The sequence below is a fragment of the Paraflavitalea sp. CAU 1676 genome (assembly GCF_029223285.1).
Lineage (GTDB): Bacteria > Bacteroidota > Bacteroidia > Chitinophagales > Chitinophagaceae > Paraflavitalea.
On sequence record NZ_JARHUJ010000003.1, the window covers coordinates 1 to 461373 of the forward strand.

A 461373-nucleotide genomic window follows, 5' to 3' on the forward strand; every position below is an offset into this window, starting at 1 on the left:
CCTGTAAAGCTATATCCGTACAATCTGACAAACTGTAAAGCTATATCCGTATCATTGTGAACGACTGTAAAGCTCTCCCAGTAATAAGCTACCCACCTGTAAAGTTTTTTCAGTACAAGACATTCAGTTTGTGTGGGGTGATGGATCAGGTGTTCATCAGTGGTTGATCAGGTGTTTACCGGGAGTTAACCAGGAGTTACTCGGGAAGTACTCAGGAGGTACTCGCGGGTTGATCAGAGAATCATCAGGTGGTGATCAGGCCCTGATCAGGCCTTTATCAGGAGACTATCAAGGAACGATCAGGCAATGATCAGAGAATGATCACGGAAACCAGGTTTTGAGAGTTCGATTTCCGGGGGGGCTGGAGGAGTTTAGCAGGTCTTTAAAAAATAAAGTTGCGATTGGGCGGTTAGGTTTGAAGAGTTTTGGTGTTGTATATAGTAGTGGGTGTTGTGATATATTGCTATGCTTGATTTCGGAGGAGATTGAACGCGCGGCTGTGCAGGCGGTGTACCAGGTACAGGGAAAACGTGCGAATGGCTTTAATATGGAGAAGGTGTAGGTGGTCCGTCATTAACGGGTTTCAGCCTCCCGGCTAGCGGCGGACAAACAACGGAAAGGGACATATCCATCTATCTAACGGTATTGGCAAATATTTCCAGGTATTCACTCTGTTATTTCATTTATTTTCTGTAAAATCGGGGCGGGTGCTACAGTGTTGAAATTCAGGTTGCAGGATAGGCGGGTGGGCACTTTGGGTTGGACTTGGTCTGTGACTGAGGTGGCGAAGCTGTGTTTGTGAGAATTTCACTTTGGGGCCGTAATAGAGAGGAACTTGAATTGACTAAGTCCGTCAATCTCTCGATGCGCATTTGTATAATAAATCGTCAGGCCTTAGATATAGTTATACATTTTGCGCAATGCGCGTTTTGTATAACTTTTGCACTAAGTTATTTGTGAGCAACCCATTACATACATAAACCTGACGACAGTCCCTTTATTGTGGCAGCTGGGGAATGTGCGTATATTTATGAGTTAGCTGTAATGTTTAAAAGACCATTCACATACATGAAACCTGTTATAAAAAACTTACTTATAATTTCCGGAGTATTAATTGTTATGGTATTACTCTATTTAACTCTGACTTATTATTTGAAAGACTATTATTTAAAAGGGATAGCTAATAATAATTCATTTAAGAATAATGAATTTGGAGATTTTATTGGAGGAATACTAAATCCACTCTTTACATTACTATCGACAATTTCTATTATTTTTCTGACTTATATAGTGGCAAAAGGAGAAGACAACAAAGCTACTAAAGCTATTGAAACGCAGAAAAGAATTACACTCAATCAAATGAGACAATCTGCTTTTGAAAACCTAGTCCAAAAAACTAATCTATATGTTTACGAGCTTGACAAGCTTTCAGTTCATGAAGTAAAAAACAAATTCATGCAATCTGTTCTAACGAGTATGATTAAAAATGAAGAAAACGGGAAAGGCAGAGTGACAGTTTGGTTAATCATTTTAAATGAACTTGAAAACTTTACCCAGTATAAGTATCTGTTTTCAGAACTTTTTCAAAACGAAGATTTTAGAACAAAGCACAATGAATTTATCAAAGTCACAGCTAAACTTTCTCAAGAACAAGACGAGTTTAAGTTTGTAAATAGCAAGACCATTGGAAAGTATATCAATATTCAACAAGACTTCTTGACCTTTATTGGAAATTATATTTATTCGGAGTTTTAAACCAACACTACAGCTAACACGCGGTTTTCCGCAAGTGTGGCTGGACAGAAGTACAATGAGCAGTTATGAGCAGCTCAGCAGTGGTTCGGGCGGGACAAGCAAGCTTCAACTTTGAATTTTAACTTCAGCAATCAATTTCAATCTACAGACGTTCCTGGCAGACGGAATTCTAATACCACACCTGCGTAAAGCCGGCGGAACGTTGGCTGTAACTGTGCCAACCCTAAGTTCAACCGACTCAATAGTTTGACACTTTCAAAATGATAACCAGCAAGAAACTAAAAACTTGGACAATTATAACTCATGCTTTTATTCTCGTTGGTTTTGGACATGGCGGCGCATGCTTCCTGATTATTGAAGCTCTATGGTTCCCATATTTTACGAGAGAACCTTTTAGTTTAAGTTTAAATGCTCCATTTGAAAGTCATCTACCCGTGGTTGGCTTGACAACTTTATTGGGACAAATCGCTTTTATTATTTCAATCTTGAAAAATAAGTCGGAAATCAAACTGATTTTTCAAATTACAGGACTTGTTTTATTTTGGATGAGCATAGTATATTTCACTCACTATATTGACGAAGGTTACTCTATAGGCTTTTCGACAATAACTTGCCTTCCATTTATAGTTTGCACCATCATAACTTTTGTTGGACGGCCGATAAAAGGATTTTATAACTGGGTTCTTGACAAGTAAAACAGCTACAGCCAACATTGCATTGCCAATATGGTGGCTGACGAATAAATCCTGGTCGACATCAACACGGATGAACTGCAGTTCCAGCTTTCCGAATCACGGATCAACTTTGGATCTAACTTCAGCTCTATATCTTTACCCGGCTGACGTCCCGGCTGATGAATCACGGAATACCACCACATCGGCAATGCGTGGACGTTATGGGCCATATTGTAGACACAGCAAACAACTATGCTAACAGTACATTGGACACCCGTCAGTAAGACAAAGAACATATTGAAAAATGGAATTACAAAGTCTAAGAAAGGTCTTTACTGTTTTCCTTTGACAGGACATAAAGCAATAGACAGATGGTGGCTTTATTTCTTCAATCACTGCGGGGTTAGACAAAGAATGAAGTATAACGGTATTGTGTTTAGGATTAAGCAACAGGATTTACCAGCCTACTTCGGACATTGGATTGGTGCGACCAACCGAGACATTTTTAAAAAGGAAATTAAGACCGTCAAACAGCTTGGAGTAGAATTTAAGAACAACATTACTTGGCGACTTGGTGAAATGCTTGCACGACAGGCTAACTTGGGAAATGATATATATGACTTTGACCAGCGAAGTGAATTGCATTTGAAGTTGGCAGAACAAGAAATTGCCAAATCGCCAAAATCTCTTGCAGACAAACTTAATGACCTTGACTTTATGACTTTTGCCTTGGAAGACTATCAGATTGTTTTGACAAACTCAGTTCCCGCAGACAGGATTGTAAAACTCATTCCTCAAGGTGATGAATTTGGACGAGTAAAGCGATTGAAGGAAAAATACGGCACATAACACGGGTTTTGCGTCAGGCGGGCTGACTTGTAAACTTGAAGCTTTGTGCTTCTAATGAACCTTAGTAATAAATTGAAACTTTGTGCTCCGAAACCCGCCCGAACGCAAAGCCCGAAACCGTTATGCGGCATTCTATGACGACAGTGCAACCAACAAACAGATAATATAAAAATGACCATCTACGAAAAAATTCAAGAAGAAATCAAAGCGGACTACTACATCCAAAACTATTCTAACGATGGACAACGGTTTGTTGCTTGGTATTTATTCAACATTCTAAAACAGGACAGAAATCAAACCAAAGACGCTATTACGGACGGTGCTGACGATAAGCAAATTGATGCCATTGTAATTGACGATTACAAGCAGACAATTTTAATCATTCAAGGCAAATACATTTCAAAAGGACAAGTAGATGCAGAGCCATTAAGAGAAGTTTTATCTTCTTGGATGCAACTTAGAGATTTGGTGAGACTACAAACTGTCGCAAACGCCAAACTTCAAAGAAAACTTTCTGAAGTAGCAAAAGCATTTGAAGACGAATATGAAGTTTGCTTTGAGTTGATTACAACTGCATCATTGACCAGTTCTGCAAAGAAAGACCTTGAAACATTCCAAAAGCAACTGGCTGAAATTTCAGAAAACGAGGACTTTGATGCGATTATTTCGTTAGTTGACGAAGAAGAATTAGGCAGACGACACGACCTTGCTTTAGAAACAGACAATCCTCAAATAAACTATACGCTAAATCTTGCTGACAATAAGTTTATGGCGGTTGACATTGCAGACACAAAAGTTGTTGTCGCAGCCGTTCCATTGAAGGAGGCGGTTTTAATTCAAGGTATAAAGGACGGTTCATTGTTTCAAAAAAACGTTCGACAAAGTTTAGGTAGTAGTAATGCTGTAAATAAAAAAATTAGGCAAACAATATTAGGGGACAAACACAAAGACTTTTTCTTTTTTCATAATGGCATTACAGCTATTTGCAACAGACTTGAACTTAATGACAACAAACTAAAGCTATTTGGGCTAAGTGTTGTGAATGGTTGCCAATCTCTAAACACTATTCAAAGTTGCAGTGAAACAGCCAAAAAGTTAGACGATACTTTCGTTTTGTTTCGCTTCTACGAAATTCCCCAAAGAGACAGAGCAGATTTGATAAGTATTAACACCAACTCACAAAGTGCTGTCAAACCAAGAGATTTAAGAAGCAACGACAAAAGAGTGCTAAATCTTAAACGACTTTTTGAGCAAAAATACAATCAAGGTTATTTCATTACAAAGCGTGGAGAAATTGCACCTCCAGAGAAAGACAAAAATTTCATTATTGACCTATCGGACTTAGGAAAGTACTTAATTGCTTGGCATTCTCAGCGACCAAACATCTCTTACGGAGAAACAAAAATCTTTGACAAGTATTTTGAAATTCTTTTCAAGCGTGATTACAAGCCTGAGAACATTCAGAGCCTGAACAATTGGATGAAGGAAATTATGAAAAACTGGACAGACAAAAATCCACTTGGAATAAATGAAACATTGCTAACAATGAAAGCATACGCACCATTTCATCATCTGTATGCGGCATCAATGATATTCGCCATTGGCAACAACAAGTCCGACAGAGTTCCAACACCAAGCATCACCTGGGAAAATGCAAAAGCAAACGGCATGGTTGACCAAATTGTAAAAACGACAGGACGTTGTTTAAATACAGCTTTGAGAGTAGCATCAAATAGAAGTTTACCAAACAACACCATTTTTAGTCCACAGAATTGGATTAAGTCAAAGCAAAGTCTCAACGACATTAACGCAGCAATAGAACAATACATTGATATGCTGCCGACAATGGAAGGTGGCGAACAACAATATGAAAAACTTAAAAACACAATAACGATTGGACAGGAACAATTTGAATACAGACTTCAAGCAGAGTAGAGAAGAACGACCGCATAACAACGGTTTTGTGTTATGGGGGCTGACGTGCTCCGTAGAAGCATTTGTGCAATGTTCAGCCGTTGTGCTTCGCATGAACAGTATTACTCCCCCACAACGCAACGCCGCAACCCGTTATGCGATAAATAATTCACTTTATGAAATTTGAAAATAAAGTTTCTGGAAAGTTTACCGATGACGTAAATGAAAGTTTGCGCAAACTGATTTCGACATTGAATGAAAAAGCTTCGGCGCTTGTTCAAAAGGAGACACATGACTATACTCTATTTGCCTTGCGAGCCTTAGCTAGTTACACGGGAACACTTTTCGAACGCTTAATTTCGCATGAAGATTTCCCAATTGAATATAATGCGATCTCAGCTAGAAATCTTTTCGAAAGTTATTTGCTAGTAGCTTACATAACCGGTACACCTTCTAAAGGCAAAGAGTTTCTTAGTCAGAAAGCTTTTGATGAAATAGAAATCAATGAAGGTTTCTTAGCGCTAAAAATTGAAACCACATCTAAAGCAAGCATAAAAGCTATTCGAGATAGGATTCATTACATTAAAGAGTTAATGAAGGAAAATGATTTTACTCCTTCAAAACATTGGACTGTTAGTTACTTGGCACAGCAAACAAATAACAAAGTCGAGTATGAAGCTTTCTTCAAATTGTATTCAAAGTATATACACCCGTCCTCCTGGATCGTCAATAGTATTAACAATGAATACGACAACCCCGTTTTTAAAGATATTTTCATTTCGCAAGGATATATTTTTACAAATCGCATAATACAGCTCATTTCGAAATACCAAGATCAGCAAACCATCGCCTAACACGGGATATGAGCAAAGACAAAGTGCGAATATAATTTGGAATAAGAACTAGACAAGAAAGGACTTTACCGTAACCTCTACAACTAAGCCGAACGCCCACCATGGGGGTGCTGCAATGCTGGCTGACGAATAAATCCTCATTTACGCAAGTTTCTCTATAATTTCCTAGCACCCAATAGGGGGAGGATCTCACCACCCATTAAGACCCACCCAGGGCCAGCAGTCACTCTTAACTCCGCCCGAAAAATAAATATTGCTTTCCTTTAGTACACCAACCCGGTTTTGTTGTTTCTATAATAAAGGATAAGGTTTAATGGTTAACGAATTTGATTAGTGTACGCCCTGCGTGTCAACGCGGGGCTTTTTCGATGTCAGGGGGCAAACCTGCGGGTTTTGTCCTGGATAACGGAGATACGGGAAGCCGTAATTTCAATGCCCCCCTTGTTTTGGCCGCTGTTTTCGATGTTGTTGAACAGGGAAAGTCTGCCTTCAACCACCACAGCCTGGCGGCGGGCGAGGTGCTTGAAGCATCTTTCGGCGATATCATCATAAATGACCACATTGATGGCCAGGGTTCCTGAAAACTGGTGGCCTTTGTGGTTGCGGTGAGCGCACTCGACCATAACGGTGCATTGAACCCAGGTACCGACTTTTTTATCCTTGTGGATGGTGGGCGTGCCAAAGAGGTGCCCGGTGAGGTGTACTTTGTTGTCGTGCATGTTGTTTGAATGTTGAGGTAATGATAGAATTGCGGAAGAAGGGTAGGGGCCTGCACATTTGCTACTTATTCCCGGCATGGAAGTGCCACGGGTAATCTTCGGGAAACAGTTCTTCGTAGTCTACTTCGGCAAGTGTTTCGGTCCTGATCTTTATTTTGACCTTGTATCCTTCGCTGGCGGGGAACTTTTCGCCAAGGATCTTGTTCAGGTCTATGAACCATGTGGCGTAGCGCCTGGTAACCGGAATAGTGCTAAACAGGTGCACGCCATGTAGGGAAACGGAGAAATGAAAGTAGTCGCTTCGTGCCAGGTTGTAAAAACGTACGTCTTTGAGGTCTCTCATAACTGTAGGAAGATGTGTAGTTAAAGAACAGAATTGATTATTGACGGTCAAGTCGGGTAGCGGACTGGGCCTGAATACCGGTTGCGTCGCCATCATGGAGTTGCTGCAGATCGTCTTTCAGGCGGTATATACCCTGGAAGGCATACCAGGCTTGTTCGCAAAAGAAGAGGGTGCTGTTGCGCTCTGATTGGGCTTCGAAGAACCCCTGACTCTCTGTGAGGGCGCAAGCCGCCAGTCGGGATAAATGGAGGTGTACTTCATCGAAGGAGAAGCTGCTGAAAAAGGATTGGATAGCATCGGCGGCATTGTGGGGGCGGGTATTACCTTCCGTAATGCTGAGCCCCTGAAATGGTGAATCCATGGCGTTTTGTTTTTTAAGGTGAGGAATAGGCAGCCTGTTCTCATGCGGGCATGAAAGTGAAATATGGATCGATGGTTGGGAGTGATGGTGCCGGGTATTTCACCGGAGGACTGGTAGATAGAAACGTATTGGAGATGCCTGTAAACGGCCAGATGTGGAAGATCGGTGCGCGGGCGAAAAACCACAGTGCGGGCCTCTGCTTACCCTGTCTGAGGCCGTTGGAAGCCTGTACACAGATAAGAGAGAACCCGCACTGTGGGTGAGCGGGCTCTTCACTTTTCATCTCGTGTACAAAATTTCCAACGTTTCAGACAGAGAATCCAAGCGAATAGCTTCAATAAGTTGTTTGAAGTTATCGCAAGTTATGGTATATTACTTTATGGCATAACCGTTGTTTGATGCAATATATGTAGAAAAATAACAATGAAAGACATGTATGGCATTGTTTTTTAAAAACTCTTTATTACCTGGCGAATATGGAGCGACAAGTGAAGATTTCACCCATTGAACAGCATGTAATAGATTTCGTTAAGAAGCTGCGAACAGAAAGACAGCTAACGCAAACAGACATTGCCGATATAATCGGCGTAAGTAGAACCTTCGTTACCCAAGCAGAAAATAAGAGTGAAGCAGGTAAGTATAATTTGAGGCACATCAACGCCCTGGCTGAACATTTTGGGATGTCGCCGAGGGAATTTTTGCCGGAGAGGGCGGTTGCGGAAAAACTATAGTTTGAATCCTCAACAACCCACTATAACAACTCTAAGACGATTTGATTTAAGGTAATAAACAGCCCGAGGATAGAAGCTAATGGAAAGGGCTAAATCAATTCCTGAGAGCATCCGTAAAAGAATCCTAGCATCTGCTCCATTTTTTCATTTATTTTCTGTAAAATCGGCCCCGATTATACCGAGGTAAATTCAGGAGGGAAGGATACCTAGGGATCGAATTAGATTGATTTTAGCCTGTGACTGAAGTGGCGAAGCTAATGTTATGTGAGTTCCTTATTTCGGCAATGATAGTACAGAATACGAGTTGGTCAAGACGATCAATTTCACGGTGTGTATTTTGTATAATAAATCGAGGGACCTCGTATGTAGCCGTAAATTATGCGCAATGCTTATTTTATATAATTTCAGCGCAAAGATATTAGACGATACCCCTTGAAAACCACACCTCTAGCAACTGTCCATTCATTGCTGGAGCTAGAGAAATGTGCGTACATTAATGAGTTAGCGACTATTCTATGACGGAGTTCAAAAAAATATTTGACATTGTCTTGAAGGTGACACCGTTCGCCTATATCCTCGGCTTTTTTGTTATTAATGGCTATCTCACAAATTATAACTTCTCCGAGTATAATATTTTGAACTTAACTTTTTTAAAAACTGGCATTCTACTAATTACTCTTTTGACCCTCGTTATCCTTTCCATTTACTTTTGCTATAGGCCAGAAACCATGTCTGACGATCTTAGAAAGTCTTGGCCTTCGATTTTATTAGCGACTTACATTTTACATATTCTGGTTTTCTTGATGACTCCAGTCTTTCTCGAAAAAAATACAATGTTCGAAAAAAATCCGACATGGTCTTTGGCAATTATTCTACTGAAGCTTTTTCTTGTGCTTTATATGTTCTGGGCATCATATAAGAAGCCTCGTAATACATGGTCAATTCTTATCATTTTAGTTCCACCATTAATATTAATGGGTGTTATTATTTACATCTATTCTCAATATAATTCAGCAATTTACTATTTATGGATCGGCATTTTGATTATTGGAGCAAAGACAGCGTTAACCATTGGTGACATTGGTGACAATAATTATAGGTTAGGTATGACTCAAGATGTAATATTTCTGATCGTTTTCGCTTTTCTATTTGGAAAATATTTCTATCCGAAAATTCCGACTAAATATGGCGGAGGAGCTCCCTACAAAATTGCCTTGACAGACAAACCAAATTTACTTTTTGATTCAACTATTAGGAAATTGGATACATTTTATGTGATTTACGAAAATGACTCGAAGTTTTTTTTGCTGAATAGAAATCAAATGGTATTTAGCCAGGAGAAATCTGAATTAAAAACATATATCATTCTCAAAAACAGCCGCTAACATGGAATTTTCCCCAATCGGAATTAACTGTCCGTTAGCGGCAATGCTAACATAGTCCCTGACTAATATGAAAATCTTTTTGAGTTCAACAGCCTATGACTTGGTCGATTTCAGGGCTATGATTGTCGACCTCTTGGAATCAAAAGGTCACGAAGTTCTGTATCATGAAAGCCCAACTTTTCCTGCCAGAAAATTGGGACTTCATTCTCACGACCAATGTATTCTAGCAGTTGAACAATGCGACCTTGTTTTATGCTTAATAGACAAGAGATATGGCGGACGTTATGCAGGTGCATTTGTAGATAGATTTAAGGACCAGACTTTTAAAGTAAGGGGTCTTGATAAAAATGAAAAGAAAAAATCATTTGAAATAACTATTCCAGCAAAAGACTTAAGTATTACTTGGTGCGAATTAATTACAGCCTACGATACAAAAAAGTATGTTATCACATTTTCAAGACAACGAATTTTGGATGAAAAAGAAACTAGAAGAGCAAATCAACACCTAAAAACATTCAGACCGGCGTTTGCAGAAAGAAATGAATTATTTGATTTAATTGATTGGATAACAAAACAACCATCAAGCAATTGGATTGCTTCATTTAATACAATCGTTGACTTTAAAATAAAGCTGGAGAAATGGATAAATGAACTTGAGAAAACAATTATTCCTGACCCAAAACCCAATTTGCTGCCAACTGAAAAAAGAAAAATTGGAATAATTGTAGAAGGCGAAGTTGACAGATATGTTATTAATAAGCTTATCTCATCACAGGAATTTGACGCTGATTTTGCTATAATTCCAACGTATGGCAAATACAGAATCCTAAATGAGTTCAAGACAATTGTAATTCCTTACCTAAACATTTTCGACAAAGCATTTATTCTTTTAGATTCTGACACAAAATCGCCATCTAGAATTTCAAGTTTAAAGAAACGTTTAGCGGCGCTCATTCCATCAAAATATTCATCAAAAGTGAAATTTGTTTTAGCTACACCTTCTATAGAATCATGGATTATTGCAGGACTGAATCCCGAAATGTATAGGGAGTTTAATGGAAAGATTGACAAGGATACGTTTACCCAATTATTAAATATTCCGTCTGTCAAGAATGTAAAACAAATTTTGGAAACTGAATATAATCCATTGACAGCAATCGAGATAGACAAAGACATTAGAGAATTTATGGACAACATAAGGAAGGCAATTGAGGCAAAATAACCCAGCTGATAGCTGTGCGTTGGCAACATCGTGGACGAAGACCATTTTTTTTATCCACTAATCAGTTTCGGTTTCTGCAGACGAGTAACACAAAGCAGCAGAATAAACAAGAGGCTTTAGTACCATTAATCACCAGCAGCACCGAACAGTTAGAGCAAAGTATGTCGCCACATCGCCGTTTCATCAACGTTAGCAGCGATTGCTTTTACAGCACATTAAATTTACTTAAATGACCGAACTACGACACTATATCTTAGAATTCGCAACAATCATTGTTTCATTATTTGCGTTCTATTTACTTAAGAATTATTGGCCAAAATATTTCGAGAGAAAAGCTGAAAATCAAGCAACAAAAGAAGATATAGGAGAGATAACTGAAATCATAGAACATATCAAGTCCGATTTAGCTAAGCAAAATGAGTTCTTAAAAGCCAAACTATCATTAGCTAACCAGCATAAGCTTAACTTAAAGTCTGCTGAAAGAGAAGCAATGCTTGAATTCAATAAACAAAAGTCTGCTTGGATATATTCGCTACTCAGATTCTCATTCTATAAATATCATCTTGAAAACTACAGAGATATCAACCTTGCAGTTTTAGACAATCAAAAAAGGCAATACGAATATGACCTAGCAGCCGCACATCTAACTCTATTTACACATGACAACGAATTCATTGGTTTAAAATCAAAGCTAATTGATGAAGTTCTCGAATTAGACAAAATACTTTTCAACACCATTTACGATCTCTTCTTATCATTTTCAAGAGCAGAATTGAATCTAAATCTGGAAAAAGATCAGCCTTCTGAGCAAGCCAAAATTAGATACACCCTCAATGAAGAGTTGATATCAATTATTACAAGGCATAAAAAAATAGCAGAAAAACAGTTTGAGAAAGTAAATCGTTATGATTTACTAATGAGAGAATTACTTTGTAATCGATTAAAAATCCTTGAAGATGCAACTATCGCTAACGCAGTGGGTAGTATTTCATAATTCATAATCGTGCCAGTGTCTTGTTCCAAGTAGTGTAAACAATTATCCCCTCCGAAACTTTATTTATGCCAACATCCAGTTTAGCTCTATGAACAAGATCAAGAATTAATCAACCAACTTATAAGTATTTCTTTATTCATTGAAAGGTACAATTCAACAACATCAGCAGTAACGTCCAGAGGAAAAGGAATTCTCTTTTTATCAGACTGAAATAAACTTCCGTGAGCAACAAAGGATCGGAACTTAGGATAAAAATCGCTTTTAATCTTTGTCAAAAACTCATTTCGTACCGGATAGTATTTATCAAACAATTCGACAATAAGCTTGCTGCTACTTTTACCTTCTGCAACGAAAGACCCGCAAGATTTACAATAATACCCCTCTTTAGATTCAACAATTGACATCATCATCTCCTTGGAAATTTTTTCATTCTCAAAACTCCTCTCCATAAACTTATTCAGAATAGCATCTTTTAGTTTAACAAAATGAATATTGCTTTCTTCACAAACGCCGCACTTTTGGGGCTTTTCATACTTGGTTAATTTCTCCAACGACATTCCAATAAAAACACATGTTGCCGACACTGATTGCCTTAGTTCTCTACTTGCCTTACAATACCAATACATCGACTCATTAAATATTTCTCTTTTATCATCGAATGCTACGCTATAATATTTATCGATCGCGCAAATAAAATAATCAGGAATTCTAAATCGATAATCGCCTATTGATTTAATACCAAATGAATACTCACCGACTCCTTCTATTTTAATTGGCTCAAATTGTGACGTATTTGAAAACTTATCACTGGTCAATTGATCCGTCCTAAAAAAGTACCCGTTCTGCAGAAGCTTTGATTCGGCAGGACCGTCTTGTTCAACAACCCAACTCCAATTTGAGTAATTTTCAAGGCTAAAAGAGTTGCTTAGAAGCGTACTAAATAAGCAACAATAATTCTCTCTCAGTTTAGATACAAGAGCCTGATTGGCAAAAACATCCTCAAAGCCGTCATATTTATACTCTAAAATGAAAGGATGCAAGTTCATGAGAACGCTGCCAGCCTTTGGCGCATCGTCGGGAACTGGTCGAATTTGGAATCTATCTTCAAACTTAAAAAATCCTAATACAGGAGAGCTACAAAATAGAACTACATGCCCAATCAACTTCTTTTTTACTTTTACCAATTCAATTCGCTCGCTAATTCGGGTTCTTATTTCCTCAATCATATTTACAGATACTATATTCACCAACGTATCTTTTCCATCATAATAAATAGTCAATGATGAGTTTACATCAAAGCTATATAAAACACTATCAGAACCACGTAATATGCGGCTTTCACCAAGGCACACTAAGATTATTTCATGTAGAATGTGTTTTTCCACATTCTTAGCGACTTTCAAAAGTTCAACTTCATTTTGCATGTTTCAACTTATTTAACTTTTTCTATTCTTTATATCATCTTACTTAAAGATCCAATAGCGGACAAAGAATACCATCAAGAATTTTACTTCAAAGATAATGTCACTCACAATATTCTACCAACATGATGGCATTTGCAATATTGGCTTTTCTGTACGGAAATCTACCATAGGATAGGCTCTCTTCCAAGAACAATTTTCCTCGCCACCAACAAAACAGGCCCACCACAATCCTAGATCATGGTGGGCCTGCCGAAAGCCCAGTCCTGTGCCGACCTGCTTTCTATGGTATCCGAAACCCCTACTAAAATGCTATTGCTTAAAGAATGGCTTCACCGCCAGCACGCTCTTACCACTCTCCACCGTCAGGAAGTACTGCCCCTGCATCAGCGCCACCGCCGACATCGTTAGCTTGCGGCCCGTACTCAGCTTGTAATCCTTCACCATCACCACACGCCCCCGCGCATCCGTGATCTTGATCAGCAACTGCTCCTCCCGTATCGTACCCCCCAGCACCACCCGCAACTCCTTATCCACCGGGTTCGGCATCAGCTTCACTGAGGTATTCGTCACGTCGTCCAGGGAGGCAGTGCGGATCTCCGAATACCTATAGCGCTCATCCAGGTCGATCTGTTTCAGTCGATAGTAATATTTCAATCCGCCCATTACATTCTTATCTGTCCACTCATACGTGCCGCCATTCGCGCCCTTGGCCGGCAGGGTAGCCACCCGCTTGAAGTCGGCGCTGTTGCGCTCATCCGCCCGCTCTATGTCAAAGCTCTTCGCATTCTCCTCATGGTCCGTTACCCAGCTCACCAGGATAGAACTCTGCTGCGCCTGCGCCTCGAACTTCACTAAATTCACCGGCAACGCCACCAGCGTAGCACTGGCCACCACCGTAGGCGTTACATCCGTTAAGCTCACGCCCAGGTTGGGCTCCGTCGTGATATCAAACCCGGTCTCCGCTACCTCGAAGGTGCCTGTGCCAATACCCGTAAGGGTGTTGCGTACCGATAGCAGCTCTACCCAGCCATTCAGTGCCCAATCGGCCGGAAACAGAAAGGGCGTGATACTGGCCGAAAACGCCTGGTAATGAAAGGCCCCCTTGGTTTTGCGGATATCGCTCTTCACCACATGGAAATTCGTGGTGAGCGTATTCAGCAGGTCTACATTGTAGGTCGACTGCCACTTGAGGCCAAATACCAGGTCGGTCACAAAATCGGCTGTCGTAGGTGCCGTACCCGCCGTGATCCGCATTTCGACCCCCACAAAGCCGCCGCCCTTGTTCACGGCCCTGATCTCGTAGGTCTGAGCCTGACCGCCCTTAGCGAGCAGCACAGCGAAAAGAAGGATGATTACTTTATTGCTCATGATGCACTATTGTTCAGGTTAAGGTAATTGTTGTGTTACGATCCGGTTGGGTGTTGGTAATCCAACTACGCCCAGCACCACGTTCTTATCATTGCCAGCCCCGTTGTACTTCACCGATCCATCCATGTTCACATCCGTACGGTGGTATATGATGAGTACGTTATTGCTCGTCGTTAATCCCACCTGGCTCAGCACCGCATTCTTGTCATTGCTGCCGCCATTGTAGCTCACCGTGCCATCGCCGTTCGCATCGCCCGACCAGAGGGTCATTACTCCGCCTTGGTTGTTCCGGGCATCCGTACCCCATACCGCCGTAGCCGGCGCCGTGAAGTCGATCGCTGTAGGCGTTGTACTGTTGAGCGTTACCGGCGCCGCCGTCATCACACCCAGGTGGTTCCTGTGGCGCACTACCAGGTAGTAGCTGCCATCGGCCACATTAGCAAAGGTTACGGGCGACCAGTTGTTGAGGTCCACAATGCTGCCGTTTCTACGCAGCAGGGCCGAGCGCGCTGCCACCACCTGTGCCGGGTTGCCGCTATTACGCAATTCGAGCCATATCCAGTCCACGATCGCCGTGTCACCGGTCGTAGTTAAGTGAATCGGGCTGATGCTCGCTGCCGGGGCGCCAGGCGTGCCAAATCCGAGGGCAGGGTAGGGATCCGTAGCCGGTACCAGCGATTTGCTGCGCAGGCTGTCCTGCATCAGTCCGCTCGCCGCCACAAAGGGTCCCTGCAACAATGCCTTGGCCTGTACGATCAAGCCCGTGGTTACAGCACTTACCGAGATCCGCACCACATCGGTATGGATGAGGTTGCCGTCACTTACTACCAGCAACAGGTCGTAACTCTTATTCTGATTGGCCGCCGTTACCACAAAGCTTGGCTTGGCCAGTGTGCTGTCATTGAGCGTGATGCCCTCAGGCGCTACCCAGCTATACGTGATCGCGTCCGCATCAGGATCGCTGGAGGCCGAACCATCGAGCACTACCGTGGTGGGCGCCGTTACCGATACATCGGTGCCCGCATTGGCTACCGGTGCACGGTTGGTAGAGAGTACCGTCCAGTTTACCGTTACCAGTCCATCGCCCGACTTACCGCTGCTGTACTTGCTGAACGGCGTGGCGTTGAACGTGAGCCTGTATGCTCCCGGTGCTATGCCTGCCGTACGCAATCCGCCTACATAATACATCGTATCATTTTGCGGATGTATAAAGACACCGGTGGTCGGTAAGGCTACGCCATTGCGCGTGAGGTATACCGCCGTATCGAGCCCCGTACTGCTCAGCAGCTTCGTGGCAAACTTGATGCTGATGGTATCTGCCTGCCTTGCCATGCTGGTATCGTTCTTCAGCTGCCAGGCCGCCGTGAGCGGCACCTGGTCTACAAACAATTGCAGATCGGCCGTATCCACCCCGCCATTCGCCCCGGTGGCCAGTACACGGATTCCCGTGTTACCACCCGTGATCAGCGTTACCGGTACGGATTGGTTGCCCGCCGTAAGGTTGGTGAGCGTAGTGAGTACGCTTTCGCCACCCAGGTCGGTTTGCGACACTTTCACTTCCGCCGCATCGGCACTGAGGTTGAACTTCACCTGCATCGACTGGCCGGAGGTGATCAAATCCGTATTGCTGTATCCCGCATCGGGCGTTACTGCCAGGTTGGCGATGGTGATGAGCGCAGCGCGGTTCACCGTCCAGGTAATGGTTTGTGTTCCCGTACCCGCATTGCCCAGCGCATCCCGTACCTGCGTCATATCGATGGTGAACTCATAATCGCCATCCGGATAAGTGACCGTGCCGAAGCTGCCGGCTGTCCAGTGTTGCAGATCGGTATTCGAAAGCTGTGCAATATTGAGCGGCTGCAGGGCTCCGTTGTACTTGAGCGTGAGCGCGCCGATATTGAAGCCTATTACATTTTCATTAAAGGCTATCGTCACATTCGGCACATGCTGTGCATCCAGGCCACCAGCGGTCGATTTCTCGAGTTTCACCAGCGTTGGACCAGCATTGTCTACCGTTAAGGTTACCGACTGTGTGGCTACACCCGCTACCTGCGTAGTGGATTTGATATTCGGCAGATCTACCGTGAACACATAAGCACCCGGTGTGGTCATGATATGGCCAAGGCCCGAGAGGTAGAACACCTTCTTATCAGCCCGGATACTATCGATCACTACACTGCCCGGTTGCTGTACGCCATCTTTAGTGATGATGAACTTAGCCGGTGTGGCCGTGGTTTCATCGATCGGCAGATTGAACTGAACATGTATCGTATCGAACGAGGCCGCCATCCGGCTATCCGGTATCGCCTTAAAGGCTTCTACCATCGGCACGTTGAGGAACTGCGACCAGGTAACGTTCTTACCGGTTTGGCCCTTTGTACCATACAGGTCGGCCACTTCGGCGCTCTGCACCGTAAAGTTGTAGAAGCCATTGCCGGTGGTGAGGGCACTGAGATCGACCTTGAAGCTGGCCGTATCGAGCTGCGTGATGACTACCGAGCTGTTGATGAGGTTGGCGCCGCCCTGGAAGGTGAGCGTCATATCCTCTTTGGTGAAGGTTGCCGCATCGATGGCCTTATTGAACACCACCACCAACTCTTTCACCTGTAAAGGCGATACCTGTGTGGGCGCTCCGTTGATGCTTACAATTTCCGGTATTACCGTACTCTTCGCTTTCCACTTCACGGTATAGGTTACTGCACCAGGCGCGGCAAACGTATCTACAAAATGGAACTTGTTCTCGTACACCGGCGGGTTGCTCACCGGCAGGGTCACAAACGTGAGCCAGGCATTGTTGAGCGGTATTACCTGACCGTCGCTGCGCGTTACACTTTCCAGTTCCCACAGCCTGTTGCCCGGATCGTTGAGCTTGATATAGTTCCAGCCAATTACACTCGGTGTTACCGTCAGCGTATTGGTGAAGTTGGGCGCTGTGAGCGTGCCTGTGAAGGCGCCCGATGTGGCCGGACTCACCTTCGCCGTTTTTTGCCCTTGCGAGAAGTAAATGATATCGGGCTCATCGTTCACGTCGAACAGGTCATTGACCAGGAAGTCGGTGATGCCGTCATCCAGCGTTCCGTAGGCCTTGATGCTCTTCGTGAGCTCGTGCAACTTGATGCCCTTCACCAGACTGAGATCGGGATTGCCAAAGCTGTTGGCATGTACCACACTCGCTTCATAGCTCACAAACTTACCGAGCAGTGAGCTGGTGAAATACCACTGACCGATCCTTGATGTAAGGGCTGGTACGGTACCGAAGTTGATATCTGTAACCCCCAGGTTCTTCGGCTGCCCTTGCAGATTGGAACCGATGAGGTTGAAATTAACAGCCAGTCCTTTTTCGTTCTCGATGATCTTGGGTTGTGCCGATGAGATCATCATGTTCACGGCCGGTCCGTACCCATGGTTCTCGACCATCACCGCCAGTTCGGCCGGTTCGGTAGGTTCGATGGCCGGTGAGGTCAGCGGATCATCGCCCATGATATTGCGTTGCATAAAGTAATGCAGCATCAGATTCGGGCTCGGGTTCACCGTAAGCGGCACTTTCGAGAGCGGCATGTTCACCATCGCTTTCGCGTACGGATCCCAATACCTTACATAACCCGCGAAGTTGTACACTTTCGGTGCTGTTGGTGCTGCACCAATTTCTGGTATGAAGAGGAACTTCACCATGCCACGCTGCTGAGCATTGATAGCGCCTGTACCGGTTACATTGGCCAGGTTGCTGAGGCTCTTGGTTTGAATTTCGAAGAGGCCATTGCTCGGCACGCCGTTCTCGTCTGTCACCTGGAGCACTACAGAGAGTGAATCCATTTTATCAGTTGGGTGACCGTTGAAGATATCCAGCGTTCCTTCGAAGGCTTCACGGGTCATGGTGAGCTTTTGGCTGAACTGTACCGTTACAGAAGCACACACAGCCTGCTTGCCATTTACATCGAGGGCTACATCGAGGTCTTTACGCACGTTGATATACATATCATCGATGCTGTGGTAGCCGCGGTCGATGGCGATATTGTGATAGTACCCGATCGAATCGCTCCAGGTCTTCACGTTGGTCCAGTTAATGATATTAGGGTAAGTAGCATTGGGCAAATACACTCCCTGACTTCTTGCATACACCGAGGTGTTCCACCTGGTGAAGAAGGCCTGCAATACCGCCGGTTGTATATCGTAGCCCTGCATAGCGGCCAGTACGGCGGCCTGCTTGTCGGCGCGGATAGAATCTACATTCGAGATATACGTGCCGATCATCGGCTTGATATCGCGCCAGGCGTCCGTCTTCAATATATCGCCCATGTATTCTACCGACCATTTATCGCGGAGCGCATAGGCCTTTGTTACCAGGTCGATATCATCCCTGATCTGCACAAATACCGCCGGTATCTCTGCCGCTTCGCCACGGGCATTGTTCGCTTTCCGGCTACCAACACCCGTACTGAGACAGGTACTGATGGCCTTGGCGATCGCCTGCGCACACGCTATCGGAGGCGGTGTAGGATCGGGCAGGAAGCATTTCAGGTAATCGAGCCAGTTTCCGTTCTCATATTTGGTATCGATGATACAGGTTAAAGGTCCACCGATGGAACCACCCGGCACACCACAGCTGAAGGCTGCAGCGATCATATCATTGATACACTGTACGCAGCTCTTCTTCTCTTCGGTATACGCCGGTGTGTTGCCGCCGGGGCCTGCACCAGGTAATTCGCAGAAGGAGCAGGGTATGTTGAAGTAGAGGCCATTGCCACCATAGGGCAGGGAGCCACCACCCACACCCAACTCACCGCCACCCTGGGGACCACTGCTACAGGTGCGGCCGGTATAGTTGATGAGCGTACCGATCTTTTGCCACAGGCCGGTAGATATCTCACACTTGTACATATAGAGTACAAAGGTGAAGTCCTGGCAGGTGCCGCCATTGGCGGTGCGGGCATCCATACCCAGCTGGTTGGCCAGCGACTTGAGCGACATGCCCATGCGACCACCAGCGAGCGGTGTACCGCGGCGCTTCATGATCACCGGTACTTGTATGCTGCTTTGCGCCGCCAGGTTGGCCGTTTGGTAATTGGTGATGAATTCATATTCCACATCCCCCTCGGGCAGGTGCAGTTCTACATTCTCTGCCGCAATGAGGCCATGGTTGGTCAATGTTACGTTGAAGGCATAAGTTTCGGTGCCACTCAGTTGCGGCATATCCTTCGGCATATCGATGGTCACCACCGGCATGGGCACATGCGTTTCGAACTTGGTGGTGAGCGTTACATCGTACTGATCCTGTATACCGGTGGGCACAACCGTCCAGCTAAAGGTAATAGCCTGGTAGTTGATGAACACACTGGCACTGGTGGTTTCCCCGGCGTTCACCGTAATGGTACCCTCATAAGGCAGGTGTTTCTCCTTGTTGACGGTGATGCGGTGTTTACCCTGTGGCAGGTTGCTGGCATTGAAGAAGCCGGTAGCATCCGTATTGCCCTGGGCATATATTTCGCCGGTGAAGTAGTTCTTGATCACCACCTGAGCGTCGGCCACCTTTGGCGCGCCTTCGCTGTAGTACGTGAACTGGTTGGTGACACCTACTTTCACAGCACCGGTAGAAGTAGATTTCTTCTCGAACGTGAATGGTACGTTGAGCGTATTGCCATTGGTGGCCTTCACCACGATGCTGCCATTGATGGGGTAGTTGAAAGGCACTTCATCGAGCGCCCTGAACTTGAGCACCACCAGGGTAGTATCGCCGGTAGTAATGCCGGGCAGCGTAAGCGGTGTTACACTGCTGAGCCAGTTTACCTGCGGCAGGGCCACCGTGATATTGCCGGTATTGCCTGCACCGCGGTTGATGACCATCAGCGTGGCTACGCGCTCGCCGGTGGCCTGTGCTACCGTAACATCGAGCTTATTGACATCGCCCACAATATAGGCCTGCTGTGCCTGGCAGAAGTATACCAGGTTCACGGGCTGTATGGTGCCTTCGGTGGCTACCGCATTCAGGTTGGCCAGCTCATAATAATTGCCGTTGGTGAGCACGGTGCCTTTGATCTTATAACCCAGCTGTATGGTGGCATTGCCGGCCAGTACCGCTACGGTATCGAAGGTCATGGTAGCGCCACTGGGCAGGGTTACCGGTTTGAGGGTAAACTGTGCCAGCGATTTGGCGCTGAGGTTCTGTACCGGGAAGGTACCGGTGATCTGTTCGTTGAGCGTTACTTTAAACTGTGGCGGTACGCCATTGTTGACCAGCACGCCGATGATATCGAAATTATCCTGCTCGGCCGTGAGTTTGAGGCCGGGATAGCTGGCGCCTACGATATAATGACCAGCTTCGGCAGCCAGCGGCACAAACTGTACGCTGTAGTTGCCACTGGCATCGGTAGTAGCGGTGAGTTCGCGGCGCAGGCCATTCGTGATCACATATACTTCCACTTTAGAATTGGCAGCGGGTGATCCGTTGGTCTTCGTCGCTACACCAGTTATCGTGATGCCGGCGCCTTTGAGGAACCAGGCCGCAGCCACATTGGCGGTTACTGTATAATCGGGATTGATGAATACCGCGAGCGGGTTGGAGGTATTGTTCGTGGTGAGCAATTCTTCCATATCCAGGTCGGGATTCACTTCATAGATGAGGTTGTAGTTACCAGGCAGGTTCGGCATCTGCACAGCATTGGTGATCTGCGCGCTCTGACCAGCCGGTATCGATGTATTGAGCACATCTTCGGAGATCAGCGAATCGGCCAGGTCATACACACCATCTTTCGACAGGTAGCCGCGCACTTTGGCGCCCGCAGGGGCGGTAGAGAAGCCTGTATTAGTGACCGTGAGCTGGTAATTGAATACGCTCATGGCCTGGATAGTGGTATTGTTGAGTTTAACCAGCGGCACCTGCAGATCGGGCTTGTTGCGATCGCTCACAATAACCCAGATGGTACCGGTAGCAAATCCATTGGCCGTAGCCTGGATGTACACTTGCTGGTTGCCATCGGCGAGGTTGTCGTTGATGGTGGTGATGGGCACATCTACATACGCTGCGCCGGCCGGGATTACCACGGACGGTGGCACGGTGGCCTCATTCACATTACTGGAAGTGAGGTTCACGATGAGGCCGCCGGTAGTGGCCGAGTTGCGGGTGATGCGGACGGTGCCTGCATTGGAGAGGCCTTCGGGCAGCGTCAATACAGGAGCTGTGATGGTAATGGCCTGTCCGTCGTTATCGCTGATGCTGAGGTTGGCACTTACATAGCCGGCCGTAGCGGGCGGTGCACTGCAACCACAGGAGTTTACAAATACGGAAGCGGTGATGGTAACCGTACGCTGACCATCGGCCAGTGAGTTGTCGATCACCCCTACGGTGAAGGTCTTTTCATTTTCGCCGGCAGCGAGTGACAAGGTAGCCGGCATTATCAATGTATTGGGAAGGTTAGCACCGAGATTCACGGAGAAGGCTGCATTGGGACTGTTGGCTGCACGCCTGAGCGTGGCCTTGGTGGCGAATGCACCCGCACCTTCGGATACGAGGTTGGTTTCGAATACCAGTTCCAGACCGGGCACATCATCATCCTTCACGGTGATGGTACCGATGGCCGGGTTGTGGTTGGCCGCACCGGCATTGATGGTTACATCGATGGCAATTTCCGGTATAGCATCCGATGCCAGCGTTACCGGCACATCTACAAAGAGTGCACCAGCCGGTATGGTTACCGAAGCCGGTACCGGGAATCGTGCGTTGCTGCTGGAGGTAAGGAATACCGTAAGCGCTGTGGCTGGTGTAAGGTTGGTATTGATGCGGAATGTAGCTGCACCGCCTTCCATTACATCAACCGGTAGGTTGGTGATGGTGAGTGTGGGCTGATCGTTGTCCAGCACCTGGAACTTTACCTTGCCTTGTCCGTAACCTGTTGCAGCAGCGATGACGCTATCGCTGAGTACGCCGTCGATGGTGGCATTATCGGGCACGGTGACCGTAAAGGTAGCGCCTGACTGATTGGCTGGTATGGTTACCGAAGCCGGTATCGTAATGCGCCCCGGGTTCGATACGCTCAGGTTCACCGTAAGGGCTGCTGCCAGGGAACCAGTGCGTTTAACGGCACCGTTCACTACTGCACCACCTTCGGTGATTTGTGGGGAGGAGAGTTCTACCGTAAGCAGTTTGCTGGTTGACCAGGCTGTTGCCTGCACGCCGGTATTGTTGGCCGTAGTGCCGGGCGCTTCTTTAACGGAAGTGCCGGGTAACAGTTCTACCACAAATACGCCTTGATCACCGATATCGAAGATGGCGGGGATGGTGACGGTGGCAGATCTGTTGGTGGCCGAGCCGGGTATCAGCGCAGCTCCATTGCTATAATTTACTGTCGTGATCAGTGTGCGGTGCTGACCGGCAGGAGACTGCATATAAATCCGCTCGCTCCAGTCGCCGGCGGCATTGCCGGTACCCACGTTATGTACACTCCAGTTAAGAGTTACCACATCATTGGGTGCTACAGAGCTAACTGGTGATGTTACGTTCTGCACGGCCAGGTCGGGCGATTGCACCACGAGGAAGGTATCGGTTACTTCGGCCGCCGTATTGTAGTTGGCATTACCCGCCTGGTTGGCTTTGATCACTACGGTACCTGCACCGATGATGGTGACGGTATCGGTGGAGAGGGTAGCTATGCCAACAGGGGTAGAGCTGATGCTCAACGCTACCGGTAAGCCGGAGGTGGCATTCACCAGGAGCTTGAAGGGCTCTGCACCTACTGCTTTATCGGGCGTTGTACCGAGGTTGATACTCTGTGATGCCTTCTGGATAATGAAGGTGGCAGTATCTGCGCCACTATAATTGGCGTGACTCACTTTCGCGATCACTTCGTAGGTTCCGGCATTGACCGGTGCTGTTGCTACGCCATTATAGGTAAAGCTAACTGGTAGGCCCGCTGGTACAGTGGTAGCGGTAGGTTGTTTACCACCGCCGTTGAACACCTGCGTGAGGTTGCTCAGCGTGATGGTAGCAGCTATCGGGTTTACGATCACATTGATGTTGACCGTAGCCTCGTTGTACTGCTCATTACCTGCCTGGAAGGCCTTGATGACGATGGTGCCTGCACCGAGTATGACGAGGGTATCGTTCTTGATCTGTCCGGGTCCGCTCACGATGTTATAGGTGATCGCAAGGCCTGCAGAAGAAGTAGCCAATAGCTTGATCACATCGGCCCCGAAGACCTGATCGGGCACCGGCGGGAAGGTAATGATCTGGTTTTGACGTTCGCCTGCGAATACAGCAGCATTCGATTGCTGACCGGCACCGCAGGTATTGGTATAAGCAGCTGTGAAGCTGCCATCGCCTACAGCGGTATAGGTACTGCCGACGGCACCAGGAATGGCCGCGCCATCTTTGTACCATTGGTAACCATTGGCACTATCGGTCGGGACATAAGCCGGTATGCTGAGGTTGCGACCACTGATGGTGAGTACTGGTTTGGTTTGGGGTACGCGGGTATAGACAAATACATTCAGCGTCACGGTCTGACTGCCACAATCGTTCGTCACTTTGAGGCTGATGGTATGGGAGCCACCTTCCGTCCAATGGATGGTATTATTATGCCCACTGGTATCGATGGTGCCACCATGGTTGATGGACCATTCGTATTTGTATTCCGATACGTTGAGGTTGGCCACCGTGTAGGCCTGGTTGCCGATACAGGTGGTGTTGACGCCGGTGATCCAGAAGCTGGCCGGTGCACGCTGTATGCGCAGCGCGGTGGCATTGGCGCCGCTGGTATCGTTGGGCGAGCTGGCGATGACGCGGATGCGGTAATTGATGCCAGCCCCGAAATGAGCGGGGATGGTGGCATCGATGGTATCGCCTTCGCGGGCCGTAAGCGTTCCGATATTGGTGGGGTTGGCGAAACTGCCATTGGGATCGGACAGCTGTGCCGTAAATATATTATTGGTACCGAATGGCGCATTGGTCGAGAACGGTACGGCTACCGGACTGCCTGCACAGAGTGTGCCGGTGATATTGCCAACGGTAATGATGAGATCGGTGGGAGGCTCGACCTTGAAGGTGCCGAGGTTGGTTAAGCTCCAGGCGCCTTTGTCGTCGATGGCGCGTACATAGAGCGTATGGTTGCCGACAGACACATTGTCCATGTTGAGGGCAAAACTGATGTTGTTGAGATCGGCGCCGGGCGTAACGGGTACATTGGTTCCCTTCCCGAAGCCGGGATCGGTATCGACGAAGTATTCGAGCTTCACGACATTGGCGGGTGTGCCGCTGCCGGTAAGCAAAGCATCTTTGTAAAAGGTACGGTTGTTGGTGAGGGCCCACCGGCCATTGGCGTCTTTGAAACGTGTGTAGAGGCGGTGGAAGCCTGCTGGCAAGCTACTAATATCGGCATTGAAGCTGATGGTGCTGACATCAGTGCCCTGCGCAAAGGAAATAGGGGTGCCCGCGCCGAAGCCCGGGTCATTATCAATAAAGTACTCTCCCGCTACTACATTGGGCACGCTGCCGCTGGAGGTGTTGAGGTTCTCCTTGTAGAAAGTGCGGGTGTTGGTGTGCGACCAGGTACCATCCTGGTTCTTAAAACGCACATAAAGCCGGTGGAATCCCTGGCCCAGTGAAGATACATCGAAGGCAAACGCCACATTACTGACGTTGAGTCCTGGCGTGAGTGGTATGCCAGAGCCCTTGCCGAAGCCGGGATCGGTATCGAGGAAATACTCACCCGCCACGACGTTGCTGAGCGGATTGTTGATGGTGGTAAAATCCTCTTTATAGAAGGTACGCACGTTGGTGTGCGACCAGCCGCCTTTGGTAACCGGCTGCCCGTTCTCGGTAACCGTGTACGGCGGTATATACCCACGCGTGTACAGCCGGTGAAAGCCGGCCGGGAAGGCATTGATGCTGACCTGGAAGCTGGCGGTAACATCCGTACCGGGTGTTACGCTTACAACCGTACCTGCACCACGGCCGGGATCGTTATCTATAAAGTATTCGACCTTGGTGATCGACTGGGCGGTACTGCCTGTACACACAAGCAGTGCCAGTATGGCGACGGCAATATATTTATACGCCTGTTGTAATAAGGTTCGCATAGACAAAGTTGGTCGGAAAGGATCCGTTTACGGGCAACCGAAGGAATAGTCTATCCCCGCCGGATTGCCCATCCGTATTGATAATAGGTTAAGTGAAGGCCGCAGGTGTTAGTTACCCGCAGATTTTACTTTCACCTTTACATCGATGGGATCGGTATTGCTGCCGATGGGCTGCACTTCGAACGAGTAGATCGCAGGCATAGGAGGCATACCGGCCAGGATGTAGGGATTTTGTCCGCTGAACATACCGCAGTCGATGGGATTGCCACCGGTGCTGCCATAACCAGCGCCGATAGCGGGTGAGCCTGCTTTGAGCTTCCACTGTCCTTCGTAGGTAATGCCGGTACCTTCGCCTACAAACACAGTGGTCATGGTAACGTTTTGCTGGTTGCCGTTGGCAATGCCAAACTGGGTACCGCTGGCGATATTGTTGGAGTAGAGATTGCCCACGCCTTCAAAGAAGCCATTGACCATAATGTTGTTGGTGAAGTTGCTGTTGTTGGCAGACACCTTGCCACGCTTGATGATGTTGTTTTGCACCAGCAGGATGGCATTCGCATGAGCGCCGAGACAACTCTGTGTGGTTTGATCGCCATGGTAAGCTTCTACCTGGAGCAGGTTATTGGTGACGAGTACACCGGTGGAAGGGTTGTTGATGGCTACCCGCACACCGAAGTTTTGAGAGATGATGATATTATTGGCAGCGATGGCGCCGTTGTTGCTGTGGTAATGGAGATTGATGGTACCTATATAATAATCCTGCGTGGTACTATAAGTGCCACAGAACTTGTTGCGGCGAATGATGATATCGTCGGTGAAGACGGATACACCATTGCCCTGGAAATCGAGCCCCATGATAAGGGTACCTTCTGAACCCATGTTGAGGGTGATGCCTTGTACTTTAGAGCTTTGCTGCAGGGCCTGCAGGTTGAGGTTTTCTTCGAGAAAATAACCGGTGCCTAGCACGGTGAGTTTCTTATTGAAGGAAGCGCCTCCGTAGGGATTGGGCGAGCCTTCGATGTGGAGGGTATCACCGGCTGTTGCGCCATCATGCGCGGCTTGTAATGTGGTAAAGTCGGCATTAACGCCGCTGTTGTTGTTCACCCGCCATATTTTGGCGAGGGAGGTTTGGCTGATCAGCAATGCGCAGGTTAGGGCCAAAAGAGTAGATGCTCTTCTCATAGTGAAAAAAGTGGATGGTTAATAAATAAAGTGGCTAGTAGAAAATTGGCTTACTTGAAACGGTAGTTAAATAGGAGAGAGGATCTCATGGGTGAGGCTGGAAACCAGGTGCGAGCTACAACATCAGTATGGATAAGGGTGTTTGAGAGCGGAACATAAGTGTCGGTTTAACTCCAAACGACTGGGACTGCAAACATAGACAAATGTTCCATAGATTCGTACACTTCAACAATTATTTGATCTATACTTAATCTTTCTTCAACGTCCCTGTCCATTCCAATACTACAACCTGCAAGATAAGTCGACTACCGGGGAGCTCATATCCTGCTTTTAGGGGATTTTTGGGCGAGTTCGGGTCCCGGTTTGGGACAGTTGGACGAAGAAACCATGCCTCCGGGAAACAAATACCACGAAGTGGTAATGGCGTTTGCGCGTGCGGGAGCAGTGGAGGGGAGGAGGTAGGTGTAGTTGGGTGAAGTAGCCGGCGCGTGTGTGGCCAGTCAGTGGGCAGGAAGTGTTGGGTGCGCGCATGTGGGAAATTGCGGGCAGGGAGTTGAGGCGGCGGTGCGGGGGTGAGGGTGGGCGTTGTGCGGTGGTGGTTGGCGCGTATATGCCGGGTCAGTGGGCGTGGAGTGCCAGGAGCGCGCACGCGGGAATTTGCGTTAATAAAATAAAAAACAGGAGCCGACGACTTGTTCCCCCAAACAGCCAGCCCCTGTAGCCGATATTACATCGCCTTTTCTATCTATAGTTGCTATCGGTTTGTAACGTGGTTGTGCTACACGCCATCGTAGTTGTTGCCGGGCGTGCCTTGCGCGCCAACGGGCACCGGTTCGATGGCAATGGCGTTATCTGCCCCAAACGAAAGGGTATGGAATGGTTTCACCAGACGCACGGGTGTGCCATTGATCTGTGTGATGGCGCCGCTCCATACTTTCTGGTACAGCAGCTTGAGATCCCGTTTATCGGTTTCGGTAAGCGCACTCAACTGTCCGTAGTTCATGATGCTGAACTTGCTATGCGTGCCGAACACATGGGCCGGCCAGGCGGTTTCGGAAACAAGCGCGAAGAAATGACGCAATCCGAATACGTGTCCGATCTCGTGTATCAATGTTTCTACCTGTTCGGTCCTGGTTTGCGTGAACATCTTTGGATAGATTGTCAGCGCATGGCGGCCTCCATCGGGAAAGAAGGCGCTGGCCAATACACAGCCGCTGCCATTGCAGTTATCGGCCGCTTTCATCACGATCTCGAAATCCCATACATCGCGGTTCTCGGTAAACTTCACGGGTGCAGCATCGCCCCAGGCGGTGAGGGCTTCACCCAGCAGGCGGCGGATGGCATTGCGGGCCGCCGTGGGATTGGCGAAGCGAGCCATGGAACGGTCGTTGAAGCGCCAGCGCAAAGTTTGGCCCTTTGCCCAGAGCGGTACAAAGCCTTCGGAGGCATCTACGACGATCTCCGTGATGGAGCGTCCTTCGGGGTTGGCATGACCGCGCGACTCGGTATCGCACACTTTGCCGGGCCCCAATAAATGCACTTGTGCCTGCGCCTCGCGGGAGGGCTTTTCATCCTTGGTGCGTATCAGGAAGGGCGACTTATCGTAGTCGGCAGTAGCGGCGGCGGCGGCAGCGGGCTTGGCCTTTTTTGCTTTTTTGGTGGTTGAACGTGCCATAGACGAGGTATTAAGTTTCTTGAATGTACACCTTCCCTCAACCCGTACCTACCGTTAAAACACCCAGTTTGGGAACGGTGTTGCCCCATAAAACAACAAAGCCAGGCATTGCTGCCTGGCTCGTATATGCTGAGGGTTGGCTGATCATTCCGGGATGCCGTAGGTGCGGCAGATCTCTTCATACGAGCGTTGCGCCATGCGCACGCCATCTTTTTTACCACCAGGTATAATGATATAGCGGAACTGGTGTTGGGTAGCGATCACATTGTATTCATTGTGGTCGTTGACAAAACGGATGCGCAGGTTGCCAGGGCTTGCAAGCCCGCTCCAGGTATCTTCGTTGGTATTACCACTTTGCTTGTACGTAATCGATATAGGCAGTTGGCTCACCCGGTTGGCAGGCCATACGGCGGGATTGTAACCCAGCAATTTACCATACACCAGCACGGCACCGGAATCGAGCACAGACTGGGTGATAGACGCTACCGCTTTATTGTAATTGAATCCCCAGATTCCGAAGATGGTATCTTTTATGTAAGGATTGGGGGTAAACCATTCGCCGTAAATAACATTGGGTGTGCCGGGAGGGCCTTGCGGTCCGGGAGGGCCGGCCGGGCCGGTATCGCCTTTTTTACAACTATACAATGCTGTGGTGAGGAGGGCGCCGGCCAACAGGATAAAGATCGTTTGTTTCATGGTATTTGTTTATCAGTACTACAAACCGCAAAACTATCCGGCATCGACACTCCATCCTATCCCTCATATAGGTGATAAATGCTCACCAATATGAGTAAGTGCCGGGGGCGGCGGTCCATCGGATCAATGTTGTGCCGCGAAAGGAAACCGACCGGCAGCGCCATGTGGCACCGCAAACGGAACAGCCCTGCAGGAGCCCCAGCCGGCTCCTTCTGTACAACCGATTGCGCATTTTATGGGCTGCGTTTTTCGGTATTTTTAGTTCAATCGACGTATGCCTGTTACAACAACCCATACAGACGATGAACTGCTAAAACTGATGCACAACGACGATCAGCAGGCGTTTACGCTGATCTACAGAAGGCATTGGGAAAAGCTGTTCGTAACCGCCGCCAAAGCACTGCGCAACGGCTCCGATGCGCGCGATGTGGTGCAGGACGTATTTCTTTCGCTCTGGAGCCGCCGCCAATCACTACACATCGAATCATCCCTGACCGCCTATCTCGAAACCAGTGTGCGGTACAAAGCCATCCATTATATAGAAAAGAATATCACCCGCCGGGATTACCTCGCCTTTCTGAGCGATGTTATCGAAGACCAGTTTCCCCCCTCACCGGAAATTCAATTGCAGGTAAAACAGGTACAGGAAGCCATCCGCGATACCATTTCCCGCATGCCGCCCAAGATGCGCGAAGCCTACCAGCTGAGCCGCCAGGAGCACCTTAGCCACAAAGAGATCGCCGAAAAGCTCGGCATATCTTCCGAAACAGTGAAAAAGCATATCCAACATGCCCTGCAGATGATCAAAACCTCCCTCGGTTTCAACAAGGCTGCTGTATCGGCCATGCTGTATTACCTGCTTTCCTAAAAAATATTTTCCATTTCATTACCCCCTGTCCACCGCCGGGCGGACTATATTATTATATCAATCTGCTCAAGCATGGATGAAAGGAAGGCAAAGGCCCTGTTGGAGAAATACCTGGCCGGCGAAGCGACACCAGCCGAAAAGGAGCAGGTGGACCAATGGTTTGCCCGCCTGGTGGAAACCGGCGAGTGGCAATGGCAGGCAGGCGAGCAGGTGCAACTGCAGCACCAAATGGAACAGCAACTGCTACAAAAGATCAACGACACCCAGGCGCCTGTGCGGTCTTTGTTTGCACGCTGGCGTTGGGCGGCGGCAGCCGTGCTGATCATCCTTTCGGCCGGCGCAGCTTATTTGCTGATGCCCGGCAAGCGAAGCACTCCACAGGTAGCCGCTACGCAAAGCAGGCTGGGTCACGATATATTACCAGCCCGCCAACAGGTGATCCTCACCCTGGCCGATGGCAGCACCCGGGTGCTCGACACCCTTTCGAACGGCGCTATCTCCCTGCAGGGCATAGAGGCGATCAAAAAAGACGGGTCCATCACCTACACCGGCGCGCCTTCCGAAACGACAGTATTCAATACCATCACTACCGAAAAGGGTAGAACCTACCGCTTGCAGCTGTCGGATGGCACAAAGGTTTGGCTCGATGCCGAATCGTCTATCCGATTCCCGGCCGCTTTTAACGCGCAGGAGCGCATCGTGGAAGTGAGCGGGCAGGCCTATTTTGAAGTGGCTGCTGCCAAAGACAGCAAGGGACAAAAACTGCCTTTTAGCGTGACCACGGATCATCAGCAGGTGGAGGTGTTGGGCACTCACTTCAATGTAAATGCTTACAACCAGCAAAATACCCTCACCACTTTGCTGGAAGGAAAGGTAAAAGTGAGCGGGACGGCACCAGGCGCGTCATTAACATTGAGCCCCGGGCAACAAGCTGCTGGAAGCAACGGAAAATTCACCCTGAATAACGAAGCAGATATAGAAGAAGTGATGGCCTGGAAGAACGGAAAGTTCCAGTTCAACGGCAGCACCGTAGCGCAGATCATGCAACAACTGAGCAGGTGGTACTCCATCGACGTGGTATACAAAGAGGAGATCGGCGAAACCTTCGTAGCCGAGATGGACAGAGACCTGCCTTTATCGCAATTGCTGGAGCTGCTGGAAATGACGAAGCAGGTGAGGTTTGCAGTGGAAGGGCGAAAAGTAGTGGTTATGAAATAAAGTAAGTCGACAAGTTTTCAGCATAATAAAAAAACCGCTTCGTGTATCAGACGAGGCGGCTTGCACCGGGCTGTAGCCGGGTGTACGATCGGTAATGAAAACGAAACGGGAAGTATCATTTTTTATCACCAAAACGTAATGCAAAGCTATGCATTTAACTGCAAATGGCCGCTCCATTAGCTGTAGGAGCGGAGCTCTTAAATCATTAAGGGTTATGAAACTGATTGCCACCTTCATGCTGATCGCCTGCCTCCAGGTATCGGCCGAAACAGCCGGGCAGCTCGTTACACTGAATGCCCAGAACCAATCGCTCGAACGCGTACTGCACAACATCAAAAAACAGAGTGGTGTACGGTTTATTTACGGCAAAGAACTCATCAGCAAAGCCATGCCGGTGAACATCCACGTAAAAGACATGCCGCTCACCCATGCGCTCGAACTCGTGTTCGAGGGCCAGCCACTCAATTACAGGATGGCCGAGAAATACATCATCATCAGTCCACGGACTGTTGCTATGCCGGCAACCGTCAATACAACCGCCGAAGATCCGCTGGCGGAAGTACGTGGTTTGATCCGTGATGCCAACGGAGCACCCTTGCAGGGCGTTTCGGTAGTGGTAAAATCTACCGGCAGGGGCATGAGCACCGATGCCAGCGGCGCCTTTACCGTCGACGCCAAAAAAGGCGATGAGCTCGAGTTCTCCATCGTGGGTTACAAAAAGACCTCCGTGATCGTAGGCGATAACCTGGTGCTCACGATCGTGATGCAAAAAGAAGCGATCGAAGAAAAAGAAGTGGTGATCGTGGGTTATTCTTCCAAGCGGGCTTCGCAATTATCGAGCGCCGTATCGGTGGTATCGGGCAATAAACTGCGCGATGTAACCTCCAACGAACTCAGCAGCCTGCTGCAGGGTAAAGCACCGGGCGTGGTGGTATCTACTGCCTCCGGCGATCCTACCTCGGGATCGAACGTGATGATCCGCGGTGCGGGTACTATTACTGCCGGGACAGCACCCCTCTATGTAGTAGACGGCAATATCGGTGGCACTTTCAACCCCAACGATGTGGAGTCCGTAACGATCCTCAAAGATGCGGCTGCTACCGGCCTGTACGGCTCCCGCGCTGCCAATGGCGTTATCATCATCACCACCAAAACGGGCCGCACCGGTAAACCACGCATCGAGCTGAGCGCCACCAGCGGCTTCAGTGAAGCCACCAACGGCAACTTCAAGCTGATGAATACACAGCAGCTGTATGATTATCAAAAGACCTTCTACAATCCGGACCCGGCTGTATTGAACACCAATACCGACTGGTGGGGCCTGGCTTTCCGCAGGGCGAAGGTAAATAGTGTAAACCTGTCGGTATCGGGGGGCAGCGAGCGTACGCAATACTATCTCTCCGGCAACTATTATAAGGAAGAAGGCACCCTGATCGCCAATGACAAAACAGGTTATAATTTCCGCGCCAACCTTACGCAGAAAGTGACCGACCGGTTCAAGGTGAGCTTTATGCTGAATGGCATCTTCAATAAAGACAATTACAACCCCGATGCCACCGTGTATGATGCCTACCTCAACTTACCCTTCGACTCGGCGTACAACCTCGATGGCACGCCCAAGGATGCGCGTTTTGAGAAATGGTATGGCCGCGACCGCGATAATTTCCTGCACTCTCTCCAATACAATTTCTCCAAGGCGAGAAGCATGAACCTCAACGGCGACCTCAACCTCGACTACCGGATCACCAACCACTTCAGCATTGCCTCTTACAACCGGGCCCGCTTCAACAATTACCGGAGCGATGCGTATTACGATAAACGCTCCAAAGAAGGCGCCACCGACGGTGGAGCTATCTACAATACACTTTCCTATACCAATGTATTGCTCACCTCCAACCGGTTGAAATACGACAATAGTTTTGGACTGCATAACCTGAATGTGCTGGCCGTGTCGGAGATCGAGAAATCGTATTACGATGTGGTGTCTACTTATGCTACGGGTCTCCCTCCCGGCAGAAGCGCTCCCTCTACTGCCACCGGCGAAAAGAAGAACATTACCGGCGGTGTGAATGAATCCATCTTCAGCAAATTGCTGGCGCAGGTAGATTACAATTACGACAACCGCTATTTCTTCGTAGGATCGGTGGTGAACGATTACTCCTCGCGCTTCGGTAACAACAACCCCAGCGCTAACTTTTACCAATTGGGTGCTTCGTGGATCATCAGCAATGAACGGTTCCTGAACCTGCCGGCGCTTGACCTGCTGAAACTGCGTGCCAGCTACGGCACTACGGGCAATGCGGAATTTGGCGACTATGCGGCCCTGGGCCTGTATACGATATCGCAGGATGCCAGTTATGCCAATGCGCCGGGCGCCTATCCCAACCAAAAGGGCAATCCCGACCTGTCGTGGGAGCGTATCAAAACAGCCAACCTGGGCGTAGAGCTCGGCCTGTTCAAAAGGATCAGCCTCACGGTAGATGTGTACCAGAAACAATCGGCTTCGCTCTTATTTCAGACACCGCTGGCGGCTACTACCGGCTACAGCTATGTGTGGGAAAACGTAGGTACGGTACGTAACCGTGGCCTGGAGTTCAACCTCGAAACAAAGAACCTGACCGGCGCCTTTACCTGGGAAACCAGTTTCAATATGGCATTCAACAGGAACAGGGTATTAGCAGTGAACAAAGGACGCAATGAGGTAAATGCTTCAGCCAGGCAGCCGATCGCTGTAGGCCATGATATGGACGAATGGTTTATGCCAGTATGGGCAGGGGTTGACCCGGCCAATGGAAGTCCGCTGTGGGAAAAAGTGATCACGGATGCAGACGGCAAGGAATACAAGACCTATACGAACAATTACAATGCCGCTACACGCCAGTTCATCGGCAAATCATCGGCTCCCAAATTCACCGGCGGCCTTACCAATACTTTCTCGTACAAGGGAATATCGCTGAGCGCTTTCCTGAATTTCGTATATGGCAACTACGTGTACAACGACAGCCGCTTCTATTTCGACAACGACGGCTTGTATGAAAGCTACAACCAGATGGTGCTGGCCAAGGGGTGGTCGCGTTGGGAAAAAGCCGGCGACATTGCAACCCATCCCAAGCCGGTACATGGCCGCAGCGATGCCTCGAACGCAACTTCTACCCGGTATCTCGAAGACGGTAGTTATGTGCGGTTGAGGAACGTAAGGCTGGGTTACGACCTGCCTGCCAGCCTGGTGAGCAAGGCCAAACTGACTGCTGTGCGGATCTTCCTCAGCGGCGATAACCTGTGGACGGGTACCAATTTCTCCGGCACCGATCCCGAAGTCGTGTTTGGCGACGGCGTATCGAGCATTAAATATCCCATCAGCAAAAAAGTATTGCTGGGCCTCAACATCTCCTTTTAATGATCAAAAACGGAAAGCATGAAATCAATGAATAGACGATACTTATTCCCCCTCGCTATATCAACGCTGCTGTTGGGCAGCTGTCGCAAAACGTTCAATCCTTCTACGGCTATCGACGAAAAATCGGCCCTCAGCAATGCTGGCGATATCGAAACGGCCACCGTGGGCACCTATGCTTTGTTCAAGAATGAGGGTTATGTGCGCAGCGGGCATTTCTTAATGGAATATCCAACCGATGAAGTTGCACAAGGCCAAAACTCCTCCGACGATCTTACCAGGGCTTATCGCTATACGCACCTGGTTACCTCGAGCCATCCCGAATTGTTTTGGGGACAGGCTTACAAAGCGGCCGGCGCTGCCAACCGCATCATCGAGGTGATCAATGATGACGCCAGCGAAGACCTCAACCAACTGAAAGGCGAGAACCTCTATATACGCGCCATGATGCATTTCAACCTGGTGCGCATCTTCGGCCGGCCCTATTCGCAGGGCAGCGGCAATAACCCCGGCGTGCCCATTTTGAAGGACGGGCTTACAGACTCGGCCAAGGCAACGCTGCCACGCAGCACCGTAAAGGAAGTGTACGATTTCGTGATCGCCGACCTGCTCAAGGCAGCTGAGCTGATGCGGGGCGGATCGAAAGGGAAGGCCAATCCCTTTGCTTCGAAAGAAGTGGCTTATGCGCTGCTATCAAGGGTGTATTTGTACAAAGAAGACAATGCCAGGTCAATTGAATATGCCGATAAGGTGATCAATGCGGGCCGCTATAGTTTGCTGACCGGTTCCGAATACACCAACTACTTCCGCGGTGTGCCCGAAGGCAATAAGGAAACCATCTTCTGCATACGACATGTAAAAACAGAAGACCGTGGTTTCTCTGCCATCGGCTCTATGTATTACAGTGGCGATGCCAGTGGTACTGGGCTAAGTCAGGCCTTTAGCGGTTGGGGCGAGATCTATGCTTCGAAAAAATACGTGGATGCCCTGAATGTAAACCCGGGCGACCTGCGCAACAGCTTTGTTTCTCCCTACAAAGTGAGTGGCGTGTTGCAATTGAATACCAAACTGACGCCCAATACGCCGATGTATTATATCAACAAGTACAACTTACAGGAAGGCATCGTAAACCTGAGCTCACCGGTGTACATGCGCCTGGCCGAAATGTACCTGAACCGTGCCGAGGCCAATGCTAAACTGGGCAATGCCCAAACAGCGCTGGATGATGTGAACAAGATACGGGAGCGGGCCGGACTTACCGGTGCGGCGCTACATACTACGGCGAGTGTGGCGGCCAGCGGTAAAACGATACTCGATGTAGTATTGGAGGAACGCAATCTTGAGCTGGCCTTCGAAGGGCACCGCGCCTACGACCTGTTCAGGAACAACAGGCCGCTGCAACGTAATTATCCGGGATCGCAGGTAGTGAATGGCAATGTGAACCAGACCGTGCAGCCCAGCGACAACCGGGTCATCTTCTTCGTTCCGCAAAATGAGATCAACAAAAATCCCAAACTCACTCAAAATCCCTGATAGCGCCATGAGAACAGTCAACTATATCTCCTTCATCATACTAAGCCTTTGCGTGCTGGCTGCGTGCAACAAGCCGGAAGCCATACTCTTTAACGACAAATCGACCGCCGCCAGGGGCGACAAATCGACCTGGACGGCCACGGCCGACAGCGAAACACCCGACGGCTGGGAGAACACCGGCAAGGCTTCGGCCTTGCTCGACGGAAAGGTCGCCACGTACTGGCATACCGATTATTCGGTGGTGGTGCCATACCCTCACTGGGTGTTGATAGACATGAAGACCAGTCAGCACATCGTATCGGTCGACATCACCAACCGGCAGGCTGCCACGCCCAACAAAGTGGGCATGAAGAAATTCAAGATCGAGGGCAGTGAAGATGGCACCAGCTTTACGAGCCTGGGTGAGTTTACGTTTGCCATCACCAACGATGCGCAGCCGTTTCCTGTATCGTCGGCCAAAGGATACCGTTACCTGAAAATAACGGCCCTGGAGCCGCAGGTTGCGGGCACCAACCACACCTTCCTTTCGGAGATCGATGTATACACGACCAAATAATTGTTAAAAACCAACTCTTATCTGTTATGAACAACATGTTTTCCTATGTCCGCCTGGCCAAGGCGGCAGGAGCCCTTATGCTTATAACATCCTGTAGCAAACAGGCTGTTGATCCTATAGCGCCAGCCAAACAGGACGATGAAGTGACCACGCTGGCCGCGGCGGCAGTCATCAACGTACCGCTTGGCGGCAATGCTTATATTACCCAAAAGGATGCAGGTGCAGCCGAGGTGATCGCCAGTTACGGACTGGCCAACTGGACCAGCGCCAATACCATTACCAGTACGTATTTCCGGCTGGGCAATACGGGGCAGTTAACCGTGGCCGTAAAAGCGAAAGTGCCCAGCGGCACCAGTTCCATACGCGTTACCGTGAACGGCACGCCCTTTACCCTGAGCGGCCTCACGGGAAAAAATGCTCAAACTTATACGGCGGGCACGGTAAGCATCACGGCTGCGGGATATGTGAAGGTAGATTTGCAGGGCATCAGCAAAACCGGCGGTTATTTTGCCGATGTATCGGACCTGGTGATCAGCGGCAGTGCTACCAACAGCAATGTGCTGTACGCGAATGACGCTGCTAACTATTACTGGTCGCGCCGGGGACCTTCGGTACACCTGGGTTATTCGGCGCCGGCCAATACCGAATGGTTTTACAATGAAGTAACCGTACCAACCGGTGAGGACAAGATCGGTTCTTATTTCATGAGCAATGGCTTTAACGGTGGTTATTTCGGCATTCAGGTCAACTCTTCCACAGAACGCAGGGTATTGTTTTCCGTATGGGACCCCAGTGTAGGGAAGACCACGATGGTGCGGAAAGGACCGAATGTGGTGGACAATACGTTTGGCGGTGAAGGCACGGGCGGTCAAAGCTATCTCGTGTTCAACTGGCAGGCGGGTACCACCTACAAGTTCCTGACGCAGGGTAAACCGGATGGCGCCGGGGCCACCGTTTTTTCTTCGTGGATCTATACGCCGGAAACCAGTGCCTGGCGGTTCATTGCCTCGTGGAAGCAGCCTAATACCACTACCTATCTCGCAGGGTTGTATTCGTTTCTCGAAAATTTCAATCCCGAATACGGGTGGCAGGGCAGGAAGGCATTTTACCAGAACCAGTGGGCGCGGAATGTATCGGGCACCTGGAGCGAGATCGTGAATACCAACTTCACGGCCGACGCCACCGCGCAGAACCAACAACGTAAGGACTATGCAGGTGGGGTAGAGAACGGTAAGTTCTTCCTGCGCAACTGTGGTTTCTTTGCCAATTTCGTGAACTACAATACACCGTTCACACGACCGGCTACCGGGCAGCAGCCTGCGGTAAACCTGAACACCTTACCCTAAGCCGGAGCGATCCATACATCGATCTAAAAGCGAGAGGCCATCCCTTTGCGGAGATGGCCTCTTTGCTTCAACTTAAAAACCAATATTAATTATGAAAAAACCTCGAGTTTGAAAACGGCTTTGCTTCTAACACCCTTGTAAGAAAACTATTTTGGTGAAGCGCGGCCTTGTAGCATGCATCCTTATTGAAATCCAACTATCCAATTTCCTTTACTTAGAAGAACAGGCTGCTGATCTGAAAGCGGCTTTGTTTCGATTTCACCTGTGTGCCCTTGTTACCTGTTTCGGTAATTTCTACCTGCTTGATCTTAACGCAGATCGCTACCATACCGGTGGTGTCTTCACCTTCAGCACTCAGTTCATTCAACTTCGCGGCATTGTCAACGATCATCGCGGTGCCCTTGATCTTAATATAGAAAGAGATCCCTTTCTTGAAGAAGTCGAGTTTGGCAGGCAATTCCTGATCGAACTCGGTAAGCGCCTGTGTAGGCCTTTGGATCAAAAACCAAATCCGGTTTTGCTCGTCGATCTGTACGTTGTTGATCACGTGTACAGGCAACTTCAGCAATGATTCGTTTTCTGTAAAGAATAAAGCCGATCCCAATGTCATGATCTGTTCTTTGATCTGGTTGGCTGATTCCATCGATTCCGGTTGATTAAAGATTTTTGTGGTCATCATGTCCTTTGTCTTTTTAATTAACTGTCCAGGTTAATAGTTATGAAGCTCAATTTGCGAACGTGCCAGATAATTCAAGGCGCGTACCAAAATGCAGCGCACTGATAATGAGCCACTTAAAATATGGCACGGCGGTCAATCGTTCCCAAAACAGGATTAGAATTCCAAAAAACAGCTCGCTGTGGGGGTGAGGAAGGGTTTTAAGCGGGTGAACAGGCTTCCTGGAACGGTGGAAGGCAGCCAATCGGCGGTGAGGGGGTGGCAGGCTGGGGGGGACGGGCCCGAACCTTCCCCAGATTCTTTTGTTCTCTCCACAAACTGTTTCTTTGCAGCATGAGTGTATTGCAGCCCGCCCGCAAACAGGGCAATAAGTTTTTGAATCCGGTGCCTACCAAGGTAATGTCCGAAGGGAGCATGGTGAGCGTACTGGGCGCTTATATCACTAATAAGAATGAAGTAGTGCCGCGGCACCTGCCTGGTCCGTTCCATACCGATGTATCGGCATACAAAACACCGCCGGCTACCGGGCTCCGCATTACCTGGATCGGCCATTCGTCCTTATTAATAGAAATAGACGGCAAAAGACTGCTCACCGACCCGGTGTGGAGCAAAAGGGCTTCCTTCAGCTCCTTCATCGGCCCCAAGCGGTTCTTTGCGCCGCCCATCGCTTTGCAGGACCTGCCGCCGCTCGACGCGATCATCATTTCGCACGACCATTACGACCACCTCGATGCACCCACTATCCGCTTCTTCGCCGATAAAGCAGTTCCCTTTTTCTGTTCGCTGAATGTAGGCCGCTACCTGCAGCAGTATGGCATTGCTCCCAACCGCATTACTGAAATGGACTGGACCAACCAGGTAACCCTGGGGAGCGACTGTACCATTACTGCGCTGCCAGCGCGTCATTTTTCGGGCAGGGGATTGTTTAACCGCTTTACCACGCTCTGGTCGTCGTTTGCCATCCGCACGCCACGCCATCATATCTATTACGGGGCCGACAGCGGCCTTTACAGCGGCTTTGCCGATATCGGCGCTGCCTATGGTCCCTTCGACCTCACCATGCTCGAGATCGGCGCCTCTAATACGTACTGGGCCGATATTCACATGGGCCCCATACATGCTGCCGAGGCACACCTGGCGCTAAAGGGGAAGCTGATGATGCCCATCCACTGGGGCACTTTCAACCTGGCGCTGCACCCCTGGCAGGAACCCATTGAAACACTTATTAAATTAGCGGCGGAAAAGGGAATTTCCCTGTTTGCCCCGCAGCCGGGTGAACCCGTTGCCGTAAGCGACAAGCCGTATATCAATACCTGGTGGAAGCGATAGCGCCCAAACAACCGCTCCTTCGTATCTTAGCACCCCATCTAACAAATTCGTCATTTTGAAGCATCTGAAGGCCATTAACAAGTATTTCTGGAAGTACCGGTGGAGACTGAGTCTGGGCATTTTGTTCATCGTCATCTCCAACTATTTCGCCATTCTCGCGCCACAGGTAACGGGTTATGTATTTGAAGTGGTGCAACGCAACCTGGGCGCCCTGGTGAAGCCAAAGAATCATCCGGAATACGACTGGCTGGTGAACTGGTTCATCCGTTTTGCGGAGCAATATCAGGGCATCTCGGTGGTGGCGCTTTGCGGCATTACGATCCTGATACTGGCGCTCATTCGCGGTATCTTCATGTTCCTGATGCGGCAAACGGTGATCGTGATGAGCCGGCATATCGAATTTGACCAGAAGAACGAAGTATTTCAACATTACCTGAAGCTGGACATCAATTTCTACAAAACGCACAATACCGGCGACCTCATGAGCCGCATATCCGAAGATGTGAGCCGGGTGCGGATGTTTACCGGTCCGGCCATCATGTACCTCATCAACCTGGTTACGCTCATCGGGCTCGCGCTTTTTTACATGATCAAAAAGGATGCAGAGCTCACCCTTTATGTACTGGCCCCATTGCCGGTACTGGCCATCACGATCTACCTGGTCAACAACATCATTCATAAGCGAAGCGAACATATTCAGTCCTTGCTGTCGGACCTCACCACCAATGCACAGCAATCTTACTCGGGCATACGGGTGATCAAATCTTTTGTACAGGAAGAAGCCATGTACGGCCATTTCGATAAGAATAGTGAAGCCTATAAGAGCAACGCGATCGGACTGGCCAAAATGGAAGCCATCTATTTTCCTTCCATGACGTTGATCATTGGCCTGAGCACCCTGTTCACGATCATGATCGGCGGCATATATGCTATCAATGGAGCGCATGGTGTAACCATCAGCACCATTGCCGAGTTTGTCATGTACATCAACATGCTCACCTTTCCGGTGAGTGCTATCGGGTGGACGGCCAGCATGATACAACGGGCTTCCGCTTCGCAGAAAAGGCTCAATGAGTTCCTCGACACCCCATCGGCCATTAACAATCCACCACAACCGAAAACAAAAGCTTTCGAAGGCAGCATCGTTTTCAACCAGGTAGATTTCGTGTATCCCAATACCGGTATACAGGCCCTCACCAATTTCAACCTGACGATACAAAAGGGACAGAAGATCGCCATCATTGGTCATACCGGATCGGGCAAAACGACCATCGCGCAGCTGTTGTTGCGGATGTACGATCCTACGGCGGGCAGCATCAGCATCGATGGGGTGAACATTGGCGATATGGACCTGCAGCGCCTGCGCAAACAGATCAGCTATGTGCCGCAGGATGTATTTCTCTTCAGCGATACCATCGCCAACAACATCAGCTTTGGCCTGGGCGAAACGCCCGAAGCACAGGTGCAGCAGGCTGCGCGCTATGCCAGTGTGGAGAAGGAGATACAGGGGTTTCATGGAGGCTATAGCACGATGGTAGGGGAGCGGGGTGTAACCTTGAGTGGCGGACAGAAGCAAAGGATCTCTATTGCCCGGGCGCTGATCAAGGACCCACAGATCGTGGTGTTTGACGACTGCCTGAGTGCCGTGGACGCCAAGACCGAGAAGGAAATACTGGGCAACCTGGGTTTATTCCTGAAAGACAAGACAGCAATCATCATTACGCATCGCATATTTACCTTATTTGACTTCGATATGATCGTGGTGATAGAGGACGGTACCATTAGAGAAATGGGCACACATAACGAATTACTATCACATAACGGTCACTACACATATTTGTATGAGCAACAACAGCAGGAACGTGAAGAAACGTCCGAAGACGAGTAACTATACAATTTATTTTGTGTCAGGCGTTAAATAAGTGCCCGGAAATTTTGTCGGTTCCTAAACAATATTATATTTGTGCCTGCTTTTTTTGTAGAAATGCCAATTATTAAACTGCAAAATTAAAATGACTGTGGCGTACGAAAACAACGACAAAAGAATGGAAAGCGTTTACAGCAAACGCATCAGGGCCGGGAAAAGAAGAACGTACTTCTTCGATGTGAGAGCTACCCGCGGTAACGACTACTACATCACCATCACCGAGAGTCGCAAGAAATTCAACGAGAATGGTTATGACAGGCACAAGATCTTTCTGTACAAGGAAGACTTCAACAAGTTCCTGAAAGCGTTGACCGAAGCGGTTGACTACGTAAAGACCGATCTGATGCCCAACTTTGACTTCGATGCTTACAACCACGACCAGGTGGAAGGCGGAGAAGATGTTGGTGTTGATGTTGTAGAAGCTGACGGCGTTGAAGAGATCGTTGCAGTCAGTGCAGCAGCCCCCGCCCCCGCTCCAGCAGCTCCTGTAGCTGACTCCGGCGAAGAAGTGGACAAATGGTAAAACCAACCCTAACTGACTAAAAATATTGAAGCTCCCTCCGGGAGCTTTTTTTATGACCCAATGCGCAGCAGGAAAAAACACAAAGGGCAGGCCATCGGAAGGTGGTCTGCCCTTTGTGCTATGTATGATCACTTAGATCAGCGTTTGTTCTTATCCTCATCCTGCGGTATAATGGGCCTCATGCGTAGCCTGCTTCCTTTATCTTCCACAAACAACTCCTTCCTGTTGGGCATGGGCGCCACTGCCTTCATGTCAGGTGCCAGGCAAGGCATATTATCGGGCGACAGGGTATAAACCTTTCCCCGGGCTGTTTGATGCGAAAGGGTAGCCTGCAGTCTGCCGATGTTACCCTGGGCGTTCAGGCGCTTCCTGATCGCATCATTCAGGGACGTATCCCGTAAGGGCCGTACCCTTACAAACGGCTCCAGGTTGCCGACCTTGTCCCGGTAAGCCTCCAACAGCTTCCGCTGCTGAAGCCCTTCCGATGAGGCTGGTGGACGCTCCTGGGCCTGCAGCCCTGCGGCTGCAGTGAGCATCAGTGATAAAATGATACAAGGTTTCATAGCTGGTCTTTTTGACTGGATGCAACCCTGTACCCGATTACACAAACTACTGCTTCATTTTTTTCCAGGCATTGATGAGGCCGTTGGTAGAGGCATCGTGGCCGCTCACTTCGACATCATTCTGCAGCTCGGGCAATATCTTATTAGCCAGTTGCTTACCCAGTTCAACACCCCATTGATCGAAGCTGAATATGTTCCAGATAACGCCTTGTACAAAGATCTTGTGTTCGTATAATGCGATCAGCTGACCAAGGGTATAGGGTGTGATCTTTTTAATGAGGAAGGAATTGGTAGGACGGTTGCCTTCAAATTCCTTAAAGGGCGCCAATGCCTTGATTTCCTTACCCGACTTGCCGGCCTTCTCTAATTCTTCTTCCACTTCTTTCGCCGTTTTGCCGTTCATGAGGGCTTCGGTTTGGGCAAAGAAGTTGGACAGCAATTTGGGATGGTGATCGCCCAGCGGGTTGTGGCTGATGGCGGGTGCGATGAAATCGCAGGGTATCAGTACGGTGCCCTGGTGGATCAGTTGGTAGAAGGCATGCTGACCATTGGTGCCGGGCTCGCCCCAGATAACAGGTCCTGTGGAATAGCTAACAGGCTTGCCTCTACGGTCAACGCTCTTACCATTGCTTTCCATATTCCCCTGTTGGAAATAGGCGGCAAAGCGGTGCAGGTATTGATCGTAGGGCAGGATGGCTTCGGTTTGGGCGCCAAAGAAGTTGGTATACCACAAACCCACGAGCGCCATGATCACCGGAATATTCTTATCGAATGAAGTATTGCGGAAATGGATGTCGGTAGCATATCCGCCTTTCAACACCTGTTCAAAATTATCGTAGCCTACCGTAAGAGCGATGGATAAACCGATGGAACTCCACAGGGAGTAGCGGCCGCCTACCCAATCCCAGAAACCGAACATATTGGCTTTGTCGATGCCGAACTTCGTTACTTCCTTTTCATTGGTAGAGAGCGCCACGAAGTGTTTTGCCACCTGTGCTTCATCATTAGCTGCCTTCAGGAACCAACTGCGGGCAGTATGGGCATTGGTCATCGTTTCCTGGGTAGTGAAGGTTTTGGAAGCAATGAGGAACAGGGTCTCTTCCGCATTCACCTTCTTCAGTGTTTCGGCGATATGGGTGGCGTCTACGTTCGATACGAAATAAACCTGTATGCCTTCGACCCAATATGGTTTCAGGGCTTCGGTCACCATATAAGGACCAAGATCGCTGCCACCGATACCGATATTGACGATATAACGGATCTTCTTACCTGTAAAACCGGTCCAGGCGCCGCTGTGAACGCGGTTGCAGAAATCGCGCATCTGGCTCCATACGGCCTGTACATCGGGCATTACATCCTTGCCATCGGCCAGCACGGGCTCGCCGGAGAAATTGCGCAGGGCGGTATGCAGTACCGAGCGGCCTTCGGTTTGGTTGATGGCGTCGCCGGTGAACATCGCTTTGATCGCTTTGTCCAGCTCACATTCTTCGGCCAGGTCGAGCAGGTGCTGCACGGTTTTCTCCGTGATCCGGTTCTTGGAGTAATCGAACAGGATATCTTCCAGCTGCAGGGAGAACTTGCTGAAACGCTCGGGATCTTCCGCAAACAGTTCGCGCAGGTGTGTTTCCTTAACCTTCTTGTGATGATCTTTCAGCTTGCTCCAGGCCTTCGTACGATGTGGTTTAATAGTCGGTAACATATCGTTATAAATTGTTTTTTTGTCTTGATCGATAACGTTCAATAGTACCCTGTAGGTCCTGATAAGTGCTAACCTGTATTGTTTCAAAATTCAGCAGGCAGTTGTTGGCAAACACAGGAATTAATATTTTCTTCATAGTGCGCCTCGAATATATTCAGTTTTGCGGCTCGCCTGCCTCCTGACTGATACCCTTACTGATACCAAGTTTTTTTACAGGTGTAATTGTTATAATAAGCTCTTTACGTTTAGTAGCATCGGGTGGCTTCGGCCGCCCTTTTTTTATTGGTGTAACAAATCCACGCCCTTATAGTTCTGCAATAACCTGCAACACATGATCTACCATGGCTTTCGACACGTCGAGGTGCAGTACCATCCTGATCTGCGTAGGGGAGATGGCGATGGCCAGTATCCCTTTATCTTTCAGGGCTGCCGACAGCTCCGCCGCCGTACGGGTTCCGGTTACTTCAAAGATGACGATATTGGTTTCCACGGGCAGCACGCTGGCTACGTAGGGTGTCTGTTTTAGTTTATCCGCAATGAGGCGGGCATGGTGATGATCTTCTGCCAGGCGCTCTACCTGGTTTTCGAGGGCGTAGATGCCGGCCGCAGCCATAAAACCAGCCTGCCGCATACCACCGCCAAATACCTTGCGTACGCGCCGGGCCCGTTTAATAAATTCCTTTGGCCCGATAAGAATACTGCCAATGGGGCATCCCAATCCTTTATTGAGGCAAACAGAAATGCTATGGAACAAAGGGCCGTAGAGGGCCGGTGATTCCTTTCTGGCTACCAGGGCATTGAATAACCGGGCTCCGTCGAGGTGCAGTTTGAGCTGGTACTCGTCGCACACCTGCCGGATGGCGCGGATGGCATCGGGCGTATAGCAGGAGCCGCCGCCGCGGTTGGCCGTGTTTTCGAGGCATACCAGCGAGGTGCGGGCCTTGTGCACATCATCGGGATTGATGCCCTGTAATACCTGGCCGGCTGTAACGCGGCCATGGTCGCCATCGAGCAAACGCACCTGGGCGCCGGCATTGAAAGCGATACCGCCGCCTTCGTATTGGTACACGTGGGCCGTTTTATCGCAGATCACTTCATCGCCGGGCTGGGTATGTACTTTAATAGCGATCTGGTTCGACATGGTGCCCGTAGGACAATACAGGGCGGCCTCCATACCAAAGAGGCCGGCGGCCATCGATTCGAGCTTGTTTACCGAAGGGTCTTCTCCAAACACATCATCGCCCACGGGGGCTTTCATCATCGCTTCCAGCATACCCGGTGTGGGCCTGGTGAACGTATCCGATCTGAGGTCAACGATCATAGTCTATCAAGTTAGTTGCGAATGTACTGGAGATTACTTTAAAAAGACAACCGCCCCGGGAATTTCCGGAACGGTTGTACTTTTCATCGGTCTTAGGGTATATAATCTGCTTTTATTTCTTGATCACCCGGAACACATGGCGTTCGCCATTCACCTGTACGTGCAAGGTGTATATACCGGCAACAGGGCCGGGTATATTTACCGGCAGGTAATGCACGCCTGTCGACAGGTTCTTCTTGCCGGTGAGGTCGGCCACTTCGAAGCGGCGGCCCATCGCATCGAACAGACTGATCTCCGTTCTTGCTCCTTGTGGCAGCTGAAGCATGAGGGTCGATACATTCGTAGCGGCATTGGTCGATAACTGCACCGATTTGGCACTGCAGCTGGCCACGGTAATGATCTGTGAATATTGGGGAAGCCCCTGCTCATTGATCGTTTTAAGTCGATAATAGATGGTGCCGGCCATAGGAGCAGCGTCTGTCCAGGCATACTGATCACCAATCGCTTTCTTAATGGTAGCAACGGCCGAGAAATTGGTTTTGTCGATGCTACGCTCTACCACCAGGTCGTTGGTGGCAGGAAGGGTGGTGGTCCACTTCAATTGTATTTGGTCATTGCGGCACACACCGTTGAAGGTGGTAACCTCCAGCGGCAATACGGTGTTGATAGATACGGAACCAAGGCTGAAATACGGAGTTCCGGTGAACGACGAAGCAGGCACCGTTACCGTTACTACACCCGCAGCTGCGGTGATAGTGGTCGTAGGTGAAGTAAGAATAGTGGCATTGCTGAAATTGCCATCTGCATCTACGAGCAGGCGCAGGTCGGCAGCATTAAGCTGCAGGTAGCCGTTAGTATAATAGTTGAAATCAAAGATCAGCTTGATGTCGGTATTGGTAAAATTAGTTTTTTGTACCAGCCACTCCCGGGAGATGCGGCAACAGATACCACTTGGCCTTTCACCGGTACCGAGGTTGAGCGGATAATCGTTGTTGGTGCCTACCACGAAATACGAGCGGTCGCCACCGGCAAATGAACCATTGTTGCTGGCCTGGTCTGTTTGCATGGCGGAGCCGATATGCATCCGCAGGATATCGGGCAAACCGGTGGTGCTTTTCGACTGCTTCTGCGATAAACCCGAGATATCGTCGCGGGCAATACCAATAATGTTGTTGTTGTACGCCGCGTTGGTAGATCTGCTCCATACCACCGTATTGTTGGAAGCCCGGTAATCATGCGACAGGGTAACACCATATTTGATCGCGAGGTAACTTTCAACCTTTTCGCGGGTAGTGGTACCATGCGATGCATTGGCATAGGTTATGATCTCGGCGATTGCACCATCATAAAACTCGATGCCGGCTGTACGCTGGTAACCGAGCGCATTGCTGGCGCTGGCAGTAGTGCGTCCCGAACCACTGAGGGAGCCGATGGTGGTACCGGCCTTAAAGGTTTCGCGTTTGTTGTAGTTATAGTCGAAGGTGAACTGGGCCACTGAATCGGTACTCCAGGTATTGGCAATAATAAGGTCATTCATGTTCCAGCTATCATTGATCGAACGGCTACCACGAATATCGAAGGAATTGAATTTGTTCATGCCCGCCTCGCCGGCGAAAAGGAATTTACCGGGAGCACTCGCGTTGTTGCCGCCCGGAATGATCACCGCATATACTTCATAAGGATTGTTGCTGGTTGACAGGATACCACTGGTATTGATATCCATGAAATCGGCATTGCTGGCGTCCTGACCGGCCTCGTCAAAATCAACCACGGGATTGTAGTTGAGGTTTTTGGATGCCCTGTTATAATAGGTAGGTCTATTGTCATTGTCGGTATTGGTGGCATGCCGTGCGTTCCCCGACTGGTCGTCCCAGGTAGAAACTTTCGTATTATCGGTACTAGTACCGGTACCAGCATTGGCTTTCACCCAAAAGGCTGCACCTGTAATGCCACCCGGCGATGTAACACAATCGACGATCGTTCGCCAGCCCGAAGGATTGGTGACGGTTGGGGCATAGGCAGTACCACCCACGGTGACCTCGGTACAGCGCGCATCGAGCGTTTGGGTAGCCACGGCGGAAGCGCTTACATCATATACGATCCAGAAATAGTTGGTGCCGGTAACCAGCGCACGACTGCTGGTAACAGTAATGGTGCCGCTGGCGGGTGTGATGGTGGCTGCGTTGAACTCGTTGACAGGAGCAAAGCCCGCTGAGTTTCCGGTATAATAAATATGTAAGCCGGTGAGGTTCGACACGGTGGTAGTAACGATATCGAATTTCATTTGCGTAAGGGCTATAGGCGACAAGGTACCTCTTGTTTGAACCTGCACACTGATGATGGCCTGCTGCAGGTTGTTACATTTCGATACATCGCCCGTAACTCCGCCTGTTGTAGACGATACATAGGACATGGTAGTGGGTGTCCACCGGTAGATCCGGCCGTCTGAAGGTTTTGCACTGAGGTAGTTGGTTTCCGAACTATACGTAGCCACCGCAGAACCATCAACGCCGCTTACCGAATAGAAATCGTTGGCAGTGGTTCCTCCGCTGAGGCCGATCGACGCACTCGCATTGTTGGGGGTTCTGTTTGTTTGATCATAGACAAACTCGATCACGTTCGTTCCCTCGTAAAACTTAACCTGAAAAGACAGGATGGCATTGCTGGCATTGTAATTCCACCGAACGTTGGCCCACTGCACCGTCATGACACGGCTACCTGTGGTACCAGACACTTCGTAAGTAAGGTTACTGCCTGGCACCATTAAATCATCCCATAAGGGGGCAATGATGGGTCCGCTGCCGGTGGTGGCAAGCGCATTGGTGTTCATACTGGTGGCCGTGGTTACGTTACCAAGGCTGATGAATCCGTTGGTACTTACCCGAAAGTCGGTATAGGCTCGCCCTGCATAATAAAAGGTAAAACCCATGAACAGGTTACTGGAGATATTGTCATCCTGATTCGAGTTCCAGATCGCGGTACCGCCAATGGAATTGTACGTACCGGAGGTAGAAAGGAAATCAAAACTGATCTGGCAGAAGGTGTTTTCAGACTTCAAGCAGCTAGTTATACATAGCAACAACACAAGTCTCCACCCGTGTAGAGATTTTCGCATGGATTGGGATTTAGGGGTTTCCTGTAAAGTGACGGTCAAACACTTTACTTCATTTCCTAAAACGCAATTCCGTCATGCAGATTGTTTGTGCATAACAAAAAACCATTAAGTATGATTGATTTATGTGTTACTTAAAGCAGTTGAAGCGGTTAGACAGGCAGTTCAGCATCCCTAAAAAAAGATACGCTATATGTGCTGCCCGGTCATCAAACCCGCAACGGGCCTTATTTTGTGAGGAAGCAGGCAGTAAGGTTCGCAATCAAAGTGATCTTAATTTCTCTAAGCAGTCTTTAACAGGAGACCCCAGGGTTCTTTTTGGGAAAGAACCCCTATTAAAAAATCCACCCATACATTAAACGAAAGCGACAGACGGAAGCAGGCTATTTTTTGAAGATACCGGCGATCTTTAGAAGAATGTAAACATTGTATCCGGGAACGAGAGAGGCCCAGCCGGGCTGGCCTGCCTTCTCAAATATATGCCACAACAAAGAGATGATAAATACAACTACGAATACCTGGAGGGTTAAAGTAAGTAACATAGAGTACGGATTTATTTAACAACAAAATAGAGGGTGCCGCTTTGATATGCAAGCGAAGTCCTTCATTTAATTTATTGTGTCAACAAATCCACACCTCATGCATCAGTTGCTTTTTTGATCCACGACAAACGGGCCCATAACCATTCCCGTTTTTGTACATTTTCCCTTATGCGGAAACGATATACCCGAGTGATCATGGATGCTGCAGCGTACACACCCGCCTTGCATTCATCTATCGCTCATAGAGCTCGAGTGGCAACCCATCGGGATCGGCAAAGAAGGTAAAACGCCTGCCGGTATGTTCGTCTATCCGGATAGGTTCTACAGCAACGTGCTGGCTGTTGAGCCAGGCAACAGACGACTCGATATCGTTCACGGCAAATGCAAGGTGCCGCAATCCGCACGATTCGGGCCGACTGGGCCGTGGGGGAGGATCGGGAAAGGAAAAAAGTTCTATTATATAATGACCATTGAGGCAGAGGTCGAGTTTATACGACCGGCGGGCTTCCCGGTACACTTCCTGCAACACGGTAAAACCCAGTATTTCCGTATAAAACTGCTTCGACCGGGCATAGTCTGAACAGATAATGGCGATGTGGTGAACTTGCTGTAGACCTAACATGGGGCGAAGATAAAAACTATTCGCCCAATGAAACACCTTGTTCGGTGATGGAGCTGCCTTCTGCGAGGGCTTCCTGTATCTTTTGCCAGCGCTCTTCGGGCAATTCCTGTTCGGCGCTGCTGAAAAAGCTGATGAATACCGAAGCCACCGAACATCTTTCGATGGTACGCAGCCACTCGATGATCTCGGCATTGTTCATACCACGGATCACCCACTTGCTCAAGGTCGCCAGGTCGCGCGGCGACATCTTGGTCACGATCTCTTTTTCGAGCGCCATGAGTTCCTCATCGGTATAATAGCGCCACAATACGGCATTGAGCAGGTTGTCTTCCCGCGCCATGCTGTCGAGTTGGGTAATGAGGAAGCCGGTATACGCCTTCAGGATCGGATGGCCTGCCGCTACCTGCTCCTGCTGGTTGGCGGCATGCCCAAAGGCATTCATAACACCGCGCAGCCGCTGCGCCTGCACCACGTTCGACTGATACTGTTGCCTGAAAATGGCGATCAGTCCCGGATTGTGATCGATTATGTAAGGAAAGAGTAATCGTTCAATATACAGTGAATGCTGATTGAAATAATACAACGCCTCTCCGATACGCCCCATTACCGCTTCCGCTTCTTCCGTGACGGAAAAGTCGGTTTGCTGAACAGTCATCGCCGTTTCGAATAAAAAAGCCCTTAACCCCTTATGCACGCGAGTGAACACATTATAGCGTTCCATAGTATACGATTTTTGCTACTTATTCAAATATCTGTCATTATAACCACTATAACTACCCCAAACGGTATGAATTGTGAATGACCGGGCATGATCTGATGCAAAATACCGCCCGGCGAATAAGCCATATTGGCACCAGCAACCGCCACGCATACAAAAAAGGGGCCCGCAGGGGCCCCATACACACTATCAAAATTCAAAGGCATTTACGATGCCGAACGCTGAACAAATTCTTCGAGAATGATATCGGTAACACCATCATGGCGTTTGATGCTCATTTTGGTAGGATAATATCCCGAACGCTGGTATTTGGCAGGCTGGGGGATGGCACGACTAAAATTGGTGGTGGTGTCGATGAAGGCTTTGGTGATCATCGGCTCCATAAAGGTCACCTTTCCATCGTAGCTGCCATAGATGAAGGTTTGGGTAAAAGGTTTTCCTCCGCCCAGTTCGGGGGAAGTAGGATCGAGCCAGTGCATACCCATTTTGGGTACACCCGGCACCGGCGCAATGTGCCCGGCCGGCATGTACGCCGCATCGGGAAACTTGTTCATCTTGGTTTCGTCGGTCGTGGCATCCACCTCGGCAGGTGTTACGAAGTAATAATGGAAGTCGAAGTGAGGGAACATGTACATGGGACCTTCGTGACCGCTGGGGTTCCAGTCGAGCAATACGTGGTTGAAAGGCGTGCCATGTTTTTCATGCAATGACAACACCAGGTGATTTTCATGGCCGGTATGGTTCGAATTGATCGGAACGCTTTTCAATGCCTCGTCATTGATGGTAATGGACAGTTTCTCCGGCGTACCATCTGCCTTTACCTGCGCCCAGGTCCACGCTTTGCCATTGTACAGCTGCGCCACACTGCCTTTCTTGATGCCATCATCTTCCTTATCTTTTTTGCATGCCGTGGCCAATGCTGCCACAGCCAGGCAGCTCAAAAACACTTTTTTCATTTGTTTATATTTATTGTTTTTCGGCCAAATGGAATTCGCCAATACCCATCCCAGCTGGTGATAAGCATTATCATGGCTCATTTCATTTGATAATAATTTGAAGCGGTTAAATTGCTATTGAATAATTTCCACAAAACTGCTGTACTGGCGACCGTCTTCAAAGACAGCACTGGATGAAATGTGATGCGCCTTACATGAGTTGATGATTATTTTACAGGGCCTGTAGTTTCATATGGCCGATCCTGTTTATATTTGACGCGTATTTAACCCTCAATCGTTGTCAAGGTATTTTTCATTTCTTGCGGTACTGATCTTGTGCAGCCAGCTTGCCACTGCGCGGCAAACTATTGCCAAAAAGGGTAAGGACCCCATGTTCCTGGTGGCTCCGTCTTCTGTTACACCCAATGCCCGCCAATATATCTTTACACGTTTCAGCATGTTCAATGGCCTTTCTGCCAACCTGGTCAACAACCTGGTGCAGGATCATAAAGGCTATATCTGGCTGGCAACGCCCAATGGCCTGCAGCGCTACGATGGCAATAAATTCACCACTTTCAAGCACCAGCACAGCAATCCCGGCACGATGCCCGATGATAACGTGGCCTCGGTGTACATGGACAAGCAAAACAGGCTGTGGGTACTCACTGCTGATAACAAAGTAGGGATTTTCGATACTGACAGATTCAGTTACCGGGAAGTAAAAATGGTATATCCCGGAGACCGGCCTACCATCTACCAGCCGAAGTTCATGCTCGAAACGAAGCAGGGCAAGGTGCTGCTGTTTGCCTCCGGTGCAGATACCTACGAATTTCAGCCCGATTCGAATAAACTGGTGGTGACGAACGAATATTTCAAGCGGCCGGCCAACTGGCGGCGGCAATGGGTATTTATGGATACTACCAGCGGCCGCCAATGGACGGCCTGCGATTCGGGCATTGTGATGTATGACCCCGCTACGCGGCATATAAATTACTACCGCAATAATCCCGACAAGAACAAGGCCATCGATGCATTTGGCAATGTAGGCAACTCATTGCGTGTTTACGCCGACAACTATGGACGGCATATGGTGGCCACCTGGCGTATGGAAGAAGGCGGTCCCAGACTCCTTTTTTTCAATGAAAAGTCAGGGGAAATAAAGAAACACAATGTTTCGATGGAGTTGTTTGGAGGCGGCTACCACGAATTCAATGGCATCCTGCAACAACGTAATGGACGCTTATGGGTGTACGGGCTTCCCTTCATCCTTGAATATGTAGACGGGCCAAGCCCCCTGCAGGGCATCCAGAATGAGTACAAGGACGAACAGAGCCTGAAGTTTGATGTGGCTTTTTACATGTATGAAGACCGCTCGGGCAATATCTGGGTAACCACCACCAATGGCGTTTACCTGTTCAACCCCGACGCCCAAAAGTTCAATGCCTTTCGTTTGTTGCGACCCAATGGCACCGGGGTGATCGACGGGCCCACTAAATGCGTACTGGAAGTAGACAGCAATCAGCTTTGGGTAGGCACCTGGGGCGCAGGTATATATGCGTACGACAGAAATTTCAACCCACAAGATCTGCCAGCCTTTATGAAGGGGTATGAAACGGGCGCTGTTGCCTGGTGTATGGTACAGCACAAAGCTGCGGGGCTGATCTTTATAGGCATGCAGGATGGGGCGATGGCGGTCATTAACCGGCAAAAACAGCAGCAACAGATACACCTGTTTCCCATCTTTGAAAGGCGCACCATCCGGCAGGCGGTAGAGGACAAAAACGGGAACCTTTGGTTTGGCACGCAGCAAGGCAAACTGGTTAAATGGACTTATCAGACCGGGCGCCATTACCAGGACGGTTTTACAGAGATACTACGTACAAAGGCTATTATCCAGAAACTATTGCTCGACAAACAGGGATACCTCTGGGTTGCTACGCAAGGCAAGGGCCTTTTGAAGGTAGATCCGTCAACCAACAAAGTTTTGGAGGAATACCGCGCTAAGGGGCCCAAAGGAAAGCGCTTGTGGAACGATAACCCTACCGACATGGTGCAGCTCAACGATAGCACCCTGCTGGTAGCATGTTACGGCATTTCGCTGATCAATATGAAAACGGGTCTGGTATCCTTTATCAGTACCGATCAGGGACTGCCTTCCAATAATGTCATGTGTGCAGCCAAAGACCGGCACGGTATCGTGTGGCTGGGTATGATGAGCGGCATTTGCCGTATGAACCTCGACAAAATGGTATTTACTTTTTATGACCGTCGCGACGGTATGCCCGCCGACTATTTTGAAGGCGAGGACGCGCACCACCTGAGCGATGGCCGATTGCTGTTTACCAGTGCGCACAACTTCGTAGTGATCGATCCGGATAAAATGGTTCGGAACGAGCCACCGCATGATGCTGTGATCACCGACGTACGGATCGCCAGTAAATCATTGCCGGTAGACTCGCTCAGCAAGGAATTCGCCATCAACCTGCAGCACGATAAAAGCTCCATCTCCATCGAGTTTGGCAGCTTTAATTTCATCAGGCAGGATAAAACAGACTATTACTACCAACTGGTAGGTGTTGACAAAGACTGGGTACATGCCGACGATCGCCGGCAGGCCATCTACAACCACCTGAGCCCCGGCAATTATATTTTCAAAGTACGTAGTGAAAACGCCGACGGCGTAGCCAGTAAGAATATCACCAGCTTACGGGTTTCGGTGAAGCCGCCCTTCTGGCGCACGGGTTGGTTCTATGGCTTCCTGGTATTGCTGGCGATCGGTATCCTGTATTGGATCGACCGGGAAAGGATGCGCCGCATCCGCGAACTGCAGGCCATGCGCACGCAGATTGCCGGCAACCTGCACAACGATATCAACACCACACTCAATAACATCAACCTGCTGAGTGAAATGGCCAAGATCAAGGCCGACAAGGACCTTACCCGCTCCAAGGAATATATTGACCAGATCAGCGACAAGAGCCACAATATGATCATCGCTATGGATGACATGTTGTGGAGCATCGATCCGCAGAACGACAGTATGGAAAAATCGCTGTTGCGCATGCTGGAGTACGTCGACGCGCTGATCAACCGCCATGGGGCCAATATCGACATCCTGGTCGACGAGCACGTACGCACACTCAAGCTCGACATGAAATCGCGCCACGAGATGCTGCTGATCTTTAAGGAAGTTTTGCGCAATATGGTGCTGGAGAATCCACAAAAACATATTCTCATCAATATCGACCTGGTGAAATCCAAACTGTCTATCAAAGTGCAGGACGATGGCACTTATGCGGGCGAAAGCGATCTCTTCCCGGCGCAAACGCTCGACCTGCTGGCACAACGCACGAGCGCCATTCGTGCCGAACTGGATATCCAGGCCGACAGGAATGGCGCTTCGGTGATCTTATTGGTACCGGTGGTCTAAATTATTTACCCATCCATTTTTTGAAGTCGCTCACTTTCTCGCGGCTTACGATAGCTTCTTTATCAACGGCAGGTTTCAGGTGCAGCAACAGCCTGTTGCCGAAATAATCATGTATCTGATCAACGCTGTCTACAGCGATGTAGAACGCACGGCTGATGCGGAAGTAGCGGTCGGGGTCGAGCATATCTTCCAGCTCATCCATGGTATAATCAACTACGAACTTGCGGTTATCGTAGGTCTTGAAGAAGTTGAGCCTGCCATCGCTGAAGAAGTAGGCGATCTCTTCCACTTCGATGGAGACCAGCTTTTGCGCGTGTTTTACGAGGAAGCGCTTGCGGAATTCCTTGGGCTGCAATTTCTGCCGGAGTTCTTTTACCAGGCTCTCTACGTTGAGATCGGTATGCGTGCTGCCGGCCGCATACAGGTCTTTCATTTGCCGGTATTTATTGAGGGCTGTTTCCAGGTCTTCCTTTTGAATAGGCTTCAACAGGTAATCGATGCTGTTTACCTTAAAAGCTTTGAGGGCATACTCGTCGTAGGAAGTGGTGAACACCACGGCACTCTTTACGGCGGTACGACTGAATATTTCAAAGCTTTGGCCATCGCTCAGCTCGATGTCCATGAGGATGAGATCGGGGGAGGGGTTGTCCTCCAGCCAGTCGACGGTACTCTTGATACTGTCGGTGACACCCACCACTTCGGCCTGTGCATCAACACCAGCCAATGTTTTCTGCAGTTTCTTGACTGCCAGTTCTTCGTCTTCTACGATTAGAATTTTCATATAGTAACCTTTTAAAAGTTAAATTAATGAGGATGTATTTGTTTTTGTACTGCACTGATCTTCTTTTCATAGCCGCTATCCCAGATAAGCGGTAGTATGACCGTAAAATTGCGGGTATCGGACAATACCTGGAACCCCGGCTGGTCAAGCAATTCATATTTAAGACGGATATTGGCCAACCCGATCTTGTTGGAGGGGTCTTTGATAGTTTTACACTGCAAGTTATTATTCACCGCCAATTGATTGCCCGCCATCGTAAATATATCGATAACGAGGGGCTGATACTTCGATACCACGTTGTGCTTAACCGCATTTTCTACCAGCAACTGCAGGCTCAGCGAAGGCAGCAGGTAATTATCATACCGTTTGTCGACTTCCATCTGTATCTGAATGGCCTCACCATGGCGCGTTTTCAGCAGGCGGTAATAGGATTCGATGAACTTCAGTTCGTTTTGCAGTGTCGATAAGCCATCTTCATTGTTGCGCAGCAGGTAACGGTACACTTTGCTCAGCTCATCGAGGAAGCTTTCGGCCTGGCGTGCATCTTCGGAAATGAGTGACGACAGGGTATTGAAGCAATTGAACAGGAAGTGCGGGTTGACCTGGCTTTTCAGGGTTTCAAATTCGTACTGGATGGCCAGTTGCTGTACTTCTTCTTTTTCGGCCAGACTTTCTTTCCATTTGATGATCACGTATTCTGCCTCCCAGGAGGTGGTAGCGATGAGGGTCAGCGCAACCGCCAGCAGGATAGAGGTCTTGAACTGGTGAACATCGAGCACGTAGCCCAGGAAATGAAAATAATCGAAGCCATAGAACAGTCCGGCAAAAGTGAGGCTCGTTAACCCGATATGGGTGGCAGCCAGCACGGTCAGGCGCAGCAGTGTATGATGCAGATCGGGCAGGCGGATGCGGAGCCAGTGCATGCTCACAATGTGAAAATACCAGGAGAAAAAGCCCTGTACATAGATGAGCGGAAAGGAGTACAACCAGATGGTACGGTCATGCCACATGCGCTCGCCGAACAGCAAATGGTTCAGCAAGGCCGTGAGTACCGGCATGAGGGTAAAAAAGGATATCCATTCTACCCGCGTTGGTTTCATCCATGGTTTAATCATGCGCCTTGGTTTCTTCCGCTTCGATCAATGGAATGTGAATGATCCGTTGTTTTTCGGTTTGCCGGATGGATACGGCTTGTCCGCAAAGCAAACGGTATTTATTAATGATATTGTCCAGGCCGGCCATTTCCACGTCGGGAATACCGATCCGGACCTTTTGCTGCACGTTGTGCTGGATCTGCAGCCATTGCTCGCCCAGCGAACTGATGGTGATGACCAACGGCCTGTCTTTACTGATCACATTGGTCGTAAAAGTGTTCTCGACCAGCAACTGCAACGTGAGCGGCGGCATCAGCAGGCTCAATTGTGAGGTGGTGATGTGCCGGTTGATGTGGATACCATCGCCGTACCGCACTTTGAGCAGGTAACTGTAGCTATCGAGGAACTGCAGTTCGGTTCCGAGGGTTACCAGTTTATCGTCGCTCCGCAACAGGTAGCGGTACACTTTGCTCATTTCATCGAGGAACTTTTCAGCAGCCACCGTATCCTCGCCGATGAGGCTCGAGAGCGAGTTCAGGCTGTTGAACAGGAAATGCGGATTCATCTGGCTCTTGAGGCCCAGCAGGCGGCTTTGCATATACTCCTTCTTCAGCTGCTGGGTTTCGAGCATGGTCTTCTTCCATTTATCGAAGCTGTCTACGCCTTCGTGCAGAATGGTAATGAACACGTTGAAGATCGCTGCCGATAGTAATGTCCACTGGTAGCGTACCTGGTTGAGCTCGTAATTGAGGAAGTGAAAATAATCGTAGCCCCAGAACAGGATCGTAACGATGAGGGCATTGATGAGGATGAAAAGAAAGATCGAGATCGCCATCCTTTTCATCAGGTCACCATCGTTGGGAAAGCGGTTGCGCAGCATAACAGCGATGCGCGTAAAGACGAACCAGAAGCAACCGATAATGACGAGGGTACACAAACTGGCCCATCCGAATACACGTCCTTCCGTAAAATACCGGTTGCCGAAAATGAGTGAATTGTACACCAATACAATGACAGGCACTACCGCCGCAAAGATCCATAGGTCTTTACGGGTGTACTGTGGCAGTGAAAACCTTGGGAGGGTGGAATGGGTGTTTACTGTCATTATTATAACAAATTACCATCTTTTGGAAAAGGCAAGTTAAGGGGTTTCGTCAGATTGGGGAAGAATGCGGATGAATTGAGTATTCCTGTGCGTGAATTGTGGGCGTAAAATGGTGTTTTGGGCCCCGGAATCGACAGCTCAGGAATGTTTTTATCTCAGCGGCGTGGCTTGCCCCAAGGGAACGGGGAGGCCTATTGACAGGCCCTTTCCATGCAGTTCCGTGTAATGCCCAGGGAAGGAGGCATGGGAGCAGCCTGGCCACCCCCTGCAGGTCCGTGTACAGCCCGGGAAGGGGAGAACGGCCTGATTGCCCCCTGCGGAGGCGGGCCCGGGACCAAAACGGGGAGGACAGCTCCGGGGCTGCCCGGGCAGGTATCAATTGTCGATAAGGACTGCTCAACTGTCAAACAACGTCTTCCGGCCTAGCTACACTTGATCCTTCAAATTTGTCAGGTCATGCAGGAACAGCTTCTGCACGGGCCATCTACCAGCCATCTTTGCCGGGCAATTCAGGTTTAATTATCAAACAGCCATTAGTCATGAAAAAAACAAACAAATTGAAACTCCTGTTCCAGGCCCTCGTACTGGCAGGTATTACCGGCATGGCCGTTCTTGGCCTCATGTCGTTTGGAGTGAGAACCGTGTATGCCGATTTCTGGGAACAACTGGGCACCAACCAGAACCGTGGTACCAGCAGCATCAAACAAAGCTTCCTGTATGGCAGCTTTTATCACCACAGCAGCGCCAAACTGAAGAATATCCTCAGTGGCGACAAAGCGGCTGTTGCGCAGGACCTGCTCAAATACACCAAAGAGGTCGTAAACAGCGAAGCATTTGCGCAGGAATACGAGAAGTTCCGCACCTCAGCCAAACCCACACCACCCGAGCCCGCTAAAACCGAGGCAGTGATCCGCCAGAAATTTATAGACGATGCCCAAAAGGGTGTCGACAACCTCGAAAAACTGCTGAAGACCATGACCGACCCGGCCAGTCAGAAAAGTCTGAAGGATGGCCTCGCACAGACGAAGGACATGCTGAAAGACGTGCAGGACCCCAACAGTGAAATGATCAAGATGGCGGTTGCGGGCGAACAAAACAACTTCAAGTACCGCAACGACCAATACGAAGCCAGCCTGAAAACATGGCAGGAAGAATATCCCGCCGGTGTAAAACCGATGATCAAAGCCAGGCTGCAGAAACTGCTGGACATTACGAAGGATGTTGACTTCGGTGCCCAGCTCACCGAGCGCGATGGCAAGAAATACTTTGTGAAGAAGGAATACGAAGCCAAACCTGCTGATTGGAAGAAAGCTTTCCGCGCCGGTAAAGAAGTAACGACGACGGTACAGGCATTTGCCCGCCAATGGCTGCAGGAGTTACCCTGATCAACACACACGATCAACACTACACACGCAAAATCAAAATACGCTGAACATGAAAAGGATCCTTGCTATTGGCATCTTCCTGATCCCCACATTGGCAATCGCACAGGGAGGATTTATGGACCGCCTCAAGAAAAAAGTAATCAATAAGGCCGAACAAAAAGCAGATCAAAAAGTTGATAAAACAATTGATAAGGGTTTTGATAAGGCTGAACAGGCCGCCAAACCCGGCAGTAAGCCGGCTGATAATACTGCTCCATCTAAGACACCAGCTGCAACAACCAGCCCCGCTGCTGCGCCGGCACCGCAAGCGGCCCCTGATGCTCCTGCCGCGCCTGCTCTAAAGAGCCATTCGAAGTTTGATTTCGTACCCGGTGAACAGATCGTGTACACGGAAAATTTCGAGCAGGATGCGATCGGTGAACTGGCTACCGGTTGGAATACCACTGGTACCGGCGAGGTAGTAACCCTTAATAATTTTCCGGGCAAGTGGTTCCAGGTGCACCAGCGCAGTTTTTACCTCACGAGCAACCAAAAGGAGTTTGGTGAAAACTACACGGTGGAGTTTGATGTGATCATGCAGGTAAAGTACAATGGGCACTTCCTGCCTTATTTCTCCTGGGGTATCATCAGCACCAACGGAGAGCCTTCCACCGGCAATGATTTTCTCCGCAATTACCGTAAATACGGCAGCATCGAGACCATCTTTTACCCGGCAGAAGGCGGCAGGTCGCAACTGGGCATCCACACCTACAATGCAGCCAGAGGTTATTATACCGGCGACCAGCAGAACGTACCTGTACTGAGCGATTTCTTTGGCAAGCCCATTCACGTTGCCATGCAGGTACAAAAGGAGCGTTTACGTATCTGGGCCGATAAGGACAAGATACTCGACGCACCCAAAGCCGTTGCACTGGGTACCATGATGAACCAGCTCTTTTTTGAGATCCACAGCTCGAGCTACAAGGAAGACCAGTATGGCATGTTCATCTCGAACCTGAAGGTGGCCAAAGGCATCCCCGATACCCGTCACAAACTGGTGGAAGAAGGTAAATTCAGCACTACCGGTATCCTCTTCGACGTAAACTCCGATGTTATCAGGCAGGAGTCTTATGGCGTATTGAAGAATATTGCCGATGTGTTGAAAGAGAACGGCGATATCAAGGTGAAGATCATCGGGCATACCGACAGCGATGGCGAGGACAAGAAGAACCTCGACCTCTCCAAGAGCAGGGCAGCTTCGGTAGCCAAAGCGTTACAGGAAACTTTCGGCATCGATGCGGCCCGCCTGCAAACTGATGGCAAGGGCGAGAGTGTACCGGTTGGAGACAACAAAACGAAAGACGGCAAGGCGCTCAACAGGCGCGTTGAGTTCATCAAGTTATAACAAGGGAACATACAGGACGGATATTAATCAGGCAAGGCCCTGCTCAAGCATGAGCAGGGCTTTTGCTTTGGAATGGGTACCGCGGCAGGGTGATGATTGACGCTTCCTGCCTTCATACGATTGCGCAAACAACAAAATGCAGTGGTAGTGACTGAAACCCCAACGGCGGCCAATGGCCGCCGTTGGGGTGATATTCATCTATGAAGCTGCCAGGGATAGCCCGACAGCGGTCAATCAGGATTGTTGCGTGGCAGGCACTACTACCGGCACTTCGCTGCCTTTGTGCTTGCTTTGGCCAGGTGGAACATGCTTGGGGGCGAGTTTATCTTTCAGTCCGATAAAACGGTTCTCAAAGAGATTATAGGAGAGATAACTGATACCGATGGTGGCGAGCAGGGCCATACCATCGACCATTAGCTTGAGGACGGGACGGTCCATAATACCCCAATATTCGCCGGCCATGTGGGCCAGGTGGATAATACCGAAATGGTATACATATAACCCGTAGCTGACCTTACCCAGCGAAGTGAGCACCCTGTTCTCAAATAGCCAGGTATGGAAGTTCCGCGATTTGAGCTTGAACAACATCAGGGCAAAGCAATAATTGAGCGCCGTGTATCCCCAGATGTATTTGTACGAATTCTGCATGTAGGCCGGAAAGCCAAACGTAAGGAACTGGAGACTGCCCGCTGCAAGGAGGTTCGTGACATAGCCCAAAGCCAGCACCATCCCAAAGGTGAAGAATACCTCGAGGTTCCTGACCACCCGGGTTTGGTAGAGGGCAAAATAGCCGCCGATCGCGAAGGCGTCCAGGTGCGATAAGGTAGAGAGGTATACGAAGAGGTCTTTATCGTGCGTAATGGCAGTAGAGGTGGAATGATCGACGAGGTATCCGGATACGAACCGGATCACTGGTCCCAGCAGAATGATAAACTGCAATACGTACTTCAGCTTTTTAACCGGTGTGAGGAAGATCAGCAGGGGCCACAACAGGTAGAACTGTTCTTCCACGGCCAGGCTCCAGAAGTGAGTAATGAACTCGTTGTGCTTGTAGCTGGTGGTAGCGTGGAAAATGTTATACGTGTACGTGAACCCGTATATGAGCTGGCTCTTGAGGGAGCTGAAGTATTCGAATCGGGTAAGCCCGAATACCGTAATGGTGATGAGTAATATGAGCAGGTAGAAATAATAGAGCGGAAAGATGCGCAGGGTTCGCCGTACGAGGAAGTTCCTGATATACGAACCGAATCCATTTGTTTCGGCCTTGGTATCGACCAGGATGGGCGTAATGAGGAAACCAGACAGCACGAAGAAGGCCTGCACGCCAAGATAACCTGCATATACCAGGTTAATATGAAACAGGAATACCGCCAGAAATGCAAAAAACCGGAAACTGTTGTAACTGGGATTCATAATTCAGATTGCTTTAGGGTTGCGGATGCCCGCGGGAAATGCAGGATATTGTAAATAGGAATATGGGACTGAAGGTATTAGACTAAACTGTGCGGCAAAGCTAACCAATATTTCCTATAAGTGGAAGAGGGTGCGGCCGGCGAATGTGAGTTTTGTCTGGAAAAAAAATGCCTGGCTTTAATGGACTCCCTGGTACATTATGATAAAAAATACCTACTTTCCCTTATCATTGATTACATCGGCCCCTTTTGCTTACACAGTTCTCCAGGAAGTAATATCTGTACCTCCAATCCGATCGGGCAATAGTCCGGCTTCCTGCTTCACCCTATGAGACGCAATTACTGCTAAATTGAAATCAGCCAGGCTAAACGAAACGCACGCAACCAGTTAACACTTACCAGGTATCCTTATTTAATTGTTCCATTACTGCCCGGCAGGGATTACCCCTGCTTACAAAACCCTTGTGTTCACATGAGCAAACTATTGATTGAAAAGGACTTAATGCGCCGTTTCCAGCAGGGAGAAGCCCTGGCTTTCAACAGCATCTACAATCGCTTTTTCACTTCCCTGCGACATTTTTCGGGAAGGCTCACCTGTCAGAAGCAACATGCGGAGGACATCACCGTAGAAACCTTCGCCAAACTGTATCGTCTATGCGGCAATTTCGACAGCGTAGCCAATATCAAAGCCTTTCTGTATGTAACTGCCCGCAATGCCTGCTACGATCACCTCGCTTATTCGCATCGCCTTCCTGCACTACCTGAAGGCGCTGGTGATAATCGCCGGCTGCATCTGCTGCGCGGTGACAATGAATTGCCCGCCGTGCTCCGGATCGTACAGGAGTCGATCGACCAACTACCTGGAGAATATGGCAGTGTGCTAAAGCTGGCCTATCAGCAGGGGCTCAAGAATATATCCATTGCCCGCGAACTGTCACTCACGGAATCGGCCGTGCGCGGATACCGGCGCAGTGCCATCAAACTGCTGCGTATAGCGCTGTTCGAACAACGTCAACCGGAAGCAGCCCTTTGCTGCATCGACCTGATTCGCCTGCTGGATGCAAGGCAGGTGCTGAAAGCAAGACAGGTGGAAGAAGTATTAAGCAATCCATAACCAAATCGGGAAAGAGAATGCCTCTGCAATGGGAGGGAAGACGGGCGGCAGGAAACATTTCCACCGCTACGGCCGGCCCCGCCTGGTAAGGCATTCCAGGGAGCTGATGAATACGGGACCGGCAACGATAGTCGATGGAATCATTGATTGTTTGGAACACAAACCAATCAGACTTAACCAGAGATCCTATTCTTTTACCTGTAAAAAAGTTGTATCCGCCCGTTTTTGATAAAGCGGATATATACTGATCGGGAAACCTTTCTGCCAGACCGGGTAACTGATGGATAGTATTCATAAGGATACAGGCTTCACGGCATTCATGAGCATGCCGCTTGTTGTAGTAGCCTGCACCAGGTGGCGCCGGAAAAAGAAACCGGTTATTGAAATCCCCCAAACCGGTTCCAGTTGTGTTACAACGAGGTTGAGTTCCCAGACTTTTGTGACTGCACTAAGCAGCAGGGCCGGGGATCAGCATCGTACATGAACTACAGTTTACATTTAAACCTGCCTGCAAGATACTTCGGCCTATTTGTCGTATCTGCACAAATTGTTTTCCTATCTGCACAAAATAGTTACGCAGGTACATACAGCCGTTACTGTTATAACCTGCTTACAGTCACAACACTATACCGGCACCCGCAGCTTGTATAACCAAAATACCTCATAAGACGCACTGCCCGTGCCAACGAATGCATCAGAAAAGACGTTTCTTTTTACTGATGCTTATTACGCCATTGTGAAGGGGATACATTATATGCTTTCTTAAAAGCCGCGCTGAAGCTGCTGATCGTATTATAGCCCGACAGGGCGGCGATCTGCTTGATGGGGCTATCGCTCTCTACCAGCAACTTCCTGGCTTTCTCCATCCGCATCTGGATCTGGTAGGAATAGATGCTCATTCCATATAGTTTCTTGAAACCATACTGAAGTTTAGTGCGGTTCATACCCGCTTCATAGGCTAACTGCTGAATCGTTGCGTGAGGCAGGTGCTTTTGATGAAGTATGTCCTTTACCGCTCTGATACGTTGAATATCGGCCTGCTTCAACTTGATTTTTTTTCCGCTCATGTCCAATAATTTAGGCATAGACTTCCCCCTGCGTATCGCCGGAAAAATCCGTAGTTACGATGCATTTCACAGGACAGAAATACTTTTTTAAAAGGCATGTAAACATTGCACCACTACGCAATAGAATTGAGGTTTGCGCAGGTACTCATTTTGCTGTAGAATACAGACCCAATAACGGTTAAGTCCAAAGTGCCGAGGAGTCAAAGCCATAGCAGCAATGCAGCCCTTTCCGGCGAAGCCTGTAAGGTCAAGGCAGTTCCGGCGAAAAGTTGTCTTTATAGGGGCGGTAGCCGACCTACAAAGCGGTTACACTTAACGATATTGAATACTCGTTGTAACTGTTTGGGGTACCGCAAATATAACCGCTTTGCTGAAAAGTTGAAAATCAGAGGCTCAGATATGAGCAGGACCTCATACTTTTATCTCACCATAATGGTAAACCCTTATACTTCTTCTACGGGTTTCCACGGGCATGCACAGCTGCTTACACCCGTATCTTACCGAAAGCATCATATGCTTTTTTTGCTAATCGATACCCAATTGGGCCATAAAGCGCTCGCGATAGGTATCGCCCACCGGCAGGTACTGCCCGTTGATGATAACCTTACCACGATCGAGGAATTCGATCTTATTGCGGTTGATGATGTAGGATTTATGTATGCGGATAAAGGTACCGGCAGGCAGCAGGGTCTCCATCTTCTTCATGCTCTCCAAGGAAAGCACCTTACCGGCGGGGGTGTGGAAGGCGACATAGTCGCGCAGTCCTTCGATATACAGGATAGCGTCGAAGTTGAGCTTCTGGATGCGGTATTCGGCGCGGATAAAGATATGATCGGGTGGTTCGCTGGCCGGCGCTGCTGTTTTTTGCTCCAGCCGTTCTTTGGCCTTCACGACCGCCATCATATACCGGTCGAAGGAGAAGGGTTTGAGCAGGTAATCCACCACATCGTGTTCATAGCCCTCCAGGGCATACTGGGGATAAGCCGTGGTAAGGATCACTTTGCAACGGTTGCCGATGATCTTCATAAACTGCATACCGCTCAGTTCGGGCATATGGATATCAAGGAAAAGCAGGTCGGCATCGCCCTGTTCTATTACCGACAGCGCCTCGAGCACATGGGTCGTTTTGAAAACGAGGGTGAGGCCCGGGGTTTTACCGATGTATTGCGCGAGCAGGCCCACGGCCAACGGCTCGTCGTCTACTACCACACAGCGGAGGGGCGGATTATTGCTCATTGGTCACTTCGAGGTTGATGGTAAAATGGGTTTCGGTCACTTTTACTTTCAGCACATGCCTGTCGGGATACAGCAACTCGAGCCGCCGCTTTACATTCTGCAGTCCGATCCCCCCCACCGCATCCTTCAATCCATGGCCTTTCTTATTGACACAATGGAAGTAGATATTCCGGTTGCCGGCATGGATGGTGATAGATACTCCGTCGCCCGCTTCCGTAAGATCTCCATGCTTGAAGGCATTTTCCACAAAGGGAATCAGCAGGAGCGGGGGTATCTGCATCCCAGACGTATCGCCGGTGATGTGCATGGGGGCATGTACCGGATGATCGAACCGTATCCGTTGCAAAGCTATATACCGGTCGATATATTCGATCTCTTTTTGCAGGGGAACTTTTTCACTGGCATCGTACAACATATACCGCAGCAGGTCCGACAGGCCGAGGATGGCTTCCTGCGCCCCTGCTGAGTTCTGGTACATCAGCGAATAGATATTGTGCAGACTGTTGAATAGAAAATGTGGATTGATCTGCGAACGCAGGAATGACAGTTCCGACTGGCGGTTCTGGATCACCATATCTTTTTGTTCCAGTTCCTTGTGCTGCGCATAGCGGATAAAAAAGAACACGATTCCATACACCACAAACATAAATGCGTAAAAGATATTCTCCAGGAAATAGTTTTTCAGGCGCAGGTCGCGGTTCCATTTCCATTCTTCCAGCACATAACAAAAGTAGAACAGGACCACCAGGGATAGTAGCGTAAGCAGTACAAACACAAATACGCGCCGCGGATAAAAACGAAACAGCAGCAGGTAGGGCACCAGGGCAAACAGGAAATATACGGCGATATTCATGATGCCATTGATGAGGCTGCCAAGACCGTGGGTGAATCCGAGAAAATGGGAGCGGCCATTCACGAGGTTGGGCAGGTCGTAAGCGATATGCAACAGGAAATAAAGCGCCACATACATTACCAGCAGCAGGATCAATCTTTTTCGCATCGGCCAAAGGTATTATTAATTGCCAAACGCCCTTAATAACCCAGCCCGGGTTGGTAGAGGTGGGCAGCCTGTTTGTCGATTTGGGTTGGCAGGCGCCCGGCGCGCAGGTAATTTTCCATCCTCAACCAGCCGGTCTGCACGGAGCGGCGATTGAAAAATTACACAACAACCAGCCACCGGGTGTATGGCGGATCGGGTGTCGACCCGGTCCTACGTCGCTGTACCGGCATCACGTCGCATGCCGGTACAGGATGTTCCAATATGTATGGTAGAAGTGGGAACATACCCGGCTGGCTGGTTAACCTTCAAATTAACTTTATGGATAACTCTGTCAACAGGGGCGGGCAACCGATGCCAGCCTCCTTGTCGTGGCCTGCCCATGCCGGCGCCTCCGCAAAAGCAGCAGCAACGAACGCTACCCTGGCTTCGGAAACCTTCGCTCAACCAGGAAAGGCCGGGGTTCAGCAACCAGCCACTGCCTCTACACGTCGTGCGCGTGGTGGTAAACACTGGCTGCGGTGGTGGCCGTTGGCGGCCGTTGGCGTGGGAGGTGTCATCCTTTACCTGTTGCTATCTCCGGCATCTTCCCGTTTTACCCGGCCGGTAGGTACAGCTTTCCGGCTCTCGGGCAATTTTGGCGAGTTGCGGCCGCAGCATTTTCACATGGGGCTCGATGTGCGCACGGACGGCGAAGAGAACCTGCCGGTATACGCGGTGGCTGATGGTTATGTAAGCCGCATCATTATTCAGGAATACAGTTTGGGCAAAGCTATATTCGTTACCCATCCCAATGGCTATACGACGGTGTATGCGCACCTCAACCGCTTTTACGATGAATTGCAAACCGCAGTAGAGCAACAGCAGTTGAAAACGCAGCAGCGCGAACAGGATATCAGCTTCAAACCCTTTCAATACCCGGTTGAAAAAGGCGGGTTGATCGCCCGCAGCGGCAATACGGGCGGATCGGAAGCGCCCCATTTGCACTTTGAAGTGCGCGATACTAAAACAGGTCGTAACCTCAATCCCTTACTGCATGGGTATGCGGCCGACGATGATACGCCGCCGGTTTTGCACAACCTGTATTGGTACAACCGCCAGTACAGCACCTATAGCAGTGGCGCCAATACGATCTCCATCACCGGATCGGAAGGCAATTACCGGGCGGTGCGGCCCGTGATCAAGGTGCGCTCGCCCCGCATCAGTCTCGCCATGCGCGCCACCGACAAAGACAATGACAATCGGTTTCGTTTTGGCATTTACCGCGTAGAGGTCCGGCTCGACAACAAACTGGTGCATGAAGCGGTCATGGATGATATCGACGAGACCGATACGCGCTATATCAATGCCTGCATCGATTACAGCAAATGGATCCGCTCGGGGTCATTCGTGCAGCACCTGTCTACCTTACCGGGCAATCACCTGCCTGCCTGGAAGGGTAGTGGGTTGATCGATCTGGCAGATAGTGATGTGCACCAGCTCAATTTACGCCTGTACGACGTGAACAATAATGTAACGGAGTTCAATAGCACGATCCAGTATTCGGGCGCCAAAGAGCTGGCGCCGCCTATTGAAAAAGGCGCCCGTATATTGGCGCCCGGAAAAGCAGCCGTGCTGAGCACACCCAACTGCAAGGTCTCCTTTACAGCGAGAACATTCTATGATACGGTAGCTTTTGTATTGAAGGAACAAGCCTCAGCAGCACGCAACAAGGCATCGGCCCTGGTGGCCTTGCACCAACCCTTGGTGCCGGTGCATGAAGCGTATTCGGTTTCGTTGAAAGTAATGGGTTCAGTACCAGCCCACCTCAGGAAGCAAATAGTGATGCAATTGAACAACGGGCAGCAAAAGGTGATCGACAAAGGCAAATGGCGCGACGATTGGCTCACAGCATCGTTCAATACGCTGGGCAGCGTACAATTGCTGATCGACACGGAAGCTCCCACCATACAATTATCGGGATGGAATGAAGGACAGACCTTTTCGGGCAATACGATCCGCCTGCCGCTCAACTGTCGCGATGAAACGGCTGGCGTTGCCAGTTTCAAGGCCACTTTGAACGGACAATGGTTACTGTATGAGCAAAAGGGGCGCGACTTCGTGGTGAACATACCCCCCTCCTGCAAACCGGGCAATCACCAGGTGACGGTGTCGGCAACGGATGTGGCAGGCAATACCAGCAGCCGGCAGCTCACTTTCAAAAAAGGGTAAGACTACTGGTTATTGAACTGCGTACAATGGAGACAGCTGTTCTTGAGGCGGCAACCGGGGCCCTGCAAGCTGGTGGGTGCGGCGTGACCGGTCAGGTTACAGCTTCCTCTTCCGTTTCCAACACACCCTGCAGGGCATCCAGCCGCGTGGTCCAGGAAGCATTGTATTGCTCGGCCCAGTCGGTCACCTCCTGTAACTTGAAGAGGATGGCTTCGCAATAGCGCTCGCGGCCCCGCTGTTTGATGGTCACGAGCCCGCATTGACTTAATATTTTCATGTGTTTGGAAATGGCGGGCCGGCTTACGGCAAAATGCTCGGCTACGCCGTTCAGTGTAAGCGTTTGCCGGGATAACAACCCGATGATCTGACGCCGGGTAGGATCGGCAATGGCTTGGAATACATCACGTCTCATGGCTATTGATTGAGGTAACGCACTGCCGGCCAGAGGCTTGCAGGCGATAAAAATGATCCGGTGCTGTGAGGACTATAAGCTGACCTACCGCGGGGTCCCGTACAGGCTCCCCTTACGGCGATTCCAGCCGCTTTAAACCCTCCTCCTCGCTATTACATAAGCAATAGGCAATCCCACAAAAAACATCAGTATCAACATCCCAATAATTACGCCGGATGTTGTGTGCTTCGCTGCCCCGGGCGTATTGCTCATCGGCACTACGACCAGGTTCATGGCCAGCCACACCAAAACGCCATACCCCAGACCCGTAACCACCCAATGGGTGCTCACTTTACGAATAAGCGGCCAGGCATAGTAAAAAATAGCGGCAAAGATGGTAGCGATCAAAAAATGCAGCAGCAGCCCTACGATGGCCATCAGGACCCTGTCGCCATAGGCGGTTTCCTTCCCTACGACACCACTGGCGATATAATTCAGGATCGGCAGCGGGTTCTTCCCCGTCTTGATACTATAACTTACAAAAGCAGCGATGATGTCGAGCAAACCTGCCAGCAGTCCCGCCTTGAGTATGATAGGCAGTGTAGGCCGCGGAGCGGCTGCGCCGATGCCGGCTGCACTCAGTGTGGAAACGGTTGTTTTGGTCATGATGGTAAAGGATGGGTTAATGATCCTTCCATAATAAATTTACTCCCATTTGCCACAGTCTGCGGGGGAGATATACGTACGACCGTCAGCGCCCGACTAAGGGAGGATACAAACCAACCACCGGAACTGGCGATTGAGGGGGCGGCAATAGCTACGCTGCCGGTTTCGCGGCAAGGGGGAATGAGGAAGCCGGCCAGCAAGCGTTGCGCTGCTGGTTTCGCTCCAGGGGGAATGAGTCGGACTGTAGCGATTGTAAAAAAGAGGCAGGGAGCAGTGGCGCCGGAACTCAGCGCTTGGGGCCAGGTCTTTCTAATGATACTTTAACGACATAATTGTCGATCGTACAATAAATGCGCGGTAAATTACCAGCATCCTAAATACTAACAATGATTGCCTGTTTGAAGAAGAAGTTATTGCTCATTAATGTTTTTTTATCCTGCCTGCCGGCGCTCCGGGCCCAGACCTCCGACGAGCAGTTCAGGATGCCGCTGAAAGATGTACTCGCCGATATCGAGCTGCGATACGGCGTGAAGTTGCAATACAATGATGAGATGGTGAAAGACAAATGGGTCAACTACGCGCGCTGGCGCTACCGGCCCGACGCCGAAGCCACGATCAACAACGTGCTGGCCCCGCTCGATCTATCGGTCAATAAAACGGGCGATAAGAAATACAAACTAAAATACTTCGAGTACCACCGCCTGAGCCCCGAAGACGGTAGGGCGCGGCTCGACTATCTAGCTTCCAGATACAGCAATGCGCAGCAGTGGGAACAACGCCGCGATTCCATGATCCCCTGCATGTGGCAAGCGCTGCAACTAACGCCTTTGCCTCCCACGCCGGTGGTCAAACCCATTTCGGCCAATAAAAGAACGATGGATGGCTACACCATCGAGAACCTGGCTTTCGAAGTATTGCCAGGGGTTTACATTGCTGGCTCGCTATACCGCCCCGCCAAAGCAAAAGGCAAAATACCGGTGGTATTGTGTCCCGACGGTCACTGGCAACAGCACCGTTACCGGGCCGATTGTCAATACCGCTGCGCCACCATGGCTCGTATGGGTTGTATGGCCATCAGCTACGACCTCTTTGCCTGGGGCGAATCGCTGTTACAATTCAAGACAGAAGACCACCGCCGCGCACTGGCGATGACCGTGCAGGCGCTGGGTACCATCCGCATACTCGATTACCTGCTCACGCTCAAGGAAGCTGACACCAGCCGGGTCGCTATTTCCGGTGGATCGGGCGGCGGAAGCCATACCATGCTGATCACGGCACTCGACAAACGCATTAAGCTGAGCGTACCGGTGGTGATGCTTTCCTCGTACCACAGTGGCGGCTGCCCTTGCGAAAGCGGCATGCCGGTGCACCTTTGCGGAGGCGGCACGGCCAATCCAGAAATCGCTGCGATGGCAGCACCACGTCCGCAGCTGGTGATCTCCGATGGTAAAGACTGGACCGACCAGGTACCCAACACAGAATTTCCTTATTTGCAAAAGATATATGGCTATTATGGGCAGACCAGCCAGGTAGAGAATGTGCACCTGCCGGAAGAGGGTCATGATTTTGGTCCCAATAAACGGCAACCGCTATACCAGTTCATTGCGAAACATTTCAGGCTCGATACCAAAGCGCTGCTCTCCGCCGACGGAAAGCTCGATGAAAGCAAGGTGACCATCGAACCCGAAACCGCGATGAAGGTATTTGGCGCCAATGGTGAAAAGCTGCCGCCCAATGCCATCAAAGGATTTGAAGGGCTGCAGGCCATGTTTCCCTCAACGATAAAGCAATAGCCAGGATTTACGAAAAGACTCCCTATGCACCGCAAGATTGTATTTATTGCCCTGCTGTTCCTATCACAACTATCCGTTGCACAGTTGTATGACCTGCGTACCGGCCACCGCGTTGATCCCGTTGGTATCGATGCGCAACAGTTGGTGTTCAGCTGGAAGATCAACAGCACTCAACGGAATGTAACCCAATCGGCCTATCAACTCATTGTTGCCGACAATGCCGTCGATGCCGGTAAAGGGACAGGCAACGTATGGAACAGCGGCAGGCAGGCATCGTCCAACTCCATCCATGTAACTTATAACGGTAAAGCATTAAAGTCGGGCACTACTTATTACTGGCGCGTGCGGGTATGGGATAGCAAGCAACAAGCGATGGCCTGGAGCAAAGCGGCAACCTTTACCACCGGCCTGTTTACAACGGCCGACTGGCAGCAGGCCCAATGGATCGGTTATGAGGATCTGCACGATACCATGCGCGTATTGCCCGGCGTTCATGGCAGCGGCGGCAAACTGGGCGATAAGGCCAAACAACGTCCCGTAACTCCTTTGTTCAGAAAAGGATTTTCGCTCCATAAAAAAGTAAGTAGCGCCTTACTGTTTGTAAGCGGTCTGGGGCAATATGAATTAAGCGTGAACGGGGAAAAGACCGGCAGCCGATTCCTGGCGCCGGGCTGGACCTACTACGACAAAACCGTGTTGTACAACACCTATGATATAACGAAGCAGTTATTGCCCGGCAGCAATGCCATCGGTGTGGTGGTGGGCAATGGGTTTCACCATATCAACCGCGAGCGCTACCGCAAGCTCGTCAGTGTATTCGGTATGCCGAAGCTGATCTGCCTGCTGCAGATCAGGTATACAGATGGCAGCACCCAAAACATCGTATCGGACCAAAGCTGGAAGACAGCTCCGTCGGCCATCACCTACAACAGTATTTTTGGTGGAGAAGATTATGACGCCCAGCTGGAGCAGGCTGGCTGGAATAAAGCCACCTTCAAGGATGCCGGTTGGAAGCAGGCGATACCCGTCGCTGCTCCACAGGGCCAGCTCGCAGCGGAAAGCGATTATCCTCTGCAGGTGATGCAAACCTTTGCACCGAGCAAAGTATGGCAACCCGTAAGCGGCAGCTATATGTATGATTTTGGCCAGAACACCTCGGGCATCGTTGAAATCAAGGTGCGGGGCCGCAAAGGACAAACGGTTAAATTGATACCGGGCGAACTGATCAATGAACAACAGCTGGCCAATCAAAAGGCTACCGGCGGCCCTTATTATTTCAGCTATACGCTGAAGGGGGATGGTGAAGAGACCTGGCGGCCTTCGTTTTCCTATTATGGCTTCCGGTATGTGCAGGTAGAGGGTGCTGCACCCGACAAGGCCCGTAACCCGGCACTGCCAGCCATCAAATCGCTCAAGCTGTTACACACCCGCAACAGTGCTCCGGCAACGGGCTCTTTCACCAGTTCCAACCAACTGTTCAACCGCATCGACACCCTGATACAATGGGCCATCAAGGGCAATTTCCAAAGTGTGCTCACCGATTGTCCGCACCGCGAAAAACTGGGCTGGCTGGAGCAGGATTACCTGATGGGCGCTTCGGTGAAATACAATTTCGAGACGTACAACTTATACAACAAGCTGGTGCAGGATATGATCGATGCGCAACAGCCTAACGGCCTGGTGCCCGATATTGCGCCGGAGTTTGTGTTGTTCGATGGCGGTTTCCGCGATTCACCAGAGTGGGGTAGTGCGGCCATTATTCTTCCCTGGTTGCAACACAAGTGGTATGGCGATACGGTGGCTATGCGCAAAGCCTGGCCCATGATGGAAAAATACATTGGCTATCTTGAATCGAAAGCCAAAAACCATATACTCAATCATGGTCTGGGCGACTGGTATGATATGGGGCCGGAACGGCCCGGCTTTGCACAGCTAACGCCGATGGGGCTCACGGCTACAGCCATCTACTATTACGATGCCACGTTGATGCGTGATATGGCCGGCCTGTTGGGCAAATCCGAAGCGGCAGATCAGTACAGCAAACTGGCCCGCGAGATCAAACAACAGTTTAACGATACGTTCTTCAACAAGAAGACGATGGTGTATTCAACCGGCAGTCAGACCGCCATGGCGATGCCCCTGGCATTGGGACTGGTAGAAGACCAGCACAAGGCGGCCGTATTGCAGAACCTGGTCGATTCTATTAAGGCGGGTGGCCAAAAGCTAACTGCCGGCGATGTGGGTTTTCACTTCCTGGTGCAGGCCCTGCACGAAGGCGGCGCTTCGCAACTGTTGTATGAAATGAACTCGCGCGATGATGTGCCGGGTTATGGCTACCAGTTGAAGAAAGGCGCTACGGCGCTCACGGAATCCTGGCCGGCCCTGGAGGTGGTCTCCAACAACCACCTGATGCTGGGCCATATCATGGAGTGGTTTTATGGCGGGCTCGCCGGCATCAGGCAAGTGGATCAATCTACAGCTTTTCAGCATATCCTGATACAACCTGAAGTGGTGGGCGATATCACAGCGGTGAAAGGCAGTTATGAATCGTTGTATGGATCGATACGCAGTGAGTGGAGCCAACAAGGCAGTCGCCTTACGCTACAAGTGACCATCCCTGCCAATACGAAAGCCACCGTTTGGGTGCCGGGTGCCGAAGGAAAAAAACTTACTGAAAGTGGTAGGGCCGTAAAAGTGCTGACTTACGACAAAGGAGCCGCAAAGGTGGAAATCGGTTCTGGGCAATACGCGTTCGTTGTTCAATAGAAACAATTTTACTTCCGGTGGCCAACGCAACCGGTTGTGTTTATATTTGGTATTATATACTTGCTTTGCTTTTTGCTATAAAGTCTATATTCAATAATTATTAGATTTTTATAGCGATGATAAAATTTGCTTTTTGTGTTGCTTTATGCGCCTTGGTCCTTGGCTATGGCACGCCTGTATGTGCGCAATCTTCTTCGGCAACCCTTCAACTCTGGTATCAACAGCCTGCTAAAAAATGGACGGAGGCCCTGCCCATCGGCAATGGCCGCTTAGGCGCCATGATCTATGGTGATGCCATGAATGACCATATTCAATTCAATGAAGAAACGCTATGGTCCGGCGGGCCGCATGAATACCAGCGTAATGGCGCTTACCGGTACCTGCAACCCATTCGCCAGTTGTTACAGGAAGGTAAACAACGCGAAGCGGAAGCCCTCGCAGAAAAGGAGTTCATGGGGGTAAAATATCCCTTGCAGGAAACCTACGACCTGGACCGGGCCGTTTGGCGCAATAAAATGCTGCAGGAAACGAAGTATACAGCGCAGGACTTCAAGGATGCGGCCTGGCCTGTGTTGCAGGCGCCCAACAACAACGGATGGGAGAGTGCTGGCCTCGAAGGACTGGATGGCGCCGTGTGGCTGCGCAGCAGTTTCGAATTGCCCGACGCCTGGGCCGGTAAGAATATATGGCTGGACCTTGGCCGGATACGCGATGCAGACATTACCTATGTGAACGGTGTGCGTGTCGGCAGTACCGATACCATGACCATCAACCGGCATTACCTGGTACCGGCAGCTTCTTTGCGAAAAGGACAAAATACCATCGCGATACAGGTGCTGAATTATTTCGATAAAGGCGGCATCATACCAGCCAGGGGTAACGAAAAAGGGTTGGTATTTTACCCCGAAGATGGATCACCCGCCAACAGCCAGCCATTGAGCGCCACCTGGAAATACCATATTCAGCACGACAATCCGCCTATACTGCCACGCTACCAGGCCGATTACCAGCCTTTCGGCGATCTATGGCTGCGTATGACCGGCGCATCGGCCCAGGAAGCAGTTAGCGGATATCGACGCGATCTCGATATCTCCAATGCCATTGCTACGGTATCGTATCAGCAAAATGGCGTCACGTATACCAGGGAATACTTGTCGAGCGCACCACAACCGACGATGGCTATTCACCTCAAAGCCAGCAAGGCAGGCAGCATTAGCCTGGAAGCGCTGCTGAAATCGCCACACCTCTTTCATTTCACCAAAAAGATCGATGACCGCACACTGGCGCTTTCACTGAAAGTACGCAATGGCGTATTAAAAGCTACCAGCTATCTCCAGGTTGACGCGAGGCAGGGTACGGTGACCGTAACCGATAGCTCCATCATTCTCCGCAATACAGATGAAGCGACCCTCTACCTGGTGGCCGGTACCAGCTTTAAGAATTATGCCGATGCCGGTGGCGATCCCGATGCGCTGTGCAAGCAGGCGGTTCAACAATTGAGGGGCAAAACATATAGTAACATCCGGACTGCGCATATTAACGAGTACCACAAATACTTCAATACCTTCTCCGTCGACTTTGGCAACACTGCGCATGCAGCCCTGCCGACTGACCAACGTATTTTGCAATTTAGCGCCGTGAAAGATCCTGCCTTGTTATCGTTGTACATGCAATATGGCCGCTACCTGTTGATCTCTTCCTCGCGACCAGGCACACAACCTGCGAACCTGCAGGGCATTTGGAATGATCTGCTCACGCCCCCCTGGGGCAGCAAGTACACTTCGAACATCAACCTGCAAATGAATTATTGGCCGGCAGAATTGCTGAACCTGTCAGCCTGTACGGAGCCATTGATCAAACTGATCAAGGAGGCATCCATAACGGGACAGCGTACTGCCAAAGAGCACTACAATGCCCCGGGCTGGGTATTGCACCACAACACTGACCTCTGGCGCGGCACGGCGCCCATCAACGCTGCCAACCACGGCATATGGGTTACGGGCGCCGCGTGGTTATGCCAGCACCTGTGGGAGCATTACCTGTTTACGCAGGACAAACAATTCCTGCAGGAAGCCTATCCCTTGATGAAGTCGGCATCTGACTTCTTCGTGGCCTTCCTGGTAAAAGATCCGGTATCGGGTAAGCTGATCAGCACGCCCTCCAACTCGCCCGAGCAGGGTGGGCTGGTGGCCGGGCCTACGATGGATCACCAGATCATCCGCGAACTGTTCCGGAATACGGCGAAGGCTGCTGCGATCCTGAAAAAAGATGCGGCGTTGCAGACAACCTGGAAGGAAAAGGCCGCACAGCTGGCGCCCAATGAAATTGGTAAATATGGACAGTTGAAAGAATGGCTGCAGGACAAGGATGATACGAGCAACAAACACCGGCACGTATCGCACTTATGGGGCGTTTATCCCGGTACGGATATCAATTGGGATGAGTCGGCCGATATGATGCAAGCGGCGCGCCAATCCTTGTTATACCGTGGTGATGGCGGTACCGGCTGGAGCCTTGCCTGGAAGGTAAATTTATGGGCACGTTTCAAGGACGGCGATCATACCCTGAAGATGGCAGAAAGATTATTGGCCGCGGCCGATGGCGGCGGCAATGAAGGTGGTGGTGTATACCTCAACCTGTTCGATGCACATCCGCCCTTCCAGATAGATGGCAATTTCGGCGGTGCTGCCGGCATGGCCGAGATGCTGGTGCAAAGCCATATGGGCTATATCGAATTGCTGCCCGCTTTACCAACTGCATTGCCTACTGGTTCTATTAAAGGGCTTCGTGCACGGGGCGGGTTTGAGTTGGACCTGCAATGGAAAGCCGGTGCTTTGGCACAATTGACCGTGCGGTCGAAAGCAGGCGGCGCTTGCTTACTGCATTACCAGGGAAAAGCACTTACCCTCACTACACAGCCGGGTAAATCGTACACCGTACGGCCTGGAGACTTTAAGTAAAACACGTTCATTCGCAGCAAAGGCAACAGTTAGCTGCTTCAAGCAAATAATTTGCCTGCTAAAAAAGATACAGCCCGCTCCGGCGGGCTATTTTTATTGTCTGCAGCTATGCTTTGCAATGTATTCGCGGGCCTGGTCCTGGGTAAGGGCCGCGAAATCGCAGTAGCGGTGATGCACGTCGATGATCTCTTCGAGGGCGTCGGCGACCAGTTGTTTGTTCTCCCAGTGGTTCAATTCCTGCACCACCTGTTCGAGGCAACCTGTTTTGTAGGCGATCTGGCCGATCACATGCACGAGCGTATTGCGCACACGGGCTGTTTTATCGTGCTGCAATTCCTTTAGCAGGGGCATTATATCGAGTGGATGTTTTCTTCCGCGCAGCTCAATACCATGACATATTTCGCGGCGGATCTCTTTGTCCTCGTGGTGCAGGTATTGCCGGGCCCATTGCAGCACGGGTACGGGATTCACTTCTCCCATCTTCTTCACGGAACCTATAACCGCATTCCGGGGCGAATGATGCGCATCGAGTAGGCCCTGGTCGAAGAAATGCTGCACCACGGCAAAATCCTGCTTGCCAATTTCACCTGCCGCATTGATGACCGTTTGCCGGACTTTAAAATCCGAATGCTGCAGCAAGGCGTTCAACCTTTCAATGACATTCGGTTGAAGGGCTTCCTGCTCAAAGTAGATACGGCCCACCGACAGATAGGCGGCCTTGCGGATATAGGTATCCTCATGGGCGAAGTATGCCCCGGTTTTTGCGGGTGTACCGCGGGTAAGTTCGGCCGTAATGTCGGCCTTGATGGCGGCTACGACGCCGGCCCTTTCCTGCCTGGAGAGATCGTAAAAAGCCATGGGTTATTTGAAGCTGCGATATTACACCAGTTTTGGTGGCAAGCCAAATGCCGGATAGATAACAACTTGCCCGGACATGTCTGGCAACTACCGTTCCTGTTCCCTAAAACCGAACAATGCTGTAACAAAACCGAACAGTAACCTCCGCAATGCCATACTTAACTAATTGATTTACAAAGCAGCTACAAGGTGGCATCTTTTTGGGAAACCAACAGTAACCTGGAACAATATGATTCAATTTCTAAAGACCTCCCTGCGCTCCCTGTGGCGCAACAAATCGTATAGCGCGCTGAATATATTCGGCCTGGCGATCGGCATTGCCTGTGCGGGCCTCATCTTTTTGTGGATGGAGGATGAGGTGAATTACGATGCCGTACACGCCAAGAAGGACCGGCTTTACCGCATTGTAGAGAACCAAACTTATGAAGGCAAGGTGCGCACCTTTATGTCGACCCCGGGGCCCCTGGCCGAAGCCATTAAACAGGAGATACCGGGTATTGCGGAAGCCTGCCGGTTGAGCGGCAGCCGGCCTACCTTGTTCTCGATCGGCGACAAGGCGATCTATGAACGCGGCGGCTTTGCCGATCCCTCCATCTTTTCGATGTTCAGCTGGCAATGGCTGGATGGCCATGCGGCCAATGCCTTTAAGGAACTCTATGCCATCGTGATCTCCGAAAAAATGGCCCATCAATTCTTCGGCCGGTCGACCGGTGTGGTAGGACAAACCATTAAGCTCGACAATAAACAGGAATATGTGATCAGTGGGGTTGTGAAGGACCTGCCCAACAACTCTACGCTGAAGCTGGAATGGGTAGCGCCCTTTGCCGTTTACTTCCAGGATAATAAGGATCGGCTCACCCGCTGGGGCGCCAATAGCATCGCTACTTATGTAGAACTATCGCCCTCTGCCGATAAAGCCCGGGTGGATCATTTACTGGCAGGCACTATTAAAAAGAACCTGACCGAGTCCTCCACCGTACCTTTTCTTTTCGCCATGAACGACTGGCGGCTGCGCGATCAGTTTGAAGATGGACGGCAAGCTGGTGGACGGATAGAATATGTACGCATGTTTACCGTGATCGCCTGGATCATATTGCTCATAGCCTGTATCAATTTCATGAACCTTGCCACAGCCCGCAGTGAGAAGCGTGCGCGCGAAGTGGGTGTACGTAAGGTATTGGGCGCAGGCAAGCAACGACTGATCGTTCGCTTTATCGGTGAATCGATCCTGATGGCCTTACTGGCTGTTATGACAGCGATCGTATTGATCGTGATGGTACTGCCGGCTTTCAATTTACTGGTAGAAAAAGAATTGAGCCTGGGATTGGATCAACCGCTGCATGTGCTGGCACTACTGAGCATCGCCCTGATCTGCGGACTGGTGGCAGGCAGTTATCCCGCACTTTACCTGTCGTCCTTCAACCCGGTATATGTATTTAAAGGCATGCGGATCAAGGGCGGCAGTGCAGCCTTTATCCGTAAGGGACTCGTGGTAACGCAGTTCACCGTATCTATCGTACTCATTATTTGTACCATCATCATCTACCAGCAGATACAGCACGTCAAGAAACGCGATTTGGGTTACGACCGCAACAACCTGCTGGCGATAGAAGTGCGCGGTAATACCATCAAGAACTTCGAGACCATCCGGGAGCAGCTCATCAAATCGGGCGCAGCCGACAATGCAGCCCTTAACAGCTATAACCTCATCGATATTGGTAACAATACTTCTCAATTCACCTGGCAGGGGAAAGATCCTTCGAGAGATATCCTGGTCTCTGCGCGGGGCATTACCCGCGATTTCATCGCCACGGCCGGGATGAAGGTGATCGAAGGCCGCGACTTCCAGGAGAATGCCGTAGCCGACAGCAACAACGTGGTGATCTCCGAAACGCTGGCGGGCATGATGGGAGCAGGGAGTGCGGTGGGTAAAACCATCACCTATGGTACTGAGCCCGGCAGCCCGGTATACCAGGTGGTAGGCGTGGCGAAGAACTTCATCTATGGCGATATGTACACCAAGAGCGACCCGGTGTTGTTCTTCCTAAATAAAGAAATTGCCCGTACGCTGTATATACGACTTGCCAACCGCATGCCCGTAAACGAGGCCCTGGTAAAGATCGGCGACGTGATGCAGCGCGGCAATCCCGGCTATCCGTTTGATTACAAATTTGTGGACGACCAATTCAATGACCGTCTGAATAGTGAGATCCTGATCGGCAAATTGTCTCGCGTGTTTGCAGCACTGGCCATCGTGATCTCCTGCCTTGGTTTATTTGGATTGGCAGCTTATACAGCCGAGCGCCGTACGCGTGAGATCGGCATCCGCAAGGTATTGGGCGCCAGCATAACCGGCATTACCCACCTGCTCTCGAAAGAGTTTCTGCAACTGGTGCTGGTGTCGGCTATTATCTCCTTTCCGCTGGCCTGGTGGTCGATGCATCAATGGCTGCAAAGCTATTCGTACCGCATCGCCATACAGTGGTGGGTATTCCCGGTGGCAGGTGTATTGGCCGTGCTCATTGCACTGGTCACCATCAGCTTCCAATCGGTGAAGGCGGCTCTTATGAATCCGGTTAAAAGTTTGCGCAGCGAATAATAACTTTTTTTCTCTTGTCTGATTGCAAGAAGGCCCTGTATAAAAGCAGGGCCTTTCCTTTTGCGCAATCTGTCCTTTGAACACATTAAGGCATTCGTCTTACGTAAAACTACGAAGTGGAGGATCGCATCAACCCGATTAATACCACTAACCGGTAAGTTGTGCAGCGTGATGCGATCAAAATACCACGAATTGGGTATTGGTGTTCTAAATACTTTCGTTGACATTTGATTAAATATTTCACGCCACAGTTCCCCCTGTCCTTTCCAAACTCTGATATTGTAGAATCTTTTACACCGATCCATCCCCCTTTGAAACTGGCACATTCTGATTATTCGACCAGGTAGCCATCAGCATTCAACCGGATTGAACCGTTGCAGGCATTGACCATGCCGGCGGCGTACATGTTCACCCTGAAAGAACGGGCATTTCATTAGCCGGCCTTTCAACGCCTTTACAAGAGGGGTGAACGGATGCTCCATTTTATTTAGAAACGAAATATTGCCATGGGACCTTTTCTGTCCTTCCTTAAAAAAGACCTCAATACATTTATCTCCAATAAGATTGGCGCCAGCAGTGATTTTGTGCTATGCTCCAACCTCAACAATGTCATAGACAAAAGTGACGGCCCCACCGATATCATTGTCATCAGCATCGTAAGCATAGAAGAGGAAAAGATGCTGAAGAGTCCGGACAATTACGTGAAGTTCAACAACGAGATCAATTACCGCAAGCCCCCCATCTGGCTCAACATCATTTGTCTGTTTACTTTTTATACCAAGAACCACGAGAACTATAATGGTATCGATATGCTGGAGAATGTGATCCAGTACTTCCAAAGCAAGCCGCGCATCGACAAAACGAATGCGGTGGTGCCCGCCAATTATCCGGCCGGACTGGAAGAGGTGCGGGCAGAGTTTGTGTCGCTGAACTATGAGCAAACCAATGACCTGTGGGGTCTTTTCGGCGGGAAGTATCATCCATCGGTGGTCTATAAATTCAAGACGATCCCTGTAGATAATGCAGATGTAACGCCTGGTGGTCCGCCGATCGAGGAAACCATGGTCAATGCCTTACACAAAAAGATATAAGCCACTTGAAAAAGCTAACACCCATACTCACCTTGTTTCACACCGCCAATTTCTGGGCAGATGCGAACAGCACGGGCAAAGAGATCGACTTCATCAAAGAAGGCAGTCTTTTCCAACTGCTGCCGGAACCATCGCTGGCACAAAGGATGGAAAGCCTGGGAGGCTATGTGGTGCAAACCGGGCATTTTACCCGTTTGTTGCTCCCTTTCGATTTTGGTATTACACCACCTGCGCAAGCCGTGGACAAGCTGCCGGCTCAACTGCTGTTCTATATCACTGCTCCCGATGCAGCGCCCGTGAAAGCCAGTGGACTCAATCTGAATAATCAGCTTTTATTTGTAAAACCCACTGCGCCTGCGGCAGATTATACCTATAACAAACGAACAATATCCTGCAAGCCTTGTGGGGCTGCGGCGGTACTGGCTGCGGGCGACCTGGTGCCTTATATACCGGCTGATGTATCGCTCTCCGGCATTCATTCGCTGATTCAAAAGCCCCTGGGCACGGCCACACAGCCACTGGACCTGAAAGTAACCATCGATGCAACGGTGATACCGGTTGTTAAAGATGAGGATCTGAAGGCAGTGCACAAAGCGTTGCACGAAGTACGCTTCAAAACAGCCGCCATTTCCTTTAACAGGGCTTCGGACAATAGTGCCTTGAAGAGCTTTGCGAAGATGCTGGTAACACCCGGCCTGCTACCGGCAGGCACCATCGGCCTGGTAAGTATCCCCACAGCGGGCCTTACGGTCAATGATACCAACCCGCTCAAGTATGCCGACCTGAACAATTACATCATCCATTTCCCTTCATTCCAGGCCACGATATCGCTGACAGTGAATACACGGCAGTTCGATGGAGCGGCCAAGTTACAATTGGATGGGGTAGATGTGCCCGGCGTAGTGGCCATCGACCATCCGCAGATGCCGAACTACAAGAAAGTGACCGGCACCGTCAACAATTACAAGATCTATCTCAACAAACTGGACCAGGTTACGATTGTGACCGGTGCTAAAAAGAACCATATGCCGGTGAACCCGTTGAATACGTATAACCCGGCTACGAATACTGCAAACATTACGATCACCAAATAATTTCTTAAGCTAAAAAAACCAAACATGGCATTTAGTTATAAAACTCCCGGTGTATACCTGGAAGAAATCGTTAAGCTGCCACCTTCCGTGGCTTCTGTTGAAACCGCCATTCCCTGCTTCTTCGGGGTTACGCAAAAGGCTGTGGAGATAAAGGCTGGGGATCTTATTGGCGTAGCCAAAAAGATCAACTCACTGGCCGATTACGAGTTCTATTATGGCTTTGCCGATGTGGTAAAAGCAGAAGTGCTCGTAAAACTGAATTTGCCGGCGGAGGCCAAGTTAGCATCGGCCTACCACAACAACATGTATTATGCTGTAAAGCACTATTTCGACAATGGCGGCGGCCCCTGCTATATTCATAGCATCGGTGATTTTGATCGTACCAATGTTGACGTGAATACGTATAAGAATGAGTTGCTGAAACTGGACCTGGTAGACGAGGTAACGCTCATCGTGGTGCCCGACCTTTCGGGGCTTACCAACAAGGATCAGTATTACGACGTATACAATGCAGCATTGCAGAAAGTATCAGCCCTGCAGGACAAGTTCGTGATCATCGACGTAAACCGCGAGCTCACAGCCAATAAGGTATCGGCCACGAAGTCGAAGACGGAGTTCAGGAATACCATCTCCAACAACGGCGATGCGATCAAATACGGCGCGGCCTATTTCCCCCATGTGGAGACCACGTATAGCTACGATTATGCCACCGCCGATATCAAGATGACCTTTGCCGCCGATGTGATCGCTGCGAATACATCTGCCAACCTGCTTAACAACATCAACTACAAAGCGGCCAGGGAATTATTCAACGTAAATGGTGTTATTGCGGCGCTCAATGCCGAGTATTTCAAGAACATCAGTACCGAAGCCTATACTTCCAAGATCAGCGATATCAGCAGCCGGATCAATGCCATTGTGCCTTATTTCTCCTCTTCTGCTGCGCAAACGCTGCTCACCAATACCAAAACGCTTAACGACCAGATCAAGGTGCAGTCGGATGCGGCGGTAGTAGCCAATCAACCCAAGTTCAATTATGCCGATACGGCGGCCAAGGAAAAGGAGACGCTGCTGTTGCAACTGCAGGCCAAGGTAACTGGCGCCTTCGGCGCCCTCGATGCTGCTATCAAGACCGACCTCAAGACCAACAAAGGCGTTGATGACGGCGATTATACGAAACTGAACAACACGTTCCTCTCCAAGATCGTGTCCTTCTTCAACTCGGTATTTGAAGCCAAGCTGAAAGAAGCGTTTCTTGGTATTCCACTGTTGCTGCCGCCATCACCTGCGATTGCCGGTGTTTATGCAGCGGTTGACAGGAGCCGGGGCGTGTGGAAAGCACCGGCCAATGTGTCGCTGAATGCTGTTGTAAAACCTGAGGTACCATTGAGCGACCTGGACCAGGAAGACTTCAACGTGGATGCCGAGAATGGCAAATCCATCAATTGCATACGCCAGTTCGTGGGCAGGGGCAACCTCGTATGGGGCGCGCGCACCCTGGCCGGCAACAACAACGAATGGCGTTATGTGAACGTGCGCCGCTTCTTCAACATGGTAGAGGAGAGCTGCCAGAATGCTTCGCGCCAGTTTGTATTTGAACCTAATGATGCCAACACCTGGATCAGGGTAAAGGGCATGATCGATAATTACCTCACCAACCTGTGGCGTGCAGGGGCGCTGCAGGGCGCTAAACCCGAGCATGCTTTTTATACGGCGGTGGGCCTCAACCAAACCATGACGCAGGACGATATCCTGAATGGTTTGCTGATCGTAGAGATCGGGCTGGCCGTGGTGCGCCCCGCAGAGTTCATCATCCTCCGGTTCTCGCACAAACTGGCGGTTTCTTAATTGACTATTGTAAAAACGTTTGTCTGGCCCGGTGATCGGTGACCTCCTACGACCATTCCGGGGCTGGCAGTTAAACTCATAAAACATTTACCATGGCAAATTATCCACTCCCCAAGTTCCACTTCCGGGTGGAATGGGGCGGTTCCAAGATTGGTTTCACAGAAGTAACGGGTCTCAATATTGAAAATGAAATGATCGAGTACCGGGACGGCTCCAGCCCGGAATACCATAAGATAAAGATGCCGGGGTTGCAGAAGTATGGCAACGTGACGCTGAAGCGCGGCATGTTCAATGGCGACAATGAGTTCTTCCAGTGGCTGAATACGGTTTCGCTGAGCAAGATAGTGCGGAGGGATATTACTATATCGCTGCTGAACGAGAACCATGAGCCGGTGTACATCTGGCGGCTGAAGAATGCGTGGCCTACCAAGGTAACTGCGCCCGACCTCAAGAGCGACGCCAATGAAGTGGCTGTTGAAACCATCGAAATGGCCCATGAGGGGCTGGTGATCGAAGCCGTTTAAACTTTTATTATGAGCCGTTATCCGCCAGTAGGATTTTCATTTTGGGTAAGTTTCGAGATCAGCAATGAACCGGTCGACATTGCCTTCCAGGACGTGGCGGGCATTGGCATGGAGCTGCAAACGGAGGATGTGGCAGAAGGCGGGGAGAACCGTTTTACCCAGAAACTGCCTACGCGTGCGAACTATACACCGCTGGTATTGAAGCGGGGGCTGGCGGTGCAATCGACCCTCACCAACTGGGTGCGGGATGCGGTCGAGAATCTTTCTATTCAGCCTACCACGATCATCGTGGCGCTGCTGAATGAGAAGAAGGAACCGCTGATGGCTTACCGTTTCCTGAATGCCTACCCGCTCAAGTGGAGCATTTCGAACTTCAATGCCGAAAGCAGTTCGCTGGTGATCGAATCACTCGAACTCTACTACCAGTATTTCAAAATCATCAACTCGTAAGATGCCCATTATCATTCATGAGATCGTGATCACCACGAATATCGACAAGAACGGCCCTGCTGCGGCCGCGCTGGCTTCGGATGCGGGTGCTATTTCGGTAGAAGAAGTGGTGAAACAAACGGTGGAGAAAGTAATGGAGATCCTGGAGGAGAAAAAACAACGCTGATCCGGTATGTCTTTATTAAAAATGACCATACTGTCGTTCAAGAGCTTCGATAACCCGGCCGACCTGCTGAAGCCCAGGATCTTCCTGGCGATGTTCAACCCGGCGAGTTATAAGGTGGAATACAATTTCACGAAGGACAAAAAAGAAGCTACCGGCAACGATTCGCAGAGCGCCCCGGTACACGCCATCAGCCTGCGTAAAATGACGTTCGACTTCCTCATCGATGGTACGGGCGCCAACGGCGACCAGCGCATCGTGTTGCTGGAAGCGCGCAAGTTTGGCTCGGTGGTGATGCCGGAGAAGAAAGACCTGCTCAGCTTCAATGCGGCGAAGGAAGCTCACCTGGCCTTGCCCAAACTGCTGCTGGTATGGGGCACGTTCATGTTCTCGTGCGAGGTAGAGTCCTATTCGGTGAACTATACGCTGTTCAGTCAGCTGGGTATTCCCTTACGCGCCACCATCTCGGCCACTTTCAATGAGATCATTCCCAATCCGAAGATCGACATCCTCGACTCTTTCGAAGTACCGGAAGCGGTGGATACCATCTCGAACGTGGCGAGCTTCCTGAGCACGGCCTTTACGGCCACCAACAGCGTGGTGCAGGCGGTGAACATGGCGCGCTCGGAAGACCTGAACAGCTTACGACAACACATAACCATCAAGTAATGCCATTAACAGACCTTTTACCAGCGATCGATTACAGTAAGTATGCCTGCAATGTGTTCATCAACAATCAACCATTGGCGGCCGACTTCCAGGTGATCTCTATCCAGGTAAAACAGGCCTATCAATACATCACATCAGCCCATATCTTATTCAAACAGGGAGTAGGCATGGGCGATTCGCCTATTCCCAATCCGCTTAGCGGCAGCTTGCCGGTAGCGGGGGCACCGATCTCCATCAAGGCCAAGCTCGATTTCGACGAGATCGTTTTGTTTGAAGGTCATATTGTTCGCCACAAGTACAAGAACTCGACACAGGGCACGCGCCTGCAGATCACGGCCAAGAACAAGCTGGTGAACATGGCGCTGAGCACCCAAACGGAGGTGTTTGCGAAGCAGTCGGACAAGGAAGTGATCGAGGCTATTGTATCCAAACATGGTGGCACGCTGGCGACGAGCCACCTTACCAGCCAGTTCCTCGTGAAGCATACGCAGCTGGTGAAGAATGGCATGAACGACTGGGATTACATCAATGTACGTGCCGAGGCCAATGGCTGTTTTATTTACACCGAGAAAGATACTGTAACGATCGACAAGCCCACGCAGGAGTTTGACCCTACCAAGGTGATCACGGCGGCATATGGTCAAAATGTATTTGAGCTGGACGTTGAACAGGACGAAAGAAAATACCAGGTAGAGCAGGAGCTGATCAGCTTCAACCTGAGTTCGCTGGAAGCGGAGACTACTACCGAAGAAGAGGGGATGCCCGCGGGCACACCTCCGACGGTAAAAGGCAAGCATGCGGGCATCAACTACCGTACTTTCAATGATATGGAATGCACCGACCTGGTAAATGCGGCTACGCAGTTAAAGACACTTTCGAAGCACAATGGTGTGGTGCGCCTCAAGGCCAACCTGACGGCCAAACCGGGCGGCACCATCGAGATCGCGGGCTTCAACGACGTGGTGAATGGCAAGTTCATCATTACCTCGGTGATGCAGGATTATAGCGATGGAGGCTTCAGTACGTATATACAGTTTGGACTCAACCATGAATCGTATGTGTGCAAGTACAACCTGCATCCGGCGCATAGCCGGCCGGTGATTGTAACCGGGCTGGTGACACAGTTGCAGGAAGACCCGGATAACCTCAATCGCATTAAGGTGAAGATAGCAGGCTGGAAGGATGCGCAGGAAGAAGTGTGGGCCCGCTTGTCGACCTCTTATGCGGGTGACCAATATGGCATGGTGCTGCTGCCGGAGATCGGCGATGAGGTGATCGTGGCCTTTATCGGCAACGACTTCGATGTACCAGTGGTACTGGGATCGGCATTCAGTCCGAAGTTACCACCCCATACCGAATTCAAAGACGACAACTACGACAAAGTATTTATAACGAAGAAAGGCATGAAGTGGGCCTGGAATGACGAGAAGGCTATTCACGAGATATCGACGCCCGGGGGCAACAAGATCGTGATATCGGAAGACGAGAAGTCGATCACGATCCAGGACCAGAACTCGAACAAGATCGTGATGAACGATAGCGAGATCAACCTCACGGGCACCAAAGACATTGTGATCAAGGCCACTGCCAACGTGAAGATCGATGGGGCTGCGGTAGAGATCAATGCCTCGGGTAATATAAAACTAAAAGGTTCCATGGTAATGATCAATTGATATGCCGGCAGCAGGAAGAATAACAGATGTAACCGCAGATGGTATCGTAACGGGCGCAGGTGTGCCCACGGTACTGATTGGTAGTTTACCCGCCGCTGTGGCGGGTGATATCAGCACCCCTTCCTCGGGCAATGTGCCGGCCCCCTTTACAGTTGGCAGCATGACCGTCATGATTGGCGGCAAACCGGCCATCCGGGTAGGGGATGTGCCGGGTAATGGTTCGGCTATCACCGTGGGCTTACCCACCGTTCAAATCGGATAACTATGAGTACTGAAAACGAAATTATCGGCACAGGCTGGGCTTTTCCCCCGCATTTTGACCCGGAGCAAAATACGACGGCCATGACATCGGGCGTGGAAGACATCAACCAAAGTTTGTACATACTATTTACGACCGAGCTGGGTGAGCGGGTGATGCAACCCAATTACGGGAGTGCCATGAAGTCGATGATCTTCGAAAGCATCAATGAACATTTCAAGTCGTACATGCGGATGGTGCTGGTAAGAAGTATCGCTTTGTATGAAGCCAGGATAAGGCCCCTGAACATCGATTTCATTGCCGACGAAACGCTCGAAGGCAGGTACCTGATGCAGCTCGACTACATTATCGTATCGACCAGGCAGCGCAACAATTTCTTATTTCCATTTTACCTAAACGCGTAAGGCTGTGGGCAAATTAATCTCAAATATCTCCAATTACCCGCTTTCGGAAGGAGCGGTGGCCTATAGCAATAAGTTGGTGCTGGAGGATGGTTATTCCATCCGCACCGATTCACTGAAGGATTACTTCAAGATCATCTTCGAGTTATCGAAAGATGTACTGTTCTTTAATGATACGGGTGGTGCGTCGCATACCTGGAACGACCTGCTGAAGAAAGATGCCATCTTCCAGTTATCGAGGTTTGTAACGCTTTCGGTGGCCGAGCTGCATGAATACTTCCGAAACCTGCCGCAGATCAACGGTTTCAACAACGACAACACGATCTCTGTTACTGAATATAAGAAGCTGGCCTGGCAACGCTTTTCGGTACTGCAATACCTGTTCTGGTATTACAAGACCATCAGCGATTCGATGAGCGGCGAAAACCAGCCGCAGGTATTATCTATCCTGAAAGGAGATACGGTGAGCAACCTGTTCATGCGTTACGAGTCGCTGTTGCAGGAGTGTCTGGTGGGCCCGCCGATCCTGATCGGCGCCGGTGAAAAGGTAGCTACGCCAGCCTTTAACGGCCTGGTATTTCCGCCGGTGGAGGCCGATCTCACGGCTTCGTTGCATGCCTATTACAATCCGGCCAACCTGCCGGTAGACCCGGTGCTCAATATCTATCTTACCGACGAAGACAAGATCAAAGCTGCCAATGAATATGCCTATACTTTCTTCCGGGCGTTGATGCAGGTGCAGCAGTTATTCAACACCTGGGCTTCCGGTAAGCTGCAGGAACTGACTACTACGAACAATGACCACGAACCGCATATTGGTTTACTAATCGCCTTTTGCAAACTGGTGATGCTGTATGATGCGCGGTACAATCAGCTGATCCATCAGCATACCGCCTTTGTGTTCAGCGATATTCTGCGCCTGCAGAAGCAACGCGTGTTGCCGGATACGGCCTATGTGAGCCTGGAACTGGCCAAGAACGTAAACCAGTATTTCCTGGGCAGGAACTCCCTTTTCAAAGCGGGCAAGAACAGCGCGGGTAAACCGGTGTATTATCAGTCGACCAGGGATATGGTGCTTAACAGCGCGAAGATCGCCGCCATCAAATCGAGCGTGCGGGTGTGGAAGCAAAATGAGTTGTTTACCGTAACCGGGGCAGACGATGCGGCCAATGCCGAATGGCAGGCCAACAATGCGTGGCTGGCCTTCAACGATATCAGCGACTCGTATACCGGCATGGGCATCGAGGCTAAGATGCTGGTGAGTATGCAGAAAAAAGATACGGTGATCGATTTTGAGTTTGAGTTTGGCGTGGATGTGCCGGCCAGCTCGAAGATCCTGGAAAATACCAAGGTTGCCTTATTGCTTACAGACGGTACGGAAGCCAGCCTGGTAGTGACAAATGCGGTGACCGAGCTTCACTGGCTGAAGATCAGTACAAAGATCGAAAAGGACCTGAAGGTGGCCGTTAAGACGGGGGTGAATGCCAGGATCAAACTGGCATCGCCGGTCCGGGAAAGCGAGGATACGGACGATTACCTGCAACTGTATCGTTTTCTACTAAAGCAGCAATTGCTAAAGATCAAAGTGAAGGCCTACCAGCAAACGTTTACGCCCACCCAGGTGCGTACCACCTTTGGTATGATAGATGGGGCCGCCAGCTTTGTAGCGTTTGGGGCGAACTCTCAATCGGGCGCCTCGTTCAGGGTTTACCATCCCTATCTTCAATACACGGACAAGCTGGATATTACCTTCCATTGGGCCGAGGGGCTGAAGGAGGCCGTACCGATGAGCATCAACGGTACCGATGTGACGACCGTTGCCGGTCAGGATAGCAGTCTGATATCCGCCTTCGACAATGACGGGGCATCTACCCTGATCGTAAGGCTTGAGAATGACCATCTCTACAATGCTACCTCTACGCTGAAGCGCGGCAATACCACGACGACCGTACTGACTCCTTTGCCACGTATACTGCTGGTAAAGTCCATCGATATGAAGGGCGACCTGGAAGAGCTGGTGTATGAAAAGGAAACGCAGCGGGCCGTCATCTTTATCGATGAATTACTGAACCGTAGGCGATTCATTACCTCGCTGTATGTGCCGTATGCGAACAAGCGCCGGCAGAAGGTAGCGTTGCGGGAAAGGTACTTACAGTTAAGGTTCAGGTTTTGGGATGAATACCGGAACAACCTCACCGTTCACCTGTATCCATTCGGAGAGCGCAAGGTGAACAAGCCGAGCGGCCTCACGTTGCTGCCCGACTATTCGGTATTGGGTTTCAATAATTATGAGGGCGACCTATACATAGGACTCACCAATATTACGCCGGGGCAGAGTATCAGTCTGCTGTTTGACATAGCCGAAGAAACGGCCGAGCAATCGGAACAGGAAGCTAAGATCAGTTGGCATTTCGTGACCGAAGAGAAGATCGAAGCACTTGATCCCTCTCGCGTGACCGATACGACCAATCATTTCCTGCAGCCGGGCATTGTGCAGCTGACCTTGCCGGTGACTGCGACGCCCGACAACCAGCTTCTATATGGCGCCAATACCTACTGGCTGGTGGCCCGCTGCGATCATCATCCGGAAGTGGTGGCCAACATCAGGAGCATTAAAACGAATGGGGTGGCTGTAGAACGGGTTTTGGATGCCAATAACCAGGAAGCCCGGAAATCGGTGGCGCCGGCTACGATCGAAAACCTGTTTCCCAAGACGGCGAATGTGAAAGTGGTGACGCAGGATACGCCTTCGCTCAATGGCCGCGAAACGGAAACCGACCTGCATTTTTTCTGGCGCAGCAGTATGCGGCTGCGGCATAAACACCGTGGCATAACCCAATGGGATATCGAGCAATTGATACTGGAGCAGTTTCCCAATATCTATAAAGTAAAATGCCTGAACCATGCTTTGTATGATGATGCGAGCATCAGCATTATTGCCCGGCCCTGGCACTGTCTCATCACGCTCATCCCTTATTACCTGGTGAATGCCCAGCAGCCCAATTTTCAACCGGCGATCACGCTATCGAAACTCCTGGCGGTGAAAAGCTGGCTGGAAAGCAAATGCTCCGCTTTTCTCTCGTTTCAAGTGTTGAATGCCCGGTGGGATGTGGTGTCTGTGGAACTGGAAGTGGAGGCGAACGAGGATATCCTTGACCTCTTGTATTACCGCGACCAGCTGAACCGTGATATCATGCGTTTCTTTTCGCCCTGGGCTTTCGAAGCGAGCGGCGCACCGGCGTTGTCTCAGAAGATCTATGCGGCCACGCTGGTGGACTTTATCGATGAACTGCCCTACGTGCACCATATCAAAAGTCTGAAGCTGCTGAAGAATAACCTGGAGGTGCATGATGCCATCGATGCTTCTACCGCTATTCATTTTATCACCTCTGCGCCTGAACACACTATAACGGTTCACCCTTATGGAAGTTAACAACGAACATATCGACGAAAAGGCATTGCCTGCGCTGGTAGAGAACTTTTCGCTGCTGCGCGACCGGGCGATGGCTTATATACAACAAACCACCACGGGTAAATGGACAGACCACAATATCCATGATCCGGGCATTACCATCCTGGAGGCGCTTTGTTATGCGCTAGCCGATGTGGGCTTCCGGATGAATTTCCCGGTGCAGGACCTCCTGACGGATGACCTCGGCAATCTACCAAAGAAAGCATTCTATTATCCACAAGAGATATTGCCCTGCCACCCGGTTACGATCAATGATTTCCGGAAGATACTGATCGACCTGCCCCTGATCAAGAACGCCTGGATCACACCTGTTACCGACCCCAACACCAGCATTGTGCTCGATTATGAACCGATGTATGTGTATGAAAAAGGAGGGAGGCTTGTGCTGAAGAAAGATGTCACGTCTCCGCCCATCCCGGTAGCGGATCATGCGGCCATATTGAACAGCGACCCGGTATTCATCATCGGGCTCTATGCAGTGCATATTGAATTTGAAGTACAACCTTTACTCGGCAATATCGATAGCGGCGAAGCCTTTGAAGGGGTGTATGAACCCAAGTACTTCGGCGATATCTTCTACGATATCAGCAACTGGAATGTGCTGATCAACGATAAGCGGATGCTGCAGAAGATCGCCAAGGCCTATACAGTGAACCCCGCCAATGTAACGCTGGACTTTGAACCTTCGCCCAAGAACAAATACAACAACAACGACGGCAAGCTGGATGAGCGGGTATTGACGGAATGGTATTTCAATGTAGTGGTATTGTGCAGCGGTGTGCCCACGTTCACCTTCAAAGACGTATCGTTTGTGCCCTATTTCGAGGGCGGGAAGGGCATTTCGGGAAAGGACCTGAAGGACCTGCTCAAGAAGAACAATTTCGCCTTCTGGGGCAACTGTTTCAAAAAAATACTGGCACTGGCCAAGGCCTACACCGATATTCAAACGGTATTGCACCAAAACCGCAACCTGGCCGAGGATTACCTGCCGCAGTTATCGGCTATACCTACCATCGACTTCCAGATCTGTGCAGATATCGATGTAGACAGCAAAGTTGACATCGAGCAGGTTCAGGCCACTATCTTTCACAAGCTCATTGAATACATATCACCCACCATTCCTTTCTATACATTCCAGGAGTTGACGGCCAGGGGCCTTCCCATCGAAGAGATACTGGAGGGACCCAAGCTATCGCATGGCTTTATATTGGAAAGCGAGATGGGGGAAAATTCTTTCCAGGATTTCACCATCAACCTGTCGGACATCATCAATACCATTTACGAAACGGAAGGGTTGATCAATGTGCGGAATGTGACCCTGCTGCTGCGGGACGACAATGGCAATACGATCACCAATACCAACAAATGGGAGATCAAGGTGCCGGCGGGCTTTAAGCCGGTGTTGAACAAGCGTAAAAGCAAACTTACCTTCTATAAGAACGATCTGCCGCTGCTAGCCCACTTCAAGGAAAGCATCATCAAGCTGAACCTGCTGCAAACCAACAGCGTCAAGTTCCGGAACAGCGACGTACCCATGCCGGTCTTCAATCCGGTGTACCGCGACCTGGCCCTGCATTATGCCCTGGCAGATGAATTCCCGGCCACGTACAAAGTCGGCAAGAACCTACCCGACAATTACCTGAACAAACCGGAACTGTACAAATCGAAACAACTGGAAGGCTACCTGTTGTTGTTTGAGCAACTGATCGCCAATTTCCTGAAGGATCTGCACCAATTGAAAGAAAGTCTGTCGTGGGAGACGGTGCAGCACCTCCAATTCAAAAGCGCCGGCAACAACTGGCGGCGGAGTTATTTACTGGGCGGCAGTGGCGACAGCCGCTGGCAGGACATCATTGAGCCCAATAGCACCTTCCTGAAGAAACGCAATGCCAGCCTGGACTACCTGCTGTCGCGCTTTGCAGAGAACCTGCAGGAGATCGATAGTTTCTTCTATCTCTCTACCGACAACCTGGCGATCACAGAAGCCGATTACTATCAATACCTGATCGACCTGAAGCAGCAGTTCCTCGCCAACTATATCGCCATTAGTGCAAACCGGGGGGCGGCGATCAACCTGCTGGCAGGGGCAGACTATTTAAAGACGCCGCTATCGGGCTATGAGCACCGCCTGAGCCGTTTGCTGGGATGCCAGCTGCTTAAAAACGATGGCAGCCGCCGGATCGCTACGGACGTCGTCGACAACGACAAAAAGGAACGCGGCCACTTTCATGTGCTGGAGCATATCCTGCTGAGGATACCGACGCTGAGCCCCGAGTTCCTGACCTATGTACAGGCCAATGGGATTACGCTCAATACAGAGTTACTGGGCATTTGTACAGATGATGATTGTACGGCCTGTGACGGTCACGATCCTTATTCCTTTACGGCTTCGATCGTATTGCCTTCGTGGGTACCGGTGTACCAGGACGTACACTACCGCGATTTCATTGAAAAGCTGATCAGAAAAGAAACGCCGGTAGGTGTGCTGCTGCGCGTATGCTGGATCGATAAAGGCTCGATGCTCTATTATGAGCAGGTACTGGGCGAATGGTGGACGGCGAAATATGAGCTGTTCTTCGCCGATGCCGATAATTATTTCGCGCGCCTGGTGACGTATCTCGACAAACATACCACCCTGGTGCAGGCGATGAAATCGCACCGCAGCGATTACTTCCCGGCAACGCTGCATGGCTGCGAAGACGAGGGTGAAGAGAACAATACCCGGGTATTCCTCGACAAGACTTATTTAGGAACTCCAAAAAATAATAATCTATGATCAATATATTTCCGGAATTCGAATCGAGGCAGGTGCTTACCGCCGACGAGCTGAACTGGATGGCCTGCTATCTGGATGCACAGGAGCGCCAGTCGCGCCGGTTTTTGATCGGGTGCGGACTGATTGGCGGACTGCAGGTGAAACTGGTGAATAACTCGGTACAGGTGACGCACGGTATTGGCGTAACGAGTGCCGGCCATATCGTTTCTCAAACGGGTGGCAGCAGTGGCATTACCACCTACACCAAACAAAAGGCTTATACGCAACAGGCCAATGAAAAGCTGGCCTATCATTATCTGCCGGATCTGGATCCTTTGGCGGAGAATTATACCGGATCGGTGGATCAGCCTTCGTTGTATTTCCCCGGCTTTGCAGGACCCATCCTGGAGTTGTTTGAAGACACCGTGAATGATGCTACGCCTATCGATGGCGCCAGTATCAATGGCAAGGTGGCGTTGTTGTTTGCCGAGATCATACAAAAAGAGCTGAAGGACTGTGAGGGAGACAATTGCCAGGAGCGCGGCAAGAAATACCTGTTCAAAACAAAGGTTTTGGTGATCAGCAAGGAAGATGCGCTGCTGCTGTTGAGCAAGGAGTACAACAATGTGGTACAATCGGAGGATGCGCTGAGCAAGCTGGCCTATCCCTGGCTGCACCTGCCCAATATCAATATCCTGAAGCCGGTATTCTCGAACAAATCGGTGAACGCCGCTTTCAGCGAGAAAGTGCTGGTTGACGAGTATGGCCGCTGCATCAAAGATTTCCGTGATGTGCTGAGCAATAACAAAGCGGCCATTGAGCAATCGCTCACCAATCTGCGGAACTACTGCACGGTGACGCCAGCCAACATAACGCTGGTCGACACGCTGGTGGCGAAAATCAATAGCTCGAATGTGTTGAGCGCTAATAACCAGTCGCCGGCACTATCGGGCGTGGTGTATGATTACCTGTGGTGCTTTGTAAAGGCTTATCAGGAACTACAGACCGAAGCGCAGCAACTGAAAGCGAAATGCTTTACCAATGAGGGTGCTTTTCCCAACCACATCCTGCTGGGGTTGATCTCCGCTACCAATAGCGATTTCGATGCCCCGGTGTACACCGGTTATTCGGTGTACCGGCATTACTTCCAATCGAGGCTGATGCAAACGCAGCAGGCGGAGCTGGCGAAGAAGGTGATCGTTTGCATCAAGCGGCTCGTGACGCTGGTAACGGCCTTCGACGATGCCGCCCTGCCCAATAAGAAGGATATCCGCATTACAACGGGTGGCAACCTATACGATCCGCTATCGGAGCAGGCGATGCCCTATTACCTGAAGCAGGCGACGGCGCCCTTTTGGAATGTGCAGTCGGCCCATTTCAACCTGAACAAGTACAATACTTTCTACGGCAGTACCGATGACAACCAGACGCCGTCGACCAACCTGGCGTATAATACATTGCCCTATGCCATGCAAGGCAACCATGGTTTCTTCCGCATCGAGGGGGTGTATGGTCAGCCGGCGGTGAATGCGTTGAACTCGGTATTCCAGTTGCGCAAGAAGCATGGTATGGCTTTCGAAGTATTGATGTTGCGACTGAATGAGAAAGCGCCCTTCAGTCATTCTTTCAACTTCACCATCAACGAAGACGTGGAAAGTATGTACCAGGTGGTGCGTGCGGAAGTGCTGAAGCAGATCAGCCTTAACATCAACTACCTGTGGGGCCTGCAACTGAAGGCTGGCAAGTTTACGGGCATCCGCAACATCCTGGAAGACGAGCTGGAGAAGAGTTACCTGTTCTTTTTAAACAATATCAATATCCTGCTCAAGGCCAAGCCGCTGGAGATGGTGCTCAACGAGGCCATCATGGCGAGCAATATCACCACTAACTATAAAGCCAAGGCCTATACCACCGAAGCGAAGTACATGGAGCTGGAAACGTTGTCGGCGGAGGCCAAACCGGTTACCCAAACGCTGGCCAAGCAGGAGAGTGTGGGCATTTCTTACCTTAAATACAGCCCGGCTTATGTAAGTATACTGCAACCGACCTTTACGATCGGGGTTTTGTTCTTCAATACCCTGGGCAACCTGGTGGATACGATCAAGCGCAGCGATAAGTTCAAGAATACGTCGGACATCAGCTTTTACAGTCACCTGTTGAAGATCGTGAAGGGCATGCAAAAGAATGAAAAGGAAAAGCTGTTGTTCCTGTATGCATTGCAATTGTATTGTGCCCTTAAGTTGCAGGAGGCCTATCTGGCCGAGAATTTCCTGGAGCTGGACATTGTGAAGTACCGCGACAACCTGGAAGACGAGTTGTTACCTGCCGCCGACCAGGTCATGGATTACCTGCGGCCCTTCTCGTTCTACTTTACAAATATCACCAACGACGAGCTGCTGTACCAGGTGAACCGGGATGAGATAATGGAGCATGCGGGCCGGGTTAAGTATGACGATGACTGGATCAAGATCATTCAACTGGATGCCGAGAATAAGAAACGCAATGGCGGACTGGGCGTAGAGAACTTGTTGGAGAAGTTCGTGAAGCTGCATCCGGGCATCGCTCATGGCTGTGGTGTTCCGAAAGGAGGGACTTACCTGATGATCTACGACGCTGCCAACCAGGTGGTGGCCGACTTCTATTTGCCTTATATCATTGCTTCGCATTTGAGACCGATACAGTTTACGCTGTTGGAGAACAAGACCATTACCCTGAGCGGTACGGTGAAGGATGCAGCCGGCACGATACTACCGGGTGTGACCGTACTGGTGGGCAATGCCACGGTCATCACCGACAAGGATGGTTTTTATACGGCGCTGGTTTCGGAGAACAGTACGGTGAAGATCATTTGTAAGAAGGCCGGGTACGAAGACTTTTCGAAGGACGTGAAGGTCACGGATCAACCGATCGAAGAGAACATCGTGTTGAAACCTGTACCGGTTGCGAAGTTCAAGACGACCGTTCAGTTCCGCAATCAAAAGCAGCAGGGGGTAACGAAGACCTTTACACTGCTCGATAAGCAAACCAATAAGCCGGTTACGGTGGAGAAGGGGGTTATGGTATTGACCGAGGAGCCCAAGAAGACGTTCAAGTATGTGGTGCAGGATGCCAGCTTTGACGATACCGAGTTCGAGATCACCACGATCGACAAGGATCAAACGATCCCCGTGCCACTGATCGAGCTGGACTTCTTCCGGATCCAACTGGTGGGTCAGCCCGGCAAATATGTTCCTTCGTTATTGAACAGTATAAATGTGATCGCTCCGGACATGGAGCTCGATAAAAGTAAACTGGCAGAAGGTTTCTTCATTACCAAGAAACGGGAAGACATCACCCTGCAGGCGAAGGTAACGGTGGTCTATAACCAGAAAACGGCGACACAGGAGATATCGGCCGGTCCGGATGAGAACAAGGTCATTGTAGACACCACAACCCCCGAAACCGAGAAGCGGTTGAGCCTGGTAGTGGGTATCCTTTATCCGCAGGACGGGAATTTCGTCAGGCTGAAGAATGTAACCGTGAATGGTACGTCGGTGCCGATGCAGCTGCAGAGTGATATCGGCAAGAACGATATCAAGACGAAGGGTGAGTTTGACATCTCCAAGGAGTTCCCGCAGGTGAAGCCAATCGCCATCGACAGTTTCAAGGAAGTGAATGCGGCTTCGCTGCTGATCGACTTTGTGTTTACCACCTCTCGTGAAAAGGTGACAGACGATATGGTCTTCTCCTTTACGAAAACGATCACGCCGGCGCAGAAGACCAGCTTGATCGGCAACTTCCCGCGGCTGCGGCCCATTGCGGCCGTGCTACAGGAAGGCGTGACGACCTTCTATTGCATGGTGATCAACAAAAAGGATTTTGATGTAGTAGCTAAAATATTAGGGCTTTGAGTGATCCTGTGATACATAAGGTGAGTGTGGTGTTGCCGGCGACGGACTACCAGGAGGCGGGCAGGCACCAGAGCGCTGCCAAACACTGGGCCCGGCATAGTTTGCCGGGGTTGCTGAACCGGCATCTGGAGAGCCTGGCCAAGGGTGAGGAAGTCGTGTACATCGAAAAGGTGACGATCGAATTACCTGACTTGCCCTGGAACCTGAGTGAGGGAGACTGGCAGCGGCTGCTGGCGGAGGCGATACAGGTAAGTGCGGCTTCGCCGGATAGTAAGGCCTTGATCGTACAGCAATGGGTATTTTACCTGGAGCATGGCTGTATGGAGAAGCATGCATTGCTGGCCAGCCGGCAGGCCATGGAGGTATACGTGGCAGCGCATTTTGAGGAGTTGGGGCCTTTGCTGCTGCAGACCTTACGTAGTGGGGGTACTTTTTCCATGTGGCAGCGATTGTTTGGCCAGCATGGAGAGGCGTTGGTAGTGTTGGTGCTGGAGGCCTTGCTGGCGATCGATCGTGCGCGGGCGGTGCGGGTATATGCGGTGTTGCGGCGGATGATCGAAGCAGATGCGGTGGCCGCAGCGCGGGTGCTGTTGAAGCTGGTGGTGACGAACCGGGCTGTGACGGCGAGCAGGAAGGAACAGTTGCTGGAGCAGTTGTTGCGGGGAGGGGGAGATGAGGCGCGGCTGGTTGAACCGGATACGGATGGGGTGAGCGAGGAGTTGATTGAAGATGCGAAGAAGCCGTCCTTTCCGGATACTTATCTATCATGCGCCCATGCAGGATTGGTACTATTGTTCCCTTATATAAAAAGCTTTTTTGAACACTGTGGTTTTGTGAAGGAGGATGCTTTTGTGAGTGAAGCGGCGCAGTGGATGGCGGTGCAGGCTTTGTACTTTTTGGCGACGGGGAAGGCTGAGGGCGCACGGGGGGTGGGCGGCGAAGAAGCGGCTGAGGCTACGAGTGATGTGGTCGGCAGTGTGAGCGGTGGTGAGGAAGCGAGTGATGCGGCCGACGGTGTGCCAGAGGAAGAATTGGTATTACCGAAATTATTGTGTGGCGTTGAGTTGTCGGACTATGTGGAATGGAAGGGCGCCTTGCCAGCTTTTGTGCAGCGGGAAGCGAATGCCTTGCTGGAGGCGGTGATCGACCATTGGAAGGTGTTGCAGCATACCTCTGTTGACGGGTTCCGGGAAACCTTCCTGCGGCGAACAGGTCAGCTGGTGCGGCAAGGAGACAACTACACTTTGCAAGTAGAAGAATCGGGCGTAGATATTTTACTCAATAGTATACCCTGGGGATTCAGGAATTACCGTTTGCCATGGATGCCCGGCACCCTGGTTACGGAATGGTCTTAATACATGAAAACGTCTGCCACCATATCGGCCAAGGCGAAGGCTAAGCGGCCTTTTATGCAAAAGGCCCAACGTGAACCTTTCATCAAAAGGAATGGCGCGTCGGCTACTGGCAACGGCACAAAGCGCGTCAATAAAGAGGAAGACAAGGCCGGTGATTTTGCCCGGCAGGCAACGGGGAATGCTGCTATCGTGCAGGCCTTTCAACAGGCAAGCGGGTCACTGAAGCGGCCGGCTCTTAAGACATCCCAGGCCCCGACCGCCAAACAGGCCGTTAAGCCACCGGAGGTGGGAGGGCTCGATGGGTTTCCGCTACCGGCTACGCTGGTCGCTGCCTTTAAACTTCACCTGGGAGAAGACTTCGCGGAAGTAAGGCTCTATGCCGATCCGCTGAGCACCAGGATCGCCAAAGAACACAACGCTGCCGCCCTTACGGTGGGTGAGCAGATCTTCTTCAACACAGATGTCTTTAAACCTGGTACGCCGGAGGGTTTATCCCTGCTGGCGCATGAGCTATTTCATACCATCGAACCCGGCGAGCAACCTGACCACGTTGAGGTGCAACTGAAGCCGCTCACGGAACCTACCGACCGCACGCCTTACCAGCAAATGGCTTTGGAAAGGGCCGCGAAGATAGCGGTAGGAGAACAGGGTAAAGTGAACTCCAATGCCTTGAATGAAGACCAGACGCGTGTGGGCTGGCAGTTCCTGGTAGAATACTTCCGTACGACGTTTGGCGACGATAATATTGTCAAGGATAAATCGGAGCATAAACCGGGCAAGTTCCTGGAAGACTATATCAAGTTCGTACGCAGGGGTGCAGCCACAAAGGTGTTTGTGAATAAGGCCGGCAAACACGAAACGCGGGTTGAACAAAATGTTGACCTGCTGCCCAGCTGGTGCGGCATTTTTGCGTTCTGGGCCCTGCACAAAAGTGGCATCCATCCGCCGCCCTGGCAGGTGGGCAAGCCCAATTTCACCAGTGCAGATGCTTATAAGAAAGGGGACTACCTGCCACGCCCCGGCGATATCGTGATCAAGAACGGTTATAACCACCATGCATTAGTAGTGCGTACCGATCCGGCTAAGATAACCGACAGCAAGGACCTGGCCACGGTAAAGGTGATCACCATCAATGGTAATACGGCGGGCAGCAATCATACCGGCGGACAGATACAGGTTAAAACAGATCCTTATAGTTATTGGGATTATTATATCAACCCCTTCTTCAAAGGCGTAGAGCTTACGCCCGAGAAAGACTTTCAATTGGACGACCGGCTGAAGGAACAAGCGGGAGGAGGAGGCGGTACAGCTGCACCTGCGGTTACCATCGCTCCGGCCAATACGACCATCAATACCTACAATACATCGCTGGAGCCGGTAGGGCTGAATATCCCTAAAAAGGAAGGTGAAGAGCCTGTGAAGCCCGATGCGGAGAAGGTGGAGGAGAGTCCGCTGAGCCCCAAGGAGATCATGGCCAAAGATGTGGCGTATGGAGAGTTGCAGGGTTCGCTGAACCGCAATGCGAAGCACGAACAAACGCATGACCCGGCTGAGCAGAAGGCTGGTGAAGCTCAAAGCAGTGCCGTATCGCCGGTAAACGAGCGGTTGAGTAAAGCGAAGGCCATCAAGGTAGAGGACCTCGGTGCTATGCCAAGGCCTGCGCCTTTCAAAGCGCAGGAGCTGAAGGACAATATACTGGCGGCGGTGAAAGAGATGTTGAAAAAGCGGGCCGAGAAGACGCCGGAGGGCGATAAGCCCACCGTCATCAAAGAGGACCTCGATGGGGTCAAGGTACAGAACAAGGAAGATATCAAGAGCAAGAAGAACGCATCGGCGGGTGCTATCGAGTCGGCCCAGAAACTGCCGCCGAATGAGCAGGCCGTTGAACAGCGCGAGAGCAGTGAGGTAGTGGTGGAAAACCCGGGGCCGGATAAGCATATCCCCAATACGGAGAAAGCCGTTGCGAAGCCGATCGTCGATGAGCGGATCACGCTGGAGGAAGACTCGGGCAAGATCGATTCGAAGATGGCAGAGAATGATGTGGACGAGCAGCAACTGGAAGAATCGAATGAAGAGAAGTTCACCGGGGCGCTGGGAGAGAAAAGAGGTAGCCAGGCAAAGGCGGCTGCCGTCAAGACGGATTACCGTGCTATTGAAGACGAGAAACTCGAGAAAGATAAGAAGAATGCCAAGGCAGGCATCAACAGTAAGGTACAGCTGATGCACGACATCAGGGAGGGGGAGTTTGGCAACGTGGGTACGGTGAAAAATGCCACCAAGAGTGCGGATGAATTGAAACGAAAAGAGATATCCGACAAGATCGAGAAGCTGTATACGGATGCGGAGTTGTCGGTGAATGCGAAGCTGGAAGCGCTGGACAAAACTGTCAATGAGGAGTTTGATCTTGTGATGGCCCGGGCCAACGAGCACTTTAAAACGAGCGTCAACCATGCGCTCGATGAGGAGTTTACCTGGGAATGGGCTTCCAAGACATTCGACAGCGGCGATTACAACCGGCGGGTGCAGAAGGTATTCCGCGAAGAGTCGACCAAGTATGAGAATGAGTTGTCGGAGGCGCTTAATCCGCTCACGACGAAGATTGCCAATACGCTCAATGCCATCGTAGATGAAATAGAAGCGGCGAAGAAAGCGGTGGTGGTGTTTGTGAATGGACTCGAACCGGCGTTGAAAGACCTGGGTATGGAGAGTGCGAAGCAGGTGATGGAGAAATTCAATACGCTACAGCAGAGTGTGAATGAGAAGCAGGAGGCGTTGACGAATGGCCTGGCGAAGAAATATGCCGATGGGGTGATGGCGTTGGAAGAAGAGTTCAAGAAGATCATGGATTCGCGCAAGAGCTGGCTGGAGAAAGCGCTGGATGCGATTGTGGATGCCATTAAGGAGATCATCAACCTCCTGATCGACCTTAAAAAGGCGCTGGAGCGGGCGGCGGAGTATGGCAAACGGATCATCAAGGCGCCGCTTAAGTTCTTTGGCAACCTGTGCAAGGGCGCCTCAGAAGGCTTTAACAATTTCGTGAAGAATATCGGCAAGCATTTGCTGCAGGGCGCGCTGGAATGGATCACCGGTGAGATGGGGGATGCGGGTATTGTGCTGCCGGATAAGTTCGATTTTAAAGGCATCCTCAGTATCATTTTACAGATACTCGGTATTTCGATCCAGAACATCAAGGAGATCGCCAAGAAAGTGATCGGGGAGAAGTATGTGACGATGCTGGAGAAGGGGGCGGACCTGGGTGTGAAGGCGGGCGATAAGATACTGCAAATTTTCACGATCGTGAAGAAAGATGGTATTGCAGGTTTGTGGGAATTCATCAAAGAGCAGTTCAACGACCTGAAGGAAAAGCTGATGGAAGAAGCGAAGGGGTTCATTATTGCTACGATCATCGAGGCGGCTGTGATCAAGGTGGTGTCGATGCTGATACCGGGTGCGGGGTTTATTACGGCCGTGAAGGCGTTGATCGACTTTTTGCGTACGCTGTTTGCCAAGGCAAGGCAGATCGTCAATATCATTACGGGCATCATCGATACGTTTGGCGAGATACTGGCCGGCAATGTAGGTAAGGTGGCGGGTATGGTAGAGAATGTGCTGGCAAAGTTCCTGGGACTGGCCATTACCTTCCTGGCGGCGATATTGGGGCTGGGCAAGATCGGGAAGAAGATCAATGAGATCATTCAAAAGAAGATCAAGGACCCCATCAATAAGGCCATTACGAAGATGATGGAGAAGCTGAAACAGTTGATGACGAAGCTGGGCATCTTTAAATTCCTCGACAAGGTAGACGACAAGATCAAGAGTGGTAAGAAATGGGTGGAGGATAAGAAGCAGCAGGTAAAACAGAAAGCTACTGATGTATTGAATAAAGTAAAGGGGTTTTTGGGCGGCTTGTTCAATAAATACACGGATGAAAGCGGCGAAACCCATACGCTGCGGTTCAAGGGCACCGATCTATACCGGGAGAGCGTTAGTAAGGCCCTGGGTAATTACCTGCTGGAAGTGAAGGGGGAGATAGAAGGCATCAGCAATGCAGATGAAAAAAAGAAACACCTGAGCTCGGTTACCAAAGCTTTTACATTACACAAGAAGATCGTTGACCTGATTGGCGAAACCGTCAAGAAGAGCGGTGGAAAATATCAGGGGGCGGATAAAGGGTTTAGTCCGGCCGAAGGCGAATTGCTGCGTGGCTACCTCAAGGATATTGCCGAGCTACTACGTATGCTGCCATTGAAGAACAAGAAGAAATTCATTCCAAAAACAAAGATCGCTTACCGTGATGGTGTTGCGGATGGAGAGCATGCCAAAGCCACGTTCCTTTCGCTTGATTCGGATGAGGCGGGCAGCCAGCCAGCGGGTGCCAATTCGCCCTTGTCGCAAAATGTAATCGACATTGTACTTACCAAACGATCGAATCATAACCTGGTACGCGGGCACCTGATCAACCACGAGTTGTACGGTACGGGCGTTGGCACGAAAAACCTGGCACCGATACCCAAGCGGGCGAATTCGAAGATGTTGAATACCTTTGAAAAGGATACCAAGAACCTGGTGCATGCCAATAATATCGTAGAGCTGGAAGTAACCATGCATTATGGGGCTCCCAACGACAAAATGAAGAGCGGAAAATCGCTTTTGAAGGATAAGTTACCGTCGGGCGCCAAGTTACCTACGAGCGTTGGGTTTACGGTGAACCAGCTGGAATTTAGTGGTCCGGTCAATTCGAAAGATGCGGTGGTGAACGACCGGACGAAATGGAAACCGAATGGATTGTCACGAACCGCCGACCTGCCCATCAACCATGATGACTTCTTTTAACAGCTATGAGCGTTCAAAACAACTTTGAAGCATTCCACGAGAAAATGCAGGCTACCTTCCCGGCCATGTATGCCGAAGCCAATGAGATGGAAGCCATGGGCATTTCTCTATGCCTTGTGCCTATCCTGCACTCGGACCTGTTGGATAATTTCATCAAACAGGAGTTTGGCGCCGAGGGAGATTTTCCGTTAGCCGGAGGCATACGGGGTAACCAGCACCGGGGCATCATGCCTACCGGTGAAACCTGGATGTATTGCTGCTGTGGCAACGACACCGCAAAGCGTGTTGAATTCATTCAAACCATTCCCGTCTATTTATCACTACCTAATTCGTTGCTCAATATCGAGGCGGCTTTGCCGGGGGAGCCTTTCTTATCGGGGCGGCTGGTATTCAGTAGTTATTTCAGGAAGCAGTTTCAGGATCATTCGCTGGTCTATGAGCAACGTTTCAGCAACCTGAACCTGGGCGGCTTTATGAACACCCAGCTTACATTGGATGATCTTGTTTTGACAGAGCCGGTGAAGCGCTGTATCGATGAGATCAAACACTGGCAGTATTTCCAGGAACATAACACCGGGTCGGTTGCTTTCACGAAGCGACTGAAGCAGGGATTGAAGGTGATCTTTTTTGGCAAGAGCGGTACTGGTAAAACGCAAACGGCGACCATCATGGCCCAGCAGTTGGGGAAACCGATCTACCGGATCGATCTGTCGCAAATCGTTTCCAAGTATATCGGAGAAACGGAGAAGAACTTATCGAAGATATTTGAAGCAGCGGAACATAAGAACTGGGTGTTGTTCTTTGATGAAGGCGATGCGTTGTTTGGGAAGCGCACTTCCGTCAACTCATCGAACGACCGGTATGCCAACCAGGAGGTGGCCTATCTGTTGCAGCGCATTGAAGACTATCCCGGCATTATCATTCTATCTACGAATCTGAAGGAGAATATTGACCCGGCTTTTCTACGGCGATTTCAGATCATTGCGGAGTTTCCCATGCCCGATCAGGTGCAGCGCCATGCGATCTGGGAAAAGCTGCTGGCAGAGTTGCCGGAGGGGATGGTGCAGATGAATGAACTGGACTGGAGCGAGATCACGAAAACAGAGTTAAGCGGCGGTGGCATTACGAACATCATTCAGTATGCCCTGTTGAAGTCGACCTACCAACAGGTACCGATCGGACTTCCCATGCTCAAGGAGGGGATCATTCGCGAGTTGCGGAAGGAGAATAGATTGACAAGTTTGTGAGGGGTGGGGCAGCTTCTATTGTGAGGTTATAGAAGAGGATACGGGCTATGTAATGGAAGCGGAGGTGTTAAAATTGGCGGAAAAAAATTGTCTCCAGTTGAGTCGAAACTGCCCTGAATTTCGTATATTATAGGTAGTTGCTATATGGCTTAAACAGGCTGATCTTAAAGCGAAATTCTATGTTCTTCTCTTCAATCTTTACTACACTCATTCCGAGCAAACCCGCCACGGGACTAGCTTTGCCAACTTTACAGGCAATAAATCAGCATTGGTACTGCATTTGAGGGTGTTTGGCCCGCCGTTGCCCCGGAGTTCCCCCGGCATTCCCCGGGCATTCGTTGGGGAATGATCAAGAATTACCCGGGAGTAGATGAGAGACTGACCACGGATCGACCAGGGACTGAATAGGCAAAGATCAAGCCCTTTTCAGGACCAGAAAAGGGGACGATCCGGAAGGGCATGAGTAACCTGTATGGTGAGTACCCGGCTGCCAACTTCAGAATGTGGGTGGTTGCAATGGGAAACGCAGCGCCAGGCTGGACAGGGGGCGAATTAGAGGGTGTGTGGACGGCATGTCGGAGGCTGGGCAGCGTGCGCCGTTTTGGGGGAGTAGGCCGGCACTTTGTGGCTGAGTGGCCGGTACATAATTAGTTGGCCATTCCAGGGTATTTTAAGGCAATTTTGGAGCATTTTAACCGTTTTAATACGCAGAAGGTTACCGTTATTGGTAACCTTTTTTCGTTAGCAGGATCCGTTAACGTCAGCGATGATCAGGCATAAGCATTTCTAAAAATAAATATGATAATTTAAGTCCTTTTTGACGTGGTACATTTGGAATCGCCCCCTCGAAAGGGTTATATTTAAATAAAGCATATTATATGGCAAGATATTACGGTCCGGTTGAAATAAGGGGATCTATTGGCGGCATGACCTACTACACCAACGAGGAAGGCCGCTTTGCCAAGGAGAAAAGCAGTCCCAGGAAACACCGCATGAAACATGGCGAAGAGTTCATGGTTTCGCGCCGGTATTCGTCGGAATTCAGGGGCGCCACGGCCGTTACTCAACAATTGTGTGCGGCGATGGGTAATTTGAAAAAGGGCGTGCGATCGATGCGTCAGTCATCGAGGATCACGGCCTGGCTGTTGGGCGTAGCTCATACCGATCCAGTGAGCGACTGGGGCGAACGGAAAGTGTGGTTGGGTGATCTATCGCAATTGCAGGGGTTTGACTTCAACCATCAACTGGCGCTGGACGATGCTTTGCCCGTGAACCTGTGGAACAGTTGCAGGGTGGAAGCCGGAAAGGCTATTGTGCAGATGCCTGGGTTCAGGTTGCGGCGTAAGAAAATGGTGCCCAAAGACGCAACACATTTCAGGATGGTGAGTGCGGTGATCTACCTGGATGCGGGCAAAAAGACCTTCCGCAAGGATCAGAAGAGTGCGGAACTGTGTGCGATCGGCAATAAACAGGGGCCAGCGTTTGAGGTGGAGCATACGATCGAGGCGGGAGCGCATCAGTTGTTGTTTTGGCTGGTGGGTATCGAGTATTATGGTTTGAATAAAAAGAACAAACTGGACATACTGAAAGGGGGCGCTGTACGTGTGATGGGTTGCGGTTTGGGCGGATTGGTGGATTATAAGGGTTTGGCAAGTGCAGGAGCGGAGGAGTTGGTGATCGAAACAGGGCAGAAGGATGTGAAGATTGACGATAAGGAGCCATTGGTGGAATTCTCGTCAGGGCAAAGCGAAGAGTGGAAATGTGAGGAGACTCCATTGAAGCCTGCAGCAACAGTTGAAGCCGGGATGGTAGAGGCAATAGGTAGCGCTGAACATATGGAGCCATTGAACGAGGCAAAGCCCGTTGCGTTACCCTTGGGGGTGGCCGCAAAAACCGGGGCCGCCAACAAAATAATAAAGGGGCACTATTGCAGCATTCGAATAAGCGGCCAGATAGGTTTGGAGGCTCATGAGGCTATCCGAAACGTTCCGGGATTTGAGCAGGTATCCTTTAACGAGATGATCGTGTATTGCGATTACTCGGACTATGAGATCCCTGTGGGCTATGTTTTCAGGAAGGTCATTAGCAGCACCGGCCAGGTAATTCCTTGTACTGTTCAATTAGTGGCGGTGACCCAACAATTTGCCAAGCCAATGGATGGCATACCCCGAGGGTGGAAATCCATTTGTAAGCTATCCATCCAGCATTCGACCGTCCCTGCGCTGCTTGCCAATATTCCGGTAAGTGAGGACTGGCATAACCAGACCGATCAGCAGATCATGTTATCAGGTAAACCGGCGGAACCTGTATAGTCTTAGATATTTTTGATTTGTTTTAAGTGTGTATGAAAAAGTGGCTCTCGTAATGACCTATATATCGTGGATAAGGACAGACAGGAGATCCGTCATTGAGAGATGTGTATAGGCGAACTGCCTGAGGATGAGAAATAGACAGTAGAGGTATGTGTCGACGAACGGCCGGTTGCTGATGCGGGAGGGATCAAGGACCATGCGACAAACAAAGTAGAATACAGTGCATTAAATGATGATAAAACTTTTGCAAGGAACAGAGAGATGAGAAAATTTATATCAGTCCCCAAAGACCAAACAGCATTAGCAGCCTTGGATTACGACCAGGCAACCAAAGATCAATTATTCGAGGTAACCATCGAAGACGACCTATTTGGTGCATTGTGGCGAAAGGGCATTTGGGGCGACATCAATCTTATTGTCAACGTGAATATAGACGCTTACGAAGATGAACAAATTACGGACCTGGAAGATATACAGGAAATACTGCGGCGTGGGGTTTTTGACAGGAGCTATTCCGATGAAGCGTTAAATTTGAAAATCAAAGAGATTAAAGTCCTGTTTCAGCGGGCAATAGATTGCAAAACCGGTGTATTTTTCTTTTTTTGAGTTAAATAAGTTCACCAATGGCATCCAGGCTGATTGCGCATGCTGTCCAATGCATCACTTACAAGGGGCTTTGTAAATCCATCCTTGTTGCTGCCCTTATTTTCGGCTGGTTTGATGGCATGGCGCAGAAAGCCGTTTACCCGGATAGCCTGTTGATTGATTTTGATTTCTTCGAAGGAAAAATAGACGACACCAGCCAACTGCGATTAACCCTTACGTTCCGCAATGTTGGAAAATCTGTTGCTTATGTAGACTCGGTAATAGAAGCCGAGATCAGGCCCGATCATTTCTATTTCCCAAATCTCAGCTTTGAATTTGAGGAATACAAAGACGGGAAATATGTAAACTTTAGATATAGATACAGTTGCCATTTCGCCGATCCGGACATCATCAGCAAAGTCACACGGCCGTATGGCCTTTTGAATCCCGGAGAAACCACTACAAGGACGTATAACGTATTTATTCAGGGCATCAGCAGTTTTACCGGCAAATACAGGATGCGTGTAAGCTTGCTTAAATTACCTATGATTTCTACAACTTCATTCACAACAGAATTTTACCGCAGCAGATGGTTTACGTTCGAAATTACGCGGCCCATGCAAATCATTTATAACGAAGACGGATCGATCCGATCCAATACTATAAATAAATAACAACCATGCTTGTACCATACTTAACCTTTAATGGTAATGCCGAAGAAGCTTTTAGCTTTTATAAGACAGTATTGAATGGTGAATTCCTTTCGGTGCAACGATTGAGCGAAACGCCGTTTGCCGAACAGGCGCCTGAAGCGACGCGCAATAAGATTATGCATATTTCGCTGGAAGCGCCGGGCGGTTTTAAACTGATGGGCAGTGACCATTTCGATTTCATGGGTGAGGTCTTTGTGCCGGGTAATAATTTCAGTCTGAGTCTGCATCCCGAAAGCGAGTCCAAAGCGGATGAGCTGTTCAATGCTTTGTCGGCCGGCGGCACGGTCATCATGCCCATGGAAAAAGTTTACTGGGGTGCTTACTTCGGCATGTTCATAGATAAGTTTGGTATTAAATGGTTGATCAATTGCTAACGAAGCATTTGTGACTTCAATTATACACATAAGCCTTCCTATGCCCAAACACCGTTGCGCCGCACTACGCAGACTGAGCACATTGTTGGTGTCAATGCTCTTACTGTACTATACAGGGATGGCTCAATCACAGCCCAAAGCTGAAAACCTGCAAATCAATTTTCAGTTCTTCGAAGGAAAAATAAGGGATACCAGCCAGCTTAGACTTACTATTTCATTTCATAATGCTGGAAACGATTCTGCGCACATTTATACCCCGTTGAAATTCGGAATTAAGTACGACCCTTACGATGCCAACCTATATTTTGAGTTTCAAAAACAGGAAGCGGGAGGGTACAAAGAATACCGCGATTTAAACATCTGCTATTTACTGTATGACTCAGCAGCAGCTTCCAAACCGCATAACTACTTGTTACTTACGCCTGGCAATAAACTGTTTTTGACCTACAATCTATTTGACCGTACAGAATCAGTTTATACTGGCAAATACAAAATGAGAGCTCACGTGCTTATTGACTCTAAAGACAATACCTATCTATATATTAGCAGTCGCTGGTTTGAATATGAAATTATCAGAGACATTTATATTGTCAGGAACGACGACGGATCTGTAAGGGTAAATAATATTCACGATACAGATAAGTGAACTTGAAAAATGGAAGGCAACTTGCTTTTTTTGCCAACCGAGATCAATAGAAGGGCCCGATAAAAGTCATCACCTAGATTCTGGGGATTGAATTGTATGTTTGGATTGCAGCAGCTGTGTTATTTTCAGTTTTCACTTAAAGAATGAGACTAAACACCAATTTAACCAACTCTACTTATGGCATTGATATTTATCGGAAAGAGTGTTTGCCCAATTTGCAAAAATGTGCTGCATGAAGGGGAAGCAATAACGGGATTTCCGGCATTTGTACCCAACAATAAAGACCCTATCTACTTTTTCAATGACGGCGGTTTCCACCAGGAATGCGTTCCCAAACATGAATTTGGCAACCTCGCCTTGAAAAGCGTGTCGTTAGACTATGAAAAGGTAGACTACACAAGAAAAATATGTCTGGTATCTAAGGAGCGCATCGCTGAAATGGACGATTACTTTAATACGGGACTGCTTACCTCCGATGAGCATGAACCGCTGTACCCCTACAACTTTATCACCCTGCACAAGAAATACATCAAGGATTGGGAGCTAAAAGAAGATCTGCTTCAAAAACTAATTGCCTTTAAAGAAAACGATCGCTGGAACGATTACTTTGGAGGACGGCTATTGGATGATATGATTGAAACTATCAAGAACCCTATTCCATAACATTCAAGCCCATCTCACGAAGCTGATATGATAGGGATCATATTTATTATAGTAGTAATTGTATATGCTATCTGGGAATACGTCTCTACTCCAGATATAGCACCCCTTAAAACGCTGCCAGGCAGGCCTGATCCTATGGTTCGAACAATGGAAGACTTTATCAGGGTCGTAAAATTTCATGAACTGGTGAAGCCTTGTAGTGAACATGATATTATTGCGCTGGAAAAGAGCATGGACATACGGTTACCCGCTACCTATAAAAAATTCTTGCTGAGTATGGGACACAAAGCTGGTAATTTTTGGGTAGGGACAGAGGGCTTCTATCATTTCCTTTTTAGAGCAAAGGTATCTACCGAGGAACTTATTGAAGAAAACAGCCTTAGCCCCTTGCCTGACGACGCCTTTCCGTTCTGGATGCATCAGGGGTATATGGCTGCATATTTTAGACTTTCGGATGGAGATGATCCACCCGTATATTTATATTCGGAAGGGCCAGTAGCTACCGAGGGCTTTATGCTTAGCCACAACACACTCACTGACTTTTTCCTATGGGAGCTTAAGCTTCATTATCACCAATACGGCATTATTTTACCAGAGCATTTGGAGAAACCTTTATCTCAGGCTAACCAAATCTAAGATCCCAGCAAATAAGATTGGGCGACCTCAATGATTATACTTGTTCCGATAGGCTACCGGCGTTAGTCCGGTTATTTTGACGAACACTTCGCGGAAGGCGTTTACGTTTACGTATCCCACGTCGTACATCACCTCATTTACGGTCTTACGACCGGCTTCGAGTTGCTTTTTGGCCGCCTCCATCCGCACCCGCTGGATGTATTCGAAGACGGCATTGTCGGTGGCTGAGCGGAAACGACGCTCAAATGTCCTGCGACCCAGCGCCACGCGGCTGGCGAGGTCTTCGACCGTTAGCTTGTCCGCATAATGTGTTTCAATGTACTCCTGCGCCTGCAGCACCTCCCGGTCATCATGCTCTTTTTGTCCGTTGAATATGGAAAACTGCGACTGGCTGTTGCGGCTGATATCCAAAGCAAAATATTTGGAGGCCCAAACCGCTGTCGCTTTGTCCGTATACTTTTCAACCAGGTGAAGCAACAAGTTCCAGTAGGAGGTGGATCCGCCACTCGTGTATAATCCGTTGTGCTCGGTGATGATATTATCGTCTACCAATTGCACGCCGGGGAAATAACCCCTGAACTCATTCGCAAACTGCCAGTGCGTGGCACACTGATTCTCCTTGAGCAGTCCGGTAGCCGCCAACAAGAATGCGCCGGTACACAGGCTCGCGATCTCCGTATGCCGATGGTAGTGCCGTATGAGCCAGGGATTGAAGCGCATATTCAGTATCAGCATCGGTATCACCTCATCACTGATGGATGGAATGATGATCAGGTCATGCTGCATGGCATCATCGATGACGGCATCCGTTTTAATGATATATAGCCCGCCTCCCAGCGTCACCTCGCGGGTTAGTCCGACCAGCCGGACCTCGAAGGCCGCTTCTTTTCCGAGCCCCCGCAGGTATTCATTCACCTTCAGGAACATATACCGCGCATCTTCGACAGCAGAGATCAATGCGTTATGTGGTACAATGATAGAAATGTGCTTCATGCACCAAATGTAGGGTAGTTGCCTGTCGCAATCGCCGTGCATGTTTGTCGGAATTGCGTATTACCGGCCTGCGATTGCGCCGCTACCTTTGCTCTATCAACAAACAATTCATTGATTATGATCAGCATCAAACCTTACTTGAACTTTCCCGGTGATACGGAAGCAGCTTTCAAATTTTACCGATCGGTTTTTGGCGGAGACTTCAAAGCTCTGCAACGTTTCGCAGACCTTCCCGGCGGTGACCGGATCGCCGAGGCTGACCAGCAAAAGATCATGCATGTTTCGCTTCCCGTAGGTGACACGGTTTTAATGGCCACCGATTCATTGGCTTCGATGGGACAGGCCCTGACGGCGGGGAACAATTTTACCCTGGCTGTTTTTACGGAATCGGAGAAGGATGCCGACCGGATCTTCACCGCCCTGGCGCAGGGTGGGGAGATCAGCATGGCGATGAACAAAGCCTTCTGGGGCGCCTATGTAGGCATGCTGACGGATAAATTTTCCATTCAATGGATGATCAGTTATGATCCAGGTAAATAATCAACCATGAAAAAGCTAAAGATATTGTATTGGATCTTCACCGGCCTGCTGATTGCCGGACTGGCTACCGGCTCTGTCTTTGAGTTATTCATGCACCCGGGCGCCATCGAACCATTTACCGTGCTGGGATACCCGACCTACCTGGCGCCCTTCATGGGCATCGCCCGGCTGCTGGGACTTTTTGCCATTGTGTACCCACGGTTTCCCCGGATCACCGAATGGGCCTATGCGGGGCTGACGTTTGATATTCTGGGTGCCACTTACTCGCTGATCGTAACCGGCCATGGCTTCGGGGCGCTGGCCTTTCCACTGGTTACGTTGTTGTTTCTCGTTGGATCGTATGTCACCTACCACAAAAGATCTTCCAGCAACAATTATTATCCTACGATAGCCATGAAAGAGGCGGCAGTATAGTGCTGCCGCCCCTGACTTTCAATTGTTCACTTATATACTTCTCTGTTAGTCTTCCTTTTTCTTCGCCAGGAGGATCTCGAGGTCATTGATCGTTTCAGAATACACGATAGGAGGGAGCGCTGTGAAGGGGATCAGCCTTGGATCCGTTTCAGAAGATGGCTCATCATAGGTATAACTGCCAATCACTACGGACCCTAATTTCACAAAGAACATCCTGCCAAAGCTGGCTGTTCCGCCATCGGCATAAGATTGTACGCCCAGGTTTTCTGTTATGATGAACACTTCCAGTTGCTCATCGACATAACGCTTACGGAATGCCGATACAGCGCCGCTATCCACCACAGAACCGCGTTGCCAGCCTCGCTTCTCGGCCCTGTACTTGAAGGTACTGGCGTCCTGCTCTTTGTCTTCGTAAGCAAAGGAGAAGGTTTTGCCTTTCAATTCTTCAGGTACCTGGAAGGTCTTTCTATCCAGCTGTCTGAATGGCGGATCGATCTTTTCCTTGGCCAGCACTTGTTGCCATTGCGTGATCTGTGCCGGGGAGAGGTCGATAGGATGCACAAGTCCGATGGTGAGCTTTTCATTCAGGGTTACTACTTTTCCGTCGGGCCCGGTGAAGTTTCCATCGTCTTTCAGCAGGAAGGTTTCTTTCATCGCACGTTTATCGAACCCTGCCCATACAAAGTTTTGTGCCAGGGCAAATGCCAGGGGATGCTGCAAGAAAAAGGCCTTCCAATCATTCGAGGTCCACTTGCGTTGGGTGCACAAATAGTTTTCGAGGTTGATGGTGAGCTGCTTTGCTGCTTCCCGGATGGCCGCACTGGTTTCTTTGTATTCTTTCTTAGCCGCTTCGGGCGCAGACTTTGGAAGGGTGCTAAGTTTCTTGCCTTGCGGGTCTTCGATTATCAGCTTTACATTTTTATCGATGGTGATGACGACTTGGTCTTTGCCGCATTTGAATTGCCATTGCCTGTTGACAAACCCAAAATCCGGAATGATCTTATCCTTCAATTCGGATACGGTGAGTTGCTGCTGCCCGGCGATCAGTTCAAAGGCCTCGCTGGCAGCGTTCTTTACATTTGGGTACTTGGTTTTGTAATGCACCATGATCTTCTCGAGTGCAAAAGCCGCTTCGAGCGATCTCTGCCAGCCCAGTGCGGCACAGGCGTTTTCGTTCTTGTCGTCGATGGCTGTCTTCATTAATAGGGGTACCACGGATGCGCCGCCCAGCAATGCTGCTACAGAGAGCGCAAACCGGTTGGGTGCTTTCAGTCCGCCGTTCTTGATGATCAACTTCAACAATGCTTCGGCAAAAGGAGCGCTTTTGCTGCGATCGATGAGTGGATAGATGTCGCGCGCTTCGTTATCGGGGCCGATATCTTTTAGTCTTGACTGGCGGTAAAAGAGAAACCGGATGGCATCGAGATCAAGGGGCTTACCATCGGACCAGGTGAGTCCGGGGAGCGCCTTTTCATCGAGCCATTTGGCGGCAGGCTTGCCCAGTTTGCCGCGGGCAGCAGCATTCGCGATACGGTCTTTTGCTTCATTGATCGTAATGGCAGCCGGGCTTCTGTATATAAAATTGATGACCTGGTCACGCAGTTCTTCATTCTTTTCGTTCTTCAACGACGGTTGCAGGAGCTTGAGGGTTGCGGATGAACCGATCAATCCAAGCACCATGATGCCCGCATATCTTTCGTCGGCTTCTTTGGATGCCAGCAATTCTTCGGCCTTGGGCTGTATGGCAGCAACTGGTTGGCGGCTAAGTGCCAGACAGGCTGTTTGTGCCACTTCCCGAAATTCACTGGTGGCAATTTCCCATGACTTTTCGTAATAGGCTGAAAAATCGAAGGGGGCAATAGTGTTGAAATACTTGCGGAAGAAGCCGGCGATTTCGTTATCTGAAATCGTCATATCGAACCCTTCGGCGGCGATGTCCATGGCATCCTGCCCATAGTACTTGAGCGCTGTTGCTATATTTTCCAGGCTTAGTGACTTCGTATCCTTTACATACCGGAATATATCGTCGCGCACTTCGGCACCGAATGTTTTGGTAACGTACTCTACGAATTTCTTTGATCCATCGCCATAGCGTACGTGCTCTGACCAGTTAAAATGATAATCGCTCTTTTTGTTCAGGGATTTACTGATGAAGTCGAGTGTTTCGAGGCAGGTCTTCTTTGCGAGGTCGTGAAATTTATTGCCGTATTGCTTTTTGAGGATACGCGCCATCTCGGCTGTACAGCCCTGGCAATTGGTTATCTTCAATTGCTCCAGCGCCAGTGATTCGTACCGGGCAGGGTCGTGTGCACAAAACTTTTCCACTACGCTATAACGAAGATGGTCCATGCCATCGGACTTATATACTTCGGTAAGCTGTGGGATATAGGTTTGCAGTTTATCTTCGTGATTCTTCAGCAACAATTGCGTGAGGTAGCTACGTGCATGACCGTATTCCTTTGCAATGTTCATCATTTTAGGCAGGTGCTGCTCTACATGCGACAGGATGAATTCGTCGAGCGAGGTAGCGGGATATGATTTGTCGTCGCTATCGTGTATTATGTAACAAACCTCCTGCAAGGTATGCTGCAGGGAAAGCTCTTCCTTTATTCCGAACCCGGTCAACAGCCTGATGACTTCACCGAAGTGGCCGGGATAGTCATTTTCGAGGAGTTGCTTACCGAGCCAGCTATAAAATGCTTCATGAAAACCGTCATCGTCTTTTTTTAAGGACCATTGATCGCCGGTCATGTAAGCGAGCACCCTTCGATCTACGAATGTCCATTCTTTGAATGGTGAAAAGATCTGGCAAAGGGTGCGCAGATAATATTCGTCGTCGTTGGTGATATAATCGGGTTGTATATCAGTTTCGCCTTTGAGGAAGTGGAGCAGCTTTTCGAGTCCGGCCAAATGGCCTTTGTCGTACATTTTATCTTTCGCGTCTCTCTCGAATTGTTTGAGCCGGTCGGCATAAGCCTTTACGATCTCTTCGCGATCGTTGGGCGCTGCCTCCGCTTGCTTCTTCTTAGTTTTCGAAGAAGATTCCGGATTAAAATGGTTGCGAATACCAATGATGCCTTTTTTCAAGGCTTCTTGGGGTACATTCTTAATCTCCTCTATAGGAATGGAAAAGTCGGATAGGAATTTCAGGTTTACAATCTCAGGCGGGATGGTTTCAATTGGATTACCGTTGAACTCCAATCGTTCGAGTGATTCCATTTCTGTGATCATCAGCGGGATCTCTGTTAACTTATTGTTGGAGGCTTTCAGCTCGGTACATTTCTTCAACGACTCCATACCTGCCGGTAATTTTTCCATGTCATTGTGGTGGATGTTGAGTTCTTCCAATCCGGTCATCTTACTGAACAGGCCGTCGGGCAATATGATTGCGGGTGTTTTCTCCTTACCATAACTACCCCGGTTAAACACAATCCAGAACGTTTCGAGTGCTGTGAGTTCTGAATAAGTGGGAGGAATACTGTGGAGGTTCTTATTACCCCAAATGTAAAGTTTTTGCAATCCTATCAGTTGACCGATGCTTTCGGGGAGTTGGGTGATACCCGTATCGCGGATCATTAACCTTCGCATTTTTTTACACTGGCCAATCTCTTCCGGGATCATGGCGAGTTCATACGAGCTGTCGATCTCGAATTCTACCAGGTTTTGCAGCTGGCCGATCTCTGCCGGAATTTCAATTGCGTAGGATATCGTCAATTTTTTAAGACTGGTGATCTTGGTAATTTCCTTTACCAGTCCGGCAGACTTTCGTACGTCGATGCTCAGTTCTTCGATCTTATTCTTTTGCGCTTCTTCTACCCGATGGATCAAGTGGATCGGGGCTCCTGGAACCCTAAGTAATACTTCCTCATAGCCGCCCTCCAGCTTTTTCTTAATGAGTTTGTCTGCTTCTTTCTGGCATTTCTCTTCGGTCTCGAATGACTTGTTGCTTTCTTTGGGATCGGAATGGATCACTCCATAAGTGATGATCATCTCTTTCTTGTCGACATCGATGGTCCAGAAATTACCATTGTGCCCTTTCATACTGATAAACTGTCGTTGCATAGGATGATGAATTGCTTTACCATTTTCGCAATGGCTGGTTATAGAAATCGTGTTTTGTTTTAGAGAAGAAGACTGTCAGGTGATTGGTCATGGTGGCTACCTGATCATTCTCACCTATGGAGAGCGCACTAAAAAAGAGGGAAGTTTCCTGATCGAATAACAGTTCGATGGTCTGCGGGTAATCCGTTCGGCGCAGGTATCCCATGCCGAGCAGGGGTACGAGGCGGTGGCGCATGTTGTGGAGGACAAATTGCCAATGAATGGTGGTGGAGCGAACCGGTTTGCCGAAGAATTGCTGCCATACCGGGAGATGCCCAGCGGGTATCAATTGCGGGTTTCGTTCGGGATAGAGGGGCACCTGCTTCAGTGATGCGCCAAATCCATGATAGATATTCAGCTGATCGGCCCAGGTGATGCGGAAATACCGTTGGTCGGCTGTTTGGAGGTAGACGGCCCGGGAGACGGCATGGTAATCGGGTTCGCCGGTGTTGGGCAGGGCATCTTCTTCGTCGGTTTCATACCAGACGTTGGAGATGACGGCCGACTCGATCGACCTTACCTGTTGTTCAAATTCGAATTCTGTCATTTTGCCGTTCATGGTTTTTCGATAGCCAGCAGAAATAACGGAGATCTGCGCTTGAAATGCGGGCTTTCGGGTGAAGGAGGTAAGGAGGGGGCTGAAGAGGCGAAAAGGGTGGATGAGGGGAGGGCCCGCAATCGTTTGCTTTTTCCTTTTCCCAAAATATTCGCTGCCCAATTACCCTGATAAGGGCTTTCTGCGTTAACTTCCATCCCCGTTAATGGATCGTGCATTAAGAACCGAGGTATGCTACTGACTGCTGTAATTCGTATTGACTATTGTGCGTTGTTCCGGGGAAGGGTTTGCTCCTTACTGCTGGCCATTCTGCTGTTGGCAGCCACCTTTCACCATTCAATAGCACAGGACGCCTCGCTCAAGTTCAAACACCTCGGCATCGCCGATGGCCTCTCCCAAAGCTCCGCCTACGCTTTATTCCAGGATAAAAAGGGTCTCATCTGGATCGGCACCACCGACGGCCTCAGTCGCTACGACGGCTATGCCTTCCGCCATTTCAAATACGATCAGAACAATCCTCACAGCATCGGCAGCAACGAACTGCAAGCCCTCGGTGAAGACAGCGCCGGAAATTTGCTGGTGGGTACTTCCGTAGGCCTCGATCTCTTCGACCACCGCACCGAACGCTTTCAACCCATTCCCGTGATCGGCGATGAAAAAGCCATCCGCTATGTGAAATGCATTTTCACCGATAGCCGCGGTACCATCTGGGTAGGCACCGGACGCGGTCTGGCCATCTATGACCAAGCCAAGCGGGTACTGCTGCCTGTGCGCCCCGATACTTCCAAAGCCGCGCGCAGCACCTACTTCTCCATTGCCGAAGACGCCCAAAAGAACCTGTGGTTTGCCGCCGGCCGGTCGGTTATCAAATACGATCCTGTAAAGAAACTTTCGCTACCCCTGCCGCCAGCACTGCTCAACCATCCGCTGTACCAGAAAAGCGGCGTGTTCCAAATAGGCCTCGACGCTGATCAACAAGTTTGGATCGGCACTGAACGCGAAGGCGTTCTTTGTCTGGACCAGGGCACTGGAGTCGTCTATAGCCTTTCGGGCAACGGTGCCGGTTCTATCAGCAACGATATGATCCGCGGCATTGGTTTCTATAAAGACCAGACCTGGATCGGCTCGCGCAACGGCCTCTATATCGTGAATAAGGACAGGCAGGTGATCCGTCATTACCAGGTGAATCAATATGACCCTACCGCACTCTCCGGCAATTCGGTGTTGTGTTTCATGCACGACAGAGCAGGCAGCATATGGGTAGGTACCTTTGCCGGTGGCGTCAGCATCGTGCAACCCGGTAACGACAACTTCAGCTATATCAATGAAAGAGTAGGGAAGGACGCCGGTCTCAACTACCCGGTGGTGAGCACTATCCTGGAAGGGCGCGACAACAAACTGTGGATCGCCACCGAAGGCCGCGGCGTGAATGTGTTTGACCGCAATACCGGTCAGTTCACCTATCTCCATGTAGACCCTACCTCGCACCACCGCGTTAACCAGGAAACCATCAAGGCCATCCAATTCGACGATAAAGGCAATCTATGGATCGGCACCCTCGAAGGGCTTTTCTATTATGAAACCGGCAGCCGGCGGATCCAGCGGGTGTTTGTGCACGAATCCGAAGCCAAACGCCTCGACGAAATGATCTATTCGCTGGGCTACCGGGAAGGCATTCTGTGGATCGGTACCAAAGGAGGTTTATTCAAATGCTTACCAGATGGCACGATCATCCGCTATCGACACAACAATGCCGATAGTACGAGCATCGTTTCTGAAAACATCAACGCGCTGTCGCTCGACCGTGCCGGTGGCGTGTGGATCGGTACCGAAATGGGACTCTCCTGGTTGCCACCCGGCAAAGAACAATTCGTCAATTACCTCTACGAATACGCCAGTATCTTCAACAAGAATGCCATCCTGTGCATGTATGAAGACCGGCATGGCAATGTATGGATAGGTACCCGCGGCGGTGGTTTGAAAGTATTCAACCGTCAGCAAAACAAATTCTTTACCCTCGACACTGAGTGGGGACTGGCCGACAATATCGTTCATGCCGTGATCGAAGACCGGCAGGGCAATGTATGGGTGAGTTTTAACCAAAGTATTGCCCGTATTACGTTGAGCAAACCCTCTCCTCCCTACAACAAAAGCGATATCCAGGTCACGAACTATTCGGTAAACAATGGCCTTGCAACGAATGAATTTGGTCCGGCCGCGATTCGCACCGCTTCCGGGCAGATCATGCTTGGTGGCATGAAGGGTATCCTGGCTTTTCAGCCCGAACAAATGGTGATCAATAAGGTGCCGCCGCCGGTAGTAATCACCGACCTGCTCATCAAGAACAAACCTGTTGCCATTGGCGGTGAGGAATCGCCCCTGCATCAATCCATCACTTATACCGATCATATTACGCTGACCTACGACCAGGCGTATTTTACCCTGCAGTTCGCTGCCCTCAACTATATCAACCCGCGCACCAACCAATACGCGTACAAACTGGAAGGCCTTGACCAGGATACACAATGGCATGCGGTAGGTAACCAGCAATCGGCTTCTTATACCAACCTGAGCGCCGGCGATTATCTTTTTAAAGTAAAGGCCGCCAACAATGACGGGGTGTGGAATGATCAGTTCACCACTTTACGCATTACGGTGCTGCCACCTTTCTGGAAAACCTGGTGGGCTTATTTGTTGTACATATTGATCATTGCCGGTTTGCTGTACCTCTTCTATTTCTATTCGGTGAAGACCACGCGCCTGCAGCATGCCCTTGCCCTCGAAGAACTTAACCGGGCAAAAGACCAGGAGCTGATGCAGCGCAAGCTGAGCTTCTTTACCAATATTTCGCACGAGATCAAAACACCGCTCACCCTGGTGCTGGCCCCATTGGAGAAATTGATCGCACTGGTGAAAGGCCGCGATAAAGAGACGGAGCAATTGGAGCTGATGCAAAGGAATGGACAACGGTTGTTGCGGCTCACCAATCAGTTGCTCGACTTCCGCAAATTTGAAGCGGGTGGCATGCCGCTGCAGGTGAGTGAAGGCGACCTGGTGGGTTTTGTGGAAGAGATCGTTCAATCTTTTGAAGGCTACGCCGTGCAGCAGCATATTGCTTTGAAGCTGGAAGTGGAAGCGCGCACGGTTTCGGCATGGTTTGATGCCGACAAGCTGGAAAAGATCCTGTACAACCTATTATCGAACGCGTTCAAGTTTACGCCGGGCGGTGGTACTATCCGTGTAGCGCTGAGCTGCACGCCCGAGCAAGCTATTATTAAAGTAGCAGATGACGGCGCCGGTATTGCCCCGGAGCGGCTGCAATCGATCTTTGATCCCTTTCACCATTATAATGATACCGGACGACGCATTTCGGGTACCGGCATTGGACTCACGTTTACCAAAGGACTCGTGACCCTACATCATGGCACGATCAACGTGACGAGTACCCAAGGCAGCAGCGAACGGCCGGGCGCCACCTGCTTTACCATCATGTTGCCAACCGGCGAGCTAGCCTATTCGACAGCAGAAAAACGGGCCGCCGTTTCGCTGCAGCCGGCAACCATCCTTATAGAGCCAGCCCGTCCGATGAATGGGACCGTGCAGGAGGAACCGTCGGAAGGAGAACAAAAACCTGTTTTACTGATCGTAGAAGATAATGCCGAGGTGAATAACCTGCTACGGGATCATTTTACCGGCCGCTTTATTATTCATACCGCCTTATCGGGTGAAGAAGGTTTGGCCATTGCCACCGATATTTTACCTGATATCATCATCAGCGATGTGATGATGCCGGGCATGAGCGGCACCGAACTGTGCGGTCTGCTGAAAAAAGACATCCGATCGAGCCATATCCCTATTATTCTGCTCACCGCCCGCAACCAGCTTACCCACCAGATTGAAGGTTTTGAAACGGGGGCGGATGATTATATGACCAAACCTTTCAGCCTCTCCCTGCTGGAAGTGCGGGTGAACAACCTGCTGCAATCGCGCCGGTTGTTGCGGGAGCGATTCAGCCGCGGGCTGAACCTGCAACCTTCGGAGGTGGCGATCACCCCGGCCGACGAGGTTTTCCTGGAAAAGCTGATGGCCTTCATTGAAGAGAACCTGATGGAACCCAACCTGCAGGTGGAGGAACTGGGCAAGGTGGTGAACATGAGCCGCACGACCCTGTACCGGAAACTAAAGGCGCTCACCGGCCTCTCGGCCATCGAATTCATCCGCGATGTGCGGCTGAAACGGAGCGCCCAACTTTTGCAACGTCAGGAATACACCGTGAACGAAGTGGCCTATATGGTCGGTTTTTCGGACGTCGATTATTTCCGCAAATGCTTCAAACAGCAGTTTGGCAAAACGCCCAAGGAGTTTGAAAGAGGCAGCTAGGCTGCGAGGCAATCCCGACATGCGTCGCCCCCCAAGCATCGAGGCAACGTAGGCCTTGATGGGTCTAGGTGCCGAGGCAATCCCGACATGTGTCGGGACACCCAGGCACCGAGAAACTCCCGACATGCCTTGGGACAACTGAGGACCTCATCCTCCGGAAAGCCAATTCTACGCAATCGTTTTACCTTGATTTTCACTGTGTTTCGCATCAAATGACCGGTAATTCTGCACGATTTGACCGGGTAGTTCCTGTGCCCGTAGGGCTATTTTTGGAGGGATAGCAATGGCAGGCCGTGACTTTCTCCTGTGGACTGCGCCTGTCGTTGCCTTTTGTTTTACCAAACAACTGTACCATGTCCCGCTCCGGAGTTACCACCATCAAAGACATCGCCCGCCAACTGAACGTGGCGACCTCGACCGTGTCAAGGGCTTTGAGCGGTCATAAAAGCATCGGCCTGGGGATGCGCCTGAAGGTGCAGCAGCTGGCCCGGGAAATGAGCTATCACCCCAACCGGAATGCCATCGCCTTCAAGCAACGCCGCACCGGCATCATCGGACTCATCGTTCCCAACCTGAGCGAACATTTCTTCTCCGAAGCCATCAGTGCGGTAGAAGACCTGGCCATGCAGCACCAATACCACGTACTGATCGGTCAATCGCACGATGATGAAGAACGCGAGCAACGGATCGTGGAAGCCATGACCCAGCAACGGGTTGACGGCATTATCGTTTCGCTGGCCAAGCATACCGTTCAATACGACCATTTCGACAGACTCGAAAGCTATCATATTCCCGTTGTTTTCTTCGACCGGGTGCCACAGACTGCCGAAGTGCACAAGGTGCATTTCAACATGGAGAGCGGCACGCGGGAAGCCATCGAATTCCTGATCGACCGCGGCCACCGGCGCATTGCCTTGCTGAATGGGCCGGAATGCATGCCTTCTACCCTGGAGCGTACCGATGTCTATAAAGAAGTGCTGGCGCAACGGCGCATCAAGATCGATATGGGTCTGGTGGCTTCGACCGACTTGATGCCCGACACTACCTACCACGCCATGGAACTGTTGCTGGCGCAAAAGCCCAGGCCTACTGCGGTATTGGCGATGAATGACTATGTAGCGCTGGATGTAATCGAATACATCAAGCAAGCGGGCCTGGAGCTGAACAAGGACCTCACCGTAATCAGCTATTCGAACCTGCCGATCAGCAATTATTTACAGTCGCCCCCGCTGGCGTCGGTGGAGCAATTTCCTTACCGGCAAGGGGAGGCTGCTGCCGACCTGTTGATGGACCTCATTTTAAACAAAAAAGATGGTGAACAGCCTTTTCAGCAAGTGATCATTGAAGGAAAGCTGGTACTCCACAATGCTTTTAAAAGCAAGCCGGGCAAATAATACGGCTTCGCTGTTTTCGCTACTGCCTGCAAGGCGCCCCATTAAACCTCCTCCACGCATTCGTTTACCGCATCCTATCAAATGCCTGACTCCGGTCTATAACCGGGAACCTTATCACAGGCTTGTAACCGTCAACATTAAATAGTCAACCAAAAACGAAACTGTATGCACCATTACGAAAGCGACTCTCCGATGCGGGACCCGGGTGCCCGCTATTGTTCACTTCTGCAAATTGTAGCCATATGATAAAAACCCCTGTGCGGTGGATGCTGGGCGCGCTGTGTTGCCTGGTGTTGTTTTCCTGTCAGAAGGAAGACAAGGCGATCGAGACCTCCTACCTGCGAAAGTACTGGAATGAAACTGCCAGTAGTAATTATGAAGTGCCGGTTTCGCGCACTGCTGAATTGAAAGCCAAGTTTTTTCTGAACCTGATGACGGACCATGTTTTCTATTACGACATCCTGGTGGATGCCGATGGGAAAGCAGAGACCATTACGGGAGCGGCCTTGTACAGTGGTACTGCAGCCAGCACCGGCACATTGCTGGCCGATCTGAAGCCCACGATCAACGGCCGCCATGTAAAAGGTAATCTTCAACTGACTGCCGAACAAGCGGCGCAGCTGATGGACAAACCGGTGTTCCTGAATGTGACCTCTGCCAGCAGTCCGAAAGGCCTGGTAAGGCTGCAGCTCGACAAGAACATCGACTGGTATGCTGATGTTGCCCTCACCGGCGGTGCTGTGGTGCCTGCGGTGACCACCAGCGCATCGGGCAAACTGGTGCTGCGCATAACGACCGACAAGGTGTTGCACTACCAGTTCCTCATCGATGGGGTAGAAGCGGGTGATGCCCTGACAGCTGCCCACTTACATACCGGTGCAACGGGGGCCAATGGCGCGCAGCAATTTGTTTTTGCCAGTGCTGCTGAAGACTACAACTCGGCCAAGTCAGCTTCGGGTGTAGCGGATGCCATTCTCAACATGATCAAAACCGGCGTTAGCTATGTCGATGTGCATTCCACCAACAAGCCTGACGGGTTGCTGCGTGGTCAGCTCCGGTAGTTCAATCCTTTTCTTCATTATTAACTGCAATCATGTTTACCAACAACTCAACTATATTCCGGCAGGCTGCCAGTTTGTTACTGGTGTGTGGCCTGATGACTGCCACGGGCAGTTATGCCGGTGTTAACGACTGGCAGGCGCCCCAGGCGGACACGGCCACCAAAAAGTTCAGCGGTAAGTTGCTCAATGCTACGGGCAGTCCGATCGCTGAAGCAGATGTTACCAATAAGAACAGCAACGAAACTGTTCAAACCAATAAATCGGGCGTTTTTTCGCTGTATGCCGTTGCCGGTGATGAGATCACGGTGCAACTGGAAGGTTACTCTACGGTGAACTATACCGTTACTGGTTCGGAAAAAGGGGCCGTTCAACTTACCATCCGCGAACAATCGCTGTCGTCTGTTAAAAGTGTGCATTTGCCATCGGGCATCCGGCCCGCCGAGCAGGTGACCGGGTCGTTCGATGCCATTTATAACCGCGAGCTGATCAAGAGCCCCGTGGTGGATATTACCAATGCCTTATCGGGCAGGCTTACCGGCTTGTACACGTTGCAACAGGGTGCTACGCCGGGTAATGAGCAGGCCGCTATGTATGTGCGCGGGTTAAGCAATCCCCTCATCGTGATCGATGGCATACCGCGTCCGTACACGCTGCTGAACCCTAATGAAATTGAAAGCGTGACTGTATTGAAAGATGCGCTGGCGGCCAACCTGTATGGCATGCGGGCAGCGAATGGCGCTTTGCTGATCAATACCCGCAAGGGAGTTCCCGGCAAGCAGACCATTTCCTTTACGGCTCAATACGGCATTCAGCAGGCGACGAAAATGCCTTCGTTCCTCAATAGCTATGATTATGCAAGCCTCTTCAATGAAGCGCTGGTGAATGACGGCAAAGCGCCGCTCTACACCGATGCGGATCTAGAAGCCTACAAGACCGGCAGTGATCCTTATGGGCACCCTAATGTAGACTGGCAGAAGGCCTTGCTGCGCGATCAAACCCGTTTTATGCGTTACAGCGCCGACATTTCGGGTGGCGGCAAATTTGCCCAATACTACCTGGCGCTGGACCATGTGAACCAGCAGGGTATTTTTGTAACAGATGATAAGAATACCTACAATACCAATAACGACTACAAGCAATACAGCATCCGTTCGAATGTTACGATGAACGTGAATGCGACACTGAAGGCGTACCTGAATGTGTTTGCCCTGATCAGGAACGGGACGCAGCCTGGTTATACGACCGCTGCTATCTTCCCGCAGATACAGTCGCTACCCAATAATGCTTACCCCGTTTTCAATCCAAATGGCTCCTATGCCGGCTCGAGCGAGCGCAACTTTAACCTGTATGCTGTAACGACCAATACGGGCTACCGCAATTCCTATAGCCGTAACCTGTATGCCGACGTTGGCCTGCAACAAAGCCTGGACGCACTTACCAAGGGTCTCTGGATCAGGGGCAAGGCCTCTTTCGGTACGGACCTCACGGAAGACATCAACCGTTCGAAGTCGTTCGCTTCGTACAAGATGAATATCGACGCGGTTACGGGCGATACGACCTATACCAAATTCAATACCGACGGTACACAAAGCAATTCCGGCAGCATCAACACGCAAACGCGTAACAACTACTGGGAAATCACGCTTGGCTACGACCGTAGTTTCAAGGGTGGCCATGCTGTAGGCGGCCGCGCTATCATGAATGCACAGCAATATGGTTCGGATGCGAACCTGCCGCTTCAATACAACAGTTACTCCTTCAACGGAACCTACAATTTCAGGGAGCGATACGATGTAGAGATCGCGGTGACTGCCCAACAACAGAACCGTTATCCGAAAAAGAATGACCTGGGTGTTTTCCCCGCCGTGGGGCTGGGCTGGACGATCAGCCGCGAAAGCTGGTTTCCCCAATGGAAACCGATGAACAGCTTGCGCCTGAAGTCATCGTTTGGCCGTGTAGGCTTTGACGATGTGGGTTACTATGTGTACAGTCAGTTCTATGCCGGCGCTACCGGTTATAACCTCGGTGCTACTCCCACGGCCATTGGCGGTGTTTCGGAAGGTTCGCTGGCCAATCCCAATGTTACCTGGGAGAAAGCGGACAAGTTGAATATCGGTGCAGAGGCAGTGTTCTTCAACAATAAATTACGCGCAGGCCTTGAATACTACCGCGACAAATACTTCGACCTGATGCAGGCCCGTGGGCGTTCACTCGCCTTCCTGGGCACCAGCTGGCCGGAAGAGAATATCGGCGAGAACCTGTACAAGGGCTGGGATCTTTCTTTACAATATGAAGATGCCATCGGTCAGGTGAAGTACTATGCCGGTGTTAAGCTGAGCACCCGCCAATCGGAAGTGGTGTTTGCCGATGAGGTTGACCGCAAGTATGACTGGATGAAACGTACAGGGCAAAAGGTCGGCCAACTGTATGGCTATATCGCCGATGGTTTCTATACAGCCGGAGATATTTCTGCGAAAGTGCCTACGCTGGAAGGTTATGTGCCCGTGCCCGGTGATATCAAATACAAAGACCTCAATGGTGACAATATCATCAACCGGTATGATGTGGCGGCTATTGGCAACACCAGCCCTTTCATCAATGCAGGCCTGCAGGGTGGGGTAGAGTACAAAGGCGTTTCCTTCAGCTTCCTGCTGCAGGGTACGGCCAACCGTGACCTGATGCTCGGTTCTTCGGACTATGAATTTCAGCCGATCTCGGGCGGCGGTTATATGCAGGCCCAGGCGCATCATCTTGGCCGCTGGACTCCTGCCACGGCAGCAACCGCTACTTATCCACGCCTGACAGTTGGTTCCAATGTCAACAACCAGACTGCTTCGACCTTCTGGCTGCACAAGGGTGACTACCTGCGTTTGAAGAATGTGGAGCTGGCCTGGTATTTACCGCTTCGCTGGATCCAGACCATCAAACTGAGCGGGGCCCGGGTGTTCATCAACGGGTTCAATCTCTTAACGTTTACGGAAGTGGACCGCCTCGATCCGGAATATCCTGTTACGAACGGGTATCCTACGCAAAAGGTGTTCAACGCTGGTGTTAACCTCAAATTTTAACGACATGCAATCTATTCATAAATACTTACTGCTGCTGGCGCTTACAGGTATCATTGCCAGTTGCAAGAAATCGATCGAGGATTATCCCCAGGAGCGCTGGGAAGAAGATGTGGTATTCGATCCGCGTGACAGCGTGGGCAACTATGCCCGCCAGTTCCTGATGAACGTATATTCTTACCTGCCGAATCATTATGCGGGTGTCAATGACAATGCGTTGATCGAAGCGGGTACAGATGACGCTGTGTACCGTTATCCGGGCAGCACTATCGAGTCATTCGTGAATGGCCGCTGGACGAGCTGGAACATGCCCGATAATGTATGGAGTAAATACTATACGGCGATCCGCCGCGCCAATACTTTCCTGGCGAAGATCGACATCGTTCCATTGAAGACTGCAGGCATGAAGGACCAATGGAAAGCTGAAGCCCGTTTCCTCCGCGCGATGTCTTACTTCGAATTGCTGAAACGCTGGGGTGGTGTGCCCTTATTGGGCGATGCGTTTTTCGACCTCACCAGTAATGTTGACTTTGCGCGCAACAGCTATGACGAGTGCGTACAGTACATCGTTGCCGAGTGTGACGCGATCAAAGACAAGCTGCTGAAGGAGAATACCATTGCTGATGGAGATTTTGGCCGCATTACACGCAGTGCTGCGCTGGCCTTGAAAGCAAGAACCCTGTTGTATGCTGCCAGTGCGCTGAACAACACTTCTAACAATGCCACTAAATGGCAGGCTGCTGCACAGGCTTCGAAAGACATCATCGACCTGGGCTACCATGCTTTGAATTCCAACTTCACGACGCTGTTCACTACCCGCCGCAGTACCGAAGTGATCCTCGGTTTTCAGGCGGGCACCAACAATACCCTGGAGACCAACCATGGCCCCATTGGCTACTCTGGTACGGGTGCCGGATCGGGCCTGATGAACCCCACGCAGAGCCTGGTGGATGCTTTCCCGATGAAGAATGGTAAGGCAATCACGGAAAGTGGCTCAGGCTACTCGGATCAAAATCCGTATGCCAACCGCGACCCCCGGCTGGCCGCTACGATCCTGTACAATACGGCCACCTGGCTTAACCGTCCTGTGGAATTGTATACCGGCGGACGTGATTATGATGGTTCGCAAACGGGTTATTATATGCGCAAGTTTCTGGGCGCTTTCACTACGAGCACCGGCTATTCGGCCACGAACCACAACGCCATGATCTTCCGTTATGCAGAGGTGCTGCTCAACTATGCGGAGGCGCTGAATGAAGCCAATGCTACCGCTCCGGAAGAAGCGTACAAGGCCATCGAATCGGTACGGCAGCGTGCGGGTCTTACGCCTTTTGCGATTGCCCGCGGCATGAGCCAGGCCGACCTGCGCAAGCTGATCCGCAACGAAAGAAGGATCGAGCTGGCTTTCGAGGACCACCGTTTCTGGGATATCCGCCGCTGGAACATCGGTGCGGAGACGATCAACAAAACCGTGCTTTCGGGTGTAGCAGTTACCAAAAATGGCAGCACTTATACCTATGCCTATAACAGGCCCGTGCTGACGACTGCTGCCTGGGATGATAAGATGTATCGCTATCCCATCCCGGTTGCGGAGATCGAGAAAAGCAAGTTGCTGATCCAGAACAAAGGTTGGTAATTATGGCCGCCTCTTCTTTTTCCATCATCAAAACAGATCCTTCTATGTATAAAATATTCTCCTGGCTATTGGTACTGTTATGTGCCACCCAGGTAACCCTGGCGCAAAACCGGGTGATCAAAGGTACCGTGACCGACGGTACTTCACCGGTGGCCGGCGTTACGGTATCGGACCAAAAAAATCTTTCGAACTCTGCAGTGACCGATGCTGACGGCAAGTTCTCCATTACCCTGAAAGATGCTTCTTCTCAGGTACTGGTGTTCAGCAGCGTGGGCTATTTATCTTATACCCTCGACCTCAAAGGCAAAACTACCGTAACGGTAGCCCTGCAAACTTCTGCCACCGACATGAACGAAGTGATGGTGGTAGGCTATGGCCGTAAGAAGAAGATCACGAACACCGGCGCCGTGAGCATGGTGACGGGTGTGGAGATCCGCCAAAGCCCTGCGGCGAGTTTGCAGAACTCGCTGGTGGGCCGCCTGCCCGGCTTTTTTGCGCAGCAACGTTCGGGACAGCCCGGCCGAGATGGCTCTGACTTCTATATCCGTGGTATCAGCTCTTATAACTCCAGCGCCAACCCGCTCATCATTGTAGACGATATCGAGGTTACTTATGACCAGGTAAAAGACATCGACCCCAATGAGATCGAAAGTCTGTCTATTTTGAAAGACGCCTCTACAACAGCCGTATATGGCGTTAAAGGCGCCAATGGCGTTTTGGTGATCACCACGCGCCGTGGCAAGGAAGGAAAGCCCAAAGTGAATTTCCGTAGCGAAGTAGGTTTGCAGAAGCCGACCATCTATTTCAACTTCCTCCCGGCGCACCAGGACCTGTTGCTGATGCGTGAGAAATCGCTGGCCAGCAAGGAGAATCCCGTAGGCACATATCCCGACCTGTATTCGGACGAAGCCATCCAAAAGTATAAAGATCAAACCGATCCTTATAGCTATCCTAGCGTGAACTGGATCGATGAATTGAGCAAGAAGAGTACGTTGCAGCTGCGGGACAATATCGATATCAGCGGCGGTACGAAGAATGTGAAATACTTTATTTCGGGTGGTTATGTGTACCAGGATGGTATCTTCAAGAACTTCAGCAAGTCGGAAGGATACAACAGCAATTACTACTACAAGCGGTACAATTTCCGCAGCAACCTCGATATCACAGCTACTCCTTCTACCACCTTCCGTTTTGACCTTTCAGGACGGTTTGGTGAAACGAATGAGCCTTATATCGCGGATGCGAATATGAGTGGCGGCGCCTGGCCCATCTGGCGCCAGATCATGTCGGGTGTATTGCCTTCCTACGGTTACCCAGTGTACAACCCCGATGGTACTTATGGCGCCAAGGGTGGCCTGGCGATCAACCCCGTGGGTGTGCTGGCGCTGAATGGGTATGAGCGTTCATTTGACAACGCCTTCAATATGAATTTTACCGGCAACCAGAAGCTGGATTTCCTGACGAAGGGACTGGCTTTGCATGGTACGGTTGCTTTCACCTCGACGGCCATCGATTACAAATCACTTTACCGGAACAATTTCCCTGCCTACGATTACAACAGTGCCACCGGTGAATACACGCTCTATAACAACAATAAAGAGTTGTACCGTCTTCCACCATTGACGGCTGTCAACACAACCGTGGGTGGTACGGCCCCTTCCACCACGAAGCGGGTGAACATGCAGGCTTCACTGACCTGGAATCGCGATTTCGGTGATCACAACTTCGCTGTGCTGGCCTTGTACAACCAGTATTCCTATACCAACCCCGGTAACACACCTGCCTTTACGCCGGAGAACTTCAAGGGCTATACAGGACGGGTTACTTACAATTTCCGTGAGAAATACCTGCTGGAAGTTGTTGCCGGTTACAATGGTACCGACCGTTTCAAAGCGAGCAGCCGTTATGGATTCTTCCCGGCGGTTTCGGCTGGTTGGAACGTGAGTAAGGAAAAATTCTTCGAGAACATCAAGTGGGTGGACAATTTCAAGATCAGGGCTTCGTGGGGTAAAGTGGGCAGCGACCAGGTCGGCGGCTTCCAATACCTCTATGAAGAAGTATATGGACGTACGAACAGTACTTCCTATGGCAACAACTATTCGTTTGGCGAAACGCACGTGACGATGCCTTATATCGTGCCTTCTTCCTTAGCTAATAACGATGTGCGCTGGGAAATGGAAGAGCAGAAGAACCTGGGTATCGACCTGCGCCTGATGAAAGGAAAGCTGGGTATTACAGCGGATGTGTTTGACCGCTATCGTTACGACATCCTGGACAAACCCAAGAGCACGCCTTCATTTGCGGGTCTCGGCAGTACGTTACCGGCCATTAACCTTGGCCGTGTAAGCAATAAAGGCTTTGAAGTGGAGCTCAGTTATAGCGACAAGCTCGGCGCCCTCAATTATTTCGTGAAGGGCAACTATACGTTTGCCAAGAACAAGATCCTGTTCAGTGATGAGGTGGCGCCTACTTACCCCGCACAGGCGACTACGGGACGTTCTATCGGCCAGTTCTTTGGTTATGTATGGAGCGGTCAGTTCTACAATGACCTGCTCGACATCGATACCAGTGCTGTAGTGGATGGTTACAGTATTTTACCAGGTGCTTTGAAAATGGTAGATGTGAATGGTGACAGGCACATCAACGATGCCGACAAAACAGCTATCGGCAATCCGAATCGTCCTAATACGTATTATGGCTTCAGCCTTGGTGTTTCGTACAAAGGCTTCGATGTATCGGCCATGTTCCAGGGTACCGGCGGTAGCAGCTTCTATACAGAACTGTTCAGTTTGGGTGTGAACGTGAAAACGATGAATATTCACCAGCAACGCTGGACTCCGGCTACGGCCAGCAGCGCGCAATTTGCCCGTTTGGGTGAAGGTGGCGGTTTGGGTGGCGTAGTTTCTACCTACTGGCTGCGTTCTGCCAACTACCTGCGGTTGAAGAATGTGGAGTTGGGTTACAAACTGCCCGCTGCGATCAGCCGGCGACTGCATGTGGAGAGCGTCCGCTTTTATGCGAATGGCCTCAACCTCTACACCTGGTTCAACCTGAAGATCTACAATATCGACCCGGAAAATACCAGCAATGGCACTTCTGCACTCAACAGCTATCCCCAGCAGAAGGTGTTCAATGCAGGTCTTAGTGTAACCTTTTAATTCCAGCAAACATGAAACTATCAATATTCGGTTTTTCGGCCGCCGTGGTGATCCTGTTCTTTGCAGTACCATCCTGCTCTAAAAAGGGCGCCGATTTCCTCGACAAAACGGAGTCGGGCACCATCAATGAGCCCATCACTTTTGCGGACAGTATCCGCACCATGGAGTTCCTCAATGGCATTTACCAGGGTGTGCAGAACAATTACAAGCAAACTTTCCTCACGAACTATGGCAGTATGGCCGATTGTACGGATGAAGGTGAGGTGATGTGGACCGGCAGCGCCAACTATCCCGTGCCTATCAACCAGGGTAACCTGAGTGCTACCTATGCGTGGGTATCGAACTGCTGGTCGCACTGGTTTTCGCGTATCCGCAACAGCAATATCTATTTGAAGAATGTAAAGAAATCGCCTTTGTCGGCTGCGATGCAGTCGCGCACAACGGGCGAGGTGCGATTCCTGCGCGCCTGGTATTACCACCAGCTGGTACGTTTCTATGGTGGCGTTCCGCTGGTAGGCGATACTACCTATTCGCCGGATGAACTGATCAGCGAGGGACGTAATTCGCTGGAAGAATGTATCAACTACATTGTGTCGGAGCTGGACGCTGCGGCACAACTGTTGCCCGATGATATGCCGGGGGCAGATTATGGCCGCGTTACCCGCGGCGCGGCGCTGGCGCTGAAAGCCCGCACTCTTCTGTATGCTGCGAGTCCGCTTTTCAATGGGGGCTATGATGGCAACGGTGGCTTCGCTGCTGCACCGGAGCAGAAAGTGCTGGTGAGCTATCCTTCGTATGATGCCAATCGCTGGAAGGTAGCGGCCGACGCTTTCAAGGCTGTGATGGACATGAATAAATACAGCTTGTATGAAGACAACACCACCGCGGCTGGTTATGGCTTCTATAAAGTGTTCCACCTGCGCGTGAACAATGAAGCCATCTTCTCGATGATGGATCCTCCCAATACACGCCTGGAAGGCATGTGGCTGCCGCCTACACGCGGTGGGCAGGGTGCTTCTTATCCCGGTCAGCAATTGGTGGATGCCTTCCCGATGAAGGATGGCAAGGCCATCACCGATCTTACCAGTGGCTATAACCCGGTGAACCCTTATGTAAACCGCGATCCCCGTTTCTACTATACGGTGCTTTACAATGGTGCTATGTTCCGGGGCACCAGCACAACAACCCAATCGCCGGTGTATACTTATTTCGGTGCTCCTACCGATGGTATGGGTGTTTCCAGTTATACCACCCGCACAGGCTACTATTGCCGCAAGATGCTGAACAATGAAGGAACCGGTAACACCAATCGCAGCATTCCCGAGATCCGTTATGCGGAGATCTTGCTGAGCTATGCTGAAGCTACAAACGAGTTCAGCGGACCTACGCAGGAAGTGTATGACGCGGTACAGGCGATCCGTCGCCGGGCGGGACTTTCTCCTTTCGAACTGCCTGCAGGCCTTACGAAAGAAGACATGCGCCAGGCGATCCGCAATGAGCGCCGCATCGAGCTGGCATATGAGAACCAGCGTTATTTCGATATACGCCGCTGGAAGGTCGCGCACGATCCCGAGATCGTGATACTGCGCGGCATCAAGTGGACGAAGGATGGCAGTACCTATAAGAGAGAAGACATTGTGGCTGATCCCAGGGCTTTCAGTCATCCGGCGATGTACCTGTTCCCGATCCCTTCGACGGAGATGGGCAGACAGAAGAAGTTTGTGCAGAACCCGGGGTATATGCAGTAAGAAGAGGCAATCCCGCCATGCGGTCCCGACATACGTCGGGACATCGGGGGAAATGCAATCATTAATACTTAAATAGTTTCAAAACAAGCAGGTTTTCATGAAGAGACGTTATTGGTTAGTGCTGGGTGGATGTTTTATGTTTATCCAATCCCTTTCGCAAACTGTCCGTACCCGACAGGAAACTCCTTTCACAGATCAATGGCAGTTCAGCAAACCTGGTATGGAATGGACGTCGGTGAGCGTGCCCCATACCTGGAACAATGTGGACATGCAAACCACGAAGGATTTTTACCAGGGTGTTGCGCAATACAAAAAAGAGTGGACACCCGATACGGCGCTTCGCAGCAAACGGGTTTTCCTGCGCTTTGAAGGCGTGGGCGCAGTAGCCGACCTCTTTGTCAACGACAAGTTCATCGGTCAGCATAAGGGCGGCTATGGGGCTTTTGCCTTCGATATTGCCCCGGTGCTGAAGTGGGGTGAGGTGAATACACTGGTGGTGAAAGCCTCCAACGAATCGCGGGAAGATGTGATCCCCATCAATCATCGCCTTTTTGGCGTATACGGGGGCATTTATCGTCCCGTTAAACTGATCGTTACGGACAAGGTGCATATCGCTGTTACAGACAATGCCTCGTCGGGGGTTTTCATCAGGCAGCGAAATGTTTCACCGACACAAGCCACTATCGATGTAACAACCAAGCTGGAGAATAAAAGAGGCCGGACCGAAAATGCGGTGATCGAAACTACCGTATACGATGCAAAGGGCAAATTGGTGAAGACCGTGAGCAATACGGTGGCCGTGAAACCCCAGGGCCTTCAGCATTTTCCCCAATCGCTTAGTTTGCTTAAGCCGCATTTGTGGCAGGGACTGGATGATCCTTATTTGTATCGCCTTACTGTTCGTGTTAAGCAAAACGGTGTGGTGATCGATGAGGTGAGTCAGCCCCTGGGTGTTCGCAAATTTGAAGTAGTAGCCCGCAAGGGTTTTTACCTCAATGGCAAGCCTTATCCGTTGCTGGGTGTTTGCCGCCACCAGGACTGGTGGGGTAGTGGCAGCGCGCTGACGAACGAGCAACATGCGGCCGACCTGGCCACGATCCGCGAGATGGGTGCTACCAGTATACGGTTGGCGCACTACCAGCAATCGGAGTATTTCTATTCGAAGGCCGACAGCATGGGTATGATCATTTGGGCGGAGATACCGTTTGTGAACCAGGTAAGCGGTAAAGAAGGCGATAATGCCAAGCAGCAGCTGGTGGAACTGATACGTCAGAACTTCAATCACCCCTCCATTTATGTATGGGGACTGCACAATGAAGTGTATGGCAAATCGGCCGCTGATTATACAACCGTGCTCACTTCTTCTTTGCACGAGATCGCCAAGACGGAAGACCCTGACCGGTACACCATCAGCGTAAATGGTTATGGCTCGATGGAGCGGTACGAAAACCAGGTGGCCGACCTGCAGGGGATGAACCGCTACTACGGCTGGTATGAAGGCAAGACGCCCGATCTCGAAAAATGGGTGAATGGCTTAGCGGATAAATACCCCGATCACAAAGTGATCTTATCGGAGTACGGCGCCGAGGGCAATGTTTACCAGCAGGATGAACAGCCGCCGATGAAGTTTGACCCGGTGAACGGTCAGTATTTCCCGGAACAAATGGAAACGCGCTTTCATGAGATCCAGTGGGGTATTATTGCCAAACAGCATTACCTGGCAGGATCTTATCTCTGGAATATGTTTGACTTTGCCGTGCCTTTGTGGAACCGCGGCGGCATTGCTTCGCGCAACCTGAAGGGCCTGGTCACTTTCGACCGTACCATGAAGAAAGATGCTTTTTATTGGTACAAGGCCAATTGGAGCAAGGAACCTGTGCTGTATATTGCCGATCGCCGGCTGGTGCATCGTAAGCAGGCTACCACGGCTATTACTGTTTACTCGAACAAGGGCACTCCTTCGCTGACGGTGAATGGTAAAGTAATTCCGTCCTTCAAGCAGGGTACCACCGGCGTTCATTATATTTTTGACAGTGTGGCGCTGGAGAAAGGAGTTAACAAGATCAGTGTGCGGACCGGTGCGGCTGGCAATACACTGAGTGATGAAGTAGAGTGGACGTTGGAGTAGGAAGAGGCATCGAGGCAACGAAAAAACCTGAAATAAAAACATTTAGGAGCTAAATTCAGCATGAAACAATTTAAGAGATACTTGACGATCGTAGTGGCCTGCACAAGTATGATGCAGGCGGGGTGGGCGCAACAGCAGGCGCCGCGAAAGGCCCTGTCGTATGGCGCTCAATACACGGGCAAACGTAAGGACAGCGCCATGGCGAAGTTCCGTACCAATCGTTTTGGGCAATTCATTCACTGGGGTCTGTATTCTATTCCCGGCGGCATTTGGGAGGGCAAAACCTATTCGTATGCAGCGGAGTTCCTGAAGTCGAGTGCGCATTTATCTTCGGCTACCTGGGATTCGCTGATGTACCGGTTCAACCCCACCAAGTTCGATGCACATGCCTGGGCAAAGATGGCGAAGCAGATGGGCGTGAAGTACATGACGATCACCACCAAACACCATGAAGGGTTTTGTATGTGGCCGAGTCAATACACCGACTTCCATGTAGGCAATTCGCCTTTCAAACGCGATATCCTGAAAGAGCTGGTAGAAGCGTATAACGCCGAGGGCATCGATGTTAACTTTTATTATTCGGTGCTGGACTGGCATCATCCCGACTGGAAATATGATATCAAAACAGCGGAGGATCAAACACAGTTCCTGCGCTACCTTGACTTTGCGTATAACCAGTTGAAGGAACTGGCTACCAGGTATCCGACGGTTAAATGCTTTTGGTTTGACGGCACCTGGGATAACAGCATCAAAAAGAATGGCTGGTGGACGCTGGAGGTAGAAAAGATGCTGAAGAAGGCGATTCCCGGGGTGATCGTGAACAGCAGACTGCGGGCCGACGACTATGGTGCACGCCACCGCGATTCGAACGGTGAGCTGATGGGCGATTACGAATCGGGCTATGAGCGCCGGCTGCCGGACCCGGTGAAAGACCTTTCCGTTACGCAGATCGATTGGGAGGCCTGTATGACCATTCCCGAGAACCAATGGGGTTTTCACAAAGATTGGAGCTTGTCGTACGTTAAAACACCGCAAGAGTTAGTGGAGATGCTTACGCTCACTACTTCTTTGGGTGGTAACTTTTTGCTCAATTTCGGTCCGCAGGGCGATGGCGCCATCCGCACTGAAGAAAAGCAGATTGCGGCTACGATTGCCGATTGGATGAAAGTAAACGGTGAGGCGATCTATGGCGGCGATTATGCCGGCTGGAAGAAGCAGGATTGGGGTTACTTTATTCAAAAGGCAGGCACCAACAAAGTGTATATGGTGGTGTTCAATCAGCCATTCTCGAATATTGCCCGTTTGCAGGTGCCGGACAAGGTAAAGATCACGAAAAGCTATTTACTGGAGGCGCCTGCGCAGTCCTTGCTGTTGAAAGAAACACAGAAAAATCAATTCAACCTGTACCTGCCTGCGGTTAAGAAAGCCGGCGCTTTTGTGATCGTGCTGGAGACCGAGCAGGGTGGTGGGGCTGGTAAGCAATACCAGGATGCCAAGACCTAAGGAGGAACCTTTTGTTCTCTGACAATTATGCGATCCCTCCGGTTTATGACCGGAGGGATTTTTTGTTGTTGGCAACCTGGGCCATGCGTATTATTGGCTGCGGCCCGATTTAGTATTATTTGGTTACCTTACCGTCCTGATGGAGGTATAGGCCTGATCGTTACTTCCTGGCTTTGTGATCTTATCTATTAATTATTTGGAACATGGCTTTCGGTTTTACCCCTACATATGTGGAGCAGTTCCCACTGGAAAGTATTTCCCGGGAGGATTTTTTTGTGCTGGCCGTTGAAGCCATTGACCGGTTGAAATGGAATCTGTTTCATGGCAGTGCGGCCGGTTTAATCGCCAATACCAGGATCAGCTGGTCGTCGTGGGGCGCCGATGTGAAGATACTGATAGGGGATACCACTGTTACCTTAAGCAGTTCTTCTACCGGTTCGGAGATCTATGATTGGGGGAAGAACAAGAAGAATATCCGGCAATTTGTTGAGCTGGTACAGGAGCTGGAAAGGACGATATCCAAGAAGGAGTTGAAAGAAAAATATGAGGCGCTGGAATCGAACTTCATACCACCCGATCAGGATGAACTGGTGTTGCCTCCTTCCACCTTCAGCCAACAGGTAACACAATTCTTTCAGGTATTTATTCCTTCCCCCGGCTACCGTGTTACGCCATACCTGCTAAACCTGAATATGTTGCTCTTCTTGTTGATGTGTATTGGCAGCATGGCGTTTTTCAAGATGGACAACAGAACTTTGCTGCTGTGGGGAGCCAACTACAGGCCGTGGACGCTTGATGGTCAATGGTGGCGCTTATTGAGCAGCTGCTTTATTCACAACGGCATTGCCCACCTTATCTTCAATATGATCGCGCTGATCGTTGTCGGCATCTTCCTGGAGCCGATCATCGGCAGTATACGATACCTGATCGTTTACCTGGTTTGCGGTCTTGTTGCCAGTGCCACGAGTCTTTGGTGGCACGACAACGCGATCAGCGTCGGAGCATCGGGCGCTATATTTGGCCTCTACGGCGTATTTATCGCCTTGCTGTCGAGTAACCTGTTTGCCAAAAAACAACGGATGGCTTTGCTGATAAGTATGTCGGTCTTCATTGTGTACAACCTGCTGTTGGGACTAAAGCGGGACATCGATAATGCCGCCCATTTAGGTGGGCTGGTGAGCGGCATTGTGATTGGCTTTGCGTTGTTGCCCTGGCTGAAGGCTCCTTCGAATAAAGGGTTTAAGTTCGTGCTCCCTGGCGTAATAGCATTGGGACTGGTTGCCGGCGTGTTTGCCGTATGCCAATACATGGCAAGCCATCATTCCCAATATGAAGAATGGAAATCTGTCAAGGACGACCAGCAAGCTTATTCCATGATCATAGAGCATTACCGGAAAACGGAGGAGAAGGCGCTGGCCGTTTATAAGCTGCCTAAAAATACGCCAGACCGTGTGCGGGTGGCCGAGATCAGGTTAAAGGGTATTCCCTATTGGGACCGGTGCCTGCGCCTGCTGACGGAGACCGAATCGCTCGAGCTGACCGGGACACAGCGGGAGAAGATCCGTCTGTTTAAGAAATATGTGACCTTGCGCATGCGCAGTTATGAACTCTATGCCAGGACCTATGAAGAAAAGACTGATCAATACAAACCAGAATATGGCAGACTGGATCAGGAAATAGAGCTGCTCATCGATTCCTTGTCGACTTTCCACATGGGACCACCACGGGAGGATCTGTTAAAGTGAGTTAACAGCTATTGGTATTGATGCCCCTGGATACTATCTTTAATGAACAGTCGTTTGTATTTTCCCAGACTTTAACCCTATAACACATGAGTACACCCGACCGGGAAGACATTCACCTCATAAGCCGGCATGCTCAATGGCCTGCTTCGAGTGCACGCAAGGCGCTGGAAGAACATGTACATCCGGGCAGAAAGGACTGGAAACAATTCCTCGAGTTGTTCCTGATCGGCACCGGCGTTGCTTTTACCCTTGCCGGCATTATATTCTTCTTTGCCTATAACTGGGATTCCCTGCACAAGTTTGTCAAGATCGGGCTCATTGAAGGGCTGATCGTGGCGTGTACACTGGTGATCGTTTTCTCCCAATTAAACAAGACGCTTAAGAACATCTTACTGACTGCCGCGGCTGTGCTGGTAGGTGTGCTGCTTGCTGTTTTTGGCCAGGTCTATCAATCGGGCGCCGATGCGTATGATCTTTTTCTGATGTGGACGATCGCCATTATCATATGGGTGCTGATCGCTCATTTTGCCCCTTTGTGGCTGGTGTTTATTACGCTGATCAATACAACGGTTTTCCTATATGCGGATCAGGTAGCCAATAACTGGCCGAAGATGTCGCCTTTCATGATCTCGTTCTTCATAAACAGTGGCTTTGTTTTGGCGGGGGTAATACTGGGGCGGTTGCGGCCATCGGCGAAGCCACCTGAATGGTTGATGATCGTTGTGGCGCTAGGAGCCATCGTGATGGCCTCTACCGGGTTGATCGCCGGCAAACTCATGAGCAGGTTCAACTTCGATAGCCTCCTGGGGATCGGTGATCCGAATTTCGTGGCCCTCCTCATTGGCTCCCTCGTATTGTATGCAGCTGGCTTGTGGTATGGTTTTAAACAACGGAAGTTGTTTTACCTGGGCGCTGTGCCCTTCAGCGCCATTGTGGTGGTATCGGCCTTTATTTTAATCGATGCCGACAACGACATTGTATTTCTGTTGATCACACTATTCGTGATCATTGCAACCACTTTATTGATCAGGTGGCTGATCAATATTCAAAAAAACATAACCCATGAAAAAGCCGCATGAAGTAACTGATCTGCTGCGGCAGCTCTCAGACGCCCATGATATTTCCTTTGATACGGAGGTAGAGAATGCCATACGGGAAGGATTTGAAAAGGCCCATTCCAATCGTAGCGCCATCGCTATCAAGGTGCTCACGATCCTGGGTGGCGTATTGGCTACCTTGCTTTTCATAGGGTTTCTGTATGTGATCGACATTTTTAACTCCACCTGGGGTATGTTGTCGCTGGGCATTGGCTTCATTGTGGGTTCCATCGTTCTCTCGAGGCGCGTTGACCTGTTGATCCTGGATACTATTGCTGTTACTTTGTATGCATCGGGTTTGCTTATGTTTGGCATGGGTTTGTCGGCCGGTGGCATGCATTCGGATATGGTTTCTTTGTTTATCATCATCATGGCCCTTATTACGCTGGTACTGATCGAAAATTATATGCTGGCCTTTGTAGCTGCCATAGCTGTTTCGGCATGTAGTCTGCAATTGGCTTTCGATCTGCGTGGGGCATTTTGGATCTCCCTGTATTTGTCTTTGGCGGTAGCAGGACTCACCGCCTGGATCAAACAGGAAGCAGTATTAATCACCGCGAATCCCAAACTGGCTATATTACACAGCCCGATCAGGCTGGCGTTGGTATGTACCGTGTTGCTTTCCGCTTCATTTTTGCCGGTCGGCTATCATGCTCCTTACTGGTACGTTGCCCTATTTCCTTCTTTATTATCTATAGGCGCAATTCTCTATTTGTTACCTTCCATACTGCCATCGATTGGCGTTCAGCCCAAAGACGAGTATGTTGCTTACGTTGCGGTGACACTGGTGTTGGTACCAATCCTTTTCGCACCAGCCATTGCCTGTGTACTATTGGTGATGATCCTGTGCTTTTCGATCAAGGACCGGACAGGGTTCGTAATGGGCATCATCGGGTTGATCTATTATATCGGAGTGTTCTATTATAACCTCGACCTTTCCCTGCTGGTAAAATCGTTGCTGCTCATGGGCTCGGGCATTTTGCTCATAGTTCTATATTTTCTCCTTCACCAATATTTTCAACGCCATGAAAAAATATAAGATTATCCTCATCGTGGTGAACCTGGTGATCGTACTGGGCTTTTTTCACTTCACCATTCTACAAAAAGAAAAGATCCTGGATAAGGGTAAGCTGGTGTTGCTTCGCCTGGAACCGGTAGATCCGCGCTCGCTGATGCAAGGTGATTATATGGACCTGCGTTATGAGATCGCTACCGTAGGAGACAGGAGCGATTTTGGATGGAGGAAACATAGCCGCAATAGTCAGGTTCCTACCAGGGGATTTTGTGTGGTTACGCTGGATTCGGGTTTAATTGCGCGTTACGTGCGCGTGCAAAAAAAGCGCCAACCACTGAACGCGGGTGAATACCTGATCGAATACTCTACCACTGATCATTACCGGATCGATATCGGCGCCGAATCTTATTTCTTTGAAGAAGGAAAGGCTGACAAATATGACAAAGCCAAATTTGGCGGACTGCGGGTAGACGATAAAGGCAACAGTGTGCTCGTAGGCCTGTATGATGAGCAAAAGCGATTGATCCAATAGGCTGCTTGCTGTTACTGCCCAGGCTGACCCAACCTTTTTTCCCGGGCGCTTCGTCGTTGTAATATGACAATGCGATTCATGCTTTGCGGCCTCTTACTGGCCCTATTTCCCGGTAATTCCCTGCTGGCCCAGAAGATTACAGATTACCATGTATTGAAGCAAACGGTAATCGCCCAGCCGTATTGGGGCAAAAAGATCAAGCTGCAGGCAGCTGTGCGCCTGGTGACGAAAGACACCGCCACCAAAGCCGGCCTTTGGCTTCGGGTTGACAAGCCCGACCATACTGCGGGTTTCTTCCGCAATACCTGGGATGAGCCCAAACATTCCTCCACCTGGCGTACGGTGACGATCGAGGGTTTTGTAGTGGAGGATGCCACCAATATTGTATTCGGCGGTGTTTTTGCCGGGAAAGCCCAGTTTTACCTCGACGATTTCAACCTGAGCGTAGATGATAATGGTACCTGGGTACCGATTCCCATTGCCAATCCTTCGTTTGAAGACACCACACCCGCGGCCAATGCCAACTGGCTGGTGTTTCACAATTCGGTAAAACAGCCTATAGCATTCAGCCAGCAGCAACCTGTTAACGGCCACTCCACTATCCTGATCGCCTCCAGCCAAGGAGCTACCGGCTATGCGTATGGCTCCAACCCCGATGCAGGCAAATATGCGGACATCAATGGCATCCGCCTATACTATGAAATCTATGGTAAAGGGGAGCCGTTGTTACTGCTGCATGGTAACGGTCAAAATATTCAGGAACTGGCTCAACAGATCGAATTCTTCAAGGATAAATTCCAGGTGATCGCGGTAGATACCCGCGGCCAGGGTAAATCATCGGCCGACTCGACCCGTTTTACGTATCATCTCTTCGCCAGTGATATGTACGAACTGTTGAAGCAGCTCCGTATTAAGAACGTAAATATTGTAGGCTGGAGTGATGGCGGCAATACGGGCCTCATCCTGGCCATGCAACACCCCGGGCTGGTGAAGAAGCTGGCGACCATGGGCGCCAATATTTTTATGAACCAGGAGGCCGTGATCCCCATCGTATTTACGGAGATCGATAATCAACTGAAAGAGTTTGCCAAAGACAGTTCGGCCAAAGGCCGGATGAACACCCGCCTCATGAACCTGTTATTGCAGGAGCCCCATATGCAGTTTACCGATCTACGGGCCATCCGCTGTCCGGTGCTGGTGATGGCTGGCGAAAATGACCTCATCCAGGAAGCGCATACAAGAGGTATCGCTCAACATATCAAGGCGGCGGAACTGGTGATCTTTCCCAAGGCCAGTCATTATATTCCCCAGGAAAATGCCCCCCTGTACAACAAAACCGTGTGGGAATTTCTCCAAAAACCCTGAGCTTTTCAACAAAGTAAGTTTGAGCTTTTGAACAAACCTGCCGGGGCCTGTTGTGACCGACCTTTGAGTCATTAAATCAAAAAACAATGACTAAAGTTTGGTTCATAACAGGAAGTGCCCGTGGATTGGGAAGGAATTTAACGGAAGCCGTTTTGGCTAAAGGTTACCAGGTTGCTGCTACTGCCCGCAAACCCGAACAATTGAAAGAGCTGGCGGCGCAGTATCCCGGCCAGCTATTGCCCATCACTTTAGATGTAACGAAGAAAGATCAGATCCGGGCGGCCGTGGCACAAACCATTGCTCATTTTGGCCGCATCGATGTGCTGGTGAACAATGCCGGCTTCGGCATTACCGGCGCCGCAGAAGCCTTTACCGATGAGCAGGTGAGCAGCCAGCTGGAGGCCAACCTCTATGGCCCCATCGAAGTGACCCGTGCCGTTATTCCTCACATGCGTAAGCAAGGAAGCGGTCGTATCCTCCAGATCAGTTCTATTGGTGGCCGGGTAGGCACGCCGGGTGTCAGCATTTACCAGGCGGCTAAATTTGGCCTGACGGGCTTTAGTGAAGCGATTGCCCGGGAGCTCGCGCCGCTGGGTATTTTGGTGACCTCTGTGGAGCCTGGTGGCTTCCGTACGGATTGGGCCGGTGATTCGATGAGCTATGCGCCTGATGTGGAAGGTTACGATGCTACGGTGGTGCAGATCAAGGCCATGCTACAGGGTGGTGGATTTGTGCCGGTGGGTGATCCGCGCAAGGCTGCGCGTGTGATCGCAGAACTTGCCGAAAATCCCGAACCGCCGATCCACCTGGTATTGGGCAGTGAAGCGGTAGCGATCCTCGAACAGATCGACGCCAGAAGAGCGGCCGAACTGGCAAAATGGAAACCGGTGAGCATTTCCACCGACCACGAAGATTCGGCGAGCTATTTTAATAGTCCGGCCAATGCGCTGATCAGTCGCCTCAAGGGCAACTAAGCAGCGTTGCAGAGATATCTCTCTTTGAATTAATCAAGATGCTTACCGATAAACACCAGTCAGCCGACTGGTGTTTATCCCTTACATTTGAACCCATGGCAGCTCCAGCTATCAGATCCGACAATTCACCCATTCAATTCTCGTGTTACCTGAACAAGAACCGTGAAGGCGAGCAGTTCGTGGCGCAACATGTGTTTGGATTTCAGCAGGAGGGTATTCTCACGCTGGATGACGGCACGAAGAAATACATCAGCAAGCCGGGCGACTTCAGGTTGGTACGCAAGAACCACCTGGTGAAGTTTATCAAGCAACCGGCCGAACAGGGTGCTTTCAGGTCCATCTCCATGTACTTCGATGAAAATACGCTGCGGCAGTTCAGCCAGGAATTTGGCTATGAGGAGGTGCACAACCGCGATAGCCATGCCGTGGTGGCAATACCCACGCATCCGTTGTACAAAAGCTTTGTGGATTCTTTGCTGGCCTATGAAGGATTGCAATCGGGTGCGCACCAGGAGCTGATCGCATTAAAACTGAAAGAAGCCTTGTTGTTGTTGCTGAAAGTGAATCCGGCGCTCAAAGATGTTTTGTTCGATTTTTCGGAACCCCGCAAAATAGATCTCGAGGCGTTTATGCAGAAGAACTTTCATTTCAATGTAGACCTGAAGCGTTTTGCTTATTTAACAGGACGCAGTCTGGCCACCTTTAAGCGGGATTTTGAAAAGGTATTTGCTGAATCGCCCAGCCGGTGGCTATTGCATAAACGGTTACAGGAAGCTTATTACCGCATCAAGGAAAAAGGGATCGCTCCTTCGGATGTATACCTCGATGTAGGGTTTGAAGACCTTTCGCATTTCTCCTTTGCGTTCAAAAAGATGTATGGAGTGTCACCATCGCGGGTGTAATTCATTATCTTTCCATCCAGTATGATCATCGTTATTCAATGTATTGACCAGGTAGGTCTGGTGGCTGCTATTTCGGGTGTGTTGGCTCAGCAACAGCTCAACATTATCTCTTTGCGCGAACATGTGGACAAAGCGGAGAACCGTTTCTTTTTGCGGGTGCAGGTGGAGGCGCCGGCCAATGCGGATGCAGTGCAGGATATGCTGCAGGCTGAACTGACAACCGTGTTGCCCGTGGATGCGGTAGTGATGGTGAACCCGTTACCGGAGAAACGGATCGTATTGCTGGTGACCAAGGAATACCATTGCCTGGGAGATATACTGATACGCAATTATTTTAAATCGTTGAAGGCTTCGGTACTGGCAGTGATCGGCAATTATGATCAGCTGCAGGATATCTGCCATCGTTTTGACCTGCCTTTTCACCATGTATCTCATGAGGGCAAATCGAAAGATGTCTTTGAATCGGAGATCAGGAACATTGTTGACCGTTATGCGCCGGATTACCTGGTACTGGCCAAGTTCATGCGTATTTTATCCCCTGCCTTTGTAGCCAACTGGCCGGGCAGGATCATCAATATTCACCATTCCTTTCTTCCGGCCTTTGCGGGCGCCAATCCCTATCGGCAAGCTTTTGAACGGGGCGTTAAACTGATCGGGGCTACGGCACATTTCGTAACGAACGACCTCGATGAAGGGCCCATCATTGCCCAGCAGATCATTCCGGTTACGCACTCCCTCACTGCTGCCGACATGATGCGTGCAGGTAAAGAGATCGAGACTTCGGTACTGGCCAAGGCACTCCGCCTGGTGTTTGACGACCGGGTGTTTGTATACAACAATAAGACGGTGGTATTTGAATAAGATCGCCAACCGGATAACAGTGGTACTGCAAACGATTGGCGATGACTATGACAGGCCGACAAAATGACCTAAAACTTATGTATCAGTCCAAGCCCAACCGCTCCATCCTGGTAGGTAGGCATCACGACTGTATTGAGGTTCTTATTCTTCGATAATCCGCGCTTTAACATGGGGTATAACCAATAGGCAAGGCGAGTGGAAGCAATGCCGACACCGGCGCCTGCCACGACATCGCTAAACCAATGCTTGTTGTTGTACATACGCAGGTAACCCGTAGTAGCAGCCACCGCATAACCCGCTACGCCGTACCAGGGGGATACATCCTTGTACTCCTGCCGCATGAACTCGGCCGCCACGAATGCATTGGCTGTGTGTCCGGAAGGAAATGAATTGAAGTCGGACTCATCGGGCCGCATTTCACCGCTGAACTTCTTGATAGAAAATACGGCTGAGTTGGAGATCAGCATCGACATTCCGTATAAGAGGGTACGGTCTTTAAAATTGTGTTTGCCTTTGATGCCGGCGGCATTCAATCCATATACGGCAAGTGCCGGTGCATATTGCAGGTAGTCATCGACCCTGATACTATGGTGAGGATGTTCGATGGCTATTTCTTCTTTGATGTTATTGTTGAGGTCTTTGAGACTATGATATCCCAGGGAGGTAACTCCATAAGAGATCAGGGCAGCCGGGATAATAAATGACTTCAGCGGAAAAGCATTGTTAGGCACAGGCGTACTCCAATTGATCGCTCTGTGTACCGTGTCGGTAGCGGGTACCGGTTTGCCGGTAGTATCCGTAAACTGGGCCGAAACAGGGTTCAGGGCCAGGCAAGCTGCGACTGCCAGGACCAATGTCTTTGTCCGATTCTGCATGTATTCAGGTGGGCTTTTATTGTTGCAATCTAAACGTAAATTCTAAAGAAAAATTGAAGTGTGGAAGGTGCTGCCAGGTTGGAATATATGGCAGATAAGGTAATTCCTGTATATATCATCTGCAAGCAACCAGCGCGTTACCGCCCTTGTCGCATACAGACCGATGAAATTCAGCCAGTTAAGCTTATCCTGAAGGGGTAGGGGGACCGGCCCGCCGGGCGGCTGAGGGCCTGTCACCACACGCAGTTAAAATAATCCTAATGTTGCCAAATGGCATTGGCGCCGGCCCGATGTTGCCGCAATGACAGTATTGTGGGCGGGGCATTCTTTTTGCTGCCTGGTGGTTATGAGTCAGGCATTTGTAAAAGAAAGTGATGAGCAATGGCTGCATGAGATCGCTCCAACCTTGCAGGCGTTAATTGTTTACCTCACGCGCGAAAACAACGGGATCAGGGTTTATGAAAAGGGAGTAAGGGCCGATCCTTCTAACGGTAATACGATCCACGTTATGAGCAATGGCTTACACTACACTATTGGCCACGAGGGCCATTGGATCATCGTATAACAGTCCCGGGTTTGAGTCGGGGAACAAAGTTCCGCGGGGCATCAATCGATTTTTTTCCTACTTTTATCATGATATTCTTTTCGTTTAGCCAATAAGTAAAAATAACGGGTTATTTACTGGTTTGTTCAGTAACGAAAAGAGTTGATCGTGTAGATTTTCTATTGGCTTCGTTACATCCTTTTCTAGTGATCCTCCTCACAATTGGTTTAGGTTTTTTGTAGCACAGCACAGAGAGTCTGATCAACTCTTCTTTGATCTGGTAACTTGTAAAGACCTGTTCATGAAAACAGCGGGAGACGCATTTATCTACCAATTCCAACAGGGCGAAGAGACTGCCTTTGCCACTGTGTACAATCAATTCTTCACTTCCATTTACTATTATGCGCGGCACTTTGTGCCGGATGCCCAGGAGGCGAGGGATATTACTGCGGAAACATTTGTGAAGTTATGGCGGTTGCGCAGCAATTTCGACCATATCCACAAGGTGAAAACGTTTCTGCATGTAACTGCCCGTAATGCCTGTATTGACGCATTGCGGCATCAGAAATGGAAGGCCGGCAAGCTGCAGCAACTGATCCAATTACTGATGGACGATGCCGAATCCATGATCACGCGCAATCATTCGCCGATGGCGGCCGCGCCCCGTTTTGTGAACGGGCTGATGGAGGCCGACCTGCTGAACCGGGTTTACCGGCAGATCGAAGAACTGCCGCCGCAGCGCAAAATCATCTTCAAGCTGTTCTACCTGGAGGGGATGAAGAATGCAGACATTGCCGCTAAACTGTGCATCAGCGTACAAACAGTGCAGAACCAGAAAACCATTGCGTTAAAATTTCTGCGCGCCACGGCGTTGCCAGCCAGGCTTTCTACGCAGGCATCCTGAGCAGTTTGTTGAAGTTTTTTTCTCTTTTTTGTATTACGGATGGTTCACCAACCTTCCTCATTCGTTATTAATCGATACTACGCGGCCTGCTTGACAAAGTAAGCTGATGTAATGTGTAATGCTTTTAATAAAGTTTGGTCGTCTTATCCCGGTCTTCCCCGTTTAGGCCGGGATTTTTGTTTGCCGCGCAAGGCCCGATGTTACCGAACGCATTACCAACAAATAAGTAACCGGGTAGTAGGAAGGGTTTGCTTTTTCGTTGTTATTTCCTGGAGGGCTGTTTGCTTTCCGGCAACTGAACTGCGTATGCCTGAATGCGCGCAAAACCTGTTCCCATGGATCAACAACAAAGTATAAAAGTGGAGCTCATTTCCGGTTACCTGAAGGGCACCCTGACTGCGGCACAAGAACGCGAACTGAATGAATGGCTCCATGCTTCTGCGGAAAACCGGAATATTTTCGATTCTCTCACCAATCCAGAAACGCTTCACGTGGCACTTACCCGGCACCAGGAGAAAAAGTATAGAATACTGCGAAAGCTGGATGCAGCAGCTCTTTACCATGAAGAGCACAAAGACAAATGGTGGTATCCCTGGCGACGCAGAATGCGTGTCGTTGCCGGCATCCTCGTCGTGCTCATTTCCGCTTCTTTCATCCTATTCAGCCATGCCGGCTTTTCTGTCGCCGCTTCTTTACCGGGCAGGTTCAAAAACGATGTGTTGCCTGGCGAAGAGCAGGCAAAAATGATCCTTGATGATAATGCGGTGCTGATATTGGTAGATACCGTCAATGGCGATCTTGCGCGGCAGGCTACCGGAGAGGCACGTATACTTAAGGAAAATGGCTGGGTATTTTACCACAGTTCTCACTGCGGCGATACGATTTTCAAGAATACCATGAATGTGCCACTCAAAGGCATTCACCGCGTCATATTGCCCGATGGAAGCCGTGTATGGCTCAATGCCGGTTCCAGTTTGAAATACCCCATTATGTTTGGCAGGCAGGAGCGCAGGGTAGAGCTATCCGGCGAGGCGTATTTTGAAGTAACAACGATGCCGCTTACCTGCCATACGCCGTCTGTTTACGAAGAGCGGCTGGCCTCCTCTACGGCCATACCCTTTGTGGTGTCGATTCGCAACGCCTCCAGTCCAACCAAGATCACGCTTACAGGGGGGCGGCTCGACATAAAGGCATATCCCGATGAAGAGCAGCTGGAAACCTTGTCACTGGAAGGAAGTTTTGTACTTCTCAAAGACAATAACCATTTAATGATCAAGGCCGGGCAACTGGCCCGGCTGGATAGTAAGGGGCAGGTGTATGTCGACAACAATACGCCCTTATTACCACGGATAGCCTGGAAGGACGGCCTTATAAAATTCCAGGATGCCTCCCTGCAGGAGGTTCTATCACAGCTTACCAAGTGGTACGATATCGACATCGAGTATACTCATGCGGGCAAGGCCCGGAACCGGCTATCGGGCTCCATCGATCGTTATGCGCCGTTATCGGCCGTGCTACTTTACCTGGAGACTTTGTGTCCTGTGCGCTTTTACATGAAAGACCGCAAGGTGATCGCTACGTTATAACACCTGCCTGCAGCACTTTCTAAGAGTTTTCCCGTATAAGAATTTAAACATTATCGACTAAACCCCTAAAATAGGCCTGCCCCTTCTCTGCTTTACTCTTTGCTACAACGTACATAGAGAGTAGATTTGGAGACTCTCCAGCTAAAGGAATGAATCAATAGAAGATTTCCGATCAACAACTCCCAACTTTTGATTTTATCGTGCCTTTGAATTGTTTTTTGCCGAAACGTGAACCTTATTGCTATGCGTCCATTCACAGAAAAACAACTGTGCAGCTCTATCGATCCCTGCATCCGGTACACGCCATTTTTTTATGGCTTGCTGCCGGGCGACCAACGGGTGTTTTCGCTAAGGCCTTTTTGTATCCCACTCGATCTTCCGGTGGTGTATTCCTGGCTGCATTGCTTTTGCCATGAGCCCGAAAAAAATGCATTTTCGCCGGTAGAGCAATTGCTCGAAACTTATCAGGCGCTGCTGACGTCGGATTTCAGTCAATCATTGCTGGCAGAAGTAAACGGTTGCCCGCTGCTGCAGATAGACATTATCCGCGCGGATCAGGATGAGATCAGCTTGAAGGAATCGATTGAGCCGGGTGACTATTGTATTCACTTCCTGCTTTCGCCCCGCTTTCCGGAACCGGTGGGGTATTTTGCGCATGCGCTGAACAGGTGCCTGTATAGTTTTTTCTCCTTTCCCGGCGTTCGCCGGATCTATTGTAAAGCGCCGGCCAGCGACCAGCGATCCAATTACCTGCTACAGGAAGCAGGATTTGTATTGAATAAGTCTGTACATGATTATACCGGCAGGATGAATATTTACCGTCACGATTATGTACCCACTTTAACGGGTATTTAAATCAGCCCTTCAGCCTACACTTTCCACCACCAGTTTATATCCCTTGCCGTGTACATTGAGGATGGACACGTGCGGATCCTGTTGCAGTTTTTTCCGGAGTTTGGATACGAACATATCCAGGCTGCGGCCCACAATCACTCCTTCATCTTCCCACACTTCCTTCATTAGCCGGTCTCTGTCGACCATTTCATTCTGGGCTACTGCAAATATCAGCAGCACGCTGGCCTCTTTTGCCGTGAGCGGTATCTTCTCTTCGCCCCATACCAGTAGCTGGCTGTCCTTATAAAACAGGAAGCTACCGATCGCAATAGCGTTTAACGGTACGGTAGCAGTAACTGGTTGCGCTGTTTGCGGTTCGACTGGTTGTGGCGATGGCAGGGCGGACAGTCCGGCTGAATCAGCCACGAAAGGAGTAGATGCCTGCCTGCGCTGACGTGTGTACCAGAATCTTACCAGCAGGGAAAGCGCGATGGCGATGGAACTGCCCATCAGGAGGCCTTGCGACAAAGGGGTGGCGGAGGCTTCTTCATGAAATGTAAGCCGGATACGGTAGCAGGCCTTTTCCTGTAAGCGGCCCCGGCAGGGCACTATGTTGCGCGTGGTATCGGGATCGATGGAAAAGCCGAAGATCACCTGGTCGAGCCGGCAGTTGACCACTTCTACCACGTAGGAAGGCGGGAGGGGGCTGTTCTTAACGACCCGGTCGATGACGGCTACGAGTGAATCGGGGATGAAGGTGAACGGTGCGTCGAAGCTGAGGAGGTAGCTATGGTGTCCTGTTTCCTGAACGGGGAGCACCCGTGAGGAGGAGTCGCCCGTATGCCTCAGTACCTGATCGCCGATCTTCCGCATGAGCAGGGCCTCGTGCGAGGGGCTCAATTCGGACAGGGAACTCGATCCGCTGGTGGCGGACCAGGACAAGATGATTACCAGGGCTACGCCCATTGCCAGCAATGCTTTCCAACTCATATCATAAAATTACGGCAATCGGGCAGCGTAAAGGGCGCCTTTCTCCAGATTTTACATTCGTTTACACAGTTTTTACGACGCTTTTACTACTGCCGGCGGCTCCGCACGTTAGGTTTGCTGCAAGAACCCGGGCTTCTCTTCACCGAACCTTTCATCTCAAAAAATCACAACTCATGGACCGATCTTTTATGTTAGCGGCAACTATTTTCATTTACGGGGTTTTGGGCCAGGCCTGCCAGGATGGGAACCAGGTAGCGGTCACACCGACCAGCCCGACCCTCACCGTGGCCGCTGCCAATCCCACGGAAGCTCCGGCAGGTGCAATCGGATACCAACTGCTGGTGCCGGAAAGTTTTGTGTACTGGAAGGGGCGACCCGTGGCCGGGAAAGGCCACGAGGGGACAATCAAGCCCTTATCGGGCGACCTGGCTATAGAAGACAAGGGCCAGATCGTAGGGGGCTATTTTGAGCTGGATATGCAATCGATCCACAGCACCGATATCCAGGACAAAGGCGGTCGTGAATCGCTGGAAAGCCACCTGAAGGACGGCGATTTCTTCGATGTGGGTAAGTTCCCCAAGGCATCTTTTATGCTGCTGAAGGCGGTACGGGGGGCCAATGACAGTTCGTATTCGATCACCGGTCAGCTTACGCTCAAGAGCATTACCCGGGAGATCAATTTTCCGGCCACTATTGCCCATAAAGGAGATTCCATCAACGCCCGGGCTTCGCTGCTGATCGATCGCACCCTGTGGGGCGTCACGTACCAGTCGGGCAAACTGCTGAGCACGGTTAAAGAGAACCTGCTCGAGGACCTGGTGCCGGTTTCGCTGAATCTCGTATTTAAAAAGAAATAGCTAAAGGCCCGCATCGACATGCGGGCCTTTCTTAACGCAGCTATTGTCACATGAGAATCGCGTAAGACTATTGGTGTTCTTTAATGTGTTTTATTTATCCCACCACATGCGGGTTGATAGTTCGTCGGGGCCCTGTGCCGTTAATACTTCTGCATAGTGGGTGCTATTGAGGTCTTTTTCAGTGACGGGATAACACTGACGACGAGGGATCTGTCCGCCTGCATTCATAGGATCCAGGGCTGGTTGCAATACCGGATACCCGGTCCTTCTCCATTCGGACCAGGCCTCATAACTGTTGTTGAGGTAGAAGTTGAGCCATTTCTGGGTTTGGATCCTGTTGAGCTTCTGCTCAAAGGAAAGTGTATTGACTGCCGGTATATTGATGCTCGCCTGTGTGCGGTAATCATTCTTTTGTTGAGTGGTTACGCTCACGACCGGGTTGGTGGAAACGGCCGACCACTGATCCATCGACGCATTGATCCCTTTTTCATACCAGGCAGCTACGGTGACATCGCCTCCGGCCACCCAACCACGCAGGGCAGCTTCGGCCATGGTGAAACACATTTGGGCATAGGTTGTCAACTGGAGCGGAGCGTTCTGCGCATAGATGGCCCGGCCCAGTAAGCTAAAATCCTCCGTGTCGTAGTAGGCGTCTTCACCGTAAGGTAATCCTACATAAGCTCCGCCATTCAGGGAGGTGCGTGCAAAGATCGGGAGGCGCGGATCGGCGTTCGCTTTCAGGTTATTGATCACCGTAGCGGAGGTTCCGTAATCAAAACGACTCTGTGTTACATAATTTGCATAGAAGGGATTCTGGAAATTGGCATTACTAAGGAACTTGAAGATCGCGTTATCTGCATTACTGCTCATGATGCCGGCAGCCACCGCTTCAGTAAAAGCAGATTTGGCGGCCTCAGCATCCTCGGTCCGGCTCATGCGCAATGCCAGGATGGCCCTCAGCGAATTAGCCCAGGTTTTCCACGCGTTGCCGTTGTTATCGAACAACGGGTCATTGACCAAACCACCCGTGATCTGTGCAGGCGCTTCTTTGAGTTCTTTCAACAGGTCATTGTAAATGGATCTCTGTTTATCGAATTTCGGTTTGTTGTTGGTTGGTCCATTGAGGGCTTCCGAATAAGGGATATCGCCCCAGCGGTCGGTGATCTGCTGCATGTAAAACGCTTTGAGAATGCGGGCATGTCCCAACTGGTTGTTATTGGTACCATTGTCCAATACGGCCTTTGTTCCTTTGGTTGCCGCCCCGGTATTGAGGTTGATGATCGTTTGCAGATCCATCAATGGACCGAAATACATTCCATCATAACTGAAAATCCTGTTGAAATACCGCGATTCATTGGTGTAAATAAACTCTGCCATATGCTGTGCATAGAGCGCACCAGCGGGATTGCGCAGGTTTCTTACACCCAGCACAGCACTACCAAACAGGAATTTGGTGCTGGGTACAGCGGGTGCGTTGGGACTGATATTCAGGTCGCCGAAATCTTTTTTACAGCTGCTCACTATTACCATCAGAAGCAATACAGGGATGAGCCATTTTTTATTGGGTGATTGCATAATTTGTCATTTTAGGGGTTAGAAATTCACTTTGAGGTTTACGCCTACTGAACGGGTGCCGGGCAACTGACCACCTTCCATCCAGGACTGCTCCAATTCAGAGGGATCGAGTCCCTTCGTTTTGCTGTAGATCAGCCAAAGATTTTGTCCTACCAGTGAGATCGAAGCACCCTGGATACCTGATTTCCCGAAGATCGATCTGGGCAACTGGTAGCCAATGGAGAATTCACGCAGTTTTACATAAGTGCCATCATATATCCAATTCTCCCATACAGAGCCGAGGGCACCTTCATACAGGTCCTGCGCATCAACATACACATCGTTTTCCTTTTTGGTATTCTCATTAACACCATTCAGCAATATGCCACCACCATTGGCCACCGGGTCGCGCTTAGGTTTGCCTCTATCATTTAACCCAACGGTTTCAGCAGACAGTCCGGAGCCTGCGTTATTCATTTTGGTGATGGAGATGAAGCGGCCGCCTTTCTGGAAATCCAAGGTGAAGGTGAGGAAGAAGTTTTTGTAGTTGATCATGTTGGAAAATCCACCGGTAAAGTCGGGTAGCACGGTACCTAGCTCCAGGTTGTCTTCCGTAACATAGAAGCCATCGTCGTTGATGAGCCTGCGACCTGTGGCGGGATCCTTTTTGATCCCATGGCCAATGATCATACCATAGGGACTATTGACCTTAGCATTGAGCGATACTGCCGGAGAACCTACAAAGCCAAACGTCACATTGGACCCATCGAGGCCTGTTTGGATATTGTCGATACCATCTGCCAGTTCGATCACCTTATTGCGGTTGAAGCCAAGGTTGAAATCCATATCCCAGGTAAAACCGGCCCGTTTTACCGGTGTACCACCCACGGTAAGTTCGAAGCCATAGTTGCGGATATTACCCGCATTGATGAGCTGCGAGGCATAACCGGTGGAGCCGGGCACGTTAACCGGTACGATCTGTCCTTTCGCTTCCCGGAAATAATAGTTGAGGTCCATGCGCACCCTGTTTTTGAGGAAGCGCAGGTCGAACCCAGTTTCGTAGCTGGTGGAAAGAGTAGGCTCCAGTTGATCATTGGGCCGCCTGTCGGGGATCGACTGCGTGGAATAGGTAACGGTGGTTGCTCCCACTGGTTTTACGTAGTTGTTTCCAAGTGCATAGGTGGCCTGTGTATTGTAGGGCCCCACATCCGTACCTACACGCGCTACCGAAGCGCGCAGTTTACCGAAAGAAAGCCAATTGTTGGCCCCAATCACTTCAGAGAAAACAAAAGAGCCGGATGCGCTGCCGTATACGTAGGAATTATTGTTTCTGGCAAGGGTGGAGGAAATGTCATTACGCAGACTTAACTCCAGGAACAGCAAATTCCGGTAGCCAATATTGGCAAAACCATACAGGCTATTTACCTTTTTAATGCTGTAGGAATTGGTGGCGGTTTTTTCGTTTTTAGAGTTGCTCAGGTTATACACATTGGGCACTATGAACCCACCACTAGTCGAATTGCTGACCGATTCATTTTGTTGTGTCATGAGTTCCCCAAACAGTCCGGCATTCAACGTAAAGTCGTTGATGTTCTTTTCATATTCCAGGGTTCCGAGGAAATTGGTTTCCCTGAATTTTGACTGCGAAGCACCGAATCGCTCCACCTGTATGGTGTAAGAGGCGAGTCGTGCTTCTGTATTCGAATTACTGAAATTGCCCCGTACGATGGCTGAGAGTTTTAAGCCAGGTAGTATCTTATAACTGGCATAGGCATTACCGAATAATCGCTGGGAATAGGTGCGGGCTATGTTCTCATTGACTTCGGTGTACGGATTGTCCCAATACTTGGGTGCCAGGTTGGAGGGAGAGGTGATATTCCAGGAAGTATAGGTGCCATCGGGCCTTTTATAGCGTTTCAATTTCGCTGTTTCAACATTACGTTGAAACCACTGATTAAAGGAACCGGTTGTTTGTGAACCGAACCCCTCGTCAGGCACATTGAAGAGATTCTCGTACACGTAATTGAGGTTGACGCCTACTGTCATTTTGTTGTTAAGGTCGAGGCTGTTTAACAGGGTGAAAAAGTTCTTTTGCTGACGTGAATTGGGCATCACACCTGTTCTGGACAGATTGGTAAACGATAGACGTGTATTGGAAGCGTCGCCCGCTTTGGAGAAAGCCACTGTTGTATTGTTGGCCAAGCCAGTACGGAAAAAGTCGCGCACGTTATCCGGCTGTGGGCTGAAAGGTTTCAGTTGGCCAAACTCCGGATCGGTAGGATCGAAGGCGTACCAGGGCGCATGCAAGGTACCATCCATGCGCGGCCCCCAGCTTTCATCAACATCGTAGCGATAGGTTTTGGCACCATTGAGCGGAGCGAGGTAAGCAGGGTGGGTGGCAGGGTTGTAGGTAAAAGTGCCCCAGGTTTGGGAGGAACCGCCGCCGTATTCATTCTGGTAATCCGGCAAGATGTACACGCGTTCGAAAGTAGTCGTGTGATTGAACTCTACCCCGATACCTTTTTTCGTGCCTTTCTTGATAGAGATCACGACAGCGCCTTCGGAGCCACGCTGCCCATACAGGGCCGTAGCGGCGGGGCCTTTCAACACGTTGAGCGATTCCACGTCATCGGGATTGATGCCATCGGGATTCACGATGACACCATCCACCACATAGATCGGATTACCGCCACCGAGCGTATTGATGCCCCGAAGCCGGATACTGGATGTACCGAATTTAGCGCCCGATCCGCTACGCACTTGTATACCGGACACTTTGCCGGCGAGGGCGGTATTGATATCGGCCAGTTTGGTCGTGGTGAGTTTTTCGGCAGAGATCTTTTGGTTGGCATAACCGGTAGAACGTTGGGTACGAACAACGCCCAACGCCGTCGTAACAACCACTTCTGCCAATTGGTTACCACCTGGTTTCAATACGACGATCCAGGATGGAGTACCCTCCACCGGTAGTTCAATTGGAAGGTAACCTTGGGAACTGAAGATGAGGCTTGCCTGTGATGGTACATTGCGGACGGAAAACTTTCCGGAAGCGTCGGCCGTGGTGCCTTTTGTTTGTCCTTTCAGGATAATGGATGCGTAAGGGACTGGTTTTCCTTCTTCGTCCCTCACCTGGCCCTGGATGTTTTTTTGAGCCTGGAGTGCAGCAGCGCATAGCAATCCCATCAAGAGCAGGGATACAATTTTTCTCATGGTAATTAGTTTTGATGAATAAACCCGTTTGGGCTTATTGGATCATCGAAACTAATTTGCCGCTGCACTGTCATTTCGGCTAATCAACGGGTGAAGGGTACGGCTGCATCAACGGAGGTGAACGATAGCTTTAATTCGTTGGTTGACGAATGCGTGGCGTTGATCGATCAGAAACTGCGTATTAAGAGCATCGGGCCGGGCCACATTGTATGTAGGAATTGCGGAGCCCACGCTATGACTGAACTTCACCCAGACGATGTCGCTTTTTTCCTATTTTAATCACTGCACCCTGGCGAGTTTTGTGCATGTATTCTATCAATAAGCTAAAACTATGCAATATGGAAAGCGAAAAGCAATTATTAGCCGCCGCGTTAAAGTGGGATGAGGCTATCGCCCATAACGATCTGCCGGAAATGGAAAGATATATGGCCAATGATTGGGTCATTGTAGGAAGCGGCGACGGCATCACATCGCGTGCAGACTTCCTGGCCTCGGTTAGTTCCGGCGACCTGGTGCATTCGAAGATGACGACCGAGGAGAGCAGGATCAGGATCTATGGAGATACGGGATTGGTGACAGCGAAAGGAATCAGCGAAGGCACCTATAAAGGCCAGTTCTTTAGCCTCTATGAATGGTCAACAAGCGTATTCAGGCGGGAAGGCGATCAATGGCTGTGTGTATTGACGATGCTTACGCCTGTACAGCCTAAGTAAGGGACCAACATTCGAACATTTTGCAGAGCTCTAGCGGCCTTTGCTTCTATAATTCTTAAAAGAACCCTTTGCCCCTGTTCGCTTTTCGTTTTTACTAGTGTCGTTTTTCTTTCCTTTATTCTTTTCCGGACGGAAGTCCTTTCCCTGCCGGGATGGAGTAGATTTTTGTGCAGCAGTCTCCCGTCTCCAGGGCTTCTCTGAAGCTTTGCTGGTTTGTTGTTTACCTTCTTTGGATCCGGTTTTTGCTGCTTTATCGTAACGGACCGGCTTTGGGCCTTTTGGCGTATCGCCGGACTTTGGATGAACCGGTTCTTTCGGGTGTGAAGCAGCTTTCTTACCCCGTGCGGCTGGTTTGCTTTCGCTATGCTCCTTGTTCGAGTCGGCTACATTTTCCATCAACAACGATAATTCTGCGTCACTGAGATAGCGCCATTTGCCCAGGGCCAGTTTGTCGAGGCGGATATTCATGATGCGAACACGTTGCAGTCCTACTACATTAAAGCCCAGGTATTCGCACATACGCCTGATCTGGCGGTTAAGACCCTGTGTAAGCGTGATGCGGAAGGTTTGGCGGCCCATCATTTGCACTTTACAGGGTAATGTGCGGGTATCGAGAATAGGTACCCCTTGCGACATCTGTTGCACGAATGCATGATCGATAGGCTTGTTAACCCTTACGATGTATTCTTTCTCGTGGTTATTGGTAGCCCGCAGTATCTTATTGATAATGTCGCCGTCGTTGGTGAGGATGATCAGGCCTTCGGAGTCTTTGTCGAGCCGGCCAACGGGGAATATCCTTTTGGGATATCCCATGAAACTGATGATATTGTCCTTGATGTGTGTTTCGGTGGTGGTGGTGATGCCTGTCGGCTTGTTGAGTACCAGGTATACGCGTTTGTCTTTTTTGGCGGCAGTCATGATGCTGCCATCCACTTCAACGGTGTCGCCCGGTTTATACCGGTTGCCTGGAACAGCGGGTCGATTGTTTAACAATACCCGACCAGCGGTGATCAGGTTGTCTGCTTCCCGGCGACTACAATAGCCGGTATCACTAATAAACTTGTTTAAACTGATCGAGTTGTCCAATGTGCGTCTTTTTTGCGTATTCGGCATTGCCAGTACCCATAAATAAAAAAAGCCTCGCAATCTACGATTACAAGGCTCTTGGTGCCCAGAACAGGAACTGGCCGATTCTGAGTTTTAATAACTTATGATAAATTTGAGTCATTTATGAGTCACACTTCCCACCAGTTCCATAAGTGTGCAAAAAGCTCAATTTTTTATCTTGTGCCCGGAACAGGAACATTTTGGTCCTGAGCGTTAATTATTTGAAACCCCTATGAGGCAATCATGCGTCGTCTTTCCAATAAAATCCCAATAGCAAGAACTTTCGCCAAAATTAGATAAAAAAATCGAAAAAATGCAATAGGAGAAAAGCACTTGTTCTATGCTACCGATTAAATGTTGAGTAAAGTTAATGCTCTGCCTGTCAGTCCCTGCGTATAAAGCATCTAAAAATGTACCGACCGGTCATTATGGGGCTGTAACCATACTATTTAACACCTTTATCTGTGATAAACACAAATAAAGGTGTTAAGTAGTGTATCAGGTAAATTATTTGGCCAATTTCAGGATTCTGAAAGCTCCCCTGAGTACGATGGCGAAAACTATTGTCCCTACAATCAAATCCGGATAGCGGGAATTGGTAAAATAAACGAGCGCACCAGCAATCATTACACCAATATTTATGATAACATCATTGGATGTAAATATCTGACTGGCTTTAATATGGGCATCATCGCTTTGGGTTTTCCGTAAAATAACCAGGGAAGCAGCATTTCCAAGCAACGCCAGTAATGAAACAATGATCATGGTTGAGAAAACAGGTGTTTCCCCATATCCGAGAAAACGACGAATGACTTCCGAGAAGCCCAGTAAAGCCAGGAACAATTGAAAATAGCCGCTCACTTTGGCTACTTTTTTCTTGCGCAAGATGGTTCCTCCTACTGCATATAAGCTGAGGCCATACACCAGCGCATCTGCTAACATATCCAGACTATCGGCTACCAAACCCATAGAATGCGAAATAAACCCCGTTATCATTTCTACTACAAAGAAGAAAGCATTGATCAGCAAAACGTAGATCAGCAATTTCCTTTCGTTACTTTCTGTCTCCCGGTACGAAATCCCATCGGTGTTTTCAGAAGAAACAAAGTGATCATCCAGTTTCAGCTCGTGTATGGCGCCGGCAATAGGCTCAACCTCGCCAATATGTATAACCTCTAATTTCCTGTTAGCCAGATCGAATGATAATTGCTGAATGCCTTCCACTTCCTGCAATTTCATGCGGACGAGCTGTTCCTCCGCAGCGCAATCCATTTTCTTTATCAGAAATGTTGATTTTTGCATAACTAAGATTTAATTGCCTGGTAGATGGAAATACTTCCCAATAGCGTTGGGTATCGTTTCAGCTCATTTACATGGCTAAAGCGATTTTCTTTAAGGTATTCGGGTATCAATCCCTTCACGTTATCCCTTGTTGTCTTAAAGCCATCTAAAAATTGTACAATGTAAAACAGCAATCGTACTATCCTGGAATCCGGTTTTCCCCAATCGGCAATGTTAAACTCTCCACCCGGTTTTAGTACCCGGAATACTTCCTGAATGGTTCGATGCTTGTCTTCCTGTGACAAATGATGCAACATAAGACTGGAGGAAACTACATCAAAATGGTTATCCGGATAGGGCAACTTGTAGGAGTATCCTTTTACCAATTCGATTTTTAAATTATTCTCCCGGATCTTTCTTGCCGCAATGTTGAGGATATGCTCATCGCCGTCAATGCCCGTTACAAGAGCTTGCGGGTATTGCTGTTTTATCAAAATTGAAAGCGTTGCAGTTCCACATCCTACATCTAAAATATTGTGAGGTGATTTGTTCATGAATGATTGAACAAAGAAAGATTTCCACTTCCTTTCCTGAAGAAAATTAGCGACTAAAAAATCATAGTACCGTGTCAGGAAATTGAAGCGTAATGCAGGGATGTATTTCTCTTCAATTCTACTGTCCATAGTTTAAAGTTTCAATTTTATTCCTCCATTTATTACAACACCATCCAGCGGTGCAAAAATATCCCGGAAAACCGGATTGGTAGCTTTCCAATCCCTGTTCGGAAATATCCAAAATAGTAATATTCTGAAAGCCTTGCATCAATAAGAAGTCTATCAGCTTACTGTCGCCACCACCTATATCTATAATACTTGCATTACGGGGAAGATTAAAACCTCGAATAAAGTCAAGAGAGGCAGCCGGTATATCTTGCGTCCAGCTAACCTCATGAGGCTGTTTATCAGTATAGACCTTTTCCCTGTACTGTTTATTGCCTGTCATCAAACTTAACTTGTTCAATGTAAATTACTTAAATAAAAACAGGATTCCCGATCTTCTACGCCCAGGTACTGATTTTTGGAGCACGATCTTTATTCAATCCATAGCGGAAATATACCCTCCGTTTCTTGTACAACCATATATTTAAGTATTTGCTTAAATACTATATCCTTCCTATATTTGGTCAATGGAAAAAAATACCTGTATTCGCCTTTATGCTGATCAGGTCCAGATTGAGGCATGTAAGGGCAAGCTCAAAACAGCACAAAAAACATTTACCAAGCTATCTAATGTGCTTGCATTAGCTGGTAGTGAAGCCCGTCTGAAAATCCTCTATTTACTGGAGGAAGAAAATGAGTTGTGCCCTTGTGATCTGTCAGATATTTTAGGCATGACCATTCCTGCTATATCTCAGCATTTAAGGAAACTCAAAGACGGCGGGATTGTACATACCAGGAAGGAGGGACAGACCATCTATTACTCACTTACCCAGGAAAACCTGAAGATAGTCAAGCCCTTCTTTAAGCATATCAATAAGGAAACAGAAAAAATGGAAATGCCATGAATAAAGCAAGACCATCCGGTGCATTTATAGGAACCAGCCTGATTTCAGCTATTGCCGCTTCACTTTGCTGCATTACCCCGGTGATCGCCATGCTTGCCGGCAGCAGTAGCCTTGCAGCCAACTTCTCATGGCTGGAACCGGCAAGACCTTACCTGATCGGCTTGTCAATTATCGTGCTTGCCTTTGCCTGGTTTCAGCAATTAAAACCTGTCAAAACCTCCCCTGTGGATTGCAATTGTGAACCGACGAAAAAGGCTTCTTTTTTACAATCCAAAGGATTTTTAGGTATCATCACCCTTTTTGCAATCCTCATGATGACTTTCCCCCTGTATGCTAAAGTATTTTATCCGGACCCGAAAGGACCAGAAAAAGCCATTGCAGCGGTAGACAACAAGCAACAGGCCAAATTCACAATTCAGGGCATGACCTGTAAAAGTTGCGAAGATCATGTAAATAATGAACTGTCCAAAGTGCCAGGTATACTAACTTATACTACTTCGTATGCTGCTAAAAACAGCTTGGTTACTTTTGATCCGTCAAAGGTGGATCTTAAGGTGATTTCGGAAGCTATTGGTAAAACTGGCTATAAAGTGAGAAACTATGAGCTTATAGACGGTACCAGTGCGGGTTCTTGCGAAAAAGACAGCTCTTGCTCTGAAGACGGTAAAGCATGTTGTGAAAAAAATTAAACCTTCCAATATGAACACGAAAGTAATACCCGTTTTACGCATCTTCGATTACGACAAAACAGTCGAATTCTATGTTGATTGGCTTGGCTTCAACATTGATTGGAAGCATCGTTTTAGCGATGATGCACCACTTTATATGCAGGTGTCGAAGGGACCGATCCTGTTTCACCTTACGGAACATCATGGTGACTGCTGCCCAGGCGCTAAGGTGTATATTGAAACTACTGGTGTACTCGATTATCACAAAGAACTACTGGGGAAAAAATATAAATACAACCGGCCAGGCATCGAGCAGGCACCCTGGAATGCTCCCTGTATGACCGTTAATGACCCGTTCGGAAACACCATTCTGTTCACTGAAGAAGGGAAAAATTAAATAGAATAATGCAAACCACATTCGTACTTGAATCAACGATCACCTGTCCGCACTGCGGCTTTCAGAAAGTAGAAACCATGCCGGTAGATGCTTGCCAGTATTTTTATACCTGCACCAATTGCCAAACCCTGATAAAGCCCAAACAAGGGGATTGTTGTGTATTTTGTAGCTATGGTACTGTTAAATGTCCACCGATACAGATGAATAGATCTTGTTGTGTATAGTCTCATCTCCTAACCGTCATTAAACCATAAGTGTATGAAGATGAAAAAAACAATTCCTGCTCTTCCGGTACAGGATATTAACCAGTCAATGGAATTTTACACCGCCAAGCAGGGTTTTACTGTTCGTCACCATGATGATGGGTTTTGTATAGTAGTCCGTGATGATATTGAAATACATTTATGGAAGTCCGGAGATGAAAGCTGGAAAAATAAGGGTGCCAAATTAGTAACAGAGCCAATATGTAGTGGTGCGGAAAGTTTCTTAGCTGGTACCGCCAGTTGTAGAATAGAAGTACAGGGGATTGATGAACTGTTTGAAGAATATAAAAAGCAAGGCGTCATTTATAATTCAAATACGGTTGTAGAAAAAATGCCCTGGGGTGATAGAGAGTTTCCTGCGCTGGATCTTTATCGTAACCTGCTTACATTTTATGAAATAATCCTTTGAAGGGAATGTAGTAAATCTAATCATACTCCCCATCTCGAAAAAAGTCGTTTTCAGCATTTAGCTTGATCCCAACCCGCTTGACTTTAACACGGACTTCACGGGGTAAAGCATTATACCAATCAGCAATGGTAGGTCCTATCGTTTTTTTAAGTCTGTCCATTTCTGAAAGCTCCATCTGGTATGTAATACCATTTTCGATGGTTCCACAATAACCTGCTACATGGCTGTATTGGATACGTATATTCATTATCCTGCAAAAATACAGCATGAAAGGAAGTGCCGTTGCTATGTTCCATTTTTGCTTTGAATACACGAAAAAATACCGGCAATCGACAGGTGCATGGCTATACTATCCAAAAAGACACAAAATTACTGCCAGTAAATATTCTATTTTTTTGTAAGCCATTCAATACGGGCTTTTTTTTAATGTCTCATGTTGTTTTATTTTCAAGAAATTGGCATTAATGGCAACGATTACAGTACTCAGGCTCATTAATACTGCCCCCGCAGCAGGGCTTAGCAGAATGCCGGTTTTGTAAAGAACGCCTGCTGCTAACCACCCACCTTACCATCATATATGCCAACAGATCAACAGAGCATATCATATTTGATGAAACGATCGAAAAGTGGATAGATACCTTTAAAAACAGGGCAACTATTATACAAGCATTATCACAGCAGGCACAGCATTTGAAACTGCCTGCCGGTGAACCTGTTTTGAGCCGGTTAAATAAAATTATTCTCAAAAAGCTAATAAAAGAGCATGTAACTGGTCAGCTTCCGGAAGCCCATTATTTTATTTGTGGTCCATCCTCGCTTATCAAAATACAGGAGGAATCTTTGGCAGCCCTTGCCGTACCCTCGGAAAATATATTCGTGGAAAGATTCAGACCGGATGAAAACCCCAACCCTGTTGAATTGCCACAAGACATGCACGAAGTGATGTTGCATTTTTATGAGCAATCAAACCTTTTGGAAGTACAGCCTGGTGCCAGCATTTTAAAAACAGCGTTGCAAGATCGAATCCCTCTGCCTTATTCCTGCAGCAGTGGAACCTGCGGAAAATGTACTGCCCGGCTTACAGCAGGAGCAGTCACATGGCTTCCAATTATGTTTTAAGGAAAGAGGAACTGGATGCCGGTATGATCCTGCTTTGCCAAAGCTACCCCCCTTAATGATGAGATAACTATAGAAATCGGCGTGTAGAAAATTATATAAAACTCTTTTGTTATTGTGTAGCACAAAAGCTGGAAGCGGGCGTAATTTTACAGCAGTAAACAATATTACATTCAATTATAAAAAGTGAACTATGGAAACAATACAATTTAAAACAAATATTAAATGTTCAGGTTGTATAGCCACAGTAACCCCTTTCTTAAATGAAGTGGCTGGTGAAGATAACTGGGAAGTAGATGTACAAAATCCGGATAAAGTCCTGACAGTATCCACAGAAAAAGTCAACAGTACAGATATTAAAAAGGCAGTACAAAAGGCAGGCTATCAGGCAGAAGAATTGGTGAAATAAATAAACGGGCGATTACCGCCCGTTTTAGTTACAGACTTTATTACTTTTACACAATGATCCAGTCTATTCAAAAAGTTTTTATCACAATCTTAAAAGCCATCTTTTTGAGAAAAAAAGACTGCTGCAAATAAGGATTATGTAGAAATCCCTTGCTTCAACTGTAGAACATACTTCCCCAGCCGCTACCATCCCGACCGGTTTTCTTACCCTCAGCCCTACCTTTTGGTAGGTTTTTGTCTAATTCGCCTCCAATAGGGCCTTTTTACGTCCGTGGTATAGTTTTTATGATCAATGTCACAGAAGCCTGTATATGTGAAGAAAATCAGTTGTATCATATTGACCCTATTTTACCTGACTTATGTAACAGGCGTTACCATTCATCATCATTATTGCATGGGGGAATGGGTGAGTTTTTCATTATACCATAAAGCCGATAAGGAATGCAGCAAGTGTGGGATGAAAAAACATACAGAAGAAAGTAAAAATTGTTGCAAAGATATTTCTGTTGTTGCCAAATCAGATAACACCCATCCATTTTCCCAGGTTAGCTACGATCTTACTTCTCCGGTGTTGATACTGCCGCCCCTAACCGGTCAGCTTAATTTTTCCCCTTTCATTTATAATATTGTATCTACATTATATAGGGACCATAGTCCGCCATTGCATCCAACCCCGCTCTTCATTCAATTTCAGAATTTCCGCATTTGATTGTCTTTCTACGGCAATCAGGAGTGCCGTACATATCCACTTGCTATTACTGCCTCATTGTAACAGTCGATAATGTTTAAAAGGTACATTATGTTTAAAATTATCATCCTATTGATGGTGCTGTGTGGCATATACAAAAGCGCGGTTTCACAACATGAACACCATAAACCTCCTACGAAGCAGGATTCTCCCGCCAAAGAAAAAAAGAAAACACCGAAGTCCAAAGAAGTTAAGGCGCCCAAAAAAGACACCATGAATATGCAGCAAATGCACAATGATCATGGTATGAATATAGATACCGGTATGCATTCGATGGTTGTTCCTATGTCTCACGCTTTTTCTCTCAATCTGCCAATGACAAGAAATGGTTCAGGAACTGGCTGGTTACCGGATGCCTCACCTATGTATGGCTATATGATCCACTCCAAAAAATGGATGTATATGGTACATGGAAGTGTTTTTCTCAGATACAACAACCAGGATTTTACCAGTGAAGGCACGAGAGGCGATGATCGTTTCGATGCACCAACCTGGTTTATGCTAATGGGTCAAAGAAAAGTTGGCAATAACGGACTTTTCCATTTTAGTTCCATGTTCTCATTAGATCCGGTTATTGAAGGAGGCAAAGGCTATCCGCTGTTGTTTCAAAGCGGGGAAAGTTATCAAGGGAAATCTCTCGTTGACCGGCAACATCCACATGACCTGATCTCTGAATTATCTGTTAGTTATGCACATGCCATTTCTAAAAATGTAGACGCATTCATATATGTAGGTTATCCGGGTGAGCCTGCATTGGGGCCTGTAACTTTTATGCACCGGCCTTCTTCTCTCGACAATCCTAATTCTCCTATTTCCCATCACTGGGTAGATGCCACGCATATCACATTTGGAGTTGTTACCCTTGGCTTTCGCTTTGGAAAATTTAAGATTGAAGGATCATCCTTTACCGGTAGGGAACCTAATGAAGACCGGTATAATTTTGATAAGGCGCGATTTGATTCCTGGAGCGGAAGGCTTTCCTTTAATCCATCGGCTAACTGGGCATTACAAGTTTCTCATGGGTATCTTAAAAGCCCCGAAGAATTGCATCCGGATGAAAACCAAAATAAAACAACGGCCTCTGCCATTTACAGTGCCAATATAGGTGGTGCGGACTGGATAAATGCCACCATTTTATGGGGCATGAACAAGGAGAAGGAGAATCGGGGAGAAAATGCATTCCTGTTGGAAGGAGCTTTCAGAAAAAGAAAAACTTCTGTCTATGCGAGGTATGAGTTTACAGAGAAGTCCGCAGAAGAACTGGTGTTGGAATCATCTTTCAAACCGCACGATATATTTTCTGTGCATGCACTTACCCTTGGAGCGAATTATGACCTGTTAGAATTTAGGAAAACCAAGATTGCAGCCGGTGGGCAATGGAGTATTTACACTGCCCCTGAATCGTTGAATACTATTTATGGCAAAAAACCTATGGCAGTTCAGGTATACCTTAGAATATATCCAACATTAATGAGAATGAACATGAAGCAACCTTAGCGTTATTATTGTTAAATAAAACACTTTTATGAAAAAACATGAAACGGCAACGCATCATCATGGAGAAAACAGCATGATGGGTATTATGCAGGATATGAGCAATAAAATGGGATCAATGCAGATGAAAGGCGATGTGGATCATGATTTTGCTGATATGATGATCGTGCACCACCAGGCGGCAATAGACATGGCACAACAGCAAATAAATTCAGGACACAACGATACACTCAAAAAGTTTGCAAGAAAAATAATCGAGGATCAGAGTAGGGAAATAAGAGAGTTGGAGCAATGGTTGAAGCAGTCGCATTAAACCTATTGATTTAGTTATTTTAAAAAGATATGTTATGGCGCACCCAAATAGTCAGAAGCATAAGAAATATACTTGTCCTATGCACCCTGAAGTGCAGAGTGATCAACCAGGTAATTGCCCGAAATGTGGAATGAAGTTGGTTGAAAAAGATAAAAAGACAAAACTCAAAAGAAATCACAGGTAATTATTCACCTAAAAAGTACAATCATGGCACACGAACAAAACAGGGAATTACTCAATGCGCTGAGTGAATGCGCAGCAGAATGTAATCATTGTGCAACAGCCTGCCTTGAAGAGCAGGATGTCAAAATGCTGGCCAAGTGCATCAAACTGGATCTTGATTGTGCCGGTATTTGTCAGTTGGCCGCCTCGTATGTAGCCAGAGGATCAGATCATGCCCATCACTTACTGAAAGAGTGCGCAGAAATATGCGAAGCCTGTGCCCAGGAATGTGAAAAACATGTAGCGCATGGTATGGAACATTGCCGGACCTGCGCAGAGGCTTGCCGCAGGTGCGCGGAAGCATGCTTGCAAACGGCCTAAATATCGGATGGAGAAATATTAAGCCTGGCGGACAGTACCCTGTTCGCCAGGCTCAGGGTTGTCTTTATTTTCACCTTTATTATCTCTGGTGCACTCGGCGGGACAGACTTGCAGGGGGAAGGAGGACCAGCCCACGAGCATTGATTTTGAGTTAAAAGAGGGGTAAAAGCCTTAAAATATAAAACAAAGCGAAAATTTTATAACATAATTAATAAAAATTACCTCTACATTTGTCTTGAATGAAAAAGTTCATTGTCTGCATATTAGCTTTTCTGTACATCGGCTCTTCAACCGGGGCAACTGTGCACATGCATTACTGCATGGGCAAGCTGGTTGAACAGGGGCTTTGGCATGGGAAAGCAAAAAAGTGCGGCAAATGTGGCGCAAAAGAAAATAGTTCATGCAAGAAAAAGTGCTGCAAAGATGAACATAAGCTGGTAAAGCTGGATAATGACCATAAAAATACTGAATCAGCTTTTAAACTCATGGTGTTTGCATCGCTTGTGACACCAGTCAATTTTACTGAACTCCCACAGGTGCAAATTACTTCCATCACTCAGGAGTTTCCTGTAAACAATGCACCGCCCCGAAGTCGTAAGGTTCTACCATATATTTTCCTTTGTACATTCCGCATTTGATCTCCTGCTGAGGGCGTGTAGCATAATTTATTTTTCCTTCAAACATTGCAAGTAACGCCCGCAATCACCTCACTTAGTTAGTATTGTTTTTCTAACACAAAAATGCCCATCTATGTTAGTGGCAAAACGCACTGCATTGGCAGTGGCCTTTTCAGCAATCCTGTTGATTGTACTCATTATTTCCTGCAGAAAGCAAAAAATACCAGGTATGTCAATGGAAGATAAACAAATTGATTACCCGGCAGCCTATGTCGTCAATGGGGAAAGCAGTACTATTTCTGTTATTGACCTCGATAAAAACACCGTCACAGAAACCCTGGAATTAATGGAGACGGACAATGAAATGGTCATGTGGCCGCATCACCTGTCTTTATACAGCATTTTTGATATGCACCGCCTCGCCATTGGCGTGCCGGGAATGGATCTGAGCGCAGGCCATTCCGGTGGCATGAATGATATGAAAGGCAAGGTCCTGATAATGGACGCTGTTAAGGGGAAAATATTGAAAACGGTGAACTTGCCGGTATCTAATCACAATGCCATGTACTCTCCCAATGGCCGTGAAATATGGGTATCTCAAATGGAAATGAACGGCAAAGTGCTCGTTTATGATGGTCAAACCTATGCTTTGAAAAATACCATAGCCGTAGGTATGGAACCTGCTGAAGTCAGCTTTTCCGCCGACGGCTCGAAAGCCTACGTAGCCAACGGAGGAGACAACACTGTTTCTGTCATTGATCCTGTAAACAAAACCATTATAGCCACCATTCCTGTGGGCGCTGAACCTGTGGGCGCGTGGGTAGGCTATGACGGCAAAATGTATGTGGACAATGAGGAAGGCAAAACGATCAGCGTTGTTGATGTGTCTACCAATGCGGTCCTCCAGACTCTTGATTTAGGATTTATGCCCGGCAGTGCTGCACATAACGCTGCCAAAAAAGAGCTGTGGGTAACAGACCCGGATAATGGCAAGGTACACTACTGGTCCTGGGATGGGTCCGGTAACCAGTGGACCCATGCTGGTAGCTTCAATACAGCCGCAGGAGCGCATGCCGTTGCCTTTACGGCTGATGGCAATAGGGCCTACGTCACTAATCAAATGGCCGCCTCTGTTTCTGTGATCAATGTAAATAACCATTCAAAAATAAAAGACATTTCGGTAGGGAAAAAGCCAAACGGAATTGTATTGAAACCATAATTTTTAATTACTTAAAAGAATTGAACAATGAGAACCTTAGTATTTCTTTTTATGACCGTCATTACTTCGTTAACACATCAATCTGTTCTGGCGCAGGATTCCAAAACAGAAACCTTTAAAGTGTATGGCAACTGTGGGATGTGTAAAAAAAGGATTGAAAAGGCTGCCGTCGGTGAGGGCATAGCAAAAGCAGACTGGAACGTGGAGACAAAAATAATGACCATCACCTACGATCCTTCCAAAACCACCAATGCCGCCATCCAGAAAAAAATCGCTGCTGTTGGACATGATACAGAAAAAGAAAAAGCATCTGATTCCGTATATAATAAATTACCTGGATGCTGCCTGTATGACAGAAGCAAGGCTGATAAACAAGCTGATCATTCTGGCCATCAGCATTAATTAACAACTTAAAAGATTATTATGAAAAAGTTATTTTTTGTTTCAATAGCTATAGCATCACTCGTGTTTGTTGCTTGCAACAATAGCGACAATAATAAACAGGCAGAGAACCATGATATGGATTCAATGAAAAAAGATTCAGCCGGTCAAACCTCATCGGTGGAAGACAAAGATATTAAGACAGTAGCCGTGGCTTATACCAATGTTGATCCTAAAATAGCGGCATCAATAAAGGAAATAGTTGACCATTATCTGCATATCAAAAACGCTTTGGTAAGTGACAACAGCGAAGAAGCCGCCAGAGGAAGTGAAGCCATGTCTTCTGCTTTAGCCAAGATAGACAAATCGGCGTTCACCCCGGAACAGAAAAAAATATATGAGGAAAACGAAGCGGATCTGAAGGAGCACGCCGAACACATCAGTAAAAGCAAGATAGATCATCAACGCGAACACTTTTCCATGATGAGCGAGGATGTGTATGCTTTAACTAAGGCTTTCGGCGGTGGGAAAACACTTTACCATGATCACTGTCCGATGTATGACGATAACAAAGGGGCCTTGTGGTTAAGCGAAACCGTGGAGATCAAAAACCCTTATTACGGCAGTAAAATGCCGAAATGCGGCAAGGTGGAAGAAAAAATCCAGTAAATGACCAGTCTTCTCAATGATAAACATGCGTGCCCTTAAAAAAATAGCGTGGGGTTTATTGATCGTTCTTGTTTTATTACAGTTTATTCCACGAAGTGTAAACAAGAGTGAGAAAACAACACCTGCGGATATAGCAAACAATTACCAGGTTCCGGTTCAGGTACAGTTGCTATTAAAAAAAGCGTGCTATGATTGCCACAGTAATAATACCCGCTACCCGTGGTATGCCGATCTACAGCCATTTCGGTTGTTATTAGACCAACACGTAAGGGATGGAAAGGAGGAATTAAATTTTAGCGAGTATGGAAGTTATTCAAAAAAAAGACAGTTCAATAAACTCAGGTCAATCGGTGAATCATTGGAGAAAGGAACTATGCCGCTCAAATCGTACCGCATCATGCATGCAGATGCGCGGCTAACTGAAGCAGAGAAAGCCGTAGTACTCAAATGGGTTGAAGATACACGCAGGCTGATCAAAGAAGGTAAAGAATAAAACCATCTTATAAAATTAATTATGGTTCATAAAATAATAGAATGGTCACTTAAAAACCGATTCATTGTACTGGTGCTGTCCGGCGGGCTATTTGTATGGGGTTTCTTTTCGGTAAAGAAAAATCCGATTGATGCAATCCCTGATTTATCCGAGAACCAGGTGATCGTATTTACAGAATGGATGGGCAGAGGGCCGCAACTAATAGAAGACCAGGTAACTTATCCGCTGGTCACGAATCTGCAGGGGCTTCCGCGTATTAAATACGTACGGGGAACTTCCATGTTCGGTATGAGCTTTATTTATGTCATTTTTAATGATGATGTGGATATTTACTGGGCCAGAGAAAGGGTATTGGAAAGGTTGAGTACCATTACAAGAACTTTACCCACCGGCGTCACACCACAATTAGGTCCTGATGGAACCGGCGTAGGTCATGTTCTTTGGTATACACTCGATGCCCCCAACATGGATTTGGGAGAACAAAGAGCCTTGCAGGACTGGTATATCAAATTTGCTTTACAGAATGTGGAAGGTGTCAGCGAGATTGCTTCATTTGGTGGATTTCAAAAGCAATACCAGGTTACTGTTGATCCAAATAAATTACTGTATTATAAATTGTCAGTTCCCGAAGTTATTAACGCAATCCGGTCAAACAATAATGAATCGGGCGGAAGAAAATTCGAGTTAAGCGATATAGGATATATTATTAAAACATCCGGTTACCTTAAATCACTGCAGGAGATTGAAAATATACCAGTCAAAAACCAAAGCAGCATTCCTATTCGGGTAGCAGATGTGGCAACCGTACAAATGACCGGTGAAACGAGGCTGGGTATATTCGATCAGGATGGTCAGGGTGAACGTGTTGGCGGGATCGTGGTCATGCGTTATGGCCAAAATGCAGCGGCCGTCATTGATAAAGTAAAAGCCAAAATGCAGGAGGTGGCAAAAGGGTTCCCTGAAAAAGTAAAATTCGATATTGTCTATGATCGCGGCGAGTTAATTACAGAATCCATTGATTCTATAAAAAGAACGCTTATTGAAGAAATGATTGTTGTTTCTTTAGTCGTGATCATCTTTCTTTTTCATTGGCGCAGTGCTTTAAGCATTATTATACAAATCCCCATTACACTGGCTGCCAGTTTTATACTGTTAAATGCCTTCGGCATTTCCTCCAATATCATGTCACTTACCGGTATTGCACTGGCCATAGGTGTAATCGTCGACAACGGCATTATCATGAGTGAAAACGCTTATAAACACTTGTCAGTACGATATGAAGCCTGGTTAAAACAAAATAAACAATCGGAGTAGTTATGAATTGGTTCAAAAAGAAAAATAAAAAAACAGCAACCTGGATTTCCGAAGAAGAACGGTTAAAAATAATCGAACAATCCAGTAAGCAGGTATCACGGGGTGTTTTTTTCGCCACAGTGATTATTATTACCTCCTTTCTGCCCGTATTCATGTTGACAGGACAGGAAGGTAAACTATTCCACCCGTTGGCCTATACCAAGACATTCATAATGATTGTGGATGCTTTGTTGGTAATCACACTCGCGCCTGTACTGATCTCCTTTTTCATGAAAGGCAAATTCAGGCCGGACCATGCCAACCCGGTTAACAGGATTTTGGAAAGGATCTATGAACCCATCATAAGAACTGTTTTGAAATGGCGAAAAACAACTTTGGCCATCAATATCATAGCATTGGTAATCACTATTCCTTTGCTGAAAAGCCTGGGAACTGAGTTTATGCCACCACTCGATGAACAGAGCATTTTGTTTATGCCTGTTACTTTACCTGATGTGTCCAACGCAGAGGCAAAGCGCATTTTGCAGGTTCAGGATAAAATTATCAAATCGGTTCCCGAGGTAGATAAAGTTCTGGGAAAAGCTGGCCGGGCCAGTACTGCCACCGACAATTCCCCCATCAGCATGATTGAGACGATTATCATGCTGAAACCGAAATCTGCCTGGCGGCCTGGTCTCACCAAAAAAGATATTGTTAACGAACTGGACGCCAAATTACAGATACCTGGTGTCGTCAATGGCTGGACACAACCCATCATCAACCGCATTAACATGCTGGCTACGGGCATCCGTACTGATGTAGGCGTAAAAGTATATGGGCAGAACCTGGATAGCATCGCATCTGTATCAGAACGGGTAAAAAAAGTACTGGAAGGAACAAAAGGTATTGCTGATCTCTATGTAGAACCGGTGACCGGGGGAAAGTATCTTACCATAAACGTTCGCCGGGCAGATTTAAGCCGTTACGGTTTAAATGTTGATGATGTTAACCAAACCGTTGAAACTTCGTTGGGAGGATCAACGATAGGAAATACCATCGAAGGAAGGCAACGTTTTTCTATAGCAGTTCGCCTGGCGCAGGAATATCGAAACAGCGTGGAACGTATTAAACGCATTCCGCTGGTAAGCCCGGCATTTGGAGAAATCCCCCTATCTGCCGTGGCAGACGTAGCTTTTGAAGATGGCCCGCCGATGATCAATTCAGAAAATGCTATGTTAAGAGGCGCAGTTTTATTTAACGTCCGTGACCGGGACCTGGGTAGTACGGTAACAGAAGCCATTCAAAAAATGAGCCAGGCCAAAGGCGTATTGCCACAGGGATACTACCTGGAATGGAGCGGGCAATATGAGAACCTGATACGTGGCCAGCAGACCCTGCTGTGGATAGCGCCCATTGTATTGGTGATCATTTTCTTTTCTCTCTATTTCGCCTTTCATTCAATACGCGAAGCCTTTTTAAGCCTGATCACTGTGCCATTCGCCTTAATTGGTGGAGCTTATATGATCTGGATATGGGGCGCCAATCTTTCCGTTGCAGTAGCCGTGGGGTTTATCGCTTTATTCGGTATAGCCGTGGAAACAGGTATTGTGATGGTTATTTACCTCAACGATGCCATGAAACAATTGGTTACAGAAAAAGGTAATTCCAGCGGGACTATTACCAGGGAAGATCTTCGCCAGTATGTTATCCATGGCGCTGCCAAACGGCTACGTCCCAAACTAATGACGGTATGTGTATCCTTATTCGGGCTGGTACCTGTTCTATGGGCCAGTGGTGTTGGTACAGATGTTATGAAACCTATTGTATTACCCATGATAGGCGGTGTACTTACTTCTTCCACCCATATATTACTGGTAACGCCGCTGATATTTTTAATGACAAAGGAATATGAATTACGGAAGTATGGAAAACTTGAAATCCATGAGACAGGGCATTAAATATATTCTCTTAGTAATCCTGCTGGCTCCTTTGCAATTATTGGCGCAGCAGCCGACCATTTTACCGCTGGATACTATTCTGCAAAGAATAGACAGAAATAATGTATTGCTACAGTCTTATGGCCTGAAAGCAGAAAGTTATAAATACAGTGCTGAAGCAGCAACCGGCTGGATGGCTCCCATGGTGGGCGTAGGAACTTTCATGACGCCTTATCCCAATCAAATCATTATGGATGGCAGGGACAGAGGAAACCTTATGCTGGCCATCGAACAGGACATACCCAATACGGCAAAGTTAAATGCCAAAAAGAAATACATCGCCTCCCAGGCAAACGTGGAAAGAGCCAACCGGGATATAACCCTGAATGACTTCAAAGCCCAAGCCAAACGACTTTACTTCAACTGGCTGGTGGCAGCACAACGGGTAAAAGTGTTGCAGGAGAATGAACGGATCATGGTCATGATGAAAAAGATTGAAGAAGTACGTTATCCCTACAACCAGTCTCAGTTAGGCAGTGTATTTAAAGCCGATGCCCGCATAGAGGAGAATCGCAACATGATCCGCATGCAGGAAGGTACTATTGCAAAGGCAAGGGCCTGGCTCAACAGCCTGATGAATATGCCGGGTAATGAAGTCTTTGAGATTGATTCCTTATACCAGCCCGTTTTCGCTCCTTTAGCGTCTTATGATACCACTATGTTAGCCTCTGTACGGAAAGATGTTTTTAAAATGAATGAAAGCATCCGATCCATGCAATTAAACATTGTGAGCATGCAGAAAGAAAAGAAACCGGACTTCCGTATCCGATTTGACCATATGTATCCCCTCGATGCAGCCATGCCCACTGCATTCAGCGTGATGGGCATGGTATCTATACCCATTGCTCCCTGGGCTTCCAAAATGTACAAAAATGAAGTTAAAGCCATGCAGTATAATATACAGGGCATGGAAAAAGAACGGGCGGCTATGCTCCAGGAAACGCAGGGCATGCTGTATGGAATGCAGTACGAAATCCAATCTATGCAAAAACGCATTACTGCCATGGAGGAAAAGATTATTCCCGCCCTTAAAAAAACATTCGATGCCAATTTCCTGGTATACCAGGAAAATAAAATACAGTTGCCTGCTGTCATTGACGCATGGGAAGCGCAAACGATGATGCAAATGAATGTGCTGGATGAAAAATTGAAACTATACGAAATGATTGTGGATTATGAGAAAGAATTATATCGTTAAAATACTGGCAGTATCACTGCTGGCATCATTAAGCCTGTTTTCCTGCAAAGACAAGGCAGGCGGTCAGTCTTCTCATGCCGGCCACAAGCAGGCCCAACAATATACCTGCCCCATGCACCCCCAGGTGATCAGGGATCAACCCGGAACCTGCCCCATCTGCGGAATGGAACTGGTATTGAAAGATTCCAATAAGGAATTAGTCGTTGACAGCAGTGTAACCATGCTTACCAAACCTACCAATGAACAGGTGATCGCCAGCGTTCCTGCTATCAAAGCCGAAACCGGTACCCGCATCAGTTCAGTGGAAGTAAGTGGTAGGATCACCTATGATACCCGCAATCAAACCAGCCTGGCCAGCCGGGTAAGCGGGCGCATCGAAAAATTATTGGTTAAATACAATTATCAACCGGTAAGGAAAGGACAACTGATCATGGAGATTTATTCACCGGACCTGGCTGCCGTCCAGCGTGAATTGCTATTTGTGGCCAACAGCAGCCCAGAAATGCTGGCAGGTGCCAAACAACGATTGATATTATTGGGCATGCCTGCTAATCAGGTTGAACGGGTGATCAAAACAGGTAAAATTTTGTACCGCGTTCCGGTATATAGTAATGCGGATGGATATATACTGGACCAAGCAGCGCTCACTTCTTCGCCTGCGGCGGTAACCGGCCCAACAATGGGGCAGCCTGTTGCGGGAGGAAGTGGTATGGAGGGAATGGGTAGCGGCAGTTCTACCGGCAATACTTCGGTTACGCAGCCAGTAACTACTCCTACTGCTGTTATGATCCGCGAAGGTCAATACGTAAATGCCGGTCAGACAGTATTTACTATCTACCAGACCACTAACCTGGTCGCAGAATTTGCATTCCTGCCATCATTGTCCCCGCACTTAAAAAAAGGACAAAAATTGTTGTTCTTCCCGGCAGGAAACAAAACCGCCATTCAACCCGCCCGTCTAGGTTTAATAGAACCTGTGTTTCGCAATGGGCAGAACTTCCTGATAGGAAGAGTTTATCTGGAAAAAAACAATTTACAGGTTGGGCAATTGCTTACGGGTATTATCCCGGTTGTTTACACCGGGAATTGGTGGCTACCTAAAAGGGCTGTCTGGCGGTTAGGCACGAAGTCAGTTGTGTTCAGGAAAAATAATGGTCTGTATACCCCTATGGACATACAAACCGGAATAGAATCGGAAGGTTTTATTCAAATTATTACTGATGTAGCAGGTTGGCAGATAGCTTCCAACGCAGCTTATCTCGTGGATAGCGAAAGTTTCATAAAAGTAAATGGTAAAGCCAAACAGTAGTATATGGAAAGAAAACGCTTTATAAAGACCTTGGCTATTTTTGCTATGGCACCACTGCTTGTTTTAGAAGCGTGCAAAGAGGGTAATAATAATGCGGTACAACAGGTGAAGGCGGATCAGACATACACCTGTCCCATGCATCCGCAGATCGTCCAAAACAAACCGGGAACTTGCCCCATTTGCGGGATGGACCTGGTGCCCTTCGATAAAAATAATAAAGATGCTTTCCTGACCCTCAGTGAAAGCCAGGTATCGCTGGCGAATGTAACTACTATGACCATTGGTGCAGGTGCATTGTCTAATGTAAAACAGTTAAATGGCAGACTTGCTACAGATCCTCAAAAAACAGTAGTCATATCTACCCGGGTACCTGGCAGGATTGAAGCATTGTACGTAAGGGAAACGGGTGTCAAAGTAAACAAAGGCCAACCCTTGTATAAAATTTACTCTGAACAGCTCGCCACTTTACAACAGGAATACTTGCTGTCAGCCGCGCAAGCCCGGCAATTCCCGGAAGATGCCCGTTTTCAACAAATAGAGAAAGCTGCCAGGCAGAAACTGGGACTGTATGATCAATCAGAAGCACAAATCAATCAATTATTGCAGGCTCAAAAGATAAGTCCTTATGTAACCTATTATGCACCCAGCAGTGGTACCGTAGCAGAACTCACTATTGCGGAAGGACAATATGCCGCAGAAGGTAGTGCCCTTATGAAGCTCGAAGGCTATGGAGAATTATGGGTAGAAGCGGATATTTACCCATCCGAGGCAGGTAGCCTCCGTGTGAACCAGGCCGTTCAGGTCATTGTAGCCGGTTGGGAAAACAAACCCCAAACCATGACCATTCAATTTATCAATCCTTCTCTTCAAAGCGGTAGCCAGTTACTACAGGTTCGGGGGACTATTGCCAATCCCGGCAACCAGTGGCAACCAGGACAGCAGGTAAATATCCTGTTACCAGTTAAGGCCAAAACCGATGCGCTTACATTACCTGTAGATGCAGTGATCAGGGACGGAAAAGGAGCGCATGTCTGGATCGAAACAGCGAAAGGCAAATTTGAGCCCCGCAAAGTAGTTACCGGTATGGAAAATTTTGAATCAGTAGAAATTATTGAGGGATTAGAAGCAGGCGATACAGTAGTTATCACGGGGGCCTATTTGCTATATAGTGAATTTATACTAAAGAAAGGTGCTGATCCGATGGCAACACATCAACATTAAAAACAACCTGAATATTTACCTAAAAATTAAAACATGAAACAGTTTCTTAAAGTGGTTATTCCTGCATTTTCCGTACTATTTATTGCCGCCTGCGGTGATGGAAATTCCAATGGCAATACCGATAACAAGGATAGCGCAAGCCACACCGGCCATGATGAAATGAAAATGGAAGAAGGCAAAACGTCCTCACCAGCAGTAAAGTTGAAAGACGATAAACTCAATGCTGTTTATCAGCATTATGTACACCTGACAACTGCCCTGACCAATGGGGATATGGCCGAAGCCAAAGTTGCCAGCAATGCCATCGAAGCAGGAGCAAAAGAGATTCCAGGAGCAGAAACAGTTGTCTCCAATGCTACAAAAATTACTGCAGCAACAGACATTGAAGTGCAGCGAACTGCTTACTCTACTTTGAGTAATGATTTTATCGCCCTTGTAAAGAAGTCAGGTCTTAATTCCGGTGAACTGTATGTGGATTACTGCCCAATGGCTTTGAATGATAAAGGAGCTTCCTGGATCAGCCCCAACAAAGAAATCAGAAACCCTTACTTCGGTGAAAAAATGATGACGTGCGGAGAGGTAAAAGAAACTATTAAATAAACGTCTTACCGCTAAACAACATTCAATATGTTTCAATCAATTTCTGTATCCAGGCTCTGGCTGGTAATTATTTTGCTGAGCGGAACTTTGGAATTACAGGCACAAAAAGAGGCGGTTTGTTACAACCCCAACCTAATGAAAGACACGAGTAAACGGAGCATTAAATCCGCCGCTGTTGGGGTAATTAGTCTTGATTCTGTTAAGATCAATTATCACTCGCCGGGTGTCAGAGGCAGGATAATTTGGGGTGGGTTGGTGCCTTATGACGAGGTCTGGGTAACGGGTGCCCATGATGCAACCACCCTTGAAGTAGCCCATCCCTTTATTGTAGGCGGAAAAGAGATCCCTGCCGGCAAGTATGCTTTATTCACCATTCCTGGTAAAAAAGAATGGACGGTGATCATCAACTCAAAATGGCAGCAACACCTTGCCACAGAATATGATCAGAAAGAAGATCTGATAAGAATTAAGGTCAAACCAATAAAACATGCACTGACGGAACGATTACAGTATTTTATAGTACCGGGTAAAGGCAATACAGGTAGGATTGCTGTGGCCTGGGAAAAATTACGTATTGAATTTCCCATCACAGTTAAAGGTTAAAGTACTGGTTCCCAATTATCCACCATAAATAGCCGATTATGAACCATGAACACCATCATCATCGTGGCGAACCGAAATCAAAACAAGCGCATGACCATCATGTCCATGCAGAAATGCAGCAATCCAGCAAGCAACAGCACAACCAAGCCGACCATCAGATGCACGATGAACATGCAGGTCATCATACGGAAGGTTTTCTGAAACGGTTCTGGATTTGCCTGGTTGTTACCATTCCTGTTTTACTGTTATCCCACATGATCCAGCAATGGCTGGGCTTTACATTCACCTTTACGGGAGATAAATATGTCCTGTTAGGTTTAAGCAGTTTTATCTTTTTCTACGGAGGCTGGCCCTTCCTGGTTGGCTTGGTTCGGGAACTAAGATGGGGCAATCCAGGCATGATGACACTGGTGGCCGTTGCTATAACTACCGCTTATGTGTACAGCGTAGCAGTTGTTTTTGGTTTACCCGGCATGGACTTCTTTTGGGAACTGGCGACCTTGATTGATATCATGTTATTAGGCCATTGGTTGGAAATGAAATCGCAGATGGCCGCTTCCCAGGCTTTAGAATCGCTGGTTGCCTTGTTACCCGCAGTAGTTCATGTGGAACGGGACGGAGCAGTCTTAGATATTCCATTAAAAGAATTGGAGAATAAGCAGGTTGTTATGGTGAAACCTGGCGAAAAAGTTCCAGCCGATGGCCATATATTGGAAGGAACATCTTATGTAAATGAAAGTATGTTGACCGGGGAAAGTGTACCGGTAAAGAAAGAAAAAGACGATAAAGTAATCGGAGGAGCTATCAACGGTGATGGCGTACTAAAGATTGAAATAACCGGCGCTGGAAGCGATAGTTATCTCAACAAGGTGATTAATATGGTTCAGTCGGCACAGGGCACAAAATCTAAGACCCAAAACCTAGCCAACAAGGTCGCCAAATGGTTAACAATTGTGTCGATCAGTATAGGAATCATTACATTTATTGTCTGGCTCTCTGCTGGCAGGGAGTTATCTTTTGCGCTGGAACGGATGGTAACTGTAATGGTGACGTCCTGCCCCCATGCACTTGGGGTGGCGATCCCTTTGGTAGTAGCTATTTCAACTACCTTATCCGCTGTTCACGGCTTATTGATCCGTAACCGTACTGCGTTTGAAAATGCAAGAAAACTAACGACCATCATTTTTGATAAGACGGGAACACTGACTAAAGGCACTCACGAGGTTCAGCAAATCATCCCCCTTAATGGGCAATACACACCTGAGCAGTTGTTGCAATATGTGGCGGCTATCCAACAAAACTCTGAACACCATATTGCTCATGGGATCATCCGCCGGTTGAAACAGCAAAACCTCGAACTCTGGAAATCCAATGACTTTCAGTACATGCAGGGCATAGGCGTTTCCGGCATTGTAAACGGAAAAAAAGTGGTAGCTGCGGGTCCCAATTACTTTACCCAGCAAAAAACAAATGTTCCTGCGATCCCTGAAGGAATAGATCAAACTACAGATACTGTTATCTTCGTATTGATTGATGATACCCCGGTTGGCGTCATCACCCTTGCAGACAGCATACGTGAAACTGCCGCAGAAGCCATTGCAACGCTTAAGCAAATGAACATAAAGTCCTTCCTGTTAACCGGCGACAATGAGAAAATAGCTGCTGCGGTAGCACAAAAGTTGCAAATGGATGGTTATCTAGCCAATGTTCTACCACACGAAAAACAAAGCAAAGTCAAAGAGTTCCAGGACAAAGGAGAGATCGTAGCGATGACAGGTGACGGAGTAAACGATGCACCCGCATTGGCCCAGGCTGATGTCGGGATTGCCGTAGGCTCAGGAACGGATGTAGCCGCAGAAACTGCAGATATTATTTTAGTGAATAGTGATCCGAAAGACGTTGTACAGATGATCGCTTTTGGCAGGGCTACTTACAGAAAAATGATTCAAAATCTGTTTTGGGCAGTCGGATACAACGTGATAGCGATCCCTCTGGCAGCGGGCATATTGTATCCAACATTTATGCTTAGCCCTGCCATGGGAGCTGTTTTGATGAGTTTAAGCACCGTGGTTGTTGCCATTAATGCTAGCTTTCTGAAAATAAAGAATAAATCATAGAATGAAGTATGCGTAATATAGTCTTGATGCTTTTAATCGTGGCAGGAAGTTGTAAGGAGCCGGTTAAAGAAAAACAAATAATCCCACAGGACAAGAAGGCGACCATCAAAGTGAGATTAACTGACCTCAATGATACCCCCATAAACCTTGATGAGTTTAAAGGCAAGACGGTTTTCCTCAATTTCTGGGCTACCTGGTGTAAACCTTGTATTCAGGAAATGCCCTCTATCGCAAAGGCGCAACAGTTACTCGGCAAAAAGGATGTTATATTTTTACTGGCCTCCAACGAAACGTCCGACCAGATCAACGAATTCACAAAAGAACATAAATATGATTTAAAATACGTTCGATTAATTAACCTTGAGGAATTGAATATGGAAGGTTTGCCAACAACTTACATATTTAATTCAAAAGGAGAACTGGCCTTTTCTGAAACGGGCTACCGCAAATGGGATGACACAAGTAACATCGAGATGATCTTAAAAATAAACAACCAAAAATGAGAAAATTACTCCCAATAATCTTACTTACTACGCTACTCACATCCTGTGCATCGGAAGCCGATAAGAAAAAAACAGAAGATTCCTTGCAACTTGAGAAAATGCAATCCCCAGCAGATTCCGCAAGTGCTGAGCCCTATCTTTTTACTGATAAAAATGGGGTGGCTTATCTTTCCTGGATTGCCAAGGAGGCTGAGAAAAGTACGTTAAAATATTCCGTACTAAAAGGTGGAACATGGAGCGAACCTTCGATAATTGCTTCCGGAATTGATTGGTTTGTAAATTGGGCTGATTATCCACTATTAGCCGCTGATGGAAATAGCAGTCTGATATCACATTTTTTAGAAAAAAGCGAAAAAGGAACCTACAACTATGATGTAAAGATTACCACCTCTTCGGACCAGGGAAAATCGTGGAGCCAGCCGGTGGTCATCCATGATGATAAGAAAAAAGCGGAGCATGGATTTGTTTCTATTGTTCCATATGGAGAAAATTATTTTATATCCTGGTTAGATGGAAGAAATGCGACAACAGCCGCACCTCAAGAGCATCACAGTGGGCATCAGGGGACGATGACTATCCGCGCTGCAATTGTTGACAAGAGCGGAAAAAAGTTAAACGAATGGGAACTGGACAGTCGTGTATGCGATTGTTGTCAGACAAGTGCAGCCATCACCGCCACCGGCCCCGTTGTTGTTTATCGCGACAGATCTGATAACGAAATCAGGGATATGTCAATTGTTCGACTGGTAAATGGACAATGGACAGCCCCCAACACCATCTTTGCCGACAATTGGAAAATTGAAGGCTGCCCGGTGAATGGTCCACGTATTGCCGCAATAGGAAATAACCTCGCCGTAGCATGGTTTACTTCACCCGAAAAGAATGCACAGGTAAAGGTTGCTTTTTCCAAAGATGGAGGTGCTACGTTTTCTACCCCGGTAAAAATAGACGACGGCCAGGCCATAGGCCGCGTGGATATTGAACTCCTGGATGAAAAAACGGCAATGGTGAGTTGGATGGAAGGTGCTGCGATAAAAGCGGCCAAAGTTTATAGTGATGGTAAAAAAGATTCTTCTTTAATCATTGCCTCTTCATCAGAATCACGCTCAAGCGGATTTCCACAGATGACTAAATGGGACAATAAGGTAATTTTTGCGTGGACGGACGACAAAGAGAAGAAGATTAAGGTTGGTACCCTTATTCTAAAATGAATTGAATTAAACTACCGTGAATTAATTTCAATAGACATCACTAATTACTAATACTAAAACTTAATTACATCAATCATTTCCCTTTTGGATAACACAAGAACCTGGATTGTTTAAAACCTCTTCTAACACGGCATCAATGATATCGAGGGCATCCTGTTTTATAGCCATAAAATCCTTGTAAATATCTTCCTTGCTTTTCTTGCGAAGCTGTTCCAAGGGCTTATAATTTTCCTTCTCTTTTTTTATCCCCGCATGATCATTGATGATCCGGTTATGAAACGCTTTGTACTTAATGGGCTGATCGGGATTATCCGCCATGACGCCGATAAATTCGCCGGAAGACAAACTCGATATGGTACTGGGCGGTACGGATTGCTCCAGTTGTTTGGACCGGGAAATTGAGGTGTCGCCGCTGTTGATGGATATGCTTTCGCGGTCCTGAAAAGATTTGGCAAAACGCTCACTGAGCAACCTCGCGGATTCGCCGCTGACCTGGCCGCTGATGATATTGCCAGCAATGTTGAAGATCGTCTCTGCTTCTTCTTTGGAATAGATCGTCTTCAGCATGCTGTAATCCTGTACAGCAATCACGGTGGTGATGTTATTGGATCTGCCGGTAAGGATGGTTGATAATACACTGGTGGCCCTGACCATCCCGAATTCATCGATCACCTGCCCCAGGTCATATTGCCCTGGCTGGTTGACGATCTTATTGATGCGATCAATGTACAGGGACATGATTGGTGCCAGTGCTTCATGGATCTGCGGATTGTTACCGAGGCATAACACCGTGGGATGATCCGGATGATTCAGGTGCAATGAAAAATCATCCCCTGACAGAATATAATACAGCTCCGGTGAAGCGATACGCCCCAGCGGTATTTTAACGGAAGCCATCTGTGAATTCAGCGTTTCCAGTTCGCCATCTGCATATGCCTGGGCAAAAGGATTGATCAGGGTGGCAATCTCGCTATCGGATTGCAGCACCGTAAACAACTTATCGTAGGGTTGATGAATTAGCTCGATGGCATGGGGAATGGTGCAATATGTCCCCCGCTCATACCGGCGCAAAAAACCGATCACCGCAGCCAGTAGGTTAATTGGTGAATCGACAAAAAATTCCCCCTGCCGGTTGCTCCACGTCTTGTTCATAGAAAGCAGTAATGACTTGGCGGCATCGATAGCACTGGAAAGATTAGTTAGCGTTGCCGGATTGATCGGATTACACCGGCAGGACTGCTCGACGTTAGTGAAGTTAATGCAGCGGAAAGTAGTGCCGGGCGGATAATCTTTTTGATGGCGAAGGAAATGATTATAGGTAAGCAGCGTCAGCTCCGGAAACTTCTGGTCGAACACAAAGAGCGCCTGCTTTTTGGCAAGCAGTTGCCGGATCAGGTTTTCGACGACAAAATAGCTTTTGCCACTACCGGCTGAGCCCAATACCAGTATGGAGCGCCGGGCATTGAGAAACGATATCCAAGACCTGCGCTCCTGTCCTTTATAGCGATAGATGGCTGGCAGGTTCAGCGAATACCGGTCTGTCAGCAATCTTTCTTCCTGCGGAAAGCCTTCATCCGGAAATGCCTGGTTGCGTAGCCGCTGCTTCAGGCTGCGGGAAACAATACTACCGCCGGTGATCACAAAAAGCAGTCCGGTGATGGACACACACATATAGCCAATGGCAAGGCCATCAGGCGGCAGCTCCGGCCACCAGAACAGGAAGCCACTGCAGTAGTAAACCACCAGTCCGGTGATCAGGTAAGCAATGCCTGTCCGGTAGTTCGCTTTTTCATCCTTGCGGCCACGAACACCCAGCAACGATAGCAGCAAACATAGTAGTGCGATGGTCTTGGAAAAATTGAACCCTTTCAGCAGTCCGGTCTTGGCCACTTTAGCCAGTAGTTGATCTCCGAAAGTTGAGGTGTACCCCCACTCGCGAAACGCCCCGTAGCAATAGTAGTAAAAATGAATAAAGAGGATCACCAGTGCGATCCATCGGGTGAGGTCTGTCACTTTCTTCAGCCCCTGTTCGTTCTCTCCTGTTCGTAACATACATCATGGTTTTAGTATTTCAATTTCTTTCTGCGGCGTTTGCGCGGATCTGCTTTCAGTTCGGCAGCCATTGCCCCCTGCTGTGTTGATGGTGGTGCATCGGACTTGGAAATAAAATCGCTGGAAAAAGAATGGCTGGCGGTGTGCTGGTCATGCACCTGTTGAGTGGACTGTTTGGTTGCTGGCTTATGTTCTGATGGCTTGGGGTGTACGTGCTGTGTTTGTTGTTGCGGCTGCTGGTTCAGACCGGGATCAGCCTGGCAACGTTGCTGGATCTGATTGGCGCTGTATTGCTTACCCAGATCGCTGCCATTGAACACTGCCTTTTTCTGGTGATCTACATAGGTAACACCGTAGATGACGCCCTGGTCATTCTGGCGCAGTATCATCTGTATATTGTCTTTATGTAGTCGTTCCTGTAGCTCCTTCAAATTAATCGGTGGTTGCTTTTGTAAGGATAGATCGATGGCATTGCGGACACGACGTTTGAATTGTTCGCGTTCCTGTTCCCCCCGTGTGAATTCGTCCTGCAGGTATTTCATGGTGGGTTTGTTATAAAAGTCACTGGCCGGGATCGGAACACCAGCAGGTTTTCCTTTGTCATCAAGCACCTGGTAGTACAATCCGTTATGCTGGTGGGTACGAGACCCTTTGCCGCCCTGATGGGCAACCACATTGTAGTTTTTCAGTACCGCGTTGAGTTCCGTCAAAGAAGTGTATTTGTATTGCTTCAGTATCTGATCGAGCACGTTGGTGATGGCCCTTTTGGTGCCTATTTCAGGAGATTTTCCATATAACAGTTTTCGGGCATTGAGCGGGCTAATTTGGAATTGTCGCTGGCGCTGGTGATCATCAGCACGCACCAGGTTGAACTGTCGTTCGACAGCTTTGCGGGCTATTTCAGAACGATCGCGGCCAATATTGTGTGTTTTGATCCTCTTCCCGTTGGACTGGATATTAGTGGTCACAATGTGCATGTGAGGATGAGAACTATCATTATGCTGATAGACCAGGTATGGCTGATTGCCAAATCCCAGCTTTTGCATGTAGGCATCTGCAATAGCCTTCATCTGCTCTACGGACATACCTTTTTCGGAGGGATGAAAATTCAGGCTGATATGGATGCTGTTGACCTTTGTCCGCTCGTTGAGCTCAGTGAGCTTTTGAAGCGTACCCAGTTTGTCCGTGAAGCTGAGTTGCCCGGTGTCTTTGGCATACCCGGAGGAATGGATCAGCACGGCAGCTCGGGTCTGCTTTTGCGGATCAATCGTGATCTGGGTCTTATGCTCGTTGTACTGAAGAATATGGCGCAACGATTTACCGGGTTTTACTACTGCAACCATGCGTCTGAAATTTTAGCTATGAGGGCCTTGATTTCATCTGCTTTTACGGTGAGAATCCGGATGGCAATTTCATGTTGCGGCAGCCAGGTTTTCAGGTCAGGTACATGCTGCAAAATGTGCAACTTTCTAACCACCTGGTTATAGTTATTAGCGATGGCATTCAGGTCGTTTTTGAGGCCCACCAATTGGGGTATCAGCTCATCGACCGACTGGTTGCGGTGGTACACCGTAACGGGCTTTTGCAGCAGCAATTTGCGGGTATATTCACTCAGGCTACTGCACGTTGTTTGCGCAGATCTGTCCAACAGTTTTTTATACTCTTCCTCGGTAAAGCGGACATTGATCCGCCTGCTCATAATCACTTTTTCGGCTTTCATACGCACATTTCATTTACACAATTCAAAATCAATCATTTAATGCCTTTTTAAAACCGCCCCCGACTTCGGAGGGGTGGCGGCCAGATTCCGTTGGCGTCAGACAACGGTACATCTGGCAGGGCGTGGCGCAGCAGACGCCCTCAATGTTTTTGGTTATCATCCCGGCCCCCGTCTTTATGGGCCCTGTTTTGCAAGACCCGCAGCCAAAGCACCGGTGATACAGTGGTGCTGACCAGGAATGAATCAGGGCTTTTGCTGCATCCTGACAGACTTTCCCTGATGCTGACACCAGGCATTGAGATCGTTGTAGTCCTTGTACAGCTCCCGTTGATCGTTAAACCGGTTGGGATCAAGCGCAAGTGCCGCAGCAGTCATCTTGTTTCCGGTGGTATCATTGTCGAGAAACAGGTTTACCTGCTGGTGCTGTTGCATGCGTGGCAATTGCTGCTCAAAAAAGGAAGCGGAATTCAGGATGAGATAATTGGTAGACTGTTGTGTTTGCGCATCTGTGATAGCCTTATGGGACAGAAAGTCAAAGAAGCCCTCAAATACGGCTACCCGGTCAGCTTCCTGATCGATAAAGGTGCTGGCCTTGGGAGAACTCGATGCTTTGATGTACTGGTTGCGCAGCTCATAGCCGCCCTGGTCGTTGCGGAATCCCAGCGCATAATAGTTTTTATCCCGCAGGCTATAGTTGACTTCCTGCAGGAATTGCTGCGCCAATGGAAGCGGGATACGCCGGTCGCGCAGGTACTTAATGAGCGGCAGAGAATGGATAGGCTTTACGGCATTGATCTTAATGCTGTCCTCCTGCTCCTGTGCTGCTTTGGATGATTTTTGGTGATGCGTCACCGGCTTCTGTCCGGGCCCATCCAGCCGGTGCAGAAAATCGCTGACCGTCTGCTTGTGAAAGGCTACACCGAAGTCAATAATATTGCCCCCTTTGCCTTCCCCGAAATCATACCATTTGTTCATCAGTCTGTTGACTTTGAAGGAGGGCGTTTTCTCATCATGTAAGGGCGAATGATACCAGTACTGGTTGCCGCTCACACGCTGGGGTTTAAAACCCAGTCTGGTCAGGTAGTCCACGAGGTCTAATTTTTTCGCATCCCGGATATTCATACTTCACAGTTTCATGATCACCATCCCGGTGTTGGTACGAAACTATGAAACACGACCGCATGCTGGTAGACCACTGCCTATAAGGATACAGGTGAAAATAGATCCAGCGCGACTACCAGCTTACTTTTACCAGGACAATCAAATGTGTTATCAAAAAAACTGTGTGTATGCTCAATCAAAAAGATGTTGCGATGGTGTATGAAATGATGCTGGCCTCTCCGGGCATGAACGACAATGTAAAGATTGGTCTGACCCTACCACGAAAAACAGTGCTGGTACTGACGAAAGTTTTTGAAGCTGGCATAGGCGCCAAAGGCGAAGGCGATAAAGCGGGATTGCTGGCGATGGTAGACGACCAGATGTTCCATGAACTGGCGGAGATTAACGCAGAGCTGTTACAGAAAGCAGGGTTGAAAGACATGAGTGAGCGGATCAATTCATTGCTAACAAAGCAAGGATCATGACAGGCAATGTGCTGTCCTGGAAACAGGCGCTTGCTATGGGTTATGCACCCCGGCAGTATGAGTATCTGCACGGCTCGCTTCCAGTAGACCCTTTTATCGCGGTGCTGGATTTCAAAATATGGGCGCAGAAAGTGCTGGCCATTAACGGTTACTTTACCCTGGAAGATGGCGGTCAGAAAATCCAGCTATCGGTGTACCTGTCTGCTGAGCAAACTTACCGGATCGGAAAAGACCAGATTGACTTTTTCCGCTGCCAAACCGGTTGCCGGTATTTGTTGCAGACAAAGATATCTAAAACAGGTAAGCTGATCTTAAACGACATTACCCCTGTTCAATAGAACTGCCTCGCATGCCATTTTAAGAACCGGCGATAAAAGCATTGCCAGTCATTCCCTGCACCAAGCTGCTGCCCCTCAGGGCAGCAGCTTTTTTGCCAATCAACCGGCAGAAACTAAAACAGGGTAAGCTGTGGGCTCAGGGCTCCTTCTGGTGGGGCTTCGAGATTGCAGACAGCCACCGATATGTTGTCATGGATCAGGACGCCCACATACTGATCAAAGGCATGCACGGGAAATACGGTATGGGGCACGGGGATGCGGTCGGTTGGTTCCCGTAGTGGAAGATCCAGCACGTCGCGTAACAATTCGGCATCGAACTCAATAGCAAGGTAGGCCCCATCTGTTTTCAGCAGGATAACGCTGGTGGGATAATCGACCGCCAACCGGTGGCGAAGGTGCTCGATAAAATCCTTTATATTCTCTTGGGTGTTGTTGGTAGACATGATGTAAATTTTAATAATTGGTGAGGATGGTATAGGCAGCAATGATCTTTTTGCTCATTGCTTCGGCTTCTTCTACGCGGTGCTGGTTTTTATCAGGATGCCACCGCGTAATGAGTTTGCGGAAGGCTTTTTTTATCTCGGAAGCGGTTGCTGTCGGCGGTACTTCCAGTACTGCATATGGTGAAAGCTCGGCACTGCTGAGAATACGGCGTGCGTCCTGTTCACTCATGCGCTCCTGAAATGAGCGGCGCCATTTGTCCGGATCTCCAAAGCCACTGGAGGCATCGTAGCGCTTATAACCGTCTAAAAATCCTTTAGCCATAACTATGTTTTTATAAGGTTTACTTCAAAAGGTTGTTCTTTACCGGGTAGGCCCACAGCAGACAGGTGTTTGCAATGCCGGTGTCTTTTGTAGCCGGGGCAACTGCACGCCCAGTGCCTGCGCTTCTTGTTTTGAGAGATAATGTATATCCGGTCTGAGGTGGCGCTTTCGATCTGGAAACGAAACTGCCACTGATCATTGTCAGGTAGTGCCATATCATAAGGCACATATAGTTGTAATGACATGGTGATAAGGTTGACTGATTAATAAAAAAGAAGGGCGGCTGCTTGCCTGAACTTGTTGTCTTCCGGCAGGCCCTCTTTGTACAGGTTGACACAATGGCTCGTGAACAGGGCGATATAGCCGCCGAAGAGTTGATCAGCGAACAGATTACTGCTTTTGTGCAGCCGCTCCTTATACTTACCAAGGGAAACTTGTACATCCTGCGCCATATAGATCCATTCCCCGGCACTGATGATGGGGTTAGGTTTGTTCTCAAAGGACCGGTGCACCGCGGCCTGATCGCTCGTGATCTTATCGCAATATTGCTGTAGTGCTTCGAGGAATTTGGGTATCTCTTCGGGAATGAGGCTGCAAAGCAGCTTGGCACGTTGCACGTTGTTCATTTCTTTCAGTGTAGGCATAACGTTTGATTTTTTATAGTGAGGAAAATGGAAGCGGGAAGTGTCCCGCTTCGGTTGGTTACTTGACATAGCGTTGGCACCGGAGATTGTCAAACCACAGGTCGGCCATGAAGCACAGGGTGGGCAGGTTGGTTTCAAACTGTCCGGTGAGCAAGTGTTGGGAGACCTTGACAGAATCGAGCGTTATATGGTGGTCACTCTCGCTGAACAGGCAGGGAATGGCAATAAGATCGTCGAACGCTTCAGGTGTTGTTCGTTTGTCTATGATCAGAAAAGCCATTGCTCGATCCATAACAACTTCTTCGTCCTTGATCTGCCAGCTTGCGACGTGGTAGAGATGGCCCGTGCCCCATTCAGATTTCACGCCCCGGCTTTCAAGCTGAAAGTTCAGCGCAGTATCTTCCGTTATCTGTATTATTAGGTATTCGCTATTTTGGAGCTTATCGAGCAGGAAAGAAAGGACTGTCTTTGTCTTGTTGTTGATGCTTGGCATAATTGTATGATTTTGGTGTGTGGGAAGGAGTAACCGCTGTTACTCCTTGTCAAGCTGTCTACGGCGGTCAGTGGCTACGGACTGCGTACCGTACTTGGCGCGGATCTGGTCGAGCGATCCACCTTTGCCGAAACTTTTAAATGCTTCGTTGCGGTAGTACCATGCTTTTTTCTGTCCGGCGAAGAAGTACCCGGCGGCTTTCAGTTCGTCTTTTACGGTACGGGTATCGCCGGTGACCCAAATCCAGTTTCCCACCACTTCGATAAGGATACCGGGCAGGTGTATGATTTTTTCTATCCGCTGGCGGTATTCTTCGGAGATCTTCAGCTCCTGATCTACCTGCGCGTCGGTCTTGCCTTCGTTTTTGGAGATGAAAGCACAGGCAAAAGCATATTCTTTATTGATCTCCTGCATGGTGGCAGTATCGCCCCCTCTATCGGGATGGTGTTGGAGTGCAAGCACCTTGTAGAGTTTCTTTACTTCTTCCAGTGTAGTACATGCTGAAAAGTATTTCATAACAAAGCGCCTGTTTACCCGTGGCGCGGCGGGTGGTTATGATCATGAATGAAAAAGGGTGAGTTTGCTGGCAGCGTTGGGCGTGGTAGTCTTGCTGCCGCTGTGTTTGCGCAACAGGTAGTGAATGGTAATATCTGCGTTGTTCACAATGGCCCACGCAGCGGTAAGCGCTTTAGACCGGTTGTTGTGTTTAGTGCGTTGTATTTCCCATGATAGGTACATCAGGCGGGATAACTGGTGAGTTTGCATAACAATTGATTTTTAGGAGTGAGTAAAAAAGCGGGTACGGATGGGAGTTTTTATTACTGCCTGACCAGTTCGTTGAGTTTGGTCTTTACGGCTTTGGCTACTTCGCCGCGCCATGTGCGGGCATTAGCAAGGAAATAGTTAACGACACTGCGCCCGCTGTCGCAGCCGTAGTTATCGTTAATGCTTTGCAAATCGCTCATGGCATCGAGGTAAGGAATAGCACCGAAGTATACAGGCTGCCAGTCCTTGCGGATCACCTGCGCGATTTCTTGGAGATTGTCTGATAGTTGCATAAACCAAAAAGTTTGTGGTGAGTAAATGGCGGCACCAGCGCCGCGTTCTTTCTTTTTGGCACGCAAAGCGTTTCATTGCAGGACGGAGGCCGGAGAACGGCCCGCCAGAAAAAAATTTTGCCGACGAAGGAGGTGGGATTTTTTTCCAGGGATGTTCGTAGGCTCGGAGTAATGCAATACTGTATCTGTAAAACAGGAGAAGTAAAAGGTTGCTGTGCAGGAAGGCGTACAAGAGTGCGACGCAACGGAGGCTGACCAAAGAAAAAAAGGTGATTTCACCCTGCCTTTGTATTCTACCAGGATTTTAATTTGTGGCACCAGTAATTCGGGAGCCAAACCAATTCAGAGAATACCAAATCAACTGATATGAAAAAAATATTATTATTTATTCTTGGAATATTTCCGGTCACCATCTATTGCCAGGAAATAATTGTAGCAGTAACGCCGAACTCATTGACCGCTCAGAAATACGACAACGAAAAACTCATCATTCCCATCGAAATCACCCTTACCCTTACAGCAGGATCAATACCTCAATCGGCACCCTTATCAATCCCAATAGCTGCTAGTTTTCAACGAACCGACGTACCGGCAAGCATGGAACTCAATTCAGGAGATTATGGACAATTGTTATTTGAGAATTTGCAGACCAGTGTCGAGTTTAAGGTGAAAGAATTTCAACAAAAAGTAACAGTGTATGTAATCGTTCCGGCGGGCCTTTCTATCGGTAGCAACAAAGCGATCAAGCTATCATTAACCGTTAACGGCACTATATCAGTTACCAAGCAGATAAATATAGAACCTGCTAATGACCGCATCTACAGACTGAATGATTACATGGGAAGAAATTCAACGATACAACTGGATGAGGTGACGAAAGTAACATCGGCTAACAATATTCTCACCGTCTCGGGTTACAAAAATGGCGGCTTCACCAAGCGTCAAGTAATTTTAGAAAAGCATCAGGTATTGGGCATTATAAACTACTCCTACATTTTTGGAAACGGGTATTTTAGCAGTACCCCCTTCTCATTGGTGTCCGTTCCATTCAAAATGCGCCGCAAATTAACAGTGCCACTCAACAAAACTGGTACACCGAAAGACAGCACATACGGAAGCACTGCCATGTCTGGCATTACCAACCTGGGTGTAAATATTGATTTATTCAAAAGAGTTACCGACCGCTACTTTGCCAGCGGCAAAAAATCTACGCATAAATGGAGTATTGGTTTTCTGATAACACCTGGCGTTGAAGAACTCAGTGCATCTTTGGTGAAAGACACTTCTATCGTTGGAGATAAAAAATCGAAGCAATTTTACCTGTCATTGGGCCTGTCTTTGTCTTATTCCTACAATGGACTTACATTTTTTGTAGTGCCTTATGCACGAGACTATGCTTTCAGCACAATCGGGAAACAATGGATCTACAATAAAGAACGCTGGTGGGGATTTGGAATCGGTGTAAGTCCAACAGTATTTTCCCAACTGGTAAACAACTAACAACTATGGGAAAATCCTTTTACCGGCCAAGCTAATCACACCTGAAATAGTATTAGATCGGTCCATCAAAAATATTCACACCCAAAATGCAGAAATTCCCGCTATCAGCACTGCGGGCAGAAGCAATATTTACAAACGGCAAGCGCTAAAACGCCGTGAAAACCAGAGATATGAGAGAAAGCGTGTCGATGTGACAAAAAAAATATTTTGCTCACCACCACTTCGGTCTGTAACTTGAATGACAAGTGTAGCGCAATTCTCCTCCCACATGAATCTACTAAGTTGCTATGTAAAATCAACACGGCAGGAAAGGCTCATAGAACTGCTGGCATCCTACTGCGGTTTTTGCACCGTGACCAGGGACGCACCGGTACCTGTACCACCGACTGATGTATTAGCCGATCCGCAACAGCCACCGTCAATGTACACAGTAAACGGTTGCGGAGATTGGGTCATTATTGAAGTGAACAGCATCTTAAAGCTCCATGAACTCGGTAGCATCCTTTCCAGTCAGCTCAATACATATTTTCTGCAAACCATATACTGCGCAGTCATTGAATATGCCTACCTGCTATTGTACCACAATGGAATATTGATTCGGGAAATTGAATCCAAAGGATACAAAACAGATCCAGACATCAACTACGGTGAACCGCTGCTATTTGAAGACCAACCTGCCGGGCAATACTTTGACCTGGATACCATCGCTGACTACTGTCAGCACTGGGGTATCGACATCAACAACCTTTTTGAGCAGGATACTTGCGTGGTCCTGCAGGACAGCCGAAGCCAGCCGGTGATCCGCCTAGATCAGGAACAAGAGGTATTCAATCTTTTCTACCCACTTAGGTGATGCCAGTTGCTACAGAGGCGGTAATACATCTTCCGAAAAACGCATATAAAATGTTAAAACTCTTTACAGATTAGGACCAGATTAAAAAGCGTTTAAATCCCGCATGTATAACCGATTGTCAATCTTTCATCAAGGTATTAAAAGCTCCAAACCGTTACTGGGTGGGCATATGGAAATGCGGTAATAGTTTTATAAATTCGGTTACAGAAGCACGATAATAGATCATACCCCTTGAAGATGTTCCGACTATAGAAGGATCGAGCAATCATCCAATACAATAACCCAAAGCCTATGATAAGGATATCGGGAACTGAAGGGCCAATATACTTCAGGGTGTATGACCATGTTACTGCCCAAGTCAAACCAGACAGGCATATACCAGGTGCCACGGCCTATGAAGCTGCCCAGCCTGCCGGGCAATTCTTCTATGAAACATATGCTCAAAAGCATTACACCATCTTCAAAAGCATACTGAAGCCATCTAGGGATTTATTACTACACGTTGAATACCTGACACCCTTTGTCGGCTTTCGTCTCATGGTAAAAGGGCACCTGCATTACCAGCTCAACGAAAAGAAATACTACCTGATGCAGGGACAGCTCAATTTTGTGACCGCTCCGAAGGTGGAAAGCATATTACACCTGATCAAAGGCCAGGATTACCATATGTTTGACCTGCAGGTCGATCCAGCCTTTATGGACCGGGTAGAACGAAAGTCGGAGGCTATTTTACAATTGCTCAATAAAGCCAGCGGTGAAGAAACGGCAGCGCTACATAATGGCCCTGGATTTGCCAGTGCCAAGGTGCTGGACGCGATGGACGAACTCGTGAAAGATCCCGGCAATGAAGCCCTGGCTATCGAACTGATTGCACAGGTTATTGATGCAAGGACCATGAAGCGACTGCATCGTCCTATTACTGAACCACAGGTAGAGAGCCTGTTCAAAGTAAAAGCACTGATCAAAGAGCAGATTGCCATCAAGCAGCACTTACGCGACTGGGCCCGTGCGGCAGGCATGAACTTTACATATTTTAAGGAGCTGTTCAAAGTAGTGTTTGCTGTCACGCCGTATCACTACTTGTTGTATGAACGTATCCGGGAAGCCAAGCGGATGATCCGGTACTATCCTCATCTTACACTCGCTGAAATAGCCATTGCGTGTGGGTTTGCCAATTACAACAACCTGCGCAGGAACTTTCTCACCATCGAGCGTATGACACTTACCAGGTGGCTGAAGTTGTCGGACATTTCGACGGTATTATTTATGTTAGAATTTTTCGCCTAACACAAAAGCAGAAAAACACAGCAAATAGGCAAATACTCGCAAGCACCACTTTGGAGCACGCGCAGCACCAGTATATTTGTCCTGATGGAAGGTGCTCGAACAGTGGCAAGTCGAATTGTACAGCAACTGCGCAGTGAAGGAGCCGCTACAATACCTCCAGTTTACCGATACAAGAATTTCCAGCGAACAAGGTGGTGGACCCTACAGCGGTCCTGATACACAAAAAAGTAATGCGATGGCAAAGAGTAGAATGACCCTGCGTGATCTGATGCAGGCAGTGACGGTGGGCTATTACGGGTATGAGGCCATGCAGAAGATGTTGAACTATGAGGCATTCGCTGCCTGGTGCAACGGACTGCCTTATCTGGGTGAAATTGGCCCGGTGCTGGCATTTGTGGTCGTCGCCATCGAGGTCCTGATAGCCATACTGGTCCCATTCGGCAGGCAACGAATGGCAATGGTACTGACAGTCGTCTGCAGCATAGCCTTCACAGTTTACCACTGCATAGCACTCAGTGCCGATTGGTTTTATCTGCCTTTCCACCAATACTGGCCGGGCATGACCTGGCTGAGCCGGATGTTGATCACCCTTGCTACAGCCTGGATTGGCTGGTGGTGGGTAAAAAGTGATGCGTCCCAAAAGAAGAGTGAAGTAAGATCTTATTAGGCTGGCGGTCCTGCGACCGGCCTGATACAGCAGGAAGGGGAATGCTGATGCCTCTATACAGCAAGTAAGCACAATTAAAAACCGTGTTGAATGAAACGAAGATTTGGATGGTTAACGGCTGTTGCGCTGGTAGCTGCAAAAACCACGGCCCTGGCAGGGCACAAGAAGTTTGCGAACAGTAATGTGTACGCTGATATCAGTGGCACAAAAGTCCTGGTAGCAAACTCCACATCGATGCCAGGTTTGAAAACGACGGGTACCAACCAGACGAAGCTCACATCGAGCATCAATGGTACTACCCAGTATAACCTGTTTACCCACGACGGTACGAACTACATACCGGTGTATACAAACGGGTTCTAAGCCATAGTTGGCAAAATGAAAACCGGCCTTCGAAAGGGGAGGCCGGTTTTTTTAAAAGAAAATATGAATTCGATCAGGCAAGAATCTGGAAGATTAAGAAGCACTATTATTGGGTAACATAATGTGCTTATGATTTTGAGGGCAAAACGCAGGAGGAATACATTTACTCCTGATACTAACAGTCAGTCGATCGATCACTTTGCAATAGGTTCATGTTTGTGTGCCAGTTCATAGGCTTCCGGAACGACCAAATACTTGTACTGCATTTCATGGTGATTACAAAATACGGTTTCGCTTTGAATGGCTTTGCCTTCACCGTAAACTTCCTTCACAAATTGCTCGACGATTTCATGACAGATGGATTCACCGGAAAGTCCAGTCACTTTTGCGACTTTGAGGCGCTCTTCACCGTCGATACTACATCTTACTACAATTGTCTGATATCGATGTGGATCAATGTCTGGATGCAAGCCTATTTTGCCATGCTTAAAAGGCGACGGCATATCCACCACGCATTTTTGAAACTCTCCATGAACGGTTACCCGAACCGTCACTTCTTCGCCGCTTTGGACAATTTTAAACTGTAATTTTTTTTCCATTTTTAAAAAATAAATAATTAAAGAAACAAATCCGTAAATGTGTAAAATATCTTATCACCTTCCTTGTAGCAACTTTTTGTAAGGGCCCCGCACGAATTGGTTCGGCTTCCACTCTTTGGCTATCTGATCAATAACGTAGGCATCGAACACACCTATTGCGGGATTAACCAACAAGCTGGCCACCGGAGCGATAGCGGAAGTAATGGTTTGAAGCCCAGTAAAGAAATAGAAACGCATATCCTTCCAGCCGATACGTTCTAAAACAGTCTTTTCCTCCACTTTTTCCTGATACTCGTACATAAGATCATGATTTTCAGGAAGATCTCTCAACCATTCTTTAAACCGAGCGGCTTTGCGCAAGGCTGGTAATACAGCTTTAACATGTAACCGTTTACTGTTAATGGCATCCCTGATCGCCCAAGATTCATTGAACTGGGCAAGGTGGAAACGAGATAGGTTTTCGGCTGAATGTTGTGATCTATCCAATACTGCATCAATCTTTTGCCTTAATACGCGTGAACTGAATTCCGGCAGGCAAATTTCTGAGCCTGAGGAAGCCGTTACGTGCAGGTCGGCAGTGGCATTTATAAGCGAAAGCACAGGTGAAGTTTCGCCAAATGACTGATCAGCAGCCCCTTGCAAATTTGTATGAACTCTAAAAAATTGTTGGCTGAGAAATTCAATCTCATAGCGGCGATCACCAACAGGCATAATAATGCCTGGATAATGCTCTTTAAGGGTTTCATCCCGGGCAACACGTAAAAAGTCCTTATCCTGTAGCTGCTCGACCATAGATGTCTTAATTGTAAAGGGCAATTCATGTACACCGATGTGACGTGCTATTTTTTTGGAAAATTTCCCGGCTTTGCTTTCATCGCCTGTGACTCTTAATGCCTCAGCATAAAGCTCCTTTTCAATGTCGAAATCAGCAAGTCCAAGCGTATCAACCCAGTAAGTGCCGTCTCCAGCCATACCAACAGTAGGCATAGAATTATTGTAGAGGATCTTCAAGCCCTGGTACTTCAGGAGTTCTTCTAACACTTCAGGGGCGGCTAACTTAACTAGTTCGCTAACGGCAGCCCTGTTGATGTGAACGGTGGTAGACTGGTAAAAGAACATATTCTCGATCACCATGCCGAAATCCATAGGCACACCCTCCGTACTGTTCGGGCGAATCAGTATAGATTGAAACAATCGTGTAAATTTTGTTGAGGCGCAAAGATCGACAAAGTGGCGAATTGCGCAATTCATTTTTCTATACACTTGATAATCAATCAGTATAAATAAAAAAACCTATATGCATTTGGTGCTCATTTCCTGATAGTGAGGATAATGCTATCGTCGGTTTTTGAGGTATAACGATCCAGTACGGCGAATTGTGTATTGATTTCGGTTACGAAATGCTCGTAATTAGCAAGGAAGAACACTTGGCTGGGATTGACTTTGTTCTCGAAAACATTGTCGCCACGATCCACCGCGTATTCAGATCGAATTATATTCACATTATCGGAATGATTAACCTGAAGGTATAGCAGACCACCTTGCTCCAGTCCCATATGCATTCTGTTTATTAGAACGTATTTTTCAGAATCAGGAAAGAAGTGCAATACATTACGGCAGATAATAAAATTATGAAGCTCCCCTCCAAAATTGTATTGTTGCAGATCAGCCTGTTGTATTCTATAGCGATTTACAAAATGAGCCTTTTTTAAAGGTGTGCGTCCAGCTTTCGCAGCTACATTAAAATAAGTTGAGTATAATCTGGATTGATCAACTGCCATGTCAATACCCTGCAGTAACCTTATTTCTGAATCCTCGAAACACATAAGGTCATGCAAAGCTCCGCACCCTACATCGAGGACAGATGAACTACCGTGGATGTCGTCCTTATGAGTTTCAAAGAGATTGGTCCGTATCATACTTTAATTTATGAATATTGCCACGTTTTAAGAAAGATTAGGTTACTAATATACAATGATGTAGTAACACTTGAAATTTCACCTACTCAATCACACTATAAATCCAATCAGGAATGTGCCATTACCTACGGTAAACCTTATTGCATACTGTGTATTTTTATTATATTGAGAAGCATTAAATCAGCATCATGAGTGACTTACAGACAATTCACAAAAACTGTCGAGAGATATTTCTGAAAGGATTTTTTGAAACAAATGAGCAAGGAGAATTACAGGTGCATGGGCAATCCAGGGCCTGCAAAGTTTACCAAACACTAACTGACGGGGATGAAAGCAGACAAGATTGCATTGGAGAGAACTTCAATCAATTGATACAAAAAGTGAAAGACAATTGGTTTGCTCGTGATGCCCATTGGGATCTCGACTACTACTTCTTTACATATATTTTCTGGCTATACCTTTTCGTAGAAAGATATGAGATAATTTTTGAAGTCATCAACAGAGACGGAAAATCAAAGTTGTTCAATGATTTCAAGCAGCACAACTTTAAAACATTGCTTAAAATAACGAAGTGGGCTAACTTCATTAAGCATCCGAAAGAATTCCTATTTACACATTGGCCACAATATTACGTAGAAAGTGAACCTGGAATAAAATTGAAGAAAGGGGACCTGAAGATAGATACAGCTTTTATTTTCAAGCATTATACAAGCGAGAAAAACGAAAGGCCCGTCGTTCTTGAAAACAATAGCAGCGTTTTTGTTGAAATACCTAATTTGGAAAGTCTGACCAGCGACTTCTGTAAGGAAATGAATATATTCTTTGATTTCATCTGCTGCAATAAAGTAGTAGCAGATTTTCTGAAAAAGAAATCAACTATTGAAAACCACTACTATTACGAAGATGAAGACGTAAGTTCAGACACTATTGTACCAAGCACCGACATCCACACGACATAATAAGCTACAATTATGAAATACAATAAGGATGAGCCTTTCTAAAAACCAACACTTTCTTCCGGTATTTTATCTTAATCAATTTACTGATGCAGAGGGCTGCTTTTACATATTTGATGTAAAAAGAAAAGCATTCAAGAAGGGTGGTAAGAAATTCCACCCCAACTCCCATTTCTATGAAATTCACTCAAATACAACTTCTGACGGCACAGCCACATCCGATTTTATTGAAAAGAACTATACAAAACACGATACAGAATTAGCAGCCATATTTAGAAAAGTTAACGAAGCAGATGAAGATTCTAAAATCAACCTTAGCTCTCATGAGTGGACCTATCTTCAATATTACATTAGTATTCTCCATTGGAGGCTTCCCTGTTATCGAGAATCTTTGAAAAACCGAATTAATAAGGCTGACACATTGAAGCAAGTTGGCTTAATGTTAAAAGAAATCGCAACAGATACAAAAATTGAAGATCATAGGGTTGAAGAATTATTGAATCGACTAAAATCTAGCGACGATTTCTCAAAATTTTACAAGGCAATGGTTCCAGGCCACACCTATTCTGAAATATTCAACAAGGAAAATGATTTTGCTCATATTCGAGAATTCCCACACGAACTTCCGAGATTGGTAAGCGACAATCCCATTATATATCGTAATCCGGGTAAGGTGTCGATTCATACGGACGATCTGATTTTCCCATTGACGCCCAAACGGTTACTTTTGAGGAACAAGATGTCCCAAATTTCCTTACTTAGTACAGTGCGACTATATGCAGATATATTTTTCCTGGTTCAGGCTAACGATTACGTAGCCTGTACTGACTTGAATTATCCATATACTCTTTTGGCGTATTATGAAAAGCACTATAAAAGCATAGATGAATTACGGCAATCTTTATTTGCCCAAATAATTCCAAGACAATGATGAAAGCGCTGTGCTTCGATGATCCTTTCGCTCCTATAGGAAGCAATTAATCAATAGACCAATGAAGTTCATCTTCGAGAAAAATCACTCCTTTTCCAAAATATATCATCATAATAGCAGGCAACAGGGAATATTGCTGATTCAAGACATAACCCATAATGTGCAATCCATTATTCTGGCTTTTGTTACTGTTCTCCTTTGCGGTCAGGAATTCTTCTTTTACAAAATGTTCTGAAACAGCCAACAATTTGCAATCGAAGTCGTCAGCGTAGCGATGGATGGGAATAGTGCCTGCATGATAGCAGAGTATATCGGGCTTAAATTCCTGGTACACTTTCTCATAATTATCTATACAAGAAACGTAAACATGATCTGTAATTCCCCAGGCTACCAGGGCAGGCTCATGTTGCTTGAAGATCACCTCCGGGTTAAAGGCGAAGAACATAACCTTGATTATGACATTGTTATTCATCATGCTTCCGTTTCGTTATTTTCCTTTTTTGTTGGCTTTTCAATTGTCAGCGAAGGATGATTGGCAAGCACATAGGCGGCAGTCATAAGATCTGTTATGTTTTCAAACAGGGAGATCATTCGCTTGCGTCCTTTCTTTGAAAGGCGGGGTGCTTTTGTCACGAAGCCACTCAGAAACATATCCCATAAGTTATCCCGCATTTCATAAGGTTCATAGGATTTACATAACCAGTAAAGCACATTATCGGCGGATCTGCGTTTATGAACCCACTTACGCGGGAACAGACCCGCAGGAGCAGGCTTTTCCTTTATAGCGCCTTTGTCTTTAGCTACGTAATACAAGGAATCAATCAAGTCATTGACGTGCTCAAAACAAAATGTAATACTCTCAATATAGGTTTCGTGATAATACTCCTTTAGAACCAAAACAGACAACTTGAACATGTTGTAGAAATCGACCTTCATATCCATGATGTCATAAGAATCGAAAGTGGCTCCAATTGCTTTCCAAACATCATAGTCCTCTATGACACGGCAACTATATACGCAACCTCCTTTTAGGTTAATTTCATAATTCAGCATTGACTTTTGTTTTTGCATTCCATACAGGGTTTGTAGAGAAAATATAATAACAGGCCGTAAACAAATCATTCAGTCGCTCAAAAAGAAAAAGAAAGTCATCCATTGCACCCTCTTCATCGAGACAAGCATCCTGCACTGCATAGGTGAACATGATCCAAAACTTATGTCTGTACTCATCAAGGCTTTTACCGGAAAAGGTTTCCGCAAATACTTCGCCTGGATTGGCGCTAAACGGTTGCCAGGCAGGAAAGAATGCCGACCTGGGTGCTGCTTCAGCCTCAATAAGTCCTTTTTGAACACTAATCAAATAACTGGCAGTTGTGAGGTTATTGATGGCAACAAAAAGAGACGTGAATTCTTTGCGCAAATCAGTATTATCGTCAGGGGCATTCTCAACCAAAGCATTCCTATAAAAAGAATAAAGACCATCACGAAACACATCCAGGTCATAGTGACCAAATATTTCACCAAGCATTTCAAATCCATCGTATTTGTCCATTACCACAAAACTGGGCATGGCGTGTATTTTCGGCTCATTTGCTTTCATGTTCTTACAGTGTGAGTATTTGAGGTAACTGATGTTCCGATTAACTATACTGATCGGCTTGCTGCTCTTCGTCTTTACCCTTTTGCAGGGCAACAGGTGTACATAATTCTCTTACATATATTAAGTGGCAAGCTGAGATCATTTTCCCTAGTAACCTGGGCGTCCAAAACAGGTTAAATTCATCTGTCGATATATCCCCCTGAAACCTGTCGATGGCATGATGCAATAAATTGTTAAGCTGTTCTTTCCATTTTGATAAGGAATAGTGTTTGAACATTTTGGGGAATACATCATATGGCCGCAGGAGTTCTTCTTCGGACAGATCCCTCGGAAAGAAATCAAATGCCCGATCTGCATGTCTTTGCTCAACATACATGGAGACAGCCATCAGCGGTTGTTGGCCTTCCAAATCGAAGTACAGGTTGGCCCCTTTTTGGTCATTGTCCTGATGACAGATTACCCATGAGATCTCCAATAGTTTGACGAGGTTCTCGTAATAAAATACCAGGTTGCTGGCAGTGTTATGCAGCTTCTTCTTTTTCGCTTTCTGGAAAAGTAGTTTAAATAGCCGATGCAAATAGTGCATCGCATCGGGGTAATGATACCAGGAAAAGAAATCTTCAATAAAAATAGCGGGTTGCGAAATGACTTCTATACTGATGGTCAGGTTCGTAATAATGGGATCGGATGATGATGTTTTCATGAAGAGGGATGTTAATGAAGAGTAGTTATTGACAGTTGTCCTTTCTCTGATACCGGCTGTTCATTCGGCTGAAAGTTTCGGACGCCATTCCCAAAAAAGAGGCAATGTGTCTGTGTGGTACCAGATCAACTAAATGTCCGTGGTGTTGCTGAAAATATTCAAACCGTTTGATTGCATGCCAGCGTAGCAATATGCTTAATTCAAGTTTCTTGGGGATCATCAGCTCTGCTAGTTCCTGAACAGAATTGTAGTTGATGGAATGTGTTGTAACCAGGTCATAGATATCTTTACGATGTATTACGTCAACAATGCTGTTGGCCGCAACCTCGACGGTACACTTTATAGGTTGACAAAAATAGAAATCTAAAAAATGCGGCGAAGTGTCGGTTTCCCCAATTAGCTTAGTGGTATACTGCACCTTATCTACCGTAACGTATTCACGTAAGGCACCATCCCTGACATAGAACAAACAATTGCTGGGCTCTCCTTCTTTTATTAAGACTTCTCTCTTTTTAACAATCAGCGGGTAGGATCTTTCTTTGATGAACAACTGCGCTTTTTTAGATAGCTGAGGTAGATGAAAGACAAAATCAGTCTTGATTGCCACACCGACTTTGCTGTTATAGGAGTGTAATGATTTGGTAGGCATACAGTAGTTGGTTATTACCTGCCGGCAAGGGGAACCTTTGTATTCCCACCTTCTCCTTTCATTCATTTTTTCGTCCAACCGGGCTCCAGGTCTGTGAAGAAGAATGAAGAAAAGGTTCCGCCTTGCTTTGGCAGGATATCGTTAATAGCCTTTGTTCTGTTCAAGTGCCGGATTGCTCATCAGTTCATTGGCAGGAATAGGAAACAACTGAGCACTGGCAGTAACACTATGTCCTTTATTGGCAGACAAAACGTTTTCCACCAGATTCCACCTACGCAGATCTATCCACCGGTGCCCCCATTCACAAAAAAGTTCAGCCTGCCGTTCGCGTTCAAGGGCACCAAACACATCGATCCCAGACAGTGTTTTGCGAAGCGGTGGCAGTGAAGCCCGTTGCCTGATCAGGTTTAAATCATCGATAGCGCCATTTAGATCGCCTTCCTGATGCCTGGCTTCCGCTCTCAGCAGGAATACTTCTGCCAGCCGCAGAACCATGTATGCTTCCAGAACCGGGGCACCTGGTTCGGCTTGGGATGGCCCTACCTTGTATTTAGCCGGGTAGTAAAGCAAATTGCCATTAATTTCCCGACTGCGCGTCCAATCTGCTTTCCGCTGGTCCCCGGGCTCAAAGCCAGCCAGTACCGAAGTAGAGAGATAGCCATAAGGTGGGAAAGGGAAAACGCCATCGATGGGCAGCAGCGTCAAGCCTTCCCGTGTCGCATTGAAGGAATAGGCAGTATTGTCCTGTTTCAGTTGCAGTATAGCTTCAGAACTGTTTAACAAGAAAACCTCCGATGGAGTAGCCGCCAGTGAGTAGTCACCGCTGGCGATTATTTTATCGCATTCTCTCTCCACATCGGGCCAATTACCGGAAAGCGAATAAATCTTTGCCAACAGGGCCGCCGCCGCCCATTTATTGGCAGATGTTCGACCTTCCGGCAGTAGGGTGTAGGCCGCGGGCAGAAGATCCTGTGCTCGTTTCAGGTCACCGATAAGATGTTGGTATATTGTTGCAACCGTATCTCTTTTCTGTAAATTGGTGGTGCGCCAATTGGTTGAAGTGATCAATGGGACGGGTCCAAAGACCGCTACCAGGTGAAAATGTAGTAAAGCCCTGCCGAACAATGCCTGCCCGGTAAGCTGATCTTTTACTGCAGGTGACAGCATGGGTGCGGACTGTACGGCTTCAAGGATAGCATTGAACTGGTAAATCGACTGGTAAGTCGCCTCCCAAAAATTAGTACCGACAATCGGGTTGTTAGCCTGTAGGTTATTTTGAAAGAACTGCATGGCTGGCCCATTCCCCTGGTCAAAAAGCACTAATTCATCGCTGGCAAGTCCGCAATAAATCGTCATGCCTCCATTGATCAACGTTGGTATTGGGGTATTGACCATTTTGTAGTAAGATCCCGCCAGCGCACTGATGGCCTCCTGATCTGAAGAAAATACCAGGTGTTGCGGAATGCTGGTCGCGGGTGCCGGAACATCAACCAGTTTTTGGCAGCCGGAAAGGCCATATAGAATACCTCCTAACAACCCAGCCACCAGGATGCGGTAAGGTCTGTTGAATATTGTAGAGATCGAGAATAATTTGCAATAGACTTTTATATACAGAAGGAAAGATATCTTTCGCATAGTGATAAAATTTAAAGTTTACAGGATATACCGGCAGTAAGGATAGCCGGTCGTGGCATGGCTCCCAGTTGTTGTACTTCCGGATCGTTGCCTTTGTAGCGGGTGATCAGAAACAGGTTTTCACCCTGCAGGAAAACACGCAGATTAGTAAGGTGAAGTTTTTCCAATGTCCGTGTGGGAAAATTCCAGTGTACAGCCAGGTTTTGCAGTCTGATAAAGGAGGCATCTGATATTCTTGCATCAGAATAATAAGCGTAGTTGTTGCCGCTGGTGGTTGGATAATTGGTGGGCCTTCCGATCAAAACCCGATCACCAGGCTTTGCCCAGTAATTCATAACACTGCCAGGTTGATTGATACGAGCGCCTGGCTGCTCTGCCCCTACCAAAGCATTAAAACCTTGTTGCTTCCTGTAATAGAAAAGCACGCTGAGCGACCACTGCCGGTATGAGAGTTCTGTAGTAACGCCTCCTTCAAACTGCGGAGCCAGGATCACTGGTGCGCGGTCGTCAGCCGTATTTCCGGTAAGATCGATAGAGATGTCACCATCGCCTGTAAGATCCGCAAAAGTATAGTCGCCTGTAGCAGGATCTACTCCGGTAAAGTGGAGGTACTTTGCCATGTTGAGCGGCTTGCCGATCACATAACGGCCCTTGTAAGGAGATCGGTCGAAATTCGGATAAGACAACAGTTTGTTTCTATTCACCGAAAAATTGACGCGACTGGTAAATTGCCAGTCAGTGCGCTGCACGATATTCACAGATGCCAGTATTTCCACGCCGGTATTCTGAACGTTAGCCGGAGCATTGGTGATCACCGTAGCGAAGCCTCCCTGAGTGGCTACCGGCAGGTTGACCAGTTGATTATTGCATCTGTTACGATAATAGGCTATTTCCAGGTTGATCCTGTCTTTAAAAAATCCCAATTGCAGTGCAGCTTCCAGCTTACGGTTTTGTTCCCAGTGCAGCAGACTGTCTGCAAACCGGGTTGGGAAAAGTGGTGTCTGATCGCCATATTTCCCTGCTGTGCCAAACTCCCACAGCGGCAGATAGGCATAGTCACCAATCTGATCGGAACCGGTCACCCCATAGCTACCCCGCAGCTTTACAAAACTGATAAAGGATACCTTCTTCATGAAATCTTCTTCCGAAGCAATCCACGCCGCGCCGATGGAGCCAAAATTGCCAAACCGTTTACCAGCACCAAATCTGGAAGATCCGTCACGACGGCCATTCAGGGTCATTATGTATCGGTTGAGCAGGCTGTATGACAAGCGCAGGAAACCACCGGTATACTTATACTCCGCATCGTTCTCTACCACAACTTTGGTGGGTGCTGCATTGATTGAACGCAGCAACAGATCGCTGGTGTAATTGGAGCCAGCATTAAGCAGTCCATTGGTGCGATTGGCCTGGTAGGTAGCACCCGCCAATACAGAAAGTTTTGCCTTACCGATGTATCCATTATACTCAACCTGGGGTTCACTAATCAGGTTGTGAAAGAAGGTGCGCCCAATGGTCAGCGATCCTCTTGGATTCATATCAGGATGAAGGGAAATGATGGGTATCGTATGCGACTGCTTACTGATTGAATTGTTATAGCCAAGATTGACGCGAGCTGTCCAGCCTTTAGCCAGGTTGTAATTGACGACCAGGTTACTATTGAGCAGGCTGGTGGTGGCCCCGTACGGCTGCAAAAGGGAACCGAATGCAAAGCTGCTTGCTATCGGCATCCATCCAGAATAGTTCAATTTTCCCTCGGCATCGAATACAGCCGGTGCATTGGGCGGAAGTAGTGCTGTAGCGCCATTATAGATAAGGTCGCTACTGGTCAGGCTGTATTGCGCCGACAGGTCAATGATGAGTTTTTGTCGCGGGGTTTTGTGCTGTAGTGCAATCGAAAAGCCCCCCCGTTGGTTCCCCCCTCTGATGGCGGCAATATCCTGCTGGTAATTGTATCCCGCACCGGCCCTGAAATTGGTCTGCGCCGTTCCGCCGGAGATACTCAATTGGGCGTTCACTACGCGTCCTGTCCCACCAAAGGCGTAACGTTGCCAGTCTGTGTACCGGGTAGTATCCCATGCAACGAGATCAGGGGCGGCAAATACATCTATAGCCAGCCCGTCGTTTTGGAGCGCAGCCTTGCGCAACTGTACATACTGCTGCGTATTGAGCAATGGAAAAAAACGGGTCACCTTGCTGAAGCCTGTATAAACGTCCAGGTCGGTGACCGTTTTACCCGCCTTACCTTTCTTCATTGTTACGAGGATCGCACCATTGGCGGCCCTTGATCCAAAGATGGCCGTAGCATCCGCATCCTTCAGCACTTCCATGCTTTCTATATCGGCGGCGTTTATATTGAAAAAGGGGCTTTGTCCTCCTGCCGGTGAAGCCAGGCCCGATTGAATCGCGCCTTGTGAGACACCCGCTCCTGCTGCCATTGTCTGTACGCCCGATATATTAAGTGGTGTCAGGGGAACACCATCGATAATGTAAAGTGGTTCCCGGATTACGTTGGGGTCAATACCATTAAGACCGCGTATATTGATGGACACCGATGCACTCGCCATACCACTGACATTGGTGATGGAAACACCGGCAGCCCGTCCTTGCAGTACCTGTACAGCGTTAATAGCTGGTTGCTTCGCTATTTCTTCGGCGGTCACGCGGGCAATACTGCCTGTGCCCAATCTTCGGCTGGTATAACCATATGCCTGTACTACTACTTCATCGAGATAATTGTCGGCTGGCCGCAATATGATAGATATAGTATTGTTGTTGCCCACCGGTACCCGCTGGTGGCTGTAGCCAACAAACGATACCTGTAAAATATCGTTGGTTTGAATCTGTTGAAGAGAAAACCGGCCCTGCGCATCAGTGACCGTGCCTTTAGCATTACGGAGGGTTATATTGACACCTACCAGCGGCTCTCCACGGTCGTTGACGACTTTGCCGGTAAGCGTACCTGCGGTGTCGGAAGATATTTGTTGAGCCGTGGAAAATAGATAAAGACAAGCCAGCGCTATGGAAATGAAAAATTTCATAAAAGATGAGGTATAGGTGAATAATGGGAATAAAGAAGCGGAGTAGCAGGTTTGCGACAGCCTGCCCTCCGCGGTTTTCATGGCGTACTCAAACGGGCACAGGATGTTTCAGCCACGACGACCACCTAACCACAAATACTAAATGGAAACATGCAGAGAAAATGCACCCCCAATAGCAGGGTGCATAGATCGAATGATGAGTATTGGGAAAATAAATTAAGGCAGGGTTCTGGCGATGACTAACAGAAACCTTACAACAAATGGTGCGTGAGAAGATGCTACCATTGTTGCAAAAAAAATGAACCCTGCACTTAAAGCAGTTATATGTGTTTTCCTTTATCAGCATACCTGGTGTTTCTCACGCACCCAGATGTTGTATAAAGGAATATGTAATTAAATACCTATTTCAAATGTAGGCACTTCGCCGTATAATACCAAATAATCATTTTAAGGATCAGCAAGTATTATATCCTATGATTCTATTTGAAGTGTGGCAAATTATCATAACATTAAGGAAACCAAAAAGGTAGGAAGTCACATCAAAAGGCTGCGCACTGATAAAAAACTAAGCATTGAAGATGTTAGTGTTTTAACAGGGTTTACCCGTAATACTATTAAACGTGTTGAAGAAGGTTTCAACACAGACACCAGTCATTTAATTGAGATTGCCAAGGCTATCGGCGTACATCCGATGGAATTATTCAACGTTCCTTTCGATACAAAGCCCCGTTTCAAACTCTCCCCACAGAGAGTCGATAAAGTTTTTGTGACAAGAATAATTACAACCTTATTGGAGAAGGGAACATTTTTCGCTACCGGCAAATTTGTAAAAGATGTTGTTGGATATTTGATAGACGAAGAGAATGTAAAAGTAAGCTCAGTACATGTATCAACTGTTCTTCAAAGATTGGTAAATACTGGTAGGTTAAAAACGAAAACTGTGGGTCGTAATAGTCAATACACCCAAATAAAAAAATAACTATTGCAGTGATTTAATTCTTTCTTGACAAATTTTTTCTACAATAGAAATCATCTGCGAAACACGGCTAACCAAGGTAGCAAAATCTTCCTCACTTACATAAAATCTTGGGCTATACCTGGCTTCAATATATCCCTGTTTCAATAATTCAAACAATCGCTTTTCGTTTTTGTCGGTCTCAGCAGCAAAGACCTTGTGTAGTTCTTCGGAATGCGTCTTTGCCTTCTTACGCAGCTTCCATAAATTATGAACTTTGGGCTTGTAATCGGTGAAAACAGTCAGGACAGTATAATACAAGTTTTCTGCCGCTTGATTCAACTCGAAATCTGCCTTTTTATAATTCCCCCTACTTGCTGCATGTTTGGCATCTATCAAAAACTCACTTGCCTGTGGAAACCAGATATCAAAATACTCCTGAGCTTTGGCCTTTTTCTCTTCCATCGATAGTACTCTGGGCTCGACAAACTTGACCGTACCTTTATCAAAAAGAGGTATCCCTTCGTTAATAATATCAACCCAAAAATACTTTCCCCATTCCAGTCCTTCATTGATAAAATCTACACTGTGAATTTCAAGATTGACCGGCGGTTCAAATTTATCCACCATTTCCAGAATCCTATCTTCCAGCGTATAAGCCCTATCCGAGCTATCTTTGGTCACAACCAGGAAATCGTAGTCAGAAATATACTCATACTGCAATCCATCTGACACATAGCGGTCTTCCACGAACTTATTTTTCGCGTAACTTCCAAACAGTATCACCATCTCAGGATCAACGACAGCCTTAATGACCTCTACGATCTGCATGATCTCCTGCTGTTTCTTCTCCGGTAGCCGCTGAAAGGATGGTTTCATGTCTGTTTGGTCCACTTGAATAAGAATTAAAATTATTGTCGTCAAATATAGCTCAATCTACTGGATTACAATTCCGTCTTGCACTTCTTATCGCACGCAGTTAAATTACGTCTTTTTTGCCAGAAACTTTACCCGATCGGCATATACCCGGCCTCAGTTACAATTAGAGTAAGGCTTTCTATCATCCAAGACAGCTTGCATTGCCTGACAGATCTCGTATAAAAGCTGGGGATTTACCGCTTAGCATCCAGGTGATAGATCTTGCCATCCGGCCCTGAAAGTCAGACCGGAACCCCAATCCAAAAAAATTGCTTTTTTGCTGCAAATCCGATTTGATAATCAACAATTACCTTCAGGTAGGCATGAGAGTTTCTTCATGAGCATTTTGTAACTTTGTCCACTAAGACTGGCGGTGTAACTGATTTCATAAAGAATGTTGATGCATGGATTTTTAGAATAGACGGCATATTTTTTGAATATCATTTTAATAATTTAGACCGCATATGAAAAACACCTTCTTATCCTATGTTGTGGTTACAGTGATCACAACCTTCTCACTTACTATACCCGCTTCCGCCCAGGACCAGGATTCCACCGGGGTAAAAGACACTTCAATTGTAATACCCATTGCAGAGCTACCCATCACGAATGTCAAAGCAACCGGCAATAAGAAAACAAAAACTGTGACGATCTCTATGGATTTTGAAAACCGGCGAGCAGGAAAAGTAGACGTCTCATTATCCTTCGGAGGATCAGACCAATTTAGCTTTACTTCTGACAAAGGGCGTAAGTACAAAGTACACACCTACTATAATAAACTAACCGATGACAATCCTAACCTTGGTTACGAGCGTATATCGTCAATCCAATTTGGAACAAAAAAGTTTGATTTGGCAACACTTCTCGCTCAACAATTGCAGGCAAATGAAAAAGCTACACTTACAATTCAGGCTTTTCAGTTTGACACCACCAGTAAATCAATTGTAGGATTTCATATCAACTGCTCCCGTTATTATCAATGGGGTGCGCGAGGAAAAAACGGCAGCGGCATGTATAAAATTCATCACTTGCCGATTGAATGGAAGTGATTTTGCCTCTTCCGCAATAAGGAACTTGTAACACTTATTTCTTCAATAAGGGCAGAAATGCCTTAACCAACTCTTGCGCCACCAATCGGCTTTCAATCTCTCTGCAAATGGAATCAAAATTTTGTTGCGTGTTAGCACGTGCTAGGATTGCCGCACCTGGCATTGATTGGAACTCGTGCAGACATCGAAGAAATCTTCTCGGCAATACTCCGTCCGTGTCTTCGTAATCATGTTGAAACTGCTCAAAGCTCATGTGGTTAGGCAAATTTATTTGGAAGATTGGTGCCAGGCCATTTGCCAGCATGGTACACACATTCGCGTGTTGTTGCGGTGGCGCATTATTGACAACACAATAAAAGTCTGCTAAAACGAGAATGATATCAACAAAATACTCGTTGCTACATCCCTCCAATTGGAAGCCATCATTATCATCGGAATAGTTCTTTCCCATAGTAGGCTATTTGGTACAGGGATAATACAGCAAATTCTGTGTCAGGTCCGTGTTTGGAGACATACAGCATAAAATATATTTCCGTATACATTTATCATAAATCAAATTGGCTTTTCTGCTGTATTTATTTACTTTTCTGCTGTAGGTAATTGCCTTATTTGACGTATCTGCCTTACGTATTAGCATAGACTTTGATGTTATATACTATAAGTAGTGTTTTACCAAACGCCTTGTTATGAAAAGAGGATCAGTGAAGGATAAGGCAGTATTTTACGAAACCCTGGATGCATCCATTTCAAGGCAAGAGCTGCGCATGACAGAAACCGGCGAAGGCATGCTGAAAATGGCGGAAGGTATGTTACTATTCCTAAAAGAAGCACTACGCGATCTGAGAAAGTTTGCTGAAGAAAATACGTTTCTGGACGAGGGGGAAGAAATTGGCTTTTACAAAAAACAATTGCCTGGCATCCTCAGCCATTTCTTTTATTATGTAAAGATATACTCCCTTGAGCTACGCCTGCTGATGCAGGACGATCCGGCCAGAAAGAAGCTATTGAAGAAAGAAAGGAAGACCGTCGATGAATGGATTAGGAAAAATGAAGGATTTTTCCGCTATTACAAAAGTGGCACTACTGATTTGGACAATAAATATTTCATGAAGTCCAGTACAGATTTCAAGTTACTCACAGATCCAGCAAAATGGTTGTTCGACGACCCGTTTATTACTGTACCTGCATACCTGATAGGAGAACTACTGGCCTACGAACGCTATAGAGACTACCTGAATCACGAGTTGAAATTTTTTGACGAGAAAAAAAAGGCAGGCGCAGGTGACCCCGATGATGGATTGGTTTGGACAGCCACCAAAATGGCGGCTGTTGAAGTACTCTATGGGTTGTATTCCTCCGCTGCCTATAACAACGGCAATGCGCAGCTACGTCATATCGCAAAAAGAGTAGAAAAACTTACGGGCATTGATCTTGGAAATTATTACCGGTATTCACTGGATTTAAAAATAAAAAAGGTGCGCAACCAGTTCCTGAAAAAGATGCTCGATTCCTCCAATAAGAGAATGGATGAGCAAGATGAAAATCCACGTTCTCATAGTCGGTAAAAAGATCAATCATTTGAGCTGCCTGGGTATCACCTTTTAATGCCTTGCGAATTATGTCGTGTAAGGTAGCCTCCACTTCAATTATGCTATTTGCAGCTTTCCGGTAATTCTTCTCAACTTCAACACGATATAGTTTAGTGGCAATGCCTCACGCTCGGTCTGTTTCCGGTATAAATCCAAACAAAATGGGAAGGGCTGTTTTAACATCCTTCCGTAAGTCCGGTATATTAAGGTTCAGTTCATCCATTATTCAATAGCATTTCAGTTGTTGAATTTAATGTTTTGTTGCACCTCCACCTAGTTTTCTCCTAAATACATTATCTCGGTTAGTAATGCGTAGTGTGTCCATATTGTGGACGACGAGCATTCGCTCGGCAATTTCCCTGGCGGCTATTACCTTATTTCGACCATCCTGCATTTTGCACCACCGCCATAATAAACTTCTTCATCATTCTATCCGGCAACATCTTATAAAGCTCCCACGCCGGTGTATTTACGATTTCCAGGCATCTACAGATTTATTATTGATCGATAAACTGTCAATGCAATCATACAGCAAATAATCTAAAAAAGATTTTCCGTAGTGTGTCTGTAGTGTGAAATCGCCCCTTCGTTTCTCAGCACTTTTGTTGAAACGAAAGAATATGATTTCCTGGACAACATATCTCACAGCAGTCGGAATTTTCTTAGCGATTTATTACGCGTTCGTAGTGGTTGTTTATTTCCGAAAGGAGCTGTTCTTCCGCCGCAGCCCTTCTACCGCAGGGATGCAGGTTCCAAATACATTAATGGCGGCGGACAGCGGGCAGCCTTATATGAACGAGGGAGGTTTTCAACCTGTATCCCTAATAGATGAAATCCATGCTTACATGAATCAAGCTGCGCATGAAATGCCGATTGATGAGCAGGAACTCATCACCGGCGTCATAGCCGTACTGCAAAAATATCCCACTATAGAAGATTCTTTTTTAAGGCTCAGTATAAATGACCTGGTAGTTTCTCTGGCTGAAACCAAGTGCAATGTAGAGATCAGTCCGGAACAGATCGCCCGGTTATGGAAATGATCAGTCGACTTGACCACCTGCACCCGTGCAGGAGAACCAAGTGCGAAAGATGGTGCGGGTGGTCTTTATAAGTTCTTACGTGTGTTGTTTGGGTGTTTGCTAATAGCGCCGCCGTAGTACTGTGGAGCTTGATTTGGTGACGGATGAGTGTACAGGCGGCGCTTCTTCATGTTGCTGGTTTACCAATCATCAATATAAAGCAAGTGTGTTATGAAAATGTGTGGAGTGAATTGCTTTTTAAGCAAAGTGGCGCGTCTATGCGCAGTCTTTTCGTTGTTCGCTGTCAGTGTGTATGCTCAGGTAAATCCCGCCGATGGATCTGCTGGTATCGAGGAAGCGAATAGTAAGGTACGTGGATACTTCGGGGTCGGCTGTGACCTGATGTATGCAGTCGGAGGCATTTTGGGTCTTATCGGAGCCGTACGCGTATACCAGAAATGGTCAAACGGGCATCCCGATACCGGATCAACCGCTGCCAGTTGGTTTGGAGCCTGTGTTTTCCTGGTGGTGGTAGCTACGGTGATAAAATCATTCTTTGGAATTGCCTAATCTACGTAGCGATGCCAGGAAGCGTTTACAAAATTAACAAGGGTGTCAACCGTAGCGTGGAATTCAAGGGACTGAAGGCACAATACATATGGTACCTCGGCGGCGGGCTGCTGGTTTGTTTGATCCTCTATGTTATCCTGTATATCGTCGGTCTGAATTCCTATATCTGTCTGGCTATTGTTGGGTCATCAGCCACCTCCGTGTTTGTCTATGTTTTCAAGCTGAACAATAAATATGGCGAACATGGAATGATGAAGTCGATGGCCCGCCGGCAGGTGCCCCGGTTTGTACGCTGTAAGTCCCGAAAGTGTTTTATTGAAATCAAGTAATGTGTTAAATGCGTGAAGATGGAAAAGTGGTTGAGTGATGTACTACCTATACTCGAAGTAGAGGAAAATTCGATTATCAGTAAGCAGGGTGATGTTACGGTAGGCTTCCAGGTCTTGTTGCCGGAGATCTTTACTTCGTCTGCCGACGACCTGGAAGCCATTCACCAGGGCTTTATCAAAGCCATCAGGTTGCTTCCAAAGGAATCTGTATTTCATAAACAGGATTGGTTCACATCCGACCAGTATCAGCCAGACAGGGATAACAGTAATGGCTTTCTGCAGGACAGCGCAGACCGGCACTTTGCCGGTCGCCGCTACCTGCGTCATCAGGCGTATATATTCCTGACGAGAAAAGCTGCTGGGCGCAAGGCGGCGAGTTCTCTCTTTAGTAACCTTATCAGGCCAAACTTATTTTCCGAGCAGGTATTGAATCCGGATACCATCAGGGAGTTCGAGGATACGGCTGGGCAATTTCAGCGGGTGTTATCAGATTGCGGCATACAGATGCGGCGTCTTACCAAAGCAGACCTATTGAGCACCGGTAAGAAAGTCGGATTAATTGAACAATACATGTTTCTGGCTGAGCAGCCTGATCAACCACTGGTTAAGGATATACAGTTTAAAGATGAGCTCCGTATCGGTGAAAAGTACTGTCAGATTTATTCCCTGGGTAGTAGCGATGACCTGCCGCACGTCTGCGGCTCCCGCATCACCTATGAAAAGTTTTCAACCGACCGGACCAAGTTCAGTATTGGATTTGCCACGCCACTGGGCCTATTGCTCGATTGTAACCACATCTATAATCAGTATATAATTGTTGGAGACCCGCAGGCCACCATGAAGAAAATGGAGAGTAAACGGCTCAGGTTACAATCACTTTCAAAGTATAGCCGGGAAAATGCGATTTCAAAGGAGGCAACAGACGATTTCCTGAATGAAGCAATCGGCCAGCAACGGCTTCCTGTTACGGCTCATTTCAATATCATCGCCTGGTCCGAGCATAGGAATGGCCTTGTTGATGCCAGAAACCTAATAACTGGTGCGTTAGCCCAACTGGACGCCACAGCCAAGCTGGAAACTGTCGGCGCACCACAGATCTTTTGGGCAGGCATTCCCGGCAACGGTGCGGACTTTCCGGCAAACGAGACATTCAACACCTTCGCGGAACAAGCCTGCTGCTTTCTCAACCTGGAAAGTAACTACCGCAGTGATCCTCCCGCATCCAGTGTAAGGTTCTGCGACCGTTTAACCAATAAGCCTGTATTCATTGATCTTTTTAATCTGCCTCGTTTGACCGGCATATCCAGCAACATGGGTATGCTTATCTGCGGCACTTCGGGAGGGGGTAAATCGATGACAGCAAACCATATCCTTCATACTTTATACAATCAGGGCGCCCATTGCGTGGTCTGCGATATTGGTGGCAGTTACCGTGGCCTGTGCGACCTGGTTGGTGGATTTTACTTCGAGTATAAAGAGGATGCGCCCATACAATTCAATCCATTCTACCTGCCGCCTGGTCAGCGTCTCGATACAGAAAAGAAGGAAAGCCTGAAGTCTTTGCTGGTAGCGCTTTGGAAGCAGGAGAATGAGCACTTTCAACGCTCCGAATATGTCGCATTAAGCAACTCCCTTCAAGGATATTATCGAAAGCTGGAGCAATACCCTGATCTCGTTCCCTGCTTCAATACGTTTTACGATTACCTGCAAAATGACTACGCGACTGAGTTGGAACAATATAATGTAAAGGACAGGGACTTTGATATTACCAACTTCCTGTACGTCTTACGCCCATATTACCGCGGCGGCGAGTTCCACTACCTGTTAAACGCCGACGGCAAACAGGATTTGCTCAATCAACCGTTCGTGGTCATAGAAATGGACAATTTGAAAGACCATCCGATTTTATTTAGTGTTTGCACGCTGCTGGTGATGGAAATGGTGGTTACAAAGATGCGCCAGTTGCGTGGCCGTAGAAAATGCTTCCTTATAGATGAAGCCTGGAAAGCCATTGCGCGCCAGGGCATGGCAGAATTTGTAAAATATGCCTACAAGACCATGCGCAAGTTTGATGGCATCCCCGCTGTTGTGACGCAGGAGTTGGACGACTTAATCAGTTCACCGGTCATAAAAGATGCGATCATCAATAATTGCGATATCAAGATTTTGATGGACATGCGAAAATTTGCCAACAAATTCGATCAGTTGCAATCCGTACTCGGCATGTCCGATAAAGGTAAAGAGATATTACTGAGTGTAAACCGAGATAACCGGGAGATATATGTTGAGATTGGCGGGAAGATTATGAAAGTATTTCGCAATGAGCTCAGCAGGGAGGAATATTTCGCATATACAACTGAAGGAAAAGAAAGAGTAAAAGTATTGGAATATGCCCAGCGGTTTGGCAGCATGGAAAAAGGAATTGCCGCACTTATTGCAGACCATGCCGCATAGTAATTTATTCATCATTACAATCCACGGTTATGAAAAAAGGAATTGCAGTTTTCCTGCTGTGTGTGGTGGTTACTATATATCCCACTAAAAAAAGCCATGCAGTTATTTGGGAGGTCGTCAGAAAAGCGTTGATCGCTGCCATCAAAGCTGCAGACTTAGCGGTGCAACGGCTTCAAAACAAAACAATATGGCTGCAAAATGCGCAAAAGACTTTGGAGAACACCTTATCGAAAGTCAAGCTCGATGAGATCTCTTCCTGGGTTGAGAAACATCGCGACCAGTACGCGCAGTACTATGACGAGCTCCGCCAGGTAAAAGAAGCGATTTCCGGGTATAAGAAAGTGAGGACAATCATGCAGCAGCAGTTAGCAATCGTTGACGAATACAAATCTGCCCTGCGGCTTTTCAGACAGGACAAACACTTTACTGCCACTGAGATTGATTATATGGTAAAGGTCTATTCCGGCATACTCGATCAAAGCGTCAAAAACCTGGACCAACTGTTTTTGGTCGTCAACTCATTTAGCACGGAAATGACAGACGGGAAGCGGCTTGAAGTTATAAGCACCGTCAGTAACGCCATCGACGAGAATCTGACTGATTTAAGGATGTTCAATGCTGAAAATGTCCAGTTGTCGTTACAACGCTCCAAAGATGAAATTGAAGTCAAACGCGTAAAATCATTTTATGGCGTACAATAAATCTCGAATCTGGAAGGTAGCTATGCTGGTGTTGCTTTGTTCAACGTACATGTTTGCTGTCCATGCTCAAAACAGGCAAATAAAGATGTATTTGGAGCACATTGCGGCTGGCAAAGTGTATATAGAATACCTGCAACAGGGATACTCCCTTGTCCGCAAGGGATTTGGGGTAATATCCAACATTAAGGATGGGCATCTTTCCCTCGACAAGCTGTTTTTCGATGGTCTGGTGGCTATCAATCCTCGTATCCGCGGGTATCCTCATGTAGCTGATATCATGTCAATGTCAGTAGAGACAGTGAAAGCCTGTGGACATAATAAGCGACTGCTCTCTCGTGAGGCAGGACTTTCTAGCGACTTAATTAGTTATGCAGACCGGGTAACGACCTCCCTGGCTACCGATTGCCTGGTTCTATTATCGGACCTGGCGGAACTATTGGCTGCGGGTCACCTGCAGCTATCCGATGATGAACGGATCAAACGTATAGATCAGGTGTACATAGAAATGAAGGATCGCTATGTGTTCATACAAAACTGGTCTGCTGAAACCTCCTTGATGATCCTGAACATGAAAAAGGAGTATAAAGAAGCGGCTCGAATGAAAAGTGTGTATGATTTAAAGTGAATGTATGAAGAAGTTCATCGTTATTGTATTGATCTCTTACTCCATGTTCCATGCTATGCCTGTAAAGGGACAGGTGCAGGAACTTCAGCAACTGGCGCTCAACATCGAAAAGCTGGCGCAGTTCCGTCAAATGCTGGCTGACATGAAGAAGGGTTATGAAATCCTTACTACTGGATACAATGCTGTCCGTAACATCAGTCAGGGAAATTTTCAATTGCATAAAGCATTTCTTGATGGATTAATGGCGGTAAGCCCCGCAGTACGCCAGTACCGCCGGGTAGCTGATATCATCGATTATCAGGTACAGTTGGTCAAAGAATACAAGGCGGCATTTGGCCGCTTTAAGGCATCTGCACTTTTCCAGCCGGGAGAAATCGAATACCTCAGTGGTGTCTATAGCCGCCTGTTCAATGCTTCTCTTGAAAACCTGCAAGATTTACTGACAATAATTACGGCCAGCAGGCTTAGAATGTCAGACGAAGAACGCCTTCAGGAGATCGACAAGATCTTCGCTGATATGGAAGATAAACTCGTCTTCCTGCGGGATTTCAACAGTTCAACCGGCATCCTGCTGCTACAACGCCAGAAGGAGAAAACCGAAGTGCAGCGTATGATGGAAATAGAGGGGCTGCGGTAGATTATTGATAGAAACAATTTTGTGATGTGTGTTTGAAAATCGTGAAGTATGAAAAAAGGGATCACATTATTGGTGATTTTGGGCTTTGTCGCCCCTGTTAGTGTGTGGGCACAAAACGATGGTAGCCTTTCGGGCAAACTTAATAGCCTGCATTCAGTACTGGAACAGCTCTACGATGAATTGATGCCACTGTGTTCGCAACTGACTAACATCAGCGTCGGTATTGCTGGATTCGCCACTTTGTTTTACATCGCCTACCGGGTTTGGGGACATTTGGCCCGGACGGAGCCAATTGACTTTTATCCTTTGATGAAACCGTTCGTCTTAGGATTTTGTATCATGAACTTCAGCACCGTGGTTTTACCTGTAATAAACGGCGTCATGAAACCCACGGTAACCGGCACTAAAAAGCTCGTCGATAATTCCAATGTTACGATTGAAACATTGCTGCGGCAGAAGGATTCAGCGGTAAGAACAACTGACATATATCAGATGTATGTGGGCCCAACCGGTGAAGGTGACCGTTCAAAATGGTACAAGTACACCTATGATGAGGAAGTACCAGCCAGTGAGGGTTGGCTGGCCTCCATCCGCACGGATTTGAAGTTTGCGTTTGCAAAAGCAGGCTATGCTTTCCGCAATGCCATCAAAGAGGTCATAGCAGAAATCCTTCAGTTATTATTTGCAGCGGTATCCCTATGTATCAATACGCTCAGAACGTTTAACCTGGTCATTCTATCCATTCTGGGACCGCTGGTGTTCGCCCTGGGAACCTTTGACGGCTTTGGATTTACCATCAAACAATGGTTAGCTCGGTATATCAATGTTTTCATGTGGCTGCCAGTTGCGCACATTTTCGGGATGGTAATCGGTCGAATTCAGATCAATATGCTGAAGCTGGATCTTTCACAGATAGCCCAACAGGGTGATACTTATTTCAGCAGGACGGATATGGGTTACCTGGTATTCCTGATAATAGGCATTTATGGATACACAACCGTTCCCGCCATTGCAAATCAGATCATGATGGTTTCCGGTGCCGACGCATTGACCAGTAAGTTCGCCCATGATGCTAAGAGTGCTGCTTCTACTGCCGTTACAGGCCCAACGGGTTATATGGTACAAAAGTTATCGGGTCAATAGTTGAAAATAACTCCGAGCATATCGGATGATTTGTGAAGACAGAAAAATGTGTGTGATATGTTTCCGAAGGTTAAAAGCATTGAAAGATCCTTTCAATATATCCGTTTTTTTACTCTGGTAGTCATCGTTGCTTCATTATCGCTGTGCGGCTTCAGTTTGTACAAGTCGTTTCTACTGGCGAATACAACGCAGAACAGGATTTATGTATTGGTGAATGGTAAAGTATTGGAGGCCGTTTCTTCAGACAAAAAAGAGAACATTCCCGTAGAAGCGAGGGATCATGTTAAGATGTTCCACTATTACTTTTTCACCCTTGACCCTGATGAGAAAATAATAAAAACGAATATCACCAGGGCACTATATCTCGCAGACGGTTCAGCTAAACAGCAATATGTCAACCTGAAAGAACAGGGCTATTATGCCAGTATCATTTCGGGTAATATCAGCCAGGAAATTGAGGTAGATAGCACCGCTGTAAATACGAGCACATATCCGTACTATTTCAGGTGTTATGCCAGCCAGCGTATCATTCGCTCATCTTCTATTGTCACCCGGTCCCTTGTTACCGAAGGTTATCTGCGCAACACCGGTCGCAGTGACAATAATTCTCATGGCTTCCTCATTGAGCGATGGGCCATTATCGAAAACAGAGACCTAAACATCACAAATCGCTAAGCTATGTTTAAACTATTCAAAAAAAGGCAGCAGCCTTCTGCCGCTAGTGGTATCTGGATAAAGGTTGGCCAATGGGTAGAGAGGAAGATACGGCTGCTGGCTGATAAGTTAAATCGGCGTACCGCCCATTGGTCACGCAGATCGATAAAAATAGCGCTGATCTCGTTCTGTGCCATATACATGGCTTGTTTCGGGTATTATTTCTTAAAAAATGATAATGCTGTTATTCCCCTTGACTATATAAGCGTTCCGGATCACGCCATCATTCCCGATAATCAGGTATTACCGAGTGCAGAACCAGTATTGAGCCATGAAGCCTACCGGCGGTTACTTGCATTCCGACATTTTTTGGACAGTCTGCAGCAGACCCCAGAAGGTCAACCGCAATACGAAAAAATCCTCAGTGATCATCCCGGTATCAGGGACAGTGTGGAGTATATCATTTCTCTTTATAAGAACCAAGATAAAAACGTGGAATATGGAAAAGACAAATAAAATCAATCATTCTCAGAAATTTATCAGGCAGCGAAAGTTTCTTTTATTACTGCCACTACTGGCATTACCTTTTATCACGTTCGTAGCGCATTCCGCAGGAATCATCGGGAAGGAAAAGGTTGTTTCTGGTGTGGAAGCCCGCGGCTTTAATACCAGGTTGCCGGATGCTGCACCGACCGCAGACAGCAACTGGAATAAACTCAAATTTTATGAAAAGGCCGATAAGGATTCTGCGGCCCGGCGCTCGATGGAAAGATCTGACCCTTACCGCACAGGTAAAGACCGGCATTTAGCTGTACTTCCCGACACAGGCGGTCCAGAAGTATCCCGGTATAAGTATGATCCTTACCCTGGATCATCGCCGTCCAAAAGTGCAGATGCAAACGAACAGCGGGTATATAAAAAGCTGGCAGAACTGGATCGGGAACTGAACCGCCAGCCGGTAAGACAACCAATAGTCAGTCAGCCTGATCCTGGAATCATCAACCCGGATGTTGAACGATTGGAAAGAATGATGGCTTCCGTCGGTGCTGATAACGGAAACGACGAATTTTCTCAAATAAATGGAATGCTTGAAAAGATTCTGGACGTGCAGCATCCAGATCGCGTGCGGGAAAAAATAAAGGAAAAATCCGTGCAGCAAAAATCAGCAGTTTTTCCTGTTACTGTTGAAGAGGGACAACCAACGATCTCAATGCTTTCGGGATATAAAAATTATGACAGTACGCACCCTAACAGTAGGCCGGTAAACAGGTTTTATGGGTTGGACGAAACGTATGACCATGAGCCATCGAGAAGATCCATTCGTGCTGTCATTCCTGAAGCCCAGACACTCGTGAATGGCGCTACTGTAAAACTCATGTTGCTCGACGATGTGTATATCGGCGGCTCCCTTATCCCCAGATATACCAGCATTTACGGTATAGCTTCTTTCGGTGGTGAGCGGATCAGGATTTCTATTACTTCCCTGCAACACAATACAAACTTATTTCCGGTAGTACTGATGGCCTATGACTTGGACGGGTTAGAGGGCATTTTTGTTCCAGGGTCAATAACAAGAGACGTAAGCAAGCAATCGGCTGATCAGGCTATCCAAAGCCTGGGGATTGCTTCTCTCGATCCTTCCCTTGGGGCGCAAGCTGCCAGCGCCGGTTTAGAAGCGGCCAAAACGATTCTTGGACGTAAGACCAGACTTGTTCGTGCCAACATTCCCGGAAATTATGAAGTGCTACTTCGGGATGTAAAAAGCAATGAAAGATAGTACCAAAAACTATCGTATTTATAATAAATTAAAAGCAAAGTGATGAAAAGGTTTGTGCTGTTGATTGCTATTGTGAGTTGTTTGTATTGTACCGATGTTTTTGCTCAATCAGAACTACCAGGTAACTACAAAGCAAAGGCTATTACTCCGATCAGGATGGATATATCTGCTGATATGACAACCAACCTGATTTTCCCATATCCGATTAAAAGTGTAGATCGGGGCAGTGGTGACATACTGGCCCAGAAGGCCAAAGGTGCTGATAACGTATTACAGGTAAAGGCCGCTAAAGAACAGTTTATGCAAAGCAATCTATCTGTAATAACCTCAGACGGGCAGTTATTTTCCTTCCTGGTAGCATACGCGCCGCTCCCCACCTTTCTCAATCTTTCTTTTCATAAAGATTCAACTGCATCGCCCATTCAGTTGGCAGGAGTTGATCTGACAGCGGATGAGATTGAACAAACGGCCCTATCGGTAAGTTCCGCTGACAACTTCCTGCGCAAGCGAACGAAAAGCCAGATGATGAAACTGAAGCTCGGTAGTATTCACTATCTGCAGGATCATTTATGGCTCAGCCTTGGTATGGAAAACAGGTCACTAGTGGATTATGAAATTCAGTATATCAAAGTCTACATCAAGGACAGAAAGCAAGCAAAGCGCACTGCCATGCAGCTTAAAGAGCTGAAGCCAGTGTATTGTTCTTCTTTGGAAAGGATCACAAGCGACCAGCCTGCAAAGGTAATCATGGCAATACCGGCATTCACGTTGTCCAGGAAACAGGAATTAAGGATACTGGTGAAGGAAAAAAATGGTGGACGTGACTTAGAACTTGTTCTTAGAAACGGCACCTTATTAAAAGCAAGAATTCTTTAAGTTCTATTGCAAGGAAGCCGCACATACTTGCTTACAGCTTGAATGTTGTATTTCCAGATTTAAAATTAAAAGTTATGAATAACGAAGATTTTGAATTCAACCAGCGACAGTTTAAAGCCACTGGCATGTTGGAGCATTTCAATTCTGGTGTAATTGAAAAAATGGGACAGGCAGAGCCCCGTATCCGGCATGAAATCAATCCATCCATAGATGGCGAACAGGTGAAAGGCGCTGTTTATTTGAATAAGGCGAAGGATGGTGACAGGTATTTCCTGAACAAATTTGATATGGAAAAAACCAGACCTAATGGTACTACGGTCAAGCAGACATTCTATAACAACAACCGGCCAAAGGCAGGGGATGAAAACTCCAGCCAGCGCCCACCGCAGCAGTGGACGCAAAAGCGTGCTTTCAATTTTCTATCTGGCAGGCCCGTCTACGATAAGAATAACAATGAGTGGAATAAAATAAACCTCAATAAGAAATTGAAGAACGGAAACTATGCCTCTGACAGATTTGATAAGAATTACGGATTTGATCTACAAAAAACAATGAGTGGCTATTCTTATGCTGATGCTGGTGACAAGCAAAGAATGGATCAATTGGCAGAAGGGTTCGAGCGGGGCAACCTTCAGAAAGTAAAGCTGGTCGGCAATGATGGAAAGAAGGAAGACTACTATCAATCCGTATCGATACGGACCGGCTCAATGAAGGTATATGATAAGGATAAAAAGGAGGTGCCGCTCGAACAGCAAGTTGAAAAAGGATTGATCACAAAAGACCTGTCGGAAAAACTCAAAGAAATCTACGGTAAAAAACAGGCACAAAAGCCGGAAAATAAACCAGAGGTGCCGCTAGGTGAAAATAATTCTCAAAAAAATGAAAACAAGCATCAACAGGGCCAAAAGCCGGGTGCAACCCTTACCGGAAAGGAGGACAAGCCTCCTGCAAAGCATAAGACATCGCAGAAGCATTGATGTATGAATACAGGGGATTCAATATTGACCTTCCTGGAATTGGCAGGCGAAGACCCGCGAATGGGTCCGTCTCACATCAGTATGTTCGTGGCCCTGCTATACCTCAGCAATAAATCGGGTAACCCTGTCAACGCTTATGCCGCAGAGCTGCGCCGTTTGTCCAAAATCACTTCCAATAGGTCATACTATCGTGTCATGCGAGACTTGAAAGAGGGGAAATACATTCGTGTAAAACCGTCTTTCAATCCCGCTGTCAGAAGCGAAATTTTCTTGCGAAAGCTGGATAGATAATTTTAAAGTAGCCGGATCAAATGAATGGGAAAGAAAATATGGTTTCATTACTGGAACGGTTTCTGAAATTAGTGAAAACCGATCCCCGGATCAGCCCCGCGCATATCAGCCTGTATATATCCATCCTGCAGTCTTATGTAGCGCAGGGTGATTTGCAGGTGCAGGTACAAAGAGATTTTATTATAAAACAGGCGAAGATCTCGGCGTCCACGTATCACCGGTGCATTAACCAGCTTCACGATTATGGTTATATTGATTATACTCCTTCATTTGATCCTAAAAAAGTGAGCACCGCGACTATTTCTGTGGGTATGAAAACTGAGTATTATGATAAAGAAAGAAGACGTAGTAGTCATGAGGGCCGTCGCCCTTTGTTTTAAGCCTTTTTTAAAACCAGAGGAAGCGCTTATATATTGTGATCTGGGGCGGACCCAGTTCGCCAAAAGATGCGAAGAGTTAGGTGTGGTGAAAAACGAAAGCGGCTACTATACAAAAGAAGACCTGGATCGTATTTGTACTGGCAAATCTGTTGCTCAGACATTGGTGAAACAATATCCGGCACGAAAAAGAGGCATTTAAAACCTCGCTGCGCGGGGTAGGTAGGGCTTTCTTAATATTTCTGTTAGTGCCTGGCTATGAAACACTATTTCATTTCTTGCACGAGCTAGGGTAAACGAGCAGTGATGAAGGCGAACATAGGTTGGCGAAGGTAAAGACGCAATCAGTGCTTTTCCAAAAAAGGCTTCCGGGAATTCTCGAACATTGAAGGCCAATGATTCATTATCATAGGGGCTATTGAACCTGGTAAACAAGCCGTCGCCGTTTTTAAATTCATATTCGTATTGGTATTCCCCGCCTAATAAATGGGCAATAACTTTTGAAAAGTCTTGATACATCAGGGAATTATACCAGATGACCGAAATCTTGCGGAATTCAGGCTCTATCAGGATCGCCTTCATTGTAATTGAATTGAGGTAAAATTAGGGAAAAGTTACTGCTGAACTCCAAGGCAGTTTAACCGGAAGAAAAGTCAAAATGTATTCGGGTTGGCGCGGAATGAATTTCCCACTTTTTTTGTATATTGATTTTATTAAATACAAAAGATGCCAGGAAAAAGGAAAAGCATCCCATATAAAATAAAGGTTCGGCTACTGAAGGAAGTCGAGAATCATTGCCCATTTTGCAGGAACGAGGATACGGAACATTTGGAGTTTCACCACATCGATGAAAACAAAGAGAACAGTGTTTTTGCTAATCTGCTTGCAGTTTGCCCCACCTGTCATTCAAAAATCAGCAAAAATGATATTTCGATGGAGCAGGTGGTTAGACTAAAGGAGATGCTGGGATTGCGAAAAAAGGAGCGGGAGAAATTTGTCCCAAAGGAGATTAAATCTGAGTATCCTGGTGGCGCACCTGCGTTTCTCAATTTCCTTAAAGAAAACCTGCGATATCCGAAGGATGCAATAGACAGGGAGATTAGCGGCACCGTTGTTGTTCAATTTGTCGTAGATGAGGATGGTATTGTCAGTGATGTCGAAGCATTGAGCGGGCCACCTGAACTTCATGCTGAGGCGATTCGCGTAGTTCGTAAGAGTTACCGTTGGTTACCTGCAAAACAAAACGGCAGACCTGTTAAATATTACTCAAAGCAACCCATCATATTCCAGTTGAAAAAAGAAAAAGGATTTCTTGAAAGTTTATTCAGTTAAGAGTAAAAAAACGAAATCAGCCCATGTCCTTTAGTGATCATGGGCTGTTGGATTTGATAATGCCGCTATTTAAAACCTATTCTGTCCCGATCTTCCCATTTCTTCTGAATAGCTTTTTCATCAAGCAGATTTTCGATGGCATCATAAATATGATTCAATTGCACATCATGTTCACCGAGGTGTTCCCGTATCTGCTCGATCTGATCCCTGATATCATTTTGTGCCAGCAGCGTTTTACGGATATCGACAAATACCCGCATAATGGCAACATTCATCGTGATTGCTTTATCTGAACTTAAAGCAGAACTTAGCATTGCTACTCCCTGTTCAGTGAAGGCGTAAGGCAAATATTTCAGATGGGCTCCGCGGCCTGTCTTTAAGATCACAATTTGTGATCTTAAAGAATCTGTCTTAGCGGTACTGGCAATTTGAGGTTGCAAGGCGTCCCATTCTTCCCTTGTCAATTGAAACATAAAATCCTCCGGAAATCTTTTAAGGTTCCGTTTCACTGCTTGGTTCAATGTCCGGGTTTCAACCTCATACAGTTGTGCGAGATCCATATCGAGCATGACCCGTTCACCGCGGATAACATAGATTCTATTTTGTATCGACTGTATTAATTGCATTGGTAGATTTTTTGTTATGGCAATTGCCTTCTGGTTTTTAGCTTGTTTGTATTTCCGGCAATTTGGTAGCGGCGGTTCTGATGTTTCTTTTCTGCACCCTGTGCTGGTATCGCCTCAAAACCTGGGTAACGTCTGATTGGCCGAGATAGGCAGCAACCGTGAATACATCAATGCCCTGATCTAGCAGAATATCGGAAACACTATGGCGGAAGCAGTGCCACGTGATTTTTTTCTGAATACCGGCAGCATTAACCCAATCCTGCAGTATATCTAAAACAGTATCATAACTGGGCAGTTTGAATACCAACTCACCTGGCTGCCCTGGTTCTCCAATCAATGCGGCAACGACGGGGTGCAATGGTATTTCCAAGGGTACACCGGTTTTAGACTGCCTGCGAAGGACAATGGTTTCTGGTCTGATCTGATTCCAGGTTAAAGGATCGACATCACACCATCGGAAGCCGCTATACAGACTGCATACGGCTGCTTTCCTGACCTCATTGTGCCGACAAGGGGTAGATAGCAATATTTTGTATTCGTGGGGCTCTAAGGTGTCTTTAATGCCGGTGGGGTGTGATTTGCATTTTATTTTTTCTGTAGGATTTTCCCTAAAATAGCCATCTTCCTGTGCAACACTGATCATCTTCTTAAAACGCATAAAGTAGTCTGCAGGTGTTTCTCCGTTCAGGTTGTCGAGCAGGTATTTTTGGAACCGCTCACAGAAATTCTTACTAATATCTCCTGAGCAGATATAAAGATCATTTGTAGCGGCTTCAAGATCCTCTTCCAGTTCTTCTTTAGATGCTCCTTGATCAATGGCAACAAATTTCTTGAATGAGCTCAAAGAAGCAGGCAGACTGCGATTGGTCTCGCTATGATTTTTCTTGACATACTTTTCAAAGTATAGAAAGAAGTTCTCTTTCAGTTTTGCGGGAGAGACAAAGCCTCTGCCTTTTGTCTGCGCATCGAGCAGGGTTTGCGCTTTGATGGTTTCCAGATTTGCTAATGCCTGGATATTATAGCTGCGTTGTATTTTATCTTTTGGCTGTGTATAAGTGAAGATGCCGGTGGCAAATCTGCCACCTTTTCTGCGTCCTAACTCTAATGTGTAATAGGTCTTCGTTCCATCTGAAGACAGGCGTGGTACAATATTCATAACTCACTTTTTTCTGTGATAAAATTAGTTTCTGAGAGAACCTTAGAGAATAGCTTAATCAAAATGAAAAAGGTGGTATAAAAACGTCATGTTGTGTCAGATGGCGCATGTGTCACATTTGAAAGCCGCGACAGGAGAGGATTTGATCGATTTGCCAGTTCCGATTGCTTTTTACCGGAACACGAATTTTTGGAGAAATTTACGTGTGTCATTCATGTGTCTTTTATGTGTCAACAAAAGCGGGAAAAAGCGGAAAAAACCGACACATAATTGAATGACCTACAAAGCAAAAGTCCTGTAGATCAGCGACCTACAGGACTTTCAAGTGCCCAGAACAGGAATCGAACCTGCACTACCTTTCGATAACAAGATTTTGAGTCTAGCGCGTCTACCAGTTCCGCCATCTGGGCTCTTGCTTGGGGGTGCAATATTAAGGAATTGTGCATTTTCAGCCAAATATGGAGACTATTTTTCTGCACTTTATTTCAATAAGTTATCTTTTTCGCCAACGATCCCCGTCTCCCCAGCCGCATTTGGCGGGCGAAACGGAAATGACCCGCAGTTTTAATTGGGAAGTCTAAGCGGAAATGACCCGCAGTTTTTGTAAAGACGGGAGATTTTTGAATCCATAGAGAAATAAGGTACTTATCCGTTCTTTATGCCAGGAAACGGGTGGGTGAGTCATTAGCGTTAAGGGTTTCTTCCACGCAGATGTAGTTATTCATGAATAGCATGTTGTCGAGTTCATGTATGACGATCTGACCTGCTTTATATTCCATCTCCACCAAAGCTACCCCCTCCGAATAGCCGCTTCGTGCATTCATTACAATCCTTGCAGACGTAACCAAACCAAAAGGAATAAGAAGTGCTATCACCTGAGAAGAAGTGGTGAACCGGTTTAAATTGGTAATCAATATTCGCATTGTGTAGTATTTACTTAATTGGAACATTGACCAGATATAGTGTATGGGAAGATGTAAAGCGGGGGGTAGGACTTACAAAATAAGAAGCCAATCCATGAAAGTTAAGCTTATTATTGGTCATTAACTAACTTATTTTAAGAGCAGAGCGTTTCATCATGCTGTATGTGGGGACAATTCGCCCCTATGGGCGATCCTAAAATAAATAAGTGATTGCCAGTTTATAAGCGTACCTTCAATCATAATCATTTGAGCCTCGCATCAGTAAACGTCATCAATCTGCTGCTGTTACCGCAAATTCATTTCCTTACTTCTTGCCTTACTCAGATATCACTTCTAAATTTTTACACATGAACATTTATGTATCCAATCTGGCCTTTAATATCCAGGACGAAGAGTTAAAGAACCTGTTTACCCCTTTCGGCACAGTGACTTCTTCAAAAGTCATCAATGACAGGGAAACGGGCCGCTCCAGAGGTTTTGGCTTTGTAGAAATGGACGATGACGCTGCTGCCAAAAAAGCAATTCAACAATTGGATCAATCAAGCCTCGATGGCCGGGCTATTCGCGTATCGGAAGCCAGGGAAAAGCCAGCAAGATCCAACAACCGGTATTAGATCAACAAAGACTTTTGGTCAATATAAAGTAATACAGAAAAAGCCTGCTTTTTTGCCGGCTTTTTCATGTTGCCTATCATTCATGAAATATTTAAAAGAGCACTTAAGCTATTCATATAACTGGCCTCATGGCGGCGATCCTTTGTTTACAGGAGTACCGAGTCGTCGAATGTTTGATCGCGACAACGGCTTCCAGGTTTTGTTTATCATCAATTGTTTCTACGAATCAATTGGCGTTACTACGCCTCAAGCCGGCAATAAAATTGAAAAGCTGATCAATATGCAACTCCCCCTGGAAGTTAAAAGCGAGCTGTCCGTTTTTAACTGGTTAAAAGGGATATACCTGTATCACTCCGATTAGTGCACCACTCCCCGTGTAACGCCATTCTCTCCAAACGCATCTACCACAAACCAATATTGCTGGTCCTTATTCAAACTACGGATAGTAAGTTTTGTTTCTCCATACACCTGGTACACCCGGTTCAGGTTATGCCTGTGAATACCGAAACGAACGTTGTATCCCGTGGCGCCAGTCTGCTTGGGCCAGCTTATGGTGACGTTGCGGGCATCTTGCTTATCCCTTTCTACCCTATACGATTTTACCTGCGAGGGTTTTACGCCAGTCCCTTTTCCAAAAACCCGGAAACCTGATATAGCGAATTGGCCGCCTGGCACCCGGTAATTCGTCACTTTAAAGTAACGCGCTTTGATGGGGACTTTAAATACATGGTATTGATGGGTGAGATCTTCCTCATTGGTGGTTTTATCCACCAATGTGGACCAGTCCTTCTTGTCGGTAGAATACTCCAGCAGGTACTGCTGTGCCTTCACCCCCTCACGGCCGAAAAGTTGGGTGTTGTGTTCGGCAAAGTTGAGCTGTACAGCATTGACCACTGATACAACTCCGAGATCCACACTTAGCCATTCACCTTTATCACCGGTTTCGGCACTCCAGTAATCACGCACTTCCTCATTCACAGCGAGGGCTGGCTCGTGTGCCGGAAGGGCAGAAGAGGCTTCTACCGTTTTTTTGTAGGACAGCAACATCCAACCCGGGAACAGTTCTCTCAAGTCTTTTATCTTATGCCTGGGCATTACCATGGGATAGTCCGCAAATTCGGTATGCGCTATTATTTGTCCATCCTTATCAAAGGTTACCGGAAATAATCCCAACCGGCGTTCGAAAATGTGCTTTACCGAGATCACCATAGTCACCACCCGCCAGTAATTTCCATACTTATCAGTAAAGGTAGCTCCATGACCACCACCATTGATAAATCCTTCAGGTTTGCTTGAAAAGGGGCTTTCGGGAGCATAGTTAAACGGTCCCAGTGGTTTGTTGGAAACCAGATAGCCATCGGCATAGCTTTTATATTGCGTGCCTGGCGCAGAATACTGGTAATAATATTTGCCCTGGTATTTGGTTACCCACGGCGCTTCGGTCCAGGGACTTTCGATGCCTGTGTTGTAATCGCCCGGCCTTTCCCAGCCACGCATAGCGGGATCACCCTTCAATACATTTACCGGCGTACCGATCGGATTGAGCTTGTTATTGACATCGAGTTCGACAGCCTGCAGATAGCCATTGTTGGTGCAGCCAAAGTATAGGTATATTTTTCCGTCCGTGTCCTGGAAAAGATCGGGATCACCCACCGTAAAGGGAAAATTATCGTTGTATACCGACCATTTTCCAGCGACCGGATCATCGGCTTTATAGATCAGCTTACTGTTCATAGGGAAATAATACAGCACCCCATTGATCACTGCCGCCGTTGGCGCATCCTTTTCGAAAGGAAGGTCGCTCGTGGTCACAAAGTTCCAGGATAGCAGGTCTTTTGAATACCAATATCCTCCCGTGGCGGTGGCGAACAGGAAGTAATTGTCTTTATACAATACGATGGTAGGATCGGCAGCTGCACGACGCGATGGCTTATCGGGGGTAAAGCGGTAGCTTAGGTTTAACGGATTGCAGAATGTTTGACCGAATACAAGGGCGGGCATTCCAATCAGCATTACCAGAAGAACGATGCTAAGAAATTGCTTACTCCAGCGATACATACAAATATTGTTTTATTGAGGACCTTCAGGCGAATGAAGACGTTTTACAATTGGTCCGCCGTTAGTGTGCAGCAATAAAATCGCAGCTCATTCCACGAAAAAGCAGGCCACGAGGGCCTGCTTTTTTTATTTACCATGTCCCAATTTGCCTTTTTGAAATGAAATTATTCCTATGCGACGCGTTTCAAGTTTAGATGACGCGCTTCACCCGGAAGTATCCATCGATGGCGGCTGTGCCGATCTGCTTACTATCGGCCGAAAAACGTCCGGCAGGAGCGCAGTTGAATCGTCCTATGACCCAATCACCCTTGTTACCCCATTTATCGATCACAGCTGCTCCTTCACTATCTTTAAATGCATTGGAAGCATCATAATAATACGAACTATGCTGATAGCCGGCATCCTGGTCGCTGTGGGCCAGCGAAGCAGGGTTCTGGCTGCCGGATCTCCATCCAAAGCTGCCGGTACCAGCCGGACATATAAGCGTGAGGGCAACTCCATCTCCCAATCCGTTTATACTCGCACTGGAAGTGCCGATCAGCATGGCCGATCCTTCCAGAACCTGCCAATCGCCGCCATTGATGCGAAAAGCCAGCCCTTCACCCAGCACGGTTATATGTGCCAGCAGGAGTAACTGATGCGCATCACTGGCTATTTCTGCGATCGCTGTAGCTTCAACCTGACCGTTTACCGTGCCCGGCGCTGTATAAGTTGCCGCACTACCATTAGCCTGGAGTTTGCCGGGGCCTGTAAGGGTCCATTTTTTAACCAGTACCGCTGAAACGGGTTTTCCTTCCCCCAGCGGCAGTGTGCTTTCATCGGCCGCATTGAGCGGCGCCAACATATCGTCTGCGAACGGATGATAATTCATCACCTGCAGGTTGATCGATTCACCAGTACCGAGTACAGCACTTGCCGGTTTGATCTTCAGCCAGGTAACCAGGATCCAATCACTGAAGTGTTTGGTGGAAACCGACACCGTCTTATTTACCTTATCCACCACAAATGGCTGCACCATTTGCCAGATACCTTTCTCATCCTGCCAGGCGAGCGATAGCGCGTCTTCCGATGGAATAGAATCCATGTACCTGGCATAGGAAAAACGAACAGTAACAGGTTTGCTGAACTGTTTGCCGTGCGGCGTTAACCGGAAACCATTACCCAGGCCTGCATCGCAAGTGCCTTTCACGGGCTGCAGCTGAAAATTCACGGTCTCTGACAGGGCGCCGGCTGGAACGATAACGGTTACCGAGCCATCGGCGGTAGCCAGTTGCCCACCGGCGGCTCCGATCGATTTATTGATCGCAGCTCCGATGGTTTCTCCCACCGGACGGGACACCGGCGTTTGCTCACCACTTACAGGGTTTTCGGGGTTTCCTCCTTTTTTACAGGAAACAATACCCATTCCCAATACACAAATAAAGACCAGGAAAAAAGAACGAATGCTACTATATTTCATATGCCGGATTTGAAGCGGCAAGGTAGGGCAATACCGATCGCAGGGAAATCACATAAGCATGTGAAAGGTAGGACCGGCGGGGCTTTCGTGTCAACTTTTTACATTAGGAACGCGTCGTTATATTCAATATATTTATACCTACAATCTTCATCATTATACTACAGTATATTTAGTCCCGGGTCACGGGCATACACTGATCGTTCGTTCCAACCTTCGTTATTACCAGTAAAATTTGTTCAAATTCACAGCTCAGCATTGACCGGATCCATTCTGTCCGAATCCTTTTTTTAGAAATACCAGAACTGTATAATATGCAGGAAGTTGACCTTTTAAATTTTACTATGGAGAACAAGAAGTCTGGCCTCGCCATTTTAGCAGAACAGATGCCGGCAGTTAAAGCATATAAGCAGGTTGCGTGGAACATCAACCATATCAGGAAAACCGATGGGCCATTGCCCGGCGCCACCCTCCTCACCAAATGCATCAGTTGCCTGGAACTGGATAACGGACGTAACATGTTGAAAAAATGGAAGATCGATTTGCTTGAACTGGAAAAGCCTTATTGCACCGATCGTTTTTTTACCATGACTTCCGCCGCTGAAAAGAACAATGACAAGAAACAGGAGACCATTCATTTCCTGGTTTGCAATACACATCCCAATCTCAACATCGTTTTGGAAATAGACATCAACAGCCGGCGAGCCTGCTGGCTGTATTATGATGCTTTAAAAGAAACCGCCTTACAACATGTATTGTTGCTGGTGTTGCAGCTATTTGTAAAGAATGAGATCAGGTCGTTGAATGTACACCATGTTGCGATAAGGCTCAACATCGGCCACGTAAAAACCTTTTTCAAGCGCAACAACTACATCATTCAGATCGAGCAACCACCCACTGGCGCCCCGGCCCCCAACATACACCCATAAAAATACCCCCAGGACCATCGGACGCCGGGGGCAGAAAGTTTTTATCAATAACAATTGATTCAGTAACGGTAGATACACGACCTATTTGGCAAATATCCGTGCGAAGTGATTCTGCAGGTGATTGCGCATACCAGTACGAAATTCATCGGGCGTTCCATTCTCGAGTATCTTGACCAGGGCCTTGTGCGATACAAAGGTCTGTGTACCGGTTTGCTTCTTCAACAAGCCGCTATTGTGAACATAATCAAATACAGGCAATAGCAACCGCTGAAACTTCTTCAACGCATCATTGCCAGTGATTTCGTACAGCTTTCCATGAAAAGCGATCTCATGTTCTATATTGAACAGGTAGTTCTTCGCCATGGGCGGTTCATTGCTCACGATCACTTTCAATTCTTTAATGTCCTTGGCCGTAATGCGGTGAAAGAGCAGATCGGCCATGCCGATCTCCAATACAAGGCGTAGTTCGAAGATATCTTTCAGTGTTTCCTGATCTAGGATGTGCGGATTCATGCTTTTGCTCATGATCCCAAAGAGGTCGGGGCTGGTGATCACCGCGCCTTTTTTCTTTTTCGATTCTATAAGACCCATCATACGCATCCGCAGCAGGGCCTCGCGTATAACGGTACGGCTTACGCCAAGTGATTCTGCCAGTTCAACTTCTTTCGGTATCGCATCGCCCACTTTCAGCTTTCTATCCATCAGTAATTGCACCAGGTTCGACTCTACTTTATCCACGAGCGTACTGGTATCGAGCGATTTGAGGTCTTCTATAATTGCGGTAACGGCCATAAATATGTATTACTTATTTTCCAAAAATAACAAAATCTTCGAATTGCGTGGCGTGCGAAATCGATTGCATTATAAAATACTGATAATCAGTAAACACACTTTTATTTAGCAGTTTATTTTGGCAGGTTAGACAAAGTCCCTAATTTTATTAAGTCATACATAATACAAATTAAAACTGCCACTATGAGCTCTCCACGGTTAAGCTTTCTTGCCCTTTTCCTGTTGCTGCTATCGGGGTTGTCCGCATGGACCCAGCGGAGCAGGGTGACCGGCAAGGTCATTTCTGAAGAAGACGGTAAACCTTTATCCAATGTGTCGATCATCATCAAAGGCACCACCGCAGGCACCCAAACCGATGCCAACGGTCAGTTTTCCATTGATGCCTTATCCAATGACATCCTCATTTTTTCCTATGCAGGTTTATCCGCCCGCGAGCTCGTGGCATCGCAGGCCGCCGCCAACCCCGTAAGTATGAAGAACGATGGCGGAAAACTGGGTGAAGTGGTTGTAGTGGGGTATGGAACGCAGTCGAGAAAAAATGTAACCAGCGCTATTGCCAAATTGGATAAAGAAGTGCTGGCCAATGCACCAAGGGCCAATATCGGCTCGGCCCTGCAGGGTACGGTAGCCGGCCTACGCGTTACCAATACAACCGGCAGTCCCGGTGCGTCTCCTTCCATATTGTTACGTGGTGGCGCATCTATCAATAGTCCCGGATCGCCCCTGGTAGTGGTAGATGGGGTGATCCGTGCCTTCAATGACATCCCTTCCGACGATATCGCCTCTATCGAGATCCTGAAAGACGCAGCCTCTACCGCTATCTATGGTGCGCGAGCCAATAACGGCGTAATCCTCATCACCACAAAACAGGGTAAGGCGGGTACTTCGCAGATCTCCTATAAATACATCCGCGGCTACAACGAGAACAGGGAAGGATACACCTACCTCAATGCGCGGGATTACATCTATTACAACCGCCTGGGCAATTACAACTCGCAGCGTACACTGGCGCAGGTAAACTCATCGCGCGGTTATGGCCTGCTCACCGACGCAGCCAACCTGGCCCTTTTCGATATCCGCAGCTACAACCCTTCTTCAGAAGGGCTACTGAAGCAGGGCTGGGACACCGTATCTGACCCGTACGGTGGCGTGATCATTTTTAAAGACCATGGCAGCGAGATACAGGAACTGGTATTCAGGAATACCAACACCAATGATCATTACGTAAACGTAATGGGTGGCAATGATCGTGGTAAATACTTTGCAAGCTTCAACTATTATGATGAAGACGGGGTAATCATTGGCTCCAGTTACAAACGCTACTCCGCCAACCTGAACGGTTCGTATAAGATCAAACCCAATGTGGAAATATCCTCAGGCGCCACATTCTCTACCGCTACCACCTATGGTGCCCTTGCCGGCGATGTGAGCACCATTTACCGCAACCTGGCCCTGTGGCCTACCATGAACCCCTGGCTCGATTCGGCCAGGACCAAGGCCAATCCCGGCAATGGAATCTCCGACGGCAATCCCCTGTACTGGCTCGAAAAAGTGCAGCGCGCCAACGCAGTGAACCGGTTCACGGCAAATGCCTCGCTTAAATACGACATCCTGCCCGGCTTATTCTTCAAAGCCACGGCCAATGGTTATTTATATGAGAATACGGACGAGTCTTTTACAAAGGCAACCCAAACCTATTCACAGATCTTTGCCAGTCCGCAGGCATTCAATACCACCAGACCCGCTTATTGGTACAATAACCGGATCTTCCAGCAGCAGTACACCGGCATGCTTAATTACAACAAACGTCTGGGTGACCACAACCTCACCGCGATGGTGGCCGCCGAATACTACAGACAAAGAACGGTAACCGCCCAGGTATATGGCACCAATGCACCTACCGATGATATCCCCACTGTGAATGCCTCCACTACCTTTGCATCGGGCAATAACTACTCGGCCAAATCGGAATACCGCATTGCCTCTCACTTCGCCAATATCAATTACAATTTCGATGAGCGTTATCTGCTCACCCTAACTTATCGTTCGGATGGCATATCGAGCCTGGCAAAAGACAATCGCTGGGGCTTCTTCCCGGGCATGAGTGCCGGCTGGAACGTACACCGCGAGTCGTTCTTTGAGCGCAGTGGATTAACCAACTACATCAGCACCCTAAAGCCTCGCGTGAGTTATGGGGTGAACGGTAATATTGCTGGCATTGGCGACTACGAAGTACAGGGATCTTACGGCTCGCAGGGCAATTACAATACAGCCCTCGGATTTCTCAATACCGGCATTATCAACAGCGGTTTGAAATGGGAGAAAAGCACGACCACCGATTTCGGAGTGGATGTTGGCTTGCTCAACAACCGCATCACCCTGATCTTCGATTACTACAACCGCGAAACGAGCGACCTGCTCACCAACCTTACCCTGCCGAGTTATACCGGCTTCGGTTCGGTGCGCACCAACCTCGGAACCTTCCGCAATACGGGGTATGAACTTTCCCTCAATGCCTCTATCAGCAAAAACCCCAATGGTCTTACCCTCGATGCAGGCGCCAATATTTCGTATGTAAAGAACAAGATCGTACAACTGCCTTATAACGGCAATGAGAACAACCGTCAGGGTGGTTTGCAGGTCTACGATCCCAAACAAGGTAAAGTGACCTGGGTGGGTGGATTGCAGGAAGGGCAGGCCCTCGGTGATATTTATGGTTACAAGCAGTTGGGCATCTTCCAAAGCGATGCAGAGATCGCCAAAGAGGCTGGCAACCGCTACGATGCCGTTGCAGGCATTGGCGGCCCCAACAGAACAACGGTCACCAATAAGATCGCAGCCGGTGATGTGAATTGGATGGATGTCGACAAGAACGATACCATCGACTCCCGCGACCAGGTTTATCTGGGCAACGTCAACCCCAAATACACAGGCGGCTTTTCGCTAACTGCTTCTTACAAAGGATTGTCACTGTATACGCGTTTCGAGTTCGCCGTTGGTCACACGATCTACAACGACCTGGTGGCAAGAACACTGGGTAACTACCAGGGCACCTTTAACTATATCGACTGGCAGAAGAAAGGATTTTCGGGCGACAACTCGATGAGCGATATTCCTAAAGTGTACTATGCCGACCAGGTAGGAGCTCCTGCGGGCAAAAAGAACTACACCCGCGCCAACAATGCCAACGGTGTATTGAATGGCAACAACTCCCGCTTCTATGAGAAAGGCGATTATCTGGCATGCCGCGAGATCACCCTCTCGTATGAGTTTCCCAAAAACCTGTTGTCCAAAACCAAATTCCTTACGCAGGGCAGGGTCTATGCCGGACTCAACAACCTCTTCTACATCACCAAATTCAGCGGGCCCTCACCAGAGCCTCCGGTGTCGGGTGGCGTGATCACCGGTATCTATGCAGGCGCTTATCCTGTGCCCCGTTCATTTACACTCGGGGTTCAGGTAACACTTTAACCAGTTAAAAAGTCAAGTATGAAAAAATCCATCAAACATATATTCTTAGGCGGTTTATTCATCGCCTCCCTCAGCGCCTGTAACAAGAAGCTCGACCTAACCCCGGTAAGCAGCATCAGCGACGCCAACTACTGGCGAACACCCGATCAGTTCGACGCCTTCGTTTCGGGCCTGCACACACGATTCAGGGGCCACAACAACGCCTTCCAGGTATTGGGAGAAATGCGGGCAGATGTCTTTGGTACCGAGCCCGGCAACGCCAGCACCTTCACCGGCGAAGCCACCCAGGGCATTGAAAGGCTGTGGCAACAAACCCTCGACCTCGATAATCCGGGCGTGAGCAATTTTGGAGGTTTTTATACCAACATTGTGCAACTCAACCTGCTCATCAGCAAACTCAACACGACCAATATCGTTACCACGGAGAATAAAGACTACTACCTCGGTGTAGCACATGGAATGCGGGCCTTCTATTATTTCCAGTTGGTAAGGACCTGGGGCGATGTAGTGATACAGACAGAACCAGTTGTTTCTATCGATATCAGCAACCTGGCTAAACCTGCTTCTAAAGCCGACGAGGTGATGGCATTGATCAAAGACGATATCAATAAATCGCTCACCGCATTTGGGACCAACTACGGTTTCCGCCAAACTAGATCATATTGGTCAAAAGCAGCCACGCAGATGCTGAAGGCAGAAGTTTTCCTGTGGACAGCCAATAGGGGAGGAGGCAATGCAGATGCCAATACAGCCCTTGGCTCTTTAACAGATATTCAAACGAATATCCCATCACTCACACTGCTCAATAATTACACCACAGTTTTTGCCTCGGGCAACAAGGGGAATAACGAGATCATATTTGCATCCCGTTATCTCCTCAATGAATCGAGCCTCTTTATTGCGGGCACTTACCTGCCGCAAACTGGTCTGCTCGCCAACTTCTATGATTCGGCAGGCAACCGCCCCTTCAACGTTACGGCCGACAACTGGGGTGGCCTGCTGCGGGCGCCGGTTACGGTGGCTGCCTTCCGTAAGTTCGATGACAAGGACAGTCGTAAATGGGCTTCGATACAACCCGCCTATAACCGGCCATCTCCCGGTGTATATGTCATTGCCGGCGCCTTTGCGCAAAAGTTCCAGGGTGAGCAGAACGCTGGTTCCCGCGTTTATACCAATGACTTTCCCATTTACCGTTATGCGGACCTGCTGTTGCTGAAAGCAGAAGCGAAAGTATTGCTGGGACAAAGCCCGGCCACGGAACTGAATCTCGTACGCACACGTGCTTATGGCGCCAATTATGCAGAATCGACTTACGGGTTTCCCAACCAGGCAATTGATACCGATGCCAAAGAAGCGATATTACGGGAACGCCTCTATGAATTTGTATTCGAGGGCAAACGCTGGTACGACCTGAGAAGAATGGGCGACAGTTATGTGTTTGAACATACCACGGTACTTCCTGCCGATGCTTACAAACTCCTTTGGCCCATCGACCGCAGTTCGCTCACCAATAACCGGGCGCTTACGCAAACGAAAGGTTACCCGGCATTTTAACCAAAGCAACATCTTACATCTTTAATCCAAGCAATATGACCATGCAGCATTTAGAAGGACTTATAGCGGCGCCTTTCACCCCTATGAAAGCCGACGGAAGTTTGAATCCCGACCTCATCCCGGCCTACTACGAAATGCTAAAAGCCAACCAGGTAACTGGTGCTTTTATCTGTGGCTCCACCGGAGAGGGCGTATCGATGACCACAAAAGAAAAAATGTCGGTAGCGTCAGCCTGGGCTGCTACTACCCGGCACGATAAAGATTTCAAAGTGATCACGCTGCTGGGTGGCACCAGCCTCGAAGATTGCCGCGAACTCGCCCTGCATGCCCGCGACCAGGGTTTGTATGCCGTAGCATTCACCGCACCGTTCTATTTCAAACCGGCAGATGTGAACATGCTGGCCAGGGCCTGCGAATATGTAGCTGCCGCCGTGCCCGACATGCCGTTCTATTATTATCACATCCCTGTATTGACGGGTGTGGGCTTTCCCATGATCGACCTGTTGAAAGCGATCGATGGCCGCATCGGCAATTTTGCAGGTGTCAAGTACACGCATGAAGACTTCATGGATTTTCTCTCCTGCATGTCTTTCAGAAATGGCCACTACGATATGCTGTGGGGCCGGGATGAGAACATGTTGAGTGCGCTGGTGCTGGGCGCCCGCGGCGCAGTTGGCAGCACCTTCAACTATGCTGCGCCCTTGTACCGGGCATTGATACAGGCCTTCGATCAGGGCAAATTGGAAACAGCCAGGCGCCTGCAGCAACAATCGATCGATATGATACGCCTGCTGGGCAAATACGGCGGCATCGCCACCGGGAAAGCCTATATGAAACTGATCGGTATCAATTGCGGCGAGTTCAGGCTGCCGGTGAAGAACATGACAGCAGATGACTTTACCCGATTCAGAAAAGAGGTGGAACAATTAAATTTCAGTAGCTTTTCATCGCGCCTTCCCGTGATCGACAAAGCCTAGTTGCTCATATGAAAATTGCCAAAGTCAGCATGCGTCATTCAAAAAATTATCCCTGGATCGTTGTGGCCCTGCTTTGGGTGGTGGCCATGCTCAATTACCTCGACCGGCAGATGCTGTCGACGATGCGACAAACGATGCAGACAGATATTTCGGAACTGCAATCGGCCACCATGTTCGGTTACCTCATGGGCATCTTTTTATGGATCTATGGTTTTATGAGTCCTGTATCGGAAATCATTGCCGATAAAGTGAACCGCAAGTGGCTGATCACCGTGAGTTTGTTTGTGTGGTCGGGCGTAACGCTGGCGATGGGTATGGCGAAAACCTTCGACCAGCTCTACTGGCTGCGCGCTATCATGGGCGTCAGCGAAGCGTTGTACATACCCGCGGCCTTATCACTCATTGCAGATTACCACCAGGATAAAACCCGCTCGCTGGCGATAGGCATTCATATGACCGGCTTGTATATCGGTCAGGCACTGGGTGGTTTTGGCGCCACCATAGCCACCAGCATCTCCTGGCAAAAGACCTTCCAGGTGTTTGGTGTTGTCGGTATTGCTTATTCGGTAGTATTACTGATCGCTTTGCACGATACCAAACGCCTGCCGCAGGTTGCCGCGCAGGCACCGGCAACAGCACCGTCTAAGAGCAACCTGTTTAAAGGACTGGCCGTGCTGTTGACCAACATCCCTTTCTGGATCATCCTGTTCTATTTCGCGGTGCCCAGCTTGCCGGGCTGGGCGACCAAGAATTGGCTGCCTACCTTGTTTGCAGAAAACCTGGGGATAGATATGGCAACAGCGGGACCACTGTCGACGATCACCATCGCCGTCTCATCCTTACTCGGTGTACTGCTGGGCGGTATCCTTTCCGACAAATGGGTACAGAAGGACCTGCGGGGCCGCATCTACACCAGTGCCATCGGACTTGGCCTAACTATACCGGCTTTATTCTTGCTGGGCTATGGCCATTCCTTATTGCATGTGCTCAGCGCGGCTTTTTGCTTTGGTTTTGGATTTGGCATGTTCGATGCCAACAATATGCCCATCCTTTGCCAGTTCGTATCGGCACGGTACCGTGCTACAGCCTATGGCTTAATGAACATGACCGGTGTATTTTCTGGCGCGCTCGTTACCAACTGGCTCGGCAAATCGACCGACGCGGGGCGTCTTGGTAAAGACCTCGCTCTGCTGGCCATCATAGTAGCCGTAGCCCTCATCATCCAATTATCTTTTCTGAAACCAGTAACCAAAGATTATGACCGTCAATAATAATCGCACCATATCATTTGTAAAGATCGCCAGCAGCTTTTGTTTGCTGATCGTAACCAGTGGTCACTTGTTGGCACAGCCGGCAGGCGGCACTAAGCAGGGCGTTATCGTGACGGCTACTGCACCGGTAGCACCCTTATTGAAAGGCATCGACAACAATGCGGTGCTTTGTGTGAAGGTTTATGTCCCCGCCGGGCGGAAGGCCATCGCCATCAATGCACTGGCTGTTACCCTGAACAAGAGCGCACTTCAAACGATCGAGTCGCTGAACGTCCACTACAATGGTAATGAACCAGCCTTCAATAACCAGCAACCGGTTACCAGGATGGAGCCATCCGCAGTACAAACCAGCATCCCGGTACATATCAATGCTCTTACAGGCTGGAATTATATCTGGCTCAGTGCCCGGCTGAAACCACAGGCCAACATCTCCCTCAAGCCGGAGATCCGTATAGTTCGTGTGCACACGGCGCAGGAAACCTTTTCGGTGAAAGAAGAGAGCAAATCATTTGCAAAATACATCGGTGTTGCGCTGCGCAAAGCCTGGGACGATAGTGTTCACACTTACCGCATACCTGGATTAGCCACCACCGGCAAAGGCACCCTCATTGCGGTCTACGACATTCGCTACAAGCATGCGGGCGACCTGCCGGCCAATATCGATGTGGGCATGAACCGCAGTACGGATGGAGGTAGAACCTGGTCGCCCATGAAGATCATCATGGATATGGGAGCACCACATGAGAACAACGGGGTAGGGGATCCTGCTGTATTGTTTGACCCCGTCACCAATAAGATCTGGGTGGCGGCACTGTGGAGCAAGGGCAACCGTTCAATCGCCGGTTCGATGCCCGGCCTTTCACCCGATACCACCGGACAATTGGTGCTCGTGAGCAGTGAAGATGACGGCCTTACCTGGACCGCTCCCGTATCGATCACCCAACAGGTGAAGAACCCTATATGGCACTTGTATTTCAACGGACCGGGCAGCGGCATTGCTATGCAAAATGGTACCCTCGTGTTTGCTTCCCAATGCTGGGACGAAAGCAAAAAGCCCGGCATACCACACTCATCCATCATTTACAGTACCGATCATGGCATCACCTGGCACTCGGGCACCGGCGCCAAAAGCAATACCACCGAAAGCCAGGTAGTGGAAACCACGCCAGGTACCCTCATGCTCAACATGCGTGACAACCGCGGCAACTTCCGCAGCGTTGCTACCACCACCGATATGGGCCAAACCTGGGTGGAGCATCCTACGTCGTATAACGCGCTGCCCGATCCGGTTTGCATGGCGGCACTCATCAAAGCACCCGCCCTGGTGGGCGGCAAAAAACAGGAAGTATTATTCTTTAGCAATGTAGCCTCACAGCAAGCGAGGATGAACATGACCATCAAGGCCAGTGCCGACCTTGGCAATAGCTGGCAGCCTGCCAGGAGCCTGCTGCTCGACGAAAGAAAAGGCTATGGCTATTCGACCCTTACCCGGATCGATGATCAAACGATCGGCATACTCTATGAAGGCGTCCGTGATCTTTATTTTCTCCGTATCCCCATCACCGACATTATTCGTTAAACAACTCAACTCTTTCAATCATGAGCTATACTACCGAGGAACTGCTGGCGCTGGAAGACTTCTACCGCGACCAGTTACTCAACAGCACGATCAATTTCTGGTTTCCCCGTTCGTACGATAAAGAATATGGAGGTTTCCTGTTCATGCGCGACCAGGATGGCAGCCTGCTCGACGATGACAAGGCCGTATGGATACAGGGCCGTGCCACCTGGATGTTATCGACCTTATACAATACCGTAGAACCACGGTCCGAATGGTTGGAAGGTGCCCGGCTGGGTTTTGAATTCCTGAACAAATACTGCTTCGATACGGACGGACAAATGTTCTTTCATGTAACACGTGATGGTCGCCCCATCCGTAAACGTCGCTACTTCTTCTCGGAAACTTTTTATGTGATAGCTGCCGCAGCGTATGCACAGGCCAGCGGTGATGAGTTCGCTGCCAGCAGGGCACGCGAAGTGTTTGGCAAATGTATTGAATACGCTACCACACCAGGCTTATTACCACCCAAGTACACCGGCACCAGGCCTTCGAAAGGTATTGGCATACCGATGATCCTGATGAACACCGCCCAGCAATTACGCAGCACCATCGGCGATCAGCGTTGCGACGAATACATTACCCAATGGATCGATGAGATCGCCAATAACTTCGTAAAGCACGATATCCGTTGCGTCATGGAGCAAGTGGCGCCCGACGGTAGCATCATCGACCATATAGATGGCCGCACGCTTAATCCGGGACATGCCATAGAAGGCGCCTGGTTCATTCTGCACGAAGCCATGCATCGCAACAACGACCCGCAGCTCATCCAGCTCGGCTGCCAGATGATCGACTATATGTGGGAGCGTGGATGGGACAAAGAACATGGAGGCATCCTGTACTTCCGCGATGTGTACAACAAACCCGTACAGGAATACTGGCAGGATATGAAATTCTGGTGGCCGCACAACGAGACCATCATCGCCACCTTACTGGCCTATCTGCTTACCGGCGAAGAGAAATATGCCGGCATGCACAAGCTGGTGCATGATTATTCCTACACACACTTTCACGATAAGGCATTCGGCGAATGGTTTGGCTACCTGCACCGGGATGGCACCATTGCGCAAACCGCCAAAGGCAACCTCTATAAAGGACCTTTCCACCTGCCAAGACAGGAGTGGTACTGCACCATATTGTTGCAGAATTACCTGAGCAAAAGAAAAATGACGGCTACCTCCCTCATCGGGCATCACTAAAACTATGAAACAAACGATCACAATAGCCTGTCTGCTGATTGGTATTACCTGCACAGGACAGCTACAACTGGCCAGGATCTTTTCCAGTCATATGGTATTGCAAAGAGACCAGCCAATTCATGTTTGGGGCCAGGCCCGCCCGGCCGATACCGTAACAGCAAGGCTAGGGCACGAGGAGAAAAAAGCCTCCGCGGATGCAGACGGCCACTGGAGCGTTTACTTTCACCCGCGAAAAGCATCAGGACAACCTCTACACCTTAGCATAGGTACAGCTACAGAGCATATAGACCTTGTCGATCTAGTGATCGGCGACCTATGGGTATGCATCGGCCAATCGAATATGGAATGGCCAATGGCGAAAGAACTGCATTACCACGAAGCACGCGGGGAGGCCAGGCGGCATTTGGTCAGGTTTTACAACCCTACCTATGCGGGGAAGAATATTTACGGATCTGCCTTTACCGATTCCGTGGTACAGCGACTTACCCCTGACCGGTTCTACGAAGGCAGTTGGTTGGTCAGCGATACCGGAAGCATTGCTACCATGAGCGCCGTAGCGTGGTATTTCGGAAAAACAGTAGCCTACAAAATGAAAATTCCCATTGGCCTTATCCACCTCGCCATTGGCGGAGCGCCGCTGGAAACATTTATCGATGCAAAGGCATTACAAAGTTCATCACCATTCAAAGCTAAAGTCAGGGGTAACTGGCTCGATAATGAGTCATTACCCGTTTGGGTGCGCGAGCGAGGCAGGCAAAATACAGGAAGGGTAACGACGATACCGGTTGATGAAAACGGACCAGCCCATGCCTACAAGCCAGGTTTTGCCTATACGGCAGGCATTGCGCCCATAATACCCATGCCCATCAAGGGGATATTGTGTTACCAGGGCGAAAGCAATGCGCAGGAAAAAGAACGGGTGGCCGAATACGCCAGCCTCAGTTCCTTGCTGGTAGCCGGTTATCGCCGGCAATGGCAACAGCCTAAACTGCCTTTTTATTTTGTGCAGCTATCATCGATCGATACGATCAAGTACAAGGGCCATTGGTGGCCCCAATTCAGGAATGAGCAACGGAAGATGTTAACAGTCATTCCGTACAGCGGCATGGCTGTAAGCAGCGATAGCGGCGCCCGGCATGATGTACATCCCACCAATAAAAAGATAGTAGGGGAGCGGTTGGCCCGCTGGGCCCTGCGCAATACCTACGGACAATCTGTAACTCCCTCTGGCCCCTTACCCTTGCAAGCCGTTTACCGCAATGGGCAGGTGGTGATCAGTTTTCACTATGGCGCGGGACTTCAAACGGCCGACGGGCAAACACTGCGTGGCTTTTCGACAAACGGAGTCAATGACACGCCAGCCAAAATCCAACAGCAAACCGTGCGCATATCCACGCCGGCAAAACCAGCCTATGTTTATTACGGTTGGAGATCGTATACCGATGCCAACCTCGTCAACGTCGACCTGCTACCGGCATCAACATTCAGGATAAAAGTCAACTAAGCCTATGAAACTGCACGCCGTGCTGCTTTGCTTATGTTTCACATCAGCTGCGATTGCACAAAAGTCTGGCCGTACAACCGTTACCCAACCTCCTGCGCTGATACCCCTGCCGCAGGAAGTAACCTGGAAGACCGGGAAAGCATTCGAACTGGCTGGTTGCAAGATCATCAGCATCGCCGACAGCAGCTTGCTCCCTCAGGCCATCGCCTTACAGCAATTCATTCATCAGGCAGGTGGCAAGCCAGTCATCCGTCTCAAAGCAAGGCAAACCTCCCCATCAACTATTTTCCTGCAGCTGCATGGGTCAGCTACCAATGCCGAAGCCTACCTGCTATCGGTCAGCAACCCGCAAATCAGTTTAACCGCATCAGCGGCACACGGCCTATTCAATGCCCTGCAAACCCTTTACCAGTTAGCAGGAAGCGGCAACCGTATACCGCCCTGCACCATCCGCGACTGGCCGGCCTTTACCTGGCGCGGCTATATGATCGATGTGGGCCGCAACTATGTATCGCTGCCATTGCTCAAAGAGCAGATCGATGTGATGGCGCGGTACAAACTCAACATTTTTCATTTCCATGCTACGGAAGACATTGCCTGGCGCATCGCCAGTAAGCGATACCCACAACTTACTGCACCCGAAAACATGATCCGCGACAAAGGCAGTTACTATTCGGAGGCCGACCTCAAAGAACTGATCGGCTATTGCCGGGAACGGTTTATTACCCTTGTGCCCGAGATCGATATGCCCGGCCACAGCGCTGCCTTCACCCGGGCCCTGCATACCACCATGCAAAGCGATACAGGTCTGCGCATCGTAAAGAACCTACTGGAAGAATTTTGCGACACGTACGATCTGCCTTATGTCCATATTGGCGCAGACGAAGTGAAGATCACCAACCGCGATTTCATACCCGCCGTAACCGCCTTGCTCGAAAGCCGTGGCCGGCAGGTGATCGGCTGGCAGCCGGGCGGCAATTTCAACGAACGCACCATCCGGCAATTGTGGATGGAGGAGGCATCCCATACAGTAGCCGGCACCGCCACGCAGTTTATCGACTCACGTCACCTCTACCTAAACCATATGGACCCGCTCGAAGCGGTGACAACGATCTTCAACCGGCAGATCGGCAACAAAACCCGGGGCGACGGTTCCATGCTGGGGGCCACTTTATGCCTGTGGCACGATCGCAAGGTGAACACCGAAACCGACCTGCTGCAAATGAACCCCGTATATCCTGGCATGCTGGCATTTGCTGAGCGTACCTGGCGCGGCGGAGGTACACCTGGCTGGGTAGCCAACCTCAGTGACGGCGACCATCCTGCCTTCGCCGCGTTTGAGGGCCGTTTGCTGCGCCACAAGGCGCTTTATTTCGCCGGCAAGATATTTCCCTACGCCAAACAAACAGGCCAGCTATGGAGCCTTTATGGACCTTATAACAACAACGGCAATCTGACACAATCCTTCGAACCGGAAACAGCTGCCTGGTCGCCGGAAACAGCAAAGCCGGCGAAAACGGTTACCGGTGGCACCGTTGTGCTGCGGCATTGGTGGGCGCCGCTCATCAAAGGCGCCATCGATCATCCTGTTGAAAACAGTACCTGGTATGCCACTACCTCCGTCTGGAGCGATCGGGACACAATAGCTCCTTACTGGATCAGCTTCAACAACCTGTCGAGATCGCCGGCAACGGATAGTCCACCCGTGGACGCCTGGGATACCAAAGGCAGCAGAGTTTGGGTAAACGGTCTATTGGTACCCCCACCCACCTGGCAGCAGGCAGCGCAGAAAGGCCATTCAGAAATACCATTAACCGATGAGGGTTACGAGTACCGGCCGGCTATCTTGATCCCGTTGAAGAAGGGACTGAATACCGTGTGCATTAAAGCGCCTATAGGGAGTTTTAAGGGGAAAGACTGGCAGAATCCGGTCAAGTGGATGTTTACCTTTTGCCAGGCTGCGGGTAATTGACAAGGCAGCTATTTGCAGCAACTCTTTTTGGGAAGAATGAACTTGCGGATGAAGCTCCAGATCTTTTGCCACATAGGGTTCACATTTTGCATTTACACGATTCCATTACATTTGCAACTCATGGCAAAGATACGGATATGATCAGAATCGGGTTGATCCGCGAAGGAAAAGTGCCTGCCGACAACCGGGTGGCGCTTACCCCCGCGCAATGCAAATGGATCCTTAAAAATGCGGCCGACGTGCAGATCACTGTTCAATCCTGCACCCACCGCTGCTTCTCCGATAAAGAATATGAACTGGCCGGCATTGCCGTGCAGGAAAACCTCGGGCATTGTGATATCCTGTTGGGGATCAAAGAAGTGCCTGTACAAATGCTGTTGCCGGGCAAAACCTACCTGTTCTTTTCGCATACCCGTAAAAAGCAACATTGGAACCGTGGCCTGTTCCATGCCATGATGCGGCAAAAAATTACCCTCATTGATTACGAATGCCTCGAACATGAGGATGGGCAACGCATCATAGGCTTTGGATTCTTTGCCGGTGTGGTAGGCGCGCACAATGGCATGATGGCCTGGGGCCATCGAGCGGGTACCTATGACCTTGTAAGGGTGCACCGGCAAAAAAGTTTCCGGGAACTCATTCATACCTACTTCGGCCTGCGCATACCACCCATCAAGATCGCCGTAACCGGCAGCGGACGCGTGGCGCATGGCATACTCGAGGTCATGAACCTCATGGGCATTCATGAAGTAGAGCCCGACGAATACCTGGCCCGTCAATTCTCCTACCCGGTGTACACGCAACTAAAAGGTCCCGATCTCTATCAGCCCCGGGATGCCAGCCTATATAACCGTTCACATTTTCATGCACACCCGGAGACCTATACGAGTCGCTTTCTTCCCTATGCCTACGAAACGGATATCCTGATGAACGGCATTTATTGGGATCAACAAATGCCCCGGTTGTTTGAGGCCAGTGAAGTGAGTAATCCCACCTTTCGTATCCAAACCATCGCCGACATTACAGATGATGCGTTTGGATCGGTACCCATCAACCTGGGCGACCAAACCATCGAAGACCCCCTATACGGCGTAGACAAAGCAACGCGGCAGAAAACAGCGCCTTACCTGCCCGGCAGCATCGATGTAATGGCCGTGGGCAATTTGCCCAACGAACTGCCCCGTGATGCCAGCCGCTATTTTGGCGAGCAGCTTATTAAGTACATACTGGAAGACCTGCTGCGCGGCAATGGATCAAGGGTCATTGAGCACGCTACGATGCTGAAAGGCGGCACCCTCACCGCGCACTTCGATTACCTGAGCGATTACGCGGCTCAGTAAGCTATTGCATACAAGGCACCTTCAACCTACAACGATCCCCCTTTCCACCCGCAACGCTCCAAAAGGCATTTTCAACGTTTCGATTGAAATACTTCGTTTTCGTTTTCAAAAGTTTTCTCCCGCGACTGCCAGTGATCAACTTTGTAATGCCATGAAACAAGGGGCGCATAAACGCCTTCATCCAATCACCATTATTACAAACTTATAGTTATGAAATCTCTCTACCTGAGCGTAGCGATCATACTCGCTGCCAGCGCTACATTTGCCCAAAGCGTTGCCATCAACAACGATGCCTCGGTAGCCCACGCCAGCGCAGCGCTCGATATCAAAAGCAGCACCAAGGGGTTACTGATACCACGGCTTACCACTGCCCAACGCACAGCCATTGCCGCACCGGCCAAAGGATTGCTGGTATTCGATACCGATGTAAACTCATTTTGGTTCCACAACGGCACCCAGTGGATCAACCTTGCCGCAGCGCAGGGAGCCGGCGGATTTGCGCTTCCTTACGCAGGCACGGCCAGTAGCGCCAATAATGTTTTCTCCTTGAGAAATACCGGAAATGGAGCCACCCTGTTTGCCGGTAACGATGCAGGGAAAGCGGCGCATTTTGCAAACAACAGCTCCACCAATGCTGACTCAAACCTGGTAGAGGTATACTCGAAAAGTAGTGGTAAGGTCAGTGATAACCGGTACGGAAATGCTGCCTCCTTCACCATCGATAACACAAGCAGTGTAGCAGCTGCAGTGAGGGCCAAAATCAACACTATTTTTGGCAATTTTGGAACGGCGGCACTATTCGGCGAATCGGCTGGCACAGGGGGCGTAGCCGGCTTGTTTCATGCGTCAAACACTACCGGAAACGGCAATGCCATTGCTGCCATCGTAGAAGGGAATGGAAATGGCATCAGTGCAACGGCAAAGAAAACAGGCAATGCAATTGAAGCAACCCATCTGGGCGCCGGCAACGCGTTGTATGCTTCCGTGTCGTCGACGGGCACCGGTCATGCTGCAAAGTTCGAAAACTTCAACACTGAAAATTACACGCCAGTCATCTACGCCACTACTAAAGGTTTTAATAATGTCGCGCATTTTAAAATAGATAACCCTAACTCAGCATATGCTGCTGTTCGTGCAGAGATCAACACCGATGCAGTATTTGATTATGGCCGGGCAGCCGTGGCCGGCTATGCAAGGGGGACAGGAGGGGCTGGTGGTTATTTCGAAGCCACCGCAGTGACCGGCAAAGCGGTAGGGCTGTTTGCCTATTCACAAAGCGCCGGAGACGCTTTGTTTGTACGTTCAGACAATGAGGGAGATGGAATACAAACCTATGTCATGGGCACCGGTACAGCAATAAAAGGCTATAGCACCCAAAATACTGGACGGGCTGCATACTTCTATCACAGTACATTAAATAATCCCAACCCCGTGCTCACGGTTGAATCAAAAAGCACGGGACCGTTGGCTGTTTTCAAAGCAGGTTCTACCCCCGTCAACGTCGCCCGCATCAGCAATACCGGCAAAGCTTTCTTCAACGGCGGTACCCAAAACAGCGGCGCCGATATAGCCGAAGCCTTCGACGTAACCGGCGATGTCAATAGCTATGCGCCCGGCGACGTGCTGGTGATCTCCACTACTAAAGACCGCGCCGTAGAAAGATCATCCCAACCCTACAGCACCCTGGTAGCAGGTGTATACGCCACCAAACCCGGCGTATTGCTGACCGAGGAAAACATCGACAGCGAACTTACCGGCAAAGTACCCATGGGCGTGGTAGGAGTGATTCCTACTAACGTATGCACCGAAGGCGGTGCCATTAAAAGAGGCGATATGCTGGTAACCTCTTCACTGCCAGGCGTAGCCATGAAGGCCGATCCCGATAAGGTAAAACCCGGCCAGGTGATCGGCAAGGCCCTGCAGGATTTCAACGGTGCGGCTAGGGGACGCATCAACGTATTGGTCAATGTGAAGTAATACACTACAGCGGTTATTTAAGCCGGTTCGGCGCACATCTTATCCTGTCAGCCTGCATAATTTTCCACACAGTAAAGGCTTACACCATTTTTGTGCAGCCATAACAACATGGCACAGACTTTAACCAATCAAATAACCAATTGTAGTAAACATTACCTATTATGAAATCTCTTTTCATCACCTTATCGATAGCATTTACCTGCTCAGCAGGGTTCGCACAAAGCGTTGCGCTTAACAATGATGGCACCCTGGCGCATGCCAGCGCCGCCCTGGACATCAAAAGCACCACGAAGGGACTCCTGATACCGCGGTTAACCACCGCCGAACGAACTGCTGTAGCAGCACCGGCTAAAGGTCTGCTGGTCTTCGATACCAACACCAGCTCTTTCTGGTTCTTCGACGGAACAGCCTGGAGCAACCTTGCTCCTGGTGGAGGTAGCGGATTGATCCTTCCATATGCAGGCAATGCCACCAGTGCCAGCCAGGTATTCTCTGTTACCAATAACGGAAAAGGAGCTGCTATCTATGGCCGTAACGATGGCGGTAAAGCCGCCCAATTTGTAAACTACAATGTAGAGAACATTGATTCGAACCTGCTTGATGTGGTGTCTTATGGGAGGGGAAATGGTTATAATATACGTTTTGGGAATGCGGCATCCTTTGCCATCAACAATCCCACTAGTCTGGCTGCAGCTGTAAGGGCCAGCGTCAATACCAAATATTCCAATTTCGGAGCGGCCGCCATCTTAGCAGAGGCGTCTGGACCTGGTGGATATGCCGGGCAGTTTTATGCATCCCATCCGGATTTCGCCTCTACTGCCCTGGCAGCAGGAGCAAATGGAAAGGGCAACGCCATCAAGGCAAATGCTATCAATGGCAATGGAGTGGAAAGCACCATAGACGGAACAGGTACGGGCATTGCTATAGTCGGGCAGGTATATCCTTATGCCACCGGTCGGGCAGGAAAATTCGAAAACTACAACGAATCCAACAACAGCGATGTCATCACAGTTACAACCGTAGGCAATGGAATTGCTGGTAGTTTCAAAGTCGACCAGGCCGGCGCCACAGCACCAGCCGTGAGAGCAGAGGTAACTACTGCCTCCAATAATTTTGGTGCCGCAGGCGTATATGGCCGGACTTCCGGTTACGGAGGTTTTGGAGGAGTATTCCATGCATCCAACCTCAATGGAAGCGGCAGGGCCCTTGTAGCATTGGCAGAGGGCAATGGAACTGCCATTGAGGCACAGGCCAGAAAGAATGGGAACGGCTTAGAAGTGTCCGCTTACGGTACCGGCCATGCTATTTTCGCCTGGTTGCCCACCACCGGCCATGGTAAAGTTGCCCGTTTTTCCAACTTCAACGGCGCCAACACCAATACGGTACTATCTATTGAATCCGGTAGTACGGTAGGTAACCTGGTCGAATTCAGAGCCGGCAATCCCTATACGCTCAACGTAGCCCGCATCAATGGCGTCGGCAAAGCCTTCTTCAACGGCGGCACGCAAAACAGCGGGGCCGACCTCGCCGAAGCCTTCGACGTAACCGGCGATATCAACACCTATGCGCCCGGCGATGTGCTGGTGATCTCTACCTCCCAGGACCGTGCCGTGGAGAAATCATCCGAACCCTACAGTACCCTCGTAGCCGGGGTATACGCTACCAAACCCGGTGTATTGCTTACTGAAGAAAATATCGACAGCGAGCTCACCAATAAAGTACCCATGGGTGTAGTAGGCGTGATCCCCACCAAAGTTTGCCTCGAAGGTGGCGCCATCAAAAGAGGCGATATGCTGGTAACCTCTTCACTGCCCGGCGTGGCGATGAAGGCCGATCCCGACAAAGTAAAACCCGGCCAGGTGATCGGCAAGGCCCTGCAGGATTTCAATAATGGAACGACGGGCAAGATCAACGTACTGGTCAACGTGAAATAAGATCTTTTAACGAATAACCATGTCGAATGAATAAAACAATACCGTCCTTACTGGCAGCCTTGCTGCTGTTGGGACACACATTACCCGCACAGCTCACCATCGGCAGCGGTACCAGTATCAAAAGCGATAACAACAGCTACCTGGTGTTAAACGACCTGGGCATCGCGCACAATGCCACCGCTATAGAACCCACTATTAAATTCACCGGCAGCGCCACATCAACCATCACAGGAACTGGCAATGCCACCTTAACCCGGCTCGAACTGGCTATGCAGAATAATGCAACAGTGCAGTTGCAATATAGCATTCAGGTAAGTCAGTCTATTCGTTTCGATGGCGGCATGCTCGACCTCAACAACCGCAATATTCAACTGCTAAGCGGTGCACAATTACTGAATGAGTCCTCCACCAGCCATGTCAGTGGCGCCAATGGCGGATTGCTGATGATCACAGTCGCACTCAACACGCCCAGCGCCGTTAATCCGGGTAATCTGGGATTGGAGATCACCAGCGCCGCTAACCTCGGCAACGTACAGATCGCACGTGGACATAAATCATTCCCCATCAACGGCAGCAACAGCATCACCCGGTATTATACCATTACCCCCACCTTCAACCAGCAACTGAATGCCACGGTAAGGTTCTATTACTTCGATGCCGAACTGAATGGCCGTCCCGAAGAAATGCTGGGCCTTTGGTCCTCGGGCAATGGCGGCAACAGCTTTCAATCCGTGCAATACACGGGCCGCAGCGCAGGCTTAAACTATGTGGAGAAGACAGGCATCGACCAGCTGAGCACCTTTACACTCTTCGATGCAGCCAGTATATTGCCGGTGAGCGACCTGCAGTTTACCGCCCAACGCACCAACAGCAGCCAGGTAAGGCTCGACTGGAAAACGGCCACCGAGCACGACAACAAAGGATTTCATATTGAACGAAAACTTGAGCAGGAAAGTAATTTCACTACACTTGGCTTTGTGCCATCGCTTGCAACGGGCGGCAACAGCAGCCAGCCCCTGGCCTATACCCGTACCGACAACAACAACTTTACCGGCAGATCGTATTACCGCCTGAAACAGGAAGACATCAACGGACAAGCCGTATGGTCGGTCGTTCGCATCGTGACAGGCATCAACAACAAGACTGTTGTGCTGAAAGCCTGGCCCATACCCGCGATCGGTAATTTTTATGTAAACGTGGAAGGCATTGAAAAGGATGTGCTGATGGTGTATGATATGACCGGCAAATTAAAACTACAGCTGCCCATATCCGGTAACACGCAGCACCAGGTTACTCAACTGACCGCAGGCACTTACCTGCTAAAGCTCGCCGGCCAAAAAGACATTCAACAGAAAATAATAGTACAGTAGAAGAACCAACAGGTCGCAATCAGGAAAGCGCTTTAAACGTGGTGTAATTTGGAGTGGCTACTTACAGGCCCTTACCGCTGGTAGGGGCCTTTTTGGTTGAACGACCATTTGCCCTGCATCTTCCGGCAACTCTTTTTCATGGGCTGAAGAAAGCACACCGGCTGCGTTATAAGTAGAGATAATAGCTCTTCAGCAGCTCGACAAAATCATCCGTATAGCCTCCTTCTTCCTTTTGGATCGTCAACTCATATTCCGGTGCAAAGTTCTCTTTGTGCCGGCTGTAATGAAGAACAGAGCGGAAATAAGGGTGGCGCGGACTTTGTTTTACCAGCAGATTCTCTACCAGGTGAAAGCCCTGAGCCGTGGCAAGTTCGTGAAAGTAGGTCCAGCGATGATAAGGCAGCAGCACGCCAAAGCTGCCCTGTGCATCGAGGTTGTCGTCGATGGCCTGTACCAGTTCATCCAGCTTCAGCAACTTGCTGTGCTTGGCCACCTGCTCGGCATCTGCATCCGAAGGCAGGTCGTTCTCGAAAAATGGCGGATTGCTGATGATGAAATTGTATTTACGCGGAAAGGAGTAAGTACGGGCGTCGCCGGGAAATACCCGCAGCCTTTCTTTCCAGTCGTTTTGATGGATATTTTCCTTGAGTTGTTTAAACGCGGCGAGGTCGATCTCGATGCCATGGATCTCAGCTTCCGTTTGCTGGGCCAGCATCATCATGAGCAAACCGGTACCGCTGCCGATATCGAGAATATTGTAGTAGTCGGGCACTTTAGCAGCAAACCAGGCGCCCAGGATGCACGCATCCGTACAAACTTTCATCGCGCACTGATCCTGGTGTATCGTAAACTGTTTAAACTGAAAGTAACTATTGGCCATAGGCAGCTTGTATTTGTGGCATCGGATCAACCGGGAGCCGGATAAGTCCAGGTAAAGATTCCATAGGATGAATCAGGTGGGACGCTAATGGTTCATCAGCCTAAAGATAATGGCCTCCTAAATATTCCAAAAAGTAATTATACGGAAACTGCGCAATTTTAATCTGGACCGCTCCCAAACAGCCATTACCATTCGGCCCTGGCCGTTACGTCGATGCCCAGTGTACTGAAATCGCCTGCCTGGTATTTGTAATAGGCCGTCATCGCTATCATCGCGGCATTATCGGTGCAGTATTGAAAAGCGGGGATATAGGTATTCCACTTAAACTGCTTGCCCCACTCGGTAAGGGTGCTACGCAGACCGCTGTTGGCCGATACGCCACCGGCAATGCAGATGTCGGTAACACCGGTTTGAATGGCCGCTTTCTTCACCTTATTCATCAGGATGGTGATGATGCGGTACTGTATGGAGGCGCAGATATCGGACAGGTTCTTCTCCACAAACTGTGGGTCGGCCGCAGTATTTTCCTGCAGAAAATAAAGGATAGCCGTTTTCAGTCCGCTAAAACTGAAGTTCAGTTCCGGAATCCTGGGCTCGGGGAAAGAGAACCGCTTTGGATTTCCTTCGCGGGCATATTTATCGATGAGCGGACCGCCAGGGTAGGGCAGACCAAGGATCTTGGCCGATTTGTCGAAAGCTTCGCCGGCTGCATCGTCCATCGTTTCGCCGATCACCTTCATTTTCAAAGGGGATTCGCACAGCACGATCTGCGTATGTCCGCCACTCACCGTAAGACACAGGAACGGGAAAGAAGGCTTGGGGTCGGGTTGGCCATTGGTAGCGGTAGGAATGAGGTTGGCCAATACGTGCGCCTGCATATGGTGCACCGCGATCAGGGGAATATCGAGGGCCAGCGACAGCGATTTGGCAAACTGGGCGCCTACCAGTAGCGCACCGATCAGCCCGGGCGCCTGGGTAAAAGCGATGGCGCTGAGGTCCTGCATGGTGATGCCGGCATCTTTCACCGCCTTATCCACTACGGGTACGATATTCTGCATATGCGCCCTGGATGCGAGTTCCGGCACTACGCCGCCGTATTGTTCATGTACTTTCTGACTGGCGATCACATTCGACAGGATGACCCCGTCGCGGCATATAGAGGCCGACGTTTCGTCGCACGACGATTCTATAGCGAGTATTACGGTAGACAATTGTTCTCGTTGATAGGTATTAAAAAAGCACGCAAAGATAAGCCAAGTGCAGTTATTTGCTGCGGATGGCCTCCACAGGATTCATGCGGGCTGCAATGGAGGCGGGGATGATGCCAGCCAGTACACCCACCAAAATACAGATACCGATGGCCAGCGCCAGGATGCTGGGGGCGATGAATACCGGGAAACCGGCAGCTGTAGAGATCACCGTAAGCAAGAACACCCCCAAAACGCCGAGCAAGCCGCCCATGATACACAGGAAGGCCGATTCGAGCAGGAATTCGGTGAGGATGGTAGAACTCTTGGCGCCGATGGCTTTCTTCAGCCCGATCTGCGAGGTGCGCTCACGCACGGTTACGAACATGATGTTGGCTACACCAAACATGCCCACCACGAGTGAAAGCGCGGCAATAGCCCAGCCCCCTTTATTGATATTGGTGAAGATACCGCTGAAGAAGCTGCTGAAGGCATCGATATCGTTTAGGGAAAAGTCATTTTCCTGCGTAGGTTTCAGTTTGCGGATGGAGCGCATGGCGCCGGCCAGTTCATCCTTCAGCTGTTCCATGGGCACGGTTTCCTTACCCTGTACCATGATGATGGGATTGCTGCTCTTCTCCCGCACCATTTGTTTCATAAAACCAACCGGCATCAGGATACTGTTGTCGTACTCCCATCCACCGATAATGCTTTTACCCTGCTTTTTGATGAGTCCGACGATCAAACCGCGTTTACCGGCTTTCATCTTCACAAGCTGGCCCACTGCTTTGTCGGGGTTGCCAAACAGGTTAACCGCCACTTCGTGACCGATCACAAACACGTTGGTGCCATAATCGAAATCAGATTGCTGAAGGTAGCGACCCATTTGGATTTCGATCGGCTGAATATTGATGAATTCATCGGTAATGCCATAGTAATTAATGCCGGAAACGCTGTTATCACCCACTTCAAGCGTACTGGTGGTACTGATATTGAAGGCCACATTGGCCGCACCGGGCACCCTTTGCTTCAGGGCAGTCATTTCATCGAGGGAGGGATCGGGACGTTTTACATATTTCCACCACGGATAATCATTACCGCCATCGGCATATTCCCATTTGTCGATATAGACGGTATTGGAACCAAGCGCCTTTATATCGTTCTGCACGGCATATTCCAGACTGTTCACCGCTGCCAGTACACTGATGATACAGAAAATACCGAAAGCCACCCCGCTCAGCGAAAGGAGCGTGCGGATCTTGTGGGATTTGAACTCCTGCCACATAAGGTTAAGGCTGCTGCCCAGTATTTCGAGTACACGACGCATGTATCAAATTTAAGATAATCCGGTCAACGAAAAGGGTTAATTATTTTATTGGTAGTAATCGGGGGAAAATTGTTACGCAAGTCCGAAATTCGCGATCTGACATCCATGATCAGCAATCCATCATTCAACATCCTTAATCGACAAGCAATGTTTACGATAGAAAGTCCGGCAATCAAGGCCGTGATCAATCCGAAAGGCGCCGAACTTACCAGTCTCGTTCACAAGGAATATGCACAGGAATATATGTGGAGCGGCGATCCCGCCTTCTGGGGCAAATACTCGCCGGTCCTGTTTCCCATCGTTGGTACCCTGAAGAACAACCAGTTTTTTTATAAAGATCAGCCTTATACATTACCCCGACATGGCTTTGCCCGCGACCAGCAGTTTGCGGTAGAAACCCAGGCCCCCGATGCGATCACCTTCCTCATCAAAAGCAATGAGGAGTCACTGAAAGTATTCCCTTTTCATTTCGAGTTCCGCATACGGTACACCGCCCTGGGCAATTCGCTGGCCGTAACCTACGAGGTAACCAATACGGGCAAGGAGGAGATGTATTTTTCGGTGGGCGGCCATCCGGCCTTCCGGGTACCCCTGACGGGCGATACCAGTTACGACGATTATGTCCTCTCCTTCGAGCGGGAAGAAACGGCGCCGCGCTGGCCTATATCCCCCGATGGACTGATCGATGAGCCGGCACAGACCTTGCTGCAGGGTACGCGCCAGTTGCCGCTCACCAAGGCCTTGTTCCAGAAAGATGCATTGGTGTTAAAGGCACTTAAGTCTTCCCGCATCTCCCTGCGCTCCGAAAAGACCAATCATGGCATCGATATGGACTTCCCCGGCTTCCCGTTCTTCGGCATCTGGGCCGCTAAAAATGCCGACTTCGTATGCCTGGAACCCTGGTGCGGTATTGCCGATGGAGTAGGAGCCAGCCAGCAGATCACCGAAAAAGAGGGTATCAACAAATTAAAACCCAAAGAAGTCTTCACCCGCACCTGGACGGTGAGTGTGTTCTAGGGCGTACAGTGCTCGCAATGCAATTCCCAAAGGCTTTTGTTACCCAGGAGCTGGAAGCTCGCACCTCCGTAATTGATAGAGTTAAAGAATCGGCAAAAGCGGGCTTTATTAAGACTGATGGCATTCTCGATCTCGGATTTATACGTCACTTTATAATCGTCAACTGCCTTATAAAATTGCAGATTGAGGTAGTAGAACAAGAGGTCTTCATTGACGTCGATGCTCACAACCCGCTTTGCCACCAGTTTTTCGGCCTCGTTGCGATGCGCATTATGACTCAGGTATTTGGCCAATGAAAACACTTCCTCGTCCGATAAAGGCAATTGTTCATAACTGCTGATGATGTATTGAAGCGACCGATCGCGCTTGGCATAGTCGCGGCGGTAGCGGCTATGTTCGCAGGTGATGATATGGTAGTTGATCAGCATTCTTTGAACAAGTGCGTTAGCGATATTGAACTGCTTCAATGCGTTAATGTCCTGCAGAAATTGGGCAGGCTTCAGGAAGGCCGTATCATATTGCCAGAATTTGAAGTTAAGGGCACAGATATTGTACCGGATACGTCCATTGGAAGAATCCAGTTTGAACAGTAATTGAAAATTCTCCAGCGCCTCCCATTCATCAATGAGTCCGAGCGTATACCGGTAAGTCTCCCTGTTTGACAGCAGGATGCTGAACTCTTTTTCCTGCGGGATCTCCAGTTTATCGGCAAAGCTCGATGGCAGGCGACTATCCGCGATGCGGCTGTATACTTCCTCCTGGATCAAGGAGGCTTTGTATACCTGGTTCTGCGCCAGCGCAGTTTTAAACTGGCTGGCGAGGTTTTCACCAGCAACAGTCTCCATGCCGTTCTTTTTGTCGAGGTAGATGGTCACTACGGCTTTGCGATGTTTGGCCAGTACTGGTTCAAGCTGGGCTGCCACCGTTTTGTCGGTCAGTTTAGCCTTCACACCCTCCCGCGTAAGACTGGCATAGCTGGCAAAAGTCGTTTGCTGAACATCCCGGTTGAATTCCACCCAATTCTCCGCCACGATCATGTCTTTTTTGATACCAGCTGTTTGATATTGTTGCAGCGCCTGGATCATAGACCTGGCCCTTGCCTGCTGTAGCTGATGATTGGCTTGCTCGGACCCCTCTACAGACGAATAGGCCCGGATATCGATCTTTTTTATGCGGAAGTCGGTGAGGTGAAGCGAGTCGTATAAAGGCTTCAGGTCGGCCTTGTTGAAAGGTGCCTTACTTTTTGCAAAAGGGACCGTAACCTGTATTTTCCTGGTGTACAGTATCTTTTCCTTTACCGTAGTGTCGAGCAGTTTGTCGGTATTGATCACCGTATCGGTATGCAGTCCCAAAGGCAACAAATCCCATAGGGCTCTTTCTATATCTACCAGGAAAGTGTAATAGCAAATAACGCCATCCTTCAGAATAACAAGGTTCCCTTCCAGATCGCGCAGTCTGCCCCTTAGTTCGGGCGGCACCGTACCGATCTTGATCTCTATTTGATCGAGCCCATTATCGACGATTCCCTTGCGCAGGCTGTTGAGGAAAACCGGCTGCATGAACCGGCCCTTTGGCAAAGTATGGGAAGCATAATTGGTGCTGTTACAGGCATAACGATCTTTGAGAACCAGGTCGACCGTGATACCATCCTGCGGATTTTTGAAGATCTTATCGAACCATGCCCGGTTATTCATAGAGAAATTAACGTCTCCCTGGGCATTTATATGAACGCCATAGAGCACGTCCCGCGGCTTCGTTTCGATCAATTGCTTGGTTTCACGGCAAAATGACTCGTTGCGGCCATCAACCAGCTTTACGGTTTGAGCCGCCACGGGAAGACCGCTGACTGCCAGCAGCATCATTAAAGCACCTTGCCTCAGGAGAACGGGGATTTTCATACGGTATAAAGTTGAGGGGTATTCGATAACAATATAGGGCAAAACGGTAAAACCCGTGAACCGAATTCCATGCCTCGCTGAGCGGATGAAAGTCCTCCCTTTTATGTCACCTCACTCCCTCTTGGCAAAATTCCAGTACGTATGCAGTAGGGTCCGGGCAAGCGGTGCCGGTAACGCAGGCTAATGTCGGAAGACGGAGTGGCAACCGCCCCGTCCAAACGGCCTGCCGGCTGCCGATAGTGGGCGTGGGATTCATGTGCAACTGTAGCGTTCTCCTCTCATAATGGCACTGAATGCCTCTACAACCCGCACTGACATGCACTAAACAGTGCCATTACCGCTATATCCGGGTGCTGTTCAGGTAGAGGTAACCTAGCTATAATCAAGCAGTTACAGGCCATTCAGCGAGAATGGTATGTAAATCCCAGTGCCGTTACCTGTGGATGAGCACATTGCTAACATTTAATAATCAATCACTTAAGCGTAAAATTAGCATTTATCAAGTCGGCCCGGACAGGCCACTTTCCCAAAATGGGCAATCAACACACCGCCACCCGCAACGATGTACATCCTGCATTTCCCTTTCCGCCTAAGCGCTTTTATCCCTTTTCGCTGCGCCAAATCTGCGGCCGATTCGGTAGCTTTGCACCTGTTTTGAAAAGGGCTGCAGGGCCATCGATCAACAGAAAACCCTGCGGCAACTTATTGACTATTAAGGAACAATCAGACTAACCTTTTTTACTGAATGAAATATATTAACGAGATCCAGAAGCGCAGAACCTTTGCCATCATCTCTCACCCCGATGCCGGTAAAACGACCCTCACGGAAAAGTTCCTCCTGTTTGGTGGAGCCATCCAGACTGCCGGCGCCGTAAAGAGCAACAAGATCAAGAAACACGCTACGAGCGACTTCATGGAGATCGAGCGGCAGCGGGGTATCTCGGTGGCGACCTCGGTTATGAGCTTTGAGTACAATGGCATTCTCGTTAACCTGCTCGATACCCCTGGTCACAAGGACTTTGCAGAAGACACTTACCGCACCCTCACAGCCGTAGACAGCGTTATCCTGGTGGTGGATAGCGTGAATGGGGTGGAAGACCAAACCCGCCGCCTCATGGAAGTATGCCGTATGCGCAGCACGCCCGTGATCGTGTTCATCAACAAGATGGACCGCGATGGTAAGAACCGATTCGACCTGCTCGAAGAGATCGAGAACGAACTGAAGATACACCTGCACCCCATGACCTGGCCCATCAACAGCGGCAAGGACTTCAAAGGGGTGTATAACCTGCACGATAAAAGCCTGAACTTATTTACCGCTAATACCAAGGCCACTGAGGAAGATTCCATCCGCATCTCGGACCTTTCGGAGCAAATACTCGACGATCGCCTGGGCGATAAAGACGCTTCCCTGTTGCGGGAAGATGTTGAACTGGTAGATGGTGTATACGGAGAATTGGAGTCGAAGGAATACCTGGCCGGCAACGTGGCGCCTGTATTTTTTGGTAGCGCCATCAATAACTTCGGCGTAAAGGAAATGCTCGATACGTTTATCCGTATAGCGCCGCTGCCCCTGTGCCGGCCAACTTCACTGCGCGAAGTATGTCCTGATGAAGACAAATTCTCCGGCTTCATATTCAAGATCCACGCGAACCTCGATCCCAAGCACCGTGACCGTATCGCCTTTTTACGCGTATGTTCGGGCAAGTTCGAGCGCAACAAATACTTTCACCACGTTCGCCTCGATAAAGATGTACGTTTCAGCAATCCCTATACCTTCATGGCCCGCGATAAGGACGTCATTGAATCGGCGTATCCCGGCGATGTAGTGGGCTTGTTCGACACCGGCAACTTCAAGATTGGCGATACCCTTACCGAAGGAGAAGAATTCTACTTTACCGGAATACCTTCCTTCTCCCCTGAAATTTTTAAGGAAGTAGTCAATAAGGACCCGATGAAAACCAAACAACTGGAAAAGGGCCTGATGCAGCTCACAGACGAGGGCGTGGCACAGTTGTTTACCCAGTTTGGCGGTAACAAAAAGATCATCGGCTGCGTGGGTGAACTGCAGTTTGAGGTGATCCAATATCGCCTGCTGCAAGAGTATGGCGCATCGTGTGAATTCCGCGCACAACCTTATTACAAAGCCTGCTGGATCACCAGCAACGACGCTAAAAAGCTGGACGACTTTGCCCGCTTCAAGGGCAACAACATCGCCACCGATAAGGATGGCCACCTGGTGTACCTGGCGCAAAGCGAGTGGTTCCTCAATACCGAAAGGCAAAACAATCCCGACATCGAATTCCACTTCACCAGTGAGATCCATAAAGAAGCGGTTTAACAAAACAATCCCGCATCAGATCAACATATTTACTATTCAATGGCTATCTTAACGGTAGCCATTTTTTGTACGGGTAACCTTAACCGTCCTCCCCCAACCCTTAAAACCTTTTTGAATGAAAATGATGTGGTGCTGGCGCTGCAAGATGGAGGTGCCGATGCTCGAAGATGAAGAGGAGCAGCACGTGCGTGAAATTATGGATAGGGGGCCAGAACAGGAAGCCGGTGGCCTGATGCTGCACGAACGGCTTAAACTGATATTGAATTACTACAACATTCTAACAGGCTGGGAAGAAACTAACTTCAATGCTGTTATGCACCACATGGTAGGTTTGTATGGGCCACCCTGCGAGCAATGCGGCAAGCCCTACCGAACTACGAAAGCAACCTTTTGCGCTGCATGTGGCAACAAGCGTATTCTCAAGAAACCCTCCCTTAGAATCTCTTTCGACCTCGATGATACGTTGATCGCTTACTCTTTCCCTTTTGCAACCGAACCGCGACAATGGTGGCAAAAATTACTAGGACAAGAAAGGCTTCGCGCTGGCACCGTGGCTTTAATCAAGTCGCTCCAGGCCGAGGGGCATTCCATTTCTATTTATACCAGTTCCCTGCGCCCGGTGCGCCGGATCAGGATGTTACTAAGGTCTTACGATATTCGCGTAGAACAGGTGATCAACCGGCAGATCCATCTCAAAACAGTACCGGTGAATAAGCAACAATGCTCCAAATATCCGCCAGCCTTCGGCATCGACATTCACGTTGATGATTCAACAGGGCTTGCGATCGAAGGAAACCAGCACAAGTTCAAAACAATTATCGTTGCAATGGACCAGGAAGACTGGACAAAGTATATCTGGAATGAAATAGAAAAACAAGCTAAGCATTTCCCTAACTTCAAACGATGGTAGAAACCGCCCGGCTGCTCATCATGCCGCTGAACAAAGACCAGCTTCACCTGTACCTGCGGGCCAACGACCTGTTTGAGCGGTCGCATGGACTTACCTGCACGGGGCGCACGATTGCCCCGGCCGTGCAGAACATGGTGCAGCAGTTTACCATGCGGCAAATGGTCGACGCCACCGCCGACAACTACCTGTTCTATACCTTCTGGATCGTTGTAGAGAAATCGACCAAACTCATCGTGGCCGAACTCGGTTTTAAAGGAGTACCCAACGGAAATGGGGAAATAGAGATCGGTTATGGTACCATGCCCCACCACCAGGGAAAAGGCTTTATGTCCGAAGCTGTGGCAGGCATGGTAAACTGGTGCTGCCAACGCCCCGATGTGTTGGTCTTGCTCGCCGAAACAGATGTGGCCAATGAAGCATCGATAAAAGTCCTCATCAAGAACAACTTCACCCAATTCACGCGCAAGGGAGATATGCTCTGGTGGAAGAAGCGGGTTGACAAAGTTATCAGTTGATGGCGGGAGAAATAAGAAACGAGCCGACGTGAAAAAACGTTGAGAAGAAAGCCCGACGCATAATTAAGCAAACCTACCGATCGCAAGGCTGCTCATCTTACCACGAGTGCAGATTTAACCCGTGACCAGGTTCCAACGAAAAAGCCCATCGAACGCCTCGCGGCTGCTCAATGGGCTCTTCTATCAATTTTCGCGCTTATCTATTCAGGGTTGGTACCGATATAGTTATGCGGAGTGATCTTTTTCAATTCCTTCTTCAAGGTAGCGGTGATCTTCAGTCCGTCGATGAACTGGTGGATAGACTGCTTGTTGATGCCATTCTTTCCCCTCGTCAATTCTTTCAACGCCTCGTAGGGCTGAGGATAGTTCTCGCGGCGCAATACCGTTTGGATCGCTTCTGCCACCACGGCCCAGTTATTGTCGAGATCGTTGTAGATACGCTCATCATTCAGTACCAGTTTGGCCAGACCTTTCTCGATCGACTTAAGCGCAAGAATAATATGGGCAAATGGGACGCCAATATTGCGCAGTACGGTAGAGTCGGTAAGGTCGCGCTGCAGACGGCTGACCGGAAGTTTAGATGCCAGGTGTTCCAGTAATGCATTGGCAATACCCAGGTTTCCTTCTGCATTTTCGAAATCGATGGGGTTTACTTTATGCGGCATAGCCGAAGAGCCGATCTCGCCCTTTTTGGTCTGCTGCTTGAAGTAATCCATGGAAATATAGGTCCAGATATCGCGGCAGAAATCGAGCAGGATGGTGTTGATGCGTTTCATACCATCGAAATGCGCCGCCAGGAAATCGTAATGTTCGATCTGGGTAGTGAACTGCTGGCGCTGTAGGCCCAGTACACCTTCCACGAAACTATTGCCCAACTTTACCCAGTCTTTGTTGGGATAGGCCACCTGGTGTGCATTGAAATTGCCGGTAGCACCACCAAATTTGGCGGTGAACGGAACGTAGATGAATTGCTCCACCTGGTTTTCGAGCCTTTCCACAAATACCCTGATCTCTTTGCCGAGGCGGGTAGGACTGGCCGGCTGTCCGTGCGTGCGTGCCAGCATGGGAATGTCTTTCCATTCGTCCGACAGCAGTTCGAGCTGGCGGTTGAGGTTGAGCAGGGCAGGGAGGTATTCAAACTCCACGGCCTGTTTCCACGAAAGGGGGATGGCCGTATTGTTGATATCCTGCGAAGTGAGGCCAAAATGCACCCATTCGCTCACCTTTTCGGCATTGACCTTTTTTAATCGGTCTTTAATGAAGTATTCCACGGCCTTTACGTCGTGGTTGGTGATCTTTTCTGTTTCTTTGATCTGCATAGCATCGTCGATGCTAAAGTTGTCCAACACCTCACGCAGGGCTTTCCGTACGGGGGCTGTCAATGTAAAGAACTTCTTATCGGCCAGAAACTGGAAGTATTCAACCTCTACCAAAACCCGGTATTTCATCAGGGCGAATTCCGAAAAATATTCATCCAGGTGCTGTACCTGATGGCGGTAGCGTCCGTCGATAGGGGAAATTGCTGTGAGTGCGTGTAAATCCATGAACAGTTGTTATATCAATATTCTATTAACTTTGCGCCGTAAAATTAAATGAATTGGAGAAGATTAAGGTTGGAATCGTGAATTATCTGAATACCAAGCCATTGATTTATGGCTTGAATCAGTCGCCGGTGATGGAACAGATCGAACTGATCGGAGATTATCCCGCCAATATTGCCCGGATGCTGCTGGATGGAAAGATCGACATGGGCCTGGTGCCGGTAGCCGTGATCCCGCATTTGAAAGAATACCACATCAATACCGACTGGTGCATCGGCTGCAACGGTCCCGTAGCATCGGTTTGCCTGTTCAGCGAAGTGCCGATAGAGCAAATTGAGACCGTTTTACTCGACTACCAAAGCCGTACTTCAGTAGCGCTGGCCAAAATACTCCTGCGCGAACACTGGAAAATTACCCCCCGCCTGGTCGATACCCGTACCGATTACCGGGCCGATATTAAGGGCACTACAGCCGGCGTCGTGATCGGCGACCGTGCCCTGGAGCAGCGTGCTACCTCCAAATACGTATATGACCTCGGCGAAGCCTGGAAAGCAATGACGGGTTTACCCTTCGTTTTTGCCGCCTGGGTCAGCAATAAACAACTCCCGGCCGATTTCATCGAGTCCTTCAACCAGGCTAATGCCGCGGGTGTCAACTGCATTCCCAGCGTGGTGGCCACTACGCCTTACCCGGTTTTCGACCTGCATGCCTACTATACACACTACATCGATTACCAGCTCGATGCCGCGAAACTAAAAGCACTGAAATTGTTTCTATCCAAACTCACGGAGGAAACAAAACAAGCGCAGACCGTGCCCGCAACAAGCCGTTAATTAACCGAAATAAAAAAGGGTCTGACCAGATAAAATGGTCAGACCCTTTTCTTATGTCTATGCTTTTTACAGCAGGAAGATCTTGAAGGTCTTGGTAGTTGTACCAACTCTGATCTTCACGTAGTAGTTTCCTGTAGGAACACCACCACGGTTGATCTGGATAGGTACCAGGTTGATGCCTGCACGGCAACGGATCTGGTTGGTGATCGTTTTCTTCAGGTTGCCCTGCATATCGTACAGTTTCGCATCACCGGTTTCATCCTTGTTGGCAAGTATCCATGCCTGCAGCTGTCCGAAGGATGGGTTGGGGTAGAGCTTCATCTCTACCTTGTTGGTATCGGCATCGGGCAGGGTATAACAGATCTCCAGTCTTGGCCGCACCGAATCGGGCGAAGAACCAGAGTGGAAGACCATGCTGTTATAATACTGTTCGGTTTGCAACCTCAGCAGCATACCATTGTTCGAGGCAGGCGTCTTTACCCATCCCTGTACAAAGTCAGTAACGTCCACCACATAGTTCTGGCGGGGAGAGCTGCTTTGCGCCAACACCTTTTGTTTGTCGGCCGTGGTAGCCGGTTGGTTGGCCCATCCGGTACCAGCCATGGCCCAGGGCGCTGTTACACGTTGCAGTAAGGCGGTATTGTTCTCACCATAAGTTGGGTTTCCAATATATCCGTTCTTCGCATTGGCGTTGGCATAGAGCGTCAGCTTAGCGCTGTTGATGATCGCATTGGCCGGCACCATACTTACATCGTAGCGCATGATGGCCCTGAAATCGCAGGTGGAATAGCCGATTCCGTAACACGTCCACGCAGCCGCAGTGATCTCGGGCTGTGTGGTATCGGCTGCATACGGCGCCATGGTAGATATATGCAGTTGTTTGAACCTGCCGCTCGCACGGTCACCCTTCAACAGGATCGTCGTAGTGCAGGGTTGTGGAGCCGGCGCGCCCAATACGGTGATCTTGCGGCAATAGCTGGCGCTACAACCTCCGTCGTATTGTATGGTTACACATACATTGTAGGTACCAGCCGTCTGATACTGATGCCCCGTACCATACCATGGCAGGTTGCCGGCAGCAGGATAGTTGATGCAGGTATCTTTACCATCACCAAACGACCAGCAGATGCGGATCGGCCGTTTGTTACGGGAGTTCCAGGTAGCGGCCGTGAAATTCCTGTTGAGCGAGTTGCTGCCTACGATGGAATCGGTGAAATTAGCGCGGCAACTATCTGTACCTGTATTAGGAACAGTATAGCAGATCTCCAGCCTGGGACGCAGCGAATCCGTGGCCTGGCCCGAGTTAAAGACCATGCTGTTGTAATAACCTTCCGATTGCAGGCGCAGCAATACTCCATAATTACTATCGGGTTTGTTGACCCAGTATTGTACAAAATCCTTCATGTCGATCACATAATGCTGGCGGGGTTCACTGCTTTGCGACAGTACTTTTTGTGCAGTGGAGGTAACCGCTGGTTGATTGCTCCAGCCGGTGCCAGCCGCCTGCCAGGGCGCAATGACCCGTTGCAGCAACGATGTATTGTTGCTGCCGAATGTAGGACTACCAGAATATCCATTGATGTTATTGGCCTTCGCGTATAAATATAATTTAGCCCCGGTAATGATGGCGTTTGCAGGCAGCGCGCGCAGGTCGTACCGCAGCAGGCTCCTGAAATTACAGATGGATTCGCCAATAGCGTTACAGGTCCAGGCCGCTGAAACGATCTCCGGCTGGGTAGTATCAGCCGCAAAGGGCGCATAACTGGACAGCAGCAGTTGCCTGAACTGGGCGCCGGGACTGCCTTTGATGACCAATTGCTTATCGCAGGCAGGTGGCGTAGTGGGTGCTTTTACTGTAACCTGTAAGATGGTAGTATCTACACAGCTGCCTTCAAATTCCGCAATCAACCGAACCTGGTAGGTGGCAGCCTGCTTGTAGGTATGGCTTACTCCGTAGTAATTGAATGGACTCGCGGGGTTATAATTGATACAAGTGTCTTTTCCATCACCAAATGACCAGCACAGTCTTACGGGACGGCGGTTATTGCCGGCATCGGGAGTAGCGATAAACTGGTGTGTCCATGAATTTGTCACTACGCTATCCCTGAACGATATGCCGCAACGCGCAGGTGCGGTAGAGGTATAACAGATCTCCAGGCGGGGTTGCACAGAGTCTGCCCCCTGGCCGCTGTAAAAGATCATGCTGTTGTAAGCCTGCTCACTGGCCAATCGGAGAAGCACTCCATAGTTACTATCGGGTTGGTTGACCCAGTACTGCACCAGGTCTTTCAGATCAACGGTATAGTTCTGCGCGGTACCCGTGCTTTGTGGCAATACACGTTGTCCGGCTGTGGTGACGGCCGGCTGATTGCCCCAACCCGTGTTAGTGAGTGTCCAGTTGTTGATGACTCTTTGCAGGAGCGCCGCATTGTTGTCTCCATACGTGGGTTGACCTGCATACCCGTTTTTCGCATTTTTATGGGCGTAGAGATACAGGGTGGCGCTGGTGATAGTGGCGCCAGCCGGAACCTGACTTACATCATAACGGAACAGGCTTCTGAAGTTGCAGGTGGGGAAACCATTGGCATTACAGGTCCAGGCTGCCGCTGTCATTTCGGGTTGCGAAGTATCACCCTGGGTGTTATTCATCGTGGTAAGGTGCAATTGTTTGAACCTGCCGCTCAGGCGGTCGCCCCGGATGATCACAGCATTGGCGCAATTAACCGGTGGAGGAGGGGTGGTATAACAGATCTCCAGGCGCGGCTGCAGGCTTTCGGCTGACTTGCCCGAATGGAATACCAGACTGTTATAATTTATTTCATTCTGCAATTTGAGCAGCATACCATGGTTGCTGGCGGGTTCGCTTACCCATTGCTGCACAAAATCTTTTACATCGATCTCATAATCCTGGGCGGTACTGGTGCTTTGTGCCAGTACTTTCTGACTGGTCGTATAGGCGGCCGGGATATTCCCCCAGCCTACAGAAGGCCCCCAGGCATTGCTGACCCGCTGAAGTACAGCACTATTGGACGAGCCATAAGTCGGCATGCCAACGTTTCCGTTCACCGCCGATTTGTGGGCGTAGAGGTATAACCGAGCGCTCACGATCGTGGCGTTGGCAGGAACCTGACTAAGGTTATACCAGATGAGGCTCCGGAAATTACAGGTCGGGTAGCCTTGCGCATTACAGGTCCAGCCGGCGGCAACGATCTCCGGTCCGGTGGTGTCGCTGGCGGTTTGGTTGTAGCTGCTGATCAGCCATTGGCGGTACTGGCCGGTACCGGACTTACCCCGCAGTGTTACACACTGGGGCGACTGGCCGATACTTACAAAAGTTAAAAGAATACCTAAGGTGAGTAGAGTTGCTGATTTCATGTAACGTATTTAGGGTTACTGGCTCTAAAAATACTATTTTAGCTGGTTAACACGGTACCGTTGAGTAAGTGTGCAGACTTGAGCCATAACTGTGCACTTTAAGCGGTATTGTGTGACGGATAAACGGCCGCCCCGGATGTCAAATTGCCATGCCGGGGAACAATCCAATAACAATTATGAACATTTGTAAAGCCGGGGGCTTCCCAACGCTGCTGGCAGTACTTATTTTACTAATATATACCATACCTGCATCCGCCCAGGAGTACAGTTATGCCCGTTATGATGTAGACAAGGGACTGGTTGGCTCGGTCGTTTATGACGGCAAGGAAGATAAGGATGGTTTTCTCTGGTTTGCCACAGAAACGGGCGTAAGCCGTTTTGATGGCACCCATTTCCGCAACTTCACGACGGAAGATGGCCTGCCCGACAATGAAATACTTCGCCTGCTCGTAGATTCCAGAAACCGGGTTTGGATGCTTCCCTTCAACAAGTCGCTGTGCTATTACCAAAATGGGAAAATCTATAACCCTACCAATGATTCCCTGCTGCACCGCTTAGAAGCCGAAGGACAAATACTGGATTTCAAGGAAGATCTGCACGGCAACATGATGCTGAGGGGGAACCAGGCCTATTATTTTCTCGATCAAAAAGGCTATTACAAAAAGGTTGATAAGGTCAACAACTACACCTTCACCAGCGGCTCCTGTGGATTTGACAAAAACGGTCATTTTGTTGCGCTCGCGATGCTGCACATTACTTCTGTATCAGTAATAAAAACTGTCACTTTCAATGTAAAAGGGGAAGTGGTTTCAGAAAAAGATTATGTTTATCGTCCCGTGTCCAACCCGGCAACCTATTATACTTCCCACTACAATCTTTTCCTGAACAAAGATTCGATTCTGATCGAGCGCAACAATGCCATTCACTGCTATTCCAAACCCGAAAGCTTCAATGGCTTTTCTATTATTAATGATACCCTTTGCACGATCAATACCGGAGATGGAGCAATCCTCTTCAATACGCGAACCAATCAGCCGGTCCGACTGATCCTGCAAGGAAAGACGATCAATAATGTATTGGTAGATTCAGAAGGAAATTGGTGGTTTATGACCGGAGGGGCGGGCATTTTCCGCATTGGGTCATTTGAATTCACTAATTATGTATTCTCCGGAACCGGCAATGACGCCCTACCTATATTCAGCTTGTATAAGCACAAAAATATCCTGTATGCTGGTTCCGATAAAGGGGCATTGTTTATGATCGACCCAGCAACAGGTAAAACCGGGTCACGGCAAATTCCCACTTCTTTGAAGTCCAAGATAACGGCGATCAGTGGCTTTACTTCAGGATCGATCAGCCTGGGAACAGATGAAGATATTTTCAATATTACCGGCGCAGGCGTAGTAAAAAAAATCAACGCGAACGTATCCATTAAGTCGCTCCGGAACCTAAATGATGAAATAATCGCCAGCATGCATGAGGGAATCTTGACCTATCGTGAGGGAATGCAACCGTTTAATTACTTTCTGGGCCACAGATCTACCTGTTCCTATTTGCTGGATACAACGATGTACAACGGTTCAACTGACGGTTTGTATGTTGTAAACTTTCCGGGTAAAAAGACATGGTTGGGCGAAAAACATCCATTGCTGCGGAACCGGATTACAGGCCTGGAGGGCAGCCCGGATGGCACACTCTGGATTGGCACCCATGGTGAAGGCGTTATTGGCTATAAAGACGGAAAGATCATCTGCAATCTCCGGCAAAAAGACGGCCTTACCAGCAATATATGCCGCAACCTGTTTATCGCTGGGAACGATCTGTGGGTAGGTACAGATAAAGGGTTGAACCGCGTTCGATATGACAATGGCAATTGTAACATTACGACCTATACCCGTTCAGATGGATTGATCGCCGACATCATCAATGCCATTTACATAGAAGGCTCTACTGTTTATGCAGGTACACCCGCCGGTGTCACCACTTTTGATGCCGATAAGATATCCGGCAATTCCTTTTGCAAACTACGCATCACTTCCATCAGCACGGGTGGAGCTGCTTTGCCAATAGATACTATCGGATTTCAGTTACCTCCCTCGGGTAATGGTATCCGGTTCGATTTTGTTGGGATCTCGTATCGATCAGCCGGCGATGTCACTTATCGCTACCGGCTGACTGGCCTCAACGATGCCTGGCAAACGACACGGGAAACCTTTCTCAATTATCTGTCGTTGCCTTCGGGCGATTATGAACTGCAGGTGATCGCCACCAATAAATACGGAGTAGAGAGCGACATGATACGGGTTGCCTTCAATGTGAGGCAATTCCTTTGGGAGAAAACCTGGTTCAGGATACTTGCCGTAATATTTGCCTGGGTTTTGATATGGATTTTTGTACATCACCGCATCAAAAGGATCAGAAAGCAGAATGACGAAAGAATGCAACTCACGAACCGGATCAATGACATGGAGCAAATGGCCCTGAAAGCGCAGATGAATCCGCATTTCATCTTCAACAGTCTTAATTCGGTGCAACAGTACGTGATCGACAAGGATATATTAGGCGCCAATAAGTTCATCACCGAGTTCTCCAGGCTGATCCGGCTCACCCTCGATATCTCATCCAGAGCAAGGATCAGTATTGCCGAAGAAACGAACTATCTCGCTACATACCTTGAACTGGAAAAAACGAAATTCGAAGATAAATTCACCTATACCGTCAAAACCACAGCGGAGGTAGATACTGACCTGCTGTTCATCCCCCCCATGATATTGCAACCTTACGTGGAAAACAGTATTCGTCATGGTGTTCGCAACCGGCTCGATAGGAAGGGCCATATTACCGTATCGTTTAAGACAGATGAAAGCTACCTGATCTGTTGTGTGGAAGACAACGGTGTCGGGCGGCAGAAAGCCAGCCAATATAAGAGTGAAATGGCCATCGAATATCAATCGAAGGGCATGACACTCACTGCCCGGCGCATTGAAATGCTTAACCGGAATCATAGCTCAAAAGTATTGATCGACATAGAAGACCTTGAAACCAATAATATACCTGCCGGAACAAGGGTAACCGTCAAGTTTCCCCTGGAAGAATGCGGCAGGTCCTAAAACCAAAAGAAATGATACGTGCTGTACTGATCGACGATGAACCCAAGAACAACCGCATCCTGAAATTGATGCTGGAAGAATTTTGTCCGCAATTAACCATAGAAGGCCAGGCAGATAACGCGGAGGAAGGCGTTACACTGATCCAGGAAACGGAACCCGACCTGGTATTCCTCGACATTGAAATGCCCTTTGGCAGCGGCTTCGACCTGCTCGACCGCCTCAAACCGGTCAATTTTGAAATAATATTTATAACGGCTTTCAACAACTATTCGTTGAAGGCGATCAAGTACAGTGCACTAGATTACCTGTTGAAACCAGTGAGCATTGACGAATTGATTGCTGCCGTCAACAAAGCCGCCGAAAAAATAAAGGCCCGCCAGGTGAACACCCGTATTGAAAACCTGCTCTACAACCTGAAAAAGCCGGCCGCTGCCGTACAAAAATTGGCATTGCCTTCTAAAGAAGGGTATGTCTTCGTTTCGCTGTCCGATATTATCCGGTGCGAATCGAAGAACGGGTATGCGGTTTTTCACATTAAAGGCATGGAAAAGATCACCTCTTCCAAGAATATCAAAGAGTACGAGTCCCTTTTGCAGGACGACATGTTCCTCAGGATCCACAACTCGCATATCATCAACATCAACTACGTGGCAAAATACCACCGGGGCAGGGGAGGATTAATCGAAATGGAAGATGGCACCACGCTGGAAGTGGCCACGCGCCGTAAAGAGGAATTGATGGCCCGCTTTGGGTTGACCAAACCGCAATAACCCTAATGCGCGATCATAGAAAAGCCATACTGGTGTTGATATACACCTTGCTGAGCATTGCCGCCTACAGCCAGGAATACAGCTATGCGCGGTACGGCGTCAAGGACGGTTTAGCAGGTACAGTGGTGTACCATGGGCTGCAGGATAAAGAAGGCTTTCTTTGGTTTGCCACCGAAACTGGCGTAAGCAGGTTCGATGGTACACAATTCAAAAACTTTGCCGTCAGCGATGGCTTGCCCGACAATGAAGTGCTCAAATTGTTTGTCGATTCGCGCAACCGGGTGTGGATGATGCCCTTCCGCAGCGCCGTTTGTTACTACTGGAAAGGAAAGATCTATAACCAGGAGAATGATTCTATCTTAAAAAAGCTATCCTTTACCGACAGGATCGTAGACATCGTGGAAGACAACAGCGGCGATATCATAATGGTGTCGTCAACATCGATACTCTCTATTTCAAGTAAGGGGCTAACAAAGTCATTTACAACTGTTGAAGGTAAAACGATGAGCCCTTCTATAGGCGGTATTAGTGCCGATGGAACTTTCGAGGGCATCAGCAGCGTGCACGGCTTTGCCTATATAAATAGCGTTAAAAAAATCACATTCGACGCCAACAAAACAAAGCTTCAGAGCACCCCCTATCCCTGTTGGCCCGCAGGCTATCATAATTACCTGTTAACCCCCTCGATGGAAGTTTACCAGGATCAGGACAGCCTGGTATTCATTAACAGATTGAATAATACAAGATCTGCTTTGCTGGTGCCACCCCAATTTATCAGCCTGTCGACACTACACCAATGGCAGGCCGCCATCAATACGGCGCACGGCACCTACTTGTATGATCTGAGAACACACCAGTTGGAAAGGCATTGCCTCAAAGAGATGATGATCAATGGTACTTTCAGAGACAGCGAAGGGAATTACTGGTTTGTTACCAACGGCGAAGGGGTGATCCGGATCAGCTCCTTCGAATTCAGAACCGTTTCGTTTACGGATAACAACAACAACAACCTGGGCGTGTTCAGTATAACCAGGATCGGTGAACAATTACTGGTGGGCACCTCCCAACTAACCTTGTGGACCCTCGATGCCAAAACCTTGCATCCCTCATTAAATCACCGCCTGAAGACTCCTACACATGGTAACATCAACGCAATCCTTAGTTACGACAGCAACCAGATCATATTCGGCAGCGACATGGGTCTGTATAAATATACTCCTTCGGGCAATATGGTAAATTGTCAGCTCGCCGCAAACTCTACTAAATCTATCATGGTGCACAACGATAGTTTCCTGGTGAGTACCAACCAGGGTGTATTTGAGGTCGGTCGACGCTTATCAGATTACAATTGGAGAAGGGTGTGGCATGGCCGCTCTACCTGTTCCTATGTGCAGGGGGGAACTTATTATGTCGGTACACTCTCGGGTCTTCATACGGTCGATAGTTTGGGACAGCAACAATTCCTGGGCGACAGCTTTCCCATATTCAAAAGCCGTATTGCAGCAATCGCCGCCGCTGCCGATGGTACACTTTGGATAGCTACCAACGGAAGAGGTATCGTTGGATTCAGGAACGGCCAGATCATCCACACTATCAAGTCGGCGAATGGATTGGTGAGCGACATATGCCGTACCTTGTTCGTTGCCGGCAACTACATTTGGGTGGGCACCGACAAAGGATTGAGCCGCATACATTTTGATAAAGGTAAACCTCAGATCACCAACCTCACCTCGTCCAACGGTCTTGCAGCAGATATGGTTACCAGTATCCATGTACAAGGCTCACACGTGTATGTTGGCTCGGCAGCAGGCGTTACTTATTTCGACAACGACAAACTCGCGCTCAATTCTTATTGTCACCTGCGCATCACCGGCATCGAAATTGCGGGCAAAACAGCAGCCGCCTACGACACCAGTTTTACTTTGCCACACGCCCAAAATGCCATACGTTTTGAATTTGTCGGCATATCCTACCGGTCGGCAGGCGATGTCACGTACCGCTACCGGTTACAGGGGCTCAACGATACCTGGCAAACGACCAGGGCCAATGTGTTGAGCTATCCATCGCTGCCTTCGGGGCATTACGAGCTGCAGTTACAGGCCATCAACAAGTTTGGTGTCGCAAGCGAAATGGTGCACATCACCTTCGAGGTTGAAAAAACATTATGGGAGAATAATTGGATAAGGTTGTTGTTATTAGTACTGACAGGTTGCCTGGTATGGATGATCGTTTACACCCGCGTTAAGCGGATCAGGAAATTGAACGAAGAGAAGATACAGATCAATAGCAAGATGGCCGATCTCGAACAAATGGCCCTCAAAGCACAGATGAACCCGCATTTCATTTTCAACAGCCTCAATTCGGTGCAGCAATACGTGATCGATAAAGACCTGCGGGGTGCCAATAAATTCATTACCGAATTTTCGAGACTGATCAGGCTTACACTCGATATCTCATCGCAGGCAAAGATCAGTTTGGAGGAAGAGATCAATTACCTGACTACTTACCTCGAACTGGAGAAAACCAAGTTCGAAGATCAGTTCACCTATTCGGTAGAAGTAGCTCCAGAGGTAGACATCTATAGTCTGGATATCCCGCCTATGATCCTGCAGCCCTATGTCGAAAACAGCATCCGCCATGGTGTACGGCACCTGGTCAACCAGCGCGGACATATTACCGTTCGATTCTTCGTGCACCAGGACTACCTGGTTTGCCAGGTGGAGGACAATGGAGTAGGGCGCCGGAAAGCTTCCCAATACAAGAGCCAGATCGTCATCGAATATCAATCGAAAGGCATGTCGCTGACGGCCAGGCGCATCGATATGCTTAACAGAAACAGTTCCACGCCTGTATTGATTGAGATACTGGACCTGGAAAAAGATGGGTTGGCCCTTGGAACCCGTGTTTTGTTACAATTTCCGCTGGCAGATGCGGGCAAATCTTAAAAGTTTAAAACTTGCATTGCACCGCTGTAAGTCTGAATTTGTGATATAGCGAAAGCATTTCACTTTTTATTTTTCTGTGCCCATCTCTTCTTAACGACCTCAACAACTTGAAACAGATCGGGCGTTAACCGGAAATAGGCTACACCGGCAAGCACTAAAACGGAAAAAGTCGTAGAGCGAACTAAAATACCCGCTACACCATGCATGCCTTCAAACAAATACCAACTTACAAAATAGCATCCTGAAACGAGTAAAAGTGCGTATAGTGTTTTTATGGTAAAGGGCCACATATCGAAGCGGTACTTGATGTAGCACAAACGAAAAAGGTTGTAGATAACCAGGGTACCTGCAGAGGCGAGCGCCACACCTTCCATTCCCTTCCATTTGGCAAAGATGATGTTTAGCGGAATGGATAAAGCCAAGAGCGCAAGTCCGGAATAAAATTCAAATCTCCACGCAGGCGATGTGCCCAGAAGAGCAGCATTGGCACCTGTGCCCAGTTCAAAAACATTGTACAATGCCAGCATTAAAAAGACCGTCTTCCCCGCGGCAAAATCAGCGTCGATCCTCAAAATTGTCAACCCTTCATCATAATTAAGCCAGATATTCAGGAACAGAAAACTTCCAATCAGAAAAAGATTAATGGAAGATCGTTGATAGATACGATTGATCTCAGCATAGTTATTATTTTTCCAATGCTCGGCAATGAGCGGGCCGGCAATAGCCTGCAGGCCCCTATAGGGAACCTGAAGCACTGCTGCTGTAAATTGATTGAGCGAATAAACGCCTGTTTCATGCAGGTTTTTGGCGCCGGCAAGCGCCAGGGTATCGATTTGTCGTGCTATATTGCTGATGGCAACTCCAACATACATAAAACTTACATATGCCCGGATATTCTTTCTGAAACGGCGGGTAACAAAACTAAACCTTATGGCGAAATAAAACTGACGAGTTACAGAGAGATAAACAACAATAATTAAAACGTTGATCAAATAAACAGAGCAGAAAAGGATCACAAACATCCCAAAATTAATAATTTCGAATACATATAATCCTATTAAAATCATTACACAAAGCCGATAAACTGTTTCCTTCATAAAATTGGGCAATACAGTCTTTTTTAGGGTCCCCAGGTAACTTTCAAGCAAGGTGAAACAGAAATAGAAGAATGAAAACACCAACACCCAATAATAATATTCAACCAGAAGAGAGGATCGCTTTCTAAACTGCTCTATCACCCAAGGCTCAAAGAGTATACAGCCGCTAAATACCAACAGTGCCCCAATTCCACTAAAAAGTACAGCAACCATAAGCATATCGTTCTCTTTGTTAGAAAGGTTGCCATAATAGTAAGGAAAAAATCGTCCCATGAATCCAGTCATGCCTAACGTACACAGGGGGGCAAGTATCTGTGAAATGCTGATGATAACTTGTGTAAGGCCGTACTGCTCAGGGGTAAAAAGGCCCTTTTTTGTAAAAAGATAGGTGTTGATGGCACCGATCCCAAATCCAATGTATGAAAGGAAGGATGACTGTAAAACCTGCTTCCGTATTTGCCCCATATTATTAAAAAATTGACGAATATTTCCTATAAAGGGCTTAAAAATACTGCGATAGCTACAATTACACTGAAATTTGACCCTCAATTAATTAATTTAATTTGGCCAGATCAGTATAGGAAAAATAAAATTAGTTTTGCGCAACTTTTTTTCAATTATGAAAGTAGTCATTTTTGCTGGAGGATTGGGGACCAGGATCGCCGAAGAAACCGGTACACGTCCAAAACCAATGGTTGAAATCGGCGGAAAGCCAATTTTATGGCATATCATGAAGATATACAGCCACTACGGCTTTAATGAGTTTGTAATTTGCCTGGGATATAAGGGATATCTGATCAAAGAATACTTCATGCATTATTACTTGCACAATTCAGATATCACGATCGAATTGGGCAATAATAAAGTCGACGTTCACTATACAAATGCTGAATCTTTTACTGTGACCTTGGTAGATACAGGTTTAGAGACAAAAACAGCTGGGCGATTAAAAAAAATACAAAAATACGTTGGTAACGAAGATTTTATGCTCACTTACGGTGACGGCGTAGCGGATATCAACCTGGAACTTCTGTTGAAGTTTCACAAGGAGCATGGAAAAATTGCAACAGTAACCGCTGTACAGCCCGATGCCCGCTTTGGTGGTATGGAAATGGACAGCTTCGGAACAGTGCTCTCATTTAAAGAAAAGCCAAGGGGAGACGGCAGATGGGTAAATGGAGGCTTCTTTGTTTTAAAACCCGCCGTTTTTGATTATCTGTCGGGTGACATAGACAATGTGATGTGGGAAGATGAGCCGCTTGAAAAACTTTCGCAAAATCACGAGCTTCTGGCTTATAAACATGACGGATTCTGGAAGCCTATGGACGCTATGCGAGACAAACTTGAACTTGAGAACCTATGGCAGCACAATCTTGCAAAATGGAAAATATGGTAACTATTGAGTCTTTATCGGCCATTTATTCCGGTAAGAAAGTGTTTATCACAGGCCATACCGGATTTAAGGGTGCCTGGTTGATGGCATTATTGCACACCCTTGGTGCGTCGGTAAAGGGATATGCACTGCCTCCTTCCTATGCCGATGGTTTGTTCGATTCACTGGCACCTCTAAAAATGGGAGAAAGTGAGTTCGGCGATATACGAAATCGTGATCAAATTTCCGCTTCGCTATGTAGTTACCAGCCAGATTTTGTATTTCACCTGGCAGCTCAACCTTTGGTTAGGAGTTCGTATGAAAAACCTACAGAGACTTTCGATATCAATGTAACGGGAACAGCCAGCGTGCTTGAAGCTGTTCATAGGCTATCCGGGCCTTGTACAGTAGTAGTGGTTACTACTGATAAGGTTTATCACAACAAAGAACAACACATCTTATACCGGGAAGATGATCCACTGGGCGGATATGATCCCTACAGTGCAAGTAAGGCATGTTCGGAAATCCTGGTTGAGGCATTCCGCAGTAGTTTCTTCAACCCAACAGAAATAGACCGCCATCACAAATGTATCGCCACTGCCCGGGCCGGAAACGTGATTGGCGGAGGTGACTGGAGTAAAGATCGTATCGTTCCCGACATAGTTCGATCGCTGCAGGCCAATCAAACAATTGAAGTCCGCAATCCCAAAGCTGTTCGCCCCTGGCAACACGTGCTGGAACCGTTATTGGGATACCTTTCATTGGCAGCCAGGTTAAAATTGGCCCCTTTTGAATATTCCAAAGCGTACAATTTCGGCCCTCAGCCCGAAGATCACCTCACTGTGCGGGAACTTGTAGAAACCGCCATAGATGCCTGGGGGCTGGGTAACTGGCAGGATGCAAGTAACCAGGATCAACCCCATGAAGCCGGGTTATTAAAATTATCTATCGAAAGAGCTATCCAGGAATTAAAATGGAAACCCAAACTGCAGGCAGCTGAGGCAATACGATGGACGATAGAGTGGTACAAGCAACCGCACCAACATCGCTCAAACTTTACCATTAACCAGATCCACGAATACCTTTCTCTATGATTTTTACCCCGACTACACTTGAAGGGAGTTACGTGATTGACATTGAGCAATACTCGGACAGCAGAGGATGGTTTGCCCGCTTTTTCTGCAAAAAAGAGTTTTCAGCTATCGGACATGACAAAGAATGGGTTCAACTTAATCATTCAGCAAATTTTCGCCAGGGAACGCTAAGAGGTATGCATTTTCAGTGCCCGCCTTTTCGTGAAATAAAAATGGTTCGTTGCATAGCCGGCTCTGTGTTTGATGTTATCGTGGACTTGCGCAAAGAATCTAAGACTTTCATGAATTGGTACGGAACAGAATTGTCGGCAACTAACAGAAAGATGCTGTACATTCCTGAAGGCTTTGCCCATGGATTTCAAACCCTTTCAGACAATAGTGAACTTATTTACCATCATACTGAATTTTATACGGCCGGATCGGAAGGGGGAATCAGGTACAATGACCCGAGGTTGAACATTCAATGGCCCTTATCAGTTAGCATTATATCTGACCGTGACAAAACGCATCCCTATTTAGACCAACACTTCAAAGGAATTTAATATGCAATGTAGATTTTGCAAGACAGAGCTTAAGCGGGTATTTTTAGACTTGGTCAACTCACCAGCATCTAACTCTTTTCTAACTTATAGCCAACTAAACGAGCCCGAAGTCTTTTTTCCCTTAAAGGTTTATACATGCCATAAATGTTTTCTGGTACAAATAGATGAGTATAAAAAATCGGATTCAATCTTTAATGGAGATTACGTATACTTTTCATCTTATTCTCAAAGCTGGCTGGCACATTCGAAAAAGTACACAGAGGAAATGATAGAACATTTTGGCTTCGATGCTACCTCAAAAGTTGTAGAAATTGCGTCCAACGATGGCTATTTGCTTCAATACTTCCAGGAGAAAGGTATTCCCGTGCTGGGCATCGAACCAACAGCCAATACAGCACAGGTAGCAATGGATAAAGGAATTGAAACAGTGATAGACTTTTTCGGAGTAAAACTGGCTACAGAATTAAAGTCTAGAAAAATTGGAGCTGATCTTTTGCTGGGTAACAATGTCTTGGCACATGTACCCGACATAGTTGACTTTGTCGCAGGCATGAAAATTTTATTGAATCCTACAGGAATCATCACCATGGAGTTTCCTCATTTAATGCAATTGGTAGACAATAACCAATTTGATACTGTTTACCATGAACACTACTCCTATTTGTCGTGCTATACCGTTCAACAAATTTTTGCTGCACAGGGGCTTGAACTGTTCGATGTCGACGAAATTCCCACACACGGAGGCTCACTGCGCATATACGCCAAACACAAAGCAGACAACACCCGATCTATTAGCGAAAGGCTTGAAACTGTATTAGCAAAAGAAAGAAGCAAAGGCATGCAAACCTTGGAATATTATGACGGCTTTCAGCAAAAGGCTTTGCAGGTTAAGCTGGACCTTACCACATTCCTGATCGAACAAAAACGCAACAATAAAAGAGTCGCAGCATATGGCGCAGCAGCGAAGGGAAACACACTGTTAAACTATTGCGGTATCAAGAACGATCTAATTGAATTCGTTGTGGACGCAAATCCTCATAAGCAAAACAAATGGCTGCCTGCCAGCCATATCCCTGTTTTGAGTGAAGTTCGGCTGAAGGAAACCAAGCCCGAATATGTAATTATTTTACCCTGGAACCTGAAAGAGGAAATAATAGATCAACTTTCCTATATCAGAGATTGGCAGGGCAAGTTTGTAATTCCGATTCCGACATTTCAAATTGTGTAATTCTTGATGAAGAAAAATGTGTTAGTCACAGGAGCTACAGGTTTCATAGGACCTTATGTTGTAAACATACTTTTACAACTGGGGTTCAATGTTACTGCAACCTCCACACATGCTCAAAAAGCAGCATCGGCCCCCTGGTTTAGGTCGGTCAACTATATTCCTTTAAATCTTGAGCAGATAGATGACTCCACAAACTATTTTACTTACTTGAATAGTCCAGATATACTCATACACCTTGCCTGGGAAGGTTTGCCCAATTACAAAGCAGATTTCCACCTCACTCAAAATCTACCCCGTCATCAACAATTTTTAAAGAACCTGATATCAAACGGCCTTAAGGATCTAACTGTTGTTGGCACTTGTTTTGAATATGGCATGCACAATGGTCAATTAGAAGAAAGTCTTAATCCCGAACCAACAAATGCCTACGCAAAAGCGAAAAACGAGTTGAGGATTTTTTTGGCTAATTTGCAGAAAACCAATAATTTGAGTTTTAAATGGGCAAGATTATTCTACATGTATGGCGCGGGACAACACCCCAACTCGCTACTTTCACAGCTAGAAACGGCTCTTCAGAATGGGGATGAGAAATTTAATATGAGTGGGGGAGAACAACTGCGTGACTATTTACCAGTAGAACAAGTAGCTTACATTCTCGTAAGAATTGCCAGTCAGCAAAAAGTTGAGGGAATCATTAATGTAGCAAGCGGTTCACCTGTTAGCGTGAAACAATTAGTTGAATTATATCTAAAAAGAACAGGACAACAAATTGAACTCAATTTAGGCTATTACCCTTACCCCGATTTTGAACCCATGCGTTTTTGGGGTGATATTACAAAACTTAAAACAATCTTACACGATGAGCAATCCAATTCAGGTATTTAATGAGGAGAGAAAACAAAGAATTGAGAACAATGGAAGCAACGAATCCCTGAAAGCCGCTGCGAAGGAATTTAATACTGCATCTAATATAGCACATTATTCTTACAACTTCTCATGGATGGGTAGGCCGATTATCCAATATCCACAAGACATGCTCGCAATGCAGGAATTGATCTGGGAAATAAAACCAGATCTGATCATCGAAACTGGTATTGCCCATGGTGGTTCACTGATCTACTATGCATCGCTAATGGAACTGATCGGTCACGGGAAAGTGGTAGGCATCGACATCGATATTCGTGAACACAACCGTAAGGAGATCGAGAGTCATCCCATGTTTAAGCGCATTCAGATGATTTCCGGATCATCAATCGATCAGCAGATAGTAGAGGAAGTGGTGAAACTGGCGGAAGGTAAAACGAAAATAATGGTATGCCTTGATTCTAACCATACGCATGATCATGTATTAAGGGAATTGCAACTTTATGCTCCCTTTGTAACACCCGATTCTTACCTGATCGTCTTTGATACAATAGTCGAACATCTACCCGAAGGTTATTTGGGACAACAAAGACCATGGGGCGTCGCCAATAACCCACAAACTGCCGTAGAGGAGTTTTTGAAAACCAACGACCAGTTTAAGGTTGATAATTCGATCGACAATAAGTTATTGATCAGTGTTGCCCCTGGAGGGTACTTAAAACGCATCAAATAACACGGATGAAAATTAGTCCTAAGTTAACCGTGGTAATACCAACTATACAAAGACCTGACACGCTCTATTGGACCATCAAGACTGTAATAGAACAGCAGTATGAAAACTTTGCCGTTATTGTAAGCGACAATTTTAGTAATGACAACACCCTGGAGGTAGTGAATTCTTTTAGCGATCCCCGGATAACTTACATCAATCCGGGAATGCGGCTTTCTATGAGCAGGCATTGGGAATTTGCGCTTGAACACGTTCATGAAGGATTTGTAACTATCTTGGGAGATGATGATGGATTAATACCCGGTGCTCTTGCCACAGCTGCATCTTTGCTTTCTAAACATGCTGTAGAAGCAATCGGATGGAGATTCGGTAATTACAATTGGCCAGGGCTAAATCCTCACTTCATGATCCCAATGGGAAATTATTACCGGATTGTCGACAGTAAACAAGAGATTCAAAAAATATTTTCGAAGAGCATTATTCACTCAATTCAATTTCCCAGTCTGTACGGTGGGTTTATCAGCATTGAACTGATTCGTAAACTAAAAGCTGATTTTGGAGGTCAATTTTTCCATTCCCGTATCCCCGACTTTTATTCCAGTTCGGTCGTTGCCGCTTCGACAAAAAAGTATATCCGGTTGGAATTTCCCTTAAGTATCAATGCCACTTCTAAACATAGTACTGGCTATGCTACCGTTAATGCAAAGGTTGATCAAAAAGCCATTAACGATCTGAAGCTCAACAAAGACAACCTTCCATTCCATTCCTCAATTGTGTTCCTTAAATCTATAAATATAGCCATTGCAGATGCGCTATTGCAGGCCCACGACAAAATACCATCCTTTCCTGCACCGGATATTAAGAAAGTAATTGCAAATACACTTTACGAAGCGCAACATTGTGGCAACGAAGACAAGTACAATGAATTGATTGAAGGAATAATACAGATTGCCGAAAAAAACCATCTACTACCTTACGCAAAGGATCTGATCACCAAGGCTCCTTTCTTACAGCACTTTGAAGCCGGTGTTAAGAATAAATACTCTCCTATTAGCGAAACAATCTACCTGGATACAAGAGAACTTAACATCCGGAACGTTTATGACGCATGCCAGGTTGTAAAAAGAACCATCCTTCCTCATCACTTTCGATATTCGAACGGAATTCAAAAAATTATATCACGTATACAGCAAGTGATTCGGTACATTTACCTCCGCAAAACATTTTTCCCTTCTTTACACATGTCGACCGTAGATAAGAAGTCTTAAAGTAGACCAATGCCATCACCAGGAAGAACTATGTCAGCAATTCAATCTCATACGGTTGCCGTTGTACATTTGATTTGGGTGCCGTTTGGACCGGATCTGTTCATATCATTCATCGATTCTTATGTGTCACACGTAAGTGGATACGAACATCAACTGGTTTTATTATTTAATGGCTTGAACGATGAACGGGACGCAACACCATATCATGAATATGCCACATTAAAAGGCGTAAAATATATCAGTGTTTACAAGATGAAAGGGCAGGACCTTGAAGCTTACAAATGGGTTGCAGGACAACTAGATACTCATTACATCCTCTTCCTCAACAGTTATTCAGTCCTGTTAGCAAACAATTGGCTGTCTTTATACATGAATGCAATAAGTAAACGCAATGTTGGCTTAATTGGCGCTACAGCTTCATGGCAAAGCTACTATGAAGTGATCCTACGACAAAACCGCTTCAACTGGAGTAATGCAGTAAGTCCTGCTGAAAATTTCCGACGTTATAAATTATTGATCAAATCACACTTCTATTGGCGTTGGCTTTTCCCTAACTTCCCCAACCCGCATGTGCGGAGTAACGCATTTATAATGCAAAGAGAGCAATTTTTAAACCTTAGGACCAAGCCCTTTAAAAACAAATTCAGAGCCTACTTATTCGAAAGCGGCCGGCACAGTATGACCCGTCAGGTAATCGAAAACGGGCAGGAAGTGTATATTATCGACAACTTGGGACGCCAATATCCATTGAATGAATGTAAGAATGCAAATATTTTCTGGTCTGGCCAACAGGAAAATCTGTTGGTGTCCGATAATCAAACCAGGCTTTATGAAGCAGCCAAAGAAAGTGAAAAGTTAAGCATGTTCAGATTAGCCTGGTGCGCTAACGACTATTGAAGTCAATGACTCATGTTCTAAAAAATGTCAACTACCGTTTTCATATCCATTTGTATCCCTGCATACAAGAACACCGATTACCTGCGGCGGGCGCTGGACGCAGTCGCCATACAAACCTTCCGCGATTTTGAGGTGGTGGTTACCGACGACAGTCCCGACGAATCGGTGGCCTCGCTGGTAAAGACCTACCAACATCAGTTTCCGCTCCGTTACCAGCGCAATATCCCCGCACTGGGCTCACCCGGCAACTGGAATGCCGGCATTCACCTGGCCTCGGGCCAATGGATCAAGATGATGCACGACGACGACTGGTTTGCCGGGGCCAACAGCCTGCAGCAGTTTGCCGAAGCAGCCATTCAAACGAATGCTCCCTTCCTGTACAGCGGGTATACCCATGTAGAAGAAGCCAGCGGCAAACAGCTCACAGTATTACCGCTGAGCGCCGACATAAACGGCTTACGGCGAAATCCGGACCGTATCATCGCGTTTAATGTAATTGGGCATCCCAGTACCACTATGGTGAGGAATGACCAGGAGCTTTTCTATGATGAAAACCTGAAATGGCTGGTTGATGTGGAGTATTATCACCGCTTGCTACGGCAGGGACCCTTCCATGCTATCCTGGCCCCCATCGTAAACATCGGGATGAATGCCCATCAGATCACAAAAGCTGTATTCCGCCAGCCCGAGGTAGAGATCCCCGAAAACCTGTATGTACTGAACAAACTGGGATTACCGATCCTTCGCTCAGCTACAGTATATGATCATTTTTGGCGTATGCTCAGGAACCTGCAGGTGCGCGATAAACAAACTCTTGAGCAATATAACGGGGCAAATCAAATACCCAAAGTGATCTGCACAATGGTCAATCACCAACGCAGATGGCCGGTATCGCTCCTGAAGATCGGCCCCTTCTCCAAAACATTGATGTTGTTATCCTGGCTGTGGACAGGTATTACGCGTCAGCGGCAGGGGAGTTGAAACAGTTCGCGGTAATGACGGCAGAAGACTTCGCCACTGAATTTTTGGATAGCCAGCTCCCGGCTACGTTTACCCAGCTTTATTTTCAAAGAAGGATCGTTCAATAACAATTGAATCAGCGCTACTCCTTCATCAACGATCGCTTCTTCTTCGGTAGCGCGAATAAGCAACCCATTGTCCATATGCCCGATATAATCGGGAATGGCATTCACAGCGGTAGACAGTACCACTTTGGCATGGGCCATCATTTGCATCACTACCAGGGGCAGCCCTTCGAAAGCGGAAGTAAGGATCAGCACATCCGATTCCTGGTAGATCCTTTTCATCAATGCCTCATCGCGAACATTACCATAGAACTTACAGAATGGGTAACGGCTGATGTCGATCGAGTTCTCTACGTCGCCTACGAAGGAGAAATGAACCGGCGCCTTGAGTGCATGCAGTTTTTCTGCAATAGCCGCCGTTAGGGGCACGCGCTTCTGGGGAGAGCCGCGGCCAATGAATACCACTTCCAGTATATCGTGCTGCACTTCTGCATAAGGAGGTATATCGATCTTGTTCTCTACAAAGGAAAGACGGCCAAAGAATTCATCGGGAACATTGTTTTCCCGGTATTGGGCCTCTACCTGTTGCTGCAGTTTGATCGTACTGAATACCCGGCGCGTAATCAGGTCGATAAAACCAATGGAATAGGGTAGCCAGGTATCGAGGTGACAAAGTTCTATGCGGCGGGTATCTTTTTTTACATGCGCGAGCATCTTGTAAAAGAAGATGCACTCACCTCCAAAGATCACCGGCCGCTCGCTTTGGTTGATCCACGAGGCCAGCACCCCCCGGTAGAAGAAATTGACAAAATGGAATCGTTTGTCATCGATCTTGCTGTGCAGGTCGAGCACCCGGTGATGCGCAAACAGCTCTTTGTGGCCATTGTTCTTCGGCTTCTTCGAAAAGATGATCAGCGGTTTTTCATTGGCCAGGCAATCGGCAATATCTGCATTCACCTTGGGCGCGCCGCCAATATCGGCCGAAGAATAGAACAGGAATACATTGGTAGGTTCTTTGAGTGGAAATAACTTCCCATACAAACGGCCAGCCAGCACAAAAGGCAGCATGCCGATGTATTCGAGTTTGCGTTTAATGATGGCAGCTTTATGCTTCATGCGCTGAAAAATATTTCTGCAACAGGCCAGGCAGATACTCCGTTGAAAAATGAATGCCCAGGGCCTTAAACACAGGTAATACGGTAGAAGTGTCGATCAAAAAATGATGCCCCAGTTCCTTTTCAGTATAGATACCCCTCTTTTGAAGGCAGGCCTCCATGCAGGCCACAATATAAGGCACGGGATAATTACCGGTATTGGCGATATTGATCACACCATTCCTGAATAGACCATTCTCCAGAATATAGTGGGCGACATGCGCCACATCTTCCACATCAATAATGTTCCTTTCCGTATTCTTCCACAGGTCGAATGGCTCCTGGTGAACGATATGATAAAAGAAGAAATTCAATACGGTATGTGGATTCGAAGAAGCGCCGGCCAGGTTCGAAACCCGGAAAATATTAAAGCGGGAGGCCTTTTCGGTAATGATCGATTCCATATGCAGCTTATGCTGTACATACGCCGAATCCTTCAGGTCGGGATCATCGATACTGGTAGTACTGAAATAAACAAAATGCCTGTCGGCAAACTTGCTGAGCGTATTCGTCAGTAGGTCCTGCTCACGCAGGAAGTCGGCCGCCGTACTCGTCTTCGAATTGGAAACACCCGACGCAAACATTACGACATCCTCACGCTCCCTGTATTGCGCAAAACTCCGGGCAACCAATCCATTTCCTATCACCATAGCCTGCTATTTGAATTCATGTAGTTTGCTTGTTAATGACTGCGGCAGCATCCCGGGCAATATCATCCCAGTAAAAATGCCTGAAAAAAGCTGGCGGCACATCGGCCCTGTTGCCGGCAGCCAGTACTACAGCCTCCACAAAGCCATCGAGATCATCTGGTGTCACCAGCAGCTTGCCATTACACAGCGCCGGATCGACACCAATCGCACCGCTTTTCGTAGATACTGCATTTGTGTTGAAACTCAGAGCCTCCACAAGTTTGGTTTTTATACCACCACCTTCGTTCACCGGGTTCAGGAAAACATCGGCGCCTTTAAAGTAAAGGTCCACCCGCTCCACAAAACCGGCAAATACTACCTGCGGGTCAACACCATTGCTAAGCTCAGCCGGAATATCCTTTCCACATACAACGAGTGTAAAGGGAAAATCAGGCAGGCCCTTCAACGCAGGAACGATGGTATGCAGTATACGATGCAAAGCCTGCAGATTGGGCTGATAGTTAAAAGACCCATTGAACAGCAGGATCGCATGTTCCGGAGGAATCTGATGCGTTCGCTGAAGATAAGCCCTGCCATCGGCCTTTTCGCCCGCCGCCGGAATGCCCGGCGTTTCAATACCATAGGTAACCAAACTGCAGCGCGCCGGCTGCAGACCGAAATGCGCAACTGCGTATTGCAGATCGTCCGTCTGTATGAAGAAGTTATGGTCGGCCCGCCGGTGTACCCAGCGTTCATAATACCACAACAGTTTCCACCAGGATTTACCCAGGGTTCTCCAACGCAACCCTTCTATGTTCTGCGAACGGACGATCAACCGCACCCCGCAAAACCACTTCAGCAACACTGCCATCCATCCATAATAGGGGTGCTCCAGCAAAACGTGCGACGCCTGCTCTTTGCGAAGGAGGTTGCGCAAAGTGAAAAAGAAAAAGGGATTCGCGTAGCGGGCAGCCCCATCGGGCATGATATTGAACATCCGGAAGCCTTCAGCTGCTTCAGGACTGTTGTTCCTGGTACTTACACAGATCAATGGCAAATACCTCGACAGGTACGTATTGAACAGCGCAATGGAACGCTGCCCGCCTGTACGGGCGGGCAGTATCTGATACGTTACCAGGCTTACTATTTTTGTCATTGGATCTTGATCGCTTTACAGCCTTAAGCCGCTGCGGGCTTGTTCTTCTTCCACAGGTAAAACGCACCGCCTATCACCGCCAGGATCGAAATGATGCCCACGATCAAAGAGATACGGTCGCCCAGGATGAACGATTCCGGCTCAAACCTGAACTCGATGGCATGTTTACCGGCTGGAACAGGAAGTGCACGCAGCAGGTAGTTGACCTTTACGATAGGCGTTTCTTTGCCATCGATGAAAGCTTTCCAGCCATTGGGGTAGTAGACCTCACTGAATACCGCCAGTTGATTGGTGGCGCTCTGGAAGGTATAATCGATCTTATCGTTCAGGTTTTGCACCAGCTTAATAGACGCTGTTGAATCGTACACCGGTTGAACGGTAACTTTGGATTGCTCCGTCTTATCGGCAATCGCCGTAGTACGTGCATCAAAGCTGTCGAGCGCCTTCATTTCTGCATCCGGACCATCCACATACTGGATCTTGCTCACCAGCCACGCTGCTCCCAAAGCTTCGGGATTCTGCTGCGCCACCGGTTGGCGGTCGGCTGGGTTGCTGACGATGAAATACTTCGTGTTCAGCATGTTGAACACCTGCATATTGCCCTTCGACAACTGCCCTTTGATGAGGTCATCATACAGGGCAAGTTTGGCAGCATGGTAACCACCTACAGAATTATGGAAGTAAGAAGCGCGGGCATCATTGAAAGGATTACCACCCGCCTGGTCAAACACCCTGAAATAGCTCGTATCCTGCTTGATCTGCTGATCGGCACGGTTGGGAATAAAGGCGGCCACTTCTTCTTTTTCCTGGTAGTTCTTGCTCGTGAGGTAACGCATATCGACCGTCAGCAGATCAAAGGCCGTAAGTGCTACCAATATGATCACTGCCACCTGGCCACCCAGTTTATTTTTCACCACCGCTACCAATACACCGGCAGCCAGCAGCATCAGGATCACCGTACGCAACAGATCCCCGCCATACAACGACTGACGATCGGCCTTGATGGCATTCACCACCGTTTTACCAAAGTCCATCGCCTGCTGTTGCATTTCGGGCGTAGGCTGCTTGCCCTGCGACATTTGCCCCAGCATACTGTTGACAAGGTTATCACGCAAACCCGACTCTTGTTTGGAAGTGTAGGGGAGGGTGAAATACAGGTACGCCAGCACCAGCAGCAATCCGCCGGCGATCATCGCCGAAAGGCGCAGCTTTTTCCATAACCACGCTTTGTCGATACCATCTTCCAGCAGCTTGTTCAAACCCAGCACAGCGAGTAAAGGCATCGTTAACTGAGGGATGATCAACGCCATCGTGGGCGCCCGGAATTTATTGTATAAAGGAAGGTGATCGAACAGGAAGTAATTGAATCCCGAAAAGTTCTTACCCCAGGCAAGCAGTATGCCAAGAGCCGTAGCCGGGATGATCCACCACAAATGCCAGCCGCGGTAAACCACCAGGCCAATGATGAACAGCAGGCAAATGATAGCGCCCACATAAACGGTACCGGAAGTACCGGGCTGGTCGCCCCAATAAGCAGAGAACTGGGCCTTGGCCAGTTCATTGGCCTGCTCTTCGGGCATGCCGGTCTTTTCGGCCAGCGCCGCCGCAGTTTTGGAGTTATCGCCGATTTCGCTCGCATATTCATTGCCGATCACAGTGGGCGAGCTGCCGCCATAGATGCGGGGCACCGCCAGCGTGAACGTTTCGGTAATACCATAGCTCCAGCCGAACGCATAGTCTTTGTCCAAACCACCCTTCGACTTGTTATCCTTCACATCGGCAGCAAGTCTTGAACGGCCACCACGCATGGTTTCACTGGCATAGTCGCGCGTGGGCAGCAGGATCACGGCATAAGAAGCAGCGCTCAATCCAAGGGCTACGATCGATAAACCAACCGTTACCAGCAAAGGCTGCAGGTCTTTCTTGCGTACCGAATAGACCGTAAACGCGATGCCCATCAAACCGATCACCAGGAATAAATAGTAAACAACCTGGATATGGTTTTGAAAGAACAGGCAGGTGCCGAAGATGAGTGTGGTAAGAAAACCCAGCACATATTTCCGCTGACTCATGAGGATAATGCCGGCCAATACAGCAGGAGCATATCCCATAGAACTGAATTTGGTGACATGGCCCACGGCAACGATCACCGCACTGTAACTGGCAAAAGCATAGGCGATCGAACCGAGTATCGCCACCCAGGGCTTGATACGGAGTGACATACACAGGATATAGAAGCCAATACAGGCCAGGAAAAACAATCCAGGAGGTTGTGGCAGCCAAAGAGTAAACAAGCCGTGTAAATGTGCTAACGTAATATTATACTTTGAGTCAATACCTATCTGGAAAGCGGGCATGCCGCTGAACATGCTGTTACTCCAAAGCGGCATGTAACCATGTTTGTCGCGAAACTCATACGATTGCTGGATCATGGCCTTCCAGCTGAAAGTATCATGCTGGTTCAGCACCAAACCCTGCAACGCGGGCAAACAATACAGGCAGGCAATGACAAAGAAGATCCCGATCGCAATGAGATGGGGAATGGATCGTTGCCAAATAGTTTTATTCATAATATGTAATAAATTAACAGGTGGGCAAAATAAGTCATTTTACAGCACAAGCCTTCGTAAAATCCATTATTTTTTACCCACGCTAACAGCCCGTAATGGTACCCGGAAGAGGCGTCAGACAGTGTGTTTCAACTGTCTCCACCCCCAAATAACTCCACCCAGGAGGGCGAGGATAGAAAGGATGCCTACGATGAGGGTGATGCGGTCGCCCAGGATAAACGCATCCGGCGCAAATTGGAAAGTAATGGTATGCTCCCCCGCCGGGATCGCCAGCCCCCGCAATGCATAGTTGACCTTTACGATCGGCTTTTCCTGACCATCGATATAAGCCTTCCACCCCCGGGGATAATACACTTCGCTGAAAACGGCAAACTGGTTACTCCCTGCCCGGAAACGGTACGTAATATCGTCGTTCAGGTTTTGTATCAGGCCAATGGACGCCGTTGAATCAAATTGAGGAGCAAAGGGAACTTTGGATTGCTCTCTTTTATCGAGGATCGCTGTATCGGAAGGAGTAAAATGGTTGAGTGCTGTCATCTCCTCATCGGCATTGTTCACATATTTCAATTGTTTTACCAGCCAGCAAGGTCCCAGGGCGCCAACATTCAGTTTGGCAGCAGGTTGATGGTCTACAGGATCGGTAACAATATCGTATTTGGTATTGAGCATGTTGAATACAGCATCGTTATTATTGGCCAGCTGATAGTTCAGCAGGTCTTCATACAACGACAAGCGCGTGGCGCTGTAGCCGCCGACGTTATTGTGGTAATAAGAAGTTCTTGAATCGGTGAGCAGGTTGGCATCGATCGTATTACAAACCCTGAAATAACCCGTGTCGGCTTTGATCTGTTGATCGGCGCGGGTCATCGCGAACTGAACGGGCTCTTCTTTCTCCATGTAGTTATCGAAGTTCAGGTACCGCAGGTCAACGCCTATAACATCAATAAAAACAAGGATCGTGAGCGCCACCGTCGCCGTGGCAGCTGTGATCTTTCCTTTCAGAAAGCCAGCCAGCACACCAGCTGCCAGCGCAATGAACAGCAGGCTTCGCAAAAGGTCGCCCCCAAACAAGGAACGTCGATCGTCCTGTAAAGCTTTAGTCACATCGCGGCCAAACTGGGCAGCCCGCGCTTCCATATCGGCGGTCGGCTGACCGCCATTGCTCAACTGTTGCACCATATTTTCCGTTAGCCCTTTCTTTCGGTTGGCATCATCTTGATTGGCAAAATCCAGCGTAAAGTAGAGCAGGGTCAGCAACAGCAGTAAAGCACCGGTGCCGATAGCAGCCAGTTTAAAATGCTTCCAGGCCCAGGGGCGGTCGCCCGATTGGCTCAACCATTTTTCCAGTCCCAGCACGGCTATCAATGGAATGGTCAGTTGCGGGATCACCAGAGCCATGGAAGGCGCCCTCAGTTTGTTATAGGCAGGCAGGTAATCAAACATGAAATTATTGAAGAACGGCAGGTATTTGCCCCAGGCCAGCATAACCCCCAACAAAGTTGCCGCCAATAGCCAGCCCAGGTGCCAGCCCCGATAAACGACCAGGCCCAACACGAACAGGAAGATAACGACAGCTCCAAGATAGTTCGCGCCGGAAGTACTGTGCTGAGGTCCCCAATAAGGAGAGAAATTACGGGATTGGGCCACCTGCTCAGCCTGCTCCTCGGGCATACCGGTATGTTCAGTCAATGCAGCAGCAGTACGGGAGCCTGAACCTATCTCACTGCGGAATGCACCATTGATCGCTTCGGGATCACTGCCACCGTAAAACCGCGGAAGCATAAAAGAGAAAGTTTCCAGCATACCATAACTGTAGGTAAACGCATAATCACGGTCAAGGCCTCCCTTGCCAAGCTGGTCTTTCGATTTACCCAACGTGAGCTCCGAACGCCCGCCGCGCATACTCTCCTTACCAAAATCCTGGGTTGGCAGCAAAACAACTGCATACGATAAGATACCCATGCTAAGGGCAACAAACGACAGGCCTGCGGCGATCAAAAGCGGTTTGAAAGCCTTTTCGCGGATGGCCTGAATGGCATAAGCCAGCCCGAGCAGGATGCCCAGGAGCAGTGTATAATATAGGATTTGAAAATGCCCCTGAAAGGTGAGGGTAGTGGCAAAGACAAGGGTAGTAAGGAACCCGACAATATATTTCCGTTTAGCCAACAGGACCAGCCCGGCCAGCACGGCCGGCATATACCCCATGGCCGCAAACTTGGTAACATGCCCAACGGCCATGATCACCGCATCGTATGAAGCAAAAGCATAAGCCAAAGCCCCCAGCGTGGCCACCCAGGGCCTCGCGCCCAGCACCACACAAAGGAGGTAACAACCCAGGCAGGCCAGGAAGAAGAGGCTCACTGGCTCAGGCAACCACAGCGTAAACAGGCCATGCAAATACCCAAGGTGAATATTATGTTTCGATTCTGTAAAGATCTGGTAGGCTGGCATGCCACTGAAAGAACTATTGGTCCACAAAGGCATATGGCTGTGCTTTTCCTTGAACTCGATCGACTGCTGAACGGCCGCTTTCCAGTTCACCTGGTCATACTGGTTCAGCACCATTCCTTTTAAAGCAGGTAAACAATAAACACAGGAGATCAGCAGAAAGATGGCAAGTGCAAACAGATGGGGTTTAGATTGCTGCCAGAGCACTTTTTTCATGTTGAGGTTATTGACCAAAATAATGCAATTTTACACCAACTTGACCTATGCCTAAACTATTATTTTTCTCCCGCGTAGCATTTATTTGTAATATCTGTTTCCTGCTCACCTGGTTCATGCGTTACCTGCCACCCGTGGAGCCGGGACACTTTGCCTCTACCATCGTGATACTCGGCATAGGACTTTCTGTGATCATGAATGTGATCATTAATTTTTTTATCATTGTACTCCTTTTGCAGCGAAAGCTGCAGAAAGAACATATACCGCAATGGCTGGCCATCGCCAATGCCTTGTTCCTGATCGTTCAACTAATCCTGTTGCTTAAATGATTCATAATATAATTAAAGACAAAGCCACCCGCCTGTTCATCATCCTGGGCGGCTTTTTTATAGCCAACGCCATCATCGCCGAAGTAACCGGCGTAAAAGTATTCTCACTCGAAGATACCCTCGGCCTCCCCAAAGCCAGCATCGACCTGCTGGGCGAAAAGGGCCTTTCTTTCAGCCTCACCGTAGGAGTTATACCCTGGCCGGTGATCTTCGTCATGACCGATATCATCAATGAATATTACGGCGTGCGCGGCGTGCGTTTTCTCTCCATCCTCACCGTAATACTGATCGCCTTTGCCTTCATCGTTTTTTACCTTGGTATCCATACCGTGCCCGATGGCGGCTGGCGCTTCCGCGAGCTGGAGCCCGGCGTCACCGACCAGCAGGGTGCTTATGTGCAGGTACTGGGACAAGGCATGAACATCATTATCGGCTCCATCACCGCCTTTATGATCGGTCAGCTCCTCGACGCCTTCATATTCCGGAAGATCAAAAGGGTGACCGGCGAAAAAGCCATCTGGATGCGGGCCACCATCAGCACCCTCGCCTCTCAATTCATCGACAGCATCGTAGTAACCTTTGTGGCCTTCTACCTGTTCAAAAATTTCAGTTTGGCCACCGTTACCGCCTGGGCGCTCACGGCTTATATGTACAAGTTCATCGTTGCCGTGTTGATGACACCGGTCATTTACCTGGTGCACGGGATTATCGAGCGCTACCTGGGCCACGATCTGGCTGCCAACATGAAAGAAGCCGCCATGCGCGACCGCTAAATAAAAAAGCCTCCGGTAATACCGGAGGCCCTTACTGCATACAAGCAGCCATTCATATCTTCTTTTCCATGACGAAGTCGTTCATGAAATAATTGTTACCAAGGTCGATGTCTTCCTCTTTGGTTACCACAAAACCCATCTTCTCATAAAACTGCCGTGCCTTGTTGTACCGGTTCACATTCAACCGCAGGGTAGTGGCTTCTGGCCTGGGCAACTGGTCGATGATAAAGTCGATCAGCGTTTTGCCAATCCCTTTGCCCTGCGTTTTAGGGTGAACATACAGCTTATGCAATTTGAAAATGCCGGGTTCCTTCAGCCCCGAATAAGAAGCAAAGCCTACAGGCTCCTCATCCAGCTCCACCATCAGAAAGTGGTGCTTGTGCCGGGTCATTTGTTGTTGCAGAGAATCCGGACTGTAGATCAGGTCCATCATATACTGTAACTGCCCTGGTGGAAGGATATCCTGGTAAGTGCCGGGCCATATCTGTTGTGCCAGGTATCCGATAGTAGCGATATCGTCAATGCCTGCCGTGCGGATGATCAGTTCGTCGTTCATATATCAAAACTAAAGTATATCGCCGGGCTTATCAAAAACCTGTTTGGAAAGTGCCTGGTGCTGGCGGATGGACCGCAGCGATAACCGGATCGCCAGCCAATAGGAGAGCAGCGAACCTGCGATCAGGCATAGCTGCGAAAAAAGCCCGTAGCGGGCCACATCGGGATGATCTTGCAGGAAAAGGAAGAAATCATAAGCGCCATGAAAGAATACGGCCAACACGAATCCTTTGAGCATATGGAACGGCGCCCGAGCCGCATCGAATTTGGCCAGGCCCGTATGATAACCCATCAGTACGCCAAAGCAGGCATGGGCCGGCACGGCGAGGAACATGCGGAGAATGCCCGTGGTCACACCATGCTGAAAAACATACATCACATTCTCCAGCGTGGCAAAACCCATCGCCACCATGACCGAATATACAATGCCATCGAATGGTTCGTTGAAAGCTTTCTGCCGATAAGAATAAAGTCGTAATACCAGGAATTTGCAGCCCTCCTCACTGATGCCCACCAGCAGAAAAGCCCAGATAAAGTAATAAGACAGGGAAAAACGGGGAACGATGGCGCCCATGCAAGGCGTCAGGTTCCGCTGCAGCAAAGCTGCCGGCACCGTGCAGATAACGCCCAGTAAAAACGAGATGAAGAGGTTCTCAAAAGGCTCACGATCGTATTTATCCTTCGAATAAATATAAAAGATAATAGCGATGCCGGGAGCTAGTGATAATGCTAATAAAGACAGCATGCCCAAAAATACGGAACCACCCGGTGCTTTCCTCTATAATCAGTCATTCGGAGGGAAAAAAGCATTAATTTACCTGCTCATAAACATTACTGCTAATCACCTGCCCATGCATAGAATTATAGTACTGGCCCTGACCCTCCTGATTGGCGGATGGCTGCAGGCCCAGCAATTTGGCGGTCACCCTACGCGAACAACCTGGAACCAGATCAATACGGACACCGTTCGCGTCATCTTTCCCGAAGGCTACCGGCAGCAGGCAGCCGCCATTGCAGGTATGGCCCACCGGATAGGCTTACAAACTACTTCCACCCTCGGACAGGATTTTCATAAAATATCCATCGTACTGCAACCCCGCACCACCATATCCAACGGATATGTAGGCCTGGGGCCCTGGCGCAGTGAATTCTACCTAACCCCGCCGCAAAACAGTTTCGACCTCGGCAGCCTGTCCTGGCACCGCACCCTCACACTGCACGAATACCGCCATATACAGCAATACGGCAATTTCCGCAAAGGCATTTCCAAAGCATTTTATTACCTGTTTGGCGAACAGGGCCTCGAACTCGTGACCAGTGCCGCCGTACCCAACTATTTCTGGGAAGGCGATGCCGTACACCAGGAAACCTCACTCAGCGATCAGGGTCGCGGAAGACTGCCTTCATTCTACAATGGATACCGCTCGCTGTGGAGCGCCCGCAAACATTACTCATGGATGAAACTGCGCAACGGATCACTGCGCGACTTTGTACCCGATCATTATAAGTTAGGCTACATGCTCGTGGCCTATGGACGGCAACAATATGGTCCCGACATATGGGGCAAGGTCACCAACGATGCCGTTCGGTATAAAGGACTCTTCTATCCCTGGCAACACGCCATCAAAAAGGAAACCGGCGTAGACTATAAAACCTTTCGCCGCGATGCCCTGCAATACTTTCGATCAAACCTGGCGGCCAGCAGCAAGGATTCGTCCGTCGATCAGTGGGCACAGCAACACCGCCATTTTGCGGCAAACGAAGAATACCCCCAATGGATCGACGACCAAACCCTGGTTTACGTACGCAGCAGCTACCAGAAAGTGCCAGCCTTCTACCAGAAGAATGTTTATGGCGGACAGGAAGATAAACTCCGTATCAAAGACATCTCCCTCGACAATTACTTCTCTTACCGTAACGGGAAGATCGTTTATGCCGGTTATGAGGTCAACAGCCGCTGGCGCTGGTACGATTACAGCGTGATCAAGTGGTTTGATATGGCAAGCCGCCAGCACCGCACCCTTACGCACAAAAGCCATTATTTCTCACCCGATATATCGGAAGATGGAAACCGCATCGTGGCCGTAGAAGTGGTACCCGGCAAACCCGCCTCCCTGCAATTGCTGAATGCCGCCGACGGCGCCGTGATCAAAAAGCTGCCCAATCCCGATCAGTTGCTGTACACCTATCCAAAATTCTATGGCAACGATCAGGTACTCACCGCCGTGCGCAACGGCAAAGGAGCCATGTCGCTTTGCCTCATCAATACCAACGATGGCAAGGCTGAATACCTGCTGCCCTTTTCCATGAACGTGATTGGTTTCCCTACGGTTCATAAAGACACCATCAGCTTTTCGGCCTCCTGGCAGGGGCAGGACAGGCTCTTCCTGCTCACCAATAAAAAACTCTACCTGTTCACGCCACCGGCATCCACCGCTACTACCGGCCATTACCAGCTGCAGGTAGCGCACGGACGCTTTGCCTGGTCGGCCTTCACCGCCGTGGGCGACCATCTGGAACAAGGGGAGTTAAAAGCAGAACAACTCACCGACATTAAAGCTGAAGCCTTCGCCACACCATTACCAGTATTTGGCGTAAACGAAATGGCGAACCAGGCACAACAGGGCGAAGACGCAATCCCTGCCGATAGCCTGTATCCGGTAACCGGATATTCCAAAGGCTTTCGCCTGTTCAACTTCCACAGCTGGCGGCCTATTGTCGATGACCCCGATTATACGATCTCTTTAATCGGGCAAAACGTGCTCAACACGATGGAGTCGGAGATATTCTTCAACTACAACCGCGATTACAAATACAAACAACTCGGCGCCTCCTTTACCTATGCCGGCCTGTATCCCTGGATCAGGTTGTCGAGCGTATACACAATGGATCGCCTGGGCGCTTATAACAGCAAACAGTTCCACTACAATACCTGGGAAAATACAGTAGGGGTGCTGGTACCCTGGACCTTTACCAAAGGCCGCTACAATCGTTCGCTCACCATCGGTACCGACCTCGTTTACTCGGCCCGGCATTATCCAAAACCATTCAAGGATTCCATCAGCAACGCCAACGTCGCTTATATCAGACCCTATATCAGTTTCAGCAACGCGATCACCGCAGCCCGCAGGCATATCTATTCGCATTTTGCCCAAAGTATCAGCCTGCAATACAAATACGCCGTATCCGATCTCGAAGCACAGCAGTTCGAGGCCAATGCCAACTGGTATTTCCCCGGCATCCTGCCCGATCATAGTATCATTATCAACACCGCCTTTCATGCCCGCGATACCATGTACGCAGGAGCCGTATATGGCACCAGCTTCCCCTTTGCCCGGGGGTACCCTGCTCAAAACGCATACCGCATGAGCAAGATTGGCTTCAACTATCATTTCGCGCTGTTGTATCCCGATTGGGGCGTAGCCAATACCATCTATTTTATGCGTGTAAGGACCAACTTGTTTTATGATATGGTTAGGCTAACGGATTTTGCCCCCACCAGCAATGGCGGACGGCAGAAGTTCTCCGTCGACCTGGGTTCTTATGGAGCAGAAATGTTCTTCGATACCAAATGGTGGAACCAGCACAACGTCACCTTCGGCTTCCGCTACAGTCACCTGCTCGACGCCGATAAATTCAGGACCCCGCCGCCGGTGAATAAATGGGAGTTCATAGTGCCCATCAACTTACTGGGAAGAAATTAACATAACTGAGCGGAGGCCGCCGTCTCTGCAGCCGCGCCAGGTTGGTTACAGCAACCCCAAAAACCAATCAGGCCGGCCCCCAAAAAAGATCAGCCTTTAGCGGTAAGCCGGTGGCCACTGCTAAAGGCTGAAATAATTATAATGAGACGGCAGGCTCAAAGCCCATCGTTCATGAATGCTTACAGGTGCGAAAGACTCTCTTCGATGATCTTGATCTTTTCTTCAGCATCCGATTTCTTCTTTCTTTCAACTTCTACCACCTCCGGCTTGGCATTTTGCACAAACCTTTCATTGCCCAGTTTCTTTTCAACCGATACCAGGAAACCTTTTAGGTACTCCAATTCTTTTTCAAGCGTCGCTTTCTGATGCGTTGTATCTATTTCCTGTTCAGTGGTAATGTAGAATTTGTCTTTACCGATCACAGAAGCAATACTATTGGGTACAGGTTCCTGCACATAGGTAATTGCATCCGCATTAACCTGCTTCAACAGGATTGGCTCTATTGCCTGGTATAGCGAATTATCGGTCGTATGGATACAGAGCTTGATGGCTTCTTTCGGCTTCAATTGGTTCTTGTTGCGGGTGTCACGTAACCCGGAAATAACGTCTTTCAGCAACTGTCCTTCCAGTAGTACCGTTTTATCGGTGGCCTCTATAGGTGCAAATTGTTTAACGCAAAGTGCTTCATCACGCTTGGCCAATTGCTCATAGATCTCTTCGGTAACAAATGGCATAAACGGATGCAGGAGTTGCATAAGGTCGGAGTAGAAAGCAACCGTTTGTTCGTACACCGACTTGGCAATAGGTTGCTCCGGCGCAGGCTTTACCCACTCCAGGTACCAGCTGCAGAAATCATCCCATATCAGCGAGTAAAGCGTTTTCAACGCTTCGCTAAGCTTGAAATCGGCAAAGCTCTTTTCGATGTCTGCACGTGCCTCATTGAGGCGATTCCGGAACCAGGTGATTGCAAAACTTTGGGCTTCACCAGGCGCTTCACTACCGGTAGCCTGGCGCGCTTCCCACATTTTGATCAGCTTCAACGCATTCCACATCTTGTTGTTGAAATTCCTTCCCTGCTCGGGCGAAGAATCATCGAACAACAGGTCGTTACCTGCCGGCGAAGAGATCATGATGCCGAAGCGTACCGCGTCGGCACCGGAAGCATCGATCATATTCAACAGGTCGGGCGAATTGCCCAAACTCTTACTCATCTTACGGCCCTGCTTATCACGCACCATGCCCGTAAAGTATACATCGCTGAAAGGCTTCTCGTCCATGTATTCCATACCCGCCATGATCATCCGGGCCACCCAGAAAAAGATGATATCCTGACCAGTTACCAATACCGAAGTAGGGTAGTAGTAGTTGATATCAGGATTACCGGGCTGGGTGATGCCCTTGAACACTTCAATGGGCCATAGCCAGGAAGAGAACCAGGTATCCAGACAGTCTTCATCCTGCGTGAGCTGATCAGCCGTTACAACAATTCCTTGTTGCTTGAACGCCTCGATAGCAGCAGCTTTGTTCTCTGCCACCACGAAACTTCCATCAGTAGTATAGAACGCAGGTATCTGCTGCCCCCACCAAAGCTGGCGGCTGATACACCAGTCTTTTACATTCTCGAGCCAGTATTTATAAGTAGCCAGGAATTTATCGCCGGGATGTATACGCACTTCGCCGCTGGTAACTGCCAGCAGGGCCTTATCGGCCAGCGCGCGCATCGCCACAAACCATTGGGTAGAGATTCGGGGCTCCACGACCGCATTGGTACGTTGAGAGAAACCAAGGCGGGTAGTATAGTCTTCATCCTTTATCAGCAGGTCTTGCTCCTTCAGTAGCTTCACGATCTCTTTGCGTGCCTCGAAGCGGTCCATGCCCACACAAACTTCCGCTGCAGCACTCAGCTTGCCGTCTTCGGTAAGCGTATCGATGATCTCGAGGTTGTGCTTGAGACCGAGGTTATAGTCATTGATATCGTGCGCAGGGGTTACCTTCAAAGCACCGGTACCAAATTCCTTGTCTACGTATTCATCGAAGATCACGGGAACGGCACGGTTCACCAGCGGCACGATCACTTTCTTCCCTTTCAGGTGTGCATAGCGTTCATCCGTTGGGTTTACGCACACACCGGTATCGCCCATGATCGTTTCGGGACGTTGGGTAGCGATCACGATGGGTTGATCGCCGGTTGGTTTACCATCGGCATCCACTACTTTATAAGCTACATAGTAAAGTTTACCCTGTAGTTCACGGTATTCCACTTCTTCATCACTGAGGGCTGTTTTCGCAGCAGGATCCCAATTGATCATCCTGGCCCCACGATAGATCAGCTTTTTGTTGTAGAGATCAACAAACACCTTGATCACCGCGCGGTAATAATCGGGGTCCATCGTAAAGGACACGCGATCCCAGTCAACACTGCAACCCAGTTTCTCAATCTGGTGATAAATGATATTGCCATATTTTTCTTTCCATTCGTAAGCATGCTCCAGGAACTTCTCACGGGTAAGATCACTTTTCCTGATGCCTCTTTCCTTTTCGAGCATCTGTACCACTTTAGCCTCTGTGGCAATAGAAGCATGGTCGCTGCCGGGCACCCAGCAGGCGTTGAAGCCGCTCATACGCGCCTTGCGCACCAAAATATCCTGCACCGTTTCATTGAGCGTGTGGCCCATATGGAGCACGCCCGTCACATTGGGGGGCGGTATCACCACGGTAAAAGACTTCCGGTTATCGGGTTTACTATTGAAGTAGCGTTTTTCTTTCCAGATCCTGGACCATTTTTCCTCGATGCCCGAGGGGGTGTAGTTTTTGCTTAATTCCATCTGTATGATCGTCTTATAGGACGGCAAAGGTACGGAAAGAAGGTGAGCGGAGGAAGGAGGAAAACGGGTTGATTGGACAGCCCCTGTAAACTACACGCGATTTCACCCGAAGCGGGGTAGGTAATGCAAAACGCCCCGCAATTGCGGAGCGTTTTGAGAAATGAGGTGCGAAGCCAGCAGGCATACTGCCAGCAAAGTCTTTTGTGTGGTCAGGTTTGCAGCGAAACTAATTAAGCATACCAGTACAGGTAAGAAAGCGCCATGATAAATGCCAGAAATCCGATAGCAAGCAATACGACCTTTGTGGTTTCACCCAATTGTAAGTGACTCTTTTTCATACTACTACGTGTTTTTGAAGTGTGTGTTAAAAAGTTGTACGTGTACGATCAGTACAATCGGTCTTCAGAGGGATGTGAATTAACTGGGGTGGTCAATCAATAAGATACGTAGTACGGTTCGGGGGTAGTAAGCAACTAACTATTCTTGATCCGGATCAGCCATGCTGTAAGTAGTGCCGGTCTTAGACAAAAGTAGTACAAGGATTTGGAAGATGCAAGCTCGTTAACTTATAAAAATACCCGCAGGAAAGTAAAATCCTGCGGGTAAAAAACCTATCCTCATTGATTATCAATGATAATCAGCTTTGTGTAAACCAAAAGGAAAACAGTATTAAGGCTGAAAAATAGAGGACGGCGGCGGTAGCCAGTACGGCATTTTCGCCAGACTTTGTTAAGTCGATCTTTTGCATAGATATGGATTTTGAGGTTTAAAGACTAAGCCTTAAGTCCTCATAGGGCGGGTGACCCTCCAACAGGCAGCCGGGTAAGCTCCTGGCCGGCAGGATCATGGTACGTGGATAAAAACCGGGTGGTGCTACCTATTCAATTGCTGGCGCTTCTTCCTAACTTTATCGCCTCAATGATATATGCCATCGTCGATATAGAAACCACAGGCGGTTATGCTGCTAATAACGACATAACGGAAGTGGCTATTGTGTTGCACGACGGGGAAAAAGTGGTAGACCGCTTCGAAAGCCTGGTACAGCCCCAGCGTGTGATACCCCATTATATTCAAGTACTTACGGGAATAACGCCGGCCATGGTCGAAGACGCTCCGACATTTACACAGTTGGCGCCCCAGATCTATCAATTGCTACAGGGAAATGTGTTCATCGCCCATAACGTCAATTTCGATTACTCCTTTCTCAAACACCACTTGTCGCAGGCAGGGTACGAGCTTACCACCAACAAACTTTGCACCGTACGTCTGTCGAAGAAAGTTTTTCCCGGCTTCCGCTCGTACAGTCTCGGCAATCTTTGCCAAAGCCTCGACATCACGATGGAGAACCGTCACCGGGCCGGCGGCGATGCCGACGCAACCGTACGTCTCTTCGAACGGTTGCTGAACAACGGAGCCCTGTCGCACATCGAGCAGTTCGTTAAAAAAGGGGCAAAAGAACAGTCGCTGCCGCCCAACCTGGCCAAGGAAGCGGTAGAGAGCCTGCCCTATACGCCGGGCGTTTATTATTTCCACGACCAAAAGGGTAAAGTGCTTTATGTGGGCAAAGCGAAGAACCTGCGATACCGTGTACGCAGCCACTTTACCCACAATGGCGCCGGCAGGCAAAGACAGGAGTTCCTGCGCAATATTCACAGCATTACCTATCAAACCTGTGCCACCGAACTGATGGCCTTCATACTCGAAAGCGTGGAGATCAAAAGACTGTGGCCACCTTATAATAGTAGTCAGAAGCGGTTCACACCATCCTTCGGGCTTTACCTGTACGAAGACAGCCGGGGGTACCAGCGGCTGGCGATCGACAAGATCAAGAAGAGTCTTACCCCTATTTATACATTTAACCTGCTGCTCGAAGGGCATCGCCTGATGCGCCGCCTGATAGAGAATTTCAACCTGTGCCCCAAACTCTGCAATATGCAAAAAGACACCGCCGCCTGCAGTGGGGTAGAGGAGGGCGCCTGCCAGGGCGCGTGTGATCACCGCGAAGCGGCTGGTACCTACAACGACCGCGTAAACCAGGCGCTGGAGTACCTCGATGCCAACCTGCCCACCTTTGCCCTGGTCGACGAAGGGCAGCAATCCATAGAGCAAAGCTGTATTCTGATTGAAAAGGGGAGGTTTTACGGGATGGGTTATTTGCCGCAGGATTGCTCGGTGCATGACATGGACTCACTGAAAGGATACCTCACAAGGTATCCGGAGAATGATTATATCCGCGGACTCGTATACCAGCACATTGAAAAATACCCGCACAAGAAAGTGACGTGGAAGGGAGAGGCATAAACCCGCGCCACTTGCGGAATAGCTCCTGATCGATTCTGAATTAAGGGATTACATAGGGCACGAATTGGAAAAATATTTCAAAAAAGAAGAGAAAAAATTTTGCAGAAATTCTCCTTCCCCTATCTTTGCACTCCCAAACGATAACAGGGTATATACAGAGAGAAAGAGTGGCAGGGTTTGGGAACAAAAATGGGAGTTTAGCTCAGTTGGTTCAGAGCATCTGCCTTACAAGCAGAGGGTCGGCGGTTCGAGCCCGTCAACTCCCACAGCAAGCAGTTATGACATGAAAGTTGTAGCTGCTTTTTTTATCAGCCGGAAAACAACCCCACTTTTCCGCAACGGATTCTAAGTACATCGGGGAAACATACAAGGGAGTTTAGCTCAGTTGGTTCAGAGCATCTGCCTTACAAGCAGAGGGTCGGCGGTTCGAGCCCGTCAACTCCCACAGAAAAAGGATCACCAGTCGGTGGTCCTTTTTTTATTGCATACCGGTCGGCGGCTTCCCACGGTATCGTTGGACCGAAAAAGTCTTCACCCTAAGGTGATTTTATTTATTTTCCGGAGATGAATAGTCCAGACACAATAATCATAGTATATCATAGTTTTGGAAAATGACTATCAGGCGAACCTCTCATTTTAAACATCATTAACATCTATTATGAAAAGATTATTCAGTGTTTTCGCCTCCCTATCTTTCGTCCTTCTATTTATGTTTCAGGTAAGCATAACTTCCTGTACAAAAGACATAATAAAGAATGACACTATTACAGTCGTAAAGAAAGATACTATTATCATCAAGGACACGGTATTATCAATGGAGATTTTGACTGCCAATTCATGGAAAATGCAGGAATTAAGAGGCGTCCTGGGAAATTCCATTCGGTATTACTCAAGAGGCGGAAACTCCAATACGGAGAGTTTTGACAATGAGTATATAACTTTTAATAAAGACAACACGGGAACTTATGTGCAGAATAACGGCATTCAACGTTCGATAACCTGGAGTTTTTCAAACGAAGCACATACGAAGCTCACCTTAACATTATACAATACACCTGCTACCTTTACCGTGACCTGGGATAATATCAGGTATAAAAATAAGAGCCTGTATTATGATGATTATTATACAGACGGAAATCTTTACTTAAATGAACATTCCCAGCAGATCCGGACGCCCCGCTAGCTTATAGCCATCCTGGTCCGGAATCCCGTATCAATAACCCGTACTCGGCATTGATACGGGATTTCTGTTTGGCCTCGACCCTTTTTATATCCTGAACACATAATCAATTGATTATTAACGCTTGTTACCCACCGCAGCATTCTTCCCACACCCCTTGCCCGGATTACCGGCTTTTTATACATTTGTACTAACAATACATTGAGTATATGGCATTTGCTGGATCTACCCGCCCGTACGAATTTGAAGATGTGGATGTGCTCACCGAAGCCGAAGAGCCGTGTAGCCTCATTGTGTGGAATGATGAGGTCAATACGTTCGAATGGGTTATCGAAACACTGGTGGAAGTATGCGGCCACAGCGCCGAACAGGCCGAACAATGCGCCTACATTATCCACTTTCAGGGTAAATATGCCGTAAAGCAAGGCACCTACGAAGAACTAAAACCGCAATGCGATGCCATTACCGACAGAGGCATCGGTGCAACCATAGAAGTAGTGGCAGCATAACATCAACAGAATGCCATTATTCGCATTAGACAGGATATTGCACTTCCCACCAGTGCACCTGGCCGAACCCGACGGACTACTCGCAGTTGGCGGCGACCTTTCCCAGGAACGATTATTATTAGCTTACCGGCAGGGCATCTTCCCCTGGTACGAAGGCAAACACATCCTCTGGTGGTGCCCCGATCCGCGCTTTGTCCTATTCCCCGAAGAACTCAAAGTCAGCAAAAGCATGCACCAGCTGCTGAAACGCGAAGCATTCACCTTTACCACCAACAAAGCATTCTCTAGCGTCATCAACAGCTGTAAATCCATCAAACGCCGCGGACAAGCCAGCACCTGGATCACCCCCGCCGTAGAACAAGCCTATACCAAATTGCACCAGGCCGGTTATGCGCACAGCGCCGAAGTGTGGCAAGAGGGAGAACTCGTGGGAGGCCTCTACGGTATCCGTATGGGTAAGGTATTCTTCGGCGAAAGCATGTTCAGCAAAGCCAGCAACGCCAGCAAATACGCTTTTATCAGCTATGTGCAGCAGCTCAAAGCAGACGGGGTCACCCTCATCGACTGCCAGGTACAAACCGATCACCTCGCCACCCTCGGCGCCCGCATGATACCCCGTACCGAATTCATCAGCCTCCTCGAGCAGCTCGTATAACCACACACACGCCAACAAACACCCACAACCGGTCACTTGTTGCCGCCCGCACCGGCATTAACGTCCCATATTAAAGTACTTCCCCAGTCCTAACACCCGCATACTACTAAAGTAGTATTTCATATGCGGTTTTATAGTAATAGATTTGGTATCACGTTCCGGCAGGAACGATAATCACTCATTTATTCACAATTAAATCAATGAACATGGCTACAAAAACCGAATTCAAAGTTCGCCTGGAAAATGTAGAGCTCAGCAAAGCGGCCACCACCGCCCTCCAAAAAGAGATCAACTCCGTAGTGGCAAAACACATTGCCAAAGGGGCCGCTAAAGGTATTTATGGAAGTAAACTGCAACTCGATCCCGAATGGCTGGGCATCTGGTTGCGCAAATTCGCAACCGCCGAAGAACTGCTCAAGAATAAGAACTACAAGAAGTTCTAAGCAGTCGGTTCAGAAAGTCTGGTCACATCCATTCAACGATGCCAGACATTCCATCCGGTAACATCAAATCAAAACGGATGAAAGCCACCAATAAAAGTTGTCCCAGTTCAATCTGCGAAGAAGGAGCCACCCTCCTGGGAGTCGTCAACGGCAATGGCACCATCGGATACATCTCCACGCCGATGACCATCGATGAAGACTTCGTCAAAGAAGCCCACGAACAGGGCGATCCCGAAAGCAGATTCCGCTTCAGCAACAAATGCGTCACCACCGGATGCCGCCAATGGAGCAATGGCCAATGTGGAGTGATCAACAAGATCATCACCAACAATGAAGACCTCGATCTGCCACAACGGCTGCCCGATTGTTCCATTCGCTCATCGTGCCGCTGGTATTACCAGGAAGGTGCCAAAGCCTGCACCTTTTGCCCTTACATCATTACCAATATGCTGGAAAAGAAGAAAACCGAGGTACAATCCGAATGATCGCACAAGAGGCTGTCAGGGCCTGTAATCATGATTAGTAGCTTCCGCAGGCATTGCAACGCCAGGACGGCTTCTTTTTACAACGCAACGATTAGCATCCTCCGTACCATCACCCCAAAGCGTACCGTACCCATCAAAAACGAGTTCCGAGATAATGCGGCAACATCGCCTTCCAGGTAGGCCAGTCATGCTGCCATTCCTGCCCCCAAATGTCAAGTTCATAATTGATCCCTTTACCATACAGGATCCCCGCAAAACGCCTGGCCGATTCAGGATCTTCATAAGCTCCACTGCCCGAAAGCAGGTGGATATGTTGCCTTTGCCTGATCTGCTCCAGGATAGCATGATCCGTTAGGTTGGGCATATAATGCATCGGACTGTTGAAGTAAACATCATCGTCGAAATACCCACGCGTATACTCCGTAAGCTCATATACGCCGCTCATCGCAATACAACCTGCCAGCATATCCGGACGCTGAAAGAAAAGATTCGCACTGTGCAGCGCACCAAAAGACGCACCCGAAACAATAATGGGCGTCTCCTCACTGGTATTCGCCTTTATGTACGGAGCCACTTCCTGGAACACATAATCATTCCACTGCCGGTGACGGATCGCCTTGAAACGGGGTTCCATCTCATAGTTCATCCAGCTTTCCGTATTGATACTGTTGATGGAAAACACCTTCACTTTCCCCGCCTCGATAAAGGGGCGAATAGATTCGATCAATCCAAAGCGTTCATACTCGAGATAATCGGCCGCCGCTGTGGGGATCAGCAACAAAGCAAAACCATAATGGCCATAAACCGCTACCGGCATATCCTTATTCAGCGCAGGGCTGTACCAGGAGGTGATCTGTCGTTCCATGCTGTAAACAATTAATCGATCAACAAGATACAGGATTCAATGAACCCGTCCACCATCAGGGTTTATCTTCCTGGTAAGTCGCTACCGCATAATGCTTCAGCGCTGTGATCTTGAGGCGATCACCCACTACATACACTTTTTTGTATTCGCGAAACACCTTGTCCTTGTCCAGGAAGCCGATAATGCAGGAAAATTGTTCGGGGCCCTTACGAATTTCCGGCTGCGGAGGCGTACCGAAGTTGGGCAGCTTCAGCGTGTCGGTGCCGCTCACTTCTTCAAACTGGAGTTTGATCACGTAATGAAAAGTCTTTTTGGTCTCGAACAAACGCACCGAAAAATACCAATCATTCAAGGGGTTGTCAGTCTTCACCCGGTATTCAGCCACGGCTTTCTTACTCACGGTATCGCGGTAAAGCGGAATGTTGGAGGCGGCATTTACAACCACCGGAGTCTGCGTACTGTCAGTAGCGGAAGCGCCGGAACCTTTTCCAGGCTCACCGCAGCCTGCCACGAGCGAGCAGGATAAGGCAATTAAGATCAATCTCATAGAAGGGTACAACTGTTTTCACAAATATGCCATTTTTGCCGCACACCACGAAGTACCACACACAAAATCAGTAGAAGATGTTTTAGGTACACAACCTACAATTCATAAATACCCATAACGGACCAAGATCACGAAATCACCGGAAAATGCGCGCAATCACCACCTTAAAAAGTCCATTTTTTTATATATTGTGGAACAGTTTTGAGCTTAAATTGTGTCATTTCACGACCATCATTGTTTATCATCATTGCACGACACAGAAACTTTTCACCCTTTCCCAAAGGTCTCGCCCTTTGATATTTTGTACCCTTCAATAGTATGATATAGTAGATAATAAGTTATTTGATTGTAATTTTAGACAAGACCCTCATCCTATTCGAAATGCAGACCGGCAGGCACGCCTGTAAGCCAACAGGTTTCGGCTGGGATGATCCAATATTATTGCATGAACCAGTTTTTCGATTTTTTCTCCAGGTTACTGGACACGTCCGACTGGCCGCCCCGGTGGCATTGCGGTAAATGGACGGAGTTCCATGGATGGCTGTACATCATCAGCGACCTCCTCGTTTGGTCGGCCTATTTCGCAATACCCTTTATCATCATCCGCTTTATATCACGCCGGCACGATGCCCAGTTCATTCGCCTTTACTTTCTCTTCGCAGCATTCATCCTCGCCTGCGGTGCTACCCACTTCTTCGATGCGGTGACCTTTTGGTTTCCTGTATACCGCATCAACGCCCTCGTGCGGGCCATTACAGGCATCATAAGCTGGGTAACGGTCTTTTACCTCATCAAGGTATTGCCCATCGCCAATAGCCTCCGTACAGCCCACGAACTCGAAGAAGAAGTAGAGCAGCGCAAGAAAGCCGAATCCAAATTCAGGAACTTCCTCGAACGCGTACCCGACAGCATCATCGTAGTGAACGACGATGGCTTAATACAGCTGGTCAACGCCAAAACCGTTACCATGTTTGGCTACGATCGCGAAGAAATGATCGGTCACCACATAGAACGCCTGCTTCCTGAACGTTACGGTAGCTTACATCCCTTCAGGCGTTTCAAAACTTACCCGGGACCGCAATCGACCGAAGTAGCCGAAGGATTCGAACTGTTTGCCATGCGCAAAGACGGACAGGAGTTTCCCGTAGAACTCACCCTGAGCCCCATGGAAACCGAAGAAGGCCCTATGCTCACCGCATCCATACGCGACGTGTCGGAAAAGAAACAGCTTGAAAAAGTAATCCGCGATACCAATATAACCCTTGAACGAAAAGTGAAGCAACGCACGGAGGAATTGGAACGTAAGAACAAGGAACTGGAGCAATTTGCCTATGTAGCCTCTCACGATATGCAGGAACCGCTGCGCACTACGGCCAGTTTTGTCGATCTGCTGCGAAAACAATACAAAGGCAAGCTCGACGAAAATGCCGACAAATACCTGGATTATATCGTACAATCGTCCGACAGGATGAAGATTCTCATCCGCGACCTCCTCGATTACTCCAGACTGGGCCGCGAAAAAGAAAAAAGACAGGTAGATTGCAACAGCATCATAGAACAGGTGAAGGCCGACCTCAACCGGGTGATCCGCGAAAGCCAGGCCGAAATAAGATCCGGCAAACTACCCTTGCTCGATGGATTCCCCACAGAACTCAAACTCTTGTTCCAGAACCTTGTTAGCAACTCCATTAAGTTCCGCAGGCCAGGAATTCCACCAACTGTAGCGATCAATGCCAGCAGGTGCAATGGAGCCTGGCAGTTCTCCGTAACCGACAACGGCATCGGCATAGAATCCCAATACCAGGAAAAGATCTTTGTGATCTTTCAGCGCCTGCACAACCGCACCGATTATGAAGGTTCGGGCATCGGGCTCGCACATTGCAAGAAGATCGTAGAATTACATGGCGGACAGATCTGGGTAGAATCAATACCCGGCGAAGGAAGCACCTTTCACTTCACCATCTCAGAAATACAGTGATATGACGAACAGAAAACTTAATTGTGTATTACTCATCGATGACGATGAACCCACCAACTTCCTCAACAAAATGCTGATCGAGGAAACAGGATTTGCCAACGAGGTACGCGTGGCCCAAAGCGCCCGCGAAGCGTTGGACTATCTTTCAGGCAAATCAGCAGAACAAACCGGCAGCAAACCACCGGTCCCGGATCTTATCTTCCTCGACATCAACATGCCGGCCATGGATGGCTGGGAATTTCTGGAACAATACGATCGGCTGTCACCCCAACAAAAAGCTTCGATCATCGTGGTGATGCTCACCACCTCCTTCAATCCCGAAGATGAGAACAAAGCCAAAACGATTAGCTATATATCCAGTTACCAGAATAAACCGCTCACCGAAGACATTATCAACGGCATCCTGAAAGAACATTTCGATTGGGAAGTAAAGTAACGTAGTCTCAGAGAGGAATATCCACCTTCAGCACGCAACCCTGACCGCTGCTGCTGATAATTTCAAGGTTTCCGTTCTGCATCTCCACACGGCTCACGATATTGTTCAGCCCGATACCCTTGGCCTTCTGTTTGGGATCGAAGCCAATGCCGTTGTCCTTGATCACCAGGTGCGCCTTCTTGCGCGAAGTCTTTAGTTCCACCTCGGCATGGGTAGCCCGTGCATGCTTCACGATATTGTTCATCTGCTCCTGCACGATCCGGTAAAGGATCAGTTTCTTGTTATTCGATAGCGTTTCAATGTGGTGGTCATTGGCCTTGATACGGATACGCAGCTCCGGCGACACCGTCATGTTCTCGATCATCTCCAGCAAAGCTTCCTTCAGCCCGATATCGCCCAGCGAGGGTGGCACCAGCGTCTTCGACAAAGACCGGATCTCGTTGATGGCCCTGGAGATATTGTCATAGCTTTTGGTCAGCAGTTCTTTTCGGATATCCTCATCGTTCAGCGCCATATCCACGCACAACTTGGCCGTAGCCAGTATCTGGTTGATATTGTCGTGCAGCTCCCGGCCGATCTCCCGTCTTTCCTGCTCCTGCGTCTGGATAGTGATCTGGGTGATCAGTTTCTGCGTCTCGATCTGGCTGCGCACCAGCTCTTCCTGCATTTTCTTACGTTCCGTAATATCCATCATTGCGCCTATCACCCGGTAAGGCTTGTGCTGGTCGTTCCGCAAGATATAACCGCGGTCGAAAACAAAACGGTAGGTGCCCGCACCCGATAGGTAACGGTATTCATCTTCCCATTGATCTTTGCCCTCCGTAATGCAGCCTTCTATTTTCAATAATACCCGCTCCCGGTCATCGGGATGGATCTTCTGCGAGTACCATTCGTAGGTATTCTGCACATCTACCGGCCTGAAGCCAAAAATGGTCGTAATACCTTCGTTCCACAATATCTCATTCGTACGCAGGTCCCAGTCCCAGATGGTATCGTTGGTCGCTTTGATCAGCGTATTATAACGTTCATAGTTCTCCACCACCTTCTGCAGGATCTTCTTCCGCTCGATGCTGTACTGGATCGATTTCACAAGCACCTTTTCATCGAATTCGCCTTTAACCAGGTAGTCCTGCGCACCCAGCGCAATGGTATGTAGAGCAACGTCTTTGTCAGACACGCCGGATAACACAATGATGGAAATATGGGGAACGGCGGCGTTCAACCGCTCAAAGGTCTGGATGCCCTCACTATCGGGCAACGTGAGGTCGAGGAAGATGAGGTCGGGCGTTTCCTCCTGCGCAATATCTGCCGCCTCCTGCAGCTTCTGGGCATGGAACAGTTCACGGATAGGCAATCCAGACAACCTCAGGTATTCGGAAAACAGAAAATAATCACTGGGATTATCTTCCACTACAAGGATGTTCAACGGATGCGTTGAAGTGATCATAATAGGGTTTTTGTGGTGCCTGCTTGCTGCTACGGGGCAAACGGGCCAAATCATGTTCGATTCATTCAGAGCCTACGGTCCGGAAGCTCCCGTTTATAACGGGCAAGGTTGCTTTTTGACAACCCGTAAGGGAACGATGCCTATGAAAAATTTTGCGGAGGATGCTATGGTTCAAAAAGATGTGGAAAAGGTACTAAATAGTTGTTGCAGAAAAAAAAATCCCCCCTTTTCTTTTTTTGGCGAAAGAGCGCCTGTTAATTTTGAGTCTGCAAGCAATTTATTAATAACCGTTTCAGCCACACTTAATCATGGCCGCAGCACCCAAAAGAAGTTATTGTGAAGCCGTTTGGCAAATGGAGCCCGGCAATGTCAATATCCATTACCACGATCATGAATATGGGTTTCCCATCCACGACGACGATCAGCTGTTTGCCCGCTTCGTGTTGGAGATCAACCAGGCAGGCCTTAGCTGGATCACCATCCTCCGAAAAAAGGAAAACTTCTTCAAGGCATTCGACAACTTCAACATCGAAAAAGTAGCCCGCTATACTGATAAAAAGATCGCAGGCCTGCTCGCCGATGAAGGCATTATCCGCAACCGCCTCAAGGTAAATGCCGCCATCGAGAACGCGCGCCGCATCCGCACCCTGCAAAAAGAACATGGATCCTTTCAGCAATGGTTGCAGATGCACCACCCCAAACCCAAAGAAGAATGGGTAAAACTCTTCAAGAAAACCTTTGTATTCACCGGAGGGGAGATCGTGGGCGAATTCCTCATGAGTACAGGCTACCTGCCCGGCGCCCACATCGAAACCTGCCCGGTCTACAAAAAAGTGCTGAAGCAAAAACCGGCCTGGCACAGCAAAAGCAACAAATAAACCCACACCGCAAACCGGTTCAGCTGCCCGTACCGTCAAAAGCTGCATAGCCAATGCTCAACAAACTACGTTTACTGTCCTTACTCTTTATTGCCTGGTTGTTTCTGCACTGCCTGTGGGTGGTCAAAGATGGTTTCCACGAATTTACCGGCCAGGCCGATGTAGCTATCATACTGGGTAATACCGTATTCGCCGATGGCACCTTATCGCCCTGGCTGCAGGGTAGGGTAGACGAAGCCCTCCGCCTGTACCGCAACCGGCAGGTGCACAAATTATTCGTCAGTGGCGGCATCGGCAAAACCCGCTATCCCGAAGGCGACGGCATGCGTAACTACCTGGTCGCGAAAGGTGTGCCAACCGAAGACATCATCGTCGATAACGAGGGAGACAACAGTTATCTCACCGCCAGGAATTTTCAAAGTCTTAACAAACAAGGTGAATTTCAAACAGCTGTCATAGTAACCAGCTATTACCACGTAACCCGTACAAAATACATTGTGAAGAAGCTCGGCATGGAGGAAGTGGAAGGCGCCAGTTCGAAATTCATGACCTTCGCCGATTGGTATGGACTGCTCCGGGAGTTTCCGGCGTATTACAAATATCGCTTGGTGTATTAATTCAATTGGAGGGCAGGCAGGCGGTAATGCTGGCCGTCGTAGATGAACAGTTCGTCGATCTCGTAGCTCCAGTATTTATGAATGGGAGATTTGACCAGGTAATCCTCTATCTCCTGTTTGTCGTGCGCCGTGAAAGTGATCCAAACCCTTTGTGATTCCATGGAAACCACATACTGATCAATGATCCCCTTTTCAATCAGCGTATCAACATAAACACGGTGGGAGGGTACCAGAGACATGAATTCGTCATCCATCTCGAAGTGTATCGTCACCTGGAATTTCTTCATACTTTCCATATCTTCTAACACCTGGTTAAACTGAATTGTTTACAGCCTGCAGTCCACAACCTGGTTAGCATGGTCGGCCCGGTAAGGCATCGTCACTTTGATGTAGTTGTCACTATACCCCTCCATCATACCATTCTTCTCGTGCCTTTCAAATAATACTTTACGAGTTTGGCCAGCATGCAGTTGGGTGAAGTACTGCATTTTCATATAAGACAAGTTGCGCAGCGTTTTGTTTCGTTCGTTCCGGATATTCACCGGCACCACAGGATCGATCTCCAGCGCTTTGGTATTATCCCGTTCAGAATACGTGAAAACGTGGAGATAAGTTACGTCAAGCGCATGCAAAAAGTCAAAAGTTTCTTTGAAATGGTCATTTGACTCGCCGGGGAAGCCTACAATGACGTCGACGCCGATCGCACAGTGCGGCATCAGGGTCTTGATCAGGTTCACCCTTTCGGCATATAACTCCCTTTTATAACGCCGGCGCATCAAACCAAGTATATGATTGCTGCCGCTTTGCAGCGGAATATGGAAATGCGGCATGAACCTGCGGCTGTTGGCCACAAACTCAACGATCTCGTTGGTAAGCAGGTTCGGTTCGATAGAAGAAATGCGGTAACGGTCAATATGTTCTACCTTGTCCAGTTCACGGATCAGGTCCAGGAAATCCTCCTCATGACGCTTGTTGCCATCGGGCCCCTTGCCAAAATCGCCCAGATTTACGCCCGTCAGCACGATCTCCTTAACATCCGAGCCCTTCAATTCCTCCACATTGCGCAATACATTGGCAACACTGTCGCTGCGGCTCTTGCCACGCGCCATCGGGATCGTACAAAAAGAACAATTGTAATCGCAGCCATCCTGCACTTTCAGGAAAGTACGCGTGCGGTCATTGAGCGAATAAGAAGCATTGAAACCAGTGATCGTTTCGATATCGCAGCTGCATATTTTGGCAGAATCGCCTTTGGCCAGTTCGCGGATATGATGAGCAATGTTAAACTTTTCAGCAGCCCCCAGCACAAGGTCTACCCCAGGAATTTCAGCGATCTCCCTGGGTTTTAACTGCGCATAGCAGCCGGTGATCACCACCAGGCTCTCAGGAGCCTTCCGCTGAATGCGGCGCACCAGGTGCCGGCACTCTTTATCGGCATTGTCAGTGACCGAACAGGTGTTGATCACGTAAACATCGGCCTCCTCTTCAAATTCGCGCTTTTCGAAACCCTCATTCTCCAGCAATCGTGAAAGCGTGGAAGTTTCTGAAAAATTAAGCTTACAACCTAGTGTATGAAATGCTACAGTCCTTTTTTCTGCCATGACGCGGCAAAGATAACGATCATTTGCCGTTTTGACCGGGAATGGCCCCGCTATCCAACCCCCTCGTAACCAAATTTATAAGTAATTTGGCGCATGAATAAATCGCGCCGTCCCATCTCTATAGCCCTGGTCGTTATCATCATCGTACTCGGTATCGTATTGAGGAACAATCGGTCACGACACAAGGACAGGCAGGATCCCCGGCAGGAGCAAACCAACGACCGTCGGGAGCCCGAAAAGGACCGCCCCCAGCCAGCCGGCCCCAACGATCACCGCCCGCAGCCAACCAAACCGCCCAGCGATGAAGCCAACCGCAATGGCGGGTTCGATCGCCGCCATGGCGATGGAAAGCTCATCTACACCAAACATGCCCGCTGTCGCATGGCCTGCCGCCACATCGACGAAAGCGAAGTAGAGGAGATCCTCCAAACCGGCAGCATCAACGAACGGAAAAGCGAACCCGCTGCCCGTCCGGATCCTAAATATGCCCTCGAAGGCCGCACCCACGACGGACAACAGGTACGCATCATATTCGCCACCGCCAGCCGGGGCATGGTGGTAGTCACGGTCATCGACCTCGATACCGACTGGACCTGCGACTGTCGCTAAACGGTAACCCCACCGGCAACCGGTGCAGTGGCCCCCCCTGTTAATCAGTAACCTCATCAGGCCCACCTGAACGCAACAGCCCGTTCAACGAGTAACGCAACTACTACCGCCAGCCCTGCGACTGTCACTAAAATTGATTACTTTTCGCTTTAAACCCGGAAACTGCCCCATGAAATGGCTCAAGAACTTATTGCGGTGGCTTTATTGTCTCTACGCTTATATCGTCTTCGTGATGATCATGATCAGCGTGCTGCCGGCTGTCATTGCAGGATCATTCTTTGGCAAGATCGATGGAGGCAATTTCATTTACGGCCTCTGTAGTATGTGGGGTGACCTTTGGTTCTTTTTTATCGGCATCCGCCACCGCAACATCTATGAGGTGCCGCATGATAAAAAACAGCAATACATATTCGTAGCCAACCACATTTCTTACCTCGATGCCCCCATTATCGTTACAACCCTTCGGCAACCGGTAAGAGTGCTCGGTAAAGTAGAAATGTCCAAAATGCCCGTGTTCGGATACATCTACCGCAATACCGTCGTTACCGTCGATCGCAGCAGCGCCGAAAACCGCGCCCGCAGTGTGCGGGTGCTCAAATCGGTCATCAAAAAAGGCATCTCCATCTTCATCTTTCCCGAAGGCACCTTCAACGAGACCCACCAGCCGGTAAAGGACTTTTTCGACGGCGCCTTCCGCATCGCCATAGAAACGCAAACCCCCATCAAACCTGTACTCTTTCTCGACGCCTACGCCCGTATGCATTACAAAAGCGTGCTCACGATCAATCCCGGCCGCTCACGGTCCGTATTCCTCGAACCCATACCCGTAGCAGGACTCACCAGCAAAGACCTGCCCGCCCTCAAACAAAAAGTATATCAGGTCATGGAAGCCAAACTCAAAGAATACCAGGCCGACTGGATACAAGCCCAACCGGTGACCACCTAGCCCTCGTTGTTCCGCCGAATGGCGGGATTGCCCCAACGCATGTCGGGGGTGCCTCAGTTGCCTTCTAACACGTATATTGCGCTTTAATTGAATCCATTGTACGCAGAAGTCATAATACCGCTGGCATTACCGAAGAACTACACCTGGGCCGTACCCGATCACCTGCTCGACCAGGTAAAACCCGGCGTCCGCGTGGAAGTAGGTCTCAAACAAACCAAACGTTATGCAGGTGTTGTAAAAAGGCTGCACAATGAAAAACCTGAGTTCTTCGAAGCCAAGGACATCCTCAACGTACTCGATGTAGAACCCATCGTATACAAAGAACAGCTTCAGCTCTGGGAATGGATCGCCCGGTACTATATGTGCAGCGAAGGAGAGGTGATGGCCGCCGCCCTGCCATCTCACTTCAAGCTCAGTAGCGAAACACAGCTCGTCTACAACGAAGAATACGGCGATAACTTCAACCAGCTCGACCACGACGAATACCTCGTCGGCGAAGCGCTGCTGCTCAAGAAAGAATTGAAGATCGGCGAAGTACAGCAACTGCTCGATTCCTCCCACGTATATCCCGTCATCAAAAGGCTCATCGATAAAAAGGTCTGCTTCGTATGGGAAGCACTCAAGGAAACCTACACCGCCAAAAAGGAATCTTTCGTACTGCTCAATCCCATCTACGACAATGAAGAAGAACTGGCCAAACTGCTCAACGAAGACAAGAAACTGCAGCGTGCCGAAAAGCAACTGGAACTGCTGCTGAGCTACCTCTACATCTCCAAAACAGAAGGAGAAGTATCGAAAGCCCAGCTGCTGAAGAAAAGCAACGCTTCCGACAATCAACTGAAAGGGCTGGTTGATAAGAACATCCTCTTCCTCGAGAAACGGCATGTAGACAGACTTAGCTACCTGCCACGCAACATCAACATCGACTTTACCCTTACACCGGCACAGCAACTGGCACTCGATGAAGTGAAGATATCTCTGGCCGACAAACCCGTTTGCCTGCTGCACGGCGTAACCTCCAGCGGTAAAACCCAGGTGTATATAAAGATCATAGAGGATTATGTACGCAAAGGCAAACAGGTATTGTACCTGCTCCCCGAGATCGCGCTTACTTCACAGATCATCCGCCGCCTGCAAAGGCATTTCGGTGGCTATATCGGTATCTACCACAGCAAGTTCAACCAGAACGAACGGCTCGAAATATGGAACAAGGTCAAGAACGGCGAACTGAAGATCGTACTCGGCGCCCGCTCATCCTTATTCCTTCCCTTCAGTGATCTCGGCCTCATCGTGGCCGACGAAGAGCACGACGCCTCCTACAAACAACAGGATCCCGCCCCGCGTTACCATGCGCGCGACGGAGCCGTCTATTACGCCTCCCTGTTCAACGCACGCGTATTATTAGGCAGCGCCACGCCCTCCATCGAAAGCTATTACAATGCACAAACGCAGAAGTATGGCTTCGTTACCCTCAACGAGCGCTTTGGCGGCGTAAAACTGCCCAATATCAACATCATCGATACCAAGAAGATCATGCGGCCCGATAAGGATAAGGTCATGATCACGCCCGAACTGCACGACGCCATAGACCATACCCTGCAAAGGGGCAAGCAGGTCATCCTGTTCCAGAACCGCCGGGGATACTCACCATACCAGATCTGCCAGTCATGCGGCTGGATACCGCAGTGTAAATACTGCGATGTGTCGCTCACGTTCCACAAGAACACCAACAAACTGCATTGCCACTACTGCGGCACTGTATATCCGCCCGTGTATACCTGCATGGCCTGTGGAAGCGATAAATTCCTTACCCGCAACTTTGGCACCGAGAAGATCGAAGAACAGCTCGAAGAAGTATTTCCGAAATACCGCATCGCACGGATGGATGTAGACAGTGTGAAAGGGAAGACCGCCCACGACAGTCTCATCCAGCAGTTCGAACAACAGCGGCTCGATATGTTGGTGGGCACACAGATGGTCGTCAAGGGGCTCGATTTCGAGCATGTGGCGCTGGTAGGCATACTCGATGCCGACAGCCTGCTCAGCTTTGCCGATTTCCGTGTCAATGAACGCGCCTTCCAGTTGATGGAACAGGTGAGTGGCCGCGCCGGCCGTAAAGACGAGCAGGGCCAGGTAATGATACAGGTATCCAATACCCGCCATCCCGTATTGGCCTTTGTACAACAGCACGATTACCATTCCTTTTACCACTACGAAATAGAAGGGCGCAAACAATTTGCCTATCCGCCCTTTTCCAGGTGCATCCTGCTTACCTTCAAAAACTACATCAAGGAAGTGGCCGAGGGTGCCGCCAACACTGTGGCCGCCGCACTCAAAACCAACTTCGGCCCCTACCTGGTAGGCCCCGCCGAGCCCATCGTCAACCGCATCCGCAACCAGTACCTCATAGAGTTGCTGATCAAACTGCCCCGCGAAGCGCAGCTCATCAACCGCTGCAAACAACAGATACAGGAGCAGATAGCCATCATCCACAATCACCAGCGTTTCAAAAAAACAGTCGTGATCGTGGATGTAGATACCATGTAAACACCGCCCCCCATATATGGCCGGGGCTCATTAATTTTGCTGTACGACAAACGATCCATATGCCAATTCAACAGAACGTGTCCTTGCACCCCTTCAATACGATGGCCATCGAAGTAAAGGCCCGTTCACTGGCTGCATTCCATACCATCGAAGAACTGCAGGAACTGTTGCACAACCGCCCTGCCAAAGAACCCATGCTCATATTGGGCGGCGGCAGCAATATTCTCTTTACAAAAGATTTCGACGGACTGGTCCTGAAGAATGAGCTCAAAGGCATCCATGTGGTTGATGAAGACGACAACTATGTATACGTAAAAGCAGGGGCAGGGGAGAACTGGCATGGGTTCGTTGAGTTTTGTCTGCAACGGAATCTCGGCGGCGTAGAGAACCTCTCCCTCATACCCGGCAATGTAGGCGCCAGCCCGATGCAGAACATCGGCGCCTATGGCGTGGAGATCAAAGACATATTCCAGGAATTACAGGCCCTTCGCATCAGCGACAATAAGATACAACTCTTCAGCCTCAATGATTGCGCCTTCGGCTACCGCGAAAGCGTATTCAAGCACAAGTTGAAAGACCAGTACATCATCCTCAATGTAACCTACCGCCTGCGCAAGCATCCGCTGTACAATACAAGCTATGGCGCTATCGAACAGGAGCTGCAGCATATGGGCGTCAAAGACCTTAGCATACAGACCATCTCTCAGGCAGTCATCAATATTCGCAGATCCAAATTGCCCGATCCCCATGAGATCGGCAACGCCGGCAGCTTCTTCAAGAATCCCTCCATACCCGCAACGCAATACGCAACACTGCAACAGTCCTTTCCCGGCATCGTAGGGTATAAGAACCCCGATGGCACGGTCAAACTGGCTGCGGGTTGGCTCATCGAGCAAAGCGGCTGGAAAGGGGTGCGCCGCGGCGATGCAGGCTGCCATGCCAAACAGGCCCTCGTACTCGTCAACTACGGAAACGCCACCGGCAAACAGGTCTACGACCTCAGCGAAGAAATATTACAAAGCATTAAAACGAAGTTTGGCGTTACACTGGAGAGGGAAGTCAATATCGTATAACCCGTCATCACACGAATACGCGCAACTAAGAACAACAGTCTATAAAACGAACAGGCAGCCCCGCAAGGCTGCCTGATTTATTAGTAGAAGCTATACGCCGTTAAATCTCCCGCGCAAGAATTAATTGAAGTCGCCTTCCTCGAGGTCTTCGTCCGAAAAAGCATTGGTATTACCCAGGTTGAGCATCGAACCCATCAGGTCCTTGAACTCGACCTTGTTCTCCACGATCTTTTTACTGATCAGGGAGAAAGAAGCCAACCCATGCAACACAAACTCCATCAGCAAAGCGGCCTCTTGTTCATTGGCCTGCTTAAAGAAGCGTTTCACCAAAGCATGCAAACCATCCACCCGGTACAGTTGCTGTATCTTTTCCGCATCGGAGCTGTTGAACAGGATGTTGAGCGAATTGCCTTTATCGAACCAGGTCTGAATGGCCCTGTAAGGATTTTCTTCAGCCTGTTGCTGGCTACGCTTTTTCTTCAGCGATTCGGGATTGGGGAAGTAATGAACGAACTGCGTGCGGATCGATTTGTCAAGCAGGTTCATTGCCACCTGGTAGGGGCCTTCCTGCTCCCCTTCATACACCAGCTCGATCTTACCGGTAATGGAAGGGATTACACCGATCATATCACTGATCCACACCTGGGTGTCCTTCTCCTGGTTGATGATCACCCGGCGCTCGGCCGCACTCACGGCATTTTCAAAAGCCGAAATACTCAAACGCGCCGAAACACCGCTCTTCTTGTCAACGAGCTCACTGGCCCGTGCCTCGAAGGGAATTTGTTCTATCAGGCGTTTGATGAGGTCAGCAATACGCACCTTTTCCTGTTGTTCAGCAGGCACATCGGCCTCCTGTTCAGTAATGGTAAGTGCCGTTTCGAGCGTCTTTGGATAATGCGTTAATATCTGGCTTTCGATACGGTCTTTCAGCGGCGTAACGATCGAACCACGATTGGTATAATCTTCCGGGTTGGCTGTAAACACGAAGAGGATATCGAGCGGCATGCGCAGTTTAAAACCGCGTATCTGCACATCACCTTCTTCGAGGATGTTGAACAATGCCACCTGGATGCGCGCCTGCAGATCGGGAATCTCATTGATCACAAAAATGCCCCGGTTACTGCGGGGAATAATGCCGTAATGGATTACCCGCTCATCGGCAAAATGCAGCTTGAGGTTGGCCGCTTTGATGGGGTCGATATCACCGATCAGGTCGGCCACGCTCACATCGGGTGTGGCCAGCTTCTCTCCATAACGCTCGCTGCGGTGCAGCCAGGTGATGGGGGTATCGTCGCCTTTCTCTTCAATAAGGTCTTTAGCGTAGCGGGAAATAGGATGCAGCGGGTCGTCATTGATCTCACTGCCATATACCACGGGAACATATTCGTCCAGCAGGTCAACCATTTGGCGCGCCATACGCGTCTTCGCCTGGCCACGCAACCCGAGGAATAGGATATTATGTTTGGAAAGCAAGGCCCGTTCTACATCGGGGATCACCGTTTCTTCATAGCCCACAATGCCCTTAAAAGTATTCTCTTTTTTCTTCAGGGAACAGATCAGGTTCTTCCGGATCTCTTCTTTGACCGATAATGGTTTATACCCACTCTTTTTCAGTTCACCTAACGTTGCTGCTAATCTTTTAGTCATTAGATATTATTCTGTTGTGATATTATTTGCTTAACCTGAGCACTTCGTAATCTTCTATGCTCAACTCCTGTAACGCAAGCTTCGTATTCCGGTAGCTTGCTGAGGTTGTGTCCTGGTCTAGCAGTATCCTTACGGAAAATGGAACACCTTTATTTTTCACCAGTCTTTGCGCCTCTGTAAGGATTGGCTTGATATGATCAACCTGAATACTTTCAATCGTTCTCGTGGTCGCCATACCTTCTGTATTCGACATGCTGTAGGTAAAAGACTCTCCCTCATCCAGGAGAATCGTTAACTGCCCAGCATTTTTTCGATCTCTTTCAACACTGGGAGGAACTGATGATGTATCTCCGCAACCTATGAATAGGATCGCATTCAAAAACACGACAAAAACAGTCTTCATGAATAGGGTTTAGTTAATACACCGTCTTCCTCCGTCCACTCTCGAAATCTTTAAAAATGAAAGCGCCCAGTTTGTCGAGCGAAGCAAAGAAAGCCTTGCCGTTATTGGTCTCGGTAAATTCCTGCACAAAACGCTGCAGGTAGGGATCGGTAGCGATCATAAAGGTAGTGATCGGGATCTTCAGTTTCTTGCACTGCGCCGCCAGGTTGAGGCAGCGGTTGGTGATCTTGCGATCAAGCCCAAAACTGTTCTTATAATAGCGCTTGCCCACCTTCAGGCAGGTAGGTTTGCCATCGGTGATCATGAAGATCTGCTTATTCGGGTTCTTTCTCCTCCGCAACAGGTCCATCGCCATCTCCAGACCCGCCACCGTATTCGTGTGGTAAGGCCCCACCTGCAGATAGGGGAGGTCCTTGATCTCCACCGGCCAGGCATCATTCCCAAACACCACAATGTCCAGCGTGTCTTTCGGATACTTGGTCGTGATCAACTCACTCAACGCCATGGCCACTTTCTTAGCCGGCGTAATGCGGTCCTCGCCATACAGGATCATCGAATGTGAAATATCGATCATCAGCACTGTAGAGGTCTGTGCCTTGAAATCCGTTTCCCGGATCGACAGATCATCCTCCTGCATACTGAAACTCTCGATGCCGTGGTTGATCTGGGCATTCAGGATCGAAGTCGTAAAATCGATCTGCTCCAGCGTATCCCCAAACTGGAACGGCCGGCTGTCCGGACTGATCTCATCGCCCTGGCCAGGCTTGAAGGTATGGTGCTGACCGGCTTTCGTTTTTTTCAACTTACCGAAGATCTCTTCCAGCGATTTCTTGCGGATACCTTGCTCGGTTTTCGAAGTAATGGAGATCTGCCCGCTCACCGGGTTCTCCTGGATATACCCCTTCTCCCGCAGCTCCTCGATGAAATCGCCCATACCATACTCACCGTCGGTCAGGTCGTACTCCTTGTCGAGCTGGTTCATCCAGTTCAACGCCTCCGTAATATCGCCATTGGTATAGGCCAGTAACTGCATCAGCACATCCAGCAACTGGTCAAAGCGGCTCTTGCCTTTGTTGTTGGGATCAAACTTTGTAAAATGGTGACCTATCACAAATTATCAATTTAGCTATATAATCGGTTACCTCAATTTAAGCATAATTGCCGACTATGGACACGGCAATACATACCAATTTCAATAACAAATTGTTACGCAAAATTGTTGCAGCCCGCCCCGCCGGGCGGCGCTTGGAATTGCATAAGTCCTACTGCTTCAGGAAGCTGGTAGTCAATTGCTGGGCAGCCCCCTTGATCCGGAGCGTGTATAAGCCCCTCGACAGCCCGCTGATATTGATGGTCGTAGCCAGCATATTGCCCGTAGCTTCAAAGCTCAGCGTTCTCACAACTTTGCCGCTGCCATCCGCCACCTGGATCACCATCCTGCCTTTTACCGATACCGGGATCTGCACCTGTAAATGATCGGCAGCCGGATTGGGAAATACTTGCACGCTGCTGTTGAGATTGTCCAGCCTGATCAAAACAAACTTGCTGTATTGCTTCTTGCCGTCCACATCTTTGATGAGGAGCCGGTAGAAATCCTTGCCAGCCAGCGGATGCTGATCGGTAAAAGAATAGCGTTTATTGACAGCCTGAAGCGCCTGAGGAGGCAACTTGCCGATAGAAGTATAATTGATGCCATCTGCACTGCGTTCAATGATGAATTGATCTACGTTTTCTTCATTCGAGGTGAACCATTCCAGCACGACCTGGTCATTGTTCTTCTGTGCCATAAACTTTGTCAGCAACACAGGCAGGGGGGCAAAATCATTTTGAAAAGCAGCCAGCGCAAAATCATGATTGCCACCCAGCGAGGTCCATCCAGCCACCAGGATATTATAACCACTCAGTTTAACTTTGCGCGCAAAATCCGTTTGCCCGCCAGCCAGATCGCCGGCAGCAATACCATCACTATTGAAAGAAGGGTCAAGAACGCCAAAGGCATCATAACGAACCACGTTGAAATCACCGTTCGAACTATTGCCACATAAAATAATCCTTCCATTCACCTGCAGCGTCACACCGATCGCCTGGTCATCCGTAAGGCCCGGCCCCATATTAAGCGTTACAATACCGTCTCCGCTGAAGCTGGGGTCCAGGTTTCCGTTCGTCAGCAGCCGCATCGCTGCAAAATCATCCTGACCGCTAAAATCAGCCCAGCCCGCCAGCACTACTTTGCCATCGGGCTGCAGCACCGACGCATAACAATGGTCATCGCCACCGATAGAGTAGAACACAATGCCGTCCCCGCCACCGAAAGTAATATCCGGCGTACCATCAGTATTGAGCCGCACCGCAGCGAAGTCATAAACGAGACCACCACCGGACGACCCCGAAACGATGAGCTTACCATCCGGTTGGATCACCACGCCCGAAGAAAAGTCTTCCGAACCACCATTGATGTCTACAGTAACAATGCCGTCACCTCCGCCAAAAGCCGGGTCAGGTACACCCGCCGTCGTATAGCGAACCACCGCAAAATCGCCATTGCTGCCCGAGTTCCGGTAGCCATTCACCACCAGCTTGCCATCGGGCTGTATCAGCATGTAATTGACGTGGTCGTCCGAAGAAGAAGTGAGATCCGTGGTAACGATCCCATCACCACTAAAGGTAGGGTCGAGGGCGCCAGTCGTCGTGTACCGCACCACCGTAAAATCGTAACTGGCCAGTTTACCATCCCCGGCCACCACGATCTTACCATCGGGCTGAATAATGACGCCATACGCCAGGTCGTCACCGCCGGCAATGTCGGTCATTACCTTACCACCCGTACCAAAACCCATGTCGGGCGTTCCATTGGCATTATAACGCGCCACCGCAAAATCAAGATTAGTCCCATTGAAAGCATGACCCACCACCACGATCTTCCCATCGGGTTGCACAACGAGGTTCCTCGCTTCATCCGCTCCCGATCCAAATCCGGTGATAGCAGCACCACCAGAACCAAAAGTAAGTTCAAGGTTTCCCGTTTGGGCACGGGAATACAAACAGGTAAGCACAAGTGCCCACAGGCAAGCAATCCTTTTCATACTATAGTTTTAAAAGGTGAAGAATTCCATTCGCCATGGATAATGGACGTCGCCCTAAGAAATTGGAAGTTGAAGAAGAGGCACGGAATGTACTACACTAAGTAAAACGGAGATTGGAGATTGTAGGAGGGTCACATGGTAGGTTGCTCATTCTAATTTAATAAAATAAATCAATATACGAAACACATCGGCATATTAATTTAAAAACCTGCCCTTACGGTTATACGCTAATCGACACTATGTTGCAACACCAACCCGGGAGGTAGCCCAACCGTTAGTAAAAATACGATGCGTTAACGAGCGGATAACAAATGCAAACATCCACACAGCACCCTCATTACGTAGCCGGTGAGGCATTCCGGCAAACAAAAACCCCGTTCCAACAGTCGTCGGAACGGGGAATATACCTTTAGCTGCGATCAGCTGTAATAGTTACGGAGTATCCTTCGGCTTTGCACCAGAATCGGGAGCCGTGATAATTTGACCACCAGCATTCTCGTTAGGAACACCAGGCTTTTTACCACCTGCATATTGTTTTTCCCATTCACCCAGTTGCATGATCATCTGGTAAGAGGAAAGGATGTCTTGTGCAAATCCTTCCTGCGCAGGAGTCAACAGCGAGCCCTTGTTCTGCAGATAACCCGCCGCCTGCATAGCCAGTTGGTCGGCCTGCATATCATCACCCAGCGTACGGTAATAACGCATCTGCTGTTCCAGGTCGCGCTTCATAGAGCCATTCACTTTCGCAGCCAGTGTAAGGTCGCCTGCTTCATAAGCAGCCAGCAGGAACGACATAGACACCCGGTTGTGGAAGTTACCGCGGTTAGAGGTCATACCATAAGGTACATTCTCTTCCAGCACATTGCTATCGTAACGGTTCAATACCTTTTTCGCAGAGTCCTTCATATTCAGCTGAGCCAGCGTCAAACCGAGCAGGGCATGTGCCTGGCGGATGCTGTTCACATGGCGGCGGTTCTCTTCATCGAAATAAACACCGGGACGGTTGGCATTGCCATACGCAAACTTATTCATCACCACATCGTACATCTTCCTTACACCAACATTGTTGGGGTTTTCGATGGGCACCAAACGGTAAGAGAGACCTTCCATACGGGTATACTTCTCCAGACCAAGGTTTTCCAACTCCTGGGTAGAAGTAAAGTAGATGGGGCGTTTCCACTTGTTGGCAGCGATCACCGCCAACACAGCCAGATCATTTTTATCGAGTGAATTGCGGTTGATATCCAGTTTCAGTTCGCTCAGGATGCTGTCGCCGGGATTCAGTTGCAGATCCTTTTTAGCAGCTTCCACATCCACCGGGATCTTGAACTTCTTCACGGGGAAGATGTTCGGACGATCCTCTTCATCACCGCCTTCCATGGGCGCCATCTTCGCGGGATCTTCGCTCGCTACCACATCTTTCAGGATAGTATACAGATCGTAGTACTCGTTCTGGTTGTAGCCAGGCAGCGGATAGTAATAGATACGGTCGCGTTTGCCACCCTGTATCTGCTCAGGCTTCAGGATCACATCGGCCGGAGCACTTTCGTTCACCTTATAACGAAGCTGGTTGATGTACCAGTCAGTACCCAATAAGCTATAGTTTACAACACGCAGGTCCTTACGCACACCTTCCACTTCCTGGGTATACCACAAAGGATAGGTATCGTTATCACCAAACGTAAAGAGGATCGCATCCTTATCGCAGCTTTCGAGGTAATCTTTACCCAGGTCGCGCGCCAGTTGCTTCTTGCCACGGTCGTGATCGTCCCATTCCTGGCTCGCCATCAGAACAGGAACAGCCAGCAGGGTAATGGCAAAAGCCGCATATCCCGAAGCCGCCCCTTTCAACGATTTCGCCAGCATATCTCTTACCCACAAAACACCCAGACCGATCCAGATCGCGAACGCATAGAACGAACCTACATAAGCGTAGTCACGCTCACGCGGCTGGAAACCCGCCTGGTTGAGGTAAATAACGATCGCAAAACCGGTAAAGAAGAACAGGAGAGAAGCCACAATCCAGTCGCGGCGGTTGCGGTATTGATAAATGAAACCCGCAATACCCAACAGGAAGGGCAGGAAGAACAGCTTGTTGTTGGCTTTGTTCTTCGAACCCGCCGTTTCGGGCAGCACATCGGGCGTACTGTGACCAAGCATTTTGTCAACGGCATTGATACCGCTGTTCCAGTTACCGTCACGGCGGTTGCCGAAACCTTGCAGGTCGTTTTGTTTACCGGCAAAATTCCACATGAAATAACGCCAGTACATCCAACGGAACTGGTAGCTCATGAAATAACGGATCTCCGAAGCACGCGTAGGCTCTTCGTCCGGCCCAAGACCTCCAAAATTACGGTATACCATATCCTGGTTACGCTCGTTATTGGGGTCCCAGGCGCGGGGGAACAAGTGCGCCGTAGGCATGCTACCGTAATCGATACCACCATTCTTACCCACGATTTCATATTTATCCTTTCCTTTCACATAGCGGTCGCCCGTGGTCACGAAATTCTCCTGGGTAGGCTTATCGGTAAAATAAGGACCGTACAGGATCGGCCAGTCACCATATTGCTCACGGCTCAGGTAACCTACCAGGCTCACCGGGTTATCTACATTATACATATCCACCGATGGGTTCGCCGAAGAACGTACCAGTGTGGTGAAATAGGTCGAATAGCCCAGGATCACAAAGATCGAAGACCAGATGCCGATCTTCAGGAACGAAGAAACACCCGAACGATAGCTATAACACAGGTAGATCACGCCAGCCAGACCAAGGATCAGGATCACGAAAGAACCTACCGATTTAATAAAGGGGAAACAGAACAGCAGGATGATGGCAGCCAGCCACACCGGGAACAGGCCAAACTTTTGGATCTTCGCATCGTCGAAACGCAGACCAATCACCAACAGCACAGCCAGCAGCACGAAATAAATGAAGAAGCCGCTGAAGAAAGGCATGCCAAAGCTGTTCACGAACAGGATATCGAAAGCGCCGGCGCCCTTGATCGACCACTGGATGATCACCACCTGTACCAGGCCCGTGATCACGCAACCCAGCATAAAGGCAAAGAAAGTGCCCCAGGGCGTCACCTTATAGCGCTTGAAATAATAAACCATTACAATAGCGGGGATCGTCAACAGGTTCAGCAAGTGAACACCGATCGAAAGACCCATCATGAAGAAGATGAACACGATCCAGCGGTCGGCACGGGAAAACTTATGACCATCGGTGGTGCTTTCGCGGTCCACCTCGTGCTCCCATTTCAGGATCGCCCAGAAAACGATCGCCGTGAACAAAGAGGAGAGGGCATACACCTCACCTTCCACAGCGCTATACCAGAAAGAATCGGAAAAAGTATAGGCCAAAGCACCCACCACACCGGCAGCCATTACGTTGAAGGTCTGCTCGCCGGTCAGTTCAGCACCGGCTTTTTGCACCAGTTTGCGGGCAAAGTGGGTAATAGTCCAGAAAAGGAACAATATGGTAAAGCCGCTGGCAATAGCATTCATGAAGTTAACGCCCCGCGCAGCATTGGCAGGATCATCGCCAAAAAGCACGATAAAGAAACGGCCAAGCAAAACGAACAGGGGGGCACCAGGGGGATGAGGTATCTGTAACTTGTAGGCGCTGGATACGAACTCACCACAGTCCCAGAAACTACCCGTGGGCTCCATGGTCAGAACATACACTGTACAGGCAATCAAACAAACCAGCCAACCTACAATGTTATTGACACGGCTAAAATTCATATTGTATTGATTTTATTAAACTTGGCAAATATAGAGGAATTAAGGTTTCAGGAAATGCCATTCGCAATTCTTTATCTTAAGCAAATCCCGGGCATTTATAACAGGTTTTAGTCATATCTGGCCAACGCCGCTGGCTCGGCCACAGGCATTTACGTTCGCTTACATAATAAGGTGGGGGAGAAGCAGGGAAAACTATTCAAAATAGATCCGCACCGTTTGGTAAAACAGGCGGTTTTGCAGGCTCTGCGACTTCTCGGTAAAGCCCTGCAGGCCAAACAGGCCGGCGGCATTCCCTTTGTTGATGGCGATCTCGAGGTAGCCCGCCGCATTGAACAGGGCCAGTTTTTCGCCCTCCGGCACATCGGCATAGGTTTCGCTGATCGTGGAGATCACTTCATTGCGCTTGAAAACGATCTTGAAGCTCCGTCCCCGGCGCTGCTCCTCAAACTGATCATGGGTGATGTTCACCACGATATTCTCGAAATTATCGATGAAAATGATCTGCCCCTCGATCCAGTTTTCACTCAGCAGCGGGCGCAGGTGGTTCGTTTCAGCAAAGGGAACGTCGGGCGTACCGATATCGGGCAGCGCCGTACCCGCCTGCAACGACTGCACCGCCTCGCCCATCACGCGGGCACAGTACAGGGTATTCTTATTGGCAGCCTTGTCGAGCGGCAGGCCGATCACCATTTCCGGCTTCCCCTCCAGGATCATCGTCAGCAAACCGTTATCGGCGCACAGGATGTATTGCTCCTGGTGGTAGGCCAGCAGCAATTGCTCCGGCTTTTTCTCAAAAAGGTTCACCAGCAACAGGTGAAAAGTATAAGGAGGGAAATTATTGATGGCATTTCGGCACACATAGGCCGCCTGCGGATAATTGAACGGCGACAGGGTATGCGAAATGTCTATGAGGGAAAAAGCAGGATTGATCTTTAAAAGCTGACCTTTCAACGCCCCTACGAGGTAGTCCTGCTGCCCAATGTCAGATGTAAGGGTAATTAAGGCCATGCAATAGTTACGGGTTTCGAATTGTTTTAAGGTTACTTCACGAGTTCACCGTTCTTGAAAAAGAATTTATGTACCAGTTTATCGGTCCAGGAAGGGAAGAACCGGTTCATGAACACCGTCCGCTTGCCGGTAAAGGTAAGCACCAGCGTACGCTTGCGCAGCTCGATCGCCTTGATGACATGGCCGGCAACTTCCTCGGCCGTCATCAGCGAGCCCTCATCCAGCGGCGATTCACCTTGCGCCACCCCGTCTTTGTTTAAAGCCGCATTCCGGATATTGGAAGCCGTAAAGCCCGGACACACCCACATAACATTCACGCCCGTACTCAGCAATTCGGTACGCAGGGCCTCCATCCAGCCCTGTAAGGCAAATTTGGAGGCAGAATAACCGCTGCGGCCTGGCAGCCCGCGGTAGCCGGCAATGGAAGAAACCCCCACGATCGATCCCCGTCGCTCCAAAATAGAGTTCAAAGCATACTTAGTACAATGTACAGCGCCGTAAAAGTTAATATCCATCACCTTTTTGATCACCTCCACATCGGCGTCCCGGAAAAGGGCACGCATACTGACGCCCGCATTGTTGATGAGGATATCTATGCCGCCAAAAGTCTTGATAGTCGATTCAATGAACCGCTTGCAGTCCGCTTCCTTGCTCAGGTCGCAGGTCATGGTGTGCAGTTCCACACCCGAATGCTGCAGCTGCAGGGTATACAGCTTGTCGTAATTCCGGGCGCAGGTCGCCACCTTGGCGCCCGCATCGATAAAAGCATTTACCAGCGCCTTTCCTATCCCTTCGGTACCACCTGTAACGACAACTACCTTATCTTTAAAAAACGACATATCTGACTATTATAATTGCAAAAATAATGAATGGGTAACGGAATTACGAATTACCCATGCGCATTTATATATAACAATACAAATGCCGGAAATAATCCCGGCATTTGAAACAGATGGTCGTTTAATGAAGACTACAACGGCGAAGTGATCCACCACACATTCCCAAAAGGATCATGAATGCCACCCGATCGGCCATACGGCTGGTCAACCGGCGCCATGATCGATTTGGCCCCTTTCGAAAGCGCCAGCGCATAGGTGGCGTCCGCATCGGCCACGTTGATGTACAAACCGGCCGTAATAGGCGGCCATTGCTCACTGCAATCTCCAAACATGATCGTACTATCGCCGATCTGCACCTCGGCATGCATAATACCGGGTTCACCATCCCGGAGATGCGTTTTCAGTTCACGCCCGCCGAAAACGTCGATCATGAACTGTTTCAGGCCGCTGGCGTCCCGCACGATCAGGTAGGGCATCACCGTTTGATAATTTTCCGGAAGCTTGAATTCTTTCATGAGTATACTTTATAGATGATTAACACCCCAAAAGTAAAAGGACCCGCCGGGCATAAATTGGAAAAAAACGACATTTTGGGGCCGAAAAACTTCCCCGGTTCAAAAGCCCGCAGAAGTTTTAAAAGATAATGCTTTTACAACGTATTCCAGTAAACGTTTTTTTTCTTAAATCAATGCGTATACCATATCTTCAACCATTCGTTAACCACAAAAACCTTATCAACGCTATGAGCTTCCTAAAGAAGTCCGTCACGACCTTCTGCGCATTACTATTTTTATCCGCATTATTAATTACAAGCTGCAAAAGAGAACTTGCCGAAAAACAAGCAACACCAGAGGAACAGTCCCCAACAGGCAGATTAACAGTAAACCCTTATTCACTCAGCAACGTAAAAAAAGCGATTGAGCAGGTCGCCGCACGTGAAAACAGGACAGCGAAGATCCGCATGAGCCAGGGAGCCCGGCTCGCTGTCACCACAGCCAACGAAACGGCGCAATATCCAACCTTTGTGTACCTCCGTTTCAACCCAACCAACATGACGGGGGCACAATTGGCCGCCGTGGAGGCCGACACCACCATTAAACTAATGGATTTCCCCTTCGGAAACCCCGAAGCCTATGCCGATTCGCTCGACGAGGCCGGCATTAATGCCCTGAGAGACGGCAACATCTATGTAGTAGCACCGTCGGGCAATCCGCGTGCAGACAGCCTGTTGTTTGCCGCCAATTTACAGGCTCAGGCATTGGATACCCTCGTGCAGATACCTGAAGAAGATACGACACTTCAAATGGCTGCCCTGGAAACAGCCGGACTCAAAGTAAACCTGCTCGGTATCTGTCTGTTGAAAAGACCACACGGCTATGTTCGCTACTGGGATCCCGCATTGAATAACGGTCAGGGAGCCTTTGAGCCGGTAAGGGGAATGCAGGTTTGGGCATTGGCCTTTGGCATACCCATACATACCTATACCGATGCCAATGGATATTATGAAGTACCCTGGCGTTTTTCCGCAGGCACCATAATGGGTACTCACGCCAAGAACTCCAGGGTGAATATTAAGCCACTCGATACCCATGGCACGCTCGTGCAGAATATAGCCACCCTCACCGTACAGTTCATCACCGGCTCTATCCACATCGGCGGCTGGGTAGGCTCCTGTACCATGCGCGATGGAAAAGACTTCAATTTCTCTGGCCACACGCAAGTGCGATATTGGAGCCAGTTGCTCAACGCGTATTATTTCCACGATCAATATGCAACCCAGGATAATATATTAAAAGCCCCACAGGGCATGACCTGCTATGCACAATGGGCCAATGATATTAATGGAGTAAGTGAATTTGGCAATGCCAGCGCCCCGATGTTAAACCATATCACCGGCGCAGCATTGATACCGGGATTCCTGCAGAAAATAATTGACGAGGTCAATGCACTCCAGAATTTCCCATCCCTGTTCAATTTGCTGGGGGGCGTTTTGCCCGATATGACCTTCCGTGTACCGCAGGCAGCGGAGCCGGCCGCCTATACCACCAGGCTGGCAGCTACCGCATTTCATGAACTAGGTCACGCTTCCTTCTTCAGGCAGGTGGGCGCATCCTGGTACACACAGTTCGCCATCGATCTTTTGCCCGACAACAGGGTTACCGGAAACCCCTATGGTACAGCCAACATCCAGGGGGCCGGCCGCATATCCCTCGCCGAATCCTGGGCCGAGTACATCGGACAGGAGCATGCACTACGCCGGTATCCGAACGGACAGGTACGCAGCACAAATAGAGAAATATTTCCTGGAACAGGATTGTTCAATCTTTCAACGCTGATAGAACAGGAATTTTACTTTTTTGGTGGATCCTGGATGCCCTATGGAGTGTTTCATGATATGAGAGACCCCTACAGCGTTGCGGAACCATGGGATAATGTGTCGGGTGCAAGCATACTGCAGATGTATAACACCTTCAGTTCTTCCGTTACCGATTGGTGTGGGTATATATCAAACTTCGCCGGCAGCTATGGCGGATCACTGGGAACAAATAATATCCGGCAGAACTTTGTCAACCACAATCAGGCATGTGGGGTAACCTCGTTCGGTAACCAGATCTTTAGTCAGGCAGTACAAAAGAACAATTGCAGCGCTGGCGAAGTGGGAACCTTTGTAACGGTCAATATACCGGCCAACAGGTTCAGGTCTGTCTCCTCGCAAACCGATGCCGACGCAATGGCCGCAACATTCGCACAGAGCGAAGCCAACAGACTCGGAGATTGTATCAGCCCGCCCATTACCGTCAATGCAAACAACACCACCAACAGGACCATGACACTCACCTTCACCAGGTTGTCGACCAATGTCACAACCACTTTTACAGTCAACCCCGGAAGCACATTCTCCGGAACAATCCCCTCGGGCGTGTACAACGTGTTCATGACACCCTCCAACGCCACCGGCACCTATCCAATAGTATATTCTATCAACGGAATCACCCAGCAGTACTATGCAACGGTAATGTTTGGCAGCTACCTTATCCAGGGCACAATGTGTACCATTAATACCAGCCCGCCGCCATCCATACCGGTCAACATCACCAACACCACTACCAAAACCATGCAGTACACCCTCAAAAACCTAAGCACCAACGTAGACTACAACTTCAGTGTTGCACCAAATGGAACATTGGCCGTCTCCGTTCCGCAGGATAATTACCAGGTACTCATCGTGCCGGTCAACTATTCAAATTCATATCCGGTAGTGTACAAAGTAAACAATAGCACCCAGGTATACTACGCAACAGTGGTATTTGGCAATACGCAGGTCAATAGCCCCGTCACCATCAGCACGAGCCCGCCGCCCGCGGTGCCAGTCAATGTGTCCAATAGCACCACGGTCAATATGCAGATAAAGTGCACCAACCTCGCCACTAACTATGATTACATACTTACAGCAACGCCTGGCACAGCAACCATTGGAAACATTCCGGAAGGAAATTATTCCATAACGATAACTCCGGCGAGCTATTCAGCATCATCACCGAATTATTACACCCTGTACAATAGCACACAGGTCTATTATGCAGCCGTAACATTTGGAGGTATCAATGCAACCAACAACCTCCCGATCAGTATTCACAAGTAAACAGCGAACCACGCCCAAAATAATAAGGCCCGGATGCAAAACACAGCATCCGGGCCTTATTATTAAAATCCTTCTTATTTCACAAACTGCAGCTGCCGCTTCACCGCATCACCCTCCAGCACAAACCAGTAAACACCTGAGGGTAAGGCCGCCACATCCGCATCGATGGTGTTGTAACCGGCCGACAGTTTCACTTTCGCCTGCAGCAGAACCCGTCCCGCAGCATCCACCACTTTCCAGACCGCCTGCTCATGCCGCGTCAATTGAACCACCACCCGCGCACGATCCTTCACAGGGTTCGGGAACAATTGCACCTGCACCTCGTTTGGCAAAGCCACACGCACCACCTTCGACAAACTGCTGCGGCCATCGATATCCACCTGCTTCAACCGGTAAAACACAACATCTGCAGCCAGCTTTGTAACACCGCGATCCGTAAAGCGATAGGCATGATCGCCCGCTGTATTGCTCGCAGCCACCACCCCCACTGATTCAAATTTCCTGCCGTCGATGCTTCTTTCTACAATGAACGATTCCGTATTTACCTCATTCGTCGTAGCCCAGCTCAGCAATACATCGTCCTGAGCCAGCCTGCCCGTAAACTCCAGCCAGTTCAACGGCAATGCCGCCATAGCATCGGAAGCCCATAGCTCCAAACCATGCACCTGGTCATTCGCTGTCATAAACACTTTCGAGTTTACCCAAATGAAATAGTCCGGCGTGCTGCCACCCATGGAAACAATATCCTGGATCATCGTGGTGCCAGCGGTTGTTCCATCGCTTCGCCACACTTCTTCACCATTCACCCCATCATTGGCCTGGAACAGGAGCTTATCGCCAACCACATACAGCAACGATGTATTAACGCCATTCGCCGCCCCTGGCATGATATCTTTAACAAGTACAGTACCCGCAGTTGTACCGTCGCTCTTCCACAATTCCGTTCCATAGGCCGCCGTAGCGGCTTTAAAATAAGCAGTATTGCCAATGGCAACAATAGTAGAAATGGCTGTCGAACCACTGCCCACATTGATATCCTTAACCATCACTGTCCCTGCAGTCGTACCATCGCTCTTCCACAATTCGCCACCATTCGTGGCGTCGGAGGCTGTAAAGAACAAAGTACCGTTGATATTGGTGAGGTTAGTGGGATTGCTGCCACCGCTTCCGGATAAGATATCTTTAACCAATAAAGTACCTGCAGTCGTACCATCGCTTTTCCACAATTCCCGTCCGCTGCCAGTCACGGTGGCAGCAAAGAACAGCACACCATTCACAGCCGTCAGCGCGGTCATGGCAGTGCCACTCGTACCTGCAGTAATGTCTTTTACCAGGACAGTACCTGCATCCGTACCATCACTCTTCCACAATTCAATACCTGCCGCTGCAGTTTGAGCTGTGAAGAATAACATACCATTTACATCGGTAAAATTACCAGGGGTGCTGCTAGCACTGCCGCTATAAATATCCTTCACCAGTACAGTACCCGCATCGGTACCGTCCGACTTCCACAACTCCAACCCTGTACTACCCGCACTACAGCTGAAATAAAAAGTATTGCCTACGGCGCCAAAAGCGTTAAAAGTGGTGTTGCCGGCGCCTGCTGTAAGGTCTTTCACCATCACCGTACCCGCCGCAGTACCGTCGGTCTTCCACAGTTCGACCCCATTCGTTCCATTATTGGCAGTAAAGAAGGCAGTACTACCGGCAATCGTTAGCGTGTTGACACCAGGACTACCTATACCGGCCACAATGTCTTTCACCATGACCGTACCCGCAGCAGTACCGTCACTCTTCCAAACCTCCGTACCCGAAGTATTGTCCGATGCGATGAACAGCAACCCACCATTGAAGCTTTTCATATTGTTGACATTCGGTGAAGCAGGTTGCGGATATAGTTTTTTCAACACCGCCGTGCCAGCAGCCGTACCGTCGCTCAAAGTCAGTTCGTACGACATACCGCTCCAATTGGCATAGAACCACAGTTTATTATTGTAGGCAAAAAGCCGTTCCGGAGACCCATTGGTAGTGCCGGGATAAATATCCGACACCAGGTAGCTACCCGCAGCGGTACCGTCCGACCGGTAAAGTTCCCAGCCCGTAGCAGTGGTATATGCCCTGAAATACATGACGCCATTCATGGGCGTTAACAGAACCGGATAAGAGGAGCCGGTACCTGATTCAAACTCTTTTACCACATAAGTACCCGCCGAGGTGCCATCACTGCGATACAACTCATTGCCATTGGCAGCGGTGGCGGCATTGAAGTATACAATATTGTTCATACTCACAAAACCGGCAGGATAGCTGCCAACACTACCGGCCTCAATATCTTTAACCAGCACAGTCCCGGCCGCAGTACCGTCACTCTTCCAAAGTTCCCTGTCCGAGCCGCTGCTGTTGGCTGCGAAATAAAGTAAGCCGTTGTTGTATACAAAACCCGGATACGGGCCGCCATTCGTACCGGGGAAAATATCCTTCACCATCACAGTACCCGCACTCGTGCCGTCACTTTTCCAGAGCTCGGAACCGGCAGCTGCCGTATTGGCCATAAAATACAAAGTGCCGTTGGCGTTACAAAAACTCGTCGGATAGCTGCCACCGGCCCCCGTATAAATGTCTTTGAGCAAAACGGTGCCGGCAGTGGTTCCATCGCTCTTCCACAACTCACCACCCGTCCCATCATCGGCCGAGAGGTAAAGTGATCCATTTACCGCGATCAGGGCAGAGACACCGCCGCTACTGCCGGCATAAATATCTTTAACCAGTGCGGTTCCCGCTTCCGTACCATCCGATTTCCACAACTCCATTCCATTGGTAGGAGTGGTGGCAACAAAATAAAGGACACCGTTCAATACCGTCATCAGATCCGGGCTGGAGGCATTAGTACCCGGGTAGATATCTTTCACCATTACAGTCCCCGCCTCCGTACCATCCGTTTTCCATAACTCAGCGCCGTTGATCGGAGAAGTAGCTACGAAAAATAAAATACCATTGGCTTCCGTGAATTTTTGAGGGTTGCCACTATTTTGCCCGGCATAAATGTCCTTTACCATCACAGTACCGGCAGCCGTCCCGTCCGATTTCCACAGTTCATTGCCGGCATGGTTACCGGCTTTAAAAAAGACAAGACCGTTGTAGGGAGTAAAATTTTCCGGAAAACTTCCGGAAGTCGTCCAGATATCCGGATTGATATCTTTTATCAAACTAAAAGGCTGCGCCATTATGGGGCCAGCACCCAATAAGAATAGGGTAGCGAGAAGCAGGTAGAATTTTGTCATAATGTCCAGAAGTAAGTGTCCAAAAGTGGATGCAAAATATTATGAGAAAACCTACTATTCAATACCCCCAAAGGGTGACAAAAACCCGTCACCCCGTTATGTAATCACACACATATGCGCATCTTTTAAGAACCTGGTTGGCATATAACAGTTACCAGCATATCTTGCAACCCCTAAACCCACCGTAGATGAAGAAATTCATTGGCCTTTTCCTGTTTTTGCCCCTTTTTGCAGAAGCACAATACCGCCCCCGCGTATACCGGGAAGAAAGAAAGATTACCGACTCTGCGAGCTATTACAAGCAAAAACTGATGGCCCTGCAAATGGCAACCATCGACACATTGCGCCAGAGCGAAACATTCCAAAACCTGGCTGAGGCATACAGGCAGCACGCCGGCAAATCCAGGAACTACTCGGGATTCACCCTGTTTTCCGGCCTTACGCATACCGATCTGGGCAACTTCGGCCGGCAGATCGAGGCCAATGGATTCAGCCCCCTCAGCTCCCTGGCACCTAATATCGGTATGGGATTTTCATTCAGGTCCAACCGCATCATGATCGATCTCTATGCAGGCACCGGCTCCTTAAACCTGAAAACGAAAAGGGGCAACGAAACTATTAAGATCAACACAGCTAACTTTCTGCAGCTTGACCTGGGGTACGATCTGTTGAAATCACCAAAAGCAAGCATCTATCCCTATGCAGGCCTCTCAGGCAGGACATCTGCCATCAAATACGAAAAGCCGGAAACAGTCAATAACAATGCAGAAGATATATCAGGATTTATCATCAACAATCAATCCGTAACGGCCATGTCCGGAAAAGTAGGATACCAGGCCGGGATTGGATTCGATTATTCAATCTCCAGCCCACAAAAAACGCCGAGAGCAACCTTGCTGTTTTTGAAGGCAGGCATACAGGGGCCGATCGGAGGAGACAGATACAAAATGAACGGTCATGTGTATCATACCGATCTTAAGCAGGGTAATTGGGTGATCAATATTGGCTTTAAATTTATCGTCCGGCATTAAAAAACGCTTCCTACGACCCCGCATTCAGCAGGTATACCAGCTGCGGAAAATTCCGGATATTATTCTTGCTCAGCATACGGCGGCGGTGCGTTTTCACCGTCTCCACGCTGATGTTCAGGTTGCGCGCAATTTGCTTGCTCGAAAGCCCCTGCGCCACAAGCATCGCAACCTCACGCTCCCGGTCGGTCAGTTGAACGACCGACTGACCGGCAGCAGCCTGCTGCGATTTAAAAACCCGGTGAAAGGCCAGTTGCACCGCTACCAGCAACTGCGTATCCGAATACGGTTTCACCACATACATCACCGGCTCGGTGGCAAAAGCCGCCTGCAAGGTCTTTGAATCAGAGAAAGCAGTCAGGAAAACCACTTCACAGGAGTACAGGTCCTTCAGCTGCTTTGCCAGTTCCACACCATTCACATCGCCCTGGATGTTGATGTCGCATACCACCACCGCAGGCGGCGCCTGCGCGCCATTGCACAAGCGCAAAGCAGTCCCTGCATCTTTCGCAATACCTGCAATTTCAAAATCCTCCTCCTCCAGCAACTCAGCAATACTCGTTGCCGTCACCAGTTCATCTTCCACGATCAATATGGTCACCTGATCTTTCATATAATAGTTAATTAAGCCTTGATAAGGATTGTGTAGGCAGTGCCACTCTGTTGGTCAACCTGCAATTCGCCATTCACCTGCGCCACCAGCGTGCGCACCAGTTTCATGCCAAAGGAATTCGAAGCCACTGTTTGGGCGGCAGCCCCGGCAGACTGACCATTATCAACCACCCGCAGGGAAAGCCCCTCCTTTTTCTCCTGTAGTGATATATTTATTGCAGCCTGCGCCGCGTCACGGAAGGCATGTTTAAAAGCATTCGTCACCAGTTCATTAACGATTAAGCCAATCGGGATGGCCAGGTCGATATTCATCGCGTGCTCAGCCAGCGCCACCTCCGTCTTCACCTGGTGAGCGCCATACCCAAAGCTCAACGCCAGCGATTGAGAAAGATTGGCCAGGTAATCGGCCATATCCACCGTCGCCAGATCCTGGTCCATATACAATCGTTGATGGATCATCGACATGGCCTGGATACGGTTACGGCCTTCCTCCATCGCATCCTTCGCCACGCCATCTTCCAGCCGGTTACCTTGCAACGACAATAGACCCGACACTACCTGCAAATTATTCTTCACCCGGTGGTGCAGCTCCCGTACCAGGGTTTCAATACGTTTGTTCTTTTCTTCCAGCATCACCGCACTCTTTTTCTTTAGCCGGAAACTGCGTACATATAACCCCAGCAGCGCACCCAACAAAACCAAACCAGCCACCAGGAACCAGATCGTCTTATTACGGTTTTCCAATTCCAGTGCCCTGATCGCTTTCTCCTTTTTCTCCATCGTCAAGGCTGTTTCACGCTTTTCGATCTCATAGTCCGACTGCGCCTTCACCATATTCAACGCCTCGTTTTCATCCAGCAAAGTATCCTTACTGCTCACATACTTGCTCTGGTAGGCATACGCTTCTTCGAGGTCGCCTGTAGCTTTATAATGCTCACTCAGGCGCTTGTAAATACCCGTCTCCAGGTAACTGTCATTGCCTTTCACCAGCTCCAGCGATTGCAGCAGGTACTTCTCGGCCTCTTTGTACCGCTTCAGCTTCGATAAGGCAGCGCCGATATTGTTCATGGTAGAAGCAATATCATAGCGCGCTTTACTCTTTTGCCGGATGGCCAGCGCCAGCTCCAGGAATTTCAAGCCCTCTTCGTACCGGCTATGGTCTATGTAAAAATTGCCCAGGTTATTATACACCAGGCCAAGAGCGCCCTGCTCGCCGGTTTGGGTGAACAGATCGACCGCCTTCTTGAAATACAGTTCAGCCGAATCAGGTTCGTGGGTTAAACTATAATTCGTACCCAGACTATTATACGTAAACCCGATCGACGACCGCTCCCGTGCGGCGCCCGGCTGTGCGATGATCTTGCGCAGGTAGGGGAGCGCCTCGGCCGGTTTGCCCGAAGCAGTGTACACGTTCGCGATATTGTTGTACGATTGGATGAGACCACGCTCATCGCGCAGTTTCTCTTTGATGCGGATGCTCTCGATATGTAAAGCGATCGCTTCATCAAAGCGCGCCGACTCGTTCAGCGAATTCGCTTTGTTCATATAGAGAATGGCCAGCAAAGGCTCCAGCTTATATTTAGTGGCTACGCCAATACCGTCATCGAAATATTGAAGGGAAGCTTTGAAATCACTCAGGCGGCGATTGATGACACCTAAGCGACTGTATACATCGGCAGTTTCCCGCTCAAGCCCGGCGTCTTTCAGGATCTGCAGGCTCTCCATCAGCAAACCGCGCGCTTTCTCCAGTTCGCCGAGCTGCTGCACATTGCGGCCGAGGTTGCTATAGGCAAGGGCGATACCTTGTTTGTATTCCGCTTTGCGCGCAATACCCAAAGCAGCGGAGTCAAAACCCAAAGCAATGGCATATTTACTCTGAATACTATATAAGCCCGAAATGCGCAGGTAAGCATCTACTTCACCTTTGTCGTCGCCTGATTGCTGAAATAGGGCCAGCGCCTGTTGCGCATCCTCCATCGCTTGCACTGCAGTACGGGCAGGAGGGGCAATGCGGCTCCGCGCCAGCAATTGACGGGCTTTTTCGGGAACACTGGTCGCTTTTTCAATTAATTGGGAAACACTGTCTGCCCGTGAAGATTGGGCATACAGCATGGGCATAGCCATAAACAGGCATAGGGTACAAAGCAGTCGGTTCATTGGTAACAGGGTGGGGTTCTGTGATGGGGAAGATATGACAAATATCAACATGCCAACACTAAAATCCCAACCCGGTCCAAAACTTGAGCGCGGACAATCTATTTCGCATTTTTCGCCTTTTACAGCCGTCAAATTGACCCGCCCACCTTCACCACCGCCATGCCCTTATGCGTAGGGACGGTTATAACCTTGCTTTTTTCGCAAGCGGTAATACTCAACAACAGCAGCCATTGCTTTTGCCCAACCGGAATCGGCAAATCAAAACGCAATGGCTTTAACGCATCCGTGAAATGTACCACCGGAATATGGGCCGAGACCTTAGAGCAAATACCCGTTTCAAAATCCGGCAACAGGAGCGTCAATTCAGGACGATAACCCGTTACATAACTTCTTTTTTTCCAGCCAGGATGTTTATGGAATTTAAGGGTGACCTGCATCTTATTCTTAGAGGCCTTTACAGTAATGGCATATTCATTCAGCACCAAGCTGTGAAGGGTATACGAAGTACTGCATTCAAAACGCTCAAAGCCCGATAAACTGAAACAATTGTCTTCTTTCAGTTGTTTTCTAAAGTGAGATAATAAACGCGGCCACAGATCACCGTCTTTGTGTTCATGGCGCAGTGCATCGAAGAGCATTTTGGCAGGTTTGTTGCACTCTAGTAAACTGTCTTTACTCTTTTCCATTTCGCCGTTGATGGTGACCGGCTTGATGGACCCGCGGCGGGCCCGCACATGACGGCCGTATTTCCGGCTGTTTACGACCGTAACATCTAAAACAGTACCCTGGACCTTGATCGCGGAAGGAAGAATTCTGGCCATAACGTATCGCATTTAAGTGATTAACAATAAGATATGATTCGAATAGTTAATATACGTAGAGACTTGACGGGCAGATTTAAAAGCTCAAAAAATATAGCGTTTCTAAAGCGCTGTTATAGCGTCCTTCTCCCGATACCTCAGCGATGTTCCAGCGTCGTTTCAGCGACCCTGTAGCGACCTTACAGCGACATTATAGCGACCTTATAGCGATATTACAGCGATGCACTTTCCTGTTACTTCCCGCCTTCCCCCATATCTCCCCCCGGTCACACCCTGGTCAGGGCCAATGCAGCCAGGGCACGCATTTGCAAAAAGATAGGTAGCCCGGTTGTTTTCAATCCTCCCAACTTGTATTATCTTCCCGCCTACACCCACTAACAACCTTTACCCAACGCCCAAACCATGTTCATCATCTACGGACAAAGAAAATTGCGTATCAAGCGATACACCGAACACAACGAACGCTGCTCCCATTGCGCCACATTCGACATGACCGTCTCTGTCTATCACGGGTACTTCCACCTCTTCTTTATCCCATTCTGGCCTATCAGCGATCGTACCTCTTCTATACAATGCAACAACTGTGGCAGGGGAGCGAGGATCGATTCACTCCAGTATCAGTACGAAAGGCAAACGCGCAAACCATTTTATCTGTACACGGGTCTCATCCTCATTGGCAGCCTCGTCGCCTGGATCGCAGTGGCCAATCACAATACCCAAAAGGAAAAACGGGCCTTCGTACTTAGCCCGCGCGCCGGAGATATTTATACCATGCGGCACGATAGCGCGAATACTGTCCAGTATTATTTTCTTAAAGTAAGCGCGGTAAAAGGCGACTCAGTGATGCTTAATCACGGCGCATACATGTATACTGGATTTGTCTCCAGCCCCGATAGCAAAGATTATTTCGTTGAGGACATCGAATACGGCCTTACCAAACAGGCATTGCTGCAAATGTTAGAGGAAGATAAGATCAATGGTGTAACACGCCACTAAACCCAGCATATCAACCATCATCGGCTGTCATGGTTTATTCGGTAAATTCGCACCATGAGCCATGATCCATTTGCCGCACTCGACAATCCCGCCTGGTGGGCACTCGGCAGCGCACAGCTAGCATTTGCCGCCGGTAATACATTCGTTCAACGATACCGCCGCGGTATACTTCCGTTCGCCGCCTTCGATCATCACCATCCGGCAGCGATAGACCAGCTCAACGAATGGATCGGACCAGGAGAAGTGTTCTTCCTCATTGGCCACCTGCCACCCATACCTGCACAGTGGACCATCCTCGCCGAATTGCCCTGCGCCCAGATGATCAACCAGTCAGCCGTAACAACTCCCGCGGGCGACGTCACGATAGCCTCCTTGACCGCGGAGCACAAAATGAACATGTACCAGCTCATCCAAAAAGTGCAGCCCGGCTATTACGAACCCGATACGCACCAGCTCGGTAAATATTACGGCATCTGGCAGCAAGAGCAACTGGTGGCCATTGCCGGCGAACGCATGAAACTCGAAGAGCTCACCGAGATCAGTGCCATCTGCACCGATCCCGCCTACACCGGCCGCCAATATGCGCAGCACCTCATCGCACACCTCTGCAACACCAATCTCGACGAAGGCAAGATCCCATTCCTCCACGTACTCGAAACCAACGACCGCGCGATAGGTCTTTACGAATACATGGGCTTCACCAAACGGCGCACCATCAGCTTTTGGAAACTCCGCCGCGAAGCCTAAGCAACCAGAAATCCACCAAATGTTTATGGAAATTGAGCAGGGCTGCATCTCAGCATAAAACCAGCCTATGCAATACACCCAATGGTTAGGAACCCTGCTCAAAATCACGCTCCTCAGCACCTTTTTCGCATGCAACAACGGCCCCTGCGCCGGATACAATATCACGTACCCCAAAGGCGGATATGCTTATCCAGCTACCCACGAAAACATCGACACCACCTTCTTCTGTTATCCCATTCGCAACGAACTTTCCCGGAGAGATTCGATGATGTGGGCAGTCTCCGAACTCTATTTTACGCGATTCCATGAACCCAACCTTAGCATCAAACCCATGCCGCAGGAAACATTCCGCTTTCTGTATGGTGGCGGCTTTGGCGACATGACCTTCATTACAATAACCCCCACCAGTCTCGTCACTAAAAGTGGATACCCCGGCGAAATATTTGCCTACGATTCATTGAACAAATTCCTTACACCAGCAGAAACACTCCATTACCGGTTTCTCTACAAAAACTTCCCGTTGGAAAGGAAGTCAGATTGGCCGCCTGCCCGGCAACGCTACATCGACTCCATGCTGCAGCTGTACCCGCAATTACAGGATGTGAAATACTATATCGCCCTCAAGAAGAAGTTGATCCTGCACAACGAAGTGATAAAACCCTACACCACCACCACCAAAACCATCACCTGCCAACAGTACAAAGAGATCGTCGACGCCATCAACCGGTCGGGCTATTGGTCATTGCCACCCGACGCACCAACTGTTTGTATGTCCGCTACCGATCAATCGGGCTTTTCGCTCGAAGCCAATACAAAGCACCAGTATCATCGGGTAGGCACCATCGATTGTTCAGAAGATACCGCCGCATTCACCAAAGCCTGTCAAAAGATCGTCGACCTTGCCGGCCTCAGTAAGAAAATACATGTGTATCGGGGAGGCAGCGACTGATTCGAAAAACCGGCCCCTTACATAAGCGCCATAGACATCCACCACTTCGACGCAATACCCCCATTCTTTGTCGTACCAGCACCCGTAGCGGGCCGGTCGAAAGCCCTACCTTGCACACTATAAAATCGTTTCAATGAAAAAGATCAGCTGGTTCATGCACGTATCTCTCGACGGATTGGTATCTCGCCCCAATGGTGGAATCGATTGGGTAAAGCTCGATGATAAAATGTTCGACTTAGCCCACCTGCGCTCCCAGGAATCCGATGTCGCCATCTATGCCCGTAAAACCTTTGAGCTGATGGAAAGCTATTGGCCCACCGCCGCCAGCAAACCCAATCCCACCAAACACGATCTGGAACACTCGGCCTGGTACAGCCAGGTAAAAAAATACGTCGTTTCCAACAGCTGGAAGGGACGCCCCCTGGCCAACGCCAGCCTCATCAGCGATAACCTCATAGAAACGGTCGCCCAACTCAAACAAGGCGACGGTAAGAACATCATTCTCTTTGGCAGCCCATCCCTCGGCCAGCAACTCACCGAAGCCGAACTGATCGACGATTACTGGTTATTCATAAACCCGGTCATCATAGGAGAGGGCGCCCCATTGTTTCGCGATATTAAACACCAGGTGAACCTCAAACTGGAAGAAACCTTTACCTTCGGGGGCGGAGCCATAGGCTTACATTACAAAAAGTGAATCGCAAACCATGCCCAACAGGAGAACACTTCGCATCTGTCCAAAGGGCCATAAATATTTCAAGAGCAGCGATTGCCCTACCTGTCCCGTCTGCGAACAGGAAAACAAACCAGGCACAGGATTTCTATCCTTGCTATCAGCCCCGGCACGCCGCGCACTGCAACACGCAGCCATCAATGACCTCGCCCGGTTAGCCACCTGCACCGAAAAAGAAATACTGGCCCTCCACGGCATTGGCCCATCCGCCATGCCCATACTCCGCAAAGCCCTCAAAGCCGAAGGCCTGTCCTTCCGCAAACTATAGATCCACACACACCCTCCATTTAAAAAATCACTTGTTCCGTTTTGTACAATTTCAGTCCGGCGCCTCATGATAGTTTTGTGTCATCAAACAAATCAAAACGTACAATCATGAAACGTATCACACAGCTCACAATCGCCATAGCCAGCATCTTATTATTCACAGCCTGCGGTGCAGCCACCTCACCCGCCAACAAAACAGTAGCCGGCAACCTCGACGAAGCCATCAAAGCCATCGCCGAAAGCAATGCCATCTATTTCCAGGCATTTGCCAAAGGCGATTCCTCCATCTTCATCGATCGCTATGCCGAAGACTGCTGCATCATGGCGCCCGAAGCACCTCAGCTATGCGGCCCCATCGCGCCACTCGAGTTCTTCCGGATCGCGTATCATCAGATCGGACTGCGCAATGGCAAGTTCATCACCACCGCCATCTACGGCGATGGAGTGGAGTATGTAACAGAAGAAGGCCTCTGGCAGTCCTTCGATGCCAACGGAAAAATGTTCGACGATGGAAAGTTTCTCGTGCTCTGGAAAAAAACACCCAAAGGTTGGAAGATGTTCCGCGATTCCTTTAGCAGCAACCATCCTCAGCACTAAGCGAGGCACCCAAAGCGGCCTTTTGAAATCGGTTACATCGACACCGCAAAAGCATAATAGTATAGCCGTGAACACACACCGGACAGCAGATCGATCAACAGCCGGCGCACCAGTATAGCCATGATCAAAAAGGCGCCCATCCCGCACCAGTGGCGCCTTTCAGGGATAAACAAGGTCTTATATGCAACTAATTCCGTATATTGGTTGAAATAGGACATTGTTTATCCCTCTTGCTTTGCAAGCATTCACCCGCACCGAAAAGGAAAAGTCAACTGAAGGCGACAATAAACCGGAATAAACAAAGCAGGGGAGAGAAGAGGAAGGAGATCTGTCTGGGGTAGGGACATAAAAAAAGGGCCAGCATAAAAATACAGCCCCGTTTTAAAATCCAATATCCTATGAAAAACCGAGACAAAAATAAGGGCAAATCCACACACTACCAATACCCCCTAAGTAGTATTTTCAATAAATCTGTTAAAATATTATTGTGCTGGATCCGCACAACTTCAAAAAACACTACCCATATAGGTAAGTTCGTATATGAACACGTCGCCTGTAATGCAGTACGGACCGCATTGTCCGTAGAAATACTTAAAAATCCTGCAAAAGAAAACGTATATTCATGGAAGGAAATTCACCTCATCCCCTAACCATGATCAGCTACACCACGGAGCGAAAAAATTATTGGCCGTATATCCTCAGGCAATGGATCATTATAGCAATGATCTACGCAGTTTGCATTATTCTGATGAAATTATTCCTGTCCGATTTCAAAAATGCTTACTACTGGATCTGTGCAGGAGTAAGCGGGTTGGGAATGGTCAGGTGGCTCGACAAAGAATGGATACAGGATATCTCCATCGATGAGCAAGCCAAAACCATCACCCACCATTACCGTAGTCCACTCAATGGAGAAGGCGAAAAAATACATATCCTGCGCGATGTACAGCTCTATGTAAAAACCAGTACCCAAAATGGGAAACCCGCCATCCGATCGCTTACACTGTATAAACAAAGACGGCGCGTACTCGTGCTGCAAACCCGCGAAGATGGCTTCACCCCCGAAACACTGGAAGCCATCCGGCAGCAATTGATCCGCCTCGGTGTACAGCAATAAAATACCCACCACAAAAAGAAAGCGGCCACAGCTAAGCTGCAGCCGCCCACACTAAAAAGAACGATCAACTATCTTCTTTCGTTGAAAACGCCGAACTCAGCGATCTGCGGCGCCTCACTAAAGCCATCTATCAATATCCGCACTTTCTCGCCATACACCCGGTCAAACCGGTGGATCTTGATCCTGCTTGTATTTCCCCCGCTCAGCAAAGGCTTCCACGCACCATTCTGATAATACTCCAGCCGGTATTTTTTGATCCGCGGATGACGCGATTCCGCCACCACGATCATGTTGAAACCTTCTTCTTTCTTCAATACCACCTCAAACCAGGGCTGCTTCACCGTCGGGTTCGAGATCCAGGGCTTCCCGAAATCGTCGTCCACCGCAAAATCCATGATCCACATATCATCGCTCCAGCTCGCATTAGCGGCCTGGCGTTTCGCCAGGTTCGAAGAAATGACCGGTGCATCGAAAGCCGGCAACTTGGTCGTAGCCCCGTTGTTTTTCCAGGCAGCGCCGATCTGCTTCAGAGTAGCCACGGCATTGTCATCGATCAGCCCCTCGCGGTTCGGCGCCACATTCAGGATGAAATTGCAGAAAGCATTGTTCATCGGAACGATATTCTCATTCACCAGCCTGTTCACGTCCTTCACCGGGCTCGTCGGGAACGATTTCTTCCAGAACCACGCGTCATTGATCGGCAAACAGGACAGCGCCGGCAATTGGTTGCTCTCTTTCGAAATATGCTGACCCGCACCCTGCTCATACGACTTGATATCGGTATAATACAGCGCCTCTGCAGGATATTTCGCCGCATTGAGGTCCATTACCAGGCAGTTCGGTTGAATGGACTTGATCAGGTTATACACTTCCTCAAACGGAATATCATCATAAGAGATCCTCGACCAGGGCGCATCCCATCCGTCGATGATCAACGCAGAGATCTCCCCATAGTTGGTCAGCAACTCCGTCAGCTGCGCCTTCACCAACGCAATATGCTGCGGCGTAATATGGCCCGGGCGTAGCTTATGATGCGTATCCAGGATGGAGAAATACAACATCACCTTCAGGCCATTGGCGCGAAACGCATTCACGTATTCACGCACCACATCTTTCTTGTACGGACTGTTCATCACATTGTAATCCGTCGTCTTCGTGTCCCAGATCGCAAAACCACTGTGGTGCTTGGTCGTCAAACAGCCATAGCTCATATTGGCCGACTTCGCCGCCTTCGCCCACTGGTCGCAATTCAGTTTGGTCGGATTGAACAGCGCCGGAGAAGCCTCCGGATCGGCCCAGTCCTGGTCCATGAACGTCGGAATATTGAAGTGGATGAACATGCCGAAACGCAGATCCACAAACCCCTGCTGCAAAGCCACCAGGTCCTGGCCGGCCTTCGCCTTGGGCGCCTGCGCCTCCGCAGCGCCAGGCAGTAACAAAGAAGTACAGAGACTTGCACACACCAGGGCATTCCTGGTAAACCTCAAATGATTCATGTTGCTTTATTATGATTTAAAAGTATACACTTTTACCCAACAGTCGCCACCCTTCTACGGATTGTAGAAGAACGTCAGTTCACTCATATGGCTGTCATCACTGTGGTCGATCGTCTCCAGTACCCTTATGCGAATGTACCGCACCGGCGGAATACCCGGCAACAGATCAACTTTGAAAGGAACCGTTCCCATGTCGTTACGGATCACTTCTTTCAGCAGCGTCCATCCCTTGGCAACCGACTCCGCCTTCCAGCCCGGATCATTGCCCGGCAGGGTAGTGGCCGCATTCGTAAGATCGGCAATGCCCCACACTTCATATTTCGTTACGTTGTGATAAGGATTCGCATTCGTACGCCCGATATTCTCTACCTGCGTCAACGTATACGTAGCACCCAGATCGATCGTAAAGTGATGCGGCATGCCATCACCGTCTGTATGGTAGATCTCCGGATAATCACCGCCCTTACCATCCCACAACCACTCCAGGCTGGTGCCCCACGCATCACCTGCCACATCGTTGGGAAGTTTGGCAACACTCCAGCTCGCTTTCGAAATGGGCACACCCTTAACGGCGATGGAATCTTTCTTAACCACTTTAAAAGTGTCGATCGCAGACCGCGAAGGCTTATAGGCCGATTGATAGTATAGCTTGGTGCCCACCTTCCAGGGAATGAAAGTATTGTAGCTGGAAGAATCAACCACCAGCTCGCGCTCCACACCACCAAGGTCGGTAAACCAGATGCGGGTGCCGGCATTCACCGTATCGGCCTTGGCCCAGGCGAGCGACAGCAACTTGCTGTCGGCCGAATAGTTCACACCCAGCAGCGTTCTGTTGAGCAGGGTACTTTCATACTTCGCGCCCAGAATACGGCCGGTAACATAAGCAGGAACGCTTCTGTTACCTTCCTTGTCATAGGTGTAAATAGTGAACGTGTAAGAAGTTTCCAGCAACTTGTCGACGATCACCTTGACCGTATCCACACCCTGCTTCCGGTTAATGGCAACGGTCACCGAATCGTGGCCATTGTTCCAGAAAACCTTTGCCTGCGTAATGGTTGGGTCCGACACCAGTTGCCAGCGCAACATGGCGCGGTCGTGGCCCGGCAAAAACTCAACCTCGGTCGGTTTACCCGGGTATACCTTCGGTTGATCCGGAAGGAACGCCTTCCAGTCGTCCTGCTTTACGCAGGAAGCCCAAACCAACGCAGCCGTCACCAATAGGAGGCCGGCCCCCGCCAGCTTCCTGGATGCATGTATTGACGAAAATAACTTCATGTAAAATGAGTTGAATAATTAGTAATGATTGTTTGCCTTTCCAGGCCTCGTTGTCTTCCCTACGGCTGCCCCCATATCGAAAGCTCCGCAATATTCGTGGCCGACATCGTAAACGTTTCAATCACCTTGATACGCAGGTAACGCACCGGCTCCTTATCCAGCCCCACCGTCATCTCTTCCCCCTTCGCCACCGCAGCGATATCATCGGCGCTCAATTGCCCCAGCGGCAGCCCCGAAGGCTTCACCACCGTATGCTCCACCAGCTTCGTCCAGTTGCTCCAGCCACCATCCGTATCAGGAGTGTTCGATCCCCATATCTCAAACTTCTTCGGGTTATTCGCATTGTACGCCCAGTCATTCACCGGCGATTGACGCTGCCACATCGTAAGGCGGCTCAGCTTCACCTTAATGCCCATATCAAACGTGAACCACATCGGGAAAGGCTTGGTCTGCGTATGGAACATATCCCAGAAACCGAGGTAAGAACCATTCCAGAGATTTTCCATCGGCAATCCCCAGTCGTCACCGATATCCGTCGGCAACTGCACTTTCTTGAACAGCTTTTTATCCAGCGCTTTTTCATAAAGCGGCTTGTACGTCTTCGTCATCGTATCGGAGACATTACCATACCGGTCACGCACATAGAACGAGAACTTCCTGGCCGCACTGTCGTACCCGCGCAGCGTGAACGTACCAGCCTCCAGGGTCGTATATTGAACATAGGCCTGCGCCATCAACCCCTTATCATCGGGTGTCAAAACATAAATGGCCACATCAGCCTTCGATTCATTACCAAATGAGATGCGCAGACCGCCAAAATCTTCACCTACGGCCAGGCTCCTGTACACCAGCGTCACCGGAGCCGTCAGCGGCTTTACTTTTACTGTTACAGGCTCGGATACCTGCTCACTGCGGTTTACCACATACAGCTTCACGGCATGTTCCAGTGTGTCTCCAAACCCGTCCACAGTCAGTTTATTGGCATAATACGAAGCCTTCATTTCCTGTTTGTTCCCGGGTTGCCGCTCATACTCGGCTTTCACATACAGGATCGAATTGTCGTGCGGCAACGAGTACGTGATCTCCGCAGCACCAGGCAGGTTCTTCACGGCCGTGCTGGTCACAGCTGCCGGCACCACACCTTCACCATACAAAGATTGATGCGCTGATTTCTTACAGGCCGCTGCCAGCAACAGCAGCGGTAAAGCATATGATAGGGGAATACGTTTCATGATTTTTAGTTAAGGTCATTGAAGGGAATTACCAGCCCGGGTTTTGAACCAGTTTGGGATTGATCAGCAGATCGTTTTTGGAGATCGGCCACAGGTAATCACGCACCTGGTACGATTGCGTCCAAAGTGGTTTCAACCTGTAATAAGTGGCAGGGGTAGCACCGGCAATGTCCCAGCCCATGACAATATGGTTCTGCTCTTCAATAGCACGCTTCCAGCGACGCAGATCCCAGAAACGGCTGGCCTCAAAACTCAGTTCGATCAACCGCTCCTGCTGAATGATGGCACGCAAACCGTCCTGGTTCGTGTACTTCGAAGGCGATTTCGAGAACTGGCTCCACGAAGCTTCTACCGTTTTCAATCCCGCCCTCGCACGCACCAGGTTCACATGCTTCAGGATATCGGCATTACCCGGGCCTTCCGCTTCATTCAACGCTTCCGCATACAACAGGTAGAGATCGGCCAGGCGGAACAGCGGGAACGGATATGCTTCTGTAGAAGTACTCTGACCTTCATTCACCACAAACTTCCAGCTCACGATCTTCTTGGTGAAGTACCCGGTTACAGAATAACCAAACACGTTCTTCTGCGCCTGGTTCATGCCCCAGCGTGCATTGATATTCCAGGTACCATTTTGCATATACCATTTCGCCCCGTCGAACGAGATGTCCGCATAGAACCTCGGCTCACGGTCAAAATGGAGCGCCGCCGTTTGGTAACCCACCTGCATCTTGTCCGCCTCTTCCGGCGAAATCGTACGCACCGTATAACGATTGCCATAATCATAGGTCTTGTCCTCTTCAATAGGCACACCATTTTTCGAATAGAACTGCTCAACGATCTTCATCGTCGGGGCCAGCTGGCCCAGCGGATCCTGGTTGCCCAGGCGCGAAGGATCCAGCTTCGGACAGGCCAGCCGCTGCATATACCCATCCATCCGGCTGTTCGAAGAACCCCAGATCAATTCCTGATTCCACTTTTCACACACACTGTTCCGGATACTCATCTCCGTCTTCATCGAAGCCGGCAGGTTCACGATCGGATCATCGAACTGATACAACGCAATGCCCGCAGCATGGCACGCATCGATCGCTTCCTTACAGGCCGCAGCTGCACGCACCCATTTTTGTTTATCGTAAGTGGTATTGAATAACAAGGTCCCATCCGCATTCTTGAAACCGGTAAAGTCGGCATTGCCGTTGAACAGCGGACTTGCCGCCTCCACCAGCAACCTGGCCTTCACAGCTTTCGCTATAGGTGCAGTGATCCGCCCCAGCTCGGTCGTACGGGCCTGGATCGTGGCAGGCAACAACTTGGCCGACGAATCCAGCAGCCCGGCGATATAATTCACCACCGTATCCACCGGCATCCGCACGATCTTAACCTGCTCAGCCGTAACATCCGTTGGCAGGTTCTTATCGATGATGTGTATCGGACCATACATCCGCAGCAAATACCAATGGTAATAAGCCTTCAGGAACATCACCTCTCCCTGCCAGCGGCGAAGCATATAAGGTTCCAGGTCTACCACTTTCTCTACATTGTCCAGGAAAATATTGCAGTCCCGGATCCCCTGGTACATACTCTGCCAGTAAGAGAAATAAGGCATGGTCGCATTCTGCAGGCCCATAGCCACCGACATCGGCTCCTGACTGATCGTACTGAAGCTGATATCCTGCCAGGTCTCATCGCCCGCACCATAAGCAGGATTGTTGTTGTAATTGCCTTCACTGGGCAACCACGAATAACAGGTGAACAGGTATTTCTCAGCCTCCGTACGGATACTGAAAGCATTTTCGACCGTAGCCACATTGTCCGGCACCACGTCGATGAATTTTTCGCATGAAGCGAGGCCCGTAATGCCTGCCGTCAGCACCACCAGCAGCGAATATTTGATTGAATGATTGAGTCGCATTCCGTAGAAATAAAAAGGTTAAAAACTAAGGTTGACGCCCACGTTGAAAACACGCTGTACCGGATAGGCAAGGCCATTGCTGCCCATCTCCGGATCCCACAGCTTGAAGCCACTGATCACAAACAGGTTCGTACCATTGAGGTAAAACCGGGCCGTGGTCATCTTGAAACGCTTCAGCAAACGTTGCGGAAGCGTATAGCCCAGCTCCACCGTCTTCAACCGCAGGAAGGCGCCATTGCGCATCCACCAGGTCGATGTCCATTGGTTGTTAGAGATCGTCTGATCACTCAGCCTTGGCCAAAAGGCATAAACATTCCGGTTGTCTTCCGACCAGTGATCTTCCGCAATGATCTTCAGCAAACCATTCTCATAACCCCGTCCCTGATCATCACGTTTGAACGGCTGGATCGCATTGTTGTCGATGAAGATCGAAGAACGTGCCGATCCCTGGAAGAAAGCACTAAAGTCAAACTGCTTGTACCCAAACGAGAAACCACCACCATATACGATCTCCGGCACTTCCGGATATCCGATCGGCACCTGGTCGCCATTGCCATCGATCACATTGTTACCATCCACATCGAGGTACTTGAGATCGCCGCCTCGCACCTGGCCAAAATCCTGCACAGGCGAATTCTTCACTTCCTCATCATCCACAAACAACCTTTCGGCGATCAATCCCCAGCGTTGAGAAAGCGGATAACCTACCTTACTGCTCCAGGCAGAGGCATAATCAGGCTCTTCGTTCACCAGCAGCTTGCTGTGCGCATACGTGAAGTTGCCACGCAACTGCAGCCACATGCCATTCTTGAACGACTTGTTGTAATCCATTTGCATATCGACACCCTTTCCTTCTGCTTCACCCACATTGGCCTGGATATTCGCCACCAATCCCATCGAGCTGGGAACATAACTGCGCACCATCAGGATATTCTTCCGGTGCTCTTTATACACGTCCATGGTGAAATTCAACCCATTGGTCAGTTGCACATCCATCCCGATATTCGTCTTGAACGATTTCTCCCAGGTAATAGCACTGTTGGCATACCGCATCACCGTTACCCCATTCAACGTCGTACCGAAGTTCTCTCCAAACACAGCCCCTTTGCCATCATCGTTCATGTTCACACTCGACAGGTAAAAGAACCTGTCTGCCGAAGAGCCGATCTGATCGTTGCCCACCAAACCATAAGTACCACGCAGCTTCAGCACGGATACATACTTCGACAAGCCATCGAAGAACCTTTCATTGTGCACATTCCACGCTAAACCACCCGAAGGGAAGAAACCAAGACGGTTGTTCTTGGAGAAACGCTCCGAACCATTGTAGCCGAAGTTGAACTCCGCCATATAGCGGCTATTGTACCCATACGTAAACCTTCCCGAAAGACCCTGGTTACGGTAGGGGAGCGATTGCTGCAGGTCATTGAGCGCCGAATTCGCCGTCAGGTAGTTCCGCATCGTCGTGATCAGCATACCCGACACATCATGATCGCCAAAGCTGCGGTTGTAATTGAGCGCTGCTTCGAGATAAGAGGTCGTATTCAGGATCTTCGCGCCCGGTACATAGTTCAGGTATTCGGTACCATTGATATTGAGCGGGGTAAGCACAGGCGTTTTGGCATCGGGTCCATAAGCCAGCGAATAATAAAATGGATTATAAGAACGTGCCAGACTAAAAGAGGCATACCGTTGCGTAAACGTCATCATCCGCGCCGACAGACCGCTCGTTATGAAACCAAGGTTCTGTCGCAGATCAAGCTGGGCAGTCATGGTAGACGTATTCGATTGCTGGTAGCCCGACACCATATTGGCGTAGGGGTTATTGTACTGAATACCATTCGCATCCAGCGCACTGCCGAATAAAGGATGATTCAACCTCGGCAGATAAGAAGAAGGATACACGGCCGAAAACATCACCGGGTTGCTCTTCAACGCCTGGTTGAAGATCTCCCCGCCGCCACCGACCGGCCCGTTGTAATCGTCAAACTGTCCCGAAACACGGATATTCGCCACCGTCGTCGGCGTGGCATTGATCGTCACATTCGTACGTATCTGGTAGCTCCGCAATTTGATATTGCTGTTGAAATTGTTCAGACCATTCTCTTTCAACACGCCATTGTCGACGTTATAAGAACCCGATACATAATACTGGGCGATCTTACCGCCACCGCTCATGTTCATATTGTAACGCTGGTTGTTTGTATAATCCTTGATCAGCATCTTCAACCAGTCGTTGTTGGGGTAGAGATTAGGATCGCCGCCCGCTTCCGTAGCCGCGATCTTCTCCTGCGTATACAAAGGCGCCCGAAGCGGATAACGCGTCACCAACGCTTCGTTGGCCAGCTTCATATACGTGATATTGTCCGTAAACCGGAAATTCTTGGTATTGCTCGATGTAGAATTCTCTGCCCGCACACTGAACTTGGTCTTGCCTTCCACACCCACTTTGGTGGTAACGAGGATAACGCCATTCGCACCACGCGCACCATACAACGACGCAGCCGTAGCATCTTTCAAAACCGAGAAACCGGAAATATCGTCCGGCTGCAGCCTCGCCAGGTCATTCGGCGTCGACTCCATATTGTCGATCAGGATCAGTGGATCAACCTTGCCCGCCCCGAAGGTGGTAACACCGCGAATAAAGAAACTCGCATTGTCCCTGCCAGGCTCACCACTGCGCTGATACGCAATGATACCAGAGATCTTACCCGCCAGCATGGTCGTCAGGTTGCTGGTAGGTCCTTTCAGTTCCTTGGGATTGATGGTCGTAACGGCACTCACCATACTTTTCTTTTTCTGCGTACCATAAGCAACCACCGCCACTTCTTCCATGGCTTTGTCATTGGCACGCAGGATCACATTGATGACTGGCTCGCCTTTCACCTCGATCTCCTGACCGTTAAAGCCAACAAAGGAGAAGACAAGGGTACCATTGGAGGGTACTTTGATCGTGTAATGGCCCTTCCCATCGGAAAAGGTCGCCACCGAAGGGTTCGATTTCAAAGAAACCGTAACGCCTTCCAGCACGGCAGTGTCCGAGCGCACCGTTCCTTTTACAACGATCTCGCTCGATTGGGCATAAGAGCCGGCAACGGCCCCCAGCAGCAGACAGAACAAAAGGATTGGTTTGATCCCTTTGAATACGTAGTGATACGTCTTCATAAGCAGTCTTTAGTTTTGGTGTATAGAGAAATAATTATTGCAGTTTGAGCTGTCGCACGTTCATCGCTTTCCAACCCACGCGATCCGGACGAATCGCAATAGTTTGCGTACCCGCCTTGTCGATCGTCACTGTACCCAGCGTCACTTCCTGGTAGCGGTTATAGTCGCCCGTATTTGTCACGGTCGAAGCAATGGCGGTTTCACCCACCAGCACATTGAACCGGCTTCTCTCCGCAGGTGTACCCGCCAGCGCTTTGATGGTATAGATACCCGGCTTATGGAACACCACATTCCACGACACCCACGACTCCGCGCTCGTCCAGTAGCCGATATTGCGCGCATCCCAGTTACCTTCGGTCATGGCACTCGCTTCACCCGGCCGGTTATGGATATCGGCCATCTCCGCATCCAGCAACACACTGCCATCGGCCTGCTGCTTTACCGCATACGGCTCAATCGTCATGACGCCTTGTATCTTCACCTCCACCACCGAAGCCACATCATCGGGCGCCAGCAACGGTACGCTGATCTCCAGCCCATCAGCTGTAGCAGTAGTCGCCAACGCACCACCGCCGGCCATCAGCTTCGCCAATTGCACCTTCGCCCGCAGCCCCGGCACCACCAGTTTACCATCGGCCGGCCAGTCGAATACATGCAGGTACAAGGTCGTCGCCTTGCTGTCCACCCGTTTCGTAGCACGTCCAAATGGAAGGATCCGGAACGGACTCGCCGTAGTACCATACACAGCATCGCCATTCACATTCATCCACCGGCCAATCGCCGCCAGCCTGTCAACGATAGGAGCGGGGAACTCACCCTCCGCAGTTGGACCTACGTTCAACAGGTAGTTCCCGCCCTTCGAGGCAATGTCCACCAGGTTACGGATCAACGTGGCAGCGGTTTTCCAGTTATTATCTTTAGTCTTGAAACCCCAGGTATCATTCATCGTCATACAGGTCTCCCAGTCGCGCCCGGCAATACCGGTAGCAGGTATATATTGTTCCGGCGTAGTGATATCTCCGTGGTAGCCGCCACCCAGCCTGTCGTTGGTGATAATGCCCGGTTGCAGCTTCAGCAGCGCCGCCAGCTTATCGGCCCGCGCCTTATTCATATCCGTCGGCACATCCCACCACAATTCCACCACGTCGCCATACAGCGTTAACAACTCCTTCATTTGCGGAATGGCCACCTTATCGATGTACTCATCCATGCTGCCTTCCTGTGTTTTGTCCCAATGCCCGCGTGCCGCAGCACCACCGGGATTAAACCAGTCATTCGCCTGCGAATAATAAAAGCCCAGCTTCATGCCCTGCTTCCGGCAGGCATCTACCAGCGGTTTCAGCAGGTCCTTACCATAGGGCGTAGCTTTCACCGCAGTCCAATCGCTCGCTTTCGAATCGAACAACGCAAAACCATCATGGTGTTTGGTCGTAACCACGATGTACTTCATACCCGCCTCCTTCGCCATCCGCACCCAGGCCTCGGCATTGTATTTCGTAGGGTTGAATTGCTGTGCATATTGAGCATAGACCGAACGGGGGATATTCACATCGTGCATGATCCATTCGCCCAGGCCATCGACGTCCTTGCCCTGGTACACACCAGCCGGCACAGCATACACGCCCCAGTGAATGAACATGCCCAAACGCGCCTTACGCCACCAGTCCATCTTCGACGAACCAGCAGGCGCAGGCGTTATGGATTGCGACAGAACCAATTGATAGGGTACAGACAAAAGGATGAGTAAAACCCATGAAGCACGGGTAGGGATTAATCGTAGCATGTTGATGCAGTATTTTAGAAAGTGATCAGTAAACCAGATAGGATGAAGGCAGATCCACCACACAGCATACAGAACAGGAAGGCCGGGACCTTCCACCCGGGAAACGCACAATAAGTGGCAAGGAGCTAAAATTACCAGACAAACCAACCCAGGCTTGTCAACGGAGTTCAAACGAATTGTTAACGGATATTAAATGGCCCGTCAAAAACAACCGGGACCCATTATCTTTATCGCGCAGCCAGCCTCGAAACCAAAACGACACATGAAGTACACCATCACGATTCATAAGGTCATAGCCATAGTGAGCTTCCTCATACTGTCGGCCGTACAGTTCTTCCTGGTGTACAATACCTACGAGCTCAAGAACAAACAATTCTACCTCCAGGAAAAAGACCTTATTAAAAAAGAATACAGCCTCAGCGTACAAACCGACCTCATCTTTCCCGGCGGCGCAAGGATCCTCGACACCGCCATGTACCGCAACCTCGGGAACATGGAGCAATGGCACAAAGCAGGCGACCAGGTCTTCAGCATCCGCACCCAGCAATTGCTCGACAGCACCGCCCGCGCCCTGCACAAAGGCGAGAACCTCGATAGCCTGCTGCAGTTCATCAGAAAGAAATATGCCATTCAAACCGATCTCACCTACGGACTCGCCATCGACGTACTGGAAGTGAGCTTTGGCAACAGGCAGTATATCCCCATCTACAACAAAGAAAAAAAGTATCCCGGCATCAACGACAGCCTGCAGCACCCCGGTGGCCTCTGGCTCGGCGGCGACCTCGACGATGTCAACGAGAACAACAAGATCGTCACCGTATCCGTAGGCGGCATCAACGACCGCAATTACCGCGTGGCCTATAGTTTCTATGTCGATACCCGCAACCGCAAAATGGCCATCCTGCATCGCATGATGCCCACCTTTGCATTATCTGTATTCAGCATATTGGTAGTCGTGTTGTTGTTCTTCATCACCCTGCGCAACTGGATAAGGCAAAAGAAACTATCTGAGATGAAGTCCGACTTCATCAACAGCATCACGCACGAACTGCATACGCCGCTCGCCGCCATCATCGTTGCCAACAGAACACTGCAGAACGATAAGATGACCGTCACCCGCGAAACAGTACAGCCGCTCACGGAAGTGATAGAAAGGCAGTCCAACCGGTTGAAGACCCTCATCTCGCAGGTGCTGGACATCACCAGCATGAACCAGATCAACCTAAAGAAAGAACCACTCGGCCTGCACCACTTGCTCGAGGAGATATTGCTCGACTACCGGCTTAAGCTGGCCGGCGCCCCCATACAGCTCACGCTCGAAAAGAACGCCGCTCGCGACGCCGTTCATCTTGATCAGTTCTGGTTCACCACCGCCTTGCAGAACATACTCGACAACGCCATCAAATACAACCGGCAGGAGTTCAAAGAGATTACCGTAACCACAACCAACGATAAAAAGAACATCCTGCTGAGTATAGTCGACAATGGCATCGGCATGAACGACGAAACGCAGCAACACCTCTTCGATAAATTTTACAGGGGAGTATCTACCTTGCATGGAGAAGCCAAAGGATTAGGCCTCGGCATGTATTACGTAAAGCAAACCGTCGAAGCCCATCACTGGAAAATAGACGTGGAGAGCAGGGAAGGAGCGGGCACCATGATCACCATCACCATACCGCTCGCTTGAAGCATACATTAAACAAAAGGCAAATGAAAACCAGATTACTGTTAATAGAAGATGAGGCCGACCTGGGCAATGTAGTGAAACAATACCTGGAGATCATGGATTTTACCGTCGACTGGAGTCAGGACGGTAAAGCAGCACTGGCCCTGTTCCAGGCCAATACCACGAAGTACGACATCCTCCTCATCGATATCTCATTACCCGGCATGGATGGGTTTCAGCTGGCCGAAATGGTCGTGCAGCTCAATCCACAGGTGCCCTTCCTTTTTTTAACGGCGAGGAATGAACGGGCCGACAGGCTGCATGGTCTCAAGATCGGCGCCGATGACTACATCACCAAGCCCTTCGATATCGATGAACTCGTATTGCGCATCCGCAATATCATCAGGCGCCATGCAGGGCACACCGATCAGCAGCCGCAGCAACGCAGCCTCATCGCACGCGGCGATGTACAGTTCCATAAAGACTCCCTGAAACTGCTGATCGGCAGCTATCCGCCCATCACGCTTACGCCCAGGGAGTCCGAACTGTTGGAGTTCCTCTTCAACAACGAAAACAGGATTTTAAAGCGGGAAGAAATACTAACCCGGCTATGGGGAGAAAATGATTACTTCCTCGGCCGAAGCCTGGACGTATTCATCTCTCGCCTCAGAAAACACCTCAACAAATCAGCTTACATCAGCATCTCGAACGTGTATGGGGTGGGGTTCGTGTTCAACGTCCGCGAAGGGACATGACGCATAAGGCTATTTTCTCCCTCCCCAAACCGTGGACGGATGTGTACATATTCCGCAAAGCATCGTCCACCCGGATCACGCTGACACGGTACGGGTATCGGGCATAGCTTTTGAATCACCAACTCAAAAAGCGCCATGATCAAACCCGGACAAATGACAACACTGCTACAAGTGTTGGAAAAATTACGCCACGAGAAGAAGGACAATGAGTTCCGCTGGACACCGGAGGGCTTCACAGCCGGTAGGGGAAAGAATTATCAACCCGAAGACCTCAGGATCATCCGCACCTTCCGCTTCGAAGGCGAATCCAATCCCGACGATTCATCGATACTATATGTAATAGAAGCCAACGACGGCCTGGTGGGATATACCATCGATACCTACGGAGCCGCCAGTAGCCACGATGATGAAGAAGGATACGATAACTTTATCCGCAAGATACCCGTCGAAAACCGGGACGACCAATTGATATTCGAACTCTGATCACGAAAGAAAGAAACTGAGCTAAGTTTACTTCTACAAACACCACGTCCCTGCGTCCGGCGCAGGGATTTTCTATATAAAGATCCTCCTCCCCGAAAAGCTCTCCCTAAACTCCCGCGGCGTGCAGTTTTTCTTCTTGCGGAAGATGCGGTTGAAATTGGAGATATTGTTGAATCCGCAATGGTAAGCGATCTCCGCCACCGACTGCGTTGTATCGATCAGCAGCCGCGTAGCATGACCCAGTCGGATCTCTGTGAGACTATCTATAAAAGTATTACCCGTGCGTTGCTTGAAGAAGCGGCTGAAAGCCACCTCCGACATATTCGCCAGCTTCGCCACTTCACCCAAACCGATCGGCTTGTCGAAATTCTGGTTCATGTATTCAAACGTCTTCTCTATACGCCGGCTATTGTAACTATAGGGCTCGCTAATATTGAACGACACATCCGACAGCATCCGCATATTGCGCGAAGTAGATAGATCATGCAGAATGGACATCAGCTCTAGCACCGAATCAAACCCATTCTTCCGGCTCAACTCTACAATCCGCGGAGCCACCTGCATGGCCGTTTCGCGCGAGAACAAAATACCCCGCACCGATTTCTCGAACATCGTACGGATAAAGCTCAACTGGTTACGCCGCAGAAAACGTTCATCGAACAGGTCTTTGTGAAACTGGATGGTGATCTCCCGGATCTCCTGGCCCTTGCACCGGTGCGTAAACCAGGCATGCTGCAGATTAGGACCCACCAACACCAACTCTATATCATCGATCTCCTCGATATGATCACCGATCACCCGTTGCGCATACTTCGCATGCTGAATAAAGTTCAACTCAAACTCCTCATGGCAATGAAGCGGAAAATCGAACTCCTGCTTCACCCGGCTGAACAGCGTGAAACAATCACTCTGTGTAAGGGGAGTGATCTCCCGGAGTATCGTATTCTTCACATCCTTGCTCATAGATCAATGGAATAATTATTAGAATATGATCAAATATATACAAAGAAATGTAAATAAAGTACCACTATTTCGATAGAACACCAAGCACGACACAACATACTGGCATCAAGTAATTTGTAAGACATCGACCCACTATCGGAGGCAATATTCTTCTAAAAATCACCACAATTGGTTAAAATAATACTTGTTGTCGCTTAACCACAGTGATACATTTGAACAAACAATCTTGCTGTATGAGAAATAAAGTATTCCCCCGGATACTGCTATCATTTCTATTGTGCATATCCGCCATCTCCCTCACATTTGCCCAGCAAAAGACCATCACCGGTATCATCTCCGACCAGCATGGCACACCCCTCGGCAATGCAACCATCAAGGTGAAAGGTGGAAAAGCCACCGCCACCACCGACAACAACGGAGCGTTTAAGATCTCCGTACCGCCCTACACTAAATGGCTGGTCATCTCTTACGTAGGCATGCAGGCGCAGGAAATATCAGTCGAAGGAAAGACCAACATCCTCGCTTCCCTCACCGTAACCGACAACAAGCTCAATGAAGTAGTGGTCATCGGTTACGGAACCGCCAAACGCGCCAACGTAACCTCCGCCATCTCCTCCGTATCCGAGCGCGACCTCAAGAATATCCCCGTGGCCGGGGCCGACCAGGCCATCCAGGGTAAGGTAGCCGGTGTAACGGTATCGAGTAACGGTGGTCAGCCCGGCGGCGGCGTATCCGTGCGCGTTCGCGGCATCACCACCGTCAACGGCAACGATCCGCTATACGTGATCGACGGTGTGCCCATGGGTGGCACCGTGAGCAGCCTCGAACAGAATGTACTGGGAGGCGGCTCGGGCCAAACCGGCCAAAGCGTGCTCGCCACCCTCAACCCCTCAGACATCGCCTCTATAGATATCCTTAAAGACGCCTCCGCACAAGCCATCTATGGATCCCGTGCCGCCAACGGCGTCGTACTCATCAATACCAAACGTGGTAAAGCCGGCGAAGGAAAGATCAATTACGATATGTACTACGGTTGGCAGGCCATCCCCAAAAAACTGCCCATCATGAACCTCAGCGAGTTTGCACAGTACAGCAACTCCCTCGTCAATGAAGTAAGGGCAGCCGGCGATGGCATGGACAGCATCGGCGAATTCAAGAACCCCGAACTCCTCGGCGCCGGAACCGATTGGCAGGATGCCCTCTTCCGCACCGCCCTCGTACAAAATCACCAGTTGTCGTTCTCCGGCGGTCAAAACAAGACCAACTACTATTTCTCCGGCAACTATTTCAAACAGGACGGCATCGTGATCGGGTCCAACTTCGAAAGATATTCCTTGCGCTTCAACCTCGACCAGCAGGTGAAATCCTGGCTGCGCGCAGGCGTTAGCGCCAACCTCAGCCGCAGCAACCAGAAGATCGCACTCACCGATGGCTTCGATGCCGTTACATCGGTAGTCTTATACAATAGCCCCGCAGCGGTGGTGAAGGACTTTGATGGCAACTATGCAACAACAACCTCCATCGGCGGACAAACATTCGGCAATTCCCGCAACCCTGTAGCCCTGGCCGAACTCCGCGACGTGCGCAGCATCCAGTCCAAAGCCTACGGAAGCCTCTATGCCGATCTCAACATCATGAAAGGCCTCACCTTCCGCAACGAAGTCAACTACGACTTCAGCCTCAACAGCAGCAAGGCCTACCAGCCCTTTACCAAGAACACCACCACCAACGAGATCATCCTCAGCCCCAGCCACCTCCGCGAAGAAAGAGGCAACAGCTACTACTGGGCGCTGAAGAGCTATCTTACCTACAATGGCAACTTCGGCAAACACCAGGTCAACGCCACCGGTGGTCACGAAGCACAATACTCCAAATGGGATTATATACAAGCCTACCGCACTGCCCTCACGCTTAACCTGCCATCACTGGCAGCAGGAGCCGGCGGTAATGGATCCGGCGAACAAATAGGAGCAGGGGCAGGAGAGTGGAGCATGGAATCCTGGTTTGCCCGTCTTAACTATACCTTCGATGAGAAATATGCACTGAGTGCATCACTGCGCCGCGATGCCTCCTCGGCATTCGGTGAAGACAACCGCGCCGGTTACTTCCCCGCAGCATCCATCGCATGGACAGCCAGCAATGAAGCCTTCCTGCAAAACGTGAAATGGCTTAATTACCTCAAGCTGCGTGTGGGCACAGGCGCCGTGGGCGGACAAAACATCCAGGCCAATTCCTACACCACCAATATCCGCCTCATCACAGAAGGTCCCTTCGGACCTGGCGGCATCCCCCGCAACGTTGGCAATCCCAACCTCGGCTGGGAATCCATCATCACCTACAATGCCGGTATCGACGCATCGCTCTTCAACAGAAGGGTTGATCTCTCGGTAGACTATTACAAGAAAGTTACCAGCGACATGTTGCTGGCCACTCAGCTGGGCGACTTCTCGGGCTTGGGCGAACAAACCAACTCCAGTAACTGGAACGATATCTGGACACCCATCGCCAACGACGGCCAGATGACCAACACCGGCATCGATATCTCACTCACCACGCACAACATCGAAACCAAAAACCTGAACTGGCGCACCACCGTCACCTTCAGCCACTATAAGAATGTACTTAATTACCTCAATACGCCCGACGCCGCCATCACCGGCCGCGTAAAGACCGACTACTCCGGCAACGATCCAGTGGTAACACTTACCAAACAAGGTCTGCCCGTAGGCGCCTTCTACGGATACGTGACCAATGGCCTCTTCACCAGCATGGACCAACTGAATAATGGCACCAACTGGGGACTGCCCGTAGGCCAGAAGACCTACTATCTCGGCGATGTAATGTACAAAGACCTCGATGGCAACAAAGCGATCGACGATAAGGACGTAACCTTCTTAGGCAACCCCAACCCAAAGTTTACGCTTGGCTTGAGCAACACCGTTACCTATAAGAATTTCGACCTGAACCTTTTCATCTATAGCAGCGTAGGCGGAAAGATCTACAACATCGTACGCCGCCATACCGAAGCACTCACCAACCCTTGGAACAACCAGTCGCGGGATGTGCTCAACAGGTACACAGCCAGCAATACCACGGCATCGATCCCGAGGTACAACCCCTGGCACAACAACAACTTCCGCATATCCGACCGCTTCGTGGAAGATGGATCCTTCCTGCGCATACAAACCTTGTCGATCGGCTACAACCTGCCGAAGAACCTCATCGGCAAAGCAAAACTGTCCAGCGCACGCGTCTATGTATCGGCACAGAACCTCTACACCTTCACCGGTTATTCTGGCTACGATCCAGATCTGGGCTCACTCAACAACAACGTCACCCGCATGAACATCGATGACGGACACTATCCCAATCCCAGAACGATCACCGTAGGTGCCAACATAGAATTCTAATTGCCTTAAAAAGATTACTACCATGAAATCTAAACTCATCATATCGATACTCGCAGCCGGCTGCCTCATCAGCTCCTGCAAAAAATCATTCCTCGAGCATCCGTCCGAAACCAGTCCCACGCTCGACAACTATTACAACAACGCCGATGAAGTGAACGGCGCCACCGGCATCCTGTACAATTCCGTATGGGGCGATTGGTTCGATAAAGCCTTCATCGACGTAGGCGACGTCATGGGCGGCACACTGTACACGCGTGATGACAACTACAAGACCTTCTACAGTTTCAACGTACAAAGCACCGACGGACTCGTAGGCGCCACCTGGAAATCATGCTACAAAGCCGCCGGCAATGCCGCGGTACTCGTCAATACCTTCGAGCAAAAGGCCGATAAAGTAGGCAAGGCACCTTACCTTACATTAGGCATAGCCGAAGCCAGGTTCATACGTGGATTCGCCTATTTCTACATCGCCCGCGCCTTTGGCGATGCACCCATCGTGGAAGATCCCATCTCACTCACCGCACCGGGTAAATATGCAGTGCCACGTTATTTCCAGAAAGATGTACTGCGCTTCGCACTCGAAGACCTCCAGTTTGCCGAAGCCAACCTGCCCGATGCATCCTATCAGCCAGGCCGCGTAACCAAATACTCCGCCAAAGGGTTGATCGCTAAACTGTACCTGTACAGCAAAGAATACGACAAAGCCAAGGCAAAAGCCAAAGAGGTGATCGACTACGCCACCTCCTCCGGCACCATCGGCCTCATGGACGATTACCAGTACATGTTCACCACCTCCAAAGCCAACAACAACAAAGAATCCCTGTTTGCCCTGCAATGGCAGGCATCCATGAGCTGGAATGGCGGCAACCCGTACCAGCAATACCTCGGCCCGCAGCCGCTGCTGAAACCCAAGCCCACCACGGCCGACGGTTACTCCGCCTGCGTGCCCTCACTCGATATGCTGAATCCTGCCACCGGGTATGAAGCAGGCGACAAAAGACGCGATTGGTCGGTGATGGAACATGGCTTCACACGCACCGATTGGGTCAATGAAAACTTTCCCACCGGATTCATGTACGATACCACCACCGCACAAACGACCGACTTCAAGATCAAAACACCCACACGCTCCAATGTGCAGAAGTACATCGTAGGCCCCAAGCGCGAATCCGAGCCGGTGAACGGACCGCACACCAGCATGTGCACCTACATACTCCGCTATGCCGACGTACTGCTTATCTATGCCGAAGCCGTCATGGGCGCCAATGGATCCTCTACCGATGCCACAGCCCTGGCAGCCTTCAACGCCGTGCACACACGCGCCAAACTCACTCCGGTCACCAGCATCACCAAAGACCTGCTGCTGCATGAACGCAAAGTGGAATTTGCCTTCGAAGGCGATTACTGGTTCGATATCCAGCGACAAGGGTTCGACAAAGCCAAAGAGATGATCTCCAAACAGGAGCGCGGTTCCCTCAACGACAACGGAACGATCAACAGCCTCAAGGTCATCCTCAGTTCGGCCTCTCAGCTATTCCTGCCCGTACCACAGGCAGAAACAGTCGAAAACCCCAAACTGAAAGAGCCAGCCATCGCTTATTATTAATCACGATCGCAAAACCATCGACAAATGAACCCACTAATTAAACATATAGCGAAGATCATACTGCTGCCTGCCGTATGCGCCATCGTATTCACCGCCTGCGAGAAAGGCAAGGACGCCGGCCGCGCCAATCCCAAAGCCGATAAGCTCGATCCCACCAAAGCATCGGGCGGCACCGTGCTCACACTCACCGGCACCGACCTCGCCGAGATACGCTCCATCGTATTTGGCAACGGAAGCGTACCCGCACCCTTCAATCCCAATTTCAATACCGAGAACGCAGTCATCTTTCGCGTGCCCGATACCGCCAACGGCGGCGACCAGGACATCACCTTCACCAACGTAGATGGCAAAACCTTTAAAGTGCCCTTCTCCGTGGTCGCCTTACCCAAGGTATCCACCGCATACCCGGTCGACTTCCAGACAGGCTCTACCATCACCCTCACGGGCGGCAACCTGGAGAGCGTGAGCAAGGTATTGCTCGAAGGCACCACCGCCGAAGCCACCATCGTATCGAAAGAAAAGAAGAAACTGGTGATCACCATGCCCGCAGCAACGGTCAACACCTGCAAGCTCGTCATCACCAATACATCGGGCACCAGCACCACCACGCAGGTATTTACGAATGTGGATGCCGCATATGGAGTATTTAAAGATGCCCTGCACCCCGATTGGGAAGACTGGTCCTGGAGCCTCACCAATGCGCCCTTTACAGCCGATAAGATCACCGGCACCGCTTCCATGCAGGCAGCCTACAGCGGCGCCTGGGGAGGTATGCAGCTGCACGCAAAAGTAAAAGCCAACCTGGCACCTTATAAGTTCGTTACCTTCTGGATCAAAGGAGCCGATGTAGAAAAGAAATTCAAGTTCAACTTCAACTGGACCAACGACCAAACCGTAACCGTGCCACCCAATGTCTGGACCTACTACAAGTTCGACCTCAGCATCTTCAAAAATGCCGGCGTCGCCGAACTGGAAACCTTCGTGATGCAGATCAACGATGACCCAAAAACATTGTATTTTGATAATATCCTGCTGGTGAAGTAATTCGCAAGCGTCACAGTAGGCAAGATGCCATCTCAATCCGGTCAAGTGCGGAGATGGCATCACTTAAAAAAATACACATTATGAAACAGTTGTTCACGGGTACCTTGGGGCTGTTACTGGCATTCGCAACGCCGGCACAGGATCATCCGGCCGATCCGCAGGCTACTACAGAAACGGTTAACCTTTACCGCAACCTCAAAAAGCTGGCCGGCCAGGGCATCCTATTCGGCCACCAGGACGATCTCGCCTATGGAGTAGGATGGAAGTACGTCGAGGGGAAAAGTGATATAAAGGAAGTAACCGGCGATTATCCCGCCGTATATGGATGGGACCTCGGCGGCCTGGAAGTGAACAGCCCCAACAACCTCGATGGCATCCCTTTCAAAAAGATGCGCCAGTATATCCGCGAAGGATATGAAAGGGGAGGAGTGATCACCATCAGCTGGCATGCCCGCAGTCCGCTCGGCAAAGAGAAGGGCGCCTGGGATACTACCCATGGCACCGTCGCATCCATTTTACCCGGCGGCGATAGTCACATACTCTACAAAGAGTGGCTCGATAAAATAGCCGGCTTCCTGCTCTCGCTCAAAGGCAGCAAGGGCGAACTCATCCCCGTGCTCTTCAGGCCCTACCATGAGCTCACCGGCAACTGGTTCTGGTGGTGCCGCAACACCTGCACCGACTTTGAGTTCCAGACTCTCTGGCGCTTCACCTATTACTATTTGCAGCAGGAGAAAAAAGTACACAACCTCTTGTATGTCTACAACACCAGCGGCGACTTCAAGACCAAAGCAGAATTCCTGCAACGATATCCCGGCGATGAAATGGTCGATGTATTGAGCTTCGACGCCTACCAGTACGAGGATCCGCAAAAGAATGACTGGTTCGAAAAGAACACCTACCAGTTGTTAAAACAGGTCACCGAACTCGGCAAAGAAAAGAACAAGCTAACCGCCTTCAGCGAAACAGGCTACGAAGCCATCCCATACGCCAATTGGTGGACGCAAACCCTGCTCAACGCCATTGGCGACAACCCAATATCGTATGTACTCGTTTGGCGAAACCATGGCTATGCAGCATGGAACAAGAAGATGCACTACTATGCACCGTATAAAGGACAAACATCCGAAGCCGACTTCATCAAATTCTACCAACTGGACCGAACCCTGTTTGAAAAGGAAGTAGCAGCCAAAAAACTGTACAGCGACCTATGAAACTGACACTGCTCGACATCAGCATCATAGTCGCCTACCTGGCCACCATGGTGATCATCGGCTGGGCGCTGCGCAAAAAAGCCCGTACCAATAAAGAGAACTACCTCATGGGAGGTAAAAAACTTCCCTGGTACATGCTCGGCCTCAGCGACGCCTCCGACATGTTCGATATCAGCGGCACCATGTGGATGGTGGCCCTCTGCTTCGTATACGGCATGAAGAGTGTATGGATACCCTGGCTATGGCCCGTCTTCAACCAGGTGTTCATGATGATGTTCCTCTCCAAATGGCTGCGCCGCTCCAACGCCACCACCGGCGCCGAATGGCTCGCCACGCGCTTCGGCATCAGCGGCAAAGGCGTAAGAGGATCGCACAACATCACCGTGGCATTTGCCCTGCTCAGTTGCTTTGGCTTCCTGGCGTATGGGTTCATTGGCCTCGGCAAGTTCGTGGAGATCTTCATCCCTTTTCACCTCATACAGGATTATGTGCCCTTTGCCGTATCCAAAGAGTTTGTGCCCCATTTCTATGGCATCATCTTTACGCTCTTTGCCATGTTCTATTCCATACTCGGAGGTATGCACAGTATTGTATTGGGCGATGTGATCAAGTACTGCGTCATGACGGTGGCTTGTATTTCCATCGCCGTCATCGCCATGGTACACCTGCATGGCAACACACTCAACGTGCCCGCCGGCTGGGAAAACCCCTTCTTCAACTGGAAGCTCGATCTCGACTGGAGCCACATCATACCCGACGCCGGCAAAAAGATCACCGATGATGGCTACGGCCTCTTCGGCATCTTCTTCATGATGATGCTCTTTAAAGGCGTACTGGCGAGCCTCGCTGGGCCTGCTCCCAATTACGATATGCAGAAAGTGCTGTCGACCCGTTCACCACGCGACGCCTCTAAAATGAGCGGCTTTGTATCGATCATCTTATTGCCTATCCGGTATTCCATGATCATCGGGCTCACGGTACTGGCGCTCCTCTATTACCAGCAGCTCGACCTCGGCGACACCTCCAAAGGAACCGATTTCGAGAAAGTATTACCAGCCACCATCAACGCCTTTTTACCCGCCGGCATCCTCGGCCTCGTGTTGACCGGCCTGCTCGGCGCCTTCATGGGCACCTTCTCGGGCACCCTCAATGCGGCACAGGCTTATATCGTGAACGATATCTACCTCAAATACATCGATCCCGCCGCCCCCAACAAACGCGTCATCCTGATGAACTACGCCGCAGGTATCGTGGTGGTGATCATCGGCATCGTATTGGGATTCTTTACAAAGAGCGTGAACAGCATGCTCAACTGGATCGTGGGCGGACTTTATGGCGGATACATTGCCGCCAACATGCTCAAATGGTATTGGTGGCGCTTCAATGCCCACGGCTTTTTCTGGGGCATGACAAGCGGCATCGCAGCCGCCCTCATATTCCCCAGGGTGGTCGATGGCCTCGACCTCTATTACTGGCCCTGGCTGTTCGTGATATCACTGGCTGGATGCATCATTGGCACCTATACCGCACCGGCAACCGATATGGCGATCCTGAAAACCTTCTACCGTACGGTAAAACCCTGGGGATTCTGGCAGCCCGTGCATGCGCAAGTGGTAGCCGACGATCCTGGCTTCGTACCCAATAAGCGATGTAAGCTCGACATGTTCAATGTAGCACTCGGCATCATCGCACAATGCTGCCTCACACTGCTGCCCATGTTCATCGTGCTGTGGTTGAAATTACCCTTGCTGATCACTGTAGCGATATTGTCAGTGATCGTACTGATACTGAAAAGAACCTGGTGGGATAAACTGGAAGACTAGCCACCGCTATTCATGACCTTACAAAAGACAATTACAATGTATAAAGGATTTCTGAAAAGATTAGAGCACCTGGAAAGCAGTTACGAGCAATTGGTCCGTGTACCCAATGAACCGGTGGAATCCGACAATGGTATTTACAAGCGCTACAAAAATGCCGTGCTAACCCATCAGCATGCACCCATCTTCTGGCGCTACGACCTCAACTACGAGACCAATCCGCACCTCATGGAGCGCTTTGGCATCAATGCCGTGTTCAACGCCGGCGCTATCAAATGGAAAGGCAAATACCTGGTCATAGCAAGGGTAGAGGGACTGGATAGAAAATCCTTTTTCGCCGTGGCCGAAAGTGAGAACGGCATCGACAACTTCCGCTTCTGGGATTACCCCATCGTCATGCCCGAAACCCAGGTACCCGACACCAATGTCTATGATATGCGCGTAGTGCAGCACGAGGATGGTTGGATCTACGGCCTTTTCTGTACCGAAAGAAGAGATCCCCAGGCATCCGACGCCGATCAATCGGCCGCAATTGCCCAATGTGGCATCGCCCGCACCAAAGACCTCCGCAGCTGGGAACGCCTGCCCGACCTCAAAACACCTTCGCCCCAGCAACGCAATGTGGTGCTGCATCCGGAATTCGTGAACGGTCAGTACGCCTTTTATACCCGGCCACAAGATGGCTTCATCAACGCTGGCAGCGGCGGCGGTATCGGGTTCGGACTCAGCAAAACCATCGAACAGGCTGAGATCAGCGAAGAGATCGTCATCGATAAAAAACTCTATCATACGGTATACGAGGCCAAGAACGGACTGGGGCCCGAGCCCATCAAAACCCAACACGGCTGGCTGCACATGGCCCACGGCGTACGCAATACCGCAGCCGGTTTACGGTATGTACTCTACCTATTCATGACCGACCTCCACGACATCACCAAAGTCACCCACAAGCCTGGCGGCTATTTCATGGCACCGGAAGGCGAAGAAAGGGTAGGCGATGTATCCAACGTATTATTCTGTAATGGCTGGATCGCCGGCGAAGACGGAAAAGTATTCATCTACTACGCCTCTTCCGATACCCGCCTCCACGTGGCCACCACCACCATCGATCAACTCGTTGACTATGTCACCCATACGCCGCCCGATAAGTTACGGTCGGCCGCATCCGCCGAAACCCTCATTCAAATCATTGACGGAAATCAAACTTACCTTGACCACCAGAGCACAACATTGGTAAAGCAGACAATAATTCAAACAGGAGCAAGTGGTAAGCATTGATAATCAAGGGGCCTGGAGGAGCATTGTATTATGCCCTACAATACCGACTGATGTAAATCAAATTCTGGGTAGCAGCCCCCCAACACCGTAGTTGTACTTATGCGTTTCATTAATCCTGAATTATATTTACGCATGACAACGCCTGTTATACAGGAGGAGCCTGTACTTCAGCAGTTACAGCTATTCCGTACCGATGTAGAACAAGAATTCCATGCTATCCTTACCTGGTGGATGACACATACTGTAGATGAGCAGTATGGCGGCTTCTATGGAAGCATCGACCACCATAACGTGGTAGACATCCTGGCCCCCAAAGGGATCGTGCTCAACAGCCGCATCCTATGGACCTTTTCCGCCGCCTGGAATCAAACCCATCAGCAGCAGTACCTGACTATCGCAACAAGAGCATACGAATACATCGTTACCCATTTCATCGATGAGGAAATGGGTGGCGTGTATTGGACCGTCGACCATGCCGGCCACCCCTTCGATGTCGACAAGAAGATATATGCGCAGGCCTTTACCCTCTATGCGTTTTGCGAGTACTACAAAGCCACCCGCCGCGATTCGGTAAAGGACCGTGCCATCGAATTGTACAACCTCATCGAACGCTATAGCTACGATCGTGAACGGGAAGGTTATATAGAATCATTCGACCGGTCGTGGAATACACTCAACGACCTCCGTTTAAGCGCCAAAGACGCCAACGAGAAAAAGTCCATGAATACACACCTTCATGTACTGGAGGCCTACACAAACCTCTACCGCATCTGGCCCGAAGATGGACTTCGCCGCCAGATCACCCGCCTCATCCACAATTTCCTCAAGCACATCATACATCCCATCACATATCACCAGGTCCTTTTCTTCGATGAGGATTGGCATGCACGCAGCACCGTAGTATCTTTCGGCCACGACATCGAGACCTCCTGGCTGCTGGCAGAAGCAGCCCATATCATCTCCGATGGGGAGCTGATGATCCGGGTGAAGAAAATATCGGTGCAGATGGCCTATGCCGCCGGCAGGGGCGTCGATTTCGATGGAGGCATGTGGTACGAGCAGGACAGCGCAACCAACCTCTGGGTAAAGGAAAAACATTGGTGGCCGCAGGCCGAAGCGCTGGTAGGCTTCTTCAATGCCTGGCAAACTTCCGGCGACCGCAGTTTCCTCGATCGCACCTTCGCCTCCTGGGAATTCATCCGGGAAAACATCATCGACCGTGAGTTCGGCGAATGGCGCTGGGGCGTGCTCAATGAAGCCAATAGTTGCGACCGCACCGTCATGTCGTGGGAAGACAAGGCCGGCCTATGGAAATGCCCTTACCACAACGGCAGGGCTTGCATGGAGTTGCTGAAAAGAATTGATACCATCCTCAAAAAATAAAAGGGCAGGTGCTCACCTGCCCGCATTCACTTATTTCACCGGCACCAGGTGCTTCGCCCAGTCGGCCGGCAAGTCATTCTTAGTGAGGATCTTCAACGAAGGCTGATCCGGAGCCGCCATGGTAGTTGCAGCTGATGACTGCACCAGGCTCTCTTCCATAAAGTCTTTTTCCAGCTTATACATCGCTCCGGTAGCGGGATCAACGATCAAAAAACCGATCAAACCACCAATGAGCACGTTGCCGATGTACCAGCCATTCACCTTACATTCCAGATTCACCTTTTTCATATCATAGCCATCCAGCTTGTAGGTAACCGTGTACGATTCCTTACTGAAGAAGCCCGCACCGGATTTCAACTTCATCGTGGCCGGCGTACTGCCGGAGTAGACTTCAACGCCACGTTTGTTAACGATGGAAATGTTTGCTCCGCTGGGATTCGAATGAAAGGTAACCGGCCAGTTGCTTTTGCTTACAATGGAAGCGCAACCCGAAAGCGTAGCCGTAGCTACGAGAAGACCAAGTAGTGTAGGTAATGGTTTCATGTTCATAAACAATTAGGGGTGTCATCCCTAAGATACAAAAAGGCTCCCGTTATGGGAGCCTTTCGAATGTTGTATTATTTGTTAAAACCTTACTGTTTGATCACCTGCTGGTGATGCTTTACCGTTTCACCGGCAAGCTCCAGCGTGTATTGCCCCTTCGGTAAATGCTGCAGGTCGCCGATCACATACGTGTTCACACCCGCACCGGCACGCATCGAATAGGACTTCAGGAGTCTGCCACCCTGATCGTACAGGCGGATCTGTAAGTACTCTTCTTTCTGCAGTTTAAAGAAGATATTGAGGCTGCCCGCAAAAGGATTGGGACCTGCTTTAACAGCAAGCTGTTCGAGGTTCGAACGCAGCAGCAACACCTTGCTCAAAGTAGGCCGTCCGTCAAAATCCACCTGCTTGATGCGGTAGTAGTTGATGCCTGCACCCGGCGCCTCATCGGTGAAATCATAACTATTGGTAACACCACCTTTAGGCTGCACTTTACCAATGGTAACATAGTCAGCACCATTAGCACTCTTCTGCACCTCGAAATGGCTGTTGTTCTCTTCTTCGGCTGTCTTCCAGTTCAGGTACGATTTACCGTCCTTGATACGGCCGGTAAAGGAAACAAAATTCACCGGCAGGCTTACGAAGCCAAGAACACCGCTGAACTCCGACGTACTGCCCGCGCCGCTCGCATTTTCATAAGCGATCGCCGAGAACTTCGTAGTTGAAGTAATGGCAACGGGCAGACCTGCCAACGGAACTGTGAAGCTGAACTTGTTCTCGGTCCTGGTACCACCAGAGCCGGCGCCTTCCACAGTTTGATCATAAGTGCCGGTAGTTGCATCGTTATCAGCAAAACCATTCAGCGTACCACCTTCCTGCGCACGGAACACAAACACCGCCCCCTGACCAAAAGACCTGGTGAAACCACCCGGTAGCGGGTTATTGGGATGCAGCATGCCATCGGGAATATAGAACTCGATCACTGCATTCGGACTGGCAAAACCTTCAATCACCAGGTTGCTGCCCACCAGGTTAACCGTCGCCAGCACCGGTGCATTCAGCAGGTCATTGGCGCCCGCATCCACATCGCCGTTATCATTGACATTGACACCGCTGGGCTGAAAGCCGCCCACCAGGTCGATACCCAGAATGGTATTGTTGTAGATATAGTTACCGGCAAACTTATTACCGGTGCAGGAAGCGCCGCCGGTAGGCTCTAATACCTTGATACCACTTACTGTGTTGTTGAGGATAATATTCCTTTCCACCACATCATTCACTCCATCATGGTTGGTACCGAAATAGTTGTTACTTACGGCAAAACCAGCATCGGTAGCCTGCAGCTCGATACCATCACCCGTGTTGGGAATATTGACCGATAAGGAAGCATTGGCGCCAATCACATTCCCCATCACTGTATTATCATTCGTAGAAGCGTCGAAACCAAGGAAGCCCTCACTGGCGAAACGTACACCACCGGTAGTATTGCCGCTGAAAACGTTCTTCTCGAGCGCATCACTCACGCCATCGGCATTGGTACCGATCCTGTTCGAGAAAGCATTCAGCAATACCAACCCATATACATTGGGGGCAGCCACATCCGCACTGTTCACCCCTACGGTATTACCGGCAATGATATTGGTAGAAGAAACACCGGCCAGGAAGATCCCATACCGTCCGTTATTACCGATCAGGTTACCTTCTACGTTGTCACTGGTACCATTACCATCCGTACCGATCAACACCCTTTGGCAAAAAACGGTTGCCACGATACCATCGCGGTTATTACCAAAGCCGGTAGCACCGGTACCGGTGCCAACACCATTCTTGTTCAACCCGACAATATTACCCGACACTTTCGAGTCTTCGCAACGCCACAGCAGGATACCATCGGCATTGATGCCCGAACCGCTGGAAGAACCTACGACCAGGTTACCTTCATTGGCATCGCCCGTGCCGTCGCCATTGGTACCGATAAAGACGTTGGTAGCAGCAACAGTAGAACCAAAGTTGATGTTCACTTCCACACCGCCCGAGGCATTGCCCAGACCGGTGGCCAGGCCCGTACTGTCTGTCCCGATATAATTACCCCAAACATGCAGGTTATCGACCGCAACCGCACCTGGAGCCAGTCCCTGGATACCCACGCCGATCGCATTATAAATAGCCAAACCCGAGATAGTCACATTATCGGCATTTACGGTAATGGCATTACCACTGGTGCCTGCCGCATTCAGGTTGATCCTGATGGTTCTGCCGGCAATAGTGCCTGCAGCTGCACCCGGTTGGCTATAACCATTAATAGTCAAAGGTTGGGTGATCACCAGCGGAGCAGTAAGGTTAATGATACATTGCTGGTCCGTGGGGATATTAAATACGATATCATCAGGGCCCGGATTACCATTGGCATCGGCTACAGCCTGCGCCAGGGAACCTGCCCCGCTGGAATTCGTATTCGTAACCGTAAATGTGGCTGAAAAAGCAGATAAAGAAAACAGAGTACTGAACAGGAGGATAGCACAACTCCTTACGCTTGAGTAGAATTTAAGCATAGCTTATTTTTTGTGGTTGGAGATCCGGTTTAGCGAAGGAGATGGATTCAGTGGCTAAATAGGATAAAAGGAAGGGATTCCTTATGTGGGCTCTAATATAGAAACGTTCCCGGAATAATCATAACTATTCTCAAACATTAATTCTCCCGAAAATAGATAACCATCTGGATAGCAACACTCTACACAGAAATAAACAAACTTATTAACTAGCCATGAGCAAAATGGCCAGTATCAGCAGGCCCAGCGCAAGCAGCGAAACAAAAAAGGTAAGGCGGTTTCGGAACCGGCGTTGCAGCAGCGAAGCCTTGCGTTCGGGAAGAGAATTACCGGCCTGGGGAGCGCCGTAATTGGCAACCACAAAGGGTGGGGGACACGCAGCGGGTAAAATTCCCTGCAGATCATCGACCGTCCCTGCCTTAACCCATTCATTCAGGCCCTCGTACCAAACCGGCGTATCACGGTGAATAGCCTGGTTCTTCAATTCGGCACGACTAAATGGACCGTATTGGCGGGCGCCAACGAACAGGTAATACTTTTTCATAGGTTTAATGGTTAAGGTCGCAGCAGGCAAGCGAAACGATCCCGCTTATCTGTAAACGAAACTACCTGTCAACTATTATTTTACACCACATCCTATTTGCCTGAAACTGCCGGCAATTGCGGCTTTTTTGATCTGCATCAATGCACGTCACCAGTAGTAAATGGATACCCGTAGCAAAATAAAACTGCCCGCTCCCGGTTGCATCACCGGGGCGGGCAGTCAGGTAAACCAGGCGCATTAATCCTTAGGTACGGGAACAGCCGCAGTCGCCAGTCGTGCCCTTTCTTTGGAGATCCTTCTGCCCCGGAAGAAGAGGTAAAGATTGAAGAACAGGCTGATGCCCAGGTACACACAGTAGCCGCCGATCTTGGTACTCAATACTTCCAGCATCGTCCTGGGCGTATCTATGGTATGTATGATCTCCATCACCCAAAAAGCAAAGCCAAGGTTCAATAAATAAAAGCCGGTCTCGAACAACTTATTGGTGGCGATGGCGATCTCCGCTTTACCATTAAAAATGTCCAGCATAAAGACCTTACTATTCCTGAAGAGGATATGCGCCACATACCAGGTAAGCACGATCACAACAGGGAGGTAAATGAGGTAAGCCGTAAAATGGTAAGAAGTATTCATATAGATTATATTTTGGGGTTAACAATACGAAAGTGTTTATTACCGATAAAGTAGATAGCACCCATATTACAAAAGTGTATCAATGCGAGCGTAAGAATGATCCTGCCCGTCATGCTCACAATGCTCACCAGTAGCGCCGTCCAGCCGTTGATCGTATCCCAGCTCTGTAACATCAAAGCGGCATAGCCCAGGTTTAAGAGATAATACCCGGTAAGCAGGATACGGTTGATGAAATCGGTAAGCTGCTCATCCTGCTTCAGCAGGTTCAGTATAAACACACGGCCATTGCGGTAAAAGATAAAGCCTACACGCACCGTGATGATATATGTAATAAGCAGGTAGAGAATATACGCGAGGATGTTCATACCAGCTGTATTTAAAGGTGAAGTAGAAGAACTGTTTGCTGGAACAAAGATAGCATCTAATACTAAACTTTCAAATATTTCTGAAAGTTTATTTAACACGATAGGCAGGGGCGCTTGCAGAGAACCGCTTGTCCAGGACACCAGGCAGTATCCCCAACAACAATCAATAAATAACAGGTACCCGTAAAACAAAACGTTCCCGCCCCGAGGGGCAGGAACGTTACTACAATATCATCAAAATTACTTCGAAGAAGGTTTATTGTACCTGTCGGAGAGGTCGAGCAACTGAATACGCCTGAAGTCCACCGGCTGCCCTTCACTCTGCAAAGCGACAAAGCCGCTGCTCAGGATCTTCCCGTCCACCTTAATGGCCGGATCATACCGGTTAGCAACCGGTCCGCCTATCTGCGGCTTCGAATACTGCATCACCGTATCGCCGTTGATGATATGCGTGATCAGCGAATCCCCCAGCACGATCAGTTCCGCACTAACCCATTGGTCGCCATCATAGGTCTTCGATTTCGAATCGATGCAATGACGCGTATCCAGCTTGCCTTCATACACGATATGCGTACCGGGCGAGCACATATTGCCCGTTGTGCGGGGTTTGCCATCGCCCAGACCGCCGAGAAACTGCATCTCGATCGAAATGGGCCAGTCCTGCTCTTTAGGCATGGTACGCGGATCCTGCGAATGGTACATCACCCCGCTGTTGCGCAACGTATATCCTGGAGCTCCTTTTTGCAACGCACCTACAAAGCGGTATTCCAGCTTCAGGTGGTAGTAAGAGAAGGGAACTTTGTAGTACAAGTGGCCAAACTGATCATTGAAGTCGCCATACTGATCATATTTCACCCGGATCATACTGTCCTCCACCCGGAAAGTATTACCAAAGTTGACGCCCACATCATGGTGCTGGATCTTCACGAACCAGTCATCGATATCTTTTCCATTAAAGAGCGATATCCATTGATCATGGGAGGCAGTAGAAGATTTGGACGTTTTACAACCGGCGCAAACAATCAGGGCCAGACAGGCAGCGAAAAGCAGGGATTTCATATGTCGTTAATAATGTGTTGGCTAAAGATAAGCTTCCGGCGTGTATTGCGATCGTGCAAACGGTTGTTTTTCAACCTGCCGGTAAAAAGCCACATACAAAATCCCGGGATTCGCCTGCAAAACCGGGCCGCCCGCTGCTGCGTCCGGTTCTACTATTCGTTCGGCGCCACCGCTCCGGTCGACACCCAGGTCTTGAACTGCTTCACAAATTCTGCATGCGCCAATGGCGGCAGGGTTCTGCCATCGCCCGGCTTCCAACCCCATAGCACCAGCGCGTCTTTGGACACGTGATCGAGCAATTGCTGCAGCGTCTTATGTCCGTTTTGATTGGGATCTTTCAATTGCAAAGCCAGTTCCCGGGGCGAACGCCCTTCAAACACCATCGGCATATCGGCCGGGGGCAAATGCCAGGTGGGATTGCCCGGCGGCATATTCAGCCCGGGCGTATTGGCCACCTGGTGGCAATTGGAACATTTCAGCGCATACACACCCTTACCATCCACACCGCGGGTTACATTCATGGTATGCAGGTGACTGTCGTCACCCTGCAATGGTATGTCTCCATTGGGGTGACAGTTCATACACCGCGGGCTCATCAATACTTTATAGACAGCCTGGAAGGCAGCCTGCGAAATTGCACGCTCGCTACGCGCAGCATCATCCGCCGGCCGCACCGCTACGGCGGCCACGGAGAGGGCTCCTGCAATACAGAAAGTGAACAGGGCAGCCCGTGGCCGCCACCAGGTAGGTGAATTCGTTCTTTGCATAATCGTACATGCTTGGGTCAATGAATCAGATTGTCCTTAGCTCAGGTCTTCCGGTTTTACCGGCAGGTTCCTGATACGTTTGCCGGTGGCCGCAAACAAAGCATTCGCTACAGCCGGCGCCAGCGGTGGCACACCGGGCTCACCAGCGCCACCCATCTTTTCGGTACTCGGTACAATGAAAACTTCTATTGCCGGCGCTTCCTGCATCCGCACCATCTTGTAATCATGGAAATTGCCCTGGCGAACCCGGCCCTTATCCAAAGAGATATTGCCGTATAGAAAAGCGGTAAGCCCAAAGATGATCCCGCTCTCCATTTGCGCCGCTACACCATCAGGGTTCACCGCCAGCCCGCAGTCGATAGCACACACCACGCGATGTACCCGCACTTTACCTTTCTCTACACTCACTTCAGCCACCTGCGCCACCGCACTGCCAAACGAGTCATGCACGGCAATGCCGCGGAAATGACCTGCCGGCAAAGGAGTACCCCAGCCAGCTTTCTCAGCAGCGAGGTTCAAAGCCGACAACGGTCGCTTATGATCTTTCAACAACGTGCGGCGGTATTCTACAGGATCCTTGCCAGCCGAATGCGCCAGTTGATCGATCATCGTTTCCATCACAAAAGCAGTATGGGTGTGGCCCACCGATCGCCACCACAATACCGGTATCTTATTCTTGGGAGAATGTAATTCTATAAGATGATTGGGCACATGTCCCATATAAGGAGAATCATTAACGCCCTCGACGGAAGCACCATCGATACCATCCTTCACGCCCGCCTCGAAAGGAGTGCCAGCCAGGATCGATTGCCCCACGATGCTGTGATGCCAGGCAACCGGCATCTTGTCTTCGCCCAGACCCACCCGCACACGATGCAGGAAAGCCGGCCGGTAATAACCACCCCGGATATCATCTTCACGGGTCCACACAGTTTTAACGGCCTTGCCGCTGGCCTTGGCCACTTCCACCGCTTCCGACACAAAATCAGAAGCAGCCGTAGCCCGGCGACCAAAGCCGCCGCCCAGGAACATCGTATGCACTTCCACCTGCTCGGGTTTAAAGCCCAGGATCTTTGCCGCCGCACCCTGGTCGAGGCCCGGCATCTGTGTACCCGTCCATATTTCACATTTATCGTTGGCGATCTTAACAGTACAATTCAAAGGCTCCATACAGGCATGTGCCAGGTAGGGCAGGGTATACTCCACATCCACTTTGTCCGCAGCTTTGGACAAAGCATCCTGCGCATCACCGGCCTTGGCCGCCACAGCGCCACGTTGCTCCGTCAAGCCACGATAGGCAGCCCATTGACCGGGCGTATCGATCTGTAAGGAGGGTTCGATATCCCATTCTACCACCAGCGCCTCCCGGCCTTGTTTGGCAGCCCAGAAATGATCGGCGATCACCGCCACACCAGAAGGAACTGCTACCACTTGCCGCACACCGGCCACTGTTTTGGCCTTGGCCGCATCGAAACGCTTCAGCTGAGCACCGAACACCGGTGGCCGCGCAATAACGGCAGTCAGCAATCCCGGAAACTGAACATCCATGCCGAACCTGGCCTTGCCATTGATCTTTTCGGAGGTATCCAATCGCTTTACCCCTTTACCGATGTATTTCCATTCGCTCGCAGGCTTCAACGGCACATTGGCAGGAGGAGGTATTTTAGCAGCCGCATCGGCCAGCTCACCGTAACTCAGTTTCTTATCATTATAGATCACGTATCCATCAGCCGTACTGCAGGCTTCGGGAGCAACGCCCCATTGTTGCGCGGCAGCAGCTACCATCACAGCCCGCGCCGTAGCGCCAGCCTGGCGATAGCGGTCAAACTCCGACCAGGTAGTGGACGACCCGCCCGTGATCTGGATACCGAACATCGTATGGTAATAAGGTTGCGCAGGAGGCGCATGCCCTACCTTGATCTTATTCCAGTCGCAATCCAGTTCATCGGCAATGAGCATCGGCAGGGTAGTCCACACCCCTTGCCCCATCTCCACATGCGCCAGAATGATATGTACTGAATTGTCCCTGCCAATACCGAGGTAGGCATTGGGAGCGAAAGCAACAGCAGAGTCGGCACCAGCGGCTTCCGCAGCACCCAGGGCGCCCAGCATGCCCATGCGTTTAGCCCCGGCCGATACGAAGAATGGAATGAGCAAGCCACCGGCAAAGGTGGTAGTCGTTTGCAGGAATTTTCTCCTGCTTACAGTAGATGGGTTGTTCATGATTTACCTCCTTCGCGTTGAATTTTAGCAGCAAGATGGATCGCTTTGCGGATGCGCGGATAAGTACCGCAACGACACACGTTACCACTCATCGCGCGATCGATGTCTTCATCCGTTGGATCGGGTTTTTCGCGTAACAGGACCGCCGCCGACATCAGCTGGCCGCTTTGGCAATAACCACATTGCAGCACATCTTCCTGCAGCCAGGCTTGCTGTAAAGGATGCGTGAGATCCGTCGAAAGTCCTTCAACGGTCGTGATCTGCTGGTTGGCAGCACGCGAAACCGGCGTTACACAGCTGCGAACAGCCTCACCATTTAAATGAACCGTGCAGGCGCCGCATTGAGCCATGCCGCATCCAAACTTGGTGCCGGTTAAACCCAGCATATCTCTCAACACCCATAACAAAGGCATCTGGGGACTCGCATCAACCGAGTAAGGTTGATTATTAATGTGGAGTTTGATCATATTTAGCAGTTGTAACCTTAAAGTTACACTTATTCCAAACCCTCCTGATTACAATATTCAATGCAACACTTGCAGAATTCAAACAAGCCAAAGCAGTAAAAAAATTTGGCAAAGCACATTAATTTTCGTATATCAGAATACATCAAAAACACGCTGGCAGCCACTTTCAGCCTGCATGCACTACTTAATAAAATATACGTAACTTTAAATCAGTTCTTTTCCCTCACGTAAAAACAAGCCATATGAATCTCCTGCAACGCTTCGAACACTGGGGTGATACGCATCATCCACAATGGGTAGATATTGTACGCATAGCACTGGGCGCATTCCTCGTATGGCGGGGAATAGTATTCATAGAAAACATGGGCGCCGAATTGGGGCGCATATCTAATTATATATCCTCGGGTTCTTTCTTCCTGCTTTCTCTGGGCCATCTTATCGTTTTCGCCCACCTGCTGGGCGGCGTATTGATCATGCTGGGCGTACTGACCCGTTTCGCCTGCCTCATTCAGATACCGATCCTGATCGGCGCCATCATCTTTGCCGGCACACCCGGCGGATTGTGGACACCGGCTACCACCATCATACTCGCACTCATAGTGTTGGGATTATTGGTGTACTTCCTCGCAGCCGGCAATGGCCGTTTCTCGTTCGATAGTTACATGAACGCTACCAGCAAGTAGATCAGCCGGCACCTGCCGGCTGTTAAAAGATCGGATCAACAGAAAAATAGAAGGCCTGCGATAAGTGTTATCGCGCGCCAGGGCAAAGTTTTATCCCGTAGCGCTGATGGAAAAGGAGCAGGGCTGCTCCAGCGGCAGGGTTACTTCAAAAGCGGTGTGCTCAACACCCTTCCGCATCACTTCAATATTGCCATGAAGGGCTTCTACCAGTTTGTGGGTGATGAACAACCCCAAACCATTACCCTCCATATTGATGCCCGTACGCACATGCTGGTACGGATGAAAGTACTTACGTAATTGCTCGGCCGGAAAACCACCACCATCGTTGATCACCACCAGCTGCCAGCGATCCGTTTCCTGCAGGTGTACGGTGATGACCACTTCACAGCCTGCACGCACAAACTTGATGGCATTGTGTACGAGATTATTGGCGATCTGCCGAAGCTTTACCTGGTCGCAATACACCACGGCAGGCATCCCACTATCAACCAGCAACCGGATATGCGTATGCTCGGCCCTGGCCGTATACTGGAATTCCTCCACCACCTGCTTCATAAAAGACCTTATCTCCAGGGGTTCCACGATCAGTTCATCTTTCTTGCCATGCTCGAGTCGGGAATATTCAAGCAGGTTCGACAATAAGCGGCGATAACCATTGCACCCGCTCTTGATATGGCCGATAAGCTGTTCGGAACTCACTTTCGCTTTTGCCAGCCGCTCCTTGTTGGCGAGGTAGCCCACCATGCCTTCGATCGGATTGAACCCGCTTTTGATCTCATGCACAAAATCACGGATGAAGTTTTTCTTTTGATCATTGGCATGCAAGGCCCGCACCATCTGCTGCTCGAGAGATTCCTGGCTGGCCTCCATGTCGGCCACCATACGCTGGCTCATGTAAATAAATCCGCCAAAGAACAAGCCGGTCATAGCCATCCAGAACAACATCATGATAGAAGCATAAGTATCCTTACCAAATACAATGGCAAAATAACCACCTACCACATACAGCCCTGCAAAAAGCACCCAGGTGGCGGCGCGATGCCGCCGGCTGCGGTTCAACACGATCACCACAGCCATCAATACACTCTCGAGCAAACTACCGGCAAGGATCACTGGCTTCTGGATCAGGAGATACAACAGCGGGCCTGCAATTACATTGAGGAGAATAATAATGACTGCCAGCAGATTGATGCTTCGGCAGGCAATTAACTTTCCTGGTGAACCGGCGGCGCCGGCACTCACCAAAGATTCCCAAAAGGTTTTGACTTTTTTCATCAGGCGATACAATGGGATATTTGAGCGATTGCTGTTCAGGTAACCATCGGAGTCAACCGAAATGGCAGAACAACTGATTCCTGATACGGCTAATACTGGCAAAAAGGGAAGGTTATGGGCGAGAGGCTTATCACAAAGTGATACACGAATATAAATAAATAATCAAAACTGCCAAAGTATGGCCCCGCTCTTGCCCGTGAACCCAAACCAGCAACAACCCGCTCCCGCCTGCTTTCCTGCTTCATACGCACCTAACGGATTGTGGGTTAATCTCCACCTGCCCGCAACAGTACGCAAAACACACGCAAAAAATCATGTAAAACAGGGATAGGCACGACGCTGGTTATTTCGTCAATTGCACCCATTAACCTTATCCGCCTTCCGGGCACAAGGAAAACCCTGCCATCTGCCGCCCGATTCATTCCCCCTGCTTGCGTGTCATTAGAAAACCGGTCAAACGGCCCTTCCGTACGTATCGTGCGGAGGCAAGCCGTATGCCCGCAAACCATGAAAATCAAACATACACAAACAGTAAACGAAACAGCATGAACCAGATCAACCTCGCCATCACGGGCGTATCCTCCTTTGTGGCAGAGCCCATCAGCATCCACCAATGGGCCAGCGATTATAAAGTGCCCGACAGGCAGGAGGCAGGTAAATACCTCGACGGCAAAATGGTAGAAAAGATACTCGGCATCAAATCCAAAAGCTGGGCGCCCGATGTATTCAAAGATCCGCAGATCGTGATCAACACCACCAAAGAAGCCATGAGAAGAGCCAACGTAGAACCGGGCGATATCGATGCCGCCATCATCGTCACCTGCTCCCCCTTCATGGTCCAGCTCGACCAGGATGCATTCCTGTTATACAAAGAGATCGGACTAAAAGATCACATCGTGCCGGTATTGCTCGGCGCCGGTTGCGCAGGGTTTGCCCGCGCCATGGCGCTCGCCGCACAAATGAATGCCAGAACGACCCTGCTGATCTCGTATAGCCTCAGCAGTTTGTACACACAAACAGCAGTATACAAAAACAACGTGCAGAACCCTTATGGCAAATCACTGTGGATGTCGGCAGCCCTCTTCTCGGATGGGGTATCTGCCGTGGTGCTGAAGCGCACTGAAGCCGCCACAGGATTCTCTTTCTACTCCAGAGATTCCATCAAGTTCGGAGAGGAAGCCGGTTTCGACGACCCGCTGATACATTATACCGGCAGCGGCGCCTGGGCGCCTCCCGGCACCGAGGAATGCGAAGCATTATCCTGCTTTGCCATGTCGGGACCCAAGATAAAAGAATATTATATCAAGGGAATGACGCTTAATCACGAACAGCTACAGGCCATAGAACCCGGTTACCTCGGCCGTGTAAAGAAAATATATACCCACCAGGCAAGCCCCATGCTCACCAATGCATTCCTTGAAACCCTCATCAAAGACCATGGCATCAGCCGCGATAAAATGGGCATCAATGTAGTGAAGTATGGTAACCTGGTAAGTACGAGCACCATCAAATTGCTCGACGACGACCTGCAATCGGGCATATTGCAATCGGGAGATAGTATCTGTATATCGGTAGTAGGCGCAGGGCCCGAAAGAGGAGCGTTCATCATACCGGTAGTGCCGGCAGCTTAAAAAATTCCATACTGAACGGGCTGGCAGATCATGTCCGTTCAGTATGTCTTATCATATCAGGCCCCCTGGTAAGCCTGCCACAACTTCACCGCTTCCACCGCTTCCCGCACATCATGCACCCTCAGCATATGGGCGCCTTTCAGTAAGCTGATCGTATTGATCACCGTAGTACCATTTAAAGCCTCATCAGCGGTAACACCCAGTGTTTTCCAGATGGTACGTTTACGCGAAAGCCCCACCAGCACAGGCCGCTCCAGCACATTCAACACCTCCAACTGTTTTAGAAGCGCCAGGTTCTGCACACTGTTTTTGCCAAAGCCAAAACCCGGATCCAGGATAATGTCCTTGATACCCGCCTTACGGCACAACGCTACCTGGTGTATGAACCAATCGAGCACCTCAAGCCCGATATGCTCATAAACGAACTCCTCGCGCAAGGTATCGAGCGTACCCTTCATATGCATCAGCACATAGGGAACCTGCAGTTTCGCCACCGTATCGATCATCGCGGCATCGATACTGCCGGCACTCACATCATTCACGATAGAAGCACCAGCAGCCACCGCCTCGGCCGCTACACGCGCCTGGAAGGTATCGATAGAAATAGGGATATCGGGAAACCTGGCATGAATGGCCGCAATGGCACCCGTTACCCGCGCCAGCTCCACCTCAACAGGCACCCGCTCACTGCCGGGCCGCGTACTCTGACCGCCAATATCCAGGATGTCCGCGCCATCATCGATCATACGCTCAGCCTGCCGCAATACATCCTCATCGCCAACACGGCTGCCGGCATAGAAAGAATCGGGTGTCACATTCAGGATACCCATCACCAGCGGTTTATCCACGACCAGCAAACGGCCTTTGCAATTCAGTGTAAACATTTAATCTTTGTTCGCTATTTTTGACGCCTTAAAGATAACAAGAAGCAGCATACAAGCCTCTGGCAAAGCGCATTATGAGCAATACCATACAACAATACGACGCGGCAATACAATCCTGCAGGGATATCTTCCTCAAAAAAACCAAAGATTACGGAACATCTTGGCGGGTATTGAGGCCCATCTCCATCGTGGACCAGATCTTCATCAAGGCCCAGCGCATCCGCACTATCCAGGAAAAAAAGACACAGAAGATAGGAGACGATATCGCCGGCGAATTCAAAGGCATGGTCAATTATGGCGTCATTGGGTTAATACAGCTCGAATTGCAGAAAAGCACGGCGGAAGACCTGCCGGTGGCAGAAGTAGAAAGATTGTATTCGGAGAAGATCGCTTTTACCAAAGCAACGATGCTCGATAAGAACCACGACTACGGAGAAGCCTGGCGCGAAATGAGCCAGGAAAGCTTTGCCGACCTCATCCTGGTAAAACTGTTGCGCATCCGCCAGATACTGGCCAACGACGGCAAAACCCTCATCAGCGAGGGAATCGATGCCAACTATGTTGACATCATCAACTATTCCGTATTCGCCCTCATACTTATCGAAGAAGGAAAACACAAGGGATAAAGCGGTCAACCATCACGATACTTACAATTTGAGAGCTGTAATCACCAGCTCTTTTTTATTGCGTGAAACCGGCACCTGGTGCCCGTTGTCGAGCAACAGGTAGCCGCCATCTTCCTTAACCCAACTCTTCACAAAACGCCGGTTCACGAGGTGCGATTGATGACACCGGAAGAACCCGTAATCCCGCAGCAACTCTTCATATTCAAAGATGGGACGCGAAGAGGTGAGCTTTTCCCCGTCGGAGAGAAAGATAGCAGTATAGTTGTTCGATGATTCACACCGTACGATCTCGGCCGTACGGATAAAACGGGTTTCCCGCAAGGTGGTAATGGCAATACGATGCTCTTCTTTACCGGCCTGCAGCAATTGCAGCAGGTTCTCCAGCTGCAGGTTCTTTTGCTTGTCCCGCACCCGCACCCAGACCCGGCCAACCGCCGCCTGTAGCTCATCGATGTTGACGGGCTTCAGCAAGTAATCGACCGCCGCAAAACGCACAGCCTGCACCGCATACTGATCATAAGCCGTTACAAAGATCACCTCGCATACCTGCGCGGGCAGTTCCTTCAACAGATCGAAGCCGCTTTTCCCCGGCATTTGAATGTCGAGGAAAAGCAGGTCGGGCCGGTGTTGCAGCAAAAGCTGTTTGCCGTCTGTCGCATTGAGCGCCGTGTCCACTACCTCCACGCCCGCACAATAGGTCTTCAGCAATTGTTCCAGGTTGATCAGGTTGTTCTTCTCATCGTCGATCAAAATAGCCTTCAGGTTCATGCCAGCCAGTTTTTAAAAAGGATTGTTACCGTAGAGCCCGGTTGGGCCACACCGTTTATAGACAACACGATCTGCTCACTGCCGGCCATCTCATTGAAAAGCCGTATCCGGTCGCGCGTAAGCTTCAAACCAAAGCCATTGACCGGCTGTTGCGCATCGAAACCGGCACCGTTGTCGGTGATGCGGATCGTCAGGTCTCTGCCCTGCGATAGCACATCGATACGCACCTTGCCTTTATCCCCTAAGTTGGAAATACCATGCTTCACCGCATTCTCCACCAGGGGCTGCAGCAGGAGGGAAGGTACGTCAACGTTCGCAAGCGGGAAATCGGGATCCCAATGAATAGCATATTCAAAATTAAAGCGCAGCTTTTCCAGCCTCAGGTATGTATCGATCGTTTGTAATTCCCGCTGCAGGGGGATCAGTGGTCGTTCACTATCCGCCAGCGATTGCCGCACCAGGCTGCCAAAATCGGCCAGGTATTGATTGGCCCCTTTGATATCGTTGTTGTTGATGAGCCCCTGGATAGAGGAGAGGGCATTGAAAGTAAAATGAGGGTTCAGTTGCGCATACACCGACTTCAAACCCTGCTCGGCCCGTTCTTTTTTCTCCTGCTCGGCAAGGGTGCGCCGGCGTTGCCGGCGCAATGTAAATCCAAGAACAATGAACCCCATAAAGGCCAGCAACAACAAAGCGCCGATGGCCTTGAACCACCAGGTCTGGTACCAGGCAGCCTGTACCCTGAAAGGGAAGGCCAGCACCAGGTCGGGCAGTCTTTTATAGCGCACTTCCAGCACCTGGTCGCCAGGTTCTGGATGTTCGATCCAGATATAGCTGTTGGGCGCTTTGTTGCCTGTCCAATTTATAACCGTCCGGCCATTGCGGAGAAGGCGGTATTCAAAAACATTCTTTTTATACACCATGGCGCGCAACTGGAAAATAAGGCCGCTTTCATTGGGCGGCACGATCCACTGATTAGGCGTCCGGGCCGCCGTATCCAGTTTTTCCCCTTCCGAAGGCCCCATCAGCGTCGACAATAAACTTTCGCCCATCGGATTGTCAGACGAATGGCTCAGCATCATCGCAGTGTATTGATTTACGGTATAAACACCGCTGAGCAGGGGCCTGGCAGCCACCCACCGCACTACCGAAGTAATGAATGGCGCCGCTGCCCCCTTGCGCCTTAATTCTACCGATAGATAGTTACCAAATTGGGTAGAAAAACCTCCCAGGACCCCAAACTTGGCGCGGAAGAAATTCAATTGAAAGTTGGCCTCCACGAATGTCGTTACCTCGCCCCAGGGCTTGATCACTTTGGTACCATTTTCCACCACCCGGAACTCATACAAAGCTGCATTATTACTGAAGATGCCCGGCGCCAGGAAATATACATCCCCGGAGTCGTAAGTATACAATTGCTGCCCGCTGGTGGTCAATTGCGATCGAAAACGATAATCGCTGAAAGAAACATCAAAGGGCGTATTGCCCGTATGGCGGCTGATGCCATAATTAGGAAGCGCACTGATAATAACCGGCACCGAATCGGATCCGTCACCGAGGTAAGTAGTAGAGTAATTATCCCAGGCCGGTTCGCCGGAGTCGGAAGCACTGAATTTGAAACCAACCTGCGCCGGAGTCATTAACCAGCTGCAGAATAATACTATAAGGAGGATGATCTTTTTCATAGCGGTTTTTGCCAGAATAGGGCGGGGTTATTCGTGTTATAAAATTGGTACGTGGTGCCGCTGGGCGCCTTGGTGTTGGATCGGCTATCCGGTTTTTGTTTGAAGTAATCCAGCGGCATTAATTGGATGTACTGAATGGTTTTGCCAGCGGCAGGGCGTTCCATATCATACGCACTATTCACCGGGCACTGCAGCATGTAAAGGTTCTTCGCCATGTACTGGTATAGGTATTGTTCTTTGGTGGCCGACACCCGGTGGTTCCAGTTGGCCGTCGGATTCAGGATCAGCGGCCTGCCGGCAATCAATCGCTCCCGCACTTCATCGATGCCCAGCAACACTCCTTGTTCATTCATCACATAAGCATCCTGCGTAGGATCGGTCCATACCCATTTCTGCAGCGAAGGCACCCATACTACATTGATGACATGGCAATCGGGATCGACACCCAAACTGTCCTTCGGCAGGCAGGTCACCAGGCGCGACGCAAAACCCATCGACAGGTAACATTCGTTCAGCACGGTTGCAAGGCCCCTGCAATTTAAGCCCCGGCCTTCTTTCCGGCAAACACCGATCAGGTCCATCGCATTCTTCACAGGCGGGTTCTCGTGATTACCATCGTGCGGAATGAGTTCGTGCACCCAGTGCAACAAGTTCAGCACCTTCGAAACATCGCTACCCGCCCCGGCGATAGAGTCGAGGCGAAAACCCTTCCGCAAAGCTACCAACTGGCTATCGCTCGCCGGCTGAAAGGTAAAAGCAGGTAGTGGCCGCTGATCATGAAGATCGTAAGCCGCTCCACGTCGGAGAATGTACAGATAGTCGCCCGTTGCCCGCAAAGGCTGCAGCAATTGTGCAAACCGCGGTTCCTTGCGCAGTACGTCGAGGTCAGCATCTTTCATCATATGCGAATAATTCACATACCCTGCCCGGATGGCCTGCTCCAGTTGATCCAGGGCCGGCTTTTTTTGCCCCAGCAAAGCGTAAGCGCAACTTAAATTATAGTGGCCATTGGCCAGATGTTGTTTGTACGCGCGCCGCGAAACGTCGGGCTGCGAAGCATACCGTGTAATAAAACTGTCCAGTACACGATGATACCGGTTCACATCACGCTGTTCGTACAATTGCACAAACAGTTTTTGCTGTTGTCCGGCATAAACGGCAAATTCTCCCTGCCCGGGCTCCTGCGCTTTCAGGGCTGGGCCGGCGATCAAACATAAGAGCAGCCAGATAATGATCCTTTTACATATCATATGCGTTGGGGTTTGGTGAAGGAATAATTCATTGACCCCTGCAAATTGTTCAATTTAAAAAGGCGCGGGGAACCCGTTGTGAATAGGGTAGGCGCCATTGTGAATCATGACGCCCCCTTTTTGAATTACCCATTTGGCAGCCCGCAAATTATCCCGTAACCCTTATCTTGCAGTCCTTACAAGTCATCTGCTCTATTATGAAATACTTCCTCAACGTAGCCAGGATCATCGTAGGCGTACTCTTTATCTTTTCCGGACTGGTCAAGGCCAACGACCCGCTCGGATTGAGTTATAAAATGCAGGAGTTCTTCGAGATCTGGGGCTGGGGTTTCCTGGACAATTATACCCTGGCATTTTCGATCGCGATGAATGCCTTCGAGATCATTGCCGGTGTAGCCATATTGGTAGGATGGCAGATGCGCTTGTTCAGCTGGCTGCTCCTGCTGTTGATTGTGTTTTTCACCTTCCTCACCGGGTACGCCCTGTTCTCGGGTAAAGTAAGGGAATGCGGCTGCTTTGGCGATTGCATCCCCCTCACGGCCGATCAGTCGTTTATGAAAGACATCTTCCTGCTGGTACTCATCGGGGTCATCTTCCTCTACCGGAACAAGATCAAATCGGCCGTACCTGTTCGGGCCAGTATCGTGGTACTGTTCTTTACCACCATATTCTCATTCGCCCTGCAGTGGTACGTGTTGCAGCACCTGCCCATCGTAGACTGCCTGCCTTACAAGAAAGGCAATAACATCACCGAAAAGATGAAAGTGCCTGCCGGCGCCATACCCGACAGTACCGTTATCAGTTTCGTCTATAACAAGGAAGGAAAAGAGCTGGAGTTCACCGCCGATAAATTCCCCGATGACTTCGACGACTCTCTGTATAAGTTTGTGAAGCGATATGATAAGGTAGTCCGTAAAGGTAATGCCACCCCGAAGATCAAGGACTTTGCCCTGCAAACCTTTTACCAGAACGATACCACGCAGGCCCTGCTGCACGAAGACCGCTACCAGCTTTACCTCTTCCTCAAGAACGACTATAACAAAGGCAACTGGCCGCAGGTCCTGGAAACCATCCTGCAAAGCGCCACCCAAAAGAATATCCGCGGATTCCTCGTAACCAGCATTCCCATAGAGGAAATATTCAGCGACAAAGCGCCCGCGGTCTTCAGCCAGTTATTACCGCTGCGTTGCGATCCGGTGGCCATTAAAACAGCCGCCCGCGCCAACCCAACGCTTTTCCTCGTAAAGAACGGCACCATTCTCCACAAATGGAGCTATGCCGACCTCGAGAAAGCGCTGCCGGTCGTATTGACACTGCCCGCCAACGCCGCCGCAACCGCCGCAGCCGACACAACAACACCAGCCACCAAACAATAACCCAACTGCTTGATCAAGTACTTCACCAAACGAATGCTCTACGGACTCCTGGTAATGCTGGGCGTGGTAGTGCTGGTATTCTTCCTGTTCCAGGGCTTTGGCGATCCGTCGCGGCTCATCCTGGGGCAAAGCGCCGATGCCGCCACCCGCGATAACATCCGCAAGGAGCTGTACCTCGATCAGCCAGTTTGGAAACAGTTTGGCCTTTACCTCAACGACGTATCACCCATAGCTATCCATACACGACAGGAAATAAAGAAGAAACAGCTCAAGGGCTGGTTTGTGGGAGGGGATACTAAGCTGGGATTGAAAATACCTTACCTGCGGCGTTCGTATCAAACCAAGAAAGATGTGTGGCAGGTGCTGATGGAAGCGCTGCCGGGCACCTTCGTACTCGCGCTGGCTGCCATACTCATCGCTATTGCCCTGGGCATCCCCCTGGGCGTCATCGCAGCCGTGAAAAAAGATACCTGGATGGATACCTCCGCCATCTTCACCAGCGTACTGGGCATTTCGGCGCCTTCCTTCTTCATGGGCATCATCATCGCCTATGTGTTCGGGTTTCTGCTCAGTGATGTAACCGGACTCAATATGACCGGCACCCTGTTCGACAATACACCGCCCGGCTGGCACCGCGAACTGCAGTTGAAGAACCTGATACTGCCGGCGTTCACACTCGGCATCAGACCACTGGCCATCATTACACAGCTCACCCGTGGCTCCATGCTCGATGTACTGAACCAGGATTATATCCGGACGGCCTATGCAAAAGGATTATCGAAGAGAACGGTCATCTGGAAACATGCACTGCGCAATGCGCTCAACCCGGTCATCACTGCCATCACCGGATGGTTTGCCGAACTATTGGCAGGCGCCTTCTTTGTGGAGTATATCTTTGGCTGGAAGGGGATCGGCAAAGTGACGGTAGACGCGCTCGAAAAACTTGACTTCCCCGTGGTAATGGGATCGGTACTCATCACCTCGTTTTTCTTCATTCTCGTCAATATCCTCGCCGATATACTCTATGGCGTGGTGGATCCACGCGTAAGGCTGCAATAATTCCCATGCTGCGCATAAGGGTTATCCGGGGTTGAAGTGTTATAGCTGAAAGGCCATTCGCCACCCGGATGAAACCAGTTGTACATGCCATGTTGTCTTTGTCACTGCTCCTCTCTGTAACCGCTGGTGCACAGATCATAAAAACTATTGCCGGTACGCCCGGCGTGCAGGGCAATACCGGTAATGGAGTTCCGGCTGTAGATGCCGTATTTCACGGACCTTATTCCATGGCTACAGATGATGCGGGCAATATCTACCTGGCCGACTATGCGCTGATCAGGAAGATAGATAAGAACGGCATTATCCGTACGATTGCCGGTACCGGCGTGCCTGGTAATAGCGGCGATGGGGGATTGGCTATCGCTGCGAAGGTGGATGCTGGTTGCATTGCCGTTGACAAAGCAGGGAATATTTATTTTACCGGTGGGGTCAATGGTGTAATACGGAAAATAGCTCCTTCGGGTATCATCACTACCATCGCCGGCAATGGTAGTGTGGGGTTTAGTGGTGATGGCGGGCCGGCCACAGCCGCTCAACTGTCGCCGGGGCATATGGTGGTGGATGATGCGGGCAATATCTATGTATCGGATTATCATAATGGTCGCATCAGGAAGATCAATACAGCTGGCATCATTACCACCATCGCCGGCAATGGCGTGAGGGACACAGGTGACGAAACCGGACCAGCCACCACTATTCCCATCATTCCTTATGGATTGGCCCTTGATATTTCAGGGAACTTATATGTGTCGGACAACAATAGCCGTGTACGAAAGATCGATAAGGCTGGCATCATTACTACAATTGCCGGCGCTGGCATCCATGGGTACCGTGGCGATGGCGGTCCTGCTACGGAAGCATGGCTCAATGTGCCCCTTGGAATAGACGTGGACGAAGCCGGCAATATATATATTGCAGATGCAGCAAACCACCGGATCAGGATGATCAATACGGCAGGTATCATCAGTACCATTGCCGGTACCGGTGTAGAAGGACATCGTGGGGATGGCGGGCAGGCTGTGGCAGCTCAAATTTCCTATCCTGTTGATGTAGTGGTAGACAGGGATGAAGCGGTATATTTTCCAGACTATGATTATTTTACCCTTCGTAAGGTCAGTGCCTGCCCATTTATGCTTAAACCATCACTTACGATCGCCCCCTCCATGCTTAGTCCCTGTTCAGGCCTTCCTGTTACGTTTACAGCAAGCCTTATCAACGGAGGCAATGCCCCCTGCTACCAATGGAAAGTAAATGGCATCAATACCGGCACCAATAGTTCCCGGTTTGTAACCAATACGCTGAAGGATGGCGATGTGGTAAGTTGTATGCTGGCAGACAGCATTGATTGTGTCATCCCAGCATTCTCAAACAGCCTGCACATGCACGTCCGGACTTCTCCCACGATCGTATTGAATCCAGAAGTAACTATTCTTCCTGGACAAACAGCGACTTTAAAGCCTGGCATCACCGGTGTCATCAATGCCTGGCAGTGGACACCTGCCACCCGGTTGAGCGATCCTGCGATTGCCAATCCCGTAGCATCGCCGCTTACCACCACTACCTACCAGCTAAAAGTAATGTCTGATGAAGGATGTGAAGCGACAGCGCAAACGACGGTAATAGTGTACCGAAAAATACAAATGCCCACAGCCTTTACGCCCAACGGGGACTATAAAAATGAGCTATTCAAAATACCTGCGGGCACTACCTTCTCGCTCAAAAGTTTTACTATCTACAACAGGTGGGGAGAATTGGTTTTCAGAACAAACAATGTCCAGCAGGGGTGGGATGGAACACAAAAGGGAGTACCTGCCAATGCCGGCTTGTATGTGTATGCCATTGTAGGATCAGACCAGCAAAAGGAGGTGGTCTTCAGAGGCACTGTATTACTGATAAAATAGGATTACCTGATCACCACTTCTTTCACGGTGTTTTCACCCAGTACCTCGTTCACACGTTGTACGATGCTGTCTTTTTGGTAAAGCAATTCCTGCTTGAGGGCTGCAACATTGGTAGTAATGTATAAAGTGCTGCCGTAGATCTGAATTTTGTCGGTGTATTTGGCGATGGTCTTCCCCATGATCTTTTCCCATACGTCCTCGATCTGCAAAGCCTGCATAGATCCTTTGATGCGCGGATTCCGCATAAAATGTTTCAACGCATCACTCATTGAATATTCGCCCATGGGGTGCAAGTTAGTAAGAAATCGGCTACAACTTAAAGCGGGGATCGTTTTGCTGATAGGAATTCTGCCCGATAATAGAAAGGATCAGATCGCGGGGGCCATATTGCGGTCGCACGCAACTGATCAGGTTGTAGCCCGTTTCGCTCACCATCCATTCACGCGGGCACAACAACAGGCTGCTTTGCCGCGGCATCCTTTCCATTTCCAATGATTTTTTTAGTAGTTCGAGGGCATACAAACGCAGACCTTCTTTGTTGGCACTGATGGCCCCCGATTCTCCCGCTTCGTCCGAAGTATATGAAAAAAAAGCAACGCGGGGGTCGGTCGTCTCTTCCAGAAACGCAATAAGCGACTCAAGTGAATTAGTCATAAGCAATCGTCCTTTACCTGTATTCAATATACGTTTTTGCCGTCATAGTTAGACGGGTAAATCTACTTTTTCACTTCGATTTTTTACAGAATTATAGGCAAACCACCTGGTATGTATCGGTGAGATCGGAGAAATGGCGGTTGATCCTTTCTTCGTGGGTGTCGGTAATAAACAATTGGCCTTCGTTTTCCAAACAAACCTGCGACAGCAGGTTGTGCATGCGGTGTTCGTCGAGCTTCTCGAACACATCATCCAACAGCAGGAGGGGAGCAAACCCTTTGGCAGTCTTTAAGGCTTCAAACTCAGCCAGTTTGAGGGCAAACAACAAACTCTTTCGTTGCCCCTGCGAAGCGATCTGCTTAAAAGATTGCTGCTGAAAACGGATATCCAGATCGTCTTTGTGGATACCCGCAGTGGTTCTTTGCAACAAAATATCTTTTTCCCGGAAACGGAAAAACAGGTCAGCAAAGGAATACTGCAACAACTGGCTCTCGTACAGGATATCCAATTGCTCCTCCACGCCGGCGATCTGGTGGTAATATTTTTGAACGGAGGGAATGAATCCGGTCAGGAAATCCTTACGGCGATTGAAAACATAACTGCCGTAATGAACAAGCTGCTGGTCATATACATCGAGTAAACCCGTATCCTGTACTTTCCGGTCGGCGAGCGATTTCAGGAAACTATTGCGTTGTTGCAGCACGCGGTTGTAATCGATCAGTTGCAGCAGGTAGGTGGCATCCAGTTGCGACAACAAGGCGTCGAGGAAACGTCTTCGCTCTTCGCTACCACCGGTGATGATCTGGATATCGTCGGGCGCAATGATCACACAGGGCAGTTTACCGATATGCTGCGCCAGCTTCTCATAGGGCTCGTCATTAACGAGGAACTCCTTTTTACCCGTTTCCCGCAAAATACACACAACTTTCAGCGGCTCGCCCTGCACTGTAAAACGCGCCTCGATGCGAAAGCCGGCCGCACCGCGCAGCACATTCTGTCCGTCGCTGCGCGCAAAATAACTTTTCGTGAAACAGCAATAGTAAATTGCATCGAGCAGGTTGGTTTTGCCAACCCCGTTCTTGCCGGCAATACCAACAATACGGTGATCGAAAAGGAAAGAGGAATAGGAGTAGTTCTTGAATTGAACCAGCGATATGGAATCCAGCTTTAACAAGGCTGCAATATACACCCGAAAATCTAATGCATCCGGTCGCCCCGCACTTCCAGCTGCGTGATGATGTCGGCCTCGTAGTTCAGCCACTCCTGCCAGCGTTTACGCACAATGGCTTTCTCAATATAGGTTTCGGACAGCTCTATGAAGAGATGGTAATGTCCGGCTTCGCTTTCCATGAACCGGCGGTAGAATTTGCGCAGGTAAGGATCTTCCAACCCTTCGCTCAGTCGTTTGAAACGTTCGCAGCTGCGCGCCTCGATGAGGGCAAAGATGAGCAGCTTATCCAGGAAACGTTCTTCGGGCGAACCGCCCTTCTTTTCAAACTTCATCAGCTCGTTCACATACATGTCGCGGCGCTGTCGGCCCAGTTTCAAACCGCGCTTGTCCAGTTCGGCCAGCACCAGCCTGAAGTGACCCCATTCTTCCGTAACGATCGGCGACAGTTCCCGCACCAGTTTATCCTTTTCACTGTATCGCTGAATGAGAGAAATGCAACTGGTCGCAGCCTTCTGCTCGCAATACGCATGATCGGTAAGGATATCTTCGAGCGAGATCTCGGCCAGGTTTACCCACCGTGGATCGGTGGGCAGCTGCAAACCGAGAATATTCTTAACATCATTCGTTTCCATGCGCGCAAGTTAAAGAAAACCAGTCAACGGTCATCGCCCGGCCACTCACCGCCTGCGGGGATCGGCATTGGTAGCACCACCGGCCCCGTAGCCGGTCACCCGTAAAAAAAGCAGTAGCTTCGGGGTCGCAAATCCGATCATGAAAGAATCATTTCTCCATAAAAAGCTGGAAGAACGAAAAGCTGAACAGGCATACCGTACCCTGCGGCTGCCCGACGGCAAAGCCGATTTCTGTTCCAACGATTATCTCGGTATCATACACCAGGGGTTGATCGAAGCCAATACCACCGCTGCTGCCACACCTTTATTACATGGATCGGGAGGGTCGCGACTGCTGGCAGGCAATTACAGCAGGATAGAACAACTGGAGAAAATGCTGGCCACCTTCCATGAGGCGCCGGCCGGCCTGGCCTTTAACTCGGGCTACGACGCTAACCTTGGCTTATTGAGCTGTGTACCCCAGCGGGGCGATACCGTACTCTACGATACCCTGAGCCATGCTTCCCTGCGCGATGGTCTGCGGCTCAGTTTCGCCCAGGCATTTGCCTTTGAACACAACGACCTGCACGCGCTGGAGAAAAGATTACAGGCAGCCACCGGTAATATCTTTGTCGTGACCGAGTCGGTATTTTCAATGGATGGCGACCAGGCGCCCCTGGAGGCCATGGTGCGTTTGTGTAAGCAATATGAAGCAAACCTTATCGTAGACGAAGCCCATGCCACCGGCGTGATCGGCGAGCAAGGCGAAGGATTGGTGCAACACCTCGGCCTGCAGCAGGCCTGCTTTGCGCGTATCCATACTTTTGGTAAAGCGGTAGGCTGCCATGGGGCCGTTATTTTGGGCAGCGAAACCTTGCGACAGTTCCTCATCAACTTTTCCCGGCCCTTCATCTATACCACAGCCCTGCCCGAAAGCAGCGTGGCGGCGATCCAGACAGCCTATGGCCTGTTTCCCGCTATGCACAGCGCCCGCAAGCAATTGCAGCAACTGGTACAGTTGTTTCAGCAGGCATCCCTTCCATTCGAAAAGCTACGGTCCGACACGCCCATTCAGGTGGTCATCATACCCGGCAACGACCAGGTAAAGGCCATAGCAGGCCGGTTACAGGCTGCACACCTCGATGTGAGGCCCATCCTGTATCCTACGGTGCCAAAGGGGAGCGAAAGGTTAAGGATCGTACTGCATGCATTCAATACCGTCGACGAAGTCAATCAACTCATTCACCTCCTCACTGCTTCTGCTTCGCCGGCTCATTGACATAATAGGTCTCATTGGGTCCGATACCTTCCACCTGCAGGACGCAGGCTTCATTGAACCATTCATAATGCGGCTGATCCGCTTTGATGATGATAAAACTGCCAGGCCCGTACATAGTAACATTGCCCGTGGTATCCCATCGGTCACCCAGGCCCACGTGGGCAGTACCCTTGATCACGGTAACAAAAATATCTCCATTGTGAATATGTGGCAAGCCCCTATAGCCGGCGGGGAAAGTGCCGCGCTCTACGAAAAATCCGGGCTGATTGCGCATGCCTACCAGGTAAGTGTTCACCCGGCCGCTGGGCAGTGTAGTATCTCTGGCGTCGGGTACGATCATCGCAGCATCGGGAACTGCGGGAGCAGCGAGTTTTGCATTTTCGTGTGCGGCCTGGTCATTACAGGCCAGCCATGGAATGAGGAGCAATGCCATGACATGACAAGCTGATTTTTTCATAGCAAAACAATTTGAGGTGAGGAATATGAAAAGAACTACCTAAAAGGTACGAAAAAATCAGGGAATCAGTATGCGAACGGGAGGGCCGGCAGGAGAGGGGCCGCACAAAAGAAGGGCAAAGGCGCTACGAAAGCCGCAGGCACCGGCAGTCTTAATAGTACCCACCACAGCACTTTACAAAACCTGCGGTAGCTACCCGATCATGATGCAGGTTTGGTAATGCGTCGTTAGGGAATTTGCAATAAACAATAGCGCTGGCCCCGGGATGAAGGGCAGGCAATACAGGAACATTCCCGGAATAATGAACGATTCCAGGTCGGTTGTCAATGAAAGTAGTTGGAAGAAATGCAGGCTGTTAAACCACCAGTCCAATCACGAACAGGCAGCAAACAAGTGTAACACCGGCAAACTGTTTCAGGCGGAAGATTCTGTTGGAGTTTTTAGTAGACCTTTTCATTTGTTAAGGGAGTTTGGGTTGGGAAATTGGATGTGTACTGCAAGGTAATGCAGCACATCAACAATAGCAAACAAGTAAACGGATAAATTATAATAATAATTGTGCAGCCTATACCCCTAACAGTGAGCTACTTGTCAAACCATAAAAAGAGCCGGCCTCTGGAGAGACCGGCTCGTTAACGACGGATTTAGCAACCTATGACCTATTTAGACAAAGAGTAAGATCAAACAACACCTGGAGAGAAATGAACCGGCCCTACGGAGGCCGGTATTCAGACGACCATGTAGCCGTCCGGCTTCATAAAGGCTGTTGATTAAAAAACGACGACTGTTTAAATGTTCCCTCAAACTATATTGTAAAATTGCACCCTAATCGCTTGCCACACAATACAATTTTGTGGTATTACCAGTTCGTGTTACTTTTAAACGATTTCTATAACCCCATCCGGTAGCAGTATGAAACTCGTTCCCTTTTTAATATCCGCAGCAGTGACAACAGGCCTGGTGATCGCCCTGAGCGTGCCGCTCGGCAGCGCCCCGCCGTTTGGTAGCTTTCTCAGTCCGCAGGAAGGGTTCTGGCAAAATGCCGAACCGGTGAATGAAGATTACAACGCCACCCTGCACCTGCCCCAGTTAAAGGAAAAGGCCGAAGTCTATTTCGACGACCGGATGGTACCCCACGTATTTGCCCAGAACGATGAAGACCTGTATTTTATACAGGGTTACCTCCATGCAAAGTTCAGGCTGTGGCAGATGGAATTCCAGACCCATGCCGCCGCCGGCCGCCTCAGCGAGATCGTAGGCGCCGGAGCCGATAGCGTGATCCTCAATTTCGATCGCAACATGCGCCGCCTCGGCATGGTATACGCCGCCAAAAACTCACTGCAGGTAATGGAAAGCGATACCACCACCAAAAAGATCATCGACGCTTACACCGCCGGTGCCAACGCTTACATCGATCAGATCACCCCGGCCAACCTGCCGCTCGAATACCGCCTGCTCAATTACCGGCCCGAGCATTGGAGCAACCTCAAAACAGCCCTGTTCCTGAAATACATGAGCTACGACCTCACCGGGTCCGAGAACGATATCGAATACACCAATGCGAAAGCGGTGCTGAGCCGGGAACTCTTCGACAAGTTCTATCCGGCATCACCCGATTCGCTCGATCCCATAGTGCCGCGCGGCACCGTCTTTCAGCCACCCTTGTTTCAGCCGGTAGCACCCGCAGCAGCCGACTCGCTGTATTTTCAATGGAAAGACAGCGCCGCCATCTACGCCGTCCATAAACCTGATAAAGACAATGGCAGCAACAACTGGGCAGTGAGCGGACAAAAAACCCAAAGCGGCCGTCCGATACTCTGTAATGATCCCCACCTGGGATTATCATTACCTTCTCTCTGGTTCGAGATGCAATTGCATACGCCGCAGTCCAACGCATATGGCGCCAGCTTTCCCGGCTCGCCCGCCATCATCATTGGCTTCACCGATCAGATCGCCTGGGGCGTTACCAATGCCAGCCGCGACGTAAAAGACTATTTCGCGATCCAGTTTAAGGACGATACCCGCCAGGAATACTGGTTCGATAGTGCCTGGAAACCTTCGCAGATCACTGTTGAAGAGATCAAAGTGAAAGGAGCCCCCATGGTAAAAGATACCGTAGCCTATACCGTTTTTGGACCTGTACAATACGATGCCTCCTTCAATGGATGGGGCCGCGCCACCACACCCACCAACCTGGCGGTAAAATGGCAGGCGCATAAAGGTTCTAATGAACTGTTGACCTTCTACCAGCTTAACCGGGCAGGTAATTACAACGACTACCTAAACGCCATAAAACATTTCACCTGTCCCGCGCAAAACTTCGTCTTTGCGAGCAAGAACAATGAAGTGGCCATCTGGCAGCAGGGTAAGTTTCCCGCCAAATGGAAAGAGCAGGGCGCCTTCATCATGCCGGGTACCGATAGCAGCTATGATTGGAAACCCGATATCGAACCCGCCGAGAACCCACACGTATCTCCGGGCGCCGATTTCGTAGCCAGTGCCAACCAGTTGCCTACCGACACTACCTATCCCTACTACCAGAATGGGGGATACGACCTGTACCGCGGCTACCTCATCAACCATCGCCTGCGTGCAATGAACGGCATTACGGTGGAGGAGATGAAACAATTGCAAACAGAGAACTACAATATACTCGCCCAGCTCGCCCGTCCGGTGATGCTCAGGAACATCAAAACCGACCAGCTCAGTCCTGAAGAGCGTGAATACCTCAACTCCGTTACGGCCTGGAACCTGCGAAATGATGCAACCGAGCAGGGCGCCACCGTTTTCGACGTATGGTTCAAGACCCTCGAGTCGGAAGTGTGGAGCGATGAACTCGCAGCAGCCCCCCAGCCAACACTGGTACCGGAGTCTTATACACTGGTAGAAGCGCTGATCAGGGATTCCGCTTTTGCGCCGGTCGATAATATCAATACGGCCGACAAAGAAACGGTGGCTGATGTAATAACGACAGCCTTTAAGAAAAGCGTCCCCGTACTGAAGCGTGCAGAATCGGAAGGTAAACTGACCTGGGGTAAATACAAGGATACCGGTATCCGGCACCTGCTGCGACAGATAGCCCCGCTGAGCCGCCTGCACCTGAATACCGGCGGAGGCGACAATATCATCAATGCCACCAAACAATACCATGGCCCCAGCTGGCGCATGGTCGTGCACCTCACCGATAAAACCGAAGCCTGGGGCGTATATCCCGGCGGTCAGCAAGGCAATCCCGGCAGTAAGTATTATGATAATTTCGTTGACCAATGGGCCAAAGGCGAATACAACAAACTGTGGTTGATGGCCGAGGGCGACGAGAAAACGGCTCAGGTGAAATATACCATGACCTTTGAAAAATAGATAACCCACCACCAACGTTGAGACGCGGCAACGAAACGGCAAGCGAATACACGTAGAAAAAAAGAACACATGAAATTCACAGTTTCCATCATACTCACTGTACTCTTAGCCTTTGCAGCCGGCCTTTACCTGCCCTGGTGGAGCCTGGCACTGGCAGCATTCATTGTAGCCCTGGCTATCCCCATGAAGCCCTGGCAAAACGGCCTCGCCGGATTTACCGGGTTGCTGATCCTTTGGGGCGGACTCGCTTGCTGGATCGATATGGCCAATCAGCACATCCTCTCCAGGAAGATCGCGCAGGTGCTTCCACTTGGTGGATCACCAATAGTACTCATCCTTGTCACCGCCCTCGTAGGCGCACTCGTGGCCGGCTCGGCCGCATTAACCGGTAGCTACGCGAGGAAGAAATAGTTATTGCAGTAGGCCTAAGCCTGGCTTCAGTTTCTGGGAAAACCAGCAATTCCCCTCCCTTACTTTTTCTTCCAGCACTTCAGCAAGCCGTCGAAATCCGATTCTACCAGTAGGTAGCTGTCCGGAATTTCATCGCCCCAGCTACAATACGTAACAATGCGGGTGCCTGTAGGCAGTACCCCGAGCTGCCTGTTCAGATAATAGCTGTAGTAGTCGTATAGCTCCTTCGAGTAAGCTATCGAATCGTCGATCCTTTCCTGGTGCGACAGGTTCTCGAAAAATGCATTGTAGAAATAGAAGTGGTCATAAGCACGCAGATCAAGCTGTGTAAAATTGCAGTGATGGAATTGCACGTTGGTTAACCCAAGCCGGTCACGCACGATAGTAGCCTGCCACACCAGGTACTCCCTTTGTTCTACGCCATAAAACATAGCCGAAGGTTTGTAATGGGCGCCAGCCAGACAAAACTTACCCACGCCGCTGCCTATATCCAGGATCTTTACGCCCACTTCCTGGGCCAGGAACTGAACTGCTTTGCCGGCCACCTGCAAGGGCGACCAGTGCAAAGCGTCCAGTTTTTGTATAGGGTGGGGAAAAAGGTTTCTAAAAGTCGCCTCATTTCCAAGGCAATTATTTAAATGTTCTGTTTTTTGCGGCATGTCGGATAGCATAACAGGCAACTTAGGGGTGTAAGGAGATAGCATTTAGATCTTGATCCAGAACTTCAGCAGCGTGCCTACATGCGACTCTGCCAGGCAATAACCGGGAGGCACCCTGTCTTCGATCGTATGGAAAGTAGCCAGCCTGGTTCCCGCAGGCATGGCTTCCAGTTTCTTATATAAATTCCTGTTGTAATAGTTATACAGCGCCGTCGAAAAAGTGATGGAATGATCGATCTTGTCGGTTTCGGTCAGGTGTTCGTAAAAGGAATTGTAGAAATAGAAATGATCATACCGGTTAAAGTCGAGGTGAGTGAAATTGCCACAACTGAATTCTACATTCTGCAGGCGAAGTATCTCTTTGGCAGATTTGGCATGACTTACCAGATCGGCTCTCTGTTCAATACCATAGAAACGCGAACCGGGGTGATGGAAAGCGCCTGTGAGGCAGAATTTACCGACACCGCTGCCAATGTCCAAAACCCTCGAGCCCGCCGCCGGCGAAAGGAACTGCGCTACTTTTTGCGCAATCTCCAGCGGTGTCCAATGCCTGCTGGCCAGTTGCCGGATGGACAAAGGGTACAAATGATGGAACTGCTCGTCCGATTGATGCCAGAATAAACCGGGCGTACGGGCGCCAAAGCTTGAAAAGGAAGTCTTCAATGAATCCATGCCACAAAACTACCAGACTCATGATCAGTATGATGCACACCAATATCACCGCAAAATGTGACATTTATCAATATTTTAAAAAGTACCTTTGACTTTCCTTATGAGTATCAGCGGCATATTTCCCATTGAAAAATGGAACTTCAAAAGTCAGTCTATCATGGCCAACCTGCCAGAGAGCGACCTGGCCATACTGCTTGCTCACCAAAGCGAACAGGTTTACCACAAGGGCGAGGTGATATTCCGGGAAGGCGGATACCCATCCGGCATCTTCTTTATCAGAAAAGGAAAAGTCAAGAAATACAAACTCGCGGGAGATGGCGGCCAACAGATCATTTACGTAGCCAATACCGGCGAGCTGTTGGGCTATCATGCAGTGCTGGAAGGAGAAAGGTATCCGGATTCGGCAGCATCGCTGGAAGAGAGCACCATTCAGTTTATTCCTAAAGAGGATTTCCTGTTGACATTACAACAATCTACCATCTTAAGCGGTAGACTACTCAAAGCGCTCAGCCATGAATTCTCAGTCATGGTCAACAGCATCACCTCATTTTCCCAACAGTCGGTAAGGGAGAGACTTGCCCTGCAGTTGGTGGTGTTGCGGGAAAAATATAAAGTAGATTCCCTTCCCGGCTCAATCGTTGAGATCAATTTATCACGGGAAGACCTGGCCAACCTCGTTGGCACCACGCGCGAGTCCATAGTCCGCATGCTGAGCGAGTTCCGGGAAGCAGGTATACTCGATACCAAAGGTCGAAAGATCGTTGTGCGCGATGTAGTGGCCCTGGTTCAGATAGCTAATTACAAATAGGCCGGCTACTACGGTTATGTACAATTTTGTTAAATCTTACATAACCGGTCCAACTTATTCAGCGACAAGGAGAGAAAGCGGTTATTTTCGCAGCACAACTGCGGCTATGACAAAAACTGTACTTCTATTACCCCTCCTGTTGCTGTCAACTATCGCATCACTGGCCGGCCGTGTGTCCGGCACCGTCAAGAACCAACAGGGAGAAAATTTACCGTATGCCTCTGTGTTTGTCAAGGGTACCACCACCGGTACCACCACAAACAGCCAGGGCAGCTACTTTCTCGATCTTGCGCCCGGCCAATACACCCTCGTGTGCCAGTATGTGGGCTATGCCAAAATAGAAAAGGCCATCACCGTTACCAATGCCGCCCTCACCGTTCATTTTGAACTGAGCGTTCAGCAAACCTCCATGAAGGAAGTGGTGGTGCGCGCCAATGCCGAAGATCCCGCCTACGAGATCATCCGCAATGCCATCAAAAAGAAAAAAGAATACGTATCACCGCTCGACTCCTTTACCTGCGAGGCCTATATCAAAACCCTGGTCAAAACCCGCAAAGTGCCCAACAAGGTGCTCGGTCAGAAGATCAAAGAAGAAGACAAAAAGGAGATGGGGGTCGACTCGGTCGGCAAAGGCATTATCCACCTCTCCGAATCGCTCACGAAGATCGCCTTCAAGAAACCCAACAAGATCAAACTGGAAGTACTTTCCGGCCGCGAAAGCGGTTCCAGTGGTTATGGGTTCAACTTTCCTACGTTCATCAATTTCTACAACGACAACGTAAACGTACTCACCTCACAGCTCAATCCCCGGGGGTTTGTATCGCCCATAGCCGATGCAGCCTTCAGCTTTTATGCCTATAAATACCTCGGTTCATTTTGGGAAGATGGAAAAGAGATCAACCAGATACAGGTCATCTCCCGCCGCAACTATGAACCGCTCTTCAACGGTACCATCAATATCACCGAAGGCGATTGGCGCATACACAGCCTCGAGCTGTTGCTCACGAAGAAATCGCAGCTGGAGATCCTCGATACCATGCGCATCAAACAAATTCATGTGCCCGTATCGCCCAACGTATGGCAAACCAAAGACCAGGTGGTGTATTTCACCTTCAACATCATGGGCTTCGATGCCGTAGGCAACTTCCTCAACGTATATAATAAGTATGAGGTGACCCCCACCTTCAACAAGAAGTATTTCAACAATGTGGTCATCAAGTACGATACTGCCGTCAACAAAAGGTCCAAGCACTATTGGGATTCCATCCGCCCCGTGCAGCTGGAGCTGGAAGAAGTAAAGGATTATAAGGTCAAGGACAGCCTGCGCGAATACCGGCGCGATTCGGTGTGGACTAAGGCCTATACCGATTCCATGCGCCGCAAACAGGGTAAGGTGACCTTCATGAAAGTGTTTTACAACGGCTTTACCCGTCGTAATTACAAGGCCGATCGCCCCATGAGCTTTACCTGGAAGCCGCTGATACAGGGCATCCAGTACAATACCGTGGAAGGACTGGCGCTGAATGCCGAAGCAACCCTGCAACGATCGTTCCCCAAAACAAGGCAACAGATCAGCCTGACGCCCCATGTGCGATATGGCTTCAGTAACCAGCACCTCAATGCCTGGGCTACCCTCCAATACTGGAAACGAAGTTTTACCTGGGAAGAGGATGGCGGCACCACCAGTCGCTCGGTGTGGTCGCTGGCCGGCGGTAAACGGGTGAGCCAGTTCAACCAGGATAATCCCATCACGCCGCTCATGAACAGCGTCTACACCCTGTTCGTGCGCCGCAATTACATGAAGATCTATGAGAACTATTTCGGTAAGCTCACGTTCAACAAGCGGTTCGATAGCGACCTCCGCATAACCGCCGATCTGCTGTATGAAGACCGTATACCGATCGACAATACCACCGACTTTTCCATCTTCAAGGATAAGGACAAGGTCTTTACCCCCAACTATCCCTATGAGCAGCTCGACGAGCAGTTTACCAAACACCAGGCCCTGATAGCCAGCATCGGCGTACAGTTTCAACCAGGCCAGCGGTACATTCAATATCCCAATAACAAATTCCCCATCGGATCCAAATACCCAACCTTTGCCGTATCGTATAAGAAAGGGATCGACAACCTGCTCGGCAGCGATGTGGACTTCGATAAGTGGACATTCTCAGTTTGGGACAATATGAACTTCAAGCTGCGCGGGGCCATGAGCTATCGGCTCGGCATCGGCGGATTTATCAACGACAGTAAAGTGCCCATCCAGGACTACCAGCATTTCAATGGCAATCAACTGATCTTCGCCAGCAAATACCTGAATAGTTTTCAACTGGCGCCTTACTATGCCAACAGTACCACGGCATCGTTCTATGCAGTAGGGCACCTCGAACACCATTTCAACGGATTCCTCACCAACAAGATCCCCTTGTTCAAACGCCTCAACTGGCACCTCGTGGGCGGCGGCAATGCCTTCTTCGTGAATAAGAACAACAACTATGTGGAGGTATTCGGCGGACTGGAGAACATCTTCAAGCTGATCCGGGTGGATGTCGTAGCATCGTATTTAAACGGCAACAAAGGGCAGGTAGGCCTGCGTATTGGCCTGGGCGGCCTCTTGGGCAGCGCGATCCAATTACCGCAATAAAATGGCTCCAGATGGCTAATAGAGTAAACCTGGTCCTGCGGTTAAGGGACAGGGCAGGTTTACCTTATTCCAGAACGGGTCCCAACAAGTTCAACTCCGTTACAGTTTGACAGGCTGTCCCGTTACTAAACGTACCGACTGTCCGGTTAAGCACTTCCTACCGGGAGCCAGCACCTCCAATGGCGCCTTACAGGCAGATTTTAACGCCTGATCTCCGCTTAGTCAGCCCTTTTTTCTCATTATTGGAAAATCCTTCCCACCATGGGATCGTTTTGGCCGTCTGGCACGGCCATTCCCGTTTAAAACTGAACTGGCACGGGGATTGAAATACCTTACTCGGTTTTTCATAGGATATTGGATTTTGAAAACGGGGCTGGATCTTCATCCGGGCCCTCTTTTTTTGTAGCATACCCCCAACCGGCCATCTCCCTCAGCAGGCCAGCCGCCATTCCGATGCACAACTCTTTCATCGTGAAGAAGTTGCCTTTAGGGCCTTTTTTCGTACCTTTGCGGCGTTTCAAAATTTTGACTGTCAGGCATACGGTCACAAAATTTTACCCATGGCATTATTACACAACAGAGTCTCCCAAAAGGAGCTGAAAGAGCGTTTATACCAGGAAACCGAACCCCGGACCACCATTTCCTTCTACCAGTATTTTCCCATTCCCGATCCCCAGGTCTTTCGCGATGAGCTGTACAAAGTATTGCACGCTATAAAAGTATTCGGACGGATCTATGTAGCCCATGAAGGCATCAACGCGCAGATCAGCGTGCCGCAAAGCAATTTCGACGCGTTGAAGCAAGCGCTGTATGCGATACCGGCCTTGGATGGAGTACGGCTCAATATCGCCGTAGACGACGATGGCAAATCATTCTGGGTACTTAAGATCAAAGTGCGGGACAAGATCGTGGCCGACGGCATCATCGATCCCGCATTCGACATGGCCAATAAAGGCAAATACGTCAACGCGGCACAAATGAACCGGCTGCTCAGCGACCCCGATACCATCGTGGTCGACATGCGCAATCACTATGAATTTGAAGTAGGTCACTTCGAGAACGCCATCGAAGTACCGAGCGATACTTTCCGTGAGCAATTGCCCATGGCAGTAGATATGCTGAAGGATCAGCAGGAGAAGAACATCATCATGTATTGCACAGGCGGTATCCGGTGTGAAAAGGCCAGTGCCTACATGCTGCACAATGGTTTCAGGAATGTATATCACCTCGAAGGAGGCATCATCAACTATGCAAAGCAGATCAAGGACGAAGGGATCGATAGTAAGTTTATTGGTAAGAATTTCGTGTTCGACGACAGGCTGGGAGAGCGCATTACCGAAGATGTAATAGCCCACTGCCACCAGTGCGGCAAGCCGGCCGATACGCACACCAATTGCGCCAATGAAGGCTGCCACCTGCTGTTTATACAATGTGAGGACTGCGCCCGCACGCACGAAGGATGCTGCAGCACCGAATGCCAGGACTTCATTCACCTGCCCGAAGAGCAGCAGAAAGAGCTGCGCAAGGGCGTCCTGAAAGACGGCAATATCTTCAACAAGTCAAAAGCCCGCCTGCGGCCGAGGCTGAACAAAGAAGGGTAGCAACCACAACAATATTAAAAGGGCCGATCTGTAAAGATGGGCCCTTATTAATTTCATATCAACAGGTCTCAGACGAAATTACGGATCTTCACCAGCCTCATTTCTTCGGCGGAGGAGGTGGCATTTTAGGCGGAGCCTGCTCATACTGATACATCAGGTTGATCTTGCCTTCGCTATCAAAACGCCAGGTCTCGTGTAATTCTTTAGCCATTGTTTTTCCTTTGGCATTCGTGGTAATTTCCCGGGTCCAGATACAGACCCATTCATCATTGTTATTTTTGTTCCGGAGCGCCATGAAAGCATGCACAGAATCAACAACAGTACCCATTTGTCCGCGCACCTGTTTGGCCATCGCAATCAGACTGTCGCGGCTGCCGGCAAACATAGTACCATCGGAGAAGTACATGGTATCACTGGCTGCGAATAAACTCTTGGCATTGTCGAGCGTGTTGTTGTCCCAGTGCTTGTACAATTCCAGCAGCGATTGAACATTCTTGGGATCGCCCATTTCGAAGTTGGAAGAGTAATCAGCCGTGAACGGATAAACCGGTTGTTCCTGTCTGGCCATTGTGGAATCGCTGGCTTTAGTTGCTTCCGTGGTTGTTTTGTCGGCGTTAGACGAGCAGGCTGCCAATACAGCAAACGCTGCAAAAAGACACATCTTTCTCATAAAAGTGGGTTCTAAATTTTTTAATAATAAATAAGGCCGAAGATGTTAGTGGAGGGAGCGGAGGGACGTGGATTACAATGAGTATCCTAAGTTAGTACTTTCTGCAATACTTTCAATATAATAGGCCCCCGACCGGCAGGTGCCAACGAAAAAGGCTGCCCGGGTCGGACAGCCTTTTGAAATTCTATTAAAAGCAACCTCTACTTTAACGGGATCCACTTCAGGCATACCGGCTTATCGACCTCGATCTTCTTGCCGGTATCGGTCAGTAAACCCGTTTCTTTATCGATTGTGAACACCACGATATCATTGCTGTTCTGGTTGGCAGACAGCAGGTATTTGCCGGTAGGGTCAATGACGAAGTTACGCGGCGTGCGGCCCATCACCGATTGGTGGCCTTTGAGCGTGAGCTTGCCGGTCGATTTGTCGATCGAAAAGATCGCAATATCATTCTCATCGCCCCGGTTCGAAGCATACAGGAACTTACCATCGGGCGATACATGGATATCCGCACTGCCAACAGCGCCTTTATAACCTTCTTTGATGGCTGAAACCCTTTCGATGAATTGCAACTTGCCTTTGCTATAAGCATAAGCGCTCACATGACCGCTCATTTCCTCCATCAGATACAGGAATTTCCCATTGGGCGTAAAATCTATATGTCGCGGACCAGAACCGCCGATGGCTGAAGTAGAAGGAATTTTTGCCGGCTTCAGTTCGCCCAGCTTCTTATCGAAATCATATACCAGGATCTTATCCGTGCCCAGGTCCTGCACCAGCAGGTGGTCATTGCCCGGATCGAATACGGTAGAATGCACATGGGGCTTGTCCTGCCGCTGCTTGTCCGGACCGCTGCCCGATTGCTGGATCGTTCTTTCCGATGCACGGAGGTAACCATCCGGACTGACTCCCAGCAGCGAAAAATTGCCGCCGCTGTAGTTGGCGACCGCCACCCATTTGCCCGACTCATCGGTGGCCACATAACAGGGGTGGTCGCCGCCGCTGGATTGTTTGTTGAGGAACTTCAGCGTACCGGTCTTTTTGTCGAACTCGAAAGCAGCTACACTGCCTTTGTCGTCGCCATCTTCAAACACGGAATACACGAACTTATTATTCTTCGAAACCGCCAGGTAGCTGGGATTGCTGGCCGGGGCCTTACTTACATAAGTAGCCTCACCGGTGGCGGCATTGAATTTGTACACATAGATGCCTTCACTCTTGCCCGAGGTATAAGTTCCTACAAGCAGGTAAAAATCCTGGCTGAAAGCAAGTGCTGGCGCGATCATAAGAAGCAATTGGCAGAGCATTTTTTTCATGCCCGTAAATTACATGATATAATCATGCCACGGAAATCGATCGCGGGGTAAAGCTCGGCCGGATTTTCGCTCCACGTGTACCCGCAGAGGCGGAAGAAACACCCACAAGGCAGCGCAGCTACAAACCTACCGCGTAGGCCGCTCCGGTGTGGGAGATTGGAGCCACCCCCAACGACAGCGCATACCGCTACAACCCCGCCGCATACGCCGCTACCGTGGTACCCGGTTTCCCCAGTTCCTGCCTGGTAACCGTGCTTTCAAACCGCTCAGGATACTCGTTCAGCGCTTCGGCAATCTTGGCGCCATAATCAATGACCGGGATCACTTTACCCATTACTTTGAAAAGCCCCAACGGCATTTGCAGTGTCTTTAATTTCTTGTGCCGGTAATGATCGATGAAGATGCGGGCGGCCTCGTGCCAGGTATACGCCATCGGCCCCTGGATAGCATACTCGCGGCTTTCAGTGGTCAGCACGGTAAAGGAACGCGCCACCTGCAGGCCATAATCGGCCGCCGCGACAAAATACATTGGAGCTTTCGACGTGCCGGCCAGCAACAGACGATTGCCCTTCAGCATCAATTGGTCAAAACTCTCCATAAAGGTCGAAGGGTAGAAGATCGAATAGGGAATGCCCGACTGTTTTATCTTTTGCACCGCCGACAGTTTGATATCGAAGATCCACCAGTTGAAACCATGCATGCCCTGGTAATTTTGCACCAGCGACGACAGCAGGGCCAGCCTTTTGATACCGGTTCGTTGCGCCACGGCAATAATATTATCGATGCCTTCCCGTTCGGGCATCCGGTCGCTGCGACGGGCCGTGCGGGTCGGACTTAAACTGATGTACACCGCATCGTGGCCCGGGAATGCCGTCATCATACTGATGGGGTCGAATACATCGCCTTTCAGCACCTGCACACCGGGAAACAGCGTTTCCGCCTTTGCGGGATTACGCGCCAGCAGGCTCACTTCGAAGCCCGTCTGTATCAAAGCCCGGGTGACCGGCTTGCCGATCATACCCGTGCCGCCAATAACTAATATTTTTTTCATACCTGAACGTTGAGATAAAGATAAATCAGTAATTCGGTCCCTTGTTCACCTACAAACTTTGAATTAAAGTTTAATATCAGAGAGTTACAACACTTTTAACACAAGCTTATTGGAAATCCTTGAAGCCGGATACTACTTTTGGCATCTAAACTATACCGTTATGAACATTCGAAATGTACTCCTGTTAGCTATCGCTTTAGTCTCGCTACTTGCTTGTAAAAAACAGGGCCCACAAGGTTTCAAAAGCCTCGTGGACATCCAGACGGAAGCACCCGGAGCAAAATGCGCCACCGGCGGCCTGGCCGTCAAGTCCGGAATCGACAGGAACAACAACAATACACTGGATGCCGATGAAGTAGAAAACACGAATTTCGTTTGCAATGGGAGTACTGGCCCCGTTGGTCCGGCTGGTCCGGCTGGTCCGGCTAGCCCAGCTGATAAATTCATAATGATCAGATTATTCGAGGGTGTGTATGGAATAGGTGGTGCCGGGAACATTACCTATGGGCCGTTCTATAAGTTCAACAAAAAGAATTACCCCGGTGTGGATTCTATTGTATTTGCCGCCCGGCCTTACATAAACCATTACGGTACCGGTGGAGCTGTTATCGTAGATCTCGTCAACAAAACCTCCAATTCAGTCATCGACAATTCCCAGATGACCGGCACCAAGAATGGTATTTCATATAATGATTTACCACCTTTCCAATACTCAAAGAACATCTATAATAGTATTCCGGATGGCGACATAGACCTTGGGGTGAAAGTAACTGTGCAGGAACAAAGTCAACAGGGATACGTGTTCGATGGCTGGCTGTTTCTCTACAGGAAATAAGCAGTAGAAGCTACATGCTCGATACATTTTTTTTATAAAGGCCTCAAAGCGATTTCCAACACACCAACGTGGAAATCATTGGAGGCTTTTATTTTTTCCTCTTCCTGATCCGGCTCAAATGCTCGGGCGTAATCCCCAGCAGCGAAGCGATCATGTATTGGGGCACCCGTTGCAGAAGTGATGGCCGCTGATCGATCAGCCAGTCATACCGCTCTTCGGGCGATAGCGTCAGCAGGCGGCTGTTCTGGTTCGAGACCTCGATGAACAACTGCTCGGCCATGCGACGGCCAAAAGTCTCCATCACCGGGTGATGCCGGTACATCCACTGCATATCGGCCAGGGAGAGGTGCAGCACCTCACAGTCCTCCAGCGCATCGATATTGGCGGTAGCCGGTTGCTGTGTAAGGAAACTGGCATATTCGCTCACATAACTGTTCTCAGCCAGGAAACCCGTACACACTTCACGCCCCTCCGACAAATAATAATACCGTAGCAACCCCTTATTGATAAAGGTGACATAGCGGCAGATATCTCCGTTGCGCAGCAGTACGCCACCCTTGGGAAGCAACTGCGTCGTGAGCCTGCCCTGCAGGTCGGCCCAGGCCGCCGCATCGATGGCCGGCACCATGTGGTGATAATAAGCCCTGATCTGATCGAATTGACTATCCATACAATAAAACGGCCCTTATTATTAATAAGGGCCGCGTATAAAAAACGAATTATGAAGTAAACGCCTGTAAGGCTGTCGAATGATTATCCCAATTTCTCCAGCGACTTCACCACCCGGTCATACACTTCCTGTTCGGAGAGGTCCTGCGCTTCGAATTTCTTACCGATCACTTTTTCGTACAGCTCGATGTAGCGGCCACTGATGGTATTGATCCACTCGTCGCTCATCTCAGGTACGGTTTGCCCTTCCTTACCCATAAAATTGTTAGCGATCAGCCATTCCCGCACAAACTCCTTGCTCAGCTGTTGCTGCCGTTCGCCTTTGGCCTGACGTTCTTCGAAACCATCGGCATAGAAATAACGGGAAGAATCCGGCGTATGTACTTCATCCATCAGGTATACGGCCCCTTTGAATTTGCCAAACTCATACTTGGTATCTACCAGGATCAGTCCCTGCTTTGCTGCGATCTCCTTGCCACGGGCAAACAGCGCGAGCGCATATTGCTCCAGGATACGCCAGTCGGCCTCTGAAGCCAGTCCCTGGGCTATGATCTCTTCTTTGGAAATATCTTCGTCGTGCCCCGCTTCCGCTTTGGTGGAAGGGGTAATGATGGGAGTAGGAAAATAGTCGTTCTCTTTCATGCCTTCGGGCAAAGTGACCCCGCAAAGGGTGCGTTTACCACTGGCATAGGTACGCCAGGCATGACCGGTAAGGTTACCGCGTACCACCATCTCGATCTTGAATGGTTCGCACTTCTGACCAATCGACACACTCGGCGCCGGAACATCCATCAACCAGTTCGGACAAATATCACGGGTAGCCTCCAGCATATAAGCCGCGATCTGATTCAGTACCTGACCTTTATAGGGTATAGGTCGGGGTAATATTACATCAAATGCAGATATGCGGTTAGAGGCCACCATCACCAGCCAATTATCCTGGATAGTGTACACATCTCTTACTTTTCCTTTGTAAAACTTTGTCTGACCGGGAAATTGATAGGCATTCATGGCGCGAATATAGATCAGCCCGTCAAATGCCAGAAAAAAAGTATGCCTGAGATATTAACATTGAATACGTATTTGGTTAAAAATTAAATTTTTAGGTGCAGATTACAATACGTAGATTAGTATATAAACAAAAACTGCCATTATGAGAAACAGCTTCCAATATCGGGCAGCAGTTATTCATCTACTTTTGTTATTGTTTGCTGCCACTACCACCAACTCCCAAATTCAAACCTACACCATCACCGGGACCATCAGAAACAGCACGAACAAAGACGTTGTTCCGGCTGTATCGGTCACCGTAAAGGGTACCACGCTGGGTACCTTCAGTGATGAAAAAGGACAATTCAGGATCGTCACCTCTCAACGTCCACCCTTAACCCTGATCGTATCCTCCATTGGATTCGAAGCGCAGGAGATCACTGTCAACAATGCCAGTGATGCGGTGGAAGTAAATTTCGTACCAGCCTCCGTACTTGGTCTGGAAGTCGTAGTATCCGCCAGCCGCTCCGCGGAAAGGATACTCGAATCGCCGGTCTCCATCGAACGCATGAGCGCTGCCAACGTGCGGGCAGCGGGAGCACCCAGTTTTTACCAGGGCCTTGCCAACTACAAAGGCGTGGACTTGGTTACCTCCAGTTTAACTTTCAACACACTCAGCACCCGCGGTTTCAACGGCTCGGGTAACCTGCGTTTCAACCAGCTCGTAGACGGGATGGACAACCAGGCGCCGGCCCTTAACTTCTCCGTGGGCATTATTACCGGCCCCACCGAACTCGATATCGACAACGTCGAGTTGCTGCAGGGCGCTTCATCGGCCCTGTATGGATCGGGCGGTATGACGGGCACCCTGCTCATGACCAGCAAGAACCCTTTCAAATACCAGGGGCTCAGCTTCCAGGTAAAACAGGGTATCATGCACGTCAACAGTAATGCGCGCAGTGCCGCACCCTACTACGATTGGGCATTCCGATGGGGAAAGAAGCTCAGCGAGAACCTGGCCTTCAAGATCGGCGGGCAGTTCGTATCCGGGCAGGATTGGCAGGCCAACGATACCCGCAACCTGGCCCGCAACAACGTACTCAGCACGATCAAGCCCGGCACCCGCAGCAGCGATCCCAATTATGACGGTATCAACGTGTATGGCGACGAAGCCAGCGTAAGCATGCAGGGACTGGCCCAGGTGATCAGAGCGCAGGTATCTGCCAACCCAGCTGCTGCACCGGCCGTAGCCGCGGTAGACGCTGCGATCGCAGCCGGCTTTACGGCCCAGCAGATCGCCGCCAACCCTGCCTTGCAACCTATTCAGGCCTACCTACCTTTCCTGATACCCACCAGCCCGTCTGCCAACAATCCTTACAAAAACACGTATGGCAGTCAGCTCGTGAGCCGCACTGGTTATAACGAGTCCGACATGGTCGACTACGACGCCTACAGCATAAAACTCAACGGCGGATTGTATTATAAGATCAATAACAATGTCGAAGCCTCTGCCATCGCTTATTGGGGCGCTGGTACCACCGTATATACCGGGGCCGACCGCTATTCGTTGAAGAACTTCAAACTGGGTCAGTACCAGGTGGAAGTAAAATCCAAGAACTGGTTCCTGCGCGGTTATACCACCCAGGAAAATTCCGGCGACTCCTATACAGCCACTACCGCGGCACTAGCCGTCAACAACTTATGGAAACCTAATGGAACCTGGTTCCAGCAGTATACGGGTATTTATGGCGTATCCAGGCTCGGCATCATTCCCAATGGATCGGGAGGCTTCCTGCCTGTATTGCCCGATGGCCAGGCGCATTCGGCAGCACGCAGCGCAGGCGACAATGGCCGCATCCTGCCAGGCACCCAGGCCTTTGAAGATGCCTTAAAGACCGCCACTGGTACCAACATCAACGACAAAACGGCTGCTGGCGGCGCCAGGTTTGCCGACAAATCGGCCCTGTACCATTTCGAAGGACAGTACAACCTGAGCCAGTATATAAAAGTGGTGGAAGTAATGGTAGGCGCCAACTACCGCATCTATCACCTGAATTCAAACGGGACTATCTTTTCCGACTCATTGGCCCCCATAGATATTACAGAGTATGGCGGCTATATACAACTGCAAAAGCGCTTGTTCAATGATGTATTGAAACTCACGGCATCGGGCCGTTACGATAAGAACGAAAATTTCGATGGCCGCTTTACCCCCCGGGTAACTGCCCTCATCAAAGTGGCAAAGGACAACAACCTGCGCCTCTCGTTCCAGACTGCCTATCGTTTCCCATCCACGCAAGACCAGTACATCGATCTGAACGTGCCGGGTGCACGATTGATCGGCGCTTTGCCCGAGTTCAAGACCTATTATAACTTCGATACCAAACCGGCCTACACCGCCACCAGCATTGCGGATTTCCGGGCTTCTGTGGCAGCAGGCACGCCCAATCCTGGCTTGCTGAAAGTGGCGCCTTTCAAAGAGATGAAACCTGAAACAGCCAACTCCTACGAGTTTGGCTACCGCGGGCTGCCCGTGAAGAATTTCCTGGTAGATGCTTATATCTATTATTGCGAGTACAAGGACTTCCTGGGTAAAACAGCCGTTGGCCGCCCGGCGAACAATGGACCACTGGCCTTTGTGGCCAACCCATTGACTACCGAGCAATATTCTTACGCCGAAAATTCGGAAAGCAAGGTAAAAGCGATCGGCTGGGGTATAGGTGGTGAATACCGGATGAATGGCGGGTACAATGTCCGCGCCAATGTATCGGGCGATCAGCTGCGCGATGTGCCAGCAGGATTGATCACTTATTTCAACACACCCAAAGTGCGTTTCAATGTAGGCGTGGGTAATGAAAGCATCGCGAAGAGCCCCTGGGGTTTCAACTTCGTGTATCGCTGGCAGGATAAGATGAACTGGGAAGGAACTTTTGCAGCCGGCGAAGTGCCCGCTTATGGAACGCTCGATGGCCAGGTAAGCTATAAGCTCCAGAAGATCCGCAGCCTGATCAAGTTGGGAGGATCCAATCTGCTGAACAAATACTATTACAGCTCCCTGGGCAACCCCTATGTAGGAGGTATTTATTACATCTCTTTCGGGTATAATATTTTCTAAGCTCAACAGAGCCCTTGCAATAACCAAAGGTTACATCGAACAAAAAGCCGCCTTCATCACTGAAAGGCGGCTTTTTTATTGTACCTCGTCCTCTTTTAAAATGGCGGGTGGCGGCTCAACCGGCGCGGCCCCTAAGACCCTTACTCCACCCCCAGGATCTTCGCAGCACCAGCATAACGTGCAGCCTGGATATGGGTGGCATTTTCCTGGTAGCCGTACACAAAGCCAACGGCCAGGATCAGGGTATGATTGCTGTTGGGTGGTTCCGCTACCAGCTCCAACTCCATCGTGGTGGCAGGCATGCCTTGTTTCACCGGATGCCACATGGTCATCAAACTCGTTGGGGCCGCTTGAAAGTACGCATAGCCAGGATCGGAAAACGTATATTTATGAACATAGGAGGCAGCCATCGGATTGGTGAAACTGTCATAAGATTTATCGATCGGTGCACCATTTTGGGTAAAGAACAGATCGGGCACCAACCCCAAAGAGACCATGATCGAAAACCAGGGATACTTCTCATTGGGGAACAGGTTTACGTAAGGCTTCAGCTCCGGAATCGTGATCAATACCGACGTCTGGCTCTCGAAAAATTCATACTCTACCGGGGTACGCACAATGGCATCGAAATTAGCGTTGCGGTTGAGCGAAAAACCTTTCAGTATTTCCGGGTTCCTGGTAAGTCGCAGCGCCCGCTGGCCATAGATGTTGTCTTCATCCATATCCTGGATGGGTTTCAACAGGGAATTGATAGGGCCGGCAATATTGTAATCGGCCAGTGTTTTATGGAACAATAAAGACTTAAGGATCCACTTGCTCATGGCGGCGCGTGCGCCAAACTCCGAGTTGTTGCGACGCGTCATTTCAAACCTCTCGCCCGTTTTCACCTTCTCTCTCGAAGGTCCGCCTTTTCGACGCACGACAGGCTTTTCAACACCTCTCATTTTGTAGACAGACAGGTTTCCGACAGAGCCGGAAAAATCGAATGATTCGTTCAGTTTTCCCATACAACAAGCATTTAAAAGGTAAGTCAATCAGTACTTGCAGGCTCAAAAGCGTCAAGGATGTTCCGCTTGTTTCCCGCTCTTATCAGGTAATTGTTCCGTAGATATCCCGTATCTATAAGGGACGGGATATCTACGAGACAACTACAAGACATATACGGAACATATACGAGACATCAATAAAGTCAGATTGGGGATAGCCACAAAAAAGGCCGGCAGTGATGTACACTGCCGGCCATGGGCTATACCTGATTATTTACGAACGTTTTAGGCGATGAGCTATACTTGATTAAGGTTGATCTCTTTAGGCGATGGCGCTGGTAACCAGGCTGTCTGCCGGCCGACCCGCCAACCGGACCTGATCCTGCATTTTCTTTCTTTTGGTATAGAAATAATAGCAGAGGGCCAAAAAGCCGATAAAGATCAGGTTGAAAACCCAGGCGGAACTACCCACCGAGTAGACGGAATACGTGGCGCCGACGAGGTCGAAGAAGAAACCGGCATAAGCCCATTCCTTGATCTTGTGAAAACCCGGCACCAGGATGGCAATCACGCCGAGCGTTTTTAATACGCCGATAAATGGAATGAAGTACAGTGGGTATCCCAATACGCCGTTCATGAACTGTACCGCTTCGGGATTGTTTACGATATCCGGCAACGCCGAAAACAACATAAAGGCTCCGAAGAGACCATTGAAAACCCAGTAGAGGATGTTGATCTTTTTCATGGCTATCATTTTTTGATAGCACAAAACTATAAAGCACCTACGGCATTTGCGGGCGGTGTATCCGTCAATCTAAGGGGGCCAATGCGACGATCAACCCCTTTTTTGATCTACCTTAGCATCATCCCATCAAATCACTTAGCCTGGATCTATGAACCTCGACTGGTTACTCGTTATAGAAGTCATTTACGTTATCCTTGTGATACTGGTTTGCCTCCGTGTGATCTACGATACCCGCAGCACCACAAAAACCGCCGCCTATATACTACTGGTGATCTTTGTGCCCATTGGCGGCATTTTCATCTATTTCTCCTTTGGCATCAACTACCGCAAAAGAAAGATCTACAATAAAAAGATCATCAAAGACAGTGAACTCGACCGCAGGATCAAGGAAGAGATCGTTCATTACTCGCTCCACAACCTCGAACGCAAAAATCCCGCTATCGCTGCTAACAAAGAACTGGCCCGGCTGCTGCTGAACGACGGACCGAGTCCGCTCACGAGCAACAACGACGTGCAGGTGCTGGTGAACGGTGAACAAAAATTTCCCGCGGTACTCGAGGCACTCGAAAAAGCCCAACACCATATCCACATAGAATATTACATCTATGAAGACGATGAAATAGGGCGGGCTATCGAAGCCGTGCTTTGCCGCAAGGCGCAGGAAGGGGTTACCGTTCGCTTCATTTACGACGACTTCGGCAGCCGCACCATCCGCAAAAAAATGGTGCGCCGGCTGCGGGCGGCGGGCGTTCATGCCTTTGCCTTTCACAAGATCATCTTCATTGCGCTCGCCAATCGCCTCAATTACCGCAACCACCGCAAGATCATCGTGATCGATGGGGGAGTGGGGTTTGTAGGCGGCATCAATGTTAGCGATCGCTATATCAATTCACCGGATAGATCACAGCAACAATATTGGCGCGATACGCACCTGCGCATTGAAGGCCCCGGAGTGCATTACCTGCAATACCTGTTCCTGGCCGACTGGAATTTCTGCGCCGGCGAGCAGGTGCAGCCCGATTATGACCTGTTCCCTAAAGAAAATGCCTTCCACCCCAAAGGCAATAAGATCGTGCAAATGGCTGCAAGCGGTCCGGATAGCGACCGGCCAACCATCCTGTTCAGTTTGCTGCAGGCCATTCACCTGGCTCAGGAGGAAATACTCATCACCACGCCTTATTTTATACCCGGCGAAAGCATACTCGAGGCGCTGATCGTATCGGCCTTGGGCGGATTGAAAGTAAAACTGCTCGTGCCCGGCGAATCGGATTCGGTATTCGTGAACACGGCCGCCCGTTCGTATTATGGAGAACTGTTGAAAGCCGGCGTCGAGATATACCTGTACCGGAAAGGATTTGTGCATGCGAAGACAATGGTAACCGATAGCAAGGTAGCGATCGTTGGCAGCGCGAATATGGATTACCGCAGCTTCGACCTCAATTTTGAAGTGAACGCCATTGTTTATGACCAGGAAGTGGCCGGCAAACTGCGCACCATCTTTTACGAAGACATCAAGGATGCAGAAAAGATAGACCCCGTTGCCTGGGATGCCCGTCCCTGGTACCTGGAAATGAAGGAAAAGACTGCCCGGCTGGTGGCGCCGATGCTGTGAGGCAATTAAAGTAAATATTGACAACGATCGCAGCGATAACAGCCACCAATATAAATTGAACGAACATAACACCCCAATAATATCGTTTCGAACGTTCCTTGCAACGGTCCAGAAATTCTACATAAGGGGGAATAGTGTGCAGTAGCATATTCACCAGCGCAAAAACGATGCCCGTGATCAACAGGAACGCGGCAAAAAGAATGACCATTAAACCGGTATAATCCTCTCTCAATAAAATCATCTACCCAGGCTTTAACAAATCAAGACAGCCCCTCGGATCGAAATTTCTCCGCCCGGACCTGAGGCTGAATAACCCGACAAAATAACGTGAATAAGTCGTCCAAATTGCAGTTCCCCGAAGACCACCCTGTTTTTCCAGATACATAATTTTTCACAGGTAGCCACATACGCTGCAATCGTATCGACTGCAGTATACCGTAAAAACAGGCTGGTACATCAGCTCCCTTTTCCTTACATTCGAAGCACAGAACCCCTCACTATGAACAAAGACCTGCTCATCATCGGCTGCAATGGATTTGTATCGGCCATCAACATCAACAATGGAAATGAGCTGTGGCGCACCAAACTGCGCGATGGCGTACTGGGCGGCTCACGCGGCTCCGATGTAAGTGTTTTGATTGACGGCGACCAGATCTTTGCCGGCTGCAGTGGTCGCATTTATGCACTCCGGACTTCGAATGGAGATGTCCTTTGGTCGAACGACCTCAAGGGGATGGGCTTCAACGAAGTGGCCCTGGCCCGCCAGGGTACCAGCGTACAGTTCGTTACCAGGGTAGAATCGTCGGGCAACAGTTCCACCACCTGATCGGGGTCGCGGTCAACCGTATAGTCTATTCCGGACCGCCCCCTCGCATTGTAGTATTACCCCGCCAACCGGTTACTTTTCCGGGTTGGCTTTTTTTGCTTACATATAGGCCAGCATGAATCCCGCCAGGACGATCACCAGTATGGTATTGATCACGAACAGCAACAACACGAAAAGAAAATAGAGCAGGATGGACCTTTCCCATAGCCGCTTCATAAACCGCGCAAACCGCTCGTTGCCGTGCAATAGGGCGAACACCCCCAAAAAGACAAGGCCAGACACTACCAGGAGTACTATTACCAGAAAAGGAGCAGCGTCACCCAAAGAATCGTGTAGCAGGATCATAAGCAATCAGAGCGTTTCACAAGTTTTGCTGAAAAAAAATAACGGCGGATCAAAAAATAGTAACAGAGGAGTTGGATAGAAGTGGTTCTAAAGATAGGGAAAGCGAACCAAAAAGTGAAAGAATGAAAGTCTCCCCATAAACGGGCAGTCCTCCCTTTTATTGTACGAGTCGCCCGTTATTTCAACTCATTTTGATAAAAATCAAAGAAACCGCCATAACGTGAAAACCACGCCTGTATTGTGGTTCCCCGTGGAACACTCAAACTTTGTTGTTTTCACGGAGGTTTCACACAGGCTTACTTTGCGAGCGGGCGAGGGTAGGGCAATTGCCGCGCATTCGTGGAATACTTTTCAATTTGCCTTCCATAAAGCCTGATGGCAACCGGCCATTCAGGCAATGGATGAAACGTCAATGATAAGTGGTTCCGAAAACCGGAACGCACAAAAGAAGAACCCCGCCGGGGCGGGGCTCCATGGATCCATTAATGGCTAATACTGTGCACGGTTTACACCATCCATTCAGTTGTTATTAGCGGCTGGGGACATACCGGTAAACCACCCCGCTGGGTGACCAACAATAGGCCGCGCCATTGATCACTGCGGCGCTATTCTCAGTGATCGTTTCAGGAACTGTAGTTTTATGCGTCCAGGCCGGTGCGGCCGGATCAAATACATAGGTCTTTTGATCTGAACCAATGAAGTAGGCCTTACCTTCCATGGTGAAGGTAGAAAAGCCCCTACTGTAGACGTTGCCTGCAGGCCAGGTAACGCCCGTCAGTTCTTTCATACCAAGGGCCGTATTGGCAGGGTCGAATACATACATTTTTGTAGACACGACAAAGTCGGATCGTTGGCCGCATCCAAAATAGGCTTTGTTATTAAGCGTGAAAAAAGCGCCATATATATGACTATCTACTGCAGCACTAGCCGGCAAAACCTGCGTCCAGTTACCGGTGGCCGGGTTAAACTCGTTCATGCCTGATCCGAAATAGAAATAAGCGGCATAACCTTTACCGTTGATGGCAAAATTGATACCTCCATATCCTTTAACCGGGAAGTTTCCCTGTTGCTTCCACGCGCCATCACCTGATACGGCAGGATCGTATTCCCACCAATCCATCCTATCGGGCGAATAATTTCCCATACCAATATATGCCTTGTTATTCAGCATAAAGCAGGCAGCCAGGGATCTGTCGCCCACTGTTGCCGGCAGCGCGGGTCCTATGGTCCAGGCCCTGCTAGCCGGATCAAAAATATGCAGGTTGCGGGCACTTAAAGTGCCCGAGCCACTGCCAAAAGCCACGTAGATCTTGTTGTCGTAAACAAAAGAAACTGTTTGAGAAAGGCTGCCACTACGGGCAGTGGTGATCGCCTGCCACTTATTGGTAATTTCAAAAAGACCCATGGAATTGCCTAATCCGTCCTGGGTCAGCATCAATTCCCCGGAATTTAGATTGGCAGGTACTTTAAACCGGATCATCGTTGACGTACGATCAGCTTCTATGGGCACTGCGGAGCCTCCCAGCGTGAGCGTGGCCGAATTTGAAATGTTTTTACCACTGATGGTCATTGTAGCACCAGGATCGCCATCAGTAACAAACGTGGAAAGGGTAGGTACGATCGTGAATTGAGCAGCACTCTGTACGCTGTCTTTTACCTCTACTGCAATTTTAACCTGACCGATAAAGCCAGGGATTTTCACCTTAATGCTGGTCCTGGTAGCTTCTTCAAGCGCAGTAACTTTTGTATCGCCAAACCATACGGCATTTTTGGTTTTATCTTCCGAAAAGTTGGAGCCGTTAATGGTCATTGTTGCACCTTCTACGTGGCGCGACGGTGTGAAGGAAGTAATGGATGGCTTTACCCAGAAATCGCCGGCGCTTACTGCTTCGAGTTCGCCTACGGTTACTTTGATCTTTCCGTTCAGTGCAGCGGCAGGCACTTTGGCCTTGAGGCTGGTTTTGCTCACAAAGGTGACAGCAGTAGCTTCCACACCGCCAAAGAACACTTTACTGCTGGCTGCAAAACGAGTGCCCGTAATGATTACCTCGGTATCGGTACCGCCCTTTTCGGGACTGATAGCACTAATGCCAGGCGCGGTAGCATTCACTTTAAAGTCTGTGGCGGAAGTAAACGTACGCTCGCCGATCCGGATGGTGATCCTACCATCAGTGGCATCTTCCGGCACGGTCACTGATAACTCCGTAGCTTTTGCTTCCGAAACGACAGCCAGCTTTCCGTTAAACTTCACTTCACTCTTAGATTTATCCGCTGGGAAATTTTTACCGGAAAGCACCACGGTGGCACCTTCAGCTGCCTGTGCGGGGGAGAAGGAAGTAAACTCTGGTACCTTTTCGGCAGGTTCAGCCGGAGAGTCTTTCTTATGACATCCTGCAACAAAAATGGCGGCCAGTGCCAATGATACACCGGCTGCATAAAGCAGGCTTGGGCCTTTTTTCATATTCATATCAGATTTAGTTTGAGCGATATGCCAAAACGCGCATACAGGTGTGTGTGTGCAGAGTACCAGCCAGGATGCCAGATAATGTGGTTAAAGCAGTAGATTTTGAATACGGAATAGAAGGAGGATGGTCGCCCCCGGCCCGATACCAGGTTTGCTTTTCGTCGAATACACTAAACGTATATATTAAACAGTTAGATACTGGTATCTTAAACCTCGCGGAAGACGGCACCATCAAACAGCAAAAGGTCCTGGACAACAGCGATGACCTGATGCCCATTGGTCAGCATGCCAGTGCGATCGCCGAAAACCAATTCCGCATTCCCATGCTCCATTTCAGGCGCCTCGGCGGCATGGGTAATGAGTCACGCTGGGGCATAGTGCTGGTACAATAGTACCAACAAAAAGGCCCGCCGCAGCATGTGCTTTGGGCGGGCCTGAACGGGGAAGGGGGAAAACTCTATTTAAAGATCTCTTTCAGTTTTTGGTTGAGCGCCTCACCGCGCAGGTCCTGCGCAATGATGGTACCTGATGGGTCGATGAGGAAGTTGGCCGGTACAGCCTTCACGCCATACGCCACCGCGATCTCATTGTTCCAACCTTTGAGGTCCGACACCTGCGTCCAGGTAAGTCCGTCCTTCTCGATGGCCTTCACCCAGGGATCACGCGCTTTGTCGAGCGATACACCCAGTACATTGAACCCTTTGGATCCGAAGATATCCACCTGCTTACGCAGGTTGGGGTTCTCCGCCCGGCAGGGACCGCACCAGGATGCCCAGAATTCCAGTAAAACATACTTTCCTTTATAAGTGCCCAGCGTGATCTTTTTGCCGTCTACAGCCGCCTGAGAGAAGGGTAGGGCCGCTTTGCCGGTGGTGATCTTGTTCAGCAATTCAAAACGTTTGGTAAGTTCCTGGCCTTGTAAAGTGGCCTTTACCTGCGGCTCCAGCGCTGCATACATGGGGGTGCATTCGGCCAGCGTTTTGTTGTTGACATACATGAGCAGCTCACGCGCACTGATGGGGCTCGCCGGATGGCTCTTAATATAAGTTTTGCGGATCTCATACTCATAAGCATACCATTTGTTGCCATCGGCTTCCAGTCCCTTTGCACGGGTGGTATCACCTGCCTGTTTGGCCTCATAAGCTTCGGTAAAGATCTTGTTAACCCATTTGCGGTTTGACATGATGGTGCGGTTGAACACCTCATATTCATTCACCACCGGAGAACCAACAACTTTCATATCCTCGATGGGTCCTTCTACCGTCACATTGCCCTTGTCTACGAACAGATCGAGGCGCAGGCGGTAGTTGCGCGAGAACAGCATGCCCTGCAGCGGCTCGGCCACTTCACCCTTGAAGGCGAACTTGCCATCGGTCACCTTAGCGCTGTCTATTTTAGTATTGTCGAAGGTGCCGTAGGTGAGGAACACAATACTGTCCTTGAAGTCGGGCACATTACCGATCAGGGTAAAGCCTTCGGGAGTGGCCGCTTTTTGCCAGCTCAGCGCACCCATGGAAGCTGCCAGCAGTAGTCCGAGTACCGTTTTCTTATTTGTTGTCATTGGTATGATTTGAAAAGTGTTGTTGAAATTTATTTATCGTTGCGGATCACCACGTCGATGGTTTGTCCGGGAATGCCGTCCTGCTTTTTGATGATGTCGCCAAATTTGCCCGTGCTAACATCGAGCTGATAAAGCGAACCTTCGGTACCTGCCAGCAGGGTATTGCCACCGTCGATGAGCTTGATCATCGTCACCGCTTTGCCGTTGAAATTGGTCGTGAGCGGACGGATGTCTTCATTGGTAGGATTGTACCGGTAGATCTTGTCGCCCGAAGTAAAGTAGAAGATCTCACTGGGTGCAAAAGCCCATTTGGTGGTCGGGGTGATCAGCGCGGGCTGAATGAAGTTGCGGATATACACGGGCCTCAATTGAATAAAGCCCATGAAAGCGGCGCCAAACTTGATCTCTTTCAGGTTACCCGAAGCGTCCTTGCCCAGTGCGTAGCAATTGCCATCGTTTACCTGCGTGAAGTAAACCAGGTCCAGGCCAACCTTTTTCACATCGAACGTATCGCCCACAACCTGGTAATTGGTACCGATATAGGCCGGTGAACCGAAGTTGGTAAAGGCCACCACCTGCTTCCTTATCTTATCATAGCCCAGGAAATAAGGCATGACCGAGTTGAAGGCAGCCTGGTCAAACAGGTTGTAATCGCCTTCCGCCGGATTGCCATACATGCCATACAGCGGGTTCAGGTTCCAGGTTTGCGTCATGCCCACGTACAGCTTACCATTGATCACCCCGTTCATCACTTCCTGCTGTGTACCAATGAAAGATCCGGGCGTAAGGGTAGCCGGCGGCGTAAAGAAGTTACCGGCCAGGTTCTTGACCTTCTTCATCGTGTTGGTGTTGATCTGCACGCCTTTCTCTCCTTCCTCCGTAATCACCCAATAGCTGGAGATATGGTAGGGTACTATCGATGCATGGCGCAAGCCGATCAATTGTTTGGGTTTGCCGCCCAGTTTCGCGCCCAGGTTGGCAGCTTCATAAATGTTCGGCTGCACAGTTCCATCGGGCTTGATGAAAGAAAACTTTGTTTCGCCGTTCTCCACACTCAGTACCGCAGTGCCCTGAGAAAAAGCGGTTTTTCCACTCACTACGAAGCTGTAGAAGTACTTCATTCCATTGCTGCTGTCGGTGATGGTGAGCTTGGCCTGGTAACGGCTGGCGCCCAAACCATATACGGTGCGGATCTCAGGACCTTTGAAGGAGAGGTCTGATAACAATTCGGGAATAGCGATCTTCCAGTCGAACCGAAGCATCGCCGGATTGGTGTATCGTATGGTTGGTTTAACGATAAGGCTGTCACCGACGAATACAGAATATACGGTATCGAGGTTGGTCACCAGGGGCTCTTCCGGAGCCGAATAATCGTAGTTGCCTTTGTCCTTGTAACAGCCGGCCACCACGACGACCAGGGCTGCCACTATGATGATAAAGAGTTTACGCATGAGCTTATTTTTAGTAGTTGCGGTATTAGATAATGTCCAGCCCGTTCTCGTCTACAAAATAGAACCTGCCGGTAGCCGTATCCTTACGCACGAGGATCTTATTGGCCGGGTTGGAGGTGGCATAGAAATCATAATTGCCATCGGCCCTTTGCGTGATCACATACCCCTTTTCCGGGTTGTTGTTGACCCAGGCAAAAGGATCGGCGAGCATGACGTTCAACCTGCCAACGAGGTAGAGGTTACGGGGAGCATCCAGACCTTCTTCCGTCATAGAAGTAACACCCGTAGCGATCATGAACAGCTGGTGTTTGTTGCGCGAATAAGCACCAAGGGGCCATTTCGTCCACCATTTGGGCTGCTCCAGCTTGGCGCTGAACACCACTTTTGTCTTGATCAGCTTGTTGACGCTGGTATCCAAACCGGCGCCAGGTTTCAGTTTGAGGGTGAGCATGACCGATTTCGTTTGCAGCAAAACGTCGGTATTGAGTAGGATCACCGGCAACAAAGCGACACCGGCATCTTCTTTTAAGGTGTACCAGGCCTTGAAAGGTTCATAATGCAAACCCGCTTTGGCAGTGGTGTTGCTGTCTACGACCATTACTCCATATTGACGCAGGCTGTCGGCACGCAAACCCGCCAGTCGCACCCGCAGGTAAACCGTATCCTTCGCCAGTTCGGGATGATAGGCAAAAGTGTATACCGTGCTGTCTTGCGGATCGATATCGAAATACACATTCTGCAGGGGCGCCCTGTAGAGGATATCGGGTGTTTTCTTGCAGGCAACACCGGCCATTATCGATAGTATGATGATAATTACTTGTTTCATGTTGCAGCGTTTTAGCGTTGACCGTATTCTAATTCATCGTTCGGCATCGGCAGCACGAAGATCTTTTCCGACGGGCTCGTGACGGCACCCGTTTCCTGGAGGATGCCCCGGTTAAGCCGCTTGTAGAGATAGAAGAGCTGGCCTTCCCCATAGGTTTCCTTCCGCACTTCTTTTACCAGCTCATCCAGGAAAACTGTTTTGGAGGCCGTGCTCACTTCCGTAATGATCCCTCTCTTTTTCCGTACAAAGTTGAGGTAGCCCAATGCTTTGGCCGGGTCGGTATCCCAGATCGCTTCTGCAGCGATATAATACATTTCACTCAGCTTGATGGCAGGATGCACCAGCGGATGCCGGTTGGTATCCTTATCGCGCTTGTATTTCTGCAGCTCGTAACGCTTGCCGGAGTTATCGTCCACATACTGCAGCCAATGACTGTAACGCCGGTCTTCACCACCTATACCACCTTTTTCATACAGCTTGTCACCAGCGGCAGACGTCAGGTAAAAGCCGGCCGTGCCCGCTTCAAACCTGCGCACATAGACGTCCTCATACCAGTCATCGTAAAAGCAGAAAAGCAGTTCCGGATACAGTATCCGGTCTTTCAGTTTTACATCGGCCTGTATAAAGTCCGCTTCCAGCGTCCAGGGGAACTTCTGTGCATCGATCACGATTGCAGCGTTCGCCAGTGCTTCCTGCTTTTTGTCGAGGGTGAGATAAACTCTCGCCAGTGTACCACATACCGCGTAATAGTTGAGCCGGTGACGCCTGTTCTGCTGAAACAATACCGGAGCGCTCAGCTCTTTGGAGGCCGTATCGCCGGGGTAACCTACTTTATAGCCGGCTGCCAGGATAGGATCAACCGTTTTGAGCAGGTCTTTCGCCTGGGTAAGGTCAGTCACCATCTTGTTGAGTGCATCGGTTACCGTCGATAAAGGCGTAACCTGGTTGGTAAAGGTGGTAACATAAGGAATTGCCTTACCACCCGGTGCCGAAGCATACGAGGGGGCAAAGAGACGCAGCAGATCGAAATGCAGGAAAGCACGCAGCCCCAGCGCTTCACCTCTTATCAATTGCTTGTTTAACTGCGTCATGGGCGCCGTGCCCTTATCCAGGTTCTCCAGGATCAGGTTGCAGTTGGCAATGGCGTTGTACAACCTGCGCCATACTTTATCTTTCCGCTCGATGAGTACGAGATCGGCGTAATTATACAGGGAGGTTTGCTTATAGCCGTCTTTATCCTGGGCGGCTTCAATATGATAGTTTTGAGCCAGCACTTCCGTGAGACCACTGGAGAGTTCCACCCCGTAGGCTTCCTTATCGGCGCAGGCAGTGTAGACACCATTGAGGGCTTCCATGAACCCGGATTCGGTTTTGAACAGTTCGTCCTTGGTGATCTCAGCCTCGGGCTTAACGTCGAGCCATTTGTTGCACGATGCAAACAGGACCGCCGCTACTATGATGATTGAATATTTTTTCATACCGTAGTATTTAGAAACTTGTTTGAATGGAGAAGGTGAATGCACGGGCAAAAGGATAGTCCAATCCTCTTTCAATTTCCATCGACGACCACCTGTACACATCGTTCATGGTAAAGGAAGCACGCAGGTTGCGCATGGCCAGCCTTTTGCAAAAGCTCTTGTTGAAATCGTACGAGCAGTAAATGGAGTTCAACTCAAGTACATTGTCGCGCTGTATAAAACGATCGCTCACATTGGTCGAGCCGGTGCTGGCGATGTTCTTGTACTTGGCGATATCGCCGGGTTGTTTCCATCTTTCTGTCAGCGCACGCCGGTCTACATTGTAACGGGGATCGGCATTCTCCACCCGGTCAACCAGGGTTTGGTTGTACTCTTTACCGCCGAATTTGGTATAGAACTGTACCTGCACCAGAAAGTTCTTCCAGGAAACAGTGCTGCCAAAGAAACCGTCGGCAATGGGTGTATTATCGGCCACGGCCACAATGTCTTTCACATCCCAGTCGTAGGTATAGGTGCCGTTCTTTTTCAGGAACAGCTCGCGGCCGTTTTCCGGATCGATGCCCAGCGAACGAACGGCATAAATGGTATTGAGCGATTCGCCTTCCACATAACGCACCAGCGGCGTGGAGCGGTAATCACCCGATTGAGCTTCATCCACCTTATCATTATATGCCTTCAGGGCATTGGAGATGCGCACGATCTTATTGGTGTTGCGCGCCATGTTGAGGCTCAGGTTCACAAACCAGTCTTTGGTCTTCAGCACCGTCGCTTTCATGTTCAGCTCAAAACCTTCATTGAGCATATCGCCCAGGTTATCCTTGTAAAAACCGAAACCGGTAGAAGGAGCCAGGGTGATATCCGATAACATATCGGTCGTGAGCTTTTGATAGTAGCGCGGAGAGATCATGATCCTGTCTTTGAACAGGCCCAGGTCGATACCGGCATCGATATTGCGCGTTTGCTGCCATTTAAGGTTGTTGTTGCCATAATTGGTAACGATGGCGCCGATACCAGTAGAGTACCAGTCGGAGTAATAATTGAACGTCGTTTTAGCCAGGTTCGATGCAAAGTTCACAGCACCGGTAATACCCGTGCTGGCACGCAGCTTCAGCATGCTGATCACATTGCTCCTGAAATTGGCTTCCTTGTGTACGTTCCAGCCAATACCGAGTGACCAGAAGGTGGCCACCTTGTTATCGGTACCGAACTTCGATGAACCATCGGTACGCAGCGAAGCATCGAGCAGATACTTATTCTTATAAGAATAGTTGGTGCTTAAGAAGGAGCCCAGCAGGCGCTCTTTGGAGGACGCACCACCCGGAGAGGCGCCTTCAGCATAGCCCAGCGCAAAACCTACATTGGTAAACCGGTCGTTGGGAAAGCCAATCGCCGTAAAGGAAGTGATACTTTGGTTAAGTGTTCTGATGTTAGCGCCCAGCGTGGTATTGAAGAAGTGGTCGCCGACCTGCTTGTTGAAAGCGAGGTTGATGTTTCCATCCAGCCATGTTTCATCCTGACCAGAGTAAGAGTAGTTGCCGCGCTCATTCATCTTATCGGCCGGCGTATAGTAGTAATAATTGGCGGATGGCGATGTAAACGCATCAAAATCATACTTACGTTTCGTGACGCTGATCAGGCCACGCAGGCGTAAGCCGTCTACAATAGTCCACTCGCCCGAAAACGCATCGATGAATTCGAGGTACTTGTTCTTGTTGAACGAATGCAGCGTACTGTTGTACATCGGGTTGAGCACAGGATCGGTCACGTATTGATCGGCGCCGGAACGGTGCGTATCGATGAGCCAGTTATCGAGCGACTGGAGGATATTGCCCAGTGAATCCGTTTTGGGATAATAAGGGTTCATCCGCACGTACTCACTAAAACCACCCCAGGGTGATTCGGTAGCGTTCATTTGCGTAACCGACAAGGTATTCTTGAAGAGGAACCGGGTGCTGGGATTATAAGCCAGGTCTACACCAATGCTGTAACGATCGCGGGAAGAACCTTTCATTACACCTGGCTGGGTCTGGTAACGCATGTCAAGACCATAGCGGATACCGTTGCCGCCACCTTCCAGGTAGATGGAGTGCTTTTGCGCCAGCGAAACACGCAGGGGCTGCGAGAGCCAATAGGTATTGACACCACCCACCACGTTTTTCTTCTTCGAATAGTAAAGCGCTTCCTGCATATCGGTGCTGCGGTTGCCCACAGAAGTATAGAGGCCGGCGAGCTTTTCGTACTCCAGCTTCTCGGCCGCATCGAGGAGGCGGTAATCGGTAAGGTCGGGAGCATTCACCGTGTAATCACTATTGTAAAACACCTGCAGTTTACCGGCCTTTGGTTGCTTGGTCGTGATCACCACTACACCATTGGCAGCGCGCGAGCCGTATACGGCCGTAGCTGCCGCGTCTTTCAGCAGGGTAATGCTTTGAATGCGGGAGTTATCGAGGTCATATACTTTTTGAATAGATACTTCATACCCATCGAGGATGAAGGTGGGCAGGTTTACATTGCTTTGCAGGTTGGCGCGGCTGAGGATATCGCCGGTACCGGTGGGCAAAGCCGTGCTGCCGCGCAGGTTGATATTGGGTAAACGATTGGGGTTGGAGCCGGCCAGGTTATTCTCCGCCACCCTGAAAGAGGGGTCGAAGGCCTGGATACTCTGCAGCACATTCACCGGGTTTACCTTGCGCAGTTCCTCGCCGGAAACCGTAACGGCATTACCCGTAAAGCTTTCTTTATTGATGAGTTGATAACCGGTCACCACCACATTGGCGAGCGGGTTTTTGGCTGCGCCCTGCTTCAGCTTTACCTGCAGTGGGTTGCTGTTGCGGATCACGAAGGTTTGTGCTTCATAACCAACATAGCTGATGGTTAGCACAGCGCCTTTTTTACCGGTTATGACGAAAGCACCTTTGCTGTTGGAAGCAACGCCGTTGTTGGTGCCGCGCACCATTACGCTGGCGCCTTCAATAGGGCGGGCCGTGCTGTCGTCGAGGATCGTACCGGTCACGGTGATCTCCGCAGGGATGGTATCGACGATCGGCGCTTCGGCCGGTGCATTCACCAGCCGCGGACTGATCACGATGGTCCGGTTAACAATTTTGTACGTGAGTGACTGGTCTTTAAAACACTTGTCCAGCACCTCTTTCATGTCTGCGTCTTTTACCGATACCGAAACGGGCGCTGCATTGTCGAGCAGGCGGGCATTGTAAAAGAACAGGTAACCCGTTTGCCGTTTGATGTCGGTAAACACTTTTTTAAGCGGTACATTTTCCCGGTTGATACTCACTTTCTGGGCGATACCGGACGCAGAAACCTGTAAACAGCCTACAAGCAGCAGCATAGCTGTCATTCTCATAACCAGGACGGTTTTGGGCTTTGCAAGCAGCGATTGGCGCACAGCTTTGCAAAGAATGATAAAAATCATACTTTTAGTCAGTTGGGTTAAACAATAAAGGTTCCATTAGCCTGAGAACTGGTTTCACCCATCATAGGCCGTCGACGTTGGCGCGTTGGCGGCTATTTTTATGGGCAAAACTTTTCGTACCAAGTGATCGGTACGTCAATTACATCGGTTTTGGTGCTTTCATCCAGGATAGCGGTTAGCTTGGTTATTGGTGCTGTTGCAGGATAAGGCTAATCGTTAGGCGGGAAAAACATGCAGCACGAAAGTTTAAGGCATGACCGTGACTTTGCGGCCTTCTACCTTAAAATGTACAGCACTTAGTTCCAGTATTTTAAACACTTCGTTGAGTGTGGAGTTTCGGGGGATCTCACCTTCGAACTTTTCTTTGGAAAGCGGTCCTTCATATACCACTTCCACATCGTACCAGCGGGCCAGCTGGCGCATGACGGTTTTTATATCAGCATTGTTGAAGTTGAAGAGGCCGTTCTTCCAGGCTACTACCTCATCGGTATCTACTTGTTGTACCTGAATATCGCCTCCGCGTTGGGGATCATTGGAGAAGATGGATTGCATACCGGGCCGAAGGATCACCGGCTGCCGGTTGGCCGCCTGGCCATTGGAGACTTTTACCTTTCCTTCGAGCAGGGTCGTCTTAACGATAGGGTCATCGGGATACGCGTTCACATTGAAATGGGTGCCCAGTACTTCCACCATACCCTGTTCCTGTTGCTGGGCATCGGTGGTATATACGCGGAAGGGCATCTGTGCATTTTTCGCCACTTCGAAATAGGCCTCACCGGTAAGCTGAACTTTACGCTCAGCTCCGGTGAAGACAGTAGGAAAGCGCAGTATGGATGCTGCATTCAGCCATGCATGGCTTCCATCGGGCAGGATGATCTCGTACTGACCTCCATTGGGTGTGCGGATAGTATTGAACAAAACAGGACCGTTTGCTTCCTGTAGCGACGCGTCTTTGTAGGCAAGTTGCCCGTTGCCGAGTTTGATGATGCGGGTACCACCTTGTTGTGCAAGGGTAGTGTTGCCGGCCGTATCGAGGATGATGGTGCGGCCATCGGCCAGGGTGAGGGTAGCTTTATTGCCACCGGGCAGGATGGGCGCTGCCATAGTATCGGCAGCCACCACTGTTGGCGTGGAAGCGGTTGGTCTATTCAGCATAAACCAGGCGCCTGCACCCAACACGAGTAATACCGAAGCAGCGATCTGCCAGCTACGTTTGCGGTAAAAGGGAATGAGTTTGGCAGGAGCCGTAGCATGAATGGCGGCCTGCAGTTTGCCCAGCATGCGGGTCTTTATTTCGTCGGGTTCTCCTTCATGAGCCACCGGCCACTCAACGGGTTGTTCGTTGGTGCTGTGGTACCATTGCGTCAATTCCGCTTCTTCTTCGGCAGTAGCCGAATTGCTGAGGTATTTCTCTAACAGTAATTGAAGCCTTTCGGGGGTCATGCAGTAGTTTTTGGTATACCTCACAGGAGGCGCTACTATTATGTACCCATGAAAAAGGAACTACCCTGAGTGTATGTTAAATTTTTTTTAAGAAAATATGGAAGCAGGCAGCAGCGAGGGAAAAGAAGCGATAGTTGCCCAGCAGGTGGCGGAGGGTTTTAAGGGCCTTGGTAAGGTGCGACTCAACCGTTTTGGTCGATAGGTTGAGGGTTTCGGCGATCTCTTTGGTCGAGAGCTGATGGTCCCTGCTGTATACGAATACAAGCCGGCATTGTTCGGGCAGGCCGGATACCAGACCATCCAGGTATTCTTTCAGGAACTTGGCAGCGAGCAGTTCTTCATCGAACTGAGTAACATCTGTGTCTGTAGAGGCAGTATGGCCCTGCAGCAGGTCTTTGCGGCGGTTTTCGCGGGCGAGTGTTTTGAAAACGGCAAACTTAACAGCGGTAGCGAGCCAGGCGGCGGGACGGTCGATCTCCATGGAGTGTCGGCGATTCCAGAGACTGAGTAATACATCCTGAACGATCTCTTCCGCGACCTCTTTATTGCGGGCATGATGAAAGCCGATGGCGAGGAGCTTGTCCCAATAACGATGGTAGATCTCAGCGAATGCTTCTTCATCATTATCGCGCAACAATCCTACCAGTTGTTCGTCGGAATAGCTACTATAGAGGGTCGTTCTCAAAGCGGTTGCCACGGCCTCAAGATAAGCTAAAAAAACGATTTTGCTGGCAACCGGGCACCCGTGCAGCCGCAACTCAGCCGAACGATCTTACAATTCAACACATAATGAGTGTTATTTCAACATTTTATCGTCGGCAGTTTGTTGACGTTTATCAATGACATCTTATACGTTGAATCGGAAGTGCATGATATCACCATCCTTTACGACGTATTCCTTTCCTTCAATACGCAGCTTGCCTACTTCGCGGGCAGCCGCTTCGGATCCCAACTGCACATAGTCATTATAACCGATCACCTCGGCTTTGATGAATCCTTTTTCGAAATCGGTGTGGATCACGCCTGCAGCCTGTGGCGCCTTCCAGCCCTGGTGAATGGTCCAGGCGCGTACTTCCTGTACACCTGCCGTAAAGTAAGTGAACAGGTTGAGCAATTTGTAGGCGCTGGTGATCAGGCGGTTCAAAGCGGGTTCCGTCATCTTGTATTCATCCATGAACAACTGACGATCGGCAGGATCTTCCATTTCGGCGATCTGTGCTTCGATATTGTTGTTCATCACGATGATCTCGGCGCCTTCTTCTTTGGCTGATTTCGCGAGCGCCTCGGAGTATTTGTTGCCGGTATGCATCGATGGTTCATCAACGTTGGCTACGTACAGCACAGGCTTCTCGGTGAGCAGGAACAGGTCGGCAATGGCCGCACGGTCTTCTTTCGACAGGTTCAGTCCGCGGATGCTTTTGCCTTGCTCCAAATGCGCCTTGCAACGCTGCAGCACTTCCAGTTCGGCCTTCATCTTGGGATCTACGCGAGCGGCTTTCTCCACACGTCCGATCTTGCGGTCCACGCTATCGAGGTCTTTCAGTTGCAGTTCGGTATCGATGATCTCTTTATCGCTCACAGGGTTGATAGCACCTTCGTCGCGCAATACGTTATCGTCCTCGAAACAACGCACCACGTGGATGATCGCATCCACTTCGCGGATATTTCCCAGGAACTGGTTGCCCAGTCCTTCGCCTTTACTGGCACCACGCACCAGGCCGGCAATGTCAACGATCTCTATCTGGGTAGGCACAATGCGGTTGGGGATTACCAGTTCGGCCAGTTTGCTCAAACGGAAATCCGGAACATCCACCAGGCCAACATTGGGCTCGATGGTGCAAAAGCGGTAATTGCTGGCCTGCGCCTTGGCGCTGTTGCTCACAGCATTGAACAGAGTTGATTTTCCTACGTTCGGCAATCCTACGATGCCTGCTTGTAAAGCCATAATAATTAATTTTCTATGTTCGGCTGCTACCTGCAACCTTCCTTTTAGGCGCGCAAAGATAAGCCGAAACCGGCAAATGACAGAAGCGAAATAAGGGATTGAGGGTCAATTCGATCCAGCTGGCAGGCACAGGCCGCCCCAAAAAAGAACAAGCCCCCAGGTACTGATGCAGCAGCACAAGGGGGACTTGTATCAAGCAGACCTTTCTGGTCTCGCCAACCGTCTGCTACTATTTTACTTGCGCCACAGGCTTTTTGAGTTCCTGCAGCTCCTTCTTCAATTGCTCAATTTCCTGCTGTTGCTGCTTGATAGAAGCAACCAACACCGGGATGAGGCTTTCCATATCCACTGTCTTGACAGTAGCAGTGCGGTATGTGTTTTTGCCAAACATATAAGTGCGGGTGGTATGTTTCACCAACTCGGGAAATACAGCTTCGATCTCCGCTACTGTAAATCCATAACGTTTGCCCTGCGGCAACCGCAGGTTCTTCGATTGCTGAGCATCATATTCAAACACCCCGGGCTCCAGCCTTTCCAGGTTCTCTACCGCATTTTCTATGGAAGCCACCTTTTTCTGTACCACACCATCTGTACTTTCCTGTGCGATGACCACCGTAGCAGCCATCAGGAATACAGCTATGAATAAAGTTTTTATACTATATCGACTATTAAAAGGCATTGTTTCATTATTTATATTGACAATACGGATTACAAGGTAGTGTAAGCACTACCAGACAAACTTTAATCAATGTTTCAAATGGAAACAGATTAAACAATAGTTACATCGGGTGGGGGAGTCGGCACCGGAATATCTACAGCCTTTATGAAGGCGATATTCCCCGGAATGGCATAATCGGAAACAAAAAACTCTTGTGCCGGATCTATATAAAAAGATGAATGAGCGGTGGGCAGGTATTCAGCTCGGGGGTCGCCCTGGTTCTCTTCGGAATTACGCTCAGATTTTGCATCTTCCTGTCCGGCCACAGTATCCTGCACCATATGAGCGGTGAGGTGGCCCGACAGCATCATTACATCCGGTACAATACCATTGAACAGGAATGCAATGATCAAAAAACAGCCAATGATATATTTTGTCCAACTACTCTTCATTACCAAGACCTTAATACTATCTATGCCTGACCTTTAATTCTGCGGTGCAAATGTACGACCCATCACGAATTTTTTGAAATGCATTTGCGATTATTAACATACGAATAAGAGAAATTCTATAGCAAATCAACCATATAGAAGTTGTCAATGCAACCACTAAGCCCACGCAGATGATATTTATCAACCTATCTTCCTCCTTGTTGTTCGCTACTGCATCCCCCCCCATAATATTTATGCATACCGCATCGGATACTTCGGCTTCACCTTACCAGCTTTGATCTGCTGCAATTTGCCCTTCATCAACGTTCGCTTCAAAGGTTTGAGGTAATCCAGGTATAAAATACCCTCGGTATGATCGTACTCGTGCTGGATCATCCTCGCCGTAGAACCCGTAAAATGTTTTGTTTGCGGTTGAAACTGCCGGTTCAGGTATTCGATGGTAACAGCCCAGCTGCGCTCAACCGGACCATCCACTGAAGGAATGCTCAGGCAGCCTTCCGCATCCGTCCAGGAGGCCGAAGAGCGATCGGTGATGCGGGCATTGATAAAAGTTTCCCGGATCCCTTCGTGGGTATCGAAGTATTTCTTCCGGTCGCGAACATCCATCTTCTCAAAGGTCTGGGCGCTGTCTACGATAAACAAACGCAGCGCACGGTCTACCTGTGGAGCGGCCAGGCCGCAACCGCTGGCCACGTACATCGTTTGCCACATATTATCGATGAGCGACTGTAACGCCGGCGAATCAGCCTCTACGGCCGCGCAGGGCTGCCGCAGTATTTCATTGCCATAGGCGACAATTGGTAAGATCATGCTTATCGGGTTTTTCAGGTAAGAGGCGCCCCTTAAAATACAAAGATCCCGGCAACTGCGCAAAGGCGCAGGGCCGGGATCCCTTAGTATTTTGTTAAAGAAGCAGCTAACCTATCAGGTATAGCTGGCGCATTCTTTGATCTCCTTCTCGGTATAAGACAAACCGTATTGCTTCAATACCTCATCAGGCACTCCATTCCACTTGTTGGGGGTGTTGCCTTTGTAGCCGATGTCTTTTACACCGATCTCCGATGTATAGAAACCAGTTACGGTCAGGTTGCGGATCAGGTTGAAGAAGGCTACGCCCTGGGCCATTTCGGGCTTTGCCTTGGCAGGCCAGGCGATCTCATCCACCATTTCCATTTGCTGCTGTGGCGTGCAGTCTTTGAACGCTTTTTCATAGCGACGCAGGCACTGCAGGTCGAGCCAGCGCAAACCACCACGCATAGGCACCTGGTGTTCGGGCATATCCTTTACGATAAACTCGATCCATTCGGGCACCTTGGCTTCGGAAGCACTGCCGCTCACTTCATCTTTCGGGATAATGATATCGCCGAGGAGGGTAATGGTCGTCAGCTCTGCAGGTGTAAAGAATGTTTCGGCAGTCACCTTTTTGTAGTGCGCTTCTTCTTCCTTCATACGGTCGATCGAAGACGCAGGCTGCGCAGCTGCCTTGTCGTCTGCCGCTTTCTTGTCGGCATCGCTACAGGCTTCCAGCAATACACCGGCACCCAGGGTGCCTAAGGCTAACGCTTTGAGGGATTTTCTTCTGTCCATAGTTGTCTGTTTATATGGATGATCCGGATAGTTGTGTTGGGAATTAGAGATTCTGTTTCTTCATTTCATCGATGATGTACTCACTGGCTCTCATCGAGAGGGCGAGGATGGTCCAGGTAATATTCTTATCGGCTTGCGATACGAACTGACCTCCATCCACGCAGAACAGGTTTTCGCAATCATGTGCCTGGCTCCATTTGTTGAGGGCAGCGTGTTTGGCATCGTTGCCCATACGAACGGTACCGGCTTCATGAATGATCTTACCCGGTGTATCGATACCATAGTTGTTCTCTTTGGTACCATCGTCGCCCCAGGTAATGATCGCACCCATATTGTGCATGATCTCCCGGAAGGTCTCCTTCATGTGCTTTACCTGGTTGATCTCATGCTCGGACCACTTCACGTTGAACTTCAACACAGGGATACCATATTTATCAACCACATTGGGATCGATGGAGCAATAGTTGCTGGCGAGCGAAAGCGCTTCACCACGGCCGGCCATACCTACGCTGGCGCCATAGAAGAAACGAACATCCTCTTTCAGCGATTTACCATAACCACCCGCTTCTTTCTTCTGACCATTCACGGCAAACTTACCGTTCATGCCTTCGGTACCCCAGCCAACGCCATAAGCAGGCTGGCCCATACCACCCCAATATTCGATGTGGTATCCACGGGGGAAGTCGAGTTTCTTGTTATCGCCCCACCAGGGAGTATATACGTGCATACCGCCAACGCCATCTTCATTGTAGCGCTTGCGTCCAAAAAGCTGGGGCAATACACCACCCATGGCGGTACCAGTAGAGTCATGTAAATATTTACCAACCACGTCACTGCTGTTGGCCAGGCCATTCGGGTGACGGGGAGATTTCGAGTTCAGCAGCAAACGAGCGCTTTCGCAGGCACTGGCAGCGAGGATCACCACGCGGCCATTCACCTGGTATTCCATCAGGTCGTCCTTGTTTACATAAGATACGCCGGTAGCTTTACCGTCTTTATTGGTCAGTACTTCGCGCGCCATGGCATTCACCACCAGGTCAACATTGCCGGTAGCGATGGCAGGCTTGATCAATACGGAAGAAGAAGAGAAGTCGGCATATGCATAAGAACAGGCACGGCCACACTGTGCGCAGAACATACACTCGCCGCGGTCCTTGTTACCCGGCAGGGCCTTGGTGAGGATCGACAGGCGGGAGGGGATCACGGGAACACCGGAAGCAATACCCGCTTTCTTGATCATCATTTCGTGCAGGCGCGGCTTGGGAGGCGGCAGAAAGATACCATCAGGATCATTTTCCAGGCCTTCGTTCGTGCCAAACACGCCGATCAGTTTATCAACGCGGTCATAGAAAGGTTTTACATCTTCATAACCAATGGGCCAGTCTTCACCCAGGCCATCGATGCTTCTGCGTTTAAAGTCTTTGGGACCGAAACGAAGGGAGATACGTCCCCAGTGATTCGTACGGCCACCCAGCATACGGGCACGCCACCAATCCCATTGGGTACCGCTTTCCTTAGTATAAGGTTCACCATCGATTTCCCAACCCCAATAACAAGCATCAAAATCGCCAAAGGGACGGTACTTTGTGCTCGCACCACGACGGGGCGACTCCCAGGGATTCTTAAATTGGGTAATGTTCGTCTTGGGGTCATACATAGGCCCAGCCTCGACCAGACATACTTTCAATCCCGCATTGGCCAGGATGTAAGCAGCCATACCGCCGCCGGCACCAGAACCTACGATCACCGCATCATACTGCTTTGCACTTTTTTTAATTTGCAGATCGCCCATATGGCAAGTTTAATATTTAAGGTAAAAAAGGTGGCGTAAATGTAAAGGTTTCAGCCATTTTATGAAAACCTCCCGCCAGATTTTTGCAATTGGAAGAGCTTTATTAACTTTCTATTCCAATTTCTCAATCACGGGCTGAAGATAGTGATCTAAAACCATTTAGCAAAGAGCAGACTTCTGCTCATTAATACTATTTTAACCTGCTCCGGTAGTATTTAAACCCTTCCATCACCAACACTATACTTACTGCCAGCGCCAGCAGGATCAGCCATTCATTCAACCGCACCGGTTCAAGCTGCAAGGTAGAATTTAGACCCGGAATATAAGCTGCCAGAATATGTACCCCCTGGGCCAGCAATACCCCCACTACGATCAGTTTATTATGAGAGAAAGGGATCCTGAAGAGCGAACGCGTCTCGGAACGGCAGTTCAGCACATGAAAATTTTGCAGCAGCACCATCAACATCATCACATCCGTCCGGGCATGTTTTGCTTCCATACCCATGAACTCGATAAGATAATACCAGGTTCCAAAGGCGATCAGGGTCATGGCAGCTGCCGAAATAAAAACTTCCTGCACCATCAGCGGGTCAAAAATGCTTTCGCCAGGCCTGCGCGGAGGCTGTTTCATCACGGCCAGATCGCCTTTTTCAAACGCCAGCGCGATCTCCTGGATGCCATTGGTCACCAGGTTCAGCCACAACAATTGCACAGCTAAAAAGGGAAGGGGAAGTCCCACCACCAGCGGAATGGCCACCAATAAGATCTCAGCAACCCCGGTCGAAATAAGCAGGTAGATGATCTTGCGCAGATTATCATACGTGAAACGCCCTTCTTCAACGCCCGCCGCAATAGAGGCAAAGTTGTTATCCGTTACTATGATCGACGCTGTTTCTTTGGTAAGATCGGTACCGCTGCCCATGGCAATACCGATATGTGCGGCTTTAAGGGCAGGTGCATCGTTGGCCCCATCACCAGTTACCGCAATAAAATGTCCCTGCCGCTTCATGCTCTCTACAATGGCTTTCTTTTGCAGCGGGGTTACGCGCGCAAATACGCGGGTATCTTTTATACGGCCGTCGATCGGTGAGCCATCGCCGGCTGTTGTGTTGCCCAGGTCTTTGCCGGTAACGACCTGTTGCTTTTCGGTGGCAATGCCGAGCTCTTTGGCAATGAACAGGGCCGTGGCGGGATGATCGCCCGTCACCATCACCACCGAAATACCGGCGTCTTTACATTCCTGCACGGCCTGGATGGCTTCTGGCCGCAGGGGGTCGATCAAACCAGCCATACCCACCCAGTCCAGTTCGGGTAAATGAGCGAGGTCTGTGCCGGCTACAACGCCCATAGCAAACGTCAATACCCGGTAGCCATCAGTGGCCAGTTGCTCAGACACCTCATGCGCCCGCTGGCGGTCGCTTTCAGAGATCTTTTTCGCCACTACTTCCAACGCACCTTTCATGGCAAAGCGCAGCTCCTCACCTTGCCGGAAGAAAACACCCGAGAACTTATTTTCCGACTCGTAGGGAACCACCTGCACGATCTCCGCTTCTTTCCGGAAATCCGCTGGCGGTCGCCCGCTCTTATAAGCCAACGCCAGCAAGGCCACATCCATCGCATCGCCATTGTGTTCCCAACGACCGCCTTCCTGTATCAATTCACCTTCGTTCGAGAATACAGCCGCCTGTAGAAAAGCGTGAAGCGGTGCGGGAATTTCGCCAATATCCTTACCATCCCCATCTTGTATCTTGCCATCACCATCATAACCTTCACCCGTAACGGCGAAAGTAGCACCATCGGGCAATACTACCAGCTTTACCGATTGCTGGTCCATCGTGAGCGTGCCTGTTTTGTCGGAAGCGATCATCGTACAGCTTCCCAAACCTTCCACAGCCGGCAATCGCCGCACGATCACATGACGCCTGGCCATGCGCCGGGTGCCGATAGAGAGGCCAACGGTAAGGGCCACCGGCAAACCTTCCGGGATGGCCGAAACGCCTACGGCGATCATCAGGAAGAAGATCTCCATCACCGGCATACCCCGGTACCAACCGATAAGCCCCAGCAGGGCACAGGCCACCAACACCGCAATGCTGATCTTCTTCGAGAACTTGTCCATGCGTTGAATCAGCGGCGGCTTTTCAGCCTTGCCTTCGGCCAGCGAACCTGCAATATGGCCGATCTCCGTTTCATTGCCGGTGGCAACTACATAACCCCATCCCCGCCCTTTAACGACCGTGGTAGCGGTGAAAGCCATGTTGGTTTGATCGCCCAGGGAAAGATCTGTATCGGTCAGCACACCCGTTGTTTTGGATACTGCCTGCGATTCACCCGTCAGCAAGGCTTCTTCAATGTGCAGGTCCCGCGCTTCTACCAGGCGCAGATCGGCAGGAACTTTCACACCCGATTCGAGTAATACTATATCGCCTGGTACCAGTTCGGATGCATCCAATTCCACCACATGTCCGTCTCTTTTAACGCGGGCCTTGATGGTCACCAGGCTTTGGAGTGCTGCTGCACTGTTTTCTGCCTGCCATTCCTGCCAGGTACCCAACAAAGAATTGATAATGATAATAGCGCCTATGAAGATCGCATCACTGGTTTCGCGGGCGATAACGGACAAGATGGCGGCGCCGATCAGTACGTATATGAGTGGACTCAAAAACTGTGAAAAGAAAATGATCCATATACTTTTAGCCTTGGGTGGAGGCAACACATTACGACCATACTGTTGTTGCCGGGCAGCCACATCGGCAGTATTCAATCCGTTGGCTGTTACGGAGAAAGTCGAGGCTATGGCTTCTTTAGGTTGATTGTACCAGTCTGTGGAAATGTTGTTCATATTCACGAATTGCTGCTTACAATAAATTCAATACCTGTTTGTTGCAAAAGCGCCTGTTTTAACGCTACTGATAGTCCGGCCGTTCTGCATGGTAATTTTCTGCATACCAACACAATTTCTCTTTTAAACCCTCGTTAAATAAATGTTAGGTCATTTGAAAAAACGCATTCAATCCCTATGAACCCCAATATCCAAAACGACCAGGATTACCTGGCAGAGAAGTTTAAGCTGATGGAAAACCATACGATCCATGCCAGCAAGATCGCGATATTGAAAATACAGAGCTGGAAATTTGCTTTGAAGACGCCGGAAGTAGGCACCCGCTATCAGCAGGCTGCCGAAGAAATGGTAAGAGAATCATTGCTTCGATTTATACCGAACGAACACGTACTTAGTGAAGAAGGTTTCTTCTTCGCTGCGCTAGACAACTAAAGTTTGCTTGCCTGCTTTATCAAAGACAAAGGTGATACCTTGTGAAGGGGGTGTCACCTTTCTATTTTTGGGTAGCGCGCTCCATGCTTCGCCCTACGAAGTATCCTGCCACCACACCTGCTATAACACCTACCGTTAGCCACAACAGATCGGGCCCTGCCGAAACATAAGCTACAAATAATCCCAGCACGCCCAGAAAGATCATCATGATACGCACCGCCTTGCCCGGCGCTTGCTGGCGGGTACCAGCCGCAGTGGAATGATGTTGCGCATGGTGATGCGCGTGTTGATGGCCGTGCTTGTGACGGTGCCTGCTTTGCGCCATATGCTAAATTTTCTAAAAGTTACGAATAAATGGCCGATCGGGAACAGGGCGTTCCTTACTGTATTTGCAGCCACATAATGGCATGCGCTTTTACCAGGTCCTCGTCCTTGTACACCGGGTCCTGGCGAACGATATCGTGGGGAACGATCTTACCCTCACAGATAGTGCCATGACGATCGGCCTCCTGGCAGATGCTCATGACGAGGGTAGACCCATCAAATAGATCATACGTAGTGTTGCCGGTAGTGAGGCCCGCAGTGGGTTCTCCCATCAACCTTACCTGTGGCATACCACGGAAGGCCAGTGCAAGGATCTCTCCCGAGCTGGAGGTTTTGGGGCCGGTAAGCACGATGATCTGCTGGCGCTGATCGTCGTGCAGCGTGATAGGATTGGTGACCTGGCACATGAAACTGCCGCCAAGCTTCGCCGCTCCATCTTCGTATTTGAAGGCTGTAGCCTTACCCTTGCGCACAAAATAACCGCAGGTGGCATCTCCCAGCAGAGGGCCCATACCAGCCACCATGGGCCAGCAATTGCCGCCATTGTTCCTGCGCAGGTCAACGATCCACCGGGTGGCGCCACGGGCGGCCAGGTCGCCAATGAGCGATTGCAGGCTATCGGCAATGCGGGCGCAGATGGCTTTATCGGTGGTGCTGATGCGTGGAACTTCAATGTAGCCGATATTCCCGTCTTCCAAACTGGCCGAAAGCGGGCCCATCAGTTCGTGCAACGCAGGAGCACGTTGCAAACGGGCCGTATCGTTTTGATAAAGGGCGGCATGGCGGGCGGGCATTACGAAACTATGGGCTCCCTGTACCTGTTGCAGGCATTGATTGATGACCACATGGGCATCGCGTGCCGAAGTAGCGTCGGATAGTTGTCCACGGGCATTGGCAATGAGCGAATCCCACGAAATATCTTTTTTAAATGGGTTGCGTTGAATATAGGTAAGCGCCTGTTCGAAGAGGTGCACGGCACTGTCCTGCCCCGAAAGCAGGCTGGTGGTCAAAGCGGCGGCGGTTTTGCCCGATTGGCCAAATCCAACTGTTGAAACCAATAAGAGGAAGATCAAAAGGCGCTGCATAAGTAAAAATAGGATGATCTAAAGCCCCGCACAAGCAAAACCCCTTACAGGATGCACGAAAACGGAAATTCCATAAATGAATCAGTGTTTTATTCCTTTCTTCTTCATTTCTTCCGCCAGTTTGGCCGGGATCGGCCTGCAGGAGCAATGTTGCTGGTGTTCGAGGTGCCATTTTACCCGCTGTTCAAAACCGGCATTTTTCGGCATGGGATGTTTTTCGTGCCAGGCTTTGTTCATTTTCATGCAGATAAATGTAACATAAATAGGGCGTTTCCCGAAACCGGCAAACTGTTGCCCATATTCCACACAAAACACCAGGTGCAGGGAGTAAGTCGGCAGGGCAGGATTTTGGTAATCAATTATCAAAAAAACGGACTATGCAAGAATATGATGCTATGGAAAGCTGGATGGATGATCCGGTTTTGCCCAATATAAAAACGAATAATGTGATCAATGTGAGCTGGCCCGAGCGTTTGCTTTCTGCAACGACGGGCGTGGCCCTGATCGGTTCGGGCGTGCGGAATTTCACGAAACACCCGGTGCGCAGTTTTATGCAGAGTATGATTGGTGGATTCCTGTTGTACCGGGGCGCCTCCGGCAGTTGCCCGGCCTATGCGGCGATGGGAAAAACCAGGAACGTACACCGTACGCCGGCCATCAATGTGCGGGAAACGATTGTGGTCCGCAAACCGCGTCATGAGGTATATCGTTTCTGGCGTAACCTGGAAAACCTGCCGTCCTTTATGCATCACCTGGCCAGGGTGCGGGAAGTAGATCCGGTGCATTCACGCTGGGAAGCGATCGTACCGGCCAATCTGGGCCGTGTGCGGTGGAATGCCGAGATCGTGAAAGATGAATATGGCGTGTTGATCGGCTGGCAGTCGATCGCCGGTTCGGCCATTGAGAATGCCGGAAAGGTAGAATTCAGGGATGCAGATGACGGAACGGAAGTGCGGGTAACGATCACGTACCGGCCACCGGCAGGAGATATCGGCGTTGTGCTGGCGAAGCTGCTCAACCCGGCCTTTGCACGTATTGTGGAGAAGGATATCCGTCAGTTCAAGGCATATATTGAAGGAATAACACCCGCCGAATTTGAGACGGCAGCACGATAGTTTTTTACGATCAGTACCCTACCAACAAGAGCCGGTTGCCCTATGCGACCGGCTTTCACTTTGTAAGGACAAGTTTACGCAACGCAAAACACAACTTAGGCGGACAAAGCTACTCAGCGCAAAACACTCCACTATCCAGCAGAGAAACAAGCAATTTTTCCAGCCATATTCTTGTTCACAGCCGAAGTCGGCAAACAGCAAGAAGCGGGTGGGTGGCGACAGGCTGCTGTTTTATCTTTGCAGGAATATAAATCCATCCGCATGTCTTCACTTACCTTGAATGATATCACTATCCGCACCACGCTGCAGCCCGGCGACATTGGTTATGTTGTTTACCTGCACGGGCACCTGTACAGCAGAGAATATAACTATGGACTTTCGTTCGAAACATATGTAGCAGAGGGATTGGTGGAGTTTTACCGGCAATACGATGCAACGCGTGATCGTGTGTGGATCGCCGAACACAATGATAAGATGATTGGCTTTTTGTTGCTGATGCATCGTGGAGAAGCTGCCCAGTTACGTTATTATGTGCTGGACCCGGCCTGCCGGGGTATCGGCCTGGGCAAAAAACTGATGGGATTGTTTATGGAGTTTCTGCAAGAGGCTGGTTACACATCGGCTTACCTGTGGACGACCAACGAGCTCCCCGCTGCAGCTTCGCTGTACAAAAAGAACGGTTTTGTATTGGTGGAGGAACGGCCAGCCACAGCACGGTTCGAAAAGAATGTAACCGAGCAAAAGTATGAGTGGAGGAGAGAGGCTTAACGCGACTTTCTGCAACGCACTGTATCGTCTTAGAAATCCAAGGTCATGCATCCTTCGTTTATTGCTGTACCAAATTTTCAAACTATGCCATCAAAAAACAAGATCAAAGAGAAGAAGATTGGTAATGCCATAATTTCGGATAAGGTTAGGGACTACGGGAACGATCCTTACTTTGTAAAGAAGACCAGGGAATCGAAAGAATTCCTCAAAAAGCACGGCTTCCCCAAAGAACTTCTTGAAAAGCGCTAAAACGAATTGTCTTAATTCATAGACCCACATAGTCCCCTATGTGGGTTATTTTATGGCTTTCCACCTCCAAAAGCGCCATCGCTTCCAAGTAAAACTAACAATCGTTATCTTTACCGGATTGAAATCTATTCCTTACTCAAAATCCATTAAAGATCAGCTATATGAACAAACGTGAGGTTTACATCATCTCTGCCGTCCGCACCCCGCTCGGAAGTTTCGGAGGATCCCTTAAAGAATTCAGTGCCACCCAATTAGGCGCTATCGCCATCAAAGGAGCCGTAGCAAAAGCCGGCATTAAGCCCGAACAGGTCCAGGATGTATTAATGGGATGCGTTATCCAGGCCAACCTCGGACAAGCGCCCGCCCGCCAGGCCGCCAAATTTGCCGGCCTCCCCAATGAAGTGAACTGCACCACCGTCAATAAAGTTTGCGCCAGCGGCATGAAAGCCATCGCGCAAGCTGCCCAAAGCATTGCCCTGGGTGATGCCGATATCGTCGTAGCCGGCGGTATGGAAAGCATGAGCAATGTGCCCTTTTATGTAGACCAGCTGCGCTGGGGCAATAAATACGGCAACACGGCACTCGTAGACGGACTGGCTAAAGACGGTCTCACCGATGTATACGATGGCAAAGCGATGGGTAACGCGGCAGAACTTTGCGCCAAAGAATGTGGCATCAGCCGGGAAGACCAGGACGCATTCGCCGTTGAAAGCTATAAGCGCAGTCAGGCCGCCTGGGCTGCCGGTAAGTTCAACGACGAGATCGTACCCGTTTCGATTCCCCAACGCAAGGGCGATCCCATTCAGTTTGCCAAAGACGAAGAACCGTTCAATGTAAAGTTTGATAAGATACCCGAGCTGAAACCTGCCTTCCAGAAAGACGGAACGGTAACAGCCGCCAATGCCTCTACCATGAACGATGGCGCCGCAGCACTCGTACTCATGAGCAAAGCGAAGGCCGATGAACTTGGTTTGAAGCCCATCGCGAAAGTGATCTCTTATGCAGATGCAGAACAAGCGCCTGAATGGTTCACCACCACGCCAGCCATTGCATTGCCCAAAGCCGTTGCCAAGGCCGGCTTATCACTCGATCAAATCGACTACTTCGAACTGAATGAGGCATTCTCCGTGGTGGGCATCGAAAATACGCGCCGCATGAAACTCGATCCCACGAAAGTGAATGTACACGGCGGCGCGGTGAGTATCGGCCACCCCCTGGGCGCCAGCGGTGCGCGCATCATCGTTACGCTCATCAACATACTCAAACAAAACAACGCCAAATACGGAGCCGCAGGCATCTGTAATGGCGGAGGAGGAGCCAGCGCCATGGTGATCAGTCTATGAGTACCGTCACCATCCGGCTGGCAGATGTTTCCGAAGCAGGGCTGATTGCTGACCTCAGCAGGCAGACCTTCTACGACACCTTTGCCGAATACAATACCCCGGAGAATATGGACAAGTTCATGCAGGAGCAGTTCTCCAGAGAAAAGCTCATGGCCGAACTATATGATCCTAACAGTATATTCTTATTGGCATGGGTGGATGGCGAACCAGCGGGCTACGCCCGGCTGCGGGAAGCCTCCAATCCAACAGAACTGGGCGATCTTGCTTCGATCGAGATCGCCCGGATCTATGCCCATAGTAAGGTCATCGGAAGGGGAGTAGGCAGTGCTTTAATGGAACATTGCATCGATGTGGCCCGCAGAATGAACAAAGCCCTGATCTGGCTCGGCGTTTGGGAGCACAACGGTCGAGCCATCGCCTTCTACGAGAAATGGGGTTTCACAAAATTCGGTGAACATATATTCGCACTTGGCGATGATCCACAGACGGATTGGTTGATGAAGAAAGAACTGCTACCATGATCGCACAACTTTAGTAGCTGGCCTACTGACGATGCGAATGCAGCTACAACAATCATAGCTTCCGGCGTGCCGCAAAAAGGCACCTATTTACCTTGCTCAAAATAATCGTACGTATTCACCTTACCAGTCGCCAGGTCGATACACAACAACAGGTTAGCCTGTGTGCCCGACAGTTCCGGGTTGTTCATACCTACCACAAACAGTTGCCTGCCCGTATACAACCAGTCGATAAAGGAACCAAGCTGCGTTTCCACCGTCCATTGCACTTTACCATCTGTCCCCAGACGGGATAACCTGATCTTACCATCCTGCCCAATCTTGTCTTTATAGACCACTAACAATCCATCGGGGTTAGTGAGCCTGATCGGTATGGCCGTGTACTTATCCAGCAAAAAGCCACCATCGAGAAAGAAATCACCGGCGCCAGTCAACGCAGCATTCTCCTTTTCAAACACCAGGTCGCCATTGCGTCCCGGCGTCCACGATCCTACATAGAATTGCCGGCGAGCCGTTTCTTGATATACTGCCTGCCAGCTAACCCGGTTATACAGTTTACCAATCTCTTCCTTCGACAACATGCCAAACCACCTGCCTGCCAGCGTATCCTGGTTCGATTTCGTTTGACCGTATGATGGATTCAGCCTCGACAGCCATTCAATCGCAGAGTGACGCTGCCGCATATTAGATTCGCGCGTTCGCAGAGCTGCTTCCAGGTTCTGTAAACTATCCCGCTCCTGGTATAGCACCTTTTGACGCGCAGTAAAATCTTCCCGCACGCGGCTATACTGCTTTTGAGTGATCTTCCCCTGTGCCAATAATTTGCCGGGGTATTCGTTACGAAACATCGAATCCTGCTTAGCCCGGTTGATCGCCTGTAGCTTTTCGATCGCGGCTTGCTCTTCATCGAGTGGGTCCTTCTCAGGATCATACTCACTGGCAGTGATGGCTAAGGTGGAGGTATTCAATTTCCATTTGGTACCGTCGCTTGCCGTAAAATAGACCTGCCTGTCATCCGGATTAAACATATAAAACCTGCGTTCTGCCGGAAATAAGCCCTTCAGCGAAGGATGCTTGTCTTCCAGAAGAGCAATATCAGCCTTCTTCTCCAGGGTGAACGGATCGAAAGCCATGAGCTCACCCACAAAGACCCAGGCCAACTCATTCGAACCACCCAACATTTCTACCGGGTGATACTTGATATCGCTATGGTCTTTGATCTCTTTATCCTGAATCCGTGCACCGCTAACGGCATCGTTCTGCTGAACCAGGTAGCGGGCGCTTATTGATTTGCTGACGAAGCCACCACGGCGCGAGTAATTGGTCGTTTTGTCATATTCCACCAGGCTAAACAGCACAGCCTTGCCTTCCTTTTCAAAATACAATACCGGAGCAAGTGCAAAACGTTCGTCGTATTGCGAAAGGCAGCTTCGCAGTAACATGATAAAACCCACGACCAGCAATCCGATGAACAGGAAACCGCCGACAAAGGCACTTTTGATCCGCATGGATAAAATTTGTACTAAAGTAAGGGGCTATCCTATTTCAAACAAACCCGATCTATCGAAACGCCCTTCCTCAACGGTCCAAACGTGGCCAATTTCAAACAAAGCAAAGCACGCCAACCGATACGCTGTTACCCGGAGCGCCGGCGGCGTACTTTGCTACATCATCAACGTACGGATCAAAACGAGCCAGAAACTATGAAATAAGTGGGGCGCCACTACCTGGGGAGTCCTCTGATCATACGCAACGGGGCGCCCCACCAATCCTATTCAAGAACCGACTCTTCCTCCACCGGTTCGTCGGCATCATTGGTCACGGCACGGCCCAATAACAGCACCTCATTCACCAGCACTTCAGTGGCGTATCGCTTGATGCCATCCTTATCGACATAAGTCCTGTTCACCAGTTTGCCTTCCACCGCAATCTCTTTTCCTTTGCTCAGGTATTTCTCTGCCAACTCCGCCACCTTGCCCCAGCCCACCAGGTGGTGCCACTGCGTTTCCGTCACCTTTTCACCCTGCAGGTTGCGATAGGTTTCATTGGTGGCCAAAGAAAAGCGCGCCCATTTTCTACCCTTTTCAGTAAGCCTTACATCAGGTGCATTACCCAGGTGACCGATCAGCTGAACTTTGTTCTTAAGTGCGTACATAATTGACATGTTTTATAGATGAAAGATTGTATTTCAGGAGCCGGACCATCATCGCCGCAGCTCCATCACAAAATTGCACCTAGCAGCAATCCGTAGTCGGTTAATAGTCGTTTATAGTCGGATGTAAGTGTTTGTAAACGTTTGTAAGCGCTTACAAACGGATAATCCAATATCCATTCAGCGATTAAACCATTAAGAATGAATCAGGAAAGCAGGAACTGCCTCGCTTGTGGAAAAAACATCAAAGGAAGGATCGATAAGAAGTTTTGCGATGACTATTGCCGCAATCAATACAACAACCAGTTGAATAGCGATACCGTCAACTACGTACGCAACGTCAACAATATCCTTCGCCGCAACCGGCGCATCCTCGAAGCCACCATGGAAGGCGTGGAAAAAGCAACCGTTCGCTCCAAATCAGAACTCGCCAAAAAAGGTTACCGCTTCGATTACTTCACCAGCCTCTTTACCAATAAAGACAAAGAAACCTACTACTACTGTTACGAATATGGAATAAGGGAAGTAGAGCACGACAAGTGCATCATTGTGCGAAAGACACAAAAGCTGGCGGCAGCAAAGTAATTAACAGGCCGCTCAGGATAGCTGCCCTTTGCGCACCTCCCGGGGAGTGGCAGCGGTCCAGGACTTAAAAGCCTTCCGGAAGGCTGTCGGGTCAGAATAACCCAGTATCTCGGAAATATCGGAGAGCTTAATGGCCGGATTTTTCATTAGGTGAAGCGCGATATCTTTCCGCACTTCTCCGGCAATGTCGCGAAACCCCGTCTTTTCCTGCAACAATTTACGTTGCAATAAACGGGGAGTAATGTGTAAAGCGGCGGCAGCTTCCTCGATGGTGGGAATTCGGCCTTTAAACTGCATAAATAATAATTGCTTAAGGTTCTCGGCCATGCTCTGC

380 protein-coding genes, 3 tRNA genes and 1 pseudogene (1 of these 384 only partly in view) are annotated in these 461373 nt (G+C 49.3%); 223 read left to right on the top strand and 161 right to left on the bottom strand.

Annotated features, from left to right (window positions below; translation table 11 throughout):
* Positions 1-1068 precede the first annotated feature (1068 nt).
* The 5 genes from P2H89_RS08860 to P2H89_RS08880 all read left to right on the top strand — a co-directional run bounded on the left by P2H89_RS08860 (position 1069) and on the right by P2H89_RS08880 (position 6046).
* Positions 1069-1755 (top strand): hypothetical protein, encoded by a 687-nt coding sequence (locus P2H89_RS08860; protein ID WP_275826346.1) that lies wholly within the window; start codon positions 1069-1071, stop codon positions 1753-1755.
* A 260-nt stretch (positions 1756-2015) separates the two neighbouring features.
* Positions 2016-2450 carry a hypothetical protein gene (locus P2H89_RS08865; RefSeq protein WP_275826347.1) on the top strand — a complete coding sequence of 145 codons (435 nt, stop codon included), beginning with the start codon at positions 2016-2018 and terminating at the stop codon, positions 2448-2450.
* 231 nt (positions 2451-2681) lie between these two features.
* Positions 2682-3278 carry a hypothetical protein gene (locus P2H89_RS08870; RefSeq protein ID WP_275826348.1) on the top strand — a complete coding sequence of 199 codons (597 nt, stop codon included), beginning with the start codon at positions 2682-2684 and terminating at the stop codon, positions 3276-3278.
* A gap of 171 nt (positions 3279-3449) precedes the next feature.
* The gene (locus tag P2H89_RS08875; protein ID WP_275826349.1) at positions 3450-5213 is read left to right on the top strand and encodes an AIPR family protein; all 1764 of its coding nucleotides are present in this window, start codon (positions 3450-3452) and stop codon (positions 5211-5213) included.
* Between the two features lie 155 nt (positions 5214-5368).
* Entirely contained in the window at positions 5369-6046 is a 678-nt protein-coding gene (locus tag P2H89_RS08880) for a DUF5677 domain-containing protein (RefSeq protein WP_275826350.1), read from the top strand.
* A 371-nt stretch (positions 6047-6417) separates the two neighbouring features.
* Here the strand turns inward: P2H89_RS08880 and P2H89_RS08885 are convergent, their stop codons facing one another.
* The 3 genes from P2H89_RS08885 to P2H89_RS08895 all read right to left on the bottom strand — a co-directional run bounded on the left by P2H89_RS08885 (position 6418) and on the right by P2H89_RS08895 (position 7469).
* Positions 6418-6765, bottom strand: a complete 348-nt coding sequence (locus P2H89_RS08885) for a single-stranded DNA-binding protein (RefSeq protein ID WP_275826351.1) — start codon at positions 6763-6765, stop codon at positions 6418-6420.
* A gap of 61 nt (positions 6766-6826) precedes the next feature.
* Positions 6827-7108, bottom strand: a complete 282-nt coding sequence (locus tag P2H89_RS08890) for a hypothetical protein (RefSeq protein WP_275826352.1) — start codon at positions 7106-7108, stop codon at positions 6827-6829.
* A gap of 37 nt (positions 7109-7145) precedes the next feature.
* Positions 7146-7469, bottom strand: coding sequence for a hypothetical protein (locus P2H89_RS08895; protein ID WP_275826353.1), 324 nt, complete (start codon positions 7467-7469; stop codon positions 7146-7148).
* 476 nt (positions 7470-7945) lie between these two features.
* On the opposite strand from P2H89_RS08895, the gene P2H89_RS08900 reads away from it, so the two are divergent.
* The 4 genes from P2H89_RS08900 (at position 7946) to P2H89_RS08915 (ending at position 11801) form a co-directional block, all read left to right on the top strand.
* Entirely contained in the window at positions 7946-8200 is a 255-nt protein-coding gene (locus P2H89_RS08900) for a helix-turn-helix transcriptional regulator (RefSeq protein WP_275826354.1), read from the top strand.
* 515 nt (positions 8201-8715) lie between these two features.
* Positions 8716-9585, top strand: a complete 870-nt coding sequence (locus tag P2H89_RS08905) for a hypothetical protein (RefSeq protein WP_275826355.1) — start codon at positions 8716-8718, stop codon at positions 9583-9585.
* A gap of 67 nt (positions 9586-9652) precedes the next feature.
* A complete protein-coding gene (locus tag P2H89_RS08910; RefSeq protein WP_275826356.1) occupies positions 9653-10807 on the top strand; it encodes a DUF4062 domain-containing protein in 1155 nt (384 codons plus the stop codon).
* A 229-nt stretch (positions 10808-11036) separates the two neighbouring features.
* On the top strand, positions 11037-11801 hold the full coding sequence (locus tag P2H89_RS08915; RefSeq protein WP_275826357.1) for a hypothetical protein: 765 nt from the start codon (positions 11037-11039) through the stop codon (positions 11799-11801).
* Between the two features lie 98 nt (positions 11802-11899).
* On the opposite strand, the gene P2H89_RS08920 is transcribed toward P2H89_RS08915, so the two are convergent.
* From P2H89_RS08920 to P2H89_RS08945, 6 genes are all read right to left on the bottom strand, one after another.
* Positions 11900-13225, bottom strand: a complete 1326-nt coding sequence (locus tag P2H89_RS08920) for a hypothetical protein (RefSeq protein ID WP_275826358.1) — start codon at positions 13223-13225, stop codon at positions 11900-11902.
* A gap of 309 nt (positions 13226-13534) precedes the next feature.
* Positions 13535-14593: a T9SS type A sorting domain-containing protein gene (locus P2H89_RS08925; RefSeq protein WP_275826359.1), complete on the bottom strand. Its 1059-nt coding sequence runs from the start codon at positions 14591-14593 to the stop codon at positions 13535-13537.
* Positions 14594-14611: 18 nt separating this feature from the next.
* Complete coding sequence (locus P2H89_RS08930; protein WP_275826360.1) at positions 14612-25660, bottom strand: MBG domain-containing protein; 11049 nt, start codon at positions 25658-25660, stop codon at positions 14612-14614.
* A 108-nt stretch (positions 25661-25768) separates the two neighbouring features.
* Entirely contained in the window at positions 25769-26842 is a 1074-nt protein-coding gene (locus P2H89_RS08935) for a hypothetical protein (protein ID WP_275826361.1), read from the bottom strand.
* A 778-nt stretch (positions 26843-27620) separates the two neighbouring features.
* The gene (locus P2H89_RS08940; RefSeq protein ID WP_275826362.1) at positions 27621-28517 is read right to left on the bottom strand and encodes a matrixin family metalloprotease; all 897 of its coding nucleotides are present in this window, start codon (positions 28515-28517) and stop codon (positions 27621-27623) included.
* A 144-nt stretch (positions 28518-28661) separates the two neighbouring features.
* Positions 28662-29213 (bottom strand): hypothetical protein, encoded by a 552-nt coding sequence (locus P2H89_RS08945; protein WP_275826363.1) that lies wholly within the window; start codon positions 29211-29213, stop codon positions 28662-28664.
* Between the two features lie 274 nt (positions 29214-29487).
* Here P2H89_RS08945 and P2H89_RS08950 point away from each other — a divergent pair, with 274 nt between their 5' ends.
* The 6 genes from P2H89_RS08950 to P2H89_RS08975 all read left to right on the top strand — a co-directional run bounded on the left by P2H89_RS08950 (position 29488) and on the right by P2H89_RS08975 (position 38128).
* Complete coding sequence (locus tag P2H89_RS08950; protein ID WP_275826364.1) at positions 29488-30081, top strand: RNA polymerase sigma-70 factor; 594 nt, start codon at positions 29488-29490, stop codon at positions 30079-30081.
* 72 nt (positions 30082-30153) lie between these two features.
* Entirely contained in the window at positions 30154-31299 is a 1146-nt protein-coding gene (locus tag P2H89_RS08955; protein WP_275826365.1) for a FecR family protein, read from the top strand.
* A 214-nt stretch (positions 31300-31513) separates the two neighbouring features.
* Positions 31514-34696, top strand: coding sequence for a SusC/RagA family TonB-linked outer membrane protein (locus P2H89_RS08960; protein WP_275826366.1), 3183 nt, complete (start codon positions 31514-31516; stop codon positions 34694-34696).
* An 18-nt stretch (positions 34697-34714) separates the two neighbouring features.
* Positions 34715-36226, top strand: coding sequence for a RagB/SusD family nutrient uptake outer membrane protein (locus P2H89_RS08965; RefSeq protein ID WP_275826367.1), 1512 nt, complete (start codon positions 34715-34717; stop codon positions 36224-36226).
* A 7-nt stretch (positions 36227-36233) separates the two neighbouring features.
* On the top strand, positions 36234-36782 hold the full coding sequence (locus P2H89_RS08970; RefSeq protein ID WP_275826368.1) for a discoidin domain-containing protein: 549 nt from the start codon (positions 36234-36236) through the stop codon (positions 36780-36782).
* Between the two features lie 26 nt (positions 36783-36808).
* Entirely contained in the window at positions 36809-38128 is a 1320-nt protein-coding gene (locus P2H89_RS08975) for a DUF5077 domain-containing protein (RefSeq protein ID WP_275826369.1), read from the top strand.
* A 214-nt stretch (positions 38129-38342) separates the two neighbouring features.
* Here the strand turns inward: P2H89_RS08975 and P2H89_RS08980 are convergent, their stop codons facing one another.
* Positions 38343-38807 carry a pyridoxamine 5'-phosphate oxidase family protein gene (locus P2H89_RS08980; protein ID WP_275826371.1) on the bottom strand — a complete coding sequence of 155 codons (465 nt, stop codon included), beginning with the start codon at positions 38805-38807 and terminating at the stop codon, positions 38343-38345.
* A gap of 330 nt (positions 38808-39137) precedes the next feature.
* Between P2H89_RS08980 and P2H89_RS08985 the strand changes: the two genes are divergently transcribed.
* The 3 genes from P2H89_RS08985 (at position 39138) to P2H89_RS08995 (ending at position 42583) form a co-directional block, all read left to right on the top strand.
* A complete protein-coding gene (locus P2H89_RS08985; RefSeq protein WP_275826372.1) occupies positions 39138-40133 on the top strand; it encodes an MBL fold metallo-hydrolase in 996 nt (331 codons plus the stop codon).
* A gap of 55 nt (positions 40134-40188) precedes the next feature.
* Positions 40189-42021: an ABC transporter ATP-binding protein gene (locus tag P2H89_RS08990; RefSeq protein WP_275826373.1), complete on the top strand. Its 1833-nt coding sequence runs from the start codon at positions 40189-40191 to the stop codon at positions 42019-42021.
* Between the two features lie 124 nt (positions 42022-42145).
* On the top strand, positions 42146-42583 hold the full coding sequence (locus tag P2H89_RS08995) for a DUF3276 family protein (RefSeq protein WP_275826374.1): 438 nt from the start codon (positions 42146-42148) through the stop codon (positions 42581-42583).
* Positions 42584-42720: 137 nt separating this feature from the next.
* On the opposite strand, the gene P2H89_RS09000 is transcribed toward P2H89_RS08995, so the two are convergent.
* The 8 genes from P2H89_RS09000 to P2H89_RS09035 form a co-directional block, all read right to left on the bottom strand.
* Positions 42721-43146 (bottom strand): hypothetical protein, encoded by a 426-nt coding sequence (locus P2H89_RS09000; RefSeq protein WP_275826375.1) that lies wholly within the window; start codon positions 43144-43146, stop codon positions 42721-42723.
* 46 nt (positions 43147-43192) lie between these two features.
* Positions 43193-44845 carry a glucose-6-phosphate isomerase gene (pgi, locus tag P2H89_RS09005; protein WP_275826376.1) on the bottom strand — a complete coding sequence of 551 codons (1653 nt, stop codon included), beginning with the start codon at positions 44843-44845 and terminating at the stop codon, positions 43193-43195.
* A gap of 304 nt (positions 44846-45149) precedes the next feature.
* Positions 45150-46166, bottom strand: coding sequence for a GntG family PLP-dependent aldolase (locus tag P2H89_RS09010; protein ID WP_275826377.1), 1017 nt, complete (start codon positions 46164-46166; stop codon positions 45150-45152).
* A 112-nt stretch (positions 46167-46278) separates the two neighbouring features.
* Positions 46279-49224: a BNR-repeat neuraminidase N-terminal domain-containing protein gene (locus P2H89_RS09015; RefSeq protein WP_275826378.1), complete on the bottom strand. Its 2946-nt coding sequence runs from the start codon at positions 49222-49224 to the stop codon at positions 46279-46281.
* 437 nt (positions 49225-49661) lie between these two features.
* The gene (locus tag P2H89_RS09020) at positions 49662-49820 is read right to left on the bottom strand and encodes a hypothetical protein (RefSeq protein ID WP_275826379.1); all 159 of its coding nucleotides are present in this window, start codon (positions 49818-49820) and stop codon (positions 49662-49664) included.
* A gap of 232 nt (positions 49821-50052) precedes the next feature.
* Positions 50053-50442: a VOC family protein gene (locus P2H89_RS09025; protein ID WP_275826380.1), complete on the bottom strand. Its 390-nt coding sequence runs from the start codon at positions 50440-50442 to the stop codon at positions 50053-50055.
* 16 nt (positions 50443-50458) lie between these two features.
* Positions 50459-51163, bottom strand: coding sequence for a hypothetical protein (locus P2H89_RS09030; protein ID WP_275826381.1), 705 nt, complete (start codon positions 51161-51163; stop codon positions 50459-50461).
* Positions 51164-51366: 203 nt separating this feature from the next.
* On the bottom strand, positions 51367-52116 hold the full coding sequence (locus tag P2H89_RS09035; protein ID WP_275826382.1) for a hypothetical protein: 750 nt from the start codon (positions 52114-52116) through the stop codon (positions 51367-51369).
* Positions 52117-52393: 277 nt separating this feature from the next.
* On the opposite strand from P2H89_RS09035, the gene P2H89_RS09040 reads away from it, so the two are divergent.
* Positions 52394-55525 (top strand): two-component regulator propeller domain-containing protein, encoded by a 3132-nt coding sequence (locus P2H89_RS09040; protein WP_275826383.1) that lies wholly within the window; start codon positions 52394-52396, stop codon positions 55523-55525.
* Between the two features lies 1 nt (position 55526).
* On the opposite strand, the gene P2H89_RS09045 is transcribed toward P2H89_RS09040, so the two are convergent.
* Genes P2H89_RS09045 through P2H89_RS09055 form a run of 3 tightly spaced genes read right to left on the bottom strand, consistent with a single transcriptional unit; the run spans position 55527 to position 58505 of the window.
* On the bottom strand, positions 55527-56306 hold the full coding sequence (locus tag P2H89_RS09045; RefSeq protein ID WP_275826384.1) for a LytTR family DNA-binding domain-containing protein: 780 nt from the start codon (positions 56304-56306) through the stop codon (positions 55527-55529).
* Between the two features lie 23 nt (positions 56307-56329).
* A complete protein-coding gene (locus P2H89_RS09050; protein WP_275826385.1) occupies positions 56330-57421 on the bottom strand; it encodes a histidine kinase in 1092 nt (363 codons plus the stop codon).
* On the bottom strand, positions 57414-58505 hold the full coding sequence (locus P2H89_RS09055) for a sensor histidine kinase (RefSeq protein ID WP_275826387.1): 1092 nt from the start codon (positions 58503-58505) through the stop codon (positions 57414-57416). The genes P2H89_RS09050 and P2H89_RS09055 overlap by 8 nt, the downstream gene beginning before the upstream one ends.
* Before the next feature lie 539 nt (positions 58506-59044).
* Between P2H89_RS09055 and P2H89_RS09060 the strand changes: the two genes are divergently transcribed.
* The gene (locus P2H89_RS09060) at positions 59045-59890 is read left to right on the top strand and encodes a hypothetical protein (RefSeq protein ID WP_275826388.1); all 846 of its coding nucleotides are present in this window, start codon (positions 59045-59047) and stop codon (positions 59888-59890) included.
* 49 nt (positions 59891-59939) lie between these two features.
* Positions 59940-61274: an OmpA family protein gene (locus P2H89_RS09065; RefSeq protein ID WP_275826389.1), complete on the top strand. Its 1335-nt coding sequence runs from the start codon at positions 59940-59942 to the stop codon at positions 61272-61274.
* 234 nt (positions 61275-61508) lie between these two features.
* On the opposite strand, the gene P2H89_RS09070 is transcribed toward P2H89_RS09065, so the two are convergent.
* A complete protein-coding gene (locus P2H89_RS09070; protein WP_275826390.1) occupies positions 61509-62687 on the bottom strand; it encodes an acyltransferase in 1179 nt (392 codons plus the stop codon).
* A gap of 471 nt (positions 62688-63158) precedes the next feature.
* Here P2H89_RS09070 and P2H89_RS09075 point away from each other — a divergent pair, with 471 nt between their 5' ends.
* The gene (locus P2H89_RS09075; protein ID WP_275826391.1) at positions 63159-63800 is read left to right on the top strand and encodes a sigma-70 family RNA polymerase sigma factor; all 642 of its coding nucleotides are present in this window, start codon (positions 63159-63161) and stop codon (positions 63798-63800) included.
* A gap of 713 nt (positions 63801-64513) precedes the next feature.
* On the opposite strand, the gene P2H89_RS09080 is transcribed toward P2H89_RS09075, so the two are convergent.
* From P2H89_RS09080 to P2H89_RS09090, 3 genes are all read right to left on the bottom strand, one after another.
* The gene (locus P2H89_RS09080; RefSeq protein WP_275826392.1) at positions 64514-64867 is read right to left on the bottom strand and encodes an AraC family transcriptional regulator; all 354 of its coding nucleotides are present in this window, start codon (positions 64865-64867) and stop codon (positions 64514-64516) included.
* A 525-nt stretch (positions 64868-65392) separates the two neighbouring features.
* Entirely contained in the window at positions 65393-66103 is a 711-nt protein-coding gene (locus P2H89_RS09085) for a LytTR family DNA-binding domain-containing protein (protein WP_275826393.1), read from the bottom strand.
* Positions 66093-67103, bottom strand: a complete 1011-nt coding sequence (locus P2H89_RS09090; protein WP_275826394.1) for a sensor histidine kinase — start codon at positions 67101-67103, stop codon at positions 66093-66095. The genes P2H89_RS09085 and P2H89_RS09090 overlap by 11 nt, the downstream gene beginning before the upstream one ends.
* A 318-nt stretch (positions 67104-67421) precedes the next feature.
* Here P2H89_RS09090 and P2H89_RS09095 point away from each other — a divergent pair, with 318 nt between their 5' ends.
* Positions 67422-69311: a M23 family metallopeptidase gene (locus P2H89_RS09095; RefSeq protein WP_275826395.1), complete on the top strand. Its 1890-nt coding sequence runs from the start codon at positions 67422-67424 to the stop codon at positions 69309-69311.
* 91 nt (positions 69312-69402) lie between these two features.
* On the opposite strand, the gene P2H89_RS09100 is transcribed toward P2H89_RS09095, so the two are convergent.
* Positions 69403-69723, bottom strand: coding sequence for a metalloregulator ArsR/SmtB family transcription factor (locus P2H89_RS09100; RefSeq protein WP_275826396.1), 321 nt, complete (start codon positions 69721-69723; stop codon positions 69403-69405).
* Between the two features lie 132 nt (positions 69724-69855).
* Positions 69856-70368: a hypothetical protein gene (locus P2H89_RS09105; RefSeq protein WP_275826397.1), complete on the bottom strand. Its 513-nt coding sequence runs from the start codon at positions 70366-70368 to the stop codon at positions 69856-69858.
* A gap of 386 nt (positions 70369-70754) precedes the next feature.
* Between P2H89_RS09105 and P2H89_RS09110 the strand changes: the two genes are divergently transcribed.
* From P2H89_RS09110 to P2H89_RS09120, 3 genes are all read left to right on the top strand, one after another.
* Positions 70755-72161, top strand: coding sequence for an acetylxylan esterase (locus P2H89_RS09110; protein WP_275826398.1), 1407 nt, complete (start codon positions 70755-70757; stop codon positions 72159-72161).
* A gap of 24 nt (positions 72162-72185) precedes the next feature.
* On the top strand, positions 72186-74927 hold the full coding sequence (locus P2H89_RS09115; protein ID WP_275826399.1) for a family 78 glycoside hydrolase catalytic domain: 2742 nt from the start codon (positions 72186-72188) through the stop codon (positions 74925-74927).
* A 116-nt stretch (positions 74928-75043) separates the two neighbouring features.
* Positions 75044-77887: a glycoside hydrolase N-terminal domain-containing protein gene (locus tag P2H89_RS09120; protein ID WP_275826400.1), complete on the top strand. Its 2844-nt coding sequence runs from the start codon at positions 75044-75046 to the stop codon at positions 77885-77887.
* Positions 77888-77980: 93 nt separating this feature from the next.
* Here P2H89_RS09120 and P2H89_RS09125 read toward each other — a convergent pair whose 3' ends face one another.
* The gene (locus tag P2H89_RS09125) at positions 77981-78745 is read right to left on the bottom strand and encodes a HEAT repeat domain-containing protein (protein WP_275826401.1); all 765 of its coding nucleotides are present in this window, start codon (positions 78743-78745) and stop codon (positions 77981-77983) included.
* A gap of 229 nt (positions 78746-78974) precedes the next feature.
* On the opposite strand from P2H89_RS09125, the gene P2H89_RS09130 reads away from it, so the two are divergent.
* The 24 genes from P2H89_RS09130 to P2H89_RS09245 all read left to right on the top strand — a co-directional run bounded on the left by P2H89_RS09130 (position 78975) and on the right by P2H89_RS09245 (position 112997).
* On the top strand, positions 78975-81344 hold the full coding sequence (locus tag P2H89_RS09130; RefSeq protein WP_275826402.1) for an ABC transporter permease: 2370 nt from the start codon (positions 78975-78977) through the stop codon (positions 81342-81344).
* Between the two features lie 506 nt (positions 81345-81850).
* On the top strand, positions 81851-82435 hold the full coding sequence (locus P2H89_RS09135; RefSeq protein WP_275826403.1) for a DUF4255 domain-containing protein: 585 nt from the start codon (positions 81851-81853) through the stop codon (positions 82433-82435).
* 5 nt (positions 82436-82440) lie between these two features.
* Positions 82441-83529 carry a hypothetical protein gene (locus P2H89_RS09140; RefSeq protein WP_275826404.1) on the top strand — a complete coding sequence of 363 codons (1089 nt, stop codon included), beginning with the start codon at positions 82441-82443 and terminating at the stop codon, positions 83527-83529.
* A gap of 24 nt (positions 83530-83553) precedes the next feature.
* Positions 83554-85377, top strand: a complete 1824-nt coding sequence (locus P2H89_RS09145) for a phage tail sheath C-terminal domain-containing protein (RefSeq protein WP_275826405.1) — start codon at positions 83554-83556, stop codon at positions 85375-85377.
* Between the two features lie 92 nt (positions 85378-85469).
* Positions 85470-85901, top strand: a complete 432-nt coding sequence (locus P2H89_RS09150; protein WP_275826406.1) for a phage tail protein — start codon at positions 85470-85472, stop codon at positions 85899-85901.
* A gap of 9 nt (positions 85902-85910) precedes the next feature.
* Positions 85911-86351 carry a phage tail protein gene (locus P2H89_RS09155; protein WP_275826407.1) on the top strand — a complete coding sequence of 147 codons (441 nt, stop codon included), beginning with the start codon at positions 85911-85913 and terminating at the stop codon, positions 86349-86351.
* Between the two features lies 1 nt (position 86352).
* Positions 86353-86517, top strand: a complete 165-nt coding sequence (locus P2H89_RS09160; RefSeq protein ID WP_275826408.1) for a DUF5908 family protein — start codon at positions 86353-86355, stop codon at positions 86515-86517.
* A 6-nt stretch (positions 86518-86523) separates the two neighbouring features.
* The gene (locus P2H89_RS09165; protein ID WP_275826409.1) at positions 86524-87183 is read left to right on the top strand and encodes a hypothetical protein; all 660 of its coding nucleotides are present in this window, start codon (positions 86524-86526) and stop codon (positions 87181-87183) included.
* Positions 87183-88856, top strand: a complete 1674-nt coding sequence (locus P2H89_RS09170) for a phage baseplate assembly protein V (RefSeq protein ID WP_275826410.1) — start codon at positions 87183-87185, stop codon at positions 88854-88856. The genes P2H89_RS09165 and P2H89_RS09170 overlap by 1 nt, the downstream gene beginning before the upstream one ends.
* 1 nt (position 88857) lies before the next feature.
* Positions 88858-89118: a PAAR domain-containing protein gene (locus P2H89_RS09175; protein WP_275826411.1), complete on the top strand. Its 261-nt coding sequence runs from the start codon at positions 88858-88860 to the stop codon at positions 89116-89118.
* Positions 89119-89120: 2 nt separating this feature from the next.
* Positions 89121-89519 (top strand): GPW/gp25 family protein, encoded by a 399-nt coding sequence (locus P2H89_RS09180; RefSeq protein WP_275826412.1) that lies wholly within the window; start codon positions 89121-89123, stop codon positions 89517-89519.
* A gap of 4 nt (positions 89520-89523) precedes the next feature.
* Positions 89524-92949, top strand: coding sequence for a hypothetical protein (locus P2H89_RS09185; RefSeq protein ID WP_275826414.1), 3426 nt, complete (start codon positions 89524-89526; stop codon positions 92947-92949).
* The gene (locus P2H89_RS09190; protein WP_275826415.1) at positions 92939-95764 is read left to right on the top strand and encodes a hypothetical protein; all 2826 of its coding nucleotides are present in this window, start codon (positions 92939-92941) and stop codon (positions 95762-95764) included. The genes P2H89_RS09185 and P2H89_RS09190 overlap by 11 nt, the downstream gene beginning before the upstream one ends.
* The gene (locus P2H89_RS09195) at positions 95761-99633 is read left to right on the top strand and encodes a carboxypeptidase-like regulatory domain-containing protein (protein WP_275826416.1); all 3873 of its coding nucleotides are present in this window, start codon (positions 95761-95763) and stop codon (positions 99631-99633) included. The genes P2H89_RS09190 and P2H89_RS09195 overlap by 4 nt, the downstream gene beginning before the upstream one ends.
* A complete protein-coding gene (locus P2H89_RS09200; RefSeq protein ID WP_275826417.1) occupies positions 99630-100988 on the top strand; it encodes a contractile injection system tape measure protein in 1359 nt (452 codons plus the stop codon). Before P2H89_RS09195 ends, P2H89_RS09200 begins: the two co-directional genes overlap by 4 nt.
* A gap of 54 nt (positions 100989-101042) precedes the next feature.
* The gene (locus P2H89_RS09205; protein WP_275826418.1) at positions 101043-105821 is read left to right on the top strand and encodes a DUF4157 domain-containing protein; all 4779 of its coding nucleotides are present in this window, start codon (positions 101043-101045) and stop codon (positions 105819-105821) included.
* Between the two features lie 5 nt (positions 105822-105826).
* Positions 105827-107068 (top strand): ATP-binding protein, encoded by a 1242-nt coding sequence (locus P2H89_RS09210; protein WP_275826419.1) that lies wholly within the window; start codon positions 105827-105829, stop codon positions 107066-107068.
* Positions 107069-107946: 878 nt separating this feature from the next.
* The gene (locus tag P2H89_RS09215; RefSeq protein ID WP_275826420.1) at positions 107947-109380 is read left to right on the top strand and encodes a hypothetical protein; all 1434 of its coding nucleotides are present in this window, start codon (positions 107947-107949) and stop codon (positions 109378-109380) included.
* 261 nt (positions 109381-109641) lie between these two features.
* Positions 109642-109986, top strand: coding sequence for a hypothetical protein (locus P2H89_RS09220; protein ID WP_275826421.1), 345 nt, complete (start codon positions 109642-109644; stop codon positions 109984-109986).
* A 17-nt stretch (positions 109987-110003) separates the two neighbouring features.
* Positions 110004-110639, top strand: a complete 636-nt coding sequence (locus P2H89_RS09225; RefSeq protein ID WP_275826422.1) for a hypothetical protein — start codon at positions 110004-110006, stop codon at positions 110637-110639.
* A 5-nt stretch (positions 110640-110644) separates the two neighbouring features.
* Positions 110645-111052 carry a VOC family protein gene (locus P2H89_RS09230; RefSeq protein ID WP_275826423.1) on the top strand — a complete coding sequence of 136 codons (408 nt, stop codon included), beginning with the start codon at positions 110645-110647 and terminating at the stop codon, positions 111050-111052.
* Positions 111053-111170: 118 nt separating this feature from the next.
* Positions 111171-111698 (top strand): hypothetical protein, encoded by a 528-nt coding sequence (locus P2H89_RS09235; protein ID WP_275826424.1) that lies wholly within the window; start codon positions 111171-111173, stop codon positions 111696-111698.
* Between the two features lie 177 nt (positions 111699-111875).
* Positions 111876-112361, top strand: a complete 486-nt coding sequence (locus P2H89_RS09240) for a hypothetical protein (RefSeq protein WP_275826425.1) — start codon at positions 111876-111878, stop codon at positions 112359-112361.
* Between the two features lie 27 nt (positions 112362-112388).
* Positions 112389-112997, top strand: coding sequence for an SMI1/KNR4 family protein (locus P2H89_RS09245; protein WP_275826426.1), 609 nt, complete (start codon positions 112389-112391; stop codon positions 112995-112997).
* A gap of 27 nt (positions 112998-113024) precedes the next feature.
* On the opposite strand, the gene P2H89_RS09250 is transcribed toward P2H89_RS09245, so the two are convergent.
* Positions 113025-113990 carry a helix-turn-helix domain-containing protein gene (locus tag P2H89_RS09250; protein ID WP_275826427.1) on the bottom strand — a complete coding sequence of 322 codons (966 nt, stop codon included), beginning with the start codon at positions 113988-113990 and terminating at the stop codon, positions 113025-113027.
* Between the two features lie 117 nt (positions 113991-114107).
* On the opposite strand from P2H89_RS09250, the gene P2H89_RS09255 reads away from it, so the two are divergent.
* On the top strand, positions 114108-114530 hold the full coding sequence (locus P2H89_RS09255) for a VOC family protein (protein ID WP_275826428.1): 423 nt from the start codon (positions 114108-114110) through the stop codon (positions 114528-114530).
* 6 nt (positions 114531-114536) lie between these two features.
* On the top strand, positions 114537-114944 hold the full coding sequence (locus P2H89_RS09260) for a DoxX family protein (protein ID WP_275826430.1): 408 nt from the start codon (positions 114537-114539) through the stop codon (positions 114942-114944).
* 45 nt (positions 114945-114989) lie between these two features.
* Here P2H89_RS09260 and P2H89_RS09265 read toward each other — a convergent pair whose 3' ends face one another.
* Positions 114990-119006 carry a DUF4132 domain-containing protein gene (locus tag P2H89_RS09265; protein WP_275826431.1) on the bottom strand — a complete coding sequence of 1339 codons (4017 nt, stop codon included), beginning with the start codon at positions 119004-119006 and terminating at the stop codon, positions 114990-114992.
* A 16-nt stretch (positions 119007-119022) separates the two neighbouring features.
* Positions 119023-119592 (bottom strand): hypothetical protein, encoded by a 570-nt coding sequence (locus P2H89_RS09270; protein WP_275826432.1) that lies wholly within the window; start codon positions 119590-119592, stop codon positions 119023-119025.
* A gap of 240 nt (positions 119593-119832) precedes the next feature.
* Between P2H89_RS09270 and P2H89_RS09275 the strand changes: the two genes are divergently transcribed.
* The 17 genes from P2H89_RS09275 (at position 119833) to purU (ending at position 148165) form a co-directional block, all read left to right on the top strand.
* On the top strand, positions 119833-123981 hold the full coding sequence (locus P2H89_RS09275; RefSeq protein ID WP_275826433.1) for a two-component regulator propeller domain-containing protein: 4149 nt from the start codon (positions 119833-119835) through the stop codon (positions 123979-123981).
* 353 nt (positions 123982-124334) lie between these two features.
* Entirely contained in the window at positions 124335-125375 is a 1041-nt protein-coding gene (locus P2H89_RS09280) for a LacI family DNA-binding transcriptional regulator (protein WP_275826434.1), read from the top strand.
* Positions 125376-125617: 242 nt separating this feature from the next.
* Entirely contained in the window at positions 125618-126436 is an 819-nt protein-coding gene (locus P2H89_RS09285) for a CHRD domain-containing protein (protein WP_275826435.1), read from the top strand.
* A gap of 32 nt (positions 126437-126468) precedes the next feature.
* Entirely contained in the window at positions 126469-129504 is a 3036-nt protein-coding gene (locus P2H89_RS09290; RefSeq protein WP_275826436.1) for a SusC/RagA family TonB-linked outer membrane protein, read from the top strand.
* Positions 129505-129508: 4 nt separating this feature from the next.
* The gene (locus tag P2H89_RS09295) at positions 129509-131137 is read left to right on the top strand and encodes a RagB/SusD family nutrient uptake outer membrane protein (RefSeq protein WP_275826437.1); all 1629 of its coding nucleotides are present in this window, start codon (positions 129509-129511) and stop codon (positions 131135-131137) included.
* Between the two features lie 44 nt (positions 131138-131181).
* A complete protein-coding gene (locus P2H89_RS09300; protein WP_275826438.1) occupies positions 131182-134295 on the top strand; it encodes a TonB-dependent receptor in 3114 nt (1037 codons plus the stop codon).
* 11 nt (positions 134296-134306) lie between these two features.
* Positions 134307-136043, top strand: a complete 1737-nt coding sequence (locus P2H89_RS09305) for a RagB/SusD family nutrient uptake outer membrane protein (protein ID WP_275826439.1) — start codon at positions 134307-134309, stop codon at positions 136041-136043.
* A gap of 97 nt (positions 136044-136140) precedes the next feature.
* Entirely contained in the window at positions 136141-138171 is a 2031-nt protein-coding gene (locus tag P2H89_RS09310) for a glycoside hydrolase family 2 TIM barrel-domain containing protein (protein ID WP_275826440.1), read from the top strand.
* Positions 138172-138231: 60 nt separating this feature from the next.
* Positions 138232-139674, top strand: a complete 1443-nt coding sequence (locus tag P2H89_RS09315) for an alpha-L-fucosidase (protein ID WP_275826441.1) — start codon at positions 138232-138234, stop codon at positions 139672-139674.
* Between the two features lie 203 nt (positions 139675-139877).
* Positions 139878-141419: a rhomboid family intramembrane serine protease gene (locus tag P2H89_RS09320; protein WP_275826442.1), complete on the top strand. Its 1542-nt coding sequence runs from the start codon at positions 139878-139880 to the stop codon at positions 141417-141419.
* Between the two features lie 86 nt (positions 141420-141505).
* Positions 141506-142498: a DUF2157 domain-containing protein gene (locus P2H89_RS09325; protein ID WP_275826443.1), complete on the top strand. Its 993-nt coding sequence runs from the start codon at positions 141506-141508 to the stop codon at positions 142496-142498.
* Positions 142482-143555, top strand: a complete 1074-nt coding sequence (locus P2H89_RS09330; RefSeq protein ID WP_275826444.1) for a DUF4401 domain-containing protein — start codon at positions 142482-142484, stop codon at positions 143553-143555. Before P2H89_RS09325 ends, P2H89_RS09330 begins: the two co-directional genes overlap by 17 nt.
* Complete coding sequence (locus P2H89_RS09335) at positions 143542-144063, top strand: GDYXXLXY domain-containing protein (protein WP_275826445.1); 522 nt, start codon at positions 143542-143544, stop codon at positions 144061-144063. The genes P2H89_RS09330 and P2H89_RS09335 overlap by 14 nt, the downstream gene beginning before the upstream one ends.
* Before the next feature lie 69 nt (positions 144064-144132).
* Positions 144133-145428: an alpha/beta hydrolase gene (locus tag P2H89_RS09340; RefSeq protein ID WP_275826446.1), complete on the top strand. Its 1296-nt coding sequence runs from the start codon at positions 144133-144135 to the stop codon at positions 145426-145428.
* A gap of 86 nt (positions 145429-145514) precedes the next feature.
* Positions 145515-146402: an oxidoreductase gene (locus P2H89_RS09345; protein ID WP_275826447.1), complete on the top strand. Its 888-nt coding sequence runs from the start codon at positions 145515-145517 to the stop codon at positions 146400-146402.
* A gap of 95 nt (positions 146403-146497) precedes the next feature.
* Complete coding sequence (locus tag P2H89_RS09350; RefSeq protein ID WP_275826448.1) at positions 146498-147304, top strand: AraC family transcriptional regulator; 807 nt, start codon at positions 146498-146500, stop codon at positions 147302-147304.
* Between the two features lie 21 nt (positions 147305-147325).
* Positions 147326-148165 (top strand): formyltetrahydrofolate deformylase, encoded by an 840-nt coding sequence (gene purU / locus P2H89_RS09355; protein ID WP_275826449.1) that lies wholly within the window; start codon positions 147326-147328, stop codon positions 148163-148165.
* A 68-nt stretch (positions 148166-148233) separates the two neighbouring features.
* Here purU and P2H89_RS09360 read toward each other — a convergent pair whose 3' ends face one another.
* On the bottom strand, positions 148234-149040 hold the full coding sequence (locus tag P2H89_RS09360; RefSeq protein WP_275826450.1) for a phosphatase PAP2 family protein: 807 nt from the start codon (positions 149038-149040) through the stop codon (positions 148234-148236).
* A 346-nt stretch (positions 149041-149386) separates the two neighbouring features.
* Here P2H89_RS09360 and P2H89_RS09365 point away from each other — a divergent pair, with 346 nt between their 5' ends.
* The 4 genes from P2H89_RS09365 to P2H89_RS09380 all read left to right on the top strand — a co-directional run bounded on the left by P2H89_RS09365 (position 149387) and on the right by P2H89_RS09380 (position 152929).
* Complete coding sequence (locus tag P2H89_RS09365) at positions 149387-149605, top strand: hypothetical protein (protein ID WP_275826451.1); 219 nt, start codon at positions 149387-149389, stop codon at positions 149603-149605.
* A gap of 280 nt (positions 149606-149885) precedes the next feature.
* Positions 149886-150488, top strand: coding sequence for an RNA polymerase sigma-70 factor (locus P2H89_RS09370; RefSeq protein WP_275826452.1), 603 nt, complete (start codon positions 149886-149888; stop codon positions 150486-150488).
* A gap of 335 nt (positions 150489-150823) precedes the next feature.
* A complete protein-coding gene (locus P2H89_RS09375) occupies positions 150824-152074 on the top strand; it encodes a FecR domain-containing protein (protein WP_275826453.1) in 1251 nt (416 codons plus the stop codon).
* Between the two features lie 243 nt (positions 152075-152317).
* Entirely contained in the window at positions 152318-152929 is a 612-nt protein-coding gene (locus P2H89_RS09380) for a GNAT family N-acetyltransferase (protein WP_275826454.1), read from the top strand.
* Between the two features lie 9 nt (positions 152930-152938).
* Here P2H89_RS09380 and P2H89_RS09385 read toward each other — a convergent pair whose 3' ends face one another.
* Positions 152939-153898: a winged helix-turn-helix domain-containing protein gene (locus P2H89_RS09385; protein WP_275826455.1), complete on the bottom strand. Its 960-nt coding sequence runs from the start codon at positions 153896-153898 to the stop codon at positions 152939-152941.
* A gap of 173 nt (positions 153899-154071) precedes the next feature.
* On the opposite strand from P2H89_RS09385, the gene P2H89_RS09390 reads away from it, so the two are divergent.
* Positions 154072-154755 carry a YceI family protein gene (locus P2H89_RS09390; RefSeq protein WP_275826456.1) on the top strand — a complete coding sequence of 228 codons (684 nt, stop codon included), beginning with the start codon at positions 154072-154074 and terminating at the stop codon, positions 154753-154755.
* Positions 154756-154845: 90 nt separating this feature from the next.
* Here P2H89_RS09390 and P2H89_RS09395 read toward each other — a convergent pair whose 3' ends face one another.
* Positions 154846-156330, bottom strand: a complete 1485-nt coding sequence (locus P2H89_RS09395; protein WP_275826457.1) for a SusD/RagB family nutrient-binding outer membrane lipoprotein — start codon at positions 156328-156330, stop codon at positions 154846-154848.
* Positions 156331-156348: 18 nt separating this feature from the next.
* A complete protein-coding gene (locus P2H89_RS09400; protein WP_275826458.1) occupies positions 156349-159519 on the bottom strand; it encodes a SusC/RagA family TonB-linked outer membrane protein in 3171 nt (1056 codons plus the stop codon).
* Between the two features lie 338 nt (positions 159520-159857).
* Here P2H89_RS09400 and P2H89_RS09405 point away from each other — a divergent pair, with 338 nt between their 5' ends.
* Complete coding sequence (locus tag P2H89_RS09405; RefSeq protein ID WP_275826459.1) at positions 159858-160232, top strand: nuclear transport factor 2 family protein; 375 nt, start codon at positions 159858-159860, stop codon at positions 160230-160232.
* Between the two features lie 30 nt (positions 160233-160262).
* Here the strand turns inward: P2H89_RS09405 and rluF are convergent, their stop codons facing one another.
* The 4 genes from rluF to P2H89_RS09425 form a co-directional block, all read right to left on the bottom strand.
* Complete coding sequence (gene rluF, locus P2H89_RS09410) at positions 160263-161318, bottom strand: 23S rRNA pseudouridine(2604) synthase RluF (protein ID WP_275826460.1); 1056 nt, start codon at positions 161316-161318, stop codon at positions 160263-160265.
* Between the two features lie 528 nt (positions 161319-161846).
* Positions 161847-162641 (bottom strand): cation transporter, encoded by a 795-nt coding sequence (locus tag P2H89_RS09415; RefSeq protein ID WP_275826461.1) that lies wholly within the window; start codon positions 162639-162641, stop codon positions 161847-161849.
* 2 nt (positions 162642-162643) lie between these two features.
* Positions 162644-163303 carry a class I SAM-dependent methyltransferase gene (locus P2H89_RS09420; protein ID WP_275826462.1) on the bottom strand — a complete coding sequence of 220 codons (660 nt, stop codon included), beginning with the start codon at positions 163301-163303 and terminating at the stop codon, positions 162644-162646.
* Positions 163293-163640, bottom strand: coding sequence for a hypothetical protein (locus tag P2H89_RS09425; protein ID WP_275826463.1), 348 nt, complete (start codon positions 163638-163640; stop codon positions 163293-163295). Before P2H89_RS09425 ends, P2H89_RS09420 begins: the two co-directional genes overlap by 11 nt.
* 166 nt (positions 163641-163806) lie before the next feature.
* Between P2H89_RS09425 and P2H89_RS09430 the strand changes: the two genes are divergently transcribed.
* From P2H89_RS09430 to P2H89_RS09450, 5 genes are read left to right on the top strand one after another with little or no spacing between them, the layout of a single operon-like run.
* The gene (locus P2H89_RS09430; RefSeq protein WP_275826464.1) at positions 163807-164184 is read left to right on the top strand and encodes a metalloregulator ArsR/SmtB family transcription factor; all 378 of its coding nucleotides are present in this window, start codon (positions 163807-163809) and stop codon (positions 164182-164184) included.
* The gene (gene merTP, locus P2H89_RS09435) at positions 164181-164873 is read left to right on the top strand and encodes a mercuric transport protein MerTP (protein WP_275826465.1); all 693 of its coding nucleotides are present in this window, start codon (positions 164181-164183) and stop codon (positions 164871-164873) included. The genes P2H89_RS09430 and merTP overlap by 4 nt, the downstream gene beginning before the upstream one ends.
* A gap of 10 nt (positions 164874-164883) precedes the next feature.
* Complete coding sequence (locus tag P2H89_RS09440) at positions 164884-165249, top strand: glyoxalase superfamily protein (RefSeq protein ID WP_275826466.1); 366 nt, start codon at positions 164884-164886, stop codon at positions 165247-165249.
* Positions 165250-165257: 8 nt separating this feature from the next.
* Positions 165258-165473 (top strand): GDCCVxC domain-containing (seleno)protein, encoded by a 216-nt coding sequence (locus P2H89_RS09445; protein ID WP_275826467.1) that lies wholly within the window; start codon positions 165258-165260, stop codon positions 165471-165473.
* Positions 165474-165507: 34 nt separating this feature from the next.
* The gene (locus P2H89_RS09450) at positions 165508-165921 is read left to right on the top strand and encodes a VOC family protein (RefSeq protein WP_275826468.1); all 414 of its coding nucleotides are present in this window, start codon (positions 165508-165510) and stop codon (positions 165919-165921) included.
* A gap of 16 nt (positions 165922-165937) precedes the next feature.
* On the opposite strand, the gene P2H89_RS09455 is transcribed toward P2H89_RS09450, so the two are convergent.
* Complete coding sequence (locus P2H89_RS09455; RefSeq protein WP_275826469.1) at positions 165938-166168, bottom strand: hypothetical protein; 231 nt, start codon at positions 166166-166168, stop codon at positions 165938-165940.
* 356 nt (positions 166169-166524) lie between these two features.
* Here P2H89_RS09455 and P2H89_RS09460 point away from each other — a divergent pair, with 356 nt between their 5' ends.
* The 20 genes from P2H89_RS09460 to P2H89_RS09555 all read left to right on the top strand — a co-directional run bounded on the left by P2H89_RS09460 (position 166525) and on the right by P2H89_RS09555 (position 185974).
* A complete protein-coding gene (locus P2H89_RS09460) occupies positions 166525-167040 on the top strand; it encodes an iron-sulfur cluster-binding domain-containing protein (RefSeq protein WP_275827379.1) in 516 nt (171 codons plus the stop codon).
* A 190-nt stretch (positions 167041-167230) separates the two neighbouring features.
* A complete protein-coding gene (locus P2H89_RS09465) occupies positions 167231-167446 on the top strand; it encodes a heavy-metal-associated domain-containing protein (RefSeq protein WP_275826470.1) in 216 nt (71 codons plus the stop codon).
* Between the two features lie 798 nt (positions 167447-168244).
* Positions 168245-169690 carry a hypothetical protein gene (locus P2H89_RS09470; protein ID WP_275826471.1) on the top strand — a complete coding sequence of 482 codons (1446 nt, stop codon included), beginning with the start codon at positions 168245-168247 and terminating at the stop codon, positions 169688-169690.
* Positions 169691-169718: 28 nt separating this feature from the next.
* Entirely contained in the window at positions 169719-170000 is a 282-nt protein-coding gene (locus P2H89_RS09475) for a DUF305 domain-containing protein (RefSeq protein WP_275826473.1), read from the top strand.
* Positions 170001-170207: 207 nt separating this feature from the next.
* The gene (locus P2H89_RS09480) at positions 170208-170543 is read left to right on the top strand and encodes a four-helix bundle copper-binding protein (protein ID WP_275826474.1); all 336 of its coding nucleotides are present in this window, start codon (positions 170208-170210) and stop codon (positions 170541-170543) included.
* A 239-nt stretch (positions 170544-170782) separates the two neighbouring features.
* Positions 170783-171181, top strand: coding sequence for a hypothetical protein (locus tag P2H89_RS09485; protein WP_275826475.1), 399 nt, complete (start codon positions 170783-170785; stop codon positions 171179-171181).
* 112 nt (positions 171182-171293) lie between these two features.
* Positions 171294-172379: a hypothetical protein gene (locus P2H89_RS09490; protein WP_275826476.1), complete on the top strand. Its 1086-nt coding sequence runs from the start codon at positions 171294-171296 to the stop codon at positions 172377-172379.
* Between the two features lie 27 nt (positions 172380-172406).
* Positions 172407-172781 (top strand): heavy-metal-associated domain-containing protein, encoded by a 375-nt coding sequence (locus tag P2H89_RS09495; protein ID WP_275826477.1) that lies wholly within the window; start codon positions 172407-172409, stop codon positions 172779-172781.
* Positions 172782-172802: 21 nt separating this feature from the next.
* A complete protein-coding gene (locus P2H89_RS09500) occupies positions 172803-173429 on the top strand; it encodes a DUF3347 domain-containing protein (RefSeq protein ID WP_275826478.1) in 627 nt (208 codons plus the stop codon).
* Positions 173430-173454: 25 nt separating this feature from the next.
* Positions 173455-173922, top strand: a complete 468-nt coding sequence (locus tag P2H89_RS09505) for a heme-binding domain-containing protein (RefSeq protein ID WP_275826480.1) — start codon at positions 173455-173457, stop codon at positions 173920-173922.
* 21 nt (positions 173923-173943) lie between these two features.
* Complete coding sequence (locus P2H89_RS09510) at positions 173944-175236, top strand: efflux RND transporter permease subunit (protein ID WP_275826481.1); 1293 nt, start codon at positions 173944-173946, stop codon at positions 175234-175236.
* Between the two features lie 2 nt (positions 175237-175238).
* Positions 175239-177173: an efflux RND transporter permease subunit gene (locus P2H89_RS09515; protein ID WP_275826482.1), complete on the top strand. Its 1935-nt coding sequence runs from the start codon at positions 175239-175241 to the stop codon at positions 177171-177173.
* On the top strand, positions 177157-178410 hold the full coding sequence (locus P2H89_RS09520; RefSeq protein ID WP_275826483.1) for a TolC family protein: 1254 nt from the start codon (positions 177157-177159) through the stop codon (positions 178408-178410). Before P2H89_RS09515 ends, P2H89_RS09520 begins: the two co-directional genes overlap by 17 nt.
* Entirely contained in the window at positions 178388-179719 is a 1332-nt protein-coding gene (locus tag P2H89_RS09525; RefSeq protein WP_275826484.1) for an efflux RND transporter periplasmic adaptor subunit, read from the top strand. Before P2H89_RS09520 ends, P2H89_RS09525 begins: the two co-directional genes overlap by 23 nt.
* 3 nt (positions 179720-179722) lie before the next feature.
* On the top strand, positions 179723-180940 hold the full coding sequence (locus P2H89_RS09530) for an efflux RND transporter periplasmic adaptor subunit (protein WP_275826485.1): 1218 nt from the start codon (positions 179723-179725) through the stop codon (positions 180938-180940).
* A gap of 33 nt (positions 180941-180973) precedes the next feature.
* Entirely contained in the window at positions 180974-181540 is a 567-nt protein-coding gene (locus tag P2H89_RS09535) for a DUF3347 domain-containing protein (protein WP_275826486.1), read from the top strand.
* A gap of 27 nt (positions 181541-181567) precedes the next feature.
* Positions 181568-182143, top strand: coding sequence for a DUF2911 domain-containing protein (locus P2H89_RS09540; protein ID WP_275826487.1), 576 nt, complete (start codon positions 181568-181570; stop codon positions 182141-182143).
* Positions 182144-182181: 38 nt separating this feature from the next.
* Entirely contained in the window at positions 182182-184260 is a 2079-nt protein-coding gene (locus P2H89_RS09545) for a copper-translocating P-type ATPase (RefSeq protein WP_275826488.1), read from the top strand.
* An 8-nt stretch (positions 184261-184268) separates the two neighbouring features.
* Positions 184269-184763, top strand: coding sequence for a TlpA disulfide reductase family protein (locus P2H89_RS09550; RefSeq protein ID WP_275826489.1), 495 nt, complete (start codon positions 184269-184271; stop codon positions 184761-184763).
* Positions 184760-185974 carry a sialidase family protein gene (locus P2H89_RS09555; RefSeq protein ID WP_275826490.1) on the top strand — a complete coding sequence of 405 codons (1215 nt, stop codon included), beginning with the start codon at positions 184760-184762 and terminating at the stop codon, positions 185972-185974. Before P2H89_RS09550 ends, P2H89_RS09555 begins: the two co-directional genes overlap by 4 nt.
* Positions 185975-186043: 69 nt before the next feature.
* Here the strand turns inward: P2H89_RS09555 and P2H89_RS09560 are convergent, their stop codons facing one another.
* From P2H89_RS09560 to P2H89_RS09575, 4 genes are all read right to left on the bottom strand, one after another.
* Positions 186044-188026, bottom strand: coding sequence for a YWFCY domain-containing protein (locus P2H89_RS09560; RefSeq protein WP_275826491.1), 1983 nt, complete (start codon positions 188024-188026; stop codon positions 186044-186046).
* An 11-nt stretch (positions 188027-188037) separates the two neighbouring features.
* On the bottom strand, positions 188038-189369 hold the full coding sequence (locus P2H89_RS09565) for a relaxase/mobilization nuclease domain-containing protein (protein WP_275826492.1): 1332 nt from the start codon (positions 189367-189369) through the stop codon (positions 188038-188040).
* Positions 189357-189746: a hypothetical protein gene (locus tag P2H89_RS09570; RefSeq protein WP_275826493.1), complete on the bottom strand. Its 390-nt coding sequence runs from the start codon at positions 189744-189746 to the stop codon at positions 189357-189359. The genes P2H89_RS09565 and P2H89_RS09570 overlap by 13 nt, the downstream gene beginning before the upstream one ends.
* A gap of 243 nt (positions 189747-189989) precedes the next feature.
* Positions 189990-190868 carry a toprim domain-containing protein gene (locus P2H89_RS09575; RefSeq protein ID WP_275826494.1) on the bottom strand — a complete coding sequence of 293 codons (879 nt, stop codon included), beginning with the start codon at positions 190866-190868 and terminating at the stop codon, positions 189990-189992.
* Positions 190869-191035: 167 nt separating this feature from the next.
* On the opposite strand from P2H89_RS09575, the gene P2H89_RS09580 reads away from it, so the two are divergent.
* Both P2H89_RS09580 and P2H89_RS09585 read left to right on the top strand, forming a co-directional pair.
* A complete protein-coding gene (locus P2H89_RS09580) occupies positions 191036-191332 on the top strand; it encodes a hypothetical protein (RefSeq protein WP_275826495.1) in 297 nt (98 codons plus the stop codon).
* Complete coding sequence (locus P2H89_RS09585) at positions 191329-191670, top strand: hypothetical protein (RefSeq protein ID WP_275826496.1); 342 nt, start codon at positions 191329-191331, stop codon at positions 191668-191670. Before P2H89_RS09580 ends, P2H89_RS09585 begins: the two co-directional genes overlap by 4 nt.
* Positions 191671-191783: 113 nt before the next feature.
* Here P2H89_RS09585 and P2H89_RS09590 read toward each other — a convergent pair whose 3' ends face one another.
* From P2H89_RS09590 to P2H89_RS09625, 8 genes are read right to left on the bottom strand one after another with little or no spacing between them, the layout of a single operon-like run.
* Positions 191784-192113, bottom strand: a complete 330-nt coding sequence (locus P2H89_RS09590; protein ID WP_275826497.1) for a hypothetical protein — start codon at positions 192111-192113, stop codon at positions 191784-191786.
* A 10-nt stretch (positions 192114-192123) separates the two neighbouring features.
* Positions 192124-192435: a J domain-containing protein gene (locus P2H89_RS09595; protein WP_275826498.1), complete on the bottom strand. Its 312-nt coding sequence runs from the start codon at positions 192433-192435 to the stop codon at positions 192124-192126.
* A gap of 2 nt (positions 192436-192437) precedes the next feature.
* On the bottom strand, positions 192438-192680 hold the full coding sequence (locus tag P2H89_RS09600) for a hypothetical protein (RefSeq protein WP_275826499.1): 243 nt from the start codon (positions 192678-192680) through the stop codon (positions 192438-192440).
* An 18-nt stretch (positions 192681-192698) separates the two neighbouring features.
* Positions 192699-193079, bottom strand: a complete 381-nt coding sequence (locus P2H89_RS09605) for a hypothetical protein (protein ID WP_275826500.1) — start codon at positions 193077-193079, stop codon at positions 192699-192701.
* Positions 193080-193137: 58 nt separating this feature from the next.
* Complete coding sequence (locus tag P2H89_RS09610; protein WP_275826501.1) at positions 193138-193572, bottom strand: hypothetical protein; 435 nt, start codon at positions 193570-193572, stop codon at positions 193138-193140.
* A 39-nt stretch (positions 193573-193611) separates the two neighbouring features.
* A complete protein-coding gene (locus tag P2H89_RS09615; RefSeq protein WP_275826502.1) occupies positions 193612-194088 on the bottom strand; it encodes a hypothetical protein in 477 nt (158 codons plus the stop codon).
* 42 nt (positions 194089-194130) lie between these two features.
* Complete coding sequence (locus tag P2H89_RS09620) at positions 194131-194337, bottom strand: hypothetical protein (RefSeq protein WP_275826503.1); 207 nt, start codon at positions 194335-194337, stop codon at positions 194131-194133.
* A 53-nt stretch (positions 194338-194390) separates the two neighbouring features.
* Positions 194391-194630 carry a hypothetical protein gene (locus P2H89_RS09625; RefSeq protein ID WP_275826504.1) on the bottom strand — a complete coding sequence of 80 codons (240 nt, stop codon included), beginning with the start codon at positions 194628-194630 and terminating at the stop codon, positions 194391-194393.
* A 366-nt stretch (positions 194631-194996) separates the two neighbouring features.
* On the opposite strand from P2H89_RS09625, the gene P2H89_RS09630 reads away from it, so the two are divergent.
* The 5 genes from P2H89_RS09630 (at position 194997) to P2H89_RS09650 (ending at position 199300) form a co-directional block, all read left to right on the top strand.
* Positions 194997-196130, top strand: coding sequence for a hypothetical protein (locus P2H89_RS09630; protein ID WP_275826505.1), 1134 nt, complete (start codon positions 194997-194999; stop codon positions 196128-196130).
* Between the two features lie 268 nt (positions 196131-196398).
* Positions 196399-196983 (top strand): hypothetical protein, encoded by a 585-nt coding sequence (locus P2H89_RS09635; RefSeq protein ID WP_275826506.1) that lies wholly within the window; start codon positions 196399-196401, stop codon positions 196981-196983.
* Positions 196984-197274: 291 nt separating this feature from the next.
* Positions 197275-198270, top strand: a complete 996-nt coding sequence (locus P2H89_RS09640; RefSeq protein WP_275826507.1) for a helix-turn-helix domain-containing protein — start codon at positions 197275-197277, stop codon at positions 198268-198270.
* 235 nt (positions 198271-198505) lie between these two features.
* The gene (locus P2H89_RS09645; RefSeq protein WP_275826508.1) at positions 198506-198937 is read left to right on the top strand and encodes a MauE/DoxX family redox-associated membrane protein; all 432 of its coding nucleotides are present in this window, start codon (positions 198506-198508) and stop codon (positions 198935-198937) included.
* 90 nt (positions 198938-199027) lie between these two features.
* A complete protein-coding gene (locus P2H89_RS09650) occupies positions 199028-199300 on the top strand; it encodes a hypothetical protein (RefSeq protein WP_275826509.1) in 273 nt (90 codons plus the stop codon).
* A gap of 194 nt (positions 199301-199494) precedes the next feature.
* Here P2H89_RS09650 and P2H89_RS09655 read toward each other — a convergent pair whose 3' ends face one another.
* The 3 genes from P2H89_RS09655 to P2H89_RS09665 all read right to left on the bottom strand — a co-directional run bounded on the left by P2H89_RS09655 (position 199495) and on the right by P2H89_RS09665 (position 201818).
* Complete coding sequence (locus P2H89_RS09655) at positions 199495-199899, bottom strand: hypothetical protein (protein ID WP_275826510.1); 405 nt, start codon at positions 199897-199899, stop codon at positions 199495-199497.
* Positions 199900-199953: 54 nt separating this feature from the next.
* Positions 199954-201093, bottom strand: coding sequence for a hypothetical protein (locus tag P2H89_RS09660; protein WP_275826511.1), 1140 nt, complete (start codon positions 201091-201093; stop codon positions 199954-199956).
* Positions 201094-201209: 116 nt separating this feature from the next.
* On the bottom strand, positions 201210-201818 hold the full coding sequence (locus tag P2H89_RS09665) for a class I SAM-dependent methyltransferase (protein ID WP_275826512.1): 609 nt from the start codon (positions 201816-201818) through the stop codon (positions 201210-201212).
* Between the two features lie 188 nt (positions 201819-202006).
* Between P2H89_RS09665 and P2H89_RS09670 the strand changes: the two genes are divergently transcribed.
* Together P2H89_RS09670 and P2H89_RS09675 are read left to right on the top strand one after the other, a co-directional pair.
* A complete protein-coding gene (locus P2H89_RS09670) occupies positions 202007-202777 on the top strand; it encodes a hypothetical protein (protein ID WP_275826513.1) in 771 nt (256 codons plus the stop codon).
* A 28-nt stretch (positions 202778-202805) separates the two neighbouring features.
* Positions 202806-203705, top strand: a complete 900-nt coding sequence (locus tag P2H89_RS09675; protein ID WP_275826514.1) for a DUF4238 domain-containing protein — start codon at positions 202806-202808, stop codon at positions 203703-203705.
* A gap of 46 nt (positions 203706-203751) precedes the next feature.
* Here the strand turns inward: P2H89_RS09675 and P2H89_RS09680 are convergent, their stop codons facing one another.
* The 7 genes from P2H89_RS09680 to P2H89_RS09710 all read right to left on the bottom strand — a co-directional run bounded on the left by P2H89_RS09680 (position 203752) and on the right by P2H89_RS09710 (position 211333).
* Complete coding sequence (locus P2H89_RS09680; protein ID WP_275826515.1) at positions 203752-204180, bottom strand: hypothetical protein; 429 nt, start codon at positions 204178-204180, stop codon at positions 203752-203754.
* A complete protein-coding gene (locus P2H89_RS09685) occupies positions 204177-204776 on the bottom strand; it encodes a hypothetical protein (RefSeq protein ID WP_275826516.1) in 600 nt (199 codons plus the stop codon). The genes P2H89_RS09680 and P2H89_RS09685 overlap by 4 nt, the downstream gene beginning before the upstream one ends.
* Positions 204745-205305: a hypothetical protein gene (locus P2H89_RS09690; protein WP_275826517.1), complete on the bottom strand. Its 561-nt coding sequence runs from the start codon at positions 205303-205305 to the stop codon at positions 204745-204747. Before P2H89_RS09690 ends, P2H89_RS09685 begins: the two co-directional genes overlap by 32 nt.
* A gap of 40 nt (positions 205306-205345) precedes the next feature.
* Entirely contained in the window at positions 205346-206008 is a 663-nt protein-coding gene (locus P2H89_RS09695; RefSeq protein WP_275826518.1) for a hypothetical protein, read from the bottom strand.
* A 25-nt stretch (positions 206009-206033) separates the two neighbouring features.
* Positions 206034-206657 carry a cyclic nucleotide-binding domain-containing protein gene (locus P2H89_RS09700; RefSeq protein ID WP_275826519.1) on the bottom strand — a complete coding sequence of 208 codons (624 nt, stop codon included), beginning with the start codon at positions 206655-206657 and terminating at the stop codon, positions 206034-206036.
* Between the two features lie 141 nt (positions 206658-206798).
* Positions 206799-208193 (bottom strand): RagB/SusD family nutrient uptake outer membrane protein, encoded by a 1395-nt coding sequence (locus P2H89_RS09705; RefSeq protein ID WP_275826520.1) that lies wholly within the window; start codon positions 208191-208193, stop codon positions 206799-206801.
* Positions 208194-208303: 110 nt separating this feature from the next.
* Positions 208304-211333, bottom strand: a complete 3030-nt coding sequence (locus tag P2H89_RS09710; protein ID WP_275826521.1) for a SusC/RagA family TonB-linked outer membrane protein — start codon at positions 211331-211333, stop codon at positions 208304-208306.
* A gap of 490 nt (positions 211334-211823) precedes the next feature.
* Between P2H89_RS09710 and P2H89_RS09715 the strand changes: the two genes are divergently transcribed.
* Entirely contained in the window at positions 211824-212312 is a 489-nt protein-coding gene (locus tag P2H89_RS09715; protein ID WP_275826522.1) for a helix-turn-helix domain-containing protein, read from the top strand.
* Here P2H89_RS09715 and P2H89_RS09720 read toward each other — a convergent pair whose 3' ends face one another.
* On the bottom strand, positions 212313-213167 hold the full coding sequence (locus tag P2H89_RS09720; RefSeq protein ID WP_275826523.1) for a HEPN domain-containing protein: 855 nt from the start codon (positions 213165-213167) through the stop codon (positions 212313-212315). It abuts the gene before it with no gap.
* 503 nt (positions 213168-213670) lie between these two features.
* Between P2H89_RS09720 and P2H89_RS09725 the strand changes: the two genes are divergently transcribed.
* Complete coding sequence (locus tag P2H89_RS09725) at positions 213671-214255, top strand: hypothetical protein (protein ID WP_275826524.1); 585 nt, start codon at positions 213671-213673, stop codon at positions 214253-214255.
* 34 nt (positions 214256-214289) lie between these two features.
* Here P2H89_RS09725 and P2H89_RS09730 read toward each other — a convergent pair whose 3' ends face one another.
* Positions 214290-214706 carry a hypothetical protein gene (locus tag P2H89_RS09730; protein ID WP_275826525.1) on the bottom strand — a complete coding sequence of 139 codons (417 nt, stop codon included), beginning with the start codon at positions 214704-214706 and terminating at the stop codon, positions 214290-214292.
* Between the two features lie 250 nt (positions 214707-214956).
* Between P2H89_RS09730 and P2H89_RS09735 the strand changes: the two genes are divergently transcribed.
* The 15 genes from P2H89_RS09735 (at position 214957) to P2H89_RS09805 (ending at position 228476) form a co-directional block, all read left to right on the top strand.
* Entirely contained in the window at positions 214957-215820 is an 864-nt protein-coding gene (locus P2H89_RS09735) for an RteC domain-containing protein (RefSeq protein WP_275826526.1), read from the top strand.
* A 644-nt stretch (positions 215821-216464) separates the two neighbouring features.
* On the top strand, positions 216465-216884 hold the full coding sequence (locus tag P2H89_RS09740) for a hypothetical protein (protein WP_275826527.1): 420 nt from the start codon (positions 216465-216467) through the stop codon (positions 216882-216884).
* A gap of 216 nt (positions 216885-217100) precedes the next feature.
* Positions 217101-217433, top strand: coding sequence for a DUF4134 domain-containing protein (locus P2H89_RS09745; RefSeq protein WP_275827381.1), 333 nt, complete (start codon positions 217101-217103; stop codon positions 217431-217433).
* Between the two features lie 11 nt (positions 217434-217444).
* On the top strand, positions 217445-217762 hold the full coding sequence (locus P2H89_RS09750; RefSeq protein ID WP_275826528.1) for a DUF4133 domain-containing protein: 318 nt from the start codon (positions 217445-217447) through the stop codon (positions 217760-217762).
* A gap of 18 nt (positions 217763-217780) precedes the next feature.
* Positions 217781-220216 carry a TraG family conjugative transposon ATPase gene (locus tag P2H89_RS09755; protein ID WP_275826529.1) on the top strand — a complete coding sequence of 812 codons (2436 nt, stop codon included), beginning with the start codon at positions 217781-217783 and terminating at the stop codon, positions 220214-220216.
* Positions 220217-220245: 29 nt separating this feature from the next.
* On the top strand, positions 220246-220917 hold the full coding sequence (locus tag P2H89_RS09760) for a conjugal transfer protein TraI (protein WP_275826530.1): 672 nt from the start codon (positions 220246-220248) through the stop codon (positions 220915-220917).
* A gap of 85 nt (positions 220918-221002) precedes the next feature.
* Positions 221003-221542 (top strand): hypothetical protein, encoded by a 540-nt coding sequence (locus P2H89_RS09765; RefSeq protein ID WP_275826531.1) that lies wholly within the window; start codon positions 221003-221005, stop codon positions 221540-221542.
* A 4-nt stretch (positions 221543-221546) separates the two neighbouring features.
* The gene (locus tag P2H89_RS09770) at positions 221547-222179 is read left to right on the top strand and encodes a TerB family tellurite resistance protein (RefSeq protein ID WP_275826532.1); all 633 of its coding nucleotides are present in this window, start codon (positions 221547-221549) and stop codon (positions 222177-222179) included.
* 48 nt (positions 222180-222227) lie between these two features.
* Positions 222228-223322 (top strand): conjugative transposon protein TraJ, encoded by a 1095-nt coding sequence (gene traJ / locus P2H89_RS09775; protein ID WP_275826533.1) that lies wholly within the window; start codon positions 222228-222230, stop codon positions 223320-223322.
* Positions 223323-223379: 57 nt separating this feature from the next.
* Positions 223380-223997 (top strand): conjugative transposon protein TraK, encoded by a 618-nt coding sequence (gene traK / locus P2H89_RS09780; RefSeq protein ID WP_275826534.1) that lies wholly within the window; start codon positions 223380-223382, stop codon positions 223995-223997.
* A gap of 3 nt (positions 223998-224000) precedes the next feature.
* Positions 224001-224492 carry a hypothetical protein gene (locus tag P2H89_RS09785; protein ID WP_275826535.1) on the top strand — a complete coding sequence of 164 codons (492 nt, stop codon included), beginning with the start codon at positions 224001-224003 and terminating at the stop codon, positions 224490-224492.
* The gene (traM, locus tag P2H89_RS09790) at positions 224476-225753 is read left to right on the top strand and encodes a conjugative transposon protein TraM (RefSeq protein ID WP_275826536.1); all 1278 of its coding nucleotides are present in this window, start codon (positions 224476-224478) and stop codon (positions 225751-225753) included. Before P2H89_RS09785 ends, traM begins: the two co-directional genes overlap by 17 nt.
* Before the next feature lie 42 nt (positions 225754-225795).
* Entirely contained in the window at positions 225796-226629 is an 834-nt protein-coding gene (gene traN / locus P2H89_RS09795) for a conjugative transposon protein TraN (RefSeq protein WP_275826537.1), read from the top strand.
* Between the two features lie 38 nt (positions 226630-226667).
* On the top strand, positions 226668-227606 hold the full coding sequence (locus P2H89_RS09800) for a hypothetical protein (protein WP_275826538.1): 939 nt from the start codon (positions 226668-226670) through the stop codon (positions 227604-227606).
* A 618-nt stretch (positions 227607-228224) separates the two neighbouring features.
* The gene (locus tag P2H89_RS09805; RefSeq protein WP_275826539.1) at positions 228225-228476 is read left to right on the top strand and encodes a hypothetical protein; all 252 of its coding nucleotides are present in this window, start codon (positions 228225-228227) and stop codon (positions 228474-228476) included.
* On the opposite strand, the gene P2H89_RS09810 is transcribed toward P2H89_RS09805, so the two are convergent.
* Complete coding sequence (locus tag P2H89_RS09810; RefSeq protein ID WP_275826540.1) at positions 228473-228856, bottom strand: hypothetical protein; 384 nt, start codon at positions 228854-228856, stop codon at positions 228473-228475. The two genes, P2H89_RS09805 and P2H89_RS09810, sit on opposite strands and share 4 nt — an antisense overlap.
* Before the next feature lie 144 nt (positions 228857-229000).
* Here P2H89_RS09810 and P2H89_RS09815 point away from each other — a divergent pair, with 144 nt between their 5' ends.
* On the top strand, positions 229001-229606 hold the full coding sequence (locus tag P2H89_RS09815; protein WP_275826541.1) for a TonB family protein: 606 nt from the start codon (positions 229001-229003) through the stop codon (positions 229604-229606).
* A gap of 65 nt (positions 229607-229671) precedes the next feature.
* On the opposite strand, the gene P2H89_RS09820 is transcribed toward P2H89_RS09815, so the two are convergent.
* From P2H89_RS09820 to P2H89_RS09835, 4 genes are all read right to left on the bottom strand, one after another.
* Positions 229672-230232 carry an ORF6N domain-containing protein gene (locus P2H89_RS09820; RefSeq protein WP_275826542.1) on the bottom strand — a complete coding sequence of 187 codons (561 nt, stop codon included), beginning with the start codon at positions 230230-230232 and terminating at the stop codon, positions 229672-229674.
* A gap of 37 nt (positions 230233-230269) precedes the next feature.
* A complete protein-coding gene (locus tag P2H89_RS09825; RefSeq protein WP_275826543.1) occupies positions 230270-231388 on the bottom strand; it encodes a site-specific integrase in 1119 nt (372 codons plus the stop codon).
* A 326-nt stretch (positions 231389-231714) separates the two neighbouring features.
* Positions 231715-231798, bottom strand: a tRNA-Leu gene (locus P2H89_RS09830).
* A 246-nt stretch (positions 231799-232044) separates the two neighbouring features.
* Positions 232045-232311 carry an RNA-binding protein gene (locus tag P2H89_RS09835; protein ID WP_275826544.1) on the bottom strand — a complete coding sequence of 89 codons (267 nt, stop codon included), beginning with the start codon at positions 232309-232311 and terminating at the stop codon, positions 232045-232047.
* Positions 232312-232658: 347 nt separating this feature from the next.
* On the opposite strand from P2H89_RS09835, the gene P2H89_RS09840 reads away from it, so the two are divergent.
* On the top strand, positions 232659-232925 hold the full coding sequence (locus P2H89_RS09840; protein ID WP_275826545.1) for an RNA-binding protein: 267 nt from the start codon (positions 232659-232661) through the stop codon (positions 232923-232925).
* An 82-nt stretch (positions 232926-233007) separates the two neighbouring features.
* Entirely contained in the window at positions 233008-233286 is a 279-nt protein-coding gene (locus P2H89_RS09845; RefSeq protein ID WP_275826546.1) for a hypothetical protein, read from the top strand.
* Here the strand turns inward: P2H89_RS09845 and P2H89_RS09850 are convergent.
* Both P2H89_RS09850 and P2H89_RS09855 read right to left on the bottom strand, forming a co-directional pair.
* Positions 233283-234983: a family 43 glycosylhydrolase gene (locus P2H89_RS09850; RefSeq protein ID WP_275826547.1), complete on the bottom strand. Its 1701-nt coding sequence runs from the start codon at positions 234981-234983 to the stop codon at positions 233283-233285. The genes P2H89_RS09845 and P2H89_RS09850 overlap by 4 nt on opposite strands.
* A 190-nt stretch (positions 234984-235173) precedes the next feature.
* Entirely contained in the window at positions 235174-236442 is a 1269-nt protein-coding gene (locus P2H89_RS09855) for a hypothetical protein (protein ID WP_275826548.1), read from the bottom strand.
* A 341-nt stretch (positions 236443-236783) separates the two neighbouring features.
* Between P2H89_RS09855 and P2H89_RS09860 the strand changes: the two genes are divergently transcribed.
* Complete coding sequence (locus tag P2H89_RS09860) at positions 236784-237368, top strand: hypothetical protein (RefSeq protein ID WP_275826549.1); 585 nt, start codon at positions 236784-236786, stop codon at positions 237366-237368.
* Between the two features lie 81 nt (positions 237369-237449).
* Here the strand turns inward: P2H89_RS09860 and P2H89_RS09865 are convergent, their stop codons facing one another.
* Positions 237450-238160, bottom strand: a complete 711-nt coding sequence (locus P2H89_RS09865; RefSeq protein WP_275826550.1) for an FCD domain-containing protein — start codon at positions 238158-238160, stop codon at positions 237450-237452.
* A gap of 183 nt (positions 238161-238343) precedes the next feature.
* On the opposite strand from P2H89_RS09865, the gene P2H89_RS09870 reads away from it, so the two are divergent.
* The 12 genes from P2H89_RS09870 (at position 238344) to P2H89_RS09925 (ending at position 258350) form a co-directional block, all read left to right on the top strand.
* The gene (locus P2H89_RS09870; RefSeq protein WP_275826551.1) at positions 238344-241631 is read left to right on the top strand and encodes a SusC/RagA family TonB-linked outer membrane protein; all 3288 of its coding nucleotides are present in this window, start codon (positions 238344-238346) and stop codon (positions 241629-241631) included.
* Positions 241632-241649: 18 nt separating this feature from the next.
* On the top strand, positions 241650-243185 hold the full coding sequence (nanU, locus tag P2H89_RS09875) for a SusD family outer membrane lipoprotein NanU (RefSeq protein ID WP_275826552.1): 1536 nt from the start codon (positions 241650-241652) through the stop codon (positions 243183-243185).
* 35 nt (positions 243186-243220) lie between these two features.
* Positions 243221-244162: a dihydrodipicolinate synthase family protein gene (locus P2H89_RS09880; RefSeq protein ID WP_275826553.1), complete on the top strand. Its 942-nt coding sequence runs from the start codon at positions 243221-243223 to the stop codon at positions 244160-244162.
* A gap of 29 nt (positions 244163-244191) precedes the next feature.
* The gene (locus P2H89_RS09885; protein WP_275826554.1) at positions 244192-245433 is read left to right on the top strand and encodes an MFS transporter; all 1242 of its coding nucleotides are present in this window, start codon (positions 244192-244194) and stop codon (positions 245431-245433) included.
* Positions 245420-247012, top strand: coding sequence for a sialidase family protein (locus P2H89_RS09890; RefSeq protein WP_275826555.1), 1593 nt, complete (start codon positions 245420-245422; stop codon positions 247010-247012). The genes P2H89_RS09885 and P2H89_RS09890 overlap by 14 nt, the downstream gene beginning before the upstream one ends.
* Before the next feature lie 20 nt (positions 247013-247032).
* Positions 247033-248253 (top strand): AGE family epimerase/isomerase, encoded by a 1221-nt coding sequence (locus P2H89_RS09895; RefSeq protein ID WP_275826556.1) that lies wholly within the window; start codon positions 247033-247035, stop codon positions 248251-248253.
* 4 nt (positions 248254-248257) lie between these two features.
* The gene (locus P2H89_RS09900; RefSeq protein ID WP_275826558.1) at positions 248258-249757 is read left to right on the top strand and encodes a sialate O-acetylesterase; all 1500 of its coding nucleotides are present in this window, start codon (positions 248258-248260) and stop codon (positions 249755-249757) included.
* Positions 249758-249761: 4 nt separating this feature from the next.
* Complete coding sequence (locus tag P2H89_RS09905) at positions 249762-251729, top strand: family 20 glycosylhydrolase (protein WP_275826559.1); 1968 nt, start codon at positions 249762-249764, stop codon at positions 251727-251729.
* Positions 251730-251866: 137 nt separating this feature from the next.
* Positions 251867-253069 carry an NAD(P)-dependent oxidoreductase gene (locus tag P2H89_RS09910; protein ID WP_275826560.1) on the top strand — a complete coding sequence of 401 codons (1203 nt, stop codon included), beginning with the start codon at positions 251867-251869 and terminating at the stop codon, positions 253067-253069.
* 210 nt (positions 253070-253279) lie between these two features.
* Entirely contained in the window at positions 253280-255046 is a 1767-nt protein-coding gene (locus P2H89_RS09915) for a hypothetical protein (protein WP_275826561.1), read from the top strand.
* Between the two features lie 161 nt (positions 255047-255207).
* Positions 255208-256980 carry a hypothetical protein gene (locus tag P2H89_RS09920; protein WP_275826562.1) on the top strand — a complete coding sequence of 591 codons (1773 nt, stop codon included), beginning with the start codon at positions 255208-255210 and terminating at the stop codon, positions 256978-256980.
* A gap of 26 nt (positions 256981-257006) precedes the next feature.
* Complete coding sequence (locus P2H89_RS09925) at positions 257007-258350, top strand: T9SS type A sorting domain-containing protein (protein ID WP_275826563.1); 1344 nt, start codon at positions 257007-257009, stop codon at positions 258348-258350.
* 166 nt (positions 258351-258516) lie between these two features.
* Here the strand turns inward: P2H89_RS09925 and P2H89_RS09930 are convergent, their stop codons facing one another.
* From P2H89_RS09930 to P2H89_RS09940, 3 genes are all read right to left on the bottom strand, one after another.
* A complete protein-coding gene (locus P2H89_RS09930; protein WP_275826564.1) occupies positions 258517-259230 on the bottom strand; it encodes a methyltransferase in 714 nt (237 codons plus the stop codon).
* Positions 259231-259415: 185 nt separating this feature from the next.
* Entirely contained in the window at positions 259416-260441 is a 1026-nt protein-coding gene (gene tsaD, locus P2H89_RS09935) for a tRNA (adenosine(37)-N6)-threonylcarbamoyltransferase complex transferase subunit TsaD (RefSeq protein ID WP_275826565.1), read from the bottom strand.
* Between the two features lie 52 nt (positions 260442-260493).
* Entirely contained in the window at positions 260494-261744 is a 1251-nt protein-coding gene (locus P2H89_RS09940; protein WP_275826566.1) for an ABC transporter permease, read from the bottom strand.
* Between the two features lie 147 nt (positions 261745-261891).
* Between P2H89_RS09940 and P2H89_RS09945 the strand changes: the two genes are divergently transcribed.
* The gene (locus tag P2H89_RS09945; RefSeq protein WP_275826567.1) at positions 261892-262761 is read left to right on the top strand and encodes an aldose 1-epimerase family protein; all 870 of its coding nucleotides are present in this window, start codon (positions 261892-261894) and stop codon (positions 262759-262761) included.
* Here P2H89_RS09945 and P2H89_RS09950 read toward each other — a convergent pair.
* Positions 262758-264659, bottom strand: a complete 1902-nt coding sequence (locus tag P2H89_RS09950; protein ID WP_275826568.1) for a hypothetical protein — start codon at positions 264657-264659, stop codon at positions 262758-262760. The two genes, P2H89_RS09945 and P2H89_RS09950, sit on opposite strands and share 4 nt — an antisense overlap.
* 745 nt (positions 264660-265404) lie before the next feature.
* Between P2H89_RS09950 and P2H89_RS09955 the strand changes: the two genes are divergently transcribed.
* The 3 genes from P2H89_RS09955 (at position 265405) to P2H89_RS09965 (ending at position 268425) form a co-directional block, all read left to right on the top strand.
* Positions 265405-267000: a peptide chain release factor 3 gene (locus P2H89_RS09955; protein ID WP_275826569.1), complete on the top strand. Its 1596-nt coding sequence runs from the start codon at positions 265405-265407 to the stop codon at positions 266998-267000.
* Between the two features lie 115 nt (positions 267001-267115).
* Positions 267116-267910 (top strand): hypothetical protein, encoded by a 795-nt coding sequence (locus P2H89_RS09960; RefSeq protein ID WP_275826570.1) that lies wholly within the window; start codon positions 267116-267118, stop codon positions 267908-267910.
* Entirely contained in the window at positions 267904-268425 is a 522-nt protein-coding gene (locus tag P2H89_RS09965; RefSeq protein ID WP_275826571.1) for a GNAT family N-acetyltransferase, read from the top strand. The genes P2H89_RS09960 and P2H89_RS09965 overlap by 7 nt, the downstream gene beginning before the upstream one ends.
* Before the next feature lie 200 nt (positions 268426-268625).
* Here P2H89_RS09965 and purB read toward each other — a convergent pair whose 3' ends face one another.
* Positions 268626-269969: an adenylosuccinate lyase gene (purB, locus tag P2H89_RS09970; RefSeq protein WP_275826572.1), complete on the bottom strand. Its 1344-nt coding sequence runs from the start codon at positions 269967-269969 to the stop codon at positions 268626-268628.
* Positions 269970-270022: 53 nt separating this feature from the next.
* Between purB and P2H89_RS09975 the strand changes: the two genes are divergently transcribed.
* On the top strand, positions 270023-270799 hold the full coding sequence (locus P2H89_RS09975; RefSeq protein WP_275826573.1) for a menaquinone biosynthesis protein: 777 nt from the start codon (positions 270023-270025) through the stop codon (positions 270797-270799).
* A 66-nt stretch (positions 270800-270865) separates the two neighbouring features.
* Here the strand turns inward: P2H89_RS09975 and P2H89_RS09980 are convergent, their stop codons facing one another.
* Positions 270866-274174: a DNRLRE domain-containing protein gene (locus P2H89_RS09980; protein ID WP_275826574.1), complete on the bottom strand. Its 3309-nt coding sequence runs from the start codon at positions 274172-274174 to the stop codon at positions 270866-270868.
* Positions 274175-274350: 176 nt separating this feature from the next.
* On the opposite strand from P2H89_RS09980, the gene P2H89_RS09985 reads away from it, so the two are divergent.
* Genes P2H89_RS09985 through P2H89_RS09995 form a run of 3 tightly spaced genes read left to right on the top strand, consistent with a single transcriptional unit; the run spans position 274351 to position 280999 of the window.
* Positions 274351-277284: a sensor histidine kinase gene (locus P2H89_RS09985; RefSeq protein WP_275826575.1), complete on the top strand. Its 2934-nt coding sequence runs from the start codon at positions 274351-274353 to the stop codon at positions 277282-277284.
* 11 nt (positions 277285-277295) lie between these two features.
* Positions 277296-278054, top strand: a complete 759-nt coding sequence (locus tag P2H89_RS09990; protein ID WP_275826576.1) for a LytTR family DNA-binding domain-containing protein — start codon at positions 277296-277298, stop codon at positions 278052-278054.
* Between the two features lie 5 nt (positions 278055-278059).
* Positions 278060-280999 carry a sensor histidine kinase gene (locus P2H89_RS09995; RefSeq protein WP_275826577.1) on the top strand — a complete coding sequence of 980 codons (2940 nt, stop codon included), beginning with the start codon at positions 278060-278062 and terminating at the stop codon, positions 280997-280999.
* Between the two features lie 59 nt (positions 281000-281058).
* On the opposite strand, the gene P2H89_RS10000 is transcribed toward P2H89_RS09995, so the two are convergent.
* Positions 281059-282561 carry a lipopolysaccharide biosynthesis protein gene (locus P2H89_RS10000; protein ID WP_275826578.1) on the bottom strand — a complete coding sequence of 501 codons (1503 nt, stop codon included), beginning with the start codon at positions 282559-282561 and terminating at the stop codon, positions 281059-281061.
* Positions 282562-282715: 154 nt separating this feature from the next.
* Between P2H89_RS10000 and rfbF the strand changes: the two genes are divergently transcribed.
* The 10 genes and pseudogenes from rfbF (at position 282716) to P2H89_RS10050 (ending at position 291072) form a co-directional block, all read left to right on the top strand.
* Positions 282716-283492 carry a glucose-1-phosphate cytidylyltransferase gene (rfbF, locus tag P2H89_RS10005; RefSeq protein ID WP_275826579.1) on the top strand — a complete coding sequence of 259 codons (777 nt, stop codon included), beginning with the start codon at positions 282716-282718 and terminating at the stop codon, positions 283490-283492.
* A complete protein-coding gene (gene rfbG, locus P2H89_RS10010) occupies positions 283486-284562 on the top strand; it encodes a CDP-glucose 4,6-dehydratase (protein ID WP_275826580.1) in 1077 nt (358 codons plus the stop codon). The genes rfbF and rfbG overlap by 7 nt, the downstream gene beginning before the upstream one ends.
* Positions 284559-285104, top strand: coding sequence for a dTDP-4-dehydrorhamnose 3,5-epimerase (rfbC, locus tag P2H89_RS10015; RefSeq protein WP_275826581.1), 546 nt, complete (start codon positions 284559-284561; stop codon positions 285102-285104). Before rfbG ends, rfbC begins: the two co-directional genes overlap by 4 nt.
* Before the next feature lies 1 nt (position 285105).
* Positions 285106-285285 (top strand): annotated as a pseudogene (locus P2H89_RS10020) (SAM-dependent methyltransferase); the annotation flags it as partial.
* Between the two features lie 84 nt (positions 285286-285369).
* Positions 285370-286332 carry a class I SAM-dependent methyltransferase gene (locus P2H89_RS10025; protein WP_275827383.1) on the top strand — a complete coding sequence of 321 codons (963 nt, stop codon included), beginning with the start codon at positions 285370-285372 and terminating at the stop codon, positions 286330-286332.
* Positions 286333-286338: 6 nt separating this feature from the next.
* Complete coding sequence (locus P2H89_RS10030) at positions 286339-287217, top strand: NAD-dependent epimerase/dehydratase family protein (protein ID WP_275827385.1); 879 nt, start codon at positions 286339-286341, stop codon at positions 287215-287217.
* Complete coding sequence (locus P2H89_RS10035; RefSeq protein WP_275826582.1) at positions 287192-287929, top strand: cephalosporin hydroxylase family protein; 738 nt, start codon at positions 287192-287194, stop codon at positions 287927-287929. The genes P2H89_RS10030 and P2H89_RS10035 overlap by 26 nt, the downstream gene beginning before the upstream one ends.
* 5 nt (positions 287930-287934) lie before the next feature.
* The gene (locus tag P2H89_RS10040) at positions 287935-289194 is read left to right on the top strand and encodes a glycosyltransferase family A protein (RefSeq protein ID WP_275826584.1); all 1260 of its coding nucleotides are present in this window, start codon (positions 287935-287937) and stop codon (positions 289192-289194) included.
* A gap of 9 nt (positions 289195-289203) precedes the next feature.
* Positions 289204-290091, top strand: coding sequence for a hypothetical protein (locus P2H89_RS10045; protein ID WP_275826586.1), 888 nt, complete (start codon positions 289204-289206; stop codon positions 290089-290091).
* A 24-nt stretch (positions 290092-290115) separates the two neighbouring features.
* Complete coding sequence (locus P2H89_RS10050; RefSeq protein WP_275826587.1) at positions 290116-291072, top strand: glycosyltransferase; 957 nt, start codon at positions 290116-290118, stop codon at positions 291070-291072.
* Here the strand turns inward: P2H89_RS10050 and P2H89_RS10055 are convergent.
* The 5 genes from P2H89_RS10055 to P2H89_RS10075 all read right to left on the bottom strand — a co-directional run bounded on the left by P2H89_RS10055 (position 291054) and on the right by P2H89_RS10075 (position 299289).
* Complete coding sequence (locus P2H89_RS10055; RefSeq protein ID WP_275826588.1) at positions 291054-292232, bottom strand: glycosyltransferase family 4 protein; 1179 nt, start codon at positions 292230-292232, stop codon at positions 291054-291056. The two genes, P2H89_RS10050 and P2H89_RS10055, sit on opposite strands and share 19 nt — an antisense overlap.
* Positions 292222-292920: an NAD-dependent epimerase/dehydratase family protein gene (locus P2H89_RS10060; RefSeq protein ID WP_275826589.1), complete on the bottom strand. Its 699-nt coding sequence runs from the start codon at positions 292918-292920 to the stop codon at positions 292222-292224. Before P2H89_RS10060 ends, P2H89_RS10055 begins: the two co-directional genes overlap by 11 nt.
* 16 nt (positions 292921-292936) lie before the next feature.
* Complete coding sequence (locus P2H89_RS10065) at positions 292937-294055, bottom strand: glycosyltransferase family 4 protein (protein ID WP_275826590.1); 1119 nt, start codon at positions 294053-294055, stop codon at positions 292937-292939.
* A 23-nt stretch (positions 294056-294078) separates the two neighbouring features.
* Complete coding sequence (locus tag P2H89_RS10070) at positions 294079-296625, bottom strand: YfhO family protein (protein ID WP_275826591.1); 2547 nt, start codon at positions 296623-296625, stop codon at positions 294079-294081.
* Positions 296626-296739: 114 nt separating this feature from the next.
* Positions 296740-299289, bottom strand: coding sequence for a YfhO family protein (locus P2H89_RS10075; RefSeq protein WP_275826592.1), 2550 nt, complete (start codon positions 299287-299289; stop codon positions 296740-296742).
* 47 nt (positions 299290-299336) lie between these two features.
* Here P2H89_RS10075 and P2H89_RS10080 point away from each other — a divergent pair, with 47 nt between their 5' ends.
* On the top strand, positions 299337-299618 hold the full coding sequence (locus P2H89_RS10080) for a hypothetical protein (protein WP_275826593.1): 282 nt from the start codon (positions 299337-299339) through the stop codon (positions 299616-299618).
* Positions 299615-300391, top strand: coding sequence for a queuosine precursor transporter (locus P2H89_RS10085; protein WP_275826595.1), 777 nt, complete (start codon positions 299615-299617; stop codon positions 300389-300391). The genes P2H89_RS10080 and P2H89_RS10085 overlap by 4 nt, the downstream gene beginning before the upstream one ends.
* 52 nt (positions 300392-300443) lie before the next feature.
* On the opposite strand, the gene P2H89_RS10090 is transcribed toward P2H89_RS10085, so the two are convergent.
* Both P2H89_RS10090 and P2H89_RS10095 read right to left on the bottom strand, forming a co-directional pair.
* A complete protein-coding gene (locus P2H89_RS10090) occupies positions 300444-300947 on the bottom strand; it encodes a GNAT family N-acetyltransferase (RefSeq protein WP_275826596.1) in 504 nt (167 codons plus the stop codon).
* 9 nt (positions 300948-300956) lie between these two features.
* A complete protein-coding gene (locus P2H89_RS10095; RefSeq protein WP_275826597.1) occupies positions 300957-301691 on the bottom strand; it encodes a PrsW family glutamic-type intramembrane protease in 735 nt (244 codons plus the stop codon).
* A 106-nt stretch (positions 301692-301797) separates the two neighbouring features.
* On the opposite strand from P2H89_RS10095, the gene P2H89_RS10100 reads away from it, so the two are divergent.
* Positions 301798-304650: a hypothetical protein gene (locus tag P2H89_RS10100; protein WP_275826598.1), complete on the top strand. Its 2853-nt coding sequence runs from the start codon at positions 301798-301800 to the stop codon at positions 304648-304650.
* A 179-nt stretch (positions 304651-304829) separates the two neighbouring features.
* On the opposite strand, the gene P2H89_RS10105 is transcribed toward P2H89_RS10100, so the two are convergent.
* Positions 304830-307475 (bottom strand): valine--tRNA ligase, encoded by a 2646-nt coding sequence (locus P2H89_RS10105; RefSeq protein ID WP_275826599.1) that lies wholly within the window; start codon positions 307473-307475, stop codon positions 304830-304832.
* A 918-nt stretch (positions 307476-308393) separates the two neighbouring features.
* On the opposite strand from P2H89_RS10105, the gene P2H89_RS10110 reads away from it, so the two are divergent.
* The 8 genes from P2H89_RS10110 to P2H89_RS10145 all read left to right on the top strand — a co-directional run bounded on the left by P2H89_RS10110 (position 308394) and on the right by P2H89_RS10145 (position 313048).
* Complete coding sequence (locus tag P2H89_RS10110) at positions 308394-309776, top strand: exonuclease domain-containing protein (protein ID WP_275826600.1); 1383 nt, start codon at positions 308394-308396, stop codon at positions 309774-309776.
* A 191-nt stretch (positions 309777-309967) separates the two neighbouring features.
* Positions 309968-310042 (top strand) — tRNA-Val (locus tag P2H89_RS10115).
* Between the two features lie 104 nt (positions 310043-310146).
* A tRNA-Val gene (locus tag P2H89_RS10120) sits at positions 310147-310221 on the top strand.
* Between the two features lie 399 nt (positions 310222-310620).
* A complete protein-coding gene (locus tag P2H89_RS10125) occupies positions 310621-310959 on the top strand; it encodes a hypothetical protein (protein ID WP_275826601.1) in 339 nt (112 codons plus the stop codon).
* Between the two features lie 206 nt (positions 310960-311165).
* Complete coding sequence (locus P2H89_RS10130; RefSeq protein WP_275826602.1) at positions 311166-311465, top strand: ATP-dependent Clp protease adaptor ClpS; 300 nt, start codon at positions 311166-311168, stop codon at positions 311463-311465.
* A gap of 10 nt (positions 311466-311475) precedes the next feature.
* A complete protein-coding gene (aat, locus tag P2H89_RS10135; RefSeq protein WP_275826603.1) occupies positions 311476-312120 on the top strand; it encodes a leucyl/phenylalanyl-tRNA--protein transferase in 645 nt (214 codons plus the stop codon).
* 206 nt (positions 312121-312326) lie between these two features.
* On the top strand, positions 312327-312563 hold the full coding sequence (locus tag P2H89_RS10140; RefSeq protein WP_275826604.1) for a hypothetical protein: 237 nt from the start codon (positions 312327-312329) through the stop codon (positions 312561-312563).
* 77 nt (positions 312564-312640) lie between these two features.
* On the top strand, positions 312641-313048 hold the full coding sequence (locus P2H89_RS10145) for a hypothetical protein (protein WP_275826605.1): 408 nt from the start codon (positions 312641-312643) through the stop codon (positions 313046-313048).
* 133 nt (positions 313049-313181) lie between these two features.
* On the opposite strand, the gene P2H89_RS10150 is transcribed toward P2H89_RS10145, so the two are convergent.
* Both P2H89_RS10150 and P2H89_RS10155 read right to left on the bottom strand, forming a co-directional pair.
* On the bottom strand, positions 313182-313913 hold the full coding sequence (locus tag P2H89_RS10150; RefSeq protein ID WP_275826606.1) for an alpha/beta hydrolase-fold protein: 732 nt from the start codon (positions 313911-313913) through the stop codon (positions 313182-313184).
* 55 nt (positions 313914-313968) lie between these two features.
* Positions 313969-314460 carry a hypothetical protein gene (locus P2H89_RS10155; protein ID WP_275826607.1) on the bottom strand — a complete coding sequence of 164 codons (492 nt, stop codon included), beginning with the start codon at positions 314458-314460 and terminating at the stop codon, positions 313969-313971.
* 445 nt (positions 314461-314905) lie between these two features.
* Here P2H89_RS10155 and P2H89_RS10160 point away from each other — a divergent pair, with 445 nt between their 5' ends.
* Both P2H89_RS10160 and P2H89_RS10165 read left to right on the top strand, forming a co-directional pair.
* Entirely contained in the window at positions 314906-316438 is a 1533-nt protein-coding gene (locus tag P2H89_RS10160; protein WP_275826608.1) for a PAS domain-containing sensor histidine kinase, read from the top strand.
* A gap of 1 nt (position 316439) precedes the next feature.
* Positions 316440-316874, top strand: coding sequence for a response regulator (locus P2H89_RS10165; RefSeq protein WP_275826609.1), 435 nt, complete (start codon positions 316440-316442; stop codon positions 316872-316874).
* Positions 316875-316881: 7 nt separating this feature from the next.
* Here the strand turns inward: P2H89_RS10165 and P2H89_RS10170 are convergent, their stop codons facing one another.
* Positions 316882-318321 carry a PAS domain-containing protein gene (locus P2H89_RS10170; protein ID WP_275826610.1) on the bottom strand — a complete coding sequence of 480 codons (1440 nt, stop codon included), beginning with the start codon at positions 318319-318321 and terminating at the stop codon, positions 316882-316884.
* 52 nt (positions 318322-318373) lie between these two features.
* On the opposite strand from P2H89_RS10170, the gene P2H89_RS10175 reads away from it, so the two are divergent.
* Genes P2H89_RS10175 through P2H89_RS10185 form a run of 3 tightly spaced genes read left to right on the top strand, consistent with a single transcriptional unit; the run spans position 318374 to position 319816 of the window.
* The gene (locus tag P2H89_RS10175; protein ID WP_275826611.1) at positions 318374-318661 is read left to right on the top strand and encodes a hypothetical protein; all 288 of its coding nucleotides are present in this window, start codon (positions 318374-318376) and stop codon (positions 318659-318661) included.
* On the top strand, positions 318630-319199 hold the full coding sequence (locus tag P2H89_RS10180) for a DNA-3-methyladenine glycosylase I (RefSeq protein WP_275826613.1): 570 nt from the start codon (positions 318630-318632) through the stop codon (positions 319197-319199). The genes P2H89_RS10175 and P2H89_RS10180 overlap by 32 nt, the downstream gene beginning before the upstream one ends.
* 53 nt (positions 319200-319252) lie before the next feature.
* On the top strand, positions 319253-319816 hold the full coding sequence (locus P2H89_RS10185; protein WP_275826614.1) for a YdcF family protein: 564 nt from the start codon (positions 319253-319255) through the stop codon (positions 319814-319816).
* On the opposite strand, the gene P2H89_RS10190 is transcribed toward P2H89_RS10185, so the two are convergent.
* Positions 319813-320103, bottom strand: a complete 291-nt coding sequence (locus tag P2H89_RS10190; protein WP_275826615.1) for a hypothetical protein — start codon at positions 320101-320103, stop codon at positions 319813-319815. The two genes, P2H89_RS10185 and P2H89_RS10190, sit on opposite strands and share 4 nt — an antisense overlap.
* A 39-nt stretch (positions 320104-320142) precedes the next feature.
* Positions 320143-321417 (bottom strand): tRNA (N(6)-L-threonylcarbamoyladenosine(37)-C(2))-methylthiotransferase MtaB, encoded by a 1275-nt coding sequence (gene mtaB, locus P2H89_RS10195; RefSeq protein ID WP_275826616.1) that lies wholly within the window; start codon positions 321415-321417, stop codon positions 320143-320145.
* 93 nt (positions 321418-321510) lie between these two features.
* Between mtaB and P2H89_RS10200 the strand changes: the two genes are divergently transcribed.
* The 4 genes from P2H89_RS10200 to murB all read left to right on the top strand — a co-directional run bounded on the left by P2H89_RS10200 (position 321511) and on the right by murB (position 326592).
* A complete protein-coding gene (locus P2H89_RS10200; protein ID WP_275826617.1) occupies positions 321511-322026 on the top strand; it encodes a DUF4258 domain-containing protein in 516 nt (171 codons plus the stop codon).
* Between the two features lie 169 nt (positions 322027-322195).
* Entirely contained in the window at positions 322196-322972 is a 777-nt protein-coding gene (locus P2H89_RS10205; protein WP_275826618.1) for a lysophospholipid acyltransferase family protein, read from the top strand.
* Between the two features lie 96 nt (positions 322973-323068).
* The gene (priA, locus tag P2H89_RS10210; RefSeq protein WP_275826619.1) at positions 323069-325519 is read left to right on the top strand and encodes a primosomal protein N'; all 2451 of its coding nucleotides are present in this window, start codon (positions 323069-323071) and stop codon (positions 325517-325519) included.
* A gap of 59 nt (positions 325520-325578) precedes the next feature.
* A complete protein-coding gene (murB, locus tag P2H89_RS10215; protein WP_275826620.1) occupies positions 325579-326592 on the top strand; it encodes a UDP-N-acetylmuramate dehydrogenase in 1014 nt (337 codons plus the stop codon).
* 120 nt (positions 326593-326712) lie between these two features.
* Here the strand turns inward: murB and P2H89_RS10220 are convergent, their stop codons facing one another.
* From P2H89_RS10220 to P2H89_RS10255, 8 genes are all read right to left on the bottom strand, one after another.
* The gene (locus P2H89_RS10220) at positions 326713-328239 is read right to left on the bottom strand and encodes a sigma 54-interacting transcriptional regulator (protein WP_275826621.1); all 1527 of its coding nucleotides are present in this window, start codon (positions 328237-328239) and stop codon (positions 326713-326715) included.
* Positions 328240-328261: 22 nt separating this feature from the next.
* Positions 328262-328642 (bottom strand): hypothetical protein, encoded by a 381-nt coding sequence (locus P2H89_RS10225; RefSeq protein ID WP_275826622.1) that lies wholly within the window; start codon positions 328640-328642, stop codon positions 328262-328264.
* Between the two features lie 13 nt (positions 328643-328655).
* On the bottom strand, positions 328656-329753 hold the full coding sequence (locus P2H89_RS10230; protein WP_275826624.1) for a VWA domain-containing protein: 1098 nt from the start codon (positions 329751-329753) through the stop codon (positions 328656-328658).
* A 151-nt stretch (positions 329754-329904) separates the two neighbouring features.
* Positions 329905-331725: a T9SS type A sorting domain-containing protein gene (locus P2H89_RS10235; RefSeq protein WP_275826625.1), complete on the bottom strand. Its 1821-nt coding sequence runs from the start codon at positions 331723-331725 to the stop codon at positions 329905-329907.
* 432 nt (positions 331726-332157) lie between these two features.
* A complete protein-coding gene (locus P2H89_RS10240; protein ID WP_275826627.1) occupies positions 332158-335478 on the bottom strand; it encodes a DUF2723 domain-containing protein in 3321 nt (1106 codons plus the stop codon).
* A 192-nt stretch (positions 335479-335670) separates the two neighbouring features.
* Positions 335671-336486 carry an SAM-dependent chlorinase/fluorinase gene (locus tag P2H89_RS10245; RefSeq protein ID WP_275826628.1) on the bottom strand — a complete coding sequence of 272 codons (816 nt, stop codon included), beginning with the start codon at positions 336484-336486 and terminating at the stop codon, positions 335671-335673.
* Positions 336487-336518: 32 nt separating this feature from the next.
* Entirely contained in the window at positions 336519-337325 is an 807-nt protein-coding gene (locus P2H89_RS10250) for an SDR family oxidoreductase (RefSeq protein ID WP_275826629.1), read from the bottom strand.
* Between the two features lie 131 nt (positions 337326-337456).
* Positions 337457-337840 carry a VOC family protein gene (locus P2H89_RS10255; protein ID WP_275826630.1) on the bottom strand — a complete coding sequence of 128 codons (384 nt, stop codon included), beginning with the start codon at positions 337838-337840 and terminating at the stop codon, positions 337457-337459.
* Between the two features lie 227 nt (positions 337841-338067).
* Here P2H89_RS10255 and P2H89_RS10260 point away from each other — a divergent pair, with 227 nt between their 5' ends.
* The gene (locus tag P2H89_RS10260) at positions 338068-340968 is read left to right on the top strand and encodes a DUF5977 domain-containing protein (protein WP_275826631.1); all 2901 of its coding nucleotides are present in this window, start codon (positions 338068-338070) and stop codon (positions 340966-340968) included.
* 74 nt (positions 340969-341042) lie between these two features.
* Here P2H89_RS10260 and P2H89_RS10265 read toward each other — a convergent pair whose 3' ends face one another.
* The gene (locus P2H89_RS10265) at positions 341043-344249 is read right to left on the bottom strand and encodes an ELWxxDGT repeat protein (RefSeq protein ID WP_275826632.1); all 3207 of its coding nucleotides are present in this window, start codon (positions 344247-344249) and stop codon (positions 341043-341045) included.
* Between the two features lie 188 nt (positions 344250-344437).
* Between P2H89_RS10265 and P2H89_RS10270 the strand changes: the two genes are divergently transcribed.
* Positions 344438-345280 (top strand): hypothetical protein, encoded by an 843-nt coding sequence (locus tag P2H89_RS10270; RefSeq protein WP_275826633.1) that lies wholly within the window; start codon positions 344438-344440, stop codon positions 345278-345280.
* Between the two features lie 10 nt (positions 345281-345290).
* Here P2H89_RS10270 and P2H89_RS10275 read toward each other — a convergent pair whose 3' ends face one another.
* The 3 genes from P2H89_RS10275 to P2H89_RS10285 all read right to left on the bottom strand — a co-directional run bounded on the left by P2H89_RS10275 (position 345291) and on the right by P2H89_RS10285 (position 348867).
* Entirely contained in the window at positions 345291-345890 is a 600-nt protein-coding gene (locus P2H89_RS10275; protein ID WP_275826634.1) for a DNA-binding response regulator, read from the bottom strand.
* 11 nt (positions 345891-345901) lie between these two features.
* On the bottom strand, positions 345902-348046 hold the full coding sequence (locus tag P2H89_RS10280; protein WP_275826635.1) for a tetratricopeptide repeat protein: 2145 nt from the start codon (positions 348044-348046) through the stop codon (positions 345902-345904).
* Positions 348047-348174: 128 nt separating this feature from the next.
* Positions 348175-348867: a hypothetical protein gene (locus tag P2H89_RS10285; protein ID WP_275826636.1), complete on the bottom strand. Its 693-nt coding sequence runs from the start codon at positions 348865-348867 to the stop codon at positions 348175-348177.
* A 402-nt stretch (positions 348868-349269) separates the two neighbouring features.
* Here P2H89_RS10285 and P2H89_RS10290 point away from each other — a divergent pair, with 402 nt between their 5' ends.
* From P2H89_RS10290 to P2H89_RS10320, 7 genes are all read left to right on the top strand, one after another.
* Positions 349270-349863 (top strand): zinc ribbon domain-containing protein, encoded by a 594-nt coding sequence (locus P2H89_RS10290; protein WP_275826637.1) that lies wholly within the window; start codon positions 349270-349272, stop codon positions 349861-349863.
* A 54-nt stretch (positions 349864-349917) separates the two neighbouring features.
* Positions 349918-350610 (top strand): GNAT family N-acetyltransferase, encoded by a 693-nt coding sequence (locus tag P2H89_RS10295; RefSeq protein ID WP_275826638.1) that lies wholly within the window; start codon positions 349918-349920, stop codon positions 350608-350610.
* Between the two features lie 67 nt (positions 350611-350677).
* Positions 350678-351559, top strand: coding sequence for a hypothetical protein (locus tag P2H89_RS10300; protein ID WP_275826640.1), 882 nt, complete (start codon positions 350678-350680; stop codon positions 351557-351559).
* A 133-nt stretch (positions 351560-351692) separates the two neighbouring features.
* The gene (locus tag P2H89_RS10305; RefSeq protein WP_275826642.1) at positions 351693-352256 is read left to right on the top strand and encodes a dihydrofolate reductase family protein; all 564 of its coding nucleotides are present in this window, start codon (positions 351693-351695) and stop codon (positions 352254-352256) included.
* Positions 352257-352266: 10 nt separating this feature from the next.
* Positions 352267-352560, top strand: coding sequence for an RNA polymerase alpha subunit C-terminal domain-containing protein (locus P2H89_RS10310; RefSeq protein WP_275826643.1), 294 nt, complete (start codon positions 352267-352269; stop codon positions 352558-352560).
* Between the two features lie 107 nt (positions 352561-352667).
* Entirely contained in the window at positions 352668-353156 is a 489-nt protein-coding gene (locus tag P2H89_RS10315; RefSeq protein WP_275826644.1) for a nuclear transport factor 2 family protein, read from the top strand.
* 622 nt (positions 353157-353778) lie between these two features.
* On the top strand, positions 353779-354273 hold the full coding sequence (locus tag P2H89_RS10320) for a hypothetical protein (protein ID WP_275826645.1): 495 nt from the start codon (positions 353779-353781) through the stop codon (positions 354271-354273).
* Positions 354274-354341: 68 nt separating this feature from the next.
* Here the strand turns inward: P2H89_RS10320 and P2H89_RS10325 are convergent, their stop codons facing one another.
* From P2H89_RS10325 to P2H89_RS10350, 6 genes are read right to left on the bottom strand one after another with little or no spacing between them, the layout of a single operon-like run.
* Positions 354342-355769, bottom strand: coding sequence for an alpha-L-fucosidase (locus P2H89_RS10325; protein ID WP_275826646.1), 1428 nt, complete (start codon positions 355767-355769; stop codon positions 354342-354344).
* Between the two features lie 54 nt (positions 355770-355823).
* Positions 355824-357044 (bottom strand): DUF4998 domain-containing protein, encoded by a 1221-nt coding sequence (locus P2H89_RS10330; protein WP_275826647.1) that lies wholly within the window; start codon positions 357042-357044, stop codon positions 355824-355826.
* A 59-nt stretch (positions 357045-357103) separates the two neighbouring features.
* On the bottom strand, positions 357104-358276 hold the full coding sequence (locus P2H89_RS10335; RefSeq protein ID WP_275826648.1) for a DUF5000 domain-containing lipoprotein: 1173 nt from the start codon (positions 358274-358276) through the stop codon (positions 357104-357106).
* A gap of 28 nt (positions 358277-358304) precedes the next feature.
* Positions 358305-360191, bottom strand: coding sequence for a RagB/SusD family nutrient uptake outer membrane protein (locus tag P2H89_RS10340; protein ID WP_275826649.1), 1887 nt, complete (start codon positions 360189-360191; stop codon positions 358305-358307).
* A gap of 18 nt (positions 360192-360209) precedes the next feature.
* Positions 360210-363356, bottom strand: coding sequence for a TonB-dependent receptor (locus P2H89_RS10345; protein ID WP_275826650.1), 3147 nt, complete (start codon positions 363354-363356; stop codon positions 360210-360212).
* A gap of 34 nt (positions 363357-363390) precedes the next feature.
* On the bottom strand, positions 363391-365139 hold the full coding sequence (locus tag P2H89_RS10350) for an alpha-L-fucosidase (protein WP_275826651.1): 1749 nt from the start codon (positions 365137-365139) through the stop codon (positions 363391-363393).
* A gap of 262 nt (positions 365140-365401) precedes the next feature.
* On the opposite strand from P2H89_RS10350, the gene P2H89_RS10355 reads away from it, so the two are divergent.
* From P2H89_RS10355 to P2H89_RS10365, 3 genes are all read left to right on the top strand, one after another.
* Entirely contained in the window at positions 365402-366829 is a 1428-nt protein-coding gene (locus P2H89_RS10355; protein ID WP_275826652.1) for a HAMP domain-containing sensor histidine kinase, read from the top strand.
* 23 nt (positions 366830-366852) lie between these two features.
* A complete protein-coding gene (locus tag P2H89_RS10360; protein ID WP_275826653.1) occupies positions 366853-367563 on the top strand; it encodes a response regulator transcription factor in 711 nt (236 codons plus the stop codon).
* A gap of 153 nt (positions 367564-367716) precedes the next feature.
* Positions 367717-368046: a hypothetical protein gene (locus P2H89_RS10365; RefSeq protein ID WP_275826654.1), complete on the top strand. Its 330-nt coding sequence runs from the start codon at positions 367717-367719 to the stop codon at positions 368044-368046.
* 72 nt (positions 368047-368118) lie between these two features.
* On the opposite strand, the gene P2H89_RS10370 is transcribed toward P2H89_RS10365, so the two are convergent.
* The gene (locus tag P2H89_RS10370; RefSeq protein WP_275826655.1) at positions 368119-369009 is read right to left on the bottom strand and encodes an AraC family transcriptional regulator; all 891 of its coding nucleotides are present in this window, start codon (positions 369007-369009) and stop codon (positions 368119-368121) included.
* A 233-nt stretch (positions 369010-369242) separates the two neighbouring features.
* Here P2H89_RS10370 and P2H89_RS10375 point away from each other — a divergent pair, with 233 nt between their 5' ends.
* From P2H89_RS10375 to P2H89_RS10405, 7 genes are all read left to right on the top strand, one after another.
* Entirely contained in the window at positions 369243-372419 is a 3177-nt protein-coding gene (locus P2H89_RS10375; protein WP_275826656.1) for a TonB-dependent receptor, read from the top strand.
* Between the two features lie 22 nt (positions 372420-372441).
* Positions 372442-374025, top strand: a complete 1584-nt coding sequence (locus P2H89_RS10380) for a RagB/SusD family nutrient uptake outer membrane protein (RefSeq protein WP_275826657.1) — start codon at positions 372442-372444, stop codon at positions 374023-374025.
* A gap of 24 nt (positions 374026-374049) precedes the next feature.
* Positions 374050-375069, top strand: coding sequence for an IPT/TIG domain-containing protein (locus tag P2H89_RS10385; RefSeq protein WP_275826658.1), 1020 nt, complete (start codon positions 374050-374052; stop codon positions 375067-375069).
* An 80-nt stretch (positions 375070-375149) separates the two neighbouring features.
* Entirely contained in the window at positions 375150-376283 is a 1134-nt protein-coding gene (locus P2H89_RS10390) for a glycosyl hydrolase (protein ID WP_275826659.1), read from the top strand.
* Positions 376280-378106, top strand: coding sequence for a sodium:solute symporter family protein (locus P2H89_RS10395; RefSeq protein WP_275826660.1), 1827 nt, complete (start codon positions 376280-376282; stop codon positions 378104-378106). The genes P2H89_RS10390 and P2H89_RS10395 overlap by 4 nt, the downstream gene beginning before the upstream one ends.
* Positions 378107-378142: 36 nt before the next feature.
* Positions 378143-379381, top strand: a complete 1239-nt coding sequence (locus P2H89_RS10400; protein ID WP_275826661.1) for a glycosidase — start codon at positions 378143-378145, stop codon at positions 379379-379381.
* 132 nt (positions 379382-379513) lie between these two features.
* Positions 379514-380764: an AGE family epimerase/isomerase gene (locus P2H89_RS10405; RefSeq protein ID WP_275826662.1), complete on the top strand. Its 1251-nt coding sequence runs from the start codon at positions 379514-379516 to the stop codon at positions 380762-380764.
* A gap of 30 nt (positions 380765-380794) precedes the next feature.
* On the opposite strand, the gene P2H89_RS10410 is transcribed toward P2H89_RS10405, so the two are convergent.
* The 9 genes from P2H89_RS10410 to P2H89_RS10450 all read right to left on the bottom strand — a co-directional run bounded on the left by P2H89_RS10410 (position 380795) and on the right by P2H89_RS10450 (position 389914).
* Entirely contained in the window at positions 380795-381307 is a 513-nt protein-coding gene (locus tag P2H89_RS10410) for a hypothetical protein (RefSeq protein WP_275826663.1), read from the bottom strand.
* Between the two features lie 89 nt (positions 381308-381396).
* A complete protein-coding gene (locus tag P2H89_RS10415; protein ID WP_275826665.1) occupies positions 381397-383859 on the bottom strand; it encodes a hypothetical protein in 2463 nt (820 codons plus the stop codon).
* A gap of 202 nt (positions 383860-384061) precedes the next feature.
* On the bottom strand, positions 384062-384400 hold the full coding sequence (locus P2H89_RS10420) for a DUF4339 domain-containing protein (protein WP_275826666.1): 339 nt from the start codon (positions 384398-384400) through the stop codon (positions 384062-384064).
* Between the two features lie 237 nt (positions 384401-384637).
* Positions 384638-385033 carry a hypothetical protein gene (locus P2H89_RS10425; RefSeq protein WP_275826667.1) on the bottom strand — a complete coding sequence of 132 codons (396 nt, stop codon included), beginning with the start codon at positions 385031-385033 and terminating at the stop codon, positions 384638-384640.
* 5 nt (positions 385034-385038) lie between these two features.
* A complete protein-coding gene (locus P2H89_RS10430) occupies positions 385039-385398 on the bottom strand; it encodes a hypothetical protein (protein ID WP_275826668.1) in 360 nt (119 codons plus the stop codon).
* A gap of 240 nt (positions 385399-385638) precedes the next feature.
* A complete protein-coding gene (locus tag P2H89_RS10435; protein WP_275826669.1) occupies positions 385639-386457 on the bottom strand; it encodes a DUF1080 domain-containing protein in 819 nt (272 codons plus the stop codon).
* Between the two features lie 152 nt (positions 386458-386609).
* Positions 386610-387224, bottom strand: coding sequence for a hypothetical protein (locus P2H89_RS10440; protein WP_275826670.1), 615 nt, complete (start codon positions 387222-387224; stop codon positions 386610-386612).
* A gap of 36 nt (positions 387225-387260) precedes the next feature.
* Positions 387261-389447 carry a xanthine dehydrogenase family protein molybdopterin-binding subunit gene (locus tag P2H89_RS10445; RefSeq protein ID WP_275826671.1) on the bottom strand — a complete coding sequence of 729 codons (2187 nt, stop codon included), beginning with the start codon at positions 389445-389447 and terminating at the stop codon, positions 387261-387263.
* Positions 389444-389914: a (2Fe-2S)-binding protein gene (locus P2H89_RS10450; protein ID WP_275826672.1), complete on the bottom strand. Its 471-nt coding sequence runs from the start codon at positions 389912-389914 to the stop codon at positions 389444-389446. The genes P2H89_RS10445 and P2H89_RS10450 overlap by 4 nt, the downstream gene beginning before the upstream one ends.
* A gap of 242 nt (positions 389915-390156) precedes the next feature.
* Between P2H89_RS10450 and P2H89_RS10455 the strand changes: the two genes are divergently transcribed.
* Complete coding sequence (locus P2H89_RS10455; protein ID WP_275826673.1) at positions 390157-390597, top strand: DoxX family protein; 441 nt, start codon at positions 390157-390159, stop codon at positions 390595-390597.
* Positions 390598-390687: 90 nt separating this feature from the next.
* Here the strand turns inward: P2H89_RS10455 and P2H89_RS10460 are convergent, their stop codons facing one another.
* On the bottom strand, positions 390688-391872 hold the full coding sequence (locus P2H89_RS10460) for a HAMP domain-containing sensor histidine kinase (protein ID WP_275826674.1): 1185 nt from the start codon (positions 391870-391872) through the stop codon (positions 390688-390690).
* 545 nt (positions 391873-392417) lie between these two features.
* Here P2H89_RS10460 and P2H89_RS10465 point away from each other — a divergent pair.
* On the top strand, positions 392418-393503 hold the full coding sequence (locus P2H89_RS10465) for a 3-oxoacyl-[acyl-carrier-protein] synthase III C-terminal domain-containing protein (RefSeq protein WP_275826675.1): 1086 nt from the start codon (positions 392418-392420) through the stop codon (positions 393501-393503).
* Between the two features lie 56 nt (positions 393504-393559).
* Here P2H89_RS10465 and folP read toward each other — a convergent pair whose 3' ends face one another.
* Positions 393560-394387 (bottom strand): dihydropteroate synthase, encoded by an 828-nt coding sequence (gene folP / locus P2H89_RS10470; protein WP_275826676.1) that lies wholly within the window; start codon positions 394385-394387, stop codon positions 393560-393562.
* Between the two features lie 74 nt (positions 394388-394461).
* Between folP and P2H89_RS10475 the strand changes: the two genes are divergently transcribed.
* Complete coding sequence (locus tag P2H89_RS10475; RefSeq protein ID WP_275826677.1) at positions 394462-395013, top strand: DUF1599 domain-containing protein; 552 nt, start codon at positions 394462-394464, stop codon at positions 395011-395013.
* A 21-nt stretch (positions 395014-395034) separates the two neighbouring features.
* On the opposite strand, the gene P2H89_RS10480 is transcribed toward P2H89_RS10475, so the two are convergent.
* Genes P2H89_RS10480 through P2H89_RS10490 form a run of 3 tightly spaced genes read right to left on the bottom strand, consistent with a single transcriptional unit; the run spans position 395035 to position 398716 of the window.
* Complete coding sequence (locus P2H89_RS10480; RefSeq protein WP_275826678.1) at positions 395035-395781, bottom strand: LytTR family DNA-binding domain-containing protein; 747 nt, start codon at positions 395779-395781, stop codon at positions 395035-395037.
* Positions 395778-397466, bottom strand: a complete 1689-nt coding sequence (locus P2H89_RS10485; protein WP_275826679.1) for a histidine kinase — start codon at positions 397464-397466, stop codon at positions 395778-395780. The genes P2H89_RS10480 and P2H89_RS10485 overlap by 4 nt, the downstream gene beginning before the upstream one ends.
* A complete protein-coding gene (locus P2H89_RS10490; protein WP_275826680.1) occupies positions 397463-398716 on the bottom strand; it encodes a transglutaminase domain-containing protein in 1254 nt (417 codons plus the stop codon). The genes P2H89_RS10485 and P2H89_RS10490 overlap by 4 nt, the downstream gene beginning before the upstream one ends.
* A gap of 197 nt (positions 398717-398913) precedes the next feature.
* Between P2H89_RS10490 and P2H89_RS10495 the strand changes: the two genes are divergently transcribed.
* The 3 genes from P2H89_RS10495 (at position 398914) to P2H89_RS10505 (ending at position 403052) form a co-directional block, all read left to right on the top strand.
* Positions 398914-400092 (top strand): BT_3928 family protein, encoded by a 1179-nt coding sequence (locus P2H89_RS10495; RefSeq protein WP_275826682.1) that lies wholly within the window; start codon positions 398914-398916, stop codon positions 400090-400092.
* A 9-nt stretch (positions 400093-400101) separates the two neighbouring features.
* A complete protein-coding gene (locus tag P2H89_RS10500) occupies positions 400102-401151 on the top strand; it encodes an ABC transporter permease (RefSeq protein WP_275826683.1) in 1050 nt (349 codons plus the stop codon).
* Between the two features lie 68 nt (positions 401152-401219).
* Positions 401220-403052 (top strand): gliding motility-associated C-terminal domain-containing protein, encoded by a 1833-nt coding sequence (locus P2H89_RS10505; RefSeq protein ID WP_275826684.1) that lies wholly within the window; start codon positions 401220-401222, stop codon positions 403050-403052.
* Between the two features lie 2 nt (positions 403053-403054).
* On the opposite strand, the gene P2H89_RS10510 is transcribed toward P2H89_RS10505, so the two are convergent.
* The 4 genes from P2H89_RS10510 to P2H89_RS10525 all read right to left on the bottom strand — a co-directional run bounded on the left by P2H89_RS10510 (position 403055) and on the right by P2H89_RS10525 (position 405509).
* A complete protein-coding gene (locus P2H89_RS10510; protein ID WP_275826685.1) occupies positions 403055-403336 on the bottom strand; it encodes a DUF721 domain-containing protein in 282 nt (93 codons plus the stop codon).
* 25 nt (positions 403337-403361) lie between these two features.
* The gene (locus tag P2H89_RS10515) at positions 403362-403706 is read right to left on the bottom strand and encodes a hypothetical protein (protein ID WP_275826686.1); all 345 of its coding nucleotides are present in this window, start codon (positions 403704-403706) and stop codon (positions 403362-403364) included.
* 91 nt (positions 403707-403797) lie between these two features.
* Positions 403798-404880, bottom strand: coding sequence for a DNA replication and repair protein RecF (recF, locus tag P2H89_RS10520; RefSeq protein WP_275826688.1), 1083 nt, complete (start codon positions 404878-404880; stop codon positions 403798-403800).
* 23 nt (positions 404881-404903) lie between these two features.
* Positions 404904-405509, bottom strand: coding sequence for a tRNA-(ms[2]io[6]A)-hydroxylase (locus P2H89_RS10525; protein ID WP_275826689.1), 606 nt, complete (start codon positions 405507-405509; stop codon positions 404904-404906).
* A 139-nt stretch (positions 405510-405648) separates the two neighbouring features.
* Here P2H89_RS10525 and P2H89_RS10530 point away from each other — a divergent pair, with 139 nt between their 5' ends.
* A complete protein-coding gene (locus P2H89_RS10530; protein ID WP_275826690.1) occupies positions 405649-406767 on the top strand; it encodes an 8-amino-7-oxononanoate synthase in 1119 nt (372 codons plus the stop codon).
* Here the strand turns inward: P2H89_RS10530 and P2H89_RS10535 are convergent.
* Positions 406739-407224: a cupin domain-containing protein gene (locus tag P2H89_RS10535; protein ID WP_275826691.1), complete on the bottom strand. Its 486-nt coding sequence runs from the start codon at positions 407222-407224 to the stop codon at positions 406739-406741. The two genes, P2H89_RS10530 and P2H89_RS10535, sit on opposite strands and share 29 nt — an antisense overlap.
* Before the next feature lie 912 nt (positions 407225-408136).
* On the opposite strand from P2H89_RS10535, the gene P2H89_RS10540 reads away from it, so the two are divergent.
* Together P2H89_RS10540 and P2H89_RS10545 are read left to right on the top strand one after the other, a co-directional pair.
* Positions 408137-410584, top strand: a complete 2448-nt coding sequence (locus P2H89_RS10540) for a penicillin acylase family protein (RefSeq protein ID WP_275826692.1) — start codon at positions 408137-408139, stop codon at positions 410582-410584.
* Positions 410585-410653: 69 nt separating this feature from the next.
* A complete protein-coding gene (locus tag P2H89_RS10545; RefSeq protein WP_275826693.1) occupies positions 410654-410995 on the top strand; it encodes a hypothetical protein in 342 nt (113 codons plus the stop codon).
* 59 nt (positions 410996-411054) lie between these two features.
* Here the strand turns inward: P2H89_RS10545 and P2H89_RS10550 are convergent, their stop codons facing one another.
* Together P2H89_RS10550 and P2H89_RS10555 are read right to left on the bottom strand one after the other, a co-directional pair.
* Positions 411055-411561 (bottom strand): methyltransferase domain-containing protein, encoded by a 507-nt coding sequence (locus tag P2H89_RS10550; RefSeq protein ID WP_275826694.1) that lies wholly within the window; start codon positions 411559-411561, stop codon positions 411055-411057.
* A 138-nt stretch (positions 411562-411699) separates the two neighbouring features.
* Positions 411700-412326, bottom strand: a complete 627-nt coding sequence (locus P2H89_RS10555) for a class I SAM-dependent methyltransferase (protein WP_275826695.1) — start codon at positions 412324-412326, stop codon at positions 411700-411702.
* 88 nt (positions 412327-412414) lie between these two features.
* Between P2H89_RS10555 and P2H89_RS10560 the strand changes: the two genes are divergently transcribed.
* The 3 genes from P2H89_RS10560 (at position 412415) to P2H89_RS10570 (ending at position 417379) form a co-directional block, all read left to right on the top strand.
* Positions 412415-413134 (top strand): Crp/Fnr family transcriptional regulator, encoded by a 720-nt coding sequence (locus P2H89_RS10560; RefSeq protein ID WP_275826696.1) that lies wholly within the window; start codon positions 412415-412417, stop codon positions 413132-413134.
* A gap of 106 nt (positions 413135-413240) precedes the next feature.
* Positions 413241-415778 carry a DUF5686 and carboxypeptidase regulatory-like domain-containing protein gene (locus P2H89_RS10565; RefSeq protein WP_275826697.1) on the top strand — a complete coding sequence of 846 codons (2538 nt, stop codon included), beginning with the start codon at positions 413241-413243 and terminating at the stop codon, positions 415776-415778.
* Positions 415779-416338: 560 nt separating this feature from the next.
* The gene (locus P2H89_RS10570; RefSeq protein ID WP_275826698.1) at positions 416339-417379 is read left to right on the top strand and encodes a rhodanese-related sulfurtransferase; all 1041 of its coding nucleotides are present in this window, start codon (positions 416339-416341) and stop codon (positions 417377-417379) included.
* Positions 417380-417476: 97 nt separating this feature from the next.
* On the opposite strand, the gene P2H89_RS10575 is transcribed toward P2H89_RS10570, so the two are convergent.
* The 3 genes from P2H89_RS10575 to P2H89_RS10585 all read right to left on the bottom strand — a co-directional run bounded on the left by P2H89_RS10575 (position 417477) and on the right by P2H89_RS10585 (position 420416).
* The gene (locus P2H89_RS10575; protein WP_275826699.1) at positions 417477-418049 is read right to left on the bottom strand and encodes a hypothetical protein; all 573 of its coding nucleotides are present in this window, start codon (positions 418047-418049) and stop codon (positions 417477-417479) included.
* Between the two features lie 200 nt (positions 418050-418249).
* The gene (locus P2H89_RS10580) at positions 418250-419365 is read right to left on the bottom strand and encodes a lactonase family protein (RefSeq protein WP_275826700.1); all 1116 of its coding nucleotides are present in this window, start codon (positions 419363-419365) and stop codon (positions 418250-418252) included.
* A gap of 187 nt (positions 419366-419552) precedes the next feature.
* Positions 419553-420416 (bottom strand): NAD(P)H-binding protein, encoded by an 864-nt coding sequence (locus P2H89_RS10585; RefSeq protein ID WP_275826701.1) that lies wholly within the window; start codon positions 420414-420416, stop codon positions 419553-419555.
* 160 nt (positions 420417-420576) lie between these two features.
* Between P2H89_RS10585 and P2H89_RS10590 the strand changes: the two genes are divergently transcribed.
* Positions 420577-421251, top strand: coding sequence for a hypothetical protein (locus P2H89_RS10590; protein WP_275826702.1), 675 nt, complete (start codon positions 420577-420579; stop codon positions 421249-421251).
* Positions 421252-421339: 88 nt separating this feature from the next.
* On the opposite strand, the gene P2H89_RS10595 is transcribed toward P2H89_RS10590, so the two are convergent.
* Both P2H89_RS10595 and P2H89_RS10600 read right to left on the bottom strand, forming a co-directional pair.
* Positions 421340-421921 carry a Crp/Fnr family transcriptional regulator gene (locus tag P2H89_RS10595; RefSeq protein ID WP_275826703.1) on the bottom strand — a complete coding sequence of 194 codons (582 nt, stop codon included), beginning with the start codon at positions 421919-421921 and terminating at the stop codon, positions 421340-421342.
* 83 nt (positions 421922-422004) lie between these two features.
* Complete coding sequence (locus tag P2H89_RS10600) at positions 422005-422931, bottom strand: phosphoribosylaminoimidazolesuccinocarboxamide synthase (RefSeq protein WP_275826704.1); 927 nt, start codon at positions 422929-422931, stop codon at positions 422005-422007.
* Positions 422932-423073: 142 nt separating this feature from the next.
* On the opposite strand from P2H89_RS10600, the gene P2H89_RS10605 reads away from it, so the two are divergent.
* On the top strand, positions 423074-426025 hold the full coding sequence (locus P2H89_RS10605) for a TonB-dependent receptor (RefSeq protein ID WP_275826705.1): 2952 nt from the start codon (positions 423074-423076) through the stop codon (positions 426023-426025).
* Between the two features lie 140 nt (positions 426026-426165).
* On the opposite strand, the gene P2H89_RS10610 is transcribed toward P2H89_RS10605, so the two are convergent.
* Positions 426166-427032, bottom strand: a complete 867-nt coding sequence (locus P2H89_RS10610) for a hypothetical protein (RefSeq protein ID WP_275826706.1) — start codon at positions 427030-427032, stop codon at positions 426166-426168.
* Positions 427033-427333: 301 nt separating this feature from the next.
* Entirely contained in the window at positions 427334-427756 is a 423-nt protein-coding gene (locus tag P2H89_RS10615) for a DoxX family protein (RefSeq protein ID WP_275826707.1), read from the bottom strand.
* A 148-nt stretch (positions 427757-427904) separates the two neighbouring features.
* Between P2H89_RS10615 and cls the strand changes: the two genes are divergently transcribed.
* Complete coding sequence (gene cls, locus P2H89_RS10620; RefSeq protein ID WP_275826708.1) at positions 427905-429368, top strand: cardiolipin synthase; 1464 nt, start codon at positions 427905-427907, stop codon at positions 429366-429368.
* Positions 429369-429867: 499 nt separating this feature from the next.
* Positions 429868-430194 carry a PQQ-binding-like beta-propeller repeat protein gene (locus P2H89_RS10625; protein WP_275826709.1) on the top strand — a complete coding sequence of 109 codons (327 nt, stop codon included), beginning with the start codon at positions 429868-429870 and terminating at the stop codon, positions 430192-430194.
* A 99-nt stretch (positions 430195-430293) separates the two neighbouring features.
* Here the strand turns inward: P2H89_RS10625 and P2H89_RS10630 are convergent, their stop codons facing one another.
* Both P2H89_RS10630 and P2H89_RS10635 read right to left on the bottom strand, forming a co-directional pair.
* Positions 430294-430539 (bottom strand): hypothetical protein, encoded by a 246-nt coding sequence (locus P2H89_RS10630; protein ID WP_275826710.1) that lies wholly within the window; start codon positions 430537-430539, stop codon positions 430294-430296.
* 529 nt (positions 430540-431068) lie between these two features.
* Entirely contained in the window at positions 431069-433000 is a 1932-nt protein-coding gene (locus P2H89_RS10635) for an IPT/TIG domain-containing protein (RefSeq protein ID WP_275826712.1), read from the bottom strand.
* 53 nt (positions 433001-433053) lie between these two features.
* Between P2H89_RS10635 and P2H89_RS10640 the strand changes: the two genes are divergently transcribed.
* Positions 433054-433395 carry a hypothetical protein gene (locus tag P2H89_RS10640; RefSeq protein WP_275826713.1) on the top strand — a complete coding sequence of 114 codons (342 nt, stop codon included), beginning with the start codon at positions 433054-433056 and terminating at the stop codon, positions 433393-433395.
* Between the two features lie 65 nt (positions 433396-433460).
* On the opposite strand, the gene P2H89_RS10645 is transcribed toward P2H89_RS10640, so the two are convergent.
* The 14 genes from P2H89_RS10645 to P2H89_RS10710 form a co-directional block, all read right to left on the bottom strand.
* Positions 433461-434564, bottom strand: a complete 1104-nt coding sequence (locus P2H89_RS10645) for a TlpA disulfide reductase family protein (protein ID WP_275826714.1) — start codon at positions 434562-434564, stop codon at positions 433461-433463.
* 29 nt (positions 434565-434593) lie between these two features.
* Positions 434594-436015: a PKD-like family lipoprotein gene (locus tag P2H89_RS10650; protein ID WP_275826715.1), complete on the bottom strand. Its 1422-nt coding sequence runs from the start codon at positions 436013-436015 to the stop codon at positions 434594-434596.
* A gap of 25 nt (positions 436016-436040) precedes the next feature.
* Positions 436041-436841, bottom strand: a complete 801-nt coding sequence (locus P2H89_RS10655) for a DUF4843 domain-containing protein (RefSeq protein WP_275826717.1) — start codon at positions 436839-436841, stop codon at positions 436041-436043.
* An 11-nt stretch (positions 436842-436852) separates the two neighbouring features.
* On the bottom strand, positions 436853-438319 hold the full coding sequence (locus P2H89_RS10660; RefSeq protein ID WP_275826718.1) for a RagB/SusD family nutrient uptake outer membrane protein: 1467 nt from the start codon (positions 438317-438319) through the stop codon (positions 436853-436855).
* Between the two features lie 10 nt (positions 438320-438329).
* A complete protein-coding gene (locus P2H89_RS10665) occupies positions 438330-441680 on the bottom strand; it encodes a SusC/RagA family TonB-linked outer membrane protein (protein ID WP_275826719.1) in 3351 nt (1116 codons plus the stop codon).
* 315 nt (positions 441681-441995) lie between these two features.
* Positions 441996-443192, bottom strand: a complete 1197-nt coding sequence (locus P2H89_RS10670; protein WP_275826720.1) for a FecR family protein — start codon at positions 443190-443192, stop codon at positions 441996-441998.
* Between the two features lie 76 nt (positions 443193-443268).
* Positions 443269-443889: an RNA polymerase sigma-70 factor gene (locus P2H89_RS10675; RefSeq protein ID WP_275826721.1), complete on the bottom strand. Its 621-nt coding sequence runs from the start codon at positions 443887-443889 to the stop codon at positions 443269-443271.
* A 150-nt stretch (positions 443890-444039) separates the two neighbouring features.
* Positions 444040-445137, bottom strand: coding sequence for a redox-regulated ATPase YchF (gene ychF, locus P2H89_RS10680; RefSeq protein ID WP_275826722.1), 1098 nt, complete (start codon positions 445135-445137; stop codon positions 444040-444042).
* Between the two features lie 229 nt (positions 445138-445366).
* Positions 445367-445816: a tail fiber domain-containing protein gene (locus P2H89_RS10685; protein WP_275826723.1), complete on the bottom strand. Its 450-nt coding sequence runs from the start codon at positions 445814-445816 to the stop codon at positions 445367-445369.
* A gap of 89 nt (positions 445817-445905) precedes the next feature.
* On the bottom strand, positions 445906-446247 hold the full coding sequence (locus P2H89_RS10690; protein WP_275826724.1) for a hypothetical protein: 342 nt from the start codon (positions 446245-446247) through the stop codon (positions 445906-445908).
* A gap of 231 nt (positions 446248-446478) precedes the next feature.
* Positions 446479-447057, bottom strand: coding sequence for a peptide deformylase (gene def / locus P2H89_RS10695; RefSeq protein ID WP_275826725.1), 579 nt, complete (start codon positions 447055-447057; stop codon positions 446479-446481).
* A 114-nt stretch (positions 447058-447171) separates the two neighbouring features.
* Complete coding sequence (locus tag P2H89_RS10700) at positions 447172-447834, bottom strand: gluconate 2-dehydrogenase subunit 3 family protein (protein WP_275826726.1); 663 nt, start codon at positions 447832-447834, stop codon at positions 447172-447174.
* A 43-nt stretch (positions 447835-447877) separates the two neighbouring features.
* Entirely contained in the window at positions 447878-449626 is a 1749-nt protein-coding gene (locus P2H89_RS10705; protein WP_275826727.1) for a GMC family oxidoreductase, read from the bottom strand.
* Positions 449627-449816: 190 nt separating this feature from the next.
* Positions 449817-452468, bottom strand: a complete 2652-nt coding sequence (locus tag P2H89_RS10710) for an HAD-IC family P-type ATPase (protein ID WP_275826728.1) — start codon at positions 452466-452468, stop codon at positions 449817-449819.
* A gap of 177 nt (positions 452469-452645) precedes the next feature.
* On the opposite strand from P2H89_RS10710, the gene P2H89_RS10715 reads away from it, so the two are divergent.
* Positions 452646-452900: a hypothetical protein gene (locus P2H89_RS10715; protein WP_275826729.1), complete on the top strand. Its 255-nt coding sequence runs from the start codon at positions 452646-452648 to the stop codon at positions 452898-452900.
* 61 nt (positions 452901-452961) lie between these two features.
* Here the strand turns inward: P2H89_RS10715 and P2H89_RS10720 are convergent, their stop codons facing one another.
* The 3 genes from P2H89_RS10720 to P2H89_RS10730 all read right to left on the bottom strand — a co-directional run bounded on the left by P2H89_RS10720 (position 452962) and on the right by P2H89_RS10730 (position 454552).
* Positions 452962-453225 carry a hypothetical protein gene (locus P2H89_RS10720; protein WP_275826730.1) on the bottom strand — a complete coding sequence of 88 codons (264 nt, stop codon included), beginning with the start codon at positions 453223-453225 and terminating at the stop codon, positions 452962-452964.
* A gap of 55 nt (positions 453226-453280) precedes the next feature.
* Positions 453281-454309: a S41 family peptidase gene (locus P2H89_RS10725; RefSeq protein ID WP_275826731.1), complete on the bottom strand. Its 1029-nt coding sequence runs from the start codon at positions 454307-454309 to the stop codon at positions 453281-453283.
* An 81-nt stretch (positions 454310-454390) separates the two neighbouring features.
* Entirely contained in the window at positions 454391-454552 is a 162-nt protein-coding gene (locus P2H89_RS10730; protein WP_275826732.1) for a hypothetical protein, read from the bottom strand.
* A 134-nt stretch (positions 454553-454686) separates the two neighbouring features.
* On the opposite strand from P2H89_RS10730, the gene P2H89_RS10735 reads away from it, so the two are divergent.
* The 5 genes from P2H89_RS10735 to P2H89_RS10755 all read left to right on the top strand — a co-directional run bounded on the left by P2H89_RS10735 (position 454687) and on the right by P2H89_RS10755 (position 458305).
* Complete coding sequence (locus tag P2H89_RS10735) at positions 454687-455424, top strand: SRPBCC family protein (protein WP_275826733.1); 738 nt, start codon at positions 454687-454689, stop codon at positions 455422-455424.
* A gap of 261 nt (positions 455425-455685) precedes the next feature.
* A complete protein-coding gene (locus P2H89_RS10740; RefSeq protein WP_275826734.1) occupies positions 455686-456192 on the top strand; it encodes a GNAT family N-acetyltransferase in 507 nt (168 codons plus the stop codon).
* A gap of 84 nt (positions 456193-456276) precedes the next feature.
* Positions 456277-456441 (top strand): hypothetical protein, encoded by a 165-nt coding sequence (locus P2H89_RS10745; RefSeq protein ID WP_275826735.1) that lies wholly within the window; start codon positions 456277-456279, stop codon positions 456439-456441.
* A 161-nt stretch (positions 456442-456602) separates the two neighbouring features.
* Positions 456603-457784, top strand: a complete 1182-nt coding sequence (locus tag P2H89_RS10750; protein WP_275826736.1) for an acetyl-CoA C-acyltransferase — start codon at positions 456603-456605, stop codon at positions 457782-457784.
* A complete protein-coding gene (locus P2H89_RS10755) occupies positions 457781-458305 on the top strand; it encodes a GNAT family N-acetyltransferase (RefSeq protein ID WP_275826737.1) in 525 nt (174 codons plus the stop codon). Before P2H89_RS10750 ends, P2H89_RS10755 begins: the two co-directional genes overlap by 4 nt.
* 83 nt (positions 458306-458388) lie before the next feature.
* Here the strand turns inward: P2H89_RS10755 and P2H89_RS10760 are convergent, their stop codons facing one another.
* Both P2H89_RS10760 and ssb read right to left on the bottom strand, forming a co-directional pair.
* Positions 458389-459810, bottom strand: coding sequence for a PA2928 family protein (locus tag P2H89_RS10760; RefSeq protein WP_275826738.1), 1422 nt, complete (start codon positions 459808-459810; stop codon positions 458389-458391).
* Between the two features lie 263 nt (positions 459811-460073).
* Positions 460074-460457: a single-stranded DNA-binding protein gene (gene ssb / locus P2H89_RS10765; protein WP_275826740.1), complete on the bottom strand. Its 384-nt coding sequence runs from the start codon at positions 460455-460457 to the stop codon at positions 460074-460076.
* A gap of 198 nt (positions 460458-460655) precedes the next feature.
* On the opposite strand from ssb, the gene P2H89_RS10770 reads away from it, so the two are divergent.
* Positions 460656-461039 carry a hypothetical protein gene (locus P2H89_RS10770; protein WP_275826741.1) on the top strand — a complete coding sequence of 128 codons (384 nt, stop codon included), beginning with the start codon at positions 460656-460658 and terminating at the stop codon, positions 461037-461039.
* A 12-nt stretch (positions 461040-461051) separates the two neighbouring features.
* Here the strand turns inward: P2H89_RS10770 and P2H89_RS10775 are convergent, their stop codons facing one another.
* A protein-coding gene (locus P2H89_RS10775; RefSeq protein ID WP_275826742.1) for an AraC family transcriptional regulator crosses the window boundary here: on the bottom strand, positions 461052-461373 show its end. It continues 683 nt past the right edge of the window; the window shows 322 of its 1005 coding nt (coding positions 684-1005); its start codon lies beyond the right edge, outside the window; it ends in the stop codon at positions 461052-461054.

Excerpts from the sequence above, each read along its gene's own strand:
- P2H89_RS08860 (WP_275826346.1), top strand. The coding sequence starts at position 1,069 with ATGAAACCTGTTATAAAAAACTTACTTATAATTTCCGGAGTATTAATT.
- P2H89_RS08865 (WP_275826347.1), top strand. The coding sequence starts at position 2,016 with ATGATAACCAGCAAGAAACTAAAAACTTGGACAATTATAACTCATGCT.
- P2H89_RS08870 (WP_275826348.1), top strand. The coding sequence starts at position 2,682 with ATGCTAACAGTACATTGGACACCCGTCAGTAAGACAAAGAACATATTG.
- P2H89_RS08875 (WP_275826349.1), top strand. The coding sequence starts at position 3,450 with ATGACCATCTACGAAAAAATTCAAGAAGAAATCAAAGCGGACTACTAC.
- P2H89_RS08880 (WP_275826350.1), top strand. The coding sequence starts at position 5,369 with ATGAAATTTGAAAATAAAGTTTCTGGAAAGTTTACCGATGACGTAAAT.
- P2H89_RS08885 (WP_275826351.1), bottom strand. The coding sequence starts at position 6,765 with ATGCACGACAACAAAGTACACCTCACCGGGCACCTCTTTGGCACGCCC.
- P2H89_RS08890 (WP_275826352.1), bottom strand. The coding sequence starts at position 7,108 with ATGAGAGACCTCAAAGACGTACGTTTTTACAACCTGGCACGAAGCGAC.
- P2H89_RS08895 (WP_275826353.1), bottom strand. The coding sequence starts at position 7,469 with ATGGATTCACCATTTCAGGGGCTCAGCATTACGGAAGGTAATACCCGC.
- P2H89_RS08900 (WP_275826354.1), top strand. The coding sequence starts at position 7,946 with ATGGAGCGACAAGTGAAGATTTCACCCATTGAACAGCATGTAATAGAT.
- P2H89_RS08905 (WP_275826355.1), top strand. The coding sequence starts at position 8,716 with ATGACGGAGTTCAAAAAAATATTTGACATTGTCTTGAAGGTGACACCG.
- P2H89_RS08910 (WP_275826356.1), top strand. The coding sequence starts at position 9,653 with ATGAAAATCTTTTTGAGTTCAACAGCCTATGACTTGGTCGATTTCAGG.
- P2H89_RS08915 (WP_275826357.1), top strand. The coding sequence starts at position 11,037 with ATGACCGAACTACGACACTATATCTTAGAATTCGCAACAATCATTGTT.
- P2H89_RS08920 (WP_275826358.1), bottom strand. The coding sequence starts at position 13,225 with ATGCAAAATGAAGTTGAACTTTTGAAAGTCGCTAAGAATGTGGAAAAA.
- P2H89_RS08925 (WP_275826359.1), bottom strand. The coding sequence starts at position 14,593 with ATGAGCAATAAAGTAATCATCCTTCTTTTCGCTGTGCTGCTCGCTAAG.
- P2H89_RS08930 (WP_275826360.1), bottom strand. The coding sequence starts at position 25,660 with ATGCGAACCTTATTACAACAGGCGTATAAATATATTGCCGTCGCCATA.
- P2H89_RS08935 (WP_275826361.1), bottom strand. The coding sequence starts at position 26,842 with ATGAGAAGAGCATCTACTCTTTTGGCCCTAACCTGCGCATTGCTGATC.
- P2H89_RS08940 (WP_275826362.1), bottom strand. The coding sequence starts at position 28,517 with ATGGCACGTTCAACCACCAAAAAAGCAAAAAAGGCCAAGCCCGCTGCC.
- P2H89_RS08945 (WP_275826363.1), bottom strand. The coding sequence starts at position 29,213 with ATGAAACAAACGATCTTTATCCTGTTGGCCGGCGCCCTCCTCACCACA.
- P2H89_RS08950 (WP_275826364.1), top strand. The coding sequence starts at position 29,488 with ATGCCTGTTACAACAACCCATACAGACGATGAACTGCTAAAACTGATG.
- P2H89_RS08955 (WP_275826365.1), top strand. The coding sequence starts at position 30,154 with ATGGATGAAAGGAAGGCAAAGGCCCTGTTGGAGAAATACCTGGCCGGC.
- P2H89_RS08960 (WP_275826366.1), top strand. The coding sequence starts at position 31,514 with ATGAAACTGATTGCCACCTTCATGCTGATCGCCTGCCTCCAGGTATCG.
- P2H89_RS08965 (WP_275826367.1), top strand. The coding sequence starts at position 34,715 with ATGAAATCAATGAATAGACGATACTTATTCCCCCTCGCTATATCAACG.
- P2H89_RS08970 (WP_275826368.1), top strand. The coding sequence starts at position 36,234 with ATGAGAACAGTCAACTATATCTCCTTCATCATACTAAGCCTTTGCGTG.
- P2H89_RS08975 (WP_275826369.1), top strand. The coding sequence starts at position 36,809 with ATGAACAACATGTTTTCCTATGTCCGCCTGGCCAAGGCGGCAGGAGCC.
- P2H89_RS08980 (WP_275826371.1), bottom strand. The coding sequence starts at position 38,807 with ATGATGACCACAAAAATCTTTAATCAACCGGAATCGATGGAATCAGCC.
- P2H89_RS08985 (WP_275826372.1), top strand. The coding sequence starts at position 39,138 with ATGAGTGTATTGCAGCCCGCCCGCAAACAGGGCAATAAGTTTTTGAAT.
- P2H89_RS08995 (WP_275826374.1), top strand. The coding sequence starts at position 42,146 with ATGACTGTGGCGTACGAAAACAACGACAAAAGAATGGAAAGCGTTTAC.
- P2H89_RS09000 (WP_275826375.1), bottom strand. The coding sequence starts at position 43,146 with ATGAAACCTTGTATCATTTTATCACTGATGCTCACTGCAGCCGCAGGG.
- pgi (WP_275826376.1), bottom strand. The coding sequence starts at position 44,845 with ATGTTACCGACTATTAAACCACATCGTACGAAGGCCTGGAGCAAGCTG.
- P2H89_RS09010 (WP_275826377.1), bottom strand. The coding sequence starts at position 46,166 with ATGATCGTTGACCTCAGATCGGATACGTTCACCAGGCCCACACCGGGT.
- P2H89_RS09020 (WP_275826379.1), bottom strand. The coding sequence starts at position 49,820 with ATGTTACTTACTTTAACCCTCCAGGTATTCGTAGTTGTATTTATCATC.
- P2H89_RS09025 (WP_275826380.1), bottom strand. The coding sequence starts at position 50,442 with ATGTTAGGTCTACAGCAAGTTCACCACATCGCCATTATCTGTTCAGAC.
- P2H89_RS09030 (WP_275826381.1), bottom strand. The coding sequence starts at position 51,163 with ATGGAACGCTATAATGTGTTCACTCGCGTGCATAAGGGGTTAAGGGCT.
- P2H89_RS09035 (WP_275826382.1), bottom strand. The coding sequence starts at position 52,116 with ATGAAAAAAGTGTTTTTGAGCTGCCTGGCTGTGGCAGCATTGGCCACG.
- P2H89_RS09045 (WP_275826384.1), bottom strand. The coding sequence starts at position 56,306 with ATGAAAATTCTAATCGTAGAAGACGAAGAACTGGCAGTCAAGAAACTG.
- P2H89_RS09050 (WP_275826385.1), bottom strand. The coding sequence starts at position 57,421 with ATGATTAAACCATGGATGAAACCAACGCGGGTAGAATGGATATCCTTT.
- P2H89_RS09055 (WP_275826387.1), bottom strand. The coding sequence starts at position 58,505 with ATGACAGTAAACACCCATTCCACCCTCCCAAGGTTTTCACTGCCACAG.
- P2H89_RS09060 (WP_275826388.1), top strand. The coding sequence starts at position 59,045 with ATGAAAAAAACAAACAAATTGAAACTCCTGTTCCAGGCCCTCGTACTG.
- P2H89_RS09065 (WP_275826389.1), top strand. The coding sequence starts at position 59,940 with ATGAAAAGGATCCTTGCTATTGGCATCTTCCTGATCCCCACATTGGCA.
- P2H89_RS09070 (WP_275826390.1), bottom strand. The coding sequence starts at position 62,687 with ATGAATCCCAGTTACAACAGTTTCCGGTTTTTTGCATTTCTGGCGGTA.
- P2H89_RS09075 (WP_275826391.1), top strand. The coding sequence starts at position 63,159 with ATGAGCAAACTATTGATTGAAAAGGACTTAATGCGCCGTTTCCAGCAG.
- P2H89_RS09080 (WP_275826392.1), bottom strand. The coding sequence starts at position 64,867 with ATGAGCGGAAAAAAAATCAAGTTGAAGCAGGCCGATATTCAACGTATC.
- P2H89_RS09085 (WP_275826393.1), bottom strand. The coding sequence starts at position 66,103 with ATGAGCAATAATCCGCCCCTCCGCTGTGTGGTAGTAGACGACGAGCCG.
- P2H89_RS09090 (WP_275826394.1), bottom strand. The coding sequence starts at position 67,103 with ATGCGAAAAAGATTGATCCTGCTGCTGGTAATGTATGTGGCGCTTTAT.
- P2H89_RS09095 (WP_275826395.1), top strand. The coding sequence starts at position 67,422 with ATGGATAACTCTGTCAACAGGGGCGGGCAACCGATGCCAGCCTCCTTG.
- P2H89_RS09100 (WP_275826396.1), bottom strand. The coding sequence starts at position 69,723 with ATGAGACGTGATGTATTCCAAGCCATTGCCGATCCTACCCGGCGTCAG.
- P2H89_RS09105 (WP_275826397.1), bottom strand. The coding sequence starts at position 70,368 with ATGACCAAAACAACCGTTTCCACACTGAGTGCAGCCGGCATCGGCGCA.
- P2H89_RS09110 (WP_275826398.1), top strand. The coding sequence starts at position 70,755 with ATGATTGCCTGTTTGAAGAAGAAGTTATTGCTCATTAATGTTTTTTTA.
- P2H89_RS09115 (WP_275826399.1), top strand. The coding sequence starts at position 72,186 with ATGCACCGCAAGATTGTATTTATTGCCCTGCTGTTCCTATCACAACTA.
- P2H89_RS09120 (WP_275826400.1), top strand. The coding sequence starts at position 75,044 with ATGATAAAATTTGCTTTTTGTGTTGCTTTATGCGCCTTGGTCCTTGGC.
- P2H89_RS09125 (WP_275826401.1), bottom strand. The coding sequence starts at position 78,745 with ATGGCTTTTTACGATCTCTCCAGGCAGGAAAGGGCCGGCGTCGTAGCC.
- P2H89_RS09130 (WP_275826402.1), top strand. The coding sequence starts at position 78,975 with ATGATTCAATTTCTAAAGACCTCCCTGCGCTCCCTGTGGCGCAACAAA.
- P2H89_RS09135 (WP_275826403.1), top strand. The coding sequence starts at position 81,851 with ATGGGACCTTTTCTGTCCTTCCTTAAAAAAGACCTCAATACATTTATC.
- P2H89_RS09145 (WP_275826405.1), top strand. The coding sequence starts at position 83,554 with ATGGCATTTAGTTATAAAACTCCCGGTGTATACCTGGAAGAAATCGTT.
- P2H89_RS09150 (WP_275826406.1), top strand. The coding sequence starts at position 85,470 with ATGGCAAATTATCCACTCCCCAAGTTCCACTTCCGGGTGGAATGGGGC.
- P2H89_RS09155 (WP_275826407.1), top strand. The coding sequence starts at position 85,911 with ATGAGCCGTTATCCGCCAGTAGGATTTTCATTTTGGGTAAGTTTCGAG.
- P2H89_RS09160 (WP_275826408.1), top strand. The coding sequence starts at position 86,353 with ATGCCCATTATCATTCATGAGATCGTGATCACCACGAATATCGACAAG.
- P2H89_RS09165 (WP_275826409.1), top strand. The coding sequence starts at position 86,524 with ATGTCTTTATTAAAAATGACCATACTGTCGTTCAAGAGCTTCGATAAC.
- P2H89_RS09170 (WP_275826410.1), top strand. The coding sequence starts at position 87,183 with ATGCCATTAACAGACCTTTTACCAGCGATCGATTACAGTAAGTATGCC.
- P2H89_RS09175 (WP_275826411.1), top strand. The coding sequence starts at position 88,858 with ATGCCGGCAGCAGGAAGAATAACAGATGTAACCGCAGATGGTATCGTA.
- P2H89_RS09180 (WP_275826412.1), top strand. The coding sequence starts at position 89,121 with ATGAGTACTGAAAACGAAATTATCGGCACAGGCTGGGCTTTTCCCCCG.
- P2H89_RS09190 (WP_275826415.1), top strand. The coding sequence starts at position 92,939 with ATGGAAGTTAACAACGAACATATCGACGAAAAGGCATTGCCTGCGCTG.
- P2H89_RS09195 (WP_275826416.1), top strand. The coding sequence starts at position 95,761 with ATGATCAATATATTTCCGGAATTCGAATCGAGGCAGGTGCTTACCGCC.
- P2H89_RS09205 (WP_275826418.1), top strand. The coding sequence starts at position 101,043 with ATGCAAAAGGCCCAACGTGAACCTTTCATCAAAAGGAATGGCGCGTCG.
- P2H89_RS09210 (WP_275826419.1), top strand. The coding sequence starts at position 105,827 with ATGAGCGTTCAAAACAACTTTGAAGCATTCCACGAGAAAATGCAGGCT.
- P2H89_RS09215 (WP_275826420.1), top strand. The coding sequence starts at position 107,947 with ATGGCAAGATATTACGGTCCGGTTGAAATAAGGGGATCTATTGGCGGC.
- P2H89_RS09220 (WP_275826421.1), top strand. The coding sequence starts at position 109,642 with ATGAGAAAATTTATATCAGTCCCCAAAGACCAAACAGCATTAGCAGCC.
- P2H89_RS09225 (WP_275826422.1), top strand. The coding sequence starts at position 110,004 with ATGGCATCCAGGCTGATTGCGCATGCTGTCCAATGCATCACTTACAAG.
- P2H89_RS09230 (WP_275826423.1), top strand. The coding sequence starts at position 110,645 with ATGCTTGTACCATACTTAACCTTTAATGGTAATGCCGAAGAAGCTTTT.
- P2H89_RS09235 (WP_275826424.1), top strand. The coding sequence starts at position 111,171 with ATGGCTCAATCACAGCCCAAAGCTGAAAACCTGCAAATCAATTTTCAG.
- P2H89_RS09240 (WP_275826425.1), top strand. The coding sequence starts at position 111,876 with ATGGCATTGATATTTATCGGAAAGAGTGTTTGCCCAATTTGCAAAAAT.
- P2H89_RS09245 (WP_275826426.1), top strand. The coding sequence starts at position 112,389 with ATGATAGGGATCATATTTATTATAGTAGTAATTGTATATGCTATCTGG.
- P2H89_RS09250 (WP_275826427.1), bottom strand. The coding sequence starts at position 113,990 with ATGAAGCACATTTCTATCATTGTACCACATAACGCATTGATCTCTGCT.
- P2H89_RS09255 (WP_275826428.1), top strand. The coding sequence starts at position 114,108 with ATGATCAGCATCAAACCTTACTTGAACTTTCCCGGTGATACGGAAGCA.
- P2H89_RS09260 (WP_275826430.1), top strand. The coding sequence starts at position 114,537 with ATGAAAAAGCTAAAGATATTGTATTGGATCTTCACCGGCCTGCTGATT.
- P2H89_RS09265 (WP_275826431.1), bottom strand. The coding sequence starts at position 119,006 with ATGCAACGACAGTTTATCAGTATGAAAGGGCACAATGGTAATTTCTGG.
- P2H89_RS09270 (WP_275826432.1), bottom strand. The coding sequence starts at position 119,592 with ATGACAGAATTCGAATTTGAACAACAGGTAAGGTCGATCGAGTCGGCC.
- P2H89_RS09275 (WP_275826433.1), top strand. The coding sequence starts at position 119,833 with ATGCTACTGACTGCTGTAATTCGTATTGACTATTGTGCGTTGTTCCGG.
- P2H89_RS09280 (WP_275826434.1), top strand. The coding sequence starts at position 124,335 with ATGTCCCGCTCCGGAGTTACCACCATCAAAGACATCGCCCGCCAACTG.
- P2H89_RS09285 (WP_275826435.1), top strand. The coding sequence starts at position 125,618 with ATGATAAAAACCCCTGTGCGGTGGATGCTGGGCGCGCTGTGTTGCCTG.
- P2H89_RS09290 (WP_275826436.1), top strand. The coding sequence starts at position 126,469 with ATGTTTACCAACAACTCAACTATATTCCGGCAGGCTGCCAGTTTGTTA.
- P2H89_RS09295 (WP_275826437.1), top strand. The coding sequence starts at position 129,509 with ATGCAATCTATTCATAAATACTTACTGCTGCTGGCGCTTACAGGTATC.
- P2H89_RS09300 (WP_275826438.1), top strand. The coding sequence starts at position 131,182 with ATGTATAAAATATTCTCCTGGCTATTGGTACTGTTATGTGCCACCCAG.
- P2H89_RS09305 (WP_275826439.1), top strand. The coding sequence starts at position 134,307 with ATGAAACTATCAATATTCGGTTTTTCGGCCGCCGTGGTGATCCTGTTC.
- P2H89_RS09310 (WP_275826440.1), top strand. The coding sequence starts at position 136,141 with ATGAAGAGACGTTATTGGTTAGTGCTGGGTGGATGTTTTATGTTTATC.
- P2H89_RS09315 (WP_275826441.1), top strand. The coding sequence starts at position 138,232 with ATGAAACAATTTAAGAGATACTTGACGATCGTAGTGGCCTGCACAAGT.
- P2H89_RS09320 (WP_275826442.1), top strand. The coding sequence starts at position 139,878 with ATGGCTTTCGGTTTTACCCCTACATATGTGGAGCAGTTCCCACTGGAA.
- P2H89_RS09325 (WP_275826443.1), top strand. The coding sequence starts at position 141,506 with ATGAGTACACCCGACCGGGAAGACATTCACCTCATAAGCCGGCATGCT.
- P2H89_RS09330 (WP_275826444.1), top strand. The coding sequence starts at position 142,482 with ATGAAAAAGCCGCATGAAGTAACTGATCTGCTGCGGCAGCTCTCAGAC.
- P2H89_RS09335 (WP_275826445.1), top strand. The coding sequence starts at position 143,542 with ATGAAAAAATATAAGATTATCCTCATCGTGGTGAACCTGGTGATCGTA.
- P2H89_RS09340 (WP_275826446.1), top strand. The coding sequence starts at position 144,133 with ATGCGATTCATGCTTTGCGGCCTCTTACTGGCCCTATTTCCCGGTAAT.
- P2H89_RS09345 (WP_275826447.1), top strand. The coding sequence starts at position 145,515 with ATGACTAAAGTTTGGTTCATAACAGGAAGTGCCCGTGGATTGGGAAGG.
- P2H89_RS09350 (WP_275826448.1), top strand. The coding sequence starts at position 146,498 with ATGGCAGCTCCAGCTATCAGATCCGACAATTCACCCATTCAATTCTCG.
- purU (WP_275826449.1), top strand. The coding sequence starts at position 147,326 with ATGATCATCGTTATTCAATGTATTGACCAGGTAGGTCTGGTGGCTGCT.
- P2H89_RS09360 (WP_275826450.1), bottom strand. The coding sequence starts at position 149,040 with ATGCAGAATCGGACAAAGACATTGGTCCTGGCAGTCGCAGCTTGCCTG.
- P2H89_RS09365 (WP_275826451.1), top strand. The coding sequence starts at position 149,387 with ATGAGTCAGGCATTTGTAAAAGAAAGTGATGAGCAATGGCTGCATGAG.
- P2H89_RS09370 (WP_275826452.1), top strand. The coding sequence starts at position 149,886 with ATGAAAACAGCGGGAGACGCATTTATCTACCAATTCCAACAGGGCGAA.
- P2H89_RS09375 (WP_275826453.1), top strand. The coding sequence starts at position 150,824 with ATGGATCAACAACAAAGTATAAAAGTGGAGCTCATTTCCGGTTACCTG.
- P2H89_RS09380 (WP_275826454.1), top strand. The coding sequence starts at position 152,318 with ATGCGTCCATTCACAGAAAAACAACTGTGCAGCTCTATCGATCCCTGC.
- P2H89_RS09385 (WP_275826455.1), bottom strand. The coding sequence starts at position 153,898 with ATGAGTTGGAAAGCATTGCTGGCAATGGGCGTAGCCCTGGTAATCATC.
- P2H89_RS09390 (WP_275826456.1), top strand. The coding sequence starts at position 154,072 with ATGGACCGATCTTTTATGTTAGCGGCAACTATTTTCATTTACGGGGTT.
- P2H89_RS09395 (WP_275826457.1), bottom strand. The coding sequence starts at position 156,330 with ATGCAATCACCCAATAAAAAATGGCTCATCCCTGTATTGCTTCTGATG.
- P2H89_RS09400 (WP_275826458.1), bottom strand. The coding sequence starts at position 159,519 with ATGAGAAAAATTGTATCCCTGCTCTTGATGGGATTGCTATGCGCTGCT.
- P2H89_RS09405 (WP_275826459.1), top strand. The coding sequence starts at position 159,858 with ATGGAAAGCGAAAAGCAATTATTAGCCGCCGCGTTAAAGTGGGATGAG.
- P2H89_RS09415 (WP_275826461.1), bottom strand. The coding sequence starts at position 162,641 with ATGCAAAAATCAACATTTCTGATAAAGAAAATGGATTGCGCTGCGGAG.
- P2H89_RS09420 (WP_275826462.1), bottom strand. The coding sequence starts at position 163,303 with ATGGACAGTAGAATTGAAGAGAAATACATCCCTGCATTACGCTTCAAT.
- P2H89_RS09430 (WP_275826464.1), top strand. The coding sequence starts at position 163,807 with ATGGAAAAAAATACCTGTATTCGCCTTTATGCTGATCAGGTCCAGATT.
- merTP (WP_275826465.1), top strand. The coding sequence starts at position 164,181 with ATGAATAAAGCAAGACCATCCGGTGCATTTATAGGAACCAGCCTGATT.
- P2H89_RS09440 (WP_275826466.1), top strand. The coding sequence starts at position 164,884 with ATGAACACGAAAGTAATACCCGTTTTACGCATCTTCGATTACGACAAA.
- P2H89_RS09445 (WP_275826467.1), top strand. The coding sequence starts at position 165,258 with ATGCAAACCACATTCGTACTTGAATCAACGATCACCTGTCCGCACTGC.
- P2H89_RS09450 (WP_275826468.1), top strand. The coding sequence starts at position 165,508 with ATGAAGATGAAAAAAACAATTCCTGCTCTTCCGGTACAGGATATTAAC.
- P2H89_RS09455 (WP_275826469.1), bottom strand. The coding sequence starts at position 166,168 with ATGAATATACGTATCCAATACAGCCATGTAGCAGGTTATTGTGGAACC.
- P2H89_RS09465 (WP_275826470.1), top strand. The coding sequence starts at position 167,231 with ATGGAAACAATACAATTTAAAACAAATATTAAATGTTCAGGTTGTATA.
- P2H89_RS09470 (WP_275826471.1), top strand. The coding sequence starts at position 168,245 with ATGTTTAAAATTATCATCCTATTGATGGTGCTGTGTGGCATATACAAA.
- P2H89_RS09475 (WP_275826473.1), top strand. The coding sequence starts at position 169,719 with ATGAAAAAACATGAAACGGCAACGCATCATCATGGAGAAAACAGCATG.
- P2H89_RS09480 (WP_275826474.1), top strand. The coding sequence starts at position 170,208 with ATGGCACACGAACAAAACAGGGAATTACTCAATGCGCTGAGTGAATGC.
- P2H89_RS09485 (WP_275826475.1), top strand. The coding sequence starts at position 170,783 with ATGAAAAAGTTCATTGTCTGCATATTAGCTTTTCTGTACATCGGCTCT.
- P2H89_RS09490 (WP_275826476.1), top strand. The coding sequence starts at position 171,294 with ATGTTAGTGGCAAAACGCACTGCATTGGCAGTGGCCTTTTCAGCAATC.
- P2H89_RS09495 (WP_275826477.1), top strand. The coding sequence starts at position 172,407 with ATGAGAACCTTAGTATTTCTTTTTATGACCGTCATTACTTCGTTAACA.
- P2H89_RS09500 (WP_275826478.1), top strand. The coding sequence starts at position 172,803 with ATGAAAAAGTTATTTTTTGTTTCAATAGCTATAGCATCACTCGTGTTT.
- P2H89_RS09505 (WP_275826480.1), top strand. The coding sequence starts at position 173,455 with ATGCGTGCCCTTAAAAAAATAGCGTGGGGTTTATTGATCGTTCTTGTT.
- P2H89_RS09510 (WP_275826481.1), top strand. The coding sequence starts at position 173,944 with ATGGTTCATAAAATAATAGAATGGTCACTTAAAAACCGATTCATTGTA.
- P2H89_RS09515 (WP_275826482.1), top strand. The coding sequence starts at position 175,239 with ATGAATTGGTTCAAAAAGAAAAATAAAAAAACAGCAACCTGGATTTCC.
- P2H89_RS09520 (WP_275826483.1), top strand. The coding sequence starts at position 177,157 with ATGAGACAGGGCATTAAATATATTCTCTTAGTAATCCTGCTGGCTCCT.
- P2H89_RS09525 (WP_275826484.1), top strand. The coding sequence starts at position 178,388 with ATGAGAAAGAATTATATCGTTAAAATACTGGCAGTATCACTGCTGGCA.
- P2H89_RS09530 (WP_275826485.1), top strand. The coding sequence starts at position 179,723 with ATGGAAAGAAAACGCTTTATAAAGACCTTGGCTATTTTTGCTATGGCA.
- P2H89_RS09535 (WP_275826486.1), top strand. The coding sequence starts at position 180,974 with ATGAAACAGTTTCTTAAAGTGGTTATTCCTGCATTTTCCGTACTATTT.
- P2H89_RS09540 (WP_275826487.1), top strand. The coding sequence starts at position 181,568 with ATGTTTCAATCAATTTCTGTATCCAGGCTCTGGCTGGTAATTATTTTG.
- P2H89_RS09545 (WP_275826488.1), top strand. The coding sequence starts at position 182,182 with ATGAACCATGAACACCATCATCATCGTGGCGAACCGAAATCAAAACAA.
- P2H89_RS09550 (WP_275826489.1), top strand. The coding sequence starts at position 184,269 with ATGCGTAATATAGTCTTGATGCTTTTAATCGTGGCAGGAAGTTGTAAG.
- P2H89_RS09555 (WP_275826490.1), top strand. The coding sequence starts at position 184,760 with ATGAGAAAATTACTCCCAATAATCTTACTTACTACGCTACTCACATCC.
- P2H89_RS09560 (WP_275826491.1), bottom strand. The coding sequence starts at position 188,026 with ATGTTACGAACAGGAGAGAACGAACAGGGGCTGAAGAAAGTGACAGAC.
- P2H89_RS09565 (WP_275826492.1), bottom strand. The coding sequence starts at position 189,369 with ATGGTTGCAGTAGTAAAACCCGGTAAATCGTTGCGCCATATTCTTCAG.
- P2H89_RS09570 (WP_275826493.1), bottom strand. The coding sequence starts at position 189,746 with ATGAAAGCCGAAAAAGTGATTATGAGCAGGCGGATCAATGTCCGCTTT.
- P2H89_RS09575 (WP_275826494.1), bottom strand. The coding sequence starts at position 190,868 with ATGAATATCCGGGATGCGAAAAAATTAGACCTCGTGGACTACCTGACC.
- P2H89_RS09580 (WP_275826495.1), top strand. The coding sequence starts at position 191,036 with ATGCTCAATCAAAAAGATGTTGCGATGGTGTATGAAATGATGCTGGCC.
- P2H89_RS09585 (WP_275826496.1), top strand. The coding sequence starts at position 191,329 with ATGACAGGCAATGTGCTGTCCTGGAAACAGGCGCTTGCTATGGGTTAT.
- P2H89_RS09590 (WP_275826497.1), bottom strand. The coding sequence starts at position 192,113 with ATGTCTACCAACAACACCCAAGAGAATATAAAGGATTTTATCGAGCAC.
- P2H89_RS09595 (WP_275826498.1), bottom strand. The coding sequence starts at position 192,435 with ATGGCTAAAGGATTTTTAGACGGTTATAAGCGCTACGATGCCTCCAGT.
- P2H89_RS09600 (WP_275826499.1), bottom strand. The coding sequence starts at position 192,680 with ATGTCATTACAACTATATGTGCCTTATGATATGGCACTACCTGACAAT.
- P2H89_RS09605 (WP_275826500.1), bottom strand. The coding sequence starts at position 193,079 with ATGCCTACACTGAAAGAAATGAACAACGTGCAACGTGCCAAGCTGCTT.
- P2H89_RS09610 (WP_275826501.1), bottom strand. The coding sequence starts at position 193,572 with ATGCCAAGCATCAACAACAAGACAAAGACAGTCCTTTCTTTCCTGCTC.
- P2H89_RS09615 (WP_275826502.1), bottom strand. The coding sequence starts at position 194,088 with ATGAAATACTTTTCAGCATGTACTACACTGGAAGAAGTAAAGAAACTC.
- P2H89_RS09620 (WP_275826503.1), bottom strand. The coding sequence starts at position 194,337 with ATGCAAACTCACCAGTTATCCCGCCTGATGTACCTATCATGGGAAATA.
- P2H89_RS09625 (WP_275826504.1), bottom strand. The coding sequence starts at position 194,630 with ATGCAACTATCAGACAATCTCCAAGAAATCGCGCAGGTGATCCGCAAG.
- P2H89_RS09630 (WP_275826505.1), top strand. The coding sequence starts at position 194,997 with ATGAAAAAAATATTATTATTTATTCTTGGAATATTTCCGGTCACCATC.
- P2H89_RS09635 (WP_275826506.1), top strand. The coding sequence starts at position 196,399 with ATGAATCTACTAAGTTGCTATGTAAAATCAACACGGCAGGAAAGGCTC.
- P2H89_RS09640 (WP_275826507.1), top strand. The coding sequence starts at position 197,275 with ATGATAAGGATATCGGGAACTGAAGGGCCAATATACTTCAGGGTGTAT.
- P2H89_RS09645 (WP_275826508.1), top strand. The coding sequence starts at position 198,506 with ATGGCAAAGAGTAGAATGACCCTGCGTGATCTGATGCAGGCAGTGACG.
- P2H89_RS09650 (WP_275826509.1), top strand. The coding sequence starts at position 199,028 with ATGAAACGAAGATTTGGATGGTTAACGGCTGTTGCGCTGGTAGCTGCA.
- P2H89_RS09655 (WP_275826510.1), bottom strand. The coding sequence starts at position 199,899 with ATGGAAAAAAAATTACAGTTTAAAATTGTCCAAAGCGGCGAAGAAGTG.
- P2H89_RS09665 (WP_275826512.1), bottom strand. The coding sequence starts at position 201,818 with ATGATACGGACCAATCTCTTTGAAACTCATAAGGACGACATCCACGGT.
- P2H89_RS09670 (WP_275826513.1), top strand. The coding sequence starts at position 202,007 with ATGAGTGACTTACAGACAATTCACAAAAACTGTCGAGAGATATTTCTG.
- P2H89_RS09675 (WP_275826514.1), top strand. The coding sequence starts at position 202,806 with ATGAGCCTTTCTAAAAACCAACACTTTCTTCCGGTATTTTATCTTAAT.
- P2H89_RS09680 (WP_275826515.1), bottom strand. The coding sequence starts at position 204,180 with ATGATGAATAACAATGTCATAATCAAGGTTATGTTCTTCGCCTTTAAC.
- P2H89_RS09685 (WP_275826516.1), bottom strand. The coding sequence starts at position 204,776 with ATGCAAAAACAAAAGTCAATGCTGAATTATGAAATTAACCTAAAAGGA.
- P2H89_RS09690 (WP_275826517.1), bottom strand. The coding sequence starts at position 205,305 with ATGAAAGCAAATGAGCCGAAAATACACGCCATGCCCAGTTTTGTGGTA.
- P2H89_RS09695 (WP_275826518.1), bottom strand. The coding sequence starts at position 206,008 with ATGAAAACATCATCATCCGATCCCATTATTACGAACCTGACCATCAGT.
- P2H89_RS09700 (WP_275826519.1), bottom strand. The coding sequence starts at position 206,657 with ATGCCTACCAAATCATTACACTCCTATAACAGCAAAGTCGGTGTGGCA.
- P2H89_RS09710 (WP_275826521.1), bottom strand. The coding sequence starts at position 211,333 with ATGAAATTTTTCATTTCCATAGCGCTGGCTTGTCTTTATCTATTTTCC.
- P2H89_RS09720 (WP_275826523.1), bottom strand. The coding sequence starts at position 213,167 with ATGAAACCATCCTTTCAGCGGCTACCGGAGAAGAAACAGCAGGAGATC.
- P2H89_RS09725 (WP_275826524.1), top strand. The coding sequence starts at position 213,671 with ATGAAAAACACCTTCTTATCCTATGTTGTGGTTACAGTGATCACAACC.
- P2H89_RS09730 (WP_275826525.1), bottom strand. The coding sequence starts at position 214,706 with ATGGGAAAGAACTATTCCGATGATAATGATGGCTTCCAATTGGAGGGA.
- P2H89_RS09740 (WP_275826527.1), top strand. The coding sequence starts at position 216,465 with ATGATTTCCTGGACAACATATCTCACAGCAGTCGGAATTTTCTTAGCG.
- P2H89_RS09745 (WP_275827381.1), top strand. The coding sequence starts at position 217,101 with ATGTGTGGAGTGAATTGCTTTTTAAGCAAAGTGGCGCGTCTATGCGCA.
- P2H89_RS09750 (WP_275826528.1), top strand. The coding sequence starts at position 217,445 with ATGCCAGGAAGCGTTTACAAAATTAACAAGGGTGTCAACCGTAGCGTG.
- P2H89_RS09755 (WP_275826529.1), top strand. The coding sequence starts at position 217,781 with ATGGAAAAGTGGTTGAGTGATGTACTACCTATACTCGAAGTAGAGGAA.
- P2H89_RS09760 (WP_275826530.1), top strand. The coding sequence starts at position 220,246 with ATGAAAAAAGGAATTGCAGTTTTCCTGCTGTGTGTGGTGGTTACTATA.
- P2H89_RS09765 (WP_275826531.1), top strand. The coding sequence starts at position 221,003 with ATGTATTTGGAGCACATTGCGGCTGGCAAAGTGTATATAGAATACCTG.
- P2H89_RS09770 (WP_275826532.1), top strand. The coding sequence starts at position 221,547 with ATGAAGAAGTTCATCGTTATTGTATTGATCTCTTACTCCATGTTCCAT.
- traJ (WP_275826533.1), top strand. The coding sequence starts at position 222,228 with ATGAAAAAAGGGATCACATTATTGGTGATTTTGGGCTTTGTCGCCCCT.
- traK (WP_275826534.1), top strand. The coding sequence starts at position 223,380 with ATGTTTCCGAAGGTTAAAAGCATTGAAAGATCCTTTCAATATATCCGT.
- P2H89_RS09785 (WP_275826535.1), top strand. The coding sequence starts at position 224,001 with ATGTTTAAACTATTCAAAAAAAGGCAGCAGCCTTCTGCCGCTAGTGGT.
- traM (WP_275826536.1), top strand. The coding sequence starts at position 224,476 with ATGGAAAAGACAAATAAAATCAATCATTCTCAGAAATTTATCAGGCAG.
- traN (WP_275826537.1), top strand. The coding sequence starts at position 225,796 with ATGAAAAGGTTTGTGCTGTTGATTGCTATTGTGAGTTGTTTGTATTGT.
- P2H89_RS09805 (WP_275826539.1), top strand. The coding sequence starts at position 228,225 with ATGATAAAGAAAGAAGACGTAGTAGTCATGAGGGCCGTCGCCCTTTGT.
- P2H89_RS09810 (WP_275826540.1), bottom strand. The coding sequence starts at position 228,856 with ATGAAGGCGATCCTGATAGAGCCTGAATTCCGCAAGATTTCGGTCATC.
- P2H89_RS09815 (WP_275826541.1), top strand. The coding sequence starts at position 229,001 with ATGCCAGGAAAAAGGAAAAGCATCCCATATAAAATAAAGGTTCGGCTA.
- P2H89_RS09820 (WP_275826542.1), bottom strand. The coding sequence starts at position 230,232 with ATGCAATTAATACAGTCGATACAAAATAGAATCTATGTTATCCGCGGT.
- P2H89_RS09825 (WP_275826543.1), bottom strand. The coding sequence starts at position 231,388 with ATGAATATTGTACCACGCCTGTCTTCAGATGGAACGAAGACCTATTAC.
- P2H89_RS09835 (WP_275826544.1), bottom strand. The coding sequence starts at position 232,311 with ATGCGAATATTGATTACCAATTTAAACCGGTTCACCACTTCTTCTCAG.
- P2H89_RS09840 (WP_275826545.1), top strand. The coding sequence starts at position 232,659 with ATGAACATTTATGTATCCAATCTGGCCTTTAATATCCAGGACGAAGAG.
- P2H89_RS09845 (WP_275826546.1), top strand. The coding sequence starts at position 233,008 with ATGAAATATTTAAAAGAGCACTTAAGCTATTCATATAACTGGCCTCAT.
- P2H89_RS09850 (WP_275826547.1), bottom strand. The coding sequence starts at position 234,983 with ATGTATCGCTGGAGTAAGCAATTTCTTAGCATCGTTCTTCTGGTAATG.
- P2H89_RS09855 (WP_275826548.1), bottom strand. The coding sequence starts at position 236,442 with ATGAAATATAGTAGCATTCGTTCTTTTTTCCTGGTCTTTATTTGTGTA.
- P2H89_RS09860 (WP_275826549.1), top strand. The coding sequence starts at position 236,784 with ATGGAGAACAAGAAGTCTGGCCTCGCCATTTTAGCAGAACAGATGCCG.
- P2H89_RS09865 (WP_275826550.1), bottom strand. The coding sequence starts at position 238,160 with ATGGCCGTTACCGCAATTATAGAAGACCTCAAATCGCTCGATACCAGT.
- P2H89_RS09870 (WP_275826551.1), top strand. The coding sequence starts at position 238,344 with ATGAGCTCTCCACGGTTAAGCTTTCTTGCCCTTTTCCTGTTGCTGCTA.
- nanU (WP_275826552.1), top strand. The coding sequence starts at position 241,650 with ATGAAAAAATCCATCAAACATATATTCTTAGGCGGTTTATTCATCGCC.
- P2H89_RS09880 (WP_275826553.1), top strand. The coding sequence starts at position 243,221 with ATGACCATGCAGCATTTAGAAGGACTTATAGCGGCGCCTTTCACCCCT.
- P2H89_RS09885 (WP_275826554.1), top strand. The coding sequence starts at position 244,192 with ATGCGTCATTCAAAAAATTATCCCTGGATCGTTGTGGCCCTGCTTTGG.
- P2H89_RS09890 (WP_275826555.1), top strand. The coding sequence starts at position 245,420 with ATGACCGTCAATAATAATCGCACCATATCATTTGTAAAGATCGCCAGC.
- P2H89_RS09895 (WP_275826556.1), top strand. The coding sequence starts at position 247,033 with ATGAGCTATACTACCGAGGAACTGCTGGCGCTGGAAGACTTCTACCGC.
- P2H89_RS09900 (WP_275826558.1), top strand. The coding sequence starts at position 248,258 with ATGAAACAAACGATCACAATAGCCTGTCTGCTGATTGGTATTACCTGC.
- P2H89_RS09905 (WP_275826559.1), top strand. The coding sequence starts at position 249,762 with ATGAAACTGCACGCCGTGCTGCTTTGCTTATGTTTCACATCAGCTGCG.
- P2H89_RS09910 (WP_275826560.1), top strand. The coding sequence starts at position 251,867 with ATGATCAGAATCGGGTTGATCCGCGAAGGAAAAGTGCCTGCCGACAAC.
- P2H89_RS09915 (WP_275826561.1), top strand. The coding sequence starts at position 253,280 with ATGAAATCTCTCTACCTGAGCGTAGCGATCATACTCGCTGCCAGCGCT.
- P2H89_RS09920 (WP_275826562.1), top strand. The coding sequence starts at position 255,208 with ATGAAATCTCTTTTCATCACCTTATCGATAGCATTTACCTGCTCAGCA.
- P2H89_RS09925 (WP_275826563.1), top strand. The coding sequence starts at position 257,007 with ATGAATAAAACAATACCGTCCTTACTGGCAGCCTTGCTGCTGTTGGGA.
- P2H89_RS09930 (WP_275826564.1), bottom strand. The coding sequence starts at position 259,230 with ATGGCCAATAGTTACTTTCAGTTTAAACAGTTTACGATACACCAGGAT.
- P2H89_RS09940 (WP_275826566.1), bottom strand. The coding sequence starts at position 261,744 with ATGCGTCGTGTACTCGAAATACTGGGCAGCAGCCTTAACCTTATGTGG.
- P2H89_RS09945 (WP_275826567.1), top strand. The coding sequence starts at position 261,892 with ATGTTTACGATAGAAAGTCCGGCAATCAAGGCCGTGATCAATCCGAAA.
- P2H89_RS09950 (WP_275826568.1), bottom strand. The coding sequence starts at position 264,659 with ATGAAAATCCCCGTTCTCCTGAGGCAAGGTGCTTTAATGATGCTGCTG.
- P2H89_RS09955 (WP_275826569.1), top strand. The coding sequence starts at position 265,405 with ATGAAATATATTAACGAGATCCAGAAGCGCAGAACCTTTGCCATCATC.
- P2H89_RS09960 (WP_275826570.1), top strand. The coding sequence starts at position 267,116 with ATGAAAATGATGTGGTGCTGGCGCTGCAAGATGGAGGTGCCGATGCTC.
- P2H89_RS09965 (WP_275826571.1), top strand. The coding sequence starts at position 267,904 with ATGGTAGAAACCGCCCGGCTGCTCATCATGCCGCTGAACAAAGACCAG.
- purB (WP_275826572.1), bottom strand. The coding sequence starts at position 269,969 with ATGGATTTACACGCACTCACAGCAATTTCCCCTATCGACGGACGCTAC.
- P2H89_RS09980 (WP_275826574.1), bottom strand. The coding sequence starts at position 274,174 with ATGAAATCAGCAACTCTACTCACCTTAGGTATTCTTTTAACTTTTGTA.
- P2H89_RS09985 (WP_275826575.1), top strand. The coding sequence starts at position 274,351 with ATGAACATTTGTAAAGCCGGGGGCTTCCCAACGCTGCTGGCAGTACTT.
- P2H89_RS09990 (WP_275826576.1), top strand. The coding sequence starts at position 277,296 with ATGATACGTGCTGTACTGATCGACGATGAACCCAAGAACAACCGCATC.
- P2H89_RS09995 (WP_275826577.1), top strand. The coding sequence starts at position 278,060 with ATGCGCGATCATAGAAAAGCCATACTGGTGTTGATATACACCTTGCTG.
- P2H89_RS10000 (WP_275826578.1), bottom strand. The coding sequence starts at position 282,561 with ATGGGGCAAATACGGAAGCAGGTTTTACAGTCATCCTTCCTTTCATAC.
- rfbF (WP_275826579.1), top strand. The coding sequence starts at position 282,716 with ATGAAAGTAGTCATTTTTGCTGGAGGATTGGGGACCAGGATCGCCGAA.
- rfbG (WP_275826580.1), top strand. The coding sequence starts at position 283,486 with ATGGTAACTATTGAGTCTTTATCGGCCATTTATTCCGGTAAGAAAGTG.
- rfbC (WP_275826581.1), top strand. The coding sequence starts at position 284,559 with ATGATTTTTACCCCGACTACACTTGAAGGGAGTTACGTGATTGACATT.
- P2H89_RS10025 (WP_275827383.1), top strand. The coding sequence starts at position 285,370 with ATGATAGAACATTTTGGCTTCGATGCTACCTCAAAAGTTGTAGAAATT.
- P2H89_RS10030 (WP_275827385.1), top strand. The coding sequence starts at position 286,339 with ATGAAGAAAAATGTGTTAGTCACAGGAGCTACAGGTTTCATAGGACCT.
- P2H89_RS10035 (WP_275826582.1), top strand. The coding sequence starts at position 287,192 with ATGAGCAATCCAATTCAGGTATTTAATGAGGAGAGAAAACAAAGAATT.
- P2H89_RS10040 (WP_275826584.1), top strand. The coding sequence starts at position 287,935 with ATGAAAATTAGTCCTAAGTTAACCGTGGTAATACCAACTATACAAAGA.
- P2H89_RS10045 (WP_275826586.1), top strand. The coding sequence starts at position 289,204 with ATGCCATCACCAGGAAGAACTATGTCAGCAATTCAATCTCATACGGTT.
- P2H89_RS10050 (WP_275826587.1), top strand. The coding sequence starts at position 290,116 with ATGTCAACTACCGTTTTCATATCCATTTGTATCCCTGCATACAAGAAC.
- P2H89_RS10055 (WP_275826588.1), bottom strand. The coding sequence starts at position 292,232 with ATGAAGCATAAAGCTGCCATCATTAAACGCAAACTCGAATACATCGGC.
- P2H89_RS10060 (WP_275826589.1), bottom strand. The coding sequence starts at position 292,920 with ATGGTGATAGGAAATGGATTGGTTGCCCGGAGTTTTGCGCAATACAGG.
- P2H89_RS10065 (WP_275826590.1), bottom strand. The coding sequence starts at position 294,055 with ATGACAAAAATAGTAAGCCTGGTAACGTATCAGATACTGCCCGCCCGT.
- P2H89_RS10070 (WP_275826591.1), bottom strand. The coding sequence starts at position 296,625 with ATGAATAAAACTATTTGGCAACGATCCATTCCCCATCTCATTGCGATC.
- P2H89_RS10075 (WP_275826592.1), bottom strand. The coding sequence starts at position 299,289 with ATGAAAAAAGTGCTCTGGCAGCAATCTAAACCCCATCTGTTTGCACTT.
- P2H89_RS10080 (WP_275826593.1), top strand. The coding sequence starts at position 299,337 with ATGCCTAAACTATTATTTTTCTCCCGCGTAGCATTTATTTGTAATATC.
- P2H89_RS10085 (WP_275826595.1), top strand. The coding sequence starts at position 299,615 with ATGATTCATAATATAATTAAAGACAAAGCCACCCGCCTGTTCATCATC.
- P2H89_RS10090 (WP_275826596.1), bottom strand. The coding sequence starts at position 300,947 with ATGAACGACGAACTGATCATCCGCACGGCAGGCATTGACGATATCGCT.
- P2H89_RS10095 (WP_275826597.1), bottom strand. The coding sequence starts at position 301,691 with ATGCTGTCTTTATTAGCATTATCACTAGCTCCCGGCATCGCTATTATC.
- P2H89_RS10100 (WP_275826598.1), top strand. The coding sequence starts at position 301,798 with ATGCATAGAATTATAGTACTGGCCCTGACCCTCCTGATTGGCGGATGG.
- P2H89_RS10105 (WP_275826599.1), bottom strand. The coding sequence starts at position 307,475 with ATGGAATTAAGCAAAAACTACACCCCCTCGGGCATCGAGGAAAAATGG.
- P2H89_RS10110 (WP_275826600.1), top strand. The coding sequence starts at position 308,394 with ATGATATATGCCATCGTCGATATAGAAACCACAGGCGGTTATGCTGCT.
- P2H89_RS10125 (WP_275826601.1), top strand. The coding sequence starts at position 310,621 with ATGCAGGAATTAAGAGGCGTCCTGGGAAATTCCATTCGGTATTACTCA.
- P2H89_RS10130 (WP_275826602.1), top strand. The coding sequence starts at position 311,166 with ATGGCATTTGCTGGATCTACCCGCCCGTACGAATTTGAAGATGTGGAT.
- aat (WP_275826603.1), top strand. The coding sequence starts at position 311,476 with ATGCCATTATTCGCATTAGACAGGATATTGCACTTCCCACCAGTGCAC.
- P2H89_RS10140 (WP_275826604.1), top strand. The coding sequence starts at position 312,327 with ATGGCTACAAAAACCGAATTCAAAGTTCGCCTGGAAAATGTAGAGCTC.
- P2H89_RS10145 (WP_275826605.1), top strand. The coding sequence starts at position 312,641 with ATGAAAGCCACCAATAAAAGTTGTCCCAGTTCAATCTGCGAAGAAGGA.
- P2H89_RS10150 (WP_275826606.1), bottom strand. The coding sequence starts at position 313,913 with ATGGAACGACAGATCACCTCCTGGTACAGCCCTGCGCTGAATAAGGAT.
- P2H89_RS10155 (WP_275826607.1), bottom strand. The coding sequence starts at position 314,460 with ATGAGATTGATCTTAATTGCCTTATCCTGCTCGCTCGTGGCAGGCTGC.
- P2H89_RS10160 (WP_275826608.1), top strand. The coding sequence starts at position 314,906 with ATGAACCAGTTTTTCGATTTTTTCTCCAGGTTACTGGACACGTCCGAC.
- P2H89_RS10165 (WP_275826609.1), top strand. The coding sequence starts at position 316,440 with ATGACGAACAGAAAACTTAATTGTGTATTACTCATCGATGACGATGAA.
- P2H89_RS10170 (WP_275826610.1), bottom strand. The coding sequence starts at position 318,321 with ATGATCACTTCAACGCATCCGTTGAACATCCTTGTAGTGGAAGATAAT.
- P2H89_RS10175 (WP_275826611.1), top strand. The coding sequence starts at position 318,374 with ATGTTCGATTCATTCAGAGCCTACGGTCCGGAAGCTCCCGTTTATAAC.
- P2H89_RS10180 (WP_275826613.1), top strand. The coding sequence starts at position 318,630 with ATGGCCGCAGCACCCAAAAGAAGTTATTGTGAAGCCGTTTGGCAAATG.
- P2H89_RS10185 (WP_275826614.1), top strand. The coding sequence starts at position 319,253 with ATGCTCAACAAACTACGTTTACTGTCCTTACTCTTTATTGCCTGGTTG.
- P2H89_RS10190 (WP_275826615.1), bottom strand. The coding sequence starts at position 320,103 with ATGAAGAAATTCCAGGTGACGATACACTTCGAGATGGATGACGAATTC.
- mtaB (WP_275826616.1), bottom strand. The coding sequence starts at position 321,417 with ATGGCAGAAAAAAGGACTGTAGCATTTCATACACTAGGTTGTAAGCTT.
- P2H89_RS10200 (WP_275826617.1), top strand. The coding sequence starts at position 321,511 with ATGAATAAATCGCGCCGTCCCATCTCTATAGCCCTGGTCGTTATCATC.
- P2H89_RS10205 (WP_275826618.1), top strand. The coding sequence starts at position 322,196 with ATGAAATGGCTCAAGAACTTATTGCGGTGGCTTTATTGTCTCTACGCT.
- murB (WP_275826620.1), top strand. The coding sequence starts at position 325,579 with ATGCCAATTCAACAGAACGTGTCCTTGCACCCCTTCAATACGATGGCC.
- P2H89_RS10220 (WP_275826621.1), bottom strand. The coding sequence starts at position 328,239 with ATGACTAAAAGATTAGCAGCAACGTTAGGTGAACTGAAAAAGAGTGGG.
- P2H89_RS10225 (WP_275826622.1), bottom strand. The coding sequence starts at position 328,642 with ATGAAGACTGTTTTTGTCGTGTTTTTGAATGCGATCCTATTCATAGGT.
- P2H89_RS10235 (WP_275826625.1), bottom strand. The coding sequence starts at position 331,725 with ATGAAAAGGATTGCTTGCCTGTGGGCACTTGTGCTTACCTGTTTGTAT.
- P2H89_RS10240 (WP_275826627.1), bottom strand. The coding sequence starts at position 335,478 with ATGAATTTTAGCCGTGTCAATAACATTGTAGGTTGGCTGGTTTGTTTG.
- P2H89_RS10245 (WP_275826628.1), bottom strand. The coding sequence starts at position 336,486 with ATGGCCTTAATTACCCTTACATCTGACATTGGGCAGCAGGACTACCTC.
- P2H89_RS10250 (WP_275826629.1), bottom strand. The coding sequence starts at position 337,325 with ATGTCGTTTTTTAAAGATAAGGTAGTTGTCGTTACAGGTGGTACCGAA.
- P2H89_RS10255 (WP_275826630.1), bottom strand. The coding sequence starts at position 337,840 with ATGAAAGAATTCAAGCTTCCGGAAAATTATCAAACGGTGATGCCCTAC.
- P2H89_RS10260 (WP_275826631.1), top strand. The coding sequence starts at position 338,068 with ATGAGCTTCCTAAAGAAGTCCGTCACGACCTTCTGCGCATTACTATTT.
- P2H89_RS10265 (WP_275826632.1), bottom strand. The coding sequence starts at position 344,249 with ATGACAAAATTCTACCTGCTTCTCGCTACCCTATTCTTATTGGGTGCT.
- P2H89_RS10270 (WP_275826633.1), top strand. The coding sequence starts at position 344,438 with ATGAAGAAATTCATTGGCCTTTTCCTGTTTTTGCCCCTTTTTGCAGAA.
- P2H89_RS10275 (WP_275826634.1), bottom strand. The coding sequence starts at position 345,890 with ATGAAAGATCAGGTGACCATATTGATCGTGGAAGATGAACTGGTGACG.
- P2H89_RS10280 (WP_275826635.1), bottom strand. The coding sequence starts at position 348,046 with ATGAACCGACTGCTTTGTACCCTATGCCTGTTTATGGCTATGCCCATG.
- P2H89_RS10285 (WP_275826636.1), bottom strand. The coding sequence starts at position 348,867 with ATGGCCAGAATTCTTCCTTCCGCGATCAAGGTCCAGGGTACTGTTTTA.
- P2H89_RS10290 (WP_275826637.1), top strand. The coding sequence starts at position 349,270 with ATGTTCATCATCTACGGACAAAGAAAATTGCGTATCAAGCGATACACC.
- P2H89_RS10295 (WP_275826638.1), top strand. The coding sequence starts at position 349,918 with ATGAGCCATGATCCATTTGCCGCACTCGACAATCCCGCCTGGTGGGCA.
- P2H89_RS10300 (WP_275826640.1), top strand. The coding sequence starts at position 350,678 with ATGCAATACACCCAATGGTTAGGAACCCTGCTCAAAATCACGCTCCTC.
- P2H89_RS10305 (WP_275826642.1), top strand. The coding sequence starts at position 351,693 with ATGAAAAAGATCAGCTGGTTCATGCACGTATCTCTCGACGGATTGGTA.
- P2H89_RS10310 (WP_275826643.1), top strand. The coding sequence starts at position 352,267 with ATGCCCAACAGGAGAACACTTCGCATCTGTCCAAAGGGCCATAAATAT.
- P2H89_RS10315 (WP_275826644.1), top strand. The coding sequence starts at position 352,668 with ATGAAACGTATCACACAGCTCACAATCGCCATAGCCAGCATCTTATTA.
- P2H89_RS10320 (WP_275826645.1), top strand. The coding sequence starts at position 353,779 with ATGGAAGGAAATTCACCTCATCCCCTAACCATGATCAGCTACACCACG.
- P2H89_RS10325 (WP_275826646.1), bottom strand. The coding sequence starts at position 355,769 with ATGAATCATTTGAGGTTTACCAGGAATGCCCTGGTGTGTGCAAGTCTC.
- P2H89_RS10330 (WP_275826647.1), bottom strand. The coding sequence starts at position 357,044 with ATGAAGTTATTTTCGTCAATACATGCATCCAGGAAGCTGGCGGGGGCC.
- P2H89_RS10335 (WP_275826648.1), bottom strand. The coding sequence starts at position 358,276 with ATGAAACGTATTCCCCTATCATATGCTTTACCGCTGCTGTTGCTGGCA.
- P2H89_RS10340 (WP_275826649.1), bottom strand. The coding sequence starts at position 360,191 with ATGCGACTCAATCATTCAATCAAATATTCGCTGCTGGTGGTGCTGACG.
- P2H89_RS10345 (WP_275826650.1), bottom strand. The coding sequence starts at position 363,356 with ATGAAGACGTATCACTACGTATTCAAAGGGATCAAACCAATCCTTTTG.
- P2H89_RS10350 (WP_275826651.1), bottom strand. The coding sequence starts at position 365,139 with ATGCTACGATTAATCCCTACCCGTGCTTCATGGGTTTTACTCATCCTT.
- P2H89_RS10355 (WP_275826652.1), top strand. The coding sequence starts at position 365,402 with ATGAAGTACACCATCACGATTCATAAGGTCATAGCCATAGTGAGCTTC.
- P2H89_RS10360 (WP_275826653.1), top strand. The coding sequence starts at position 366,853 with ATGAAAACCAGATTACTGTTAATAGAAGATGAGGCCGACCTGGGCAAT.
- P2H89_RS10365 (WP_275826654.1), top strand. The coding sequence starts at position 367,717 with ATGACAACACTGCTACAAGTGTTGGAAAAATTACGCCACGAGAAGAAG.
- P2H89_RS10370 (WP_275826655.1), bottom strand. The coding sequence starts at position 369,009 with ATGAGCAAGGATGTGAAGAATACGATACTCCGGGAGATCACTCCCCTT.
- P2H89_RS10375 (WP_275826656.1), top strand. The coding sequence starts at position 369,243 with ATGAGAAATAAAGTATTCCCCCGGATACTGCTATCATTTCTATTGTGC.
- P2H89_RS10380 (WP_275826657.1), top strand. The coding sequence starts at position 372,442 with ATGAAATCTAAACTCATCATATCGATACTCGCAGCCGGCTGCCTCATC.
- P2H89_RS10385 (WP_275826658.1), top strand. The coding sequence starts at position 374,050 with ATGAACCCACTAATTAAACATATAGCGAAGATCATACTGCTGCCTGCC.
- P2H89_RS10390 (WP_275826659.1), top strand. The coding sequence starts at position 375,150 with ATGAAACAGTTGTTCACGGGTACCTTGGGGCTGTTACTGGCATTCGCA.
- P2H89_RS10395 (WP_275826660.1), top strand. The coding sequence starts at position 376,280 with ATGAAACTGACACTGCTCGACATCAGCATCATAGTCGCCTACCTGGCC.
- P2H89_RS10400 (WP_275826661.1), top strand. The coding sequence starts at position 378,143 with ATGTATAAAGGATTTCTGAAAAGATTAGAGCACCTGGAAAGCAGTTAC.
- P2H89_RS10405 (WP_275826662.1), top strand. The coding sequence starts at position 379,514 with ATGACAACGCCTGTTATACAGGAGGAGCCTGTACTTCAGCAGTTACAG.
- P2H89_RS10410 (WP_275826663.1), bottom strand. The coding sequence starts at position 381,307 with ATGAAACCATTACCTACACTACTTGGTCTTCTCGTAGCTACGGCTACG.
- P2H89_RS10415 (WP_275826665.1), bottom strand. The coding sequence starts at position 383,859 with ATGCTTAAATTCTACTCAAGCGTAAGGAGTTGTGCTATCCTCCTGTTC.
- P2H89_RS10420 (WP_275826666.1), bottom strand. The coding sequence starts at position 384,400 with ATGAAAAAGTATTACCTGTTCGTTGGCGCCCGCCAATACGGTCCATTT.
- P2H89_RS10425 (WP_275826667.1), bottom strand. The coding sequence starts at position 385,033 with ATGAATACTTCTTACCATTTTACGGCTTACCTCATTTACCTCCCTGTT.
- P2H89_RS10430 (WP_275826668.1), bottom strand. The coding sequence starts at position 385,398 with ATGAACATCCTCGCGTATATTCTCTACCTGCTTATTACATATATCATC.
- P2H89_RS10435 (WP_275826669.1), bottom strand. The coding sequence starts at position 386,457 with ATGAAATCCCTGCTTTTCGCTGCCTGTCTGGCCCTGATTGTTTGCGCC.
- P2H89_RS10440 (WP_275826670.1), bottom strand. The coding sequence starts at position 387,224 with ATGCAAAGAACGAATTCACCTACCTGGTGGCGGCCACGGGCTGCCCTG.
- P2H89_RS10445 (WP_275826671.1), bottom strand. The coding sequence starts at position 389,447 with ATGAACAACCCATCTACTGTAAGCAGGAGAAAATTCCTGCAAACGACT.
- P2H89_RS10450 (WP_275826672.1), bottom strand. The coding sequence starts at position 389,914 with ATGATCAAACTCCACATTAATAATCAACCTTACTCGGTTGATGCGAGT.
- P2H89_RS10455 (WP_275826673.1), top strand. The coding sequence starts at position 390,157 with ATGAATCTCCTGCAACGCTTCGAACACTGGGGTGATACGCATCATCCA.
- P2H89_RS10460 (WP_275826674.1), bottom strand. The coding sequence starts at position 391,872 with ATGAAAAAAGTCAAAACCTTTTGGGAATCTTTGGTGAGTGCCGGCGCC.
- P2H89_RS10465 (WP_275826675.1), top strand. The coding sequence starts at position 392,418 with ATGAACCAGATCAACCTCGCCATCACGGGCGTATCCTCCTTTGTGGCA.
- folP (WP_275826676.1), bottom strand. The coding sequence starts at position 394,387 with ATGTTTACACTGAATTGCAAAGGCCGTTTGCTGGTCGTGGATAAACCG.
- P2H89_RS10475 (WP_275826677.1), top strand. The coding sequence starts at position 394,462 with ATGAGCAATACCATACAACAATACGACGCGGCAATACAATCCTGCAGG.
- P2H89_RS10480 (WP_275826678.1), bottom strand. The coding sequence starts at position 395,781 with ATGAACCTGAAGGCTATTTTGATCGACGATGAGAAGAACAACCTGATC.
- P2H89_RS10485 (WP_275826679.1), bottom strand. The coding sequence starts at position 397,466 with ATGAAAAAGATCATCCTCCTTATAGTATTATTCTGCAGCTGGTTAATG.
- P2H89_RS10490 (WP_275826680.1), bottom strand. The coding sequence starts at position 398,716 with ATGATATGTAAAAGGATCATTATCTGGCTGCTCTTATGTTTGATCGCC.
- P2H89_RS10495 (WP_275826682.1), top strand. The coding sequence starts at position 398,914 with ATGAAATACTTCCTCAACGTAGCCAGGATCATCGTAGGCGTACTCTTT.
- P2H89_RS10505 (WP_275826684.1), top strand. The coding sequence starts at position 401,220 with ATGAAACCAGTTGTACATGCCATGTTGTCTTTGTCACTGCTCCTCTCT.
- P2H89_RS10510 (WP_275826685.1), bottom strand. The coding sequence starts at position 403,336 with ATGGGCGAATATTCAATGAGTGATGCGTTGAAACATTTTATGCGGAAT.
- P2H89_RS10515 (WP_275826686.1), bottom strand. The coding sequence starts at position 403,706 with ATGACTAATTCACTTGAGTCGCTTATTGCGTTTCTGGAAGAGACGACC.
- P2H89_RS10525 (WP_275826689.1), bottom strand. The coding sequence starts at position 405,509 with ATGGAAACGAATGATGTTAAGAATATTCTCGGTTTGCAGCTGCCCACC.
- P2H89_RS10530 (WP_275826690.1), top strand. The coding sequence starts at position 405,649 with ATGAAAGAATCATTTCTCCATAAAAAGCTGGAAGAACGAAAAGCTGAA.
- P2H89_RS10535 (WP_275826691.1), bottom strand. The coding sequence starts at position 407,224 with ATGAAAAAATCAGCTTGTCATGTCATGGCATTGCTCCTCATTCCATGG.
- P2H89_RS10540 (WP_275826692.1), top strand. The coding sequence starts at position 408,137 with ATGAAACTCGTTCCCTTTTTAATATCCGCAGCAGTGACAACAGGCCTG.
- P2H89_RS10545 (WP_275826693.1), top strand. The coding sequence starts at position 410,654 with ATGAAATTCACAGTTTCCATCATACTCACTGTACTCTTAGCCTTTGCA.
- P2H89_RS10555 (WP_275826695.1), bottom strand. The coding sequence starts at position 412,326 with ATGGATTCATTGAAGACTTCCTTTTCAAGCTTTGGCGCCCGTACGCCC.
- P2H89_RS10565 (WP_275826697.1), top strand. The coding sequence starts at position 413,241 with ATGACAAAAACTGTACTTCTATTACCCCTCCTGTTGCTGTCAACTATC.
- P2H89_RS10570 (WP_275826698.1), top strand. The coding sequence starts at position 416,339 with ATGGCATTATTACACAACAGAGTCTCCCAAAAGGAGCTGAAAGAGCGT.
- P2H89_RS10575 (WP_275826699.1), bottom strand. The coding sequence starts at position 418,049 with ATGAGAAAGATGTGTCTTTTTGCAGCGTTTGCTGTATTGGCAGCCTGC.
- P2H89_RS10580 (WP_275826700.1), bottom strand. The coding sequence starts at position 419,365 with ATGAAAAAAATGCTCTGCCAATTGCTTCTTATGATCGCGCCAGCACTT.
- P2H89_RS10585 (WP_275826701.1), bottom strand. The coding sequence starts at position 420,416 with ATGAAAAAAATATTAGTTATTGGCGGCACGGGTATGATCGGCAAGCCG.
- P2H89_RS10590 (WP_275826702.1), top strand. The coding sequence starts at position 420,577 with ATGAACATTCGAAATGTACTCCTGTTAGCTATCGCTTTAGTCTCGCTA.
- P2H89_RS10595 (WP_275826703.1), bottom strand. The coding sequence starts at position 421,921 with ATGGATAGTCAATTCGATCAGATCAGGGCTTATTATCACCACATGGTG.
- P2H89_RS10600 (WP_275826704.1), bottom strand. The coding sequence starts at position 422,931 with ATGAATGCCTATCAATTTCCCGGTCAGACAAAGTTTTACAAAGGAAAA.
- P2H89_RS10605 (WP_275826705.1), top strand. The coding sequence starts at position 423,074 with ATGAGAAACAGCTTCCAATATCGGGCAGCAGTTATTCATCTACTTTTG.
- P2H89_RS10610 (WP_275826706.1), bottom strand. The coding sequence starts at position 427,032 with ATGGGAAAACTGAACGAATCATTCGATTTTTCCGGCTCTGTCGGAAAC.
- P2H89_RS10615 (WP_275826707.1), bottom strand. The coding sequence starts at position 427,756 with ATGAAAAAGATCAACATCCTCTACTGGGTTTTCAATGGTCTCTTCGGA.
- cls (WP_275826708.1), top strand. The coding sequence starts at position 427,905 with ATGAACCTCGACTGGTTACTCGTTATAGAAGTCATTTACGTTATCCTT.
- P2H89_RS10625 (WP_275826709.1), top strand. The coding sequence starts at position 429,868 with ATGAACAAAGACCTGCTCATCATCGGCTGCAATGGATTTGTATCGGCC.
- P2H89_RS10630 (WP_275826710.1), bottom strand. The coding sequence starts at position 430,539 with ATGATCCTGCTACACGATTCTTTGGGTGACGCTGCTCCTTTTCTGGTA.
- P2H89_RS10635 (WP_275826712.1), bottom strand. The coding sequence starts at position 433,000 with ATGAAAAAAGGCCCAAGCCTGCTTTATGCAGCCGGTGTATCATTGGCA.
- P2H89_RS10645 (WP_275826714.1), bottom strand. The coding sequence starts at position 434,564 with ATGACAACAAATAAGAAAACGGTACTCGGACTACTGCTGGCAGCTTCC.
- P2H89_RS10650 (WP_275826715.1), bottom strand. The coding sequence starts at position 436,015 with ATGCGTAAACTCTTTATCATCATAGTGGCAGCCCTGGTCGTCGTGGTG.
- P2H89_RS10655 (WP_275826717.1), bottom strand. The coding sequence starts at position 436,841 with ATGAAACAAGTAATTATCATCATACTATCGATAATGGCCGGTGTTGCC.
- P2H89_RS10660 (WP_275826718.1), bottom strand. The coding sequence starts at position 438,319 with ATGAAAAAATATTCAATCATCATAGTAGCGGCGGTCCTGTTTGCATCG.
- P2H89_RS10665 (WP_275826719.1), bottom strand. The coding sequence starts at position 441,680 with ATGAGAATGACAGCTATGCTGCTGCTTGTAGGCTGTTTACAGGTTTCT.
- P2H89_RS10670 (WP_275826720.1), bottom strand. The coding sequence starts at position 443,192 with ATGACCCCCGAAAGGCTTCAATTACTGTTAGAGAAATACCTCAGCAAT.
- ychF (WP_275826722.1), bottom strand. The coding sequence starts at position 445,137 with ATGGCTTTACAAGCAGGCATCGTAGGATTGCCGAACGTAGGAAAATCA.
- P2H89_RS10685 (WP_275826723.1), bottom strand. The coding sequence starts at position 445,816 with ATGCCTTTTAATAGTCGATATAGTATAAAAACTTTATTCATAGCTGTA.
- P2H89_RS10690 (WP_275826724.1), bottom strand. The coding sequence starts at position 446,247 with ATGAAGAGTAGTTGGACAAAATATATCATTGGCTGTTTTTTGATCATT.
- def (WP_275826725.1), bottom strand. The coding sequence starts at position 447,057 with ATGATCTTACCAATTGTCGCCTATGGCAATGAAATACTGCGGCAGCCC.
- P2H89_RS10700 (WP_275826726.1), bottom strand. The coding sequence starts at position 447,834 with ATGGACAGAAGAAAATCCCTCAAAGCGTTAGCCTTAGGCACCCTGGGT.
- P2H89_RS10705 (WP_275826727.1), bottom strand. The coding sequence starts at position 449,626 with ATGGGCGATCTGCAAATTAAAAAAAGTGCAAAGCAGTATGATGCGGTG.
- P2H89_RS10710 (WP_275826728.1), bottom strand. The coding sequence starts at position 452,468 with ATGAACAACATTTCCACAGACTGGTACAATCAACCTAAAGAAGCCATA.
- P2H89_RS10715 (WP_275826729.1), top strand. The coding sequence starts at position 452,646 with ATGAACCCCAATATCCAAAACGACCAGGATTACCTGGCAGAGAAGTTT.
- P2H89_RS10720 (WP_275826730.1), bottom strand. The coding sequence starts at position 453,225 with ATGGCGCAAAGCAGGCACCGTCACAAGCACGGCCATCAACACGCGCAT.
- P2H89_RS10725 (WP_275826731.1), bottom strand. The coding sequence starts at position 454,309 with ATGCAGCGCCTTTTGATCTTCCTCTTATTGGTTTCAACAGTTGGATTT.
- P2H89_RS10730 (WP_275826732.1), bottom strand. The coding sequence starts at position 454,552 with ATGAAAATGAACAAAGCCTGGCACGAAAAACATCCCATGCCGAAAAAT.
- P2H89_RS10735 (WP_275826733.1), top strand. The coding sequence starts at position 454,687 with ATGCAAGAATATGATGCTATGGAAAGCTGGATGGATGATCCGGTTTTG.
- P2H89_RS10740 (WP_275826734.1), top strand. The coding sequence starts at position 455,686 with ATGTCTTCACTTACCTTGAATGATATCACTATCCGCACCACGCTGCAG.
- P2H89_RS10745 (WP_275826735.1), top strand. The coding sequence starts at position 456,277 with ATGCCATCAAAAAACAAGATCAAAGAGAAGAAGATTGGTAATGCCATA.
- P2H89_RS10750 (WP_275826736.1), top strand. The coding sequence starts at position 456,603 with ATGAACAAACGTGAGGTTTACATCATCTCTGCCGTCCGCACCCCGCTC.
- P2H89_RS10755 (WP_275826737.1), top strand. The coding sequence starts at position 457,781 with ATGAGTACCGTCACCATCCGGCTGGCAGATGTTTCCGAAGCAGGGCTG.
- P2H89_RS10760 (WP_275826738.1), bottom strand. The coding sequence starts at position 459,810 with ATGCGGATCAAAAGTGCCTTTGTCGGCGGTTTCCTGTTCATCGGATTG.
- ssb (WP_275826740.1), bottom strand. The coding sequence starts at position 460,457 with ATGTACGCACTTAAGAACAAAGTTCAGCTGATCGGTCACCTGGGTAAT.
- P2H89_RS10770 (WP_275826741.1), top strand. The coding sequence starts at position 460,656 with ATGAATCAGGAAAGCAGGAACTGCCTCGCTTGTGGAAAAAACATCAAA.